This is a genomic window from Streptomyces venezuelae, from assembly GCF_008642355.1.
GTDB lineage: Bacteria > Actinomycetota > Actinomycetes > Streptomycetales > Streptomycetaceae > Streptomyces > Streptomyces venezuelae_B.
Genome location: NZ_CP029193.1, coordinates 6925169 through 7386541, shown reverse-complemented (window position 1 = coordinate 7386541; position 461373 = coordinate 6925169). Strand labels below are relative to the sequence as shown.

At 71.9% G+C, this 461373-nt stretch carries 350 protein-coding genes, 2 tRNA genes and 9 pseudogenes (1 of these 361 running past the window's edge); 155 read left to right on the top strand and 206 right to left on the bottom strand.

The genetic code is table 11. The features are described from left to right. From DEJ47_RS33480 to DEJ47_RS33445, 7 genes are all read left to right on the top strand, one after another. On the top strand, positions 1–769 hold the final stretch of the coding sequence (locus DEJ47_RS33480; RefSeq protein ID WP_150174769.1) for a type I polyketide synthase. 4157 nt of this gene lie to the left of the window's left edge; 769 of the gene's 4926 nt are visible here — the last part of the coding sequence; its start codon lies beyond the left edge, outside the window; it ends in the stop codon at positions 767–769. A gap of 132 nt (positions 770–901) precedes the next feature. After that, positions 902–11992, top strand: a complete 11091-nt coding sequence (locus DEJ47_RS33475) for a type I polyketide synthase (protein ID WP_223828592.1) — start codon at positions 902–904, stop codon at positions 11990–11992. Continuing rightward, entirely contained in the window at positions 11989–12423 is a 435-nt protein-coding gene (locus DEJ47_RS33465; RefSeq protein ID WP_150174766.1) for a nuclear transport factor 2 family protein, read from the top strand. The genes DEJ47_RS33475 and DEJ47_RS33465 overlap by 4 nt, the downstream gene beginning before the upstream one ends. 54 nt (positions 12424–12477) lie before the next feature. Next, a complete protein-coding gene (locus DEJ47_RS33460) occupies positions 12478–12891 on the top strand; it encodes a nuclear transport factor 2 family protein (protein ID WP_150174762.1) in 414 nt (137 codons plus the stop codon). Beyond that, positions 12888–14333, top strand: coding sequence for an NAD(P)/FAD-dependent oxidoreductase (locus tag DEJ47_RS33455; protein ID WP_150174759.1), 1446 nt, complete (start codon positions 12888–12890; stop codon positions 14331–14333). The genes DEJ47_RS33460 and DEJ47_RS33455 overlap by 4 nt, the downstream gene beginning before the upstream one ends. A 282-nt stretch (positions 14334–14615) precedes the next feature. Next, positions 14616–15833: a S1 family peptidase gene (locus tag DEJ47_RS33450; RefSeq protein ID WP_150174756.1), complete on the top strand. Its 1218-nt coding sequence runs from the start codon at positions 14616–14618 to the stop codon at positions 15831–15833. Positions 15834–15964: 131 nt separating this feature from the next. Further along, entirely contained in the window at positions 15965–16873 is a 909-nt protein-coding gene (locus DEJ47_RS33445; RefSeq protein ID WP_150174754.1) for a hypothetical protein, read from the top strand. A 24-nt stretch (positions 16874–16897) separates the two neighbouring features. Here the strand turns inward: DEJ47_RS33445 and DEJ47_RS33440 are convergent, their stop codons facing one another. Then, positions 16898–17107 carry a hypothetical protein gene (locus DEJ47_RS33440; RefSeq protein WP_150174751.1) on the bottom strand — a complete coding sequence of 70 codons (210 nt, stop codon included), beginning with the start codon at positions 17105–17107 and terminating at the stop codon, positions 16898–16900. Between the two features lie 318 nt (positions 17108–17425). On the opposite strand from DEJ47_RS33440, the gene abc-f reads away from it, so the two are divergent. From abc-f to DEJ47_RS33425, 3 genes are all read left to right on the top strand, one after another. Then, positions 17426–19060, top strand: a complete 1635-nt coding sequence (abc-f, locus tag DEJ47_RS33435) for a ribosomal protection-like ABC-F family protein (protein ID WP_150174748.1) — start codon at positions 17426–17428, stop codon at positions 19058–19060. 152 nt (positions 19061–19212) lie between these two features. Further along, a complete protein-coding gene (locus tag DEJ47_RS33430; RefSeq protein WP_150174746.1) occupies positions 19213–20922 on the top strand; it encodes an ABC-F family ATP-binding cassette domain-containing protein in 1710 nt (569 codons plus the stop codon). 84 nt (positions 20923–21006) lie between these two features. Beyond that, positions 21007–21555 carry a CGNR zinc finger domain-containing protein gene (locus DEJ47_RS33425; RefSeq protein WP_150174743.1) on the top strand — a complete coding sequence of 183 codons (549 nt, stop codon included), beginning with the start codon at positions 21007–21009 and terminating at the stop codon, positions 21553–21555. Here DEJ47_RS33425 and DEJ47_RS33420 read toward each other — a convergent pair. The 8 genes from DEJ47_RS33420 to DEJ47_RS33385 all read right to left on the bottom strand — a co-directional run bounded on the left by DEJ47_RS33420 (position 21512) and on the right by DEJ47_RS33385 (position 82216). Beyond that, positions 21512–21907, bottom strand: a complete 396-nt coding sequence (locus DEJ47_RS33420) for a hypothetical protein (RefSeq protein ID WP_150174741.1) — start codon at positions 21905–21907, stop codon at positions 21512–21514. The genes DEJ47_RS33425 and DEJ47_RS33420 overlap by 44 nt on opposite strands. Before the next feature lie 69 nt (positions 21908–21976). Further along, positions 21977–24808, bottom strand: a complete 2832-nt coding sequence (locus tag DEJ47_RS33415; RefSeq protein ID WP_190415689.1) for a helix-turn-helix transcriptional regulator — start codon at positions 24806–24808, stop codon at positions 21977–21979. Further along, complete coding sequence (locus DEJ47_RS33410; protein ID WP_150176046.1) at positions 24805–29865, bottom strand: type I polyketide synthase; 5061 nt, start codon at positions 29863–29865, stop codon at positions 24805–24807. The genes DEJ47_RS33415 and DEJ47_RS33410 overlap by 4 nt, the downstream gene beginning before the upstream one ends. A 78-nt stretch (positions 29866–29943) precedes the next feature. Beyond that, the gene (locus DEJ47_RS33405) at positions 29944–42177 is read right to left on the bottom strand and encodes a type I polyketide synthase (RefSeq protein ID WP_150174736.1); all 12234 of its coding nucleotides are present in this window, start codon (positions 42175–42177) and stop codon (positions 29944–29946) included. A 49-nt stretch (positions 42178–42226) separates the two neighbouring features. Further along, positions 42227–54250 (bottom strand): SDR family NAD(P)-dependent oxidoreductase, encoded by a 12024-nt coding sequence (locus DEJ47_RS33400; RefSeq protein ID WP_411757269.1) that lies wholly within the window; start codon positions 54248–54250, stop codon positions 42227–42229. A 90-nt stretch (positions 54251–54340) separates the two neighbouring features. Beyond that, positions 54341–66466: an SDR family NAD(P)-dependent oxidoreductase gene (locus DEJ47_RS33395; protein ID WP_398338877.1), complete on the bottom strand. Its 12126-nt coding sequence runs from the start codon at positions 66464–66466 to the stop codon at positions 54341–54343. A 60-nt stretch (positions 66467–66526) separates the two neighbouring features. After that, a complete protein-coding gene (locus tag DEJ47_RS33390) occupies positions 66527–73138 on the bottom strand; it encodes a type I polyketide synthase (protein WP_150174725.1) in 6612 nt (2203 codons plus the stop codon). 6 nt (positions 73139–73144) lie between these two features. Then, entirely contained in the window at positions 73145–82216 is a 9072-nt protein-coding gene (locus tag DEJ47_RS33385) for a type I polyketide synthase (RefSeq protein WP_223828590.1), read from the bottom strand. Positions 82217–82492: 276 nt separating this feature from the next. Between DEJ47_RS33385 and DEJ47_RS33380 the strand changes: the two genes are divergently transcribed. Further along, positions 82493–83278: a thioesterase II family protein gene (locus DEJ47_RS33380; RefSeq protein WP_150174722.1), complete on the top strand. Its 786-nt coding sequence runs from the start codon at positions 82493–82495 to the stop codon at positions 83276–83278. Positions 83279–83443: 165 nt separating this feature from the next. On the opposite strand, the gene DEJ47_RS33375 is transcribed toward DEJ47_RS33380, so the two are convergent. Further along, a complete protein-coding gene (locus DEJ47_RS33375) occupies positions 83444–83959 on the bottom strand; it encodes a TetR family transcriptional regulator (protein ID WP_263398928.1) in 516 nt (171 codons plus the stop codon). Positions 83960–84032: 73 nt separating this feature from the next. Continuing rightward, positions 84033–85568 (bottom strand): DHA2 family efflux MFS transporter permease subunit, encoded by a 1536-nt coding sequence (locus tag DEJ47_RS33370; RefSeq protein WP_223828589.1) that lies wholly within the window; start codon positions 85566–85568, stop codon positions 84033–84035. Positions 85569–85771: 203 nt separating this feature from the next. On the opposite strand from DEJ47_RS33370, the gene DEJ47_RS33365 reads away from it, so the two are divergent. The 4 genes from DEJ47_RS33365 to DEJ47_RS33350 all read left to right on the top strand — a co-directional run bounded on the left by DEJ47_RS33365 (position 85772) and on the right by DEJ47_RS33350 (position 90510). Then, positions 85772–86638, top strand: a complete 867-nt coding sequence (locus DEJ47_RS33365; RefSeq protein WP_161236382.1) for an SAM-dependent methyltransferase — start codon at positions 85772–85774, stop codon at positions 86636–86638. A gap of 43 nt (positions 86639–86681) precedes the next feature. After that, the gene (locus DEJ47_RS33360) at positions 86682–87650 is read left to right on the top strand and encodes an alpha/beta fold hydrolase (RefSeq protein WP_150174714.1); all 969 of its coding nucleotides are present in this window, start codon (positions 86682–86684) and stop codon (positions 87648–87650) included. 101 nt (positions 87651–87751) lie between these two features. Beyond that, complete coding sequence (locus DEJ47_RS33355) at positions 87752–90148, top strand: type I polyketide synthase (RefSeq protein ID WP_150174711.1); 2397 nt, start codon at positions 87752–87754, stop codon at positions 90146–90148. 44 nt (positions 90149–90192) lie between these two features. Next, positions 90193–90510, top strand: coding sequence for an acyl carrier protein (locus DEJ47_RS33350; RefSeq protein WP_150174708.1), 318 nt, complete (start codon positions 90193–90195; stop codon positions 90508–90510). Between the two features lie 92 nt (positions 90511–90602). Here the strand turns inward: DEJ47_RS33350 and DEJ47_RS33345 are convergent, their stop codons facing one another. Next, complete coding sequence (locus DEJ47_RS33345) at positions 90603–91265, bottom strand: response regulator (protein ID WP_150174706.1); 663 nt, start codon at positions 91263–91265, stop codon at positions 90603–90605. Between the two features lie 131 nt (positions 91266–91396). Here DEJ47_RS33345 and DEJ47_RS33340 point away from each other — a divergent pair, with 131 nt between their 5' ends. Further along, positions 91397–92614, top strand: coding sequence for a sensor histidine kinase (locus tag DEJ47_RS33340; RefSeq protein WP_223828588.1), 1218 nt, complete (start codon positions 91397–91399; stop codon positions 92612–92614). Between the two features lie 75 nt (positions 92615–92689). Here DEJ47_RS33340 and DEJ47_RS33335 read toward each other — a convergent pair whose 3' ends face one another. The 9 genes from DEJ47_RS33335 to DEJ47_RS33295 form a co-directional block, all read right to left on the bottom strand. Beyond that, positions 92690–93481 (bottom strand): hypothetical protein, encoded by a 792-nt coding sequence (locus DEJ47_RS33335; protein ID WP_150174702.1) that lies wholly within the window; start codon positions 93479–93481, stop codon positions 92690–92692. A gap of 181 nt (positions 93482–93662) precedes the next feature. Beyond that, the gene (locus DEJ47_RS33330; protein ID WP_150174699.1) at positions 93663–94028 is read right to left on the bottom strand and encodes an SH3 domain-containing protein; all 366 of its coding nucleotides are present in this window, start codon (positions 94026–94028) and stop codon (positions 93663–93665) included. Positions 94029–94271: 243 nt separating this feature from the next. Further along, positions 94272–95114: a DUF4232 domain-containing protein gene (locus DEJ47_RS33325; RefSeq protein WP_161236912.1), complete on the bottom strand. Its 843-nt coding sequence runs from the start codon at positions 95112–95114 to the stop codon at positions 94272–94274. A 257-nt stretch (positions 95115–95371) separates the two neighbouring features. Continuing rightward, positions 95372–96550: a cytochrome P450 family protein gene (locus DEJ47_RS33320; RefSeq protein ID WP_150174693.1), complete on the bottom strand. Its 1179-nt coding sequence runs from the start codon at positions 96548–96550 to the stop codon at positions 95372–95374. Then, positions 96547–97371 (bottom strand): SDR family oxidoreductase, encoded by an 825-nt coding sequence (locus DEJ47_RS33315; protein ID WP_150174690.1) that lies wholly within the window; start codon positions 97369–97371, stop codon positions 96547–96549. The genes DEJ47_RS33320 and DEJ47_RS33315 overlap by 4 nt, the downstream gene beginning before the upstream one ends. 129 nt (positions 97372–97500) lie before the next feature. After that, positions 97501–97574, bottom strand: a tRNA-Pro gene (locus tag DEJ47_RS33310). Positions 97575–97751: 177 nt separating this feature from the next. Then, entirely contained in the window at positions 97752–99122 is a 1371-nt protein-coding gene (locus DEJ47_RS33305; RefSeq protein WP_150174688.1) for an MFS transporter, read from the bottom strand. Between the two features lie 33 nt (positions 99123–99155). Then, positions 99156–99530 carry an MmcQ/YjbR family DNA-binding protein gene (locus tag DEJ47_RS33300; protein ID WP_150174685.1) on the bottom strand — a complete coding sequence of 125 codons (375 nt, stop codon included), beginning with the start codon at positions 99528–99530 and terminating at the stop codon, positions 99156–99158. A 62-nt stretch (positions 99531–99592) separates the two neighbouring features. Continuing rightward, entirely contained in the window at positions 99593–100579 is a 987-nt protein-coding gene (locus DEJ47_RS33295; protein WP_150174682.1) for an alpha/beta fold hydrolase, read from the bottom strand. Between the two features lie 308 nt (positions 100580–100887). On the opposite strand from DEJ47_RS33295, the gene DEJ47_RS33290 reads away from it, so the two are divergent. Both DEJ47_RS33290 and DEJ47_RS33285 read left to right on the top strand, forming a co-directional pair. Next, a complete protein-coding gene (locus DEJ47_RS33290) occupies positions 100888–104127 on the top strand; it encodes a ThuA domain-containing protein (protein ID WP_398338875.1) in 3240 nt (1079 codons plus the stop codon). Positions 104128–104300: 173 nt separating this feature from the next. Continuing rightward, positions 104301–105027, top strand: a pseudogene (locus DEJ47_RS33285) (sugar phosphate isomerase/epimerase family protein). Here DEJ47_RS33285 and DEJ47_RS33280 read toward each other — a convergent pair. The 5 genes and pseudogenes from DEJ47_RS33280 to DEJ47_RS33260 form a co-directional block, all read right to left on the bottom strand. Then, on the bottom strand, positions 105021–105440 hold the full coding sequence (locus tag DEJ47_RS33280) for a GNAT family N-acetyltransferase (protein ID WP_411757268.1): 420 nt from the start codon (positions 105438–105440) through the stop codon (positions 105021–105023). The pseudogene DEJ47_RS33285 and the gene DEJ47_RS33280 sit on opposite strands and share 7 nt — an antisense overlap. 224 nt (positions 105441–105664) lie before the next feature. Then, positions 105665–106234 (bottom strand): helix-turn-helix domain-containing protein, encoded by a 570-nt coding sequence (locus tag DEJ47_RS33275; protein WP_150174676.1) that lies wholly within the window; start codon positions 106232–106234, stop codon positions 105665–105667. Positions 106235–106310: 76 nt separating this feature from the next. Continuing rightward, positions 106311–107162, bottom strand: a complete 852-nt coding sequence (locus DEJ47_RS33270; protein ID WP_150174674.1) for an ABC transporter ATP-binding protein — start codon at positions 107160–107162, stop codon at positions 106311–106313. A 2-nt stretch (positions 107163–107164) separates the two neighbouring features. Next, positions 107165–107542 (bottom strand): annotated as a pseudogene (locus DEJ47_RS33265) (sulfonate ABC transporter substrate-binding protein); the annotation flags it as partial. A 238-nt stretch (positions 107543–107780) separates the two neighbouring features. Beyond that, positions 107781–108137 carry a beta/gamma crystallin domain-containing protein gene (locus DEJ47_RS33260; RefSeq protein ID WP_150174671.1) on the bottom strand — a complete coding sequence of 119 codons (357 nt, stop codon included), beginning with the start codon at positions 108135–108137 and terminating at the stop codon, positions 107781–107783. A 173-nt stretch (positions 108138–108310) separates the two neighbouring features. Here DEJ47_RS33260 and DEJ47_RS33255 point away from each other — a divergent pair. Continuing rightward, a pseudogene (locus DEJ47_RS33255) lies at positions 108311–109063 on the top strand (SDR family NAD(P)-dependent oxidoreductase); the annotation flags it as partial. Between the two features lie 81 nt (positions 109064–109144). On the opposite strand, the gene DEJ47_RS33250 reads toward DEJ47_RS33255, so the two are convergent. The 4 genes from DEJ47_RS33250 to DEJ47_RS33235 all read right to left on the bottom strand — a co-directional run bounded on the left by DEJ47_RS33250 (position 109145) and on the right by DEJ47_RS33235 (position 113743). Beyond that, on the bottom strand, positions 109145–110062 hold the full coding sequence (locus tag DEJ47_RS33250) for a LysR family transcriptional regulator (protein WP_150174668.1): 918 nt from the start codon (positions 110060–110062) through the stop codon (positions 109145–109147). A gap of 87 nt (positions 110063–110149) precedes the next feature. Then, positions 110150–111364 (bottom strand): glycine C-acetyltransferase, encoded by a 1215-nt coding sequence (locus tag DEJ47_RS33245; RefSeq protein WP_150174665.1) that lies wholly within the window; start codon positions 111362–111364, stop codon positions 110150–110152. Between the two features lie 43 nt (positions 111365–111407). Continuing rightward, positions 111408–112436 (bottom strand): L-threonine 3-dehydrogenase, encoded by a 1029-nt coding sequence (gene tdh, locus DEJ47_RS33240; RefSeq protein WP_150176042.1) that lies wholly within the window; start codon positions 112434–112436, stop codon positions 111408–111410. 122 nt (positions 112437–112558) lie between these two features. After that, positions 112559–113743, bottom strand: a complete 1185-nt coding sequence (locus DEJ47_RS33235) for a Gfo/Idh/MocA family protein (RefSeq protein WP_150174662.1) — start codon at positions 113741–113743, stop codon at positions 112559–112561. Positions 113744–114035: 292 nt separating this feature from the next. On the opposite strand from DEJ47_RS33235, the gene DEJ47_RS33230 reads away from it, so the two are divergent. The 4 genes from DEJ47_RS33230 (at position 114036) to DEJ47_RS33215 (ending at position 120505) form a co-directional block, all read left to right on the top strand. Then, positions 114036–116510 (top strand): polysaccharide lyase 8 family protein, encoded by a 2475-nt coding sequence (locus DEJ47_RS33230; protein ID WP_223828586.1) that lies wholly within the window; start codon positions 114036–114038, stop codon positions 116508–116510. 153 nt (positions 116511–116663) lie between these two features. Then, positions 116664–118544: a DUF2264 domain-containing protein gene (locus DEJ47_RS33225; protein WP_150174661.1), complete on the top strand. Its 1881-nt coding sequence runs from the start codon at positions 116664–116666 to the stop codon at positions 118542–118544. A gap of 995 nt (positions 118545–119539) precedes the next feature. Beyond that, positions 119540–119902 (top strand): hypothetical protein, encoded by a 363-nt coding sequence (locus DEJ47_RS36670; protein ID WP_190415683.1) that lies wholly within the window; start codon positions 119540–119542, stop codon positions 119900–119902. A 51-nt stretch (positions 119903–119953) separates the two neighbouring features. Continuing rightward, complete coding sequence (locus DEJ47_RS33215) at positions 119954–120505, top strand: hypothetical protein (protein ID WP_150174658.1); 552 nt, start codon at positions 119954–119956, stop codon at positions 120503–120505. 40 nt (positions 120506–120545) lie between these two features. On the opposite strand, the gene DEJ47_RS33210 is transcribed toward DEJ47_RS33215, so the two are convergent. The 5 genes from DEJ47_RS33210 to DEJ47_RS33190 all read right to left on the bottom strand — a co-directional run bounded on the left by DEJ47_RS33210 (position 120546) and on the right by DEJ47_RS33190 (position 124374). Further along, positions 120546–121082 carry a GAF domain-containing protein gene (locus tag DEJ47_RS33210; RefSeq protein ID WP_150174655.1) on the bottom strand — a complete coding sequence of 179 codons (537 nt, stop codon included), beginning with the start codon at positions 121080–121082 and terminating at the stop codon, positions 120546–120548. Beyond that, the gene (locus DEJ47_RS33205) at positions 121079–121672 is read right to left on the bottom strand and encodes a GTP-binding protein (protein ID WP_150174653.1); all 594 of its coding nucleotides are present in this window, start codon (positions 121670–121672) and stop codon (positions 121079–121081) included. The genes DEJ47_RS33210 and DEJ47_RS33205 overlap by 4 nt, the downstream gene beginning before the upstream one ends. Beyond that, on the bottom strand, positions 121650–122021 hold the full coding sequence (locus DEJ47_RS33200) for a DUF742 domain-containing protein (RefSeq protein ID WP_150174650.1): 372 nt from the start codon (positions 122019–122021) through the stop codon (positions 121650–121652). Before DEJ47_RS33200 ends, DEJ47_RS33205 begins: the two co-directional genes overlap by 23 nt. 2 nt (positions 122022–122023) lie before the next feature. Beyond that, positions 122024–122458: a roadblock/LC7 domain-containing protein gene (locus DEJ47_RS33195; RefSeq protein ID WP_150174647.1), complete on the bottom strand. Its 435-nt coding sequence runs from the start codon at positions 122456–122458 to the stop codon at positions 122024–122026. Positions 122459–122547: 89 nt separating this feature from the next. Further along, positions 122548–124374 carry a sensor histidine kinase gene (locus DEJ47_RS33190; RefSeq protein WP_150174644.1) on the bottom strand — a complete coding sequence of 609 codons (1827 nt, stop codon included), beginning with the start codon at positions 124372–124374 and terminating at the stop codon, positions 122548–122550. A 261-nt stretch (positions 124375–124635) separates the two neighbouring features. Here DEJ47_RS33190 and DEJ47_RS33185 point away from each other — a divergent pair, with 261 nt between their 5' ends. Beyond that, on the top strand, positions 124636–125154 hold the full coding sequence (locus DEJ47_RS33185) for a CGNR zinc finger domain-containing protein (protein ID WP_150174642.1): 519 nt from the start codon (positions 124636–124638) through the stop codon (positions 125152–125154). A gap of 46 nt (positions 125155–125200) precedes the next feature. Here the strand turns inward: DEJ47_RS33185 and DEJ47_RS33180 are convergent, their stop codons facing one another. From DEJ47_RS33180 to DEJ47_RS33165, 4 genes are all read right to left on the bottom strand, one after another. Continuing rightward, on the bottom strand, positions 125201–126409 hold the full coding sequence (locus DEJ47_RS33180; protein ID WP_150174639.1) for an MBL fold metallo-hydrolase: 1209 nt from the start codon (positions 126407–126409) through the stop codon (positions 125201–125203). Between the two features lie 108 nt (positions 126410–126517). Beyond that, the gene (locus DEJ47_RS33175) at positions 126518–127309 is read right to left on the bottom strand and encodes an SIMPL domain-containing protein (protein WP_150174636.1); all 792 of its coding nucleotides are present in this window, start codon (positions 127307–127309) and stop codon (positions 126518–126520) included. Positions 127310–127510: 201 nt separating this feature from the next. Continuing rightward, positions 127511–127852, bottom strand: coding sequence for a hypothetical protein (locus tag DEJ47_RS33170; protein ID WP_150174633.1), 342 nt, complete (start codon positions 127850–127852; stop codon positions 127511–127513). A 16-nt stretch (positions 127853–127868) separates the two neighbouring features. Continuing rightward, complete coding sequence (locus DEJ47_RS33165) at positions 127869–128654, bottom strand: SGNH/GDSL hydrolase family protein (protein WP_150176040.1); 786 nt, start codon at positions 128652–128654, stop codon at positions 127869–127871. Positions 128655–128937: 283 nt separating this feature from the next. On the opposite strand from DEJ47_RS33165, the gene DEJ47_RS33160 reads away from it, so the two are divergent. Both DEJ47_RS33160 and DEJ47_RS33155 read left to right on the top strand, forming a co-directional pair. Next, complete coding sequence (locus tag DEJ47_RS33160) at positions 128938–129723, top strand: ArsR/SmtB family transcription factor (protein ID WP_150174631.1); 786 nt, start codon at positions 128938–128940, stop codon at positions 129721–129723. Positions 129724–129834: 111 nt separating this feature from the next. Then, positions 129835–130659 (top strand): tyrosine-protein phosphatase, encoded by an 825-nt coding sequence (locus DEJ47_RS33155; RefSeq protein ID WP_398338851.1) that lies wholly within the window; start codon positions 129835–129837, stop codon positions 130657–130659. Between the two features lie 16 nt (positions 130660–130675). Here the strand turns inward: DEJ47_RS33155 and DEJ47_RS33150 are convergent, their stop codons facing one another. From DEJ47_RS33150 to DEJ47_RS33065, 18 genes and pseudogenes are all read right to left on the bottom strand, one after another. Further along, positions 130676–130792: a DUF6126 family protein gene (locus tag DEJ47_RS33150; protein WP_150176039.1), complete on the bottom strand. Its 117-nt coding sequence runs from the start codon at positions 130790–130792 to the stop codon at positions 130676–130678. A 53-nt stretch (positions 130793–130845) separates the two neighbouring features. Further along, positions 130846–131481, bottom strand: coding sequence for a helix-turn-helix domain-containing protein (locus DEJ47_RS33145; protein ID WP_150174625.1), 636 nt, complete (start codon positions 131479–131481; stop codon positions 130846–130848). 79 nt (positions 131482–131560) lie between these two features. Further along, positions 131561–132970 (bottom strand): aspartate aminotransferase family protein, encoded by a 1410-nt coding sequence (locus tag DEJ47_RS33140; RefSeq protein WP_150174622.1) that lies wholly within the window; start codon positions 132968–132970, stop codon positions 131561–131563. Next, positions 132967–134895, bottom strand: coding sequence for a 1-deoxy-D-xylulose-5-phosphate synthase (gene dxs, locus DEJ47_RS33135; protein ID WP_150174619.1), 1929 nt, complete (start codon positions 134893–134895; stop codon positions 132967–132969). Before dxs ends, DEJ47_RS33140 begins: the two co-directional genes overlap by 4 nt. Positions 134896–134963: 68 nt before the next feature. Continuing rightward, entirely contained in the window at positions 134964–135986 is a 1023-nt protein-coding gene (gene hpnH / locus DEJ47_RS33130) for an adenosyl-hopene transferase HpnH (RefSeq protein ID WP_150174617.1), read from the bottom strand. Positions 135987–135991: 5 nt separating this feature from the next. Beyond that, positions 135992–136645, bottom strand: a complete 654-nt coding sequence (locus DEJ47_RS33125; protein WP_150174614.1) for a 1-hydroxy-2-methyl-2-butenyl 4-diphosphate reductase — start codon at positions 136643–136645, stop codon at positions 135992–135994. Beyond that, complete coding sequence (gene shc, locus DEJ47_RS33120; RefSeq protein WP_150174611.1) at positions 136645–138663, bottom strand: squalene--hopene cyclase; 2019 nt, start codon at positions 138661–138663, stop codon at positions 136645–136647. Before shc ends, DEJ47_RS33125 begins: the two co-directional genes overlap by 1 nt. Before the next feature lie 134 nt (positions 138664–138797). Beyond that, entirely contained in the window at positions 138798–139931 is a 1134-nt protein-coding gene (locus DEJ47_RS33115) for a polyprenyl synthetase family protein (protein ID WP_150174609.1), read from the bottom strand. Continuing rightward, positions 139928–141397 (bottom strand): annotated as a pseudogene (hpnE, locus tag DEJ47_RS33110) (hydroxysqualene dehydroxylase HpnE); the annotation flags it as partial. The gene DEJ47_RS33115 and the pseudogene hpnE, both read right to left, overlap by 4 nt. A gap of 64 nt (positions 141398–141461) precedes the next feature. Then, positions 141462–142412, bottom strand: a complete 951-nt coding sequence (hpnD, locus tag DEJ47_RS33105) for a presqualene diphosphate synthase HpnD (protein WP_150174604.1) — start codon at positions 142410–142412, stop codon at positions 141462–141464. Continuing rightward, entirely contained in the window at positions 142409–143305 is an 897-nt protein-coding gene (gene hpnC / locus DEJ47_RS33100) for a squalene synthase HpnC (protein ID WP_150174601.1), read from the bottom strand. The genes hpnD and hpnC overlap by 4 nt, the downstream gene beginning before the upstream one ends. 346 nt (positions 143306–143651) lie before the next feature. Continuing rightward, positions 143652–144458 (bottom strand): ABC transporter ATP-binding protein, encoded by an 807-nt coding sequence (locus DEJ47_RS33095; RefSeq protein ID WP_190415681.1) that lies wholly within the window; start codon positions 144456–144458, stop codon positions 143652–143654. After that, positions 144451–145398, bottom strand: a complete 948-nt coding sequence (locus DEJ47_RS33090; protein WP_150174598.1) for an ABC transporter permease — start codon at positions 145396–145398, stop codon at positions 144451–144453. The genes DEJ47_RS33095 and DEJ47_RS33090 overlap by 8 nt, the downstream gene beginning before the upstream one ends. A 96-nt stretch (positions 145399–145494) precedes the next feature. After that, entirely contained in the window at positions 145495–146367 is an 873-nt protein-coding gene (locus tag DEJ47_RS33085; RefSeq protein ID WP_150176037.1) for a glycosyltransferase family 2 protein, read from the bottom strand. A gap of 35 nt (positions 146368–146402) precedes the next feature. Beyond that, complete coding sequence (locus DEJ47_RS33080) at positions 146403–147182, bottom strand: CDP-alcohol phosphatidyltransferase family protein (protein ID WP_150174596.1); 780 nt, start codon at positions 147180–147182, stop codon at positions 146403–146405. Beyond that, positions 147160–148227 (bottom strand): iron-containing alcohol dehydrogenase family protein, encoded by a 1068-nt coding sequence (locus tag DEJ47_RS33075; protein WP_055563789.1) that lies wholly within the window; start codon positions 148225–148227, stop codon positions 147160–147162. The genes DEJ47_RS33080 and DEJ47_RS33075 overlap by 23 nt, the downstream gene beginning before the upstream one ends. Next, complete coding sequence (locus DEJ47_RS33070) at positions 148215–148952, bottom strand: sugar phosphate nucleotidyltransferase (protein WP_127909537.1); 738 nt, start codon at positions 148950–148952, stop codon at positions 148215–148217. The genes DEJ47_RS33075 and DEJ47_RS33070 overlap by 13 nt, the downstream gene beginning before the upstream one ends. Then, positions 148949–150754, bottom strand: a complete 1806-nt coding sequence (locus tag DEJ47_RS33065) for a DUF5941 domain-containing protein (protein ID WP_150174593.1) — start codon at positions 150752–150754, stop codon at positions 148949–148951. Before DEJ47_RS33065 ends, DEJ47_RS33070 begins: the two co-directional genes overlap by 4 nt. Positions 150755–151060: 306 nt before the next feature. Between DEJ47_RS33065 and galE the strand changes: the two genes are divergently transcribed. The 4 genes from galE to idi all read left to right on the top strand — a co-directional run bounded on the left by galE (position 151061) and on the right by idi (position 155352). Next, positions 151061–152044 carry a UDP-glucose 4-epimerase GalE gene (gene galE, locus DEJ47_RS33060; RefSeq protein ID WP_150174590.1) on the top strand — a complete coding sequence of 328 codons (984 nt, stop codon included), beginning with the start codon at positions 151061–151063 and terminating at the stop codon, positions 152042–152044. A gap of 179 nt (positions 152045–152223) precedes the next feature. After that, the gene (locus DEJ47_RS33055; RefSeq protein WP_150174587.1) at positions 152224–153162 is read left to right on the top strand and encodes a cation diffusion facilitator family transporter; all 939 of its coding nucleotides are present in this window, start codon (positions 152224–152226) and stop codon (positions 153160–153162) included. Positions 153163–153383: 221 nt separating this feature from the next. Continuing rightward, positions 153384–154640, top strand: coding sequence for a bifunctional class I SAM-dependent methyltransferase/N-acetyltransferase (locus DEJ47_RS33050; RefSeq protein ID WP_150174585.1), 1257 nt, complete (start codon positions 153384–153386; stop codon positions 154638–154640). A gap of 118 nt (positions 154641–154758) precedes the next feature. Beyond that, a complete protein-coding gene (idi, locus tag DEJ47_RS33045; RefSeq protein ID WP_150174582.1) occupies positions 154759–155352 on the top strand; it encodes an isopentenyl-diphosphate Delta-isomerase in 594 nt (197 codons plus the stop codon). An 8-nt stretch (positions 155353–155360) separates the two neighbouring features. Here the strand turns inward: idi and DEJ47_RS33040 are convergent, their stop codons facing one another. Beyond that, positions 155361–155837: an ATP-binding protein gene (locus tag DEJ47_RS33040; protein WP_202457226.1), complete on the bottom strand. Its 477-nt coding sequence runs from the start codon at positions 155835–155837 to the stop codon at positions 155361–155363. A gap of 129 nt (positions 155838–155966) precedes the next feature. Further along, positions 155967–156599, bottom strand: a complete 633-nt coding sequence (locus tag DEJ47_RS33035) for an HdeD family acid-resistance protein (RefSeq protein WP_150174576.1) — start codon at positions 156597–156599, stop codon at positions 155967–155969. A 68-nt stretch (positions 156600–156667) separates the two neighbouring features. Between DEJ47_RS33035 and DEJ47_RS33030 the strand changes: the two genes are divergently transcribed. Then, entirely contained in the window at positions 156668–157405 is a 738-nt protein-coding gene (locus DEJ47_RS33030) for an enoyl-CoA hydratase/isomerase family protein (RefSeq protein ID WP_150174572.1), read from the top strand. Between the two features lie 7 nt (positions 157406–157412). On the opposite strand, the gene DEJ47_RS33025 is transcribed toward DEJ47_RS33030, so the two are convergent. Then, on the bottom strand, positions 157413–158045 hold the full coding sequence (locus DEJ47_RS33025) for a DJ-1/PfpI family protein (protein WP_150174569.1): 633 nt from the start codon (positions 158043–158045) through the stop codon (positions 157413–157415). A 7-nt stretch (positions 158046–158052) separates the two neighbouring features. Continuing rightward, positions 158053–159060: a GlxA family transcriptional regulator gene (locus tag DEJ47_RS33020; protein WP_150174566.1), complete on the bottom strand. Its 1008-nt coding sequence runs from the start codon at positions 159058–159060 to the stop codon at positions 158053–158055. 114 nt (positions 159061–159174) lie between these two features. Between DEJ47_RS33020 and DEJ47_RS33015 the strand changes: the two genes are divergently transcribed. From DEJ47_RS33015 to DEJ47_RS33010, 3 genes and pseudogenes are all read left to right on the top strand, one after another. Continuing rightward, a complete protein-coding gene (locus tag DEJ47_RS33015; RefSeq protein WP_223828585.1) occupies positions 159175–160104 on the top strand; it encodes an SCO6745 family protein in 930 nt (309 codons plus the stop codon). A 114-nt stretch (positions 160105–160218) separates the two neighbouring features. Further along, positions 160219–160347, top strand: a pseudogene (locus DEJ47_RS36665) (LPFR motif small protein); the annotation flags it as partial. Positions 160348–160461: 114 nt separating this feature from the next. After that, positions 160462–162909: a Tex family protein gene (locus DEJ47_RS33010; protein ID WP_223828584.1), complete on the top strand. Its 2448-nt coding sequence runs from the start codon at positions 160462–160464 to the stop codon at positions 162907–162909. 39 nt (positions 162910–162948) lie between these two features. Here the strand turns inward: DEJ47_RS33010 and DEJ47_RS33005 are convergent, their stop codons facing one another. The 5 genes from DEJ47_RS33005 to DEJ47_RS32985 form a co-directional block, all read right to left on the bottom strand. Further along, positions 162949–164604, bottom strand: a complete 1656-nt coding sequence (locus DEJ47_RS33005; RefSeq protein ID WP_150174560.1) for an ABC-F family ATP-binding cassette domain-containing protein — start codon at positions 164602–164604, stop codon at positions 162949–162951. A 49-nt stretch (positions 164605–164653) separates the two neighbouring features. Next, positions 164654–165697 carry an oxidoreductase gene (locus DEJ47_RS33000; protein WP_150174557.1) on the bottom strand — a complete coding sequence of 348 codons (1044 nt, stop codon included), beginning with the start codon at positions 165695–165697 and terminating at the stop codon, positions 164654–164656. A 240-nt stretch (positions 165698–165937) separates the two neighbouring features. Further along, positions 165938–167617, bottom strand: a complete 1680-nt coding sequence (locus tag DEJ47_RS32995; protein WP_150176035.1) for a BCCT family transporter — start codon at positions 167615–167617, stop codon at positions 165938–165940. Positions 167618–167753: 136 nt separating this feature from the next. Then, positions 167754–169034 carry a M14 family metallocarboxypeptidase gene (locus tag DEJ47_RS32990; protein ID WP_150174555.1) on the bottom strand — a complete coding sequence of 427 codons (1281 nt, stop codon included), beginning with the start codon at positions 169032–169034 and terminating at the stop codon, positions 167754–167756. Beyond that, the gene (locus DEJ47_RS32985) at positions 169031–171001 is read right to left on the bottom strand and encodes a Xaa-Pro dipeptidyl-peptidase (RefSeq protein ID WP_150174552.1); all 1971 of its coding nucleotides are present in this window, start codon (positions 170999–171001) and stop codon (positions 169031–169033) included. The genes DEJ47_RS32990 and DEJ47_RS32985 overlap by 4 nt, the downstream gene beginning before the upstream one ends. A 202-nt stretch (positions 171002–171203) precedes the next feature. Between DEJ47_RS32985 and DEJ47_RS32980 the strand changes: the two genes are divergently transcribed. Then, positions 171204–172712 (top strand): M1 family metallopeptidase, encoded by a 1509-nt coding sequence (locus DEJ47_RS32980; RefSeq protein ID WP_150174548.1) that lies wholly within the window; start codon positions 171204–171206, stop codon positions 172710–172712. On the opposite strand, the gene DEJ47_RS32975 is transcribed toward DEJ47_RS32980, so the two are convergent. The 6 genes from DEJ47_RS32975 to DEJ47_RS32950 form a co-directional block, all read right to left on the bottom strand. Further along, positions 172706–173650, bottom strand: coding sequence for an oxygenase MpaB family protein (locus DEJ47_RS32975; protein ID WP_150174545.1), 945 nt, complete (start codon positions 173648–173650; stop codon positions 172706–172708). The two genes, DEJ47_RS32980 and DEJ47_RS32975, sit on opposite strands and share 7 nt — an antisense overlap. 67 nt (positions 173651–173717) lie before the next feature. Beyond that, positions 173718–174512, bottom strand: coding sequence for an alpha/beta fold hydrolase (locus DEJ47_RS32970; RefSeq protein ID WP_150174542.1), 795 nt, complete (start codon positions 174510–174512; stop codon positions 173718–173720). Positions 174513–174583: 71 nt separating this feature from the next. After that, the gene (locus DEJ47_RS32965) at positions 174584–174982 is read right to left on the bottom strand and encodes a hypothetical protein (protein WP_150174539.1); all 399 of its coding nucleotides are present in this window, start codon (positions 174980–174982) and stop codon (positions 174584–174586) included. Positions 174983–175097: 115 nt separating this feature from the next. After that, entirely contained in the window at positions 175098–175577 is a 480-nt protein-coding gene (locus DEJ47_RS32960; protein WP_150174537.1) for a macro domain-containing protein, read from the bottom strand. A 52-nt stretch (positions 175578–175629) separates the two neighbouring features. Then, positions 175630–177099, bottom strand: a complete 1470-nt coding sequence (locus DEJ47_RS32955) for an amino acid permease (protein ID WP_150174533.1) — start codon at positions 177097–177099, stop codon at positions 175630–175632. A gap of 160 nt (positions 177100–177259) precedes the next feature. Beyond that, a complete protein-coding gene (locus DEJ47_RS32950) occupies positions 177260–179071 on the bottom strand; it encodes an AMP-dependent synthetase/ligase (protein ID WP_150174530.1) in 1812 nt (603 codons plus the stop codon). Between the two features lie 72 nt (positions 179072–179143). Between DEJ47_RS32950 and DEJ47_RS32945 the strand changes: the two genes are divergently transcribed. After that, a complete protein-coding gene (locus DEJ47_RS32945) occupies positions 179144–179902 on the top strand; it encodes a MerR family transcriptional regulator (protein ID WP_150174528.1) in 759 nt (252 codons plus the stop codon). Between the two features lie 87 nt (positions 179903–179989). Here the strand turns inward: DEJ47_RS32945 and DEJ47_RS32940 are convergent, their stop codons facing one another. The 5 genes from DEJ47_RS32940 to DEJ47_RS32920 all read right to left on the bottom strand — a co-directional run bounded on the left by DEJ47_RS32940 (position 179990) and on the right by DEJ47_RS32920 (position 187029). Beyond that, positions 179990–182173, bottom strand: a complete 2184-nt coding sequence (locus DEJ47_RS32940) for a 3-hydroxyacyl-CoA dehydrogenase NAD-binding domain-containing protein (protein ID WP_150174525.1) — start codon at positions 182171–182173, stop codon at positions 179990–179992. 233 nt (positions 182174–182406) lie between these two features. Next, positions 182407–183621 carry an acetyl-CoA C-acetyltransferase gene (locus tag DEJ47_RS32935; protein ID WP_150174523.1) on the bottom strand — a complete coding sequence of 405 codons (1215 nt, stop codon included), beginning with the start codon at positions 183619–183621 and terminating at the stop codon, positions 182407–182409. Positions 183622–183663: 42 nt separating this feature from the next. Further along, the gene (locus tag DEJ47_RS32930) at positions 183664–184806 is read right to left on the bottom strand and encodes an acyl-CoA dehydrogenase family protein (RefSeq protein ID WP_150174520.1); all 1143 of its coding nucleotides are present in this window, start codon (positions 184804–184806) and stop codon (positions 183664–183666) included. Positions 184807–184849: 43 nt separating this feature from the next. After that, positions 184850–185875, bottom strand: a complete 1026-nt coding sequence (locus tag DEJ47_RS32925; RefSeq protein WP_150174517.1) for an LLM class F420-dependent oxidoreductase — start codon at positions 185873–185875, stop codon at positions 184850–184852. After that, positions 185875–187029 (bottom strand): CaiB/BaiF CoA transferase family protein, encoded by a 1155-nt coding sequence (locus DEJ47_RS32920; RefSeq protein ID WP_150176034.1) that lies wholly within the window; start codon positions 187027–187029, stop codon positions 185875–185877. Before DEJ47_RS32920 ends, DEJ47_RS32925 begins: the two co-directional genes overlap by 1 nt. A gap of 179 nt (positions 187030–187208) precedes the next feature. On the opposite strand from DEJ47_RS32920, the gene DEJ47_RS32915 reads away from it, so the two are divergent. Further along, a complete protein-coding gene (locus DEJ47_RS32915; RefSeq protein ID WP_150174514.1) occupies positions 187209–188453 on the top strand; it encodes a saccharopine dehydrogenase family protein in 1245 nt (414 codons plus the stop codon). A 65-nt stretch (positions 188454–188518) separates the two neighbouring features. On the opposite strand, the gene DEJ47_RS32910 is transcribed toward DEJ47_RS32915, so the two are convergent. Together DEJ47_RS32910 and DEJ47_RS32905 are read right to left on the bottom strand one after the other, a co-directional pair. Further along, positions 188519–189973 carry a glyceraldehyde-3-phosphate dehydrogenase gene (locus tag DEJ47_RS32910; protein WP_150174511.1) on the bottom strand — a complete coding sequence of 485 codons (1455 nt, stop codon included), beginning with the start codon at positions 189971–189973 and terminating at the stop codon, positions 188519–188521. A gap of 80 nt (positions 189974–190053) precedes the next feature. Continuing rightward, positions 190054–190743 (bottom strand): endonuclease V, encoded by a 690-nt coding sequence (locus tag DEJ47_RS32905; protein ID WP_150174508.1) that lies wholly within the window; start codon positions 190741–190743, stop codon positions 190054–190056. Positions 190744–190921: 178 nt separating this feature from the next. On the opposite strand from DEJ47_RS32905, the gene DEJ47_RS32900 reads away from it, so the two are divergent. The 3 genes from DEJ47_RS32900 to DEJ47_RS32890 all read left to right on the top strand — a co-directional run bounded on the left by DEJ47_RS32900 (position 190922) and on the right by DEJ47_RS32890 (position 193342). Then, a complete protein-coding gene (locus DEJ47_RS32900; RefSeq protein ID WP_150174506.1) occupies positions 190922–191437 on the top strand; it encodes a hypothetical protein in 516 nt (171 codons plus the stop codon). Positions 191438–191528: 91 nt separating this feature from the next. Continuing rightward, positions 191529–192965, top strand: a complete 1437-nt coding sequence (locus DEJ47_RS32895; protein WP_150174503.1) for a flotillin family protein — start codon at positions 191529–191531, stop codon at positions 192963–192965. Between the two features lie 77 nt (positions 192966–193042). After that, positions 193043–193342: a YciI family protein gene (locus DEJ47_RS32890; protein ID WP_150174500.1), complete on the top strand. Its 300-nt coding sequence runs from the start codon at positions 193043–193045 to the stop codon at positions 193340–193342. A 19-nt stretch (positions 193343–193361) separates the two neighbouring features. Here the strand turns inward: DEJ47_RS32890 and DEJ47_RS32885 are convergent, their stop codons facing one another. Then, positions 193362–194465, bottom strand: a complete 1104-nt coding sequence (locus DEJ47_RS32885; protein WP_398338831.1) for a WD40/YVTN/BNR-like repeat-containing protein — start codon at positions 194463–194465, stop codon at positions 193362–193364. Between the two features lie 221 nt (positions 194466–194686). Here DEJ47_RS32885 and DEJ47_RS32880 point away from each other — a divergent pair, with 221 nt between their 5' ends. After that, a complete protein-coding gene (locus DEJ47_RS32880) occupies positions 194687–195103 on the top strand; it encodes an SsgA family sporulation/cell division regulator (RefSeq protein ID WP_150174498.1) in 417 nt (138 codons plus the stop codon). Positions 195104–195131: 28 nt separating this feature from the next. Here DEJ47_RS32880 and DEJ47_RS32875 read toward each other — a convergent pair whose 3' ends face one another. After that, positions 195132–195833: a GOLPH3/VPS74 family protein gene (locus tag DEJ47_RS32875; RefSeq protein ID WP_161236689.1), complete on the bottom strand. Its 702-nt coding sequence runs from the start codon at positions 195831–195833 to the stop codon at positions 195132–195134. 311 nt (positions 195834–196144) lie between these two features. Here DEJ47_RS32875 and DEJ47_RS32870 point away from each other — a divergent pair, with 311 nt between their 5' ends. The 5 genes from DEJ47_RS32870 (at position 196145) to DEJ47_RS32850 (ending at position 204626) form a co-directional block, all read left to right on the top strand. Then, positions 196145–197788 carry an ABC-F family ATP-binding cassette domain-containing protein gene (locus DEJ47_RS32870; protein WP_150174493.1) on the top strand — a complete coding sequence of 548 codons (1644 nt, stop codon included), beginning with the start codon at positions 196145–196147 and terminating at the stop codon, positions 197786–197788. 10 nt (positions 197789–197798) lie between these two features. Then, positions 197799–200129 carry an ATP-binding cassette domain-containing protein gene (locus tag DEJ47_RS32865; protein WP_150174491.1) on the top strand — a complete coding sequence of 777 codons (2331 nt, stop codon included), beginning with the start codon at positions 197799–197801 and terminating at the stop codon, positions 200127–200129. 41 nt (positions 200130–200170) lie between these two features. Beyond that, complete coding sequence (gene ddaH / locus DEJ47_RS32860; RefSeq protein WP_150174488.1) at positions 200171–200947, top strand: dimethylargininase; 777 nt, start codon at positions 200171–200173, stop codon at positions 200945–200947. A 162-nt stretch (positions 200948–201109) separates the two neighbouring features. After that, entirely contained in the window at positions 201110–202081 is a 972-nt protein-coding gene (locus DEJ47_RS32855; protein WP_150174486.1) for an acyl-ACP desaturase, read from the top strand. A 64-nt stretch (positions 202082–202145) separates the two neighbouring features. Further along, complete coding sequence (locus DEJ47_RS32850; protein WP_150174482.1) at positions 202146–204626, top strand: hypothetical protein; 2481 nt, start codon at positions 202146–202148, stop codon at positions 204624–204626. 81 nt (positions 204627–204707) lie between these two features. On the opposite strand, the gene DEJ47_RS32845 is transcribed toward DEJ47_RS32850, so the two are convergent. Both DEJ47_RS32845 and DEJ47_RS32840 read right to left on the bottom strand, forming a co-directional pair. Further along, a complete protein-coding gene (locus DEJ47_RS32845; protein WP_150174479.1) occupies positions 204708–204956 on the bottom strand; it encodes a WhiB family transcriptional regulator in 249 nt (82 codons plus the stop codon). A 209-nt stretch (positions 204957–205165) separates the two neighbouring features. After that, positions 205166–205960 carry a VOC family protein gene (locus DEJ47_RS32840; protein WP_150174477.1) on the bottom strand — a complete coding sequence of 265 codons (795 nt, stop codon included), beginning with the start codon at positions 205958–205960 and terminating at the stop codon, positions 205166–205168. Positions 205961–206183: 223 nt separating this feature from the next. Here DEJ47_RS32840 and DEJ47_RS32835 point away from each other — a divergent pair, with 223 nt between their 5' ends. Further along, positions 206184–207431, top strand: a complete 1248-nt coding sequence (locus DEJ47_RS32835; RefSeq protein ID WP_150174474.1) for a glycoside hydrolase family 64 protein — start codon at positions 206184–206186, stop codon at positions 207429–207431. A 38-nt stretch (positions 207432–207469) separates the two neighbouring features. On the opposite strand, the gene DEJ47_RS32830 is transcribed toward DEJ47_RS32835, so the two are convergent. Continuing rightward, entirely contained in the window at positions 207470–208531 is a 1062-nt protein-coding gene (locus tag DEJ47_RS32830) for a LacI family DNA-binding transcriptional regulator (RefSeq protein ID WP_150174472.1), read from the bottom strand. A 181-nt stretch (positions 208532–208712) separates the two neighbouring features. Between DEJ47_RS32830 and DEJ47_RS32825 the strand changes: the two genes are divergently transcribed. Beyond that, on the top strand, positions 208713–209567 hold the full coding sequence (locus DEJ47_RS32825; RefSeq protein ID WP_223828582.1) for a polysaccharide deacetylase family protein: 855 nt from the start codon (positions 208713–208715) through the stop codon (positions 209565–209567). 902 nt (positions 209568–210469) lie between these two features. Then, complete coding sequence (locus DEJ47_RS32820) at positions 210470–211066, top strand: HEAT repeat domain-containing protein (RefSeq protein WP_150174470.1); 597 nt, start codon at positions 210470–210472, stop codon at positions 211064–211066. Here DEJ47_RS32820 and DEJ47_RS32815 read toward each other — a convergent pair. After that, a complete protein-coding gene (locus DEJ47_RS32815; RefSeq protein ID WP_150176031.1) occupies positions 211063–212100 on the bottom strand; it encodes a multicopper oxidase domain-containing protein in 1038 nt (345 codons plus the stop codon). The two genes, DEJ47_RS32820 and DEJ47_RS32815, sit on opposite strands and share 4 nt — an antisense overlap. Positions 212101–212323: 223 nt before the next feature. On the opposite strand from DEJ47_RS32815, the gene DEJ47_RS32810 reads away from it, so the two are divergent. Together DEJ47_RS32810 and DEJ47_RS32805 are read left to right on the top strand one after the other, a co-directional pair. Then, positions 212324–214849 carry a ThuA domain-containing protein gene (locus DEJ47_RS32810; RefSeq protein WP_150174466.1) on the top strand — a complete coding sequence of 842 codons (2526 nt, stop codon included), beginning with the start codon at positions 212324–212326 and terminating at the stop codon, positions 214847–214849. Continuing rightward, the gene (locus tag DEJ47_RS32805; protein ID WP_150176030.1) at positions 214849–217080 is read left to right on the top strand and encodes an OmpL47-type beta-barrel domain-containing protein; all 2232 of its coding nucleotides are present in this window, start codon (positions 214849–214851) and stop codon (positions 217078–217080) included. The genes DEJ47_RS32810 and DEJ47_RS32805 overlap by 1 nt, the downstream gene beginning before the upstream one ends. A 93-nt stretch (positions 217081–217173) precedes the next feature. Here DEJ47_RS32805 and ligD (DEJ47_RS32800) read toward each other — a convergent pair whose 3' ends face one another. Next, positions 217174–218205 carry a non-homologous end-joining DNA ligase gene (gene ligD / locus DEJ47_RS32800; protein WP_150174464.1) on the bottom strand — a complete coding sequence of 344 codons (1032 nt, stop codon included), beginning with the start codon at positions 218203–218205 and terminating at the stop codon, positions 217174–217176. Between the two features lie 110 nt (positions 218206–218315). Between ligD (DEJ47_RS32800) and DEJ47_RS32795 the strand changes: the two genes are divergently transcribed. The 4 genes from DEJ47_RS32795 to DEJ47_RS32775 all read left to right on the top strand — a co-directional run bounded on the left by DEJ47_RS32795 (position 218316) and on the right by DEJ47_RS32775 (position 223584). Further along, on the top strand, positions 218316–218849 hold the full coding sequence (locus DEJ47_RS32795; protein WP_150174462.1) for a GNAT family N-acetyltransferase: 534 nt from the start codon (positions 218316–218318) through the stop codon (positions 218847–218849). Positions 218850–219516: 667 nt separating this feature from the next. Next, the gene (locus DEJ47_RS32785; protein WP_150174458.1) at positions 219517–220587 is read left to right on the top strand and encodes an ATP-dependent DNA ligase; all 1071 of its coding nucleotides are present in this window, start codon (positions 219517–219519) and stop codon (positions 220585–220587) included. A gap of 165 nt (positions 220588–220752) precedes the next feature. Next, positions 220753–222582 (top strand): FAD-dependent oxidoreductase, encoded by a 1830-nt coding sequence (locus DEJ47_RS32780; RefSeq protein ID WP_150174455.1) that lies wholly within the window; start codon positions 220753–220755, stop codon positions 222580–222582. Between the two features lie 54 nt (positions 222583–222636). Continuing rightward, positions 222637–223584, top strand: a complete 948-nt coding sequence (locus tag DEJ47_RS32775) for a DUF3048 domain-containing protein (RefSeq protein WP_150174452.1) — start codon at positions 222637–222639, stop codon at positions 223582–223584. On the opposite strand, the gene DEJ47_RS32770 is transcribed toward DEJ47_RS32775, so the two are convergent. Further along, entirely contained in the window at positions 223514–224032 is a 519-nt protein-coding gene (locus tag DEJ47_RS32770; protein WP_150174450.1) for a MarR family winged helix-turn-helix transcriptional regulator, read from the bottom strand. The two genes, DEJ47_RS32775 and DEJ47_RS32770, sit on opposite strands and share 71 nt — an antisense overlap. Before the next feature lie 106 nt (positions 224033–224138). On the opposite strand from DEJ47_RS32770, the gene DEJ47_RS32765 reads away from it, so the two are divergent. The 6 genes and pseudogenes from DEJ47_RS32765 to pcaD all read left to right on the top strand — a co-directional run. After that, on the top strand, positions 224139–224894 hold the full coding sequence (locus tag DEJ47_RS32765) for a CoA transferase subunit A (protein WP_150174447.1): 756 nt from the start codon (positions 224139–224141) through the stop codon (positions 224892–224894). Further along, positions 224894–225523 (top strand): CoA transferase subunit B, encoded by a 630-nt coding sequence (locus DEJ47_RS32760; protein WP_150174444.1) that lies wholly within the window; start codon positions 224894–224896, stop codon positions 225521–225523. The genes DEJ47_RS32765 and DEJ47_RS32760 overlap by 1 nt, the downstream gene beginning before the upstream one ends. A 52-nt stretch (positions 225524–225575) precedes the next feature. Continuing rightward, a complete protein-coding gene (gene pcaH, locus DEJ47_RS32755; RefSeq protein WP_150174441.1) occupies positions 225576–226292 on the top strand; it encodes a protocatechuate 3,4-dioxygenase subunit beta in 717 nt (238 codons plus the stop codon). After that, complete coding sequence (gene pcaG / locus DEJ47_RS32750; protein ID WP_150174437.1) at positions 226289–226885, top strand: protocatechuate 3,4-dioxygenase subunit alpha; 597 nt, start codon at positions 226289–226291, stop codon at positions 226883–226885. Before pcaH ends, pcaG begins: the two co-directional genes overlap by 4 nt. After that, positions 226882–228204, top strand: coding sequence for a 3-carboxy-cis,cis-muconate cycloisomerase (gene pcaB / locus DEJ47_RS32745; protein ID WP_150174432.1), 1323 nt, complete (start codon positions 226882–226884; stop codon positions 228202–228204). Before pcaG ends, pcaB begins: the two co-directional genes overlap by 4 nt. A 35-nt stretch (positions 228205–228239) precedes the next feature. Further along, positions 228240–229004, top strand: a pseudogene (pcaD, locus tag DEJ47_RS32740) (3-oxoadipate enol-lactonase); the annotation flags it as partial. 279 nt (positions 229005–229283) lie between these two features. Here the strand turns inward: pcaD and DEJ47_RS32735 are convergent. Then, positions 229284–230294, bottom strand: a complete 1011-nt coding sequence (locus DEJ47_RS32735; RefSeq protein ID WP_150174424.1) for an SDR family oxidoreductase — start codon at positions 230292–230294, stop codon at positions 229284–229286. 44 nt (positions 230295–230338) lie between these two features. After that, positions 230339–231103, bottom strand: coding sequence for an SDR family oxidoreductase (locus DEJ47_RS32730; protein ID WP_150174421.1), 765 nt, complete (start codon positions 231101–231103; stop codon positions 230339–230341). Between the two features lie 80 nt (positions 231104–231183). Here DEJ47_RS32730 and DEJ47_RS32725 point away from each other — a divergent pair, with 80 nt between their 5' ends. From DEJ47_RS32725 to DEJ47_RS32710, 4 genes are read left to right on the top strand one after another with little or no spacing between them, the layout of a single operon-like run. Beyond that, positions 231184–231939, top strand: a complete 756-nt coding sequence (locus DEJ47_RS32725; protein ID WP_150174419.1) for an enoyl-CoA hydratase family protein — start codon at positions 231184–231186, stop codon at positions 231937–231939. An 11-nt stretch (positions 231940–231950) separates the two neighbouring features. Further along, positions 231951–232805: a CoA transferase subunit A gene (locus tag DEJ47_RS32720; protein ID WP_150176029.1), complete on the top strand. Its 855-nt coding sequence runs from the start codon at positions 231951–231953 to the stop codon at positions 232803–232805. Continuing rightward, on the top strand, positions 232802–233578 hold the full coding sequence (locus DEJ47_RS32715) for a CoA-transferase subunit beta (RefSeq protein ID WP_150174416.1): 777 nt from the start codon (positions 232802–232804) through the stop codon (positions 233576–233578). Before DEJ47_RS32720 ends, DEJ47_RS32715 begins: the two co-directional genes overlap by 4 nt. A gap of 8 nt (positions 233579–233586) precedes the next feature. Next, on the top strand, positions 233587–234675 hold the full coding sequence (locus tag DEJ47_RS32710; RefSeq protein ID WP_150176028.1) for an NAD(P)H-dependent flavin oxidoreductase: 1089 nt from the start codon (positions 233587–233589) through the stop codon (positions 234673–234675). Between the two features lie 13 nt (positions 234676–234688). Here the strand turns inward: DEJ47_RS32710 and DEJ47_RS32705 are convergent, their stop codons facing one another. The 4 genes from DEJ47_RS32705 to DEJ47_RS32690 all read right to left on the bottom strand — a co-directional run bounded on the left by DEJ47_RS32705 (position 234689) and on the right by DEJ47_RS32690 (position 240185). Beyond that, complete coding sequence (locus tag DEJ47_RS32705) at positions 234689–237337, bottom strand: ATP-binding protein (protein ID WP_150174414.1); 2649 nt, start codon at positions 237335–237337, stop codon at positions 234689–234691. A gap of 162 nt (positions 237338–237499) precedes the next feature. Continuing rightward, positions 237500–238657: an acetyl-CoA C-acetyltransferase gene (locus tag DEJ47_RS32700; RefSeq protein ID WP_150174411.1), complete on the bottom strand. Its 1158-nt coding sequence runs from the start codon at positions 238655–238657 to the stop codon at positions 237500–237502. A 49-nt stretch (positions 238658–238706) separates the two neighbouring features. Further along, a complete protein-coding gene (locus DEJ47_RS32695; RefSeq protein WP_150176027.1) occupies positions 238707–239339 on the bottom strand; it encodes a TetR/AcrR family transcriptional regulator in 633 nt (210 codons plus the stop codon). A gap of 51 nt (positions 239340–239390) precedes the next feature. Continuing rightward, positions 239391–240185 carry an SDR family oxidoreductase gene (locus DEJ47_RS32690; RefSeq protein WP_150174408.1) on the bottom strand — a complete coding sequence of 265 codons (795 nt, stop codon included), beginning with the start codon at positions 240183–240185 and terminating at the stop codon, positions 239391–239393. Between the two features lie 97 nt (positions 240186–240282). Here DEJ47_RS32690 and DEJ47_RS32685 point away from each other — a divergent pair, with 97 nt between their 5' ends. The 4 genes from DEJ47_RS32685 (at position 240283) to DEJ47_RS32670 (ending at position 244892) form a co-directional block, all read left to right on the top strand. Continuing rightward, positions 240283–241464, top strand: coding sequence for an acyl-CoA dehydrogenase family protein (locus tag DEJ47_RS32685; protein ID WP_150174405.1), 1182 nt, complete (start codon positions 240283–240285; stop codon positions 241462–241464). Continuing rightward, positions 241464–242450: an acyl-CoA dehydrogenase family protein gene (locus DEJ47_RS32680; RefSeq protein ID WP_150174403.1), complete on the top strand. Its 987-nt coding sequence runs from the start codon at positions 241464–241466 to the stop codon at positions 242448–242450. The genes DEJ47_RS32685 and DEJ47_RS32680 overlap by 1 nt, the downstream gene beginning before the upstream one ends. A gap of 191 nt (positions 242451–242641) precedes the next feature. Next, entirely contained in the window at positions 242642–243826 is a 1185-nt protein-coding gene (locus DEJ47_RS32675; RefSeq protein ID WP_150174401.1) for an anhydro-N-acetylmuramic acid kinase, read from the top strand. 76 nt (positions 243827–243902) lie between these two features. Further along, on the top strand, positions 243903–244892 hold the full coding sequence (locus DEJ47_RS32670) for a DUF2510 domain-containing protein (RefSeq protein ID WP_150174398.1): 990 nt from the start codon (positions 243903–243905) through the stop codon (positions 244890–244892). A 156-nt stretch (positions 244893–245048) separates the two neighbouring features. On the opposite strand, the gene DEJ47_RS32665 is transcribed toward DEJ47_RS32670, so the two are convergent. Beyond that, positions 245049–245633 carry a TetR/AcrR family transcriptional regulator gene (locus tag DEJ47_RS32665; RefSeq protein ID WP_150174395.1) on the bottom strand — a complete coding sequence of 195 codons (585 nt, stop codon included), beginning with the start codon at positions 245631–245633 and terminating at the stop codon, positions 245049–245051. Between the two features lie 161 nt (positions 245634–245794). Here DEJ47_RS32665 and DEJ47_RS32660 point away from each other — a divergent pair, with 161 nt between their 5' ends. Further along, positions 245795–246592: a phosphatase PAP2 family protein gene (locus DEJ47_RS32660; protein WP_150174393.1), complete on the top strand. Its 798-nt coding sequence runs from the start codon at positions 245795–245797 to the stop codon at positions 246590–246592. After that, on the top strand, positions 246589–247542 hold the full coding sequence (locus DEJ47_RS32655; protein ID WP_190415679.1) for a DMT family transporter: 954 nt from the start codon (positions 246589–246591) through the stop codon (positions 247540–247542). Before DEJ47_RS32660 ends, DEJ47_RS32655 begins: the two co-directional genes overlap by 4 nt. A gap of 79 nt (positions 247543–247621) precedes the next feature. On the opposite strand, the gene DEJ47_RS32650 is transcribed toward DEJ47_RS32655, so the two are convergent. The 3 genes from DEJ47_RS32650 to DEJ47_RS32640 all read right to left on the bottom strand — a co-directional run bounded on the left by DEJ47_RS32650 (position 247622) and on the right by DEJ47_RS32640 (position 253401). After that, a complete protein-coding gene (locus DEJ47_RS32650) occupies positions 247622–248596 on the bottom strand; it encodes a phospholipid scramblase-related protein (protein WP_150174391.1) in 975 nt (324 codons plus the stop codon). Positions 248597–248708: 112 nt separating this feature from the next. Continuing rightward, a complete protein-coding gene (gene valS / locus DEJ47_RS32645; RefSeq protein WP_150174386.1) occupies positions 248709–251264 on the bottom strand; it encodes a valine--tRNA ligase in 2556 nt (851 codons plus the stop codon). A 79-nt stretch (positions 251265–251343) separates the two neighbouring features. Continuing rightward, positions 251344–253401, bottom strand: coding sequence for a phosphocholine-specific phospholipase C (locus DEJ47_RS32640; RefSeq protein ID WP_150174384.1), 2058 nt, complete (start codon positions 253399–253401; stop codon positions 251344–251346). A gap of 570 nt (positions 253402–253971) precedes the next feature. On the opposite strand from DEJ47_RS32640, the gene mgtA reads away from it, so the two are divergent. From mgtA to DEJ47_RS32625, 3 genes are all read left to right on the top strand, one after another. After that, positions 253972–256701, top strand: a complete 2730-nt coding sequence (gene mgtA, locus DEJ47_RS32635; RefSeq protein WP_150174381.1) for a magnesium-translocating P-type ATPase — start codon at positions 253972–253974, stop codon at positions 256699–256701. 79 nt (positions 256702–256780) lie between these two features. Further along, positions 256781–258070 (top strand): serine hydrolase domain-containing protein, encoded by a 1290-nt coding sequence (locus tag DEJ47_RS32630; protein WP_223828581.1) that lies wholly within the window; start codon positions 256781–256783, stop codon positions 258068–258070. Between the two features lie 7 nt (positions 258071–258077). Continuing rightward, on the top strand, positions 258078–258626 hold the full coding sequence (locus DEJ47_RS32625) for a DinB family protein (RefSeq protein WP_150174374.1): 549 nt from the start codon (positions 258078–258080) through the stop codon (positions 258624–258626). Positions 258627–258652: 26 nt separating this feature from the next. Here DEJ47_RS32625 and ppk2 read toward each other — a convergent pair whose 3' ends face one another. Further along, positions 258653–259612 carry a polyphosphate kinase 2 gene (ppk2, locus tag DEJ47_RS32620; RefSeq protein ID WP_150176026.1) on the bottom strand — a complete coding sequence of 320 codons (960 nt, stop codon included), beginning with the start codon at positions 259610–259612 and terminating at the stop codon, positions 258653–258655. Between the two features lie 171 nt (positions 259613–259783). Here ppk2 and DEJ47_RS32615 point away from each other — a divergent pair, with 171 nt between their 5' ends. The 3 genes from DEJ47_RS32615 to DEJ47_RS32605 are packed head-to-tail and all read left to right on the top strand — an operon-like array spanning position 259784 to position 262135. After that, on the top strand, positions 259784–260707 hold the full coding sequence (locus tag DEJ47_RS32615; RefSeq protein WP_150174371.1) for an NADP-dependent oxidoreductase: 924 nt from the start codon (positions 259784–259786) through the stop codon (positions 260705–260707). Next, positions 260704–261597, top strand: a complete 894-nt coding sequence (locus DEJ47_RS32610) for a GNAT family N-acetyltransferase (RefSeq protein ID WP_223828580.1) — start codon at positions 260704–260706, stop codon at positions 261595–261597. Before DEJ47_RS32615 ends, DEJ47_RS32610 begins: the two co-directional genes overlap by 4 nt. A 37-nt stretch (positions 261598–261634) precedes the next feature. Beyond that, positions 261635–262135: an FBP domain-containing protein gene (locus DEJ47_RS32605; protein WP_150174368.1), complete on the top strand. Its 501-nt coding sequence runs from the start codon at positions 261635–261637 to the stop codon at positions 262133–262135. A gap of 15 nt (positions 262136–262150) precedes the next feature. Here the strand turns inward: DEJ47_RS32605 and DEJ47_RS32600 are convergent, their stop codons facing one another. Together DEJ47_RS32600 and DEJ47_RS32595 are read right to left on the bottom strand one after the other, a co-directional pair. Continuing rightward, a complete protein-coding gene (locus DEJ47_RS32600) occupies positions 262151–262540 on the bottom strand; it encodes a (2Fe-2S) ferredoxin domain-containing protein (protein ID WP_150174365.1) in 390 nt (129 codons plus the stop codon). Between the two features lie 7 nt (positions 262541–262547). Then, a complete protein-coding gene (locus DEJ47_RS32595) occupies positions 262548–263888 on the bottom strand; it encodes a 6-phospho-beta-glucosidase (RefSeq protein ID WP_161238017.1) in 1341 nt (446 codons plus the stop codon). 119 nt (positions 263889–264007) lie between these two features. Between DEJ47_RS32595 and DEJ47_RS32590 the strand changes: the two genes are divergently transcribed. Then, positions 264008–264868 carry a hypothetical protein gene (locus DEJ47_RS32590; RefSeq protein WP_150174361.1) on the top strand — a complete coding sequence of 287 codons (861 nt, stop codon included), beginning with the start codon at positions 264008–264010 and terminating at the stop codon, positions 264866–264868. A 35-nt stretch (positions 264869–264903) separates the two neighbouring features. On the opposite strand, the gene DEJ47_RS32585 is transcribed toward DEJ47_RS32590, so the two are convergent. Genes DEJ47_RS32585 through DEJ47_RS32570 form a run of 4 tightly spaced genes read right to left on the bottom strand, consistent with a single transcriptional unit; the run spans position 264904 to position 268237 of the window. Beyond that, positions 264904–265413 carry a thioesterase family protein gene (locus DEJ47_RS32585; RefSeq protein ID WP_223828579.1) on the bottom strand — a complete coding sequence of 170 codons (510 nt, stop codon included), beginning with the start codon at positions 265411–265413 and terminating at the stop codon, positions 264904–264906. Next, positions 265410–266369: a 3-hydroxyacyl-CoA dehydrogenase NAD-binding domain-containing protein gene (locus DEJ47_RS32580; protein WP_150174342.1), complete on the bottom strand. Its 960-nt coding sequence runs from the start codon at positions 266367–266369 to the stop codon at positions 265410–265412. Before DEJ47_RS32580 ends, DEJ47_RS32585 begins: the two co-directional genes overlap by 4 nt. Positions 266370–266421: 52 nt before the next feature. Beyond that, positions 266422–267318, bottom strand: a complete 897-nt coding sequence (locus DEJ47_RS32575) for a 3-keto-5-aminohexanoate cleavage protein (RefSeq protein ID WP_150174340.1) — start codon at positions 267316–267318, stop codon at positions 266422–266424. A 58-nt stretch (positions 267319–267376) separates the two neighbouring features. After that, positions 267377–268237 carry a TetR/AcrR family transcriptional regulator gene (locus tag DEJ47_RS32570; RefSeq protein WP_150174338.1) on the bottom strand — a complete coding sequence of 287 codons (861 nt, stop codon included), beginning with the start codon at positions 268235–268237 and terminating at the stop codon, positions 267377–267379. Between the two features lie 238 nt (positions 268238–268475). Here DEJ47_RS32570 and DEJ47_RS32565 point away from each other — a divergent pair, with 238 nt between their 5' ends. Then, entirely contained in the window at positions 268476–270380 is a 1905-nt protein-coding gene (locus DEJ47_RS32565; RefSeq protein WP_150176023.1) for a potassium channel family protein, read from the top strand. Between the two features lie 6 nt (positions 270381–270386). On the opposite strand, the gene DEJ47_RS32560 is transcribed toward DEJ47_RS32565, so the two are convergent. The 4 genes from DEJ47_RS32560 to DEJ47_RS32545 all read right to left on the bottom strand — a co-directional run bounded on the left by DEJ47_RS32560 (position 270387) and on the right by DEJ47_RS32545 (position 276370). Further along, positions 270387–271241, bottom strand: coding sequence for a metallophosphoesterase family protein (locus DEJ47_RS32560; RefSeq protein ID WP_150176022.1), 855 nt, complete (start codon positions 271239–271241; stop codon positions 270387–270389). Between the two features lie 38 nt (positions 271242–271279). Next, the gene (locus tag DEJ47_RS32555; protein ID WP_150174335.1) at positions 271280–272926 is read right to left on the bottom strand and encodes a cytochrome b; all 1647 of its coding nucleotides are present in this window, start codon (positions 272924–272926) and stop codon (positions 271280–271282) included. Positions 272927–272997: 71 nt separating this feature from the next. Next, positions 272998–274902 carry a helix-turn-helix domain-containing protein gene (locus DEJ47_RS32550; protein WP_150174333.1) on the bottom strand — a complete coding sequence of 635 codons (1905 nt, stop codon included), beginning with the start codon at positions 274900–274902 and terminating at the stop codon, positions 272998–273000. Between the two features lie 70 nt (positions 274903–274972). Next, on the bottom strand, positions 274973–276370 hold the full coding sequence (locus tag DEJ47_RS32545; RefSeq protein ID WP_150174331.1) for an MFS transporter: 1398 nt from the start codon (positions 276368–276370) through the stop codon (positions 274973–274975). A gap of 228 nt (positions 276371–276598) precedes the next feature. Between DEJ47_RS32545 and DEJ47_RS32540 the strand changes: the two genes are divergently transcribed. Continuing rightward, positions 276599–278251 carry a GMC oxidoreductase gene (locus tag DEJ47_RS32540; RefSeq protein ID WP_150174329.1) on the top strand — a complete coding sequence of 551 codons (1653 nt, stop codon included), beginning with the start codon at positions 276599–276601 and terminating at the stop codon, positions 278249–278251. A 37-nt stretch (positions 278252–278288) separates the two neighbouring features. On the opposite strand, the gene DEJ47_RS32535 is transcribed toward DEJ47_RS32540, so the two are convergent. Both DEJ47_RS32535 and DEJ47_RS32530 read right to left on the bottom strand, forming a co-directional pair. Next, positions 278289–278714 carry a carboxymuconolactone decarboxylase family protein gene (locus tag DEJ47_RS32535; protein WP_398338399.1) on the bottom strand — a complete coding sequence of 142 codons (426 nt, stop codon included), beginning with the start codon at positions 278712–278714 and terminating at the stop codon, positions 278289–278291. Between the two features lie 69 nt (positions 278715–278783). Next, entirely contained in the window at positions 278784–279860 is a 1077-nt protein-coding gene (locus tag DEJ47_RS32530; RefSeq protein WP_150174326.1) for a dihydrodipicolinate reductase, read from the bottom strand. Between the two features lie 112 nt (positions 279861–279972). On the opposite strand from DEJ47_RS32530, the gene DEJ47_RS32525 reads away from it, so the two are divergent. Next, a complete protein-coding gene (locus DEJ47_RS32525) occupies positions 279973–282795 on the top strand; it encodes a helix-turn-helix transcriptional regulator (RefSeq protein ID WP_150174324.1) in 2823 nt (940 codons plus the stop codon). Here DEJ47_RS32525 and DEJ47_RS37170 read toward each other — a convergent pair. Then, positions 282732–283547 carry a hypothetical protein gene (locus DEJ47_RS37170; RefSeq protein ID WP_223828578.1) on the bottom strand — a complete coding sequence of 272 codons (816 nt, stop codon included), beginning with the start codon at positions 283545–283547 and terminating at the stop codon, positions 282732–282734. The two genes, DEJ47_RS32525 and DEJ47_RS37170, sit on opposite strands and share 64 nt — an antisense overlap. A gap of 284 nt (positions 283548–283831) precedes the next feature. After that, positions 283832–284584, bottom strand: coding sequence for a 3-hydroxybutyrate dehydrogenase (locus DEJ47_RS32515; protein ID WP_150174320.1), 753 nt, complete (start codon positions 284582–284584; stop codon positions 283832–283834). Positions 284585–284859: 275 nt separating this feature from the next. Here DEJ47_RS32515 and DEJ47_RS32510 point away from each other — a divergent pair, with 275 nt between their 5' ends. From DEJ47_RS32510 to DEJ47_RS32475, 8 genes are all read left to right on the top strand, one after another. Beyond that, the gene (locus DEJ47_RS32510; RefSeq protein ID WP_150174318.1) at positions 284860–285390 is read left to right on the top strand and encodes a peptidoglycan-binding domain-containing protein; all 531 of its coding nucleotides are present in this window, start codon (positions 284860–284862) and stop codon (positions 285388–285390) included. Positions 285391–285446: 56 nt separating this feature from the next. Beyond that, positions 285447–286154 (top strand): Clp protease N-terminal domain-containing protein, encoded by a 708-nt coding sequence (locus DEJ47_RS32505; protein WP_150174316.1) that lies wholly within the window; start codon positions 285447–285449, stop codon positions 286152–286154. A 130-nt stretch (positions 286155–286284) separates the two neighbouring features. After that, positions 286285–286857 (top strand): TetR/AcrR family transcriptional regulator, encoded by a 573-nt coding sequence (locus tag DEJ47_RS32500; RefSeq protein WP_223828773.1) that lies wholly within the window; start codon positions 286285–286287, stop codon positions 286855–286857. 87 nt (positions 286858–286944) lie between these two features. After that, positions 286945–288150, top strand: coding sequence for a radical SAM protein (locus tag DEJ47_RS32495; protein ID WP_223828577.1), 1206 nt, complete (start codon positions 286945–286947; stop codon positions 288148–288150). Between the two features lie 7 nt (positions 288151–288157). Further along, positions 288158–290275, top strand: a complete 2118-nt coding sequence (locus tag DEJ47_RS32490; protein WP_150174312.1) for a DegT/DnrJ/EryC1/StrS family aminotransferase — start codon at positions 288158–288160, stop codon at positions 290273–290275. Beyond that, positions 290272–291480 carry a hypothetical protein gene (locus DEJ47_RS32485; RefSeq protein ID WP_150174310.1) on the top strand — a complete coding sequence of 403 codons (1209 nt, stop codon included), beginning with the start codon at positions 290272–290274 and terminating at the stop codon, positions 291478–291480. Before DEJ47_RS32490 ends, DEJ47_RS32485 begins: the two co-directional genes overlap by 4 nt. A 10-nt stretch (positions 291481–291490) precedes the next feature. After that, complete coding sequence (locus DEJ47_RS32480) at positions 291491–292606, top strand: hypothetical protein (RefSeq protein WP_150174308.1); 1116 nt, start codon at positions 291491–291493, stop codon at positions 292604–292606. Positions 292607–292655: 49 nt separating this feature from the next. Next, entirely contained in the window at positions 292656–293516 is an 861-nt protein-coding gene (locus DEJ47_RS32475) for a phytanoyl-CoA dioxygenase family protein (RefSeq protein ID WP_150174306.1), read from the top strand. Between the two features lie 24 nt (positions 293517–293540). Here the strand turns inward: DEJ47_RS32475 and DEJ47_RS32470 are convergent, their stop codons facing one another. Both DEJ47_RS32470 and DEJ47_RS32465 read right to left on the bottom strand, forming a co-directional pair. Further along, positions 293541–294506: a Gfo/Idh/MocA family protein gene (locus tag DEJ47_RS32470; RefSeq protein ID WP_150174304.1), complete on the bottom strand. Its 966-nt coding sequence runs from the start codon at positions 294504–294506 to the stop codon at positions 293541–293543. Between the two features lie 41 nt (positions 294507–294547). After that, on the bottom strand, positions 294548–295549 hold the full coding sequence (locus DEJ47_RS32465; protein WP_150174302.1) for a zinc-dependent alcohol dehydrogenase: 1002 nt from the start codon (positions 295547–295549) through the stop codon (positions 294548–294550). Between the two features lie 260 nt (positions 295550–295809). Here DEJ47_RS32465 and DEJ47_RS32460 point away from each other — a divergent pair, with 260 nt between their 5' ends. Beyond that, entirely contained in the window at positions 295810–297354 is a 1545-nt protein-coding gene (locus DEJ47_RS32460) for a glycoside hydrolase family 3 protein (protein WP_150174300.1), read from the top strand. On the opposite strand, the gene DEJ47_RS32455 is transcribed toward DEJ47_RS32460, so the two are convergent. Then, positions 297326–299659: a collagenase gene (locus DEJ47_RS32455; protein WP_223828576.1), complete on the bottom strand. Its 2334-nt coding sequence runs from the start codon at positions 299657–299659 to the stop codon at positions 297326–297328. The two genes, DEJ47_RS32460 and DEJ47_RS32455, sit on opposite strands and share 29 nt — an antisense overlap. Positions 299660–299777: 118 nt before the next feature. Then, positions 299778–300980, bottom strand: coding sequence for an MFS transporter (locus tag DEJ47_RS32450; RefSeq protein ID WP_150176019.1), 1203 nt, complete (start codon positions 300978–300980; stop codon positions 299778–299780). A gap of 75 nt (positions 300981–301055) precedes the next feature. Between DEJ47_RS32450 and DEJ47_RS32445 the strand changes: the two genes are divergently transcribed. The 7 genes from DEJ47_RS32445 to DEJ47_RS32415 all read left to right on the top strand — a co-directional run bounded on the left by DEJ47_RS32445 (position 301056) and on the right by DEJ47_RS32415 (position 307738). Then, positions 301056–301838: a helix-turn-helix domain-containing protein gene (locus DEJ47_RS32445; RefSeq protein WP_190415675.1), complete on the top strand. Its 783-nt coding sequence runs from the start codon at positions 301056–301058 to the stop codon at positions 301836–301838. 76 nt (positions 301839–301914) lie between these two features. Further along, entirely contained in the window at positions 301915–303087 is a 1173-nt protein-coding gene (locus tag DEJ47_RS32440; RefSeq protein ID WP_150174294.1) for an NAD(P)/FAD-dependent oxidoreductase, read from the top strand. Next, on the top strand, positions 303084–303392 hold the full coding sequence (locus DEJ47_RS32435; protein WP_150174291.1) for a (2Fe-2S)-binding protein: 309 nt from the start codon (positions 303084–303086) through the stop codon (positions 303390–303392). Before DEJ47_RS32440 ends, DEJ47_RS32435 begins: the two co-directional genes overlap by 4 nt. Further along, positions 303373–304950, top strand: coding sequence for an NAD(P)/FAD-dependent oxidoreductase (locus DEJ47_RS32430; RefSeq protein WP_223828575.1), 1578 nt, complete (start codon positions 303373–303375; stop codon positions 304948–304950). The genes DEJ47_RS32435 and DEJ47_RS32430 overlap by 20 nt, the downstream gene beginning before the upstream one ends. Beyond that, positions 304947–305855: a dihydrodipicolinate synthase family protein gene (locus DEJ47_RS32425; RefSeq protein ID WP_150174289.1), complete on the top strand. Its 909-nt coding sequence runs from the start codon at positions 304947–304949 to the stop codon at positions 305853–305855. The genes DEJ47_RS32430 and DEJ47_RS32425 overlap by 4 nt, the downstream gene beginning before the upstream one ends. 108 nt (positions 305856–305963) lie before the next feature. Further along, complete coding sequence (locus DEJ47_RS32420; protein ID WP_150174287.1) at positions 305964–306968, top strand: proline racemase family protein; 1005 nt, start codon at positions 305964–305966, stop codon at positions 306966–306968. 107 nt (positions 306969–307075) lie between these two features. Next, entirely contained in the window at positions 307076–307738 is a 663-nt protein-coding gene (locus DEJ47_RS32415) for a GntR family transcriptional regulator (protein WP_150174285.1), read from the top strand. 87 nt (positions 307739–307825) lie between these two features. On the opposite strand, the gene DEJ47_RS32410 is transcribed toward DEJ47_RS32415, so the two are convergent. From DEJ47_RS32410 to DEJ47_RS32320, 19 genes are all read right to left on the bottom strand, one after another. Then, a tRNA-Leu gene (locus tag DEJ47_RS32410) sits at positions 307826–307910 on the bottom strand. Positions 307911–308097: 187 nt separating this feature from the next. Then, positions 308098–309171 carry a sugar phosphate isomerase/epimerase family protein gene (locus DEJ47_RS32405; RefSeq protein ID WP_150174283.1) on the bottom strand — a complete coding sequence of 358 codons (1074 nt, stop codon included), beginning with the start codon at positions 309169–309171 and terminating at the stop codon, positions 308098–308100. A gap of 152 nt (positions 309172–309323) precedes the next feature. After that, positions 309324–310700: a nucleotide pyrophosphatase/phosphodiesterase family protein gene (locus tag DEJ47_RS32400; RefSeq protein ID WP_150174281.1), complete on the bottom strand. Its 1377-nt coding sequence runs from the start codon at positions 310698–310700 to the stop codon at positions 309324–309326. Next, on the bottom strand, positions 310697–311866 hold the full coding sequence (eboE, locus tag DEJ47_RS32395; RefSeq protein ID WP_150174278.1) for a metabolite traffic protein EboE: 1170 nt from the start codon (positions 311864–311866) through the stop codon (positions 310697–310699). Before eboE ends, DEJ47_RS32400 begins: the two co-directional genes overlap by 4 nt. A gap of 3 nt (positions 311867–311869) precedes the next feature. Then, positions 311870–312721: a TatD family hydrolase gene (locus tag DEJ47_RS32390; protein ID WP_150174276.1), complete on the bottom strand. Its 852-nt coding sequence runs from the start codon at positions 312719–312721 to the stop codon at positions 311870–311872. Then, positions 312721–313404: an EboA domain-containing protein gene (locus DEJ47_RS32385; RefSeq protein ID WP_150174274.1), complete on the bottom strand. Its 684-nt coding sequence runs from the start codon at positions 313402–313404 to the stop codon at positions 312721–312723. Before DEJ47_RS32385 ends, DEJ47_RS32390 begins: the two co-directional genes overlap by 1 nt. Further along, positions 313401–314327 carry a sugar phosphate isomerase/epimerase family protein gene (locus DEJ47_RS32380; RefSeq protein ID WP_150176017.1) on the bottom strand — a complete coding sequence of 309 codons (927 nt, stop codon included), beginning with the start codon at positions 314325–314327 and terminating at the stop codon, positions 313401–313403. The genes DEJ47_RS32385 and DEJ47_RS32380 overlap by 4 nt, the downstream gene beginning before the upstream one ends. 23 nt (positions 314328–314350) lie before the next feature. After that, positions 314351–315337 (bottom strand): SCO3242 family prenyltransferase, encoded by a 987-nt coding sequence (locus DEJ47_RS32375; RefSeq protein WP_150174273.1) that lies wholly within the window; start codon positions 315335–315337, stop codon positions 314351–314353. Continuing rightward, complete coding sequence (locus DEJ47_RS32370; RefSeq protein ID WP_150174271.1) at positions 315334–316548, bottom strand: inositol-3-phosphate synthase; 1215 nt, start codon at positions 316546–316548, stop codon at positions 315334–315336. The genes DEJ47_RS32375 and DEJ47_RS32370 overlap by 4 nt, the downstream gene beginning before the upstream one ends. 96 nt (positions 316549–316644) lie before the next feature. After that, complete coding sequence (locus tag DEJ47_RS32365) at positions 316645–318189, bottom strand: ThuA domain-containing protein (RefSeq protein WP_223828574.1); 1545 nt, start codon at positions 318187–318189, stop codon at positions 316645–316647. Between the two features lie 13 nt (positions 318190–318202). Next, a complete protein-coding gene (locus DEJ47_RS32360; RefSeq protein ID WP_150174269.1) occupies positions 318203–320704 on the bottom strand; it encodes a PQQ-dependent sugar dehydrogenase in 2502 nt (833 codons plus the stop codon). A 219-nt stretch (positions 320705–320923) separates the two neighbouring features. Continuing rightward, on the bottom strand, positions 320924–321937 hold the full coding sequence (locus DEJ47_RS32355) for a sugar phosphate isomerase/epimerase family protein (protein ID WP_150174267.1): 1014 nt from the start codon (positions 321935–321937) through the stop codon (positions 320924–320926). Positions 321938–321949: 12 nt separating this feature from the next. Then, positions 321950–323167 (bottom strand): Gfo/Idh/MocA family protein, encoded by a 1218-nt coding sequence (locus DEJ47_RS32350; protein ID WP_150174265.1) that lies wholly within the window; start codon positions 323165–323167, stop codon positions 321950–321952. A 48-nt stretch (positions 323168–323215) separates the two neighbouring features. Next, positions 323216–324256 (bottom strand): substrate-binding domain-containing protein, encoded by a 1041-nt coding sequence (locus DEJ47_RS32345; RefSeq protein ID WP_150174263.1) that lies wholly within the window; start codon positions 324254–324256, stop codon positions 323216–323218. A 27-nt stretch (positions 324257–324283) separates the two neighbouring features. Further along, positions 324284–325303: an ABC transporter permease gene (locus DEJ47_RS32340; protein WP_150174261.1), complete on the bottom strand. Its 1020-nt coding sequence runs from the start codon at positions 325301–325303 to the stop codon at positions 324284–324286. Then, positions 325300–326817: a sugar ABC transporter ATP-binding protein gene (locus DEJ47_RS32335; protein WP_150174259.1), complete on the bottom strand. Its 1518-nt coding sequence runs from the start codon at positions 326815–326817 to the stop codon at positions 325300–325302. The genes DEJ47_RS32340 and DEJ47_RS32335 overlap by 4 nt, the downstream gene beginning before the upstream one ends. A 202-nt stretch (positions 326818–327019) precedes the next feature. Then, the gene (locus tag DEJ47_RS32330) at positions 327020–328201 is read right to left on the bottom strand and encodes an ROK family transcriptional regulator (protein WP_150174257.1); all 1182 of its coding nucleotides are present in this window, start codon (positions 328199–328201) and stop codon (positions 327020–327022) included. Between the two features lie 164 nt (positions 328202–328365). Further along, positions 328366–328971 carry a GNAT family N-acetyltransferase gene (locus DEJ47_RS32325; RefSeq protein ID WP_150174255.1) on the bottom strand — a complete coding sequence of 202 codons (606 nt, stop codon included), beginning with the start codon at positions 328969–328971 and terminating at the stop codon, positions 328366–328368. Positions 328972–329119: 148 nt separating this feature from the next. Continuing rightward, positions 329120–330067: a beta-ketoacyl-ACP synthase III gene (locus DEJ47_RS32320; protein WP_150174253.1), complete on the bottom strand. Its 948-nt coding sequence runs from the start codon at positions 330065–330067 to the stop codon at positions 329120–329122. A gap of 265 nt (positions 330068–330332) precedes the next feature. Here DEJ47_RS32320 and fdhD point away from each other — a divergent pair, with 265 nt between their 5' ends. Continuing rightward, positions 330333–331181, top strand: a complete 849-nt coding sequence (gene fdhD, locus DEJ47_RS32315; protein WP_150174251.1) for a formate dehydrogenase accessory sulfurtransferase FdhD — start codon at positions 330333–330335, stop codon at positions 331179–331181. Between the two features lie 43 nt (positions 331182–331224). Here the strand turns inward: fdhD and DEJ47_RS32310 are convergent, their stop codons facing one another. Beyond that, entirely contained in the window at positions 331225–331674 is a 450-nt protein-coding gene (locus DEJ47_RS32310) for a MarR family winged helix-turn-helix transcriptional regulator (RefSeq protein ID WP_150174249.1), read from the bottom strand. Positions 331675–331786: 112 nt separating this feature from the next. Between DEJ47_RS32310 and DEJ47_RS32305 the strand changes: the two genes are divergently transcribed. The 3 genes from DEJ47_RS32305 to DEJ47_RS32295 all read left to right on the top strand — a co-directional run bounded on the left by DEJ47_RS32305 (position 331787) and on the right by DEJ47_RS32295 (position 336007). Next, positions 331787–332710: a zinc-binding alcohol dehydrogenase family protein gene (locus tag DEJ47_RS32305; RefSeq protein ID WP_150174247.1), complete on the top strand. Its 924-nt coding sequence runs from the start codon at positions 331787–331789 to the stop codon at positions 332708–332710. A gap of 122 nt (positions 332711–332832) precedes the next feature. Beyond that, positions 332833–334728, top strand: a complete 1896-nt coding sequence (locus tag DEJ47_RS32300) for a sialidase family protein (protein ID WP_150174245.1) — start codon at positions 332833–332835, stop codon at positions 334726–334728. Positions 334729–334738: 10 nt separating this feature from the next. Beyond that, entirely contained in the window at positions 334739–336007 is a 1269-nt protein-coding gene (locus DEJ47_RS32295; protein ID WP_223828573.1) for a DUF4185 domain-containing protein, read from the top strand. Here the strand turns inward: DEJ47_RS32295 and DEJ47_RS32290 are convergent. Continuing rightward, a complete protein-coding gene (locus DEJ47_RS32290) occupies positions 335943–336956 on the bottom strand; it encodes a bile acid:sodium symporter family protein (RefSeq protein WP_161236547.1) in 1014 nt (337 codons plus the stop codon). The genes DEJ47_RS32295 and DEJ47_RS32290 overlap by 65 nt on opposite strands. A gap of 148 nt (positions 336957–337104) precedes the next feature. Here DEJ47_RS32290 and DEJ47_RS32285 point away from each other — a divergent pair, with 148 nt between their 5' ends. Then, positions 337105–337974 carry a LysR substrate-binding domain-containing protein gene (locus tag DEJ47_RS32285; RefSeq protein ID WP_150174241.1) on the top strand — a complete coding sequence of 290 codons (870 nt, stop codon included), beginning with the start codon at positions 337105–337107 and terminating at the stop codon, positions 337972–337974. 46 nt (positions 337975–338020) lie between these two features. On the opposite strand, the gene DEJ47_RS32280 is transcribed toward DEJ47_RS32285, so the two are convergent. Then, on the bottom strand, positions 338021–339001 hold the full coding sequence (locus DEJ47_RS32280; protein WP_150174239.1) for an Lrp/AsnC family transcriptional regulator: 981 nt from the start codon (positions 338999–339001) through the stop codon (positions 338021–338023). 119 nt (positions 339002–339120) lie between these two features. On the opposite strand from DEJ47_RS32280, the gene DEJ47_RS32275 reads away from it, so the two are divergent. Next, a complete protein-coding gene (locus tag DEJ47_RS32275; RefSeq protein ID WP_150174237.1) occupies positions 339121–340662 on the top strand; it encodes an MFS transporter in 1542 nt (513 codons plus the stop codon). Between the two features lie 109 nt (positions 340663–340771). On the opposite strand, the gene DEJ47_RS32270 is transcribed toward DEJ47_RS32275, so the two are convergent. Continuing rightward, the gene (locus DEJ47_RS32270) at positions 340772–341461 is read right to left on the bottom strand and encodes an alpha/beta fold hydrolase (protein ID WP_190415673.1); all 690 of its coding nucleotides are present in this window, start codon (positions 341459–341461) and stop codon (positions 340772–340774) included. Between the two features lie 306 nt (positions 341462–341767). Here DEJ47_RS32270 and DEJ47_RS32265 point away from each other — a divergent pair, with 306 nt between their 5' ends. The 5 genes from DEJ47_RS32265 (at position 341768) to DEJ47_RS32245 (ending at position 349472) form a co-directional block, all read left to right on the top strand. Continuing rightward, positions 341768–343567 (top strand): AMP-dependent synthetase/ligase, encoded by a 1800-nt coding sequence (locus DEJ47_RS32265; protein ID WP_161270721.1) that lies wholly within the window; start codon positions 341768–341770, stop codon positions 343565–343567. A gap of 113 nt (positions 343568–343680) precedes the next feature. Beyond that, a complete protein-coding gene (locus tag DEJ47_RS32260) occupies positions 343681–344943 on the top strand; it encodes an ABC transporter substrate-binding protein (protein WP_150174233.1) in 1263 nt (420 codons plus the stop codon). A gap of 12 nt (positions 344944–344955) precedes the next feature. Continuing rightward, entirely contained in the window at positions 344956–347691 is a 2736-nt protein-coding gene (locus DEJ47_RS32255; protein WP_150174231.1) for an ABC transporter permease subunit, read from the top strand. Continuing rightward, positions 347688–348482 (top strand): ABC transporter ATP-binding protein, encoded by a 795-nt coding sequence (locus DEJ47_RS32250; protein WP_150174228.1) that lies wholly within the window; start codon positions 347688–347690, stop codon positions 348480–348482. Before DEJ47_RS32255 ends, DEJ47_RS32250 begins: the two co-directional genes overlap by 4 nt. A 198-nt stretch (positions 348483–348680) precedes the next feature. Beyond that, the gene (locus DEJ47_RS32245) at positions 348681–349472 is read left to right on the top strand and encodes an aldo/keto reductase (protein WP_399540505.1); all 792 of its coding nucleotides are present in this window, start codon (positions 348681–348683) and stop codon (positions 349470–349472) included. A gap of 80 nt (positions 349473–349552) precedes the next feature. On the opposite strand, the gene DEJ47_RS32240 is transcribed toward DEJ47_RS32245, so the two are convergent. The 4 genes from DEJ47_RS32240 to DEJ47_RS32225 all read right to left on the bottom strand — a co-directional run bounded on the left by DEJ47_RS32240 (position 349553) and on the right by DEJ47_RS32225 (position 352051). Further along, positions 349553–349897 (bottom strand): CU044_2847 family protein, encoded by a 345-nt coding sequence (locus DEJ47_RS32240; RefSeq protein ID WP_150174224.1) that lies wholly within the window; start codon positions 349895–349897, stop codon positions 349553–349555. A gap of 105 nt (positions 349898–350002) precedes the next feature. Beyond that, positions 350003–350887: a class I SAM-dependent methyltransferase gene (locus tag DEJ47_RS32235; RefSeq protein WP_150174222.1), complete on the bottom strand. Its 885-nt coding sequence runs from the start codon at positions 350885–350887 to the stop codon at positions 350003–350005. Positions 350888–350975: 88 nt separating this feature from the next. Further along, entirely contained in the window at positions 350976–351728 is a 753-nt protein-coding gene (locus DEJ47_RS32230; protein WP_150176014.1) for a class I SAM-dependent methyltransferase, read from the bottom strand. Between the two features lie 5 nt (positions 351729–351733). Further along, on the bottom strand, positions 351734–352051 hold the full coding sequence (locus DEJ47_RS32225) for a 4a-hydroxytetrahydrobiopterin dehydratase (RefSeq protein ID WP_150174220.1): 318 nt from the start codon (positions 352049–352051) through the stop codon (positions 351734–351736). Positions 352052–352146: 95 nt separating this feature from the next. Here DEJ47_RS32225 and DEJ47_RS32220 point away from each other — a divergent pair, with 95 nt between their 5' ends. Continuing rightward, entirely contained in the window at positions 352147–353010 is an 864-nt protein-coding gene (locus tag DEJ47_RS32220) for a helix-turn-helix domain-containing protein (RefSeq protein WP_150174218.1), read from the top strand. Positions 353011–353022: 12 nt separating this feature from the next. On the opposite strand, the gene DEJ47_RS32215 is transcribed toward DEJ47_RS32220, so the two are convergent. After that, entirely contained in the window at positions 353023–353469 is a 447-nt protein-coding gene (locus tag DEJ47_RS32215) for a hypothetical protein (RefSeq protein WP_150174216.1), read from the bottom strand. A 247-nt stretch (positions 353470–353716) separates the two neighbouring features. Between DEJ47_RS32215 and DEJ47_RS32210 the strand changes: the two genes are divergently transcribed. From DEJ47_RS32210 to narI, 4 genes are read left to right on the top strand one after another with little or no spacing between them, the layout of a single operon-like run. Further along, positions 353717–357409 (top strand): nitrate reductase subunit alpha, encoded by a 3693-nt coding sequence (locus DEJ47_RS32210; RefSeq protein ID WP_150174214.1) that lies wholly within the window; start codon positions 353717–353719, stop codon positions 357407–357409. Further along, complete coding sequence (gene narH, locus DEJ47_RS32205; RefSeq protein ID WP_223828572.1) at positions 357409–359064, top strand: nitrate reductase subunit beta; 1656 nt, start codon at positions 357409–357411, stop codon at positions 359062–359064. The genes DEJ47_RS32210 and narH overlap by 1 nt, the downstream gene beginning before the upstream one ends. Then, positions 359061–359639, top strand: coding sequence for a nitrate reductase molybdenum cofactor assembly chaperone (gene narJ, locus DEJ47_RS32200; protein ID WP_150174212.1), 579 nt, complete (start codon positions 359061–359063; stop codon positions 359637–359639). The genes narH and narJ overlap by 4 nt, the downstream gene beginning before the upstream one ends. Next, positions 359636–360358 carry a respiratory nitrate reductase subunit gamma gene (gene narI, locus DEJ47_RS32195; RefSeq protein ID WP_150174210.1) on the top strand — a complete coding sequence of 241 codons (723 nt, stop codon included), beginning with the start codon at positions 359636–359638 and terminating at the stop codon, positions 360356–360358. The genes narJ and narI overlap by 4 nt, the downstream gene beginning before the upstream one ends. Positions 360359–360380: 22 nt before the next feature. Here the strand turns inward: narI and dnaK are convergent, their stop codons facing one another. Together dnaK and DEJ47_RS32185 are read right to left on the bottom strand one after the other, a co-directional pair. After that, entirely contained in the window at positions 360381–362279 is a 1899-nt protein-coding gene (dnaK, locus tag DEJ47_RS32190; protein ID WP_150174208.1) for a molecular chaperone DnaK, read from the bottom strand. A gap of 149 nt (positions 362280–362428) precedes the next feature. Further along, complete coding sequence (locus DEJ47_RS32185; RefSeq protein WP_150174206.1) at positions 362429–362854, bottom strand: OsmC family protein; 426 nt, start codon at positions 362852–362854, stop codon at positions 362429–362431. Positions 362855–363159: 305 nt separating this feature from the next. Here DEJ47_RS32185 and DEJ47_RS32180 point away from each other — a divergent pair, with 305 nt between their 5' ends. After that, the gene (locus tag DEJ47_RS32180) at positions 363160–364797 is read left to right on the top strand and encodes a DUF6345 domain-containing protein (RefSeq protein WP_223828571.1); all 1638 of its coding nucleotides are present in this window, start codon (positions 363160–363162) and stop codon (positions 364795–364797) included. Positions 364798–364811: 14 nt separating this feature from the next. On the opposite strand, the gene DEJ47_RS32175 is transcribed toward DEJ47_RS32180, so the two are convergent. The 3 genes from DEJ47_RS32175 to DEJ47_RS32165 form a co-directional block, all read right to left on the bottom strand. Further along, positions 364812–366194, bottom strand: a complete 1383-nt coding sequence (locus DEJ47_RS32175) for an amino acid permease (protein WP_150174203.1) — start codon at positions 366192–366194, stop codon at positions 364812–364814. Positions 366195–366277: 83 nt separating this feature from the next. Next, a complete protein-coding gene (locus DEJ47_RS32170) occupies positions 366278–368389 on the bottom strand; it encodes an alkaline phosphatase family protein (protein WP_263398927.1) in 2112 nt (703 codons plus the stop codon). Between the two features lie 329 nt (positions 368390–368718). Beyond that, entirely contained in the window at positions 368719–369123 is a 405-nt protein-coding gene (locus DEJ47_RS32165; protein WP_150176011.1) for a hypothetical protein, read from the bottom strand. A 110-nt stretch (positions 369124–369233) separates the two neighbouring features. Between DEJ47_RS32165 and DEJ47_RS32160 the strand changes: the two genes are divergently transcribed. From DEJ47_RS32160 to DEJ47_RS32150, 3 genes are read left to right on the top strand one after another with little or no spacing between them, the layout of a single operon-like run. Continuing rightward, positions 369234–370010, top strand: coding sequence for an MBL fold metallo-hydrolase (locus DEJ47_RS32160; protein ID WP_150174199.1), 777 nt, complete (start codon positions 369234–369236; stop codon positions 370008–370010). Continuing rightward, the gene (locus DEJ47_RS32155) at positions 370010–370624 is read left to right on the top strand and encodes a DedA family protein (RefSeq protein WP_150174197.1); all 615 of its coding nucleotides are present in this window, start codon (positions 370010–370012) and stop codon (positions 370622–370624) included. The genes DEJ47_RS32160 and DEJ47_RS32155 overlap by 1 nt, the downstream gene beginning before the upstream one ends. Positions 370625–370660: 36 nt before the next feature. Then, complete coding sequence (locus tag DEJ47_RS32150) at positions 370661–371566, top strand: phytoene/squalene synthase family protein (RefSeq protein ID WP_150174195.1); 906 nt, start codon at positions 370661–370663, stop codon at positions 371564–371566. 5 nt (positions 371567–371571) lie between these two features. On the opposite strand, the gene DEJ47_RS32145 is transcribed toward DEJ47_RS32150, so the two are convergent. Both DEJ47_RS32145 and DEJ47_RS32140 read right to left on the bottom strand, forming a co-directional pair. Continuing rightward, positions 371572–372822, bottom strand: coding sequence for an aminotransferase class I/II-fold pyridoxal phosphate-dependent enzyme (locus DEJ47_RS32145; protein ID WP_150174193.1), 1251 nt, complete (start codon positions 372820–372822; stop codon positions 371572–371574). Positions 372823–372929: 107 nt separating this feature from the next. After that, positions 372930–373628: an ANTAR domain-containing response regulator gene (locus DEJ47_RS32140; protein WP_150176010.1), complete on the bottom strand. Its 699-nt coding sequence runs from the start codon at positions 373626–373628 to the stop codon at positions 372930–372932. An 81-nt stretch (positions 373629–373709) separates the two neighbouring features. Between DEJ47_RS32140 and DEJ47_RS32135 the strand changes: the two genes are divergently transcribed. Beyond that, complete coding sequence (locus DEJ47_RS32135; RefSeq protein ID WP_150174191.1) at positions 373710–374846, top strand: PAS domain-containing protein; 1137 nt, start codon at positions 373710–373712, stop codon at positions 374844–374846. Here the strand turns inward: DEJ47_RS32135 and DEJ47_RS32130 are convergent. Beyond that, on the bottom strand, positions 374827–375639 hold the full coding sequence (locus tag DEJ47_RS32130) for an RNA polymerase sigma factor SigF (RefSeq protein WP_150174189.1): 813 nt from the start codon (positions 375637–375639) through the stop codon (positions 374827–374829). The genes DEJ47_RS32135 and DEJ47_RS32130 overlap by 20 nt on opposite strands. Positions 375640–375888: 249 nt before the next feature. Between DEJ47_RS32130 and DEJ47_RS32125 the strand changes: the two genes are divergently transcribed. The 3 genes from DEJ47_RS32125 to DEJ47_RS32115 all read left to right on the top strand — a co-directional run bounded on the left by DEJ47_RS32125 (position 375889) and on the right by DEJ47_RS32115 (position 378877). Continuing rightward, positions 375889–377709 (top strand): thiamine pyrophosphate-requiring protein, encoded by a 1821-nt coding sequence (locus DEJ47_RS32125; RefSeq protein ID WP_150174187.1) that lies wholly within the window; start codon positions 375889–375891, stop codon positions 377707–377709. A 106-nt stretch (positions 377710–377815) separates the two neighbouring features. Next, positions 377816–378253: a CBS domain-containing protein gene (locus DEJ47_RS32120; protein ID WP_150174185.1), complete on the top strand. Its 438-nt coding sequence runs from the start codon at positions 377816–377818 to the stop codon at positions 378251–378253. A 63-nt stretch (positions 378254–378316) separates the two neighbouring features. Further along, the gene (locus DEJ47_RS32115; RefSeq protein ID WP_150174183.1) at positions 378317–378877 is read left to right on the top strand and encodes a type 1 glutamine amidotransferase domain-containing protein; all 561 of its coding nucleotides are present in this window, start codon (positions 378317–378319) and stop codon (positions 378875–378877) included. A gap of 6 nt (positions 378878–378883) precedes the next feature. Here DEJ47_RS32115 and DEJ47_RS32110 read toward each other — a convergent pair whose 3' ends face one another. The 3 genes from DEJ47_RS32110 to DEJ47_RS32100 all read right to left on the bottom strand — a co-directional run bounded on the left by DEJ47_RS32110 (position 378884) and on the right by DEJ47_RS32100 (position 380765). Continuing rightward, positions 378884–379891: a Ppx/GppA phosphatase family protein gene (locus tag DEJ47_RS32110; RefSeq protein ID WP_150174181.1), complete on the bottom strand. Its 1008-nt coding sequence runs from the start codon at positions 379889–379891 to the stop codon at positions 378884–378886. A 62-nt stretch (positions 379892–379953) separates the two neighbouring features. After that, complete coding sequence (locus DEJ47_RS32105) at positions 379954–380535, bottom strand: TIGR03086 family metal-binding protein (RefSeq protein ID WP_150174179.1); 582 nt, start codon at positions 380533–380535, stop codon at positions 379954–379956. Beyond that, positions 380532–380765 (bottom strand): DUF6158 family protein, encoded by a 234-nt coding sequence (locus tag DEJ47_RS32100; RefSeq protein WP_150174177.1) that lies wholly within the window; start codon positions 380763–380765, stop codon positions 380532–380534. The genes DEJ47_RS32105 and DEJ47_RS32100 overlap by 4 nt, the downstream gene beginning before the upstream one ends. A 257-nt stretch (positions 380766–381022) precedes the next feature. Between DEJ47_RS32100 and DEJ47_RS32095 the strand changes: the two genes are divergently transcribed. Then, entirely contained in the window at positions 381023–382582 is a 1560-nt protein-coding gene (locus tag DEJ47_RS32095; RefSeq protein ID WP_150174175.1) for an alpha/beta hydrolase, read from the top strand. A 15-nt stretch (positions 382583–382597) separates the two neighbouring features. On the opposite strand, the gene DEJ47_RS32090 is transcribed toward DEJ47_RS32095, so the two are convergent. Continuing rightward, entirely contained in the window at positions 382598–384226 is a 1629-nt protein-coding gene (locus tag DEJ47_RS32090) for an ABC-F family ATP-binding cassette domain-containing protein (protein WP_150174173.1), read from the bottom strand. 91 nt (positions 384227–384317) lie between these two features. Here DEJ47_RS32090 and DEJ47_RS32085 point away from each other — a divergent pair, with 91 nt between their 5' ends. Continuing rightward, entirely contained in the window at positions 384318–385850 is a 1533-nt protein-coding gene (locus DEJ47_RS32085) for a bifunctional phosphatase PAP2/diacylglycerol kinase family protein (protein WP_223828570.1), read from the top strand. Between the two features lie 117 nt (positions 385851–385967). Then, positions 385968–386777, top strand: a complete 810-nt coding sequence (locus tag DEJ47_RS32080; RefSeq protein ID WP_150174169.1) for a class I SAM-dependent methyltransferase — start codon at positions 385968–385970, stop codon at positions 386775–386777. Between the two features lie 28 nt (positions 386778–386805). Here the strand turns inward: DEJ47_RS32080 and DEJ47_RS32075 are convergent, their stop codons facing one another. The 11 genes from DEJ47_RS32075 to ligD (DEJ47_RS32025) all read right to left on the bottom strand — a co-directional run bounded on the left by DEJ47_RS32075 (position 386806) and on the right by ligD (DEJ47_RS32025) (position 393341). After that, a complete protein-coding gene (locus tag DEJ47_RS32075; protein WP_150174167.1) occupies positions 386806–387123 on the bottom strand; it encodes a gas vesicle protein K in 318 nt (105 codons plus the stop codon). 4 nt (positions 387124–387127) lie between these two features. Next, on the bottom strand, positions 387128–387316 hold the full coding sequence (locus DEJ47_RS32070) for a gas vesicle protein (RefSeq protein WP_098245919.1): 189 nt from the start codon (positions 387314–387316) through the stop codon (positions 387128–387130). Continuing rightward, complete coding sequence (locus DEJ47_RS32065; protein ID WP_223828569.1) at positions 387313–388149, bottom strand: GvpL/GvpF family gas vesicle protein; 837 nt, start codon at positions 388147–388149, stop codon at positions 387313–387315. The genes DEJ47_RS32070 and DEJ47_RS32065 overlap by 4 nt, the downstream gene beginning before the upstream one ends. Further along, positions 388146–388544 carry a gas vesicle protein gene (locus tag DEJ47_RS32060; RefSeq protein WP_150174165.1) on the bottom strand — a complete coding sequence of 133 codons (399 nt, stop codon included), beginning with the start codon at positions 388542–388544 and terminating at the stop codon, positions 388146–388148. Before DEJ47_RS32060 ends, DEJ47_RS32065 begins: the two co-directional genes overlap by 4 nt. Continuing rightward, positions 388541–389740, bottom strand: coding sequence for an SRPBCC family protein (locus DEJ47_RS32055; RefSeq protein WP_150174163.1), 1200 nt, complete (start codon positions 389738–389740; stop codon positions 388541–388543). Before DEJ47_RS32055 ends, DEJ47_RS32060 begins: the two co-directional genes overlap by 4 nt. Beyond that, positions 389733–390443 (bottom strand): DNA primase, encoded by a 711-nt coding sequence (locus DEJ47_RS32050; RefSeq protein WP_190415671.1) that lies wholly within the window; start codon positions 390441–390443, stop codon positions 389733–389735. Before DEJ47_RS32050 ends, DEJ47_RS32055 begins: the two co-directional genes overlap by 8 nt. A gap of 2 nt (positions 390444–390445) precedes the next feature. Then, entirely contained in the window at positions 390446–390685 is a 240-nt protein-coding gene (locus DEJ47_RS32045) for a gas vesicle protein GvpG (protein WP_150174161.1), read from the bottom strand. Positions 390686–390692: 7 nt separating this feature from the next. Further along, positions 390693–391433 (bottom strand): GvpL/GvpF family gas vesicle protein, encoded by a 741-nt coding sequence (locus DEJ47_RS32040; RefSeq protein ID WP_150174159.1) that lies wholly within the window; start codon positions 391431–391433, stop codon positions 390693–390695. Next, the gene (locus DEJ47_RS32035; protein WP_150174157.1) at positions 391430–391858 is read right to left on the bottom strand and encodes a gas vesicle structural protein GvpA; all 429 of its coding nucleotides are present in this window, start codon (positions 391856–391858) and stop codon (positions 391430–391432) included. Before DEJ47_RS32035 ends, DEJ47_RS32040 begins: the two co-directional genes overlap by 4 nt. Before the next feature lie 101 nt (positions 391859–391959). After that, entirely contained in the window at positions 391960–392334 is a 375-nt protein-coding gene (locus tag DEJ47_RS32030) for a gas vesicle protein (protein ID WP_150174155.1), read from the bottom strand. A gap of 47 nt (positions 392335–392381) precedes the next feature. After that, positions 392382–393341: a non-homologous end-joining DNA ligase gene (ligD, locus tag DEJ47_RS32025; RefSeq protein ID WP_150174152.1), complete on the bottom strand. Its 960-nt coding sequence runs from the start codon at positions 393339–393341 to the stop codon at positions 392382–392384. Positions 393342–393577: 236 nt separating this feature from the next. On the opposite strand from ligD (DEJ47_RS32025), the gene DEJ47_RS32020 reads away from it, so the two are divergent. Next, positions 393578–394120, top strand: a complete 543-nt coding sequence (locus DEJ47_RS32020; RefSeq protein WP_190415669.1) for a hypothetical protein — start codon at positions 393578–393580, stop codon at positions 394118–394120. Positions 394121–394135: 15 nt separating this feature from the next. On the opposite strand, the gene DEJ47_RS32015 is transcribed toward DEJ47_RS32020, so the two are convergent. Both DEJ47_RS32015 and DEJ47_RS37715 read right to left on the bottom strand, forming a co-directional pair. Beyond that, positions 394136–395989 (bottom strand): transketolase, encoded by a 1854-nt coding sequence (locus DEJ47_RS32015; protein ID WP_150174148.1) that lies wholly within the window; start codon positions 395987–395989, stop codon positions 394136–394138. Between the two features lie 154 nt (positions 395990–396143). Then, positions 396144–396416 (bottom strand): annotated as a pseudogene (locus DEJ47_RS37715) (FAD-dependent oxidoreductase); the annotation flags it as partial. Positions 396417–396637: 221 nt separating this feature from the next. On the opposite strand from DEJ47_RS37715, the gene DEJ47_RS32005 reads away from it, so the two are divergent. From DEJ47_RS32005 to DEJ47_RS31995, 3 genes are read left to right on the top strand one after another with little or no spacing between them, the layout of a single operon-like run. Next, on the top strand, positions 396638–397630 hold the full coding sequence (locus DEJ47_RS32005; RefSeq protein ID WP_150174146.1) for a TIGR03557 family F420-dependent LLM class oxidoreductase: 993 nt from the start codon (positions 396638–396640) through the stop codon (positions 397628–397630). 31 nt (positions 397631–397661) lie between these two features. Next, positions 397662–398759, top strand: coding sequence for an enolase C-terminal domain-like protein (locus DEJ47_RS32000; RefSeq protein WP_150174144.1), 1098 nt, complete (start codon positions 397662–397664; stop codon positions 398757–398759). Between the two features lie 34 nt (positions 398760–398793). Continuing rightward, on the top strand, positions 398794–399183 hold the full coding sequence (locus DEJ47_RS31995; RefSeq protein WP_150174142.1) for a VOC family protein: 390 nt from the start codon (positions 398794–398796) through the stop codon (positions 399181–399183). A gap of 17 nt (positions 399184–399200) precedes the next feature. Here the strand turns inward: DEJ47_RS31995 and DEJ47_RS31990 are convergent, their stop codons facing one another. Both DEJ47_RS31990 and DEJ47_RS31985 read right to left on the bottom strand, forming a co-directional pair. Beyond that, positions 399201–399506, bottom strand: coding sequence for a hypothetical protein (locus tag DEJ47_RS31990; protein ID WP_150174140.1), 306 nt, complete (start codon positions 399504–399506; stop codon positions 399201–399203). 7 nt (positions 399507–399513) lie between these two features. After that, positions 399514–400050 (bottom strand): phage holin family protein, encoded by a 537-nt coding sequence (locus tag DEJ47_RS31985; protein ID WP_150174138.1) that lies wholly within the window; start codon positions 400048–400050, stop codon positions 399514–399516. 170 nt (positions 400051–400220) lie between these two features. On the opposite strand from DEJ47_RS31985, the gene DEJ47_RS37710 reads away from it, so the two are divergent. From DEJ47_RS37710 to DEJ47_RS31975, 3 genes are all read left to right on the top strand, one after another. Beyond that, complete coding sequence (locus DEJ47_RS37710; protein ID WP_370443954.1) at positions 400221–400298, top strand: 50S ribosomal protein bL37; 78 nt, start codon at positions 400221–400223, stop codon at positions 400296–400298. Between the two features lie 124 nt (positions 400299–400422). Continuing rightward, the gene (locus DEJ47_RS31980; RefSeq protein ID WP_150174136.1) at positions 400423–400779 is read left to right on the top strand and encodes a VOC family protein; all 357 of its coding nucleotides are present in this window, start codon (positions 400423–400425) and stop codon (positions 400777–400779) included. A gap of 38 nt (positions 400780–400817) precedes the next feature. Then, positions 400818–401528: a GntR family transcriptional regulator gene (locus DEJ47_RS31975; RefSeq protein WP_223828568.1), complete on the top strand. Its 711-nt coding sequence runs from the start codon at positions 400818–400820 to the stop codon at positions 401526–401528. Here the strand turns inward: DEJ47_RS31975 and DEJ47_RS31970 are convergent. Beyond that, a complete protein-coding gene (locus DEJ47_RS31970; protein WP_150174132.1) occupies positions 401515–401904 on the bottom strand; it encodes a VOC family protein in 390 nt (129 codons plus the stop codon). The genes DEJ47_RS31975 and DEJ47_RS31970 overlap by 14 nt on opposite strands. 251 nt (positions 401905–402155) lie before the next feature. Between DEJ47_RS31970 and DEJ47_RS31965 the strand changes: the two genes are divergently transcribed. Beyond that, the gene (locus DEJ47_RS31965; protein WP_150174130.1) at positions 402156–403445 is read left to right on the top strand and encodes an amidohydrolase; all 1290 of its coding nucleotides are present in this window, start codon (positions 402156–402158) and stop codon (positions 403443–403445) included. A gap of 15 nt (positions 403446–403460) precedes the next feature. Here the strand turns inward: DEJ47_RS31965 and DEJ47_RS31960 are convergent, their stop codons facing one another. The 11 genes from DEJ47_RS31960 to DEJ47_RS31910 all read right to left on the bottom strand — a co-directional run bounded on the left by DEJ47_RS31960 (position 403461) and on the right by DEJ47_RS31910 (position 415946). Next, positions 403461–405434, bottom strand: coding sequence for a DUF5107 domain-containing protein (locus DEJ47_RS31960; protein ID WP_190415667.1), 1974 nt, complete (start codon positions 405432–405434; stop codon positions 403461–403463). 40 nt (positions 405435–405474) lie between these two features. Then, entirely contained in the window at positions 405475–406371 is an 897-nt protein-coding gene (locus tag DEJ47_RS31955; RefSeq protein WP_150174126.1) for an arginase family protein, read from the bottom strand. Between the two features lie 51 nt (positions 406372–406422). Further along, positions 406423–406986, bottom strand: a complete 564-nt coding sequence (locus tag DEJ47_RS31950; protein ID WP_150174125.1) for a GNAT family N-acetyltransferase — start codon at positions 406984–406986, stop codon at positions 406423–406425. A 27-nt stretch (positions 406987–407013) separates the two neighbouring features. Further along, positions 407014–407259: a DUF1049 domain-containing protein gene (locus tag DEJ47_RS31945; protein ID WP_150174123.1), complete on the bottom strand. Its 246-nt coding sequence runs from the start codon at positions 407257–407259 to the stop codon at positions 407014–407016. A gap of 246 nt (positions 407260–407505) precedes the next feature. Beyond that, on the bottom strand, positions 407506–408450 hold the full coding sequence (locus tag DEJ47_RS31940) for an LD-carboxypeptidase (RefSeq protein ID WP_150174121.1): 945 nt from the start codon (positions 408448–408450) through the stop codon (positions 407506–407508). After that, on the bottom strand, positions 408447–410435 hold the full coding sequence (locus DEJ47_RS31935; RefSeq protein ID WP_150176007.1) for a prolyl oligopeptidase family serine peptidase: 1989 nt from the start codon (positions 410433–410435) through the stop codon (positions 408447–408449). The genes DEJ47_RS31940 and DEJ47_RS31935 overlap by 4 nt, the downstream gene beginning before the upstream one ends. Before the next feature lie 26 nt (positions 410436–410461). After that, a complete protein-coding gene (locus tag DEJ47_RS31930) occupies positions 410462–411817 on the bottom strand; it encodes a M20/M25/M40 family metallo-hydrolase (RefSeq protein WP_150176006.1) in 1356 nt (451 codons plus the stop codon). 16 nt (positions 411818–411833) lie between these two features. Beyond that, on the bottom strand, positions 411834–412667 hold the full coding sequence (locus tag DEJ47_RS31925) for a M55 family metallopeptidase (protein ID WP_150174119.1): 834 nt from the start codon (positions 412665–412667) through the stop codon (positions 411834–411836). Between the two features lie 206 nt (positions 412668–412873). Further along, entirely contained in the window at positions 412874–413404 is a 531-nt protein-coding gene (locus tag DEJ47_RS31920) for a copper chaperone PCu(A)C (RefSeq protein WP_150174117.1), read from the bottom strand. Next, entirely contained in the window at positions 413401–415716 is a 2316-nt protein-coding gene (locus tag DEJ47_RS31915) for a heavy metal translocating P-type ATPase (protein ID WP_150174115.1), read from the bottom strand. The genes DEJ47_RS31920 and DEJ47_RS31915 overlap by 4 nt, the downstream gene beginning before the upstream one ends. Beyond that, positions 415716–415946 carry a hypothetical protein gene (locus DEJ47_RS31910; protein ID WP_150174113.1) on the bottom strand — a complete coding sequence of 77 codons (231 nt, stop codon included), beginning with the start codon at positions 415944–415946 and terminating at the stop codon, positions 415716–415718. Before DEJ47_RS31910 ends, DEJ47_RS31915 begins: the two co-directional genes overlap by 1 nt. A 179-nt stretch (positions 415947–416125) precedes the next feature. On the opposite strand from DEJ47_RS31910, the gene DEJ47_RS31905 reads away from it, so the two are divergent. Further along, positions 416126–416890, top strand: a complete 765-nt coding sequence (locus DEJ47_RS31905; protein WP_150174111.1) for an NAD(P)H-dependent oxidoreductase — start codon at positions 416126–416128, stop codon at positions 416888–416890. Here the strand turns inward: DEJ47_RS31905 and DEJ47_RS31900 are convergent. After that, a complete protein-coding gene (locus DEJ47_RS31900; RefSeq protein WP_317850849.1) occupies positions 416821–417294 on the bottom strand; it encodes a transcriptional repressor in 474 nt (157 codons plus the stop codon). The genes DEJ47_RS31905 and DEJ47_RS31900 overlap by 70 nt on opposite strands. After that, on the bottom strand, positions 417291–418283 hold the full coding sequence (locus DEJ47_RS31895; protein ID WP_150176004.1) for a kinase: 993 nt from the start codon (positions 418281–418283) through the stop codon (positions 417291–417293). The genes DEJ47_RS31900 and DEJ47_RS31895 overlap by 4 nt, the downstream gene beginning before the upstream one ends. 187 nt (positions 418284–418470) lie before the next feature. On the opposite strand from DEJ47_RS31895, the gene DEJ47_RS31890 reads away from it, so the two are divergent. The 6 genes from DEJ47_RS31890 to DEJ47_RS31865 all read left to right on the top strand — a co-directional run bounded on the left by DEJ47_RS31890 (position 418471) and on the right by DEJ47_RS31865 (position 424540). Next, positions 418471–419466, top strand: coding sequence for a pyridoxal-phosphate dependent enzyme (locus DEJ47_RS31890; RefSeq protein WP_150174109.1), 996 nt, complete (start codon positions 418471–418473; stop codon positions 419464–419466). 29 nt (positions 419467–419495) lie between these two features. Next, the gene (locus tag DEJ47_RS31885) at positions 419496–420335 is read left to right on the top strand and encodes a Rossmann-like domain-containing protein (RefSeq protein WP_150174107.1); all 840 of its coding nucleotides are present in this window, start codon (positions 419496–419498) and stop codon (positions 420333–420335) included. Continuing rightward, complete coding sequence (locus DEJ47_RS31880; protein WP_223828567.1) at positions 420332–421603, top strand: MFS transporter; 1272 nt, start codon at positions 420332–420334, stop codon at positions 421601–421603. The genes DEJ47_RS31885 and DEJ47_RS31880 overlap by 4 nt, the downstream gene beginning before the upstream one ends. 80 nt (positions 421604–421683) lie before the next feature. Next, complete coding sequence (locus tag DEJ47_RS31875) at positions 421684–422709, top strand: FecCD family ABC transporter permease (protein ID WP_150176002.1); 1026 nt, start codon at positions 421684–421686, stop codon at positions 422707–422709. 1 nt (position 422710) lies between these two features. Beyond that, positions 422711–423484, top strand: a complete 774-nt coding sequence (locus DEJ47_RS31870; protein WP_150174105.1) for an ABC transporter ATP-binding protein — start codon at positions 422711–422713, stop codon at positions 423482–423484. A 45-nt stretch (positions 423485–423529) separates the two neighbouring features. Continuing rightward, entirely contained in the window at positions 423530–424540 is a 1011-nt protein-coding gene (locus DEJ47_RS31865) for an ABC transporter substrate-binding protein (RefSeq protein WP_150174104.1), read from the top strand. A 16-nt stretch (positions 424541–424556) separates the two neighbouring features. On the opposite strand, the gene DEJ47_RS31860 is transcribed toward DEJ47_RS31865, so the two are convergent. Further along, positions 424557–425408, bottom strand: coding sequence for an SMP-30/gluconolactonase/LRE family protein (locus DEJ47_RS31860; protein ID WP_150174102.1), 852 nt, complete (start codon positions 425406–425408; stop codon positions 424557–424559). After that, on the bottom strand, positions 425405–426175 hold the full coding sequence (locus DEJ47_RS31855) for an IclR family transcriptional regulator (protein WP_150174100.1): 771 nt from the start codon (positions 426173–426175) through the stop codon (positions 425405–425407). The genes DEJ47_RS31860 and DEJ47_RS31855 overlap by 4 nt, the downstream gene beginning before the upstream one ends. A 216-nt stretch (positions 426176–426391) precedes the next feature. Here DEJ47_RS31855 and DEJ47_RS31850 point away from each other — a divergent pair, with 216 nt between their 5' ends. The 7 genes from DEJ47_RS31850 (at position 426392) to DEJ47_RS31820 (ending at position 434813) form a co-directional block, all read left to right on the top strand. Beyond that, a complete protein-coding gene (locus DEJ47_RS31850; RefSeq protein ID WP_150174098.1) occupies positions 426392–427558 on the top strand; it encodes a mandelate racemase/muconate lactonizing enzyme family protein in 1167 nt (388 codons plus the stop codon). Beyond that, entirely contained in the window at positions 427555–428568 is a 1014-nt protein-coding gene (locus DEJ47_RS31845; RefSeq protein WP_150174095.1) for a zinc-dependent alcohol dehydrogenase, read from the top strand. The genes DEJ47_RS31850 and DEJ47_RS31845 overlap by 4 nt, the downstream gene beginning before the upstream one ends. A 154-nt stretch (positions 428569–428722) precedes the next feature. Beyond that, entirely contained in the window at positions 428723–429706 is a 984-nt protein-coding gene (locus DEJ47_RS31840; RefSeq protein WP_202459275.1) for a hypothetical protein, read from the top strand. Between the two features lie 4 nt (positions 429707–429710). Further along, entirely contained in the window at positions 429711–430829 is a 1119-nt protein-coding gene (gene chvE / locus DEJ47_RS31835; protein WP_398338362.1) for a multiple monosaccharide ABC transporter substrate-binding protein, read from the top strand. A gap of 17 nt (positions 430830–430846) precedes the next feature. Beyond that, positions 430847–432385, top strand: a complete 1539-nt coding sequence (gene mmsA, locus DEJ47_RS31830; RefSeq protein ID WP_150176000.1) for a multiple monosaccharide ABC transporter ATP-binding protein — start codon at positions 430847–430849, stop codon at positions 432383–432385. A gap of 10 nt (positions 432386–432395) precedes the next feature. Next, positions 432396–433625 (top strand): multiple monosaccharide ABC transporter permease, encoded by a 1230-nt coding sequence (mmsB, locus tag DEJ47_RS31825; protein WP_165284608.1) that lies wholly within the window; start codon positions 432396–432398, stop codon positions 433623–433625. Positions 433626–433664: 39 nt separating this feature from the next. Further along, positions 433665–434813, top strand: coding sequence for an aldose epimerase family protein (locus DEJ47_RS31820; RefSeq protein WP_150174092.1), 1149 nt, complete (start codon positions 433665–433667; stop codon positions 434811–434813). Between the two features lie 6 nt (positions 434814–434819). On the opposite strand, the gene DEJ47_RS31815 is transcribed toward DEJ47_RS31820, so the two are convergent. The 3 genes from DEJ47_RS31815 to DEJ47_RS31805 all read right to left on the bottom strand — a co-directional run bounded on the left by DEJ47_RS31815 (position 434820) and on the right by DEJ47_RS31805 (position 439608). Next, on the bottom strand, positions 434820–435878 hold the full coding sequence (locus DEJ47_RS31815) for a family 43 glycosylhydrolase (RefSeq protein WP_150174090.1): 1059 nt from the start codon (positions 435876–435878) through the stop codon (positions 434820–434822). A gap of 31 nt (positions 435879–435909) precedes the next feature. Further along, positions 435910–438420: an alpha-L-arabinofuranosidase C-terminal domain-containing protein gene (locus tag DEJ47_RS31810; protein WP_150174088.1), complete on the bottom strand. Its 2511-nt coding sequence runs from the start codon at positions 438418–438420 to the stop codon at positions 435910–435912. Positions 438421–438582: 162 nt separating this feature from the next. Further along, positions 438583–439608 (bottom strand): LacI family DNA-binding transcriptional regulator, encoded by a 1026-nt coding sequence (locus DEJ47_RS31805; RefSeq protein WP_150174086.1) that lies wholly within the window; start codon positions 439606–439608, stop codon positions 438583–438585. A gap of 188 nt (positions 439609–439796) precedes the next feature. On the opposite strand from DEJ47_RS31805, the gene DEJ47_RS31800 reads away from it, so the two are divergent. From DEJ47_RS31800 to DEJ47_RS31780, 5 genes are read left to right on the top strand one after another with little or no spacing between them, the layout of a single operon-like run. Next, positions 439797–440780, top strand: coding sequence for an ABC transporter substrate-binding protein (locus DEJ47_RS31800; RefSeq protein WP_223828566.1), 984 nt, complete (start codon positions 439797–439799; stop codon positions 440778–440780). Beyond that, complete coding sequence (locus DEJ47_RS31795) at positions 440777–441562, top strand: ABC transporter permease (RefSeq protein WP_150174084.1); 786 nt, start codon at positions 440777–440779, stop codon at positions 441560–441562. Before DEJ47_RS31800 ends, DEJ47_RS31795 begins: the two co-directional genes overlap by 4 nt. Next, entirely contained in the window at positions 441559–442368 is an 810-nt protein-coding gene (locus DEJ47_RS31790) for an ABC transporter ATP-binding protein (RefSeq protein WP_150174082.1), read from the top strand. Before DEJ47_RS31795 ends, DEJ47_RS31790 begins: the two co-directional genes overlap by 4 nt. Continuing rightward, entirely contained in the window at positions 442365–443120 is a 756-nt protein-coding gene (locus tag DEJ47_RS31785) for an ABC transporter permease (RefSeq protein WP_150174080.1), read from the top strand. Before DEJ47_RS31790 ends, DEJ47_RS31785 begins: the two co-directional genes overlap by 4 nt. Then, positions 443117–444130 carry an amidohydrolase family protein gene (locus DEJ47_RS31780; protein ID WP_223828565.1) on the top strand — a complete coding sequence of 338 codons (1014 nt, stop codon included), beginning with the start codon at positions 443117–443119 and terminating at the stop codon, positions 444128–444130. Before DEJ47_RS31785 ends, DEJ47_RS31780 begins: the two co-directional genes overlap by 4 nt. Positions 444131–444182: 52 nt before the next feature. Here DEJ47_RS31780 and DEJ47_RS31775 read toward each other — a convergent pair whose 3' ends face one another. The 3 genes from DEJ47_RS31775 to DEJ47_RS31765 form a co-directional block, all read right to left on the bottom strand. Next, a complete protein-coding gene (locus DEJ47_RS31775) occupies positions 444183–445013 on the bottom strand; it encodes a pectate lyase (protein WP_150174078.1) in 831 nt (276 codons plus the stop codon). Between the two features lie 135 nt (positions 445014–445148). Continuing rightward, positions 445149–446048, bottom strand: coding sequence for a hypothetical protein (locus DEJ47_RS31770; protein ID WP_150174075.1), 900 nt, complete (start codon positions 446046–446048; stop codon positions 445149–445151). Then, complete coding sequence (locus DEJ47_RS31765) at positions 446045–446632, bottom strand: SigE family RNA polymerase sigma factor (RefSeq protein WP_150174073.1); 588 nt, start codon at positions 446630–446632, stop codon at positions 446045–446047. The genes DEJ47_RS31770 and DEJ47_RS31765 overlap by 4 nt, the downstream gene beginning before the upstream one ends. A gap of 567 nt (positions 446633–447199) precedes the next feature. Here DEJ47_RS31765 and DEJ47_RS31760 point away from each other — a divergent pair. After that, positions 447200–448945, top strand: coding sequence for a chitinase (locus DEJ47_RS31760; RefSeq protein WP_223828564.1), 1746 nt, complete (start codon positions 447200–447202; stop codon positions 448943–448945). Between the two features lie 46 nt (positions 448946–448991). Here the strand turns inward: DEJ47_RS31760 and DEJ47_RS31755 are convergent, their stop codons facing one another. From DEJ47_RS31755 to DEJ47_RS31745, 3 genes are all read right to left on the bottom strand, one after another. Continuing rightward, on the bottom strand, positions 448992–450014 hold the full coding sequence (locus DEJ47_RS31755; protein ID WP_150174071.1) for a LacI family DNA-binding transcriptional regulator: 1023 nt from the start codon (positions 450012–450014) through the stop codon (positions 448992–448994). A 145-nt stretch (positions 450015–450159) separates the two neighbouring features. Then, positions 450160–451527: a glycoside hydrolase family 6 protein gene (locus DEJ47_RS31750; RefSeq protein ID WP_150174069.1), complete on the bottom strand. Its 1368-nt coding sequence runs from the start codon at positions 451525–451527 to the stop codon at positions 450160–450162. Beyond that, positions 451524–452675 (bottom strand): glycoside hydrolase family 5 protein, encoded by a 1152-nt coding sequence (locus DEJ47_RS31745; protein ID WP_150174067.1) that lies wholly within the window; start codon positions 452673–452675, stop codon positions 451524–451526. The genes DEJ47_RS31750 and DEJ47_RS31745 overlap by 4 nt, the downstream gene beginning before the upstream one ends. 381 nt (positions 452676–453056) lie before the next feature. On the opposite strand from DEJ47_RS31745, the gene DEJ47_RS31740 reads away from it, so the two are divergent. Beyond that, positions 453057–453842 (top strand): hypothetical protein, encoded by a 786-nt coding sequence (locus DEJ47_RS31740; protein WP_150174065.1) that lies wholly within the window; start codon positions 453057–453059, stop codon positions 453840–453842. Between the two features lie 73 nt (positions 453843–453915). Here the strand turns inward: DEJ47_RS31740 and DEJ47_RS31735 are convergent, their stop codons facing one another. Continuing rightward, entirely contained in the window at positions 453916–454665 is a 750-nt protein-coding gene (locus DEJ47_RS31735) for a GAF and ANTAR domain-containing protein (protein WP_150174063.1), read from the bottom strand. 55 nt (positions 454666–454720) lie between these two features. Further along, positions 454721–455392: an ANTAR domain-containing protein gene (locus DEJ47_RS31730; protein WP_150174061.1), complete on the bottom strand. Its 672-nt coding sequence runs from the start codon at positions 455390–455392 to the stop codon at positions 454721–454723. Positions 455393–455553: 161 nt separating this feature from the next. Between DEJ47_RS31730 and DEJ47_RS31725 the strand changes: the two genes are divergently transcribed. Further along, complete coding sequence (locus DEJ47_RS31725; protein WP_150174059.1) at positions 455554–456099, top strand: hypothetical protein; 546 nt, start codon at positions 455554–455556, stop codon at positions 456097–456099. Positions 456100–456144: 45 nt separating this feature from the next. Here DEJ47_RS31725 and DEJ47_RS31720 read toward each other — a convergent pair whose 3' ends face one another. The 4 genes from DEJ47_RS31720 to DEJ47_RS31705 form a co-directional block, all read right to left on the bottom strand. Further along, positions 456145–456903, bottom strand: a complete 759-nt coding sequence (locus DEJ47_RS31720; protein ID WP_150174057.1) for a metallophosphoesterase — start codon at positions 456901–456903, stop codon at positions 456145–456147. Further along, positions 456900–457154, bottom strand: a complete 255-nt coding sequence (locus DEJ47_RS31715; protein WP_150174055.1) for a hypothetical protein — start codon at positions 457152–457154, stop codon at positions 456900–456902. The genes DEJ47_RS31720 and DEJ47_RS31715 overlap by 4 nt, the downstream gene beginning before the upstream one ends. After that, complete coding sequence (locus DEJ47_RS31710; RefSeq protein WP_150174053.1) at positions 457151–457855, bottom strand: hypothetical protein; 705 nt, start codon at positions 457853–457855, stop codon at positions 457151–457153. The genes DEJ47_RS31715 and DEJ47_RS31710 overlap by 4 nt, the downstream gene beginning before the upstream one ends. Positions 457856–457988: 133 nt before the next feature. Next, complete coding sequence (locus DEJ47_RS31705; protein WP_150174051.1) at positions 457989–458798, bottom strand: SDR family oxidoreductase; 810 nt, start codon at positions 458796–458798, stop codon at positions 457989–457991. Between the two features lie 131 nt (positions 458799–458929). On the opposite strand from DEJ47_RS31705, the pseudogene DEJ47_RS37165 reads away from it, so the two are divergent. Further along, positions 458930–459231 (top strand): annotated as a pseudogene (locus DEJ47_RS37165) (hypothetical protein). Positions 459232–459240: 9 nt separating this feature from the next. On the opposite strand, the gene DEJ47_RS31695 reads toward DEJ47_RS37165, so the two are convergent. The 4 genes and pseudogenes from DEJ47_RS31695 to DEJ47_RS31680 form a co-directional block, all read right to left on the bottom strand. Continuing rightward, positions 459241–459744, bottom strand: a complete 504-nt coding sequence (locus DEJ47_RS31695; RefSeq protein WP_150174049.1) for a DUF5709 domain-containing protein — start codon at positions 459742–459744, stop codon at positions 459241–459243. Positions 459745–459843: 99 nt separating this feature from the next. Beyond that, on the bottom strand, positions 459844–460230 hold the full coding sequence (locus DEJ47_RS31690; RefSeq protein ID WP_150174048.1) for a VOC family protein: 387 nt from the start codon (positions 460228–460230) through the stop codon (positions 459844–459846). A gap of 95 nt (positions 460231–460325) precedes the next feature. Continuing rightward, positions 460326–460595 (bottom strand): annotated as a pseudogene (locus DEJ47_RS31685) (ArsR/SmtB family transcription factor); the annotation flags it as partial. Between the two features lie 38 nt (positions 460596–460633). After that, positions 460634–461359: a class I SAM-dependent methyltransferase gene (locus tag DEJ47_RS31680; RefSeq protein WP_150174044.1), complete on the bottom strand. Its 726-nt coding sequence runs from the start codon at positions 461357–461359 to the stop codon at positions 460634–460636. Between the last annotated feature and the right edge of the window lie 14 nt (positions 461360–461373).

Below are 461373 nucleotides of genomic sequence, written 5' to 3'. Positions count from 1 at the left end.
CATGTCCGCGGACCCTGAGTCACTCTCGTACTTCAAGCGCTTCGGTCTGCTGCCGATCGGGCCCGACCTGTGTGTCAAGGCGCTGCATCAGGCGGTCGGCGCGGGCGACGCCACGCTGACCGTGGCGAACTTCGACTGGGCCACGTTCACTCCGACGTTCACCGCGCAGCGGCCGAGCCCGTTCCTCGACGACCTGCCGGAGAACCGGCGCGAGACCGAGCAGGGCGGTTCCGCGGCCGAGACCGGCGCATTCCGCGAGGAGCTCGCGAAGACGCCCGGGGCGCAGCGGCACGGCTTCCTCGTCCAGCACGTCAGGACACACGCGGCAGCCACGCTGGGCCGCACGGTGGAGGACATTCCGGCGGCGAAGCCGTTCCAGGAGCTCGGCTTCGACTCGCTGACCGCCGTCCAGCTGCGCAACCAGCTCAACGCCACGACCGGGCTCGCCCTGCCTCCCACGGTGATCTTCGACCACCCCACCTCCGAGTCCCTCGCATCGCACCTGCGCGCACAGTTGGGTGGTGACGGCGAGCCCACCGGTGAGGCCGGTGTGCTCGCGGCACTCGACAAGTGGGACGCGGCGTACGGCACGGCGGGCGTGAACGAGGCGGCCCGCAGACGCATCGTCGCGCGGCTCCACGTACTGGTCTCGAAGTGGAGCCCGGCGCAGAACGGTCCGGAGGGCGGCGAGTCCGGTCACGCAGACCTGGAGGCGGCGAGCGCGGACGACATCTTCGACCTCATATCCAACGAGTTCGGGAAGTCCTGAGCCTTCCGGGACCCCTGAGCCTTGGCCCCGCACACCTGTCCCCGCACCCGCTCGCCCACCCGCCCTCACAGCCCCCTCACAGCCGCCCGCAATCCTCCCGATCACCACGTAGCGCCAAGGAGCCTGGGTCAGATGTCGAACGAGGAGAAGCTTCTCGATCACCTCAAGTGGGTCACCGCGGAGCTGCGCGAGGCCCGCCAGAAGCTCCGCGACAAGGAGTCGGCCGAGCCGGTCGCCATCGTCGGCATGGCCTGCCGTTTTCCCGGCGGCGCCCGGTCCGCGGAGGACCTGTGGCAGCTCGTGCGCGACGGGGGCGACGCCGTCTCGGGCTTTCCCGACGACCGGGGCTGGGACCTGGAGTCCCTCTACCACCCGGACCCGGAGCACCCGGCGACCAGTTACGTGCGGGACGGCGCCTTCCTCTACGACGCGGGCCGTTTCGACGCCGAGTTCTTCGGCATCAGCCCGCGCGAAGCGGTCGCGATGGACCCGCAGCAGCGGCTGCTCCTGGAGACCGCGTGGGAGGCGATCGAGCACGCGGGCCTCAACCCGCAGGCGTTGCGGGGCAGCGACACGGGTGTCTTCACCGGAGTCAGTGCCCACGACTACCTGACGCTCATCAGCCAGACGGCCAGTGAGGTCGAGGGGTACATCGGCACCGGCAACCTCGGCAGTGTGGTGTCGGGCCGCATCAGCTACACGCTGGGGCTCGAAGGGCCCGCCGTGACGGTCGACACGGCGTGCTCGTCGTCCCTGGTCGCGATCCACCTGGCGAGTCAGGCGCTGCGGCAGGGCGAGTGCTCGCTCGCGCTGGCCGGCGGGTCGACGGTGATGGCCACACCCGGTTCGTTCACCGAGTTCTCGCGGCAGCGCGGGCTCGCCCCCGACGGCCGCTGCAAGCCGTTCGCGGCCGCCGCCGACGGGACCGGCTGGGGAGAGGGCGCCGGAGTCGTGGCGCTGGAACTGCTCTCCGACGCCCGCCGCTGCGGCCACAAGGTCCTTGCTGTGGTGCGGGGTTCGGCCGTCAATCAGGACGGCACGAGCAACGGGTTGGCCGCGCCCAACGGTCCCTCGCAGGAGCGTGTCATCCGCGCGGCTCTCGCCAACGCCCGCCTCTCCGCCGAGGACGTCGACGCCGTGGAGGCCCACGGCACGGGCACCACGCTCGGCGACCCCATCGAGGCCAACGCGCTCCTCGCCACGTACGGGCGGAGCCGGCCGGACGGCAGGCCGCTGTGGCTCGGGTCGGTCAAGTCCAACATCGGTCACACACAGGCCGCCGCCGGTGTCGCCGGTGTGATCAAGATGGTCATGGCCCTGCGCAACGGCATCCTCCCCACGTCACTGCACATCGACGCGCCCTCGCCGCACGTCCAGTGGGATCAGGGCGGTGTACGGCTGCTCTCCGAGCCGGTCGAATGGCGGTCGGAGCGGACGCGGCGTGCGGGGGTCTCGGCGTTCGGCATCTCGGGGACGAACGCGCATCTGATCCTGGAGGAGGCGCCGTCGCAGGAAGAGGCGGCTGCGGCTGAAGTTGCCGAGGCGCCGCCGGGTTCGGTGGTGCCGTGGGTCGTCTCCGCGCGGACCGCCGACGCGCTGCGCGAACAGGCCCGTCGGCTGGCCGAGTTCGCGGCACACGGCACGGAGGCGCGGTCGACCGAGATCGGCTGGTCGCTGGCCACGAGCCGCGCGGTCCTCGAACACCGGGCCGTCGTGATCGGGCAGGACTCCGCCCAGGCGATCTCCTCGCTGGGGGCACTGGCCGCGGGTGAGGCGACCGCGGATGTCGTGTCCGGGATCGCGGGTGACATGGGTCCTGGGCCGGTTCTTGTGTTCCCGGGGCAGGGGTCGCAGTGGGTCGGGATGGGGGCGCAACTGCTGGAGGAGTCGCCCGTCTTCGCGGCCCGCATCGGTGAGTGTGAGCGGGCGCTGTCCGCGTATGTGGACTGGTCGCTGACGGAGGTGTTGCGCGGGGACGGCAGCGAGCTGGCCCGCGTCGAGGTCGTGCAGCCGGTGTTGTGGGCGGTCATGGTCTCACTCGCCGCCGTGTGGGCCGACCAGGGGATTACGCCTGCGGCTGTGATCGGGCATTCGCAGGGCGAGATGGCCGCTGCGTGTGTCGCGGGCGCGCTGTCGCTGGACGATGCGGCACGGATCGTTGCGGTACGCAGCGACGCACTGCGGCAGCTTCAGGGGCACGGCGACATGGCGTCCGTCGGCACCAGCGCCGAGCAGACCGCCGAGCTGATCGGCGACCGGCCGGGCGTCAGCGTCGCAGCCGTCAACGGCCCCTCATCCACGGTCATTTCGGGTTCGCCCGAGGATGTGGCGGCCGTCGTCGCGGACGCGGAAGCGGCCGGACTGCGCGCTCGGGTGATCGACGTCGGCTACGCCTCCCACAACCCCCAGATCGACGCACTGCACGACCTGCTCACCGACCGCCTGGCCGACATCCGACCCACCCCCACCGACATCGCCTTCTACTCCACCGTCACCGCCGAACGACTCGACGACACCACCGCCCTCGACACCGCATATTGGGTCACCAACCTGCGCCAACCCGTCCGCTTCGCCGAAACAGTCGAAGCACTCCTCGCCGACGGCTACCGCCTCTTCATCGAAGCCAGCCCCCACCCCGTCCTCAACCTCGGCATCCAGGAGACCATCGAGCGAGCCGGGGTCGCGGCCACCACCGTTCCCACCCTGCGCCGCGACCACGGCGGGCGCACCCAGCTCACCCACGCCGCCGCGCAGGCCTTCGCCGCGGGTGCCGACATCGACTGGCGGCGCTGGTTCCCGGCCGACCCGACTCCTCGTACCGTCGACCTGCCCACGTACGCCTTCCAGCGCAAGCAGTACTGGGTGGAGCCGCCCGCCGCGGTGGCGCCGGGGGCAGGCGGGCACGACCCGGTCGAGGCCAGGGTGTGGCAGGCCATCGAGGAGCTCGACATCGACGGCCTCGCGAGCAGCCTGGAGATCGAGGGGCAGGCGGAGACCGTCGGGGCGCTGGAGCCCGCCTTGCCCGTCCTGTCGGCCTGGCGGCGGCGGCACCGGGAGCAGTCCACGGTCGACTCCTGGCGTTACCACGTCACCTGGAAGCAGCTCCCCGACACGGCGGCACCCGAGCTCGGCGGCAGCTGGCTGCTGCTCGTGCCCGCCGCGCACACCGACCACCCCGCCGTCCTGGCGACCGCGCAGACACTGGCGGCACACGGCGGCGAGGTGCGGAGTCATGTGCTGGACGCGCGCGCCGTGGAACGTGGCGTGCTGGCGCAGGAGTTGCGGTCGCGGATGGGCGACGAGCAGCACGCGGGCATCGTCAACCTGCTCGCGCTCGACGAGGAGCCGCACCCCGAGCACCCTGCCGTGCCCGCCGGTCTCGCCGCGACGACCGCTCTCGTCCAGGCCCTCGGCGACAACGGCACCGACGTCGTCCTGCGCACCCTCACGCAGGGTGCCGTCTCCACCGGTGCCGCCGATGCGCTCACGCGTCCCGTGCAGGCGCAGGTCTGGGGTCTCGGGCGTGTCGCCGCTCTGGAGTATCCGCGGTTGTGGGGCGGGCTCGTCGATCTGCCCGCGCGTATCGACCACCAGTCGCTGAACCGTCTGGCCGCGGCCCTCGCCCCCGCTCCCGCCGCGCGGGACGAGGATCAGATCGCGATACGTCCCTCCGGCGTCCACGCCCGCCGTCTCGCCCACGCCCCCGCCACTCCCCGGAACAGCGGGGTGAGCTGGCAGCCCCGGGGCACCACCCTCATCACCGGCGGCACCGGGGGCATCGGCGCCGTCCTCGCCCGCTGGCTCGCCCGCGAGGGCGCCCCGCACCTGCTCCTCACCAGCCGCCGCGGCCCCGACGCGCCGGGTGCGCGGGAACTCGCCGCGGAGCTGGAGGAACTGGGCGCGCGTGTCACCCTCACCGCCTGCGACGTCGGCGACCGCGAGCAGGTGCGCCGACTCGTCGACGGCGTTCCCGCCGAGCACCCGCTGACCGCCGTCGTGCACGCCGCCGGTGTCCCGAACTACATCGGCCTCGGCGAGGTGACGGGCGCGGAGCTGGACGAGGTGCTGCGGCCCAAGGCGCTCGCCGCGCTCCACCTGCACGAGCTGACGCGGGAGTCGGAGCTCTCCGCGTTCGTGATGTTCTCGTCCGGTGCCGGAGTGTGGGGCAGCGGCCAGCAGGGCGCGTACGGCGCCGCCAACCACTTCCTCGACGCGCTCGCCGACCACCGCCACTCCCAAGGTCTGCCCGCCACCTCCATCGCCTGGGGCCCCTGGGCCGAGGCGGGAATGGCCGCCGACCAGGCGGCACTGACGTTCTTCAGCCGCTTCGGTCTGCACCCGCTCAGCCCCGACCTCTGTGTGAAGGCGCTGCACCAGGCGCTGGACGCGGGCGAGACGACGCTGACGGTGGCGAACTTCGACTGGGCGCAGTTCACGTCGACGTTCACCGCGCAGCGGCCCAGTCCGCTCCTCGCCGACCTGCCCGAGAACCGTCGCGCGAGCGCGCCCGTGGCGCAGGAGGACACGTCGAAGGCGTCGTCGCTGCACCAGGAGCTGACGGAGGCGAAGCCGGCGCAGCAGCGGCAGTTGCTGTTGCAGCACGTGCGCTCGCAGGCGGCGGCCACGCTCGGGCACTCGGACGTCGACGCCGTACCCGCGACGAAGCCGTTCCAGGAGCTGGGCTTCGACTCGCTGACCGCGGTGGAGCTGCGCAACCGGCTGAACAAGAGCACCGGTCTGACCCTGCCCACCACGGTCGTCTTCGACCATCCCACGCCCGACGCGCTCACCGACGTCCTCCAGTCGGAGCTGTCGGGCGACACGGCGTCCGCGGAGGCGGCACACGCGACGGCGGCGGCCGCTGACGACGAGCCGATCGCGATCGTCGGCATGGCCTGCCGTTACCCGGGCGACGTCCGCTCCCCCGAGGAACTCTGGGACCTCGTCACGGCCGGCAGGGACGCCATGAGCGACTTCCCCGACGACCGCGGCTGGGACCTGGAGACGCTGTACGACCCGGACCCGGAAAGCCGCGGCACCAGTTACGTCCGCGAGGGCGGCTTCCTCTATGACGCGGGAGACTTCGACGCCGCATTCTTCGGCATCAGTCCGCGTGAAGCCGTCGCGATGGACCCGCAGCAGCGGCTGCTCCTGGAGACCGCCTGGGAGGCGATCGAACGCGCCGGGCTCGACCGCGAGGCCCTGAAGGGCAGCAACGCCGGCGTCTACACGGGTCTGACCATCTTCGACTACCTGGCGCTCGTCGGTGAACGCCCCACCGAGGTGGAGGGGTACATCGGCACCGGCAACCTCGGCTGCGTCGCCTCGGGCCGCGTGTCGTACGTACTGGGTCTCGAAGGCCCCGCGATGACCATCGACACCGGCTGTTCGTCGTCGCTGGTGGCGATCCACCAGGCCGCGCACGCGCTGCGGCAGGGCGAGTGCTCGCTCGCCCTCGCGGGCGGCGCGACGGTGATGGCGACGCCCGGCGCCTTCGTGGAGTTCTCGCTGCAGCGCGGGCTCGCCAAGGACGGGCGCTGCAAACCGTTCGCGGCCGCCGCCGACGGCACCGGCTGGGCCGAGGGTGTCGGACTGGTCGTCCTCGAACGCCTCTCGGAGGCCCGGCGCAACGGCCACAAGGTCCTCGCGGTGATCCGCGGCTCGGCCATCAACCAGGACGGTACGAGCAACGGCCTCACGGCACCCAACGGGCAGGCGCAGCAGCGGGTGATCCGCCAGGCGCTCGCCAACGCACGGCTGTCCGCCGAGGACATCGACGCGGTGGAGGCGCACGGCACGGGCACGATGCTGGGCGACCCCATCGAGGCGAGCGCACTTGTGGCCACGTACGGCAAGGAGCGGCCCGAGGACCGGCCGCTGTGGCTCGGCTCGATCAAGTCGAACATCGGGCACGCGCAGGCGTCGGCCGGGGTCGCCGGCGTGATCAAGATGGTGATGGCGCTGCGGAACGAGCAGCTGCCCACCTCGCTGCACATCGACGCGCCCACGCCGCACGTGGACTGGGAGAACAGCGGCGTCCGGCTCCTGTCCGAGCCGGTGGCCTGGCCGCGCGGCGACCGCCCGCGCCGAGCCGGAGTCTCCGCGTTCGGCATCTCGGGCACGAACGCCCACCTCATCCTGGAACAGGCCCCGGACGCGCCGGACGACACCCCCGCCGCCTCCTCCGACATGTCCGACGCACCTGCCGGAGTGGTGCCGTGGGTGGTGTCGGCGCGCGGTGAGGAAGCGCTGCGGGCGCAGGCCGCGCTGCTGGCCGAGCGCGCGACGGCCGACCCTCGGCCGGCGTCGCCCCTGGACGTGGGCTGGTCTCTCGTCAAGAGCCGCTCGGTCTTCGAGAACCGTGCCGTGGTGGTGGGCCGGGACCGCGACGCGCTCCTCACCGGACTGCGCTCCCTGGCAGCGGGCGAGCCCTCCCCGGACGTCGTGCAGGGCGCCGTACAGGGGGCTTCCGGCGCGGGGCCGGTGCTCGTGTTCCCGGGGCAGGGCTCGCAGTGGGTCGGGATGGGGGCGCAGCTGCTGGAGGAGTCGCCCGTGTTCGCGGCCCGCATCGGTGAGTGTGAGCGGGCGCTGTCCGCGTATGTGGACTGGTCGCTGACGGAGGTGTTGCGCGGGGACGGCAATGAGCTGTCGCGGGTGGAGGTCGTGCAGCCCGTGCTGTGGGCGGTCATGGTCTCACTCGCCGCCGTGTGGGCGGATCAGGGGATCGTCCCGGCTGCGGTGATCGGGCATTCGCAGGGCGAGATGGCTGCCGCGTGTGTCGCGGGTGCGCTGTCGCTGGACGATGCGGCACGGATCGTTGCGGTACGCAGCGACGCACTGCGGCAGCTTCAGGGACACGGCGACATGGCGTCCGTCGGCACCAGCGCCGAGCAGACCGCCGAGCTGATCGGAGACCGGCCGGGCGTCAGCGTCGCAGCCGTCAACGGCCCCTCATCCACGGTCATTTCTGGGTCACCTGAGCATGTGGCCGCTGTCGTCGCCGAGGCGGAAGCGCGTGGACTCCGCGCTCGCGTCATCGACGTCGGCTACGCCTCCCACAACCCCCAGATCGACGCACTGCACGACCTGCTCACCGACCGCTTGGCCGACATCCGACCCACCCCCACCGACATCGCCTTCTACTCCACCGTCACCGCCGAGCGGCTTGCAGACACCACCGCCCTCGACACCGCCTACTGGATCACCAACCTCCGCCAACCCGTCCGCTTCGCCGAGACGGTCGAAGCGCTCCTCGCCGACGGCTACCGCCTGTTCATCGAAGCCAGCCCCCACCCCGTCCTTGCCCTCGGCATGGAAGAGACCATCGAGCAGGCCGACATGCCCGCCACCGTCGTCCCCACCCTGCGCCGCGACCACGGCGACACCGCCCAGCTCACCCGCGCCGCCGCCCAGGCCTTCACCGCCGGCGCCGAAGTCGATTGGACGGGGTGGTTCCCCGCTGTTCCGCTGCCCCGGGTGGTGGATCTGCCGACGTACGCCTTCCAGCGGGAGCGGTTCTGGCTGGAGGGGCGTCGGGGGCTGGCGGGGGATCCGGCGGGCCTCGGGCTCGCCTCGGCGGGGCACCCGCTGCTCGGGGCCGCCGTGGAGCTCGCGGACGGCGGCAGTCATCTGCTGACCGGGCGGATCTCGCCGCGGGACCAGGCGTGGCTCGCCGAGCACCGGGTCATGGACACGGTGCTGCTGCCGGGCTCCGCCTTCGTGGAGCTCGCGTTGCAGGCCGCGGTGCGCGCCGGCTGCGAAGAGCTGGCGGAGCTGACGTTGCACACGCCGCTCGCGTTCGGGGACGAGGGTGCGGGTGCGGTGGATCTGCAGGTGGCGGTCGGTGCCGTGACCGAGGACGGGCGGCGTCCCGTGTCCGTCCACTCGCGGCCCACGGGTGAGGGCGACGACGCCGTGTGGACCCGGCACGCAGCGGGCACGGTGGCCCCCGCCGGGCCCGTCGCCGTGGACGGTTCACTGGGGGGTGCCTGGCCGCCGCCCGGGGCCACCCCCGTGGGCGGACCTGACCCGTACGCCGAACTGGCCTCGTACGGTTACGACTTCGGGCCCGGCTCGCAGGGTCTCGTGACCGCGTGGCGGCTCGGGGACGACCTCTTCGCCGAGGTGCGGCTGCCCGAGGCGGAGAGCGGCGGCGCCGACCGCTACCGGGTCCATCCGGTGCTGCTCGACGCCACCCTGCACGCACTGATCCTGGACGCCGTCACCTCGTCCGCCGACACCGACCAGGTGTTGCTGCCGTTCTCCTGGAGCGGGTTGCGGGTGCACGCGCCGGGCACGGACAGTCTGCGCGTACGTATCGCACGCACCGCGCCGGACCAGCTGGCCCTGACGGCCGTGGACGACGGTGGGGCGCCGGTCCTGACGCTGGAGTCGCTCACGGTGCGGCCGGTCGCCGCCCATCAGATCGCCGGTGCGCGCACGGCCGACCGGGACGCCCTGTTCCGGCTGGTGTGGGCGGAGGCTGCCGCGCGGGCCGACGAGCACGTCGAGGGCGGCGGGGTTGTGCGTCCCGCTGTCGTCGCGCCTGCCGGGGTGCCGCTGGGTGCCACGCTCGCCGACGCGCTGTCCGGTGCTCCCGTGCGGGAGACGTTCGCCGCGCTGCGGGAGGGTGTGGCGGCCGGGGGCGAGGCGCCCGACGTGGTGCTCGCCGTGTGCGCCACGCCTGGTCATCGCGGGGCCGATGATGTCGAGGGCGCGGCCGCATACGCGCGGCTCGCCACCGTGACGCTTCTGTCGCTGCTCAAGGAGTGGGTCGACGATCCCGCGTTCGCGGCGAGCCGCCTCGTCGTCGTCACACGGGGTGCGGTCGCGGCACGGCCGGGTGAGGCCGTCGGTGATCTGCCGGGTGCGTCGCTGTGGGGTCTGGTGCGCAGCGCGCAGGCCGAGAACCCGGGGCGTCTCACGCTGCTGGACGTGGACGAGTCGGAGGAGTCTCTGGCCGCGCTGCCGGGCGTACTGGCGCTCGGGGAACCGGAGTTGGCGCTGCGGGGCGGGCGGGCCTTCGTGCCGCGGCTCGTACGTGATGACGCCTCGGCCCGGCTCGCGCCGCCGGTCGGGGCGACCACGTGGCGCCTCTCCGGGGACGCTCTGGTGGATGCTCCGGAGGCCCGGCGGGCGCTGGAACCGCACGAGGTGCGGGTCGCGCTGCGGGCCGCCGCGCCGGACCCGGAACCGCTCGGGCCGGGCCGGGTCGTGGGTGCCGGTGTCGTGACGGAGGTCGGCGACGCGGCCGGGCCGGTGGGCGTGGGTGACCGGGTGATGGGGCTGTTCGATGCGGTGGGGCCGGTGGCGGTCACCGACGCGGCGCTGCTGACAGCCGTTCCGGGCGGCTGGAGTTGGACTCGGGCGGCCGGGTCGTTGGGCGCCTATGTGGCGGCGTACCACGTCTTGGCGGATGTCGTCGCACCGAGCGGCGCGGCCACACTTCTCGTCGCGGAGGGGACCGGCTCCGTGGGGCGTGCGGTGCCGCGGCTCGCGCCGCACCTGGGCGTGGACATCGTGGACGGTGCGGCAGACTTCACCCTCGACCGTGACGGGGCCTTGGTCATCCGTCGGGCGGACGCCGCGGACGAGGGCCGGGGCGTCGCTCCGCCCGAGCCCGGCCGCGTACGGGACATCCTGGCCGCGCTGGCGGAGCTGATGCCGCCCACGGGATCGGCGGAGGACGGCGACGTACGTGACGGCGGCCCCCTCATACCGCTCGACGTCACGGCATGGGACGTCCGGCAGGCGCCCGCCGCCGTGGCCGCGCCGCCCACCGCGGGCACGACCGTGTACACCCTGCCCGTCGCCTTCGACCCGGAAGGCACCGTACTCATCACCGGCGGAACCGGAGCCCTCGGCGCCCTGACCGCCCGTCACCTGGTGGAACGTCACGGAGCCAGGCATCTGCTCCTGTCGAGCAGGCGCGGCGCCGACGCGCCGGGCGCGCTCGAACTGGCCGCGGACCTCGCCGCGCTCGGCGCGCACATCACGTTCGCGGCCTGCGACCCCGGCGACCGGGACGCGGCCGTCGCCCTCCTGGAGTCGGTGCCCGCGGGGCACCCGCTGACGGCCGTCTTCCACTGCGCGGGCACCGTGAACGACGCGGTGGTGCAGAACCTCACGGCCGGACAGGTCGAGGAGGTGATGCGGGTCAAGGCCGACGCGGCATGGAACCTGCACGAGCTGACGCGCGACGCCGACCTGTCCGCGTTCGTCCTGTACTCGTCGGTCGCCGGGCTCCTCGGCGGCCCGGGGCAGGGCAGCTACACCGCCGCCAACGCGTTCCTGGACGCGCTGGCCCGGCACCGGCAGGACCGCGGGGCCGCGGCGACGTCCTTGGCGTGGGGTTACTGGGACCTGGAGAGCGGCATGTCGGGGCGGCTCACCGACGCCGACCGGGCACGTCACGCCCGCGCCGGTGTGGTCGGGCTCGGCGCCGACGAAGGTCTCGCCCTGCTCGACACGGCCTGGGCCGGCGGGCTCCCGCTGTACGCGCCGGTCCGCCTCGACCTGACCCGGATGCGCCGGCAGGCCGAGAGCCGCCCCGCGCCGGCGCTCCTCCAGGACCTGGTGCGCGGCGCCGGGAGCAGAAGCGGCGGCGGGTCCGCCGGGTCGGCGGGTGCGTCCGCGCTGCGCAGGTCGCTCGGCGCGATGTCCGACGCGGAGCGCGAGGAGGCGCTGCTCGACCTGGTGTGCACGCACATCGCGGCCGTCCTGGGATACGACGCGACGACGCCCGTCAACGCGACGCAGGGACTGCGGGAGCTCGGCTTCGATTCGCTGACGGCGGTGGAGCTGCGCAACAGGCTGTCGACCGCGACGGGGCTGAAGCTGCCCGCCACGTTCGTGTTCGACCACCCGAACCCGGCGGAACTGGCCGCGCAACTACGGCAGGAGCTGGCGCCGCGCGCGGTCGATCCGCTCGCCGATGTCCTCGCCGAGTTCGAGCGACTGGAGAACTCGCTCCTGTCGGTCTCGGCGAAGGACGGCACGGCGAGGGCCGAGCTCGCCGGGCGGCTGCGGGCCACGCTGGCGCGGCTCGACGTGCCGCGGGAGACGGCCGGACAGGTGGCCGAGGAGGCGACCGTGGTGGCCCGGATCCAGGACGCGTCGGCCGACGAGATCTTCGCGTTCATCGACCGGGACCTGGGCAGGGGCGACGGCACCGGGCAGAGCGACGGACAGGGCAACGGACAGGCAGTGGAGGGACAGCGATGAACGAGTTCGCCCGCAAGAAGCGTGCCCTGGAGCACAGTCGGCGGATCAACGCCGGGGATCTGGACGCGCTCGTCGAGTTGTACGCGCCCGACGCCGTGGTCGAGGACCCGGTCGGCCTGCCGCCCCTCACCGGGCACGACGCGCTGCGCGCCCACTACGGACCGCTCTTCTCCGCGCACCTGCGCGAGGAGGCGGCCGAGCCCGTGGCCGGTCAGGACGCCGCGCACGCGCTGATCCAGATCACCTCCGTCATGGACTACCTGCCGCTGGGCCCGCGGTACGCGGAGCGCGGCTGGCTCAAGGCACCCGACGCCCCGCAGGCGGCGCGCATCCGGCGCACCGCGATGCTCGTGATCCGCATGGACGCGGCCGGTCTCGTCCGGCACCTGAAGTCGTACTGGGGCACGTCCGACCTCACGGTCCTCGGCTGAGTCCCGGGACCGCGACGACTTGCTCAAGGTCTGCCCACCCTTCCTGGAGGTGCCATGCCCGACGAGGCCGCGCGCAAGCAGATGGCCATCGACTACGCCCGGCGGATCAACGCCGGTGACATCGAGGGCGTCCTCGACCTGTTCACGGACGACATCGTCTTCGAGGACCCGGTGGGGCGGCCCCCGATGGTGGGCAAGGACGACCTCCGCAGGCATCTCGAACTGGCCGTGTCCTGCGGTACGCACGAGGTGCCCGAGCCGCCGATGACCTCGATGGACGACCGTTTCGTGGTGACGCCGACCACCGTCACGGTGCAGCGGCCGCGGCCGATGACGTTCCGCATCGTCGGCATCGTCGAACTCGACGAGAACGGGCTGGGCCGCCGGGTCCAGGCGTTCTGGGGAGTCACCGACGTGACCATGGACGGGCCCGCCGACGCCACCCACCCCGAAGGGACCCGCGCGTGACCACCACCCGACCCGCACACGCCGTCGTGCTGGGCGCCAGCATGGCAGGCACCCTCGCGGCCCATGTCCTGGCCCGCCACGTCGACGCCGTCACCGTCGTGGAACGTGACGCCCTGCCCGAGGAGCCCCGGCATCGCAAGGGGGTTCCGCAGGGCCGCCACGCCCACCTGCTGTGGTCCAACGGCGCCCGCCTCATCGAGGAGATGCTGCCGGGCACCACCGACCGCCTCCTCGCGGCCGGCGCGCGCCGTCTCGGCTTCCCCGAGGACCTGGTGACCCTGACCGGGCAGGGGTGGCAGCACCGCTTTCCGGCCACCCAGTTCGCGCTGGTCGCCAGCCGACCGCTGCTCGACCTGACAGTACGTCAAGAGGCGCTGGCGTCCGCCGGCATCCGCGTCCGGCAGCGCACCGAGGCGGTCGAGCTCTCGGGCGACGGGAGCCGGGTCACCGGTGTCGTCGTGCGTGACGTGGACGGCGGTACGCGGGAGACCCTCGAAGCCGACCTGGTGATCGACGCCACCGGTCGCGGCTCCCGCCTGAAGCAGTGGCTGTCGGCGCTGGGCGTGCCCGCACTCGAAGAAGACGTGGTGGACGCGGGCGTCGCCTACGCCACCCGTCTCTTCGAGGCCCCGCCCGGCGCGACGACCCACTTCCCCGCCGTCAACATCGCCGCCGACGACCGCGTCCGCGAACCGGGACGCTTCGGCGTGGTCTACCCCATCGAGGGCGGGCGCTGGCTCGCGACGCTCTCCTGCACGCGGGGCGCGCAACTGCCGTCCAACGAAGACGAGTTCCTGCCCTTCGCGGAGAACCTGAGCCATCCGATCCTCGCCGAGCTCCTGCGCGACGCGGAGCCGCTCACGCCGGTCTTCGGCTCCCGTTCCGGCGCGAACCGCCGCCTGTATCCGGAGCGGCTCGCCGAGTGGCCCGACGGGCTGCTCGTCATCGGCGACTCACTGACCGCGTTCAACCCGATCTACGGGCACGGGATGAGCTCGGCCGCGCGCTGCGCCGACACGATCGACCGCGAGTTCCGGAAGGAGCCGCAGGTCGGCGCGGGGGCCGCCCTCCGTCTCCAGAAGGCGATCGGCGCGGCGGTCGACGACCCGTGGATCCTGGCCGCGACCAAGGACATCGACTACGTCAACTGCCGCGTCTCGGCGACGGATCCGCGCCTCATCGGAGTGGACACCGAGCAGCGTCTGCGGTTCGCGGAGGCCATCACGGCCGCGTCGATCCGCTCCCCCAAGGCATCCGAGATCGTCACGGACGTGATGAGCCTCAACGCGCCGCAGACCGAACTGGGCTCCAACCGCTTCCTCATCGCGATGCGCGCCGACGAGCGTCTGCCGGAGCTGACGGCTCCCCCGCTGCACCCGGAGGAGCTGGCCGTCGTGCAGCTGGATCCGGCCAAGATCACACCTGCGGCCGTACGCACCTGACGCCTCCGGCTCGCCGCCACCGACGGCCCCTGTCCGACCGCGGACGGGGGCCGTCGGCCCTTTCCGTCCCCGCCCCCTGACAGCGCACGCCGAAGCGTGCCGTTTTAACAGATCCCTTGATGTTCTGTTAAAAGCTGCCCTCGTCACAGACCTTGTTGAAGAGCTGAGCACTGGGCCAGAGTTCATGCCGCGGCGAGCCCCACGCTCGCCGACAGGCAGGAACCCACCCCCCTTTTTCCCGTATGACGGAGAGTTCCTGCCTGCCATCCGGAAGGAATCAGTGTGTCGCAATCTCGTAGATACAGATTCGCCGCCGTGGCCGCTCTGCTCTCGGCGTCAGTGGTTGTGGGAACCCAGGCCACCGCGCAGGCTCAGGCCCCGGTGAAGGACACCACCCCCGCCGCGCGCTACCAGCCCGAGATGGTGCGGGCGCTCGCCGCGTCGCTCGGTGTGAGCGAGAAAGCCGCCGTCGATCGGCTCGACCGGCAGGACGCCCAGCAGGCCCGGCTCACCGGGCTGAGGGAGAGCGGGATATCCGAGGACGGGGCGTTCTTCGACGCGTCCGGCAGGCTGACCGTCAACGCCGACGACAAGGCCGATGTCGCCGCCATCGAGAAGGCCGGCCTCGACGCCCGTGTCCCGGCCCGCGGCGAGGACGAGCTCGACGAGATCAAGGCGGGGCTCGACGCCGCCGCCACCCGGCGCGCCCCCGCCGGTGTCGTCGACTGGTCCGTGGACCTGGCAGCGGACAAGGTCACCGTCAAGGTGAACAACGACCGCGGGGCGGCCGCGAAGGCGTTCCTCGCCAAGGCCAAGACGTACGGCTCCGCCGTCAAGATCGTCCGGGGTCAGGAGAAGAGCGCCCCGCAGGCCGCGATCGCCCCCGGCAGCAAGATGACGATCAACGACACCACCGGCTGGTGTTCCGTCGGCTACGGCGCCCGCGACCGGTCCGGCAAGCAGTACCTCGTCACCGCGGGCCACTGCGTCGAGGGGCTGCCCACCCTGCGCTACGGCGGCACCGCGTTCGCCAAGGGCACCCACACCCGCTTCGGGGTCGGCACCGACAGCGTCGACATGGGCGTCGCCGCCATCAACTCCGGGCACTCGATCACGACCCAGGTCGGCACCTGGGGCCAGGCCGGCAACATCGCCGTGAACGGCAGCCGCCGCGCCGCGTCCGGTGCCGCGCTCTGCAAGTCCGGCGCGACCACCGGGTGGACGTGCGGCACGGTCGGTTCGTACAACGTCTCCGTCACCTACGTCGACCAGAACGGCGGCCCCGACACGGTCGTCAGGGGTCTCGCCACCTCCAGCGTCTGCACCCAGGGCGGCGACAGCGGCGGCGCGTACATCTCCGGCAACCAGGCCCAGGGCATGACCTCCGGCGGCCCGGTGAGCCAGCGGTGCACCGGGGGTGTGAACTCGCGCGGTTCGTCCTACTTCCAGCCACTCGACGACGCCCTCTCGTACTACGGGCTGACTCTGAACACCAACTGACCGGCCTTCGAAGGAAGACCAGGGGCCGCCCACCGGCTATGGTGGGCGGCCCCTGGTCGCCTGTGTGGCTTGAAATCGCCGTCGAGCCACCCTCATCGGGGCGAGGGACTCCCGCGCCCCCGAAAGACGCCATGCCGAACATCCCCCACACCGAAGGGCCCGATACGACCTTCGCGACCGTGTTCCGCCGGGCCCTGCAACAACGCGGGCTGCCGCTGGAGCGCATACGCGACCACCTCAGGGCCCAGCAGATCACCGTCAGCCTCGCCACGCTGAGCCACTGGCAGCGCGGACGCAGCCAGCCGGAGCGCGCCCAGTCCCTGCGTGCCGTCGACGCGTTGGAGCCGCTCCTCAACCTGCCCGCCGGAACGCTCCGCTCGCTGGTGGGCCCGCACCGGCCGCGCGGCGGTCCCCCACCGGTCGACCCGACCGTCGCCCGCACGGTCTACGGCGAGAACTCGGACGTGGAACAGGCTCTCGGTGACGCGTTCCCGCAGTTCAACGAGGGACTGCGGCCGCTGACCGTCCAGGAGACGGTGTGCCTGGACGAGCACCGGTCCATCCACGAGACGTCGATCACGACCGTGGTGCAGGCCGTCCGGGACGCGGTCGAGCACCTCACCGTCGTGCACTTCCTCGACTCCCCGAAGGCGGGGACGGTCGAGCTCTCCGTCCCCTACGGGCCGCCGCCGCGCAGCCGTTTCCTGCCGGAGCTCGGGTGCGTGGCGGCCGACATTCCGCTGGGGCGGCAACTGGCCAGGACGGAGACCGCGGTGGTCGCGTACACGCTCCGGGCCGCTTCGGACGTCTCCTACCAGCACGAGCGCCGCGTCACCACGCCCCTGCGGGCCTACCTGCTGCACGTGCGCTTCCATCCCCTGGCGCTGCCCGCCGGCTGCTGGAGCTACCAGCGCGAGCAGATCGGCGCCGAGCCCCGCCATCGCCGCCGCACCGCTCTCGACGCCTTCCACACGACCCACCTGCTGCCCACGCACTGCAGGCCCGGGGTGTACGGGATGGAGTGGGAGTGGCCCGCCTGAGGGGCGTTCCTTCCGCTGCGACGGTCAAAACCCCAGGTCGAGCGCCAGGCACGAGTAGTACTTCCACGAGCCCTCGGGGTGGTAGGCGCCGGGCTCCGTACCGCTCCGGCCGGTCGACGCCCCCTCGGTCATGTCCTCGAAGCGGATGCGCTCGGGGAGGCGGCCGAAGCGCTCGTGGCGTGCCGCGGCGGCAGTACCGACGGCAGTGGTCGTGCTGGTGAGTTCCTTGGCCATGGGGGTCTCCACTTCGACTTCGCCGTATGAATACGTCACCACTTTAACCGGTGACGGACCGCGAAGGCCAGGAGTGCGGCCGGGTCACACGTGGCAGGGCGGGCACCTGCTACGCTCCGAAAGACCTGGACCTGATTGACCGAGGAGTCACAGACGTGGTGGGTGAAGACGACATCTCCGGATGAGATCCGGAAGTGACAGGCCACCGGCCGGCGCCGTAGGTGCGCTGCTGCCGTGGCCCTGTTCGTCGTCCCGTCCTTCCCCACCCTGCCCAGGGCAGAGGTCTGTCTGCCCTGTCGACACCTCGAGGTTTCCTCCATGTCCGACGCCGCCATCACCTGCTCGAACCTCTCCTTCGCCTGGCCCGACGACACCCCGGTCCTCAGCGCCCTGTCGTTCACGCTGACCTCCGGGCGCACCGGCCTGGTCGCCCCCAACGGCTCCGGCAAGAGCACCCTGCTCAAGCTGATCGCGGGTGAGCTCAGGCCCACCGCCGGCTCGGTGTCGGTCAGCGGCACGCTCGGCCACCTCCCGCAGAGCCTCCCCCTGACCGGCACCCTCACGGTCGCCGAAGTCCTGGGCGTCGCTCCCGTGATCCAGGCGCTGAACGCCGTCGAGTCGGGCGACGTGAGCGAAGCGCACTTCACCACCATCGGCGACGACTGGGACATCGAGGAGCGCACCCGCGCCCAACTCGACCGTCTCGGGCTCGCCGGTCTCGACCTCGACCGTCGGCTGAGCACGCTCAGCGGCGGCCAGATCGTCTCCCTCGGCCTCGCCGCCCAACTCCTCAGGCGCCCCGACGTACTGCTCCTCGACGAGCCGACCAACAACCTCGACCTGGACGCCCGGCACAAGCTCTACGCCGTACTGGAGAACTTCACCGGCTGCCTGCTCCTGGTCAGCCACGACCGCCCGCTGCTCGACCGCATGGAGCGCATCGCCGAACTCGGCGGCGACGAACTGCGCTTCTACGGCGGCAACTTCAGCGCGTACGAGGAGGCCGTGCGGGCCGAGCAGGAGGTCGCCGAGAAGAACGTCCGCAACGCGGAGCAGGAACTGAAGCGCGAGAAGCGCGAGGCGCAGCAGGCCCGCGAGCGGGCCGATCGCCGGCAGAGCAACGCCGCCCGCAACCTCAAGAACGCCGGGCTGCCCCGCATCTTCGCCGGCAACATGAAGCGGGGCGCGCAGGAGTCCGCGGGCCGTGCGGGTCAGATGCACGCGACGCGGGTCAGCGAGGCCAAGGCCCGTCTCGACGAGGCCGGACGCGCGCTCCGTGACGAGCAGCGCATCACCCTCGAACTGCCCGACACCCGGGTCCCTGCCGGACGCAATCTCTTCCTCGGCGAGGGCATGCAGGTGCGGCACGCAGGCCGGGCGGTGTTCGCCGAAGGGGGCGTCGACCTGACCATCCGCGGACCCGAGCGCATCGCGCTGACCGGGCCCAACGGCTCCGGCAAGACCACCCTGCTGCGGCTCGTCACCGGTGACCTCGCGCCGGACGAGGGCGAGATCAAGCGCAACGACGGCCGGATCGCGTACCTCTCGCAGCGTCTCGACCTGCTGGACCCGGAGCGCACCGTGGCGCAGAACTTCGCCGCGTCCGCTCCCGAGCGGCCCGAGGCGGAGCGGATGAACCTGCTCGCCCGTTTCCTCTTCCGGGGCCAACGGGCCCATCTGCCCGTCGGCGTCCTCTCCGGTGGTGAGCGGCTGCGCGCCACCCTCGCGTGCGTGCTCTGCGCCGAACCGGCACCGCAGTTGCTGCTGCTCGACGAGCCGACGAACAACCTCGACCTGGTCAGCGCGGGTCAGTTGGAGAGCGCACTCGACTCGTATCAGGGCGCCTTCGTCGTGATCAGCCATGACGAGCGCTTCCTCGCCGAGATCGGGGTGAACCGTCGGCTGCGGCTGGCGGACGGTGCGCTGAGGGAGACCGGAGCACCCGCGGTGTGAGCCGTCGGTCAGTGTGCGGCCTGGCCCGTGCGGGGCGACTCGCCGGGCCGGGCCGACCGCTCGGCAACCACTCGGCACCACACCGCCACCGCCACGACTCCGACACCGCAACCGCAACTGACACCGACACCGACACCGGAGAACGGTCTCCCATGTCTCAGCCCCAGTCGCAGCACCAGCACCAGCCCTCGGCCCGGCCCCAACACGCCCTGCTCGCCCACGACGTCGTGCGCGACTTCGGGGGCCGTCGCGTACTCGACGGCGTCTCCCTGACCGCCTCCCCGGGCCATCGCATCGGCCTGATCGGCGAGAACGGCGTCGGCAAGTCCACGCTGCTGCGGATCCTCGCCGGTGTGGACGAGCCCGACACCGGCAGCGTCGTCCGGCCCGCCGAGCTCGGCTTCCTGCACCAGGAGATGCCCTTCGACACCGACTCGACCATCGCGGCCGTCCTCGACGACGCGTTGCGCGAGGCCCGTGAGGACTTGGCGGAGCTCGGACGGCTGAGTGAGGAGATCGCCCGCGTACCCGAGGACACGCCCGCCCACCGGGAGCTCCTCGACGTCTACGGCCGACGGCTCGAACAGGCGCAGGACCGCGAGTCCTGGGACGCCGACCGCCGGGCCGCGCTGGTCCTCGAAGGGCTCGGCCTGGGCTCCCTCACGCACGACCGTACGCTCGGCTCGCTGTCCGGCGGGCAGCGCGGCCGGCTCGCGCTGGCCGCGCTGCTCGTACGGCGGCCGACGGCGCTGCTCCTCGACGAGCCGACCAACCACCTCGACGACGGCGCCGCCGCCTTCCTGGAGGAGCAGCTGCGCGACCTGCCCGGCACGGTGGTGGCCGCCAGTCACGACCGCGCGTTCCTCGACGCCGTCTGCACCGACCTGATCGACCTCGACCCGGCGGTCGGAGGGCCGGTCCGCCACGGCGGCAACTACTCGGCGTACGTGGGCGCGAAGCGCGCCGAGCGGGCGCGCTGGGAACAGCGTCACGCCGATGAGCAGGAAGAACTGCGGGCGTTGCGGCACTCGGCGGGTGTCACCGCCCGCCGGGTGGCCCCTGACCGCGGGCCGCGCGACAGCGAGAAGATGGGCTACGGCCATCGGGCGGGCCGGGTGCAGAGCCAGATCTCCCGCCGGTTGCGCAACGCCACGCGGCGCCTGGACGAGTTGGAGCGCGTCCAGGTGCCCGCGCCGCCGCGGCCACTGCGGTTCGCTGCGGAAGTGCTGAGTGCGCGGACGACTGCCCAAGTTGAGTCCATCGGGCGTGCGGAGGACGACCCGGAGCCGTTGGTCTCGTTGCGTGACGTGCGGGTGCCCGGTCGGCTCGCGCTGGACGCGCTTGACGTGGCGGCGGGCGAGCGGCTGCTGGTGACGGGTGCGAACGGGGCGGGCAAGTCGACGTTGCTCGCCGTGCTCGCCGGGCGCCTCGCCGCCGAGGGGGAGGTACGTCGACGGGAGCACCTGACGGTGGGGCTGCTCGCCCAGGACACGGTGTTCGCGCGGCCCGAACGTACGGCCCGGGACACGTATGCACGGGGGCTGGGGCCGGAGCGGGCCGAGGCGGTTCCGCTGGTGTCGCTCGGCCTGGTCCACGCGGCCGACCTGGACAAACCCGTCGGCACCCTGTCTGTAGGTCAGCGTCGACGGCTCGCGCTCGCCCTCCTGGTGGCCCGTCCGCCCCAGCTGCTCCTGCTCGACGAGCCGACCAACCACCTCTCGCCGCGCCTGTGCGACGAACTGGAGGAGGCGATGAACCCCGGCTCCGGTCCGGAGGACGGCACCGGGGCCATCGTCATCGCGAGCCACGACCGCTGGCTGCGGCGGCGGTGGGAGGGGCACACGCTCCGGCTGCCGAGATAGGGGCGCGCGGGAAGCACAGGACGGGTGAGGGCGCGTCGGTGGCCTTCGTTGCGGCGCGCGAAGGTCACCTGTCAGGATGGTGACGTGCATCTCGACCACGTCTTCGTCTGCGGACACCCTGCCCTCGACTTCGCGGCCACGCTCCGCGCGCGACGCTCCACGCGGTTCGAGATGTTCGTGACGCCGGAGCGGCTCAACGCCTGGTATCTGGAGTCCGGGCTCGTGGACGCGATCACGCCCGCGGAGGAGAGCGACGTCCGGGCGGCGACGACCGTACGCGAGGCGGTCTACCGGCTCCTCACCGACCGCCGTCTCGGCGACGGCTTCGACCGCGAGGCGCTCGCCGTGCTCAACGCCGCCGCCCGCCGGACCCCCGTGACACCCCAGCTCGCACTGGCCGGGCGGCACAACGAGGCGACCCCCGACCAGGCTCTCGCGACCGTGGCCCGCCAGGCCGTCGAACTGCTCGGCGGCCCGGACATACCGCTGCTCAAGGAGTGCGGCAACCCCGAGTGCACCCGGGTCTACATCGACCGCTCCCGCGGCATGCGGCGCCAGTGGTGCGGCATGGAGTCCTGCGGCAACAAGATCAAGGCCGCCGCGTACCGCGCGCGGAAGAAGACCGGGGCATGACACGCACCGTCCCGAGGTGCCGGTGGAGGACCGCGGTGAGCCCCGCCATCGTCACGGCGGCCAGGGCGAAGCAGCAGCAGACGAGACTGACGTCCCCCACCCATGCGGCGGGCCTGTCGAACACGGCGGCGGAGAGACGGACCGCCGCGCCGAGCGCGCCCGCCCCGGCGGCGAGCAGCCACGTGCCGGGGGTGAGCGCGCTCCAGAGGTCGCCGGAGGCGGCGGAGCGCGCGATGCGCAGGACGACGCGTCCGGCGAGCACCGCGCCGGCGAGGGGCGCGACGACGGCCGCCCCCAGCAGGAGCAGTACGGGCAGGACCCACAGGCCTGGGTCATCGGACGCGAGGATCATGACTGGAAGACGGCCGCATCGACGGAAAGGTTGCACGGCACACCGGCCGGTGCCCGGTGAGCGGGCCCGCTACCGCAGCACTGCCTGCAGGTCCAGCCGTTTGACGTCGAGCTTCCGGTAGATCCTGGTCAGGTGCTGTTCGACGGTGCTGACCGTGACGTACAGCTTGCGGGAGATCTCCCGGTTGGTGAACCCGTCGGCGGCCAGTTCGGCCACGCGGCGTTCGGCCTCGGTCAGCTCGGCGTCCGGTTCGGGGTGGCCGGTCGGGTGCGGCGACACGGGACCGGCCGGGGGCGGCCCGGCAGCGGGCGAGGGGCCGACCGCGGGCGGGGGCGTGGTGTCCCAGCGACGGGCCAGGAGCTCGGCCTTGCGGGCGAGCAGCCGCGCGCGTTCCGTCTCTCCCGCCTCCCGTACGGCCTCACTCTGCTCTCCCACGGCCCGCGCCAGCTCGAACACGTCACCGGCACTCCTGAGCACGGCGACGGCCTCGTCGAGCAGCTCGATGCGGTCCGGTACGGGGGATGTGGCGGCCCGCAGCCGCAGCGTCATGCCCCAGGTGCGGCCGTCGGCCGGAGCGGGCAACGTCATCTGGTCGTCGACGAGCCGGCGGGCCAGGAGGGACTCACCGAGGGCCAGGTACGCCTCGGCGGCACCGAGCCGCCACGATTCCAGCGCGGGCAGGTCGACGCCCCAGCCGCTCATGCGCGTACCGCAGGCGTAGAAGTCGCCCAGGGCGGCGTAATGACATCCGGTGGCCAGGTGGTAGCGGCCACGAGCCGCCAGATAGTGCAACCCCGTGCGGGACTGGAACACCGCCTGGGGCACGGGCCGTTCGAGGAGGGACGCCGCGCCGTCGACGTCTCCGGTGGCCGCGTGGGCCTGTACGGCGGCGGCGAGCGGGAGGCCGATCGCGGCTCCCCAGCCCTTGGCGCCGAGCATGTCCAGTGCGGTGGCGGCGCGCTGTCGTGCCGCAGCCGGGTCGCCCTGGCGCAGATGGATGAGGGCACGCCACGCGGTGAACCAGGCCTGCCAGGTGGGGCTGTTGCGTTCTCCGGCCTGCGCGACGAGCCCGTCGCACCAGGCGGCGGCCCGGTGCGGCCGGTCGCGGTAGGTGAGCGTGGCCAGGGCGGCGGTCTGGGCGGCGACGGTGCGGGGGCCGAGGCGGTAGCGGTCGAGGGCGCGTTCCGCCGCGTCGACGGCGTCGACCGGGTCGCTCTCACTGCCGTGCAGCAGGTCCTGCATCAGGGTGCCCGCGCCCTGCAGTTCGGGGGTGGCGGCGGGCGGTGCCGAACGCTGCGCGGCCAGCACGCCGGAGCCGAGCCGGTCCTTGACGTGCCCGGGGTAGAGGTAGGCGCCCCAGAGCCACGGGGTGTCGAGGTCCGCGGCGTTCATGGGCGGTGCGCCGGCCGGATTCGGACCGGCTAGCGCACAGATGGCATCCAGTCCTTCGTCGACGCGTCCATGCCAGAGGAGGTGGGTGGGGAGGGTGACGGGAATGTGGGGTGGGAGGGGCGCGTCCGGGGCCGGGGACCGGTCGGGGAGGTGGTGGAGGACCTTCGCGGGGTCCAGGCGCCATTCCGCGTCGGCGAGCGCGCCCATGACCGCGGCCCGCTGCGCGACGCCCCGGCACCTCCGGTACGCGGCCCGCAGGTAGTCCACCGCCGTCTCCACCCGGTCATCGTCCAGGGCGAGTTGGGCCGCTTCCTCGAACACGGGAACCGCCCACGGCGTGTCCGTCCGGTCCGCGGCGACGAGGTGGGCGGCCACATCGTCGGCCGGGGCGCCTGCCTCGTGCAGGAGCGCGGCCACCCGCCCGTGCAGCCTGCGACGCTCCTCCGTGGGCATCCCGTCCAGGATCGCCGCCCCGAACGCCGGATGGCACAGGCGTCCCTCGTGCAGCACGTCCGCGACGGTGAGCCGGTGCACGGCGCGGGCCACGGAAGCGGCGTCCACATCGAGAAGCCGACCGACCAGCGCGGGGGCCGCCTGGGCTCCCAACACGGCGACGGCACGGGCGACTTCGGTCGCCGGTGCCTCGTGTCGGTGGAGGAAGCCGAGCACCGCCCGCCCGTACGCCTCCCCGGCGCGGCCCGCCGACCGGTGGTCCTCGGCCAGCGCGTGGACGAGGAGCGGGTGGCCCGCGCTCATGCCGTGGACGAGAGGAGTGAGGTTCCGCGCCGTCTCCTCGTCGAGTCGCCTCGCGAGCACGGCTTCCACCCCGGCCTTCGACAACGGCTCGAGACGGATCCGCCGCAGCGCGGGCTCGTGCGGAAACTCGCTGTGGAGCAGCGCGTTGCCCGCCGTCTGATGGATGTACTCGGTGAACAGCAAGTGGAGGCGCGCCGGGCGCAGCCTGCGCACCATGTACAGCAGGCATTGCAGTGAGGCCGCGTCGGCGTGGTGCGCGTCGTCGACGGCGATCAGAACGGGCCGCTCGGCGACCAGGGCGCGCAGCGCCTCGCAGAGTCCGCGCAGCGCGGGTGTGTTCGTGCTCCGAAGGGGAGCGGGCAGCGTCGGCGCGGGTGCGGGTGCGGGTGCGGGTGCGGGTGCGGTTAAGGTCGCGGTCGCGGTCGCGCAGGCTGCTTCGTCGCACCACGCCAGCGTGCGTTCGGCTGTCGCGGTCGGCAGTTCCGGGCAGCCGCGCACCAGTTGCTCCAGGATGCCCAGGGGCAGTTCACGTTCGGCCCGGCAGGCCGTGGCGGTCAGCACCAGCGCGTCGGGCGCGACCCGCTCCGTCCAGGCCCGCAGCAGCGCCGTTTTGCCGGTGCCGACCGCCCCGCCGAGCACCACCAGGCTGCCGCGGGTGTCCGCCTCCTCCTCGTACGCGCTCCGCAGGGCGGCCAGTTCCGCGTCCCGTTCCACCAGGCCGTCCGCGCCGTGCCGACCGACGGTGCGCGTCACTGGGTGCCCCACTCGCGGTCGATCAGCGCGAACATGTCGTCGGCGCTCGCGGCCGACAGGTCGTCCGTCCCGCCCTGCCCGTCCTCGCCGTCGGCGGGGAGCGGGGCCGCCGCAAAGTCCGGCTGCTTCCACAGCAGGGTCTGCAGGCGCCGGACCAGGCCTCTGCGGCGGGGGTCGTCCACCGCGAGTCCGGCGAGGGCCTCCTCCAGGTCGGCCAGGTGCCCGGCGACGGGGAGTTCGCCCGCCCCGCCGTCGGGCAGGACCTTGTCCAGCAGGTGTTCGGCGAGGGCGCGGGGCGTCGGGTAGTCGTAGACCAGCGTGGCGGGCAGCCGCAGCCCCGTCGCGGCGCGCAGCCGGTTGCGCAGCTCCACCACGACGAGGGAGTCGAAGCCCAGGTCCTTGAAGGCCTTCTCCGGCTCCACCTCCTGCCCCGGCTCGTACCGCAGCACGCCGGAGACCTGCTCGCGCACCACGTCGAGCAGCCTTCCGCTCCGCTCCCGCACGGGCAGGGCGGCCAGCTCGCGTCGCAGCGCGGCGGCTTTCACGGCGACCTCGGCGCTGCCGGCACTGTCCGAGGAGGCGTCGAGGACGCGGCGGGCCGCGGGGACCTCGTCGAGCAGACGAGTCGGACGGGCGAGGGTGAACAGCGGCGCGAACCGGTCCCATTCGATGTCGGCGACCAGGCCGTGTCCCCGTCCCGCGTCGAGCACGGTGTGCAACGCGCTGAGTGCCAGCCGGGGCTCCAGAGGCGGCAGTCCTTGGCGCCGGGACAGCCCGGCCGCGCCGCGGGCCAGGTCGCCGTCCTCCGGCAGATCCCAGATGCCCCACCCCACGGAGACGGTCCGGGGGCCTGCTCCCCCGTCGCCGTGCCGCTGGGCGAGCGCGTCGAGGTAGGCGTTGGCGGCGGCGTACGCGCCGTGCTCCCTGCTGCCGAGCGTGGCGGCGACGGAGGAGAAGTAGAGAACCGTGTCGGCTGCCACCAGATCGCCCAGCTCCCCGGCCGCGGCCGTGGCCGCGTCGAGCGCGTCGGGCGTGACCTCGGCGAGGGGGGCGAGCTCGCCGGGGAGGGAGGTGTGGATGACGGTGCGTATGTCCACGTCCGTGAGCTGGGCGAGTGTGCGGTCGTGGCCCCCGGCCCGGCCTCGACTTCCGTACGGGGGCGCAAGAACCGTGAACCGGGCTCCGTGGGACGCGACTTCGGCGGCGAGCCCGCTGTCCCGTTCGGCCCGGTCACTGCCGCGACCGTCCTCCGGGGCCGTGTCCAGGAGGACGACGTGTTCGGCACCGGATGCGGCGAGCCAGCGCACGACCTGCTCCGTCAGCCTCCCGACGCCACCCGTCACCAGGACGGCGCCTTCAGGCCGCCACCTTCCGGCCGTCGGGGCCGTCTCGTCGCCGGTCGGCGCGTCGGGCACCAGACGTCGGCCGAGGACCCCACCGCGCCGCAGCGCCACCTGGTCCTCGCCACTGTCCCCGCACAGCACCGCGTACAGCGCGGCGGGGTCGAGTGTGTCCGGATCGCCGGGCAGGTCCAGCAGTCCGCCCCACAGCTCCGGGTGTTCCAGGGCGGCCACGCGGCCGATCCCCCAGACGGGGGCCTGTTCCGGGGAGACGACCGGGTCGGTGTCGCCGCACGACACGGCGCCCCGGGTGGCGCACCAGAGGGCAACATCGGCTCCGGCTCCGGCTTCGGCTTCGGCTTCGGCTTCGGCTTCGGCTTCGAGCAGGCCTTGCAGCAGGGCGAGGGTGGCCGAGGCGCCGGTGAACCCGGGACGAGCTCCGGTGTCGGTGTCGGTGTCGGCGCCGGTTCCGTCGTCGAGCGCCAGCAGTGACAGCACTCCCGTGAGCGGTATGTCGTCGTCCGCGCACGTCGACCGCCACGAACGGATCAGGTCGGTCAGTTCGGCGCGTTCGGCGCCCGTCCCGACCTCGACGAGACGTACCGGCGCACCTGCCTCCTCCAGCGCCCGGACACACGTACGCGACCATGCCTCCGCGCCACCCTTGGGGGCCAGAACCAGCCAGGACCCGGTGCCCGGTGCGGGCGTCGGCAGCTCCACGCGTCGCCAGTCGACGCGGTACCGCCAGGCGTCGACGGTCGACCGGTCCAGCCGCTCGCGGCGCCACGCGGACAGCGCAGGGAACACCGTCTCCAGGGCGGTCCGGTGTGCATCGTCCTTCAGGTGCAGGGTGTCGCAGAGGGCCTGGACATCCGCGCCTTCCACGGCCGCCCAGAACCCGGCCTCTTTCCCGTCCGCCACGGGTGCGACGCCGGGCACCGCGACGTCCGCCAGCCAGAAGCGCCGTCCCTGGAAAGGGTAAGTGGGCAGGTCGACGGTGCGGGGCGAAGCGTCGGCCGGGAACCACCCGGACCAGTCGACGGCGATTCCGGCTGTGTGGAGCCGGGCCATGGCCTGCGCGAAGGCGACGTCGTCCGGCAGGTCGGAGTGACGTAGGGAGGCGGTGACGACGGGCTCGAATTCTCCGTGCGGGTCGGCCACGGCGTCGAGGGTGTGCTGGGTGGCGGTGGCGAGGACGGGAGCGGGGCCCAGCTCGACGAACGCGCCTGCTCGGTCGGCGACTTCGGTGATGGCGGGCTGGAAGAGGACGGCCTGGCGTACGTGTTCGGCCCAGTACTCCGGAGCGGTGATCTCCGCCCCGGCTTCCCGACCGGTGACGTTGCTCATCAGCGGGACCCTGGGCGCCGCGAACGTCACGTCACGTATCGCTTCGGTGAAGTCCGCGAGCATCGGCTCCATCACGACGGAATGGAACGCGTGACTGACGGCGAGCGCCTTGGTCTTACGACCCCTCCCCCGCCACAGCGCGACAACCCTCTCGACCTCATCAGCCGGACCCGAAATCACCGTCGAGTCAGTCGTGTTGACCGCCGCTATGCTCACACCCGAACCTTCGAGGTCCGCTGCCAGCTCCTCGGGCGTGGCCTGCACCGCGCACATCGCACCACCCTCGGGCAACCCACCCATCAACCGCGCCCGCGCACCCACCACCTTGCACGCATCCGCAAGCCCGAACACCCCCGCGACATACGCCGCCGCGATCTCCCCGACGGAATGCCCGACCACCACATCCGGCCGCACCCCCACCGACTCCCACAACCGGGCCAACCCCACCTGCAACGCGAACAACCCGGCCTGCGCCCACATCGTGTGATCAAGCCGCTCCCGCGGCCCCCCGAACACAACCTCCCGAACCGAACCACCCAACTCCGCGTCAAGCAGCCCACACACCTCGTCAAAGGCGGCAGCAAACACAGGGAACCGCTCATACAACCCGGCCCCCATCCCCACCACCTGACTGCCCTGACCACTGAACAACCAGACCATGTGCTTTCCGGCACCGAGTGGCGCCGGAGGCGGGGTCACCAGGGCCGGGTGCGGCTCTTCCGCCGCGAGTGCCTCCAGTCCGGCCACCAGCTCGGCGCGGTCCGTGCCCACCACGACGGCGCGGCGCTCGTGCAGCGCACGCGTACGAAGCAGCGACCAGCCGATGTCGACGGGGGTGTCCATGCGGTCTGTTTCGGTGGCCCGCCCGGCGAAGGCGAGAGCGAGGGCGCGAGCCTGGGCTCGCAGTGCTTCTGGGCTGCGTGCCGAGACCACCCACGGCACCACGAGATCACGCCGCGTCTCGGAGCCTTCGGGGGCGGACGGCGCGGGGGCCTGTTCCAGGATCAGGTGGGCGTTGGTGCCGCTGATGCCGAAGGAGGAGACGCCCGCCCGCCGAGGACGGTCCGTCTCGGGCCACGGCACGGGGTCGGTGAGGAGCTGCACTCCCCCGCCCTCCCAGTCCACGTGGGGCGTGGGGCGGTCGATGTGCAGGGAGGCGGGCAGTTGCCCATGGCGCATCGCCATCACCATTTTGATGACACCTGCGACGCCCGCGGCGGCCTGCGTGTGGCCGATGTTCGACTTCACCGAGCCGAGCCACAGTGGGCGGTCCGCCGGGCGGCCCTTTCCGTACGTGGCGAGGAGGGCGTTGCCCTCGATGGGGTCGCCGAGCGTCGTGCCGGTGCCGTGTGCCTCCACGGCGTCGACGGCGTCGTGCGTGACGCGGGCGTGGGTGAGGGCCTGGCGGATCACCCGTTCCTGGGCGACGTCGTTGGGCGCGGTGAGACCGTTGCTCGCGCCGTCCTGGTTGACGGCTGATCCGCGTACGACACCGAGTACGCGGTGGCCGTTGCGGCGGGCGTCGGAGAGGCGTTCCAGGAGGATCAGGCCGACGCCCTCGGAGAATCCGGTGCCGTCGGCGGCCGCCGCGAACGGCTTGCAGCGTCCGTCCGGTGCCAGGCCCCGCTGCCGCGAGAACTCCACGAACGCCGTGGGCGTGGAGAGTACGGTCACTCCGCCCGCGAGAGCCAGGTTGCAGTCACCTTGGCGGAGAGCCTGGCATGCCAGGTGGATGGCCACCAGCGACGCCGAGCACGCCGTGTCGAGCGTCACCGCCGGGCCCGCCAGGCCGAAGGTGTACGCGATGCGGCCGGAGATGACGCTGGCCAAGGTGCCCGTGGTCGCGTACCCCTCGACCTCCGGCGGGACCTGCTCCCCCGACATGTGGTCCTGGCTGGACACTCCCGCGTACACGCCGGTGAGCGTGTCCCTGAGTGTGCCGGGGTCGATGCCCGCCCGCTCGAACAGCTCCCAGGCGACTTCGAGGAGTACGCGCTGCTGCGGGTCGGCGGCGAGCGCCTCGCGCGGGTTGACGCCGAAGAAGTCGGCGTCGAAGCGGGCGGCGTCCCGGAGGAACCCGGCTTCGCGTACGTAGGTGGTGCCCGGGTGGTCCGGGTCCGGGTGGTAGAGGCCGGCCACGTCCCAGCCGCGGTCGGTGGGGAACTCCTCGATGGCGTCGCCCTGCGAGGCCACGAGGTCCCAGAGCTGTTCCGGCGAGGCGACGCCGCCCGGGTACCGGCAGGCCATCGCGACGACGGCGATCGGTTCCCGCTGCCGCTCCTCCATGTCACGCAGGCGCTGGCGGGTCTGTCCGAGATCCGCCGTCACGCGCTTCAGGTAGTGGCGGAGCTTGTCCTCCGTACCCGGCATGTCTTTCCCACCCGGCATGTCTTCTCCGCTCCTGGTCAGGTCCACTCCCGGCCCTCCTGGTCAACTCCTGGTCCAGGTTCAAGAGGGCAGTTCTCGGTCGATCAGCTCGAAGAGCTCGTCGTCCGACGCGGATTCGAGGTCACGGTCCTCGCTGTCGGCCGCGTCCCCGTCGGTGTCACCCGCCCCGCTCGCGGTGTCGTCCAGGCGCCACAGCAGGCTCTGCAGGCGCGCCACGAGGCGCCCGCGCGTGTCCTCGTCGTGCGTGTGCCCCGCGATCACCGTCTCCAGCTTGTCCAGCTCGCCGAAGAGCGGGGCGGACGGGTCGGCCCCCACGGGGCACAGCTGCGTGCGCAGTTCTTCGGCGATGGCCGACGGCGTGGGGTGCCGGAAGATGAACGTGGCGGGCAGGCGCAGGCCGGTGGCGGCGGACAGCCTGTTGCGCAGTTCGACCGCGGTGAGGGAGTCGAAGCCGAGGTCCTGGAAGGGGGCGTCGGCGCGGACCGCGTCGGTACCGGCGTGCCCGAGGACGGCCGCCGCGTGCGTCCGCACCAGGTCGAGCAGGGTGCGGTGCTGTTCCTCGGCGGTGAGCGCGGACAGCTTGCCCGCCCAGTCGGTGCTCTGCCGGGCCGCCGTGGCGGCGGTCGGCCGCGCGGATCCCCGGCCACCGGCGAAGGCGCGGAGGAGCGGGGGGAGGGCGGCGGCCGGTTTACCGGAGAGGACCCGGGGGTTGAGGTCGGCGGCCACGAGGTGGGGGTGGCCGTGGCGGTGTGCGGCGTCCAGGAGGGCGAGGCCGTGGGCTTTGGTCATGGCCTTGACGCCGATGCGGCTCATGCGGGCGATGTCGGTGCCGGTGAGCCCGCCCGTCATTCCGCCCGGCCTGCCGTCTGACGTTCCGCCCGCCATACCGCCTGGCCTGCCGTCTGATGTTCCGCCTGTCGTTCCGTCCGGCCTGCCGTGTGTCGTTCCGCTTGTCGCGTCGCCCGATGTGCCGTCGGATTCCTCGTTGCTCTGCCTGTCGTCCGAGGAATCCCAAAGGCCCCATCCGACCGAGAGTCCCGCCAGACCCCGGACCCTGCGGTGCCGCATCAGCGCGTCGCAGTACGCGTTCGCCGCCGCGTAGTTGGCCTGCCCCGGACTGCCCAGCGTCGCAGCGGCGGACGAGAACACCACGAACAGACCCAGACGCATGTCCCGCGTCGCCGCGTCCAGGTTCACCGCGGCAGCCGCCTTCGCCGCCCACACCTTCGCCAACCCTTCCCGGGTCTGCGCGGTCACCACCGCGTCCTCCAGCACACCCGCCGCATGCACGACACCGGTCAGCGGATGCGAGGGATCCGTCTTGCCCACCAACTCCGCCACCGACGCCGGATCACTCACATCCGCCGCGACAAGGGTCACTTCGGCGCCCAACTCAGCGATGTGCGCCACCAGTTCGTGCGCCCCCGGCGCGTCGGGGCCCCGTCGGCTCGCCAACAACACATGTCGTACGCCCCACTCCCGCACCAGGTGCTCCGCCACGACCTGCCCGAGCGCGCCGGTGCCACCGGTGATCAGCACCGTACCGTCGGGGTCGAGCGGGGCGGGTACGTCGAGCACGAGCTTGCCCGTGTGCTTGGCCTGGCTCATGAACCGGAACGCCTCGCGTGCCCGGTCCAGCGGCCAGGAACGTACGGGAAGGGGAGCCAGGGACCCTGACGCGAACCGCTCGCCGAGGTCCCGCATCATCGCCTCGATCAGGTCCGGCCCGGCGTCGGTGACGAGGTCGTAGACGGTGTACGTGACGCCCGGGTGCTCCGCGCCCACCTCCCCGGCAGCGCGTACGTCGGTCTTGCCCATCTCCAGGAACCGGCCACCACCCTCACCCAGCAACCGCAGAGAGGCATCGATGAACTCTCCGGTGAGGCTGTTCAGCACGACATCCACACCTCGCCCATCCGTGGCCCGCCGGAACACATCCTCGAAGACGAGATCCCGCGAGGACGCACGGTGCGCGGCGTCGACGCCCATCTCCTCCAGCACGCCATGCTTCGCCGGGCTCGCCGTGGCGAACACCTCCGCCCCGAGATGCCGCGCGATCTGCACCGCCGCCATCCCCACACCACCCGTCGCGGCATGGATCAACACCCGCTCGCCCGCCCTCAACCCGGCCAACTCGACCAGCCCATACCAAGCCGTCAGGTACGCGACCGGCATACCGGCCGCCTCCCGCATGTCCCAGCCCCGCGGCACCGGCGCGACCATCCGCGTGTCCGCGACGGCCGTCGGGCCGAAGGACCCGTGGAGCACTCCCATGACGCGGTCGCCCACCGACCGGTGCGTCACGCCGGGGCCGACCTCCGTCACGACACCCGCACCTTCGCCGCCCAGGCCGATCTGCCCCGGCACCATGCCGAGGCTGACCAGGACGTCGCGGAAGTTGATGCCCGCGGCGTGGATGCCGAGCCGTACCTGCCCCGGCCCCAAAGGCTCCAGCACCTCGGGGTACGCGACCGGCGCCACACTCTCCAGCGTCTCGGCGCTCCCCTTGTCCAGGCGCCAGGCGCGGTCATGGGGCATGGCGATCCTGGCGCCACCGCTTGCGCGGACGAGCCGCGGGAGCAGCAATGTGTGGTCGCGTAGGGCGAGTTGGGGTTCGTCGAGGTCTTCCACGGCGTGGCGTATGCGGGCCTGCGGCAGCGCACCCTCACCGTCATCCGTCCGCAGGTCTCCATCAATGTCGAGCAGGACGAAGCGGCCCGGGTTCTCCGACTGCGCACTGCGCACCAGCCCCCACACCGCAGCCGCGGACACATCCACATCACCGTCGCCATCCGTGGCGACAGCGGAGCGCGTCACCACAAGAAGACGGGACTCGCCCAGCTCCGGCGCGGCCAGGAACTCCTGCACCAGCGACAGCACACCCTCCGCAACCCGCAACGGGTCAGCCCCGGAGGCATCAACGGGCGCCAACACCGCCCACGGCACCACATCACCCACCGCCGACACCACATCAGCCAGCCCGCCACCACCGCCGCCGCCCGCAAGGGCAACCCAGCCCCCGGCACCGGACACCTCTGCCCCCTGCGGAGCGGGAAGCGGGGTCCACTCCACCGCGAACAGACCGTCGTCCTGCGTCGGCGCGGACTGCAGTTGCTCGAGGTCGGCGGGCCGCATCGTCACGGATGCCACACTCAGGACGTTCGCCCCGGTGGTGTCAGTGACCAGAACTCGCACTTCCCGCTCGGTCTCGTCATGCGCTCCGGGCGACAGCCGCACACGTACGGTGCCGGCCCCCGCAGCCCACAAGGAAACCTGGTTCCAGGTGAACGGCAGCCAGACCTTGCCGTCGTCCTCGGGTCCCCCGTCGGACCAGTCGAGCAGCAGGGCGGGGTGAAGGGTGGCGTCGAGGAGGGCGGGGTGGATGCCGTAGCCGTCGTGCGTGCCTGCGGCCTCGGGCAGGGCGACCTCGGCCAGCACGTCCTGACCGTCCCGCCAGGCGGCCCGCAGCCCCTGGAATGCCGGGCCGTACGCGTAGCCCGCGTCGGCCACGCGCTCGTAGAAGCCCTCCAGATCCACGGGCACAGCACCCGCTCCGGGCCATGCTCCGGTCGGCGCTTCGACCGTTCGGGCCTCGGCTTCGGGGGCGAGTACGCCGGTGGCGTGGCAGACCCACGAGTCGTCACCACCCACGCCTGCGGAGGTCTCGGCACCGGCATCGGGACGGCTGTAGACATGAATGCCGCGACGCCCGTCCTCCCCCGCCTCACCCACCACCACCTGCACCCGCAACCCGGACCCCTCGGGCACCACCACAGGCACCTGCAACATCAACTCATCCACAACCGCACAACCGACCTCATCACCGGCCCGCAACGCCCACTCCACCAACGCCGCACCCGGCACCAACACCGCCCCGCCAACCTCATGATCAACAAGCCACGAGACCCCCGAACGCGACAAACGCCCGGTCAGGAGGCAGCCACCCCGATCGGCGAACTCCACCGCCGCACCCAACAACGGATGCCCCGCAGCCACCAGACCCAGCCCCGCCGCATCCCCACCCCCCACACGCCCCGCCAACCAGAAACGCTCCCGCTGAAACGCATACGTAGGCAGCTCAACCATGCACGGCACCGGATCGGCCGGGAACAACACCGACCAGTCCACATCCACACCGGCTGTATGGAGACGGGCCATGGCGGCCAGGAACGCCCGTTCATCGGAACGCTCACCGGCGAGCGAGGAGACAAGTACGGCCTCGGGGGATTGCGGATCGGCGAGGTCGTCCAGGGTGTGCTGGGCGGCAGTGCTCAGGACCGGGGCGGGCCCCAGCTCGACGAACGCGTCTGCTCGGTGGGCGACTTCGGTGATGGCGGGCTGGAAGAGAACGGCCTGGCGTACGTGTTCGGCCCAGTACTCCGGAGCGGTGATCTCCGCCCCGGCTTCCCGACCGGTGACGTTGCTCATCAGCGGGACCCTGGGCGCCGCGAACTTCACGTCACGTATCGCTTCGGTGAAGTCCGCGAGCATCGGCTCCATCAAGACGGAATGGAACGCGTGACTGACGGCGAGCGCCTTGGTCTTACGGCCCCTCCCCCGCCAGAGTCCGGTGACCTTCTCGACCTCATCAGCCGGGCCTGAAATGACCGTGGAATCGGGAGTGTTGACCGCTGCGATACTCACCGCGGAACCCTCCAGATCCGCTGCCAGCTCCTCGGGTGCGGCCTGCACCGCGCACATCGCACCACCCTCGGGCAACCCACCCATCAACCGCGCCCGCGCACCCACCACCTTGCACGCATCCGCAAGCCCGAACACCCCCGCGACATACGCCGCCGCGATCTCCCCGACGGAATGCCCGACCACCACATCCGGCCGCACCCCCACCGACTCCCACAACCGGGCCAACCCCACCTGCAACGCGAACAACCCGGCCTGCGCCCACATCGTGTGATCAAGCCGCTCCCGCGGCCCCCCGAACACAACCCCCCGAACCGAACCACCCAACTCCGCGTCAAGCAGCCCGCACACCTCATCAAAGGCTTCGGCAAACACAGGGAACCGCTCATACAACCCGGCCCCCATCCCCACCACCTGACTGCCCTGACCACTGAACAACCAGACCATGTCTCCGCGCTGGGCGGCTGCGCTCTCACCGGACTGGGTCAACGCCGGATGTGCCTCGTCAGTGGCCAACGCCTCGATTCCCGCAACCAGTTCGGAGCGGTCGGAACCGATCACCACCGCACGGTGATCGAAGAGCGAGCGCGAACGCAGCAGGGACCAGCCCACGTCACGTATCGCCACGGCCGAGTCGCGCGTCACCGCCTCGCTCAGTCGGCGTGCTTGGTCGCGCAGCGCCCGCGCACTCCGCGCCGACACCACCCACGGCACCAGCACACCATCACCAACCGCCCCACCCTCCGGCTCAACAGCAACCTCAGCGACCGGCTCGGGAACATACTCCACAATCACATGCGCATTCGTCCCCGACGCACCAAACGACGACACCCCCGCACGACGCACACCCCCATCCCTCACCCCCGGCCACGGCACCGCCTCCACCGCCAACCGCACCCCACCCGACTCCCAATCCACATGCGGCGTCGGCACATCCACATGCAAACTCGCCGGCACCACACCACGCCGCATCGCCATCACCATCTTGATGACACCCGCAACACCCGCAGCCGCCTGCGTATGACCAATATTCGACTTCACCGACCCCAACCACACCGGCCGATCCACCGAACGCCCCTGCCCATACGTCGCCAACAAAGCCTGCGCCTCAATCGGATCACCCAACGTCGTCCCCGTCCCATGCCCCTCCACCACATCGACGTCCCCAACCGAAAGACCACCACTCGCCAACGCCTGCCGAATCACCCGCTCCTGCGACGGACCATTCGGCGCCGTCAAACCATTGCTCGCACCGTCCTGATTCACCGCCGAACCCCGCACCACCCCAAGCACCCGACGACCACGGCGACGCGCATCCGACAACCGCTCCAACAACAGCACACCTACACCCTCGCCCCAGCCTGTGCCGTCCGCAGCCGCCGCGAACGGCTTGCAGCGGCCGTCGGGGGCCAGGCCGCGCTGGCGCGAGAAGCCGGTGAAGACCTCGGGGGTCGCCATGACGGTGACACCGCCCGCGAGAGCCAAGTCGCACTCGCCCTGACGCAGCGCCTGAGCCGCCAAGTGGATCGAGACCAGCGACGACGAACACGCCGTGTCGACCGTCACCGCCGGACCTTCCAGGCCCAGGGTGTAGGAGACCCGGCCGGAGACCACGCTGCCGGAACCGGCGAGCATGGAGTAGCCCTCCAACTGGGCGTCCTGGGCGAGGCCGGCAGCGTAGTCGTGGTACATGACACCGACGTACGTGCCGGTGAGGCTGCCCTTGAGCGTCGTCGGGTCGATCCCCGCACGCTCGAACACCTCCCACGACGCCTCCAACAGCAGACGCTGCTGCGGATCCATCGCCAACGCCTCCCGCGGATTGATCCCGAAGAACGCCGCGTCGAAGTCACCCGCGTCGGGCAGGAAGGCGCCTTCGTCCGCGTAGCTGGTGCCGGGGTGGTCCGGGTCGGGGTGGAAGAGGCGTTCCAGGTCCCAGCCGCGTGTGGTCGGGAATGCGCCGACCGTGTCGACACCCGCCTCGACCAGGTCCCAGAGCCCTTCGGGCGTTGTCACTCCGCCCGGGTACTTGCAGGCCATGGCGACAATGGCCACCGGGTCGTCCGTCGTGGGGACAGGCGGGGCGGCGGACGAAGGCGTGGCGGGGGCCGCGGTCGCTCCGCCGAGGCGGGTGCAGAGGTGGGCCGCGAGGGCCTGGGGGGTGGGGTGGTCGAAGGCCAGAGTGGCGGGCAGGCGGAGGCCGCTGGCCGCGGAGAGGCGGTTGCGGAGCTGGACGGCCGTGAGCGAGTCGAAGCCGAGGTCCTTGAAGTTGGCCTCGGTGCGTACGTCGGAGGCGGACCGGTGACCCAGCACTGCCGCCACGCACTCGCGTACGACGTCCGTGACGGCAGCCCTGCGCTCGGTCTGGTCCAAGCCCGCGAGCCGTCGTTCCAGCGCGCCCTGCTCCACGGCGGTGTCGGCCGCCGCCCTTCGGCGGGTCCGGCCCGCGAGGTTGCGCAGGATCGCCGGTACGTCGTCCGCGGACAGTTCGCGTACGTCGATACCCGCCGCGACGAGGAGCGAGGTGTGCGTCGCGGCCGCGCGTGCCGCGTCGAGGAGGGCGAGGCCCTGCTCGTCGAGGAGTGGTTTGACGCCGCCGGCGCGCAGCCGCGCGAGGTCGGCGTCGTCCAGGTGCCGGGTCATGGCGCTGCCGCGTGCCCACAGGCCCCAGGCGATCGACAGGCCCGGCAGTCCTGTGGCGCGGCGGCGGGCGACCAGGGCGTCGACGAAGGCGTTGGCAGCGGCGTAGCCGGCCTGGCCCGCGTTGCCGAGGACACCGGCCGCGGAGGAGAACATGAGGAACAGGCCGAGCGGGAGATCCGTCGTCGCCGCGTCGAGGTTGGCGGCGACGGAGGCCTTGGCCGCCCATACCCTCGCCAGCTGCTCGTCGGTCTGCGCGGTGACCACGGCGTCGTCCAGGACACCGGCCGCGTGGATCACACCGGTCAGCGGGTGCGCGGGGTCGACCGACGCGACCAGGTCGGCGGTGGCCCGTGCGTCCGTCAGGTCGGCCGCGACGATGCGGACGGCGGCGCCCAGACCCGTGAGGCGGTCGGTGAGTTCGCGGGCGCCCGGGGCGTCGGGGCCTTGGCGGCTGACGAGCAGGAGGTGTCGTACGGCCCAGGTGCTGACCAGGTGCTCGGCGACGAGGGCGCCCATCATGCCGGTGCCGCCGGCTATGAGGACGGTGCCGTTGGGGGTGAGGGTGCTTTCGGCTTCGGTGTCGGTTTTGGCGTCGGTTTCGGTGTCGGTGTTGGTGTTGGTTTCAGTGTTGGAGTTTGCGTTGGCGGTGGTTCCGGTTTGGGCGGTGGCGCGGGCCAGGCGGGGGGCCAGGGCCACTCCGCGGCGGACGGCCAACTGAGGCTCGTCGGTCGCGAGGGCCGCGGCGACGGCGGCCGCTGATGCGTCCGCGTCCACCGCGTCCACGATGTCCAACAGGACGAAGCGGTCGGGGTGTTCGGCCTGCGCGGCACGTATGAGGCCCCATAGCGCGGAGGCGGGGACGTCGATGCAGCCGGGATTGCGGTCGTCATCGGGGGCGGCCGTCGCCACCGGCACCGCGCCATGAGTGACCAGCACGAGGCGGGTCTCGGTGAGACGCGGTTCGGCGAGCCAGTCCCGGAGCAGGCCCAGGATGTGTTCGGCGGCTGCCCGCCCTCGGGCGTCGACCGTCCCGGAGGAGGGGGTGGCGGTCTCGACCAAGACCGTCGCGGGAGCCTGTGCCCCCTCGTCGAGGAAGGCCAGCAGTGCGGGCAGGTCGAGGTAGTGGGGGGTGTCCGGATCCGCCCAAGCAGGCGTCTGCCGACCGAGCACCGCCCAGGCGTTGCTGTTGGCCCCCACGGCTGCTGCCGACGGCAGCGCGGTCCACTCCACGGTGAACAGGTTGGGGGTGACGCCGCCCGTCCGGCCCGCCGAGCGCAGCAGTTCCGGGTCGGCGGGGCGCAGAGCCAGGGAGTCCACGCTGAGCACGGGCGCGCCCATGGCGTCGGCGACGGTCACGCGCAGCGCGCCACCGCCACCGCCACCGCCACCGCCTTCGCCCTCATCCTCGCCCCCGTCCTCGTACGGCGTCAGTCGGACCCGTACCGTGGCGGCGCCCGTGGCCCAGAGGGACACCCCGTTCCACGCGAACGGGAGGTTGGGGTTCCCGTTCTCGTGTTCGCCGGAGGTGTCGTCGGCAAGGAGCAGCGCCGGGTGCAGTGCGGCGTCGAGCAGTACGGGGTGGATGCCGAAGCCGTCCCCGGACCCCGCCTCTTCCGGCAACCGCACCTCGGCGAGCAGGTCCCGCCCTTGCCGCCATACGGCACGCAGGCCTCGGAACGAAGGCCCGTACTCGTACCCTGCCGACGCGGCCCGCTCGTATAGATCGCCGATCTGCACCGGCTCGGCATCCGTCGGCGGCCACTGTCCGCTCAGTCCCTCCGGTACGTCACCGGCGTCGGGGCTCAGCACGCCGGTCGCGTGACACAGCCAGTCCTCGTCCCGCCCCTGCCCGCCGCCGGGCTCCGTCCCGGGTTCGGTCCCGGGCTCGGTCCCGGGCTCGGTCGCCGACTCGGCTTCGGCGCGCGAGAAGACGCGCACCTCACGTCGGCCGCCCTGCTCGTCGGCCGCGCCCACGACCACCTGAACCTGAAGGCCTCCGTTGCCCGGCAGCACCAGGGGCGCCTGGAGCGTCAGCTCCTCCAGCGTGGTGCAGCCCGCCTCGTCGGCGGCCTGCAACGCCCACTCGACCAGCGCGGCGCCCGGGACGAGCGTCGTGCCCGCCACCGCGTGGTCGGCCAGCCAGTCGCCGCCGCCGGACGCCGAGAGCCGTCCCGTCAGCACCAGCGCACCGTCGGCCAGCCCCAGCGCGGCGGGCAGCAGCGTGTGTTCCAGCCGCCGCAGCCCCGCGGAGCGCACGTCGCCGACGCCGTCCACCGGCAGCCAGTAGCGTCGACGCTGGAAGGCATAGGTGGGGAGGTCGACGGTACGAGGGGCCGGGTCGGCCGGGAACCAGCGCCGCCAGTCGATGTAGGCGCCCGCGGCGAAGGCCTGGGCGGCGGCGCGGGTGAGCTGGGCGGTGTCGCCGTGATCACGGCGCAGGGTCGGGACGACGGTGGCGGGCACATCGGCCCGCTCGATGGTCTCCTCCATGCCGAGGGCAAGGACGGGGTGGGCGCTGGCCTCGATGAACAGGCGGTAGCCGTCGGCAAGGAGCGCTTCGACTGTTTCGGCGAAGCGGACGGGCTGGCGGAGGTTGGTGATCCAGTAGGCGGTATCCAGGGCGGTGGTGTCTGCCAGCCGCTCGGCGGTGACGGTCGAGTAGAACGCCACGTCAGTCGAGACGGGCCGGATGTCGGCCAGGCGCTCGGAGAGCAGATCGTGCAGTGCGTCGATCTGGGGGTTGTGGGAGGCGTAGCCGACATCGATCACCCGGGCGCGAAGACCACACTCTTCCGCCTCGGCGACGACAGCCGCCACATGCTCAGGTGAACCAGAAATGACCGTGGATGAGGGGCCGTTGACGGCTGCGACGCTGACGCCGGGCCGGTCCCCGATCAGCTCGACGACCCGCTCTGCACTGGTGCCGACGGACGCCATGTCACCATGCCCCTGCAACTGCCGCAGTGCGTCGCTGCGTACCGCAACGATCCGCGCCGCATCCTCCAGCGACAGCGCACCCGCGACACACGCGGCAGCCATCTCACCCTGCGAATGCCCGATCACCGCAGCCGGGACGATCCCCTGATCCGCCCACACCGCCGCGAGCGACACCATCACCGCCCACAACACCGGCTGCACGACCTCCACCCGCGACAGCTCACCGCCGTCCCCGCGCAACACCTCCGTCAACGACCAGTCCACATACTCCGACAGCGCCCGCTCACACTCACCGATCCGGGCCGCGAACACGGGTGACTCCTCCAGGAGCTGCGCCCCCATCCCGACCCACTGCGACCCCTGCCCCGGAAACACCAACACCGGTCCAGGACCCACATCACCGGACGCCACCCCCGACACGACATCCGGAGACGCCTCCCCCGCGGCCAGCGTCGCCACCCCGGTCACCAGCTCGTCCCGGTCCCGGCCCACCACCACGGCCCGGTGCTCGAACACCGACCGCGTAGTGGCCAGGGACCAGCCGACCTCGCCCGGCAGCGCCTCCGCGCCGTCCCCGGCCGCGAACTCGTGCAACCTGTGCGCCTGTTCCCGCAGCGCTTCCTCGGACCGCCCGGAGAGGACCCACGGCACCACCGCACCCGGCGACGCCTCCTCGACCGGAAGTGCTGACGCTTCAGGTGCTTCCTCAAGAATCACGTGCGCGTTCGTGCCCGAGATGCCGAAGGAGGAGACGCCCGCGCGGCGCGGGCGGTCGCCGCGGGCCCACGGGACCGGCTCGGTGAGGAGACGTACTCCTCCGCCCTCCCACTGGACGTGCGGGGTCGGCTCGTCGACGTTCAGCGTCGCGGGCAGCAGCTCGCGCCGCAGGGCCATCACCATCTTGATGACACCCGCCACGCCGGCCGCGGCCTGCGTGTGCCCGATGTTGGACTTGACCGAGCCGAGCCACAACGGGCGGTCGTCCTCGCGCTCCTTGCCGTACGTGGCGATGAGCGCCTCGGCCTCGATGGGGTCGCCCAGTTTCGTACCGGTGCCGTGCGCCTCGACGACGTCGATCTCCGACGTGGACAGGTTGGCTCCGGCCAGTGCCTGGCGGATGACGCGCCGCTGCGAGGGGCCGTTGGGGGCGGTGAAGCCGTTGCTGGCGCCGTCCTGGTTGATGGCGGAGCCGCGGATGACGGCGAGGATGTCGTGGCCGTTGCGGCGGGCGTCGGAGAGGCGTTCCAGGAGGATCAGGCCCGCGCCCTCGCCCCAGCCCGTACCGTCGGCCGAGGCAGCGAACGGCTTGCAGCGGCCGTTGGGTGCCAGGCCGCGCTGGCGGGAGAAACCGGTGAACACCTCCGGCGTGGACATGATGGTGACGCCGCCCGCCAGGGCCAGGTCGCATTCGCCCTGGCGCAGCGCGTTGGCGGCCAAGTGCATCGCGACCAGCGAGGAGGAGCATGCGGTCTCGACGGTCACCGCCGGGCCCTCCAGGCCGAGCGTGAAGGAGACGCGGCCCGAGAGGACGCTGGGCGCGGTGCCCGCGTACCCCTCCGTCGCCTTGCCGCCCGCGTCGCCCTGGGTCTGGTTGCCGGTGGTGGCGGCACCGACGTAGACGCCCGTGGGGCTGCCCTTGAGGGTGGCCGGGTCGATGCCCGCCCGTTCGAGCGCCTCCCAGGACGTTTCGAGGAGCAGCCGCAGCTGCGGGCTGCTGGCCAGTGCCTCGCGGGGGCTGAAGCCGAAGAAGTCGGAGTCGAAGCGGTCGGCGGCGGTGAGGAAACCGCCTTCGCGGACATAGCAGGTGCCCGGGTGGTCGGGGTCGGGGTGGTAGATGCCCTCCAGGTCCCAGCCGCGGTCGGTGGGGAAGGGCTCGATGGCGTCGTCACCGGCGGCGACGAGGTCCCACAGGCCTTCGGGGGTCTCGATGCCGCCGGGGAAACGGCAGGCCATGCCGACGACGGCCACCGGTTCCTGCCTGCGGTCCTCCACCTCGCGCAGGCGCTGCCGGGTGTCGTGCAGTTCGGCGGCGACCCGCTTGAGGTAGTCGACCAGTTCCTCTTCACTCGCCATGAGAGTTCACCCAGCCTTCAGCGTGGTTGTCGCGCCGTGCACGGTCGTTTCACACACCCAGTTCTTTGTCGATGAAGTCGAGGACCTGGTCGGTCGTGGCAACCTTGAGCTGCTCCTTCGTGCTGCCCGTGCCGGGCGCCGCACTGGCCGACTTCCACTTCGACAGCAGCGACTCGAGGCGGGACGTGACCGCGTCGGCGTCGAGGTGTTCGACGTGGGCGGAGGACAGGGCGTGTTCGAGTTTCGCGAGGTCGCGCAGGAGTGGTTCGGTGGCCTCCTGCCCGGCGGCGGGCGTGTCGCCGTCGGGGGCGAGTTGCGCGCCGAGGTGTTCGGCGAGGTTGTCGGCGTCCGGATGGTCGAAGACGAGCCCGGAGGGCAGCCGGAGGCCGGTCGCGGCGGACAGCCTGTTGCGCAGTTCGACCGCGGTGAGGGAGTCGAAACCGAGTTCCTTGAAGGTGCTGCCCGGGGTGAGGCTGTCGGGGTGGTGCCCGAGGACGGTGGCGGCCTGCTCCCTGATGAGCCGCACCAGTGTGTGGTGGCGGTCGGACGGGGGCAGGGCGGCGAGCCGACCCGCCAGGTCCGCGGGCTGCCCGCCCGCTGCTGCGGCCGACCTGGTCGCCGCGCCGCGGGTCGTGGGTGCGGCGAGACCACGCAGCAGGGCCGGCCGGGTGTCCACGGGGTGTGTGGCGAGGGTGCGCAGGTCGAGGTTGAAGGCCACCAGGTGGGGGTGGCCGTGGCGGTGTGCGGCGTCCAGGAGGGCGAGGCCGTGGGCTTTGGTCATGGCCTTGACGCCGATGCGGCTCATGCGGGCGATGTCGGTGCCGGTGAGCCCGCCCGTCATTCCGCCCGGCCTGTCACCTGACGTTCCGCCTGTCGTTCCGTCAGGCCTGCCGTCTGATGTTCCGCCTGTCGTTCCGTCCGGCCTGCCGTGTGTCGTTCCGCTTGTCGCGTCGCCCGATGTGCCGTCGGGTTCCTCGTTGCTCTGCCTGTCGTCCGAGGAATCCCAAAGGCCCCATCCGACCGAGAGTCCCGCCAGACCCCGGGCCCTGCGGTGCCGCATCAGCGCGTCGCAGTACGCGTTCGCCGCCGCGTAGTTGGCCTGCCCCGGACTGCCCAGCGTCGCAGCGGCGGACGAGAACACCACGAACAGACCCAGACGCATGTCCCGCGTCGCCGCGTCCAGGTTCACCGCGGCAGTCGCCTTCGCCGCCCACACCTTCGCCAACCCTTCCCGGGTCTGCGCGGTCACCACCGCGTCCTCCAGCACACCCGCCGCATGCACGACACCGGTCAGCGGATGCGAGGGATCCGTCTTGCCCACCAACTCCGCCACCGACGCCGGATCACTCACATCCGCCGCGACGACATCGACCGAGGCACCCAGTTCCGCCAGCCACCTGACCAGTTCACCGCTGCCTGCGGCATCGGGACCGCGCCGACTGGCGAGCAGCAGGTGCCGTACCCCCCACTCCCGCACCAGGTGCTCCGCCACGACCCGCCCGAGCGCGCCGGTGCCACCGGTGATCAGCACCGTGCCCTCGGGGTCGAGGGCAGGCGGGACCTCCAGCACCAGCTTGCCCGTGTGCTTCGCCTGACTCATGAACCGGAACGCCTCCTGCGCCTTGCCCAGCGGCCAGGAACGTACCGGGAGGGCCTTAAGCCGGTCTGAGGCGAACAACGCGCCGAGCTGGTCCAGCATCCGGCCGATGCGTTCGGGCCCGGCATCGCCCACCAGGTCGTAGACGGTGTACGTGACGCCCGGGTGCTCCGTGCCCACCTCCACCGGCTCCCGCAGGTCCGTCTTGCCCATCTCCAGGAACCGGCCACCGCCCTCACCCAGCAACCGCAGAGAGGCATCGATGAACTCTCCGGTGAGGCTGTTCAGCACGACATCCACACCTCGCCCGTCGGTGGCCCGCCGGAACGCGTCCTCGAAGGCGAGGTCCCGCGAGGACGCACGGTGCGCGGCGTCGACGCCCATCTCCTCCAGCACGCCATGCTTCGCCGGGCTCGCCGTGGCGAACACCTCCGCCCCGAGATGGCGGGCGATCTGCACCGCCGCCATCCCCACACCACCCGTGGCGGCATGGATCAACACCCGCTCGCCCGCCCTCAACCCGGCCAACTCGACCAGCCCGTACCAGGCGGTGAGGAAGGCCGCGGGCATCGCGGCCGCCTCCCGCATGTCCCAGCCACGCGGCACCGGCGCGACCATCCGCGCGTCGGCGATCGCCACGGGTCCGTACGCGCCCTCGAACACACCCATCACCCGGTCACCGACCGACAGGTGCGTCACGCCGGGGCCGACCTGCGTCACGACACCGGCACCTTCACCGCCCATGGCTCCGTACGCGGGGACCATGCCCAACGCCACGAGCACGTCACGGAAGTTGATGCCGGCCGCGTGCACGGAAAGTCGGACCTGCCCGGTCGCCAGGGGTTCGAGCACCTCCGGGCAAGCAACCGCGGCAAGGTCGTCCAGCGAACCACCGTCGACCATCCGCAGACGCCAGGCCGCCTCGTGGGGCGGAGCGACGATGTCGGCGGAGTGGCGTGCCTGAGTGAGACGGGGGATGTGGAGCTTCCCGTCCCGGAGGGCGAGTTGGGATTCGTCGAGGCCCTCCACGGCTCGGCGTATGCGAGCCTGCGGCAGCGCACCCTCACCGTCATCCGTCCGCAGGTCTCCATCAATGTCGAGCAGGACGAAGCGGCCCGGGTTCTCCGACTGCGCACTGCGCACCAGCCCCCACACCGCAGCCGCGGACACATCCACATCGACGCCGTCATCCGTGGCGACAGCGGAGCGCGTCACCACAAGAAGACGGGACTCACCCAGCTCCGGCGCGGCCAGGAACTCCTGCACCAGCGACAGCACACCCTCCGCAACCCGCAACGGGTCACCCCCGGAGGCATCAACAGGCGCCAACACCGCCCACGGCACCACATCACCCACCGCCGACACCACATCAGCCAGCCCACCACCAGCGTCGCCGCCCGCAAGGGCAACCCAGCCCCCGGCACCGGACACCTCTGCCGCTGCCTGCGGTGCGGGAAGCGGGGTCCACTCCACCGCGAACAGGCCGCGCACATCGCGCTGTTGAGCGGCGACCAGCTGCCCCCGCTGTACCGGACGCGTCTGCAGGGCGTCAGCACTAAGGACGAGACCACCGGTCGCATCGGTGACCGTCACGCTCACTCCGCGCCCGGCGCTCTCTCCGACCGGGCGCAGGCGCACCCGCACAGTCGTGGCACCGACGGCCCGCAGAGACACCCCGGTCCAGGCGAACGGCACGTGGAGCTGATCGTCACCGGAACTCTCCTGGAGGCGCGTAACGAGGAGAGGGTGAAGGGTGGCGTCGAGGAGGGCGGGGTGGATGCCGTAGCCGTCGTGCGTGCCTGCGGCCTCGGGCAGGGCGACCTCGGCCAGCAGATCCTCGCCGTGCCGCCAGGCGGCTCGCAGCCCCTGGAACGCCGGGCCGTACCCGTACCCGTCCTCCGCCGCCGTCGCGTAGAAGCCCTCGACGGACAACGGCTCGGCGTCGACCGGAGGCCAGGCTCCCGACATCGTCTCGTCCACGGCCAGGGCGTTCTCGGGGGCGAGTACGCCGGTGGCGTGGCAGACCCACGAGTCATCACCACCCACGCCGGTGGAGGTGTCGGCACCGGCATCGGGACGGCTGTAGACGTCAATGCCGCGACGCCCGTCCTTCCCCGCCTCGCCCACCACCACCTGCACCCGCAACCCGGACCCCTCGGGCACCACCACAGGCACCTGCAACATCAACTCATCCACAACCGCACAACCGACCTCATCACCGGCCCGCAACGCCCACTCCACCAACGCCGCACCCGGCACCAACACCGCCCCGCCAACCTCATGATCAACAAGCCACGAGACCCCCGAACGCGACAAACGCCCGGTCAGGAGGCAGCCACCCCGATCGGCGAACTCCACCGCCGCACCCAACAACGGATGCCCCGCAGCCACCAGACCCAGCCCCGCCGCATCCCCACCCCCCACACGCCCCGCCAACCAGAACCGCTCCCGCTGAAACGCATACGTAGGCAGCTCAACCATGCACGGCACCGGATCGGCCGGGAACAACACCGACCAGTCCACATCGACGCCTACCGCATGCAGGCGCGCCATGGCCTGCGCGAACGCGACGTCGTCCGGCCTGCCCGAGTGCAGGGACGCCGTGACCACGGGCTCGCCCTCTCGCGGGTCGGCGACGTCATCGAGCGTGCGCTGCGCGGCGGTGGACAGCACGGGAGCAGGGCCCAGCTCTACGAACGCACGTGCACGAGCAGCGACTTCGGCGACGGCGGGCTGGAAGAGGACGGCCTGGCGTACGTGTTCGGCCCAGTACTCCGGAGCGGTGATCTCCGCCCCGGCTTCCCGACCGGTGACGTTGCTCATCAGCGGGACCCTGGGCGCCGCGAACGTCACGTCACGTATCGCTTCGGTGAAGTCGGCGAGCATCGGCTCCATCAAGACGGAATGGAACGCGTGACTGACGGCGAGCGCCTTGGTCTTACGACCCCTCCCCCGCCAGAGTCCGGTGACCTTCTCGACCTCATCAGCCGGGCCTGAAATGACGGTGGAATCGGTCGTGTTGACCGCCGCTATGCTCACACCCGAACCTTCGAGGTCCGCTGCCAGCTCCTCGGGTGCGGCCTGCACCGCGCACATCGCACCACCCTCGGGCAACCCACCCATCAACCGCGCCCGCGCACCCACCACCTTGCACGCATCCGCCAGCCCGAACACCCCCGCGACATACGCCGCCGCGATCTCCCCGACGGAATGCCCGACCACCACATCCGGCCGCACCCCCACCGACTCCCACAACCGGGCCAACCCCACCTGCAACGCGAACAACCCGGCCTGCGCCCACATCGTGTGATCAAGCCGCTCCCGCGGCCCCCCGAACACAACCTCCCGAACCGAACCACCCAACTCCACATCAAGGAGTCCACACACCTCATCAAAGGCGGCAGCAAACACAGGGAACCGCTCATACAACCCGGCCCCCATCCCCACCACCTGACTGCCCTGACCACTGAACAACCAGACCACGTCATCACCCGCCGGCAGCTGCGGTGAGGACGGGCCGATCAGTGCCGGATGCGGTTCTCCGGCCGCCACCGCATCGAGCCCGGCCACGATTTCGGTTCGGTCCGCGCCCAGCACCACGGCTCGGCGCTCATGCAGCGCACGCGTACGAAGCAGCGACCAGCCCACCTCAACAAGCGGCGCGCGTGACGGGTCCTGGGCGAACGTGCTCAGTCGGCGTGCCTGGTCGCGCAGCGCCTGCGCACTCCGCGCCGACACCACCCACGGCACCAGCACACCACCACCAACCGCCCCATCCCCCGGCTCAACAGCAGCCACAGCGACCGGCTCGGGAACATACTCCACAATCACATGCGCATTCGTCCCCGACGCACCAAACGACGACACCCCCGCACGACGCACACCCCCATCCCTCACCCCCGGCCACGGCACCGCCTCCACCGCCAACCGCACCCCACCCGACTCCCAATCCACATGCGGCGTCGGCACATCCACATGCAAACTCGCCGGCACCACACCACGCCGCATCGCCATCACCATCTTGATGACACCCGCAACACCCGCAGCCGCCTGCGTATGACCAATATTCGACTTCACCGACCCCAACCACACCGGCCGATCCACCGAACGCCCCTGCCCATACGTCGCCAACAAAGCCTGCGCCTCAATCGGATCACCCAACGTCGTCCCCGTCCCATGCCCCTCCACCACATCGACGTCCCCAACCGAAAGACCACCACTCGCCAACGCCTGCCGAATCACCCGCTCCTGCGACGGACCATTCGGCGCCGTCAAACCATTGCTCGCACCGTCCTGATTCACCGCCGAACCCCGCACCACCCCAAGCACCCGACGACCACGGCGACGCGCATCCGACAACCGCTCCAACAACAGCACACCTACACCCTCGGAGAACCCGACGCCGTCGGCCGCGGCGGCGTACGGCTTGCAGCGGCCGTCGGGTGACAGGCCCCGTTGGCGGGCGAAGCCCGCGAACATGTCCGGGTCGGCCATGACGGTGACGCCGCCCGCCAGAGCCAAGTCGCACTCGCCCTGACGCAGCGCCTGAGCCGCCAAGTGGATCGAGACCAGCGACGACGAACACGCCGTGTCGACCGTCACCGCCGGACCTTCCAGGCCGAAGGTGTAGGCGACGCGGCCGGACACCATGCTTCCGGTGCTCGCGAGGTAGGCGTAGCCCTCCAGTTGGGCGTCGGCCTCGGGGAACGACTTGCCGTAGTCGTGGTTCATCAGGCCGACGTACGTGCCGGTGAGGCTGCCCTTGAGCGTCGTCGGGTCGATCCCCGCACGCTCGAACACCTCCCACGACGCCTCCAACAGCAGACGCTGCTGCGGATCCATCGCCAACGCCTCCCGCGGATTGATCCCGAAGAACGCCGCGTCGAAGTCACCCGCGTCGGGCAGGAATCCGCCCTGGTCGGCATAGGTGGTGCCGGGGTGTTCGGGGTCCGGGTGGAAGAGACGGCCGAGGTCCCAACCGCGGTCCGTGGGGAATCCGCCCATCGCGTCCGTGCGGGCGTCGAGCAGGTCCCACAGGTCGTCGGCGGAACTGACGCCGCCGGGGAACCGGCAGGTCATGGCGACGATCGCCACCGGGTCGTCCGTGGCCGCGTCCGGGGAGCCGGTCGTCGTGGGGCGGCGGCGCGGGACGACGGGCGTCGGTGCGGGCGCCGATGTGCCTGCGAGGCGGTGGACCAGGTGGGTGGCGAGGGCCTGGGGCGTGGGGTGGTCGAAGATGAGGGTGGCGGGCAGCCGTACGTCGCAGGCGGCCGAGAGCCGGTTGCGGAGCTCCACCGCGGTCAGCGAGTCGAACCCCAGGTCCTTGAACGCGACGTCGACGCTCACACGGGACGCGGACCCGTGGCCGAGGACGGCGGCGACGTACTCGCGTACGACGTCGGTGAGAAGCGCCAGGCGTCCTTCCTCGTCGAGGCCCGCGAGGCGCGCGGCCAGCGCTCCGTCGGCGAGGCCCTCGGAGGCCACCCGCCGCCGGGTGGTGGGGGCGGTGAGCGTGCGCAGGAGCGGGGAGAGGCCGTCGGTCACGGCACGCGGGTCGAGGTCGGCGGCGACCACGTACGCGTGGTCGTGGGCGCGGGCCGCGTCGAGCAGGGCCAGTCCGCCTTCGTCGGTGAGCGCGGCGAAGCCGGTGCGCTTCATGCGCGCCAGGTCGGTGTCGCTCAGCTGCCCGGTCATGCCGCTGGTCGCCTGCCACAGGCCCCAGGCGATGGACAGGCCCGCGAGTCCCTGGGCGCGGCGGTGTTGCACGAGGGCGTCGCAGTAGGCGTTGGCAGCCGCGTAGTTGGCCTGGCCGGGGCTGCCGAGCGAGGCGGCCGCCGAGGAGAAGACCATGAAGAGGCCGAGGGGGATCTCCCGTGTCGCCTCGTGGAGCAGGCGTGCCGCCGTCGCCTTCGCCGCCCACACCCGGGCGAGGCTCTCGGGGGTCTGCGCGGTGACCACGGCGTCGTCCAGGACACCGGCCGCGTGGATCACACCGGTCAGCGGGTGCGCCGGGTCGACCGAGGCGATGAGCGCCGCCACCGCTTCCGCGTCACCGACGTCGGCCGTGGCGATATCGACAGCGGTAGCACCCAACTCGACCAGGTGGGAACGTAGTTCGTCGCTGCCCGGTGTCCGGTCGCCGCGTCGGCTCGCGAGCAGCACGTGGCGTACGCCCCACTCGCGGACGAGGTGTTCGGCGACCAGGCGGCCGAGCACGCCGGAGCCGCCCGTGATGAGGACCGTGCCCTCGGGGTCGATCCGCGCGCCGCCGTCCGCCTGCTCGCCCGCCCGTTCCTGTGTGGCTCGGGTCAGCCTCGGGACCCGTATCTCTCCGTCGCGCAGGGCGAGTTGGGGTTCGTCCAGCCGCGCCGCGTCCATGGCGTCCGCGAGTGTGTCCTCGGGCCCCAGGTCGATCAGCGTGAACCGGTCGGGGTGCTCCGACTGGGCGCTGCGGACAAGGCCCCACACGGCCGCGGCGGCGACGTCCACATCCCCCTTCCCGCTGCCGTCGCCCTCGCCGTCGAATGCCACCGCTCCCCGTGTCACCAGCACCAGGCGGCTGTCGTGCAGGGGCCCGGCGAGCCAGGTCTGTACGAGGTCGAGTACGCGGGTGGCGGTGGCGAGGCCGTCGTCGGCCGAGGCGGGCTCGACGGGGGCGGCGACCAGCTGCGGCGTGGGGGCGCCGGACTCGATGGTCTCCAGGAGAGTGGCGAGGTCGGGGACGTCCTCCCCCAGGGTCACCCAGCCGCCCTCAGGAGAGCCGCCTGCCCGGAGGTCACCCGCGTGTTCCGGCGCGAGCCACTTCAAGTCGAACAGCCCGTGCCGTTCCCGGGTCCCCGCCGCGGCCAGGCGGTCCGTGTCGGTCGGGCGCGAGCGCAGGTCGCGGACGGTGAGCACCGGTGCGCCCACGGCGTCGGCGACATCGATCCGGAGGCCTTGGTCGACGCGTTCGCCGAGCAGGGTGAGACGTACCCGGACCGTGGTGGCCCGCACGGCGTGCAGGGCCACGTCGTTCCAGGCGAACGGCAGCCACACCTGTGCGGCGTCGGTGGGCGGCAGCAGGAGGGCCGCGGGCTGCAGGACCGCGTCGAGGAGCGCCGGGTGGATGCCGAAGCCGTCCGGGTCGCCGGCTTCCTCGGGCAGCGCCACCTCGGCGAGGACGTCGCTGCCGTGTCGCCACAGCGCGCGTACGCCGCGGAAAGCGGGTCCGTAGCCGTAGCCGGTGCGGTCGGCCTGCGCGTAGAGGTCGGCGGGGTCCACGGACTCGGCGCCGGGCGGGGGCCAGGCTCCGTCCAGGGGTTCGGGTTCCGTTGGGCCGTAGACCGACTCGGGGCCCAGGACGCCCGTCGCGTGGCAGGTCCACGGACGTTCCGATGCGAAGGCGTCGTCGGTGTCGGCGTCGTCGGGGCGGGAGAACAACCGTACGTCGCGTCGGCCGTGCGTGTCGGCCGCGTCCACGACGACCTGGATCTGCAGGCCTCCGGTGTCGGGCAGGACCACCGGGGTCTGGAGCGTCAGTTCCTCCAGGGCGGGGCACCCCACCTCGTCGGCGGCGCGCAGCACCCACTCCACCTGCGCGGCGCCCGGCACCAGGGCGTGGCCCGCCACGACGTGGTCGTCCAGCCACGCGGCCGACTGCCGCGACACCCGGCCGCTCAGCAGGTGTACGTCACCGCTCGCGAGGCCCACGGAGGCGCCGAGGAGCGGGTGCCCGGACGCGGCGAGACCCAGACCGGCCGGGTCGCCGGAGCGGGCGGTGGTGGGGGCGAGCCAGAAGTCCTGGCGCTGGAAGGCGTAGGTGGGAAGGTCGACGGTACGGGGGGCGGGGTCGGCCGGGAACCAGCGGCGCCAGTCGACGTCCGCGCCCGCCGCGAACGCCTGGGCGGCGGCGCGCGCGAGCTGGGCGGTGTCGCCGTGGTCGCGGCGCAGGGTGGGGATCACGGAGGCGGACACGTCCGCCCGTTCGACGATGCTCTCCAGGGCGAGGTTGAGGACGGGGTGCGGGCTGGCCTCGATGAACAGGCGGTAGCCGTCGGCGAGCAGCGCGTCGATGGTGTCGGCGAAGCGCACGGTACGGCGGACGTTGCGCACCCAGTACGCGGTGTCGAGGACAGTGGTGTCGGTGAGGTGTTCCGCGGTGACGGTCGAGTAGAACGCGACGTCGGTCGCGGCGGGGCGGATGCCGTCGAGCCTGACGGTGAGCTCGTCCAGGATCGCGTCCAGTTGCGGGCCGTGACCCGCCACGTCGGAGGCGACGGCGCGGGCGCGCAGCCCGCGCTCCTGGGCGTCTGCGACGACGGCCTCGATGCCCTCCGGCGGGCCCGAGATGACCGTCGACGACGGGCCGTTGACGGCCGCGACCACCACACCCGGGTGCCCGTCGATCAGCTCGGCGGCCTGCTCCCGGCTCATGCCGAGGGACGCCATGCCGCCGCGCCCGGACAGCGTGCGCAGCAGGACACTGCGGACGGACACGATGCGCGCCGCCTCGTCCAGGGAGATGGCGCCGACGACGCACGCGGCGGCGATCTCGCCCTGCGAGTGGCCGACGACCGCGGCGGGTTCGATGCCCTGGTCGGCCCAGACGGCGGCGAGGGCGACCATGACGGCCCACAGCACGGGCTGGACGACGTCGATGCGGGACAGTTCGGCTCCGTCCCCGCGCAGCACGTCGGTCAGGGACCAGTCGACGTACGCGGACAGGGCCTGCTCGCACTCGGTGATGCGGGCCGCGAACACCGGGGACTCCTCCAGGAGCCGGGCGCCCATGCCCACCCACTGGCCGCCCTGCCCGGGGAACACCATGACCGGCCCGGGGCCCGTGGCACCGGCCGCTCCCGACACGACGTCCGGCGAGGCCTCGCCGTCGGCCAGCGTGCGCAGTCCGTCGAGGAGTGCGGCCCGGTCCGTGCCGATGACGACGGCCCGGTTCTCGAACACCGAGCGGGTCGTGGCGAGCGACCATCCCGTCTCAATGGGCGACGACGATGCCCCGTGGTCGCCGACGTGCTCGGCGAGCAGCGCGGCCTGCGCGCGCAGCGCGTCCTCGCCGCGGCCGGAGACGACCCACGGGACGACGGCCGTTGTCCCGGACGGCTCCCGGGTCGCGGCCTCGGGCGCCGGCTCCTCGGGCGCCTCCTCCAGGATCACGTGCGCGTTCGTCCCCGACATGCCGAAGGCGGACACGCCCGCGCGGCGCGGGTGTTCGCCGCGCTTCCACTCGACCGGTTCGGTGAGGAGCCTGACCGTGCCGGAGGACCAGTCGACGTGCGGGGTCGGCTCGTCGACGTACAGCGTGGCGGGCAGCAGTTCGCGCTGCAGGGCCATGACCATCTTGATGACACCCGCGACGCCCGCGGCGCCCTGCGGGTGCCCGATGTTCGACTTGACCGAGCCGAGCCACAGCGGGTGGTCGTCGTCGCGTTCGCGGCCGTAGGTGGCGTGCAGGGCGCCCGCCTCGATGGGGTCGCCGAGCCTCGTACCGGTGCCGTGGGCCTCGACCGCGTCGACTTCGGCGGCGCCCAGGCCCGCGTTGGCGAGGGCGGCGCGGATGACGCGCTCCTGGGAGGGGCCGTTGGGGGCGGTCAGGCCGTTGCTCGCGCCGTCCTGGTTGACGGCCGAACCGCGGATGACCGCGAGGACCTTGTGACCGTTGCGGCGGGCGTCGGAGAGGCGCTCCAGGAGGAGCAGGCCCGCGCCCTCGGAGAAGCCGGTGCCGTCGGCGGACGCCGCGAAGGCCTTGGAGCGCCCGTCGGGGGACAGCGCGCCCTGGCGGGAGAACTCCGTGAACGCGCCCGGCGTCGACATGATGGTCACGCCGCCCGCCATGGCCAGGTCGCACTCGCCCTGCCGCAGTGCCTGGGCGGCCAGGTGCATCGACACCAGCGAGGACGAGCACGCCGTGTCGACGCTGACCGACGGGCCTTCGAGACCCAGCGTGAAGGAGATGCGGCCCGAGAGGACGCTCAGCGCGTTGCCGGTCAGGAGGTGGCCCTCCACCGCCTTGTCGGGCTGCGCGCCGCCGAAGCCGAGGACGCCCGCGCCGATGTAGACGCCGGTGGGCGTCAGCTTCAGGGACGCCGGGTCGATGCCGGCCCGCTCAAGGAGCTGCCAGGCCGTCTCCATGAGCACCCGTTGCTGCGGGTCCATCGCCAGGGCCTCGCGCGGGGAGATCCCGAAGAACGACGCGTCGAAGCCGGGGGCGTCGTGGAGGAAGCCGCCGCGGCGCACGTAGCTGGTCCCGGGGTGCTCGGGGTCCGGGTGGTAGAGGTTCTCCAGGTCCCAGCCGCGGTTGGCCGGGAAGTCGCCGACGGCGTCGCCGCCCGCCGCGACGAGGTCCCACAGGGCTTCGGGTGTACGCGTGTCGCCGGGGAAGCGGCACGCCATGGAGACGATGGCGATGGGCTCCTGGGCGCGCCCCTCGACCTCGCGCAGGCGCTGGCGGGCCTGGCCGAGGTCCACGGTGACCCTCTTCAGGTACTGACGGAGCTTCGCCTCGGTGCTCGGCGTTCCGGCACTCGACTCTTCGGCACTCGACATCGAACGTCACTTCTCCATCAGCTCAGGTCACAACTCACGGTCGATGAACTCGAACATCTCGTCGTCGGACACGTCGTCGAGCGTGTCCAGGTCGGTCACGCCGGCCACGGCGCCCCCATCGGGGCCGGAGCCGTTCAGCTTGGTCAGGAGCGTGTTGAGGCGCCTGGTGACGCGGCCCCGCGCCGCGTCGTCGAGGGCGAGAGCGTCCAGGGAGGACTCGATCCTGCCGAGTTCGTTGAGCACCGGGTCGGCGGCGTCCTTGAGCGGCTGCGGGGCGCCGTCGGGAGACAGCCGCTCCAAGAGGTGCTCGACGAGGGTGGCGGACTCCGGGTAGTCGAAGACGAGCGCCGCGGGCAGTTTGAGGCCGGTTGCCGCCGCCAGGCGGTTGCGGAGTTCCACGGCGGTCAGGGAGTCGAAGCCGAGCTCCTTGAACGACGTGTCCGGGCGGACCGCGTCGTGATCGGTGTGCCCGAGGACGCCCGCGACGTTGCTCCGGACCACGTCGAGCAGCACGCGGCGCCGTTCGGCGGGCGGGAGCCCGGCGAGCCGCGCGGCCGGCCCGTCCGCCGACACCGCGGCGTCCGCAGCCGCGGTACGCCGCGCGCTCCGCGTCCCCGGTGCCGCGCCGGCCAGGGCGCGCAGGAGCGCGGGCCGGGACGCGGCGGGCTGCGCGGCGACGACGCGCGCGTCGAGGTCCACCGCGACCACATGGGGCCGGCCGTGGGCGCGCGCCACGTCCAGCAGGGTCAAGCCCTTCTCCGTGGTCAGCGGGGTGAACCCGGTGCGCTTCATGCGCGCCAGGTCCGCCTCGCCGAGATGCCCGGTCATACTGCTGGCCGTCTGCCACAGCCCCCAGCCGACCGCGAGTCCGGTGAGCCCCTCGGCACAGCGACGTCGGACGAGTGCGTCACAATAGGCGTTCGCCGCGGCGTAGTTGGCCTGCCCGGGGCTGCCGAGTGTCGCCGCTGCCGACGAGAACACGGCGAACAGTCCGAGCCGCGTCTCCCGCGTCGCTTCGTGCAGGTGCCGCGCGGCGGTGGCCTTCGCCGCCCACACGCGTGCGAGGCTCTCGGGCGTCTGCGCGGTGACGACGGCGTCGTCCAGGACACCGGCCGCGTGGATCACGCCGGTCAACGGATGGGCGGGATCCGTCTTGCCGACGAGTTCAGCGACCGCGTCCGCGTCACCGACGTCGGCCGCGACGACACTCACCTCGGCCCCCAACCCCTGGAGCCGTGCCACGAGTTCGCCGCACCCGGGCGCGTCCGAGCCGCGCCTCCCGGCCAGCAGCAGGTGTCGTACACCCCACTCCCCGACCATGTGCTCGGCCACCGCGGCGGCCAGCACCCCGGTTCCGCCGGTGATGAGGACCGTGCCGTCCGGGTCGAGGGAGGGCGGGATCTCAAGCACCAGTTTGCCCGTGTGCTTCGCCTGGCTCATGAACCGGAACGCCTGCCGCGCCCGGCCCAGCGGCCACGCCTTCACCGGCGGCGGCGCCAGCACCCCGGAGGTGAACAACTCGCCCATCTCCGCCAGCATGTCCCCGATCCGGTCGGGGCCCGCGTGCGGTACGAGATCGAACGCCCGGTACCACGCGCCCCCGTGATCGGCGGCGACACGCTCGGGATCGCGCTTGTCGGTCTTGCCCATGTCGACCATCCGCCCGCCGGGCGCGAGCAGACGCAGCGACGCGTCGGTGAACTCCCCGGCCAGGCTGTTGAGTACGACATCCACGCCGCGCCCACCCGTCGCCTCCCGCAGGGTCCTCTCGAAGTCGAGGTCGCGGGACGAGGCACGATGGTCCGCGTCGATGCCCATGCCGTCGAGGACGCCGTGCTTGGCGGGGCTCGCGGTGGCGTACACCTCGGCACCGAGGTGGCGGGCGATCTGCGTGGCGGCCATGCCCACGCCGCCGGTGCCCGCATGGATGAGCAGGGTCTCGCCCGCCTTGAGGCGTCCGAGGTCCACGAGCCCGTACCAGGCGGTCAGGAACACGACGGGCACCGCCGCGGCCTCCTGGAGGCTCCACCCCTCCGGCACCGGCACGACCATCCGTGCGTCCGCGACCGCCAACGGCGCGAACGCCCCCTCGAACAGCCCCATCACGCGGTCGCCGACCCCGAGACGCGTGACGCCGGGCCCGACCTCCGTCACATACCCGGCGCCCTCGCTCCCCGCGAAGGTGCCCTTGTCGGGATACATGCCGACCGCGATCAGCACGTCGCGGAAGTTCATCCCCGCGGCCCGCACGGAGACCCGCACCTGCCCGGCCGCCAGCGGCGCGAGCGCCTCCGGGGCGTCGATGACCGACAGGTTCTCCAGGGTGGCGGTACCGGAGGTGCCGAGCCGCCAGGCGGCCGACCCGACGGGCGGGACGAGCTCCTCGGGGGCGCCGGAGGGAGTGAGACGCGGTACGTACAAACGCCCGGCGCGGAGGGCAAGTTGCGGCTCGTCGAGGACGGTGACGGCGTGGCGTATGACGGCTTGAGGCAGTACTTCCAGAGCTGTGTCGGTGACGGTGTCGAGGTCCGTTCCGATGTCGGTGCCGGTATCCGTGCCGATATCGGTGCCGATATCCGTGTCGAGCAGGGCGAAGCGGCCGGGGTTCTCCGACTGGGCGCTCCGCACGAGGCCCCACGCGACCGCGGCCGACGGGTCCACGCTGTCGTCGCCCTCATCGCCCTCGACGCCTTCGGCGCCCCCGACGGCCATTGCACCGCGTGTCACCACGAGGAGACGGGACTCCGCCAGCTCTGGGGCGGCCAGGAAGTCCTGCACCACGGACAGCACACGCTCGGCGACCCGCAGACCGTCGCCCGCGTCACTCTCGACGCGAGCCATGACCGCCCACGGCACCGTCCCCCCGGCAACAGCCGCCGTCACCAGGTCGGTCATCCCGGCGCGTCCCGGAAGAGTGACCCACTCCCCACCCTCCGCGGCGCCGGAGGCCGGGGCTCCGGAGGCAGATACTCCGGAGGCAGGGACGGGGAGGGGAGTCCACTCCACGGTGTAGAGCCCGTCGACGCCACCGCGGGCGGCCGCCGACACGAGCCGGGCGGGGTCGGCCGCGCGGAGCGTCAGCGCGTCGACGTTCAGGACGGGCGCGCCCGTCCCGTCGGCGATGACCACCTTCAGGTCGCGCTCGGCGGACTCTCCCTGCGGGGAGAGCCGGACGCGGAGCCGCGTCGCGCCGTCCGCGTGCAACGACACGCCGTTCCAGGCGTACGGCAGCCACATCTGCCCGTCTTCGGGCCGGTCGAGAAACATCAGCGCATGCAGGGCGGCGTCCAGCAGCGCCGGGTGCATGCCGAACCCGGCGGGCGGCCCGGCCGGTTCGCGCAGCTCCACCTCGGCGAGCAGCTCCGTCCCGTGCCGCCACAGCGCGCTGAGCCCCTGGAACGCGGGCCCGTACTCGTAACCCGCCTCCGCGGCCCGCGAGTAGAAACCCTTCATGTCCACGGATTCAGCTCCGGCGGGCGGCCACTGCCCGCCCAAGGTGGGCGGCTCCACCACGACTTCCGGGCTCACCACACCGACCGCGTGACACAGCCACTCGGCTCCGCCGCCCCGACCCGACTGATCAGGACGTGAATACACGCGTACGTCACGCCGGCCGCCCTGCTCGTCGGCCGCGCCCACGGACACCTGAACCTGAAGGCCTCCGTTGTCCGGCAGCACGAGCGGCGCCTGCAGCATGAGCTCGTCGACCGTCGTGCACCCGGCCTCGTCGGCGGCCCGCAGCACCCACTCCACGATCGCGGCACCCGGCACGAGGGCGGTTCCCGCCACCCCATGCTCGGCGAGCCAGGGCGGAGCCGTACGGGAGAGCCGGCCGGTGAGCAAGTACGAGTCGGCCTCGGCGAGTTCCACACAGGCACCGAGCAACGGATGTCCGGCCGAGACCATGCCCAGATCGGCGGCATCACCGGTCGTCCCGGCGGGCTCCTCCAGCCAGTAGTGCTGGTGCTGGAAGGCGTACGTGGGCAGATCGACGGTACGAGGAGTCGGGTCGGCCGGGAACCAGCGCCGCCAGTCGATGTCCGCGCCTGCCGCGAAGGCTTGGGCGGCGGCGCGGGTGAGCTGGGCGGTGTCGCCGTGGTCGCGGCGCAGGGTGGGGACGACGGTGGCGCTCGCGTCGGCCTGCTCGATGGTCTCCTGGATGCCGAGGTTGAGGACGGGGTGGGGGCTGGCTTCGATGAAGAGGCGGTAGCCGTCGGCGAGGAGCGCTTCGACGGTGTCGGCGAAGCGGACGGGTTGGCGGAGGTTGGTGATCCAGTAGGCGGTGTCGAGGGCGGCGGTGTCGTCGAGTCGTTCGGCGGTGACGGTGGAGTAGAAGGCGATGTCGGTGGGGGTGGGTCGGATGTCGGCCAGGCGCTCGGTGAGCAGGTCGTGCAGTGCGTCGATCTGGGGGTTGTGGGAGGCGTAGCCGACGTCGATCACCCGAGCCCGCAGTCCGGCCGCTTCCGCGTCCGCGACGACGGCCGCCACATCCTCGGGCGAACCAGAAATGACCGTGGATGAGGGGCCGTTGACGGCTGCGACGCTGACGCCCGGCCGGTCGCCGATCAGCTCGACGACTTGCTCGGCGCTGGTGCCGACGGACGCCATGTCACCGTGCCCCTGCAACTGCCGCAGTGCGTCACTGCGTACCGCAACGATCCGTGCCGCATCCTCCAGCGACAGCGCACCCGCGACACACGCGGCAGCCATCTCGCCCTGCGAATGCCCGATCACAGCCGCAGGCGTAATCCCCTGATCCGCCCACACGGCGGCGAGCGAGACCATCACCGCCCACAGCACGGGCTGCACGACCTCGACGCGGGCCAGCTCGCTGCCGTCCCCGCGCAACACCTCCGTCAGCGACCAGTCCACATACGCGGACAGCGCCCGCTCACACTCACCGATGCGGGCCGCGAACACGGGCGACTCCTCCAGCAACTGCGCGCCCATCCCGACCCACTGCGAGCCCTGCCCCGGGAACACGAGCACCGGCCCCGCGCCGGAAGCCCCCCGCACGGCGCCCTGCACGACGTCCGGGGAGGGCTCGCCCGCTGCCAGGGAGCGCAGTCCGGTGAGGAGCGCGTCGCGGTCCCGGCCCACGACCACGGCCCGATGCTCGAACACAGACCGCGTCGTGACCAGCGACCACCCCACCTCACCCGCAGCCGCCCCCACGCCATCCGCCACGAACTCACCCAGCCGCCGCGCCTGCGCCCGCAACGCATCCCGCGTCCGCCCCGAAACCACCCACGGCACCACCGCACCATCGGGCACCGGAGCGACAACATCAGCCGCTACCTCTGGAGCCTCCTCCAGAATCAGATGCGCATTCGTCCCGGAGATACCGAAGGAGGACACCCCGGCGCGCCGCGCGCGTTCGCCACGCGTCCAGGGGACGGGGTCGGTGAGCAGGCGTACACCGCCGCCGTCCCACTCCACGTGCGGAGTCGGCTCGTCGGCGTGGAGGGTCGCCGGCAGCAGGTCGTTCTGGAGCGCCATGACCATCTTGATGACGCCCGCCACACCGGCGGCGGCCTGCGTGTGCCCGATGTTCGACTTCACCGAGCCCAGCCACAGCGGTCGCTCCTCGGAGCGGCCTTGGCCGTACGTGGCGAGCAGGGCCTGTGCCTCGATGGGGTCGCCCAGGGTCGTGCCCGTGCCGTGGGCCTCCACGACGTCCACCTCGTCGGGGCTGCGGCCCGCCCCGGCCAGGGCGGCGCGGATGACACGCTCCTGCGAGGGGCCGTTCGGCGCGGTCAGACCGTTGCTCGCGCCGTCCTGGTTCACCGCGGAGCCACGTATGACCGCGAGAACCTTGTGACCGTTCCGGCGCGCGTCGGAGAGGCGCTCCAGGACGACGAGTCCGGCGCCCTCGCCCCAGCCGGTCCCGTCGGCGGTGGCGGCGAACGGCTTGCAGCGGCCGTCGGGGGCCAGGCCGCGCTGGCGGGAGAACTCGACGAAGGTGTTCGGGGTGGCCATGACGGTCACGCCGCCCGCGAGGGCGAGCCCGCAATCGCCCTGACGCAGCGCCTGGGAGGCCAGGTGCATGGCGACGAGCGAGGAGGAGCAGGCCGTGTCCACCGTGATGGCGGGGCCTTCCAGGCCGAAGGTGTACGCGACGCGGCCGGAGGCGACGCTCGGGGTGCTGCCGGTCATGATGCGGCCCTCGAAGCCGTCCGGCTTGCGGGCGAGGAAGCGGGAGCCGTAGTCGTCGTACATGATCCCGGTGATGACTCCGCACGAGGTGCCGCGGAGCGTGGCCGGGTCGATGCCCGCGTGTTCGAAGGCCTGCCAGGCGGTTTCGAGGAGCAGGCGTTGTTGCGGGTCGGTGGCGGCGGCCTCGCGCGGGCTGATGCCGAAGAAGCCCGCGTCGAACCGGGCGGCGTCGTAGAGGAAGCCGCCTTCGCGGGTGTAGCTGTGGCCGACCTGGTCGGGGTCGGGGTCGAAGAGGGCGGCCGTGTCCCAGCCGCGGTCCTCGGGGAACGGTCCGATGGCATCGGTGCCGGTGGCGACGAGGCGCCACAACTGCTCGGGGGAGGTCACGCCGCCCGGGTAGTGGCAGGCCATGCCGACGATGGCGATGGGGTCGTCGGCGGTGGCGGTCGCGCGGGGTGCCGGGGCGAGGGCGGCCGGGGAGGTGGACGTGTCGGTGTCGGGGAGGTGGCTGCGGAGGTGGCGTACGAGGGCGGTGGGGCTGGGGTGGTCGAAGATGAGGGTGGCGGGGAGGCGGATGCCGGTTGCGGTGGAGAGGCGGTTGCGGAGTTCCAGGGCGGTGAGTGAGTCGAAGCCCAACTCCTGGAATGCGCGTCCCAGTTCGAGGGTCTCGGGTGCGGGGTGGGCGAGGACGGTCGCGATCTGTTCGCGGACGAGGTCGCTCAGGGCGCGGTCGCGGTCGGCGGCGGAGAGCCGCGCCAGGCGTGCGGTCCAGGAGGTGGGTGCCGCGCTGTTCTGTTCGGTGGTGGTGGCGGCCGCGGTGGGGCGGGGGGTGCGGACGAGGCCGCGCAGGGCGGGCTGGAGGGTGTGGTCGGCTGCCTGGGCGCGCAGGACGGCTCGGTCGAAGCGGGTGGCGAGGACCGTGGGGTGCGGGGTGGTCAGAGCGGCGTCGAAGAGGGCGAGCGCCTGCTCGTCGGTGAGGGCGGCGACGCCGGTGCGGTGGATGCGGGCGCGGTCGGCGTCGCCGAGCCGGGCGGCCATGCCACCGGACGCGGACTCCCACAGGCCCCAGGCCAGGGAGGTGGCGGCGAGGCCTTCGGCGCGGCGGTGTTCGGCGAGGGTGTTGAGGAAGGTGTTGGCCGCGGCGTAGTTGGACTGGCCGCCGTTGCCGAGGACGGAGGCGCCGGAGGAGAACAGGACGAACGCGGACAGATTCATGTCGCGTGTGAGTGCGTGCAGGGTCCAGGCGGCGTCGGCCTTGGGCGCGAGGACGGCGTCGAGCCGTTCGGGGGTCATGGTCGCGATGAGGCTGTCGTCGATGACGCCCGCGGTGTGGACGACGGCGGTGAGGGGGTGGGCGGTGGGGATGTCCGCGATGAGCCGGGCCAGCGCGTCGGGGTCGGTGATGTCGCAGGCGGCGACGCGTATGTCGACGTCGACGTCCGCGAGGTCGTCCCGCAACTCGGCGACGCCGTCGGCGGCCTCGCCGCGCCGGCTCACGAGGAGCAGGTGGCGTACGCCGTGAGAGGTGGCGAGGTGCCGGGCAACGGCGCGGCCGAGGCCGCCGGTACCGCCGGTGATGAGGGTGGTGCCGGTCGGGGGGATGGGTGCTGGGGCCGAGGTCGGGGTCGTGGGGGCGGGTGTTCGGGGCAGGCGTGCGGTCGCGGTGAGGCGCGGTACCAGTGCCGTGCCTGTGCGCAGCACCAGTTCCGTTTCCGACACGTGCGTGGTCGCCGCGGCCAGGGCCGTGGGCAGGGCGTGGCGTGATGCCGGAGTGCGGTCCGTGTCGACGAGCAGGACGCGGTCGGGCTGTTCGGCCTGGGCGGCGCGGACCAGGCCCCAGAGGGGTGCGGTGGCCAGGTCGGCGGGGCTGTCGTCCGCACGGGCGGTGACGGCGCCCGTGGTGAGGACGACGAGGCGGGCGGAGGACAGCGTGTCCGAGGCGTACCAGGCGCGCAGCAGGTCGAGGGCGTGCCGGGCGTGTGCTCGTACGCGGGTGGGGAGATCGTCCACCGTGCCCTCGACGGGCATCGGGGCGAACACGATGTCCGGTACGGGTTCGCCGTTCGCCACGGCGTCCGTCAGGGCGGTCAGGTCCGGATAGCGGCTCACGGTCGGGCCGAGGCCCGCGTCGTCGGGGCCGAGCACGGCCCAGGAGGCGGACGTCGTCGGCGCCGTGTCGGGCAGGAGAAGTTGCCGCCAGTCCACGTGGTGGAGCGGGAGCGCGGTCGCCGGGAGGGCGGTCCGCCAGCGGTCGGCGGCGACGACGCGCAGTTGGAGGGAGTCGACCGTGGCCACGGGGGCGCCCTCGGCGTCGGTCAGCGTCAGTCGCAACTGGTCGTCGCCCCGCGGGCCGAGCCGGACGCGCAGGCGCGTGGCGCCGGTGGCGTGGTGGCGTATGTCGCTGAAGGAGAAGGGCAGCCGCACCGGCGCGTCGGCGAGATCCGAACCGCTCCCGGCGTCGCGGTACAGCTCGTCCACCACGTGCAGCGCCGCGTCGAAGAGGGCCGGGTGCAGTGCGAACGCGGCGGCGTCGGCGCGCTGTTCGTCGGCGAGGCGGACCTCCGCGTACAGGTCGTCGCCGTGCCGCCAGGCGGCGTGTACGGCGCGGAAGGCGGGCCCGTAGCTGTAGCCCTGGGCGTCGAGGCGGGCGTACAGCGCGTCCACGTCGAGGGCGGTGGCCTCGGCCGGCGGCCACGGGGTGGCTTCGCGCGCCGCCGGGAGCGTGGGCGGCCGGGTGGCCCGACCGGTCGTGAGGACGCCGGTTGCGTGGCGGCGCCACCCGTACGGGTCACCGTCCTCGCCGTACCCGCCCGTCACGTCGTCGCCTTCGGCGCCCGCGGGCCGGGAGTGGATGGTGAGGGTGCGGCGGCCGGACTCGTCGGGGGCACCGAGGGCGACCTGAACCTTCACGCCATCAGCGATGGCCGTATCCGCACTTGCCCCCGCATCGGGGTCGTCGAGCAGCAGCGGCGTCTCCAGCGTCAGGTCGTCGACGGTGTCGCAGTCGCCGTGCCGCCCCGCGAGCAGGGCGAGTTCGACGAACGCGGTGGCGGGCAGCGGTACGCCGCCCGCGATGGCGTGGTCGCCGAGCCACGGGTGCGTACGCAGGGAGAGGCGTCCCGCGAGGAGGAGGCCGCCGTCGGCCTGGTGGATGACGGCGGGCAGGAGGGGGTGGCCGGTTTCCTGGAGGTCGGCGGCGCGGGCCGGGGCGGCGGCGTCGGGGGTGGGGCGCCAGTAGCGTCGGCGTTGGAACCGGTAGGTGGGCAGCGGGAGTTGTGCGGCGTCGGCGACGAGGGCACCGAGGTCGGCCGGCTGTCCGTCGACGTGGAGCGCGGCGACGGCGCCGAGCAGCGTGCGGGCCTCTTCGTGTCCGGAGCGGAGTGCCGCGGCGACGACCGGCTCATCGTCCTCCTCGTCGCCCGTCCGGGCCGGCAGGCAATCCTGGACCATCGTGGCGAGGACCGGGTCGGGCCCCAGTTCCAGGTACCGCACGACGCCCTGGTCGCCCAGGGCGCGCAGTCCGTCGTGGAACCGCACGGGCTGCCGTACGTGCCGTGCCCAGTACTCGGGGTCGGCGAGCAGTTCCGCGTCGGCGAGGCGGCCGGTGAGGTTGGAGACGACGGGCAGGGCCGGCGCGTGGAAGGTGAGACTGCGGGTCACGGCACGGAAGTCGTCGAGCATGGGCTCGATGAGCGGTGAGTGGAAGGCGTGGCTGACGTTGAGCCGTTTGGTCTTGAGCCCGCGCCCGCGCAGGTTCTGCTGGATGTCCGCGACGGCGTCGGCGTCACCGGACACGACGACGGCGGCGGGGCCGTTGACTGCGGCGAGGGAGAGGCTCTCCTCGCGCCCGGCGAGCAGCGGCAGCATGTCGTCCTCGGCCGCCTGCACGGCGAGCATCGCGCCGCCCGCCGGCAGGGCCTGCATGAGGCGTCCGCGGGCGGCGACCAGCGTGCAGGCGTCGGGCAGGGTGAGGACCCCGGCTACGTGCGCGGCGGTGATCTCGCCGACGGAGTGACCCGTCAGATGGCTGGGCGTGATCCCGAAGGAGGTCACCAGCCGGTACAGGGCGACTTCGAGCGCGAACAGGGCGGCCTGGGTGACGCCGGTCCCGTGCAGCGCGGCGGCCCGCGCGGTGTGAGCGGGGGCGAACAGGGTGTCCCGCAGGGGTTGTTCGAGGAGCGGGTCCAGGTGGGCGCAGGTCTCGTCCAGGGACTGCGCGAACGTGTCGAAGGCGGCGTACAACTGGGCACCCATGCCTGGCCGTTGGCTCCCCTGCCCGGTGAAGAGGAAGGCGGTGCCCCCGCTGCGGGCGGGGCCCGAGCCACGGACGAGGGCGGGGTGCGCGCGTCCTCCCGCGAGCGCGGCCAGAGCGGCGACACGTTCGCCGTGGCCGTCACCGAGTACGACGGCACGGTGCTCGAAGAGGGAGCGGCGGAGCAGGGTCCCGGCGACGTCGACTTGATCGACGGCTTCGTCGTCCTGCGCGGAGACGTAACCTCCCAACGCGTCCGCCTGCGCCCGCAACGCCTCAGGCGTGCGCGCCGACAGCAGCCACGGCGACGGAGCCCGCACGCCCGAGGGACGAGCCCCGTCAGCGGCCCCCTCCGCCTCCGCGTCGGCCGGAGGCGCCTCCTCCAGGATGAGGTGGGCGTTCGTGCCGGAGATGCCGAACGACGAGATGCCCGCCCGGCGCACCCGCTCGCCCGCGGGCCACGCGACGGGCTCCGTGAGCAGCCGCACCGCGCCCGACTCCCAGTCGGCGTGCGGCGTGGGCTCGTCGGCGTACAGCGTGGCGGGCAGCGTCTGGTGCCGCAGCGCCTGCACCATCTTGATGAGGCCCGCCGCCCCGGCGGCACCCTGCGTGTGGCCGATGTTGGACTTGACCGAGCCGAGCCACAGCGGCCGGCCCTCGTGCCGCTCCTGTCCGTACGTGGCGAGGAGCGCGTCGGCCTCGATGGGGTCGCCGAGCCGCGTGCCCGTGCCGTGCGCCTCGACCGCGTCGACCTCCGAGGGCGAGAGCCGTGCCCCGGCGAGGGCGGCACGGATCACGCGCTGCTGGGAGGGCCCGTTGGGGGCGGTGAGCCCGTTGCTCGCTCCGTCCTGGTTGACGGCCGAGCCGCGGATGACGGCGAGTACCCGGTGCCCGGCGCGGCGGGCGTCGGCGAGGCGTTCCAGTACGAGGAGTCCGGCGCCCTCGGAGAAGGCGGTGCCGTCGGCGGCGGCCGCGAACGGCTTGCAGCGGCCGTCCGCGGCGAGGCCGCGCTGGCGGGAGAACTCGGTGAAGACGTACGGCGTGGGCATGACGGTGACGCCGCCCGCGAGCGCCAGGTCGCACTCGCGCCGCCGCAGCGCGTGCGCGGCGAGGTGCACGGCGACGAGCGACGACGAGCAGGCGGTGTCGATCGTCACCGCGGGCCCTTCGAGGCCGAAGGTGTAGGCGAGGCGGCCCGAGAGGACGCTCGGGGCGCTGCCCGTGACCAGGTGGCCCTCCGCCGCCGCGTCGATGTGCGGCGTGCCGAAGCCGGGCAGTGCGGCGCCCGCGTACACGCCGGTGCTGCTGCCCCGCAGCGACTGCGGGTCGATGCCCGCGCGCTCGAGGGCCTCCCAGGCGCACTCCAGGAGCAGTCGCTGCTGCGGGTCGAGGACGGCGGCCTCGCGCGGGCTGATGCCGAAGAACTCGGGGTCGAACCGGTCGACGTCGTGGACGAATCCGCCCTCGCGTGCGTAGCTCGTCCCGGGGTGGTCGGGGTCGGGGTGGAAGAGCCGCTCCAGGTCCCACCCGCGGTTGTCGGGGAAGGGGCCCAGCGCGTTGCCGCCCGCGGAGACCAGGTCCCACAGGTCTTCGGGGGTGCGGACGCCGCCGGGGTAGCGGCAGGCCATCTCGACCACGGCCACCGGTTCCTGGTCGCGCTCCTCCGCCTCGCGCAGCCGTTGCCGGGTGGCGTGCAGGTCCGCGGAGACACGCTTGAGGTAGTCGACCAGTTTCTCTTCGCTCACCATGTGCGCTTCAACTCCCCGCCCGTGATCGCGACGCGAGGTGTGCGGCCGGCACGCGGCTCACACCCCGAGTTCGTTGTCGATGAAGTCCAGTACCTGTTCGGCGGTGGCCGTCTCCAGCTGGTCCACCGCGTCGTCGCCGTCCGCCGCGGCGGCCGTACTCGCCGTGAAGCGGGCGAGGAGGGCCTCCAGGCGGGCCGCGACGGCCGCCTGGTCCAGTCCCTGGGCGACGGCGGCGGACAAGGCGTGCTCGACCCGGGCCACCTCCTGGAGGGCGTGGGCGGTCGTGTCGCCGCTCGCCGCCCGCCCCGCCTGCGCCGCCGCGTCGGGGGCGAGCCGTTCGGCCAGGTGGGCGGCGAGCACGTGGGCCTGCGGGTAGTCGAAGACGAGCGCGGCGGGCAGTTTCAGGCCGGTCGCGGCGGCGAGCCTGTTGCGGAGTTCCACGGCGGTGAGCGAGTCGAGGCCGAGTTCCTTGAACGGCGTGTCGACCTGCACCGCGTCCGGGTCCGCGTGACCGAGCACTCCGGCCGCCTGGGTGCGCACCAGGGTGGTGAGGAGGTCGAGTCGCTCCTCGGCGGTGAGGCCGGTGAGCCTGTCGGACCAGTGTGTCGCCCCGCCCGCCGCGGCCGCGGTGGGCCGCGCGGTCGCGGATGTCGCCGCGGCCGCAAGCGTGCGCAGGACGGCGGGGACCGGGGCGTCGGATGCGGCAGGGACTCGCGGGTCGAGGTCCATCGCGAGCAGGTCGGGGCGCCCGTGGGTGCGTGCGGCGGCCAGCAGGGCGCAGCCGCGTCCGGCGCCCGTGGGTTTGATGCCGTACCGGTCGATGCGGGCCCGGTCGGCCGCCGACAGCGTGCCGGTGAGGCCGCTGGCGGTCTCCCACAGCCCCCATGCCACGGAGAGCCCGGGGAGGCCCTCGGCGCGGCGGCGGGCGGCCAGCGCGTCGCAGTAGGCGTTGGCGGAGGCGTAGTTGGCCTGGCCAGGGGTGCCCATGGTGGAGGCGAAGGAGGAGAACGTCACGAACATGCCGAGCCGCATCTCCCGTGTGGCTTCGTGCAGTTCGTACGCGGCCGCCGCCTTGGCCGCCCACACCCGGGCGAGGCTCTCGGGGCTCTGGCTGCCGATCATGGCGTTGTCGAGCACGCCGGCGGCGTGTATGACGCCGGTCAGCGGGTGCGCCGGATCAATTCCTGCGATCAGCCCGGCGACGGCGCCGGGCTCGGTCACGTCGACGGCCGCGAAGGTGACGTCGGCACCCAACTCGGTCATCCGCGCGGCGAGTTCGTCCGCGCCCTCGGCCGCGTCTCCGTTGCGGCCGACGAGGAGCAGGTGCCTGCTCTCGCCCGTGCGTGCCAGGTGTTCGGCCACGGCGGCGCCGATGGTGCCGGTGCCGCCGGTGATGAGGACGGTGCCGTCGGGGTCGAGCGGAGCGGGTACGTCGAGCACGAGCTTGCCGGTGTGCTTCGCCTGGCTCATGTGCCGGAACACCTCGGGTGCCCGCCCCAGGGGCCGTGCCGCGACCGGCAGGGGCACCAGCGTCCCGTCGGCGAAGAGGCCTCCGAGCAGGTCGAGCATCCGCCCGAGCCGCTCGGGCCCGGCGTCGGCGACCAGGTCGAAGGCCTCGTACGACACGCCGGGATGTTCCAGCGCGACCAGTTCGGGGTCTCGGGGATCGCTCTTGCCCATCTCGACGAGACGCCCACCCGCACCGGTGCCGCCGCCGAGCAACCGCAGGGACGCGTCGAGGAGTTCGCCGGTGAGACTGTTGAGTACGACGTCCATGCCCCGGCCGTCGGTGGCCTGCCGGAACGCGCCCTCGAAGGCGAGGTCCCGGGAGGAGGCACGATGCGCGGCATCAATGCCCATCTCCTCCAGCACGGCGTGCTTGGCCGGACTGGCCGTGGCGAACACCTCGGCCCCGAGATGCCGCGCGATCTGCACCGCCGCCCTCCCCACACCACCCGTGGCGGCATGGATCAACACCCGCTCACCGGCCTTCAGCTCGGCCAGTTCGACCAGGCCGTACCAGGCGGTGAGGAACGCGGCCGGAGCGGCTGCCGCCTGCCGCATGTCCCAGCCGGCCGGGACCGGCGCCAGCATGCGCGCGTCGGCGACGGCCCACGGCCCGAAGGCGCCCTCCAGCATGCCCATCACCCGGTCGCCCGCCGACAACCCGGTGACACCCGGCCCGACCTCCGTCACCACACCGGCCGCCTCGGTGCCGGGCAGCGCGTCGGCGTCCGGATACATGCCGAGCGCGATCAGTACGTCACGGAAGTTGACGCCTGCCGTATGCACGGCGATGCGGACCTGCCCTGCCCCCAGCGAGCCCAGCACCTCTTCGCAGCCCACGGCCTGGACGGCGTCGAGCGTTCCGGACGCGCCGCCGACGAGCCGCCAGGCCCGCACCCCGGGCGGCCCGGACAGTTCGGCGGGCTTGTCGGCCCGCGCCCACCTGGGAACCAGCAACCGCTCACCCCGAACAGCGATTTGAGCCTCGTCGGCCTCGGTCGCGCGCCGGACGGAGCGCAGAACCTCACGGCCGCCGTGGTCGAGCGCGACATCCAGGTCGAGCAGGACGAACCGGCCCGGATTCTCCGACTGCGCGCTGCGCACCAGACCCCACACGGCCGCGCCCGCCGGGTCAGGGGCGTACGACTCCCCGTCTCCCTCATGGGGACCGGTCGCACCGCGAGTGACGAAGACGAGTTGCGTCTGCTCAAGGCGGGGCTCGGCAAGAAACTCCTGGACGACACCCAACACACGTACCGTCAGGTCGAGTCCGTCCCCTCCGGTCACCGCGTCCGAAGTGTCCACGGGGGCCAGCACCACCGAGGGCGGTTCGCCATCGGCGTCGGCGAGTCCCCGTACGCCCTCGGCGTCCAGCCCACCGAGCGTCACACAGCCGATGCCATCGACCGCACCCGGCCCGTCCGCGGTCGCCGGAACGGGAAGCGGTGTCCACCGCAGTTCGTACAGCCCGTCGGCACCGGACCCGACCGATCCCACCGCCGCCCGCACCTGCTGGGCGCCGGTGGACCGCAGCCGCAGCTCGGAGACGTCGAGGACGGGCGCCCCGGCGGGGTCGGTCACGACCAGCGACACCGTCTCCTCGCCGCCCCCGAGCAGCCGACCCGGTCCACGGAGTCCGCCGATGCGCACACGCACGGTCGTGGCATCGGTGGCCCACAGCGAGACACCGCTCCAGGTGAACGGCAACAGCACCTGCTCGGCCGCGGCCCCGGAACCGTCCGCGTCGAGACCCCGCTGTGCGAGCAGCGGGTGCAGAGCGGCGTCCAGCAGCGCGGGATGCATGCCGAACCCGGCGGGTGAACCGGCCTGCTCGGGCAGCTCCACCTCCGCCAGCAGCTCCTCCCCTTGCCGCCACATCGCACGCAGTCCACGGAACGCGGGCCCGTACTCGTATCCGGCGGCGACGACCCGGTCGTAGAAGTCGCTCACGTCCACCGGTTCCGCCCCCGCCGGAGGCCACGCACCGGCCTGCCGCGCAGGCCTCGCCCCCGGCTCCCGCCCGAGCTCGCCGACGGCATGACACACCCACACGGCACCGGCATCCCGCTCAGGGCGCGAGTACACGCGTACGTCGCTCCTGCCCTGGTCGTCGGCCGCGCCCACGACGACCTGGACCTCGCAGCCGCCCCGCTCGGGCAGCACCAAGGGCGCCTGGAGGGTCAGCTCCTGGAGAGTCCCGCACCCCGCGTCGTCGGCGGCCCGCAGCACCCACTCCACGATCGCGGCACCCGGCACCAGAACGGTCCCGGCGACCACGTGCCCGCCCAGCCAGCCCCCACGCTCGGCGGAGACCCGCCCGTCGAGCACCACTCCCCCGTCGGCGAGCGCGACGACGGTGGGCAACTGCGCGTGCCCGGACCCGGCCGTCCCCTGTTGTCCGACGTCGTCCCGCCTCACCCTGTCGGCCAGCCAGTAGCGTCGGCGCTGGAAGGCGTACGTGGGCAGGTCGACGGTACGAGGGGTCGGGTCGGCCGGGAACCAGCGCCGCCAGTCGATGTCCGCGCCTGCCGCGAAGGCTTGGGCGGCGGCGCGGGTGAGCTGGGCGGTGTCGCCGTGGTCGCGGCGCAGGGTGGGGACGACGGTGGCGGGCACGTCGGCCCGCTCGATGGTCTCCTCCATGCCGAGGGCAAGGACGGGGTGGGCGCTGGCCTCGATGAACAGCCGGTAGCCGTCGGCAAGGAGCGCTTCGACCGTCTCGGCAAAGCGGACGGGCTGGCGGAGGTTGGTGACCCAGTAGGCGGTGTCCAGGGCGGTGGTGTCTGCCAGCCGCTCGGCGGTGACGGTGGAGTAGAACGCCACGTCAGTCGAGACGGGCCGGATGTCGGCCAGGCGCTCGGAGAGCAGATCGTGCAGTGCGTCGATCTGGGGGTTATGGGAGGCGTAGCCGACATCGATCACCCGGGCGCGAAGACCACACTCTTCCGCCTCGGCAACGACAGCCGCCACATGCTCGGGCGAACCAGAAATCACCGTGGAAGACGGCCCGTTGACGGCCGCGACGCTGACGCCCGGCCGGTCCCCGATCAGCTCGACGACCCGCCCTGCACTGGTGCCGACGGACGCCATGTCACCATGCCCCTGCAACTGCCGCAGTGCGTCGCTGCGTACCGCAACGATCCGCGCCGCATCCTCCAGCGACAGCGCACCCGCGACACACGCAGCGGCCATCTCACCCTGCGAATGCCCGATCACCGCCGCAGGCGTAATCCCCTGATCCACCCACACCGCGGCGAGCGAGACCATCACCGCCCACAACACCGGCTGCACGACCTCCACCCGCGACAGCTCACTGCCGTCCCCGCGCAACACCTCCGTCAACGACCAGTCCACATACTCCGACAGCGCCCGCTCACACTCACCGATGCGGGCCGCGAACACGGGCGACTCCTCCAGCAACTGCGCGCCCATCCCGACCCACTGCGACCCCTGCCCCGGAAACACCAACACCGGTCCAGGACCCACATCACCGGACGTCACCCCTGACACCACATCCGCAGACACCACACCGGAAGCCAGCGCCCCAAGACCGTCCGTCAGAGCGTCCCGGTCGCGGCCGACCACCACGGCCCGGTGCTCGAACACCGACCGCGTAGTGGCCAGGGACCAGCCGACCTCGCCCGGCAGCGCCTCCGTGTCTCCCGCGACGAACTCATTCAGACGACGGGCCTGTTCGCGCAGCGCGTCGGGTGTCCGTCCGGAGACCACCCACGGCACCACCGATCCCGGCGGGGCCGCGACAGCCTCCCGCGTCGCGGCCTCGTCACGCGGCGCCTCTTCCAGGATCAGATGCGCGTTCGTCCCCGAGATGCCGAACGCGGACACGCCCGCCCGGCGCGGGTGGCCGGTGTCGGGCCATGGGGTGGGCTCGGTGACGACCTCGATCGCGCCCTCGTCCCAGTCGACATGTGGGCTGAGTTCCTCGACGTGGAGTGTTGCGGGTACCAGGCCGTTGCGGATGGCCATCACGGTCTTGATGACTCCGGCGACACCGGCCGTGGCGTGCGTGTGGCCGATGTTGGACTTGAGGGAGCCGAGCAGGAGGGGGCTCTCGCGGTGCCGCCCATAGGTGGCGAGCAGGGCGCCGGCTTCGATGGGGTCGCCCAGTTTGGTGCCGGTACCGTGTGCCTCGACCGCGTCCACCTCGGCCGGGGCGAGGCGGGCGCTCGCGAGGGCGGCTCGGATGACCTGTTCCTGCGCGGCGTCGTTGGGGGCGGTGAGGCCGTTGCTCGCGCCGTCCTGGTTCACCGCCGAGCCGCGGACGACGGCCAGGACGTCGTGGCCGTTGCGGCGGGCGTCCGAGAGGCGTTCGAGCAGGATCAGGCCGATGCCCTCGGAGAAGCCGGTGCCGTCGGCCGCGGCGGCGAACGGCTTGCAGCGCCCGTCGGGCGCGAGTCCGCGCTGGCGGCAGAACTCGGTGAACATCAGCGGGCTCGACAGCACGAGCACCCCGCCCGCGAGCGCCAGGTCGCAGTCGCCCTGGCGCAGCGCCTGGCTCGCCAGGTGGATGGCGACGAGCGAGGCCGAGCAGGCCGTGTCGACGGTGACGGCGGGGCCTTCGAGACCGTAGTGGTAGGCCACCCGGCCGGAGATGACGCTGGTGAGGCTGCCCGTGGTGGCGTGTCCCTCGAACCCTTCGGGGATGCGGGGCAGTTGGGACATGTAGTCCTCGCTCGACACACCCGCGTAGACACCCGTGAGACTGCCCTTGAGGGAGACGGGGTCGATGCCGGCACGCTCGAAGAGCTCCCAGGACGTCTCCAGCATCAGGCGCTGCTGCGGGTCCATCGCCAGCGCCTCGCGCGGGCTGATGCCGAAGAAGTCGGCGTCGAAGGAGCAGGCGTCGTCCACGAATCCGCCGTGGCGCACGTAGCTGGTGGCGTAGTGGGCCGGGTCCGGGTGGTAGAGCGACTCCAGATCCCACCCCCGGTCGGTCGGGAAGTCCTCGATGGCGTCCTTCCCTGCGGCCACGAGGTCCCAGAGGTCCTCCGGGGAGGACACGCCGCCCGGGAAGCGGCAGGCCATCCCGACGACGGCGATCGGCTCGTGCCTGCGGTCCTCCTCGTGCGCCAGGCGCCGACGCGTGTCGTGGAGCTCGGTGGTCACCCTGCGCAGATACTCGACCAGTAGCTCTTCACTCGCCATGTGGGGTCACCCGGCCTTCGGAGTGGGGGTCGCGCGCGAGGTGTCGGGCCCGACACCCAGCTCGTTGTCGATGAAGTCGAAGATCTGGTCGGCGGACGCGGCCTTGAGCCGGTCGGCGGCACTGTCGTCGTCCGTCGTGAGGTTCGTGGTGACACTCGTCGTGCCGTTCCTCGTGACGTTCCCCGCGGCGCCCGTCGTGTCGTCCGTCGTGACGTTCGCGGTCTTCCAGCGGGCCAGGAGTGCCTCCAGACGAGCGGTGATCTCGTCCGTCTCGCCGTGGGGCAGCCGGGTCGCCAGGGCGGTGAGGCTGTTCTCCATGCGGGTGAGGTCGCCCAGCACGGCGCCCGGGGCGGGCGGCCGGGCAGGTGCCGCGGCGCCCGCCTTGCCTCCTGCGGTCCGCTCACCGCCGCCGGTCACGCGCTCACCGCTGCCGGTCACGCGCTCACCGCTGCCGGTCAGGCCCTGGGCGCTGTCGGTCAGGCGCTCGCGCAGATGGGCGGCGACAGCGGCGGGGGTGGGGTGGCGGAAGACGAGGGCCGTGGGCAGGCGCAGCCCGGTGTCCGCCACGAGCCGGTTGCGCAGTTCGACGGCCGTCAGCGAGTCAAGGCCCAGCTGCTTGAACGTGGCATCACCGCGCAGCGCCTCCGGGTCGGTGCGCCCGAGGACGGCGGCGGCGTGGGTGCGTACGGCCTCGGTGAGCAGCCGGAGCTGCTCGGCGGCGGACAGCGGGGCCAGGCGCGCCGACCAGTCCGTGGGCGGCGTGCGGTCGGCGGCGGTACGCCGGGCGGGGGCCCGCGATGCGGCGAGTCGGCGGAGCGACGCGGGCAGGGCGTCCGGGTCCGCGGAGGCCAGTGAGCGGGGGGCCACGCGGACCGCGACGAGGGGGGTGCCTGCGCGCTCCCGGGCTGCGTCCAGGAGGGCGGGGAGCTGTTCGGGCTCGGGGCCGTTGATGCCGGGAAGGTGGGGCGGGTCGGGGCTCTTGTCGGTGGTGGCCGGCAGGGCGTAGGTGAGGGCGACACCCGTCGTTCCCGCGGTGTTCCGACGCAGGGCGAGTGCCTCGCGGAACGCGTCGGCTGCGGCGTCCGCCGCGGACTGCGGGACGCCCAGGTCCACGCCGGCCGGTGACAGCACGGCGAAGAGGGCGAGGGGAAGGTGGGCCGTCGCGGCGTCCAGGGCCGCGGTGACGGCCGCCTTCGCCGCCCACCGGTCCGCGAACGAGCCGCCTGTCGAGGCACCGGTGACGTGGATGACTCCGGTAAGGGGGTGGTCCTCGTCTACGGCGGCGACGGCGTCGGTCAGTGCGGCGGGGTCCGCGGGGTCGAGGGAGCCGAGGTGCACGGTGTCACTCGGACCGTCCAACTCCGGGACCACTGAGCTCAGTTGCCCCTCCGCGAGGATCAGCAGCTGCCCACACTGTTCGCTGCGCACCAAGTGTTCCGCGAGGGCGGCGACCGGTGCCCCGGCCGGTCCTACGAGGAGCACCGTGCCGTCCGGATCGAGTACGCGGGTCGTCGTGTCGGAGGCGGCCGACGCGGTGGCGCCGTGAAGCCGGGGGGCCAGAACCTCGCCGCCCCGGAGGGCGAGTTGCGGTTCGTCCCCGTCCACTGCCGCGGCCACGGCACGTACCAGGGCAGGTTCTTCCACCCCACCCCCAGCACCCACGTCGATGTGGAGGAGACGCCCCGGGTGGCCGACCTGCGCCTGGTGGACGAGGCCGCGCACCGCGGCGGCCGACGGGTCGGGCAGCACGTCCTCCGTGGCGACCGCGCCGTGCGTGAGCAGCACCAGACGGGCGTCGGCGAAGCGTGTGTCGGCAAGCCAGCGGTCCAGGAGTGCGGCGATACGCTCCACCGCGACCGGCGCCGCACTCTCCTCCAGGCTCCCCGCGTCGGCAAGGACAACAGACGGAACCTGGTCCCCCGAATCGACGGCAGCACACAGAGCGTCCAGAGCCTCCAGAGCGTCCAGAGCGCGGTGCCCACCGTCGCCCAGACGGACCCAGCCCGACGGAAGCTCGCCCGCCGAGACCGCGGGAGCAGCCGACCACAATTCCCGCTCCCGCTCCGGCACCGGCACCGGCACCGGCACCCACCGCAACGCGTACAGATCGGATGCCGCATCCCGACCGGCGACATCCCGCAGCACCTCGCGTCCCGCCGCGACCACGGCCAGGCCCTCGCAGGCCAGTACCTTCGCCCCGGTCGGGTCGCTCACCGCGACCCGCCAGGTCCGGCCCGTCCCTTCGGAGAGAGATCCGTCGTCGTCGCCCGACGGCGTGAGGCGGACTCGTACGGATGTCGCGCCGGTGGCCCACAGCGACACCCCGGTCAGGCTGAACGGCAGCCATACCTGGCCGACCCCGGCCGGTGGTTCGCCCAGGACAGCGGGGTGCAGTGCGGCATCGAGGAGGGCCGGGTGCAGGCCGAACCCGGCCGCGTCCGGGGCCTCTTGGGGCAGTACCGCCTCGGCATACAGCTCACCGCTCCGCCGCCACAGGCCACGCAGCCCCGTGAAGACCGGACCGTATCCGACGCCGGTCGCGGCGGCCCGCGCGTAGAAGTCGCTCAGGTCGACCGCCTCGGCACCGACAGGCGGCCACGCGCCCCCCGGGTCACCCCCGTCATCCCCCACACCCACAACCGCGCCCGCATCCGCACCCGCACCCGCACCCACGGACTCGGCGACAAGTTGCCCCGAGGCATGACACGTCCACGTCCCACCGCCGCCGGCTGGGGCGTCCTCGTCGTCGGGCCGGGCGTAGACGTGGACGTCCCGGTGCCCGGCGTCCCCGTCGGCAGCCCCCACCACGATCTGCACCTGCACACCCCCCGCGTCGGGAAGCACCAGAGGCGCCTGGAGCGTGAGGTCCTCGATGCCCGCGCAACCGACCTCGTCTGCGGCGCACAGCACCCATTCCGCGAGCACGGACGCGGGCACGACAGCGGCACCGAAGAGCGTGTGCTGGGCCAGCCAGGGGTGGCCGTGCCTGCTGATGCGGCCGGTGAGCAGCCGTACACCGCCCTCGGCGAGTTCCGCCGCCGCTCCGAGCAGCGGATGTCCGACCGCGGCGAGCCCCAGGTCGGCCGCGTCCTGCTTGCCGCCGGAGGCCTCCAGCCAGTAGCGGCGCCGCTGGAAGGCGTACGTGGGCAGTGCCAGGCCGGTCGCTGCACCTGCGGTGGAACCATTCGCCGCCCCGCTCGCGAGAGGGACGTCCGCCGTCCCACCCGCCGGAGAGACACCGGCCGCTCCGCGCCCGGGAAACCAGTTCTCCCACCTCACCGCGCACCCCGCCACGAAGGCCTGGGCCAGCGACAGGGCGAGCCGGTTGAGGCCGCCGTCCTCGCGCCGCAGCGTGGGAACGGTGACGGCGTCGACCCCGGCCTCCTCGAACGTCTCCTGGAGGCCGAGCGTCAGCACGGGATGACTGCTGGATTCGACGAATACCCGGTGCCCGTCGGCGAGGAGCGCGGAGACCGCGTCGGCGAACCGGACGGGGCGGCGCAGGTTCGTGACCCAGTAGTCCGTGTCGAGCCCGGTCGTGTCGATACGGGTACCGGTCACCGCCGAGTAGAACGCCACGGGGGCCGCGACGGGACGTACACCCGCCAGGATGCGGGTCAGTTCGTCGGTGATGGTGTCGACCTGCGGGCTGTGCGAGGCGTAGTCGACGTCGATGACGCGGCCCCGGAGCCCGCGCGCCTCGGCGTCCGCGACGACGGCGGCGACCTGTTCGGGCGGACCCGAGATGACCGTGGAGGACGGCCCGTTGACTGCCGCGACACCCACCCCGGAGTACCCCTCGACGAGTTCGGCGGCCTGCTCCCGCCCCCCGCCGAGGGAGGCCATCGCGCCCTCACCGGACAGCTGCCGCAGCGCCCGGCTGCGCAGCGCCACGATCTTGGCGCCGTCCTCCAGTGTGAGCGCGCCCGCCACGACCGCCGCGGCGATCTCACCCTGGGAGTGGCCCACGACAGCGGCCGGGACGATCCCCTGGTCCGCCCACACCGCCGCGAGCGACACCATCACCGCCCACAAGACGGGCTGCACGACCTCGACGCGCGACAGCTCACCGCCGTCCCCGCGCAACACCTCACGCAACGACCAGCCCACGTACGCGGACAGGGCCTGCTCACACTCACCGATCCGTGCCGCGAACACAGGCGACTCGTCCAACAACCGAGCCCCCATCCCCACCCACTGCGACCCCTGTCCCGGAAACACCAACACCGGTCCAGGACCCACCTCACCGGAAGCCACCCCGGACACCACATCCGCCGACGCCTCACCCGCGGCCAACGCCGTGACCCCGGCCACCAGTTCGTCCCGACCCCGGCCCACCACCACGGCCCGGTGCTCGAACACCGACCGCCTCGTGACCAGCGCCCGGCCGACCTCCGCGGCGGACGCGGCCCCGCCAGGACCGTCCGCCATCACGAACTCGCCCAATCTGCGCGCCTGTTCGCGCAACGCCGCACTGCTGCGTCCGGATATCACCCACGGCACCAGCACGCCGCCCGCCGCACCGGAATCCGCCACCTCGCGTTCAGCTTCGACCTGGAACGTCTCGGATGGCGGCTCTTCGAGCACCAGGTGCGCGTTCGTCCCGGAGATACCGAAGGACGACACCGCCGCCCGGCGCGGACGGTCGCCGCGTGGCCAGACGACCGGCTCGGTGAGCAGCCGTACCGCGCCCGACGACCAGTCGACGTGTCCGCTCGGCTCGTCGACGTGGAGGGTGGCGGGCAGCAGGTCATGCCGGAGCGCGAGCACCATCTTGATCACACCGGCGACTCCGGCGGCGGCCTGCGTGTGGCCGATGTTCGACTTCACCGAGCCCAGCCACAACGGCCTTTCGGGCGAACGCCCTTGACCGTACGTGGAGATGAGTGCCTGAGCCTCGATCGGGTCGCCCAGCGTGGTGCCGGTGCCATGTGCCTCCACGGCGTCGACCTCGTCGGCCGTGAGGCGCGCGTCCGCGAGAGCGGCCCGGATGACACGCTGCTGCGAGGGGCCGTTGGGCGCGGTCAGGCCGTTGCTCGCGCCGTCCTGGTTCACCGCTGAACCGCGGATCACCGCGAGGACCTCATGCCCGTTGCGCCGGGCCACGGAGAGGCGTTCCAGGAGTACGAGGCCGACGCCCTCGGCCCAGCCCGTGCCGTCGGCCCTCTCCGCGAACGGCTTGCAGCGCCCATCGGGGGCGAGGCCGCGCTGGCGCGAGAACTCGGTGAACATGCCCGGTGTGGCGAGGACGGTGGCGCCCCCGGCCAGCGCCAGGTCGCACTCGCCGCGCCGCAGCGCCTGCGCCGCCAGGTGGAGGGTGACCAGCGACGAGGAGCAGGCCGTGTCGACCGTCAGCGCGGGCCCTTCCAGCCCGAAGCTGAACGAGAGGCGGCCCGAGGCGACGCTGGGGGTGCTGCCGGTGAGCAGGTAGCCGTCGGTGGACTGGGACGGTTCGTGCAGCCGGGGGCCGTAGTCCTGGTTCGTCATGCCGACGAACACGCCGGTGAGGCTGCCCTTGAGCGTCCGGTGGTCGAGGCCTGCCCGCTCGAAGGCCTCCCAGGCGCATTCGAGGAGCAGCCGCTGCTGCGGATCGACGGCCAGCGCTTCCCGCGGGCTGATGTCGAAGAACTCGGCGTCGAAGTCGGCGGCGTCGTACAGGAAGCCGCCCTCGCGCGTATAGCTGGTGCCCGACCGGTCGGCGTCGGGGTGGAAGAGCCGCTCCAGGTCCCAGCCCCGGTCGGTCGGGAACGCGCCGATGGCGTCGGCGCCGTCGGCGACCAGCCGCCACAGGTCCTCCGGCGTACCGGCGCCGCCCGGGTAGCGGCAGCTCATGGCGACGACGGCGATGGGGTCGTCGTCGTGCTCCGCAAGTCCGGACGGGCCGCCGGAGCTGTCCGGACCGGCGGACCGTACGGGGCTCTCGTCCCCCGCCCCCACGAGCCGCGCGCGCAGGTGCGCCGCGACGGCCAGTGGTGTCGGGTGGTCGAAGGTGAGGGTCGCGGGCAGCGGCAGCCCGGTGACCGCGCCGAGCCGTTCGCTCAGCTCGGCCGCCGCCACCGAGTCGAAGCCCGACTGCTTGAACGTACGGGCCGTTTCGACGGTCGTCGAGGTGCCGCCGAGCACGACGGCCACCTGCTGGGCGACCAGGCCGAGGAGGGTGCGCTCCTGGTCGGCGACGGAGAGCGCGGCGAGCCGCTCGGCGAGTACGGTCCGCGCACCGCCGGCCGGACGCGGCCCGTTCGCCTCGGACGCGGAGTGGTCCCGCACCTCGCGGTACGCGGCCACCGGTTCCCCATCGGGCCGTTCCGCCTCGGGCCGTTCTCCCTCGGGCCATTCCGTCTCGGGCCAGTACCGCTCCCGCTGGAAGGCGTACGTGGGCAGGCTCACGCGCTCCGCGTCGCCGGGCGAACCGTACGCGGCGGTGAAGTCGACATCGGCGCCCCGCACGTACGCCTGTGCCAAGGCCGTCATGAATGTGTGCGCCTCGTCGCGTCCGCGCCGGCACGCGGCCACCGCGGCGGGACGGGGACGACTCGAACCGCTGCCGGGGCCACCGGCCTCGGCGGGGAAGCACTCCCGTGCCATCGCCGACAGCGGCGCGTCCGGGCCGAGTTCGACGAACGTCGTCACCCCGCGCTCGCACAGCCCGCGCACCCCGTCGAGGAACCGCACGGGCTCGCGCGCATGCCGTGCCCAGTACTCGGGGTCGGCCTGCTCGGCGCCGTCCGCCGACACGGGCTCGCCGGTGACGTTGGAGACGACGGGGATGACCGGCGCGTGGAACGTCAGTCCCGCGGCGACGGCGCGCAGCTCGTCGAGGACGGAGTCCATGTGCGGGGAGTGGAAGGCGTGGCTGACCTTGAGCCGGTGGGCCTTGCGGCCGTACGCCTGCCAGGCGAGCGTCAGCTCCTCGACCGTGTCGCGGTCGCCGGAGACCACAACGGATTCAGGGCCGTTGACGGCGGCCACCGCGGCCCGCTCCTCGTGCCCGGCGAGCAGTTCCGCCGCCTCGTCCGCGGTCGCCCGCCACGCGGCCATCGCGCCGGGTGCCCGTACCGCCTGCATGAGCCGTCCGCGTGCGGCGACCAGGGCGCTCGCGTCCGCCAGGGAGAGGACACCGGCCACATGTGCGGCGGTGATCTCGCCGACGGAGTGGCCGAGGACGTAGTCGGGGGTGAGGCCGTGCGCGACGGCGAGCCGGTACAGGCCCGTCTCGATCGCGAAGAGCGCGGGCTGGGTGTACTCGGTCCGGTCGAGCAGCCCCCGCCGCTCGGCGTCCTCGCCGAGGACGATCTCCCGCAGCGGACGGTCCAGGTGGACGTCCAGCGCCGCGAACGCCTCGTCGAGCGCGTCGGCGAAGACCGGATGGGCCGCGTACAACTCGCGCCCCATGCCGGGGCGTTGCGCTCCCTGCCCGCTGAAGAGGAAGGCCGCCTTGCCGTCGGGGTCCGCCTCGCCGCGCACCACCGCGGCGGTCTGCTCGTCGGTGGCCAGCGCGTCCAGGGCGTCCAGCAGTTCGGCGGTGTCGCCGCCGAGCAGGACCGCGCGGTGGGCGAGGGGGGCGCGGGTGGTGGCGAGTGCGTGACCGATCCGGACGGCGTCGGGGGTGGCATCGGGGGCTGCCGGGCGGCCGGCGAGGTGGGTGCGCAGCCGTGCGGCCTGGGCGGGCAGCGCGGAAGCGCTGTGGGCGCTCACGGGCCAGGGGACGACGGCGGTCCGCACCATCGGCACAGGCTTCGTCGAACCGCGCTCCGCAGCCGCAGGGCCCCGTGACACGGACCCGGCGCACCCAGGTTCCTCGGCCACGACGACGTGCCCGTTCGTGCCCCCCATGCCGAACGACGACACCCCGGCGATCAGTCGTTGTCCGGGGCGCGGCCAGTCCCCCGTTTCCCGCTGGACGGCCAGGCCGAGCTCCGCGAGTGGGATGGCCGGATGGGGTGTGTCGAAGTTGAGGCTCGGTGCGAGCTTGCGGTGGTGGATGCTCAGCGCCGTCTTGAGCAGCCCGACGATTCCGGACGCCGCCTCCAGGTGGCCGACGTTCGTCTTCGCGGAGCCGACGGCGAGCGGCACGGTGCGCGCCCCGTCCCGGCCGAGCGCGGCGCCGAGCGCGCCCGCCTCGATCGGGTCGCCGACGGGCGTGCCCGTGCCGTGGAGCTCTACGTACTGGATCTGCTCGGGGGTCACTCCGGCCTGGTCGCAGGCCGTGCGGACCACGTCGCGCTGCGCCTGCCCGCTGGGCAGCGTGAGTCCGTCCGTCGCTCCGTCGCTGTTGACGGCGCTGCCGCTGATGACGCAGTACACCGTGTCGCCGTCACGCCGGGCCGCCCCCAGGGGCTTGAGCACCACGAGTCCGCCGCCCTCACCGCGTACGAACCCGTCGGCGCGTGCGTCGAAGGTGTGGCAGCGGCCCGTGGCGGAGAGGCCGCCGAAGCGGGCCTCGGCCAGCGCGGTGGAGCGGGGCGAGCAGATGAGGTTGACGCCGCCCGCGAACGCGGTCTCGCACTCGCCGCGCCTGATGCTCTCGCAGGCCAGGTGCACGGCGACGAGCGAGGAGGACTGTGCGGTGTCGACCGTGAGGCTCGGGCCCGCCAGGTGGTACGCGTACGAGATGCGGTTGGCCAGAATGCTGCGGTGGACGCCGGTCATGGTGTGCCGGGTGACGGCGTTGCGTGCGGCGCGGTCCAGGAGGTCGGCGTAGTCGTCCCAGAGGGCGCCGACGAAGACTCCGGTGCGGCTGCGGGCCAGGGTGGGCGGGAGGATGCGGGCGTCCTCCAGCGCTTCCCAGCTCAGTTCGAGGAGGAGCCGCTGTTGCGGGTCCATGGCCTCGGCCTCGCGCGGGCCGACGTGGAAGAAGGAGGCGTCGAAGCCGTCGATCCGGTCCAGATAGCCGCCCGGTCCGCGCAGGCCGGAATCGGTGCGGCGCTGCTCGGGCGGGGTGTCGCGGACGGCGTCGCGGCCCTCGCCGAGCAGGTGCCAGAACGCCGTCGGGTCGGGTGCTCCGGGCAGCCGGCAGGCCATCCCGACGACCGCGATCGGTTCGGGAGCCGCGCTCGCGCCGGACGGCGACGTGGCCATCACGTCGACTGCGTTCGGACGCGGAACAACTGACTGCCAGAAAACATCAACGGCGCTCCCGGTCCGAAATCGGAGATCCCTTCGAGTACCGGGCTCATCGTGAGCGGGCTCTCTAAAGGCGAACCAAACCCCGGCTAGCCGTCCGCCGCTTTAGCCGGGCGCTATGGGTCGCGGCCAGCATCGGGGGCGGAGACAGGGGGCGAACCCGACGGCGGAACGTCACCGGAACACCATCGGAACGGCAGCGGCAACAGCGGCGGCACGAGAGGGAGAGCGATGGACAGGGGCACTGCGCAGGCTTCGCGGAACACGGGGGCCGGGGTGTGGCTGCGGCGGTACCACGACTCCGCTTCGGCGCCGGTGAGGCTGGTCTGTTTCCCGTTCGCGGGCGGCTCGGCGAGTTACTGGTTCGGGCTCTCCGGGCTGCTCTCGCCGGGCATCGATGTGCTGGCCGTGCAGTATCCGGGGCGGCAGGACCGGCACAAGGAGCGGTGCCTGGAGTCGGTGGCCGCGCTCGCCGACGGTGTCGTGGGACAACTGCCGTCGGACGGGAAGCCGTTCGCGTTGTTCGGGCACAGCCTGGGCGCGATCGTGGCGTTCGAGGTGGCGAGGCGCCTGCGGGATTCCGGCACCGGGGAAACCAGCCCCGTACACCTGTTCGTATCCGGTGGGCTCGCGCGCCCCTACCGTCCCGCCGGGCGGTCCGGGGCCCTGGACGACGCGGACATCCTGGCGCATCTGCGGGCGATGGGCGGGACCGACGAGCGGTTCTTCCGGAGCCCTGAGCTGCAGGAGCTGATCCTGCCCGCGCTGCGGGCCGACTACCGGGCCGTCGCCACGTACGAGGCGCCGGGTCCCGAGCGTCTGGTCTGCCCGGTCACGGCGCTGATCGGTGACGCCGACGAGCGGACGTCGCCCGAGGAGGCCGGCACGTGGCGGGAGCGCACCAGTGCGGAGTTCGATCTCCGGGTGCTGCCCGGCGGGCACTTCTACCTCGACACCTGTCAGGAGCAGGTGGCGGCCATCGTGACCGCGGCGCTGGCAGCGGCTGCCGGGGCGTGACGGCGGGGCGAGAGCGTGCCCGGCCGGGAAAGACCCCTGGCGTGCTCCGTCGAGGGAAGCCGGAGCACGCCAGGTTGGACCGGACGCGGCAGCCGGGGGGCGGTGGCCGCGCGCGGTCGTCCTATTCCGTACGCGGCGGCCCGCAGGGGGCTGCCGCGTACGACATCAGGGACGCAGGTCTTCGAGGCAGTACAGCGCCTCGTCCAGAGTGGCCGCGAAGTCCATCTCAGGGTCGTTCGCCCAGTCCAGGGAGACCTGCAGCATCACGCCGAACAGGGCCCCGGTGTAGGCGCGGACCGCGGGGTCCCCCGGGTCGCGCCCCGCCCGCTTGGCGACCTGTTCGCCGAGGAGCTGCATGGTCTGGCTGATGTTGCCCAGGCTGGCCCCCCAGAGCTCCGGCTCGGAGAGGATGAGCACGAAGCGTTCGCGCTGCAGGGCCAGTTCCTGCTCGGAGATGTCGTTCAGCATCGAACGGATGGCTTGTCGTTCGGCCTGGATCGGCGTCAGGTCGGGCGACTGGGCCTGGAACATCATGGCGAACGGCAGGTCGTAGTCGTGTGAGAAGACCAGGTCCTGCTTGGTCGCGAAGTAGCGGAAGACGGTGCTGGGGGCGACCTCGGCGGCTTCGGCGATCTGCTCGATGGTCGTGGCGGAGTAGCCCTGTTCCCTGAACAAGCGCACCGCCTCCCGCTGAATCGCGGCCTTGGTCCTGGCTTTCTTGCGTTCTCTCAGTCCAGGCACGGTTCTGCCCTGGTCAGACTGCGTCTGCTGCTTCATGCTCAGATTCTGCGGGCTTGGCGGTGCTCTGACCAACACTGCGGGGCAGCCACACCACCGCGAGGAGCACGCCGAGCAGTCCCAGGCCGCCGGAGACGACGAGGACCACGTCCAGGGCGTGGACGTACGCGGACCGCACCGACTCGGCCAGACCGTTGCTCTTGATCGCCCGCGCCACGGCGAGACCGCCGAACACGGAGTCCTTCACGGCGCCGTGCGCCTGCTCGGGGACCCCGTCGAGGTCGAGCTTGCCGCGGTAGCCGGAGTTGAGGACGGAGCCGAGGATCGCCGCGCCGAAGCTGCCGCCGAGGGTACGGATGGACTGGTTGACGCCGGAGCCGACGCCGGCGGCGTCCTCGTTGAGCGCGCCGAGTGCCGCGTCCATGGCGGTGGGCAGGGCGATGCCGAGACCCAGGCCGTACGCCGCCGTCCATGCCGCCGCCAGGCCGGTGCCGCTGTCGATGTCGGTCGTCGCGCCGTAGAAGAGGGCGGCGGCGAGGAGCGCGAAGCCGATGCCGACCGCGGTCTTCGGGCCGAGCGCCTTGGCGACCTTGTTGGCGACGGTCACACCGACGAGGAGGCCGCCGACCATCGGCAGGAGCCGGAAGCCGCTGCCCATCGCGTCGGTGCCGAGGACCGCCTGGTAGTACTGCGGCATCGTGAACAGCACGCCGAACATCGTGAAGTTGATGACGGTGCCGAGCATGGTGCCCGAGGTGAACCGGGCCGAGCGGAACAGCGAGAGGTCGACGAGCGGATCGGCGACCCGCTTCTCCCAGAACACGAAGATCACGATGGCGAGCATGCCGCCGAGGGTCGGCGCGAGCGTGGTGACGTCGGTCCAGCCCTTCTCGCCACCCTGGATCACGCCGTACGTCATCGCGGCGAGACCCACGCTGGAGAACACCAGGCCGCCCACGTCGAACGGCTTGGCCTCCTTGGCCTTGGACTCGGGCAGCCAGGCCGACACCGCCATGAAGGCGAGGATCACCACGGGCACGTTGATGAGGAAGACGGAACCCCACCAGAAGTGGTTGAGGAGGTAGCCGCCCAGGATCGGGCCGAGCGGATAGGCGAGCATCGCCGCGCCCGCCACCGCGCCGATGGCCTTGGGCCGCTCCTCGTCGGAGAACATCACCGGCAGGAGCGACAGCGTCGTCGGCATGATCAGCGCGGCACCCAGACCGAGCACCGCACGCGCGCCGATGAACGTGCCGGAGTCCTGGGCGTAGGCGCAGCCCAGCGAGCTGATCCCGAAGATCACCAGCGCGGCGAGCAGCACCTTCTTGCGCCCGAACCGGTCGCCGAGCATGCCCGCGGGGATCATTCCGGCCGCGAACACGAGGGTGTACGAGGTCACGAACCACTGCAGCTCGACGTTGTTCGCACCCAGATCGTCGGCCATGGCGGGCAGCGCCAGGCTCAGGATCGTCACGTCGAAGCCCACGACCATCGACGCGAGCACGAGAGCCCCGACGGCCCACCATCGCCGCGCACCCAGATCTGCTGACACGAGAGTCGACCTCCTAAAGAGAGCTCAATATCTAGTCGGAGCGTACTCTCATTTTTTATCTCTCGGTACCAGGAGTTCCGTATGGAACGCGTCAAGACGCGTCGGGAGACCTCTCCTAGGGGTGGGCCGGGGTGCGCCCTAGGGGCTGTTGAGGGGCAGGGGTGGGGTTGTGACACCGCATGCCACGCCGTGACGCTGAGGTCGTGACGAACAACGCGACGACCAAGAAGCCCCCGACGGTGAACAAGACCGTCGCACCCGAGCCGAGCGACATCGGGCACTACTACGACCACAAGGTCTTCGATCTGATGACTCAGCTCGGAGACGGCAATCTGCACTACGGCTACTGGTTCGACGGCGGCAGGCAGGAAGCCACCTTCGACCAGGCCATGGTCCAGATGACCGACGAGATGATCCGTCGCCTCGACCCCGCGCCCGGCGACCGGGTCCTCGACATCGGCTGCGGCAACGGCACCCCCGCCATGCAGCTGGCCCGCGCTCGCGACGTCGAGGTCGTCGGCATCTCCGTGAGCGCCCGCCAGGTCGAGCGCGGCAACCGCAGGGCACGGGAGGCGGGTCTCGCCGACCGGGTCAGGTTCGAGCAGGTCGACGCGATGAACCTGCCGTTCGACGACGCGTCGTTCGACCACTGCTGGGCCCTGGAGTCCATGCTCCACATGCCCGACAAGCAGCAGGTCCTCTCCGAGGCGCTCCGTGTCGTGAAGCCCGGCGCCCGCATGCCGATCGCCGACATGGTCTACCTCAACCCCGACCCGAGCAAGCCGCGCACCGCCACGGTCAGCGACACCACGATCTACGCCGCGCTCACCGACATCGGGGACTACCCCGACATCTTCCGCGCCGCCGGCTGGACGGTCCTCGAACTGACCGACATCACCAGCGAGACCGCCAAGACGTACGACGGGTACGTGGAGTGGATCCGCGCCCACCGTGACGAATACGTCGACATCATCGGCGTCGAGGGCTACGAACTCTTCCTGCACAACCAGGCGGCCCTCGGCAAGATGCCCGAACTCGGCTACATCTTCGCCACCGCGCAGCGCCCCTGACCCGCCGAACAGACGACTCGACGACTCCCCCTGGGGCCCGCCTGTGAAGAACCTCCGCATCCCCGTGTCGCAGACCGTCTCCCTCAACGTCCGGCACCGGCCCGCGGGCGGACCGGGAGCCACGGGGCGTCCGTTCCTGCTGCTGCACGGCATGCTGTCGAACGCCCGCATGTGGGACGAGGTCGCCACCCGGCTCGCCGCCGCCGGGCACCCGGTCTACGCCGTCGACCACCGCGGCCACGGCGAGTCGGACGCGCCGCCGGACGGCTACGAGAACGCGGCCGTCGTCACGGACCTGGTCGAGGCCGTCACCGCCCTCGGTCTCTCCGGCGCGCTGGTGGCCGGGCACTCCTGGGGCGCGCACCTCGCGCTGCGCCTGACGGCCGAACACCCCGACCTGGTGGCCGGTCTGGCACTCATCGACGGCGGCTGGTACGAGTTCGACGGGCCGGTGATGCGGGCCTTCTGGGAGCGCACCGCCGACGTGGTGCGGCGCGCGCAGCAGGGCACCACGAGCGCCGCCGACATGCGCGCCTACCTGAAGGCCACGCACCCCGAATGGTCGTCCACCTCCGTCGAGGCGCGCCTCGCGGACTACCGCGTCGGCCCGGACGGCCTGCTCATCCCGCGCATGACATCGGAACAGGTCATGTCGATCGTCGAGAGCCTGCAGCGCGAGGCCCCCGCCGACTGGTACCCGAGGATCACCGTGCCGGTCCGGCTGCTCCCCCTCATCCCCGCGATACCCCAGCTGTCCGACCAGGTACGCGCGTGGGTCGCCGCGGCGGAAGCAGCCCTGGACCGGGTGAGCGTGCGCTGGTACCCGGGCTCCGACCACGATCTGCACGCGGGAGCGCCCGACGAGATCGCCGCGGACCTGCTCCTGCTCGCCCGCGAGGTGACGGCGTCCGCGGAAGCGACGGCACCCACGGACATGATGACGCCCTCGGAGGTCACGGCGTACGCGAGAGAGCCGCGTCCCGGCGGCAAGGCGGGAGTTAGACCCGCTTAAGCAGCCGCGGCAACCCTGACAACGACAGCGTGCGGCTCCCGCCTGCCCACACCGTCCCACCTGAGGCTTCACGCGCGAGAAGAGGAAGGCCGGCGATTCCCGTGGCGAACGAAGAGAAGCTCATCGAGTACCTCAAGTGGACGACCGCCGAGCTGCACCGGACCCAGCAGCAGCTGCGGGACCTCCAGGCCGCACAGCACGAGCCGATCGCCGTCGTCTCGACGGCCTGCCGGCTCCCCGGCAAGACCCGCACCCCGGACGACCTGTGGGACCTGGTGTCGGAGGGGCGGGACGCCGTCACCGGTTTCCCCGACGACCGCACCTGGGAACTCCCCGAGGACCTTCCGTACGCGCGACTCGGCGGTTTCCTCGACGACGCGGCCGGCTTCGACGCGGGCTTCTTCGACATCGGCGCGACCGAGGCCGTGGCGACCGAGCCCCTGCAGCGGCTCATGCTCCACCTCGCCTGGGAGACCGTCGAGCGCGGCCACATCGCACCCCACACCCTGCGCTCCACGCTCACCGGCGTCTACGTCGGCGCCACCGGCCACGACTACGCGACACGCCTGGAGACCGCCCCGGACGAGCTGCTGCCCTACCTGGGCGGCGGCACCTCCGGCAGTCTCGTCTCCGGCCGCATCGCGTACGCCCTCGGCCTCGAAGGCCCCGCCATCAGCGTGGACACCGCCTGCTCGTCCTCCCTGGTCGCCCTGCACCTGGCCTGCCAGGCGCTGCGCCGCGGGGAGTGCCGCCTTGCCCTGGCGGGCGGCGGCACCGTCATGTCGACGCCGCATACCTTCCACGCCTTCGCGCACCAGAAGTCCCTCGCACAGGACGGCCGTTGCAAACCCTTCGCGGCGGCGGCGGACGGCATGGGACTGGGTGAGGGGGTCGGCCTGGTCCTCCTCGAACGGCTCGGCGACGCACGGCGCAACGGCCATCCCGTACTCGCCGTCATCCGCGGCTCCGCGGTGAACCAGGACGGTGCGGGCTACGGGCTCGCGGCGCCCAACGGCCCCTCCCAGCAGGCCGTGATCCGTGCCGCGCTCGCCGACGCCGGGCTCACCCCCGGCCAGGTCGACGCCGTCGAGGCGCACGGGACGGGCACGCCCATCGGCGACGCCATCGAGGTGCAGGCTCTCCTCGCGACCTACGGCGCCGACCGCTCGCCCGAGCGGCCCCTGTGGCTCGGCTCCATCAAGTCCAACACCGGGCACACGCAGGGCGCCGCCGGTACCGCGGCGCTCATCAAGATGATCCAGGCGTTCCGGCACGACACGCTGCCGCCGACGCTCCACATCGACCGGCCCACCCCGCTCGCCACCTGGAAGAAGGGCACGGTCCGGCTCCTCACCGAGGCCGTCGACTGGCCGCGCCGCGACGAGCCGCGCCGGGTCGGCATCTCCGCCTTCGCCACCTCCGGCACGAACGCCCACCTCATCCTCGAAGAGCCCCCCGTACCGGACGAAGCACCCCCGACGCCGGACACCCTCGCCGCTGCCGCGGCCCCCGAACTCCCGGTGGCCTGGCCCCTGTCCGCGCGTACCCCCGAAGCCCTCCAGGAACTGGCGAAGGCCCTCGTCACGCACCTGGCGTCCGCCGACCCCACGCCCTCGACCACCGAGGTCGCCCACTCCCTCGCCGCCACCCGCAGCCCCCTGGAGCACCGCGCCGTCCTCATCGGCACGGACATCACGGGTCTCGTCGCCGCGGCCCGCGCGCTGGCCGCCGGCGACGACCACCCCGACCTGACCCGTACGCCCGCGGACGCCACCCCCAAGAAGATCGTCTGGCACTTCGACGGCACACCCGCTGCCGGCATCGAAGCAGCGGCCACCGACCTCGGCGGGGCTTTCCCCCTCTTCGCGGCGACCTTCGAGGAGACCCGGGCGCTCCTCGACACCCACATCCCGACCACCACGCCCGCGACTCTGCACTTCGCGGTGCACACCTCACTCGCCCGCGTGCTGCTGGAAGCCGGGGTGCACGCCCACACGGTCGGCGGAACCGGCGTCGGACACATCACCGCCGCGTACACGGCGGGCGTCCTGACCCTCGACGACGCGTGCCGCCTGGCCGCGGCCCACCTCACGACCACCGCGGACGGCGGATCACCCACCCCCGAGACGTACGGACCGGTGCTGAAGGAGCTGACGTTCCGGTCGGCGACCCTCGCGCTGACCGGCACCGCCCCGGCCGACACCCCCCTGTCCTCCCCCGGCTACTGGCACCACCACCTCGCCCCTGCCGACCCCGCCTCCCCCGACCTCGACCCCGAGACCCACACCGTCCTCGACCTGAGCGCCTTCTCCCCCTCGACATCCGCCGCCCGCACGGTCCTGACGGCGCTCGCCCGGCTGCACACCTCGGGCGGCACGGTCGACTGGACGCCGCTCACCCGGCGCACACCGCGACAGCGGACCATCGACCTCCCGACGTACCCCTTCCAGGCCACGCGTCACTGGCTGCACGACCACACCACGCACACCGCGGCGTGACTCACGGTGTGACACGTCAACACCCCACTCACACAGGAGCATTCATGACCAGCACCGACAACACGCCCGGCCAGGACGCCACCGAGCTGGAGAAGCAGCTCGCCGCCGCCACGCCCGAGGAGCGCGAGAAGCTCCTCACCGACACCATCCGCACGCAGGCCGGCACCCTTCTGAACACCACGCTGTCGGACGACAGCAACTTCCTGGAGAACGGCCTCAACTCCCTCACCGCCCTGGAACTCACCAAGACCCTGATGACGCTGACCGGCATGGAGATCGCGATGGTCGCCATCGTCGAGAACCCGACCCCGGCCCAGCTCGCCCACCACCTCGGCCAGGAACTCGCCCACACGACCGCGTAACCCCCGAGCCCCCGGCCTCCGGCCCCCTCGGCACCACCCGCCCCCGGAAGCACACGGCCACCCCGGGGGCACAAACATCCACCGACACGCCCTCAGCCGCGGGCCAGACCGCTCTCCCAGGCCCACACGGCGATCTCGACGCGGTTGCGCGCGGCGAGTTTCGTCTGCACGTGCGCCAGGTGCGCCTTGACGGTCGACTGGGAGACGAACAGCTCGCCGGCGATCTCGGCGTTCGTCATGCCGTTGGCCAGCAGCCGCACGACGTCCCGCTCGCGGTCGGTGAGTTCCTCCGTCGGCTGCCGGCCCGCGGTAGGCCCGGCGGACGTCCAGTCCTTGAGCATCCGTACGGTGATGGCCGGCGAGATCAGCGAGTCGCCCGCCGCGGCCGCGCGCACGGCCTCCACGAGCAGTTCGGGGCTCGCGTCCTTGAGCAGGAACCCGCTGGCGCCGTGGTGCAGGGCCTGTCGGACGTACTCGTCGTCGTCGAAGGTCGTGACGATCAGCACGCGGGGCCTGCGGTCCTCGGGGGTCGCCGCATCCGCGCACAGCCTGCGCGTGACCTCCAGGCCGTCGATCCCCGGCATACGGATGTCGGCGAGCAGCACGTCCGGGCGCAGGCGGCGTGCCGTCTCCAGCGCCGCTTCGCCGTCCGCCACATCGGCGAGGACGTCGATGCCCCCACTCCTCTCCAGGATCATCCGGAAGCCCATGCGGACCATGTCCTGGTCGTCGGCGATGACCACACTGATCGCCATGCGGAACCACCCTTTCGACTCCGGCAACGCTAGGACGGCCGACGTCACGGTGACGCGCGGTGTCGGCCGTTCGGGTGAGGACCGGCGCAGCAAAAGAAGCGGCCCGGCGGCACCTTTCCTACGCTCGTCACGTGCTCCTGAAGCGTCTCTCGGACTGGGGGGCGGATCACCCGCCCTGGTCCACGGCGCAGAAGTGCGCGGTGGCGGCTTTCCTGCTGTCTCTGACCGTGCTCGACGACGTTCTGCTGGAACGCCTGCCGCCGCTGCAGAACGCGTTCGCCGTTGGTTCGGCGGTCGTGGCGAGCCTGTGCGCGGTTCCGCTGGAGAGCGTCTCGCGCACCCTCAGGGCGAGTGTCGCGGTGGTCGCCTCGTGGACGACCACGCTCTTCCTCCTCGCGAGCGATGACGCCGCCGGCGCCTGGGGCGTGGGTGAGCTCGTCGCGCTCCTGTTGCTGCTGGTGGGGACGGTGTGGCGGGGCTCCGACCATGCCGCGGCGATCCTGGGGCCGCCCCTGGCGGTGGCCTGCATGGCGATTCCCGCCCGCGACTCGGACCCCCACGAATGGACGCTGGCGATCACGCTCATCACGGTGATCGTCGCGGCGTTCTCACTGCTGTTGCGCACGCAGTCGGAGCAGCGCGTTCGGGACCTCGACGCCCTGCGCGCCGCCGAACGCAGGGAACTGGCGCGCGAGTTGCACGACGTGGTCGCGCATCACGTCACCGGCATCGTCGTACAGACCAAGGCCGCGCGCTTCGCCGCCCAGGCCCCGGGCGGGGATGCGCCGAACACGCAGGACCCCCAGGAGACCGCGGCCATGCTGGAACGCATCGAGCGGGAGGCGACGGAGGCTCTCGGGGCGATGCGGCGCCTCGTGGCCGTCATGCGGCGCGCCGATCCGGGCAGGCCCGCGACCACGGCGCCGGTGGCGAGCCTGGCCGACACGCGGAAGCTGGTCGCCGACGTGACCGGTGACGGCTGCCCGGACATCTCCCTGTACATCGAGCCCGGCATCGAGGACCGTCTGCCGCCCGACGTGACGGCGGGCGTGCACCGCATCGTCCGCGAGGCACTCACCAACGTACGCAAGCACGCGGCCGATGCCCGGCACGTACGCATCACCCTGACGACGGTCGACTCCGGCCTGGAGCTGAAGATCGTCGACGACGGGCGCAACGCGGCGGCACTGCCCGAGCGGGCCAAGGGCGGCGGCTTCGGCATCGAGGGGATGCGGGAGCGTGCGGCGGCGATGGGCGGAAGTCTGCGGACGGGTCCGCTGCCGGGGGGCGGCTGGCAGAACGTCGCTGTTCTGCCGCTGCGAGCCCAGACGCCGCGCCGCCGGCCGTGAGCAGGCAACAACATTGGTGCGCTCCCCTCGGGGGGCAGCGCACCAATGCTCTTACACAGTCGCCCTGTCAACCGTTCACACTCCGGCGAGGGCCGCGTCCTCGGGCTCCGGCTGGGGCTGCGGGTCGACGTCGTCCCGACGCTGGTCGTCCGGCGCGGCACCCGGCTTCGGCTTGGGGCTCGTCAGCCACGAGGTGACCTTGCCGTTCGGGGTCATCTTGGCGTGTACGACACCGAGGCCGCCCGTCTCGCCGTACGTGATCTCGCCGCGGCCGTTGATCGTGCCGACACGGCTGCCCTTGGACGTGATCTCCGCCTTGTAGCCCTTGCCCACCTTGTAGACCTTGGCGACCGACCCGTCCACGAGACCGCTCACACGGACCAGCTTCTTGCCGCCCTTGCCCTTCTCGAGCCCGGTGACGACGGCCTGCGAGACCGTGCTCTCGTCGTCCGGCGCGGGGTTGGGGACGGGGTCAGTGATGCCTTCGTCCTTGCGCTCTTCCGCCTTCGGGGCGGACTTGCCGGCCTTCTCGGCGTACAGGGTCCCCTTGTAGGGGTGGAAGCTGTAATTGACACCGTGGTGCTTGAGAACGGTCGTGCGGGCGTTGAGCGAACCTATCTTCTTGCCTTTGTAGAAGATGTCGGCCTCGAAGCGGTCGCCGGCCTTGTAGATCTTGCCTACCGAGCCGTCGACGAGACGCTGGGTCTTGACGAGCTTCCGCTGGGCGACGACGGACGCGCTGACGCTCTGGTCCGCCCCGGTGGGCTGCTCGGCGGCGAAGGCCGCGGCGGGGGCGCCGAGGGCGACGACCGCTCCCAGGGTGACGGCGGTGGCACGGATCGTGCGGCGGGACGTGAAGTGACGCATTGAATTGCTCATTTCTCTGCGGCGAGGAAAAGCCTTTTTCCTTTCCTCCGACACACATAACGCTACGAGTCGGACGCCGCCGAGCGCGTCACCTGAAAGGCCAGTCTCCGTTGACCAAAAGGCCAATACCGCTTCGGCCGGGCGCATGGAGCGCCCGGCCGAAGGAAGTGCGACTGCCCGCCTACTTGCAGAGGGGCACCGCGGCGTGGTTCTTGACGTAGGCGGCGGTGACCCACCCGTTGGGCTTGTTGACCTTGTACCAGACACGGTTTCCGTTGACCGGCTGACCGTTTGTCTTCTTGCAGGTCAGGTCGATTACCTGACGGTAGCGGTAGGTCCCGACGACCTTGGACTTGGAGGTCGGGTACTGGCGTACGTTGACCCCGAGCCGCGAGGTGACGGTGCCCTTGACCGGCTTGGCGGCCGGTGCCGACACCGAGGGGCCGGAGTCCCGGACGTGCTGGGCGTCCGCCTGGGCGATACCGGTGAAGGCGACGGAAGCGAGAGCAACCGCCAGACATCCGCTCACTGCATTTCGAAACATCATGCCGTCTTTTCTCCTTGGCGAAGGGCCGAGTTTCCTCCGAGAAAACCCGGTCTGCACTGCGGAGAAAAACGTAGGTGCTGCGCGGGAGACACGATGTGATCCGGCGCTCGACACGCGCCCGGTCACTGGATTGCAGGAGCTTGTCGGGGCAGCGGCACAAGAGCGTGGCGCCACCGCGAGGGAGAACGGTGACACCACACGTCGCGTACCGCTTCAGGAGAGCCCGCTTCAGGAGAGCCGGCTTCAGGAGAGCAGCTGCACCTTCTCGCCCCGCTCCTTCGTGCTGACGCACTCCTGGTAGGGATTGACCTTGCCCTGCTTCTCGTCGCACTTCCAGGCCGCGCCGTTCACGGTGACGGTGACCGGTGGCTTCTTCTTCGCGTCCAGGGCCTTGCCGTACGCGTCGGCGACCTTGTGCGCCGTGGGGCAGGCGCCCTTGCCGTGCGTGGTGACGGCACGGACGCTCAGCCCGTGCCGGCCACTGCCGCAGTCGACTTTGCCAGGACCGCTCTTGCCCGCCTCCTTGCCGGAGGAGACATCGACGCTCGCCCCGACGGGCCCGACCCAGTTGCCCGGGTGGGTAGCACTTTCCTGCTTGGTGACCGGTCCCCACTTCCAGGGCAGGTCGACGGTGTCCTTGTTGCCGGGAGGAGTCACGACGGCCGTCTTCGGCGTGAAGCCCTGCCTCGGCTCGTCCTTCTCACTGAGGAAGACGAGAGTGAACGTCGTGCTCTTGCCCGGGTCGAGCGAGACCGGCTTCGGCTCCGGCTTGTCACTGCTGTTGCGCAGGGTCTCGCTGTTCCTGCCCTCGGTCAACGAGACACCGGGCTGCCCCTTCAGGGTGCAGGTCTCGGAGCCGGAGTTCTTCAGCTCCACCACGGCCGTCTCCTGCTCGCCCGTGGGCGCTCCGGACTTGGCCGTGCCCTTGTCGGTCCACGACGCCTTCAGCTGATCCGTGCGGCAGGTGGGCGCGGCCGCCGACGCGTTCCCGGCTGCCGCCAGAAGCCCCGCCGGAGCGGCGATGGCCGCGGCGGCGACCAGGGCGGCGGTACGGGTGATACGACGCGTACGTCCGTGACTGCTCATGGGAGTACCTCCGTGCCGCCCAGGGAGAGCCCTGCCGGGCGGAGAGATGGTTCGTTCCGCTGCGATCGGTCGATCAGAAGCAGCGGCTGCCTGAACACCATCCCTCATTGTCCCAACACCTCACCCGCTCGCCACATCGGCGGACCTGGTTACGGGGTAAGGGTATGGCGCGGAGCCAGGCGTCACGGTGAGTTCAGGGCCGGGGGGGGTGGGCTCGCGCCTCTTGAGGGGATGCGCGCGTCGGTGACGCGGCGTGGTCATGTCAGGACCGGCAGCGCCGCGAGGCCGCGTACGAGGCGGGTGTGTCGCCAGGTCAGGTGGTTGTGCGGGACGGCGAGCCGGAGCGCGGGGAAGCGCGTGAGCAGCGCACGCAGGGCGATCTCCGCCTCGGCCTTGGCGAGGGGAGCGCCGACGCAGCGGTGGATGCCGTGACCGAAGCCGAGGTGCGCGGAAGCGTCTCGGTTCAGATCGAGCGAGTCCGGTGCGGGGAAGCGGGCCGGGTCGCGGTTCGCCGCTCCGAGCGCGACCAGGACCGGGACGCCCGCCGGGATGTCGGTGCCGCCGAGCGTGACCGCTTCCTTGGTGAACCTGAACGTGGCCGTGCTCACCGGAGAGTCGAAGCGCAGCAGCTCGTCCAGCGCGCCGGGGATCGCCTCCGGGTTCTTTCGGAGGCGGGTCAGCTCGGCCGGGTGCTGGAGGAGTGCCAGGACGGCGTTGCCCAGGAAGTTCGTGGTCGTCTCGTGTCCGGCGACGAGCAACAGCACCGCGAGGGAGAGCAGTTCTCCCTCGCTCAGGCGGTCGTTTCCGTCGCGGGCCGCGATGAGCCGGTCGAGGAGCGAGTCGCCTGGGGCCCGGCGTTTGGCGGCGATCAGGTCCGTCATGTAGTCGGCCATCGCGTGGGACGCCGCGTCGATGACGTCCGGTGCCCCAGCCGCGAACAGCTCCGCCGACCACCGCCGGACATCGGGCCGGTCGGCCTGCGGGACGCCGAGCAGTTCGCAGATCACCATGACCGGCAGCGGCACCGCGAGGCCCGCCACGAGGTCGCACTCCTCGCCCGACGGCCACTGGTCCAGCAGGTCGTCCGTGGTGCGTGCGATGAACGGGCGCAGCTTCCCGACGGCGCCGGTCGTGAACGTCGCGGTCACCAGCCCGCGCAGCCGCGTGTGCCGGGGCGGGTCGTCGGCCAGCATGGTGTGCGCCACCGCCGGGTGCAGGCGGCGGCTCGACCCCTTGTCCGCGAAGAACGCGGCCGTGTCCTTCGACAGCCGCGCGTCGGCCAGCGCTGCGCGGGCCTCCGCATAGCCGGTGATCAGGTAGCTGGTGCGGCCACCGGATCCGGCGGGCACGGCTCGCACCGGGCAGGCGGACCGCATCGCCGCGTAGGCCGGGTACGGGTCGTGCGGGAAGTGCGGGTCCTGCGTCGGGTCGGTCACGCCATGCCGCCGTTGCTCTGGAGGAGCTGGCCGTTGATCCATCCGCCCTCGGCGGAGCAGAGGAACGAGACGAGGTGGGCGCAGTCCCGCGGCACGCCGAGGCGTCCCAGAGGCGTGAAGCGGATCATGTCCGTCTTCTGTTCCTCGGTCATCCACCCGGTGTCGGTCGGTCCGGGGTTGATCGCGTTGCAGGTCACGCCCAGGTGCGCGAGTTCCCGCGTGGCGGACAGGGTGATCCGGTCCATCGCTCCCTTGCTGGCGCCGTACGGCAGATTGCCGGCGGTGTCATCGCTGGTCAGGCTGACGATGCGGCCACTGCCGTGCGTCCCGCGGAACCGCAGCCCGTACTCCCGGATCAGCAGCCATGTCGCCCGCGCGTTGACCGCGTAGTGCAGGTCGAAACTCTCCACCGTGGTGTCGAGCAGGCCGGAGTCGACGGACTCGCAGTGGCAGAGCACCAGCGCGCTGACGTTCCCCAGCTCACGCTCGACGCCGTCGAAGAGCTGCCCCGGCACGGCCGGATCGCTCAGGTCCGCCTCGACCGCGAACGTTCTCGCCCCGAGGGACCCCGCCTGCTCCCGCAATCCCTCGGGCGCACCGGGCTCCGCGCCCCACTGCATCCGCGCGTCGTACGGAGTCCAGTACGTGAAGGCGACGTCCCATCCGTTCCGCGCCAGATCCAGTACGACGGACGCCGCGATCCCCGCCGACCGTCCCGCCCCCGTGACCAGGGCGAGCGGCCGCCCCCGCTCTCCCCCGGCTCCCACGGCTCCCCCGACTTCCACGTCCTGCCGGTTCCCCACGGGCGTCTCACCAGTCATGGTCCTCATCCTGGCGGGCGTCCCCTTCACACGGCACGCGATTTTCCCGGGCACCGACCACACCCCGGACATGATCGAGGGCCGCTTCAGATTGCTCTGAAACGGCCCCTGACCTGCGACTCCTACGAGTCGGGACGACAGGATTTGAACCTGCGACCCCTTGACCCCCAGTCAAGTGCGCTACCAAGCTGCGCCACGTCCCGTTGCCCGTGTGACCTCGGGTTTCCCCCGGCCGAACGCGCACCGAAACAATACCGCACTCCGACCGGTGATCGCTCACGCCTTCCCGGGTCGGCTGCGGGCAGGGGCGGAAACGAGCCGCCTCTCCCCCGGCATGTCGGGGTCACTGGGGCGAGGGCCGGGGCGCCCTGTGACCCGGATCACCGGCCGCTGTCCGACCCGGCCCGCCCCGCCGCCCGCGACCGGGACGACGGGAACGACCGGGACGAGGGCGGACGCCCCGACAGCATCGCGGCGTCCGCCCGGACCAGGCCGCTGATCGCCGGGATCGCGAGCAGGGCGACGCAGACCCCCACCGTCATCACCCCACCCGTGAGCAGCACCGTCTCCGCGCCGAAGGCCGCCGCCGCGGGACCGGCGAGGGCCTGGCCCACGGGCAGCAGGGCGAGGGAGCCCGCGACGTCGTAGGCGTGGATGCGGTTGAGGACGTCCGGGGGGACCTGCGTCTGCACACTCGTCGCCCACATCACGCCCCAGAAGGAGACCCCCGCGCCCGCGACCGCCGCGCCCGCCGACATCCACGGCACACTCAGCTGGGCGCCGACGGCGGCAGGGAAGGCGGCGTAGGCGACCAGAGCGATCGCCCCGGCGCGGAGCATGCGGCGCGGGCGCAGCCGCAGGGCGAGGAGGCCGCCGAGGACGGTGCCCGCGCCCAGGGCGGAGTTCACCAGGCCGTAGGCGCCGGAACCGTGCTCCTTGACCACGAGCGTCGCCACCAGCGGCACGGTCGGCCCCGTGGTGGTGATCATCAGTACGCCGAACACGGCTATGACGCCCCACAGCCAGGTACGGGACCGGAATTCGCGCCAGCCCTGCACGAGATCGGCCCGGAAGCCGTCGCTGTGGGGCTGGGATCCCGGGCGGGCCGGCGGCAGTCGCAGGACGAGGAGACAGAGGGCGCTGACTCCGTACGTCCCCGCGTGCGCGGCGAAGACGGCGCCCGGCGACGCCAGGCCGACCAGGACTCCGGCGGCGGCCGGACCCGCGAGGGACGCGGTCGACTCGGCCACGCGTATCGCGCCGTTCGCCTTCTGCACGTCGGCGGCGAGGCGCGGGACCGTACTGGCGACGCCCGGCTGGAACAGGGCGGCAGCCGCGCCGTTGACGGCGCCGATCGCGCAGATCTGCCAGAGGACGACATGACCGGTGAAGAAGAACACCGCCGCGAGCGACTGGGTGCCGAGCCGGACGAGGTCCGCGCCGATCATCAGCAGGCGCGTGCTGAAGCGGTCCGCGAAGACCCCGCCGAAGATCACGAGGCCCGCGAAGCACACGGTGGTGGCGGCCATCGCGAGGCCGACCGCACCGGCTCCATGGCCGTGCTTCAGCAGCCCGGCGGCCAGGGCGACCGGCAGCATCGTGTCGCCGAGCTTCGCCACGGCACGGGCCGCGAAGAACAGGCCGAAGTCACGGGACCAGTTGCCGCCGTCCCCCGCCCCTCGTGCCCCTCGTGTCCCTCGTGTCCCTCGTGTCCCTCGTGTCCCCGAGTGATCCTCCGAGCCCTTCGACACGCTCCCCCGCCCTTCCCTACGGCAACGGTGGGATCATGCCACCACGCCCAACTCGGGGTGCTGCTCGATGAGTCGGGGCGGTGCGGCCTGGCGCCAGGAGTCGGCCAGGATGTCCGTGAGCTCGTCGGCGTCCAGGGCCGCGAGGCGCACCCGCACCCACGCCGACCCCGCCTCGTGCGCGGCGACCCAGAACTTGTCCGGCTCGGCGAGGACCAGTTCGTCGCGCTCGACCTTCGGGCAGCGGACGGCGAACGACGTCTCGTCGTCGGGAACCGTCACGAACATCTTTCCGGCCACGCGGAACGTGGGCATGCTCCACGCGATTTTCTCCACGGTCTCCGGCAGGGCGAGCGCGACGCGGCGCACGTCATCGGAGGTGAGGCCGGCACGGGATCTGGACTTCGACATGCGACGAACCGTAGCCAACGCCACTGACATCCGGCCTTCGAGGCCTCTCGGCGGCGGCCGCGTCAGAGCACCCGCTTGTCCAGCCACGCCGTCAAGTCCTCCTGGACCTCGTCCCGGTTGGTCTCGTTGAGGATCTCGTGGCGGGCGTCCGGATAGCCCTTCCAGGTGAGGTCCTCCGCGCCCGCGTAGCGGAAGTCCTCCAGGAGTTCGTGGACCAGGGTCATGCGCTGGTTGCAGGGGTCCTGCTCGCCGACGGCGATGTGGACGGGCAGGTCGGCGGGGACGCGCGCGATGTTGCGCGGGTCGTTGATCTTCCGTACGGCGCGCACCCAGTCCAGGGAGAGGCCCGCCGAGAAGGCGAATCCGCAGCGCTCGTCGGCGGCGTACGCGTCGACCTCGGCCTCGTCCCGCGAGAGCCACTCGAACCCGGTGCGGTGCTCGTAGGGGTCGTTGAAGGAGGCGAAGAGTTCGGAGACGTACGACGACCGCGCGGCCCGGCCGTTCTCCGCGACCTCGCGTTCCAGGCGGGCGATGGACCCCTCGATCTCGGCGCCGGGCAGCGAACGGAACGTACCGGAGAGGATCACTCCGGCGAGTCCGTCGGCGTACTCCTGGGCGTAGTCCCGCGCGAGCATCGAGCCGAGGCTGTGTCCCAGGAGGAAGAACGGGGCGCCGGGGTGCAGCGTGCGCACCTGGTCGCCGATGGCCTTCAGGTCGTCGACGATCGCCCGCCAGCTGTCGGCGTCGTCGGGGCCCGCCGTCTCGGAGGTCACGCCGTAGCCGCCGGTCGCCTGGGCGGTGGCGCCGTGGCCGCGGTGGTCGGAGGCGACCACTCCGTAGCCGTGCTCGGTCAGGTGGCGGGCGAAGCGGTCGTAGCGCAGGGCGTGTTCCGCGGCACCGTGCGCGATCTGCACGTACGCGCGGGGCCTGCCGTCGGCCGGCAGCCAGGTGTACGTGGCCACGGGCACGCCGTCCGCGGCGTTGAGCAGTCCCGCGGTGTAGGCGGGCGTCGGGGCGGTGGCGGTGGTGTCGTCGGCTCGGTCGGTCATCGCGCGGGCTCCCTGGTGCGTGTGCGTACGGTCCATGGCCGTGCGGTCCATGGTCGACGGAGTGCGTCTCCCGGCCAGCCTCCCCCGCGCGCGGGACGTCATGCAGGACTCGTTCGGCCGGAACCCACGCGGCCCGTCCGACCCATTGACCCTCCGCGGAACCGGAACCTACCCTGAGTCCCGCATTGTGAAAGCGCTTTCTATCCACCCTGCTTTCCGTACCGCGCATACGCGACTCACCGCACACCCGGCAACCGGCAGCCGGCCATCAGCCCAGCCAGCCCAGCCCAGGGAGCGCCATGAGTTCCATGAGTTCCGTGGCTCCGAGGAGAGCGCCGCGAGGCGCGCCCAGAGCCCTGCTCGTCTTCGTCGCCCTGCTCGCGCTCGTCGTGGGTCTCGGCATCGCGGTCCCGCCCCGCGCCGAGGCCGCGCCCGCCTTCCGTGTCCTGGTCTTCTCCAAGGTCACGAACTACCCCCACGACTCCATCCCGGCAGGCGTCGAGGCGATCGAGAAGCTCGGGGCAGAGCACGGGTTCGAGGTCGAGGCCACCGACGACGCCGGGGTGTTCACCGACGCGGGCCTGGCCCGGTTCCAGGCCGTCGTCTTCAACAACACCAACTCCACGCCCGAGAAGGGCGATCTGCTCGACGCGACGCAGCGCGCCGCGTTCCAGAAGTACGTCCGGGCGGGCGGCGGCTGGGTGGGGTTGCACGCGGCGTCGGCGAGCGAGCGCGACTGGGACTGGTACGAGGGCCTGGTCGGGGCCATCTTCGACAAGCACCCCGCCGTCCAGAAGGGACGGGTCAAGGTGCTCGACCACGCGCACCCGTCCACCAAGGGCCTTCCGGAGCTCTGGGAGCGCGAGGAGGAGTGGTACAACTGGCGCGTCAATCCCACGGGGAAGGTGCACACCCTCGCGCAGATCAAAATCCGTGACGGCATCACGGGGCTCGACGAGGGCGTCGACCACCCGTGGTCCTGGTGCCAGAACTACGACGGCGGCCGTTCCTGGTACACGGCGGGCGGGCACGCCGCTTCGGCCTTCCAGGAGGAGGGGTTCCTCCGGCACATCCTGGGCGGCATCCAGTGGGCGGCCGGTGACAAGCCGGGTGACTGCACGGCCAGCAGGACGGGTGCCTTCCAGCGCACTCCGCTGGCCACCGCCGACCTCGCCGACCCGTTCGAGCTGGCCGTCGCGCCGGACCGCCGGGTGTTCTTCGTGCAGCGCACCGGGAAGCTGAAGATCATCGATCAGGAGTCGCTGAAGGTCTCCACGGCGCTGGATCTCGCGTACACGCCGGAGATGACGAGCCAGTCGGACGGGTTGCTCGGTCTCGCGCTGGACCCGGGGTTCGAGGACAACCACTGGCTGTATCTGCTGCATTCCGACAAGACGGAGAAGCGGATCAATCTGTCCCGGTTCACCGAGGCGGGCGGGAAGGTCGCCGCGTCGTCGGAGAAGCGGCTGCTCACGATCCCGACGTGGCGCGGGGAGGGGCAGGCCAACTCGCACATGGCGGGGTCGATCGCCTTCGACAAGAAGGGTGACCTGTACGTCGCGACGGGCGACAACACCGATCCGTTCGCGTCGGACGGTTTCGCGCCCATCGACGAGCGTGAGGGGCGCCGCGCCTGGGACGCGCAGGGCACCTCGGGGAACACGAACGATCTGCGCGGCAAGATCCTGCGGATCACGCCGAAGGACGACGGGACGTACGCCGTGCCGTCGGGGAACCTGTTCCCGCCCGGGACGGACAGGACGCGGCCCGAGGTGTACGCGATGGGGCTGCGCAACCCGTTCCGCATCACGACGGACCCGGTCAGCGGAGCGCTGCTGATCGCGGACTACGGCCCCGACGCGAAGAAGGCGGTGGCGGACCGCGGGCCCGAGGGGACGGTCGAGTTCGACCGGATCACCAGGGCCGGGAACTACGGGTGGCCGTACTGCGTCGGGAACAACACGCCGTTCAACGACTACGACTTCGGGACGAAGACGCCGAAGGGCAAGTTCGACTGCGCGAGGCTCGTGAACGACTCGCCGAACAACACCGGGCTGCGCGAGCTGCCGCCCGCCCGACCGGCCGACGTGTGGTACGCATACTTCGAGTCGAAGGAGTTCCCCGAGCTCGGCACGGGCGGCGGCGGGCCGATGAGCGGTCCCGTGTACGACTACGACCCGGCGAACACGTACAAGACGAAGTTCCCCGAGTACTTCGAGGGCAAGTGGCTCACCTACGAGCTGACCCGGCAGTGGTTCAAGGCCTTCTCGATCCAGGAGAAGGACCAGTCGTTCGCCGATCCGCGATTCCCGCCGGTGAAGGCGGGCGATCTGCAGTCGATCAACTCCGTCTTCTCCGACATGAAATGGAACCAGCCCTTCGATGCCGACTTCGGTCCCGACGGGGCTCTGTATGTGATCGACTTCGGGCTCGGCAGCGGCACGGGCCGCGGCGGCAGCAACGAGGGGTCGGGCATCCACCGCATCGACTACGTGGCGGACGGCCGCCTCCCGGACGCCCGGGCCGGCGCCACGCCGGACAGCGGCAGCACCCCCCTGACCGTGAAGTTCTCCAGTGCGGGGTCGGGGCTTCCGGACGGTACGCCGGTCACGTACGCCTGGGACTTCGACGGCGACGGCACGACCGACTCGGCCGAGGCGAACCCGACGCACACGTACACGCGCAAGGGGCAGTTCACGGCCCGCCTGAAGGTGACCGGGCCGAAGGGGCTGAGCAGTCTCGCGGTGCGGGACATCACGGTCGGCAACACGCGGCCCCAGGTGACGATCCAGCAGCCGCCGGACGGCGGGACGTTCAGCTTCGGGGACACCATCCCGTTCAAGGTCAAGGTGACGGACCGCGAGGACAGGCGGATCGACTGCTCGCGGGTCGTCGTGCAGTCCCAGCTGGGCCACGACACACATCTGCATCCGCTGGACAACTACACCGGCTGCGCGGGCGAGATCGTGACGGACGCGGGCGACAGTCACGGCCCGGGGCAGAACCTGTACTACGGCATCACGGCGCAGTACGAGGACAAGGGCGCGAGCGGGGTTCCCGCGCTGACGGGGTCGGCTTCGCTGACGCTGCGGACGTCGTTCCGTGAGGCCGAGCACCGGACCGCCACCGGCGGCGCGCACGGCGGGGCCGACATCGGCGACCGCGCGGACGCGTCCGGCGGGAAGCGGCTCATCGAGATCGAGGACGGGGACTGGGTCTCCTTCGACCCGGTGCACCTCCAGGGCGTCGACTCCGTGACGGTGGGCGCCGCCTCGGGCGGTCTCGGCGGTGACGTCGAGTTCCGCGCCGGATCCCCCACGGGCGAACTGCTCGGCAAGGTGACCGTGCCGAGCACGGGCGGCTGGGGCCATCTCATCTCGCCGACCACCGAACTGGCCCCCCACGACGGGACGACGACGGTGTACGCCGTTTTCACCAACCCGGAGTGGTCGCCCGACAAGGCCGACCTGCTCACGGTCGACTGGCTGCACTTCAACGGCCCCGGGATCGAGAAGAGGGCCGGCGCCGTCCGGATCACGGCGAAGTGAGGGCGACCATGACCAGGTGTTCGGGCGCACGTTCCGTCGACGGCGCCAGACGGGCCTTTCTCCGTACGTGCGTCGGCACGTCGCTGGGGCTGGCGGCAGGGGCTGGTGGGACGCTGCCCGCGCGGGCGGCGGAGCGGGGGCACAAGCGGCGTATCCCGCGCGGCGGCATCGGCATGCACCTGTACACGATGCGCGACGCGCTGGCGCGGGACTTCGCGGGAACCCTGGAGCGGCTCTCCGGCATCGGTTACGCGACCGTGGGGGTGAGCGGCCGCCACGGGTACGACGCCGCTGCCATCCGGCGGATGCTCGACACCGTCGGGCTGCGGGCGGTCCTGGAGCACGTCGCGTATCCCACGCTCACCGGCGCCGGGCTGCCGCAGGCGCTCGACGACCTGCACACCTTGGGCGCCAAGTGGCCGGTGGTGCCGAGTCTGCCCGGCGCGCTGCACACGCCGGAGGGGTTCCGGGAGGCGGCGCGGCAGTTCAACAGGATCGGGCGCGCCTCGCGCGCGGCGGGGCTCGGGCCCGTGCTGTTCCACAACCACGGTTCGGACCACGTGGTGGTCGACGGCACGAACCTGTACGACGTCCTGGTCGACGAGACCGACCCCGATCTCGTCGGGTTCGAGCTGGACGTGTACTGGGCCGTCAAGGGCGGCGCCGATCCGGCGACGTACTTCCGGCGCCATCCGCGGCGGTTTCCCGCGCTGCACGTGAAAGACATGGCGCCGGACGGCGGGTTCGCCGACGTCGGCTCGGGGTCGCTCGACTTCGCCGCGATGTTCGCCCACGCGCGTGGGGGGCGTCAGGCAGTGGCTGGTCGAGCACGACTCCCCCTCGGACCCGTTCGCGACGGCGCGGAACAGTTACGCGTACCTGGCGGCGCTGCGCTACTGACCCGCCGCCGTCTGCGGCTCGGCGTCGGTCGTCCGGCGCCGAGCCGCTGTTCCGGGATGTTCTTCGACGCGCTTTTCGAGACGCTTGTAGAAGAGGGTCGTCGCGTGGAGGGTTCCGGAGGGGTCCGCCGCGTAGTCGGGGATGGTCCCGGCCTCGGTCCAGCCGGCCCCGCGGTAGAAGGTCTCGGCGGGACTGCCGGTCTCGGTGTCGAGGACGAGGAGGGTGACACCCGCTTGTACCGCCGTGTGCTCCGCGGCGGTCAGGAGGGCGCGGGCGAGGCCCTGTCCGCGGGCGTCGGGGTGCACCATGAGCTTGGCGATCTCGGCGCGGTGGCGCCCGTTGGGCTTGTCGGTGAAGGCGACGCTGACGGTACCCGTGACGCGTGAAGCGTCCCGGTCGCCGTCCCGTGCCACCCAGACGGCGATCCGGTCCGCCTCGACCGCCGGCCCGAGCCCCCGCCACCAGTCGCTCGCATCGGACCGGTCGAGGTCCGCGAGGAACCCCAGCGAACTGCCGCCGCGCACGGTGTCGACCAGCAGGTCGCCGAGCGGCCACGAGGCGGCGCGGAGCCCGGCTGCGGTGAGGCGTTCGAGGCGTGGGGTGCCCGCCGCGGGAGTCTCGGCGAGCCGCTCCGCGCTCACGGCTTCACCACCACGAGCGCGTACCGCACCGCTTCCTCGCCCGCGCAGCGGAACCGGGACGCGCCCCACAGCCGGAAGCGCAGGCAGTCGCCGGTGCGCAAGGTGTGCGGCTCGCCCTGGACCGTGACCTCCAGGGCCCCTTCGAGCACCCAGATGTGCTGTTCGAGGCCGGGCACGGGCGGGCGGTCGTAGGCGATGTCGGCGCCCGGCTGCAGCCTGCCCTCGACGAGTTCGCCGCGCATCCCGGTGCGGGGCGGCGAGACCGCCCAGCGCATGAAGCCCGCCTCGTCGTCCGCCCAGACCGCCTGGTCGACGGCGCGCACCACCTGCGCGGGCTCCGCCTCCACTTCGCTGAGGAGCTGCGACATGGTGCGTTCGTAGACCGCGCAGAGGCGGTTCAGGAGGGCCGCGGTGGGGCTGATCTCGGCGCGCTCCGCGCGCGACAGGGTGGAGCGGGAGATCCCGCTGAGCTCGGCCAGCTCGCCGAGGGACCAGCCGCGTTCGGCGCGCAGCTCGGAGAGCCGGGCGGCGAGGCGCGCATCGACCCCCTCTTCATCGTGTTCCATATCCGGGACGCTATCCCGAATACGGGACGACGACAAGGTCGGTCAGGTCCCGCACGCCGAACACCGGCGACGCGGCTCAGTCGTGCGCCGAGACCGCCCCCAGCAGCTCCCTGACCCGCCCGGTCGCCTCGCGGAACGCCGACGAGGCGAGAGTCTCCGCGTACCCGCGCTCCGGCGGCAGGCCGACCTCGATGACCTCCGTCACCGTGCCCGGACGCGGACTCATCACCACGACGCGGTCCGCCAGGTACACCGCCTCGGCGATGGAGTGCGTCACCAGGAGCACCGTGGTGCGGGTCTCGCGCCAGATGCGGTTCAGTTCGACGTTCAGCTGCTCCCGCGTCAACGCGTCGAGCGCGCCGAACGGTTCGTCCATGAGCAGCACGGGCGGCTCGTGCAGCAGCGCACGGCACAGCGCCACCCGCTGCTGCATGCCGCCGGACAGCTCGTGCGGGTACGCGTCCTCGAAGCCGTCGAGACCGGTCATGCGGATCAGATCGTCGGCACGCGCGCGTGCCCGTCCGGCGGGGACACTGCGCATCTCAGCCTGGAGGAGGATGTTGCGGCGCGCCGAGCGCCAGTCGAGCAGGGCGGCGCGCTGGAACACGTACCCGATGTCGGGGCGCGGGCCCCGCACCCGCTCGCCGCCCAGGAGCACCCCGCCCGGGGAGGGTGCGAGAAGTCCGGCGACGAGTTTGAGCAGGGTCGACTTTCCGCAGCCCGAGGGGCCGACGATCGCCACGAACTCGCCGGCGCCGATGTCGAGGGAAACGTCGCGCAACGCGGTGACGTCCTTCTTCTTCGTGCGAAATCGCACGGCGACGTCGCCGATCCGCACGGCGGGCGCGGCCGTGCCCATGCCCGCCGCCCCTTCCGCGTCCGTCCCCGTACGTGCATCGCGCTTGCTGAACGTCGCGTCGTCGGGCATGGTCACCCCTTGATCCCCTTGGCCGCATCCCAGTAATCCGTCACGGACTTGGGGTTCTTGACCAGTCCCGCCTCGGAGAACACCTCGATGGTCCGCCTCCAGTCCGCTTCGGTGTTGGCCCCGGGCGCCTTGCCCTCGGTGGCGTCGGTGTGCAGCAGCGTGAGCGTGGTCTTGAACTGTTCCGACAGGACGTCCTGGGGCGGGAGTTGTTCGGAGGCGCCCTCCATCGCCGCGACCGCCGGGCCCGGTTGTTTCTCGGCCGCCGCCCACGCCTCGCTGACCGCCGCGGTCATCCGCTTCGCCAGATCACCCCTGCCCTGGAGCGTCTCGCTGCCCGCGATGAGGCCGTTGGAGTAGAAGTTCAGGCCATGTCCGGAGAACGTCACACCGGCGAGCTCATGACGGCCGAACCGACGCCGTACGTGCGGGGCGGGGCCCGCGCCGTCGGCGGCCGGGAAAAGGCGGCGTATTGCAATAACACGTGAAACCGGCCACGCCAGAAAAGGCGTGGCCGGCTTATACCGAATGGTCATGGTGCGGATATGACCATCGGCTCACCATTGACTTGCCAGTCATTGACTCCCGTTTTGGAACCTGTTTACCGGAGCATGTGACTCGTCAGAGGATTTCGATGTCCTTCACCTTCGGCGGACGGTGCGGGAAGGTGATGTCGGTCCATCGGTTGATGCGCACGGAGTCGCCATTGGCGTCGTAGTAGATCAGGTCGTTGTTGCCCGTGGAGATGCGGTCGACCCACCAGTTGCCGAAGCCGGTGCGGCCCTTGTTGGCGTAGCAGTCCACGCTCGAGCGGCCGTCGCCGCTGTGCGACCAGATCTTCAGGAAATTCTCGCCGCCACGGCATTCGACGTGGTCGATGGCGAAGGCGTTGCCACTGGGCATCACCACGGTGAATGCGGCGGCCGCGGCGATCGCCACGGTCGCGGAGCGGGCGACCCGCTTGGTTTTCGACAGCACAAGTACTCCCTGATTTCGGGCCCGTACGTGGCCATTTGGCGACCATTTCCGGGAGACGTTTTGCGCTTGCACGATGACGATCGTGCAGGAAGCCTGTACATGGCAATCTTTGAAAAGGCGCACGGCCGAAACGTATCGTCCAATGTCCTGATCAACGCCATACGGGCGATTTGATGCCCGTAAGGGCCAAGATTTCGGGCAGAGCGGACGGAGAAAGTGGGACTCGCATGGATCTGCGGCTGAGCGGAAAGACCGCACTCGTGACCGGAGCGAGCCGAGGCATCGGTCTCGCCACCGTGAACGCGCTGCTCGACGAAGGCGTACGGGTCGTGGGGGCAGCCCGCACGATCACGCCGGAGCTCGGCGCCACGGACGCCGCGGCGGTCGCCGTGGACCTCACCGCGGCCGACGGGCCCGCCCGTCTCGTGGACCGGGTCCGGTCCGAGCTGGGCGGGCTCGACCTGCTCGTCAACAACGTGGGCGGCGGGGACGCGGACGCCAACTGGACGGGTGGCTTCCTCCATGTCACCGACCAGCAGTGGTCGGACGCCTTCGACGTGAACTTCTTCGCCTCGGTCCGCACCACACGGGCCGCGCTGCCCCTCCTCACCGAGGCGGAGGCCGGGGGTGCGATCGTCAACGTCTCGTCCACGAGCGCCCTCACCCCGCACGCCGGACCGATCGCGTACAGCGCCGCGAAAGCGGCCCTGACCGCCTTCGGCAAGGCCCTGGCCGAGGAAGTGGGGCCCCGGGGTGTGCGGGTCAACACGGTCTCCCCGGGTCCCGTCCGCACGGCGATGTGGGAGAGCCCGGACGGGTACGGGGCCCAGCTCGCCGCGTCCCTGGGAGTCCCCCGTGCCCAGCTCCTGGACGGCCTGCCCGACACGGCGGGCATGGTCACGGGGAGACTCGTCGAGCCCGCCGAAGTCGCCGCGCTCGTGACCTACTTGGGGTCACCGCTCGCCGCGAGCGTCACGGGGCGGACCACGTCATCGACGGCAACTCCGTCAAGACGGTGTGACGGAGCGGGCCGCCGCCCCACCCAGTTCCTCCAGCACGGGGCGGATCAGCGGATGGTCCTCCGCGCCGCACCGCACCGCCGCGAACACCCGGCGTGTGGGAGCCACGCCCTCGACCGGGCGCACCACCGCACCCGACACGTCCATGCCGCGCAGCGCCGAGCGCGGTACGAGGGCGACTCCCGCGCCTGCCGAGGCGAGTGCGACAACTGCCCGGAAGTCGTCCGACCAATGTTCCAACAGGGGCTGGAATCCGGCCTGTTCGCAGGCGAGGACGACCACGTCGTGGCAGGGGTTGCCGGCGAAGGGGCCGATCCACGCGTCCTTGGCGAGCTCGGCCAGGGCCACCCGTTCCGTGTCCGCGAACCGGTGGCCCAGCGGGAGCACCGCGTCGAAGGGCTCGGCGTAGAGGGGTACGCGGGTGAGTCTCGGGTCGTCCGCGCCCGGCGCGCCGCGGTACTCGACGGCGACGGCCACGTCGACCTGCCGGTCCAGGACCATCGGCAGGCTCGCGTCGCCCTCCGCGTCCTGCACGCGGACCCGGATGCCGGGGGCGGAGTCCGCGAGCCGGGCCAAGGCGGGGGCGACGACCAGGCCGATGCCGGTGGCGAAGGCGGCGACGGTCACGGTCCCCGCCTCGCCGGAGCTGTACGCGGCGAGCTCGGCCTCGGCACGCTCCAGCTGGGCCAGCACCGCGTTGGTGTGCGTGAGCAGGATCTCCCCGGCCGCGGTGAGCCGCACACCCCGCGCCGACCGCTCGACGAGCCGGTGCCCGGTCTCCTGCTCCAGGGCGGTGAGCTGCTGCGACACCGCGGACGGCGTGAGATACAGCGCGGCGGCAGCTGCGGTGACCGTGCGGTGGTCGGCCACCGCACGGAGGATGTGCAGCCGCCGCGCTTCGATCATGCGGCGATTCTCCCAAACCGACTGCCACCCGTGCACCGCGGGCCCTGGGAGGGGACCTGGGGCACGGGTCTCAGCTGCGTCGGCGTATCAGCCCTGCGCGGACTCCCGCTCCAGCTCCGCCCGCGCGGCGACGAACGCGTCGACCGCGCGGTTCACGTCCTCCGTGGAGTGCGCGGCGGAGAGCTGGACACGGATGCGGGCCTTGCCCTGGGGGACGACCGGGTAGGAGAAGCCGATCACGTAGACGCCGCGCTCCAGGAGCAGCTCGGCCATGCGGGCCGCCTTCGCCGCGTCACCGATCATGACCGGCGCGATGGCGTGGTCTCCGGGCAGGATGTCGAAGCCCTCGTCCGTCATCCGCGAGCGGAACAGGGCCGTGTTGGCGGCGAGGTGTTCACGCAGGTCACCGGCGGACTCCAGGAGGTCGAGGACCTTCAGGGAGGCCGCGGCGATCACCGGGGCGAGGGTGTTCGAGAAGAGGTAGGGGCGCGAGCGCTGGCGCAGCAGGGCGACGATCTCGGCGCGTGCGGCGACGTAGCCGCCGGAGGCACCGCCGAGGGCCTTGCCCAGCGTGCCGGTGATGATGTCGACGCGGTCCATGACGCCGTGCAGCTCGGGCGTGCCGCGGCCGCCGGGGCCGACGAAGCCGACGGCGTGCGAGTCGTCGACCATGACCATCGCGTCGTAGCGGTCGGCGAGGTCGCAGATCTCCTGGAGCGGCGCGACGTAGCCGTCCATGGAGAAGACGCCGTCGGTGACGATCAGCTTGCGGCGGGCGCCGCCCTCGGAGGCCTCCTTCAGCTGCTGCTCCAGGTCCGCCATGTCGCGGTTGGCGTAGCGGAAGCGGCGGGCCTTGGAGAGGCGGATGCCGTCGATGATCGAGGCGTGGTTCAGGGCGTCGGAGATCACCGCGTCCTCGGCGCCGAGCAGCGTCTCGAAGACGCCTCCGTTCGCGTCGAAGCAGGAGGAGTAGAGGATCGTGTCCTCCTGGCCGAGGAACGCGGACAGACGTGCCTCGAGCTCCTTGTGGACCTCCTGCGTGCCGCAGATGAAGCGGACGGAGGCCATGCCGTAGCCCCAGCGGTCGAGCGCCTCGTGGGCGGCGGCGACGACGTCGGGGTGGTCGGCGAGGCCGAGGTAGTTGTTCGCGCAGAAGTTCAGGACCTCGCCGGGACGGCCGCCCGAGGTCACGGCCACGGTCGCGGACTGCGGGGTGCCGATCACGCGCTCGGGCTTGTGCAGACCGGCGGCACGGATCTCGTCGAGGGTGGCCTGGAGGTCTTCGCGTACGGAGTCGAACATGCGGATTCCTTCGGGAGTGCGAGGGAGGGGCGGGGGACGGTGGTCAGGCGGTCCAGTCGAGGATGACCTTGCCGCCGCGACCGCTCGCCGCGTCGTCGAACGCGGCCTCGAAGTCGCGGTGGCCGTACCGTCCGGTGATGACGGGGGCCAGGTCGAGGCCGCCTTCGAGCAGCACCGACATCGCGTACCAGGTCTCGAACATCTCGCGGCCGTAGATGCCCTTGATGGTGATCATCGAGGTGACGATCCGCGACCAGTCGACGGAGAACTCCTCGGCGGGCAGGCCGAGCATGGCGATCTTGCCGCCGTGGGTCATGTTGGCGACCATGTCGCGCATCGCGCGCGGGTTGCCGGACATCTCCAGGCCGATGTCGAAGCCCTCGCGCAGGCCGAGCTCGCGCTGTCCGTCGGCGATCGTCGAGTCCGCGACGTTGAGGGCGAGGCTGACGCCGACCTTGCGGGCCAGCGCCAGGCGCTCCTCGCTGACGTCGGTGACCACGACGTTGCGGGCCCCCGCGTGCCGGGCGACGGCCGCCGCCATGAGCCCGATCGGACCGGCGCCCGTGATCAGCACGTCCTCGCCGACGAGCGGGAACGACAGGGCCGTGTGCACGGCGTTGCCGAACGGGTCGAAGATCGCGGCCACGTCGAGGTCCACGGGGACGCGGTGCACCCACACGTTCGTCGCGGGCAGCGCCACGTACTCGGCGAAGGCGCCGTCCCTGCCGACCCCGAGGCCGACCGTGGCGCGGCACAGGTGCCGCCGTCCGGCCAGACAGTTGCGGCACTTTCCGCACACCAGGTGGCCCTCGCCGCTGACGCGGTCGCCGATCTTGATGTCGGTGACGTCACGGCCGGTCTCGACGACCTCGCCGACGAACTCGTGCCCGACCACCAGCGGCGCGGAGATCGCCTGCTGCGCCCAGCCGTCCCACGCCCTGATGTGCAGGTCCGTCCCGCAGATCCCGGTGCGGAGCACCTTGATGAGCACGTCGCCGTGGCCGATGACCGGCTCCGGTACGTCCTTGAGGCTGAGACCCGGCTCTGCCTTCTCCTTGACCAGCGCCTTCAACGCCACGGCTCCCGTCGTACGTCGCTTCTTCCCCCGACGACACAGGAATCTTCCCTACGGCGGCGCCCCGGTCCATCGAGGATTTCTTAAGCGCCGCCGCAGCTTTCCTTCAGACCTGGGGTTCAGCGGGTCTGACCACGCTCGAAATAGGCGGTCAGCTCCGGGTCGGGGGAGGGCACCTCGCGGGGCGTCCCGCCGTCCCGCAGCGATTGGGTGGCCCGCTCCCCCGCCGCCACGGCCATCCGCGCCGCGACGGGCGACGTGTCGGTTCGCCCTCCCTCCCGTACGAAACGGACGAACTCGTCGACGAGCAGCGGATCCGCGCCGCCGTGCCCGCCCTCGTCCTGGACGTCCGGCACCGCGTACTCGGCGTCGGCCGCACCGCGGTGTCCCGACCGGCGCGCGTTCCACACCTTCACCACTCCCCCGGGCCCGTCCCCGAAGTTCTCCAGACGGCCCGCGTCGCCGATGACGGTGTAGTTGCGCCAGTAGTCGGGCGTGAAGTGGCACTGCTGGTAGGCGGCGAGGACGCCGTTGTCCAGGCGCATGTTGACCAGGGAGACGTCCTCGACGTCGATGACGGGATTGAGGTCGCGCTGCGTGTGCGGCGGCCAGTGGCCGTCCTTGGTGCACCAGTCGTCGGTCTTCGGCTCGCCCGGCTCGCGGCGGTGCGGATTGTCGCCGTAGACCATGAGGTCGCCGAGGGCCTGCACCTGCCGCGTGCAGCCGCCCGCGAGCCAGTGCAGGACGTCGATGTCGTGGGCGGCCTTCTGCAGCAACAGGCCGGTGGTGTGACGCCGTTCGGCGTGCCAGTCCTTGAAGTACCAGTCGCCGCCGTATCCGACGAAGTGCCGCACCCAGACCGTCTTCACCGCGCCGATCTCGCCGCGCTCGATGATGTCGCGCATCAGGCGGACCACGGGCATGTGCCGCATGTTGTGCCCGACATACAGCCGCGTGCCCGTCTCGTGCGCTGTGCGCAGGATCTCGTCGCAGGCCTCGACGCTCGTCCCCAGCGGCTTCTCCACGAAGACGGGCTTGCCCGCGCGCAGCGCCTCGCAGGCGAGCCGCGCGTGGGTGTGGTCGGGGGTGAGGACCACGACCGCGTCGACGTCCGGGTCTTCGACGACCTCGCGGTGGTCGCTCGATATCAGCGCGCCGGGAAAGGCCACGGCCGCCTCGGCGCGGGCGGTGGCGTCGTGGTCGGCGAGCGCGGTGACGCGTGCGCCCGCGTCCGGTCGGTGGGCGGTACGGGCGAGCGAACCGCGCAGCCCGTAGCCGAGAACGCCGAGACGGAGGTCGGTCACGGAACTCCTGTCGAGTGGGCGGAGGGGGTGAGGGCGGGGCTTTTTCTCAGCCGTCAGGTGGCAACGTAGTAATCGCTTACTGCGATGGTCAATACCCCGTCGGCACGGGGGTTCCCGTGGACCACCCGCGTGTTGTTTCGGGTCGGAGCAGAAAGAACGGAGAAACTCTCCAGACCCTCTTGCGCGTCGCAGCAACCGCTTACATGCTGTCGCGGGATCGGCTCACCCCATGCGCCTCACGGCCTCATGTGCCTCAAGGCCTCATGTGCCCCCGACACCTCTGGGAGTTCGCATGCCCGCACCTGACTCCGACTCCTCCGGACCCATGGGTTCCGCCGGGCCCAGCCGCCGCACGCTCCTGACGGCGGGGGCGGCATCCGCCGTCGTCCCGTGGGCGGCGGGCGGCGCGGCATGGGGCGCCACGGTCTCGGCCGCCGCCGAAGCTCCCGATCCCTACGAGACCCTCCTCGCCCGTGCCGCCGAGCAGCTCACCGGAGGCGACTTCGACGCGGCGGACCCGGACTTCGCCGCCGCCCAGAAGACCCTGGACACCCAGGCGTCCGGCTGGTGGCGACAGTTGGACCGGTCGGCGGGCAGGACCGCGCTGTGGGCCGACCTCTCCCCCGCGAAGGATCCCGGCAACTTCGGCCAGAGCTACACCCGCCTGCGCACCCTCGCCACGGCCTGGGCCACCCCCGGCACCTCCCTGAGCGGCAGCGCGGAGACCCTCGGCACCCTGCTCGACGCGCTGCGCTTCCTGCACGCCACCGGCTACCACCCCGGCCGGCCGCAGTCCGGAAACTGGTGGTTCTGGGAGATCGGCGCACCGCGCGCGCTGATGGACACCTGCGTACTGCTGCGCGCGCACGTCCCCGCCGCCGACCTCGCCGCGTACACCGCGACGGTCGCGAGGTTCTGCCCCGACCCCGACCGGCGCACCAACACGCCCTCCCTGTCCGAGACCGGCGCGAACCGCGCCGACAAGGCCGTCATCGTGGCACTGCGCGGCCTGCTCGCCCGGGACGGAGCCACGGTCGCGCTGGCCCGCGACGGGCTGTCCGACATCCGCGACAAGGGGAAGAACAGCCTGTTCCAGTACGTCACTTCGGGCGACGGTTTCTACGAGGACGGGTCGTTCGTGCAGCACGGCTCCGTGGCGTACACGGGAACGTACGGCAGCGTCCTGCTCGGCAGCACCGGTCAGCTCATCGCGCTGCTCGCGGACTCCCCGTGGACGGTCACCGACCCGGCGACGTCCGTGCTGTACGACGCGGTGGACCGGACGTTCGCGCCCGTGGTGTTCGACGGGCTGATGATGGACTCGGTGCGCGGCCGGGCGATCTCCCGGGAGAAGGCCCGGGACCACAACGACGGCGCGGCGACGCTCTCGCACATCCTCCAACTGGCCTCCGGCGCCCCCGCGGACCGCGCGCGCCGCTGGCGGGCCATGGCCAAGGGCTGGATACGGCGCAATGAGAACACGCCCTACCTGGGTCTCGTGGGCATCCCGGCGCTGGCCCGCGCCAAGGCCGTTCTCGACGACCCGTCGGTCCCGGCGGGCGACCGGCTCACCGGGCACTTCGTCTTCGCGGACATGGACCGGGTCGTGCACCGCCGCCCCGGCTGGGCCCTCGCCCTGTCGCTCTCCTCCCGGCGCATCGCCGCGTACGAGGCGGGCAACGGCGAGAACCTGCACGGCTGGTACACGGGCGACGGCATGACCTATCTGTACGACGGCGACGACCTCGGCCGGTTCGGGGACGGCTTCTGGGCGACCGTCGATCCGTACCGGCTGCCGGGCACGACGGTCGACACGCGGGCCCGCGCCGACATCGGGTCGGGCGCCGGCACGGGGACGTACCGCCCGAAGAACGCGGTCGCGGGCGGCGCCGTCCTGGACGCGCGTCACGGCGCGGCGGCCATGGAACTCCTCGCCGACGGCAGCACGCTGCGGGCCCGCAAGGCGTGGTTCTGCCTGGACAACGTCGTCGTCGCGCTCGGCGCGGGCATCACCGCGAGCGACGGCCGCACGATCGAGACCGTCGTCGACAACCGCAACCTTTACGGTGCCGGGCCGACGCGGCGGCTGACCGTGGACGGGCGGGAGCAACCGGGACACGACGGGTGGTCGGCGCGGCTCGGTGACGCCCGGTGGGCGCACTTGTCCGGGACCGGGGGCTACGTCTTCCCCCGGTACCCCGGCCGTGCGGACGACGCGGGCCTGCGCGGTCTGCGCGAGATGCGCGTCGGCGCGTGGCGGGACATCAACACGGGTGCCGATACGGGGGGCGGCGCGTCGCCCGTGACGCGCCGCTATCTCACCCTCTGGCTGGACCACGGGGTGTCGCCGACGGACGCGTCCTACGCGTATGTCCTGCTGCCCGGTGCGAGCGGCGCCGCGACGGCGGTCTGGGCGCGGTCCTCGCCCGTGCGGGTCGTCGCCAACGACGCGGGCGTCCAGGCGGTGGAGGCACGGCGGGCCGGGCTCCTCGCCGCGCACTTCTGGCGACCGGGGCGGGTCGGTGGCCTTGCGGTGTCCGGGCCGTGCACGGTGCTCGTCCGGCGCGGTCAGCGGGGTGGCGGCGTGTCGGTCGCTGTCGCCGATCCCGGCCGGACGGAGTCGACGGTCGACGTCGAGCTTCCGTTTCCTGTACGGGGGGTGGTCCGGGCGGATGACTCGGTGAGCGTCCGGGCGGGGAGGCGGGGTGGTCTCACCGTGCGGGTGGGGGGTTCTCGCGGGCACACGCATGGTGCTGAGCTGCGGTGAGGGGGTGGTCGGCGGAGGGAGGTGACGGCGGAAGGTCCAGATCTTCGTCCGCGGGCGCGTCGTGGCCGGTCGCGCAGTCCCCGTGCCCCTGAAAGCATCCCCCGTCCTCCCCCAGGAGTCACACCCCCGTTCTCCCCAGGAGTCACGAACCCCATGCCCGCCCCGTACCTCGCCCTTCCGCCCAGCGATCGCGTCCTCTCCCCGCTCACCGGATGGACCCGTGCCCACTGGGAAGCCCTCGCCGATCGGCAGTTGGAGGCCCTTGTCCCTTACGCCACGCCGGGCTTGGCGCAGTATCGGCTGCCGGGGCGGCACAGTTGGTCGGGGGTCGTGTCGGACGGGCTCGAAGGGTTTGCGCGGTCATTTCTCCTCGCCGCCTTTCGGATCGCGGGAGCGGGCGGCGAGGCGGACCCCCGTCTCGTGGAACGCTACGCGCGGGGTCTGACAACGGGCACGGACCGGAACAGCGGCGAGGCCTGGCCGGAACTCACCGACTGCTCCCAGCAGATGGTGGAGGCCGCCTCCATCGCGATCGGGCTGCACGAGACCCGCCCCTGGATCTGGGACAAGCTCGACGCGGGGGTCCAGGAGCGGATCGTCGACTGGTTCTCCGGGTTCGTCGGCGGGAAGACCTGGGACAACAACTGGCGGCTGTTCCAAGTGGTGTCGGAACAGTTCCTCGCGTCGGTGGGCGCCCCCTACAGCCAGGCGGACGTCGACGGCGGCCTGGACCGCATCGAGGACTGGTACCGCGGCGACGGCTGGTACAGCGACGGCGACGGGCGCAACTTCGACTACTACATCGGGTGGGCCATGCACCTCTACCCGCTGCTGTGGGCCCGGATGACCGGCGGGAACGACGGCGGCCGGGCCACTGTCTACCGGGAGCGCCTCGGACAGTTCCTGCGGACCTACCCGCACTTCTTCGGGGGTGACGGCGCGCCCGTCCACCAGGGGCGCTCCCTGACGTACCGCTTCGCCGCTGCCGCGCCCGTGTGGATGGGCGCTCTGGCCGAGTGCACTCCGCTGGCGCCCGGTCTCACGCGGCGCCTCGCCTCCGGCACGGCACGGCACTTCGTGGAGCGCGGCGTGCCCGACGAGCGGGGGCTTCTGCCGCTCGGCTGGTACGGGACGTTCCTGCCCGCCACGCAGGCCTACTCGGGGCCCGCCTCCCCTTACTGGGCGAGCAAGGGATTTCTGGGCCTGCTGCTCCCCGCCGACCATCCGGTGTGGACGGAGCGCGAAGTACCGCTTCCCGTGGAGGAGTCCGACCAGTACACGGCGCTCCCTCAGCCCGGCTGGCTGCTGCACGGCACCCGGCACGACGGCATCGTCCGCCTGATCAACCACGGCAGCGACCACAACCCTCTTGAGGGCCCCGCCCAGGACGACCCGCACTACGCCAAGTTCGCGTACTCCACCGCGACCGCCCCGGAGACTGCCCCACGCGCGTGGGGCCGCGCCGTCGACGGCCACCTGGCACTCCTCACGCCCGACGGCACGCCCTCGCGGCGCCTGCGCATCCACCCGCTGGGCTGCGCGGGCCGCGTCGCCGCCTCCCGCCACGACGCCCGGTATCCGGGCGCTGACGAGACGTATCCCATCGAGACGACCAGCGCGCTGCACGGCCCGTGGGAGATCCGGGTGCATCGCGTGACGGCGCCGACAGGAGCGACCGTCCGCGAGGGCGGCCACGCCGTGGCGGACGACGCCCAGCCGCACACCGAGTGCGGCCCCGGCTGGGCACTCGCTCGTACGACGACGGGCCTGACCAGCGCGGTCGTCGCTCTGCACGGCTGGGACGATGAGGCGGGCACCGCCCGCGAGGTGGCGTCCAACGCGTACGGCCCGCACTCCGCGACACCGTTCCTGACCGCCACGTCCCACCCGGGCGGCGACAGCGTCCACGTCACCCTGATCACACTCTCCCAGGACACGGTCGACCCGAGCGCGCTACGGGAATCCATCACCTGTGCCGTGGACGGCGACACCGTTCGCGTCCGCTTTCCCGACGGTACGGAGCTCACCCTGTGACCTGCCTCCCTTGAAGAGCACGGTCGGTGTGTCCTCGGTCGCGGACTCACGTGAAGCTGCCCCCGTGGCCCGGTATCGGCACTTCTTCGTGCGGCACTTCCCTCGACACACTCATAGATGCCGCTTATGAATGCATTAGTCGGACACGTCTACTCAGTACTGCGCCGGACTTCGAGGCTGGTGGCGCGGCACCACACGACACCGCATGAGGGATGACGTAGTGAAACTGAAGCATCTGACCGCGATGGCCACCGTCGCCGCGATGGCTCCGGCGCTGTTCGGGGCCACGCCTGCGGCAGCGGGCGAAGCCCTCGGCCCGGCCGTGCCGGCGCCCGACCGCAGCCCGGAGGAGGAGCCGACGCCTCACGCCTCCGAGCCGGGCACGACAAAAGCCCCTGCCGAGGGCCCCGACGCCGCCATGCCTGCGCCCGACCACAGCCCACAGGAGGAGTCGGCAGCTCACGCCTCCGAGACGCGCGCGCCCGCGCCCCCTGACGTCAAGCTGGAAGGCGTCCCGGACGCCCTCATCGGGGGCGACGACTGGTCGAACTTCACCATCGTCGTCGACAACCCCCACGACGAAGGGAACCTCTGGGACCTCGACATGGCCGTCAACACCGAAGCCTCCGGCCTCCGCTTGTACGGGGACGATCTCCGCGTCCAGATACAGGTCGACGGCGCCTGGCGCGACGCAAGGGTCTACAGCCCCCCGGACCTCGGCGACTACGACCTCGAACTGCTGCTGGAATTCCCGTTGCCGACGGGCCGGACCACCTTCCCCCTCCGCATGCGCGCCGCGTCGGACGCACCGCTCATCGCCTTCTTCATGGGCCCGCGGGTCTGCGACGAGCAGGTCCAATCGGACGACGAATACTGGGTGTGGTCGAAGATCATCGCTCCTTCCGAGGGCGGAGGGGAGCCGGGAGACCCCGAAAAGCCCGGGGATCCCGAGGAGCCCGAAGACCCCGAGAAGCCGGGTGATCCCGAGAAGCCGGTTGATCCCGAAAGGCCTGCGGGACGGCGAGAAGCCCGGAGACGGCGAGCCCGGAAGCGGGCACAAGCCCGGTGCGGGCGAACGCCCGGGCAAGGGCGACACGAGCGGCGGCGGCAGAGCCACCGACCACACCCAGCCCGCCACTCCCCCAACTCCCGGCACCGGCGACAGCGCCGTCCACCCGGCCGCCGAGCACTCCGGCACGACCGGCAATGACACCGGCAGGACCACCGCGGGCGGCTCCCTCGCCGAGACCGGGAGCAGCGACGGCACCGGCTGGCTGATCGGTGCCGGCGGCGCCTCCGTCGCGGTCGGCACGGCGCTGGCCGTCGCGGCCCACAGGCGGCGCCGCACCACTGACTGACCGGCACCCGCCGTGCACGGCGGCCGGGACCGACGATGAAGGGCTGAGCGAATGTTCGATCGGTGGGGCGTGTGGGATGTACTGCCGGAGAGCGAGCGGCGGCGCTGGTCGCTGGAACCGTTCCAGAGCGTGGGCCCGCTGCGGTTCGGGATGCGCCCCGCCGACGTCACCGCGGCGCTCGGCGGCATCACGCGGAACCCCCAGCACCACACGCGCGCGGCTCTGCCGCAGGATCGGTACGGCACGGTCAAAGGGGAGTGCTGGGGGCTGGGTCTGACGTTCTACTACGGCCTGGACGAACGGCTGCGGGGCATCTCGGTCGACGCCTCGAAGGGGCCGCAAGTCTTCGCCGACGGCATGGCCCTGGTGGGCCGCGTGCCGTCGGAGGTCGAGCAGTGGATCATCGACCGTTCCGAGACCCGCGAGCCTTTCTCGGAGCTCTTCTACGTGAAGCTCGGCGAACCGGGGTCGGCCAGCCTCGGCGTGGTCGTGTGCGCCCAGCGGGCGGCGGACCGTCTGCTCACGCGGCCGGTCTTCCTCCCCTACGAGGCGATGCACGCACCGACGAGGTTCCTCCCCGCCGACGCGTGGACGTCGCCCTGAGGCGGCCGCGGGGAACGGGGCCCCGAGCCGCGGGAACGGGTCAGATCCCGCCCTCCTCGCGCCGGTGGATCTGCTCCACCAGCTCCCCGGCCATGCGTTTGATCGTGTCGAGTCCCGCCGTGCCCCAGCGGCGTGGCTCGACGTCGACGACGCAGACCGTGCCGAGGACCGTGTCCGTGCGGTCGATCAGGGGTGCGCCGAGGTAGGAGCGGATGCCGGTCTCGTCGACGACGGGATTGCCGGCGAACCGCGGGTAGTCGCGGACGTCCTCCAGGACGAGGGCTCTGCGGCGTACGACCACGTGCGGGCAGTACCCGTGATCGCGGGTCATGTAGCGGCCGGCCGCGCGGACCGGGTGGCCGGGGGCGTGCAGGCCCGCGAAGAACTGCCCGGTCTCGTCGAGGAAGTTGACCATGGCGTACGGCGCGCCCGTCAGGTCGGCGAGCCGGTCCGCGAAGGCGTCGAAGGCCGGTTCGGGATACTGACCGATCCCGAGCCCGCGCAGCCTCCGCACCCGGGCGGGCGCCTCGTTGTCCACCGGGGTGAGCAGGAGGCGCCCGGTCGGGTCGTGCATCACGTGTGGGCTCCGTAGCTTGCCGCGGGGGCGTGGTTGAGGAGGTGCTTGACGAGGATGAGAAGGGTCTGGATGCCGGAGCTGGAGATGCGTGCGTCGCAGCGCACGACGGGCACTTGCGGGTCGAGGTCGATCGCGGAGCGCACTTCGTCGGGTTCGTAGCGGTAGGCGCCGTCGAATTCGTTGATCGCCACGATGAAGCCCATGCCGCGCTGCTCGAAGAAGTCCACGGCGGCGAAGCAGTCCTCGAGGCGGCGCGTGTCGGCGAGCACCACCGCGCCGAGTGCCCCTTCGGAGAGCTCGTCCCACATGAACCAGAAGCGTTCCTGGCCCGGCGTGCCGAAGAGATACAGCACGTGTTCGGGGTCGAGTGTGATCCTCCCGAAGTCCATGGCGACCGTCGTCGTGGTCTTGTTCTCCACGCCCGACAGGTCGTCGGTGCCCTCGCTGACCGTGGTGAGCAGCTCCTCGGTGCTGAGCGGCGCGATTTCGCTGACCGCGCCGACAAAGGTCGTCTTGCCGACCCCGAAGCCACCCGCGACCAGGATCTTCAGTGCGGTGGGGAAGGGGTCAGAGCTGTCGTCGTAATCCATCGAGCACTGCCTCCAACAGGGACCGGTCAGTGGGGTTGTGGTAGAAGTCCGGGGCCTTCTGGGTGAGGGCCCCGCAGTCGAGGAGATCCGAGAGGATCACTTTGGTCACGGCCGCGGGCAGCTTCAGCTGGGCCGCGATCTCGGCGACGGAGGTCGGCTCCTCGCACAGTCCGAGGGCCGTGGAATGCTCCGGTCCGAGGTAGCCGAGCGGGGTGGATCCGGTCGCCATCACCAGGGAGAGCAGGTCGAGTTGACTGCTCGGTCTCGTCCGTCCGTTGCTGACGGTGTAGGGGCGGACCAGCCGCCCCGCGGCGTCGTCGAGCCAGGGCCCGTCGTGCGGGGCCGCCATCCTCAGTGCCTCATCGGCGCGGGTTCACCGGCGGGTTGCCGGGGGGCGGTGATCAGGTACGGCCGCACGCTTTTGACCAGCATCGCCATCTCGTAGCCGAGGACGGCCGCGTCCGCGTCGCGCCCGGCGAGCACCGCCAGGCAGGTGCCCGAGCCCGCGGTGGAGACGAACAGGAGGGTCGAGTCCAGCTCCACGACGACCTGACGGACGTCACCGCCGTCGCCGAAGCGGATGCCCGCGCTGCGCCCCAGCGAGTAGAGCCCGGAGGCGAGGGCGGCCATGTGGTCGGCGCTGTCCGGGTCGAGGCCGTGCACCGACTTCACGAGTCCGTCGGAGGAGAGCAGGACGGCGCTGTGCGTGTGCGGCACGCGCTGCACGAGGCCGCTCATCAGCCAGTCGAGATCGGATACATGGCCGGTCGGCGCATCGCTCGCCATGGTGGATCGACTCCTTGAGGTACGGACGTACGTAGGTCTGCGCAAGCAGTGGTGGGGGGTCGGGGTCGGGGTCGGGCCCGGGGTACTGGTCAGCCGCCGTGTCCTTGCCCGTCGTGCGGGGCGCCGGCCCGGTGTTCCCGCGGGGTGGGTTCGCGCGCGTCCTGCGCCTGGGCGAGGCCGATGCCGCGCTGGAACGCGGCCATCAGGTTCGGGTCGTGGCCGACGACCTGGTCGTTGTCGGACCGCGGCGACGGCGAGTCGCGCAGTTGCGGTGCGATGTGTTCCTGGGCGCGCCGCTTCGGGAGCTGTGGTCTGCCGACCCGGCCGCGCACGGCACCGTTGCGGGGCGTCGGCGGCGCCGCGGTGTGTTCGGCGGCGGCCTGCCGGTCCTCGGGACGGATGCCGGGGGTGGCGTCGGCGGGCGTCGGACGGTCCTGGCGTGCGCCCCGCACGGGGAGGGGTGCGGGTGCCGCGCCGTTCGCGGTGCGCGGCTGGGGCGGTGCGGTGGCGGGGGCCGGGTGGGGCAGGGGGTCCGGCTGGGGCTGAGGAGCCGGCTGGGGTTGGAGCGGGGTGGGTTCCGGCCAGGTCGGGGGGTCGGCGTGCGCCACGGCGCGTGTCGCGTCCCGCCCTCCTTCCTCCACGCTCCCCGCGGCGCCCCGCGATGCCGCCTCCGCCGCCGGGCGGCGGCGGGTGACCGGGTCGGCCTCCTGCTCCTCGCCGAGGAGTTCCTGCGGCAGGATCAGTACGGCCTGGACGCCGCCGTAGATGTTGGTCTGCAGCCGCACCGCGACGCCGTGCCTGCGGGCGAGCGCGGAGACCACGAAGAGTCCGATGCGGCCGTCCTGCAGCAGGCTCGCGACGTCGACCTGGTCGGGGTCGGTCAGCAGCCGGTTCATCTTGTTCTGCTCGGTGACGGGCATGCCGAGGCCGCGGTCCTCGACCTCCACGGCGATTCCCGCGGTGACGAGGTTGGCGCGCAGCAGGACCTGGGTGTGCGGAGCGCTGAACACCGTGGCGTTCTCGACGAGTTCGGCGAGCAGGTGGATGACGTCGGCGACGGCGTGTCCGCGCAGGGTGCCGTCGATGGGCGGCACCAGTTTGACGCGCGAGTACTGCTCGACCTCCGCGATGGCGGAGCGCATCACCTCGTGCATGGAGACCGGGTTGCTCCACTGGCGGCGCGAGACGGCGCCGCCGAGCACGGCGAGGTTCTCGGCGTGCCTGCGGATGCGGGTCGCGAGGTGGTCGACGTGGAAGAGGCCCTTGAGCAGTTCGGGGTCCTCGACCTCGTTCTCCAACTCGTCGAGCAGGGAGATCTCGCGGTGCACGAGCGACTGGAGCCGCCGGGCGAGGTTCACGAAGACCTCGACCTTCTGTTCGCTTCCCGCGTGGCTTGAGAGCTGCGAGGCCTGCACGACCGCGCCGACTGCGGCTTCCTGGGCGCGGTTCAGCTCGTCGGCGAGCTGGTCGAACTCGTCGCCGCCCGACCTGACCCGGGCCGTGGGGTCGGGGATGGGCGGCTGGTCGCCGCGGCGCAACTGGTCGACGACGCCGCGCAGTTCCGTCTGGCCGCGGGCGGTGGCGCGGCGCAGCACGATGACCCGGTCGCGCACGGTCTTGGCGGCGCGCTCGGCGGCGACGGCGGCCGTCACGATGCCGGCGAGGCCCACGAGGGCGGCGGCGGTGAGGACGGCGAGCAGGACGGGGTCGGGCCGGGCGCCGGTCGACCGCAGGGTGAACAGCACGGCCGCGCAGGCGCTGAGGCCCACGGCGACGGCGGGCAGCACGGCGATGCGCAGGAGCTGCGGCCGTATGTGGGTCTCGGGCAGGGCGGCGGCGGTCCGGCTGCCGGGTCTGCCGTGCCGACCGCCCTCTCGGCGGTCTGCGCGGGCGGCCGGTGCGCGTAGGTGAGACATCTGCGTCCTCGGTACGTTGCGACGAGGGCCCGGCGGTCGGCCGGACTCCTCTTTGCGGCGTGGTTGCGGCATCGCCGTGCCGGTCGGCAGGTCGCGACGTCAGCCCTGCGTCGTGATCCCTGCGTCGCCCGACGGCCACTCACGGTAGTCGGCAACGCATCATGTGCGGTGGGCAGTTGACAAAGTCAGCGGGGCAGCGTCCCGCTCTGGTATGAGCCCTCGTACGCGGGTCCGATTCGCGCTCCCTGCTGTAATGGGCCCATGCATCTCAACCCTTACGGCGAGGACGCCGTGAACCTGGCCGCCGAGCTGGCCAACCGCCGGCCTGCCGACGCGGAGGAACTCGCGGACCGCTGCCGTGCCGCGGGGCTGGTACTGGAGCGCCCGGTGGCGCACGCCGACCTGGTGCGTGCGCTGGAGGCCCTGGACGCCTGGGAGAAGGTCGTCGACGCGGTCGACGAGCACGAGCGGGCCGAGCTGGTCAACGCCATGCTGGCCGCGGCGGCGGCGTATCCGCGGCTGACCGACCACGCGGGCAGCGGCTGGCACCTGCACTACCGCGAGGCGGACCGGCGCCTGGGCGACCTGCTGTTCTCACTGATCTCGGTGGGCACGGCACTGCATCTGGCGGGGCGGGGCATGCACCGGCTGCGGCGGTGCGCGGTGACCGGGTGCACGGCGGTCTTCGCCGACACCTCGCGCACGGGGCGGCAGCGCTACTGCTCGCAGCGCTGCGCCAATCGCGACGCGGTACGCAGACACCGCGCACGCGCCGCGTGAGGTGGAGGGGGACGCAGGCGCAGGTCGCCGCGTCCCCCGCGCCGCGTCACCCCACCGGCGCCGCCTCCGGCTCCCCGCTGTCCGACGGGCGCCTCCGTTCGGTTGCGGCGGCGTCCGCCACGGCCGGCTCCGGCCAGCCGCCCTTCGGGGTGAGGGCGACGCCCCGCCACCACGGCGCCGTCGGGACGGACCCTGACCCGGGCTCGAAGGGCTCACCGGGGCAGGGCAGGGCGATGGCGGCGCCCGCGCGGCGCGCCGCCGCCATCGTGTCCTCACCCGGCTCCGACCAGGCGTGCGGGGCGAGGTTGAACGTCCCCCAGTGGATCGGCAGGAGCACACCGCGCGGCTCGCCGCCCTGGAGGTCGAGGTGGGCCTGCATGCCCTCGGCCGGGGTCATGTGGATGTCGGGCCAGTACTCGGAGTACGCGCCGATCTGGATCATCGTCACGTCGAACGGCCCGTGTGCGGCACCGATCTCCTGGAAACCGGCGAAGTACCCCGTGTCGCCGCTGTGGTAGACGCGGTGCTCGGACCCGGCCACCACCCACGACGCCCACAGCGTGTGCTGCTGGTTGCGCAGGCCGCGGCCGCAGAAGTGGCGGGCCGGGGTGGCCGTGAGGGTCAGCCCCGAGACCTTCGCCGACTCGTGCCAGTCCAGTTCGCGCAGGCGGTCGGCCGGTACGCCCCACCGCTCCAGGTGGGCGCCGACGCCGAGCGGCACCGCGAACACCGTGTCCGTGCCGGTGAGGGCCTTGATGGTGGGCATGTCCAGGTGGTCGTAGTGGTCGTGCGAGATGACCACCGCGTCGACAGGACCGAGCGCCTCCAGCGGCACCGGCACCGGGTGCAGCCTTTTGGGACCCGCGAAGGAGAAGGGCGAGCACCGCTCACCCCACACCGGGTCGAAGAGGACGCGGCGCCCGTCGATCTCGACCAGGACGCTGGAGTGACCCATCCAGGTGACGCGCAATCCGCCGACCGGCGGCTTGGCGAGGTCGGCGAGGGTCGTGGCGTGCACGGGAACCGTACCGGCCGGTCCGCGGCGTACACGCTCCTCCTTGCGGAAGTAGATCTTGGCGAACTCCAGGGTCGACCCGGTCGGCCGGGTCCGCGCCCCCACGGGGTTCTGGAAGGACCCCTCCGCCACCGAGAAATTCGGCGACCTGCGGATGCGTGCCAGCCGGGCACCCGAGGGATCCGCTCCGAAGGCAGCGGACCGCAGCGAGCGCAGCCCGGGGATCAGGAACCGGGACACGGGACCTCCTGAGGGGGGTGAATAGGCCTCCCCATTATGTCCACGGGCTCCGGCTGAGTCCTGCGGGGCACCTGAGCCGGTGCCCCGCCCGTGGTGCGGCGTCCCGTGTCACCGCAGCTCGTACACCGCCGTCACCGAGACCTCGTCCCGGATGCGTCCCGGCGCCACCGGGACCGACTCCTTCGAGAAGGAGCTCACCGGGACCGGCACGGGACGCGGGCGCCCGCCGTCGCTCTCCTCCAGCGAGAGCAGCCGGCCCAGGCCCCGGCCGCTCAGCCGGGCGTACTGCGCGGCTCTGCTCCTCGCGTCCTCGTACGCCGACGAGCGGGCCCTGGCGCGCAGCTCCTCCGGGTGCTGGACGTCGAAGGCGACGGCGTGGATGCGGCTCGCGTCGCCGGGTGCGTCGGCGACGGCGCGGACCACGGCGCCGGTCTTCTCGATGTCCCGGACGACCAGGGAGAACATCTGCGTGGCCCGGTGGCCGACGAAGAGTTCGCCCTCGCCCCTCGGCCCCGTGGCCTCGTACTGGCCCGGGTCGCCGTCCCGGTCGCGGTACACCGCGGACAGCGAGAGGTTCTCGGTCCTGATGTCGCGCTCGTCGACGCCCGCCGCGCGTGCGGCGGCGAGGAGCACCTCGGCCGCGGCGCTCTGCTCCATGAGCGCCTTGTGCGCCGTCGGCCGGGTGACCTCGATGCCGGCGGTGAGCACGGCCATGTCGGGTGCGGATGACGCGCTGCCCGCCCCGGTCACGCTCACCGTCGCCGGCGCGGGGGCCACGGCGGCGGCCGGGCGGGCGGCGGGTGCGGTCGGGGCGGCGACGGCGGGGGCGCCCGGCAGCCCGAGAGCGGCGAACGCGAGGGCCAGGGCACTGACGGAACGTACGGAACGTACTGAGCGCATGACGTGGGTTCCTTCCGGCTGCCCGTCCCTGCGGGGACGGTTCGCCGTCATCCCAGCACCGGGCCGCCCGCGCGGGTCCGCGCCACTCCAGCCCTGTCACCTCACCGGCCGACTCCCCCTGCGATGGCGGGCGTTCGCCCCACGATGCCGTGCAGAGACCTCGCACGACAGCCCCGTCACCGGCACGGTCCGCGGCCTGACCTACCAGGAGCTGCTCGACGAGGTCGCGCGCACCGCGTCGCTGCGGGCGGGCGGCGAGTGACGACCGCGGGTGGGCCGGGCGTGGGGCTCTCGGCGCGCGGGGGCGAACTCGTGCTGCCGGGCGGGGGTGCGGCGTTGTCCGGCATCGACGTGCCGTCGGTGGGGCCCGGACGCGTGCTGGGCGTCGCGGGCGGCCACCTCGATCAACTCGGTCGACGCGGGACTCTCGGTGTGCGGGTTGCCGAGCGCCCCCGTCCCGCACGCGCGGCGCCCCGGGCCGCGCGCGCCGCCGTCCGTCCCCGCCCGTGAAGACCGCCCCGGGCGGGCGATGGTGGCGGGCACGGACGGCCCCCTCGGTTCAGGAGCCGGCGTGGATCTGCATCTTGAGGGCGTCGATGTTGCGGAAGCCCTTCGCCTCCACGTGGTCCCCCGAGCTCTCGCCGCGGATGCGCCGTCCGATCCACGGCACCAGGTACTCGCGTGCCCAGTGGATGTCGTCGCGACGCACCTCCAGCGTGCCGCGCGGCGGCAGCGGCGGCCACGCCTGGTCGGGGTCGGCGGGCACGTCGAGCCCCAGGACCTGGGCGGCCCGCAGTGCCACGCGCGTGTGGCCCTCGGCGGAGAGGTGCAGCCGGTCGCCGTCCCACGCCCGGCGGTCCTGGACGGTCTTGAGGGACCACAGGTCGAGGACGGGGCAGCCGTAGCGGTCCGCGATGGCACGGACGTGCATGTTGTACGTGGCGATCTTGCCGCGCAGGTGCTTGAGGACCGCGACGCCGCGGGTGTCGAAGCCGGTGGTCACCATGACCGTGCCCACGGCCGACGAGAGGTCGGCGACGGCCCGCTCGAACCGCTCGGCGACCTCGTCGGGGTCGGTGCCGGGCCGGATGATGTCGTTGCCCCCGGCGCAGAAGCTCACCAGGTCGGGGGCGAGCTCCTTGGCGCGCGGCACCTGGTCCTCGACGATCTGGTCGAGGAGTTTGCCGCGGACGGCGAGGTTGGCATAGCGGAAGGTGTGCTCGGGCACCCGGTCGTCCAGCAGGACCGCGAGGCGGTCGGCCCAGCCGACGAAGGTGCCGTCGGGGGCCGGGTCGCCCACGCCTTCGGTGAAGCTGTCGCCGACCGCTGCGTAGGAGTTGATCACTCCGTTGTTGATGGGGTGGTGGATGAAGGTTGTCGACTCTGCGCTCACGACGTCACATCCTTCACCTCTCTAAGTGACCTACGCCACCGTAGGGAGGGGTTGACGGAGGGTGAGATAAGCCACCGGTCAAGATTCACCCAACTACGGAATAAGTGTCAGCTCCGTCCCGCGACCCTTTCCGGGCGCTCCTTCTCGGTCATCCGCCCCCCGATTGACATGCAGCCAGTCGGCTGCCAATCATGGAGATGCAGCCGTCCGGCTGCATGACTGGGGGTGGCGGAGAGTGGACGCGGCGTTCAAGGCGCTGGCCGATCCGGTCCGGCGACAGCTGCTGGACCGGCTGCGGGACCGCAACGGACAGACCCTGCGGGAGCTGTGCGCGGGCCTCGACATGGCCCGGCAGTCGGTCAGCAAGCACCTCGCGGTCCTGGAGGCCGCCGAACTCGTGACCACGACGCGGCAGGGACGGGCGAAGCTGCACTACCTGAACGCCGCTCCGATCAACGCCATCACCGAACGGTGGATCAGCCGGTTCGACCGCGAACGGGCCCACGCCCTCGCGGACCTGAAGAGAGCATTGGAGCACCCGACGATGGACAGCGACAGCACGACGTTCGTGTACACGACGTACATCCGCACCACCCCCGAGCGGCTCTGGCAGGCCCTGACCGACCCGGCCTTCACCCGCCGGTACTGGGGCGTGAGCTTCGGCACCGACTGGACCCCTGGCTCCCCGATGACCTGGACCGAGACGGGCGCCACGACCGAGGACCCCGAGCAGGTCGTCCTCGTCCACGAGCCGCACCGCAGGCTGGCGTACACCTGGCACACCTTCAGCCCGCAGTGGGCCGAGGCGAACGGCATCGACGAGGAACTCCGCGCCCGGCTCGCGAGCGAGCGCCGTTCACAGGTCACCTTCGACCTGGAGCCCGAGGGCGACCGCGTGAAGCTGACCGTCACGCACGAGTTCGACGGAGCGGGCACGCTGAAGTCCATGTGCAGCCAGGGCTGGCCCGCCATCCTCTCCAGCCTCAAGACCCTTCTGGAGACCGGCGAACCCCTGGCCTGACGCGTCACGAGAAGGCCTCCGCCGGGACTTGATCGCTCCGGGAAGCCATGTCGTATCGTCAAAGACGCATCTACCGGCGAGCCGCGCCGGCGCAGAGTCCGAGGAGTGCCCGTGACGCAGGAGTCCCCGCCGACAGAGCTGGCAGCACTGGTGGAGCTGTCGGAGCCCGACCTCGCCGGAGTGCGCAACTTCCGTGACGTGGGCGAGCTGCCGACCGTGGACGGCCGGCACGTGCGCCGGGGCGTGCTCTTCCGCAGCGGCCACCTGGCGCACGCCACCGCGGAGGACGCCGCGTTCCTCGCGTCGCTGGGCCTGCACACGATCTTCGACTTCCGCAACGCCGCCGACCAGCGCCTCGAGGGCCCCGACATCGAGCTGCCCGGCGTGCGCAACGTGAATCTGCCGCTGACCGACCCGGCCGACGGCGCCGAGTTCTGGAAGATGGTGCGCGACGGCGACCTCGACCAGCTGCGCTCGATCCTCTCCGACGGCAGGGGCGCCGACCGGATGGGCGCCGCGTACCGGGCGATCATCAAGGAGCGCACCGCCGAGCATAGCAAGGTGCTGCACGCGCTCGCCGAGGACAGCGTGCCCGCCCTGATGCACTGCGCGGCGGGCAAGGACCGCGCGGGCCTGTCCATAGCCGTCACGCTCCTCGCCGTGGGCGTGGAGCGTGACGCGATCGAGGCGGACTACCTCAAGTCGAACGTGAAGCACCGCCGCTACAAGGTGCACCGCTCCGACAGCTCACCGAACGCGATGTCGCCCGAGGTCATGGAGCTCCTCGACCCGCTCTTCGACGCCCGCGCCGAGTACCTGGCGGTGGCGTACGAGACGATCGAGGAGACCTGGGGCGACGTGGACACGTACCTCTCGACGGGTCTGAAGCTCAGCCCCGAGACGCGCGAGCGGCTGCGCGAGCGTCTCCTCGACTGAGCCATGGGCCCGGCCGCTACTTGCTGTTCGCGCCCACCTCGAACAGCAGGTAGAGGAAGGCCGCGAAGACGTGGCCGACCGCCACATAGATGATCAGACGGACCCAGAGCCCGCGGGGAAACTTCTCCTCCATGGTGTTGCGGGCGGGCCGCTCCGGCTGAACAGGGCCCTGCTGTTCCGGTTCCGTCATGTCGGGTCTCCCTGAGTGGGGCCGCCGAGGCACAGCGCGGTGGCGGGGCTCTGCAGCAGCGTGTGGACGAAGAGGAGATCGGCGCCACCCGGGTCGGCGGCGGCGATCCGGTGCGGGGTCAGCGAGTCGAAGTGCGCGCTGTCCCCCGGCCCGAGGAGGTGCGCGGTGTCCCCCAGGTGCAGCCGCAGCCGCCCCTTCAGGACGTACAGCCACTCCTCACCGGGGTGGACGCGCACGATGTCGCCCTGCGCCCCGTGCGGCACGTGCACGCGCAGTGCCTGCATGCCGCGGCCCGGGGCGCCCGCCTGCCAGTAGGTCCAGCCGCCGGCCGCGGTCGGTTCCATGTCCGACGCGCGGACGACCGCGTCCCGGTCCGCGACCGTCTCGCCGAGGAGCTCCGAGACCGTCGTACCGTAGACGCGTGCGAGCGTGAGCAGCATCGGCAGCGAGGGCTGGCGCTGCCCGGTCTCCAGGCGGGAGAGGTGGGCGGGCGAGAGCCCGGCCGTGCGGGCGGCGGCCTCCAGGGTCAGGGAGGCGCGGCGGCGCAGTTCACGCAGCTGGGGCGCCACGGCGGGGAGCGCTTCGGCCGCCTCGGGCGGCGGCGCGGGCTCCTTGGGCTCGGCAGGGCTCATGTCTTGATTGAGTCAGAGCCTTGCCTCTCGGGCAACTTTCTTGCCCGAGAGGCAAAAAGGACTGGTCGCCTCCCCCGGTCTACCGGTTCGCGACCGCCTGCTTCACCAGCGTCCTGCCGAAGTCCCACATCAGTCCGCCGCCGCTGTGCGCGTCCTCCATCACCGCGGTGAAGGCGTCCACGAAGCGGTCCACCTCCCGCTCCCCCACGGTCAGCGGCGGGATCAGCTTGATGACCTCCAGGTGGTCCCCGGAGACCTGGGTGAGGATGCGGTGCTTCTGCAGCAGCGGTACGACGACCATCTGCGCGAAGAGTCCCTTGCGGGCCGCCTGCAGCATCGTCCACCGGCCGCGCAGCTTGAGCGACTTGGGGCGCCCGAACTCGATGCCGATCATCAGCCCCCGGCCGCGCACCTCGCTCAGCAGCTCGTAGCGGCCGACGAGGGCGGCGAGCCGGGACTTGAGGAGCTCACCCGTCACCCGGGCGTTCTCGACGACCTTCTCGTTCTCCAGCACCGAGAGCACGGCGAGCCCCGCCGCCATGGCCTGCGCGTTGGAGCCGAAGCTCGCCGAGTGCACGAGCACCCGGTCCATCGAGGAGTAGACCTTCTTGAAGATCCAGTCCTTGCCCAGGGTCGCGCCGACCGGCACGTAGCCGCCGGACAACGCCTTGGCGACGCAGACCAGGTCGGGCTCGACGCCCTCCTCGTGCTGGTAGGCGTAGAAGTCGCCGGTCCTGCCGAGACCGGTCTGCACCTCGTCGGCGATCAGGAGCGCCTTGTGGCGGTGGAGCAGCTCCTGCGCGGCGCGCAGATAGCCGGGCGGGGTCTCGTGCACGCCCTTGCCCTGGATGGGTTCGACGATCAGCCCGGCGACGTCGCCCTTCCTCAGCTCCGCGGCGAGCGCGTCCAGGTCGCCGAGCGGGACCGCGGTGTCGGGCAGCAGCGGCGCGAAGCCGTCCCGGAAACCGGCCTCGCCGTTGACGGAGAGGGAGCCGGTGGTGAGCCCGTGGAAGGCGTGCGAGCAGTAGAGCACCCGCGGCCTGCCGGTCGCGTAGCGGGCGAACTTCAGAGCCGTCTCGACCGCCTCGGTGCCACTGTTGCCGAAGAAGACCCGGTCCAGGTGCGGGCTGTGCCCGAGCAGTTGCTCGGCGAGCAGGCCGGGCAGCGGCTGGCAGTCGAAGCGGGTGAGGTCGGCGAGCGAGGCGTCGAGGACGTCGTGCAGCGCCTTTCGGACGACCGGGTGGTGCCTGCCGAGACCCATGACGCCGAAGCCCGCGAGCATGTCGAGGTAGTCGTTGCCCTCCGCGTCCCAGAAGTACGCGCCCTCGGCCCGTTCGTAGACCTTGTCGAAGCCGATGGTGTGCAGCATGCGCGGCAGCTGGTGGTTGAGGTGCCGGGTGTGCAGTTCGTACCGTTCGGCGCCCCGCTCGGCCAGCAGTCTGCCGAGGTTGAACTCCTTGGCGCCCTCGGTGTCGAGCCCCTTGGTCATACGGTGTACTCCTTGCCTGGACCCTGCTGGTGCGCGCCCCGGTCGGCGGTCAGCGTGGCGCTGACGCGGCCGGCGATCTCGACGGGGGTGAGCCCCAGGTCGGCGAGGACCTCGCCCCGCTTGGCGTGCGCCAGGAACTGTTCGGGGATGCCGAACCGCCGTACCGGTACGTCGACTTCGGCGTCGCCGAGCGCGAGCGCGACCGCCGCGCCGACCCCGGAGGCGCGGCTGTTGTCCTCGACGACGGCGACGAGGCGGTGCCGTGCGGCGAGGCCGGGCAGCTCCGGGTCGACGGGCTTGACCCAGCGCGGGTCGACGACGGTGCAGCGCAGACCGCGCTCCCGGAGCAGCTCGGCGGCCTGCAGACAGACCGGCGCCATCACCCCGACGGCGACGAGCAGCACATCCGCGCCCGCCTCGCCTTCCGCGTCCGACTCCTGGAGCAGGACGTCCATGCCGCCGACCCGGCCCACGGCCGGGATCGCGGGCCCCACCGACTCCTTGGGGAACCGCAGGAGCGTCGGCGCGTCGTCCACGGCGACCGCTTCCCGCAGCTGCGCCCTCAGCTGGTCGGCGTCGCGTGGCGCGGCGATCCGCAGCCCCGGCACGACCTGGAGGATCGACATGTCCCACATGCCGTTGTGCGAGGCGCCGTCGACACCGGTGACCCCGGCCCGGTCGAGCACGAACGTGACCCCGCACCGGTGCAGCGCCACGTCCATCAGGAGCTGGTCGAAGGCGCGGTTGAGGAACGTGGCGTACACGGCGACGACCGGGTGCAGGCCGCCCGTGGCGAGCCCGGCGGCCGACACGGCGGCGTGCTGCTCGGCGATGCCGACGTCCCACACCCGGTCGGGGTGGGCCGCCGCGAACTTCGTCAGGCCGACCGGGCCCAGCATGGCCGCGGTGATGGCGACGACGTCCTCGCGCTCGGCGCCGATGCGGACGATCTCGTCCCCGAACACCGAGGTCCAGGACGGGCCGTTGGACGGCGCGAGCGGTTCGCAGGTGAGCGGGTCCATGACGCCGACGGTGTGGAAGCGGTCCGCCTCGTCGGCGAGCGCGGGTTCGTAGCCGCGGCCCTTCTCGGTGAGACAGTGGACGATGACGGGGCCGTGGAAGCGCTTCGCCCGGCGCAGGGCCGACTCGACGGCTCCGATGTCGTGCCCGTCGATCGGCCCGACGTACTTGAGCCCCAGGTCCTCGAACATGCCCTGCGGCGCGAACGCGTCCTTGAACCCCTTCTTGGCGCCGTGCAGCGACTCGTACAGCGTCTGCCCCACGAGGGGTGTGCGCTGCAGGATGTCCTTGCCCCAGGCGAGGACGCGCTCGTAGCCGTCGGTCGTGCGGAGCGTCGCGAGGTGGTTGGCGAGGCCGCCGATGGTGGGCGCGTACGAGCGTTCGTTGTCGTTGACGACGATGATCAACGGCCGGTTCTTCGCGGCCGCGATGTTGTTCAGCGCCTCCCAGGCCATGCCGCCGGTGAGCGCGCCGTCCCCGATGACGGCGACGACGTGGCCGCGCTCGCCGAGGACCTGCCGCGCCTTGGCGAGGCCGTCCGCCCAGCCGAGCGCGGTCGACGCGTGGCTGTTCTCGACGATGTCGTGCTCGGACTCCTCGCGCGAGGGGTAGCCGGAGAGGCCGCCCTTGCCGCGGAGTTTGGAGAAGTCCTGACGCCCGGTGAGCAGTTTGTGCACGTAGCTCTGGTGGCCGGTGTCCCACACGAGCCGGTCGACCGGCGACTCGAAGACGCGGTGCAGGGCGATGGAGAGCTCCACCACCCCCAGATTGGGGCCGAGATGGCCTCCCGTCCTGGCGACCGCGTGCACCAGGAACTCCCTGATCTCCCCTGCCAGTTCGTCGAGCTCCGCCCCGGAGAGCCCCTTCAGGTCCCGTGGCCCCCTGATGGTGTCGAGAATGGTCATGCTCGAGCCCCCTCTCTGGTTGATCCCTCCCGGAGGCCCGGGAAACGGGCCTCCGGGAGGTCATCACGTCACCCGCGGTTTCCGGAGACCGTCTCGCGGGCCGCGCGGATGGACTCCTTGAGGGAGCCCATGGTGGCGAGGACCGCCGTCGGTTCGTAACCGCAGTGCGCCATGCAGTTGGCGCAGCGCGGGTCCTTGCCGCGACCGTACTTGTCCCAGTCGGTCTCCTCGATGAGCTGGCGGTACGTGGGGACGTACCCGTCGCTCATCAGGTAGCACGGGCGCTGCCAGCCGAACAGCGAGTAGTTCGGGATGGCCCACGCGGTGCACGGGAAGTCCGCCTTGCCCTCCAGGAAGTCCAGGAAGAGCGGCGAGTGGTTGAGCCGCCAGCGCAGCCTGTTGCCGCCCGCGAAGGCCTTCTTGAAGAGCTCGCGGGTCTGCTCGACACCGAGGAAGTGCTCCTGGTCGGGCGCCTTCTCGTAGGCGTAGGCGGGCGACAGCATCATCTCGTCGACCTGCAGGTCGTCGTTGAGGAAGTTGAGGACCTCGATGATGGTCTGCGGGGTGTCGGTGTTGAAGAACGTCGAATTGGTGGTGACCCGGAAACCGCGCCGCTTGGCCTCCTTGATGGCGGCCACGGCCTCGTCGAAGACGCCTTCCTTCGCGACGGACTCGTCGTGCCGCTCCCGCATTCCGTCGATGTGCACGGCGAACGCGAAATACGGCGAGGGCTCGAACTTCTCGATCTTCTTGCGCAGCAGCATCGCGTTGGTGCAGAGGAAGACGTACTTCTTCCGCGCCACCAACTGGCGCACGATCTCGTCGATCTGAGGGTGCATCAGCGGCTCGCCGCCCGCGATGGACACCATGGGGGCACCGGATTCGAGAACGGCGCCCACGGCCTGGGCCACCGGCATGCGCTGCTTGAGCACCCCGGCCGGATGCTGGATCTTCCCGCAGCCCTCACACTTCAGGTTGCAGGCGAAGAGCGGTTCCAATTCGACGATCAGCGGGAACTTGTCGCGCTTGCGCAGCTTCTGTTCAAAGAGATACGTAGCGACCTTGATGGACTGACGAAGCGGCATGGCCATCTGGCTCACCTCCGGGGGAGCAGCGAAGAACGGTGCCATTCAAAGAAAGCGGGGAGCACGGCACGAAGAACACGGAAAGCTGATATTCCACCGCGCACCGTGCCGATGCGGACGAGTTCGTGCTGTGGGGCATCCACGACCACCCGGACGGCCGCAACGGGCCGTCGGCCGGTGCGTACGGCACCGTGCAGCGTCGCGGCGGACTCCATGTCCACGGCGATCGCGCCCGTGGCCAGGAGAGCGCCGCGCTCGGGACCGCGGACGACGTGGTCGGAGCCGGTGAGCGGTCCGGTGTGCACGGTGCGGCCGGGCAGGGCCCGCACCAGCTCCTCGACCAGCAGCCCGGTTCCCGTACAGGGGGTGCTGCCGCGCGCGTCCCTGGTCTCCTCGGCGACGACGAGATCGCCGGGGTGCATGCCGGGGGCGAGTCCGGCGCAGAAGCCGGTGGCCAGTACGGCCGCGTCGCGCAGGGTGTGCTGTCCGAGCGCCCCGGTGACGGCGCGCTCGGCGTTCTTGGGGCCCATGCCGGTGCGCAGCACGGTCATGTCTCCCGGCGCGCCCTTGCGGTCGCCGGTGCGCAGGGCGAGGCGCTCGATGCCGAGCGCGCAGGCGATCAGCAGCGGGGCGGGGCCCGGCCGTGGGGCCGGGTTCCGGTCCATCAGCTGCCCTTGGCGGTGCGGGCGTCGGAGCCGCCCGCGAAGGGCTCCCCGTTGATGTACCTGCCGAGGGCGGTGAGCGGGAACACCTGCCGGTACAGGTGGTAGTTGATGGAGAAGTCCCAGGGGAAGCCGGTGCCGGTGAAGTACGGCTCGTCCCACGAGCCGTCCGCGCGCTGCGCGTCGACGAGCCAGGCGATGCCCCGCTCCGTCGACTTCGCCTCGCGCTCGCCGGCCGACAGGAGGGCGAGGAGCGCCCACGCGGTCTGCGACGCGGACGACGTGCCGTGGCCGACCCAGCCCCGGTCGCGGTAGGAGCGCAGGTCCTCGCCCCAGCCGCCGTCGTCGTTCTGCACCGACTCGACCCACCGCACCGCGCGCCGGATCGCCGGGTGCGAGGCGGGCAGTCCGGCCGTGATCAGGGCGGGCACCACCGACCCCGTGCCGTAGATGTAGTTGACGCCCCAGCGTCCGAACCAGGCGCCGTTCTCCTCCTGTTCGGCGAGGAGCCACTCGATGCCGCGCCGGGTGCGCGGGTCGTGGGACTTCCCCTCGACGGCGAGCATCTCCACGACGTGCCCGGTGACGTCGGCGGACGGCGGGTCGATGACCTCGCCGAAGTCGCAGAACGGCAGCCGGTTGGGGAAGGGGCTGGTGTTGTCGACGTCGAAGGCTCCCCAGGCGCCGTTCTTCGACTGCATGCCGAGGTTCCAGCGGACCCCGCGGTCGATGGCGTTCTCCAGGCGCGCCTTGTCCGGGTGCGCGACCCGGCGCAGCGCGAGGGCGACCTCCGCGGTGTCGTCGATGTCGGGGTAGTTGTCGTTGTGGAACTCGAACGCCCAGCCGCCGGGCGTGAGACCGGGCCTGCGCACCGACCAGTCACCGGGCCGCACGATCTGCTCGCCGAGCATCCAGTCGGCGGCCTTGACCAGCTGCGGGTGGTCCGCGGGCACTCCGGCGTCCGCGAGCGCGATCGTCGCCAGGCAGGTGTCCCACACGGGCGACTGGCAGGCCTCGATCATCCGCGAGCCGTCCTCGCGCCACACGGCGAACCGGTCGAGGGAGGCGAGTCCGGCCTTCAGGACGGGGTGTTCCAGGTCGTAGCCGAGCAGGTGCAGCGCGATGACGGAGTAGACGGCGGGCGGCTGGATGCCGCCCCAGCAGCCGTCGTTCTCCTGCCGCTCGATGATCCAGCGGGCGGCGCTGTTCATCGCGGCCCTGCGCAGCGGGCGCGGCGCGACCTTGTGGTAGACGTGCAGCGCCTTGTCGAGCCGCTGGAAGAGACCGTCCCAACTCGCCACAGGCGCAAGGGGTTTGGAGGGGTTGGGCACGCGCGCGTCGGTGTGCAGCTCGTCCAGGGCGAACGGCGCGGGACGCACGGGCCGCTTGGCGGACACGATGGTGAGCGGCACTATCGTCTGCCGCGCCCAGCAGCCGAAGTCGTAGATGTTGAGCGGGACCCACTTGGGGAAGTAGATGAGCTCCGGCGGGAGTTCGGGCAGGTCGTCCCACTTCCACCAGCCGAAGAGGGCGAGCCAGATCCGGGTGAAGACGCGGGCCTCGGCGATGCCGCCCCGGTCGCGGATCCACGCGGAGGCCTTCGCCATGTGGGGCTCGTCGGGCCGGTCGCCGGCCAGGCGCAGCGCGACGTACGCCTCGATGGTGGTGGAGAGTTCGCCGGGGCCGCCGTAGAACGTGGCCCAGGTGCCGTCGTCGCGCTGCTCACCGCGGATGAAGAGCGCGGCGGCGCGTGTGGTGTCCTCGTCCCTGATGCCGAGGAACTGCCGCAGGAGGAGGTCCTCGGCGTCCATGGTCACATTGGTCTCGAGGTCGCCCTTCCACCAGCCTTCGGCGTCCTGCCGGGCGAGCAGGAAGTCCGTGGAGCGCCGCATGGCGCGCGCGGCGGCCTCGCGAGGGCCTGCCGCGGTCGTATCGATCGGAAGGACGGTTTCGGTGGACTGGCTGGCCGAGGCTGCGCGGGGCGTGGCCGCTCCGGTGCTTCCGTCGGTCGTCGCTGTCATGGCTTCCCCTTCGTGCAGTGCGGTGGCTACGTCTGCTGTGGGTCCGCCGTCGGCCGACGCGTCACGCCGGCCGGCGACTGCCTGTGGGTCCGGGGGTCACCCCCCGGATGTCCCGGATATCCGCGCGATGGTGATCATCTCTCTCGTACGACGACGAAGTCGGCGAGCGCGACGAGCTGCGCCCGGATACGGTCCGGCATCTGGACGTGGTCCAGTGCCTCGATGGCGATGGCGTGCTGGCGCCGGGCCTCCTTGGCGGTCCACTCGCGGCCGCCCGCCTCCTCGATGAGGGCGGCGCGCGCGGCGAACTCGTCCTCGGAGAAGTTCTCGAAGTCGCTGCTCTTGGAGTCGGCGGTGAGCAGTTCGCCGAGCCGCTCGGACGCGGGGCCGCCCGCGGCCAGGGCGGCCACCACGGGCAGCGACTTCTTGCGCTGGCGCAGGTCGCTCCACGTCTGCTTGCCGGTGGCCTCCGGGTCGCCCCAGATGCCGAGCAGATCGTCCACGGCCTGGAAGGCGAGGCCGAGGTGGTACCCGTACTTCTCCAGGGTGTCGGCGGTGTGGTCGTCCGCGCCGCCGAGGACGGCGCCGATGGAGACCGCGCAGGCGAGGAGGGCGCCGGTCTTCTTGCCCTCCATCTCCAGGCACTCCTCGACGGTGACCCGGTCGCGGTGCTCGTAGCTGATGTCCTGGGCCTGGCCGTCGATCAGCGCGCGGGTGGCGGTGATGAGGCGGCGGGTGGCGCGGCCCGCCTCGACGGTGCCGAGTTCGAGGAGGATCTCGTTGCCGAGTGCGAAGAGGGCATCGCCGACGAGGATGGCCTGCGCGGGGCCGTGCACCTTCCACACGGTGTCGCGGTGGCGGCGCTGCTCGTCGCCGTCCATCAGGTCGTCGTGGAGCAGCGAGAAGTTGTGCACGAGCTCGACGGCGACCGCGCCGGGGACGCCGACCTCGGGCGGCGCGCCCGCGGCCTCGGCGGAGAGCAGGGCGAGCGCGGGGCGCACGGCCTTGCCGCCGTCGCCGTCGGAGGGGTTGCCCTCCGCGTCGATCCAGCCGAAGTGGTAGGCGGCCACGGTGTCCATGGGCGGCGCGAGACGGTCCACCGCGGCCCGCAGCACCGGGGTGGCCAGCGTCCTTCCTTGCTCGAGCAGTGAGGTCACGTCCACCGTGTCGGCAGCCGTTTTCTCGGCCGAGGGCACAGTCGGCACAGTTTCTCCTCTTGTTCCGGTGCTGTTTCGCTGGGGACCTGACCCCAGAAGGTCGAGCTTCACGCCGCCGCCTCCTCGAATGCGAAGAGGTGATCACGGGGGCGGTCGAGGGCGGAGAGGGCGGCTTCGGCCGCGCTGATGCCGCTGCGTACGGCACCCTCCATGGTCGCGGGCCACCCGGTGGCGGTCCACGCGCCCGCGAGGTACAGGCCGCGGGCCTTGGTGCGGGCACCGGGGCGGAGCCTGCCGACGCCGGGGGTGGGCGCGAAGGTCGCGGTGCGCTCGCGGGTGACGAAGAAGTCCCGCACCTCGGCGCCGTGCGCCGCGGGCAGCAGCCGCTCAAGCTCCGGCAGATAGCGCTCTCGCAGGGCCGCGACGGGCGCGTCGATCTCGTCCCGCGCGTTCGACTGCGAGAGCGCCAGGTACTGCCCCTCGGTCAGTCCGGAGGCCTCGGTCCGGTCGAAGACCCACTGCACGGGTGTGCCGATGGCGGCGAAGAAGGGCCGTTTCAGGACCTTCCTGTCGTACACGACGTGGATGTTGAGGATCGGCGCGGTGTCGATGTCGAGCAGCCGGTCGGGCCGGTCGAGGGCGCCGTCGGGCAGGAGATCGTGCGTCTCGTGCTGCGGCACGGCGAGCACGACGGTTTCCGCCTCGATGGTCTCGCCGGGAACCTCCACGCGCCAACCACCGTTGTCCGTACGGGAGATGGAGGTGACACGTGCCTTTAGTTCCGTACGGACTCCCGCTGCGTCGAGCGCCTTGCGGGCCAGCGTGTCGTGCAGATCGCCGAGGGGCACCCGGGCCCAGCCGATGTCGGCGGCGCCCGGTTCGGAGAGCAGCCCGGTCTTGAACACCATCGCGGCGAGCCCGAGTGAGGCGTCTCCCGCGCAGGCGTTGAGCGTCGCGACGCCCACGAGGTCCCAGAGGGCCTCGATGGCGCGCGCGGACTGACCGTTCCTGGCGAGCCAGCTGCCGAAGTTCTGGCCGTCGAGCACGGGGTCGGCCGGGTCGAGTCCCTTGAGGGCGAGCGCCGCGCGGCCCACCTTGGCGCGCTCGGCGACCGACAGGTGAGGATAGGTGGCGAGGCTCGCCGCGAGGTGCAGCGGCACGGGAAGCGCGGTGCGCCTGAGGCGTCCGAGCCGGTTGCGGTCCGCGTCGAGGACGGGCACGTCGAGACGTTCCTGCACGGGTGCGAGGTGTGCGCCGTCGATGCGGTCGAGGAACCAGCGGTAGGCGGTGCAGCAGCGCAGATAGACGTGCTGGCCGTTGTCGACGGTCAGCGCGCCGCGCTGGAAGGAGAACGCGAGCCCGCCGAGCCGCGGCCGCCCTTCGAGCAGCGTCACGCGCAGGCCCGCGTCGGCGAGCGCGAGCGCGGCGGTGACGCCCGCGAGGCCGCCGCCGACCACCACGGCGGCCGCCCCTGCGGAGCGGCCTTCGGCTTCCTCGGTCAGCCCCTCGGGCTGCATGTCTTTCCTCGTCATGCACCCACCCCTTCGGCCGTTGCAGTCTGGGACGCGACCTTGGAGCGGAGGGTTGCCCGCCGCTTTGCGAACGTTGTCCCAACTGCCCCACGATCACTCCGGATGCGCATCACACACGCCTCCGGACGGTCTGTCGTGACACGTTCCGCGCGTCGAGACCGGACAGTCCGCGCACGGCGACGTACGCCTTCTCGCGCCCGGGGAGCGAGACACGGCCGCGCAGGACCGCTTCCGGCTCGCGCTCGATGCGGTCGAGGAGGCGGCGGTAGATGCCGGCCATGGCGGCCACGCAGGCGCCGCTGCGCCGGTCCAGCATGGGCAGCAGGCGGTAGCCCTCGGCGAACAGGGCACGCGCGCGGCGCACCTCGAAGTGGACGAGGCCCGCGAAGTCGGCTCCGGCGGGCGGCTCGGAGCCGGCGAAGCCGGCGGAGCAGCCGAACTTGGCGAGGTCGTCGGCGGGCAGATAGGTCCGCCCGTCGAGGGCGTCCTCGCGAACGTCCCGGAGAATGTTGGTCAGTTGGAGCGCGAGGCCGAGCGTGTCGGCATACTCCGGCGCGCGTTCCGCGTGGAGCGCCCCCCGCTCGGTGCCGAACACGCCGAGTGAGAGCCGCCCGATGGCTCCGGCGACGCAGCGGCAGTAGACCTTGAGGTCCTCCCACGTCTCGTACGTCTCACCGCGTACGTCCTTCAGGACGCCGTCGATGAGTTCGTCGAGGCCTTCCAGCGGGATGGGGAAGTGCGCGGCGGCGTGGGCGAGGGCGACCGCCACGGGGTCGGTGTCGTCCTCGTGCACCTCGCCCGTGCGGATCCGTGCGACCAGCGCGCGGGTGTCGTCGAGCCGCTGCGCCTTGACGTCCAGGGCGAGCTCGCCGTCGCCGATGTCGTCGACCCGCCGGGACAGGGCGTAGAGCGCGGACATGGCCCGGCGCTTGGGCGTCGGCAGCAGCCTGATGCCGTACGCGAAGTTGCGCGCCTGCCGGCCGGTCACGGCCTCGCAGTAGCTGTACGCGGCGAGCACCGACGCGGATACGTGCGGATCCGACTCCACGGCCCGGCTCACCCCTCTCCTCGCAGAACTGCACCCGTCTCGCGCAGCAGGCGCGGCTTGGTCGGCTTCGGCGGTCCGGGCAGGACGTCGTACCCGGCGTCGGCGATCGCCCGGGTGGCCGCCCTCCCCCCTGCCACGAACCCGGCCAGCAGCAGCTTCAGCCTGCCGTGGACGCTACCCACCAGGGGGGTGCCTTCATTCAGCAGGCCGCGGGCGCGTTCCACTTCGAATGCGACCAGGGCGCGCACCGATGCGCCCGCTGTCGGCAGGGCCAGATCTGACTCACTCACGTGGAACCGCTTCATGTCCTCGACAGGCAGGTAGATGCGGCCGCGCCGCAGGTCTTCGGCGACGTCCTGGATGTGCTCGACGATCTGCAGGCCGGTGCAGACGGCGTCCGAGCGGCGGACGCGCTCCGGGGTCTCCGTGCCCGTGATGGCCAGGACGAGGCGGCCGATGGGGTTGGCGGAGAGCGCGCAGTACGCGACGAGGTCGTCGTACGTCTCGTAGCGCGTGATGGCCTGGTCCTGGCGGTTGGCCTCGATCAGGGCCAGGAAGGGGGCGGCTGTGAGGGTGCCGCGTTCGGCGGCCGGCCGCAGCGCCCGTACGAGCGGGTGGCCGGGCTGGGCGCCGGTGAAGACCTTGTCCAGGTCGGCGGCGACAGCGTCGAGGAGAGGCAGCGGGTCGTCCGTGTCGGCGTCGAGCCCGAGGTGGCGGGCGTGGCCGGCGCCGGGGGCCAAGTCGCCGTCGCCGATGTCGTCGATGAGGCGGACGACGCCGTAGACGGCCATGAGGTCGTCGCGCCAGGCGCGGGGAAGGAAGAAGGGCGCGACGGGAAAGTTCTCGTCCGCGGCCTTGGCGAGGACGGCGGAAGCATCGCGGAGCTGGAGATCGTCCGTAGCCATTGCCGTCACATCTCCCGTTCTACACTGCCGACCCAATACATCCTATTTCGGACACGCCGCCCGGTTCGCTCCGAGGTGGGCCGTGCTCCGAGGCGGGGCACCGCGCGATATCGCCCCACTTGCCGCGAATCAGCACCTGTACAGCTTACGTTGTACAACCCAACACGCATCGTCGGGGTGTTCGGCGCATCACAACAACACACCGATTGGCGTCAACCTTCCTTCGCCGACGGTGAGTTGAGGGGGCCGAGTGGCCCCGGGGACACCATGTCACGACAGTGCCCCGCCGGGCTCGTCCCGGCGGGGCACTATTACCGAACGGGTGTTCCCCCGTGGCTCGATCGAGCTACTTGCCGGTGAACTTCTCGTACTCCTTTATGACCTCGTCGGTCGGCCCGTCCATGCGCAGCTCGCCGCGCTCCAGCCACAGCACGCGGTCGCACGTGTCGCGGATCGACTTGTTGTTGTGGCTGACCAGGAAGACCGTGCCGGCCTCCTTGCGGAGCTCGCGGATGCGGGCCTCGGAGCGCTTCTGGAACTTGCGGTCGCCGGTGGCCAGGGCCTCGTCGATCATCAGGACGTCGTGGTCCTTGGCGGCCGCGATGGAGAAACGGAGGCGGGCCGCCATGCCGGAGGAGTACGTGCGCATCGGAAGGGTGATGAAGTCACCCTTCTCATTGATGCCGGAGAAGTCGACGATCTCCTGGTAGCGCTCCCGGATCTGCTCGCGGGACATGCCCATCGCGAGCCCGCCGAGGATGACGTTGCGCTCGCCCGTCAGGTCGTTCATCAGGGCCGCGTTGACGCCGAGCAGCGAGGGCTGGCCGTCGGTGTAGACCTTGCCCTTCTCGGCGGGGAGCAGGCCTGCGATGGCGCGGAGCAGGGTCGACTTGCCGGAACCGTTGGAGCCGATGAGGCCGATGGCCTCGCCGCGGTAGGCGGTGAAGCTGACGCCGCGCACGGCGTGCACCTTGCGCACCCCGCGCTCCTCGCCCCGCCTGAGCATGCGGCTCAGGGCGGAGGTGGCGCTGCCCTTGCCCGTCTTCGCGCCGTTGACTCGGTAGACGATGTGCAGCTCGTCGGCGATGACGGTGGGGATGTGCCCCTTGCCGGCGTTCGCGTCGCCCTTCTCGGGGGTCTTGTCGTCAGCCACGGCCGTACCGCTCCTCCGCCTTCCAGAAGTACACGAACCCGACCGCGCCGATCACCACGGCCCAGCCGACCGCGAAGGCCCACACGTGCGGGGGCAGGTACGAGGAGTCGTACTTGTCGATCATGGCGAAGCGGATCAGGTCCATGTAGATGGAGGCCGGATTCCACTGGAGCACGTCCCCGACCCAGGCGGGCACGTCCTTCTTGGTCGCGAGCATCGCGGGGATGCTGAACATGACGCCCGAGGCGTACATCCAGGTCCGCATCACGAACGGCATGAGCTGCGCCAGGTCGGGCGTCTTGCTGCCCATCCGGGCGAAGATCAGCGCCAGGCCCATGTTGAAGACGAACTGCAGGACCAGCGCGGGCAGGACGAGCAGCCAGGACACGGCGGGGAAGATGCCGAACGCGCACATGATCACGACGAGCACGATCATCGAGAAGAGCAGCTGCTGGAGCTGCTGCAGCGCGAAGGAGATCGGCAGTGAGGCCCGCGGGAAGTGCAGGGCCCTGACGAGGCCGAGGTTGCCGGAGATCGCCCGCACGCCCGCCATGACCGAGCTCTGCGTGAACGTGAAGACGAAGACACCCGTCACGAGGAACGGCACGTAGATCTCGTGCGGGATGCCCTCGCGGGCGCCGAGCAGCAGCCCGAAGATGAAGAAGTAGACCGCCGCGTTCAGCAGCGGCGTCGCCACCTGCCACAGCTGGCCGAGCTTGGCCTGGCTGTACTGGGCGGTCAGCTTCGCCTGGGAGAAGGCGAGGATGAAGTGGCGCCGTCCCCAGAGCTGGCGGACGTACTCGAAAAGTCCGGGGCGGGCGCCGCTGACGGTCAGACCGTACTTGGCGGCGAGTTCGGCCCGGGAGAGCCCGTCATCGGGCGACGGAGTCGACGGTGATGCTGTCACCGCGACTCCGCCGTCATGCGTTGTCTCACTCACGAGTGGAAACTTTCGTCTTCGAAAAGCGCAGCCGGTCGGGCGTAGGCGTGGGCCAGGGACCGGGGTATGGCCCGAATGCTCTCAGACCCGAGCTTGTCAGATGACGGGAGGTCGGCCCAGTCGGGTCAGCCGCCACACCGTACGCCACTTCATGGGCCTGCGAGGCCCGCAGGGCGTGGTCCAGCCCTCCTTGAAGCCGCCGAACCAGGCCTTGAGGGCCGGGCCCGAGGGGCGGCGGGCGAGGGTGAGGAGCATCCAGACCCCGAGGTAGACGGGGACCAGCGGCGCGGGGAGGTTGCGACGGGCCAGCCAGACGCGGTTGCGGGCCACCATCCGGTGGTAGACCGCGTGCCGCGAGGGGGCCGTCGTGGGGTGGAAAAGGACCATGTCGGAGCGGTAGTCGATCATCCAGCCCGCGTCGAGCGCGCGCCAGGCGAGGTCCGTCTCCTCATGGGCGTAGAAGAACTCGCCGGGCAGCCCGCCGACCTCGGCGAGGACCTTCGTGCGAACGGCGTTGGCGCCGCCGAGGAAGGTCGTCACGCGCGAGGAGCGCATCGGGTCGGAGGCCCGCAGTCGCGGCACGTGGCGGCGCTGGGTCTCCCCCGTGTCCGGGTCGGCGATGCGGAAGCTGATGATGCCGAGCTCCGGGTCGGCGGCGAACGCCTCGCGGCACAGCCGCGCCGTGTCCAGGGTGGCGAGCAGGCCGTCGTCGTCCAGGAAGAGCAGGATGTCGACGTCGGTGCCGCCGGGCCCGAAGGCCTCGATGCCGACGTTGCGGCCGCCGGGGATGCCGAGGTTCTCCGGCAGCTCGACGGTGCGCACACCTTCGGGGACCTCGGGCACCGGGGCTCCGTTGCCGACCACGACCACCTCGACCGGGTCGCCCTCCTGCTTGGCGACCGAGTCGAGGAGGGCACGCAGCTCCTGGGGCCGGTTGCCCATCGTGATGATGACGGCGCCGACCTTCAGCTTCTCCGCCGCAGGGCTCGGAGTGCTCGGGGTGTTCACTTCAACCTGCTCGATACGAGGATGGACACGAGGTGGAGCAGGGTCTGCAGCATCGCGATGCCCGCGAGGACCGCCACGCCGAGGCGCGAGAAGAACAGGTCGCCGCGCGCCTGGTCGACGAACGCGATGACGAGGATCAGCAGGGACGCCTCGACCCCGAGGATGAGCCGGTGGAACTTCAGCGCGGCGGCGGCCCTGCGGGCCAGTGCCATGCCCGAGGAGCGCGGCTCGGCCGCCGACTCCTTGACCGGCTCCTTGCCCGTCTGGTGCCGGGCGACGCCGACGAGGTCGGTCTCGGCCTTGATCAGGATCGCGCCGAGCGCGGCCAGGGTGCCGAGGAAGGCCCACAGCCAGTCGATGCGTCCCGAGCCCCATATGTCCGCGGCGCGCAGGCCGAAGCCGACCAGGACTGCGGCGTCGCACAGGTAGGCGGCGACCCGGTCCAGGTAGACCCCGGCCATCGAGTACTGCTTCTTCCAGCGGGCGATCTCGCCGTCCACGCAGTCGAGCAGCAGGTAGAGCTGGACCGCGACCACGCCGAGCACGGCGCCCGTGACGCCGGGCACCAGCAGCGCCGGGGCGGCGAGGGCGCCGGCGACGGTCATCACGTAGGTCAGCTGGTTGGGCGTGACCCGCGTGTTCACCAGGTGCCGGTCGATGCGCAGGGAGACCTCGCGCATGTAGAGCCGGCCGGCCCAGTGTTCGCCGCTGCGCCGGTCCTTCACCCCCGGGGGGTGAACAACCGGGCGGAGCTCAGCTACCGATGGCTTTTGCATAGTCGGCGTATGCGTCCCTGATCTGGTCGGTGGACAGGTCGAGGTGTTCGAGGATCGTGTAGCGGCCCGGGCGGGTCTGCGGAGCGAACTCCACGACCTTCACGAACTCGTCCACGGTGAAGCCGATCTCCTCCGGCAGCACGGGCAGGCCGTGGCGGCGCAGCACCTGCGCCATGAACGCCGACTCCTCGCGGGCACCGCGCAGGTGCATCGCGAAGGCCGCGCCCAGGCCGCACTGCTCGCCGTGGCTGGCGGCGCGCTTGGGGAAGAGGAGGTCGAAGGCGTGGTTGATCTCGTGGCAGGCGCCGGACGCCGGGCGGGAGTCGCCCGAGATCGACATGGCGATGCCGGTGAGGACCAGGCCCTCGGCCAGGACCTGGAGGAAGCCGTCGTCGCCGACGCCGCCGGGGTGGCGGAGCACGGCCTCGCCGGCCTGGCGGGCCATGGCGGCCGCGAGGCCGTCGATGTCCTCGCCGCGCTCGCGGGCGGCGAGCTCCCAGTCCCGGATGGCGGAGATGTTGGACAGCGCGTCGCCGATGCCGGAGCGGACGAAACGGACGGGCGCCTCACGGATCACATCGAGGTCGATGACGACCGCGATGGGGTTCGGCACGCCGTACGAGCCGCGGCCCGCGTCGTTGTCGAGCGTCGCGACCGGCGAGCAGAGGCCGTCGTGCGACAGGTTCGTCGCGACGGCGACCAGCGGCAGGCCCACGCGCGCCGCGGCGAACTTGGCACAGTCGATGATCTTGCCGCCGCCGAGGCCGACGACCGCGTCGTACCGGCCCGACTTGCGGATGTCCTCGCCGAGCTTGATGGCGTCGTCGAGCGTGCCGCCGCCGACCTCGAACCACTCCGCGCCGCCCAGCGACGGCATCAGCCGCTCGCGGAGCACCGCACCCGAGCCGCCGCTGATGGCGATGGCGAGCTTGCCGGTCGACGAGCAGATCCGCTGGTCGGCGAGGACACCGGCCAGGTCGTCGAGCGCCCCCGGCCGGATGTCGACGACGACCGGCGAGGGGATGAGCCTCGTCAGTACTGGCACGCGATCTCCCGGCCCTTGGCGAGGTCGTCGTGGTTGTCGATCTCGACCCACTTGACGTCGCCGATCGGGGCCACGTCGACCTTGAAGCCGCGGTTGACGAGCTCCTGGTAGCCGTCCTCGTAGTAGAGGTCGGGGTCGCGCTCGAAGGTCGTCTTCAGGGCGTCGGCGAGCTCGTCGGCTGCGGAGCCCTCGATGAGGGTGACGCCGATGTACTCACCGGTGGCCTCGGAGGGGTCCATCAGCTTGGTGATGCGCTGCACGCCCTTGGCGTCGTCGACGATGACCTTCATCTCCTCGTCGGCGAGCTGCTTCACCGTGTCGAGGGCGAGGATGATCTTCTGGCCGTTGCCGCGGGCGGCGAGCAGCGTCTTCTCGACGGAGACAGGGTGCACGGTGTCGCCGTTGGCGAGGATCACGTCGTGCTTGATGGCGTCACGCCCGCACCACAGGGAGTAGGCGTTGTTCCACTCCTCGGCCTTGTCATTGTCGATCAGGGTCAGCTTGAGGCCGTACTTCGCCTCCAGGGCCGCCTTGCGCTCGTAGACGGCCTCCTTCTTGTAGCCGACGATGATCGCGACCTCGGTGAGACCGATCTCGGCGAAGTTGCCGAGCGTCAGGTCGAGGATGGTGGTGTCACCATCGACGGGCACCAGGGCCTTGGGCAGGGTGTCCGTGTAGGGACGCAGACGCCGTCCGGCGCCTGCCGCAAGGACGAGGCCGATCATGCGGGTTCTCCTTCATCGTGTACGGCGGGTGCGCCCTTTTTCTCGGCGGCGACCCAGAAGCGGATGCTCTCGACGAGCACCACGAGTGCCACGGCCACGGCAAGTGCCGTGAGCGCGACGGTGAAATCAGTGGTGGACAGCAGGGTGGCGGCCAGCGCGACCACGAGGGTCCTGCCTTCTTGGCCGCCGATCGCCCGCACCAGCCGGCGCGGGGGCGCACCGGCGCCGCCCTTGATGCGGTACACCGTGTCGTAGTGATGGTAGGCGACCGCCGACACCAGCCCGAAAGCCGCGGGCAGCGCCCCGTTCACGTCGGCCTTGGCCGCGAGGACCAGGACCGTGCCGTACTCGGCGGCGCGGAAGAACGGCGGGACCAGCCAGTCCAGGGGGGCCTTGAGCGGCCGCGCGAGGGCGAGGCCGGACAGGACCACGTACACGACCGCGGCGACGACGACCCACGGGCTGCCGTACGAGGTGAACGCGGCGACCGCCACGATCGCGGCGCCGCCGACGAAGGCGAGCACGGGTGCGGGCAGGAAGCGCCCGCGGCGGCCGAGGGCGGTGAAGGAGGAGGCGAGCGTGCCGTTGTCGGCGAGGTCGCTCAGTGCCTGGGCGGCGCGGTCGGTGCGGGTGGCCTTGCGGGTCAGCGAGCGCAGGACGCGTCCGGCGGTCGTGTAACAGGCGGCGAGGGCGCAGCCGATGATGAGGACGACGAGGGTGATGCGCGGGGTGGTGACCGCGGTGAGCACGGCGATCATCGCCCAGCGCTCGCCGATGGGCAGCACTATCATCCGGCGCACCCAGACCGTCCACCCGACGCTGTCGAGCTTGTCCGAAAGGGCCGCCGTGGGGCTGGTGTTGGCGGTGGCGTCGTGGTTCGCCTCGTTGAAGGAGAAGTCGACGACGTGGCGGCAGGTCTGGAGGACCATGGCGCCGAGGGCCAGCGCCCACACGTCGTCGCTGTTCGCGTTGGCCGCGCCGAGCGCGAGGCCCGCGTAGTACGCGTACTCCTTGGCGCGGTCGAACGTCGCGTCGAGCCAGGCGCCGAGCGTCGAGTACTGCAGGGAGTAGCGGGCGAGCTGCCCGTCCGTGCAGTCCAGGACAAAGGAGAGGAGCAGCAGTACACCGGCGGCGACGAAGCCGCCGCGCGTCCCGGTCGCCGCGCAGCCCGCCGCGATCAGGGCGGTGAGCAGCGAGGCGGTGGTGACCTGGTTCGGGGTGAGGCCGCGGCGGGCGCACCAGCGGGCGATGTAGCGCGAGTACGGGGAGATGCAGTACGTCGTGAAGAAGCCGTCCCGCGACTTCACCGCGGTGCGCAGGCGTACGGCCTCGTCGTCGACGGCGGCGACGGCCTGGCGTGCCTCGTTCCGCGCCTGCGGGTCGTCGGGGACGGTGGCGACGAGCGTGCCGAGGTCGGGGCGGTGGACGTCCGTCGCACCGGACTCCATGGCCGCGGCGATGTCGTCGGGGAGCGCGTCGTGGGTGACGACGCCGCCCGTGGTGGCGGCGGTCGTCCGCAGCGCGCGCGTCAGCTCCGTGCGGGCCTCGGGCTTGGCCGCGACGGCGCCGGGCACCGCGGAGGCGGCGAAGCGGGGGTCGGTGAGGCCGAGGCGCAGCGCGTGGACATGTCCGACGAAGCGTGCGTCGACGACCGCGACCCGCTGGTCGGCGGGCACGGCCGCGAGCAGCGACTCGGCGTCCGCCGCGTCGGAGGCGACCCGCACGTCGAAGCCGAGGGACCGCAGATCGCCTTCGAGCGGCGACCCGGGGACCGGCTGTCCGGTGAGGATGGCGGTCGACAGACGAACTCACTCCTTGAGTACCGGCGCGGCTTGCGCCGGGCACATGCGTAAGGGGAGCGCCCCCGGGCCCATGGCGGCCGGGCGGCACGTCGGCTGAGGCTATCGGATGATGGGAAGCGGGCGTTCATCACCCGTTCACGCCCCGATAAGAGGGGCCTGCGAGGGCCTCGGCCTTCGCGATCATCATGGTGGATGGGGGGCCGCGCCCACAAACCGCGCGGCTGCCGGTGCCCGGCTTGCCCGATTGACGGTCACATGCCCGTGCGTGCGGGGCTGCGCCCGGAGGGTCGCTTAGGGTGGGCGCCCATGACATGGCTGATCACAGGCGGAGCGGGTTACATCGGGGCACATGTGGCGCGGGTCATGGCCGGTGCCGGGGAGGACGTCGTCGTCCTGGACGACGTCTCGTCGGGTGTCCCGCAGCGGCTGCCCGCGGACATGCCCCTCGTGAAGGGCTCCTCGCTGGACGGGGAGCTGCTGCGCCGGGTCTTCGCCGAGTACGGCGTCACCGGTGTGGTGCATCTCGCGGCCCGCAAGCAGGTCGGGGAGTCGGTGGAGCAGCCGCTGCGCTACTACCGGGAGAACGTGGGCGGCCTCACGACGCTGCTCGAAGCGGTGGCCGAGGCCGGCATCAAGCGCTTCGTGTTCTCCTCGTCGGCCGCGGTGTACGGCAATCCGCCGGACGCGGAGCTCGTGGGCGAGGACACGCCGTGCGTCCCGGTCAGCCCCTACGGCGAGACGAAGCTCGCCGGGGAGTGGCTGGTGCGGGCGGCCGGGCGGGCGCACGGCATAGGGACGGTGTGCCTGCGCTACTTCAACGTGGCGGGCGCCGCGGCGCCCGAGCTCGCGGACACCGGGGTCTTCAACGTGATCCCGATGGTCTTCGACCGGCTGCGCCGCGACGAGTCGCCGCGCATCTTCGGCGACACGCACCCGACGCCGGACGGCACCTGCATCCGTGACTACGTCCACGTCTCCGACCTCGCCGAGGCCCACCTGGCGGCGGCACGCAGGCTCGCGGAGGGCGCCGCGGGCGATCTGACGGTGAACATCGGCCGGGGGGAGGGTGTTTCCGTGCGCGAACTGATCACCGTCATCGGTGAGGTGAGCGGTGACCCGCGTCCCGCGCTCGTCGAGCCGGCCCGCGCGGGCGACTCGCCGCGTGCCGTGGCCGACGCGCGTCTCGCGGCGGCGGAGCTCGGCTGGAGGGCCCGGCTCGGGGTGCGCGAGATGGTCGAGTCGGCGTGGGCGGGATGGTGTCTGCATCACCCGGAGGCGCGCCGCGGATGATCGTTCCCGCGCTCTGACCTGCACCCACTCCCCCAGTCGGCAACCGTTGCCATTTTCGCAGGTCAGCGCAGTGATAACGGTGTTCAGTACCGCGTTGCCAGGTACCCCCCACCCGTAGTTCACTGTGGTCCCGCGACCAGCGGACAGCACACCGACGACGCATGCGGGAGGGCGGCTCCATGGGGGCTGGGCACGATCACGGACACCTGCACGGGGCCCCTGCGACGGGGACGGCGGCCAACGCCCACAAGGGGCGGCTCCGCATCGCTCTCACCATCACGATCACGGTCATGCTGGCCCAGATCGTGGGCGGGCTCATGGCGGACTCGCTCGCGCTCATCGCGGACGCGACGCACATGGCGACGGACGCGCTCGGCCTCGGCATGGCCCTGTTCGCGATCCACTTCGCGAACAGGCCGCCGACCGAGAACCGCACCTTCGGCTACGCCCGCGCCGAGATACTCGCGGCGCTCGCCAACTGTCTGCTGCTCCTGGGCGTCGGCGGGTACGTGTTGTACGAGGCGGTCCAGCGGTTCGTCACCCCCGCCGAGACCCAGGGGGGTCTCGCCCTCTGGTTCGGCGTCTTCGGGCTCGTCGCGAACATGATCTCGCTCTCGCTGCTCGTGCGCGGGCAGAAGGAGAGCCTCAACGTCCGCGGCGCCTTCCTGGAGGTCGTCGCGGACACCCTCGGGTCGCTGACGGTCATCGTCGCCTCGGTCCTGATCATGCTGACCGGCTGGCAGGCCGCCGACCCGATCGCCTCGCTCGTCATCGGCGTCATGATCGTCCCGCGCACGGTCAAGCTCCTCAAGGAGACCCTGAACGTGCTCCTGGAGTCGGCACCCAAGGGCGTCGACATGGCGGAGGTGCGGGCGCACATACTCGACCTGCCGGGCGTCGAGGAGGTCCACGACCTGCACGCCTGGACGATCACGTCGGGCATGCCGGTTCTCTCCGCGCATGTCGTCGTGAGCTCCTGGGCCCTCGACGCGATCGGCCACGAGAAGATGCTGCACGAGCTCCAGGGCTGCCTGGGCGACCACTTCGACGTCGAGCACTGCACATTCCAGCTGGAGCCGAGCGGCCACGCGGAGCACGAGGCGAAGCTCTGCCACTGACGCGCCGCACCCCCGCGGTCCGTCACGCAGGGTGCTATGGTGGCCAGAGTTCTTGAGTCCTGGGAGGTGGGTCGATGACTGTCGTGGTCTGCGCTGCTCCGCGCGGCGACACGTGCATCCCCACTCTCCGGGCGCGCGTCTGACCTGCCGTACGGCACTCGTACTTTTCGTACGTATCCCGTGCGCGCGGTCCGCGGGTCCTTCACTCAAGGATTTCCACGTTGACCGACAACACTTCCCTTTCCCGTGCCTTCTTCGCCCTGCACCACGGGCTTCCGCGGCAGGGTCCCGGCTCCGATGACACCACACGGCGGCTGCTCTCCTTCGTGGGTGCGCTGCCCGAGCGGCCGCGCGTCCTCGACCTGGGCTGCGGTCCCGGCCGCTCCGCGCTCCTGCTCGCCGCCGAGGCCGGCGCCGAGGTGACCGCCGTCGACCTCCACGAGCCGTTCCTCGACGAGCTCCGGGCCGCGGCCGACGCCCGCGGTCTCGGCGGGTCGATCACCCCCGTCAATGCCGACATGGGGGAACTCCCCTACGCGGACGGTTCGTTCGACGTCGTCTGGGCGGAGAGCTCGGCGTACAGCATCGGCTTCGACACCGCGCTGCGCTCCTGGCGGCGCCTGCTCGCCCCCGGTGGGGCGCTCGTCCTCACCGAGTGCGAGTGGACGGCAGCCGAGCCGTCCGCCGCCGCCCGCGCCTTCTGGGAGCGGCACTACAGGCTGCGCACCGGCGAGGAGAACGTGCGGGCTGCGACCCGCGCCGGGTACGCGGTGCTCGGCGCGCACCCGCAGCCCGAGTCCGACTGGGACGAGTACTACGGTCCGCTGGCCGCCCGCGCGGACGCGGCGGACCCGGGTGCGCCCGGGATGGCGGAGGCGCTCGCCGCCACCCGCGAGGAGCTCGCGATGCGACGCGAGCACGGCGCCGAGTACGGCTACACCGGGTACGTGCTGCGGCCCGTGGACTCCTGGCCCACCCGCCCGGAGACCGCGGCCGACGTCGCCGCCGTGCACGCCGTCAACGCCGCCGCCTTCGAGACGGAGGCGGAGGCCGACCTGGTCGACGCGCTGCGCGCGGACCCGGATGCGTGGCTCCCCGGTCTGTCGTACGTCGCCGAGGCGCCCGACGGTTCGGTGGCCGCGTACGCGCTGATCACCCGCTGCCGGGTGGACGGGGCGCCCGCGCTCGCCCTCGCGCCCGTCGCCACCCTGCCCGAGCACCAGGGGACGGGGGCGGGAACGGCGGTCGTGCGAGCCGTGCTCGACGCGGCACGCGCGCGCGGGGAGCGGATCGTCCTCGTACTGGGACATCCGTCGTACTACCCGAGGTTCGGTTTCAAGCCCGCTTCCGGGTACGGAATCCGGCCGGGCTTCGAGGTCCCCGACGAGGCGATGATGGCTCTGGTCCTGCACGGATCCGACGATTCCGCACAACTGCCGCGGGGCACGATCACCTATCCGGCCGCCTTCGGGGTCTGACCGTCTCCGGGTGTCCCGCCGCGCCCCGGCGCGGCGGGACATGCGGGTCCTCGAAGTGCCCGAGGTGTCCGGAACGTACGGCAGACTTGGGGTTCGAAGACCGATGAGAAGGATGCGTATGCCGATCACACCTGCCACCGCGGCGACCAGCCCGTCGAACGGCACCGGAGAAGCGATCTTGCTCGAACTCGTCGACGAGGACGGCAGGACCATCGGCACAGCGGAGAAACTCTCCGCGCATCAGGCGCCCGGGCAACTGCACCGGGCGTTCTCCGTCTTTCTCTTCGACGAGCAGGGCCGTCTGCTGCTCCAGCAGCGCGCCCTCGGCAAGTACCACTCCCCCGGTGTCTGGTCGAACACGTGCTGCGGGCACCCCTACCCGGGTGAGGCCCCCTTCGCGGCGGCCGCCCGGCGCACGTACGAGGAGCTCGGGGTCTCGCCGTCGCTGCTCGCCGAGGCGGGCACGGTGCGCTACAACCACCCGGACCCGGAGTCGGGGCTCGTGGAGCAGGAGTTCAACCACCTGTTCGTGGGCATGGTGCAGTCCCCGCTGCGGCCCGACCCGGAAGAGATCGGCGACACCGCGTTCGTGACGGCGGCGGAGCTGGCCGAGCGGCACGAAAGGGACCCGTTCTCCGCCTGGTTCATGACCGTGCTCGACGCGGCGCGGCCCGCGGTCAAGGAGCTGACGGGCCCCTCCGCGGGCTGGTAGCCGGGCGGTCAGCCGCCGTTGGGCTTCAGGGGCAGGGCCGCCCAGATGACCTTGCCCCCGCTCGCGGTGTGCTCGACGTCGCAGGCACCGCCCGCCTCCGCGGTGATCTCGCGTACGAGGAGGAGGCCGCGCCCGCCCGTCTGCGCGTGGTCCGCCACCAGGGCGGTCGGGCGGTAGGGGTGGTTGTCCTCGACGGAGACCCGCACCCACTCGGCGCCGACCGCGACCTCCACCGCAAGCATCGGCGACAGCAGGGCCGCGTGGCGCACCGCGTTGGTCACCAGCTCGGAGACGATCAGCAGCAGTCCCTGTACGAGGTCGTCCGGCGCCGGTACGCCCTGCCGGGCCAGCAGGTCGCGCACCGCGTGCCGGGCCTGGGGCACGGAGGCGTCGACGGCGGGGGCGGTGAAGCGCCACACCCCTTCGTACGGCACCGATCCGCCGCTCCTAGGGAAAGGGCACGGCCCTCTCCCGTCGTTCCCCATCGTCCGGTCGCCGCCCTCGCGCTCGATTGTCGCCACACCACGAGTGTTGGTAACGCTCCGGTCCGAGCCACTCCACTGACCAGAAGTCAGCGACTATCGACGCGATTTGACCGCCTGGGTCGGACGGCGTCAGTTGTCCGACTGGTCCTGCCCGCCCTGCCCCCGATGTGCTGCCTTCAAGTGTTCTTCAGGTTGTACGAGACTGACGATGCGGCGCCCTCCGATGCCCGTCGCGATCAGCCCGAGGCCGTCGACGAGCAGCGCCAGGGAGAAGAAGCAGCCGATCACGTACTGGCTGCTGCTGGGCCATCCCGCGAGGACCAGGATGCCGATCAGCAGGCCGAAGGCTCCCTGCAGGAGTGTCAGGGCGAACTGCGGGCCCCTTACCACCAGACTGCCGACGAGACGGAACACTCCGCCCGTCAGGAAGAGCAGCGCCGCGAACATGGTCAGCGCCTCCGCCGCGACGTCGGGTCGTCGGATGACGACGACGCCCGCCGCGAGGTTCAGCGCGGCGACCACGACGCCCAGCCAGAAGAAGCTGGTGCCCCGCGACTGGACGGCGTGCAGCAGACCGACGACGCCGCCGATGAGCAGCAGCCAGCCGAACAGGAGCATCGAGGTCAGCGTGGCGACACCGGTGTAGACGAGGCCGACGAGCCCTGCCGCGGCGAGGATCACGCCGAGCAGGGCGAGCCAGCCGAAGCCCCGGCTGACGGTCCTGGCCTCCGATGTGGCCCTGTCGTTCCTGGGTCCGGCCATCAGCGTCTCCCTCTCGCTCGGCCCCCTTCCTGATCGTACGTTCGAGGGGTGCGGATAGCATCCGGCGCATGGAGCCGCAGCTGAGCCACACCGTCACGGACGGCGTCGCGACCGTCCTCATCGACCATCCGGCCAAGCGCAACGCCATGACCGCCGACATGTGGCGTCAGGTGCCACCGCTCTTCGCGGCCCTGGGCGCCGACCCGGCCGTGCGCGCCGTGGTCCTGACCGGCGCGGGCGACACGTTCTGTGCCGGTGCCGACATCTCCACGCTGCGGGAGTTGCCCGGCACCGCGCAGGACCTCGCGGTGCGGGCCGAGGAGGCCCTCGCGGCGTTCCCGAAGCCGACGCTCGCGGCGGTACGGGGGTACTGCGTGGGCGGCGGTGCGCAGCTGGCGGGCGCCTGCGACCTGCGGTTCGCGGACGAGGGCGCCTCGTTCGGTGTGACGCCGGCCAAGCTCGGCATCGTCTACCCGGCGTCGTCCACCCGGCGCCTGGTGTCGCTGGTGGGGCCCGCAACCGCCAAGTACCTGCTTTTCTCAGGGGAGTTGATCGGCTCCGAGCGGGCGCTGCGCACCGGTCTGGTGGACGAGGTGCTGCCGTCGGGGGAGCTGGACAAGCGGGTCGCCGAGTTCACCCGGATCCTCGTGTCGCGCTCCCTGCTGACGCAGGCGGCGGCCAAGGAGTTCGCCGCGGGCCGCACGGACCGCGACGCGCACTGGACGGAGCAGGCGCGCGGCAGCGGCGACACCGCGGAGGGGGTCGCCGCCTTCCTGGAGCGCAGGCAGGCGCGCTTCACGTACTGACAGGCACCTATTGGGCGAACCGGCTCCCCTCACGGAACTTGGCGACGAGGTGCGCGGGCGCCTTCTCCGGGGACCCGGCGTCGTAGGGCGGCTGGGGGTCGTACTCGGCCAGGAGCTGGACCGTCTGCGCGTGCTCGTCGCCCGCGATCCGGCCGGCCAGGGTGAGGCCCATGTCGATGCCCGCGGAGACACCGGCCGCCGTGACGTACTTGCCGTCGAAGACGACCCGCTCCCCCGTCGACTCGACGCCGAGCCGGTCGAGCTCGGCCAGCGCGAGCCAGTGCGAGGTGGCGCGGCGGCCCTTGAGGAGACCCGCGGCGGCCAGCGCGAGCGAACCGGTGCACACGGACGTCGTCCAGGTGGTCGTGGCGTCGACCGTGCGGAGCCAGCCGAGGAGCGCCTCGTTCTCCATCTGGTCGCTCTGGCCGGGCCCGCCGGGCACGACCACGATGTCGGGACGCTGGACCTCCGCGAAGGACTGGTCGGCGACGAGGGCGAGGGAGCCGTTGTCGTCGCGTACCGGGCCTGCCTGCTCGGCCACGAGGACGGTCTCCGCACCCGGGAGGTTGACCAGGGTCTGGTAGGGGCCGATGGCGTCGAGGACGGTGAAGCGCTCGTACAGGGCGATGGCGATCTGCATGGCGTCCCTATCGGTGTGGGTGGATGTGCCGGGAAGAGGTGCCGGCCGGTGCGGCCGGTGCGGGGTGGAAGCGGCGGCGGTACTCCGCCGGGGCCGCGCCGAGCACCTTCACGAAGGCACGGCGCATGGCCTCCGGGGTGCCGTAGCCGCAGGCGCGGGAGATCTCCTCGACACCGTCGGAGGTGTCCTCCAGGAGGCGCCGGGCGTGTTCGATGCGGACGCGCTCGACGTACTTGCCCGGGGTCAGACCGGTGTCCGCCTGGAAGGCGCGGGCGAAGTGGCGGGGCGAGAGGCGGGCGCGCGCGGCGAGCGCCTCGACGGAGAGGTTGCCGGCCGGGTGCTCGGTGATCCACTGCTGGACCTCGCGCAGCGGCTCACGCCGTGCGGCCTGTGCGGCGAGCTGGACGCTGAACTGTGCCTGGTTCCCCGGGCGCCGCAGGAAGACCACCAGGTGGCGTGCGACCGTGAGCGCCACCTCGCGGCCCAGGTCCTCCTCGACCAGCGCCAGCACGAGGTCGATGCCCGCGGTCACCCCCGCGGACGTGGCGACGTGGCCGTCCCGTACGTAGATGGGATCGGGGTCGACGTCGATGCCCGGGTGGTCCCTGGCGAGCTTCTCGCAGTACGCCCAGTGCGTCGTCGCCCTGCGCCCCTCCAGGAGGCCCGCCTCGGCGAGGCGGATCGCGCCGGTGCAGACCGAGACGAGGCGCTGCGCGTGCGGGCCGTGCTCACGCAGCCAGGCGGTCAGCTCGGGGTCCTGCCCGCGCGTGCCGTGGCCGCCGGGGACCAGCAGCGTGTGCGGTGCGGGGGCGTCGGCGAGCGCCGAGTCCGGGACGAGGGTGAGGCCGCTGGACGTGCGCACGGGCCCGCCGTCCAGGGAGGCCGTGCGGACGAGGTAGCCGTCCCGGGTGTCGCCCGCGCAGAGCCCGGCGCCCGTGAACACCTCCACGGGCCCCGTGACATCGAGGCTCTGGACGCCGTCGAAGAGGACGACCAGGACGGTTCGCTGCGTCATGCCGTCGATTCTTCGCCGGGGCCCGGGCGTCCGCAATGACGGCGACCCCACCTTTCCTGCCATGTGGGTGACCACGCCACGTTCCACATACCGACCAGTAGGTAACGTGCACCCATGACCTCTTCGACGACCTCGCCCTCCTCGTCCTCCTCGTCCTCCTCGTCCTCCTCGTCCTCCTCGTCCGCCGCGCTGGACGCGCGGGCCGGGCGCCGCTGTCACACCGTCCTCAACGCCCTGCACTCCACGCACTACTTCTCACCGGACGTGACCCGGGAGCTGAAGGCCCTCGGGATCACCCACCCCAGTGCCGTGAACTTCGCCGTGCGCGCCGCGGCGCTGGGCGCTGTCGGCCCCGGGACCGTGGCGGCAGCCTTCTACAACTACAAGTACGAGCTCGTCGCGGCGCACGTCCCCCAGGTGTGGCGGACCGCCTCTCCGGAGGACGTCCTCGCGGCGCGGCTCCGGGGTGTCGACACGACGCTGCGGCGGCTGCTCGGCGAGGAGCTCGTCGCATCCCCCGAGATGGCCGAGGCCGCGGAGCTCGCGCTGCGCGCCACCGAGGCCTGCACACGCGGCGCGCGCCCGCTGTACGCCGCCCACGCCGACCTGCCCGTCCCCGCGGAGCCGCACCTCGCCTACTGGCACGCGGCGACGCTGCTGCGCGAGCACCGCGGCGACGGCCACCTGACCGTGCTGCTCGGCGCCGGACTCGACGGCCTCGAAGCCCTGGTGAGCCACACCGCGACCGGCAAGGGCACCCGGCCGAAGTGGGTGTTCTCCACGCGCGGCTGGAACCAGGAGGAGTGGGACGCGGCCGTGGACCGGCTCCGGGAGCGCGGAGTCCTCGACGGTGAGGGCGAGTTGACGGAGACCGGCGTGGCGCTGCGCAAGGACATCGAGGCGGAGACGGATCGCCTGGACCGGGCCCCGTACGAGCACCTGGGCGCGGCGGGCGTCGAACGGCTCACCGAACTCGGCACCCTCATCACCGGGACGGCGCTGCAGGCCGGGGCGTTCCCCGCGGACCTGCTCGGCAAGCGCTGATCGCCGCCCGGGCGGCCGGACCGCCCGCCACGCATGGCTTCGCGTGTCCGAGGTACCCGTTCGTCCATCGGCTGCGCCGACCTCCGGCGGGCCGGGGACGAAAGGGGAGTTCTCATGCTCCGTGCCATAGCGGACGTTCTGCGCCAGATCGGCGCCGCCCTCGCCACCGTCGTGACGCTGCCGTTCCGGGCCGTGGCCCGGCTGTTCGGCGGAGCGTCACGTTCCGCGGGGCGGGGCGGGCGGAGTGCCGGCCGGCGGCCGGGCCGCATGGGGCACGCCCGCCGGGTCTGATCACCCGCGGTCGGCGTCACCTGCCACAATTGCCCGGCAACCTCAGCGAGAAGGCGGTACCGGAACGTGGCAGCTTTGAAGACGTCCACCCCAGCGTCCATCGAAGGCAGGATCGCCGAGGAGCTCGGCGTACGGGAGCGGCAGGTGAAGGCCGCCGTCGACCTGCTCGACGGCGGCTCCACGGTGCCCTTCATCGCGCGCTACCGCAAGGAAGCGACCGAGATGCTCGACGACGCGCAGCTGCGCACGCTCGAGGAGCGTCTGCGCTACCTGCGCGAGCTGGAGGACCGGCGCGCCGCGATCCTCGACTCGGTCCGTGAGCAGGGCAAGCTCACCGACGAGCTCGAAGCGCGGATCCGCGAGGCGGACACGAAGGCCCGGCTCGAGGACATCTACCTGCCGTTCAAGCCGAAGCGGCGCACCAAGGCGCAGATCGCCCGCGAGGCCGGGCTCGAACCGCTCGCGGACGGGCTGCTCGCCGACCCGGGCGTCGAACCGCAGGCCGCGGCCGCCGCGTTCGTGGACGCCGACAAGGGCGTCGCGGACCCGCAGGCCGCCCTGGACGGCGCGCGGGCGATCCTCGCCGAGCGGTTCTCCGAGGACGCCGACCTGATCGGCGAGCTGCGCGAGCGCATGTGGGTGCGCGGCAGGCTCGCCGCGAAGGTCCGGGAGGGCAAGGAGGAGGCGGGCGCCAAGTTCGCCGACTACTTCGACTTCACCGAGCCCTTCACCGAGCTGCCCTCGCACCGCGTCCTCGCCATGCTGCGCGGCGAGAAGGAAGAGGTCCTCGACCTCGTGCTCGAGCCCGAGGAGCCCTCCGACACGCCGGGCGCCCCGTCCTCGTACGAAGGCATCGTCGCCCAGCGCTTCGGCATCGCCGACCGCGGCCGGCCCGGCGACAAGTGGCTGCAGGACACGGTCCGCTGGTCCTGGCGGACGCGGATCCTCGTGCACCTCGGCATCGACCTGCGGCTGCGGCTGCGGACCGCCGCCGAGGACGAGGCGGTGCGCGTCTTCGCGTCGAACCTGCGCGACCTGCTGCTGGCCGCGCCCGCGGGCACGCGCGCGACGCTGGGCCTGGACCCCGGGTTCCGTACGGGTGTGAAGGTCGCCGTCGTCGACGCGACCGGCAAGGTCGTCGCGACCGACACGATCCACCCGCACGTCCCCGCCAACAAGTGGGACCAGTCCCTGGCGACACTCGCCCGGCTCGCCAAGGAGCACGACGTCGACCTGATCGCCATCGGGAACGGCACGGCGTCGCGCGAGACCGACAAGCTCGCCGGTGAACTCATCACCAAGCACCCCGAGTTGAACCTGACGAAGGTGATGGTCTCCGAGGCGGGCGCCTCGGTGTACTCGGCGTCGGCGTTCGCCTCGCAGGAGCTGCCCGACCTCGATGTCTCGATCCGCGGCGCGGTGTCCATCGCCCGCCGCCTCCAGGACCCGCTCGCCGAGCTCGTGAAGATCGACCCCAAGTCGATCGGTGTCGGGCAGTACCAGCACGACCTGTCCGAGGTGAAGCTGTCGCGCTCCCTCGACGCGGTCGTCGAGGACTGTGTGAACGGCGTCGGCGTGGACGTCAACACGGCCTCCGCCCCGCTCCTCGCCCGGGTCTCCGGCATCGGCGCGGGTCTGGCGGAGAACATCGTGGCGCACCGCGACGCGAACGGCCCGTTCAAGAGCCGCAAGGGCCTCAAGGACGTCGCCAGGCTCGGCCCGAAGGCGTACGAGCAGTGCGCGGGCTTCCTCCGCATCCGCGGCGGCGACGACCCGCTGGACGCCTCCAGCGTGCACCCGGAGGCATACCCCGTGGTGCGCAGGATGGTGAAGTCGGTGGGCGGCGAGGTCGGTTCGCTGATCGGCAACACGCCGGCGCTGCGCTCGCTGAAGCCGGACGCGTTCGTGGACGAGGTCTTCGGTCTGCCCACCGTCACGGACATCCTCAAGGAGCTGGAGAAGCCCGGGCGCGACCCGCGGCCCGCCTTCAAGACGGCGACCTTCAAGGACGGCGTCGAGAAGATCTCCGACCTCGCCGCCGGAATGGTCCTCGAAGGCGTCGTGACGAACGTCGCCGCGTTCGGCGCGTTCGTGGACGTGGGCGTGCACCAGGACGGTCTGGTCCATGTGTCCGCCATGTCCAAGACGTTCGTCAAGGACCCGCGTGACGTCGTGAAGCCCGGCGACATCGTCAAGGTGAAGGTTATGGACGTCGACATCCCGCGCAAGCGGATCTCGCTGACGCTGCGGCTCGACGACGAGGCGAACGCCTCCGGCGGCGACGGGGAGCAGCCGAGGCGGGGCGGCGGCCGGCCGCCTCAGCAGCGGCAGCGGGGCCAGGGCGGTGGCGGCGGCCAGGGCCGACGCCAGCAGGGCCAGGGGCAGAGTCAGGGCCAGGGGCAGCGGGGCGGTGGCCGCGGGCAGAAGCCGCAGCGGCAGGGCCCGCCGCCCGCGAACGACGCGATGGCCGAGGCGTTGCGGCGGGCGGGCCTCGTCGACCCGAAGCGGCGCTGACGGGCCGCGGAGCCTTCGTGGGACCGGGAAAGGCGGGGGTCAGAGTGGCAGTTCCGTCACTTTGCCCTCCGCCACCTCCAGGCGGCGGGTCACGTGGACCGCGTCCAGCATCCTTCGGTCGTGCGTGACGAGCAGCAGGGTGCCCTGGTAGGCGTCCAAGGCCGTCTCCAGCTGCTCGATCGCGGGGAGGTCCAGGTGGTTCGTCGGCTCGTCGAGGACGAGGAGGTTGACGCCCCGGCCCTGGAGCAGCGCGAGGCCCGCGCGGGTCCGCTCGCCGGGCGACAGCGTCGCCGCCGGGCGCAGGACGTGGTCCGCCTTCAGGCCGAACTTGGCGAGCAGCGTGCGGACTTCGGCGGGTTCGGTGTCCGGGACGGCCGCGCAGAACGCGTCCAGCAGGGACTCCTCGCCGTGGAACAGGGCGCGCGCCTGGTCGACCTCGCCGACCAGGACGCCCGAGCCGAGCGCGGCGTGCCCCTCGTCCAGCGGGACGCGGCCCAGGAGCGCCGCCAGCAGCGTGGACTTGCCCGAGCCGTTGGCGCCGGTGATCGCCACGCGGTCCGCCCAGTCGATCTGCAGGGTGACGGGGCCGAGCGTGAACGAGCCCCGGTGGACCTCCGCGTCGCGCAGGCTCGCGACGACCGCGCCCGAGCGGGGCGCGGCGGCGATCTCCATGCGGAGCTCCCATTCCTTGCGGGGCTCCTCGACGACGTCGAGGCGCTCGATCATGCGCTGCGTCTGGCGGGCCTTCGCCGCCTGCTTCTCGCTGGCGTCGGCGCGGAAGTTCCGGCCGATCTTGTCGTTGTCGCCGCCACCCGACCTGGCCTTGCGGCGGGCGTTCTTGACGCCCTTGTCGGCCCAGGAACGCTGCATCTGGGCGCGGCTCTGGAGCGCGGCCTTCTTGTCGGCGTACTCCTCGTACTCCTCGCGGGCGTGCCGGCGGGAGGTGTCGCGCTCCTCCAGGTACGCGTCGTAGCCGCCGCCGTAGAGGTTGATCTGCTGCTGGGCCAGGTCGAGTTCGAGGACCTTGGTGACGGTGCGGGTGAGGAACTCGCGGTCGTGGCTGACGACGACCGTGCCGGCGCGCAGGCCGCGCACGAAGCTCTCGAGCCGTTCCAGGCCCGCGAGGTCGAGGTCGTTGGTCGGCTCGTCCAGGAGGAACACGTCGTAGCGGGAGAGGAGCAGGGAGGCGAGTCCGGCGCGGGCCGCCTGGCCTCCCGAGAGGGAGGTCATCGGCTGGTCCAGGCTCACGCCGAGCCCGAGCGAGTCGGCGGTCTCCTCGGCGCGCTCGTCGAGGTCCGCGCCGCCGAGCGCCAGCCAGCGCTCCAGGCTGGCCGCGTACGCGTCGTCCGCGCCCGGGGCGCCGTCGACCAGGGCCTGCGTGTCCCGGTCCATGGCCAGCTGCGCCTCGGCCACGCCGGTGCGGCGGGCCAGGAAGGCACGGATGGTCTCGCCGGGGCGACGGTCGGGCTCCTGCGGCAGGTGTCCCACGGAGGCGGTGGCGGGCGAGAGCCTCAGCTCGCCCCCTTCGGGGGTGTCGAGCCCCGCGAGCAGCCGCAGCAGGGTGGACTTCCCCGCTCCGTTGGCCCCGACGAGCCCGATGACGTCCCCGGGGGCGACGACGAGGTCGAGCCCGGCGAACAGGGTGCGGTCGCCGTGGCCGGCGGCGAGATCTTTGGCGACGAGGGTTGCGGTCATCAGGGGGCAATTGTAGGTCGGCGGGTTCTGGCGGGTGGCCCAGGCATCCTCACCCCGGCAGGGCCGACGTAGGGGTGACCAGCACATGGGTCGACGTGCGGGCCACCACGTACGACGTGCCCTTGGTCGTCCTGGGAGCCAGGGGAACCCGGTGGCGCCCCGGCTCCAGGACCTCGTCGAAGACCTCGTGGACGTGGGTGCGGGAGAGGCGGTCCATCCGGTACGCCGTGAGTTGGACCCGGCACGTCGAGGTGACGTCGAGCTCCGCGGCGCGGGGCCCCGCGGCGAGGTGGGTGAGGCGGCGCTGCTCCTGGGGGCTGCGGTCCAGCGCGTCCTCGATCTGGGCGACCAGGAGCGGGACGATCGGGGCGAGGCCGTCGACGTAGGCGACCGGGACGTCCGCGGCGGCGAAGGCGGCGCGCACGGACTGCCGGGTGGCCGCGGGCACCGTCGGGCCGAAGGCCACGGCACCGTACGTGCGGAGTTCGTCGGCCGGCACCCCCGCCGCGTCCGCCGCGATCTCCGCGCCGACACCGATCGTCCGCAGTGCGGCGGCGAGCTTCGCGAGGGTCGCCACGCGCGCGCCGATGAGGAGGACCCGGCGACGGTGCTGCGCCTCGTCGCCCTCGGCGAGCAACTGCCCGAGTGCCGCCCGGTATTCGTCGCCCCGGAACCGGAACGGCCCTATGCCGTGGTACCCGTTGAGTTCCAGGTCGGCCCGTTCCGACGTCTGCCAGGCGAAGTCGCGCCAGACGAAGTCGTCGCTGCCGTCGGCGGCCTTCTCGATCACCGCCGTGACCGCGCCGCACTCCAGGCCCTCGCACTCGGGGCAGCCATATATGACGTAACGCCCCTCCTCCAGCGGCGCCTGGGCCTCCAGGAGCAGTCGGCGTACGTGCGTGGTGAAGATGGCCGGCGGGATGTCGGACGCCAGCGGCGACACCGCGTCGAGGTCGGAGAGCTGGAAGAGGAGCGGGCGGCCGTCGACGATGAAGTCGACGAAATCGCGGTGCACTTGGTAGTCACCGTTGGCGAGAACCCCACCGGCGCGGATGGCCGGTGCCAGACCGAAGGTCGCGTACTCGGCAGACATGCTGTGAGTATCCCCACCTGAAGTGTGATGTGAGCACGGCATCGCACATTCCGATGGGTGGCGGCCAGGCGGCGCCGGGCGCGGCACCGACGAGTACGAGGGAGTTGCGGCGCGGGCGTGCCCGTCGGCGCACGCATGGTCGAGGGCGTACCTGCCGCGACGGGTCTGGACGACGCCGTCGTCGCGGTGTGGCCAGGGAGGCGGCGCGCTCGGGTGTGCGCCGCCTCCCTGTGCCTCCGGTCAGCGGGGCGAGACCGGGTCGTTGTCCCGTTCAGGGCCGTCGCCGTTGTCGTCGGTCGCGGGGCCGATCTGGAGCTCGAAGTCACCGTCGTGGTGCTCGTGGCCTGCGATGACGGCCTTCTCCAGGACCTCCGTGCCGTGCTCGCCGCGCACGATCAGCGGGTCGTGCCGCAGGTCCCGCATGAGGGCCACGCACATGCCGATCATCACGATGGTGAAGGGCGCGGCGACCAGGATCGTGAGGTTGCGCAGACCCGTGAGCGCGTCGTCGTTGCCGTCGCCGATCAGGAGCATGATCGCGCCGACGGCGCCGGTGACGATGCCCCAGAAGATCACGACGAACCGGCCGGGTTCGAGGGCGCCCTTCTGGGAGAGCGTGCCCATGACGATGGAGGCGGCGTCGGCTCCCGAGACGAAGAAGATGCCGACGAGGATCATGACCAACAGGCTGGTCACGGTGGCGATGGGGTACTCGTTCAGGAGGCCGAACAGCTGGGCCTCCTGGGTCGTGTCGCCCTTGAGTCCCCCGCGGTCGGCGACCGTCATGGCGCTGCCGCCGAAGACGGCGAACCAGATGAGGCTGACGGTGCTGGGCACCAGGATGACGCCGCCGACGAACTGGCGGATCGTACGGCCGCGGCTGATGCGCGCGATGAACATGCCGACGAAGGGCGTCCAGGAGATCCACCAGGCCCAGTAGAAGACCGTCCAGCTGCTCAGCCACTCGGCGACGCCTTCGCCGCTCGACGCCTCGGTGCGGCCGATGAGCTGCGGCAGGTCGTTGAGGTAGGCGCCGATGGAGGTGGGCACCATGTCGAGGATGATGACGGTCGGGCCCGCGATGAAGACGAAGACGACCAGGAGCCCGGCGAGCACCATGTTGATGTTGGAGAGCCACTGCACGCCCTTCTCCACACCGGAGATGGCGGACGCCACGAAGGCCAGGGTCAGCACGGCGATGATCACGACGAGCAGGCCGGTGCCCGCCTTGTCCATCCAGTCGACCTCCTCCATGCCGCTGCCGATCTGCAGGGCGCCGAGGCCCAGCGAGGCGGCCGAGCCGAAGAGGGTGGCGAAGATGGCGAGGATGTCGATGACACGGCCCCAGGCGCCGCGGGCGTGCTTCTCGCCGATGAGCGGCTCGAAGACGGCGCTGATGGTCTGCCGGCGGTTGCGGCGGAAGGTGCTGTACGCGATGGCGAGGCCCACGACCGCGTAGATCGCCCACGGGTGGAGCGTCCAGTGGAAGAGGGTGGTGGCCATCGCGGTCTCCATGGCCGCGGGCGCGTCCGCCGGGTCGGTGCCCGGCGGATGGTCCTTGAAGTGCGCGAGGGGCTCGCTCACTCCGTAGAACATCAGGCCGATGCCCATGCCGGCGCTGAACATCATGGCGACCCAGGAGACCGTGCGGAACTCCGGGTCCTCGCCCTCGTTGCCGAGGGTGATCTTTCCGTAGCGGCTCACGGCGAGCCAGAGCGCGAAGACGACGAACCCCGTGGCGGTCAGCATGAAGAACCAACCGCCGTTGTGCATCAGACCGTTGAGCATGTCCGTGGAGACATTCTCGAGCGAGTCCGTCGACACCGCGCCCCAGACCACGAACGCGAGGGTGAGCACGGCGGTGACGCCGAACACCACCCGGTCCGTCTGCGGGGACCGGCCGCCGGGGGCGGGCGCCATGATCTCCGACGCCCCTCCCCCGTCGTCCGCTTTATGCTGATCCTGCGTCACAAGTGACACCTTTCAGGGGGTCGGTATTGAGTCGAGAGTTTGTTCTTCGTTACCCCCTACCACATGTGACGTACCTCTCACCTTCTCAACAGGCCATGTCGGGCCGACCTGTGACCATGTGATACGGCGCGCGCTCGTCGAGCAGCAGCGGCACGAGGGCCCGTGCGGACTGCCGCAGGGGAACATATGCGCCAGTTTTCGTGCGCTTCACGGTGACGCCGTGCAGGGCCAGTTCGTCCTTGATGTCGCCGTACTGTGCGGCGTCCAGGCGGTATCCGCAGGGCGGGTCCTGGATGATCTCGGACGGCTCGGCGGGGTCGTTGTCGGCGCCCCCGATGTAGACCGGACCGCGGTCGAGGAAGCCCTTCGCGCGGGCCGCACCGGTGGCAGCCTCCAGCTCTCCGCGGCGTGCGTCGGTGTAGTCGAGCAGGCCGCCGAGCGCGGAGCGTTGGGAGGTGACGCGGCGCCGGTTGTTGAGCGCCTCGTCCTTCTTCTCGGCCTCCGTGAGGGGATCGACGCGGCTCTCGATCAGCAGCCCGGCGGCGTGCTTGATGCCGGACATGTTGCGCAGGATGCGCTCCTGCCCGTCGCCCGCGGTCTGCTTGATGGGGTCGCCGGTGACGGGGTCGGTCCAGATGCCGTACGTGCCCGTCGTGTATCCGTCGCGCCCGGCGGCCGGCCGCACGTACGCCTTGGACAGCGTCTGCGCCTCCGCGTGCACGGCGTCGTCGGTGTTGAGGTTGCGCGGCCAGAGGTCGAACAGGTCCTTGTCGTAGTACTTGGGCGTGGCGCCGTACTCGTGCAGGTCGTAGATGGCGTCGGGCTTGCGGTCCCGGATCACCGCGGCCATGGCGCGGGCCTCGGCGGTCCTGAGGGAGAGGTGGTCGCGGTTGATGTCGACGCCGTCGGAGTTGCCGCGGGTGTCGGCGGCGCGCCCGTCGGGGTTGGCGGTCGGCACGACGAGGAGCGTGGTGCGGCTGAGGAAGCGTTTCGTCTTCTTGTCCCTGGCGTACGCCAGGTCGCGGATCGTGGACAGACAGGCCTCACGGCCCGAGGGTTCGTCGCCGTGCTGGCTGCAGATCAGCAGCACGGTGTTCTTCGCCGGGCGTTCGCCGATGCGGACCAACCGGAGGGGGCGGTCCTTCTTGGTGGTGCCGATGCGGTCGACCGAGACCCGCCCGGTGGCCCGGTCCACGGCGGCGAGGAGGTCCTGTTCCTCGGGCTGAGTGGTCCAGCGCGCTCCGTTCGTCTCCTCGAATCCGGTACGGGGCGGGGTCGGCGTCGCCTGCGCGGGCGCCGTCAGGAGCGGCGCGGCGAGCGCGGCGGTGGCGCAGACGAGCGCGAGGGAGCGGATGCGCGGGGTCATGAAGTGCTGCCTCCCGGGACGGGGTTGATGCGGCGCGGCGGGGCCACGCCGTCGAGTCGGGCTTCGCGGGGAGTGACGGATGCGGTGGTGGTGAACGAACCGGCGCCGCCCACCAGGGGCAGTTTCGCCGAGGTGCGGGCCAGGTCGAGGGTGAGCGTCGGGGTGTCGGCGGGCGGTTCGATCAGATCGCGGTCGGTGCCCGCCACGATCAGGGCGAGCCGGTGCCCCTTGGGCACGACGTGGTCGGTGGCGGCGAGGTCGAGGGTGATGGTGTGCGGCTTGCCCGGGGTGAGGGGGCGGCCGTGGCGGGGGTCGGCCCAGTTGCCGAGGTCGGCCCAGCCGCGGCTGAAGATCGTGTAGTCGACGTCGGCGGTGTTCGCGCGCGTCTCCTTGAAGCAGGAGCTGTCACCCGCGGTGCTCGGTCCCCAGCACGTGCGTTCGGGGAGCGTGGTGATGCCCTCGCCCGCCGCCGCGTAGTCGCGGATGGTGTCGGGGCCGAGGTCGACGAGGACCGCGGAGAGGTGAGCGGTGCGGGTTGTCGGGGTCGCGGTGACGGTGACCTGGGAGGAGCCGGAGATACGCAGGTCACGGGCGAGCGGCCGGGTAATGAAGCCCGCCTTCTCCGGTGTCGGCACGTCGATCTTCTCGGCCCAGGCCGTCTCGCTCAGGCGCCGGTCGTCGGTGAACGTCTCGGTGCCCTTGCCGCGCCGGGTGCCGAGGGTGCCGACGCCGGGCTCCGTGCCCTTGGCGGGGCGCAGTTCCACGGCGCGGGTGCCGCGCGGGGGCCAGACGCGGTCGGTGCTCCAGCGGTCCGGTGCGCGTTCGACGTCGGCCATCGGCTCGCGGTCGATCCCGTTGTCGTGGCCGAGGAGTTCGTGGTCGAACCAGCGGTGCAGGGTGCGGACCCAGTCGGCGCGGCGGAAGTCGAACGGGTCGACGTGGCCTGTCTGGCTGAGCCAGATCTTGCGGTCCACGCCGTTCTCGGCGAGCGCGTCCCACCACTGGCCGAAGTGCTTGGTGCGGACGTTGAGGTCCTGCATGCCGTGGACGACGAAGACGCTGGCGCGCACCTTGTCGGCGTCGGGTACGTGGTTGCGCTCGCTCCACAGGGAGGTCCAGTCGCCGGTGCGGGGCGCCCCCTCGATCAACCGCTGCTGTACGGCGCCGCAGCGGGCGCGGGCCTCGGGGCTCTCCACGTAGTTCGACAGCCACTCGGGGCCGCTGCCGTACAGCGGGGCGCCCTTGGCGAAGTAGTAGTCGTACCAGGACGAGATCGCACCGATCGGCACGATGGTCTTGAGACCCGGGACTCCGGTGGCGGCGACGCCTTGGGCGACGGTGCCGTCGTAGCTCTTGCCGATCATTCCGGTGGCGCCGTTGCTCCAGGTCGCCTGCGTCCGTTCGGTGCCCGTGCGGCTGGTGTAGCCCCGGGCGCGGCCGTTCAGCCAGTCGACGACGGCTTTCGCGGACTGGACGTCGGAGCGGCCGCCGACGTCGACGCAGCCGTCGGAGCGGTTGGTGCCCGCGAGGTCCACGGCGACGTAGCCGTAGCCGCGGGGCACGAAGTAGTTGTCGTAGTACAGCGGGAGCTGGACGGGGTCGCCGTTCGCGTCGTACGTCTTCTTCTGGCTCTCGTTGCCGCGTCCGCAGCACGCGTAGTACGGGCTCGCGTCCATGATCACGGGGATGCGGCGGCCCCGGCGGTCGAGTTCACGGGGTCTGACTATGTCGACGGCGACGCGGTCGGTCCTCCCGTCCGCGTCGCCGTCGATCCTGGTGTCGACCCATACGGATTCGCGTATCGCGTCCTCGTACGAGTACACGGGTCTGCTCCCGCGCGGCGTGCGCGAGGCCTCGGCGGCGCCTTGCGCCGCGCCCGGGGACATGAGTCCGGCGATCAGGGCGGCAAGCGCCGCCGTCAGGAGCGTTCTCCACAGGATGCGGGTGCGTCGCGCGCATTTCGGCATGGCGCGGAAGGTACACCGGTGAACTCGCGTGCGACAGAGGGCCGCACGCAGCGACGACAGGTGCATGGGACATTGAGGCACATGTCGGCCGAATGGCAATCATGTGACGGCTGGGGCCATGGACATGACGTGTGTGGGAGGGGCTGAATAGGCTCGACGACCAAGACGAACACGTGTTGTGAACCTACGACTTGGAGATCTTGTGCACCGCAGACTCATCGCCCCGGGCGCTCTGGCGGCCTCTCTTCTGCTGGCGATCCCGGCATCGGCCGCCGACTTCTCCCCCGGGGCCCCGGGCATCGGCGACCCCTATTACCCGGCGAGCGGCAACGGCGGATACGACGTCTCGCACTACGACCTGCGGCTGAAGTACCAGCCCAAGACCGACCTGCTCGAAGGCACGGCGACGCTGAACGCCCGCACCACGCAGGACCTCTCGCGCTTCAACCTCGACTTCGGCCTGAAGGTCTCCGAGGTGCGGGTCAACGGCAAGAAGGCGAAGTTCAAGAAGACCGGCGACCAGGAGCTGGAGATCACGCCTCCGGCCGGGCTGCCCAAGGGCACGGCGGTCACGGTCGTCGTGCGGTACGCGGGCAAGCCGTCCGAGCTGAAGATCAACGGTTACACGGCGTGGCACCGGACGCCGGACGGCGGTGTCGCGGCGCAGGAGCCGGAGGCCGCCGTGTGGTGGTTCCCCTCCAACGACCACCCCCTGGACAAGGCGACGTACGACGTGTCCGTATCGGTGCCCGACGGCACCCAGGCGATCTCCAACGGCGTACTCCAGTCGCAGAGTTCCAAGCTCGGCTGGACCCGCTACAGCTGGCGGTCGAACAAGCCGCAGGCCAGCTACCTCGCGACGCTCGCGGTCGGCAGGTTCGACATCACGACCGACAAGACGGAGGACGGTCTGCCCGTCCTCAACGCGTACAGCAAGGACCTGGGCGACAACGCGGGCGCGGCGCGGGCCAGCATCGAGCGGACCACCGAGGTCGCCGAGTGGCTGGAGACGCTCTACGGCAAGTACCCCTTCAACGCGCTCGGCGGCTACGTCCCGAACGTGAAGAGCAGCTACGCCCTGGAGACCCAGACGCGGCCCTTCTACAGCCCCGCCGCGTTCGCGAACGGCTCCAACGCCTCCATCGTCGTCCACGAGCTGGCCCACCAGTGGTACGGCGACAGCGTCTCCGTGGACGGCTGGAAGGACATCTGGGTCAACGAGGGCTTCGCCCGCTACAGCCAGTGGCTGTGGTCGGAGAAGGAGGGCGAGGGCACGGCGCAGGAGCTGGCGGACTACGTGTACGCCCAGCGCCCCGCCGACGACCCGTTCTGGAAGGTCAAGCCGGGCGACCCGGGCCCGGACAACCAGTTCCACGGCGCGGTGTACGACCGAGGCGCGCTCGCCCTCCAGGCCCTGCGCAACGAGGTCGGCGACGACACGTTCTTCGCCATCCTCAAGGGCTGGCCGCAGAAGCACGCGTACGGCAACGCCAAGGTGAGCGACTTCGTGAAGTACGCGGAGAAGATCTCCGGCAAGCCGCTGGCAGAGCTCTTCGACACGTGGCTCTACCAGCCGTCACGGCCCGAGGCGCCCGCGGTGCGCGAGGCCGGCATCGCCCTCTCGGCGGCCGCCCCCGCCAAGCCGAAATCGTGGAAGCAGATCGCGGCGACCAACGGCGTGCACGACCACGGGCACGGCCACGGTCACTGAGAATCCGCTGCGCGCCGCGCCGTCGGGATCCGGTTCCCGGCGGCGCGGTGGCGTGCGCGGGCCCTGCGGGCCGCCGGGAGGTAGCGCAGGCGCTCGGGCAGGAGCGGTACGACCGTGCGGACCACGCGGCCGAGGCGGCGCAGTCCGCGCTCCTGCGCCGCGGTCCAGGGCAGACCGATGGCCTCGCGGGCGTCCGGGGGCATCAGGCCGATCGTGACGAAGCGGCGGAAACGGGCCAGCGGGGGCAGCAGTACGGGCCACAGGATGCGCAGCAGCAGACGCAGGGGAGCCGGGCCGCGGTCCGGCGGCGGGACGGACTGGTCGACGGCGGTCAGTTCGGCGGCGACCGCGGTGAGTTCGATCTCCTCGGCGAGGACCTCGCGGTAGTGCGGCCAGAACTCTTCCAGGGTCTGCGGCATGTCCCGATCATGGATGCCGAGGATCCGGCCGACCTGGAGCCACTCGGCGTACAGCTGCCGCTCCTGCGCCTCGGTGAAGGGGCGGCCCAGGTACTTCTGCGCGTGCCGGTAGACGGGGAAGCCGGTGGCGTGCACCCAGGCGTAGTTCGCGGGCGTCAGCGCGTGGTAGCGGCGGCCCCGGGTGTCCGTGCCCTGGATGGTGCGGTGCAGCACGCGCAGCCTGCGGCCCTCGGCCGCCGCCTCTTCGCCGCCGTACACCCACAGCAGGACCGAGCGGATCGAGCGCTCGCCCCTCCCCCACGGGTCGGTGCGGAACACGGAGTGCTCGTCGACGCCCGCGCCCACCGCCGGGTGCGCCACCTGCATGGTGAGAGCGGGTGGCAGCATCAGGAGCATGCGGATGTCACCGGCGATGTCCCAGAGGATGCCGCCGGGCGGGGGCGGAAGCGGGGACGTGCCGGCGGAGTCGTTCGTGCCGTGAGCCGCGCGCTGCTCGCGTGCGTCGGCCGGGTGGTTCATGCGCCGTGCTCCTCGGACGTGCCCGGTTGGTGCACGTCCCAGTATGCGACCGGTTCGGCACCGTCTTTCAGCGGGCCTCTGCGTACGCCTCCAGGATGACGTCGAGGACCGCGTCCGGTTCCCGCACCGTCGGGAAGTGGTCGCTGTGCGCGAGCCGCACCACGCGGCAGCCCGGAATGCGCTGCGCCATGGTCTCGTTCAGGCGGACCACCTCGGGCTGGTCGCGCTCCCCGATGGCCAGGGTGCAGGGGACGTCGAGCTCGCCGAGCCGGTCGTAGGCGGGCGGGTCCGGCACGTGGTGCGGGTGCACGGCGAACCACGCCGGGACCACGGCCTTGAGCAGCGCCGTCACTTCGGGGTCGGCGCCGGTGCCCGCCGCGCCGGAGACGCGCCGCATCATCGTCACGATGCCGTCGATGTCGCCCGCCTGGGCGCGCCGGCCGACCTCGGCCATGAACTCGGGCGGCAGGAGGTCGTCGGCGCCGGTGACGCCGGGGACGAGCAGGGCCAGGCTCGCCACCCGGGCGGGGTCGCGGAGCGCGAGACTGATGGCCGTGGCGCCGCCCATGCTGGAGGCCGCGAGGACGGCCCGGCCCACGCCGTAGTGGTCCAGGACCGCGATCAGATCCTCGACCAGCGAGAACGGGGCGGTCGGTGCGGGCGACCTGCCGTACCCGCGCGCGTCGTAACGGATCACCCGGTGCCGCTCCGTGAGGCGCGGCAGGGTGCCGTCCCAGATGCGGGAGTCGCCCACGCCCGGGTGCAGAAGGACCAGGGGGAGGCTTCCGCCGCCCGTGCCGCTCGGTTCACCCGAGTCGTGCGACCACAGTTCGCCGTCCTTGACCGAGACCATGACGTCCATGCCTGCGAGTCTCGGGGGGCGGCGTCCGGGCCGCCAGTGGGGGCGGGGGACGAGGGCGTGAATCCGTACGCCTAGCGGCCAAATCCCGATGGATCGGTGCCGGGGTCGGCGGACGGATCGGTTCCTGGGGTCGTGCCCGGTCCCGCCGCGGGGCCCGCGAGCGGGTCGGCCGCGGCGCGTCCCGCCACCTCGGAGGCCCACTCGGAGATCTGGCGGCGCAGTTCGGCCTCGGCCTCGGCGCGCTCCGCCTCTCCCCTGGCCTGCCCGGTGGCCGGCGGCGCTCCCTCGCCCTCCCACGCCGCGCCCGGGTGCGCCTCCGAGAACAGCGTCGACGCCGTTCGCCGCCGGCCGCGGGGCGGGGCCGGATCCGCGAGGACGGGGACCGCGAGGGGCACGAAGGCGGGGACCGGCATGAGGGCGCGCTCCATACGGAGCAGGAGGCGTGCGGCGAGGACGCGGATGGACTGCATGACGGGGCTCTACCCGCTCATCCGTGCACAACAACGCACACATGCAGGGCAGTTGTCGGCATGTGCGAAGAGGTGTGCACTCCGGCGAGAGAGGCCCGGCCGCGCCTCGCCCGGCTCAGTCCCCGAAGTCGTACACCGTCACGGAGATCCCGCGTGCCCCCAGGCGCCGGGCTATGAGCGGCTCGACGCGGGACCACTTGCCGCCCGCGAGGCCGCAGCCGATGCGCGGCATGTGCACGGAGGCGCCGAGCTCCTCTGCCTTGTCGGCGAGGGTGGCGAGGGCGGTGTCCATCGCGTCGTACCGCACCGGGACGCCCTTGCTTCCCGTGCGCGTCCCGCGCTGTCCCACCATGTTCGCGACCCACAGGCCACGGCCGACCTCGACGACCTGGACGGCGCCGAGACCGAAGTCGTTCTTGGCGCGCTGTCGGTGCCAGGCGCGATACGCCTTCTCCGGCTCGGGCCGGCGGCGCGAGAGCGCGAGCACGAAGCCCTTCCCCCAGCCCCCGAGGTCGTTGCAGACATGGGCGATGAGCTTGGGGCCCTTGCCGAACGGCGCGGTGGCGTCACCTCGGACATACGTGATCTCCGACATGACGCCACCGTACGGGCTGCCACTGACAGGGGGCGGGCTACTGAACGGCGGGCTACGTGCCCTTCGGCCCGGTGAGGCCCTCGGGCTGACGGCCCACCCGGCGCCTGACGCCGTACCAGCCCGCGACCAGGGCGAGGCCCACCACCGGGATGAGGAAGAGCGTCTTGCGGCCGACCTCGGCGTCCTTCCACATCAGGCCGAGGACGGCGAGCAGGAACGCGATGGTCACGTACTCGGTGACGCCGCTGAAGGGGAGCTGGAACTTCGGCCGGGTGATCTCGCCGCGCTTCGCGCTGCGCACGAAGGCGAGGTGGCAGACCATGATCGTGATCCAGGTGCCGATGATGCCGAGCGAGGCCACGTTCAGGACGATCTCGAAGGCCTTGCCCGGGACGACCTTGTTGAGGCCGACGCCGACGACGCCCAGGGACGCGGTCAGCAGGATGCCGCCGTAGGGGACCTGGTTGCGGTTCATCTTGGCGGTGAACTTCGGGGCGGAGCCCGACATCGCCATGGAGCGCAGGATGCGGCCGGTGGAGTACAGGCCGGAGTTGAGCGAGGACATGGCGGCGGTCAGGACCACGAAGTTCATGACGTCGCCCGCGGCCGGCACGCCGATCTTGGAGAGGACCGTCACGAAGGGGCTCTGGTCGGCGGAGTACACGACGCCGGGCAGCAGCAGCGCGAGGAGCACCACGGAGCCGACGTAGAAGAGGCCGACGCGCCACATGATCGAGTTCACCGCGCGCGGGACGATCTTCTGCGGGTCCTTGGTCTCGCCCGCGGCGACGCCGACGAGCTCCAGCGAGGCGTACGCGAAGACGACACCCTGCATGACGATCACGACCGGCATCAGGCCGTTCGGCATGAGGCCGCCATGGTCGGTGATCATGTTGAGGCCGGGCGTCTCACCGCCCACCTTGTGCTGGCTGGCGAGGAGCCAGATACCGATGATCATGAAGGCGCTCAGTGCGGCCACCTTGATGATCGAGAACCAGAACTCCATCTCGCCGAAGTACTTCACCGAGACGAGGTTCACCGAGAGCACGATCGCGAGGGCGATCAGCGCGAGGACCCACTGGGGTATGTCGGTGAAGAAGCTCCAGTAGTGCGTGTAGAGCGCGATCGCCGTGATGTCGGCGATACAGGTGGTCGACCAGTTGAGGAAGTACATCCAACCGGCGAAGAACGCGCCCTTCTCACCGAGGAACTCACGCGCGTACGAGACGAACGAACCCGACGACGGCCGGTAGAGGACCATCTCGCCGAGCGCCCTGACGACGAAGAACGCGAAGATGCCGCACACGAGGTAGGCAAGGGCGAGCGCGGGGCCCGCCGAGTGGAGACGGCCGCCCGCCCCCAGGAAGAGGCCGGTGCCGATCGCGCCACCGATCGCGATCATGTTGACGTGACGGGCCTTGAGGTCCTTGCTGTATCCGGCGTCGCCCGCGTCCGCGGGGGCCTGGGTCGCATCCGTGCGGGGTGCGTCCAGGATGGCCGAATCTACGGCTTCCTTGCTCACGTGGTGGATCTACTCTCTGGTGCCCGGAAGAACTCCGGGGTCCGGAATGTGCCCCGGTCCGCGCAACCCCTGACGCGCGCGAACCGACGGGACACCTTCCCCCAGAGATCGCCCTCCACGCGGTGGCGCACGTCACATAGCGGGACTTCTCACATGCTGGTCAGGGGGTGTACAGACCGTCGATGACCTGCATGTACTTGTCACGGATCACCCGGCGGCGCAGCTTCAGGGACGGTGTCAGCTCGCCGGTCTCGGGCCCCCATTCCTCGGTGAGGAGCCGGTAGCGCTTGATCTGCTCGGTGCGGTTCAGGCGCGCGTTGGCGGCCTCGACCGCGCGCGCCACCTCGGCCCGCACCTCCTCGTGCGTGGCCGGATCGCCCTCTACATCGATCCCGCGCGCCGCGGCCCAGGCGGGCGTCATCTCCCGGTCGAGGACGAGCAGCGCCACGAGATAGGACCGGCCGTCCCCGTGGACCAGGGCCTGCCCTATAAGAGGGTGCTCCTTGAGCGTGTTCTCGACGAGGGCGGGCGAGACGTTCTTGCCCGTCGACGTCACGATCATTTCCTTCTTGCGGTCGGTGAGCCAGAGGTAGCCGTCCTCGTCGAGGCGCCCGATGTCACCGGTGGCGAACCAGCCGTCCGCGTCCCGTGCGTCGTCGAGGCCCCCGTCGGGCCGCAGGTAGCCGTCGAAGACGGTGGCGCCGCGCACGAGGATCTCGCCGTCCTCCGCGATGCGTACGTCGAGCCCCTCCAGGGGGCGGCCCACCGAGCCGAGCCGGAACGCGTCGGGGCTGTTGGTGGTGACCACGCCGGAGGTCTCGGTGAGCCCCCACGCGTCCATGATCACGAGTCCGAACCCGGCCCAGAAGCGGGAGACGTCCAGCGGCATCGGCGCGGAGGCGCTCGCCGTCCACTCGAGCCGGTCGAACCCGGCAAGCGCGAGGAGCGGGTCCAGAACATCCCGCTTGGCCTCCTCGTACGCGGACCGCAGCGCTTCGGAGGGCTCCTCGCCCCGCTCCCGGCAGGCCACGTGCGCGCGTGCCGTCTCGTTGGCGGCCTCGATGGCGCGGCGCCGCTCCTCGGGCAGTCCGGCGAGCGCCGCCCGTACGGAGGCGGCGAGCTTCTCCCACACGCGCGGGACGCCGAAGAACTGGAAGGGGTGCAGTTCGCGCGCGGTGGCGGCCACGTGGGCGGGGTCGGCGCACAGGTAGACGTGGGCGGCGCGCAGGACCGGCAGGTAGATGCCGAGCAGGCGCTCCGCGATGTGCGCGAAGGGCAGGTAGCAGATGTGGCCCACGTGGTCGGGGAAGTCGACGACGCCGTCCAGGGCGACGCCGCCCACGAGGACGTTGCGGTGGGTGAGGCGGACGCCCTTCGGGTCGCCGGTGGTGCCGGAGGTGTAGACGACGGTGAGGGCGTCGGTGGGACGGTTCTCGCGCCACCCCTTCTCGAACGCGTCGGGGTCGAAGAGCCGGCTGCCCGTGGCGTGCAGGGAGCCGTACGTGCGGTGCTCGCCCGCTTCGGCGGCCTCCACGACGACGAGGCGCTCCAGCGGGGCGGTGCCGTCCGCCAGGAGGGGCTCCCAGCGCGGCAGTTCGCGGGCGCCCTCGACGATCGCGAACCGGGCCCGGCTGTGCCGGACGATGTGGGCGACCTGTTCGGGGGCCGAGGTGCCGTACACGGTGACGGGGACGGCACCGAGGTGCACCAGGGCGAGGTCGGTGAGCCAGTGCTCGGGGCGGTTGCCCATCATCATCAGGACGTGTTCGCCGCGCTCGACGCCGAGCGCGGCGTAACCGGCGGCAAGGACGCCGACCTTGCGCCGTGCCTCGCGCCAGGTCAGCGTCGACCACTCCTCCCCCGCACGCCAGGAGAGCGCGGGAAGACCTCCGTGGTCCTCGGCATTGCGGAGCAGCAGGGCGGGGAGCGTGATGTCGGCAGGGTCTCCGGGGAGTCGCAGGATCGTGGTCATGACCGCCTCCTGGTGCCATCGATTGGGCCGGAGGGTTTCACAACACCGGTGTGCCAGCAATACTGTTGCACCATGACGACCGATACCGAGGGCGTCGCGACCGGGACCGACGAGCCGACGCTCACGGTCGACGAGCTCGCCGCGCGCGCGGGCGTCACGGTCCGCACGATCCGCTTCTACAGCACCAAGGGTCTCCTGCCGCCGCCGGTCATCGGCCCGCGCCGCGTCGGCCACTACGGCCAGGAGCACCTCTCGCGGCTCGCCCTCATCGAGGAGCTGCAGCACCAGGGCATGACGCTCGCCGCGATCGAACGGTATCTGGAGCAGCTGCCGGCGGACCTCAGCGCGCACGACCTGGCCATTCACCGTGCCCTTGTGGCCTCCTGGGCGCCCGACTCGGCGGAGGACGTGCCGCGCGGCGAGCTGGAGCGCAGGGCGGGCCGTGCGCTGGGGGACGAGGATCTGGAACGGCTCGCGGCGATGGGCGTGGTCGCCGGTACCGAGACCGTGGGGACGTACCGCGTGGACCTGGGTCTGCTGCGCCTGGGTGTGCAGCTCCTGGACGTGCCCATCGCGCACGAGACGATCCTGGCCGCGCGCACGGTCCTGCTGGAGCACACGCGCTCGGCGGCCGGTGAGCTGTCGCGGCTCTTCCGCGACGAGGTGTGGAGTCCCTACCGCGAGCGCGAGTCGGACACGGAGGACGCCGAGCAGGTGGCGGCGATGCGGTCGCTGTCGGCGCACATGCAGCCGATGGTGGTGCAGGCACTGGTGACGGCGTTCCAGCGCTCCCTCAAGGAGGAGCTGCGGGAGTGGCTCAAGGAGGACTGAGCCGGGTCAGGCCCCACGGCAGGACGCGGCGCGGCAGTGGCCCCGGCTCCACCCCCGACCGGGCGGAACCGGAGCCACCGCGAGGCCTCAGGCGTCGCTGAACTTGCCGCCGCTCTCCGCCTTCTCGACCAGCAGCGCGGGCGGCGCGAACCGCTCCCCGTAGGTCGCGGCGAGTTCACGCGCGCGTGCCACGAAGCCGGGCAGGCCGCCTTCGTAGCCGTTGATGTACTGCAGTACGCCGCCCGTCCAGCCCGGGAAGCCGATCCCGAGGATGGAGCCGATGTTGGCGTCGGCTACGGAGGTCAGGACGCCCTCCTCCAGCAGGCGTACGGTGTCGAGCGCTTCGGAGAAGAGCATCCGCTCCTGCATGTCCTTGAACGGGATCTCGTGCCCCGGCTTGGTGAAGTGCTCGCGCAGGCCCGGCCAGAGCCGGTCGCGCTTGCCGTCCACGTACTCGTAGAAGCCCGCTCCCCCGCTCCTGCCGGGGCGCCCGAACTCGTCCACCATGCGGTCGATGACACTGTCGGAGGGGTGGCCCGCCCAGGTGCCGCCCGCCTCCTCGACCGCCCGCCTGGTCTCGTCGCGGATCTTGCGGGGCAGCGTCAGGGTCAGCTCGTCCATGAGGGAGAGGACCTTCGCCGGGTAGCCGGCCTGGGCGGCTGCCTGCTCGACGGACGCGGGCTCGATTCCCTCGCCGACCATCGCGACACCCTCGTTGATGAAGTGCCCGATGACGCGCGAGGTGAAGAACCCGCGCGAGTCGTTCACGACGATCGGCGTCTTGTTGATCTGGCGCACCAGGTCGAAGGCGCGGGCCAGCGCCTCGTCACCGGTGCGCTCGCCCTTGATGATCTCGACGAGCGGCATCTTGTCGACGGGCGAGAAGAAGTGCAGGCCGATGAAGTCGACGGGACGCGAGACACCCTCCGCCAGCGTGGTGATCGGCAGGGTGGAGGTGTTGGAGCAGAGCAGCGCGTCCGGCTCGACGATGTCCTGGATCTCCTGGAACACCTTGTGCTTGAGCGAGGTGTCCTCGAAGACCGCCTCGATCACCGCGTCGCATCCCGCGAGGGCCTGCGGGTCGGCGGTCGGCGTGATGCGGGCGAGCAGCGCGTCCGCCTTGTCCTGGCTCGTACGTCCCTTGGCCACGGCCTTGGCGCAGAGCTTCTCGGAGTACCCCTTGCCCTTCTGTGCCGCCTCCGCGGAGACGTCCTTGAGGACGACCTCGATGCCCGCGCGGGCGCACGAGTACGCGATGCCCGCGCCCATCATGCCCGCGCCGAGCACGGCGACCTTGCGGACCTGGCGCGGTTCGATGCCCTTGGGGCGGTTGGCGCCGGAGTTGACGGCCTGGAGGTCGAAGAAGAACGCCTGGATCATGTTCTTCGCGACCTGTCCTGTGACCAGCTCGGTGAAGTACCGGGCCTCGATGGTCAGCGCGGTCTCGAAGTCGACCTGCGAGCCCTCGACGGCCGCGGCGAGGATGTTGCGCGGGGCGGGGTAGTTGGCGCCCGCCGTCTGCTTCTTCAGGTTGGCCGGGAAGGCGGGCAGGTTCGCCGCGAACTTCGGGTTGGCCGGGGTGCCGCCGGGGATGCGGTAGCCGGGCTTGTCCCAGGGCTGCTGCGACTCGGGGTTGGCGTCGATGAAGGCGTGTGCCTTCTCCAGCATCTCCTCGCGGGTGGCGGCCACTTCGTGGACGAGGCCGTTCTCCAGGGCGCGCTTCGGGTTGTACTGGGTGCCCTGGAGCAGCACCTTCAGGAGGGCGTCGGCGATGCCCATGAGGCGCACGGTGCGGGTGACGCCGCCGCCCGCGGGGAGCAGGCCGAGGGTGACCTCGGGCAGGCCGATCTTCGAGCCGGGCGCGTCGAGGGCGATGCGGTGGTGCGAGGCGAGGGCGATCTCGTAACCGCCGCCCAGGGCGGCGCCGTTGATCGCGGCGACGACGGGCTTGCCGAGGGTCTCGATGCGGCGCAGCGAGTTCTTGATGGCGGTGCCGGCGTCGAACGCCTCCTGGGCGTTCTCCGGGCCGACCTTGATCATGTCCTTGAGGTCGCCGCCCGCGAAGAACGTCTTCTTGGCGGAGGTGTAGATGAACCCGCGGATGGCGTCCTTGTCGGCCTGGACGGCGGCCTCGGCGCGGTCGGCGATCGCCGCGATGGACTCCTTGAACGCCTGGTTCATGGTGTTCGCGGACTGGTTGGGGTCATCGAGGACGAGGGTGACGACACCCGTGTCGTCCTGTTCCCAGCGGATGGTCGTGCTTTCGGTCATGTTCTTTCTCCGTGAAGTGTGAGGGGCGGGCGGAATCCGGGGAGGGCGGCCGGGGTTCGTGGCCGGCCGGCCGCCGGTGGGGGCTTGTCGCGCAGTTCCCCGCGTCGCGGGAAGGGCGCGCGTCGGGGGGAAGGCGCGGCGGAGCCGCGGGCCTTCAGGGGCGCGGGGAACTGCGCGAGCAACCACGATGGACCCGCGGTCGGCGACGAACCCCCACCCCCACGGCGCGCCCCCTACAGCCGCTCGACGATCGTGGCGATGCCCATGCCTCCGCCCACGCACAACGTGGCCAGCCCGTACCGCAGGTCCCGCCGCTCCAGCTCGTCCACGAGCGTCCCGAGGATCATCGCGCCGGTCGCGCCCAGCGGGTGACCGAGCGCGATCGCACCCCCGTTGACGTTCACCTTGTCCAGGGACAGCCCCATGTCCTTCACGAAGCGCAGCACCACCGCGGCGAACGCCTCGTTGATCTCGACGAGGTCGATGTCGTCGATCGTGAGCCCCGCCTTGGCGAGCGCCTTGCGCGTGGCGGGCGCGGGCCCGGTGAGCATGATCAGCGGGTCGGAGCCCGAGACGGCCGCGGAGACGATCCGCGCGCGCGGAGTGATCCCGTACCGCTCGCCGACCTCCTTCGTGCCGACGGCGACCAGCGACGCGCCGTCGACGATGCCGGAGGAGTTGCCCGCGTGGTGGACGTGGTCGATCTGCTCGATCCAGTGGTACTTCTGCAGCGCGACCGCGTCGAATCCGCCCAGGTCGCCGATGTCCTTGAAGGACGGCTTCAGCTTGGCGAGCGAGTCGGCGGTGGTGCCGGGGCGCATGTGCTCGTCGTGGTCGAGGACGACGAGCCCGTTGCGGTCCTTGACGGGCACGACGGACCGGGCGAAGCGCCCGTCCTTCCACGCCGCGGCGGCCCGCTCCTGGGACAGCGCGGCGTACTCGTCGACGTCGCGCCGCGTGAAGCCCTCGACCGTGGCGATGAGGTCCGCGCCGATGCCCTGCGGCGCGAAGTCGGTCTCGAAGTTGGTCATCGGGTCGGCGAACCAGGCGCCGCCGTCCGAGGCCATGGGGACGCGTGACATCGACTCGACGCCACCCGCGAGCACCAGGTCCTCCCAGCCCGAGCGGACCTTCATCGCGGCGAGGTTGACCGCTTCGAGTCCGGAGGCACAGAAGCGGTTCTCCTGGACGCCGGCGACCGTGTCGGGCAGCCCGGCGGCGATGGCCGCGATGCGCGCGATGTCGGAGCCCTGGTCGCCGACGGGGCCGACCACGCCGAGGACGATGTCGTCGATGGCGGCCGGGTCGAGATCGGGGAAGCGGGCCTGGATCTCGTGGATCAGGCCGACGACGAGGTCGATGGGCTTGGTGCCGTGCAGGGCGCCGTTGGCCTTGCCGCGTCCGCGCGGGGTGCGGATCGCGTCGTATACGTACGCTTCGGTGGTCACGCGTGTGCCTTTCGGGGGTGTCCGGGAGGGTGAGGGTGCGGGTCAGCCGAGGAGGGAGCGGCCGATGATCTCCTTCATGATCTCGGTCGTGCCGCCGTAGATGGTCTGGATGCGTCCGTCGGTGAAGGCCTTGGCGACGCGGTACTCCGCCATGTAGCCGTAGCCGCCGTGCAGTTGCAGGCAGCGGTCGGCGACGCGTTTCTGGAGTTCGGTGGCCCACCACTTCGCCATCGACGCGTGCACGGCGTCGAGTTCCCCGTTCGAGTGATCGACGATGCACCGGTCGAGGAACGTGCGGGTGACGGCGCACTCGGTGGCCATCTCCGCGATCTCGAAGCGGATGTGCTGCAGTTTGGCGAGGGGACGCCCGAAGGCCTCCCGCTCCTTCACGTACGTGGTGGTGATGTCCAGGAGGTGCTCGGCGGCGGCGATGCCGGCGACGGCGATGCCCATGCGTTCCTGTGCGAGGTTCGTCATCAGGTGGATGAAGGCGCCGTTCAGCTCGCCGAGCAGGTTCTCCTTGGGGACGCGTACGTCGTTGAAGAACAGTTCGGCGGTGTCCTGGGACTTCTGGCCGATCTTGTCGAGGTTGCGGCCCCGCTCGAAGCCTTCCATGCCGCGCTCGACGACGAGGAGGGACAGGCCGTGGGCACCCCCTTCGGGGGACGTCTTGGCGACGACGACGACGAGGTCGGCGAGGATGCCGTTCGAGATGAACGTCTTGGAGCCGTTGAGCACCCAGTGGTCACCGCGGTCCTCGGCGCTGGTGCGTATGCCCTGGAGGTCGGAGCCCGCGCCGGGCTCGGTCATCGCGATGGCCGTGATGGTCTCGCCGGTGCAGAAGCCGGGGAGCCAGCGGCGCTTCTGCTCGTCGGTGGCGAGGGAGGTCAGGTAGGGGCCGATGATGTCGTTGTGCAGGCCGATGGCGAGGCCCGCGGCGCCCGCGCGGGTGAACTCCTCGGCGAGGACCGCGGAGTAGCGGAAGTCGGCGTTGCCGCCGCCTCCGTACTCCTCGGGGACGGCGAGGCCGAGCAGCCCCTGCCTGCCTGCGGCGAGCCAGGCCTCGCGGGAGACGATGCCGTCCTTCTCCCACTGTTCGTAGTGGGGCAGCACCTCCTTGGCGAGGAAGGTGCGGACGGTCTCGCGGAACGCGTCGTGCTCGGCGGAGAAGATCTGCCGCTTCATGTGTACGTGGCCTCCTGGAGCCCTGGGTGAGCCGACGGACTCTTCAGAGCCAGCCCTTGACGGTTTCGATCAGCTTGGCCGGCTCGGGGCCGACGGGAATGACGTTGAGCATGGTGACGCCGGCCGCGCGGAAGGCCTCGACGCGCTCGCGTACGTAGCCTTCTGGCCCGCACAGCGACATGAGCTCGCAGAACTCGTCCGGTACGGCGGCCTCGGCTTCCTTCTTCCTGCCCGCCAGGTAGAGCTCCTGGATGCGCGCGGCCTCTGTGCCGTATCCGTACGCGACGGCGAGGTCGTTGTAGAAGTTCTTCCCCTTGGCGCCCATGCCTCCTACGTAGAGGGCGATCTGCGGGCGGGCGAGGTCCCGTGCGGCCGCCGCGTCGTCGCCGATGGCGAGCAGTCCCCCGGCGACGACCTCCAGCGGTCCGAGGGCCGGATCGCGCCTCTCCTTGCCCTCGGCGAGCGGGGCACCCCACACCTGGTGGGCCTTTTCGGGGAGGAAGAGGGTGGGCAGCCAGCCGTCGGCGATCTCGGCGGTCATGCGGACGTTGGCGGGCCCCAGGGAGGCGACGTACAGCGGGACTTCCGGCCGTACCGGCTGGGTGAGGATCTTCAGGGGCTTGCCGAGTCTGCCGCCCTTCTCCGGAGGCAGCGGCATGTCCGTGATGCCGTGGTGGTCGATGACCTCGCGGCGCAGGATGCGCCGGGTCAGTTCGATGGTCTCGCGGGTGCGGCCGAGCGGCTTGTCGTACGGCTTGCCGTGCCAGCCCTCGACGACCTGCGGGCCCGACGCGCCGAGCCCGATGATCGCGCGGCCCCCGGAGACCGCGTCGAGTCCCGCCGCCGTCTGCGCGATGAGGGCGGGGGTGCGCGAGTAGACGTTGAGGATGGCGGCGCCGATCTTCATGTGTTCCGTGCGCGCCGCCAGATACCCCATGATCGTGGGCGAGTCGAAGCCGTACGCCTCCGCGACCCACACGGCGTCAAGGCCCGCGGACTCCAGGGCGGCGGCGCTGTCGGCGGCCTCGCGCGGGTCGCCCGCGTAGGAGAGCGGTACGGAGATCTGCATCAGTGGTCTTCCTCTGTCGTCACTCGGGGCGAGGCGGGGGTGAGGGCCGGGACGTCCCAGTCGCGGGCCACGTCGGCGGTGTCGGCGCCGGGCTGTGCGGGGCCGCTGTGGATCCGCGCCGGGGTGGCGGAGAAGCGGGGCGCGGGAGCGGGCTGGGTGATGCCGCCGTGGTCGGTGAAGGTGCCGCGGGCCGCGAGGTGCGGGTGGGCGGGCGCCTCGCGCAGGGACAGGACGGGCGCCACGCACGCGTCGGAGTCCTGGAAGACGGCCGTCCACTCGTCGCGCGTACGGTCCTTGAAGCGGGCGGCGACGGCCTCGCGCAGTTCGCCCCAGCGGGCCAGGTCCTTGCGGGCGGGCGCGGTGTCGGCGAGGCCGAGCAGGGCGGTGAACTCGTCGTAGAACTGCTGCTCCAGCGGGCCTACGGCCATGTAGCCGCCGTCCGCGGTCTCGTACGTGCCGTAGAAGGGGCAGCCGCCGTCGAGGAGGTTGGCGCCGCGCCGGTCCTGCCAGCCGCCGGCCGCGAGCATGCCGTGGATCATCGTGGAGAGGTGGGCCGCGCCGTCGACGATGGCGGCGTCCACCACCTGCCCGGTGCCGTGTTCGCGCGCGTGGTGCAGCGCGGCGAGGATGCCGACGATGAGGTAGAGCGAGCCGCCCGCGTAGTCGCCCACGAGGTTCGCGGGGACGGCGGGCGGCTCGTCGGGGTTGCCGATCATGCCGAGGGTGCCGGTGATGGCGATGTACGCGATGTCGTGGCCCGCGCGCTGGGCGAGCGGCCCTTCCTGCCCCCAGCCGGTCATGCGGCCGTAGACCAGCTTCGGATTGCGGGCGTGGCAGGCGTCGGGGCCCACGCCGAGGCGCTCGGCGACTCCGGGCCGGTAGCCCTCGATGAGGACGTCGGCGCGTTCGACCAGGTCGAGGACGCGAGCCGGTCCCTCGTCCGCCTTGAGGTCGACGACGACGGACCGCTTGTTGCGGTTGGTCACGTCGTACTCGGGGTTGATCGCGAGGCCACCGCCGCCGGGCCGGTCGACGCGCACGACGTCGGCGCCGAGGTCGGCGAGCAGCATGGCCGCGAACGGTCCTGGCCCGATGCCCGCCAGCTCGACCACGCGCACTCCGGCGAGCGGTCCGTGAACACCCTTGCCCGGCATCGTCATTGAGCCCCCAGCACTATGACACAACTGATGTAACACCAGTGATGCTAAGAACGTGTTCCACCGCGCACAAGCCCCTGACGAGCAAGCGCTCAGTCAATTCTGGCCGCGCCGTCGCGAAGCGCGCTAGCCTCGGCCACCGACAACTGCGCGGGGGCCCACGGCGGAGAGGTGCCATGACCAGTCGTAAGAGCGGCAACAGCAAGGCCGGCGAGCGCGCGAAGGACGAGGACAGTGAGCGCGTGTACGACATCGTGCTCTTCGGAGCGACAGGTTTCGTGGGGATGCTCACCGCGGAGCATCTCGCCGCCCATGCCCCCGAAGGGGTGCGGTGGGCCATCGCCGGGCGCGACACCGGCAAGCTCGAAGCGCTGCGCGAGCGGCTTTCCGCGATCAATCCGGCGTGCGCCGAACTCCCGCTGGTCCGCGCCGACGTGGCGGATGCCGCGTCCCTGCGGGACATGGCCTCCCACGCGCGCGTGGTCGCCTCCACCGTCGGTCCGTACCTGACGTACGGACAGGACCTGGTCGGGGCGTGCGCGGAGGCGGGCACGGACTACGTGGACCTGACCGGCGAGCCGGAGTTCGTCGACCTCATGTACGTGAAGCACGACGCCCGCGCGCGGGAGACCGGCGCGCGACTCGTGCACTCCTGCGGCTTCGACTCCGTTCCGCACGACCTGGGCGCGTACTTCACCGTCCAGCAACTGCCGGAGGACGTCCCGTTGCGCGTGGACGGATTCGTCCGGGTGGGCGCGCGGTTCTCCGGCGGCACCTTCGCCTCCGCGCTCAACCAGTTCGGGCGGGGCCCGCAGATGGTCGCCGCAGCGAAGGACCGCCGACGGCACGAACCCCGCCCGGTGGGGCGCAAGGCGTACGCTCCGCCCGGCGCGCCCCGGTATGCGAGCGAGGTCGGCGCGTGGGCGCTGCCGCTGCCGACGATCGACCCGCAGGTGGTGCAGCGCTCGGCGCGCACCCTGGAGCGGTACGGACCGGACTTCCGCTACCGGCACTACGCGGCCGTGAAGTCGCTGCCGGTCGCGCTGGGCGCCCCCGTGGCCCTCGGCGGGCTCCTCGCGGTGGCGCAGCTGCCGCCCGCGCGGCGGTGGCTGTCCGCGCGCCTGAAGCCCGGGGACGGCCCCGACGAGGCGCGCCGTGCGGCGTCGTGGTTCTCGGTCCGGTTCGTCGGCGAGGGCGGCGGGAAGCGGGTGTTCACCGAGGTCTCGGGGGGCGACCCGGGGTACGGCGAGACGGCGCGGATGCTGGGAGAGTCGGCACTGTGCCTGGCCCTGGACTCCTTGCCGCCGACGGCCGGGCAGGTCACGACGGCCGTGGCGATGGGTGACGCGCTGATCGAGCGGCTGCGGGCGGCGGGGCTCACGTTCCGGGTGGTGGCGGAGCGCGACGCACCGCATAGGTAGGCGACCGGAAGATGCCCCGCACGCGCGCGTGCGGGGCATCTTCACATGGTGCGGCGGTCCGGTGGTCAGGCCACCGGCGCGGGGTAGGTCGGGTACTCGACCCCGGAGACGTACTGGACGACCCGGATGACCTGGCACGAGTAGCCGAACTCGTTGTCGTACCAGAGGTAGAGGATCGCGTTGTCGCCGTCGACCTTGGTGGCACCGGCGTCGACGATCGACGCGTGGCGCGACCCGACGAAGTCCATCGACACGGCGTCGGGCGCCGTCGTGAAGTCGATCTGGCGCTTCAGCGGCGAGTGCAGCGACACGTCGCGCAGGTGGTCGAGGACCTCGTCGCGGGTGGTCTCGCGGCCCAGGCGCAGGCTGAGGATGGCGATCGAGACGTCCGGCACGGGCACGCGGATCGAGCTGCCGGTGATCGGGGCCTTGAGGTCGGGCAGCGCCTTCGCGACGGCGGAGGCGGCGCCGGTCTCGGTGATGACCATGTTGAGCGGCGCGGAGCGGCCCCGGCGGTCGGCCTTGTGGTAGTTGTCCAGGAGGTTCTGGTCGTTGGTGAACGAGTGGACGGTCTCCACGTGGCCGCGCAGCACGCCGAACTCGTCCGCCATCGCCTTGAGCGGCGGGACGATCGCGTTGGTGGTGCAGGAGGCGCAGGACAGGATCTGCTCGTCCGGCTTGATCGTGTCGTGGTTGACGCCGTGCACGATGTTCGGGACGTCGCCCTTGCCCGGAGCGGTCAGGACGACCTTGTCGATGCCCGGACGCAGGTGCTTGGAGAGGCCCTCGCGGTCGCGCCACTTGCCGGTGTTGTCGACGAGGATGGCGTCCTTGATGCCGTACGCCGTGTAGTCGACCTCGGACGGGTCGTTGGCGTAGATCACCTTGATCTCGTTGCCGTTGGCGACGATCGTGCCGTTCGCCTCGTCGACGGTGATCGTGCCCTGGAACTGACCGTGGATGGAGTCGCGGCGCAGCAGCGAGGCGCGCTTCACGATGTCCTCGGCGGCCCGCTCGCCGCCGCCGCGCACGACGATGGCGCGCAGCCGCAGGCCGTTGCCCGAGCCGGCCTTCTCGATGAGGAGGCGGGCGACGAGACGCCCGATGCGGCCGAAGCCGTACAGGACGACGTCGCGGCCCTCGCCGCCCTCGGCCTTGTCGGCGCCGATGGCACCGGCGACCGCCTCGGCGGTGAACTGCTCGACGGTCAGGCCGCGGTCGTCGGCCTTGTAGGCCTCCGCGAGCAGGGCCAGGTCGATCTGCGACGGGCCGAGGTCGAGCGTGGTGAGGGCCTGCAGGAACGGCAGCGTCTCGGTGACCGAGAGCTCCTCACCGGCTATCTGCCGGGCGAATCGGTGGGTCTTGAGGATGCTGACCACCGACTTGTTCACCAAGGAGCGGCTGTGCAGCAGGACCGTCACGTCCCGCTCGCGGTGCAGCTTCCCGATGATCGGGATCATCGACTCCGCGATCTCCTCGCGGTGCTTCCAATTGGTGAACGAGTCGTCATTGACAGTCACAGGAGTATCTTTCGAGCTAGGCGGCGCTCATATGCTAACCCGCTCGTCTTTCCGGCTTTCAACCGGCCGCCCTCCGGGCTTCACCCCGCCGCCGCACGCAGCGCGGAGCGGCACAGCGCGTCCGCGCGGCGGGTGGATTCCGGCAGCCGGTAGCGGGGCGTGAGGCGCAGGGTGTGCGCGCAGGCCCGGTCCAGGGAGACCCGGTGGCCCGCCGAGACGAAGACCGGCTTCACGCCCTCGCGGGTGCGCAGCGCACGGCCGACCTCTTCCGCGCCGTCCAGCAGCGGCGACGCGCTCCCCCGCACGGCCGCCGGATCCTCGTACACGAAGGTGAAGGGGTTCTTGGCGACACCGATGGTGGGCAGTCCCGTCAGGACGCCGAGGTGGCTGGCCAGGCCGAAACGGCGCGGGTGGGCCACTCCGTAGCCGTCGCAGACGACGAGCCCGGGGTCCGACCGCAGCTCGCCCAGCGCCGCCAGGACCGTCGGGATCTCGCGGAACGCGAGCAGGCCGGGCACATAGGGGAACGCCACCTTGCCGACCGCGGTCGCCTCCTCGACCACGTCGAGCGTCGCGGCGTCCAGGACCACGACGGCGGCGGCCACGACGTCCCGCTCGTCGTCGTACGCGACGTCCACGCCCGTCACGTGGCCCGTGCCGGGCGGCGGGCCCGCCTCGTCGAGGACCACGCGGGTGCGCAGTCCGTCCTGGACGGCGCGCGCCGTCCGCTCGTCGGTGGGCCAGTCGGAGGGCATCGCGTAGCTGCTCATAGTGCGGGGAAGCCTAGTTGGCGCGAAAACGCCCGTCCCGCGACCGCGGCTCACGGACAAAGGCGCCCGGCATTAAAGACGCGTAAAGATTGCCGGGTTCAGGCAATGAACGGTGTCGGTCCGCCATGTCAGCATTCCCCCGTACCGAGGTGAACGGCGCGACGGGGGAAGTGATCCGATGACGGTGTTTCTGGGTCTCGGCATCGCGGGGATCGTGCTGCTGGTGCTCTCGCTCCTCCTCGACGGGGTCCTGGAAGGGCTCTTCGGAGGAGCGGGGGCACTGGACGGGCTCTTCGACGGGCTCCTGTCCCTTCCGGTCGTCGCCGGATTCGTCTCCATGCTCGGCTTCGGCGGAGCGCTGGTGCTCGGCACGACCGGGCTCGGCGCCGGTCCCGCCACCGTCGCGGGAGCCTGCGCCGGTACCGGGGCGGGCTGGCTGACATGGAAGCTCACCCGCGCCCTGATGCGCGACCAGACCGCGCCCACGCCGCGCGGCGACGACCTCGTGGGCACCGCGGGGTCCGTGGTCACGGCGATTCCGGCCGACGGCTACGGCGAGGTGCTGCTGCACCTCGCGGGCCAGCGCGTGAAGTACGCGGCCCGCAGCTCCGCCGCGGTGGCCAGGGGCACGGAGATCTGGGTCGACGCGGCACTGTCGCCGACATCGGTGGCGGTCCGGCCCGTCGAACGCTGACACGGCCCCTGCTCCCGGCGGCCCGCCGTTCACCGCTCACCAACCTTCGCAACCGATCTGCCGTCCCCGGGTGGCAAGGGGGGAATGCACCATGAGTCCAGTCCTGATCCCGGTCGTGGGAGTCGTCGTACTCCTCGTCCTGCTGGCGCTCGTCGTCATCACGCGTTACAAGGTCGCCGGGCCCAGCGAGGCCTTCATCGTGACCGGCCGGCGCGGCAAGAAGTCCACGGATCCGGACACCGGCCGGGTCATGACCGACAACAGCGGCCAGAAGGTCGTGGTCGGCGGCGGCGTCTTCGTCGTGCCGTTCGTGCAGCAGAAGTTCACCCTCGACCTGTCCTCGCGGCACATCCCGATCGCCGTGCGGGGCGCGGTCACGCTGCGCGGCGTCAAGGCGAACCTCGAAGGCGTCGCCATCGTGAAGGTCGGCGGCACCGAGGACTCGATACGCGCCGCCGCCCAGCGCTTCCTCGTGCAGCAGGACGGCATCGTCGGCTTCACCCAGGAAGTGCTCTCCGGCGCGCTGCGCTCCATCGTGGGACGCATGTCGGTCGAGGACATCATCCGGGACCGTGCCGCGTTCGCCGGGCAGGTCGCCGAGGAGGCCGAGGCCAGCCTCTCCGGGCAGGGCCTGGTCCTCGACGCCTTCCAGATCCAGGACATCACCACCGAGGGCTCCTACCTGGAGGACCTCGGCCGCCCGGAGGCCGCCCGCGCCAAGCAGGAGGCGGACATCGCCGAGGCCGTGGCGCGCCGCGCCGCCGAGCAGGCACGGCTGAAGGCGGAGGAGGAGATCGCCGTCGCGCAGCGGACCTTCTACCTCAAGCAGGCCGAGATCAAGGCCGAGACGGACGAGGCGGCGGCGCGGGCGAGCGCCGCGGGGCCGCTCGCCGAGGCCGCACGGCAGCAGGACGTGCTCACCGAGCAGGAGAAGGTCGCCAAGCGCCAGGCGGCGCTCACCGACAGCGAGTTGGACACACAGGTCCGCAAGCCCGCCGACGCCGCGCGCTACCAGGCCGAGCAGGAGGCGGAGGCCCGCAGGATCGGCCTGGTCAAGCAGGCCGAGGCCGACGCGGAGCGGGCCCGTCTGACCGGTGAGGGCGAGAAGGCGCACCGTGCCGCGCTCGCCGATGCCGTACGCCTGGAAGGTGAGGCCGAGGCCGCGTCGATCGGCGCGCGGGGCGCCGCGGAGGCGGAGGCGATGCGCAAGAAGGCCGACGCGTTCGCGCAGTACGGTGACGCGGCCGTCCTGCAGATGCTCGTCGAGGTCCTGCCGAGCGTGGTCGGCAAGGCGTCCGAGCCGCTCGCCGCGGTGGACAAGATGACGGTGATCTCGACGGACGGTGCCGGACAGCTGTCCCGTACGGTCGCCGACAACGTCGCCCAGGGCATGGAGCTGCTCAGCTCCACCACGGGGGTCGACCTCGCCGAGCTCCTCAAGGGCATCACGGGCGGCAAGGCGGCGAGCCCCGCCGCCACGGCCTCCCCGGTCTCCTCGGCCAACGGGAAGATCGAAGTCACCGACTAGACGCACGAGCCACGCGACAGCGTCGGCGCGGCCCGCGGGATGCATCGCCCCGCGGGCCGCCCGGTAGCCTCGCGATCATGTTCATTCTCGAATTGACCTACACCGCGCCGGTCTCCGCCGTCGACGACCTGCTGGAAGCCCATGTCGCCTGGCTCGACGAGCAGTACGAGGCCGGCGTCTTCATCGCGTCGGGGCGCAAGAACCCGCGCGACGGCGGCGTGATCATCGCCGTCGCGCGGGACCGCGCGGAGATCGAGAGGATCGTCGCGGAGGACCCGTTCACGGCGGCCGAGGTGTGCGCGTACCGGATCACCGAGTTCTACGCGACGAAGACGGCCCCGGCCCTCGCGACGTACCGCGAGCAGCTCCCCGCCTGACGCCCGCTGGGGAAGCTCGTCAGGGCCGCCCTTCGAGGCGGGCGATCCGCCCCTTCTCGCCCGCGGCCCAGCAGCCCCGGTCGGGTGTGCAGTCCACGGTGTCGTACGACCCGGTGTCGACCGTCCGCCAGCTCCGGCCGCCGTCCGTCGTGACGTCCGTGCCCGTCGGGCCGACCGCGAGCGCCGTGGAGCGGCTGTGCGGGAACCACGCGACGCCCGAGCGGTAGGCGGACGGCGGCTTCCCCGCCGGGTCCCAGCGGCGGCCGCCGTCCCGGGTGACCGCCGCCGCCTTCGGCGAGGGCTGGTCGGCGCGGTAGTCGCCGCCGACGGCGATGCCGTGCGCGCGGTCGCGGAAAGCGAGCCCGAAGACGCCGCGGGCCGGGTCACCGGCCGGGATCGGCGCGTCGGTGGCCCGCCACGTCCGTCCGCGGTCCGCGGAGTGCAGGACGCGCGCGCGTGCGGCGCCTCCCGTGGCCATCCACACGTCCCGGGACCCGTTGCTCACCAGGCACTGGCCGCTCGCCGCGAAGCCCGCCTCGCCCTCCTGCGCCGCGGGCATTCCGGCGCTCGGCAGGACCTTCCAGGACCGGCCCCCGTCGGCGGTGGACAGGATGCGGAACTTCCCGTCGACGGGATCGCTCATCGCCAGACCGTGGCGCCGGTCGAAGAAGGTCATGCAGTCGTAGAACGCCTTGGCGTCGGTGTTGCGGAACGACTCCGTCCAGGTGGCCCCGCCGTCCTCGGTGCGCAGCACCCGCGACGCGTCCCCCTCGCCGATGGCGAGGACCACGGCGCGGCGGCCGTCGAACGCCTCGATGTCGCGGAACTCAAGACCGGCGGCGCCGGGCGGGGAGACTTCCCGCCACGTCCTGCCGCCGTCGGCGGTGCGCAGCACCGTCCCCTTCGTACCGGCCACCCACGCCGTGTCGCGGCTGACGGCGGCCAGTCCCCGGAAGCGGGCGTCGGTGCCGCTGTCCTTGAGCTGCCAGCGCGGACCCCGGTCCGGGTGGTGCGTGCCGCCGTCCGCCCCCGCGGCGCCCGGCGCGCCGAGGACGGATCCGGCGAGCACCGCGCCGCACAGTCCCGTCAGTACCATCCGCCTCGTCGACTTCGTCTTCCCCATGCCCCTCATGGCGGGCGAAGCTAGCCGACGCGCGGGGCCTCGTCCAGATGGCCTGAAGGCGTCCCCCATGAGGTGGTCACCGGGAACCGCGGGCCCCGCCAGGGTGTCGCGGTGACAGAGGTCACTCGCTCCGAACCGCCCTCGTGTGCACGCATCCGGTCTTTCCGTCGTCTATTCAAGTGCCGACCCCAGTCGTCCAGCAGTCAGTGAGGGAGCAGGCGTTGTCCACCGTCATCGAGCAAGCCGTAGAGGCCCGCCTGGTCGCCGCCGAGCCGCGGATGCCGACCATTCCCGCGACGCTCCACTACGACCGGCGGGATCCGTTCGCCGTGCGCATGAGCTTCCCCGCTCCCGCGACCCTGGAGGGCATCGAGGTCTACTGGACCTTCGCCCGCGAGCTCCTCGTCCACGGTGTGGAGCGGGCGGTGGGCGACGGCGACGTGCGCGTGCGTCCGTACGGGTTCGACCGCACGGTCGTCGAGTTCCACGCCCCCGAGGGCACCGCGATCGTCCACATCCGCACCGGCGACCTCCGCCGTTTCCTGCACCGCACGATGACGCTGGTGCCGGCCGGTCAGGAGAGCCGGCACGTGGACCTGGACCAGGACCTGGCCGAGCTGATGCGCGACGCCTGCTGAGGGCGAATGGCCGGCCGGGCTTGCGCGCTCAGCCCCCGTCGCCCGAGCCCCCGTCTCCCCCGCTCGACGAGCGCGCCATCTCCGCCGCCGCGATCGCCGAGGCCAGCGCCTTGCGGAGGGCGCGCATCTGCTGGGTGACCTCGAGCGACGCCCCGCCGCCGCGGTCGGTGAGCTCGGCGATCCTGTCCTTGTACCGCCTGCGGTCCTTGCCGGTGACGAACGGACGCACCTTGCCGGTGGCCGCGCACATCACGAGGGCCGCCTCGCTCTCGGACACCTCCGTGACCGACCGGGGGCCTCGCAGCACCGTGCCCGCGTCGGCCTGCAGCGCCTCCGCGTAGCCGGAGCGCTCCAGCTCCCAGTGCCGTACGGGAAAGAGCCCGAGGACGCGCCGTCGTTCCAGGCGCAGATAGCCGTGGGCGGTGAGCTGGTCGCGGACCGCGTCCAGGGTGCCCCCGGAGCGGTACGTCATCCATCGGCGCCACTTGCGCGGCCGGGACTCCTCGATGAGCTCGGCGAGTCCGTCGAGGACCGTGTCGCCCGTGCGTGCGCCGGTCACGGGGGTGACGGTGCCGCCCGTATCGACGATCACACCGCGCTGGGCGAGCTCCGCCAGCGCCCCGGCGCGGACGACGAGGTGCACGTCGGGCCCGCCGGTGAACTTCCGCTTCTCCCCGTCCCACGTCAGGAGCAGGAGCCTGGCTGGCAGGGACAGCGTGCCGTAGTGCACGGCGCCTCCTCGGTCGGCGTCCACGGGCCGGGTGCGGGCCCCCGATAAAACGTTGACACACCCCGGAGCCCGACCTACGGTGTACAACGGTTCTGTTGCCGTCGATAGGAGTAGGACGTTGCTCGTCTGAGGTCATGAGACACCGCGTCACGCAGCCCTCGCTGCCGTGCACGCCGTGTGCGACCTCGGCATAACGAGCCGTCCCGTCCCCCGGCACAGGCCTTTTCTCGTTCTCCGGCCTTCCCTTCGCCGCGGTGTCTCGAACGCGTTGCCCCTGACCGCGCTTCACACCACGCAACCGCGAGGCCCGTATGTCTACTCACCCCACCTCCATCAGCTGTACGTCGCTCTCCTTCGGCTGGCCCGACGGCACCGGCGTCTTCGACGGCCTCCAGGTCTCCTTCGGGCCCGGCAGGACCGGGCTCATCGGCGTCAACGGGTCAGGAAAGTCGACCCTGTTGAAGCTCGTCGCGGGCGAGCTGACGCCCACCGAGGGCGCGGTGCGTGTCGCCGGGGACGTCGGGTACCTGCCGCAGAACGTCACCCTGGACACCGGCCTGCGCGTCGACGAGGTGCTCGGCATCGCCGCGACCCGCGCCGCGCTGCACGCCATCGAGGCGGGTGACGTGCGCGAGGAGCACTTCACCGCGGTCGGCGACGACTGGGACGTCGAGGAGCGCGCCGTCGCCACCCTCGACCAGCTGGGGCTCGGCCACGTCGGTCTCGACCGCACCACGGGCGAGGTGTCGGGCGGCGAGTCGGTGCTGCTGCGTCTGGCGGCGCTGCTGCTGCGCCGTCCCGACGTACTGCTCCTCGACGAGCCGACCAACAACCTCGACCTGTACGCCCGTCGGCGCCTGTACGCGGCCGTCGAGGCATGGCCGGGCGTCCTGGTCGTCGTCAGCCACGACCGTGAACTCCTGGACCTGGTCGACCAGATCGCCGATCTCCGTGACGGGGAGGTGAGTTGGTACGGGGGCAACTTCAGCGCGTACGAGGAAGCCCTCGCCGTGGAGCAGGAGGCGGCCGAGCGCATGGTGCGCGTCGCCGAGACCGACCTGCGCAAGCAGAAGAGGGAACTGGCGGACGCGCAGGTCAAGTTGGCCCGCCGCAAGCGGTACGGCCAGAAGATGTGGGACCAGAAGCGGGAGCCCAAGATCATCATGGGTGCCCGCAAGCGCGCGGCGCAGGAGTCGGCGGGCAAGCACCGCATCCTGCACGAGGAGCGGCTCGCCGAGGCGAAGGAGCGTCTCGACGACGCCGTCGAAGCGGTGCGGGACGACGACGAGATCCGCGTCGACCTTCCCCACACCCTGGTCCACCCGGGGCGCACCGTGCTCACCCTGAGCAACCTCGAACTGCGCTACGGCGCCCGCGTGAAGGGCGAGTTCGAACTGCGCGGGCCAGAACGGATCGCGCTGATCGGCCGGAACGGCGCGGGCAAGACAACGCTCCTGCGCACCATCGCGAAGCAGCTCGAACCGGTGTCCGGAGAGGCGCTGACCCATGTACCGACGCGTTTCCTGCCGCAGCGGCTCGACGTGCTCGACGGCGAGCTGACCGTCGCCGAGAACGTGGCGGCGTACGCTCCCGACGCGACCAACAACCGGGTCAGGGCGCGACTGGCCCGCTTCCTGTTCAAGGGCGCCAAGGCCGATCAGCGGGCGGCGACCCTGTCGGGCGGCGAGCGGTTCCGCGCGGCGCTGGCGGCGCTGCTGCTCGCGGAGCCCGCGCCGCAGCTCCTGATGCTCGACGAGCCGACGAACAACCTGGACATGGCGAGCGTGAAGCAGCTGTCGACGGCCCTGGAGTCGTACGAGGGCGCGCTGATCGTGGCCGGCCACGACCTGCCGTTCCTGGAGTCCATCGGCATCACGCGCTGGCTGCTCCTCGACGGAGAACTCAAGGAGATCACTCAGGAAAAGAAGACAGAAGCTGTCGGGTATTCCGCCTAGCTTCGGGTGCATGGACCAGAACCACAAGGACACCCCCCTGGACACGCACCGTCACATCGCCATCGACGGCGCCCGCGAGAACAACCTCAAGGAGGTCAGCCTCCGCATCCCCAAGGGCAGGCTGACCGTTTTCACGGGCGTGTCGGGGTCGGGGAAGTCGTCGGTCGTCTTCGACACGATCGCGGTGGAGTCGCAGCGGCAGCTGAACGAGACGTTCACCTGGTTCGTCCGCAACCGGCTGCCGAAGTACGAGCGGCCGCACGCGGACGCCATCGAGGAGCTCTCCCCCGCGATCGTCGTCGACCAGAAGCCGATCGGCGGCCACTCCCGCTCCACCGTCGGCACGATGACGGACATCTACTCCGTGATCCGCGTGCTGTTCTCCCGGCACGGCACGCCGAGCGCGGGTCCGGCCACGGCGTACTCGTTCAACGACCCGACGGGCATGTGCACGGAGTGCGACGGGCTCGGGCGTACGGTAAGGCCGGACTACGACCGCATCCTCGACCCGGCCAGGTCCCTGGCGGACGGCGCGATCCGCTTCCCGCCGTTCGCCGTGGGCACCTGGCAGGGCCAGACGTACACGAACACGCCCGACCTGGACACGCACAAGCCGGTCGGCGAATTCACCGCCGCTGAACGGCGGTTCCTGCTGCGGGGCGGGGGCGGACGCGCGACGAGGAAGGTGAACGTCGACAACACGGGCGGCGCGCGCGACATCGACTACGAAGGGCTCGCCGACCGCTTCGAGCGGCTCTACCTCAACCGCGACCTGTCCGCGCTCTCCCAGCGGACCCGCGACATGGTGCAGGGGTTCCTGAACGAGGGGCCCTGTCCGGCCTGCCACGGGGCCCGCCTCAACCCGGCGGCACTCGCCACCCGCGTCAACGGCCTGGGCATCGCCGACTGCACCCGGATGGAGGTCACCGACCTGATCGGCGAGCTGGGACGTGTCGACGATCCGGTGGCGGGGCCGATCGCGGCTGCCGCCGTGGCGGCACTGGAGCGGATCGAGGCGATCGGCCTCGGCTATCTCAGCCTGGACCGTGAGACGTCGACACTCTCCGGGGGCGAGGGACAGCGCCTCAAGATGGTGCGCCATCTCGGGTCCAGCCTCACCGGCATGACATACATCTTCGACGAGCCGAGCGTCGGCCTGCACCCGCGTGACGTGGGGCGCCTCAATGACCTCCTGCTGCGGCTGCGCGACAAGGGCAACACCGTCCTGGTCGCCGAGCACGATCCCGACGTGATCTCGATCGCCGACCACGTCGTCGACATGGGCCCGGCGGCCGGGACCGGAGGCGGCCTGGTCGTCTTCGAGGGCACACCGGAGGAGCTGCGCCGGGCCGACACCCTCACCGGCCGCCACCTGCGGCGCGCCACCGGCATCAAGAAGCACCCGCGCGAGGCCGTCGGCGGCCACTGGGTCAAGAACGCGGATCTGCACAACCTCAAGAACGTGAGCGTGCGGGTGCCCACCGGGATCCTCACGGCCGTCACCGGCGTCGCGGGTTCCGGCAAGAGCACCCTGGTGTCGAAGGCCTACACCGACGCGTATCCGGACGCCGTCGTCGTGGACCAGTCGTCCATCGGCATCTCCGGCCGCTCCACCCCGGCGACGTACCTCGGGATCATGGACACGGTGCGCAAGCTGTTCGCGCGCGAGACCGGCGCGAAGGCGAGCCTGTTCAGCTTCAACTCGCAGGGCGCGTGCGAGCGTTGCCAGGGGCGCGGGGTCATCTACAGCGATTTGGCGTTCATGGACCCGGTGACCACGACGTGCGAGGTGTGCGAAGGGCGCCGCTTCAAGGAGGAGGTGCTGCGGCTCACCGTCGGCGGCCGGTCCGTCGTGGACGTACTGGAGATGACCGCCGAGCAGGCCCTGGACTTCTTCGCGCGCCTCGACGACACGTCGGTACGCCGTCGGCTGGAAGCACTGCGGGACGTGGGCCTGACCTACCTCACGCTCGGGCAGCCCCTGAGCACCCTCTCCGGCGGTGAGCGCCAACGCATCAAGCTGGCCACCCAGTTGCACCGCACAGGCACGACCTACGTCCTGGACGAGCCCACCACCGGACTCCACATGGCGGACATCGACGGGCTGCTCGCCCTCCTCGACCGGCTCGTCGACGCCGGAAACACCGTGATCGTCGTCGAGCACAACCTCGACGTCGTCAAGCACGCGGACTGGGTGATCGACCTCGGTCCCGACGGCGGCAAGCACGGCGGGCAGGTCGTCTTCGAGGGGACACCGGAGCAACTGCTGCGGACCGAGGGCTCGTTCACGGCGGAGCACTTGCGAGGCGCTCTGGGCGGGGGCGGGCGGCGCGCTGCATGATGTTGCGGCCACCCAGCGTGCCCGCGTGAGGAGAGCCGCCCGTGCCCAGCAAGAAGGCCCTGATCCGCCGCCCGAGCCCGCGCCTCGCGGAGGGCCTGGTCACCCACCTGCAACGCACCCCGGTCGACGCGCGCCTCGCGCTGCGGCAGTGGGAGGCGTACGTCGAGGCGCTGGACGCGCACGGCTGGGAGACCTTCGAGGTGGAGCCGGCGGACGCGTGCCCCGACTCGGTGTTCGTGGAGGACGCGGTCGTCGTCTTCCGGAACGTGGCCCTGATCGCCCGGTCCGGCGCCCGCTCCCGGCGGGGCGAGACGACGGGCGTCGAGGAGGCGGTGGGCAGGCTCGGGTGCTCGGTCAACTGGGTGTGGGAGCCGGGCACGCTGGAGGGCGGTGACGTGCTCAAGATCGGCGACACCCTGTACGTCGGGCGGGGCGGCAGGACGAACGCCGAGGGGGTACGGCAGCTGCGGGCCGTCTTCGAGCCGCTGGGGGCGCGGGTCGTCTCGGTGCCCGTGGCCAAGGTCCTGCATCTGAAGTCCGCCGTGACGGCGCTGCCCGACGGGACGGTCATCGGGTACGAGCCGCTCGTCGACAGCCCCTCGCTCTTCCCGCGCCTCCTGCCCGTACCGGAGGAGGCCGGCGCGCACGTGGTGCTGCTCGGCGGCTCACATCTGCTCATGGCGGCGAGCGCGCCCCGCAGCGCCGAGCTGTTCGCCGATCTCGGATTCGACCCGGTTCCGGTGGACATCAGCGAATTCGAGAAGCTCGAAGGGTGTGTGACGTGCCTCTCAGTCCGACTCCGTGACCTGTACGCCTGACCAGTGGTGAGGCCTGCGAGGCGGCGGGTGCGGCTGGGGGGCGGGCTCACCGCCTCTTTACGGAGGGTTTAACCTACGGAAACGTAACCTACGAAACCGTAGGTAGTGCACCGCTCGCACCGCCCATGGAACCCTCTGTACTCCCGTCCCCCTGGAGCCCTCGTGACGATCACCTCTCCCCATCTCGGCAGCGCGGACAGCTGGACCGACGCCCGGCTGCTCTACGCGCTGGAGGAAGTGGTCGAGCAGGAACTCAATCGCCACCTCAAGGTGGCCAAGGACTGGATGCCCCACGAGTACGTCCCGTTCTCGGACGCCCGGAACTTCCCCGGCTTCTTCGAGGACGGCGAGGCGTGGGGGAAAGGCCAGTCCCCCGTCACCGACATCGGCCGCATCGCCCTGGTGGTCAACCTGCTCACCGAGGACAACCTCCCCAGCTACCACCACGAGATCGCCTCCCTCTTCGGCCGTGACGGCGCCTGGGGCACCTGGGTGCACCGCTGGACCGCCGAGGAGGGCCGGCACGGCATCGTGATGCGCGACTACCTCCTCGCCTCGCGCGCCGTCGACCCGGACCAGCTGGAGCAGTTCCGGATGGCGCACATGAGCGAGGGCTTCGAGTCGGACAACCGCCACTCGATGCTGCACTCCGTCGCGTACGTCGCCTTCCAGGAGCTCGCGACCCGCATCTCGCACCGCAACACCGGCCACCAGTCGGGCGACCCGGTCTGCGACCGCATGCTGGCACGCATCGCCACGGACGAGAACCTGCACATGGTCTTCTACCGCAACCTCCTGAAGGCCGCCTTCGAGCTCGCGCCCGACCTCACCATGCAGGCGGTGCGCGACGTGGTCGTCAACTTCCGCATGCCGGGCCACGGCATGCCGGGCTTCGAGCGCGCCGCCGCGCAGATGGCCATCGGCGAGGTCTACAACATGCGCATCCACCATGACGACGTGCTGCAGCCCGTGCTGCGCTTCCTGAAGGTCCTGGAGATCGACGGACTCGGCCCCGAGGGCCTCAAGGCGCAGGAGGAGCTGGGCTTCTTCATGAGCGGGCTCGACGCGGAGGCGTCGAAGTTCGACGAGAAGCTGGCCGCGCGCAAGGCACGGATGGCGGCGCGGGGCGCCTGACCACCCGCCCCGGTGGATTTACGACCGCCCCACTCGGTGCGACGGTGGGCCAGGGGGTGAACCCATGGCGCAGATGGCGCAGACCCATGAGTGGATGTTCTACGAGGTCATGTGGCGCAGCTGGGCGGGACGGGCGAACGTGCCCTGTCCCGTGCCGTGGTGGGCGCAACAGGCCTTCCGGCGCTGGAGCGACGACTTCGACTCGGGAACGTACGAGACGAAACAAGCCGCCCTGGCCTCCAATGCCCTGTACCGCTACTGGCACATGGTGGGCGTGAAGGACCACCGTCAGGAGTCACTGATCGGTCAGGCCGGTGAGATCGAGCCGGTCTACGACAAGTACTGCTTGTTCTTCTTCCTCCACGACCCTGCGACGGGCGCCCTGCACCTGCCGCAGCTGCCCGGCGACGGCACGGTGTCGCAGCGCATGGAGGCACCGCACCTGCCGGTCGTCCTCACGGACTTCCGCGCTCCGGACGGCGTCGAGTTCGTGCAGCGCACCTTCGCGACGCCCGTCGGCGCGCGGCAGCGCGATCTCGTGGTGACCCGCGTGACGGTGGGCACCGCGACCGGGCAGCCGCGCGAGGGCCGGCTGTGCGCGGCGGTGATGCCCGCGGGCCCGAGCGGCTTCCAGCGGCACGACCGCAACGGGCGGCAGATCACCGACCGGAGGCTGACGTTCCTGCGGTATCTGCCGGTGGAGAACCGGGTGGAGACGAACAGCGGCTGGGGTCCGGTGTTCGACACCGTGCCCGAGCAGTACGGCGTGTACGGCAACCCGGACTTCAGTGCAGACCCGGCCTCCTATCTGACGCACAGCCCGTTCCACGACCTGGTCAACGGCGGCAAGCTGAACGGCGCCGGGCAGGCTCAGGACCAGGTCGCGGGGTTGTGCAGCGCGGCGTTCGCGTGGCCGTTCCGGGTCGTCGACGACGAGGTGTTCGAGCTGGACGTGCGGCTGCCCGTCGACCTGTACAGCGGGGCGAACGACCTCGCGGAGATCAGGTCCGTGCCGGCCGGTGAGCTGGAGGAGGCCAACCGGGCGTTCTGGACGACGAAGCTCCTGGGACAGGGCCTGCAGCCCGAACTCCCCCAGCCCGTCGCGCACTTGACGGACCTGTTCCGCCAGTCGCGGTCGCAGCTGCTCATCCTCTCCGACCACGGGGAGATCCACCCCGGCCCCACCGTGTACGACTCGTTCTGGATCCGCGACTCGTCCGTGGAGGCCACGGCCTGCTCGCTGGTGGGCGACGGCGCGCTCGCCGAACACCAGCTGGGCACGCACTACCCGTTGAAGTTCAACCGCGGCACGGGCCGGATCGGGCCGTGCGCCGAGTACGGCTTCTACGGCGGTCCGCACGAACGGGACGACCGCGAGTGGGACAGCAACGGGCAGGCGCTCTGGGCCATCGGCCGCTTCGACCGCACGAAGGGCCGCGCCGCCGCGTTCGGCGCGAAGCTCTACACGCCGTACGTGATCGACGGCGCCCGCTGGCTGCGGGACAACCGCGACCAGTACGGACTGCTGCACAGCGGCTGGAGCGCCGAACACCTCGGCGAGCGCGACAAGCCGCACTACTGGGACGACCTGTGGGCGCTCGCCGGTCTGTACGAGGCGGCGCGCCTCGCGGAGCGCATCGGCTCGCCGGACGTGCCCGAACTGTGGGCGGCCTTCGACGACGTGAAGCGGGCCACGGCGGCATCGGTGCGCTGGGTCCTCGCGGAGCAGCGCAGGCGCGGTGCCTGGGAGACGTTCATCCCGACCGGTCCCGGCGACGTCGGCAGGCTCGACTCGACGATGATCGGCACGGCGGCGTTCTTCCACCCGCTGCGGCTGCACATGGGCAGCAAGCTCGGCACCGACATCGACGCGGCGGCACGCTTCACGCTCGACACCATGTACGCCCACTTCGTGCGGGGCGGCTACCGGCACGAGGCGGCGTGGAACGCCTACGGCCCCTACCTCACCACGCAGTTGGCGCACGCCTGCCTGCTCGCGGGTGACCCGGCGCGGGCGGACGCGCTGCTCGGCTGGATCGTGGGGGCCGCGTTCCCGCGGGCCGAGGAGCGGGCGGTCGCACTCGGTGCCTGGAACGAGCAGCACGCCTTCACGATCGCGTCGGACTTCCACGAAGTGCCCTCCCGGCACTGGTACATGGGTGACATCCCACACGGCTGGGCCGCCGCGGAATACCTGCTCCTGATCCGCGACATCCTGCTGTTCGAGGCGGACGAGGACCACGATCCGCACATGTACATCGCGCCCGGCGTACGTCCGCACTGGGTGCCGGACGGGCAGACGGTGGCCGTCGAGTCCGCGCCGACGCTGTTCGGTGAGCCCTTCGGCTACCGGCTCACGCACGACGGGGGCCGCCGGACGGTGACGGTGGAGGTGACCGAGGCTCCGGAGCGGGTGCGGTACGTCTATCCGTGCCGGTTCGGACAGGTGCGGTCGGTGGCGGCCGACGGGCGGCAGCTGCCCGTCTCCGGCGACGACGTGCGGGTCCCCGCGGGGACGCGTCGGTTCGTGGTGACCTACGCCTGACAGGCCGCGAACCCGCGGGCTCCCTGATCATCAGGGGCCCGCGGGTTCGGGGTCATCGCCGTACCGGCGCGTAGCGGTCTTTCAGGCGCGGGTCTCGCGTCTGAGGGCGTACCGCTCCTTCTCGGAGAGGCCACCCCAGACGCCGAACCGCTCGTCGTTGTTCAGTGCGTACTCCAGGCAGGCCGTGCGCATGTCGCACATCCGGCAGATGTCCTTCGCCTCGCGCACCGAGCTACCGGGCTCGGGGAAGAAGAACTCGGCTCCGGTCTGGGCGCACAGAGCCTGCTCCTGCCAGGCGAGTTCGGGCTCGGCTGTCATCTCGATCTGCATGGCACCGATGCTGCCCCACCGCGCGAAACAACCGATCAACGAACGATCAACGACCGCCTGACCGGCCTCTCGGCGGCTGTGCCCGGCGAACACCCCGGTGAGGGCTGCCCAGCCACGGGCATCACGAAACGGCGCTTCGGCACCCGGTTCCGGCCCGCTGGGCCATGGAACCGAGCACCGAAGGCCGTGCCCCCGACCTCGCGCCGGGCCTACCGCCCCTGCTCCCCGGGCGGCGACGGCTGCAGCACCGCGAACTTCGCCCCCGCCGGGTCCGCGAGCTTCGCGAAGCGCCCCACGCCCTCCATCGAGACGGGCTCCATGCGCACCGCGCCGCCGCCTTCCCGGGCCCTGGCAACCGCGGCGTCGCAGTCGTCCACCTGGAAGTACGGCAGCCAGTACGCCCCGGTCTCGGAGGGATCGCTCGCCAGCGGCACGATGCCGCCGAACATGTCGTCCGCCGAGCCGTCCGCCGGGTGCACCATCGTGTACGACCCGCCGGGGAAGGCCGCCTCGGTGGTCTGCCAGCCGAACACGGCGCCGTAGAACGCGGTGGCCGCGGCGACGTCCGGGGTGTACAGCTCGGTCCAGAGGAGACCGCCCGGTTCGTTCAGGACATCGAGGCCCTTGAGCTCGCCCTGCTGCCACACGGAGAACGGAACGCCCGCGGCGTCGACGAGGCCCGCCATGCGGCCGAGGTCGAGGATGTCCACGGCCTCGAAGAGCGTGCTGCCACCCGCCTGTTCGACCGCTTTCACCGTCGCGTCGACGTCCGGCGTGCGGAAGTAGAGCGTCCAGGCCGGTGCGGCCTCGTCGCCCGATATGGCCATCGCGCCCGCGGCGGTGCGGCCCGAGAGCTGGTACTGGCTGTAGCCGCCGACGTCCGCGGCTCCCTGCTGGAGCTCCCAGCCGAACAGCTCGCGGTAGAACCCGCTGACGCTGCCGAGGTCAGGAGCACACATGTCCACCCAGACGGGTGCACCTGTCATGAAACGGTTATTGAGCATGATCGACTCCTTTGTCGGATCTCTCTCCCGCACTCAGAAGTCTGGCACCCGCCACTGACAATCGTCCCGCCGGAGCCGGCCGGCGCCCTCACCACGTCATTTGATGAACGAAAAACATTTGTGAGAGCGCTCTCAGTCACAACTCTTGACGCCGCAATCGCCCGTCGGGACAGTGGTGCCCCCCACACCGCATCCCCCCACGCAACCGCGCAGGAGACCTTCCGTGATATCGCGTCGAACGTTCCTGACCACCGCAGCCGGCGCCGCGGGCGCCCTCACCTACCCCGCCTGGGGCAGCGCCCTGAGCCCCGGCGCCCAGGCGGGCACGGCGGGCGGCAGGGCCGCGCCCGCCACCTGCGAGCTGGCCCTCGCGAACAAGTCGCTCCCCGGCCAGGTGCGCGCCTACGTCACAGGGCACGAGCAGGGCACCGGCCGCTGGGTGCTGCTCAAGCCGGACGGCGGCGTCTACCGTCCCGAGTCGCCCTCGGCCCCGCAGACCCCGCTGCCGGTCGACTGCGCCATCCCGCTCAGTGCAGCCGGGTCCGCGCCCAAGGTCCTGACCCTGCCTCAGATGTTCGGCGCCCGCGTCTACTTCGTGCGCGACGACAAGCTGGACTTCTTCCTCAACCCGGGCCCCGCCCTGGTCGAGCCCGCCTTCGCGACCCGCGCGGACCCCAACTACGGCCGCACGTGGTCGTTCTGCGAGTTCACCTTCAACCCGCAGCAGTTGTACGCCAACATCAGCTACGTCGACCTGGTGACCGCGCTGCCCATCGGCCTGACCCTGGAGGGCGACGGCAGGCACACCGTCGCCCCGCTGCCCGACGGCGCCGTCGACAGGATCGCGGCGGACCTGACGGCGCAGGCGGGCAAGGACGGACAGCCCTGGGACAAGCTGGTCATCCGTGGTGACGACGGTGGTGTCCTGCGCGTCATCTCACCGCAGAACCTCATGGCGCCGTACTTCGACCGCCCGGGCCAGATGCCGTTCCGCGACGTGTGGAACAGCTACATCGACAAGGTGTGGGACAAGTACCGCGGCACGGATCTCCGGATCGATCTGCAGGGCGGACGCGGCGTGTTCACCGGCCGGGTGAACGGCGACGTCCTGACGTTCAACGGCGGCCACTCCTTCCCCAAGCCGACCTCCAAGGACATCTTCACCTGCAACCACGGCCCGTTCGCCAACAACCCGAATGACCCCGACGACAAGAAGGGCCTGCTGGCCCGGCTCGCGGCAGGATTCAACCGCAGCATCATGCTCACCCACCCCCAGCAGCCGAACGGCACGAGCACGGCGGACTACTATCGGGACCCGGTGACCAACCACTGGTCACGCGTGGTGCACGCCAACTCCCCCATCGGGTACGCCTTCCCGTACGACGACGTACGCCCCGACGGGCAGCCGGACGTGTCGGGCGCGGCACACGACGGCAATCCGCGACGATTCACGGTGAGCGTGGGTTCGTAGATCCCGACACGCCCTTCGCGACTTTTCCGCAAGACCCCTTACGCGGAGGCGCGGCGCACCAGGGACGTCGGCAGGACCACACCGGCGGGCCCGGCGCCGCTCTCCGCCTCCCCCTCCGCACCGGTCCCGCGCTCCTGACCTGCCCTCCCCTGGAGCAGCATTCCTGCCATCAACCGCCCCATCTCCTCGATGTCCTGACGGACCGTGGTGAGGGGCGGTTCGGTCTGCTCGGCGACCGGGAGCATGTCGTCGAAGCCGACCACCGCCACGTCGTCGGGCACCCTGCGGCCCCGCTCACGGAGCACCCGGAGGGCGCCGGACGCGGTCAGGTCGTTGGCCGCGAAAACGGCGTCCAACTGGGGCGTACGGTCGAGGAGTTCCCGCATCGCGCGCTCCCCGCCCGCCGGGGTGAAGTCGCCCTCGGCGATCAGTGCGGGGTCGACGTCGGGCAGCGCGTCGCGGTACCCGTCGAGCCGGTCGACCGCGGAGGTCTGGTCGAGGGCACCGGTGATGTGCGCGATACGGCGCCGCCCGAGACCGACCAGGTGTCGCACCGCGTCCCGCGCCCCGCCCCGGTTGTCGCAGTCGACGTAGGGCGCGTCCGGCCCGCCGCCCTCCGCCTGGGGCCAGCCGGGGCGCCCGCCGAAGACCGTCGGGACCCCGGCGCGGCGGATGATGCCGGGCAGCGGGTCGTCCAGGTGCAGCGAGAAGACGAGCGCGCCGTCGACGTGCCCGCCCGCGAGGTACCGCCCGACCCGCTCGTGATCGTCCCGCCCCTCGGTGAGCAGCAGCACGAGCTGAATGTCGTGCGCCGTCAACTCCTTGCTGATGCCGCGCAGTTGCAGCGCGAAGAACGGGTCGGCGAAGACCCGCGTCTCGGGCTCGGCGATCACCACGGCGACCGCGTCGTGGCGCCGCGTGACGAGGCTCCGGGCGGCCCGGTTGGGCACGTACCCGAGCTCGTCGACGACCCGCCGCACCTTCTCCGCGAGCACCTCCCGCACCCCCGGGTCCCCGTTGACGACGCGCGAGACGGTGGCCCTGGACACCCCGGCACGAGCGGCCACGGCCTCCAGAGTGGGACGCGGTTCCTCGGTCACCTTCGGTCACTCCTCCCTGACGATGTCAGGAGGCATCTTTCCGTATGGGTGGCCGGAGATGCGCGTGGAGGGTTCGGGGAGGATTCGAGGTCGAGGGGGGCGTCCGACCGTCGTGGGGCCCCTCACGGCGGGACACGTGGGGCCACTCAAGGCCGGGCATCGGCCGGCCGATCACGAGGGCATGAGAACTCCTTCCGCCGTCGCCCTGAACCGCCCCGTGTCCCGCCGGATGCTCGGCGTGGCCGCCGCCGGGCTGCTCGCCGCCGAATGGCGGGCCCCGGGGCCCGAGACCGCCGCACCGGCCCATGCCGCCCTGCGGCACACACCGGCACCCGTGGACGAGAGGAGGCTGCGGGCCCTGTTCGGGTCGGAGAACCGGGTCATCGCCACACGCGAGCGAGTGGTCGCGGTGACCTTCAACGCGGCCTGGAACGACGCGGGCCTCGGCCGGATGCTCGCCGAGCTCGGCCGTCGGCACGCGCCCGCCACGTTCTTCCTCACCGGCGACTTCGCCGACCGGCACCCGCGGGTGGTGCGGCGGGTGGTGGCCGCGGGACACGGCCTGGGCAACCACTCCTTCAGCCACCCCCGCTTCAAGGACCTGACCGCCGCCGGGCGGCGGCGCGAGGTGCGGGCCGCGGACCGCGCCCTGCGCGCGGCCGGTGCGGGTGCCGCGCTGACCCCGTTCTTCCGTTTCCCCTACGGCGAGACCGCCCCCGGCCACATCAGGGAGGTCAACGAGCTGGGGTTCGCGGACATCGAGTACACGGCCGACACCAACGGGTGGAAGGGAACCGAGGGCGGCATGACGGTGGACCGCGCGGTGCGCAGGGCCGTGGACGCCCTGCGCCCCGGAGCGATCCTTCAGCTGCACGTGGGTGCCTCCGAGGGGCGGACGGACGTGCTCGACGCCCGGGCCCTGCCGCGGATTCTCGACGCGGTCGTCGGGCGCGGGTACCGCGTCACCGATCTCCGCGCCCTCCTCGCACCCACCGCCCGGCGGCGACCGCGAACCGTGCTGCCTCAGGGCACCTGACCTGCGTACCCTGCCCCCGTGTTCAAGAAGCGGAGAGAGCGCAGGCCGGCCGAGTTGCACCAGGAGCTGGGGGTCGCTCTGCGGGACCCGGACGTGGCCGTCCGTGGCAAGGCGGCCCTCGCCGCCGCCGAGGGCGCCGAGCTGGAGTGGGCGCTCCGGGAACTGGCAGCCGCCGTGGCGCGCGAGCCGTGGACGGACGACTTCCACGAGACCGTCGTCGACGGTTTCTGTGCCGCGCTGCGGCGCGACGCCGGGGTGCGGCAGCGCGTGGAGGGGATCGTCGCCGGGCACCTGGACGACCCCGAGGGCTTCCTGCGGGCGTGGACCGGGTTCGTCGAGGAGCTCGGCGGGCCGCCGGTCCTGCGGGAGGTCGGCGAGGACATCCAGGACGACATGCGGGAACGCCTCACGTATCTGCGCGGGCAGGGCTGGACCCCGCAGGGGCTCGACGGGGTCGGACGGCCCGGGGACTTCCATCGCGATCTGGCGTTCGACTTCGCCGTGATGCTGGCGTCGCTCGTCGTGCGCAGGAACGAACCGCTGGGTGCGGAGGACGCGGACCGGCTGCGGGGGCGGGCGCAGTCCCTGCTCGCCGAGGCGCTGCCCCTCGCCCCGGGCTCCAAGGAGCGCACCGACATTGTGGGCGGCCTCGCGCGGGCCGCCGGCGGGGAGTCGTGGAGCGAGCGCGCCCAGGTCGGCCTGCTCATCGACGAGGCCCTCGGACTCTGCGCCGACCGGGACCCGGACCGCAGCACCCTCGGCGTCGACCTGCTCTCGGACCTGCTGCTGTTCAACGACACACTCCGGTACGGACCGGTCCGACGCGCCCTCGACCGGCTGGCCGGGGGCGGCCCGGCCCCCGCGTCCTGGCGGAGGTGTTGCGCTGCTACGACGAGCTCCAGATGCACAAGCCCCTGGACGAGCCACCGTACGCGCTGTTCCTCGAAGCCCTGCGGCACCCCGACGCCGACGTGCGCGGCGCCGCCGCCGACGGCCTCAACCCGATGGCCGCGGGTTCCCCCGTGGAGGGCGAGGCCGTGGAGGGGCTCGTCGGGCTCCTCGACCACGACGAAGAGACCGTCGTCCGGGTCGCCGCCGCGCGGGCGCTCGCCGGTCTCGACTGCGCCGAGGAACGCAACGCCGGAGCCGTCACCGACGCGCTGCAGCGACACGCCGACTCGTCGGTCCCGGCCCTCCGCGCGGTCAGCTTCCGCGACGCCCTCGCACGGAACATCCCGGACGCGTACGACCGGCTGCTCCACGAGCTCGCGTCCCCCGACGCCCACTGGGGGTTCGTGGCGGCCTGCCTGTTCGCCGCGGTGGACGACGGGTTCCGACTGCCCGACGACATCCGCCCCCGCGTCCTCGAACGCCTGGAGCGGCTGGAAGCCTCCGGCTGGACCGACCGCTGCGCGGAGCCGGACGGCTGCCCGGACCCGGACGACCTCGCCGAGATGCTCTCCCGGCTCAGGGAGGGGCTGCGCGCCGACGCGAACTAATGGTGGTGCCCTCCGGACGGATCCGATGCGTCGGGTGACTCCGCCGGCTTCGAGGACTTCGGCGACTTCGACGCCCCCGCATGGTGCGGCTCATAGTCCGGAATCGTCCCGTCCGCCTTCTTCACCAGGAACAGCCCCGCCATCCCCATGTCCGAGTGGCTCTGGACGTGGCAGTGGTACATCCACGCCCCGGCCCCCACCCCCTCCCCCGCGATGACCTGGAAGCCGAAGGAGTCGCCCGGGCCCGTGATCTTGTCGTCGAGGATCTGGCTCGGGTCGTCGGGGCCGGTCAGCAGGCCCGTGCGGTTGTCCGCCCAGCGGTGACCGTGCACGTGGAACGTGTGGTAGTACTCGCCGTGGGTGATCGAGACGAACTCGACGCGGTCGCCCACGGTCGCCTCGAACGCGGGGGCGTCGTGACCCGCCTTGTTGTTGATCGTCATGTCGTTGAACACGACGGTGAACGTCTTGTCGGGCAGCAGGTCGCCCTTGCGCCGCACGACGAGTGCGCCGTAGAGCCCCTTGCGCACGCCCGTGGTGCCGTGGTCCGTGCCGACCACGTGGTCGTGGTAGTGCCAGTAGCCCGCCGTGCCGGGGCGCCAGGTGCCGTCCTTGCGGCGGCCGGGCTTGTGCGTGCGCCAGGTGTAGGTGCGCTTGCCGCCGGGCTCCACATGGCTCCTGGTGTGCCTCGTGCCGTCGCTGGAGATCTCGTAGTCCATGCCGTGCACGTGCAGGCTCGCGTCGACGTCCATCGTGTTCTCGAACTCGATGTGCAGCGTGTCGCCCTCGTTCAGCTCGATGAGCGGGCCGGGGATGGACGCCTTGCCCTTCTCCAGGCCGTACCCCATCTGCCCGTCGGGGAGCTTCTCCGCGTACATCTTGATGCGCTTGACCTCGCCTCCCGCGGGGGCGGTTCTCGGCGGCGCCTCGGCCGTCCTCGCGTCGGGCGCGCCCGCCACCGACAACGATGTCACCCCCGCCGCCGCTGCCGCGCCGCCGACGAGCATCCGACGGTTGAAGCTGCGCCTGTCCAGATCCCGTCGGTTCGATCGGTCCATGACGAACTCCCCACTGCGGTACGGAGACTGACGGGGCGCGGGAGGCCCCGGGGACGGCCACACGGTATCGGCCGGATCTTTGTTTATCCACACGCAGGACAAAGTTGGTGCTATCGCGGTGATACCTATTGGCGAGTTGCGAAAAGAGGTCTAGCTTCGTCGGCGCTGTTGCTGTGACCGACGAGGGGTGGGTGTACTCATGCGGCGCACACCGCATCAAGAGCCCTTGACCGTACGAGGGTTGAGCAGATCTCGACGCAGACCGGACGGCAGGCGGCGGGCCCTGGTGGCCGCGCTGCTGTCCGGTGCCCTGGTCACCGGGGCGCTCTCCGCGCAGGCCGCGTCCGCGCGGCCGTACCCGGAACCGGAGTTGACAACGATGTCCCTGCCCTCGCCGCCCGGCGGGGCCGACGTCAAGGTCCTGGTCTTCCACGGCTCTGCGGCGGACGGCGACGAGTCGCCCGTCGTCAACGCGGGCATCGAGGCCATCGAGAAGATCGGCCGGTCGGGCCCGGCGGCCGAACGGTTCAAGATCGTGGCGACGGACGACGCGTCCGTCTTCACCAAGGAGCGCAAGCTCGGCAAGTTCAACGCCGTCGCCTTCCTCACCGGCGGCGGTGACGTCCTCGACGCCGAGCAGGAGGCGGGCCTGGAGGCCTACATGGAGGCCGGCGGCGGCTTCCTCGGCATCCACGACGCCGCCCGCGCCGAGCCGTACTCATCCTGGTTCACCGGCCTGATCGGCGCCCGTCCCGCCGACGCGAGCCCGACGGACGTCCAGCGCGCCACCGTCGAGGTCGGCGACCGCGAGCACCCGGCGACCAAGAGCCTGCCGCTCCAGTGGAAGCGCCCTGACCGGTGGCTGAACTGGACGAAGAACCCCTCGGGCGACGTCCACACGGTCGCCCGCGTCCGCGAGTCGACGTACCAGCCGGGCGCGGGCAAGAACGGCTGGGACCACCCCGTGTCCTGGTGCCGCGACTACGACGGCGGACGCTCCTTCTACACGGGCATGGGCGGCACGGCGGCCTCGTACGACGAGGCGGACTTCCGCAGCCACCTGCGGGGCGCCCTGCTGTGGACCACGCGCATCGCGCGCGCCGACTGCCGGGCGACGATCAACGCCAACTACAAGGCGGAGCGCCTCACGCAGGCCAACCAGCCGGGCAGGAACGACCAGATCGGCGAGCCGCACGGCCTGGTCACCGCGCCCGACGGCAAGGTCTTCCACATCGGCCGCGGCGGCGCGGACTCCTCGCAGCCCGTCATCACCGACTGGAACAACCCGGACATCGGCAAGGGCACGGGCGAGATCCACGTCTACGACCCGAAGACCAGGAAGTCGACGCTGGCGGGCGCGCTGACCGTCTTCGGCAACAAGGGCGGCGGCGACGAGCTGATCAAGGTCGAGGAGGGCCTCCTCGGCATCGAGCTCGACCCGAAGTTCGAGCAGAACGGGTGGGTGTACCTGCACTACACGCCCCACTCGAAGATCAACCGCGAGACGCACATGGCGCAGCGCTACGTCTCCCGGTTCACCTACGACCACGGCACGGGCAAGCTCGACATGGGCAGTGAGAAGGTGCTCCTGAAGTGGCCGGTGCAGATCCACAGCTGCTGCCACGCGGGCGGCGGGATGGCCTGGGACTCCAAGGACAACCTCTACATCGCGACGGGTGACAACAACTCCTCGCAGTTCTCGGACGGTTACTCGGGCAACAACCCGCAGCCGAACTTCAAGGGCGTCTCGTTCGCCGACGCGCGCCGCACGGCCGGCAACACCAACAACCTCAACGGCAAGATCCTGCGCATCCACCCGGAGCCCGACGGGACGTACACGCTCCCCGAGGGCAACCTGTTCACCGGCAAGGAGCCGGACGAGGGCGGCGGCAAGACGCGCGGCGAGATCTATGTGATGGGCGTCAGGAACCCGGCGCGCATCAGTGTCGACAAGAAGACGGACACGCTGTACGCGGGCTGGGTGGGACCGGACGCGGGTGCGCCGTCGACGACCTGGGGCCCGGCGAAGTACGACACGTTCGCGGCGATCACCCACGCCTCCAACCGCGGCTGGCCGTACTGCATGGGCAACAACCAGCCCTACCGCGACCGCAACCTGCCGGACCCGTCGAAGCCGCTGGGCTGGTACGACTGCAAGAACCTCAAGAACGAGTCGCCGAACAACGACGGCCTCGTCAACATCCCGCCGGCCGAGCCGAACAACATCTGGTACTCGCCGCAGGGCGGCGGCGTCGACTATCCGCGCGACGCCAAGGGCGTGCCGAGCTACAAGACGGCGGAGCAGAAGATCCTCCTGCCGTGGCTCAAGGGCGGCGGCCAGGCCACGATGAACGGTCCGGTCTACCGGTACGACGCGACGAGCACGAGCGCCGACAAGTGGCCCGCGTACTGGGACGGCAAGTGGTTCGTCGGTGACTTCTACGACTCCGACCAGCCGCGGCACGCGGTGGTGACCGACCCGAAGACGGTCGGCAAGGGCGGCCTGCCCGTCCACGCCGAGTCGCTGAAGAAGATCATTCCGATCGGCAACGACGGCATCAAGAACCTCATGGACTGGAAGTTCGCGCCGGACGGTTCGCTGTACGTCCTCGACTACGGGCGCGGCTTCTTCACCTCGGACTCCAAGTCGGCGCTGTGGCGCGTGACGTACAAGGGCGGGGCGCCGACTCCGGCCGCCGACGACCTGGCCAGGAAGGCGGGATGATGCGATCTCGGACGCCGCGGGCCCCACGGGCCGCGCAGAGGCGAAGACTGTGCACGGCGCTGTTCGCCGCGCTCTTGATGGTGCTCGGCGGCCTGACGTCGACGGCGGCGGTGGCCCGCCCCGACGACACGGGTCCGTCCGTGCGGGCGCAGACGCTCACGTGGACCGCCGACAACGACATCAGCAAGTACAAGTCGGCGCCGACCACGGCGGTGGCGGGCCCGACGACGATCGTCTTCGAGAACAGCGAGGCGACCGGCAACACGACCGGCATGCCGCACACGCTGACGTTCGACACCTCCGACCCGGAGTACAACAACGACGTCACGCTCAACATCATGGCCAACCCCAACGACGACAAGGGAGGCAAGCACACCGCCGAGGTGACGCTCACCCCGGGCCGCTACCGCTACCACTGCACCATCCCCGGCCACGGTTCGATGCAGGGCATCCTCGTCGTGACCGAGGGCGGCGGCGAGGACACCACGGCTCCGCAGACCGCGGCGAAGGTCGAGGGAACCACCAACGCCGACGGCGCCTACGTGGGTTCGGCGACGGTGGCCGTGACGGCGACGGACGAGGGTTCGGGCGTCGACAAGATCGAGTACGCGGTGGGGGCGGACGGCGCCTGGCAGCCGTACACCGCACCCGTGGTCGTCGACCAGGTCGGCACCCACAAGATCCGCCACCGGGCCACCGACAAGGCGGGCAACGTGTCCGCGGAGAAGGCGGCCGACTTCAAGGTCGTCGCGCCGCCGACGGACGACAGGACGCCGCCGGAGACGTCGGCCACGGTGAGCGGCGAGAAGAACGACCAGGGGCAGTACGTCGGGATGGCGACGGTCACGGTGACCGCGTCCGACACCGGCTCCGGCGTCAACAAGATCGAGTACGCGATCGGTGACGGCGCGTGGACCGCGTACACCGCGCCGGTCATGGTGCACGAGGCGGGCGCCCACAAGGTCCGCTACCGCGCCTCCGACAAGGCGGGCAACCAGGCGGGGGAGAAGACCGCGGAGTTCACCGTCGTCGCGCCGCCCGTGGAGGACAGGACGCCGCCGGAGACCTCGGCGAAGGTCGAGGGCAGCAAGGACTCGGACGGTGCCTACCTCGGGAAGGCGAAGGTGACGGTCACCGCCACGGACGCCGGTTCGGGGGTCGACAAGGTCGAGTACTCCCTGGACGGCGGCCCCTACCTGGCGTACGAGGCGCCGGTCGTCGTCGACCGCGTGGGGCGCCACACCGTGGCGTACCGGGCGAGCGACAAGGCGGGCAACGCCTCGGAGGCGAAGACCGCCTCCTTCACGGTGGCCGAGGGCGGTGGCGTCCCGGCCCCCGACTGCCCGGAGTACGACGAGCGGTTGACGGTGTTCGTGGGCACGGTCGACACGGGAATCCCGAACCGGGTCACCAACAACCGCTGCCGGTTGGGCGAGTTGATCGAGGACGAGAAGGAGTGGACCTCGCACGCGCTCTTCCTGAAGCACGTCAAGAGCGTGACGGACAAGCTCCTCAGGGCGGGTGAGATCGACAAGCGCGAGTACAACAAGATCAACCGCGCCGCCAAGCAGTCCGGCATCGGCAAGCCCGGCCAGACAGAGGGCTACCGCAAGCTCTTCGACGGCACGCAGGCGTCCCTGGACAAGTGGGAGCAGGTCGGGGGCGGCAAGTTCGGCCTGAACGCGGACGGTTCGATCACGAGCAGCACCAGCGTCGAGGGCATGGGCATGCTGTGGTTCCCGCAGCGCAAGTACGGGGACTTCTCGCTGAAGCTCCAGTGGCGGGACGACGCGCCGGGCAACGGCAACGCCAACGGCGGCGTCTTCGTCCGCTTCCCGCAGGTCCACGACCACCCGGAGGAGTCCCGTCCGGAGTGGGTCGCCATCAAGTACGGCCACGAGATCCAGGCACTGGACCGGCCCGACGGCGACATGTACAAGACCGGCTCGGTCTACGGCTTCGACCGGGTCGGCCTGGCCGGCGCGGGCGTCACGCCGAAGGGCACGTGGAACGACTACGAGATCAAGGTGGTGGACCAGCACTACTCGGTCTACCGCAACGGCGTCCTGATCAACGAGTTCGACAACACGGGCGGGCAGGAGTTCACGCCCCCGCGCGGCGACGACCCGGGCACGGACGGGCGGCGTTACTCGTCCGGTTATCTCGGGGTGCAGGTGCACGGTGTCACGGATGTGATCTCGTACCGCGACATCCGGATCAAGGAGCTGTAGTCCCGGGTCCCGCCCTGTCGCGTCGGCGCCCCCGTCCCGGGCTGGGACGGGGGCGCCGCTGCTCTTCGTGCTTCGCCCGGGACAGGGGCGGCGTCACTCCTCGTGCTTCGCCCGGCTCGGCTGCACCCGCTTCGGCTCGCCCGGCATCTTCGGGTACTCCGGCGGATACGGCAGGTCGCCGAGGCCGTGGTCCCGCTCGTCCTGGTCGGCGAGGGCGAGCAGCGCCTCCAGTGAGTGCCGGTGCTCGTCCATGCCGGCGTGGACGTCGCCGACGTCGGCGAAGCGGCCCGGCATGGTGGCGAGGTCGAAGTCCTCGGGACGGGCGTCCTCGACCTCGTCCCAGCGCAGCGGCGCGGACACGGGGGCGTGCGGGCGGGCGCGGAGCGAGTAGGCGGAGGCGATGGTGCGGTCCCTGGCGGTCTGGTTGTAGTCGACGAAGATCTTCTCCCCGCGCTCCTCCTTCCACCACGCCGTCGTGACGGCGTCCGGCATCCGGCGCTCCAGCTCACGCCCGACGGCGATGGCCGCCCTGCGCACCTGCGTGAAGGTCCAGCGCGGCTCGATGGGCACGAAGACGTGCAGGCCGCGCCCGCCGGATGTCTTCGGCCAGCCTTCGAGCCCCCCGAACTCGTCGAGCACCGCCCGTAGTTCATGGGCGGCGCGGACCGCGTCCGCGTAGTCGGTGCCGGGCTGCGGGTCGAGGTCGATGCGGAGTTCGTCGGGGTGGTCGAGGTCGTCGCCGCGCACGGGCCAGGGGTGGAAGGTGAGGGTGTTGTACTGGGCGGCCCAGATGACGGCGGCGACCTCCGTGGGGCACATCTCGTCGGCGGTGCGGCCGCTGGGGAAGGCGATGGTGGCGGTGGGGATCCAGTCGGGGTGGTTCTTCGGGGCGCGCTTCTGGTAGAAGAACTCGCCGGCCGCACCTTCCGGGTAGCGCTGGAGGGTGGTGGGGCGGTCGCGGAGGGCGCGGAGGATGCCGGGACCGACGGCCAGGAAGTACTGGGCGACGTCGAGCTTGGTGAAGCCGCGCTCGGGGAAGACCACCCGGTCCGGGCTGGAGAGACGTACCGTCCGCTCCCCCGTGTCGATGTCCACGGCCGCGCTCTTGCCCTTGGCTGCACCCATGCGAGCCACGCTAAGCGCCTCGGACATTCGCCGCATATCGACGATATGCGCTGCTCCGGCGGGCGGGGGCCGATTTCGCCGGTGGTCCCGGCTTCGGCAGGATGGGGGCCATGACCGAGATCCGCACCCCCCGCCTCCTCCTGCGCCGCTGGCACGACGACGACCTCGCTCCCATGGCGGACATCAATGCGGACCCCCGGGTCATGCGCTGGGTCGACGGTGGTCCCGTGCACGACCTGGACAGGACCGCGGAGGACATCGAGCGCTGGGAGGAGGAGTGGGACGACGAGGGCTTCGGGCTGTTCGCCGTCGAACTCCTCGCCTCCGGCGAGCTCGCCGGCTTCACCGGCCTCTCCGTCCCCGAGTTCCTGCCCGAGGTCCTGCCCGCCGTCGCGATCAGCTGGCGCCTCGGCTCACCGTTCTGGGGCCAGGGCTACGCCTCCGAGGCGGCGCAGGCCACCCTCGAATTCGCCCTCCAGGACCGTGGCCTCGACCGCGTGATCAGCATCGACCGGGTCGGCAACCAGGCCTCGGCCAACGTCGTGCGCAAGCTCGGCATGACCCTGGACCGCGAGACCACCCACCCGGTCTCGGGCCACCCCCTGCACATCCACTCCATCGACCTGACGGAGTACGAGGCCTGACGGACACGAGGTCACGTGGCACGGCGAGACACCGGTCGAACCGGCCACGCAGCCGGGCGGAGGCCCCGCGCAGGTCCCCCAGCGCTCGCGCTTCCACCGCCGTGAGCTCAGTCCGCCCCGCCGACGCGAGCACCGCGGCGTAGGGCCGCTCCCCCGTCGCGAGCCGCCCGCCACGGCGTCGAGGACGGCACGCAGCACGGTGCGGTCGGCACGGGGATGCGCCGCCGGCAGGTGCAGGAGCCTGTTGTCGTTGCAGGAGCTGTCCCGCGCGGCGCTCAGTTCCAGCAGCATGCCGGGCGCCGTGGCGGGGTGGGCGGCCCGCGCCTGCCGGACGAAGCAGACGAGATCGGCCGCGCAGTCCTGCGGGGCCGCGACAGGGGCGGGAGCGGATGCCCGGGCGATCGGCGCGACGGTGCCGAAGCCGGCGAGGAGGACGGTGATCGTCGTCCAGGCGAGAGCACGCTTCCGGGTCATGGTGATACCTCTGGTGGTGGTGTTGCCCAGTCACCCGGCCTATGCCCGCCCGCGGCCGGTTCCCGTCCCGGGACGCGCCCCGTCACCTGGACGAATGCCCCTTTGGGGCGGGAGGCGACGCGAGTGGGACACCGGACCCCGCGGGACTCGTGCCGAACAGGCGGCCCGGCGGGGTGCCGCCTAGATTCGAATCATGGATCTGCCGGTCATGCCGCCCGTGAAGCCCATGCTCGCGAAGCCCGTGAAGAAGATCCCGCCGGGCATGCAGTACGAGGCCAAGTGGGACGGGTTCCGCGCGATCGCCTTCCGTGACGGTGACGAGCTGGAGCTCGGCAGTCGCACCGGCAAGCCCCTGACGCGCTACTTTCCCGAGTTGGTGGCCGCGCTGCGCGAGCGGTTGCCGGAGCGGTGCGTGCTGGACGGCGAGATCGTGATCGCCAAGGACGGGCGCCTCGACTTCGACGCGCTCACGGAGCGCATTCACCCCGCCGCGTCCCGCGTGGCCACCCTCGCCGAGCGCACCCCCGCCTCCTTCGTGGCGTTCGACCTGCTCGCACTGGCCGACGAGGCCCTGCTCGACACTCCCATGGCCGACCGGCGCGCTCTGCTCGTGCAGGCGCTGTCCGGTGTCACAGCGCCCGTGCACGTGGCGCCCGCGACCACGGACCCCGACGTGGCGCACGTCTGGTTCGAGCAGTTCGAGGGCGCGGGCCTCGACGGCGTCATCGCCAAACCCCTCGACCTGCGCTACCGCCAGAACGAACGCCTCATGTTCAAGATCAAGCACGAGCGCACGGCGGACTGCGTGGTCGCGGGCTACCGCTTCCACAAGAGCGGGCCCATCGTCGGCTCGCTGCTCCTCGGGCTGTACGACGACGGGGGCGCCCTGCAGCACGTGGGCGTGTGCGCCGCGTTCTCGATGAAACGCCGTGCCGAACTCATCGAGGAGCTGGAGCCGCTGCGCATGCGGTCCGCGGCCGGCCACCCGTGGTCGTCCTGGACGGACGAGACGGCCCACGAGACGGCCCGTATGCCCGGCGCCCCGAGCCGCTGGACGGGCAAGAAGGACCTGTCGTGGGTGCCGCTGAGGCCGGAGCGGGTCTGCGAGGTGGCGTACGACCACATGGAGAACGGGCAGCGCTTCCGCCACACGGCCGCCTTCCGCAGATGGCGCCCGGACCGCATCCCGGAGAGCTGCACGTACGCCCAGTTGGAGCAGCCGGTGAGGCACGCCCTGGACGACGTGCTGGGCGACACGGGCTGAGAGCCCGTGTTCGCGCGACGCGAGCGGACCGACCACGCCGATCACGCCAACGACTCCGATCACGCCAATGTTCTTCTCCGCTCTCCCGTATCTTCCGCCCCTCGGGCCATGACCGTAGGCTCCTGCGCCTGACACGTCAGTTACCGACGGTAATGGGGGCGGAGCATGGGGCACAGTCGTGCCGGGGCGAGCACGGTGGGAAACACGGCGGACGGCAGCACGCGGCGCGGGTTCGTCGCGGGGGCCGCGGCGGTCGGCGGGGCGGCCGCGCTGGGGGTGGGCGCGGGCGCGCTGCCCGCCGCGGCGTCCGCGCCGGGCGCCGCTGACGCGCGGCGGGCGGAGCAGACCGTCGCGGTCCTCGGCGGGGGCGTCGCCGGACTCACCGCGGCCCACGAACTGGCGGAGCGCGGCTTCGCGGTGACCGTCTACGAACGCAGGGCACTCGGCGGCAAGGCCCGCAGCATGGACGTGCCGGACAGCGCGAAGGGGAACCGCAAACCGCTGCCCGGCGAGCACGGCTTCCGCTTCATCCCGGGCATCTACCACAACCTGCCGGACACGATGCGCCGCATCCCGTTCCCCGGGAACGCGAACGGCGTGTGGGACAACCTGATCGCGCCCCGCGAGATGTCGTTCGCGCGCACCGGTCGCGAGGACATCAGGATGCCGATCCCCTGGCCGGGCCACGAGCCGGAGCAACTCACGCTGGACGACATCCGGCGGGCGCTGACCGCGCTGCTCGACACGGCGTTCAACCTTCCGGCCCACGAGGCCGCGTACTTCGTGAACCGCGCCCTGGTCTTCTTCACCAGCTGCGACGAACGCCGCGACGACGACTGGGAGTCGACCCCCTGGTGGGAGTTCACCCGAGCCGAGCGGATGTCCAAGGACTACCAGCGCATCCTCGCGATCGGCGTGACCCGCAACATCGTGGCCACCAAGGCCGAGGAGGCCAGCACCCGGACCGTCGGCACGCTCGGCGAGGCGTTCGTCCTCAACGCGCTCGGGCAGGGCGCGGACGGCCCGCCCGACCGCATCCTGAACGCGCCGACCAACGAGGCGTGGATCGACCCGTGGGTCGACCATCTGAAGTCGCTCGGCGTGGAGTTCCGCGTCGGATGGACCGTGCGCGAGCTGGGTTTCGGCGAAGGACGCGTCACGAAGACCGTCGTCGAGGGCCCCGACGGCGTACGGCGCGACATCACCGCCGACCACTACGTCCAGGCCATGCCGGTCGAGCACGCGCGCCGCACGTGGAGCGCCGCGCTCAAGGCGGCCGACCCGCAGCTCGCGCGCTGCGACAAGCTGGAGACGGACTGGATGACGGGCATCCAGTTCTATCTGACCGAGCGCCCGGCCGTCGTGAAGGGCCATTTCAACCTCATCGACTCGCCGTGGTCCCTGACGGGCATCGCGCAGGCCGGGCACTGGCCCGAGCGGGACTTCCCGGCCGACTACGGCGACGGCGTCGCGGTCGATTGCCTGTCGGTCGACATCTCGGAGTGGGACAAGCCGGGAATCCTGTACGGCAAGACGGCGAAGCAGTGCACCCGCGAGGAGGTCGCCAAAGAGGTGTGGGCGCAGCTCAAGGCCGCGCTCAACGACACCGGCAGGACAGTGCTCAGCGACACCAAGCTGCACTCGTGGTTCCTCGACCCGGGCGTGGACGGCCTCGGCACGCCGAACCCCACCAACGAGGACCAGCTCCTCATCCACCCCGTGGGCACCTTCCACAACCGTCCGTCGGCCGCCACGAAGATCCCGAACCTGTTCCTCTCGGGTGACTACGTCTCCGTGGACATCGACCTCGCGACGATGGAGGGCGCCAACGCGTCGGCCCGGCAGGCCGTCAACGCCCTGCTCAAGCAGGCGGGTTCGGAGCACGAACCGTGCACGGTGACGCCGCTGCACCGCGTCCCGGCGATCGAGGCCCTCAAGCGCGTCGACCGCACCCGATACCGGCTCGGTCTGCGCAACGCGCTCGATCTCGGCTGAGAGCCCGTCCGTGAAGGGCTGCGATTCCGGGCGCGTTCGGGGTAGGACTTCCGCATGAGGCGGCGGACACGGACGCGTACACGGATCAGGACCGGAGCCGGGGCGGCGGTGGCGCTCGTCCTCGCCGCCCTGGTGTCCGGCTGCACGATCGAGCCCGCCGACGGAAAGCATCCGTCGGCGGGCAAGGGCGGCGACGTGCTAGCCGTGAAGATCGACAACGTCGCCCCGGCCCGCCCGCAGACCGGCCTGGACTCCGCGGACGTCGTCTACGTGGAACCGGTGGAGGCGGGCCTCAGCCGCCTCATGGCGGTCTACGCGTCCCATCTGCCGCCCGTCGTCGGCCCCGTGCGCAGCGCGCGCGAGACCGACCTCGAACTCCTGCGGCAGTACGACCGGCCCGCGCTCGCGTTCTCCGGGGCCCAGTCCAAGCTCCTGCCCCTGATCGCCGACGCACCTGTACGGGCCCTGCCGCCCGGCAAGGCGCCCGGCGGCGCGTACTACCGGGGCGGCGGGAGACCCGCGCCGCACAACCTCTTCGTACGCCCGGCCGCCCTCAAGGTGGACCCGCGCGAGGGCGCCCTCGCCGACGCGGGGTTCCGGTTCGGACCGCGCCCGAAGGGCGGCACACCGCAGACGCGGCGGACGGTCCGCTTCCCTGCGGCGCGCTTCACGTTCGACTGGGTGGAGTACGAGGGGCGCTGGCGCGTCGCGATGGACGGCACCCGGGCCCGGACGTCCGGCGGCAAGGAGCTCTCTCCGTCGACGGTCGTCGTGCAGCACGTGAAGGTGCGGCCCTCGCGCTTCCACGACCGCGCGGGCAGCGTCTCCCCGTTCACCGAGACGGTCGGCGAGGGGACGGCGAGCGTGCTGCGGGACGGGCGCGCCTACAAGGCGCGGTGGAAGCGCCCGACGGCCGGGGACGGCACGGAGTTCACGACGGACGACGGGAAGCAACTGCCGTTCGCGAAGGGGCAGGTGTGGGTGGTGTACGCGAAGGCGTGACCGCCCCCGTGGGGTCGCGCAGGCTCTCCGCCGCGTCCGCGACCCGCTGGATCAGGTCGAGGAAGACGGACCGCTCCTCGGTGGACAGCGGGGCGAGCAGCACCTGGTTCATGCGGGCGGTCCGCCCGGTCAGCGCGCGGTGTGTGCGCCGGCCCTCGTCCGTGACGCGCAGCAGGCAGCGCCGGCCGTCGCGCGGGTCGCGCACCTTGGCGAGCAGCTCCCGGCGGATCAGCCGGGCGACGACCTCGGCGACGGTCGACCGGTCGAGGCCGACGCGCTCCCCCACGGTCCGCTGATCGAGGCCGGGTTCGGCGACGAGGGTGTTGAGGACGGCGTACTGCGGCGACGTGGTCTCCTCGGACACCATCGTGGTCCACAGGAGGTGGTGCGCCTGCTGCAGCCGCCGGGCCAGGTGTCCGGGGTGGGTGGCGAGGTCCACGGCCTTCACTCCGACTCCCTCTGCTCGACTTGCGGCCTCTTGCACGGTAGTTGAGGCCTCCCTATCCTCACCGGAATAGTCAGTGCCCTGAGCATTGTGGACACGGAGGCTGCGGATGGACAAGGTGGTGGCCACGGCTGCCGAGGCGGTCGCCGACGTGCGGGACGGGGTGTCGGTCGCGGTCGGCGGCTTCGGGCTCAGCGGCGTGCCGAACGAGCTGATCCGCGCGCTGCACGCCTCCGGCGCCGCCGGTCTGCACGTCGTGTCCAACAACTGCGGCGCGCTGGACTCCGGTCTCGCGGTGCTCCTCGGGGCGGGCCGGATCGCCCGCGTGACCGGTTCCTACATCGGCGCCAACAAGGAGTTCGCGCGCCAGTACCTCGCCGGTGAGCTGGAGGTCGAGCTGGTTCCGCAGGGCACGCTCGCCGAGCGGCTGCGTGCGGGCGGCGCGGGCGTCCCCGCGTTCTACACCCCGGCGGGGGTGGGCACCCAGGTCGCCGAGGGCGGCCTTCCGCAGCGGTACGACGGGCGCGGCGGGGTCGCGCTCGCGTCCCGGGCCAAGGAGGTGCGGGAGTTCGACGGCACGCCGTACGTCCTGGAGCACGCGATCCGCACCGACTTCGCGCTGGTCCGCGCGGCGAAGGGCGACCGGCACGGCAACCTCGTCTTCCGCAGGTCCGCCCGCAACTTCAACCCGCTCGCCGCGATGGCGGGACGCGTGACGGTCGCGGAGGTCGAGGAGCTGGTGGAGCCGGGCGGCATCGACCCGGACGCGGTGCACCTGCCCGGCGTCTTCGTGCACCGGGTGGTGCCGCTCACCCGCGAACAGGCGGCGGACAAGCGGATCGAGAAGCGGACGGTACGCGGCTGATGGCGTGGACCCGGGAGGAGATGGCCGCCCGCGCGGCGCGCGAGCTCCGCGACGGCCAGTACGTGAACCTCGGCATCGGCCTGCCGACGCTGATCCCCGGCCATCTGCCGCCGGACGTGGACGTCGTCCTGGAGTCGGAGAACGGCATCCTCGGCGTGGGTCCCCGCCCCACCGAGGCCGAGGTCGACCCGGACCTGATCAACGCGGGCAAGGAGACCGTGACCGTGCTGCCCGGCGCCTCCTTCTTCGATTCGGCGCTCTCCTTCGGGATGATCCGCGGCGGGCACATCGACGTCGCCGTGCTCGGCGCGATGCAGGTCTCCGCGCGCGGGGACCTCGCCAACTGGGCGGTCCCCGGCAGGGTGATCACCGGGATCGGCGGGGCGATGGACCTCGTGCACGGTGCCCGCACGGTCATCGTCCTCATGACGCACACGGCCAAGGACGGCTCCCCGAAGCTCCTCGCGGAGTGCACGCTGCCGCTCACCGGCAAGGCCTGCGTCGACCGGATCGTCACCGACCTCGGTGTCCTGGAGGTGACGGGGCGCGGCCTGGAGCTGACCGAGACCGCGCCCGGAGTCACCGTCGCGGAGATCGTGTCGAAGACGGCGGCGGAGGTACGCGTGTAGCGCCGCGCCGACCGGTCACGGAACGTCACTTCGTCGTACGGAGCCACAAGAGATGACCCCCCTCACCGACACCGGGTCCGCATCCGGACACCACCCGCCCCGCGACCACCCGCCATACCGCAGTACCCGGCTCCGCCACCCTAAGCAGCCGCTGGTCCCGTTGCGCGACCCGGAGGCCGTGGAGCTGAGCGGTCCCGCCTTCGGCGTCACCGACGTCGCCGCACTCGACAACGACCTGACGCGGCAGCACCCCGGCGAACCGCTGGGCGAGCGCATCACCGTGAGCGGCCGGGTCCTCGACCGCCGGGGGCGGCCCGTGCGCGGCCAGCTCGTCGAAGTGTGGCAGGCCAACGCGTCGGGCCGGTACGCGCACCAGCTGGATGGCCACCCGGCGCCCCTGGACCCGAACTTCACGGGCTTCGGCCGCTGTCTGACCGACGACGACGGCGCGTACTCCTTCACGACCGTCAAGCCGGGCGCCTATCCCTGGCGGAACCACACCAACGCGTGGCGTCCGGCCCACCTCCACTTCTCACTCTTCGGCACGGCGTTCGCGCAGCGTCTGGTGACGCAGATGTACTTCCCCGGCGACCCGCTCCTCCCGTACGACCCGATCCTGCGCTCGGTGAGCGACGAGTCGGCGCGGCAACGGCTCGTCTGCGCGTACGACCACGAGCTTTCCGTCCCCGAGTGGTCGCTCGGTCACCGTTGGGACATCGTCTTGGACGGTCCGTCGGCGACGCTGTTCGAGGAAGGAGGCGACCGGTGACGTCACCCCTTGAGCCGTCGTACGACCCCACGCCCTCCCAGACCATCGGCCCCTACTACGGCTACGCGCTGCCCTTCCCGCGTGGCGGCCAGGTGGCGCCCGACGGGGACCCGGAGACGATCACGCTGCACGGATACGTGCTCGACGGCGAGGGACAGCCCGTGCCCGACGCCCTGGTCGAGACCTGGCAGCCCGCCCCCGACGGCTCACGCGCGGGCGCCCCCGGGTCGCTGCGGCACGACCCCGTGACGGGGCGGGCCACCGGGCGCGACGGGGTCGCGTTCACCGGGTTCGGTCGGGTCCCGACCGACGCGGACGGGCACTGGGCCGTGCGGACGCTGCCGCCCGGCGGCGTCTCGTACATCTCGCTGGCCGTCTTCGCGCGCGGTCTGCTGCACCACCTGTACACGCGGGCGTACGTGGTGGACGAGCCCGGCGACGCGCTCCTCGGCTCACTCGACGCGGAGCGGCGGGCCACACTGGTCGCCCGGAGCGAGGCGCCCCGGACGTACCGGTTCGACATACGCCTTCAGGGGGACCGCGAGACGGTGTTCCTGGAGTTCCCGTCGGGGTCCGGACCCGGCTCCGCATGAGCGGCCTGTTCTCCCCGGGCTCCACCGATGCGCCGGTGACCGGGGCCACCTCCGACCATGCGTTCCTCGAAGCGCTGCTGGCCGTCGAGTCCGCGCTGGCGCGTGCGCGGGCCGCGGTGGGGATGACGCCGCCCGACGCGGCGGCCGCCGTGACGGAAGTGGCGTCGGACGTCGGCCGGTTCGACGTGCAGGGCATCGCCTCACGCGCGCGGGAGGGCGGAAATCCGGTGATTCCGCTGGTGGCCGCGTTGAGGTCGGCGGTGCCCGGCGAGGCCGCGGACCACGTGCACCGGGGGGCGACGAGCCAGGACATCCTGGACTCCGCGCTGATGCTGCTGTCCGCGCGGGCGCTGGACCTGACCCTGACGGATCTGGCCCGCACGGAGCGCGCCCTTGCCCGTCTCGCCTCCGCCCACCGGGACACGGTCATGCCCGGCCGCACGCTCACGCAGCACGCGGTCCCGACGACGTTCGGCTTGAAGGCGGCGGGCTGGCGGTCGCTGGTCCTGGACGCGCGGGACCGCCTGATCGACGTGCGCGCGAGCCTGCCCGCGCAACTGGGGGGCGCGGCGGGCACGTTGGCGTCCTTCCGGGCGGAGGGGGCGTACGGGCGGGGGGGCGAGGCGCTCACCTCGGCGTTCGCGAGTGAACTGGGGCTCTGCGCGCCGGCACTCCCTTGGCACACCCTGCGCACCCCCGTCGCCGATCTCGCCTCCGCCCTCGCGCTCACCGCGGGAGTGCACGGCAAGATCGCGGCCGACGTGCTCACCCTCTCCCGCACGGAGATCGCCGAGCTCTCCGAGGGCGAGGGCGGGGGCTCGTCGGCGATGCCGCACAAGGCCAACCCCGTACGCTCCACGCTCGTCGCGGCCGCCGCGCGCCGCGCGCCCGGCCTCGCGGCCACGCTCCACGCCTCGCTCGTCGCCGAGGACGAACGCCCCGCGGGCGCCTGGCACGCCGAGTGGGAACCGCTGCGGGACCTGCTGCGGCTGACGGGTGGCGCGGCGAGGGACGGCGCGGAGCTCGCCGAGGGGCTGCGCGTGCACCCGGACGCGATGCGCGAGAACCTGGCCCTCACGGGCGGGGCGATCACCTCGGAGCGGGTGGCGACCGAACTCGCGCGCGTGCTCGGAAGCGCCGGCGCGAAGGAGCTGCTGGCCGACGCGGCGAGCCGCGCCCGCGCGGAGGGCCGCACCCTGGCGTCCGTCCTCGCCGAGGAGCCCGCCCTGCGGGACGTCGACATCACCGCGCTCACGGACCCGACGCACTGCACCGGTTACGCGGGGGAGCTCACGGACCGGGCATTGGAGCGACGTTGACCGGCGAACCCGGCCGTAAGGTGCCGCACCACACCGTGGAAGGCGTCCAAGGACACCCGGACAAGCGCGTCGGCGACGCCACCCCGCTCCTCCTCGGGTCCTCCCTCGGCACCTCCACCGCTCTGTGGGACGCCGTCGCCCCCGGGCTCCGCGCGGCCCACACGGTCGTGCGCTGGGACCTGCCCGGTCACGGCCGGTCCCCCGCTGACCTGATCGGGCCCGGCGCGACCGTCGGCGACCTCGCCGGGCTCGTCCTCGCGCTCGCCGACTCGCTCGGCATCGACCGCTTCGCGTACGCCGGTGTCTCGCTCGGCGGCGCCGTCGGACTGCACCTCGCGGTACACCGTCCCGAACGGGTGGAGCGGCTCGCGGTGGTCTGTTCGTCGGCGCACTTCGGCGGGGAGACACCGTGGCGGGAACGGGCCGCGCTGGCGCGCCGCGAGGGGCTCGCCGGGCTCGCGGACGCGGCGCCGCGGCGCTGGTTCACACCCGGGTTCACCGTGCCCCGCCTCGTCGCGGACCTCCGTGCGGCCGACCCCGGCGCGTACGCCGCGTGCTGTGACGCCCTGGCGGCGTACGACCTGCGGGGGTCGCTGGCGGCCGTCCGCGCGCCCACTCTGGTCGTCGCCGGGAGCGAGGACCCGGCGACGCCGCCCGCGCACGCGCGGGAGATCGCCGAGGGGGTGCCGGACGCCACGCTGGTGGAGGTCGCGGGCGCCTCGCACCTGGCACCGGCGGAACGCCCCGGGGCGGTCACGGAAGCGCTCCTCGCGCACTTCACGGACGGTCCGGGTGCGGGGAGCGCCTGAAGCTGCCCAGAGCCCGGCGCGGGCGAGGAGTTGGGCCCCAGGCGGAGGCCCAGCGCCGGAAGGCGTCGGAATTCCGGTGCGCACCGCGTCGATCAGCGGGCCCCGTTCCAGCTTCGGCGCGTGGTGGCCCGCCACGCCGTCGGCGTTCGTCGGCCCACCCATGACGTCGACGCCCGGCAGATCGTCCGCCGACGCCCCGGGAGCGTCCGGCGGCATCCGTACGTCGGTGTCCGAGCCGCTCCCGTCCACGGCGTTCAGGATGAGGCCGGGCTAACGCGTCTGGTCAGCCGTCCGGCAAGCGCTTCCGGACGGTTCGTCTCGGCGGTCCCCGTACACCGCCCCCGGCGCCTCCGCCCCGGCCAGCAGTTCCAGCGCCGCCTCCCCCGCCTGCGCCGGGGTCCACCGTGCCCCCTTGTCCGCGGTCGGGCCCGGCCGCCAGCCCTCCATGACGGTGATGCGGCCCGCCTCCGCCTCGAAGACGCGGCCGGTGACTCCCGCGGAGGCGGTGGAACCGAGCCAGACGACGAGGGGGGACACGTTTTCCGGGGCCATCGCGTCGAAGGTGTCGTCCTCGGGGGCGGCCATCGTGTCGGCGAAGGTCCGCTCCGTCATCCGGGTGCGGGCGGCCGGCGCGATGGCGTTGACGCGCACGCCGTAGGGAGCGAGTTCGGCGGCGGCCACCAGGGTCAGGCCCAGGATTCCCGCCTTCGCCGCGCTGTAGTTGCCCTGCCCGACACTGCCCAGGAGGCCCGCTCCGGAACTGGTGTTGACCACACACGCGTGTGGGATGCGTCCCGCCTTCGCCTCGGTGCGCCAGTGCAGCCCCGCGTACTTGAGGGGAAGGAAGTGCCCCTTCAGGTGGACGCGCAGCACGGCGTCCCAGGCGTCCTCGTCGAGGTTGACCAGCATCCGGTCGCGCAGGAACCCCGCGTTGTTGACGAGGGTGTCGAGGCGGCCGTACGTGTCGAGCGCCGTCCTGACCAGTGAGGCGGCGCCCTCGGAGGTCGCGATGTCGCCGCCGTGCGCGACGGCCTCGCCGCCCGCCGCCCGTATCTCCTCGACGACCGCGTGCGCGGGGCCGCCCGCATCCCCCGCCGGTGCCGCCGAGCCGTCCGCGGCCACACCGAGGTCGTTGACGACGACCCGGGCGCCTTCGGCCGCGTACGCGCGCGCGTGCGCCCGCCCGAGCCCGCGCCCGGCACCCGTGACGACGACGACGCGGCCTTCGCAGAGCCCGGAGCCGGATGCGGATGCTGATGCTGATGCGGCGGTTGATGTCATGACGTGACTCCCTGGGGTGCGTGGATTACGTGGGACACGTGCGCTCAGTGGTTCACCGACGCCGCCGCCAGGAACGCGGGGCGTTCCCCGCCGCCGTGCAGGCGCAGCGCCGCGCCGCTGATGTAGCGGGCCCGGTCGGAGGCGAGGAAGACGCAGGCGTCGCCGACGTCTGAGGGGTCGGCGAGGCGGCCCAGCGGGACGGTGCGGGCGACCTCGGCGACGCCTTCCTCGTCGCCGTAGTGGAGCGCCGCGCTCTCCGTGCGGGCGAGGCCGAGGACCACCGTGTTCACACGCACCGCGGGCGCCCACTCGACGGCCATCGTCCCCGCGAGGTTCTCCAGGCCCGCCTTGGCCGCGCCATAGGCCGCGCTGCCGGGCGAGGGACGGGTCCCGCTGACGCTGCCGATCATGGTGATGCTGCCACCGCCCGGCTGATGCCGCATCAGTTCGTAAGCGCTCAAGGAGGCGTGGAGCGGGGCGAACAGGTTCAGCTCGACGATCTTCGCCAGATGGGCGGAGGAGGACTCGGCGAGCAGCCCGAACGGCGTGCCGCCCGCATTGTTCACCAGGCAGTCGACCCTCCCGTGTTCCGCCGCCACTTCGGCGAAGAAGACCCCGGTCGCCGCCGCGTCGCGGAGGTCCAGCCGTCTGAACTCGGCCGTCGCGCCCGCCTCTTCGACGGGTTCGTCCGGCGGCCTGCGGGCGCAGATCACGACGTGCGCCCCGGCGGCGAGGAAGCTCCGGGCGATTCCGGCACCGACGCCCCGGGTGCCGCCGGTCACGACGACCACCTGTCGTGTGTCAGTCATCGCTGCTACCTTTCCCATGACCGGTCCAACTAACAAATGTTTGGTTGAAGGCGTGCGATTGAAAGGTAGCGGATCGTCTGATGTCTGTCTCCACCTCCGCCCCCGACAAGGGCATCGCCGTCGTCACCGTCGACTATCCGCCGGTGAACGCCCTGCCGGTGCAGGGCTGGTACGCCCTGGCGGACGCGGTCCGCGCCGCCGGCCGCGACCCCGGGACGCGCTGCGTCGTGCTCGCCGCCGAGGGCCGGGGGTTCAACGCGGGCGTGGACATCAAGGAGATGCAGCGCGACACGGGCCACACCGCGCTGATCGGCGCCAACCGGGGGTGCTACGCCGCGTTTTCGGCGGTGTACGAGTGCGAGGTGCCCGTCGTCGCCGCCGTGCACGGCTTCTGCCTGGGCGGCGGCATAGGTCTCGTGGGCAACGCGGACGCGATCGTGGCGAGCCAGGACGCCACCTTCGGCCTGCCCGAGCTCGACCGGGGCGCGCTCGGCGCCGCCACGCACCTGGCCCGCCTCGTCCCGCAGCACCTGATGCGCGCCCTCTACTACACCTCGCGGACCGTGACCGCCGCCGACCTGCACGCGCACGGCTCCGTCTGGCAGGTCGTCCCCCGCGCCGAACTGCGCGACGCGGCACTGGAGCTGGCGCGCGAGATCGCCCGCAAGGACGGCACGCTGCTGCGGTTCGCGAAGGCCGCCATCAACGGCATCGACCCCGTCGACGTGCACCGCAGCTACCGCTTCGAGCAGGGCTTCACCTTCGAGGCGAACCTCAGCGGCCTGGCCGACCGCATCCGTGAGGACTTCGGGCAGGAAAGGGAGGGCGGGGCGTGACCGACAAGAGGATGACTCCCGACGAGATCGTGGGGCGCCTGGGCAGCGGCATGACGCTCGGCATCGGGGGCTGGGGCTCGCGCCGCAAGCCGATGGCGCTGGTGCGCGCGCTGCTGCGGTCCGACGTCACGGACCTGACCGTCGTCTCGTACGGCGGCCCGGACGTCGGCCTGCTCGCCGCGGCCGGCCGGATCCGCAGACTGGTCACCGCCTTCGCGACCCTCGACTCGATCCCCCTGGAGCCGCATTTCCGGGCGGCACGCGAGCGCGGCGCCTTCGAACTCGTCGAGCTGGACGAGGCGATGTTCATGCAGGGCCTCACCGCGGGCGCCCAGCGGCTGCCGTTCCTGCCGATCCGCGCGGGCCTCGGCTCCGACGTCCTGCGCGTCAACCCGCACCTGCGCACGGTCACCTCACCGTACGAGGACCGGGAGGAGCTCGTCGCCGTGCCCGCCCTGCGCATGGACGCGGCCCTGGTCCACCTGAACCGCGCGGACCGCTTCGGCAACGGGCAGTACCTGGGCCCCGACCCCTACTTCGACGACCTGTTCTGCGAGGCCGCCGACACCGCGTTCGTCTCCTGCGAACGCGTCGTCGACTCCGCCGAGCTCACCGCCCACGCGGCGCCCCAGACGATGCTGGTGTCCCGCCACGCGGTGACGGGCGTGACCGAGACGCCGGGCGGCGCGCACTTCACGTCCTGCGTGCCGGACTACGGCCGCGACGAGCCGTTCCAGAAGGCCTATGCGACGGCGGCGGCCGACCCGGACGCCTGGGACGCCTTCCGCACCCGCTTCCTCTCCCGGACCGGGACCGAACGGGATTATCGACTGGCCGTCCAGAACTGGCACAAGGAGCAGCGATGACACGGTACGCCACCGCCACTGCCACCCGCGCCGAGTACTGCGTGATCGCCTGCGCCGAGGCCTGGCGGGGCGACGGCGAGATCCTCGCCTCCCCCATGGGCACGGTCCCTTCGATCGCGGCCCGGCTCGCCAGGCTCACCTTCTCGCCCGACCTGCTGCTGACGGACGGCGAGGCCCTGCTCATCGGCGACGTGCCCGCGGTCGGCGCCGCGTCGGCGGTAACCGAGGGATGGCTGCCGTACCGCAAGCACCTGACGATGGTCATGGGCGGCAAGCGGCACGTGATGATGGGCGCGAGCCAGATCGACCGCTTCGGCAACCAGAACATCTCGTGCATCGGCGACTGGTCCCGGCCCAGGCGCCAGCTGCTCGGCGTGCGCGGCGCTCCGGTCAACACGCTGAACAATCCCGTCAGTTACTGGGTTCCGCGGCACTCCACGCGCGTGTTCGTCGAAAAGGTCGACATGATCAGCGGTGTCGGATACGACAGCGCGGCCGCCGCCGGGCCGTCCGCGACCCGCTTCCACGACCTCCGCCGCGTCGTCTCCGACCTCGGCGTCCTCGACTTCGGGGCACCCGGCCACGCGATGCGCCCGGTGTCCCTGCACCCGGGCGTGACCCTCGACCAGATGCGCGAGGCCACCGGCTTCTCTCTGCCCGTGCCGGACGCCGGCGTCCCGTACACCCGTGAGCCGACCGCGGAGGAGCTGCGGCTGATCCGTGACGTCGTGGACCCGCGGGGCCTGCGCGACCGTGAGGTGCGCAGGCCGTGACCCCCACGCTGAGGACCCCCCTGACGGAACTGGTCGGCGTACGGCACCCGATCGTGCAGACCGGCATGGGCTGGGTGGCGGGCCCCCGCCTGGTCTCGGCGGCCGCGAACGCCGGGGCGCTCGGCATCCTGGCCTCCGCGACCATGACGGTCGACCAGCTGCGCGCGGCGGTCCGCGAGGTCAAGTCCCGTACGGCAGCGCCTTTCGGGGTCAACCTGCGGGCCGACGCGGGCGACGCGCGGGACCGGGTCCGGGTCGTCGTCGACGAAGGGGTGCGGGTCGCGTCGTTCGCCCTCGCGCCCTCCGAGGAGCTGATCGCCGAGCTCAAGGACGCGGGTGTGGTGGTCGTCCCGTCGATCGGGGCGCGACGGCACGCCGAGAAGGTCGCCGCGTGGGGCGCGGACGCGGTGATCGTGCAGGGCGGCGAGGGCGGTGGCCACACGGGCGAGGTCGCCACCACGGTGCTGCTCCCGCAGGTCGTCGACGCGGTGGACATCCCCGTGATCGCGGCGGGCGGCTTCTACGACGGCCGCGGTCTGGTCGCCGCCCTCGCCTACGGCGCGGCGGGCGTGGCCATGGGCACGCGCTTCCTGCTCACCTCGGACTCGACGGTCCCGGACACCGTCAAGGCCCGCTACCTCGCGGCCTCCGTCAAGGATGTCACGGTCACGACGCGTGTGGACGGCCTCCCGCACCGGATGCTGCGCACGGAGCTGGTGGCGGGCCTGGAGAGGTCGGGCAGGGTCGCGTCGCTGACGCGGGCGGTGCGGCACGCGGCGGCGTTCCGGAAGGTCTCCGGCATGAGCTGGCGCCGCATGGCGCGCGACGGCCTCGCGATGCGGCACGGCAAGGACCTGACGTGGAGCCAGGTGCTGCTCGCCGCCAACACGCCGATGATGCTCAAGTCGGCGATGGTGGACGGCCGCCCCGAGGCGGGCGTGATGGCATCGGGCCAGGTGACGGGTCTGATAGACGACCTGCCGTCATGCGCGGAGCTGGTGGAACGCGTCATGGAGGAGGCGGCGAAGACGCTCGATCGCCTGCCGGGACCGTCTCCGGACCGTCGGGCGACAGGTCTCGGCACGTCCGGCGGCTGAGGACCCCGAGTCCTTACCTCTTCACCAGCCCCAGATGGTCCAGCGCGCGCTCGGCGAGACCGTCCGCCCCGCAGGTACGGGCGAGGGTCAGGCCGCGCTCCAGCTCCGGCACGGAGTCCGCCGCGATGCCGTACTCGACGCGGGCGACCGCGTGTTCGTACGCGCAGGGCGAGGCTTCCAGGTAGGAGGCGGCCTGGCGGTACAGGGCGACCGAGCGCGGCCCCGTCTCCAGAGCCGCCGCGCACCGCAGCGCCTCCCCGATGGCGGTGTCCGTGCCGAACCGTTCGGCCTGCCTGCGGGCGTCCGCGACGAGGTGCGCCGCGCGCTTGGGGTCCTCGTGGGCCAGCGCGCGTGCGAGGTCGTACGCCCGCGGGGCGAGGACGGTGTTGTACTGGCCGCGTGCGGTCAGCGCCTTCGCCGTGGCCTCCAGTTCGTTGAGGCCGTCCTTCGTCCGCCCGAGGGCCAGCAGGAGACGGCCGCGTACGGACGGCGCGTCGGGTACGTAGATCGTGGAGGCGGAAGGCGGCGCGAAGCCGTACTGGTCGGCGACGGCGCCCGCCTCCGTGATGTGGCCGCGTGCCAGCAGGGTGTCGATGAGCATGCTGGCCGCCTCCCAGTGCATGGGCAGGCCCTGGCCGACGCGGTCGGCGAGGCGCAGGCTTTCGCGCAGGGACCGCTCGGCGTCCGTCAGGCGGCCACGCCTGCGGTACACGTAGCCCAGGAAGGCGTGCGAGAGGGCGAGGTGTCCGCCGCTCCACCCGGCGGTCTCGTAGGCCCTGACGGCCTCGGTGAAGAGGCTCTCCGCGCGGTCCAGGCGGTCCGAGAAGGCGTACGACCCGCCGAGCATCAGGCGGAGTTCGAAGGTCCACTCCGGGTCGGTCCAGCCGAGTCCTGGCGCGAGGCGGCCGTTGACGAGGGCGCGGTCGCAGAGCTCGACGACCAGCTCCGCGCTCTCGCCGCGGGTCATGGCGTCGAAGGCCCGCAGGATCAGCAGGGCCCGCTCGGAGTTGTCACGACCGGCGAGAGGTCCCGCGAGCTTGGCGAGCTGTTTCGAGCGGGCGGGCGAGTCCTCCTCGCCCGCGTGAATGCCCTCCCACATGTAGCGCACGGCCTGCAGGCGCAGCAGCGCGGGCCCCTGTTCGAGCCTGCTCGCCTCGTCGGCGATGGCCCGCAGGCCCTCCTCCAGCTGGTCGTTGTGGACGAACGCCTGGGACAGACGGCAGACCGCGTCGACGCGCAGGCCCTGGTCGAGGCCGGGCATGGAGAGGGCCTCGCGCAGGTGCCTGATGGTGGTGGCGGGCGAGGTCAGCATGGTGGCGCAGCCGAGTTCGTAGAGCACGCGCGCGTGGATGTCGGGCAGCGGCGGCTCGCGCAGGGCGCGTTCCAGACAGCGGCGTGCCGCGTCGGGGGCGCCGACGGCGAGGTGTTCGGCGGCGGCCTCGCGGAGCTGCTCGACGAGCTCGGGGTCGTCATCCGGGTGAACTTCGAGGAGGTGCGGCGAGGCGGCCGCGGCGCCCCTGCCGTCGTGGGTGATGACCGCCGCGGCCACGCCGTGCATCGCGGTGCGGGTGGCTGCCGGGATGGAGCGGTAGACGGTGCCCGCGATCAGCGGGTGGACGAACTCCAGGCCTTCGTCGCCACTGACCAGGATGCGTGCCGCGCAGAGGCGCTCGGCGCAGCGTTCCGCGCTGTCGTGTGTCATGCCTGCGAGGGAGGCGGCGAGGTCGAGGGAGATGGCGCTGCCGAGGATGGCGGCGGCCCAGGCGAAGCGGGTGGCGTCGGTGCCGAGCCCTTCGAGGCGGGCGACGAGGCCGCGGCCGCGGGCCGTGCGGTTGAGGGCGCGCAGTTCGTCGGCGGAGCCCTCGACGGGTTCGAGTTCGCTGTCCTGGACCTTGGCGAGGAGCTCGACGGATTCGTACGGGTTGCCGCCGGTGACGGCCCAGACCTCGCGGCAGAAGGGTGCGTCGGCGTGCTCGCCGAGCGTCGCGCGGGTGAGGCCCGCGGCGGCTTCCGGGGTGAGGGCGCGCAGGGTGGTGAACGAGCGGGCCTCGGCGGCGACCGTCGCGAGGTGGCGTGCGCTGTCGCCCTCGGCCTCGCCGGGCCTGCGGGCGACCACGACGAGCACGGGCAGTTCGTGCAGCCGCTGGGCGAACGCGGCCAGCCAGTGCAGTGTTTCCTGGTCGGCCCAGTGCGCGTCGTCGATGAGGAGGACGAGGGGCCAGTGCAGCCGGGCGAGCCGGGAGACCGCTTCGACGAGGCCGTCGCAGACGCCCTGCGGGTCGGCCTGGCGCCCGCCGGGCTCGGCTATGCCCAGCGCGGGGCCCGCGATGTCGTAGCAGTCGCCGAAGTACTCGCGGGCCTCGTCGGGGCCGAGCTGGACGAGTGCGGGCTGCAGCAGTTGACGTACGACGTTGAACGGGACGGAGGTGACCGTCGCGCCGCCGCGCGCCGACCAGACCGTGGCACGGCCCTCGACCATGCGGCGCACTTCGGCGAGGAGCGCCGTCTTGCCGATGCCGGCTTCGCCGCTGAAGGCGAGCAGGCCTCCGGCGGCGGTGGATTCGGCGCAGAGCTCGTCGACGGCCCGGGTCACCGCGGCGAGTTCGACCTCGCGCTCCCACAGCGGGGCCCAGGTGGCTCCTCCGGGCCGTCCCTGCGTCATCGCGCTACCTCCCGGGGTCGCTCAATCGACGTACAGAAGTCGAGACTAGCCGGGTCGGAGCCGTGATGGAGAGCGGTCCGGGCAGGTACTCCCGCAAGGAGTGAGGAAGATGTCGTTCCGGGGACGGCCCGCGGGTGCCGACGGGGGTTCGAGGAGAGGCTCCTACAGGCGTTCGATGATGGTCACGTTGGCCTGGCCGCCGCCTTCGCACATGGTCTGGAGGCCGAACCGGCCGCCGGTGCGCTCCAGTTCGTGCAGGAGGGTCGTCATCAGCTTGACGCCGGTGGCGCCGAGGGGGTGGCCGAGGGCGATCGCGCCGCCGTTGACGTTGACCTTCTCCGGGTCGGCGCCGGTCTCCTGGAGCCAGGCGAGAGCGACGGGCGCGAACGCTTCGTTGATCTCGACGAGGTCGATGTCGGCGATGGTCATGCCGGTCTTCTTCAGGGCGTGCGCGGTGGCGGGGATGGGCGCGGAGAGCATGCGGATGGGGTCCTCGCCGCGTACGGAGAGGTGGTGGACGCGGGCGCGGGGCGTCAACCCGTGTTCGTGTACGGCCCGTTCGCTCGCGATGAGCATCGCGGCGGCGCCGTCGGAGACCTGCGAGGAGCAGGCCGCTGTGATCGTGCCGCCGTCGAGGACGGGCTCCAGAACTGCCATTTTCTCCAGCGTCGTGTCGCGCCGCGGGCCTTCGTCGGTGGTGACGTCCCCGTAGGGGACGATCTCGCGGTCGAAGCGGCCCTCGTCGATGGCCTGGATGGCGCGGCGGTGCGAGCGGAGCGCGAACTCCTCCATGGCGCGGCGGGATATGCCCCACTTCTCGGCGATCGACTGGGCGCCGTGGAACTGGTTCACGGGCCGGTCGCCGTAGCGGGCGCGCCAGCCCTCGCTGCCCGCGTAGGGACCCTGGGTGAGGCCGAGGGGCTCGGCGGCCTGCCGGGAGGCGAAGGCGATGGGGATCATCGACATGTTCTGGGTGCCGCCCGCGACGACGAGGTCCTGGGTGCCGGACAGGACGCCTTGTGCGGCGAAGTGCACGGCCTGCTGGGACGAGCCGCACTGCCGGTCGACCGTCACGCCGGGCACCTCCTCGGGGAGTCCGGCCGCCAGCCAGCTGGTGCGGGCGATGTCGCCGGCCTGCGGCCCGACCGTGTCGAGGCAGCCGAAGACGACGTCCTCGACGGCGGCGGGGTCGACGCCGGTGCGCTCGACGACCGCCTTGAGCACATGGGCGCCCAGGTCGGCGGGGTGGACCGCGGAGAGCCCGCCCTTGCGCCTGCCGACGGGGGTGCGGACCGCTTCGACGATGTAGGCCTCGGCCATGACTGCGTACTCCTCGGTCGTGGGCGCCGTGCGAGCGACGACGCGCCTGCTACGTGCGTACGGAGATGCCGTCGAGGACCATCGACAGGTACTGGCGGGCGATCTCCTCGGGGCTGTGGCCGCCGCCGGGCCGGTACCAGGACGCGGCGACCCAGACGGTGTCGCGCACGAAGCGGTAGGCGAGGCGGACGTCCAGGTCGTCGCGGAAGACGCCTTCCGCGACACCGCGCTCCAGCGTCGTCAGCCAGGCCTTCTCGAAGCGCTGCTGTGAGTCCGACAGGTACTGGAAGCGCTGCTGGGCGACGAGGTGCCGGGACTCCTTCTGGTAGATCGCGACGGCGGCACGGTGCCGGTCGATCTCGCGGAAGGACTCGGTGACGAGGGCTTCGAGTGTGGCGCGGGGGTCCAGCTGGGCCTGGAGCACGCTGTCGTACCCGTCCCACAGCTCGGTGAGGAAGGTGCGGAGGATCTCCTCGAGCATCGACTCCTTGGAGTCGAAGTGGTAGTAGAGGCTGCCGGCGAGCATGCCCGCGGCGTCGGCGATCTTGCGGACCGTGGTCGCGTTGTAGCCCTGCTCGGCGAAGACGTCGGCGGCGATGGCGAGCAGTTCGCGGCGTCGCTCGGGCGAGGGGCTCACCTGGGGCTTCTTCTGGGACTGCTTCTGGGACTGCTTCTGGGGCACGGGCTTTTCACCGGCGCTCTGTTTCGGATTCGGCACACGGACATTCTCCGCCTAGGCGTGCTGGCTGCTGACCGAGACCGTCTCCCCTGTCATGTACGAGGAGTAGCCGCTGGCCAGGAAGACGATGACGTTGGCTATCTCCCAGGGCTCGGCGTGCCGCCCGAACGCCTCCCGCGCGGTGAGCTCTTCGAGGAGTCCGGGCGAGGTGACCTTCGCGAGGTGGGGGTGCAGGGCGAGGCTCGGCGAGACCGCGTTGACGCGGATGCCGTGGGGGGCCGCTTCGAGCGCGGCGCACCGGGTGAGGGCCATGACGCCGGCCTTCGCCGCGGCGTAGTGCGCCTGGCCCGCCTGGGCGCGCCAGCCGAGCACGGAGGCGTTGTTCACGATGACGCCTTCGCGGCCCGCGGCCCGCAGGCGGCGCAGGGCTTCGCGGGTGGAGCGGAAGGTGCCGTTGAGCGTGACGTCGACGACCTTGTCCCACTGGGCGTCGGTCATCTCGGTGAGTTCGGCGGTGCCGCCGAGTCCCGCGTTGTTCACCACGATGTCCAGGTGCCCGTGGCGCTGCTCGGCGAGGTCGAACAGGGCGTTGATCCGGGCCGTGTCGGTGACGTCGCACGGGATGCCGTCGATCCGGTCGGGACCGAACTCCTCGGCGAGCGCCGCCACCGACTGCTTCGTCCGCACGGCGTGGGCGTCGCCGATGACGACGCGGGCGCCCTCCTCCAGGAAGCGGCGCGCGGTGGCGCCGCCGATGCCCGCTCCGGCCGCCGCCGTGATCACGGCGGTGCGGTCCGCGAGCAGGTCGTGCGCGGGCACATAGGCGGGTGCGTGGGCGGGCGCGTCCATGGGCTCCCCGATTCCGGCTCTCGACTCCTCGGCACCCTTCAAGGTAATCTACCAAACACTTGTTAGGGAAGACCGAGGAGTCGAAGGGCGGCCACCGATGGACCTGGACTTCACCGCCGAGGAGAGGGAGTTCAGGCAGCGGGCGCGCGCGTGGCTCGCCGCGCACGTGCCGGCCGCGCCGCTGCCCTCGCTGGAGACCGGGGAGGGTTTCGCGGCCCACCGGGAGTGGGAGCGCACGCTCGCGGCCGACCGCTGGTCGGTGGTGTCGTGGCCGGAGGAGTACGGCGGGCAGGGCGTCGACATCGTCAAGTGGCTGCTGTTCGAGGAGGAGTACTACGCGGCGGGTGCGCCCGGCCGGGTCTCCCAGAACGGCATCAGCCTCCTCGCGCCCACCCTCTTCGACTTCGGCACCGAGGAGCAGCGCGCGCGGGTGCTGCCCGCCATGGCGACGGGTGAGGTGATCTGGGCGCAGGCCTGGTCGGAGCCGGAATCGGGCTCCGACCTGGCGTCCCTGCGCTCCACCGCGCGGCGCACGGACGGGGGCTGGCTGATCAGCGGTCAGAAGACGTGGTCGTCACGGGCGGCGTTCGCCGACCGCGCGTTCGGCCTGTTCCGCAGCGAGCCGCCCGAGACGCACCCCGGCAAGCCGCACCGGGGCCTGACCTACCTGATGTTCCCGCTCGACGCGGACGGGGTGACGGTGCGGCCCGTCGGCCGCCTGGACGGCAAGCCCGCGTTCGCCGAACTCTTCCTGGACGACGTCTTCGTGCCGGACGAGGACGTGATCGGCGAGCCGGGCCAGGGGTGGCGGATCGCCATGTCGACGACGGGCGACGAACGGGGTCTGACGCTGCGCTCCCCCGGCCGCTTCCTCGCCGCCGCCGACCGGCTCGCCCGGCAGTGGCGCACGTGCCCCGATCCGGCCGGCCCCGGCGACACGGCGCTGCGCGACCGGGTCGCCGACGCGGTCATAGGCGCGCGCGCCTACGCGTTGTTCACCTGGGCGAACGCCTCGCGGTTCGCGGCGGGCGAGACGATCGGCGCCGAGTCCAGCCTCAACAAGGTCTTCTGGTCGGAGTACGACATCGCGCTGCACGAGACGGCGCTCGATCTGCTCGGCCCGGACGGCGAGTTGCTCGACGGCTCGCCCGCGCAGGGCCCCGACTGGGCGGAGGGGTACGTGTTCTCGCTCGCCGGACCCATCTACGCCGGCACGAACGAGATCCAGCGGGACATCATCGCCGAGCGGCTGCTCGGCCTGCCGAAGGGACGTCGCTGATGAGGTTCCTCCTCGACGACGAGCAGCGGGAGTTCGCACGTTCCCTGGACGCGATGCTGACGGCGGCAGACACGGTGGCCGCCACGCGCGCGTGGAGCGTCGGCGAGCACGCTCCGGGGTGGGCCGTGTGGCGGCGGCTCGCGGACGCGGGCGTCTTCGCGCTGCCCGTTCCCGGGGAGTACGAGGGGGTGGGGCCGCTCTCCGTGGAGACGGCCGTCGCGTTCGTGGAGGTGGGGCGGCACGCCGTGCCGGGTCCCGTCGTCGAGACGGTGGCGGCGGCCGCGCTCCTCGCCCACCTCGCCGAGGAGGGCGAACGGGAACCCGCCGAGCGCTTCCTGCCCTCCCTGGCCTCGGGCGCGGCGACCGCGACACTGACACTGCCGCAGGGCGGCCCGCTCGCCCTGGACGCGGACGCGGCCGACCTGATCCTGACCGCGGCCGACGGCGAGTTGCGGCTCGCCCCCGGGCACGCGCGCGTGCGCCGCTCCCTGGACCCCGCGCGCCGCCTCGCCGCGCCGTCGCCGGGCGGCGAACTGCTCGCCTCGGGACCCGCCGTCACGTCGGCGGCGCGGCACGCGACGGCCTGGGCGGCGCTCGCCACGGCCGCGCAGTCACTGGGCGTCGGTCTGGCCCTGCTCGACAGGACGGTCGCGTACGCGAAGCAGCGCACCCAGTTCGGTTCCGCGATCGGCGCGTTCCAAGCGGTCAAGCACCGGCTCGCGGACGTCCTGGTGCGCCTGGAGTTCGCGCGTCCCCTGGTGTTCGGCGCCGCGACGACGATGGCACCGGGCGACATCGCCGCGGCCAAGGTGACGGCGGCGGAGTCCGCGTACGGGGCGGCCCGCGCCGCCCTCCAACTGCACGGCGCGATCGGCTACACGGCGGAGTTCGACCTGTCCCTGTGGCTCACGAAGGCACGGGCGCTGCGGGGCGCGTGGGGGGACCCGGGGGTGTGGAGGGGACGGGTGCTCGCGGCGCGCGAGTGACGCGGCCGTGCGGGGGGGGGCGCCCGGAGGGGATCCGGAGGTGCGGAAGGGGCGGGTGCTCCGCGTGCGCCGGGAACGTGGCGCCGCGCACCCCTCCCGCCGGGCCTCGTTTCCGGGAACTCGGGCCGGGCGCGGGCCGCGGGATGCGATGATCAAGCGCATTGGGGAGCCGACCGAGAAGGAGGCCCCACGTGCGCGTGATCGGGCTCATGTCAGGGACCTCGTACGACGCGATCGACGCGGCAGCCGCCGATCTGACGCTCGACGGCGACCGCCTGGTCCTCACCCCCCTCGGGCTGATCACCCGGGGCTACGACGAAGGGCTGCGGGCCGCGCTCGGCGCCGCGCTGCCGCCCGCCGCGACCACCCTCGCCGAGGTCTGCCGCCTGGACACGGACATCGGGCGCGCGTTCGCCGCCGCCGCGGTGGAGGCGGACCGCGAACTGTGCGACGGGCGGGCCGAGCTGGTCGCCTCGCACGGGCAGACCGTCTTCCACTGGGTGGAGGGCGGCCGGGTGCACGGCACGCTGCAGATCGGCCAGCCCGCGTGGATCGCCGAGGCGACCGGCCTGCCGGTGGTCTCCGACTTCCGTCCGCGCGACATCGCGGCGGGCGGTCAGGGCGCGCCCCTGGTGAGCCTCGTGGACCGCATGTGGCTGCGCGGCAGGCCGGGCAGCCCCGCCGCGCTGAACCTCGGCGGCATCGCCAACATCACCGCCGCCGACGGCACCGCCTTCGACACGGGCCCCGCCAACGCCCTGGTGGACGCGGCCGTGCACGAGGCGACGGGCGGCCGCCTCTCGTACGACCTGGACGGCGAACTCGCCGCGCAGGGCACGGTCGACGAGGGCCTCCTCACCCGGCTCCTGGACGAGCCCTACTACGCCCTGCCCGCGCCGAAGACGACGGGCAAGGAGCTCTTCCACCTGCCCTATCTGCGTACGGCGTTGAAGGGGTACGAGGCGCTGTCCACCGAGGACGTCGTCGCCACCCTCACCCGCCTCACCGCCCGCACGGTCGCCGACGCCATCCGTTCGGTGGGGGCATCGGAGGTCATCGCCTCCGGGGGCGGGACCGCGAACCCGGTGCTGATGAGGTTCCTGCGGGCGGAGTTGGGCGAGGGGCTGCCGCTGCGCACGTCCGGCGAGCTCGGTCTGCCTTCCGCGGCGAAGGAGGCGTACGCCTTCGCCGTACTCGGTTTCCTGACGCTGCACGGCCTGCCGGGCACCGTCCCGGCGAGCACCGGCGCCCGGCACGCGAGCGTGCTGGGTTCGATCACCCCGGGACGGCGCGGGACGCAGTGGCCGAGGGCGACGGAGGGGGCCCGGGGACCGGTGCGGCTCGTCGTCAACGGGCATGAGGCCGCGGGCCGGTAGGGAGGACGGGCAGAGCGGCCGAATTGTGGCCGCCCCTCTCATCCGCCTTTCACGCGGGGCTCATACGCTGACCGGCATGACCCAGATGACTCCCCCGGGCTGGTACCCCGACCCCGGCCGGACCGCCGACGGTCCTCCCACCGAGCGCTGGTGGGACGGGACCGTGTGGACGGACCAGGTGCGCGCCGCCGGCACCGCGGCCGATCCGACGCAACCGGCCTTCCCGGCGTACCCCGGACAAGCCCCGGCGTACCCGGGCCAGGCCCCGGCGTATCCCGGCCAGGCCCCCGCCCCCGCCCCGCGTCGCACACTGCGCGTGGCGATAGCCGCGGGCGTCGTGCTCGTCGTCCTCGCCGGGATAGGCGGGGGCGTGTACGCCCTCACCTCCGACGACAAGAGCGACGGCGGCGGCTCCGCGGTGAAGGAGCCGTCGGCCGGCGCCCCGCAGGACCCCGACTCCTCGGAGGCCCCGCGTTCCCCGGCACCCGACCCGCAGGGCCCTGAGCAGGGTCCGCAGCAGGACCCCGGCTTCGCCAGTGACATGGTGAACGGCATCAAGATCCCGGTGCCGGACGGCTGGAAGGGCGGCAGCACCCAGTACGGCGCCGGGGTGCAGACGGACCCCATCCCCTGCCCCGGCAACACCAGCGAGCAGTGCACCCGCGGCAGCGCCTTCTCGCAGTCGGCCGAGCAGCTGAAGATCGACGCGAAGACGCCGGAGGCGGCGGCCAAGGCGGACATCGAGAAGAACGCCGCGCAGGGCTACGGCGGCAAGACCTACGGCAAGATCACCTCGCACAAGGTGCTGGCCTCCGAGCCCATCACCGTGGCGGGGCAGAAGGGCTACCACGTCCGCTGGAAGGCCGTCACGGAAAAGAGCGACGACGGCTACGTCGAGTCGCTCGCCTTCCCCTCCCCCGCCGACAAGTCGAAGATCGTCGTCGTCCGCATGGGCATCGACGTCAACGACAAGGCACCGTCGCAGTCCGCCATGGACGAGATCGCGAAGGGCATCAAGGCGGGGCCGGTGGGCGCGAGCGGCGGCGGCAACGGCCAGGACGTGTAGCGCGGGCCGCAGCGGCCTCAGACACAGCAGGGCCGGGCGGGGTTCCTCGCCGCTCAGGAGGAACACCGCCCGGCCCGGGGGTGCGCGCCGCCCCCGTCCCCACGGTGCGGCGCGGGCGGGCCCGGGTCCCGTCATCCAACGGACCCGGGCCCACGATCAGGTGAGGCCCAGTGCGGGGAGCACGCAGGCCTCGACGAAGCGGGTCACGTACTCCTCGTCGGCGTACGCCCCCTCCAGAATGGGGCGGGCGCGCAGCACGCCGAACAGTTGCACCGAGAGGAACTCCACCGCCGGGTGCCCCTCGGCGATCTCGCCGCGCTCGACCCCGCGCCGGATGATCGCGGCCATGGCCTGCAGCTCCGGCTCCACCAGCGTCTCGCGCAGGACCCGCTGCAGGTCCTCGTCCTGGAGGACCGCGTGGCTGAGGGCCTGGACCAGCATCGTGTCACGGCCCGACTGCTCTCCGGCCGCGCGTGCCGCCTCCCGCAGGTCCCCGGCGAGGCTGCCGGTGTCGATGCCCGCGAACCGCACACAGCGGTTGGCGCGCAGCGCTGCGGCCACGAACTGGGGCTTGGTCTTCCACTGCCGGTAGAGCGTGGACTTGCTGCACTTCGTGCGGGCGGCGACGCCTTCCATGGTCAGCGCCTCGTACCCGCACCGGCGGAGCTGGTCGAGGACGGCGTCGTAGAACTCCTGCTCACGCTCGGGCGTGATCTTCGAGCGGTTCGACGTCGACGTCATGGCTCTTCTCCTGGGTACGGCGGCCGGTCCGCGCGTCCGGCACCTTTCGATACGCCAGTGTACCGGTACGCCTCCGTATCGGTACACTGGCGTATCGATGAGTGGGGCGATCCCTCGCTCAAGCACCGCACCACCCAGTCGTCACGCAAAGGGGCCGGGGGATGGAATCCCGAACCGAGCCTGCCGAACGGGAGCCGGACATACAGGTCCGACCGCCCCTCGTCCGCGAGCTCCTCCTCGTCGTAGGACTCTTCCTCGTCTACAAGTTCGGCAGGCAGCTCGCCAACGGGCACACCACCGAGGCGTTCCACAACGCGCACCGCGTGTGGGACGCCGAGCGCACGCTGCGCCTGCCCGGCGAGGGCGCCGTACAGGACGCCCTGCTCAGCAGCGACACGCTGATCCACGTCGCGAACACGTACTACGCGACCGTGCACTTCCCCGCGACGCTGCTGTTCCTGGTCTGGCTGTACCTGCGCAGGCCGCGGCATTACGTGTGGACGCGCCGCGTGCTCGCCGCGCTCACCGCGGCCGCGCTCGTCCTGCACCTCGGCTTCCCGCTCGCTCCCCCGCGCATGCTGGACGCCGCGCACCTCGTGGACACGGCGCAGGTGTACGGGCCCTCGGTGTACGCCGCGAAGCCCGCGACCGACACGATGGCGAACCAGTTCGCCGCCATGCCGTCCCTGCACTTCGGGTGGGCGCTGATGCTCGCCGTCGGCATGATCGTCGCCACGTCGTCGCGGTGGCGGTGGCTGTGGCTGCTGCACCCGCTCCTCACCCTGCTCGTCGTGGTGGGCACCGCCAACCACTACTGGCTCGACGCGCTCGCGGCGACCGCGCTCCTCGGCATCGCTCTCGCGGTGATCCGGCTGCCGCGCCCCGGCCGCTCGCTGGTCGTGCGGCGCTCGGTGCCCGCGCCGTCGCACGGGCTGGTCTCCTCGGGGGCCGGCCGATGAGCGCCACACTGCTCGCCGTCGCCCTCTCGCTGGTCTCCGCGGCCGCGTACGCCGCGGCGGCGGTGGCCCAGGAGCGGTTGGCCTCGCGCGTCCACGACGGCGAGAGCGGGGTCCTGCGGATGCTCGGCAGCGGCGTCTGGTGGTCCTCCGTCGGACTCAACGCGTCCGCGGCGCTGCTGCACGTGGCGGCGCTCAAGTACGGTCCGCTCACCCTGGTCCAGCCGCTGGGTGCCCTCACCCTGGTCGCCGCGGTGCCGCTCGGCGCGCGCCTCGCGGGACGCCGGGTCACGCGCCTGGAGTGGCGCGGCACGGGGCTCACGCTCATCGGCCTCGGCGCGCTCCTCCTGACGGCCTCCGGACCGGCGCCGGACGACACGCTGACGGTGCCGGAGGCCCTGGTCGTGGCCGCGGCGACGATGGCGGTCATCGGGGTCCTCTCCCGGCCCGGCACGCGGCCCGGCCTGCGGCACGCGACCGCGTCCGGCTTCGCCTCGGGCGTCGCGTCGGCGCTCACGCAGACCGTGACGGTCGCCGTCACGGACCGGTCGGGACCACTCCTGAGCCCGCAGGTGGTGATCGTGGCGGTGCTGGTCGCGGCGTTCGCCGCGGGCGGCCTGCTGCTCTCGCAGACCGCCTACCGCGGCGGCCTGGGCGCCCCACTCGCCGTGGTGACGCTCGCCAACCCCGTGGCGGCCTCCGTCATCGGCGTGGCGCTGCTCGGCGAGCGCCTCCAGGGCGGCATCGGCGGCATCCTGCTCGCCGTGGCGGGCGCGGCGGTGGCGGCGTACGGAGTGGTCGTGCTCACGCGGTCGCCGCGCGATCCGGCGGTCGCGCTGGGCGAGCTCGGGCCGGGCCCCAGTCTTGCGGTGGCCATCCCCGGTCAGCCCGTGGCACCTGAAGGGGCGCGGGGAACCGCGCGATCTGCCGCATCCGGCCTGCAGAACGCCTGAGGCAGCAAGACGAAGCGGCGCCGGTCGCCCCCTTGCGGAAGGGGGCGACCGGCGCCGCTGTCACGCCCGGCGGGTCCGGTCACCCGAATCCGCGGGCGTCCTGCTTGAGCGCCGTGTCGACGGTGAGCGCCGTCGCCACGACGAGGCTCAGGAGCGGCTCGGGCAGCTGGTAGTGGATCTGCAGGACGTAGTTGTCCGCGGTGGTGAACATCGTCTTGGCGAGGCCCTCCCACGTCTTCGTGATCCGGGCGACCTCGTTGTCCGCGTGGTCGACGATCGAGAAGTTCCAGGCACGCCAGTTCTCCGCCTTGATCGCGCCGACCTGCTGGCCGTTCACCATCATGGCGAAGTTGATCTTGCCGATCATGTTCTGCTGGACGATCTCGCCGACCGGCTGACCGTCCGCGCGCTCGACGATGACCCGCGACTTCATGAACTTGCGGGGGCGGGTCAGCATCATCTGCGGCTGGCCGTACGCGTCGCGGATCTCCAGCTTGTGCGTCATGAACTGGTCGATGCTGGCGACGAATCGCGCGACCTTCTTCAGCGCGCTCTGGCCGACCTGGACGACCGAACCGAGCGTGTTGCCCGACTGGTCCATCACGCTGTACTCGTTCGTCAGCTCGATGAGCTTCGCCTTCTGGTTCACGACCAGGACCGGCTCGGTGAACAGCGTGCCGCCGCCCTGCGCGGACGGCGCGACACCGGCCTGCTTCTGCACCTGGCGCTGCACCTTGGCCGGGTCGGCCATGGGCGGGGCCTGGGGCGCCGCCTGGGACTGGCCGCCGAACTGGCCCTGCAGCGCGGCGGTCTGCGGCTGCCCGAACTGGCCCTGCGGCGCCTGCGCGGGCTGGGCGGGCTGGTCCTGCGGCGCCGACGCGGGCTGGGCCTGCTGGGCCTGCTGGGCCTGCTGGGCCGGAGCCTGCTGCTGGCCGCCCTGTGGGGCCGGATTGGTGTGGTCCGTCCACTGGGAGCCGTCCCACCAGCGCAGCAGCTGGGGCGCGCCGTGCGGGTCCGGGTACCAGCCTGCAGGTGTGTTCGAATGCGTTGTCACCCGGGTGACCCTACCCTCCGTGCACGGGCGCCCCGCCAGCCCCTTGCCGAGTTGTTATGTCCGACTCAACCCGGACCGGCGTCGGCCGGTATCCGCCGATTCGCGTCCGACGTCACCACGTGACCTCCACCCGCAACGAGCCCTCCCCCTCCCGCAGCTCCACCGCGCCGATCCGCCCCGCCGCCCGCACGTCGCCCTCCGCCGCCGCGAAGTGGTCCAGCGTCGCGCGCGGTGCCGTCACCGTCGCCCCCGCGACCTCCGTGCGCATCGACAGGCGCGCCTGCGACTTCGCCCTGCGCATCGCGGCGATGGCTTCCGACGCCGTCGTGAGGACCGCCGCGTCGCCCGCGTGCCGTCGCAGCTCCGCGCCGTCCGGCCACGGCGCGCGGTGGACCGAGCCCTCCTTCCACCACGACCGGACCTCCTCCGTGACGAACGGCAGGACCGGCGCGAAGAGGCGGAGGAGGACGTCGAGCGCCGTACGGAGCGCGGCCCGTGCGGAGTCCGCCGCGGCGGCGTCGCCGTGGTCGCCGTACGCGCGGGCCTTGACCAGTTCGACGTAGTCGTCGCAGAAGTGCCAGAAGAGCTGCTCCGTGCGCTCCAGGGCGCGGGCGTAGTCGAAGCTCTCGAAGGCCGCGGTGGCCTCGTCGACGGTCGACGCGAGGACGGCGAGCAGCGCCCGGTCGAGCGGCTCCGTGACGGCGGCCCCGTCCCCCGCCCCGGCTTCGCCGAGGCTCAGGACGAACCTGCCGACGTTCAGGAGCTTCGTCGCGAGCCTGCGGCCGATCTTCATCTGGCCGGTGTCGAACGCCGTGTCCGTGCCGGGCCGCCCGCTCGCCGCCCAGTAGCGGACCGCGTCCGAGCCGTACTGCTTCAGGAGATGGCCGGGAGTGACCACGTTGCCCTTGGTCTTGGACATCTTCTTGCGGTCGGGGTCCAGGATCCAGCCGGAGATCGCCGCGTGCCTCCAGGGCAGCGTGTCGTGCCCGGTGTGGGCGCGCAGGACCGCGGCGAACAGCCAGGTGCGGATGATCTCGTGGGACTGGGGCCGCAGGTCCATCGGGAAGACCCGCGCGAACAGGTCGGGGTCGGAGCGCCACTTCCCGGCGATCTGCGGGGTGAGGGACGACGTGGCCCAGGTGTCCATGACGTCCGGGTCGCCGGCGAAGCCGTGCGGGACGCCGCGCTGTGCCGCTTCGTATCCGGGCGGGGTGTCGGTGCTCGGGTCGACGGGCAGGGCGGACCGGTCGGGGACGAGGGGGCGGTTGTGGTCGGGCTGCCCGGACGCGTCCAGCGGGTACCAGACGGGGATCGGGACGCCGAAGAACCGCTGGCGGCTGATCAGCCAGTCGCCGTTGAGGCCGCCGACCCAGTTCTCGTACCGGACCCGCATGTGCGGCGGATGCCAGGCGAGTTCGGCGCCGCGGGCCAGGAGCCGGTCGCGCAGGGCGGCGTCGCGGCCGCCGTTGCGGACGTACCACTGGCGGGTCGTGACGATCTCCAGGGGCTTGTCGCCCTTCTCGAAGAACTTGACCGCGTGGGTGACGGGGCGCGGCTCGCCGAGCAGGTCACCGCTCTCGCGCAGCATCCCGACGATCCGTTCCCGGGCGGTGTGCGCGGTGGCGCCCGCGAGCCGCGCGTACGCGGCGACGGCGGCCGGGGACTCGACGCCGGCCGGCGGATCGGCGAGGAAGCGGCCGTCCCAGCCGATGACCGGCCGCGTGTCGAGCCGCAGTTCGCGCCACCAGGTCACGTCGGTCGTGTCGCCGAACGTGCAGACCATCGCGAGCCCCGTGCCCTTGCCGGGCATCGCGAGGGGGTGGGAGAGGACGGGGACCTCGACGTCGAGGAGCGGGGAGCGGACGGTCGTGCCGAACAGGTCCTGGTGGCGCTCGTCGTCGGGGTGGGCGACCAAAGCGACGCAGGCGGGCAGGAGTTCGGGTCGTGTCGTCTCGATGAGGACGGCGTGGCCGTCCGCGGCCCGGAAGCGGAGCTTGTGGTACGCGGCGGTCCGTTCCCTGTCCTCCAGTTCGGCCTGCGCGACCGCCGTGCGGAAGGTGACGTCCCAGAGGGTGGGCGCCTGCGCGAGGTAGGCGTCACCGCGCTCCAGGCCCTCCAGGAACGCGTGCTGCGAGGCGGCGCGCGCGTCCGCGTCGATGGTCCGGTAGCCGTGCGACCAGTCGACGGAGAGCCCGAGGCGCCGCCACAGTTCCTCGAAGACCTTCTCGTCCTCGCCGGTGAGCCGCTCGCACAGCTCGATGAAGTTCCGGCGGGAGACGGGCGTTTGATGTCGGCCCGGCTTCTCGGGCGGGGTGAAGTCCGGGTCGTGCGGCAGGGCGAGGTCGCAGCGGACGCCGAAGTGGTTCTGGACCCGGCGTTCCGTCGGCAGACCGTTGTCGTCCCATCCCATGGGATAGAAGACTTCCTTGCCGCGCATGCGCTGGTAGCGGGCGATCGTGTCGGTGTGCGTGTACGAGAAGACGTGGCCGACGTGGAGCGAGCCGCTGATGGTGGGCGGCGGCGTGTCGATGGAGAAGATCTCGTCCCGGGTCTTCGAGCGGTCGAAGGCGAATACGCCCGACTCGTCCCATCGCCGAGACCACTTCTCTTCGAGCCCGTCGAGGACGGGCTTCTCGGGGACGCCTGCACGGCGATGGGTGTCTGCCATGCCTCTGGATGCTATCCAGGCGCGCCGAGTGCAGGCGCCCCCTTTTTCTCGATGTCAGATGTCAGACGGTGGTCCGGCCTCAGACAGTGCGGATCGCCGGGTCGCTGACGCCCGCCGCGCCGGTCTCCACGTGACCGGCGAGGCGCCGCAGGAATCCCGCGTCCGCGTCGGACTTCACCGTCAGGTCGTACCAGCGCTTGGTGGCCCGCAGGTCGACGGTGTGCTGGACGGAGGATCCTGCCTTGACCTTGAAGGTCTGCCCCGCGCCGCCGTAGGCGTTGGTCACCGTGAGGTTCACATCCGTGCTGCCCGCGTTCTTCAGGGTCAGTTTGATGTTGCCCGTGGTGCCGTCGTGGCGGGCGACGACCTCGGGGCCCGCCTTCTTGCCGGGGCCCTTGAAGGTGCGCAGGAAGCCGTTGGGGCCGAAGACGGAGAGGTCGTAGGTGTCCTTGGAGTACTTCGAGTTCCAGGTGTCGGAGAGCGACTTGCCCGCCTCCGTGGTGTACGTCCAGGGGCCGTCGGTGCGGTTGGCGGACCGCACGTGGAAGCAGACACCGGCCTTGGCGCCGCCGCTGAACGTGAGCGTGAACTTTCCGGCGACGGGGTCCGCGGCGCCGTCCACGAGTGGCGCGTACGGCAGCGGGCGGGCGGGCCGGGAGCCGCGCTCCTGCTTGGGCAGGGCCGGATTGGCGGGTGCCTTGGGCACGTAGTCGGGGTGGCGCTTGTTGTCCGGCGGCTCGTAGCCGGCGGTGTCGGGGAGCTCGGCCGGGTCGGTGTCCTTGCCGCTGAAGTCGAACGCGGACGTCAGGTCGCCGCAGATCGCGCGGCGCCACGGCGAGATGTTGGGCTCCTTGACGCCGAAGCGCCTCTCCATGAAGCGGATGATCGACGTGTGGTCGAAGACCTCGGAGTTCACGAAGCCGCCGGTGCTCCACGGTGAGACGACGATCATCGGGACGCGCTGGCCGAGTCCGTAGTGCCCGGCCGCGTAGGAGGCGTTGCCCGGGAAGTAGTCGAGGGTGGTGTCGACGGTGGACTTGCCCTGGTTGGCGTCCTTCGGCACGTACGGCGGGACGATGTGGTCGAAGTAGCCGTCGTTCTCGTCGTAGGTGATGAACAGTGCCGTCTTCGCCCACACCGCCGGGTTGGAGGTGAGCGCGTCCAGGACCTGGGCGATGTACCAGGCGCCGTAGTTCACGGGCCAGTTGGGGTGCTCGGTGAAGGCCTCCGGGCAGGCGATGTAGGAGACCTGCGGGAGCCTGTCCGCCTTCACGTCGGCCGTGAGGATGTCGAAGTACCCGTCGCCCGCCTTGGCGTTGGTGCCCGTGCGGGCCTTGTCGTGGAGCGGGTCGCCGGGCTTGGCGTTGCGGTACTTGTTGAAGTAGAGGAGCGAGTTGTCGCCGTAGTTGCCGCGGTAGGCGTCGTTGATCCAGCCCCAGTGTCCGGCCGCGTCCAGACCGTCACCGATGTCCTGGTAGACCTTCCAGCTCACGCCCGCCTGCTCCAGGCGCTCGGCGTACGTCGTCCAGTCGTACCCCGCCTCCTGGTTGCCGAGGACCGGGCCGCCGCCCTTGCCGTCGTTTCCGACGTGCCCGGTGAGCATGTAGTAGCGGTTGGGGTCGGTCGCGCCCATGAACGAACAGTGGTAGTCGTCGCAGACCGTGAAGGCGTCGGCGAGCGCGTAGTGGAACGGGATGTCGTTCCGCTCCAGGTAGGCCATCGTGCGCTCGGACTTGGCGGGGATCCACTGGTCGTACGCGCCGTTGTTGAACGCCTTGTGGCCGCCGGCCCAGTCGTGGTCGAGGCCCGCGATGAACTGCATGCCGAGGTTGTCGGCGTCCGGGTGGAACGGCAGCACTTCCCTGCCGCCGTTCGCCTGGTGCCAGACCGGCTTGCCGCTGGGCAGGGTCACCGGGCGCGGGTCGCCGAAGCCGCGGACGCCCTTCAGCTTGCCGAAGTAGTGGTCGAAGGAGCGGTTCTCCTGCATGAGCACCACGACGTGCTCGACGTCCTTGATGGTGCCGGTGGCGCGCCTGGCGGGGAGGGACGCGGCGCGGGCGATGCTCTGGTTGAGCATGGCGAACGTCGCGGTGCCGCCGGCCAGCTGCATGAAGCGGCGCCGATTGAGTTCAGGCATGACTATTCCGACCTCGTGTTTTGTGGGGGACGCGAGCGGGGTGAAGTGTGCCAAGGGGAGCAAGCGCTGCGGAAGGGGCTGTGACGGGCGTGTGAAGAGAAGTCCAACCCTTGGTGGGCAGGACACAAGTCCCGGGCATTCAGGGCGAAGGTCCCATATTTGACATAGGGGAATGCGCGTGACTCACTTGGCCGTGCACCGTCCGGCGGTGCGTTCCACTTCGTCCCGCGATCGCAAGGAGGTGTTCGGGATGAGTCCCGAAGGAAGTCCTTGCGTCGACGGTGATCTTCTCTGAGGCTGCGCTCCGCAGCTGACAGCCGCCCTCCCGTGGCCGCTGTTCGTTTCCCGTAGGTTTCGGCCACTCTGCGCCGCCGCCTCCGAGGCGTTCCCGCCGCCGTTTCCCGTGCATCATTCCTGCTCCGCCGCGCCGCGGCCATGACGGCGACGCCTCATGTCCACGTCGCGCCGCGCCCGCGACGGCCGGGAAATTTCTTCACCCCGTATTCACACACACCCACGTCCTCGTGCCCGGGTCTGCCTCGTCATGCCCCGCACGGAGGGAGGTCTGCCATGAACAAGCTGATTCCCCAGGTACGCCTGGCCCCGCCAGGCGAGAACCCCCGTCCCGCTCCCCGTACCCGCAAGGCCGCCGAACTGGACGCCCGCACCCGCGAGGCCGGCGCCCGGCTCGCCGAACTCAGCGCGCTCCCCGCCCGCGACGTCCTGCGCGAGCTCAACACCACGTCCCGCGGCCTGCGTCAGGACCAGGTCCTCGAGCGCATCCAGCGGTACGGCGAGAACACCGTCGCGCACGAGCGCGCACCGCACTGGACCGTGCAGCTCGCCAAATCCTTCCGGAACCCCTTCATCGGGGTGCTCGTCGTGCTCGCGGCCGTCATGTACTGGCAGGACCCCGCCGACCCCGGCGTCTACATCCTCACTTCCATGGTGCTGATCAGCGCGCTGCTCCGGTTCTGGCAGGAGTTCCGCTCCTCCCGGTCGGCCGAGGCGCTGAAGAAGCTGGTCACGACGTCCTGCGCCGTCCAGCGGCGCCGGAGCGAGACCGCGGACACCGAAGAGATCCCGATGGCGCAGGTCGTCCCCGGCGATCTCGTGCGGCTCGCCGCCGGCGACCTGGTCCCCGCCGACCTTCGGCTGCTCACCGCCAAGGACCTGATGGTGAGCCAGGCCGCGCTGTCCGGCGAGTCGCTGCCCGTCGCGAAGGCCGACACGCGCGCCCACGACCTGGGCCAGCGGACCACCACCGACCCCGTGGAGGCCGACAACCTCTGCCTGATGGGCACGTCGGTGACGTCCGGCACGGCGACCGGCGTGGCCGTCGCGACCGGCGCGCACACCTACTTCGGTTCCATGGCGGGCGCGCTGACCGGCGACCGCCCGCAGACCGCGTTCGACGTCGGCGTACGCCGGGTCAGCTTCCTGCTCATCCGCTTCATGCTGGTGATGGTCCCGGTCGTCTTCGCGATCAACGGCTTCACCAAGGGCGACTGGGACCAGGCGCTGTTGTTCTCGATCTCCGTGGCGGTCGGTCTCACGCCCGAGATGCTGCCGATGGTCGTCTCGGCGAACCTGGCGCGCGGCGCCGTCGCGATGTCCCGGCACCAAGTCGTCGTCAAGCAGCTCAACGCGATCCAGAACCTCGGCGCGATGGACGTCCTGTGCACCGACAAGACGGGCACGCTCACCGAGGACCGCATCGTCCTGGACCGCTGCCTCGGACCGCGCGGCGAGGAGGACCGCGAGGTGCTGGAGTACGCGTATCTGAACTCCCACTTCCAGACGGGGCTGCGCAACCTCATGGACCAGGCGGTCGTCGACCGGGTCGACGAGGCCGAGGAGGTTGTCGTCGACCGTCTCTTCACGATGATCGACGAGATCCCCTTCGACTTCGCACGCCGCCGCATGTCCGTCGTCCTGCGCCGCAACGAACTCGCGGGACCCGTCTTCGAGCACACCCTCATCACCAAGGGCGCGGTCGAGGAGGTCCTCGACCGGTGCTGCCACGTCATGGACCGCGGTGAGCGCGTCGAGCTCACTCCTGAGCTGCGGGCCCACGTCACGGACCTCACCGACCGCCACAACCGGGAGGGCCTGCGGGTCCTCGCGGTCGCCACCCGCACCTTCCCCGTCGACCCCGACGCCGCCGAGCGCGAGACCTACTCGGTGGCCGACGAGACGGAGCTGACGCTCGTCGGGTTCCTGGCCTTCCTCGACCCGCCGAAGAAGGACGCGGCGGCCGCCCTGCGCGCGCTCGCCGAGAACGGCGTCGCCGTCAAGGTCGTCACCGGCGACAACGAACTGGTCGCCGGGCGCGTCTGCGCCGACGTCGGCCTGGACACCGGGGAGCTGGTCACGGGCGCCACGGTCGACCTGGTCGACGACGTCGAGCTGATCCGACTGGCCCGTACGACCACGGTGTTCGCGAAGGTCAACCCGGTCCAGAAGGCGCGGATCGTGCGCGCCCTGAAGGCCGACGGGCACACGGTCGGCTTCCTCGGGGACGGCATCAACGACGCGGCGGCGCTGCGCGAGGCGGACGTGGGCGTCTCCGTCGACACAGCGGTGGACATCGCGAAGGAGTCCGCCGACATCATCCTCCTGAAGAAGGACCTGATGGTCCTGGAGCAGGGCGTGTTGATGGGCCGTCAGACGTTCGGCAACACCATCAAGTACATCAAGATGACGGCGTCGTCGAACTTCGGGAACGTCTTCTCGGTCCTGGTCGCCTCGGCCTTCATCCCCTTCCAGCCGATGCTCGCCATCCACCTCCTGGTGCAGAACCTCTGCTATGACATCAGCCAGCTCGCGATCCCGTGGGACCGCATGGACAAGGAGTACCTGAAGAAGCCGCGGGCCTGGGACGCGGGGGGCATCGGCCGGTTCATGGTCCGGGTCGGCCCGGTCAGCTCGGTCTTCGACATCACCACGTTCCTCGTTCTGTGGCACGTCTTCGGGGCCGACTCCCCCGCGGAACAGACGCTGTTCCAGACGGGCTGGTTCGTGGAGGGCCTGCTGTCCCAGACCCTCATCGTGCACATGATCCGCACCCGGAAGATCCCGTTCGTCCGGTCCCGCGCGTCGCTGCCGGTCCTGGTGATGACCGGCGCGGTGATGCTCTTCGGTCTCTGGCTGCCGTTCTCACCGCTGGCCGGCGCGCTGTCGATGGAGCCGCTGCCGATGAGCTACTTCCCGTGGCTGGCCGGAACGCTGCTCGCGTACTGCGCGCTCACGCAGGCGGTGAAGGGCTGGTACATCCGGCGATACCACGAGTGGCTGTAGGGGCGCCCCGGGGGGATTTCCGCCGGGCGCAGCCGCGGGCACCTTGCGGAGTTAGGTGCCGTGGGCAACCATGCACGGCATGACTGTGCGCGTCCACGGCACCTGCGCCCCCGGCTTCGAAGGCGTGCGGGCGGAGCTCGAACGGAGCTTCGCCGAGCGCGGCGAGCTCGGGGCGGCCGTCGCGGCCACCGTCGGCGGTGAGCTCGTCGTCGACCTGTGGGGCGGTGACGCGGACCGGGACGGCACCCGCCCCTGGGAGCGGGACACCCTGGTCAACGTCTACTCCACGACCAAGGGGATGACGGCGCTCTGCGCCCACCTCCTGGTGGACCGCGGCGAGTTGGACCTGGACGCGCCGGTCGCACGCTACTGGCCCGAGTTCGCCGCGGCCGGGAAGGCCGACATCCCGGTGCGCTGGCTGCTCAGCCACCGGGCCGGGCTCATCGCGCCGGGCGAGCCGATGGCGCCGGGGGCGGTGTACGACTGGGAGGAGGTGACGGAGGCGCTGGCGGCGACGCGGCCGTGGTGGCGGCCCGGCACCGCGCAGGGCTACCACGCGGTGACGTTCGGGTTCCTGGTCGGCGAGGTCGTCCGGCGGATCACGGGGGTCTCGCTCGGGACGTTCCTGCGCACCGAGGTGACCGGACCGCTGGGCGCCGATGTCCATGTGGGCACGCCGGAGAGCGAACACGGGCGGTGCGCGGACATGGCGCCGCCGGTCTCCCGTGAGGCGCCGGGGACCCGTGAGGCGGCGCGGGCTCGTGAGGCGCCGGGGGCCCGTGAGGCCCCGCCCGCCTCCCCGTCGCACTCGTCCTCGTCCTCGCGCACGGTGTTCGGCGACGTGCCGAAGCCGCCCGTCGCCGGCCTGTCGGACCACCCGATGGCACCGGCCACCCTCGCGCTCCAGTACCTGCCGCTCGGCGACGTGAACGCCGCGGCCTACCGGTGTGCGGAGATCCCCGCCGCCAACGGCCACGCCACCGCGCGCGGAATCGCCGCGGTGTACGCGGAGTTGGCGTGCGGCCGACTTCTCTCGCCGGGCGCCGTGGAGCGGTTGCGCACCTGCCAGGGCGACGGCGACGAACCGGACCTCGTCCTGCGGGTGGGCACCCCGCTCGCCGAGACGTGGCCGTGGGGCCTCGGCTACATGCTCAACCAGTACGGGCAGGCGGGCCCCAACCCGCGGGCGTTCGGGCACGGCGGCGCCGGCGGGTCGTACGCCTTCGCCGACCCGGAGAACGGTGTGTCGTACGCGTACACGATGAACCGCATGGGCGCGGGCACATCGGGCGAGGACCTGCGCAGCGTCCACCTGGTCGGCGCGCTGTACCAGGGGCTGCGTGAACGCGGCCCCGTGCAAGGCCGATGATGGGGGCATGACTACACGCAGACGAGCCGTCTTCTTCACGGGCGAAAAGCCGGACCCTCGCTTCGGATCGGTCACCACCGGCGACGAACGGGCCATGCTCATCTACTTCGTGCGGTCCCAGCGCGAGACCCTGGAGGTCAAGTGCCGCGGTCTTGAAGCCGAGTTGGCCGACCGGGCCGTCGCACCCTCCGCACTGTCGCTGCTCGGCCTGGTCCGGCATCTCACCGACGTGGAGCGCCGCTGGTTCCGGATGGCCCTCGCCGGTCAGGACGTGACGCCCCTCTACCCCACCCCCGAGAACGCCGACGAGGACTTCGACGGAGCGGTGGCGGAGCCGGGCGCGATCGCCGCGGCCTGGGAGGCGTGGCGGGCCGAGGTGGAGTTCGCCGAGAAGTTCGTGGCCCAGGCGCCCGACCTCGACGTCGAGGGGCGAAGCCCGCTGTTCGGCACGGTGTCGCTGCGCTGGGTGCTGCTGCACCTGGTCCAGGAGTACGCCCGCCACAACGGCCACGCCGATCTGCTGCGGGAGCGGATCGACGGGGCCGTGGGGCTTTAACGACCTGGGGCGGCCACGCCGCGAGGTCACGTGCCAGGGTGCTGGCCGGGCCCCCGGTCCTTGTCCGCGAGCTTGCTCGGCGACAGGTCCGTGGGGTCCTCGCCCGGTTCGAGGAGCGTGTTGGCGGGGCCGATGATCAGGGGGTCGGCCTTGCCGACGGCCTCCGTGTCCTTCGCTTCGTAGTCGAGCTGGAGCAGGAGGTGGCGCATGGCTTCGAGGCGGCCGCGCCGCTTGTCGTTCGTCTTCACGACGGTCCACGGGGCGTGCGGGGCGTCCGTGGCCCGGAACATCTGGACCTTCGCGTAGGTGTAGGCGTCCCACAGGTCCAGCGAGGCGATGTCGGTGGGGGACAGTTTCCACTGGCGCACCGGGTCGACCTGGCGGATCGCGAACCGGGTCCGCTGCTCCGCGCGGGAGACGGAGAACCAGAACTTGATGAGGATGATCCCGTCCTCGGTGATCATCTTCTCGAACTGCGGAGCCTGTTCCAGGAAGTGCTGGTGTTCTTTCGGGGTGCAGAAGCCCATCACCGGCTCGACGCCCGCGCGGTTGTACCAGGACCGGTCGAAGAAGACGATCTCGCCGGCCGACGGCAGCTGGGCGACGTACCGCTGGAAGTACCACTGGCCCGCCTCGTGCTCGGTGGGCTTGTCCAGCGCCACCGTGCGGGCGCCGCGCGGGTTCAGCCGTTCGGTGAACCGTTTGATCGTGCCGCCCTTGCCCGCCGCGTCGCGCCCCTCGCACAGCACCGCGATGCGCAGCCCCTTCTCGCGCACCGTCTTCTGCAGCTTGAGCAGCTCGATCTGCAGGATCCGCTTGCGCCGTTCGTACACACCGCGGCTCAGCTTCTTCGCGTACGGGTAGTTCTCCCGCCACGTCTGCAGGGGCTGCCCTTCCTCGTCGAGGAGCACGGGGCGCTCCGGGCGCGCCTCGTCCACGGAGAGACCCTCGAGCAGATCGTCTTCCTTTTTACCGGTCGGCTCCACCGCGCGGCCCTCTCCCTCTCCCTGTCCGTCCGTGCCCTCACCGGACAGCCTGCCCCCGAGATCGCTTCTCAGCACTCGCAATCCCGTCGTCCCCCGTCCCTCGGGAATAGCCGGGGGATCTTGTCGGTCATCCCTGGTGGCATATCGATGAGCGGGATGTGAGGGAAGCAGATGCCCAAGGTGTACGCGTTCACCCGGCACGGAGGGCCGGAGGTGGAGACCTTCCTCGACCTTCCGGTACCGGAACCGGGGCCCGGGCAGCTGCTCGTCGCGGTGCGCGCGGCCGGCGTCAACCCGGTCGACTGGAAGCTGCGGGCGGGCAAGCGGCGTCCGGGGCAGGCGCCGCTCGCCGGTCACGAGGTGCTGGGCAGCGAGGTCGCGGGGGTCGTACGGGCGGTCGGGGCCGGTGTCGAGGGCTTCGCCGTCGGTGACGCGGTCTTCGGCAATCCGGTCACCGGCGGATACGCGGAGTTCACACTGGTCCCCGCCGACATCGCCGCCCACAAGCCGGACGCGCTGTCGTTCGCCGAGGCGGCCGTGCTGCCGGTGGCCGCGGCGACCGCGTACGACGGACTGCGCCAGCTTGACCTGCCCGCGGGCTCGACCCTGCTGATCACGGGTGCCGGAGGCGGCGTGGGGGTCGCCGCGACCCAGATCGCCGTCCACTTCGGACTGCGCGTGGTCGGCACGGCGAGCGAGGGCAAGAAGGAGTACGTCGAGTCCTTCGGCGCCGTGCACGTGGCGCCGGGCCCCCGCCTCGCGGAGCGCATACGCGAGGCGGCCCCCGACGGCCGCGTCGACGCCGTCTTCGACCTGGTGGGCGGCGCGGACCTGGCGGAGGTCGCGGAGCTGCTCTCCGACCGGCGGAAGCTGATCACAGCGGCGGCGAAGGAGACGGTGGCCGAACTGGGCGGTGCCCCGGTGGCGCGGGCCCGCACGTCGGCGGTCCTGGACGAGATCGCCCTCCTCGCCGTGGCGGGCGTACTGCGTCCGCAGGTGACGGCGGCGTACCCCCTCGCCCGCGCGGGCGACGCGCTGCGCGCGGTGGAGGAGGGCCACGCACGCGGCAAGACGGTGATCGAGGTGACGGCGTGACGACGCTGCTGGAAGAGGGGGGCACGGCGGAGACAGCGCGCCCGGCGCAGGCGGCGGGCTCCGCCGGTGCCGCGGGCACAGCCACAGCCGCGGGCACGGCGCAAACCGCCCGCACGGCCACGCCCTCCTTCCCGGAGCAGGCCGGACGCCCCGCCGCGGTCGCGGGAGCTCCCGCCCTCCACCCCCTCGACAACCCCGCCCTCGCCTCCCTCACCGGGCCGCACGCGCACTTCGCGGAGGGGCGGGGGCGCATCGTGCGGTATCCGGTCGACGTGTCGCCGTTTCTCGCGCTGCCCGATGACGTGACGGCCGCGGACTGGGCCGATCTGGCCGCGCTCGCCGGGCCCGGCGCCGAGGTGCCGTTGCTCGCGACGACCGTGCGGATACCGGACGGGTGGGAGCGGACGTTCGACGTGCCCGGCGTGCAGCTCGTGGACGACGGCGTCACCACCGCGCCGGAACCGGAGGCCGTGCGGCTCGGCCCCGACGACGTGCCCGAGATGCTGGACCTGGTCGGCCGCACGGAGCCGGGCCCCTTCGCGCCCCGCACCGTCGAGCTCGGCACGTACCTCGGGATACGGCGCGGGGGCGCCCTCGTCGCGATGGCCGGGGAGCGGCTGCGCCCGCCGGGCTGGACGGAGATCAGCGCGGTCTGCACGGACCCCGCGCACCGCGGGCAGGGCCTCGGGACCCGCCTGGTCCTCGCTGTCGCGCACGGCATCAAGGCGCGCGGCGACCAGCCGTTCCTGCACACGTCGGCGCAGAACACGAACGCCATCCGCCTCTACGAGTCCCTCGGCTTCCGGTTCCGGCGGACGACGTCGTTCCGCGGGGCGCTCGTGCCGGGGCGGGCTCCCGTGCCAGGACAGGCCGCGCCCGGCGGAAAATGAGAGGACTGTTCCGCTTGTCGTTGATAGCTTCCGGGCCATGCAGCCCGTGAGTGAGAACGAGATCCGCGCGTCCTTTGTGAACTGTTCGAAGGGCGAGGCCCGTCGGCTCACTCTCCCCGCGGGCCTCGCCGACACTCCCTGGTCCGACCTGGACTTCCTCGGGTGGCGCGACCCCAAGGCGCCCGACCGCGGCTACGTGGTCACGTGGCGGGACGGCGAGCCCGTGGGCTTCGCCCTGCGCGCCTCCACGGGGGCGCGCAAGAGCCTGCTCAAGTCCAGCATCTGCTCGGTCTGCGTGACCCCGCAGTCCGGCTCCGGCATCGCGCTGCTCGTCGCCCCGAAGGCGGGTGCGGCGGGCCGCCAGGGCAACTCGGTCGGCATGTACATCTGCGCGGACCTGGCCTGCTCCCTCTACGTGCGCGGAAAGAAGACCACGGTGCTCACCCGCCGCATGGAGGAGAGCCTCACGCTGGAGGAGCAGAACGCCCGCACGCTGCGGAACCTCGACGGGTTCCTCGACCAGATCGTCGGCGAGTAGCCGGCAGGCCCCGCATCAGACCGCGCGCGGGTCCACCATCTGCAGCGCCAGCGTCGCCGACGGCTGCGCCATACCCGGGCCGCCCGCCTCCGCCCAGGCGAGTATCCCGTCGAGCGACTCGTCGTCCGTGACGAAACCGACCCAGGCCGCGCGGCCGCCCCGCCTGCGTCCCTCGGACGACGGCTGGACGACGACCAGATTGGCCTGGCCGCACGGGCCCAGACAGTCGCTCGTGCGCACCGTGAACCGGCCCCGCGACGCCGCGGCCGCGGAGCGCAGCCGCTCCAGCTGCCAGTCGTGGTCGATGCCGGGGTTCTTGCGCGCGTCGCCGCAGCAGCAGCCCCGGCACACGACGAGCGTGCAGGGGCGGCGGGCTGCGGCACCGATGGAGACGACGGGACTCATAGGGTGATCATCTCAGGTAGGCCAATCCGGGGTGCACCGCCCGGTAGCCGTCCACCAGGCGTCGTGCCACCGCCACGGAGTCGACCAGCGGGTGCAGCGCGAACGCCTTGACGGCGGTGGCCGACGCACCGCTGTCCGCCGCCGCGAGCACCTCCCGCTCGACCGCCTTGACCGCGCACACCAGCCCCGTCGCGTGCCCGGGGAGCGGGGACACCGCCATGGGGTGCGCGCCGTTGGCGTCGACGGAGCACGGCACCTCGATGACGGCGTCCGCGTCGAGCGCGGCGAGGGTCGTGCCGTTGCGGACGTTGAGGATCAGGGTCGCCCGTTCGTCGCGTGCGACGGCTCGCATGAGGGCGAGGGCGACCTGTTCGTACCCGCCGGACTCCAGGTCCTGTTCAGCCCGCTCCCCCGCCCCGGCCGCCTCCCTGTTCTCCGCCATGTACGTCGCCTCGCGCTCGGCACGGGTGGCGTCCCACGTCTTGAGCGCGGGGGCGTCCGCGCGCTCCATCTCCGCGTAGAACCGGGCCTGTTGGTCGCGGAGGAAGGCGCCGCGGGTCTGTTCGGCCTCCTGGTAGGCGCGTACGGCCTCGCGGTTGAAGTAGTAGTAGTGCAGGTATTCGTTGGGAATCGCGCCGAGCGACTGGAGCCAGTCCGTGCCGAAGAGCCTGCCCTCCTCGAAGGAGCCGAGGAGCGCCGGGTCGGCGAGCAGGCGCGGCAGTTCGTCGCGGCCGCCGAGGTGCAGGCCGCGCAGCCAGCCGAGGTGGTTGAGGCCGACGTAGTCGATGAACGCCTCGTCCGGGTTGCCGCCGAGCACGCGCGCCACCCTGCGGCCGAGGCCGACGGGCGAGTCGCAGATGCCGATGACGCGGTTGCCGAGGTGACGGGACATCGCCTCGGTCACCAGGCCCGCCGGGTTGGTGAAGTTGATGACCCACGCGTCGGGGGCGAGCCGGGCGACGCGGCGGGCGATGTCGAGGGCGACGGGCACGGTGCGCAGACCGTACGCGATGCCGCCCGCACCGACCGTCTCCTGGCCGAGTACGCCCTCGGCGAGCGCGACGTGCTCGTCGGCGGCACGTCCTTCGAGGCCGCCCACACGGATCGCGGAGAACACGAAGTCGGCGCCGCGCAGCGCCTCGTCGAGGTCGGTGGTGGCGGTGACGGTGGGCGCGTCCGGGATGCCGGCGGCCTGCTCGGCGAGTACGCGGGTGACGGCGCCGAGCCGTGCCGCGTCCAGGTCGTGCAGGACGACGTGGGTGACGCGGCCCTCGGCGCGGTCGCCGAGAAGGGCCCCGTACACGAGCGGTACGCGGAACCCGCCCCCGCCCAGGATTGTCAGCTGCATGTCGTCGAACCGCCTTCCGTCGGACCGTTATCACCGGGGCTCACGTTACGTACGATGACGCCGCAGCGACTCGATCCCACGTACGTATCCGCGTACGACCCCCACGGAGGTAGCGCCAGATGACCGTCTGGAAGGCATCAACCGCCCTGTTCGGCGCCGTCGCACTGGCGGTGATGACGGGCGGCGGCGCGTCGGCCGCGCCCGCGGCACCCGGTGGCTGGCAGGAGTCGGGCACCTCGCGCGTCAACTCCCTGACCGGCAGTCAGGGGCTCGCAAGCCGCGCGGACGGCAGCCTGCTCCACAGAGGTCTGGGCTCGATCCCCCTCGACCTGCGCATCAAGGGCTGGGGGCACATAGGCGACCCCGACATCGCCGAGGGCCACACCTTCGACGCCTACCAGGGCGGCGACGACGCGCGGTCGAAGATGTTCGCCGTCACCGCGCCCGACGGTAAGCGGCACCTGTACGAGCACAAGCTCGACGCGGGCGAGAAGCTCAACAACTCCTTCGCGGCCGTCTCGCCCGACAACCAGTGGCTGGTGTCCGGCGAGTGGGGCGACCAGAACCGCCTCCAGGTGTTCCCCGCGCCCCTGCTCAACTCCTCGACCCCGCCCGCGGGCGGTGCGCTCCCCCAGGCCGGTCAGATCGCGCTCGACAAGCCGGTCCGCGACATCCAGGGCTGTGACTTCGTCTCCGACACGCGCCTGGTGTGCGCCTCCAACGACGCGTCGAAGCAGCTGTGGCCCGAGGACAGGCCGGTGCTCCAGGTCGACCTGGAACGGCCGCTCGACGGGAAGCCGGTGACCGGCCGCGTGGCGAGCCTCTTCGCCGTCCCGCAGCGCAGCGTCTGCTCCGGCTCGTTCGAGACCGAGGGAGTCGACTACGACCCCGCGCGCCGCACCCTGCGCGTCGAGGTCGTGCCGCCCGCGCCGTGCCTGGTGACGACGACGGTCTACGCGTACAAGCCGACGACCGGCTGACCGTCTGTCCTTGCTGATCGCGCGGTTCCGCGCCCCTAACCGCTCCGGGGCACCTCGGCGATGGAACGTCCTGCCCACTCCGGGGCCGGTTCCGTGAGGGCCTCCAGGCGCTCACGGATCTCCGCCGGGAACGGCACCGCGCGGCCCGCGTTCTGGTCGACGTGGAGCGCGAGCAGCTCCGTCGTGGCCACGGGGGCGGCGTCCGGGGCCGGTTCGTCCCCCTCGTCCTCCACGACGTACATCTCGTGCGTGAAGCGCGCCCTCTTCGCGTCCGCGCCCAGCAGGCGGGTGCGGACGGCGAGACGGGCGCCTTCGGAGACGTCGTTCAGGTACCGCACGTGCGCCTCGACCGTGTAGAGGGAGCAGCCGGTGGACTCGCGGTAGCCGGCGTGCAGGCCCGTCTCGATCATCATGGCGTCCGTGGCGTAGCCGAAGACGAGGACGTAGAACGCCTCGCTCATGTGGCCGTTGTAGTCGATCCACTCGGGGCGGACGCGGTGCCGGGCCAGGGGCAGGGGCTGTGCTCGATGCGTGGACGCGGTCACTTCTTGCCCCCGTTCAGGCGGCCCGTGGCGCGCAGGACGTCGATGACGCCCTGGTCGCGCTCGGCGACGAGGTCCGCGATGGTGCGGCCGTCCGCCGCGTCGTCGCATCCGGCGACCACGGCGTCGTACAGCTTCTTGTCGAGCTCGGGCGCTTCGAGCCGCGTCCACGGGGACTTCAGGGACGGGCCGAAGTGGTCGAGCATGTGGGCCATGCCGCCCTCGCCGCCCGCGAGCGCGAAGGTGAGCATCGGGCCCATGAACGCCCAGCGCAGGCCGGGGCCCTCGGTGATGGAGTCGTCGATCTCCCGTACGGTGGCCTCGCCGTTGGCGACCATGTGCAGGGCCTCGCGCCACAGGGCTTCCTGGAGGCGGTTGGCGATGAAGCCGGGGACTTCGCTCCTCATGGTGATCACGGACTTGCCCGCGACCTCGTAGAAGCGGGACGCCCACGCCACGGCTTCGGCGTCGGTCCGCTCGCCGCCGACGACCTCGACGAGGGGTATGAGGTACGGCGGGTTGAAGGGGTGTCCGACGACGAGGCGGCCCGGGGTCACGGCCTCGGTCTGCATGTCGGTCATCGGGTAGCCGGACGTGGAGGAGGCGATGACGACGCCCGCGGGGGCGGCGGCGTCGAGGCGTGCGAGCAGGTCGCGCTTGAGGTCGAGGTTCTCGGGTGCGCTCTCCTGCACGAACTGGGCGTCCGCGACGGCCTCTTCGAGGGTGGCGGTGACGGTGAGGCGGTCCTGCGAGGCGCCTTCGGCGAGTCCGAGCTGGGTGAGGGCGGGCCAGGCGGCCTCGACGAGGCGGCGCAGCTTCTGCTCGGCGTCGGGGGCGGGGTCCCAGGCGGTGACGTCGTAGCCGCGGGCCAGGAAGTGGGCGACCCAGCCGCCGCCGATGACTCCGGCGCCCACGCACGCGACGCGGCGTACGTCTTCAGGGGTGGTGGTGCTGCTCATGGTGGTGTCCTCTGTGGGGGGGGGGAAGGAGACGTGGGGAAGTGTCGGCGCGTCAGGAGCGGGGCTTCAGGCCGAGCTTCTGGCGGGCCTCGTCCGGTGTCGCGACGCGCGAGCCGAAGTTCTCCGTGATCTGCACGGCGCGCTCGACGAGCTGCGCGTTGGTCGCCTTGTTGCCCTTGCCGAGGTAGAGGTTGTCCTCCAGGCCGACGCGTACCTGACCGCCGAGCAGGATGGACTGCGCGACCCACGGCATCTGCATGCGGCCGAGCGCGAAGCTGGCCCACTGGGCGCCTTCGGGCAGCATGTTGACCATGGACTGGAGGACGCCCGGGTCGGCGGGCGCGCCCCACGGGATGCCCATGCAGAGCTGGAAGACGGTGGGGTTGTCGAGCAGTCCCTCGGCGAGGAGCTGCTTGGCGAACCACAGCTGGCCGGTGTCGAAGATCTCCAGCTCGGGGCGGACGCCGAGCCCCTGGATGCGCTTGGCGCCCTGGCGGAGCATGTCGGGCGTGGAGACGTAGAGGTTGTCGCCGAAGTTGAGGGAGCCGCAGTCGAGGGTGCAGATGTCGGGCAGCAGGTCCTCGACGTGCGGGAGCCGGTCGAGGCCGCCGACGAGGTCGGTGCCGGGCAGCTCGCCGAGGTCCTGCAGCGGCACGATGGGGTCGACGACGAGGTCGCCGCCCATGCCCGCGGTGAGGTTGATGACGACGTCGGTGCCGGTCTCCTTGATGCGCTCGACGACCTCGCGGTACAGGCGCGGGTCGCGGGAGGGCTCGCCGGTCTCGGGGTTGCGTACGTGGATGTGGACGACGGCGGCGCCCGCGTCGGCGGCCTCGACCGCGGAGGTGGCTATCTGCTCGGGCGTGACGGGCACGTGCGGGCTCTTGCGGACGGTGTCACCGGCGCCGGTCAGGGCGGCGGTGATGATGACGTTGTCGTTCACGGGCATGCGGAACTCTCCCTCGGGGGTGGGGTGTCGCGTACAGGGGATGTCTGCGTACGAGGTGTCAGTGCGCGGTCAGCGTCGCGTCCACGTAGGCGATGAGGGACTCGTGCATGTCGTCGGGGCCCGCGCCGGGAGCGTCGGGCGCGGAGGCGAGGACCTGCGTGGCGAGGCCGTCGATCAGCGCGGTCAGGCGCAGCGCCGCCGCCTCGGGGTCGGCGAGCCGGAAGACGCCTTCGGCGATGCCGCGGCGGATGACGTCGGCGACGGTGGTGCGCCACTGCCGGTAGTAGTCGGCGTGCAGTCGGCCCATGGCGGTGGAGCGGGCGGCCTCCGCCCACAGGTCGAGCCAGACGAGCCACTGCCAGCGCTGCTGCGGGGTGCGGGGGATCTGCAGCTCGATGAGCTGACGCAGTTCGTCGGCGGTGTCGGCGGCGTCCGCGACCCTGGCCGCGCGGCGTGCCGTGTCCTCGTCCATGCACCAGCGCACCGCGGCCTCGAGGAGGTCGTCGCGGCCCGGGAAGTGGTAGTGGATCGCGGCGGTGCTGGTGTCGCAGGCCGCGGCGATGTCCTGGACGCGGACGGCGTGGAAGCCGCGCTCCGCGATGAGGCGGACGGTCTCGCGGACGATCTGCAGGGGACGGCCGCCCTCGGGTGCCACGGCGCGCTCCCGCCGCGCGGCGGGCTCCGCGGTCCCGGCGGCATCGTCGCGGACACCGGCGGCGCCGAGCAGCCAGCCCGCGTCGACCCCGCCGGTGTCCGCGATGCGGGCGAGCTCCGCCGCGGTGAAGCGCCGGGTGCCGCCGAGCGACCGGGACAGCTTGGAGGGGTCCATGACGATGCGGCGGGCGAACTCGCGCTGGGTCACTCCGGCATCGGCGATCACCTTGCGGACGCGGTCCGCCACCTCGGGGTCGTACACCATGGTCGGCGACCCTACCCGCGCGTTGCGACAACCGCAACGCGCGGGACTCGGTTTCTCCGATTCTTTCCGCGTCCCCAAAGACCTTCAGGGGAGAATTGCGGTTCTGACTGATGGATCAGTCAGAACAGAACCATTGTGCGACACGCGGAACCGTACGGCCCCATGCGGCACTCTTCCTCCTGTGTCGCACGCATCGTCGCTTCCCTCACCGCGCCCGCAACTGCCCGCCCCCGGCCACATGGTCGTGTGCGGCGGTGACAACGTCCTGGCCCACCGGCTCGCCGCCGAACTCCGCGGCGTCTACGGCGAACAGGTCGTCCTCGTCGTGCCGTCCGGGGGCGGCGAGCCGAGCCGCCCGACGGGGCGAGCCCTGACGACCGCACTGATCGGACGTATCACCGCGGCGGTGTCCCGGACCACCGGGAACATGAACGGCAACGGCTCCGCGCACGGGAACGGAAACGGGCACGGCACCGGTGAGGGCAGCGGCGCGGCCGACCTGCCGCGGACCGTGGAAGCCCCCGAGCTCACCGACGACGTCCTCGCCGACGCGGGCGTCCCGCAGGCCGCCGCGCTCGCGCTGATGCATGACGACGACGAGACCAACATCCGTGCGGCGCTCGCCGCGCGGCGGCTCAACCCCCGTCTCCGTCTGGTGATCCGGCTGTACAACCGCAAGCTCGGCCAGCACGTGGAGGAACTGCTCGACCAGGCCGCGGCCGTGGCCGGCCTGGCGACGACGGACGCCAGCGTCACCGTCCTGTCCGACGCCGACACGGCGGCGCCCGCCCTCGCGGCCACCGCGGTCGCCGGAACCAGCAAGGTCGTGCACGCCGACGGGCTGCTGCTGCGCGCCGTGGAGCGCACTCCCCCGGCGCCGGGCCAGGTGGCGCCGCGCGGGCTCGCCACTCTCGCGCTGCTCTCGTCCACCGCCAACGACCCGGCGGGCGCGGAGGGTTCGGACGACGCGGGTGCCGGGGCGGGGCCGCGGCTGCTGCCGGACGACGACGCCGTCGCCGCCGCTCCCGGCCGGGGCGCGCTGGTCCTCGAGACCGTCTCGTACTCGGGGTCCGCGCCGCCGCCCGGGTTCCTCGCGGGGCGCGGCGTGCCGTTGCGCGAACTGTTCTCGCGTCGCCTGCGCTGGTCGGTGGCGGGGTTCGCGGCGGCCGTCGTCGGCATGGCCATCGCGTCGATCGTCACCACCGAGGACACGACGCCGCTGCACGCCACGTACCTGACGCTCCTCGACCTGTTCTCGATCAACGATCCGGCGACCGACGGACCGATGAGCCGCCAGATCCTCCAGCTCCTGGCCGGCCTGGTCGGACTGCTCCTCCTCCCCATCCTCTTCGCCGCCGTCCTGGAGGCCCTCGGCACCTTCCGCACCGCGTCCTCGCTGCGCCGCCCGCCGCGCGGCCTGTCGGGCCACGTCGTCCTGCTCGGCCTCGGCAAGATCGGCACGCGGGTCCTCGCCCGGCTCCGTGAGCTGGACATCCCCGTGGTGTGCGTGGAGGCCGACCCGGAGGCCCGCGGCATCTCCCTGGCGCGACGGCTGCGCGTGCCCACCGTGATCGGGGACGTGACGGAGGAAGGCGTCCTGGAGGCGGCGAAGGTGCACCGCGCACACGCGCTGCTCGCGCTGACCAGCGCGGACACGATAAACCTCGAAGCGGCCCTGTACGCACGGTCGGTGAAGCCCGACCTGCGGGTGGCGCTGCGGCTGTACGACGACGAGTTCGCGACCGCCGTCTACCGCACCCTGCGCGCCGCGCACCCCGGAGCCCTCACCCGCAGCCGCAGCGTGTCGGCGCTGGCCGCGCCCGCCTTCGCCGGGGCGATGATGGGCCGCCAGATTCTGGGCGCGCTGCCCGTCGAGCGTTCGGTGCTGCTCTTCGCGGCGCTCGACGTGTCGCTCCAGCCGCAGCTGACGGGCCGCAAGATCTCCGAGGTGTTCCGGCCGGGCGCGTGGCGCGTCGTCGCCCTGGAACGCGCGTCGGACCAGGAGTCGGGCCTGTCCTCGGGCCTGGAGTGGGAGCTCGACCCGGAGTACGTCCTGCGCCCCGAGGACCGTGTCGTCCTGGCCGCCACCCGCCAGGGTCTGGCCGAACTCCTCGCCCGCAGACCGCTGCCCGCGCAGCCCTGAGCCGGTTCAGTCCGTCGCCGGCGGCACCGGAAGTACCTGGCGCAGGTGCGGGTCGGGGTGGAAGTCCCTGCGCCACTCGCGGGGGTAGCCGACGGACGCCTCGATGTGCGGCACGCCGTCGTGCACGGTGGTGCGCGGGATGTGCAGGTGGCCGTAGACGACCGCGGCCGCCTCGTACTTCACGTGCCAGTCTGCGGAGCTCTCGGTGCCGCACCACAGGGCGAACTCGGGGTAGCGCAGGATGCGGGTGGGTTCGCGCAGCAGCGGCCAGTGGTTGACCAGGACGGTCGGCAGGCCCGCGGGGCGCGCGGCGAGGAGGTCCTCGGTGTGCTTGACGCGGGCGCGGGACCAGTCGTCGCGGGTCGCGTACGGGTCGGGGTGCAGGAAGTACTCGTCCGTGCAGACGACGCCCGCCTCGTGGGCGACCTCCAGCGCCTGCTCCTTCGTGTGCGTGCCCTCGGGGCGGAAGGTGTAGTCGTAGAGGAGGAAGAGCGGGGCGACCACGACGGGACCACCGGCTCCGCGCCATACGGGGTAGGGGTCCTCGGGCGTCGCGATGCCCGACTCCCGGCAGAGCGCGACGATGTGCTGGTACCGTTCCTCGCCGCGCAGCTGGACCGGGTCGTCCTTCGGCGTCCACAGTTCATGGTTGCCCGGCGACCACACCACCTTGGCGAAGCGCCCGGCGAGCGTGCGCAGCGCCCACTCGATGTCGGCCATGCGCTCGGCGACGTCGCCCGCGACGATCAGCCAGTCCCCGTCCGACTGCGGCCGTATCGTCTCGACGTACGTCCTGTTCTCCGCGTACGCCACATGCAGGTCGCTGGTGGCGAGCAGCTTCGGAGTGTTCTCGGATGCCATCACGCTGCGAGGCTAACCGAGGTGGCGCGGCGGTGCCGTCAGTGGTGATCGCCCTCCCCCCGCTGGATCGCCAGGTACTCCTCCGGTGTCGCCTTCGGGACCTGTGCCCCGGGGCCGTACATGGCGCGGGCCAGGCGGGCGCGGAGGCGTTCGGAGGGGCGGACCTTGCGGGTGACGCCGTTGGCGTCGACGACGGGTCCGATCTCGTAGGGGCGGGGCTGTTCGTGGGCGGTGAGGCGGTACAGCTCGGCCTGCGGGAGGCGCTCGTGGATCTCGACGTACTCGCCGTGCGGGAGGCGTTTGATGGTGCCGGTCTCCCTGCCGTGCAGGACCTTGTCGTGGTCCCTGCGCTGCAGTCCGAGGCAGATGCGGTGCGTGACGACGAAGGCGAGGACGGGTACGACGAAGAAGCCGACCCGCACGAACCACGTGATGGCGTTGATGGAGAGATGGAAGTGGGTGGCCCACAGGTCATTGCCGCCGCCGACCATCAGCACGCCGAACAGTGCGAGCCAGGCGACGCCGAGGCCGGTGCGCACCGGCGCGTTGCGCGGCCGGTCGGCGATGTGGTGTTCCCGCCGGTCGCCCTTGACCCAGGACTCGATGAACGGATAGACGCCGATGGCGAGGAGGATGATCGGGAAGAGCGCGAAGGGAATGAAGACGCCCAGGTTGAGCGTGTGGCCCCAGGCGTTGATCTCCCAGCTGGGCATCACCCGGATCAGTCCCTCGGAGAATCCGAGGTACCAGTCGGGTTGGGCGCCGGTGGAGACCAGATCGGGCCGGTAGGGGCCGATCTGCCACACCGGGTTGATCGAGGCCACCGCACCCATGATCGCCAGGACGCCGAAGACGAGGAAGAAGAAGCCACCGGCCTTGGCGACGTAGACGGGCAGGAGCGGCGCTCCGACCACGTTCTTCTCGGTCTTGCCGGGCCCGGCGAACTGGGTGTGCTTGTGGTAGAAGACCAGGATCAGGTGGACGACGACGAGCCCCAGCATGATGCCCGGGAGCAGCAGGATGTGGATCGCGTAGAGCCGCGGGATGATGTCTTCCCCCGGGAACTCTCCGCCGAAGAGGAAGAAGGAGAGGTACGTCCCGATGACGGGGGTGGCGAGGATGGCGCCCTGCGCGAAGCGGATGCCGGTGCCGGAGAGCATGTCGTCGGGCAGCGAGTAGCCGGTCAGGCCGGTGATGATGCCGAGGAATAGCAGTGTCCAGCCGAACAGCCAGTTGAGTTCGCGCGGTTTGCGGAACGCGCCGGTGAAGAACACCCGCATCATGTGCACGAGCATTCCGGCGACGAAGACGAGCGCGGCCCAGTGGTGGATCTGCCGGATGAGGAGGCCGCCGCGCACCTCCATGCTGAGGTCCACCGTGGATTCGTACGCCCGGCTCATCTGGATGCCCTTGAGCGGTACGTACGCCCCGTCGTACGTCACTTCGGACATGCTCGGGTCGAAGAAGAGGGTCAGATAGGTGCCGGTGAGGATGAGGATGATGAAGCTGTAGAGGCAGATCTCCCCGAACATGAACGACCAGTGGTCGGGGAAGATCTTGCGCATCTGGCTCTTGGCCAGGGTGTTGATGCCCAGTCGCCCGTCCGCCCAGTCGGCGATCCGTTCCCCTTTGCCGGGCCGTGGAGGTCGTGCAGTCGTCCCGGTGCGCTCGCTGCGTCCGCTCATGCGACTCCCTTTCAGGCGGTTCCAGGGTAGGTCGCACACGTGACGGATCCAACAGCCGGGAATGTGACAACTCACCCCGGTGGCGTCAACCTGTGCAGCCTGAGGGCGAGTTGGATCTCCAGGGTGCGGGCGGGGGTGTTCCAGTCGTCGCCGAGGAGCCGTGCCACGCGTTCCAGGCGCTGCACCACCGTGTTCACGTGGACGTGCAGCGCCGCCTTGGCCCTGGTGAGGCTGCGGTCCTGCCCGAAGTACGCCTGCAGGGTGCGCACGAGCTCCGTGCCGCGTTCGGCGTCGTAGTCGAGGAGGGGGCCGAGTGTCGCTCTGACGTAGCCGCCGAGGTCGGCCTGTTCGCCGATGAGCAGTCCGACGAAGCCGAGGTCGGCGAGGGCCGCGCCGTGTCCGGTGTGGCCGAGGGCGCGCAGCGCGGAGAGGCAGCGCAGGGCCTCGGCGTGTGCCGCGGGCAGTCCGGCGGGCCCGGTGGCGGGGCCCGCCGCGCCGACGGTGACCGGGGCGCCGATGGTCCGGCCGAGGGCCGCGGCGAGTTGCCGGGCGTCGGCGCCGGGGGTGAGGGCGGGGGTCACGATGACCACGTTGTCGTGGTGGAGTCCGGCGAGGCCGCTGTGGGTGCGCGCGGCGCGGTGTGCGGCGGCGAGCAGCCGGGGCCGGGGCGCGCTCTCGCCGTGGGCGACGAACACGCCGTGCGGGCGGTCGAGCCGGACGCCGAGTCGGCGGGCGCGGCCGGCCAGCCCCGCGGGATCGCCGGAGGGGGCGAGCAGGTCGCCGAGGAGTTCGCCGCGTACGCGGTCCTCGGTCTCGGCGACGGACCGGCGAAGGAGCAGCAGGAGCGCAGTGACGACGCTCGCCCGCTCGAAGAGCCGCCGGTCGGTGTCGGCGAGTTCGGGTCGCCCGGTGAGGGCGATGCTGCCGAGCAGTTCGGGTCCCGCGAGGACCGCGCACACCCAGGTGCCGTCCTGCGGTACGGCGCGCCCGCTGGCGCGCGACGCCGCGACGGCGGCGGCGGGCGGCGGCAGGGGGTCGCTGCCGGTGCGGGCCAGTTCGACACCGTCCGCGTCGTGGATGAGGGCGCCGCCGTCGAGGAGTGCGGCGATGCCGTCGGCGACCTCGTCGGCGCCGCCGCCGCGCAGCACCAGATCGGTGAGCTGGTCGTGGGCCTGCTCGGCGCGGCGCATGGCCCTGCTGTGCGCCCGGATGGTCTCGGTGGCGGCGTTGAGGTCGACGAGCGCGGCCCGGGTCTCCTCCAGGAGGCGGGCGCCGTCGATGGCGATGGCGGCGTGGTCGGCGAGGGAGGAGAGCAGCACGATCTCCTCGGTCGCGAATTCGCGGGCGGCGCGGTCGGCGGCGTACAGCACGCCGATGACGCGCGACCCGAGCCGCAGCGGCACGCCGAGGATGGCCCGCAGCCCTTCCTGGAGTACGGCGCTGTCGATGGCGTCGGTGTGATGGAAGCGGGGGTCATGCTGGTAGTCGTGGGTGACATAGGGACGGGCGGTCTGCGCGACGAGCCCACCGAGCCCTTCGCCCATGCCGAGCCGCAGCTGCTGGAAGGCGGCCGCGATGCTCCCGTCGGTCACCCGCATGTAGGTGTCGCCCGCGGTCTCGTCGTTGAGCGAGAGGTACGTGACGTCGGTGCCGAGAAGCAGTTTGGCGCGCCGCACGATGGCGCGGAGCACGGCGTCCGGGTCGCGGAGCGCGGCGAGGTCGCTCGCGGTGTCGAACAGCGCGGTGAGCTCGGCCTCGCGACGGCGGTGCGCACCGAGGGTGCGGTGGATGCGCAGCGCGATGTCGGTGGCCTCGTCGAGGGCGGCGAGGTCCTCGAGGGAGGCCCCGGCTTCGCGGGCGCGGGCGGCGGGCCGCGCGAACTCCTCGGCGGGCGCGCCCCGGTCGAGCAGTTCGAGCAGCCGGCGCAGGCCCGCCTGGGGTTCGGCGTGGCCCGCGCCCTGGGTGGTGGGGAGCATGGGGCGATGGTCTCCCGGCGGAGTGGGTGCGGTCGATGGACCGGTCCGGATCCGGCGCAGGCGGGTGGGGTCAGCTGTTGAGGGGGACGGTGCCCTCGTGCTTCGGTGCCGGGGCGGGTGCGGGGTCGGTGGTTTCGTCCGTCGCCAGGTCGCGGCCCCTCGTCTCCCTCGCGAAGTGCACGGTGACAGCGGTGACGAGCGCTGCCGCGCTCAGGTAGAGGGCGACGGGGAGTGCCGAGTCGTAGTCCTTGAGCAGTTCCACGGCGATGATCGGGGCGAGTGCGCCGCCGATGATCGAGGCGAGCTGGGAGCCCATCGAGGCGCCCGAGTAGCGGACCTTGGTGTCGAAGAGCTCGGAGATGAACGCGGCCTGGGGTCCGTACATCGCGCCGTGGAAGAGCAGCCCGACGGTGACGGCGAGCGCGATGACGGGGAACGAGCGCGAGTCGATCAGGGCGAAGAACGCGAAGGCCCAGCCGGCCATGCCGAGCGCGCCGATGAGGGTCACCGGGCGGCGCCCGACGCGGTCGGAGAGCGCGCCCCACAGCGGGATGGTGACGAAGTGGAACGCGGAGCCGATGAGCACCGCGTTCAGTGCGTCGCTCTTCGGCAGGTCGAGGTGGACGGTGACGTAGACGAGGACGAAGGCCGTGAGGATGTAGTACGAGATGTTCTCGCCGAACCGCGTGCCGATCGCGGTGAGCACTTCGCGCCGGCTTGTGCGGAACACCTCGACAACGGGCGGCTTCTCCTGTGCCCCCGCGGCGGCGGCCGCCTCCGCCTTGCGCTGTGCTTCCAGGAAGACCGGTGACTCGGTGACGGAGATCCGTATCCACAGGCCGATCATGACGAGCACCCCGGAGAGCAGGAACGGCACGCGCCAGCCCCACGCGAGGAAGGCCTCCTCGGACTGGACGGCGGCCAGCAGCGCGAGGACGCCGGTGGCGAGGAGGTTGCCGCCGGGGGCGCCTGCCTGCGGCCAGGACGCCCAGAAGCCGCGGCGCTTGTCGCCGCCGTGCTCGGAGACGAGCAGGACGGCGCCGCCCCATTCGCCGCCGAGGGCGAAGCCCTGGACGAGGCGCAGCACGGTGAGCAGGACGGGCGCGCCGACGCCGATGGTCGCGTGGGTGGGCAGGAGGCCCATCGCGAACGTGGCGCCGCCCATCATCAGCAGGCTGATGACGAGGAGTTTCTTGCGGCCCATGCGGTCGCCGTAGTGACCGAAGACGACGCCGCCCAGGGGACGTGCCGCGAAGCCGACCGCGTACGTGAGGAAGGAGAGCAGCGTGCCGACCAGGGGGTCGCTGGACGGGAAGAAGAGGCTGTTGAAGACCAGCGCGGCCGCCGAGCCGTAGAGGAAGAAGTCGTACCACTCGATGGTGGTGCCGACGAGGCTCGCGGCCACGATGCGGACGATGCCGGCGCGGGCGGGCGGGGCGGTTCCTTGCGCGGTTCCGTGCGAGGCCATGTGCACCACTTCCAGGAGTTCTGCGGGGATGCTTCCGTACCGGCACAAGGTAGGAAACCGCAGATCAGTGGCGTATATGGCGGAGCACCATGGTTGTGCGCCCGGCGGTGTGACCGGCCACCACGGGGGGTGCAAGATCGGACAGAAGTTACTTTTTGGTATGGCGTGACTTCCTGCGCGGCCAGCAGTAGAACTCGTTTCGATTCAGCCAAAAGTGAGGAAGGTCACATGAGCCATACACCCAAGCGTGGCGCCCCTTCTGACGGTCTGTCACGGCGAAGATTCGTCGCGGGAACAGGTTCTATTCTTGGCGCCGCGGCCCTCGCGGGGCACGCCGCCACTGAGGCTCGGGCCAGGACGACCGCGCCCACCGCGTCCGCCCTGATCGCCGACGGCGCCACCGTCCCCGCCCTCGTGATCGGCTCCGGTTACGGCGGCTCCGTCGCCGCCCTGCGCCTCGCCGAGGCGGGCGTCGACGTCCACATGATCGAGATGGGCAAGGCCTGGGACACCCCGGGCCCCGACGGCAAGATCTTCGCCAACACCACGAGCCCCGACGTCCGTTCCTACTGGCTCCGCACCAGGACCAAGCAGCCCATCAGCAACTTCCTGGGCTTCCCGCTCGACAAGAACGTCCCGCGCCACACCGGCATCCTGGACGCCGAGGAGTTCGGCGGCATCATCGTCTACCAGGGCCGCGGTGTCGGCGGCGGCTCCCTCGTCAACGGCGGCATGGCGGTCACGCCGAGACGCGAGAACTTCGGCGCGGTGCTGCCCACGGTCGACGCGGGCGAGATGTACGGCACCTACTACCCGCGCGCCAACGCCGGCCTGGGCGTGGCGACCATCGACCCCGACTGGTTCGAGACCGCCGAGTGCTACCAGTACGCCCGCGTCGGCCGCAAGCACGCCCAGCGCTCCGGCTTCGGGTTCGTCTTCGTGCCCGACGTTTACGACTGGGATTACATGGAGAAGGAGCAGGCCGGCACCGTCCCCAAGTCCGCGCTCGCGGGCGAGATCCTCTACGGCAACAACCACGGCAAGAATTCCCTGCAGCAGACCTACCTCGCCCGCGCCAGGGCGACCGGGCGGGTCACCGTCTCACCGCTGCACAGGGCCACTTCGGTCATCCCGGCGGCAGGCGGCGGCTACACGGTCACCATCGACCGGATCGACACCGAGGGCACCACCACCACCACCAAGTCCGTCACCGCCGACAAGGTCTTCTTCGCCGCGGGCAGCGTCGGCACCAGCAAGCTCCTGGTCGCGCTGAAGGCCACCGGCGCGCTCCCCCGCCTCAACGGCGAGATCGGCAAGGGGTGGGGCGACAACGGCAACGTCATGTGCGGCCGCGCGAACCACATGTGGGACGCGACCGGCAAGCTCCAGTCGTCCATCCCCACGGCCGGCATCGACAACTGGGCGGCGGGCGGCGCCTTCGCGGAGGTCGCTCCCCTGCCCACCGGCATCGAGACGTACGCCTCGTTCTACCTGTCGATCACCAAGAACCCGCACCGCGCCGAGTTCACCTGGAACGCGGCGGCACAGCGGGCCGAACTGAACTGGCAGACCGCCTGGAAGCAGCCGTCGATCGACGCCGCGAAGACGATCTTCGACAGGATCAACGCGAAGGAGGGCACGATCTACCGGACCGACCTCTTCGGCACCTACAAGATCTGGGGCGACCACCTCACGTACCACCCGCTCGGCGGCGCGGTGCTCGGCAAGGCCACCGACAACTACGGCCGCCTGCAAGGCTATTCGGGTCTCTACGTCATCGACGGCGCGCTGATCCCCGGCAACACCAGCGTCAACCCGTTCGTCACGATCGCGGCGCTCGCCGAACGCAACATCGACAAGATCATCGCGACCGACCTGTGAACACTCCCGCCCTTCGTGAGCGCCGTTCCGCACGCGGTCAGGGTTTGGGCAGCACGCACACCGTGTCGAGGCCGAGCACGTGATTGAGCCGGCCGAACGCGAGCCACGACCCGATGCTCATGCTCAGTTCGACGATCTCGGCCTGGCTGTAGTGCGCGGTCATCCGCGCCCAGAACGCGTCGTCCAGGTTGTGATGGTCCAGGGCGTACCGCTCGGCGTACTCCGCGGCCAGCCTCGTGCGGTCGTCGAAGGAGTCGGTGGTGCGCCACTGGGTCACGGCGTCCTCGAACCCCTCCTCGACCTTCTCGCCGTCGCGCTCGGTGCGCCAGTCCAGGCAGAACACGCAGCCGTTGATCTGCGCGACCCGCAGCCGCGCGGCCTCGAACTCACGCAGGCCCAGGGTCGTGTGGGCGTACACCGCGAGGGAGAAGTTGGACGCCGCCGCGCCGATCCCGGGGACCATGTCGCCCCACACGTACGGGATGGCGTCCTCGCCCTCGGGGATGTCGATGCGCAGGGAACCACTCACGGGTCACTTCCTTCCCAATCGGCCGGCTGCCGGTCGCAGCGGGACGTCGAGCGCGTCGTAGAGGCCGGGGTCGGCGTCCACGAGCCAGTCGACGGCGTTCACCAGGCGGCCCACGGCCGTCGCGTTGCCGCCCGCGGAACGGTTCTCGTCCTCGTCGGTGGCCTCGACCGTGACCTCGATGCGCGGGCGGCCCTCGACGATCACGCGGTGGGCGCCGTCGCCGCCGTCGGGCGGGACCGGCCAGTCCGGGGCGCAGGACGGGTGGATGCGGGTGATGTGCTCGACGACGATGCGCGGCTCGCCCCCGACGATGCCCTGCACCTCGAAGCGCACCGCGCCCTGCGTGCCCGCGGCGAACTCCCCCATCGTCCGCGTCCGCACCGTGGCGTCGAGCGCCCGACGGTGCAACGTCTCGCGTATGGCGTCGAGTTGTACGCCGAGGGCGCGCGCCATCAGCCGGATCTGCCCGCCCCACACCATGGTCGGCACGGACGGCGCGAGCATCGGCGGCTCGTACTCCATGGGGTGCCCCATACCGATCAGATGGCGGACCGAGTCCTCCTGGTCATACGTCGAGTAGTCGAAGATCTCCTGGCAGCGGATCGCGTCGACGGTGGAGCCGAGGCCGCTGACCAGCAGCGGCAGGACGTCGTTGCCCCAGCCGGGGTCCACACCGGAGACGAACAGCGAGCCCCCGCCCTCCGCGACGGCCGCGAGGACCGGGTCCCTGAACTCCGGGGGCGCGCCGCGCTGGTCGTAGAGCGGGTACAGCGCGGGCGTCACCACGACGGCCCCGGTCCGCACCGCCCTGACGACGTCGGCGAGTGCCTCGTCGGGGCGCAGGTCGCCTGAGGCCGCGTACACGACGGCCTGCGGCCGGGCGGCGAGCACCGCGTCGACATCGTCGGTGGCGGCCACACCCAACGCCCTGGGCATGTCCGCGAGTTGACCGGCGTCACGGCCCACTTTCTCCGGGCTGTGCACCAGCACGGCCGCGAGTGACAGCTCCGGATGGGCCTCGACGGCGCGCACGGCCGCACGGCCGACGTTGCCGGTGCCCCAGACCACCGTGGGAATCATGCGCGGAGGGTAGCGAGGGGCGTCGACGGTTGACAGAGTCGCGGCCCGACAAGAAGAGATACGTTCCCTTCCGCACCGCTCCGAAGTCGCGTACCGCCGGTACGCTTTATGCATGCTCCTGGGGCGTTCCGCGGAATGCGCTCGTCTTCTCGCCCTCATCGACAAGGCACGCGGGGGCGAGAGCGGCGCCCTGCTCATCCGCGGGGAAGCCGGGATCGGCAAGACCAGCCTCGTGGGTTACGTCGCCGAGCAGGCCGACGACCTGCTGCGGCTCGGCACGCGCGGCGTCGAGGTCGAGTCCGACCTGCCGTACGTGGGCCTCGCCGATCTGCTCCGCCCCGTCCTGCACTTCCTCGACCGCATACCGGAGCGGCAGGGCGCCGCGCTGACCGGCGCGCTCGCGCTCGGGCCCGCCGTCGCCCAGGACCGCTTCGCGGTGGCCGCGGGCACGCTCAGCCTGCTCGGCGCGCTCGCCGAGGAGGGCCCGGTCCTGGTCACCGTCGACGACGCGCAGTGGCTCGACCCGTACTCCCTGGACGCGCTCGCCTTCGCCACCCGCAGGCTCAGCCGCGAGGGCGTCGTCATCCTGTTCACCGCCCGCGACGAACAGGAGGAGGCCTTGTCGCGCCTCGCCTCCGTCGAGACGTTCACCCTCACCGGGCTCGACGCGGAGTCCGCGCACCGGCTGATCGCCGAGAAGGGCACCGCCGAACTCACCGCGCAGGAGGCGGACCGGCTGCTCGCCGAGGCCCGCGGCAACCCCCTCGCCCTGATCGAACTCCCCGCGCTCCTCGCGGGCAGCGGCGCCGGCGACGACGCGGGCGACGGGTCCGGGGCGCCCCTGCCCATCGGCGAGATGCTCGCCCACACCTTCGGCAGCGCGGTGGCCCGGCTGCCCGCCGAGGCGCAGGACGCGATGCTGCTCCTCGCCGTCCTCGGCACGCGCCCCCTGGCGGGCACGGAGGCGGCACTGCGCGCGCACGGCCTCAGTTACGAGTCGCTGGAGGCCGCGGAGGACGCGGGACTCGTCGTCGAGGAACGTGACGGGTACGCGTTCCGGCACCCGCTCGTGCGCTCGGCGGTCTACCACGGGGCGACGCCCGTGCGCAGGCGTCGGGCGCACCACGCCATCGCCCGCTCCCTGCAAGGCGCGACGGCCCCTGCCCTGGAGCAGTACGCGTGGCATCTCGCGGCCTCGGGCGCCGAACCCGACGAGCATGTGGCGTCCCTCCTGGAGAACGCCGCTTCCGGTGCCCCCGACACCCTCGCCTATCCACTGGCCTCGCGGCTGTACGAGCGGGCCGCGCGGTTCACCCCGGAGGGGCAGCGCAAGGCGGAGCGGCTGCTGTGCGCGGCCCGCGCCTCACAGGCCGCGGGCTCGCTGAACGAGGCGGCCGCGATCCTCGACCGCGCCCTGGAACACGCCGAACAGCTCGGCACCCGACTCGACATCCGTCAGCTCCGTTGCTACCTGGACGTACAGCGGGGCCGTCCGACGCGCTCGCGCGAGCTGCTCAGGTCGGCCGTCGACGAGGCGGAGAAGGTCGACCCGTCGCTCGCCGCCGTCATGCTCGGCGGGATCGCGCTCACCGAGCTGGCGGTCGGCGACCTCACCGCGGCCCGCGGCACCTCCGCCGCGGCGATGGAGCTCGCCGACTCCGCGCACGAGACGCTGCTTCCCGTACGTCTGCTGCGCACCCTGGTGCTGCTGCTGGGCGGCGACGCCGAGGCGGGCCGCGCACTCCTGCGCGAGCTGGCCGAGCCCCTCGCCTCCCCCGACCCGGCCTTTCCCTACCCGCTCGCCGGGGTGGGCGGCCTGTGCCACCTCGCCGCCGAGGAACTCGACGAGGCACACGGCATGCTGGACCGCGCCGCGTACACGGCGCGCGGTTCGAGCGCGGTGGGTCTCCTCTCGCACCTCTTGTGCACCCTCTCCGTCGTCGAGTTCTGGCGGGGTCGCTGGACGCCGTCGCTCGCCCACGCCGACGAGGCGGTGCGGCTCGCGGAGGCCAGCGGACAGCTGATCGAGGTGTCGCGCGGGCTCGCGGCCCTGGTCAAGACCGAAGCCGCGCTGAACCGTGAGGAGGACTGCCGGCGGCACGCGGCGAAGGCGATGGAGTGGGCGGGCTCAACGGAGCTGGCGATGGACGCGGCGCGGGCGCTCGGCGGCCTCGGCCTCCTGGAGCTCGGCCTCGGCCGTTTCGAGGAGGCGGTGCACCACCTGGAGGAGGTACGGGCGTTCTCGCAGCGGCACGGGCGGGGCGACGGCCTGTATCTGACGTGGGCGGCGGACCTCGCGGACGCGTACGTCCATCTGCGCAGGACCGACGAGGCGCGGGACGTCCTCGAGGTCCTGGAGTACGAGGCGGGGCGCGGTCACCGACCGGTCACCGCGGGCGCGGCGGCGCGCTGCCGCGGACTCCTGGAACCCGGGGACCCGGAGGCGGCGTCGCGGCACATGCGGCGCTCGCTCGCGCTGCTCTCGGAGCGTCCGGTGCCGTTCGAGCGGGGGCGGACCGAGTTCGCGTGGGGCGAGCAACTGCGCAGGCAGGGCAGGCGCAGTGAGGCGCGGCGCCTCCTGGAACGGGCCCTCGCCACGTTCGAGCGACTCGGGGCGACGGGTTGGGCGGCGCGGGTGGCGGCCGAACTGCACGCGGCGGGCGGCACCGAGGTGCGGCCCGAGCGGGCCCCCCTGGAACGGCTCACCCCGCAGGAACTGCAGGTCGCCCTGGTGGTCGGCAGGGGCCTGACCAACCACGAGGTCGCGGAACGCCTCTTCCTGAGCGTCAAGACCGTCGAGTTCCACCTGAGCAACATCTACCGCAAGCTCGACGGGGTGCACCGCAGGACGCAGCTCGTCCGCCTGCTCGCTCAGGCGTCGGAGGGGCCCGAGACCGCGGGGGTCTCGGGGGGTGCGGGCGTCTCCGGGGCCTGAGAGCCGACGAACCGTACGAGGACGGCCGTGGCGCCGCTGAACTTCATGGCGGACCGTGTCCAGGCCACCGACCTCGGGCCGTCGAGGACCGTGCCGGAGACCTCGTCGCCGCGGCGGGCCGGCGGGTCGTGCAGGAGCAGGACGCAGGGGCGGCGCGTCATGAACTCCTCGTCGACGTGGAAGGCCCGGAACCGTTCACGCCACGCGGCGTCGTTCACTGCGGTTCCTGGGGCTCCGCACCGGGACGTGTAGACGACATCGACACCGGCCGGCAGAGAACGGGCCGAGTCGGGGCGGGAGTGGGGGGGCACGGGGTGTCCTGCGGGGTGTTGGCGGGAGAAGTTCTGGTACGTCCGCAGGCGGACCGGCAGTGCCGAAGGTGGCGGCGGGGCCTGGATGGTGCGGCGGGGGCGCGGGGCGGGCCCCGGCCGCCGCCAAGGGGCGGGGGGCTCGGTTCGCGACGCGGACGCGAGCCGTGGGCGACAAGGGCGTGGGCGGTTCGGCACGCGACCGAACCGCCGGGGCCGTCCCGCCCGCGTCGCGGGCTCGCCACACGCCGTCGTCCGGCGACCCACAGCCTCGACGGCGGCAGTGGAGCTCGCCCGGTCACGGAGACGTTCCGCACCCGAGCGGGGGTGCCGTCGGGCACCCCCGTCCCCCGCCCTCGCGACGGTCGCTCCCCCGATCCTGAGCGGACCACCCGTTCGTACACCCCCGTAGTACGTCCGGTCACCGGATCTCTTGTCCCCCATCGGTGTTTTCAGGTCCGCCGCGGTTCCGCGGCCGTGGGTACACCTTGGCCCCGCGCGCGGGCGAGGGCGACCGTGAAAACCCTGGAGTCCGGGTACGGGGGCCGGGGTGGGCGACCGGGCCCGGCGGGACGGGCGGGGCGGATGGGGCGTACGCCCACACGGTCGGCCACGTCACCGCCACATCGAGCCGGTGGTTCCGCCGTTCAACCACTTGGCCCCGTCGGCGAACCCAGGGTTTTCCTCGGGGGGACGCGGAGACGTCCGGCGAGCTCCGACGAGACGTGTCAGCTCGCTCCCCATCCCCCGTCCACCGGGAGCGAGGCTCCCGTGACGTAACCCGTGTGCGGACCGCACAGCCAGAGCGCGACCTCCGCCACCTCCGCCGGTTCGATGAGGCGTTTGATCGCGGAGCGGTCGAGCAGGACGTCCGAGACGACGTCCCGCGGCGCGATCCCGTGCACGGCGGCCTGGTCCGCGATCTGCCCCTCGACCAGGGGCGTGCGGACGTAACCGGGGTTGACGCAGTTGCTGGTTACCCCGTGCGGGGCGCCTTCCAGGGCGGCCACCTTGCTGAGCCCCTCCAGACCGTGCTTGGCGGCGACGTACGCCGATTTGAACGGGCTCGCCCGCAGTCCGTGCACGCTGGAGATGTTCACGACGCGGCCCCAGCCCTGCCCGTACATGTGCGGCAGACAGTTCCGGAGCAGCAGGAAGGGCGCCGTGACCATGAGCCGCTGAAGCTTCTCGAACCGGCCGGGGTCGAACTCCTCGATGGAGGCCACGTGTTGGGTGCCCGCGCTGTTGACCAGGATGTCGACGGCCGTCGGGAGAGCGGGGATCGCGGCCGCGTCGGTGAGGTCCACCACGTGCGGCACCCCGCCGACCGCGTCGGCCACCGCCTTGGCCGATTCCGCGTCCACGTCGACGACATGGACCAGGGCGCCGCCCGCGGCGAACGCCTCGGCGCAGGCCCGCCCGATGCCGCTCCCGCCGCCGGTCACCAGGACGGACCGGCCGGTGAAGTCTTCGCTCGTCATGCCCGGAACGCTAAGGAGGCGGGGGCGGGTCCTCCCATGGTCGCGGGCACCACAGTGCGGGGACGCGGGGTGTGGGCGGGCGCCGTACGGGCCGTACGCCACCCATCGGGCAGGCCCCTTCATCGCGTACCGCGGGAGTTTGCCCGTCCGCCGTGACTACCGCGGTCGATGGAGCGAAAGGTCAACTCACGGGTTGACGAGGGCGAGCCCGCCCGAGAAGTACGTTCTGCCCGAGCGTTCCGACCGGAGGGGGCGCCGAGAACAGGGGGACATACATGCGACCGCACGACGGAACTCGGATACCGCGCCGTACCGCGACCAGAGCCCTCCTCGGTCTCGGCGTCGCGGCCGGCCTCGCCGCCGGGAGCCTGGCGGGCGCGACGGCGTGTGCCGCAGCGGATGTCTCGCCGGGTGCTGCGGCGGACGGGCAGGGGCCGAAGCCCGCCGCGCCCGGAACCGGCGCCTCAGCCGTCCCGCTCCCGCTCCCGCAGAACAACCTCGGCCTCACCACCGCGGAGGCCAAGAAGGTGCAGGTCTGGCTCGCGGCACACTGGCAGTACACGGGCCCGGTCGACGGCGTGCTCGGAACCAGCAGTTGGGCGGCGTTCCAGCGCTGCCTCAGGGCGAACTGGAACTACTCGGGCCCGATCAACGGGGTCCTGGACACGGCCACGTTGAGGTCGCTGCACAGGATGCTGCAAGCGAACTGGGGACTCACCGGCCCGTTCGACGGGGTCGTCGGCCCCACGTTCCAGGCCGCGTTCAAGCGGTTCGCCAACGGCATCCGACCGACTGTGGTCCTGTGACACCGAAGTGACAACCGCGGGTTGACGCCCCCCAACTGTCAACCTACGGTTGGCACATGACGCCTCCCCCCGTCCGCCTCGACGACCTCATCGAGGCCATCAAGAAGGTCCACACAGACGCTCTCGACCAGCTCTCCGACGCGGTGATCGCCGCCGACCACCTCGGGGACATCGCCGACCACCTCATCGGCCACTTCGTGGACCAGGCGCGCCGCTCCGGCGCCTCCTGGACCGACATCGGCCGGAGCATGGGCGTGACCCGGCAGGCCGCCCAGAAGCGGTTCGTGCCGAAGAAGCAGGCCGGCGAGCCGTCGGACCTGGATCCGAGCCAGGGCTTCAGCCGCTTCACGGAGCGGGCGAAGAGCACACTGATGGCCGCGCACAACGAGGCGAAGGGTGCCGGGCACGACGAGGTCCACACCGGGCATCTGGTCCTGGGCCTGCTCAGCGAGCCGGACGCCCTGGCCGCACGGGCGATCGTCGCGCAGGGCATCTCCCTGGAGGACGTCCGCCACACGGCCGTCGCGTCACTGCCCGCGACGGCCTCTGAGGTCCCGGCGCTCGTTCCCTACTCCGTCGATTCCCGCAAGGTCCTGGAGCTGACGTTCCGGGAGGCCCTGCGCCTCGGGCACAACTACATCGGTACGGAGCACCTGTTGCTGGCCCTCATGGAGCACGAGGACGACACGGGCCCGCTCACGGCCCTCGGTCTCGACAAGACCGCGGCGACCACGTGGATCACCGAGGCGCTCGCCGCGCTCTGACCGCCCGCGCCCCCGGCGCCGAGCCGCCACCCGCCACCCGCCTTCCGCTGCCCCCCCGCCCGAGGCGCGGCCGGAGGCGACGGACACGCGAGCCCGCAGGCGCCGCCGCCTCGCCGGGGCGGTCCGGCGGATCGCCGCCGAGCGAGGTCTGGAGGCGGCGAGCATGCGGGAGATCGCGGCCGAGGCGGGGGTTTCCCTGCGCGTCGTGCAGTACCACTTCGACAGCAAACACCAGCTGCTGATCTCCGCACTGCGTCTGCTCCGCGAGGAGAACGAACGCAGCGCACGCTCCCGCATCCCCGAAGGCCTCACGGACCCCCGCGCGCTGCTCCGCGCCGTACTTGACGAATTTCTGCCTCTTGACGCCCAACGGGCCGTCGCGCTGCGGGTGTTCGCCGCCTATGACGCCCGCAGTCTCACTGAGCCCGCGTTCGCGGCGGCCTTCCGCCACGCCGGGCAGCCCCTGGAGCGACTCGTCGCGGGGCTCATCGCCACGGGCGCGGCGGCGGGTGCCGCGGCCACCGGCCTCGATCCGCGTCACGAGGCGGGTCTCCTGGTGTCGGGCGCCACGGGCCTCGGCATGGACGTCGTCCGCAGCGGACGCACGCCGGACGACGTACGAGCGGCCCTCGATTACCACGTCGAGCGGCTCTTCCAACAGACCGGCGTCCCTGATTCCGCCAACAATTCCCGGGTTGTCTAGACCCATTGACAGCCTTTGTGGCGCTCCCTAATGTCCCGAGAACCGCCAGAAGAACGACACCGCACCTCGATCTCGCGTGGGGGGTTCGTGAACAGCACACCCGGTTCCGGCGACATCAAAATGGCAGCCCCCCAGAATCGTGAAGGCCTGCCCATCGTCAGTCTCGATCAGGCCCACTCACCGCAGAAGGTCCTGGCGCACGGCGAATTGCTGCGGCGTTTCGTGGCGGGCGAGGAGATCAAGCCCGTCCACATGCGGATCGGCATCATGGGCGCCTGCAATATGCGTTGCAATTTCTGCAACTTCCACTCTCCGAACGAGGAGCAGTTCTACGACCTGTTCTCGTTCAAGGATTCGATCGCGACCGACAAGGCGGTGACACTGCTCCGCGAGTTCGCCGCCAACGACGGCCGCGCCGTCACGTTCTGCGGCAGCGGCGAATGCACCATCCACCCCGGCTACGCGGACATCTGCCGGGCCGGCCACGCGGCGGGGCTGCGGATCGGGCTGATCACCAACGGATCGCGCCTCGGCCGCCCCAAGGTCGCCGACTGCGTCGCGGAGACGCACACCTGGGTCCGCATCGGCCTGAACGCCGGCACCGAAGCCACCTTCGACGACATCACACGCGACCGCGAGCAGACGTTCTCGAAGTTCATCGGCTCGGTCGGCAGGCTCCGCGAGAACGCCGTCGACCCGGACTTCCGCATCGGCTTCAACTACGTGATCACCCTGCAGAACTACCGGGAGATCATGGAGGCGGCCCACATCGCCCGCGAGTCCGGCGCGCATTACGTGCGTTTCGAACCCGAGTTCTACAGCGCCCTCGGCCACGAAACCATCGAATCCGTGATGCCGGAGATCTCCGATTCCCTCACCCGCGCCGCCGCCCTCTCCACGGAAGACTTCGAGGTGTCGGTCCCGAAACTCGACCGTGGGCCGATGGACCAGGTGGAAGAGGTAGAGGGCGACTTCGAGCACTGCCACTACAGCCGGTTCGTGACGGCCGTCGGCGCCGACGGGAATCTCTACCCGTGCCCGCAGGTCCACCTCAACAGCCGCTACCTGATCGGCAATGTCGTCGAACAGGGGTACGCGGACGTCCTGGAGGGCGGGCCGCGCGCCGAATGGGAGGCGTCCAACCCGCGCAGGACCGACCTGTGCAAGTCGTGCTTCTACCGCCCCCAGAACGAGCTCCTCGAACTCCTCAAACGCGGTCAGGTCAAACTCGACGACGCGCTGGACGCCTACGCGCTGGAAGTGCCGAGCACCCTGCACGGCGACTTCGTCTGAGCCGCACATGCAACTACGCCACCTACGTCGGCTCCTCGCCACCGAGCCGACCCTGCGGCACACCAGGATCGGCGTGCGTGCCGTCGTCGAGCGGCTGGCCCGTGTCGAACGGGCCCCGCTCGCCGTCGCCGACAGCACGGCGTCGGTACGCGAAGGACTGCACCACGAGCGTCTCGTGCTCCGCTCCCCCGTACGCGGCTCCTTCGACGGCACACTCCTCGCCCCGTCCGACGCGGCACCCGGACCGAATGCGACGCCCCGACCCGCCGTCCTCGTCCTCGGCGGCAGGAACGCCCGCCTGGACCAGCTCACCGGAGACGTCCCGCCGGACCACCCCGACCGCAACGTCGCCGAACAGCTGGCGCGGGCCGGTTTCGTCACGCTCGCCTTCGACCACGGCATCGGCGGCGGCCTGGACGCCGGACGCAGGGCGGGGCGGGACGAGGGGACACTGCTGGCCCACGCGTTCGCGCTCACCGGCCGCTCCCTGCTCGGCGCCCTCACCGGCGACGCCCTGGGCGCCCTCGACGTTCTCGCCGCCCACCCGCGCGTCGACCCGCTCCGCATCGGCCTCTTCGGCCACAGTCTCGGCGCGGCCGTCGCCCTGCACACGGCGCTGCTCTCCGGACGCCGGGACCTCCCGCTCTGCGCGGCCGGCCACATCGGCACGTACCCGGCCCTGTTCGAGCGGCTGCTGACCGGCCACGAGGGCGCGGTGCTCCCCGGCATCCTGGAGTACGCCGACCTGCCCGACCTGTACGGCGGCCTCGCCCCGGCCCCGCTCCAGCTGCAATACGGCACCGCTGACTCCTACTTGGACCCCGACGACGCGCGCGCCGCCGCCGACGCGGTCCGCGAGACGTACGCGAGCACCGGCGCCGAGGCCGAGGTCCACGCGCTGGACATGGGACACGGCACCCACGTCGGCCACGCGGCGGACTTCTTCACCCGCACGCTCACCGTGACCCGCCACCGGCAACACACCGACCCCCAAGTGCCCGCCCAGCGCATCCACTTCGAGGTCGACGAGCGCCGCACCGTGCTGGACCGCGTCGACGCCGCGCTCTCCTCCGGCGTCCTCACGCAGGGCCCGCAAGTGGCCCGCTTCGAGGAGCTGGCCCGTCCGTGGACCGGCACGGGAACCGCCGCGGTCGCGTCGGGCTCGGCGGCGCTGGAGATCGCGCTGCGCATCATCGGCGTGGCGGGCCGCACGGTGCTCGTACCGGTCAACACGTTCTTCGCGACGGCTGCCTCGGCCGTGCGCGCCGGGGCGTCCGTGCGCTTCGTCGACATCGAGCTCGACGGTCTCGGCATGGACCCGGACGCCCTGCGCGCCGCCCTCGAACGGCACCCCGACACCGCCGCCGTGCTGCCCGTCCACATCGGCGGCATCGTCTCGCCCTCCCTCGACCCGGCGCTCGACCTCTGCCGTCGGCGGGGCATCCCCGTCGTGGAGGACGCGGCGCACGCCTTCGGTGCCACGCTCGACGGGCGCCCCGCGGGGAGCTTCGGGCGGTTCGGCGCGTTCTCGTTCTACCCCACGAAGGTCGCGGTGAGCGGCGAGGGAGGTCTGCTGTCGGCCGGGTCGGCGGACGACCTGGAACAGGTGCGGCGGTGGCGCGACCACGGCAAGAGCGCCCAGGGCTCCACACTGCACGACCGGCCAGGCGGCAACTGGCGGCTGAGCGAACTGCACGCGGCCGTCGGCACGGTGGACCTGGAGCGTTTCTCCGGCACGCTGGCCGCGCGCCGGGCGCTCGCCGCCCGCTACGACGTGCTGCTCGCGGACGTCCCGGGCATCCGCCCGCACGCCGTGCCCGCGGCAGCCGACAGCAACTACTACAAGTACCTGGCCTACCTGGACCCCGAAGGGCCGCTGGACCGGCCGCTCCTGAAGAAGCTCCTGCGGGAGCGGCACGGTGTGGCGCTGGCCGGAGAGGTCTACGACCACTTGCTGTGCGACCACCCGCAGTTCGCGTCCCGGCGACACCTCGACTCTGCGGACGGGCCGTTCGAGCGTGCCCGATGGTTCGCGCGGCACCACGTCGCCCTGCCGCTGTATCCGTCCCTCACGGAGACCGAACAGGTCCGGGTGGTCACCGCACTCCGCAGCGAGCTGCCGTGACGGCAGGAGACTCCGCGACAGAGACGATCTCCGCCTTCCGCAGAGGGGAATGGCACACCTCCCTCGACCGGACGCACCTGCCCGGCCCGGCAGGACGGGAGCTCGCGCTGGTGCCGGAGATCGTCGCCCACGCCGACCGGCGCTGGTGGGACCGTGCTCTGCCCGCCCTGCCCCTCCTCACCGGGCGCCGTGAACTCCTGCTCACCGCTCTGGAGTTGTTCGACAGCGGCACCCTCACCGTCGGGGGCCTCGGTGAACAGAGCGGCGAGGCGTTCCGCTCGGCGCTGTGGGAGAGCGCGGGGCTGCCGGGTCCTCTGGTGGACCGGTGGTGCGCGATGCTGCGGGACGGCGTCCTGAAGAAGGACGACGCCCCCGAGCCCGACGACGCGCTCGCCCTGGTCGCGCTGCCCGGCAACACCTTCACCTGTCTGGACGCGGTCTGCGACCAGGCCGAGCGCTCGGCGGGGGTGTGGCTGCGCCCGAGCCGCCGCGAACCGCTCTCCGCGGCCCGCCTCGTCGCCGCCCTCCTCGCGGCCGGCTGGCCCCGGGCCCGCCTCGGCTTCTACCCCGGCGAACAGCGTTTCCTGCACGGCCTGTTACGGCTCACCGACCGGCACGTCGTCTTCGGCGGCACCGGACTCGCCACCTCCGTCCGCTCCTCCCCCGCGCTCACCCTGCACGGCCCGGGGCGCGGCTGCGCGCTCGTGCCGCCCGACATGCCGACGGACGACGCCGTGGCCTGGCTGCTGCCGCTGATCGCGGCGGACTCCGGGCGCTTCTGCAGCAACGTACGGACCGTCGTCTGCGAGAAGCCCGACGCCGCCGCGGCCCTGGCGCAGCGCCTCGCCGCCGCCCTCGACGCGCTGCCCCCGGACGGGCCGATGCCGCTGACCGCCTTCCGCGAGCCGGGCGCGGCACAGCGCGCGACGCACGGCGTCCGTGACCGCCTCCGCCCCGGCGACCGCATCCTGACCCGCAGGCCGCCCGTGCTCCGCACCGCGGCCGACGACGTGTACGCGCTGCCCCACCTCGTCCTCCTGGACGGCCCGGTGACGTCGTACGCGCGCGACACCGACACCCCGGCGTCCCATCCGCTGATCGGCCATGAAACCCCCTTCCCCTTCGCCGCCGTCCTGAGCGCCTCCCCCGGTGCCGCGGACGCCATCGCCGCCGACTCCCTGTTCGTGTACCGCCCAGCGAAGTGAGGCCCCCCGCATGAACACCGCCTTCGCCGCCCTGCCCGACAGGCTGCGCGAGCGCGTCCCGGAGCTCGGCATCGGCCTCGACACATGGACGCGCCGCATGATGCGCTGGCACTTCGACGCGGAGACCGGCAGCCCCTTCTGGGTCGCGCGACGCGGAAAGCTCGGCTTCGATCCGGTCGAGGACATCGGCGGCTTCGCCGACCTGGACCGCTTCGGCCTCTTCGACAAGGCCGAGCTGCGCGCCGCGAACGCCCGCGACCTGCTCCCGCGCGGCTACCGCGACCGGCCCTTCCGGGTCTTCGAGACGGGCGGCACCACGGGCCCGCCCTGCCGGATCGTCAACGTCACCCGCCTCGCGTACGACGTGGAGATCTACCGCACCGTGCTAGAGGCGCGCGGGGTGGCGGGCGGCGACATCCTCGCGATGACGCCGAGCGGTCCGCACGCGTACGGGCACTTCGTGGAGGGCCTCGCGGACAGCTGGCGCGGCGCCGTCCACGCCATCGACTTCGATCCGCGCTGGGTGAAGGCGGCGCTGCGCGCGGGGGGCGAGGCCGACGGCTACACCGCGCACCTGGTCGACCAGACCCTCGCGCTGCTCGCCGCAGAGCGCCCGTCGCTGCTCTTCACGACCTCCCGGCTCCTCGTCGAGCTCGCGATGCGGCTGCCCCGGCCCCTGCACACGTACGGCATCCGCGCGGTCTGCACCGGCGGCACCTCGTGCACCGCCGCCGAGGCCGCGTTCCTGCGCGAGGAACATCTGGTGGACGTCGAGTGGATCGACACGTACGGGAACACACTGGTCGGCCATGCCCTGCAAGCCGATCCCGTGGCGGGCGCCCCCACCGGGGCGGGCGGCACCGGGCACTCCTATCACCTGCCGCCGCCCTTCGCGGTCCTGAAGGTCGTCGACGACTCCGACCCGTGGCGCGAGGTCGAGGTCGGGCAGCGGGGCCGGGTGCGCGCCACGACACTCCTGGAGGACCTGTTCCTGCCGAACCTCCTGGAGCGGGACAGCGCGGTCAGGACCGGGCCGCATCCGTGGTTCCCCTGGGACGGGGTGGCCGCCGTGCGGCCCTTCGTGGAGCCCGGGACCGCCGACGAGGCGGTGGAAGGCGTCTACTGACCGGGCCGCAGGCCGGTCCACCGACCCGAAGGATCGAGGGACACGCATCGTGAACCTGTCGTCGAACGGCGTACCGATACCTTTCACGCCGGAGCTCTTCGGCCCGCTGCGCGGCAGTGCGGACCTGCTCGGGACGAGGGACGCCGGCGCGCTGCGGGAGCGGCTGCACGCGGACGGCTACCTGTACCTGCCGGGGCTGCTCGACCGCGCGGAGGTGCTGCGGCTCCGCGGCCGGTACTTCTCGCTCTTCCCGCCGGGCCTTCTGGCGCCGGGCAGTCCGCCCGAGGACGGCGTGTTCTCGGGCCGCGTGCCCGAGGGCGTGCCGGAGTACGGCGTGGTGGGGCATCCGGCGTACGCGTTCGTCCGCTCGGAGCCCTTCGCCCAGTTCGTGGCGAACCCGGTCCTGTCCGAGCTGGCCGGTCAACTCCTCGACGCCAAGGCGGAGATGCTGCCGCGTCGCATCCTGCGCCACTTCCACCGCGGCACCCGCCGCGCCTCCCGCGCCCACGTCGACCTCGACTACATGGACGAGGGGTCGCCACGCGTCGTCACCTTCTGGATCCCGGTCGGCGACTGCCCTCCGCCCACCGGCGCCCTGGTCTATCTGGAGGGCTCCCACCGGCTGCCGTCCGCGGAGTACGCCCCGCTGCGCGACATCACCGACCGGCCGGGCGACCGGCGGCAGATCTGCCACGACCTGGAGCTGACCGCCCGCACGCTCGGTCGCCGCTGGCTGTACGCGGACTTCGCGGCGGGCGACGTGATGGTGCACCTGCCGCGCATCATCCACGCGTCCCTGGACACGACGACGGACACGATGCGGCTCTCCGTGGACACGCGTTTCGTGCGCTCCGACGACAGCCCGGACCCGCGCTGGCTCCGCCCCTGGTCGGCCGATGACGGGGCGTGATCCGCCGCACCCCGCACGCTTTCCTCACCCCCCTGTCCGCACCGGGCGTCCGCCCGCCGCGTCCGACCGCTCCGCCGCCACGATCACGTCGTCGACGAGGCGCCCCTCCGCCACCGGGCACACCGGCTCCCGCCCCGCCGCCACGGCGGCCGCGAAGTCGGCGAGCAGGGGCTGGTGAGGGTTGGCGGGCGGTGGCAGCAGGAGCGGAGGGTGCGGGGGTGCGTCGATACGGCCCGCGTCGAGCGGTGCCAACGTCAGGGTCCGTTCACCGCCCGTGAGCCGGAAGCGGTCCACGGGTGGGCCGCTGCCCCACTCCACGAGGCAGTGCGCCCGCAGTCCGGAGCGCCAATTCAAGGTGAGTTCGGCGCGTCGTTCCGCGCCGCGCGGAAAGCGGTCGCCGAGCCGGGCCGTCAGCTCGTACGGCCGCCCGAACAGATGGAGCAGCAGGTCGATCCGGTGGCTTCCCGCGTCCGCGAGGACCCCGCCGCCGGACAGGGCGGGGTCGGTGCGCCAGCGCATCGGGTCGTCGGGGCCCGGCGCGAAGGCGCACCGGAAGTGCACATCGACCAGGTCGGGCGTCCAGCCGTCGAGCTCCTCGCGCAGCCGTCGTACGGCGGGCGCGAGCCTGCGGTAGTAGGCGACTCCCGCGCACCGCCCCGCCGTGTCGAGCGCGCCCCCGGTGTCGAGGCCGCCCGCGAGCGGCTTCTCGATCAGGACGGGCAGGCCCGCGTCCAGGACGGCACGGGCGAGCGGCACATGGCGTACGACGGGCGTGGCGATGTAGACGGCGTCGACGCCGGTCAGCAGTACGTCGACGTCGGCGCCGGATCTGGCGACGCCGTGGCGCTCGGCGGTGCGTGCGGCGCGGTGCGGGTCGCGGCCCCAGAGGGCCGCGGGTTGCTCGCCGAGGGCGTGCAGGGCGGGCAGGACGCGGCGGGTCACGATGTCGCCGTATCCGGCGATGCCCCATTTCACGATGGTGGTCCCCACTTCACGACGGTGTCCCCCACGTCACGACGGCTCTCCCGCTCTCAGGGCACGATCGCGACCTTGAGGGTCTCGGGCGGCGGGCCGTCGTAGGGGGCCTGTTCGGCGTCGGGGTAGAGGGCGCGGCTGGCGGAGAGCTGCTCCATGGCCTTGGGCAGCTCGTCGAGGGGGTACGTGTGCGTGTGGAGGTCGGGCAGGCGCAGGGCGTCGGTGCGGCGGTGGGCGAGGCGTTCGGCGACGGCGAGGGCTTCGGCGCGCGCCGTGTCGAGGGGTTCCGCGGAGCTGTGCACCCGCAGACCTTTGCGTTCCCAGGTGACGAGGTCGACGGTGACGTGCGTGTCGACATGGTGCGTGCCGAGGAGGACGACGAGGCCGTTCTGGCGTACGAGTCCCACGCAGGCGTTGAGGGTCGTGGGTGTGCCGACGGCGTCGACGGCGACGTCGAAGTCGGCGCCGACGGCGGCGAGTTGTCCGGCGCTGCCGTCCACGCGTCGCACCGCGTCCGCGCCCGCCGCCGAGGACCGTTCGAGCCGCCAGTCGTCGAGGTCGACGGCGACGACCTCGGCCGCGCCGCGCGCCACCGCGACCCGGAGCGCCATCTGCCCGACGGGACCCTGTCCGACGATCACGACGCGGTCGCCGAGCCGCACGCCGCGCGTGGCGTGGACCGCGAGCGGAAGGAGTTGCAGGAGCGCGCCCTGCTCGAACGGCACGGCGTCGGGCAGGGCGCCCACGGAGATCTCGCGGGCCAGCGCGAACTCGGCGTATCCGGTGGTGAGCGGGGTGCGCACGAACACGCGCTGTCCGGGCACCACACGCTGCACTCCTGCCCCTGTCGCCTCGACCACCCCGGCGATCTCGTGGCCGAAACAGCTTTGGGAGCAGTGCTCGCGCAGCCCGTAGTAGTGGAAATAGGCGAGGTCGCTGCGGTTGCAGACCGTGCAGGCCCGCACGCGGACCAGGACCTCCGAAGGTCCGGGTTCCGGCACCGCCACGTCGGTGACCAGCCGGATGTCGCGCCTGCCGACGAGTTCGTACCTGCGCATGACGTGCTCCTCTCAGCGGATGCGACCTGCGGAAGTCCCAAGGATTCCCCAACTCGCGCGTCCTCATGGTGGATTCGCCCGGCTCGACCGGTTCCGCCTCCTTGACAGCCCGGTTTGGTACGAGCCAATATCCACTATCCGATTGGCCTGGACCAATCAGCAGGAGCCCCGCCGCACACCCTGTGCACACGCGCACCTCGTGCACCGCACGTCCCTCATATGTACCCACCGTATGTACCCGCAACTTCGGAGGTCGCGCCATGGCACCGAGCAGTGACCCGACTCTGGAGCACCTCGCACACTCCGTGCTGCAGCCCGGCTTCGAAGGCACCACGGCCCCCGCATGGCTGCGCCGCAGGATCGCCGAGGGTCTGGGCTCCGTCGTCCTGTTCGCGCGGAACATCGAGACGCCCGAGCAGGTCGCCCGGCTCACCGCGGACCTGCGCGCGGAGAACCCGGACCTCATCGTCGCCATCGACGAGGAGGCGGGCGACGTGACCCGCCTGGAGGCGTGGACCGGCTCGTCCCGCCCCGGCAATCTCGCCCTCGGCGCCGTCGACGACATCGACCTGACCGAGCGGGTGGCGCACGACATCGGCCGCGATCTGCACGCCGCCGGCGTCACGCTCAACTTCGCGCCGAGCGCCGACGTGAACTCCAACCCGCTCAACCCGGTGATCGGCGTACGCTCCTTCGGCTCGCGCACCGATGTCGTCTCCCGCCACACGGCCGCCTGGATCCGCGGCCTCCAGGAGGCGGGCGTCGCCGCCTGCGCCAAGCACTTTCCCGGCCACGGCGACACGGTCGTCGACTCGCACTACGGCCTCCCCCAGGTGAAGGGCTCCGCCGAGGAGATCGCGCTGACCGCGCTGCCGCCGTTCATCGCGGCGATGGAGGCGGGCGTACGCGCCGTCATGACCGCCCACCTCCTGGCCCCCGCCTACGACCCGGACCTGCCCGCGACCCTCAGCCACCGCATCCTGGTGGAACTGCTGCGCGGGGAGCTGCATTTCGACGGCCTCCTGGTCACCGACGGCATCGAGATGGGTGCGGTCACCGACCGGTACGGCATCGACGGCGCGACCGTCAAGGCCGTGGCGGGCGGTGTGGACGCGGTGTGCGTGGGCGGCGAGAGTGCCGACGAGGCCACGTTCGACCTGCTGTCGACGGCGCTGGTGAAGGCGGTCCTCGACGGCACGCTGCCCGAGGCGCGCCTCGTCGAAGCGAGCACGCGCGTACGGGAGTTCGCGGCCTGGTCAGGCGCACGGTCCCGTGCCGTGGACCGTGCGTCGGGTCCCACGGACATCGGCCTGGTCGCCGCCCGCCGTGCCGTGCGCGTGCACCACCGCACCGGCACGGCGAACGCGTCGCTTCCCGTCGTCGGCGTACCGCACGTCGTGGAGCTGTCCCCCACGATGAACCTGGCCATCGACGGCCACACTCCGTGGGGCGTCGCCGAACCGCTGCGGGACCTTCGCCCCGGCACGACGTCCGTACGCCTCACGGAGCCCGACCTCACCCACGCGGGCGACCTCCTGGACCGCGAGGTGCTGTCCCCGGCGACGGGCCGTGCCCTGGTGGTCGTGGTCCGTGACGCGGCCCGGCACCGCTGGATGACCGACACCCTCAACCGCATCCTGCGGTGCCGCCCCGACGCCCTGGTCGTGGAGATGGGTGTTCCGGGGGGTGACGCGCTCGGCGCCACCCGCCTGATCACCCACGGCGCGACCCGTGTGTCGGGCATCGCGGCGGCGGAACTGCTCGCGGGCGGGGGTCTCACCCCTTCAGCGGCCCCTCGCAGCTGAAGTCCGCGCTGCCGGCGCGCCCGTCGGACCAGATGTCGACCTCGCCGAACGAGCAGTTCATGTCGGCCAGGTTGTTGTCGCCCGCCGTGGACCGTTCGAGCAGGAAGTAGTCCACGGTCTCCGACATGTCCTTGAACACGGCGTCGGGGTTCCCGGACGCACCGAGGTTCGCGGTGATGCGGCCCGTGCAGGTGTACCTGGGCCGCTCCGGCGCGCCGTTGGAGCGGCAGTCGGGCGTGATGCCGGTGGTCGCCTTGATCGAGGCACGGACCTGCTCGGCGGTGGTGTCGCGGAGCTCGGCGACCGGTACGTACGTCGTGTCGGGCACGAAGAGGTCGTCGACGTGCGCGATCTGCTTGTCGAGGAAGGCGTCGTACTGGCTCTGCAGACCGCTGTCCTTGCCGAGCCGGTCGCGCCAGGCGTCGAAGCGCGCCGGGTCGTCGGACCGCAGGTGGCCGTACATCTCCTTGATCAGCGCGGGGCGTTCGGTCCACAGGAACTCGAAGAACGTGCCCGCGTAGTCGTAGAACCGGAAGCCGTCGCCGTCGTACGTGGCGTGCAGGAGCTGGTCGACGGTCATCCGCGGGCCGCCGTCGGCGGTGTCGTCGATGATGCCCTGGACCAGTGACTTGCGGACCTTGATGCCGTCGTCGCGGGTGGCGCCGTCGAAGAACTCGGCGGTGCCCTCGTCCATGGCGGTGGTCCGGTCGCCCTGGTACCACGGCCCCTCGCCGAAGAAGCCGGGGACGGCCCAGCGGCCGTTGAGGTAGTGCGTGTACTCGTGCCGGAAGAGCTCCTCCAGCGTCAGCGTGGAGTCCTGGGGGACGCGCCGCTGGTAGGTGTAGAAGGTCGCGCCGCGCTCGATGTAGACGCCGCCGTTGTTCGTGTCCATTCCGGTGAGCAGCGGGTGGTAGTTCTCGTAGTCGGCGCGCGAGGCGTAGAGGACCGTCGTCAGGGTGGTGTTGGGGTCGCCCTTGAGCGGCTCCTCGGTGCCGACGACCCGGTGGAACTGTGCCTTCACCTGCTTGCTCGCGTAGTAGAGCTGGTCGACGGTGCCCCGGTCGAGCGCCGTGCGGACCTTCATGGCGCCCTTGTCGTACGTATAGGTCTGCGGAAAGACGCGGCGCTCGATGTCGGCCTTGCACACCTTGTACGGCGCGCAGGCGTCGAACTCGTTCAGCCAGGTCGCGACCTTCGCCCAAGGGGCGCTTCCCTCGCCGAAGTTGCGGACGACGACGTCCACGAGGCCACCGAGCCCGGAGACGATCTCATTCCTGAGCCCGTCGATCTGCCCGAACCGGCCGTACTCGCTCAGCGCGTCGCGCACCACCCACGCGTTGGCGGTGCCCTTGAGGTGGGTGTACCCGGCGAAGGCCTTGAAGGCGGCGCGGTAGGACGGGTCGGCCTTCACCGCGGCGTGGAAGGCGGCGTCCCGGTTGCCGGGGTACACGCCGAGGTAGCTCAGGGAGAGCGCGGCGAGCGCGGAGCCCGCCCACGCGGTGTCCTTCGCGGTGCCGGGGTGCTTGGCGTCCATGGTGGCCAGCACGCGCTTGATCAACGGGAGTTGGTGCTGCCGCAGGCCGGGCGCGCTCGCGGCGTAGAGCGCCTCGCGCAGCGACTCGGCGTTGCTGCGGGTCACGTCGAAGGTGCGGGGCGCGGAGCCGAAGGCGTCGACGGCGCGCCGCATGGCGTCCACGGTCGGCGCGTCGGTGACGTCGATCTCGTCGTGCGAGAAGTCCTGGTAGGCGACGGCGTGGAGGTACGTGAGCATCTCCAGGATGTTGCTGCTGTTCTTGCCGTCGTGTGCGGCCGCGAGTCCGGCGATGCGGCGGGAGACGGTCTGGACGTGCGCGTCCGACATGAGAGGGGCGAGCCGCGCGTCCCACGTCCAGACGAGGGTGCGGAGACAGCCGTCCGCGGTGACGGCGGGGTCGGCGAGGAAGTCGGCGAACCGGTCGGGCGAGAGTCCGGTGACGCCGTCGAGGGTGCAGGGCACGGCCTTCGCGGAGCCCGTGTCGGGCTCCGCTTTCGGCTCGGGCGTGCGGGGGCCGGGGATGCGGCCGTCCTTGAGGCCGCCGGGCGCCGGGAGCTGGTGGGCGCCCGGCTTCGGGGCCTTCGCGCGGCGGTCGACCACGTCGTGCGGGTTCGGGGCGGCCGGCGCCGCGATGGTGCGGGCTTTCCCCGTGGCGGGGGTGGACTCGGCGGCGTGTCCGAGCTGGACGGCCGAGGCGCAGAGGGTCGCCGCTATCGCGCCGGCGAGCACGGATCTGCGCAGGGTGCGTAGACGTACCTGGGACTGGGACACCGATGGCTCCTGTGTGGGAGGTGGGGGCGTGAGGTGCTGCCACTGCGTCATGTGATGCGTAACGTAGTAATGTGATATTGCACTGACAACCCCTCAGGAGCCACCAACTCGCGCGAGTTCAGGCGCTGTTGCCGACGGCTGGGTCCGGCTCGCGCAGTGTCCGCAGGAGGAGCCACCCGAGCGCGGGCAGCACGATCAGCGGCGCGAGAGCCGTCCGCAGGGAGGCGGCGTCCGCGACGGCCCCGAGCACCGGGCTCGCGAGGCCTCCGATGCTCACGGTCAGCCCCAGGGTGACGCCGCTCGCGGTGCCCATGCGCCGCGGCAGGTAGTCCTGCCCGAGGGTGATGTGCAGGGAGAACGGCACGTAGAGGCCGGCCGAGGTGAGCGCGACGAAGACGTAGAGCGCAGGCCCGGGGACGAGGACGACCCCGGCCACCGCGAGGACCGTCAGGGCGTACGACCACCGCACGACCGGGAGACGACCGTGGCGTGCGGCGAGCCGTCCACCGGCGACGGTCCCGACCGCGCCCCCGACGTAGAGGACGAACAGGGCCGCGGTGCCCGCGACTTCGCCCGCACCGGTGCGCTCGCGGACGTACAACGCGATGAACGTGCTCAGCCCCGTGAAGACGATCGAGCGGCAGATGACGGCGCCCGACAGCTTGAGGAACGACGGCCAGTCGTCCTCGGCGGCGACCGGGCCCCCACGCCGGGTCGCCGTCTCCGGGGCCGCCACGTCCCGCACCTTGAGGTCCCGCAGCGCCGCGACACACAGCACCGCCCCCGCGAGGGCGGGCAGCACCAGGAGCGGCGACGCGCGCAGGCCGCCGGTGGCGACGACGGCGGAGACCAGCAGGGGTGCGGTCGCGAAGCCGACGTTGCCGCCGAGCGAGAACCAGCTCATCGCGGTGTGGCTCCCCCGGCTCGCCTGCCGGGCCACGCGAGCGGCCTCCGGATGGTAGGCGGCCACGCCGACGCCGGACACGGCGACGACCAGCAGCGTCACCGCGTAGCTCCCGCCGACCCCCGCGAGCGCCACTCCGCCACCGCCCACGAGGGTGCTCACCGGCAGCAGCCACGGCATGGCCCACTTGTCGGTGAGCGCCCCGAACAGGGGCTGGACGACGGAGGAGAGCAAAGAGGCGGCGAGCACGATGCCGGACGCGGCGGCGTAGGTATAGGCGCGCTCGGCCACGAAGAACGGCACGAGGGCGGCGACGGCACCCTGATGGACGTCCACGCAGGCGTGGCTCAGGGCGAGGAGGGTGAGGGGACGGCGCGGGGCCGGGTGCGGGGTCGAGGGCGCGTCGGCAGCTGACAGGGCTTTCGTTCGGATGGACACCGACTCATCGTCGTCACGCACCGCCCTGGCCCGCTTCCGATAAAGTGCCGATCTGTGCCGAAAACCCGCCACGCAGTCCGCCACGCAGTCCGCCACGCGATCCGTCACACCCCTGAGGCGCCGACCGCCGTCCGAGAACTGTCCCCCGGCGAGCGCATCGACGCGCACCGGCACGACGACCACCAGATCGTCTACGCGGGTTCCGGTGTCGTCGCCGTCACCACCGACGCGGGCACTTGGTTCGCGCCCGGCACCCGGGCCATCTGGGTCCCCGCGGGCTGCGTCCACGCCCACCGCGCCCACGGCCACCTGGCCCTGCACCTGGTCGGTCTGCCCGCCGGCACGAACCCGCTCGGCCTCGACGCCCCGACCGTGCTCTCGGTCGGCCCGCTCCTGCGCGAACTGATCGTCGCCCACACCCGGGACCCGGAGGACGACTCCCCGGAACGCCGACGGCTGCGCGCCGTGCTCCTCGACCAGCTGCGCGTGTCGCCCCAGCAGCCCATGCAGCTGCCCACGCCGACGGACCCCCGCCTCGCCGCCGTCTGCGACCGGCTGCACGACGACCCCGCGGACCCGCGCGGCCTGGCCGAGCTGGCAGCCGCGGCGGGAGCGGGCGAACGCACCCTGAGCCGCCTCTTCCGCCGCGAACTCGGCATGACGTTCCCCCAGTGGCGCACCCAACTGCGCCTCTACCACGCACTGCGCATGCTGGCCGACGGCATGCCCGTCACGGCGGTCGCACACCGCTGCGGATGGTCGTCGGCCAGCGCGTTCATCGACGTGTTCCGCAGGGCGTACGGGTATACGCCCGGGACGCACCACCGCCGCGACTGAGACCACGGCGAGCCTGGCAACTCCCTTACGTGTACGACCCCTTGGCACCGACAGTGCCATGTGAAATATTACTGCCGTGCTCACGAGACATGCGCCAGACCTCGTCATCGTGGGGGCGGGAGTGGTCGGCGCCGCGTGCGCCTACTACGCCGTCCACGCAGGCCTCCACGTCACCGTCATCGACCGCGGCCCCGTCGCGGGCGGCACCACGGGTGCCGGCGAGGGCAACCTCCTCGTCTCCGACAAGGAGCCGGGCCCGGAGCTCGAACTCGCCCTGCACTCGGCCAGGTTGTGGCGCGAGCTCGCCGCCGAGCTCCCCTCCCGCATCGAGTACGAGACGAAGGGCGGCGTGGTCGTCGCCTCGACGGAACCCGAGCTCGCGGCCCTGCGCCGGTTCGCGGCGGAGCAGCGGCAGGCGGGCGTCGAGGCCAGGGAGATCCCGGCCGACCGCCTCGCCGACCTCGAACCCCATCTCGCGCCGGGCCTCGCGGGCGGCGTCCACTATCCGCAGGACGCCCAGGTGCAGCCCGCCCTCGCCGCCGCGCACCTGCTGCGGGCGGCCGCCGGCACCGGGCGCCTCACGCTCCGGCTCGGCGAGGAGGTCACCGCCGTCCTCACCGGCGGGCAGGGCGTGGTGCGGGGAGTCCGGACGGCGCGGCACGGCGAGGTGCACGCGCCGCACGTACTCAACGCCGCCGGCACGTGGGGCGGCCGGCTCGCCCGGCTGGCGGGCCTGGAGCTGCCGGTGCTCCCCCGCCGCGGTTTCGTCCTCGTCACCGAGCCGCTGCCGCGCGTGGTGCGACACAAGGTGTACTCCGCCGAGTACGTCGCCGACGTCGCGAGCGGTTCGGCGGCGCTCCAGACCTCCGCCGTGGTGGAGGGCACGCCCGCGGGTCCCGTACTGATCGGGGCGAGCCGGGAGCGGGTGGGCTTCGACCGGACGCTGTCGGTGGAGGCCCTGCGCCGGCTCGCGGGCCAGGCGGTACGCCTGTTCCCTGCCCTGGCGCGGGTGCGGGCGATCCGCACGTACGCGGGGTTCCGGCCGTACCTGCCGGACCACCTCCCGGCGATCGGCCCCGACCCGCGCCTCCCCGGCCTGCTGCACGCGTGCGGCCACGAGGGCGCGGGCATCGGCCTCGCCCCGGCGACGGGGGCGCTGATCGCCGCAGTGCTGACGAGCAACCAACTCCCTCTGGACGCGACCCCGTTCGCCCCGGAGCGCTTCGCCCTCGAGGAGGCAGTCCGATGAAACCGACCGACCTCGTGGGTGCCACCCCCGGGCCGCCCTTCACCATCACCTTCGACGGGCGCCGACTCGACGCGCTGCCCGGTCAGTCCATCGCGGCCGTGCTCTGGGCGGCGGGCATCCTCTCCTGGCGGATCACGAGGGGCGGCGGACGACCGCGCGGCGCGTTCTGCGGCATCGGTCAGTGCCACGACTGCCTCGCCACCGTCAACGGCCGTCCCAACCGGCGCGCCTGTCTGGTCACGGCCCGCCCCGGCGACACGGTCACGACGCAGGAGGGGAACGGTCATGCCGGATTCGACGAGTGACGCCCACCGCACGGCCGGCGCGTCCGAGGGGCACGAGTTGCCGCCGGACGCACGCGAGCCGTACGACCTCGCGGTGATCGGCGCCGGGCCCGCAGGCCTCGCGGGCGCCGTGACGGCCGCCGAACACGGCCTGTCCGTCGCCCTGTTGGACTCGGCACGGCAACCGGGCGGCCAGTTCTACCGCCACCCCGCACCGGCCACGCGCGCCGCCCGCCCCGAAGCCCTGCACCACGACTGGCCCGCGTTCGCCGACCTGCGCGACCGACTCAAAGCGGGCGGCGTCACCTGCCTCTTCGACCACCACGTCTGGACGGTGGCGCGCGAGGCCGAGGACGACTGGACCATCCACGCGCTCACGGAGCCGCCCGGCGACCAGCAGCACTCGGTGCGGGTGCGGGCGCGCGCGATCCTCCTCGCGACCGGATCGTACGAGAGGCAGCTCCCCTTCCCCGGCTGGACGCTCCCCGGCGTCGTCGGCGCGGGCGGCGCCCAGGCCATGCTGAAGTCGGGCCTCGTCCTGCCCGGCAGACGCGTGGTCGTCGCCGGGAGCGGCCCGCTCCTGCTGGCCGTGGCCGGTTCACTGGTCACCGCCGGGGCCGAGGTGCCCGCACTGGTCGAGGCCTCCTCGTACTTCAGGTACACGCGCCACCCACGCGCCCTGGCAGCCCAGCCCCGCAAACTGACGGAGGGCGCCCACCACGCAGAGGCCTTGCTGCGCCACCGGGTCCGCCCACGCACACGCCACGCGGTCACCGAGGCGCACGGCACGGACCGCGTGGAAGCGGTGACGGTCTCCCGCCTGGACCACGAGTGGCATCCGATACCGGGGACGGAACGGCGCATCGACTGCGACGCCCTCGCCGTCGGCCACGGCCTGATCCCGCAGATCGACCTGGCGACCGCCCTGGGCTGCGCGACACGCCGCACCGCCGACGGCACGCACGCCCTGGCGCTGAGCCCACTGCAGGAGACGTCGCTGCGCGGCCTCTGGTCGGCGGGCGAGACGTCGGGCGTGGGCGGCGCGCAACAGGCGATGGCGGAAGGCGAGTTGGCGGCACTCGCTGCGGCGTCCCGCCTGACAGGACGACGCCCCGCCCCTCTCCCTCACCTGCGCTCCCTGCGTCGCAGCCGCGACCGCATGAACGCCTTCGCCGACGCCATGGCCGTCACGCACGCGCCGGGGCCGGGCTGGACGCGGTGGCTCACCGACGAGACCGACGTCTGCCGCTGCGAGGAGGTCCCGGCGGGCCGCGTCCGCGAGGCCGTCACGGAGTACGGTGCCCGGGACGCACGCTCCGCGAAGCTGCTGACCCGGGCGGGGATGGGCTGGTGCCAGGGCCGCGTGTGCGGCTGGGCCGTGTCGTGCCTGGCGTCATCGCCGGACACCGCCCCCACGCACGCGGGCGCGCAAACCTCCGCCCCCGACCGCCGCCCGCTGGCCACACCGGTCCCGCTGGGCGTCCTGGCCGACCTGACGAGCCCGGACCGACAACCGGCCTCCCCTCCTCCTGCTTCCGATCTCCCGCCCCACCCACCGACCGAAGGGCAGCCGTCATGACCGCCGGAAACTGGACCACCGACCGCCCCTGGCGCGGCATCATGGTCGCCACCGCGCTCCCCCTGCGCGACGACCTCTCCGTCGACTACGACGCCTACGCCGAGCACGTCGGCCACCTCATCGGCAACGGCTGCGACGGTGTCGTCCCGAACGGCTCCCTCGGCGAGTACCAGACCCTCACCGACGACGAGCGCGCCCGCGTCGTCCGTACCGCCGTCGAGGCCGCGGGCGACGGCGCCCGCGTGATGCCCGGCGTCGCCGCGTACGGCAGCGCGGAGTCCCGCCGCTGGGCCGAGCACGCCGCCGATGCGGGCTGCGGCTCCGTACTGCTCCTGCCTCCGAACACCTACCGCGCCGACGAGGAAGCCGTACGTTCCCACTACGCCGAGGTCGCGAAGGCCGGCCTGCCCGTGGTCGCGTACAACAACCCCCTCGACACCCGCGTCGACCTGACCCCGGACCTGCTGGCCCGGCTGCACGGCGACGGCACGATCGTGGCCGTGAAGGAGTTCTCGGGCGACGTCCGCAGGGCGTACGAGATCGCGGAACTCGCCCCGGACCTGGACCTGCTGATCGGCGCGGACGACGTCCTGCTCGAACTCGCCCTCGCGGGCGCCGTCGGCTGGATCGCCGGATACCCGAACGCGTTCCCCGCCACCTGCGCGGAGCTCTACGACGCCGCCCGCGCCCACGACCTGGCGACGGCACTCCCCCTCTACCGGTCGCTGCACCCGCTCCTGCGCCAGGACTCCAAGACGGAGTTCGTGCAGGCCATCAAGTTGTCGATGGACATCGTGGGCCGACGCGGCGGTCCGACCCGTCCGCCACGCTCCCCGCTGTCCGGCGCCACGGAGGCGCTGGTGCGGTCCGCCACGGAGAAGGCGATGGCGGCGGGCCACCGCTGACCGCCGCGGCTACACGCACGCCGGACCACACGCACACGTACGCCGGACCCCACACCTACGCCGGACCACACGCGCACCTACGCCGGACAACCGGAGGCAGAGACGCCCATGCGCACCCGTCACGTGTTCCACGCCGTCGACTCGCACACCGAAGGCATGCCCACCCGCGTGATCACCGGCGGCGTCGGGGTGATCCCGGGCGCCACCATGGCCGACCGCAGACTGCACTTCATCGAGCACATGGACCACCTGCGCACGCTCCTGATGTACGAGCCGCGCGGCCACTCCGCGATGAGCGGCGCCATCCTCCAGCCCCCGACCCGCCCCGACGCCGACTACGGAGTGCTCTACATCGAGGTGTCCGGCCTCCTCCCGATGTGCGGCCACGGCACGATCGGCGTGGCGACCGTCCTGGTCGAGACGGGCATGGTGCAGGTCAGCGAGCCGGTCACGACGGTCCGCCTGGACACTCCGGCGGGCCTGGTCGCCGTCGACGTACAGGTGCGCGACGGCGCGGCCACCTCGGCGACGCTCACCAACGTTCCCGCGTTCTGTGTCGCCCTGGACCGCAAGGTCGACGTGCCGGGGCACGGCACGGTGACGTACGACATGGCCTACGGCGGAAACTTCTACGCCTTCGTCCCGCTGGACGCGCTGGGGCTGCCGTTCGACCGCGCCCGCAAGGACGACCTGCTCACGGCGGGGCTCGCCGTCATGGAAGCGATCAACGCGTCCCCGGACCGCCCGACACACCCGGAACAGCCGGACATCAGCGGAGTCAAACACGTCTACCTGGCCGCGCCCGGCTCCGACGCCCGCCGCTCCCGGCACGCCATGGCCATCCACCCGGGCTGGTTCGACCGCTCGCCGTGCGGGACGGGCACGTCCGCGCGCATGGCGCAGTTGCACGCCCGCGGCGAACTCCCGCTGGACCGCGATTTCGTCAACGAGTCGTTCATCGGAACGGAGTTCACGGGCCGCCTCGTGGCGGAGGCGGAGGTGGCGGGCCTACCGGCGGTCGTCCCGCGCATCACCGGCCGCGCCTGGATCACAGGGACGGCCCAGTACTTCCTGGACCCCGACGACCCGTTCCCCGCGGGCTTCGCTCTCTGACCCCCGCATGCCTGCGGAGCCCCTGGAACTCCCCCGTCCCCCAACTGGCAACGTGACATTGTACTTTGGTGATCCGCGCGGGCGCGGGTACCACCGGAGGGGACACCATGGGGCACCTGAAGCAGAAGAACCTCATCACCACCAGGGAGCGGCTGCGCGACCAGGTCGGCCACGCGCTGCGGGCCGCCCTGATCTCGGGCGAGCTGCGCCCCGGTGAGATCTACTCCGCGCCCGGCCTGGCCGAGGACTTCGGCATCTCGGCGACGCCGGTGCGCGAGGCGATGCTCGACCTGGCCCGCGAGGGCCTGGTCGAGCCGGTCCGCAACAAGGGCTTCCGGGTCACGGAGGTGAACGAGCGGGACCTCGACCAGTACACGGAGATCCGTGCCCTGATCGAGATCCCCATGATCGGACGGATCACGCGTACGGCCGCCCGGGAGGACCTGGAGGTACTGCGTCCGATCGCCGAGGAGATCGTGCGCGCCGCCCGCGACCACGACCTCATCGGCTACCTGGAGGCGGACCGCCGCTTCCACCTCTCGCTCCTCGCCCTCTCGGGCAACGACCGCCTGGTCGAAACGGTCGGCGACCTCCGCAAGCGTTCCCGCCTCTACGGCCTGACGGCCCTGGACGAGCGCGACCAGCTGACCCCGTCCGCAGAGGAACACATCGAACTCCTGGACCTGATGCTCGCGGGTGACGCCAAGGGGGCGGAGAAGTGCATGGCGCGACACCTGGGCCACGTACGGTCACTGTGGGCGACGACCTGAGCACCTACAGGCAAGCGCCACACAACAGAAAAGGTGCCGACCGGTTTCCGGTCGGCACCTTTCGATGTCTCCTACTGTACTGCTCTGTGTCCGAGGGGGGACTTGAACCCCCACGCCCGATAAAGGGCACTAGCACCTCAAGCTAGCGCGTCTGCCATTCCGCCACCCGGACTAGGTGTCTGCCGCCTCGCGGGGTGTTCCCCGCGGCGACATGGACAACAATACCAAGGTTTCGGAGTGCCTTTCACCTGCGTATCCGCCCACCGACCGCCTCACCGAGAGTGACGACAGGACTACCGGTGCCGGACTTCGGCGGAGCCCTCCGGCCGTCGGCGGGAGGGCCCTTCCAGGGTGTGCGGTCAGTCGCCGCAGCGGCCGCGCAGCGAGTGCAGGTGCTCGCTGGACTTGCGGGCGAAGGCGTAGGACTCGACCGGGTTGTCGTGCTCGGTCTGCCAGTGGTGGTAACGCTTGCCGTGGTGGGTACGTGCCGTCACCTTCGACAGGAACTTCTTGTAGTCGATGTCGCCGTCGCCGACATCGGTCATGCGGTAGCCGTCCCGCGTGGTCTCGTCACGGATGCCGTCCTTGACGTGGAACAGGGGATAGCGGTGGGGCTGCTTCAGTACGTAGTCGAGCGGGTGGAAGGGCGCGGGAGTGCCGTCGGCGCGCTTGCCGAAGCGGAACTGGGCGCTGAACGCCCAGTAGATGTCCATCTCCAGATACACGAAGTCGGGGTCGGTCTCCGCGAGGAGCACGTCGTAGAGCCGGACCTTCGGCTTGTCGGTGGCGAAGGAGAACTCCTCGGCGTGGTTGTGCTGGTAGAACTTCATGCCGCGCTTGCGAGCCGCTTCGCCGTACGTGTTGAAGTCCTCCGCCGCACGCTTCCAGGCGTCGACGGTGGTGCCGTACCGGAAGGGACCGGAAGCGGTGCCTATGTGCTTCAGACCGAGGGCCTCCGCGTCGTCGAGGACCTTGGTGAGGTTCTGCGCGAAGGTGTACGCGTTGGGGTTGTTGTTGTCGTAGTAGCCGACGTGAGAGCCGATGGGGTTCAGGCCGTGGTCGCGGGCGAGCCGCTTGAGCTGGGCGAGGGTGATGGCACCCGCGGAGCCCTGGGTGTATCCGGCGAATTCGATCTCGTCGTATCCGTACTTCTCCAGCTCGGCGAAGACGGGTGCGAAGCCGACGGAGCCGACCTTGTCGCGCAGGCTGTAGAGCTGGATGCCGAGGCGGCCGGGCGGCAGGACGGGACGCCCGCGGCCCTTGCCCGCGGCGGCGGAGTCGGGGGTCGCCGAGGCGGCCGGAGTCGCCGAGGCGGTGGATGCGGCCGCCCCGACGAGCGCCGCAGCACTGGCTCCTGCGGCCACCCCGAGCATGCCGCGTCGGCTGAGTCTGTGGGTGAGCTCGGGGTCGGTGGTGGTGGGCTTGCGGCTCATGCGGTTCTCCTCGGTGGCCTCAGGGCGCGTGGTGTCCGGGATGGGTTCGAAGGACGGATCAGGGATCGCTGAGGGTCGGGCCCTGATGGCAGGGCCCGAACTGTCTGGTTCAGTGGAGATCAAGCAGATTCAGCGGTGCGGGCCGGTGGGTGTCACCGCAGACCCGCGAGATCGAGCAGGAGCGATTTCACGTCGGTGGCCGCTACGCGACCGCTGACGGCACGGGGGGTGGAGCACAGGATGAGCGGACTTTCGTCCTCGCTCGTGGGGAGGCGGCCATGGCTGCCGCGAATAGGTGACGGGTCCAGGGGCACGACCGCCATGCGGTAGCGCATGCCGAGTTTCTTGCGGGCCAGCGCGCCCGCGGCCTTGACGCGGACGTACGGGTCCTGGGGGTCCATGAAGAGCTCGACGGGGTCGTAGCCGGGTTTGCGGTGGATCTCGACGAGCTGCGCGAAGTCGGGCGCGCGGGCGTCGTCGAGCCAGTAGTAGTACGTGAACCAGGCGTCCGGCTCCGCGACGGCGACGAGTTCGCCGGAGCGCGGATGGTCCAGGTGGTGGTCCTTCTTGCCCTCGTCGTCGAGGAGCTGCTCGATGCCGGGGACGCCTTCCAGGGCGGCTCGGGTCGCTTCGAGGTCCTCCGGGCGTCGGACGTAGACGTGGGCGATCTGGTGGTCGGCGACGGCGAAGGCACGGGAGGCCATCGGGTCGAGGTACTCCATGCCGTCCTGGGTGTGCACCTCAAGGAGGCCGGCACGGCGCAGGACGCGGTTGATGTCGACGGGCCGGTTCACCCGGGTGATGCCGTACTCGGACAGTGCGACGACGGTTCTGCCCTCAGCCTTGGCGTCGTCCAGGAGCGGTGCCACGGTCGCGTCGAGCTCGGCGGCGGCGCGGAAGGAGCGCGGGTCGTCGGGACCGAAGCGCTGCAGGTCGTAGTCGAGGTGAGGGAGGTAGCACAGGGCGAGGTCGGGGTGGCGGGTGTCGATGATGTGCCGGGTGGCGTCCACGATCCAGCGGCTGGACACGATGTCGGCGCCGGGTCCCCAGAAGTGGAAGAGGGGGAACGTGCCGAGCCGGTCGGTGAGTTCGTCGTGAAGGGCCGGGGGCCGGGTGTAGCAGTCGGGTTCCTTGCGGCCGTCGGCGTAGTAGACGGGACGGGGGGTGACGGTGAAGTCGGTGTCGGCGCCCATGGCGTACCACCAGCAGATGTTGGCGACGGTGTAGCCGGGGTGCGCGCGGCGGGCCGCGTCCCACAGTTTGTCGCCGGCCACGAGGCCGTTGTGCTGACGCCACAGGAGTACGTCGCCGAGTTCGCGGAAGTACCAGCCGTTGCCGACGATGCCGTGCTCGGCGGGTGTGGTGCCGGTGAGGAAGGTGGACTGGGCGGCGCAGGTGACGGCGGGCAGGACGGTGCCGAGCGGTGCCCTGGACCCGGACTGGCCGAGCGCTTTGAGGCGCGGCATGTGGTCGAGGAGGCGCGGGGTGAGGCCGACGACATCGAGCACCAGCAAGGGGGTCGGAGTCATGGGAGTTCCTTGAGGCCGAGGTCGGTCAGGAGGTCGCGGGCGAGGGAGAGCTCCGCGGCGATGCCCTCGGCGAGCTGGGGACGGCCGCGGGGGCGCAGCGCGGGCGGGAGGGCCTGCCAGGTGTAGGTCTCGACCTCGAGATGGCGGGTGAGGGGGGCGGGCCCGCCGACGAGTCGGGTCAGGACGTCCTGGAGGACGGGGAGCGTGGAGGTGAGGGGTGCGGCGGGGGCCGCGTGGAGGGGGACGTGGAAGTGGGCGCGCCAGGGTGCCGTGTCGGGCAGCACGTCGGTGGCGAGTGCTTCGCCGAGGTCGTCGGTGCCGCGCAGGCCGGCGCCGGTCAGGGTGCGGGTCTGGTGGAGGAAGCGGGGTTCGTCGAAGGCCGCGAGGGCTTCGCGTACGGCGGGGAGGTGGGGGTGTTCGGCGTGGAGTGCGGCGGACAGCTGCGATTTGACGACAGGGACGCCTGCGGCGGTGAGGGCGTCGAGGGCGGTCTGCGGGTCTTCGAAGGAGGTGGCGAGGTGGCAGGTGTCGACACAGACGCCGATGCGGTCGTGGCCGACGGCGGTGAGCGGGGCGATGGCGTCGGCGGTCGTCTCGACGGTGCAGCCGGGCTCCGGTTCGAGGCCGATGCGGATGGAGCGGCCCGTCAGTTCGGTGAGGGCGTCGAGGCGCTGGGCAAGGACGGTGAGGGCCGTGCGGGCGGCCTCTGCGCGCGGGGGGTCGAAGGGGGTGCGCCAGGCGAGCGGAAGGGTGGAGATGGTGCCTTCGGTGACGTCGTCGGGGAGGAGGGCGGCGAGGAGTCTGGCCAGTTCGGTGGTGTGGCCGAGGCGTTCCGGGTCGGTCCAGTCCGGCTTGTACACGCGGTATTTGACCTGTTCCGCGCCGAAGCCCTCATAGGGAAAGCCGTTGAGGGTCACGACTTCGAGTCCGCGACGGTCGAGTTCGGTGCGCAGGCCCCGCAGGGCCGCGGGGTCGGTGACGAGGGCGCGGGCGGCGTCCTTGGCGAGCCACAGGCCGATGCCGATGCGGTCCCTGCCGAGCTTCTTGCGCACGGGCTCGCAGTGGTCGCGGAGCTGGGCGAGCACTCCGTCGAGGGTTTCGGCCGGGTGGACGTTGGTGCAGTACGCGAGGTGGACGGTCGAGCCGTCGGGGTGCCGGAAGCGCATGGGTCACGCCCCGCCGCGCAGGATGGAGTTGCCTTCGTGGGTGGCGGTGCCCGGTTCGCGCACGTCGAGCTGGAGCCGGCCGCTGAGCCCGTAGAACTCCACGGGGTTGCGCCACAGCACGAGGTCGATGTCGTCCTCGTCGTATCCGGAGGCCAGCATGGCGTCGGCGACCTTGCGGGTCTTGAGGGGGTCGCTCCTGCCCCAGTCGGCGGCGGAGTTGATGAGCACCCGGTCGGGTCCGAAGTCGCGCAGGATCGCGACCATCCGGTCCTCGTCCATCTTGGTGTCGGGATAGACGGAGAAGCCCAGCCAGCAGCCGCTGTCCTTGGCCTCCTTGACGGTGGTCTCGTTGAGGTGGTCGATCAGGACACGGCCGAGGGGCAGGGCGGACTCGCGGATCACGTCGATGGTGCGGCGCAGGCCCGCGAGCTTGTCGCGGTGCGGGGTGTGCACGAGCGCGGGCAGTTCGTGGTCGGCGGCGAGCTGCAGCTGGGTGGCGAGCGCGGTGTCCTCGGCGGGCGTCATGGAGTCGTAGCCGATCTCTCCGACGGCGACGACGTTGTCCTTGACGAGATAGCGGGGCAGTTCGTCGAGGACGGGGGTGCAGCGGGGGTCGTTGGCCTCCTTCGGGTTGAGGGCGATCGTGCAGTGGTGGGCGATGCCGTACTGCGCCGCGCGGAAGGGTTCCCAGCCGAGGAGGGAGTCGAAGTAGTCGTAGAAGGAGGCGGGGGACGTGCGGGGTTGGCCGAGCCAGAAGGCGGGTTCCACGACGGCGCGGACGCCCGCGGCATACATCGCCTGGTAGTCGTCGGTGGTGCGGGACGTCATGTGGATGTGGGGGTCGAAGATACGCATCAGGACTCCTGCTCCTCGCCGTTGAGGGGCCCCACGGGGGCCGAGGGGGACTCGGGGGCAGTCGGCTCCGTCAGTTCCATGGCCCGGTGCAGGTCGCCGGGGACGGGGCGGCCGGCCGCGGACCGCTCCGTCGCGTAGTCGCCGAGCATCCGGGCGAGTTCCGCGTCGCCGCTGGCGCGCCTCGGCAGGTCGGCGACGGCGTCCAGCGGGACGCCGGTGAACAGGCACTTGAGGACGGCGTGCCGCCAGTCGTGCGCAGGGAGGTGCGCGGCGGCGTAGGGGCCGACGGCGGCGGCGACGAGGCTCGTGTCGTTGGTGCGCAGGGCGTCCTCGACCAGCGGCAGCGCGTCGGGCCCCGGCACCAGGTGGGGCAGTGCCCGCAGGACGGCCCGGCGTTCGGCGGCGGTGCCCTGGGCGTAGATGCGGGCGAGGGTGACCGGGGTCGGGTGCGCGGCGTGCAGGAGCAGGATGCGGGCGGCGTCGGCGTGGTCGGGACCGCAGCGGCGTCCGGCCTCGGCGAACCGCAGTTCCCACGTGGCGGTGGGCCCAGGCTCCGCCCGTTCGAGTCGCTCCCGGTGGGCGGCGGCTTCGGCGGTGGCCTGATCGAGCCAGGCGCGGGCGGCTCCGCCGAGGCCGGTCTCGAGGCGGGTACGGAGGGAGATGATCTCGGAGGTGCCGGTCACGGGGTACCTCCTTCGGCAGGGGCGGCGGCCAGGGCGGGGGCGGGGATCTCGGCCTCCGCCCGGCGCAGGAAGTCGATGGAGCGGGCGGCGAGGTCGGGGCCCGCGTGGGAGTGGCGGGGCAGCTCGACGACGGTCAGCCCCCGGTAGCCGACGGTGGCCAGCGCTTCGAGGACGGACGGGAAGTCGATCTCTCCGCCGCCGAAGGGCAGGTGCTCGTGGACTCCGCGGCGCATGTCCTCGATCTGGACGTGCCGTAGCCAGGGGGCGGCGGCGCGTACGCAGTCCGCGGGAGAGAGGGGTTCGAGGCACTGGCAGTGGCCGATGTCGAGGGTGAGGCCGAGGAGTTCGGGGTGGGGGTCGCCGAGTTTCCTTCGCAGGTGGTGGAAGTCGGCGAGCGAGGAGAGGAGGTGGCCGGGTTCGGGCTCGACCGCGAGCGGGACACCGGCGGCGGAGGCGGCGTCGAGTACGGGTGCGAGTGCGTCGGTGAGGCGTCGCCACGCGGTGCCTGCCGGGGTGTCCGCCGGGGTGATGCCGCTGAAGCAGTGCACGGCGTGGGCGCCCAGGTCGGTGGCGACCTGGACGGCGCGGATCAGCAGACGTCCGCGTTCGGCGCGCCGTTCCGGGTCGGGGTCGAGGAGGGAGGGCCCGTGCTTGCGTCGCGGGTCGAGGACGTAGCGGGCGCCGGTCTCGACGGTGACGCCGAGGCCGAGCCGTTCGAGCCGCTCGGCCACGTGGCGGGTGCGGGCGGCGAGATCGGGGGCGAGGGGGTCGAGGTGCATGTGGTCGAGGGTCAGGCCGACACCGGCGTAGCCGAGGTCGGCGAGAAGCCCGAGGGCGTCGTCGAGCCGGAGATCGGTGAGCCCGTTGGTCCCGTAGCCGTAACGGAGCCGGGCGCGGTGGCCGTGCGGGGTCGGTCCTGTCATGGGGCGCGCGTCTTCCGTTCCGCTCATGTGACGCTGACCTTTCGTGCGAACCGGCGGGCGGCGGGGGCGAGGGCGGCGGTCAGGAGGGCGGTGACGGGGGCGCCGGTGCGGGCGGCCAGGGCGGCCTGGAGCGGGATCATGGCGCGGATGCCGCCGCCGACGGCGCGCTGGGTGAGGGGAGGCGACGGGTTGAGGGCGGCGTGGAAGAGGGGCTTGGCGGTGGTTCCTGCGTAGGCGAGGGCGAGGGCGCCGGGGAGGGCTCGGCGGGCGGTGTCGGCAGCGTTCCGGAGGTCCGGTCTGCCGACGAGGCCCGCCCCCGCCCGTAGGCCTGGCCTGCCTCGTCGGCGCACGCGTCCGCCCACGGGGGCGCGGCGTGTGGTGCCGATCAGGGTGGTCAGGGTCGCCGTCGTCGCCAGCGCGGCCAAGGGCGCGGTCGAGGAGCCGCCCTGCGCCTCGCGGCGGGAGACGGCGGTGACGGCCAGGGTGTGGGCGGCGAGGGCCGCAGCCGAGGGGGCGGCGGCGGTGGCCGGGGCGCGCGGGCCGCGGTCGGGGCCTGCCGTGGCGGTCGCGCCGAGGAGCAGGTCGAGGCCGCGCGCGGTGGCCATGGCTGCCGGTCCGGCGGGGGTGTGCTTCAGGCCGAGGTCGTACGCCCACACGGTGCCGGCCAGCGCACCCGCCACGACGAGAGCCGGGCGGCCCGCGCGGGAGGCGAGGGCGAGGCCCGCGGCGGTGAGGGCGGCGGCGGCGGTGAGGGCCGCGGGCGGGGCGATGCGGCCGGAGGGAAGGGGACGTTCGGGGCGTTCGACGGCGTCTTCGGCGCGGTCGGCCCAGTCATTGAGGGCCATGCCGGCCTCGTACAGGCAGAGGGAGGAACCGATGGCGAGGAGAGTGCGGTGGCCGGGACGCAGACCGGTCGCCGCCGCTCCGGCGAGGGCGTCGCCGGGGACGGTGAAGAGGGCGGGCAGGCGGAGGAGTTCGGCCCAGGCACGCCGCGTGGCCACGGCGCTCACGAGGCCTCACCGGCCGCCGGGCCGTCGGCGGGATCGCCCCCCAGCCGCTCCGCGAAGTCCAGCAGGGCGGCGTACTGCTCGCCCAGGGCCGCCGGGGCGCCGTCGTCCGGGTCCTTGAAGTAGAAGGCGAGGGCGAGGAGGGGACCGGAGAGGCCGCGTTCGTGGGCGCGGGACGTCAGGCGGGCCAGGTCCAGGATGAGGGGGGCGGCGAGTGCCGAGTCGCAGCCCTGCCAGGTGGTCTGGAGGACCATGCGCGTGCCGAGGAAGCCGTCGAAGGCGATGTGGTCCCAGGCCGTCTTCCAGTCGCCGAGGGACGGGACGTCGTCGATGTGGACCTCGCCCTCGGGGGCGGAGCCCAGCGTGTCGGCGAGGACGCGTTCCTTGCCCGCGTTCTTCGCGGCTGCGGCCGCGGGGTCGGCGAGGGCGGCGCCGTCACCGCCGCCGAGGAGGTTCGTGCCGGACCAGGCGCGTACGGCGAGGGCGCGTTGCGCGAACATCGGGCCGAGTACGGAGCGCAGCAGGGTCTGGCCGGTCTTGCCGTCGCGGCCGGCGCAGGGGAGGCCGGAGGTGCGGGCCGCGTCGGCGAGGCGCGGGTGGTGCAGACCCGTGGAGGGGGTGAAGTTCACGTAGGGGCAGCCCGCGCGCAGGGCGGCGGCCGCGTAGAGGGAGCTGGCGGGGAGCCGTTCGACGCCGTCCGCGGGGAGCGGTTCGGTCGAGGCGACGTTGATCACCACGGTGCGGGCCAGTCCCCGGCGACGCACGAAATCGCGGATGTCGGCGGCGAAGGCGTCGATGAGTTCCTCGTCTGTGCGGGTGTCGCCAGGTTGCGGGCCACCGGGACGTATCTCGGCGTCCGCGGTGGCGAGTTCGGCGCGCACCGCCGAGGGCAGGCCGTGGGGCAGGACGCCTCCCGCGGCGAGTTCCTCGGCGCGTTTGGGCAGAGGGCAGCTGGTCGTGTCGTGGCCGCCGAAGACGAGCGACGACAACGTTGGCAGGCCGCGGTCCATGAAGGGGCCGGTCTCGGTCACCATGCCGGTGGGTGCGTGGAGGCCGGCGGTGATCGCCGCGCAGCCCGCGACGGCCGTGGTCGCGACCGAGCCGCGTGCCCCGATCAGCCACACGCCGACGGGACCGGCGGGCGGGGTCCCGGGGGGCGGAGTGGAGGGCGTAGATGGTGAGGTCGCGGATGTGGACACGGCTGCCTCCTGCATGACTCAAGAGCTCGGGACGCGGTTCTTTGAGCTCGCGGAACGTGAGTGCGGTGCAAGACGGCGGGCGGAGGTCCGGCGTCCTCCGCCCGCCGCCGTCTAGCGACCCGCGCCCGAACCGGTCGTCGGGGCGGGTGGGTCGGAGTGGTGTGCCGACACGTGTGCCGGTGCATGTGCCGTCACGTGTGCCGTCACCTCACTCATCGGCACAGCCTTCCCCGGCCGGGCCTTTCCCAGGCCGTCATGTCCTGAACGGGCTTCCCGCGGGCCGCCCTTGCCCGGACGGCTCTTCGTCGGCAGGTCCTTCAGGCGGATGTCGCGGAAGGTGACCTCGTCGGCGTCGCCGTGGTTCTGGATGCCGATGTGGCCCTGGCGCAGGCTGCGGGCGGGGTCGGTGTTGGTGAAGTCGTTGATCTTGACTCCGTTGAGGTAGACGCGGAGGCGTTCCCCTTCGACGCGGATCTCGTACGTGTTCCACTCCCCCGGCGGGTTCAGGGCCCGGTCGCGCTTCTTCAGGTCGGCGGAGCGGAAGCCGTAGACGGAGCCCGTGGTCTTCTCGGGGACGTCCGTGGCGTCGATCTGGATCTCGTAGCCGTTGTTCACGGCCGACCAGGGGTCGTCGGAGGGCGGGAAGCCCACAAAGATGCCCGAGTTGTCGTCGCCCCGCATCCGCCAGTCGAGCTTGAGGGAGTAGGAGCCGAGTTCCCGCCGGTCGTACCAGAGCATGCCCATGCCGCCGACGGTCTTGAGCGTGCCGTCGTCCTCGTTGAGCTGAAGGGAACCGGGTCCCGCCTGTTTCCAGCCCTCCAGCGAGGAGGCGGTGCCGTCGAAGATGGGGGTGTAGCCCTTCTCCGGCCGGCAGTCGGCTTGGGCCGCGCCGACGGCCCAGCGGATGCCGCCGACCAGGTGCTGCCGGAAGGCGGGTTCGGCCCAGGATTCCTTGGTGTGACCGCCGCCCGTGTAGAAGGAGCGGCCGCCCTCGTAGCTCTGGCACCAGGCGATGGGGTGGTCTCCGGACATCGTGCCGCCCGTGTACGACGACTCGTCGAGGGAGGCGAGCACGCGGGCCCGGTCGCGGGGGTTGGCGCGGTAGTTGTACCACTCGTCGGTACGGTTCCAGCCGGCCGTGCCGAGGTGAGCGGTGGCCGGGTGCGCGTGGTCCTCGACGTGGACCTTCGCGGGCTGGATCGCGGGGTGGGACTGGAAGTAGGCGCCCGCGAGCCCGCCGTAGAAGGGCCAGTCGTACTCGGTGTCGGCCGCGGCGTGCACGCCGACGTAGGCGCCGCCGCCGCGGATGTACCGCTCGAACGCCGTCTGCTGGGCGGCGTTCAGGACGTCACCGGTCGTCGAGAGCCACACCACGGCGTCGTACCGCGCCAGGTTCTTGGCCGTGAAGGCTCCCGCGTCCTCGGTGGCGTCGACGGTGAAGCCGTTCGCGGCGCCGAGTTCCTTGACGGTGGCGACGCCGGTGGGGATCGAGTCGTGGCGGAAGCCGGCGGTCCTGGAGAAGACGAGGACCCTGTCCCCTGCCTTCACCCCCACCGTCTCCGGCGGCTCGGGCTTGGAGGCCGCCGGGCCCGACACACAGCCGATGAGCACGGCGGCTGCGGCCGTCGCGGTGGCCAGCCGTAGGGATGCGCGCATGTGCTGACCCCTCTCAGCTCGTCGAGGAGCGCGTCGAGGAACTCGTCGTGGAGCGCGTCGTGAAGGTGAAGTCGTCCACGTCGTACAGCGCTCCGGAGCCCTTGCCCTTGAAGACCAGGAAGAGCGTCGTGGTCTTCGTCGGGGGCTTGCTGATCGCCGTGCTGACGTCGACGTACGTCTCCCAGCCGCCGGTCGGCGCGACCTTCGCGGTGCCGAGGAGCCGGCCGCCGACGGATCCGCTGCGCACCTCCAGCGTGCCCCCGGATCCGGCCGACGCGACGCGTGCGGTCAGCTTGGTGGCGTTGCCGAGGATGTACGGCTTGAAGGAGACCCAGTCGCCGTTGTGGATGTTGCCGACGGTCTTGCCGCCGTGCGCCGGGGTGTGGTTGACGACGGAGACGCCCTTGGAGTCGTTGAAGTGCTCGCCCTGGCGGTGCTTGGGCTGGACGACGTTCTGGTCATGGGTGGTCAGCGCGGGCTGGCCGTTCGCGCCCTTGTCGGTGTACTCGGCGTCGAACACCCCGAAGATGTTGGCGTTCGGGTCGTGCTCGCCGTCGGCGGAGGTCTGGATGGTGCCCTCGCAGCCGTTGGCCGAGGTGACGGGGTGGCCGTGGCTGTCGTGGCCGAGAATGTGCGTGACCTTGACCTTGGCGCAGTCGATCGGGCCGTCCTCGGGGTCGGTCACCTTCACCTTGAAGGGCACCTTGTCGCCGAAGGTGAACAGCTGGCCGTCACCGGGGAGTTCCAGGGTCACCTTGGGAGCGGTGTTGCCGACGGTGATGTGCGCGCTGGCCGAGCCGGTGCGTCCGGTGGAGTCCTTCACGGTCACGGTGGCGGTGTAGACGCCGTTCTTCTTGTACGTGTACGTGGGGTTCTGCTGCGTCGACTTGCCGCCGTCGCCGAAGTCCCATGCGTAGGTCAGCGTCCCGCCGTCGGCGTCCGTGGCCTTGGCGGTGAACTTGGTGCGCAGCGGCGCCTGGCCGCTCGTCTTCGACGCGGTGGCCTCGGCGACCGGTGAGTGGCCGTCGGTGGCGTTCTCGATGCGGTAGAGGCCGGAGTTCTCGTCGCCGCCGAACCAGGCGGTGCCGTAGTCGAGGACGTAGAGGGCGCCGTCGGGGCCGAACTCCATGTCCATGACCTGGGTGCCGGTCCACGGGAACGGGTTGATCTTCGAGACCGTGCCGTCCGCGCCCTGCTCGATGCGCTTGATCCAGCGGCGGCCGAACTCGCCCGCGAAGAAGTCGCCGTCGTACGCCTCGGGGAACTTCACCGGGGAGGTGTTCGCCGCGTCGTAGCGGTAGACGGGGCCGCCCATCGGTGACTCGGAGCCGCTGCCGAGCTCGGGCACGGAGCCGCCGTCGTACGGAATCCAGGCCTCCTGCGCGGGCGGCAGATCGGTCAGGCCGGTGTTGTGCGGCGAGTCGTTCTTCGGGGCCTTGCAGTCGAAGGCGGCGCCGGAGGTGCCGGTGGCGAAGTCGTAGTCGACGTAGGGGTCGTTCTTGCCGGTGCAGAACGGCCAGCCGAAGTTGCCGGGCTTGGTGACGCGGGCGAACTCGACCTGTCCCGCGGGGCCGCGCTTGGGGTCGGCCGCGCCGGCGTCGGGACCGTAGTCACCGACGTAGACGATGCCGGTCGGCTTGTCGACGCTCATGCGGAAGGGGTTGCGGAAGCCCATCGCGTAGATCTCGGGGCGGGTCTTCTCGGTGCCCTTGGCGAAGAGGTTGCCGTCCGGGATCGTGTAGGAGCCGTCGTCGGCGACCTTGACGCGGAGGATCTTGCCGCGCAGGTCGTTGGTGTTGCCCGCGCTGCGCCGCGCGTCGAAGGCGGGGTTGCGGTTCGCGCGCTCGTCGATGGGCGTGAAGCCGTCCGAGGCGAAGGGGTTGGAGTCGTCGCCGGTCGACAGGTAGAGGTTGCCGTCCTTGTCGAAGTCGATGTCGCCGCCCACGTGGCAGCAGATGCCGCGGCTCGCGGGGACGTCGAGGATCTTCTTCTCGCTGGCGTTGTCGAGGGTGCCGTCGGCCCTGAGGACGAAGCGGGAGAGGCGGTTCACGCCGTCGAACTTCTTGAAGTCCTCGGCGGTGCCGTTCTCCGGGGCGTCGCCCGCGGGGGTGTCGAGCGGCGGCGCGTAGTAGAGGTAGATCGCGCGGTTGTCCTTGAACTTCGGGTCGATGCCGATGCCCTGGAGGCCCTCTTCGTCGTGCGTGTAGACCGGTATCTTTCCGGCGATCCTCGTGTTGCCCGCGGCGTCCGTGAGGCGGAGGGTGCCGTCGCGCGAGGTGTGCAGGACCGAGCGGTCGGGGAGCACGGCCAGCGTCATCGGCTCGCCCGTCTCCGCCGCGCCCTTGGCGAGGGTGACCTGCTGGAAGTCCTCGGCTGCGGGGGCGGCGGCCCTCGCGGGCGGGTCGGCCGGGACGGCACCGGCGTTCGGCACGGCGAGGGTCAGGGAGGCACCGGTGAGTACGGTGCCGGTGAGCAGGGCGAGGGTGGTGCGGAGTCTCGGGCGTTTCCTGTGCACGGGGTTCCTCCGGGTGGGAAGACGGTCGTACGGGGTGTGTGCGCCGTGCGCCGGGGTGCGCCGTCACCCCGGACGAGTCATGTCCTGAACACCTCAAGGACGGTAGCCACGTTTGTCCCGGGCGGAAAGCCCTTGTGCACGACGGAAGTTGAACTTTTTCCTGTCAATGGACAAACGTGGCAAGGGGCCAGATCGGTCCGGAACGTGGAACCGCTCTGGTCAGTCGGTACGGTCCGAGCCGCCGAACGCCGCGTCGAAGGACGCGCTCGGGGCCTCGAAGTCGAACGCCTTCAGGCGCGTCAGCGCCTCCGGCGCGCCCTGCAGCCGGTCCATGCCCGCGTCCTCCCACTCGACGGAGACGGGCCCGTCGTACGCGATGGAGCGCAGCATCCGGAAGACGTCCTCCCAGGGGACGTCCCCGTGGCCCGCCGACACGAAGTCCCAGCCGCGCCGCGGGTCGCCCCACGGGAGGTGCGAGCCGAGGCGGCCGTTGCGGCCGTCCAGACGCCGCCGGGCCTCCTTGCAGTCGACGTGGTAGATGCGGTCGCGGAAGTCGTAGAGGAACCCGACCGGGTCGAGGTCCTGCCACACGAAGTGCGACGGGTCGAAGTTCAGCCCGAAGGCGGGGCGGTGACCGACGGCTGCCAGGGCCTTGTGCGTGGTCCAGTAGTCGTAAGCGATTTCCGAGGGGTGCACCTCGTGGGCGAACCGCACGCCCTCCGCGTCGAAGACGTCGAGAATCGGGTTCCAGCGCTCGGCGAAGTCCTCGTACCCGCGCTCGATCATCGACTCGGGAGCCGGCGGGAACATCGCGACCAGGTGCCAGATCGAGGAACCCGTGAAACCGACGACCGTGTCGACGCCGAAGGCGGCGGCAGCCCGCGCCGTGTCCTTGATCTCGGCGGCGGCCCGCTGCCGCACCCCTTCCGCCTCGCCGTCGCCCCAGATGCGGGCGGGCAGGATCGCCCGGTGCCGCTCGTCGATGATCGCGTCGCAGACGGCCTGGCCGACCAGGTGGTTGGAGATCGCCCAGCATTTGAGCCCGTACTTGTCGAGCAGCGCGTGCCGCCCGTCCAGGTATGTGGGGTCGGCGAGCGCCTTGTCGACCTCGAAGTGGTCTCCCCAGCAGGCGAGTTCGAGGCCGTCGTAGCCGAAGTCGCGGGCGAGGGAGCAGACCTCTTCGAGCGGCAGGTCGGCCCACTGGCCGGTGAAGAGCGTGAACCTACGGGGCATGGCGGGGCCTCCTCAGGCGGGGATCAGCGTGTACACGGAGTTCTTCGCCGCGCTCTCCTCCACCGCGGCGAGCACCCGCTGCACGGACAGGCCGTCGGCGAAGGACGGTTCGGGCCGCGCCCCAGTGGCGATGGCCTGCAGCAGGTCGCGGGCCTGGTGCACGAAGGTGTGCTCGTAGCCGAGGCCGTGACCCGGCGGCCACCAGGCGTCCACGTACGGATGGTCGGGCTCGGTCACCAGGATGCGGCGGAACCCGGACGACGCGGCGGGCTCGGTGTGGTCGTGGAAGGAGAGCTCGTTCAGGCGCTCCAGGTCGAAGGCCAACGAGCCCTCGGAGCCGTTGATTTCGAGCCGCAGCGCGTTCTTGCGGCCCGCGGCGAAGCGCGTCGCCTCGAAGGAGGCGAGCGCGCCGGACGGGAACCGTGCCGTGAAGACGGCGGCGTCGTCGACGGTGACCGTCCCGAGCCGACTGCCGCCCTCCGCGGTGAGTCCGCTGGACGCGCCCTCAAGCAGCGGCCGTTCCCGTACGAACGTCTCGGTGAGCGCCGACACCCCGGCCACCGGCTCCCCCACCAGGTACTGCGCGAGGTCGACGATGTGCGCGCCCAGGTCGCCGAGCGCCCCGGACCCCGCACGGTCCTTGCGCAGTCGCCACGTGAGCGGGAACGACGCGTCGACGAGCCAGTCCTGAAGGTAGGTCAGGCGCACGTGCCGCAGCGCCCCGAGGCGCCCCCCGGCGACCATCCGCCGGGCGAGCGCGAGGGCGGGGACCCGGCGATAGTTGAAGCCGACCATGGCCACCTGGCCCCGGGCGCGGGCCCGTTCGGCGGCCTCGGCCATCGCCTCGGCCTCCTCGACGGTGTTGGCCAGGGGCTTCTCGCACAGCACGTGCTTGCCCGCCTCCAGGGCGGCGAGGGCGATCTCCGCATGGCTGTCGCCGGGCGTGCAGATGTCGACGAGGTCGACGTCGTCCCGGGCGATCAGGGCGCGCCAGTCCGTCTCGGCGGCGGCCCAGCCGAGCCGGTCGGCGGCGGCGCGCACGGCGCCGCCGTCACGGCCGCAGACGGCCGAGAGCACCGGCCGTACCGGCAGGTCGAAGACGCGCCCCACGGTGCGCCAGCCCTGTGAGTGGGCGGCGCCCATGAAGGCGTAGCCGACCATGCCCACGCCCAGGGGGCGCTTCCCGGTGGACCCGGAATCGGCACCGGCCTCGGTTTCCGTCTCACGCATGCGGTAATCCTCCTCGTCGACGCTCGGTGGGGGGTGCGGGCGTGCGCATCACTTGAAGCCGGTGGACATGTACTGGCCGACGTTCTCCTTGTCGACCACGGCGGAGTAGCAGGTGACGAAGGACGGGATCTCGAACTCCGCCATGCCGTTGATGCCCTTGCCCTGGCCGAGGGCGCGTGCCAGGTCGATCGCGGAGGCGGCCATGGTCGGCGGGTAGAGGACGGTGGCCTTCAGGACGCTGTTGTCCGCCTCGATGGCCTGCATGGCGGAGAGCGCGCCCGCGCCGCCGACCATCAGGAAGTCGTCGCGGCCCGCCTGCTTGATGGCGCGCAGGGCGCCCACGCCCTGGTCGTCGTCGTGGTTCCACAGGGCGTCGAAGTTCTTCTGCGCCTGGAGGAGCTGGGACATCTTCGACTGGCCCGACTCGACGGTGAAGTCGGCGGCCTGCCGGGCGACCTTCTTGATGTTCGGGTAGTTCTTCAGGGCGTCGTCGAAGCCCTTGGAGCGCTGCTTGGTGAGCTCCAGGTTGTCGAGTCCCGCCAGCTCCACGACGCGGGCGTTCTTCTTGTCCTTGAGCTTCTCGCCGATGTAGTGCCCGGCGCTCAGGCCCATGCCGTAGTTGTCGCCGCCGATCCAGCAGCGGTAGGCCTGCGGGGAGGCGAAGACGCGGTCGAGGTTGACGACGGGGATGCCCGCCTTCATGGCCTTCAGGCCGACCTGGGTGAGCGCCTTGCCGTCGGCGGGCAGGACGACGAGGACATCGACCTTCTTGTTGATCAGCGTCTCGACCTGGCCGATCTGCGCGGCGGTGTCGTTGGAGCCCTCGGTGGCCTCCAGGGTGACGTCCGAGTACTTCTCGGCGCGCTTCTTGGCGTTGTCGTTGATCGCGTTGAGCCAGCCGTGGTCGGCCTGGGGGCCCGCGAAGCCGATGGTGACCTTCTTGCCCGGCTTGTCGTCGGCGACCTGCTGCGACTTGTCGTCGGAGTCGTCGTCCTTGGACTCGTTGCTGGTGCAGCCCGTGATGAGGGCTCCGGTGGACAGCGCGGCGGCTCCGAAGAGGAGGCCTCTGCGGCTCGTGTGGGATGGCATGGGTGAGCCTCTCGGGTCGGGTGGGGGTCAGGTGGTGGTGGCCGAGCGTCGCTGGACGAGCACCGCGGCGACGATGATCGCGCCCTTGGCGATCTGCTGGGTCGCGGTCTCCAGGTTGTTGAGGGCGAAGATGTTCTGGATCGTGGTGAAGATCAGCACGCCGAGCACGGAGCCGGTGATGGTGCCGCGGCCGCCGCTGAGCAGGGTGCCGCCGATGATCACCGCTGCGATCGCGTCGAGTTCGTACAGGTTGCCGTTGGTGTTCTGGCCGGAGCCGGAGAGGATGATCAGCAGGAACGCCGCGATGCCGCAGCACAGGCCGGAGAGCAGGTACAGGTAGAGCCGCTGCCTGCGGACGTCGATGCCGGCCAGGCGGGCCGCTTCCGCGTTGCCGCCGACGGCGACCGAGCGGCGTCCGAAGGTGGTGCGGTTCAGGATCAGCCAGCCCGCGACGGTGACGGCGGCGAAGACCAGGACCAGCGGCGGGATGCCGAGGATGTAGGAGTCGCGCTCGCCGAGCTTCAGGACCCCGTCGACGGTGACCATTTGCGTCTTGCCGTCGGTGATCTGCAGGGCGAGGCCGCGCCCTGCCGCGAGCATGGCGAGGGTGGCGATGAACGGCACGATCGCGCCGTACGCGATGAGCAGGCCGTTCACGAGGCCGCAGCCCATGCCGACGATGACGGCGGTGAAGAGGATGCCGGCGAAGCCGTACTCCTGGGTGGCGACCGTCGTCGCCCACACGGAGGCGAGCGCGACGATCGCGCCGACGGACAGGTCGATGCCACCGGAGATGATCACGAAGGTCATGCCGACGGTGACCACGCCGATGACGGAGGCCTGGGTGAGGATCAGCTGGACGTTGTCGGAGTCGAGGAACGAGTCGGGCTGGGTGATGCCGCCGATCACGATCAGCGCGGCGAGCACGCCGAGCAGGGAGAGCGTCCGTACGTCGGCGCGCGCGACGGCGGTGCGCCACGGGCTTCCGCCGTCTGCGGGCGTGCTCTTGCGGGTGGCGGCCTCGGCCGCCGGGGCTGGCTGGGTCATGCCGCCGGGCTCCCTTCAAGGACGAGGTCGAGTACGCGGTGTTCATCGAGTTCACGTGCGGGCGCGGCGTGGACGACGCGGCCCTCGCGGAGCACCAGGACGCGGTCGGCGAGGCCGAGCACCTCGGGTACCTCGCTGGAGACGAGCAGGACGGCGAGGCCTTCGTCGGCAAGGCGGCGGATGACCGCGTACAGCTCGGCGCGGGCGCCGACGTCGACGCCTCGGGTCGGCTCGTCGAGCAGCAGGACGCGGCAGCCGCGCAGCAGCCAGCGGGCCAGGACGGCCTTCTGCTGGTTGCCGCCGGAGAGGGTGCGCACCGGGACCGAGGGTTCGTCGGGCCGCAGGGAGAGCTCGCGCGTCGCCGCGCGCGTCGCCGCGCGTTCGGCGCCCCGGTCGACCCAGCCGCCGCGTGAGAAGCGGGACATGGAGGAGACGGACACGTTGCGGGTGACGGACTCCAGCATGAGGAGGGCCTGCGCCTTGCGTTCCTCGGGGGCGAGTCCGAGCCCCGCGCGGACGGCGGCGCGGACGCTGCCGGGGCGCAACGTGTGCCCGTTCACCGTCACGTGGCCGGAGCTGGGCTTGCGGGCGCCGTAGATCGTCTCCAGGATCTCGGAGCGCCCCGAGCCGACGAGTCCGGCGAGACCCACGATCTCGCCGGGCCGCAGATCGAGGTCGAAGGGTTCGAACTCGTCGTGCCGGGAGAGGCCGCGCACCGTCAACACCGGCTCTGCGGTGGGTGGTTCGAGGGGACGGTCGGGGAAGACGTATTCGACGTTGCGGCCGGTCATCAGCGCCACGACGTCCTTGGTGGGCGTGGAGTCGGCGGGCAATCCGCCCGCGACGGCACGTCCGTCCTTGAGGACGGTGACACGGTCGCCGATGCGGCGGATCTCCTCCAGCCGGTGGGAGATGTAGACGACGGCGACACCGTCCGCCGTGAGGTCGCCGACGATACGGAACAGGTTGTCGACCTCGTCGGGGTCGAGGGCGGCGGACGGCTCGTCCATGACGATGAGGCGCACCTCGTGGGAGAGCGCGCGGGCCATCGACACGATCTGCTGCTGGGCGGCGGAAAGGTCGCCGACGAGCCTTCCCGGATCGATCTCGCTGTGACCGAGTCGCTTGAGCAGGGCGGCCGTCGATGCCCTCGCCTCCCTGCCACGCACAACGAAGCCCGCGGCCGTCGGCTCGTGTCCGAGGTGGACGTTCTCGGCCACGGACAGACCTTCCACCAGGTCGAGTTCCTGGTAGATGGTGGCGATGCCGAGCCGCATGGCGGCGATCGGGGAGCGGAGCGTGGTGCGCTCGCCGCGCCAGGTGATCTCGCCGCCGTCGGGCTGGTGGGCGCCGGCGAGGACCTTGATGAGGGTGGACTTCCCGGCACCGTTCTGGCCGAGGAGGCAGTGCACTTCCCCGGCCTGCACCTGGAGGTCGACGCCGTCGAGGGCACGGACTCCGGGGAACGACTTGGTGATGCCGGACATGGTGAGCAGCGGTGGTTCTTGTGCCATGACGGTTCCCCTCGGCGGCGATCGCAGCAGGGCAGGGCGGATTCAGGGCAGGGCAGGTGCAGAGCAGGGCGGAGTTGCCCGGGTGGTCGCACCGGCGCAGGGCGGAGCTGGGTGCTGTGCCGGGTGAGGTGACGCGGTGGTGCGTACGGGCCGGTCGGACGGACCGGCCGGCGCGGTGGCGTTGCTGGACTGGGGCCGGCCGTCAGGCCGGGGAGAACAGGTGGTCGCTGATGAGGCGGGCACCGCCGATGACTCCGGCGGTGGGGCCCAGCTCGCCGAGGACGATGGGGAGGTTGCCGGTCGCCAGGGGCAGCGACTGGCGGTAGACCTGGGTGCGGATCGCGGCGAGCAGCGTGTGGCCGAGCCCGGTCACGCCGCCGCCGATCACCACGAGTCCGGGGTTGAAGAAGCTGACGAGGCCCGCGATGACCTGGCCGGTGCGGTTGCCGCCCTCGCGGATGAGGTCGAGTGCGGTGGCGTCCCCCGCGGCGGCGGCCGCCGCGACGTCGACGGCGCTGAGCCGTCCCGCCTCGTCGAGCCGCGTGGCGAGATCCTCCGAACGTCCCTCCCTGGCCGCCTCCTCGGCGTCGCGGGCGAGCGCCGCGCCGCTGAAATAGGCTTCCAGGCAGCCCTTGTTGCCGCAGGCGCAGGGGCGTCCGTCCGGTTCGGACTGGATGTGGCCGATGTCGCCGGCGCTGCCCGTCGTACCGCGGTAGACCTCACCGCCGACGACGATGCCGCAGCCGATGCCCGTGCCGATCTTGACGCAGAGGAAGTCGGCCACGGAGCGTGCGACGCCCGCGTGCTGCTCCCCCATCGCCATGAGGTTCACGTCGTTGTCGACCATGACGGGGCAGCCCAGGTCCTGACTGAGGGCCTCCCTGACGGGGAAGCCGTCCCACCCCGGCATGATCGGCGGGGCGACCGGCACGCCCTCGGGGAAGCGGACGGGGCCGGGGACGCCGATGCCGGCGCCGTCGAACCCTTCCGCGAGCCCGGAGGCCTTGAGCTTGGCCGCCATGGCGAGGACCTGCTCGAAGACCGCGACCGGGCCCTCGCGCACGTCCATGGGCTGGTTGATGTGGCCGAGGACCTCCAGCTCGGCGTTGGTCACCGCGACGTCGACCGAGGTCGCGCCGATGTCCACGCCGAGGAAGCGGAGGGCGGGGGCCAGGCGGATGTTGTGGGAGCGGCGGCCGCCGCGCGAGGCGGCGAGTCCGTCGGCGACCACGAGTCCGGTCTCCAGGAGCCGGTCGACCTCGACGGCGAGTTTGGACCGCGAGAGGTCGACCTGATCGCCCAGCTGGGCGCGGGAGTTGGGTCCTCCGTCACGCAACAGGCGCAGCAGCCGCGCCTGGTGCGTGTTGGCGGGTCGAGCCGTCATACGTCTCACGCGCCCCTCCCCGCCTCATCGGGCTTCCCGGTTCGAGCTTTCGAGGGGAACGTAGCAGTGCCTGCCGAGGCTGGGAAGAAGTTGAGCGCGAATTACCCATGACTTTCTCCAGTCACAGGACAAAGGGGGGTGAGGGGTCGCGGTGGACCGTGTGTCTAGGCGGGCTTCCTGAGCATGCACCAGGTGCGCGGCCCGTCGCCCGGAAGCGGGACGTCCGCGGTGACGGTGAAGCCGAGCCGTTCGTAGAACGCCACGTTCTGCTCCGTCGAGGTCTCGAGGAAGCAGGGGAACCCGGCGCGGTCGGCGGCTTCGAGGCCGGGTTCGAGCACCGCCCGGCCGAGCCCCTTGCCCTGCTCGTCCGGGTCGACGCCGACCGTGGCGAGGAACCAGGCGGGGAACTGCGGTCGGTGGGGCCGCAGCGCGTGGTCCGCCGACTCGAACCAGGGCGCGCGGTCGCCCGCGAGCTCCCCGATGAGCGGGCCGATCGCGGCGAAGCCGGGCCCCGGGTCGCGGTCCGGTGTGGTCCATACGGCGACGGCGCGACCCGCTCCGGCGACCCAGACCCGTCCGTAGACCATCCCGATGCGCGTCAGGAAGAGCTCCTGGAACCGGCGCACCCGCCGGTCGTGGTCGTCGGCGGCGACGACGTGCCGGGTGAAGGGGTAGTCGGCGAAGGCTCTGGCGAGGGTGTTCACGGCCACCGGAACGTCTTCGTCGATCAGGGGGCGTATGCGGTGGGGCGTGGGGTGGGACGTACTCAATGCGCTTCTCCCGTCTTCTGGGCCCGCTTCAGCTCCGTCTTCTGGGCCCGCTTCAGCTCCGTCTTCTGGGCCCGCTTCAGCTCCGTCTTCTGGGCCCGCTTCAGCTCCACAGGGCCGCTGCACAGCTTCGCAGGGCCGCTGCACGGGTTCACGGGCAGCGCACGACCTGTCCCGCGTACGAGAGGTTGCCGCCGAAGCCGAAGAGGAGAACCGGATCTCCGGATCGGAGGTCGCCGCGCTCGACGAGCTTGGACAACGCCATCGGGATGCTGCCCGCCGACGTGTTGCCGGAGTCGACGACGTCGCGTGCGACGACGGCGTTGACCGCGCCGATGCGCTCGGCGAGCGGTTCGACGATGCGGAGGTTGGCCTGGTGCAGGACGACTCCGGCGAGGTCGGCGGGGGTGAGCCCGGCGCGTTCGCAGGCCGCGCGGGCGAGCGGGGGCAGCTGGGTCGTCGCCCAGCGGTAGACGCTCTGGCCCTCCTGGGCGAAGCGGGGCGGTGTGCCCTCGATGCGTACGGCGTTGCCCATCTCGGGCACCGAGCCCCAGAGCACGGGGCCGACGCCGGGTTCCTCGCCGGGACCGCACGCCTCCAGGACGACCGCGCCCGCGCCGTCGCCGGTCAGGACGCAGGTGGTGCGGTCCGTCCAGTCGGTGACCTCGGACATCTTGTCGGCGCCGATGACCAGGGCGCGGGTCGCGGCGCCGGCCCGCAGGGTGTGGTCGGCCGTGGCCAGGGCGTGGGTGAAGCCCGCGCAGACGACGTTGAGGTCCAGGGCGGCGGGGCCGGGGACGCCGAGGCGCGCGGCGACCCGCGCGGCCATGTTCGGCGAGCGGTCGATGGCCGTGGACGTGGCGACCAGGACGAGGTCGATCGCCTCGGGGGCGAGGCCCGCGGCGGCGAGGGCCTTGCCGCCCGCGTGCGCGGCCAGCTCGTCGACCGGCTCCTCCGGGCCCGCGATGTGCCGGGTGCGGATGCCCACCCGGGACCGGATCCACTCGTCGCTGGTGTCGACCTTGGCCGCCAGGTCCTCGTTGGTGAGGATTTTGGCGGGCTGGTAGTGGCCGACGGCGGCGATGCGCGAGCCGTGCATGTACGGGTCCCCCTTGGGCCGAAGATACGGGACCCTCAAGTCTGGTCAGCGACTGGTGAGTAACGGTGCACGTGATGTGACAGGAAAGAACGGCCGGGTTTGGACGTTTCTCATGATGTGGTCACCCTCTGAAGAGCTGTGTGACCTTGTGTGCGAGTCCGCGGCTGCGTCGGGGCCCCGCGTGTGCAGGACAATGAGGTCTGCGCGGGGGGCCGCTTCGGCGTCCGCACGTACCGACACGTACAGAACCGGGACTGATCAAGACATGGGACGAGTCACGGAGCGACGCAAGGTGATCCGGATCAGGGACGGGCACGTCTCGGAGCGGCCGGACACCCTCGTCGCCGAGGAACCGCTGGAGATCCGGCTGAACGGCAAGCCGCTCGCCATCACCATGCGCACGCCCGGCGACGACTTCGCGCTGGCGGCCGGTTTCCTGGTGAGCGAGGGCGTGCTGGGCGCGGCGGACGAGTTGCAGTCGATCGTGTACTGCGCGGGCGCGACGGCCGACGGCACGAACACCTACAACGTCGTCGACGTCAAGACCGCTCCCGGGGTCGTGCTCCCCGACATCACCCTCGAACGCAACGTCTACACCACGTCGTCCTGCGGCCTGTGCGGCAAGGCGAGCCTGGACGCCGTCCGCACGACCGCCCGCTTCCCCATCGCCGACACCCCGCCGGTCAGGGTCGGGACCGAGGTCCTCGCGAGCCTCCCCGACCGGCTCCGCACCGCGCAGCGGGTGTTCGACAGGACGGGCGGTCTGCACGGGGCGGCGCTCTTCTCCGAGGAGGGCGATCTGCTCGACATACGGGAGGACGTCGGGCGGCACAACGCCGTCGACAAGTTGATCGGACGCGCCCTGCAGAACGGGCATCTGCCGCTGTCCCGCGTGATCCTGCTCGTCTCGGGCCGTGCTTCCTTCGAGCTCGCCCAGAAGGCGGTCATGGCGGGCGTCCCGGTCCTCGCGGCGGTCTCCGCGCCGTCCTCGCTGGCCGTCGACCTGGCCGCCGAGACGGGTCTCACGCTGATCGGTTTCCTGCGGGGTTCCACGATGAACGTGTACGCGGGTGACCACCGCGTCGTTCTGCGGGCCGAGGCCGTCCAGGGCTGAACCGGTCCCCCGCCGGAGGACGACGGCGGGTTCAGGCCGGCGTTCAGGCCGGCTCTCCCACCCCCGAGATCCGGCCGAGCATCTCCAGGAACCGCTCCCTCTCGTCGGGCGAGAGGGGCGCGAGGAGTTCGGCGTTGGCCTGCCGGGCCGCTTCCGCGCAGCGTGCGACTGTTCGCCTGCCGTGTGCCGTGATGGTGACGGCGTTCTTGCGCCGGTCCCGGGGGTCGGGGGCGCGTTCGACCAGGCCTTCGGCCTGGAGGTCGTTGATGACGCCGACCACGTCCTTGGGGTCGAGCGAGACACTGCGGGCCAGCTCCGCCTGGGCGACGGGCCCCAGATCCGCGACGGCGGACAGCACCACGTGATGCCACATCTTGAGCCCCTCGCGGGCCAGCACGTCGGCGACCAGAGCGCGCCCGCGGGCCGCCGCACGGCCGAGCAGCCAGCTGGGGAGGGTGCGGATGGTGCTGGGGGCGGGGGGTGTCGTGGCCATGAGGGAAGCGTACCCAAGAATCATTGGACTCTCCCATGGTTTCTGTTCTACGGTGACGCCCTGGGCATTCGTTGGAGGTCCCAACGTTTCGCTGTTCATGGAGGTGGTGCGGATGCGTCGTGTCCGGTACGAGTGCGGCGGCGGCCCCGACGTCCTGTTCCTGGAAGAGGCGCCCGTCCCCGAGCCGGGTCCCGGCGAGCTCCTGGTGCGGGTCGGCGCGGTCGGCGTGACGCTGCCCGTCGTGCGCAAGGTCCGTGAGCCGCGCGATCCGGTCGCGCTCGGCGGTGAGGTCGCCGGTGAGGTGGTCGCACTCGGCGAGGGCGTCACCGGGTACGCGCCGGGCGACCGCGTGACCGGCCTGGTCTTCGGGCATGGGTACGCCGACTACGCCCTGCTCCACACCGCGATGGCCTCCCCCGTCCCGGACGGGGCGAACCCTGTCGACGCGGTGGCGCTGGTCCGCTCCGGGCTCGTCGCGTACGGGGCGCTCGAAGCGGCCCGGCCCGCGCCCGGTGAGTCCGCGCTCGTCACGGCGGCGGCGAGCGGCGTGGGGCATCTCGCCGTGCAGCTGGCCAGGCTGAAGGGGGCGTCCCGCGTGGTCGCCGCCGTCTCCGACCCCGGCAAGGCGGACTTCGTGCGCGGGCTCGGCGCCGACGAGGTCGTCACGTACGACCAGGAGGGCTGGGGCGACCCGGTCGACTACGTCCTGGACGCGGTCGGCGGCGACCTCCTGACGCCCGCCGTCAGGGCGCTCGCCCCGCACGGCCGACTGGTGGCCTACAGCTCGGGCGGCGGCACGGTGGCCGCGTACGACCTGCTCGTCGGCGCCAAGTCCGTCACCGGCTTCCAGCTCGGGCTGATCGCGCGCGAACGGCCGGAGCTGTACGAGGCGTGGCGGCGGGAGCTGTGGGAGCTGCACGCGACGGGCCGCCTGCGCGTGGCGGTGCACGGCACGTTCCCGCTCGCCGACGCGACGAAGGCGCACGCGGTGATCGAAGAGCGGGGCAACCGGGGCAAGGTCGTCCTCATCCCGTGAGGACGTACTCCTTGTGGGGTGTGGGTGACGCCCAGTAGCGTCTGCGACGAAACGTGGACATGGGATGTCAGGATGTCAGGACCTCACTGTCAGAACCGCCTGTCAGGAAGGTGGACCGCACCATGCCATCGAGCCTCCGCGTACGTCTCAGATCTCTCCGTACCGCCACCGCCGCCCTGACCGTCGCCACCGTCGGCGCCCTGCTGCCCGCGCCCGCGGCGCAGGCCGTGCGGGCGGCGCCGGAGTCGGTCGCACCCTTCGAGCAGCAGGTGCTGTTCAAGGCCGACCGGGACCCCGGCTACGCCTGCTTCCGCATCCCCGCCGTCGTACGGACGGTCAAGGGCACACTGCTCGCCTTCGCGGAGGGCAGGGTCAACGACTGCGGCGACGCGGGCGACATAGACCTGGTGCTCAAGCGGTCGCACGACGGCGGCCGCACCTGGGGCCCGCTCCAGGTGGTCAACGAGGGCGACGGCGACACCCACGGCAACCCGGCGCCCGTCGTGGACCGCGAGACCGGTCGCGTCCTCCTCGCGGAGACGTACAACACGGGACGCACGGACAGCAAGAACTGCGACATACCGTGTGACCGGACCCCGCACCTGCAGTACAGCGACGACGACGGCGCCAACTGGTCCGCGCCGCGCGACCTGAGCAAGGAGATCCTGCCGCCGGAGTGGAACTCCTGGTACGCGACCGGCCCCGTGCACGGCCTCCAGCTGACCCGCGGCCGTCACAAGGGACGCCTCGTCTTCACCGCCAACACCGAGACGTGGAACGGCAGCCGGGTCACCGCCAACCACGCCGCGCTGATCGTCAGCGACGACGGCGGCGACCACTGGAAGATCGGCGCGACGGATTCGTACCCGATACCGGCGGACGGCACGTTCCGCCAGAAGCCGTCCGAGATGACCATCACGGAGCGGCCCGACGGGGCGGTCTACGTCAGCGGCCGCGAACAGGACGGCACGGACCTCGGCCACCGCACGCACACCGTCAGCCGGGACGGCGGCAACACCTACACCGCGCCCTTCCGGGCCATCCCCGACCTCTACACGCCCCAAGTGCAGGGCTCCACGCTCCAGTTCGGCAAGCGGATGCTGCTCGCCTGCCCGGCCGACCCGGACCGTCGCCGCACGATGCAGATCCGCTCGTCCTACGACGGCGGGCGCACCTGGGACAGCGTCGACCGCGGCACCACGGTGACCACGGACTGGTCCGGCTACTCGGACCTGGTGCGGGCCGACCGCACGCACGTGGGGCTGATGTACGAGGGCGGCGCCGTCGACGCGCGCGACGAGATCCGCTTCGCCCGCTTCACCGAGGACTGGCTGAAGCCGCGCCGGGGGCCCGACCCCACCACGAGCGACCGCGCGCCGGGCGCCCGTCCCGCCGCCGTGCTCGGTGGGGCCAGGGTGACCCCGGGCCGCTTCGGCGGCGCGCTCGCGTTCGACGGCACGGACGACGCGGTGCGGCTCCCGTTCAGCCGCCGACTCCCGCTCGGGGCACGGGACTTCACGGCCTCCCTCTGGTTCCGCTACGACGAGACGACCGGCGAGCAGCCGCTGCTGTGGATGGGCGGCATCGGCACCAACCAGCCGCAGGTGTGGCTGCGGGGCGAGCCCGCGAGCAACCGAGTCACCGGCCTCATCACGACGCGCGAGGGCGCGGCGCCCCCGAGGTCCGCGTCGGTGCGCACGACGGGCGCGTACAACGACGGCGCGTGGCACCACCTCGCGCTGCGCCGCGGCGACGGCCGCCTGACGCTGTTCGTCGACGGTACGCAGGTCTCCGCCGCCGACGTCCCCGGCACGGTCAGCCGCAACTCGCCGTTCGGCGTGCACGTCGGGCAACGGCTCGACAGCCGCGCCCACTTCACGGGCGCGATCGACGAAGTGAGCGTGTACGAGCGGGCCTTGAGCGACGCCGAGGTGGGGGGCCTGCGTACGGGTGATGTTCCTGTGACACGGGACACCGTCGTCCGGCTCCCCATGGACCGCGTGCGCGGCAGCAACTAACGTCCCCGGCGTGTCCGCCCGCGAACGTGCCGCGTCGGGGCCGCGCAGGATCTGGCTGATCCTGCTGCTGGCCCTGGCCTGCGCGGCCGTCCTGCTCGTCGCCCTCCCGGAAGAAGACGACCGGGAGGGCGACGCGGCGTGCCGACCCCGCACCGTCGCCTCGACGGCCGCCGCGGACGGACCCACCGGAGAGTTCGCGCGCTACGGCGACGACATGACGCGCACGGACGACTGGACCGGCGGCGACGGCACCCACTCCGTGCGCCTGCCGGACGGGCGCGTCCTGTGGCTGTTCTCCGACACCTTCCTCGGCCAGGTCCACGCGCCCCCGAACCCGGCGGGCCAGCCGCACGCCTGGCGCGACACGAACACGCCGATGGTCCGCAACTCGGCGGTGGTGATGTCCCGTTCGGGCGCCTTGCGGCGCACCCTCGCGGCGCCGCTCTTCCCCGACCCGGCGCCCCAGCAGTGGCGCTGGCCGGTCGCGGCCCGCGTGGAACCCCGCACCCCCGGCGGCGACGAACAAGTGGTGCGCGTCCTGCTGTGGAACCGCATGGCCAGCCAGGGCCCGTGGATCTACGGAGTGCCCGTCGCCACCGAGGTCGCCACGCTCTCGCTGCCCGACCTGCGGGTCGAGGGCATCACGAAGGTCTCCGACCAGCAGTCGGTCGGCGACCCCGGGAAACGCGTCCTGTACGGCACGACGACGGCCGACGACGAGGACTGGACGTACGTCTTCGGCGGCACGGACGCCCAGGCGACCTCGCGCCCCTCCTCGGACGCGTATGTCGCACGGGTGCCGCACGGAAGCCTCGGTGACGGTTCGGCGTGGGAGTACTGGGACGGCGAGGAGTGGGGGCAGGACGTGACACCCCGGGCCGTGCTCGGGGACGGCAGGCGCAAGGGGGTGGGCAGCGCGTTCACCGTGGTGCGGGACGACGGGACGTATGTGCTGTTCACGATGGCGGCGGGCACCGAGGGCCTGACCACCGTCACCTCGTACTGGTCCTGCTCCCCCACCGGCCCCTGGCACGGCCCCGCCAAGGCCTTCGAGGCCGCTCTGCCCGAGGACAGCGCGCCCCGCCAGGACACCGCCGCCTACAACCCGCAGGCCCACCCCGCGCTCGAAGGGGACAAGGCGGGGGACGGCCGTGTCGTGCTCAGCTACGACGTGAACTGGCTGGACGCGACGCCCGCCACCGCGCAGGCGAACGTCACCCGGAACGTGTCCCTGTACCGGCCGCGGTTCGTGTCGCTGCGCCTCGCGGCGGCCCGCTGACGCATTCCTCCGGGTCCCGCGAGCGGCGCTTGGCGATGACCGCGCAGACCATCAGCTGCATCTGGTGGAAGAGCATCAGCGGCAGCACCGCGAGCGAGGCGTCCGCGCCGAACAGGACGCTCGCCATGGGCAGTCCGGCGGCCAGGGACTTCTTCGACCCGGCGAACTGGATCGCGATCCGGTCGGCCCGGCCGAAGCCGAGCCGCTTCGCGCCGTACCAGGTCAGCGCCAGCATGACCGCGAGCAGCAGCGCCTCGACACCGAGCAGCGCGAGCAGCCGCAGCGGGTGCACCCGACCCCAGATGCCCTGCACCATGCCCTCGCTGAACGCGGTGTAGACGACGAGCAGGATCGATCCGCGGTCCACGTGGCCGAGGACCTTCTTGTGGCGGGCCACGAAGCCGCCCACCCACCGGCGCAGGAGCTGCCCGGCGAGGAACGGCACGAGCAGCTGCAGCACGATCTTCAGGAGCGAGTCGGCGGAGAACCCGCCCCCGCTGTCGCCGAGCAGCGCCGCCGCGAGCAGCGGTGTCAGGACGATGCCGGCCAGCGAGGAGAAGGAGCCCGCGCAGATCGCCGCGGGCACGTTGCCGCGGGCCATCGACGTGAACGCGATGGACGACTGGATCGTCGAGGGCACGAGGGTGAGGAAGAGGAAGCCGCTGAAGAGCGCGGGCGTCAGGACGTACGGGACGAGGCCTTTCGCGGCGAGCCCGAGCAGCGGGAACACGACGAAAGTGCAGGCCAGGACCGTGACGTGGAGCCGCCAGTGCTTGAGTCCGTCGAGCGCCTCGCGGGTGGAGAGCCGGGAGCCGTAGAGGAAGAAGAGCAGCGAGACGGCGGCGGTGGAGGCACCGGACGCGACGTCGGCGGACGTGCCGCGGGCGGGCAGGAGGGCGGCGAGGCCCACGGTCGCGAGCAACGCCACGATGTACGGGTCGACCGGCATCCAGGACGGCCACTTCAGGCGTTTCACGGTGCTCCATGCTGTCGGCGGTGCTCCTCACCATGATCCTCCGGATGGGGGTGATCGGGAATCCCGTACACCGTTCTGACTGTCATCACGTTCCGCGATCAGCGGTACTAGGCTGATGCGCGTGTACGACCCTTCGCAGCTCCGTACGTTCCTCGCGGTCGCCCAGACGCTGAGCTTCACGCGGGCCGCCCGCCGTCTCGGCCTGCGCCAGTCGACCGTCAGCCAGCACGTGCGCCGCCTCGAGGACGCCACCGGGCGGCAGCTGTTCACGCGCGACACGCACAGCGTGGAGCTGACCGAGGACGGCGAGGCCATGCTGGGCTTCGCCCGCAGGATCCTGGTGGCGCACGAGCAGGCCGCCGCGTTCTTCGCCGGGAAGCGGCTCGGCGGGCGGTTGCGCTTCGGGGCGTCGGAGGACTTCGTGCTGACCCGGCTCACCGACATCCTGGAGACGTTCCGGCACGACCACCCCGACGTGGACCTGGAACTGACCGTCGAGCTCTCCGGCACGCTGCACCGGCAGCTGGACGCGGGCAAGCTCGACCTCGTGCTCGCCAAGCGCCGCCCGGAGGACCCGCGCGGCATGCTGGTGTGGCAGGACGACCTGGTCTGGATCGGCGCGGAACGGCTCCGCCTCGATCCCGAGCGTCCGGTGCCGCTGATCGTCTACCCCCCGCCCGGCATCACCCGCGCCCTCGCCTTCGAGGCCCTGGAGCGCCGGGGCCGTGCCTGGCGCGTGGCCTGCACGAGCGGCAGCCTCAACGGGCTCGTGGCGGCGGCCCGCGCGGGCCTCGGCGTGATGGCGCACTCGCGGGGCCTGATCCCGCCCGGCCTGGTCCGCGTACCGGACCGGGCCGGGCTGCCCGAGCTGGGTCCGGTCGACTTCGTCCTGCTGCACGGCGAGCGGCGCGCGGCGGCCCAGGACGCGGCGGACGCACTGGCGACGGCGATCCTGGCGGGCGGGGACCGACTGCACCGCGGCGGACGCTGAGGCGTGTGCGCGAGAGGACCGTGTCGGCCGGCACCGGTCCCGAGGGCTAGCGCAGTGGCCGCGGGTAGGTGAGCTCCTTGAACCGGCGCACGTAGGGGGCCGATTCGACGTGCCGCACCCCGTCCAGGGCGCCGAGTCCGCCGCTCAGGTAGGCGTAGAGCTCCGCCGTGTCGCGGGTCAGGACGCTCGCCATCAGGTTGGCGGAACCGGTGATCGCGGAGACGTGTGCGACCTGCGGATGCCCGGCCATCGCCCGCCCCACCGCGTCCAGCGCGCCCGGCGCGACGGTGACCCAGAGCATCGCGGCGGTGGTGAACCCGAACCGCGCGGTGTCGTACTCGGTGTCGATGTAGAGCGCGCCGGAGCCGAGCAGCGCGGCGACGCGCCGCTTGACGGAGGACTCGGAACGCCCGGTCAGCCGCTGCAGCTCGGGGTAGGTGACGCGCCCGTCGGCCTTGAGGGCGGCGACCAGGGGTTCGTCCTCGGGGGTGATGCGGGCGGGGGCGGTGGTCGGCTCCTCCGGTGGGGTCAGCGCGGCGGCCTGCGCGTCGGTGAGCGGGCGGTGCTTGCCGATCCAGCCCGTGCGGCCGCCGTAGAAGCGGTGCATCAGTTGGTGGGCGGTGATGTCGACGAGCTTGCGGGTGCGCAGGAGCTTGCCGAAGAGCAGGTCGTCGTAGTCGTCCTGCGTGCGGGGCACCGTCATGCAGACCACCTCCGTGCCCGCCGAGGTGAGGTGGACCCACGCGGTGTCGGGGCGGCGGGCCAGGGCGGTCGCGATGGCCTCGGCGCCGTCGGGCACGCAGCGCAGCCGCAGCATCCACTCGTCCTGCCCGAGCCTGCGGGTGTCGCGCACGCCGACGACGCGCAGGCCCGCCCGTGCCCGCAGTCGGCGGAAGCGGCGGGCGACGGTCTGGTCGGAGACCCCGAGGACGCCCGCGACGCGACTGAAGGACACCCTGCCGTCGATCTCCAGGGCGTGCAGCAGCTTGCGGTCCAGCTCGTCGAAGGTGTCGGTTTCCATCGCCATGAAGCCCCCGTATGTCGGATCAGTGCGGCCCATGGCCGCCTGGCACCGGCTTCGGCCGCTGTCGGCTCATCGTACGAGAACGCCCATGAGGCGTCGGACGAGAGTCGGAGGAACAGGAAATGCGTACATGGGGGCCGCTCGCGGCGGTGTCTCTGGGCACGTTCATGCTGCTGCTGGACGTGACGATCGTGATCGTGGCGCTGCCCGACATGGCGGCGGCGCTGCACGCCTCGCTGAGCGACCTGCAGTGGGTCATCGACGGCTACGCGCTCGCGCTGGCCGCGCTGCTGCTCGGCGTCGGCGCCGCGGCCGACGTGTTCGGCAGGCGGCGGCTCAACGTCATCGGCACCGCGCTGTTCGCGGTCGCCTCGCTGGGCTGCGGGCTCGCGTCGGACGCGGACGTGCTCGTGGCGGCGCGCGCCGTACAGGGTCTCGGCGCGGCGGCGATGCTCGCCACGACGCTGCCGTTGCTCGGCGCCGCCTACCAGGGGCGCGACCGGTCGGCCGCGCTCGGCGTGTGGGGTGCGGTGAGCGGGGCGTCGGCAGCGCTCGGACCCATCGTGGGCGGGCTGCTCACGGAGGGTCCCGGCTGGCGCTGGATCTTCTTCGTGAACCTGCCGGTGAGCGTCGCGTCGATCTGGCTGACGCTGCGTCTGGTGCCGGAGTCGCGCGGGCCCGCCGGGCGCCGGGTCGACTGGGCGGGCACGGCGGCGTTCGCGTGCTTCGCGGGGGCGGGGACGTACGGGGTGCTGCGGGGCGGGGCGGACGGCTGGACGTCGGCGGCGGCCGGCACGTGGTTCGCGGTGTCGGCGCTCGCGCTGCTCGGCTTCGTGCTGGTCGAGCGGCGCGTGGCGCAGCCACTCCTCGACCTGCGGCTGCTGCGCAAGCCCGCGTTCACCGGCGTGCTGATCGGCGCGGTCGGCTACAACGGGGCCGCGTTCGGCGTCGTCCCGTACCTGTCCATCTGGCTGCAGACCATGCTGGGGATGAGCCCGGTGCGCGGGAGCCTGGTGCTGCTGCCGCTCGCCGGTACGTCGTTCGTGGTGGCGCTGGTCGCCGGGCGGCTGCTGCACGGGGTGGCGCCGCGTCTGGTCATCGGTGTCGGACTGCTCCTGATCGGCGCGGGCGGGCTGTGCATGGCGGTGCTGGACGCCGGGTCGTCCTGGGGGGTGCTCGCGCCGGGTCTTGCGCTCACAGGTGTCGGCTCCGGCCTGGTCGCGCCCGGTCTCGCGGGGGCGGCGCTGGCCTCGGTACCGCCCGCGAACGCCGGGATGGCGGGCGGCGCGGTCAACGCCTTCCGCCAGCTCGGGTACGCGATCGGGGTCGCCCTGTTCGGGACGGTGCTGACCGCGCGCATGCAGGACTCGCTCGGCCACGACGCGGCGCACACGGCCGCGGGCGGCGGCGCGGCGGCCCTGCACGGAACGGTGCCCGAGCACGCGGTCCGCGCGGCCTTCGCGCACGGCCTCAACGGGGCGTCGCTGGCGGCGGGTGCGGCCGCTCTGGTGGCGGGCGTCCTGGTGCTGGTGATGGTGCGGGCGCCGGGGAAGCGGGCGTCCGCCGAACCGACCGGCCGCGTAAGCGGTGCCGTGGGGTCGGCGCCGGGCCGTGTGGCCGGAACTCCGGGCGCGCGGCCGCACGTCGAGGAGGCGACGCGCTGACGGTACGTCTGCTCGCGTCCGCCACCGGAGCCGTCCACCGAGTGGGCACTCCGGTGGCGGATCTCGCCTGCCCTCCCGGGCCGCGGCCTCGCTCGGCGGCCCCGTCGAGTCACACTCCCGGCTGCACCCCCGCCGCCCGCGTCACCTCGTCCGGCACCGGCCCGAGCCCCAGCAGCCCGCCCACCGTCGCCGTCGTCAGGGCGTGCCAGGCCGGGGCGTGGCGCAGCATCGCGTGGTCGCTGCCGTCCATCGTCACCAGGGTCGCGTCCGCGCCCGCGGCCGTCGCCCGTGCCGCGTAGGCCGCCGACTCCGCCGGGTCGGTCGTCCCGTCACGGTCGCCGTGCAGGAGCACCACCCCGCGGTCCCGCAGGTGGGCGACCGGCTCCTCCGGCGGGCACCAGGGGGCAAGGCCCACCACGGCCCGGACCGACGGGTGGCCGGCGGCGCGCAGGGCCGCGCGGGCGCCCATGGAGTGGCCGACCAGGATCACGGGCGCGTCCCCGATGCGGGGCGCGAGGTCGGCGAGCGCGCGGCTCGCGTCGCGGGCCGCGTCCGCCCGGTCGCCGTTCCAGCCCCGGCAGCGGTAGCGGACCCGGCCGACCGCGACGCCCCGCGCGCCGAAGCTCTTCCTGAGGGCGCGGGCGAAGGGCCACATGCGCAGCCCCGGCAGGTTCACGGCCGGGGGCGCCGACGTGCCGTGCTCCCGGCCTCCGTGCAGCAGGAGGACGGCCGCCCGCAGGGGCCTGGAGGTGCTGGGGAAGATCAGCGGCGAACCGGACCGGGCGGCGGGTGTGGACACGGGGGCTCCTTCGGCGTCTCGGCGGCCCGTACAACGTCGAAGGACCTGTACGAGTTCCCCACGCGCCACGACACTCCGCAGGCCGCGTACAGATTCCGTGGAGATTACGCCACCGAAACTTACTCCAGCGTAAGTAAGTTGTCCGGCCCTTCCCCTTGTGGCCGTATTTTGACCGGCTGACCAGTGCGGATGTTCCGTGCCCGGCGCCCAGAGACCCCCTCCCGCACGCGCGCGGCGTGGGGTACGGTCACGGCGCTGTGCGGAGCGCCACAAGGAGCATCATTGCGCGAGTTCACGAATCCTCCGATGGCGTCGGTGCCGCTGGTGGGCGGCCTTGCCGACGCCGTGTTCGACCATGCCGTCGAGGACCCGCTCCGCGTCGCCTTCGGCCGCAAGGCCGACGGGCGGTGGCACGACGTCACGTCGGGCGAGTTCCGTGACGAGGTGCTGGCCCTCGCCAAGGGCCTGATCGCCCAGGGCGTCCGTTTCGGCGACCGCGTCGCCATCATGTCCCGCACCCGCTACGAGTGGACGCTCTTCGACTTCGCCCTGTGGGCCATCGGCGCCCAGGTCGTACCGATCTATCCGACCTCCTCCGCCGACCAGGTCCTGTGGATGCTGCACGACGCGCAGGTGTCGGCGGCGATGGTCGAGCACGAGGACCACGCGATGACGATCGGCTCCGTCGTCGACCGGCTGCCGCAGCTGCGCAGGCTCTGGCAGCTGGACGCGGACGCCGTGGGCGAGCTGGCCGAGGCGGGGCACGACATCGACGACGAGGTGGTGCACCGCCACCGTCGCGCCGTCACGCCCGACTCCATCGCCACGATCATCTACACCTCGGGCACCACGGGCCGCCCCAAGGGCTGTCTGATCTCCCACGCGAACTTCATGTTCGAGGCGGATGTGATGGTCGGGCGCTGGGAGCCGGTGTTCCACTCCAGGCGGGGCGACGAGGCGACCACCCTGCTCTTCCTGCCGCTCGCGCACGTCTTCGGCCGCATGGTGCAGATCGCGGCCGTGCGCGGCCGGGTCAAGATGGGCCACCAGCCGAACCTGAACGCGGCGGCGCTCCTGCCGGACCTGGCGGCGTTCCGGCCCACGTTCATCCTGGCCGTGCCGTACATCTTCGAGAAGGTCTTCAACGCGGCGCGGCGCAAGGCGGAGCGGGACGGGAAGGCGGGTGCGTTCGACAAGGCCGTGGAGTGCGCGGTGCGGTACGCCGACGCGATGGAGGCCAGGGCCTTCGGTACGGGCCCCGGCCCTTCGGCGGGGCTGCGCATGCAGCACCAGCTCTTCGACAAGCTCGTCTTCTCCAAGGTGCGGGAGGCGATGGGCGGCCGGGTGCGGCACGCGATGTCGGGCGGCTCGGGCATGGACCGGCGGCTCGGCCTGTTCTTCGCGGGCGCCGGCGTGACGATCTACGAGGGGTACGGGCTCACCGAGTCGACGGCGGCGGCGACCGCCAACCCGCCCGAGCGCACCCGCTACGGCACGGTCGGCCAGGCCATCCCCGGCACCACCGTGCACATCGCGGAGGACGGCGAGATCTGGCTGAACGGCGGCAACGTCTTCCAGGGCTATCTGAACAACCCGAAGGCCACCGACGCGACCCTGCACGACGGCTGGCTCGCCACCGGCGACATCGGTTCCCTCGACGAGGACGGCTATCTGACGATCACCGGGCGCAAGAAGGAGATCCTGGTGACGTCGGGGGGCAAGAGCGTGTCACCCGCCCAGCTGGAGGAGCGGGTCCGCGATCATCCGCTGGTGGCCCAGTGCATCCTCGTCGGCAACGACCGCCCCTACATCGCCGCGCTCGTCACCCTGGACGCGGAGGCCGTGGAGCACTGGCTGACCATGCGCCGCAAGCCGATGCTGCCGCCGGGCGAGCTGGTGCGTGATCCGGACCTGGAGACCGAGGTGCGGCGGGCCGTGGTCGCCGCCAACACGCTCGTCTCGCAGGCCGAATCGATCCGTACGTTCCGCATACTGGCGCACCAGTTCACCGAGGAGCACGGCCTCCTGACACCGTCCCTGAAGCTGAAGCGGAAGGCGATCGAGACGGTGTACTCGGCCGAGGTCGAGGCGCTGTACAGCAGCTAGCCGGGCCGGCCGGCACTTTCTGACGCTCCATCAAATACACCCGCGCCACTTATTGACGGTTCATCAGGTCCGCCACAGAATCAGCCCCACTTCGACTTCAGGGGGGCTCGGCCGTGTCCCGATCGATCCGCACCATCACCGCCGCCACCGCGGCGCTGCTGCTCGCCACCGCCTGCAACTCCGCCTCCACGGGAGGCGCGTCGGACGGCGACGGAGAGCGCGGCGGTTCCGTGCGCGGGGTGACCGAGGACTCCGTTAAGGTCGGCGGCATCGTCTCCATGACGACCGCGAGCGGATACAGCAAGAAGGACACCGACCTGGGCGCGAAGGCCCGCTTCGACCGCGCGAACGCCGAGGGCGGTGTGCACGGCCGCACGATCGACTACCTGGGTGCGGAGGACGACGGGCAGGACCCGGGGAAGAACCTCGCGGCGGCACGCAAGCTCGTCCAGCGGGAGAAGGTGTTCGCGATCTCCCCGATGAGCTCGGTCACGTTCTCCGGAGCGGACTTCCTGCAACAGCAGAAGGTGCCGACGTTCGGCTGGGGCACCATCCCGCCCTTCTGCGGCCCGATCTACATGTACGGCTTCGGCGGCTGCATGGTCCCGATGCCCGGCGGCACCATCACCCAGAGCTGGCCCGAGGGGCTCAAGAAGGTGATGGGCGGCGCGAAGGGCAAGTCGGTCGCGATCCTCGCCAACGACAACGACGCGGGCACGTTCGCCATCCGCACCTACAAGCAGTCCTTCGCCGCGGCCGGTTACGAGGTGACGTACGCCAAGTCGACCGTCCCCGCCACCTCCGTGCCGAGCGACTGGTCGGCGTACACCAAGGAGATCCTGCGCTCCGACGGCGGCAGGGCGCCGGACGCCGTCGTCTCCGTCATGCAGACCCCGTACAACATCGGTCTGTTCACGGCGGTCAAGCGCGCGGGCTTCCAGGGCGTCATCACCGACCCCACCGACTACGACCCCGGCCTGCTCGCCAAGAGCGCCACGAAGAAGGCCCTGGACGGCGTCCACGTGCTCCTGTCCTTCCAGCCGTTCGAACAGGACACCGCGGACATGCGGCAGTTCAAGAAGGACATCAGGAAGGCGGCGGGCAAGGACGTCCCGCTCAACATGCACATGATGACCGGCTACATGTCGGCCGACCTCTTCCTCGCCATCGCCGAGAAGGCGGGCAAGGACCTCACCCTCGACTCCTTCCAGAAGGCGGCGGACGGCTACTCCGACACCGGCACCATGGTCGGCGACCGCAGGCTGCGCGAAGGGCAGAAGGAATCGTTCGGCTGCGGCGCGCTCGTGCAGCTGCGGGACGGGAAGTACGCGGTGTCGTCGCCCTTCAAGTGCTACGAACCGATCCCGTTCAAGTAGGGGCGGGCCGCCATGTCGGACCTCCTCGGATTCGTGCTGAGCGGTCTCGTCTCGGGCGCCCTGTACGCGCTGCTCGCCACGGGCCTCGTCCTGTCGTACTCCGCCTCGGGCCTGTTCAACTTCGCGCACGGCGCGACCGCCTACCTCTGCGCGCTCGCCTTCCACGAGCTGCACTCCGGCTTCGGGTGGCCCGCCGTGCCGACGGCGCTGCTCCTCGTCCTGGTGGCGGCGCCGGCCCTCGGCTGGTGCCTGGACCGGCTGATGTTCCGCAAGCTGGCACGCGTCGGCGAGACCGCGCAGATCGTCGCGACGATCGGCCTGCTCGTCGCCCTGCCCGCGCTGGGTCTGTGGATCGTGGAGCTCCTGGAGGACGCGGGGGCACCGGTGAAACCCGCGGAGAACCAGTTCGGGCTGCCGGGCGTCGGGCCGAGCCCGGCCCGCGGCTGGCAGCTCACGGACGGTGTCGGCATCGACTCCGACCAGCTCATCACCTGGGTGACGACGGCCGTGGTGGCCGTCGGCCTGTGGATCCTGATGCGCCACACGCCGCTCGGCCTCAGGCTGCGCGCCACGGTCGACAACCGGTCGCTCGTGGAGCTGCGCGGCATGAGCGCGGACCGGCTCTCCTCGGTGGCGTGGATGCTGTCGTCCGGGTTGGCGGGCCTCGCGGGCGTCCTCGCTACCCCCCTCCTCGGGCTCTCGTCCCACGACTTCACCCTGTTCCTCTTCGTCTCCGCGACGGCCGCCGTGCTCGGCCGCTTCCTGTCGATCCCCCTCGCCTTCGCGGGCGGACTCGGACTCGGCGTGCTCCAGAACCTCGTCGCGGGGTACGCCGACTTCGCCGAGAACATCACCGGCTTCCGTACGGCCGTGCCCTTCCTGATCCTGCTCGCCGGGCTGCTGCTGCTCACGCGGCGCCGGCGGACGGCGGGCACGGCGGCGGTGGACGCGCCACCGGTGGACTACCTCGCGGGACAGTCGTGGCTGCGCCGCTGGGGACCGTGGGCGGCGGCGGCGCTCGCCCTCGCCGTCTCCTTCTACACGGTCACCACACCCTTCTGGAGCGGTCTCCTCGCGCAGGGGCTGGCGATCTCGCTGGTCTTCGTCTCCTTCACCGTGGTGACGGGGCTCGGTGCGATGGTGTCGCTCGCGCAGGCCACGTTCGTGACGGGCGCGGCGCTGGTGGCCGGGCTCCTAATGAGCCACGGATGGCCGTTCGCCGGGGCGGCGGCGGCCGGTACGTGCGCGGCGGCGGCGCTCGGTGCGCTCGTGGCGCTGCCCGCGCTGCGGCTCGGCGGCCGCTCCCTGGCCCTCGCGACGCTGGCACTCGCCTTCCTCGCCGACCAAGTCCTCTTCCAGATGGGCTGGTTGCGCAACGGTGACACGGGCTGGGAGATCCCGCGCCCGGTGTTCGGACCCGTCGACCTCTCGGACGACCGCGCCATGGGCGTCGCGATGGTCGTCCTGGTCACGGCGACCGTGGCCTCGCTCGCGTGCTTGCGGAACTCGCCATCGGGGCGGGCCATGCTGGCGGTACGGTCCGCTCCCGCGGCGGCCATGGCGTCCGGCATCTCCGTCGTCCGCACGAAACTCCTGCTGTTCACGCTCTCGGCGGGGCTCGCGGGGTTCGGCGGCGTGATGTACGCGTCCTTCAACACCCGCATCACCGCCACCGACTTCACCGCGATGACGGGCCTGATCTGGTTGGCGGTGGTGGTCGCGGCCGGGGTCCGGAGACCACAGTTCGCGGTGGTGGCGGGCCTGGTCTTCGCGATCGTGCCGCACCTGGTGGCGGACTACGTCACCGAGTCCGTGCACCTCCCGGTGATCCTCTTCGGCCTCGCGGGCCTGGCGCTGGCGAACGACCCGGACGGGTACTGCGCGGCGGTGTCGGTGCGGAGGCATCGGAGGCGGGGGCGGGTGGGGGTGGTGCCGGAGTCTCCGTCTTCGTCAGGCGTAAGCATCGCTCCGCAGTCGCCGCCCCTGCCCGGCGACCGCCCCCCGACGGAAACCCCGCCACCCGCCCTCGCCCTGCACGGAATCCACGCGGGCCACGACGGCGCCCCCGTGCTCCACGGCGTGGACCTCGCCGTGCACGCCGGGGAGATCGTCGCCCTGCTCGGACCCAACGGCGCGGGGAAGTCGACCGTCTGCCGCACCGCGGCGGGGCTCATTGCACCCTCACAGGGCCACGTGTACGTCGCCGGGCGCGACGCCACCCGCGAAGGTGCCGCCCTGCGCTCCCGCGGCGGTGTCGTCCTCGCCCCCGAGGGGCGCGGGATCTTCCCCTCGCTCACCATCGACGAGAACCTCGCCCTGTACCTGCGGGAGCGGGACGAACGCGACGCCGTGTACGAGAGGTTCGCGGGGCTCGCGGCACGGCGCAGGGTCCCTGCGGGTTCCCTCTCCGGCGGTGAGCAGCAACTGCTCGCGCTCGCACCGCTGTTGCAGCGCCCGCCGAAGGTCCTGATCGCGGACGAGCCGTCGCTCGGTCTCGCGCCGCGCATCGTCGACGACGTGTTCCGGCTCCTCGTCGAGCTCCGGGACGCGGGGGCCGGGCTGCTGCTCGTCGAGGAGAAGGCCGCCGAGATCCTCGGGGTCGCGGACACGGTGGCGTACCTGGCGCAGGGCCGCGTCTCCTGGTGCGGCCCGCGCGCCGAGGTACGGGCGGACCGGCTCACGGAGGCGTACCTGGGCATGGCCGCGAACGGCGGACGGCAGGCGACGAAGGGCGTGACGCGGCCATGAGGGAGCGGGAGCACGTCCTGCGGGCCGAGGGCATCGGCGTACGCTTCGGCGGCATCCGGGCCCTCGACGGGGTGGGGCTCGGCGTGCGGCGGGGCGAGGTCTGCGGGCTCATCGGCCCCAACGGCGCGGGCAAGACGACGCTGTTCGACGTGCTGTCCGGCATCCGCGGCCCCGACCGGGGCCGGGTGCTGCTCGGCGGGCGGGACGTCACGCGCCGCTCCCCGGTGTGGCGCGCCCGGCACGGGATGCGGCGCACGTTCCAGCGGCAGCAGCTCTTCGGCCAGCTCACCGTCGCCGACAACCTGGTCGTCGCCCAGGAGTGGCGGGGCGGTGGCGGCGGCTTCGCGGCGGACCTGCTGGCCGCGCCGACCCGGCGCGCGCACGAGGCGGGACGGCGGGCACGGGCCGCGGCGGTGCTGCGCTCGTGCGGCCTCGACGCGCTGGCCGGGCAGTACGCGGGCGCGCTGCCGGTCGGACAGGCCCGCATGGTGGAGCTGGCACGGGCCGTCGCGGACCCGCCCGCCGTCCTGCTCCTGGACGAGCCCGCGTCCGGGATGACGGCCGAGGAACGGCGGCAGCTGTCGGCCGTCGTCCGGCACCTCGCGGACGACGAGGGCTGTGCGGTGCTCCTCGTCGAGCACAATGTCGCCTTCGTGATGGAGCTCTGCGCCCGCGTCGTCGTCCTCGACCTCGGCCGGGTCCTGGCCCACGGGACCCCGGCCGAGGTGCGCGCGGACCCGCGGGTGCGGGACGCCTACCTGGGGACTCCGCCCGGGGACGACGCACGGTGAACCGCTCCGGCGGAGGCCGCGGGCTCTCCCGCAGGAGTGGGGTTTCAGGAGCACATCGCAGGGACACCGGACAACCGATGTGCTCCAGGAATGCAGCACGACCGCTGATCGTTGACCATGGACACAGACACCCGACGACTTAAGGATCGAGAGCTCGTGAGCAAGGTTCCCCCGATCACCCTCAACAACGGCGTCGAGATGCCCCAGCTGGGCTTCGGCGTCTGGCAGGTTCCGGACGACGAGGCCGAGAAGGCCGTCGCCACGGCGCTGGAGGCCGGGTACCGCAGCATCGACACCGCGGCCATCTACGGCAACGAAGAAGGCACGGGCAAGGCGATCGCCGCCTCCGGCGTCGCCCGTGAGGACCTGTTCGTCACGACGAAGCTCTGGAACAGCGACCAGGGCTACGACGCGACCCTGCGCGCCTTCGACACCTCGCTGGAGAAGCTCGGCCTCGACTACGTGGACCTGTACCTGATCCACTGGCCCGTGCCCTCCAAGGACGCGTACATCGACACGTACAAGGCCTTCGAGAAGATCCACGCCGACGGTCGCGCCAAGTCCATCGGCGTCTCGAACTTCCTCCCCGACCACCTGGAGCGACTGCTCGGCGAGACGTCGGTCGTCCCGGCGGTCAACCAGATCGAGCTGCACCCGCACCTGCAGCAGCAGGCCACGCGCGCGTTCCACGCGGAGCAGGGCATCGCCACGGAGGCGTGGTCGCCCCTCGGCTCGGGCAAGGGCCTCCTGGAGGTTCCGGCGATCATCGCCATCGCCCAGAAGCACGGGCGCTCCCCCGCGCAGGTCGTGCTGCGCTGGCACATCCAGCTGGGCAACGTCGTGATCCCCAAGTCCGTGACGCCGTCGCGGATCAAGGAGAACATCGACGTCTTCGACTTCGAGCTCGACCCCGAGGACATGGCCGCGATCTCGGCCCTGAACGAGGACCGCCGCATCGGCCCGGACCCGGCGACCTTCGACGTCGCCTGACGCACACGGCGGCCCGACATACGCCGAGCCTCCTCCGCCGACCGCATCAGCGAACAGTCGGCGGAGGGGGCTCGTCGGTCCTACACGCCGCTCTGCCCCTGATCCTGCGGCCGGGACCACGTCAGCTTCACCGTCAGGTGCCCCTCCGTCGCCGTCTTGGCGATCACCGCCCCCGCCTCCGCGCTGAGCTTGACGCCGAATTCCAGTTCGATAGTGTCGGGGTCGAGTGCCCTGTCCCGGAAGGTCCGCAGGGCGGACATCGCGGCGCCGCGCACGTTGTTCAGGGCCGACTCGAAGCGGCCCTCGACGTCGTGGATCGCGCCGGACTCGCCGCGCCGCGACACGGATCTGAACCCGGGGTCCCGTGAGTCGACCTCGACCACGACGGGCCCCTCGTCGGACTCCCACCGCATCAGTTCGTTCACAGGCGTCCCCTCGCTCGGCCGGACGGCCGGGCCCCGCGGCCCGGCACCGTCACGAACGTACGCCAACCCGCCGCACGGCAAGGCGGATCACCGGGACGTCACCCGTCACTCCTTGACCGCCACGTAGACCGTCTGTGCCGTCAGCACGAACAGGTCGGGGCGCCGGTGCAGGCCCTCCGGGTCCTCCGGGTCCAGGAGGCGGTCGAAGGTGGCGATGTCGTCCGGGGCGAGGCGCTCGGCCTGCATCTCGCGGCGGCGGGTGAATTCCGTGATCACGTGGGCGCGGGCGTCCTCCGACAGCGGCGACGGCAGGTCGAGGAGGAAGCTGCGGGTGGCCACGTGGCGCAGGCCCGCGGCGGTGAGCAGGGCCGGCCAGTCCTCCGTCGTGCCCTTGGAGCCGTCCAGCCCGTCGCGCATCCCGGCGAACCACTCCTCGTCCGCCGCCTCCAGGCGGGACAGCAGGCCGGGACGGCCGAAACCGATGTCGCGCGGCAGGTAGCGGGCGTTCAGGCCGCCCTCCAGGAGGGCGACGGCGCCGCCGGGTGCCAGCCGGCCGGCGAGGGCGGAGAGGGCTGCGCCCTGGTCACCGACGTGGTGCAGGGACTTGCACAGCCACAGGAGGTCCGCCTCGGGCACGTCGTCGATCTCGTCGGGCAGCGCCGCCCGCACCGTGTCGAAGCGGTCGGTCAGGCCTTCGCGTGCCGCGCGGTCGCGGGCCCGCTCCAGGAGGGCCTCCTCCGGGTCCGCCGCGACGATCCGCGCCTTGGGGAACGACTCGGCCAGCGAGAACGAGACGGCGCCGGGGCCGCTGCCGACGTCCACGACGACGCCGGGCTCGGGTACCCAGCGGCGGAGCCAGTCGGCCACCTCGCCGTACATCGGCGCGGCGACGCGGGCGTACCGCTCCAGCATGGCGCCCATGGCGGACCAGCCCATGTCCCCGTCGTGGCTGTGCCCGTGTCCCTGTCCGTGCCCGTGATGCTGCCCCATGGCCGTGTGCCGCCTTCCGGTCCGCCGTCGTGTCCGAACGGGACCCAGCCTGCTCCCGTTTCCCCGTTTCCGGCGAATGAAGTTGCCGCTATCGCAAAAAACGTTCCCGCTTGCGGTACGCACGCAGACCGAAGTGCGGATCGGGGCGCGCCACGTCCTGGTCGGGCAGGGCGGCGAGCCGTTCGGCGAACCGCGCGGCCAGCGGGCCGTCGGGCGGGATCTGCGTGAACCAGCCGCGCCGCAGGTCGTCGACCGTGGAGCGGGGCGAGCGCCCCTGGCCGTGGCCGCGGAACCGGGCCCGGCCGGCCGGCGCGAGCCCGTGCTCGGCGGCATACGCGTCGACGGCCTCGACCCGGTCGACCGCGGGCCGCACCGGGCGCGGCGCGAGCACGGCGTCGATGTCGCTGCGTACGTCATGCGAGGCGGCCTTGTCGACGGTGGTGACGTAGACACCGCCGGGCCTGAGCACCCGCGCGCACTCGGCGACGACCGCGGACGTCTCGTCGGGGCCGGACAGCAGGTGCAGCAGCCAGACCGTGGCGACCGCGTCGAACGAGCCGTCAGGGAAAGGGAGTTGTCGGCAGTCACCGAGGACGATGGCGCCCGGCACCCGCTCCGACGCGAGACGCACCATGCGGTACGCGGCGTCGACGCCGGTCACCCGCAGCCCTTCGTGTGCCGCGAGGCGCCGCGTGACCAGGCCGGTGCCGCAGGCGACGTCGAGGAGCGTGGCCGTGCCGGCGGGCAGCAGACCGAGGACCGCTTCGGCGGCGGCAGCGGCGCGGGGCTCACCGCCGCGCGAGGCGTCGTACCGGTCGGCTTCCTGGCTGTAGTCGAGCATCGACGTCATTCCGCCCCGTGCGCGGGAGCCAACTTCTCGACTCTGCCCGCGAGTTCGAAGTCGAGGGCGGTGAGGGCGCCGCCCGCGCCGTGCGTGTTCACGGCGAGGGAGACGGTGTTGTAGCCGAGGGTCAGCTCGCTGTGGTGGTCGAGCTCCTCCTGTGTCTGCGCGATGTGGACGACCAGTCCGGTCGCGGCGAAGTGCGAGCCGAGCCGGTAGGAGCGGGTGATCCGTTCGCCGTCCGGGGACAGGGTCCAGCCGGGGAGTTCGGCGAGACGGTCCTCGATCTCTTTCTGCGACAGCGGTTCGGGAGTCACGGGCAAGCCCTTCTGAAGAGTCGGTCTTCTGGAAAGTCGGTCTTCTGGAGAGCCGGTCTTCGGCTCGCCCTGCCACGAATTCTTTCGATTACGGTCTACGTATGACAACCGCCGTGCCCGCCAAGGGGAGCAGCAGAGGCAAGGCCGACAGGGCCAAGGGGAAGACCACCGACGGGAACATCAACGGAGTGGGGCCGCTCCTCAGGGGCTGGCGCGAGCGGCGCCGGGTGAGCCAGCTGGAGCTGGCCCTGCGCGCCGACTCCTCCGCGCGGCACATCAGCTTCGTCGAGACGGGCAGGTCGCGGCCGAGCGAGGCGTTCCTGCTGCGTATCGCCGACCACCTCGACGTACCGGTGAGGGAGCGCAACTCCCTGCTCCTGGCGGCGGGTTACGCGCCGCGCTTCCGTGAGACACCGTTGGACGACCCCACGATGGGCACGCTGCGCGAGGGGCTCGACCAGCTCCTCGCGGGGTACGAGCCGTACCCGGCGCTGGTCGTCGACGCGAAGTACGACGTGGTGGCGGCGAACCGCGGCATCGCGATGATCCTCGACGGCCTCCCCGCGCACCTCCTCGAGGGGCCCCTGAACGCGATGCGCGTCACCCTCCACCCAGAGGGCCTGGCCTCCCGGATCCGCAACCTCCGGGAGTGGCGGGGGCATCTGCTGCACCAGATGGAGCGGCAGATCGCGCTGCAGCGTTCGGACGCGCTGCGGGAGGTGTACGAGGAGGTGGCGGCGTATCCGGTGGCGGACCCCGGGGAGGACACCTTCGAACCGGGTACGGAGGTCCCCTACTTCGCGCTGCCGCTGCGCATCGAACACGACGGTCACGTGCTGTCCTTCATCTCGTCCATCTCGACGTTCAACACCCCGATGGATGTGACGGTCGCCGAGCTGGCCATCGAGACGCTGCTCCCGGCCGACCCGGCGACGTCGAAGTACCTGCAGCAGCAGATGTCCTGAGCGGCAGATGTCCTAGGGCCTGGGCAGGCCCTGGCGGCCCGCCCGCACGGCGCGCAGCGCCGCGTACTGCAGTGCCGCGAAGCCGCCCACCGTCGCGGCCTGGAGCGGGATCCACACCGCTCCGGCCGTGCTCGGCGAGAGCCAGGCGACGAGCGCGACGACGCTGAGCACCGCCCAGACGGCGTTCACCTCGACGACCGCCTGCACGGCGAACGGCGGCGGACTCTTGCGGGCGGCGAGGAACGCGACGCCGATGCCGTAGAGCACGAGACCGGCCCCGAGCCCGAGCAGCAGCCCCGAGTCGACCCCGAGGAAGTCCCCCAGGGGCCCCGAGACGGCGGCATAGGCGGCACCGTTCCCGGCGGTCACGACCGCGTCCAGGCCGAGGAAGCGGCGCAGCATCGCCGTGGGGTCGGTGGTGCGGGCGAGAGCGGTGAGCGGGTACGTGGACGTGGCCATGACGATCTGCCTCCAGGGGCGTGGGTGAGCCGAGCGGTAGCCGTACGGGTCCCGGATCCGGTCCGGAGTGCGCCGGACCGGATCCGTTGACATCACTCTGTCGGCCGCGCGGCGGCTGGTCGATTACGTGCGGGGTAATGCCGGGCCGGACCCGGAACACCCCCGCACCCGTACGGCCGAATCCGGCAGGGTGCCGTGCCGTCCCCGCGCCTAGGTTCGACAGGAGGCAGACCTAGGGAGCTTCACGGTGACAGAGACGACCGAGCCCGCCGCCGCCCTGCTGCGGGCGGGGAAGTTCTTCCGGCGGGGTGACGCCGCGCCCGACCTGCACAGCGTCCGGCTGACCGGGGGACGGGACGCCGACGCGTTCTACCGGGACCGCTGGAGCCACGACAAGGTCGTGAACTCCACGCACGGCGTGAACTGCACGGGGTCGTGCCGCTGGAAGGTCTACGTCAAGGACGGCATCATCACGTGGGAGACGCAGGCCACGGACTATCCGAGCGTCGGCCCCGACCGCCCCGAGTACGAGCCGCGCGGCTGCCCCCGGGGCGCCGCGTTCTCCTGGTACACGTACTCCCCCACCCGCGTCCGGTACCCCTACCTGCGCGGTGTGCTGCTGGAGATGTACCGGGAGGCGAAGGCGCGGCTCAAGGACCCGGTCCTCGCCTGGGCCGACATCCAGTCGGACCCGGAGCGCCGGCGGACGTATCAGCGGGCGCGCGGCAAGGGCGGGCTCGTGCGGGCCACCTGGGACGAGGCCGTCGAGATCATCGCGGCCGCGCACGTGCACACGATCAAGACCGTCGGACCGGACCGCGTCGCGGGGTTCTCCCCCATCCCCGCCATGTCCATGGTCTCGCACGCCGCCGGCGCCCGCTTCATGAGCCTCATCGGCGCACCGATGCTGTCCTTCTACGACTGGTACGCGGATCTTCCCGTCGCCTCGCCACAGGTCTTCGGCGACCAGACCGACGTACCGGAGTCGGGTGACTGGTGGGACGCCGCGTATCTGATGATGTGGGGCTCCAATGTGCCGGTGACCAGGACGCCCGACGCGCACTGGATGGCCGAGGCCCGCTACCGGGGCCAGAAGGTCGTGGTCGTGGCGCCCGACTACGCCGACAACGCCAAGTTCGCCGACGAATGGCTGCACCCGCATCCGGGCACGGACGGCGCGCTGGCCCTCGCGATGGGGCACGTGATCCTCAGGGAGTTCTTCGTCGACCGGCAGACGGAGTTCTTCGACGACTACGTCCGCAGGTTCACCGACCTGCCCTTCCTCGTGACGCTCGCCGAGCGGGACGGCGCGTACGTGCCCGCCAAGTTCCTGCGCGCCTCCGACCTGGGTCAAGGGGCGGAGGAGGGCGAAGGGGACGAGTGGAAAACCGTCGTGCTCGACGAACGCACCGGGCGCGCCGCCGTACCCAACGGCTCCCTCGGGTTCCGGTGGAACGAGTCCGGCAAGGGCAAGTGGAACCTGGAGCTGGGTGACATCGAGCCGGTTCTGACGCTACAGGGTTCGGGGGTCGCGGCGGGCGTCGAGGTGCTGCTGCCCCGGTTCGACACCGAGGGCGGCACGCACGGCCAGGGCCGCGGCGAGGTCGTGCGGCGCGGGGTGCCCGCGACCAGGCTCGGCGGACCGGAAGGGCCGCTGGTGACGACGGTCTTCGATCTGCTGCTCGCGCAGTACGGCGTGGGCCGCGAGGGGCTGCCGGGCGCGTGGCCCGCGTCGTACGACGACGCCGACGCGCCCGGCACGCCCGCCTGGCAGGAGGTCCACACCTCCGTGCCCGCCGCCAAGTGCGTGCGGATCGCCCGGGAGTTCGCCGCGACGGCCGAGAAGTCGCGGGGCCGCTGCATGATCCTCATGGGGGCGGGGACCAACCACTGGTTCCACTCGGAGACGATCTACCGGTCTTTCCTGGCACTGCTCCAGCTCACCGGCTGCCAGGGGCGGAACGGGGGCGGCTGGGCGCACTACGTGGGCCAGGAGAAGTGCAGGCCGGTCACGGGCTGGGCCACGCTCGCGAGCGCCAACGACTGGAGCAGGCCGCCACGGCAGATGATCGGGGCCGCCTACTGGTTCCTCAACACCGACCAGTGGCGCTACGACAAGTTCGCGGCGGACGTGCTCGCCTCGCCGTTGGGCGAAGGCCGTTTCGCGGGAATGACCGGGGCCGACTGCCTCGCCCTGTCCGCCCGTACGGGGTGGATGCCGTCGTATCCGACCTTCGACCGCAGCTCCCTCGATCTGGGGGCGGTGCCCGGCGATCCCGTCGCCAACGTCGTCGACGAACTCAGGGCGGGCACCCTCAAGTTCGCCTGCGAGGACCCCGACGCGCCGGAGAACTGGCCGCGCGTCCTCACCCTGTGGCGCGCCAACCTGCTCGGCTCGTCCGCGAAGGGCGCCGAGTACTTCACGAAGCACCTGCTCGGCACGGACTCGTCGCTGCGGGCGGAGGAGGCGGCCCCGGACGAGCGGCCCTCCACCGTCACCTGGCGCGACGAAGCACCCGAGGGCAAGCTCGACCTGCTCGTCTCCCTCGACTTCCGCCAGACGTCGTCGACACTCCTGTCCGACGTGGTGCTGCCCGCCGCCACCTGGTACGAGAAGCACGACCTGTCGACCACCGACATGCACCCCTACGTCCACTCCTTCACCCCTGCCGTCGACCCGCCCTGGCAGGCCCGCACCGACTTCGACACCTTCCGCGCCATCGCCGACCGGCTCAGCGAGCTGGCCGTGGACCACCTGGGTGTGCGCAAGGACGTCGTCGCCACCGCGCTCCAGCACGACACGCCGGGCGAGATCGCGCAGCCCGGCGGCGTCGCCCTGGACTGGCGCAAGGGCGAGTGCGAGCCGGTGCCCGGCAGGACGATGCCGAACCTCGCCGTCGTGGAGCGCGACTACACCGCGATCGGCGCCAAGTTCGCCGCGCTCGGCCCACTCGTGGAGCAGCTGGGCCTGCCCGCGAAGGGCATCGCGCTCCACCCCGACCAGGAGGTCGACGAGCTGCGCGAGCGCAACGGCGTGGTGCGCGGCGGCCCCGCGGACGGGCGGCCCGCCCTGGACACGGCGGTGAAGGCGGCCAACACCATCCTCGCGCTGTCCGGCACGACCAACGGCCGCCTCGCCACCCAGGGCTTCCACACCCTGGAGGAGCGCACCGGGCAGGAGATGGCGCACCTGGCCGCCGAGCACGAGGGCAAGCGCATCACGTACGCCGACACGCAGGCCGCGCCCGTCCCGGTGATCACCTCGCCGGAGTGGAGCGGCAGCGAGGCGGGCGGGCGCAGGTACACGGCGTTCACGCTCAACACCGAGCACCTCAAGCCGTGGCACACGCTCACCGGGCGCCAGCACTTCTTCATCGACCACGACTGGATGCACGAGCTGGGCGAGGCGATGCCGGTCTACCGGCCGCCGCTGGACATGAACCGGCTCTTCGGTGAACCGCGGTTCGGCCCGGACGGCGAGCGCGAGGTCACGGTCCGCTACCTGACGCCGCACAACAAGTGGTCGATCCACTCCGAGTACCAGGACAACCTGTTCATGTTGTCGCTGTCGCGCGGCGGCCAGTGCATCTGGATGGCACCGCAGGACGCGGACGCGATCGGCGTGAAGGACAACGACTGGATCGAGGCGGTCAACCGGAACGGCGTGGTGGTGGCGCGGGCCATCGTGTCGCACCGCATGCCGGCCGGGACGGTCTTCATGCACCACGCGCAGGAACGCACCGTGAACGTGCCGAAGACGGAGACGACCGGCAGGCGCGGCGGCATCCACAACTCCCTCACCCGCCTCATCCTCAAACCGTCCCATCTCATCGGCGGCTACGCGCAGTTGTCGTGGGCGTTCAACTACCTGGGCCCGACGGGCAACCAGCGCGACGAGGTGACGGTCATCCGCCGTCGCAGCCAGGAGGTCACGTACTGATGACCCGTGACACAGGAACGATCGGCCGCTGCATGGCTCAGATCGCGATGGTGATGAACCTCGACAAGTGCATCGGGTGTCACACCTGTTCGGTCACCTGCAAGCAGGCGTGGACCAACCGCGACGGCATGGAGTACGTCTGGTTCAACAACGTCGAGACCCGCCCCGGCCAGGGCTATCCGCGCCGCTACGAGGACCAGGAGAAGTGGCGCGGCGGCTGGGAGCTGAACAAGCGGGGCGCCCTGAAGCTGAAGAACGGCGGCCGGGTCAAGTCTCTCCTGGAGATCTTCTCCAACCCCAAGCTGCCGGAGATCAAGGACTACTACGAGCCCTGGACATACGAGTACCGGAACCTCACCGACGCCCCGCTCGGCGACGACTTCCCGGTGGCCGAGCCGCGCTCGCTGATCAGCGGCAAGCCCATGAAGATCGAGTGGTCCTCGAACTGGGACGACAACCTGGGCGGCGCCACCGAGCACGGCGATCTCGACCCGATGGTGGCGAAGACCCGCCAACAGGTCACCGACAAGATCAAGTTCGCCTTCGAGCAGACGTTCATGTTCTATCTGCCGCGGATCTGCGAGCACTGCCTCAATCCGGCGTGCGTGGCGTCCTGCCCGTCCGGCGCGATGTACAAGCGGTCGGAGGACGGCATCGTCCTCGTCGACCAGGACCACTGCCGGGGCTGGCGCAAGTGCGTGACGGGCTGCCCGTACAAGAAGGTGTACTTCAACCACCGCACCGGCAAGGCCGAGAAGTGCACGATGTGCTACCCGCGCATCGAGGTGGGGCTGCCGACGGTGTGCTCCGAGACCTGCGTGGGGCGCCTCCGCTACCTCGGCGTCATCCTGTACGACGCCGACAAGGTGACGGCCGCCGCCTCCGAGCCGGACGAACACAAGCTCTACGAAGCCCAGTTGGGGGTCTTCCTCGACCCCGAGGATCCCGAGGTGCGGCGCGCCGCCGAGCGGGACGGCATCTCGTACGACTGGATCGAGGCGGCCCGCCGCTCGCCCGTGCACGCGCTGATCAGCAAGTACAAGGTGGCGCTTCCGCTGCACCCGGAGTACCGCACCATGCCCATGGTCTGGTACATCCCGCCGCTCTCCCCCGTCGTCGACGCGCTGACGGAGACCGGCCACGACGGCGAGGACCTCGGCAACCTGTTCGGCGCCATCGACACGCTGCGCATCCCCCTCGAATACCTCGCGGAGATCTTCACCGCCGGGGACGTCGGCCCCGTACGCGCCTCGCTGGAGAAGCTCGCGGCGATGCGGTCCCACATGCGGGCCATCAACCTCGGTGACACGCCCGACCCTTCGACCGCCGACGCCGTCGGCATGACGGGCCAGGAGATCGAGGAGATGTACCGGCTGCTCGCCGTCGCGAAGTACGAGGACCGGTACGTCATCCCGACCGCCGCCGTCGCCGACGCGCAGCGCCTGGAGGAGTCCGCCCTCCCCGACTCGTGCAGCCTCGACTACGAGGGCGGCCCCGGCATGGGCGACGACGGGCCCTTCGGGCAGGACTCCGGGCGCCGCCACCTGCCGCTGGTCACCATCGAGAACTTCCACACGCTGCGCGCCCGGCAGACCGCCGACGAACAGCCCAGCGCGGAAGAGAAGGCCACCGCGGCCAAGGAGGACGACAAGTGACGCGGCACGCGGTCCTGTACCAGGCGGCGGCGCTCTGCCTGGCCTACCCGGACGACGAGTTCCACGAGCGGCTCCCGCTGCTGCGGGCCGCCGCCCCGGCAGGCCTCGACGGCTTCCTCACGCACGCCGAGACGACCGACCCGCGCGAGCTCGCCGCGCACTACGTCCGCGTCTTCGACTTCAAGAACCGTCACAGCCTGTACCTGAGCTGGTGGCGCGACGGCGACACGCGGCGGCGCGGCATGGCCCTGGTCCGGTTCAAGGACGTCTACCGGCAGCACGGCATGGAGTTCACCGGCGAGGAACTGCCGGACTTCCTGCCCGCCGTCCTGGAGTTCTCCGCGCACGCGGGCCCCGTCCTCCTCCAGGAACACCGCAGCGGCCTCGAACTGCTGCGGATCGCGCTCACCGACTTCGGTACGCCCTACGCGGCGGTCCTCGACGCGGTGTGCGCGACCCTGCCCGGCCCCTCGCCCAGGGACCGCGCCGAGGCGCGGGCCCTCGCCCGGTCCGGGCCGCCGCGCGAGGAGGTCGGACTCCAGCCGTTCGCACTCATCGGGGAGCACTCCTCATGAAGACACTGCTGTGGGGCGTGCTCCCCTACGTCGCGTTCGTCCTGCTCGTCGCGGGCATCGTCTGGCGCTACCGCTACGACAAGTTCGGCTGGACGACCCGCTCCTCGCAGGTCTACGAGTCGAAGCTCCTCAACATCGCGTCGCCGATGTTCCACTACGGCATCCTGTTCGTGCTCGTCGGGCACCTGGTGGGACTGTTCCTGCCGGAGTCGTGGACGGACAAGGTGGGCCTCACGGAGCACACGTACCACCTGTTCTCGCTCTACGGCGGCACGGCGGCCGGCGTCCTCCTGGTCCTCGGCATCCTGCTGCTGCTCTACCGGCGGCGCACCAACACGCCCGTGTTCCGCGCGACGACCGCCAACGACAAGCTGATGTACCTGGTGCTGTTCGCGGCGATCGTGCTCGGCATGGTGGCCAAGCTGACGCACGCGTCCGGCGACGGCTACAACTACCGCACGTCCATCGCGCCGTGGGCGCGCAGCCTGTTCACGCTCCAGCCGGACATCGACAGGATGACGGGGGTGCCGGTGCTGTACGAGATCCACGCCGTGGTCGGGATGGTCCTCTTCGCGCTGGTGCCGTTCACCCGCCTGATCCATATGTTCAGCGCGCCGTTGCAGTACCTGTTCCGGCCGTACGTGGTGTACCGCAGCCGGGACCCGAAGCGGGTCGGGGCGCGGCCCGACCGGCGGGGCTGGGAGCGGACGGGTTCGTGAGCCCCACCCGCCCCCGCAGCGCCTACCGGTCGCCGCCCTTGTCCCCGTCGCCCGTGTCCCCGTCGCCCTTCTCTCCGGCGCGCTTGTCCTCCTCGTCCACGATCTCGGCGTCCACCACTCCCTCTTCGGCGGGGGTCTCCGTGGCCGCCTGCCGCTGTGCGCCCCCGCCGGAGTCCGCGTACATCGCCTGACCCATCTTCTGGCTCACCGCCGCCAGCTTCTCGGCGCCGGTGCGCAGGGCCGTCGTGTCGTCGGACCGGTTCTTGAGGATGTCCTTCAACTCGGCGGTCGCCGCTTCGACTTCGGTCTTCGTGTCGGCGGGCACCCGCTCCCCGTTCTCCCGCAGGAAACGCTCCGTCTGGTAGACGAGCTGCTCCGCCTGGTTGCGGGTCTCCGCCGCCTCACGGCGCCTGCGGTCCTCCTCCGCGTGCTCCTCGGCCTCCCGCACCATGCGGTTGATGTCGTCCTTGGGCAGCGCGGAGCCGCCGGTCACCGTCATGCGCTGCTCGCGGCCCGTGGCCTCGTCCTTCGCGGAGACGTGCATGATCCCGTTGGCGTCGATGTCGAAGGTGACCTCGATCTTCGGGACGCCGCGCGGCGCGGGCGGCAGCCCGGTCAGGTCGAAGACGCCGAGCTTCTTGTTGTACGCCGCGATCTCCCGTTCGCCCTGGAAGACCTGGATGCCGACCGAGGGCTGGTTGTCCTCGGCGGTGGAGAAGGTCTCCGAACGCCGGGTGGGGATCGTGGTGTTGCGTTCGATGAGCTTGGTCATGATGCCGCCCTTGGTCTCGATGCCGAGGGAGAGCGGGGTCACGTCGAGCAGCAGCACGTCCTTCACGTCACCGCGGATGACGCCGGCCTGGAGCGCCGCGCCGAGCGCGACGACCTCGTCGGGGTTGACGCCCTTGTGCGGGTCCTTGCCGGTGAGCTCCCTGACCAGGTCCGTCACCGCGGGCATGCGGGTGGAGCCGCCGACCAGGATGACGTGGTCGACGGCGGAGAGCTTGACGCCCGCGTCCTTCACCGCCTGGTGGAAAGGCGCCTTGCAGCGGTCCAGCAGGTCCGCGGTGAGCTCCTGGAACTGGGCGCGCGTCAGCTTCTCGGCGAGGTGCAGGGGACCTTCGGCGGACGCCGTGATGTAGGGCAGATTGATGTCCGTCTCGCTCGACGAGGACAGCTCGATCTTCGCCTTCTCGGCGCCCTCGCGCAGGCGTTGCAGCGCCATCTTGTCCTTGCCGAGGTCCACGCCGTGCCCGTTCTTGAACTGGCGCACCAGGTGCTCGACGATCCGTTGGTCCCAGTCGTCGCCGCCCAGCTGCGTGTCGCCGTTGGTGGCCTTCACCTCGATGACGCCCTCGCCCATCTCCAGGAGCGAGACGTCGAAGGTGCCGCCGCCGAGGTCGAAGACGAGGACGGTCTGGTCGTCGCCCTTGTCCAGGCCGTACGCCAGGGCGGCGGCCGTCGGCTCGTTGACGATGCGCAGGACGTTGAGGCCCGCGATCTCGCCCGCCTCCTTGGTGGCCTGGCGCTGGGTGTCGTCGAAGTACGCGGGCACGGTGACCACCGCGTCGGTGACGTCCTCGCCCAGGTAGGCCTCGGCGTCGCGCTTGAGCTTCTGCAGGACACGCGCGGAGAGCTCCTGCGCGGTGTAGCGGGTGCCGTCCACGTCGCCGCTCTCCGGGAAGCGCCAACTCCCGTCGCCCATGTGGCGTTTGACGGAGCGCGCGGTGCGCTCCACGTTGGTGACGGCCTGCCGCTTGGCGACCTCGCCGACCAGCACGTCGCCGTTCTTCGCGAAGGCGACGACGGAGGGGGTGGTGCGCGCGCCCTCCGCGTTGGCGACGACGGTGGGTTCACCTCCCTCCAGCACGGCCACCACTGAGTTCGTCGTCCCGAGATCGATCCCGACCGCACGTGCCATGGTTCAGTCCCTTCCGCCGCGAGCTCACGTCCCCCGTTTCCCGGTCTACTCCGTTCTCCATCACAAAACTTGAGCGGGCTGATGTCAATGCCGCACGCGACAATGCCGCCACCCCGACAGGGGTGACGGCACTGTCAACAGGCGCCGGGTCAGGCCAGCTTGGCCGAAAGCGTGATGGTGGTGCCGGCCAGCGCCTGGCTCACCGGGCAGCCGCCCTTCGCGGTCTCGGCGGCCTCGACGAAGGCCGCCTCGTCGATGCCGGGCACGGTGCCCTCGACGGTGAGGTGGATGCCGGTGATGCCGGTGCCGGGCTGCAGGGTCACGTCGGCGGACGTGACGAGACGGGAGGGCGGGTTGCCCGCGCCCGTCAGGGTGTGCGACAGCGCCATGGCGAAGCAGCTGGCGTGCGCGGCCGCGATCAGCTCCTCCGGGCTGGTCTTGCCGTTCGCCTCCTCGGCGCGCGACGGCCAGGACACCGGCTGCTCCCCGATGCCGGAGGAGTCGAAGGTGACGGTGCCCGAACCCTCCGTCAGAGAGCCTTCCCAGACCGTGTGCGCGGAGCGCGTGGTAGCCACGATGCGTTTCCCTTCAATGCGGATCCGTGAACGGAAGTTCCGTTGGCCTCCATCCGATCACACTCCGGATGAAAACGGGCCGCGCGGGGCACAGCGGGCCGACGGAGGTGTTCGAGCGGGGTGCGCAGGTACGCGTCGAGCGATACGAACACGTTGTGTGGGCCGCCGCGCCACAGAGGCTTCTGAGGTGCGGGAACAGGCCCGTGGCAGGGGGCCGATGGCCGGAATGGCAACTGGGCAAGGCGCGTCCGCGGTGACACTTTGAGGCCCCCTCGCGCACAGCACGAGGAGATCTCTCAGGGGGTATGGCCATGCGCATCAACTACTCGGACCACGGTCCGTCCCCGCTCGAACCCGAGAAGCCCGGCGCCGCCGGCGACCGGGACTCGACCTTCGGCTGGTGGGGTGCCTTCAGCATCCAGAAGTTCGTCAACCAGTCGCCGCTCTTCCACACCCACGGCGACGCCACCGGCTGGCTGGCGTACCTCCAGCAGTTCTACGACCGGAACTTCTGGTTCGCCGACGGCGGCGCACAGGTGTGGGCGTACGAGGAGACGTACGACAACTGGCAGGACCGCTACGGCATGGACGCCGTCGTCGCCGTCTACCACTCCGGCCACGGCGGCATGGACAACAACGGCGTCTTCTTCGCGCCGCTCGGCGCCGTCTGGGACGGCCGCAGCGACGCCGTCTCCAACCGGATGGCACTCGGCAACGAGAAGGCGAACTACGTCTTCTGGTCGACGTGCACCTCGCTGCGCGTCCTCGGCGGGCACTCCCCGATCCGCACCTGGGCCGGACCCAACATCGGCTTCCGGATGATCTTCGGGTTCGAGACGGTCAGCATCGACAGCCCGGACTACGGCAAGAAGTTCTGGGAGAAGTGGCGGGCGGGCCAGACGTACTGCGACGCCTGGCTCAACGCCAGCTGGGACATCCACCACGGTCAGGCGCCCTCCGTCTGCGCCGTCGGCGCCACCCAGGCCGAGGCCACCAACCGCCTCAACACCGAGCGGAACTTCTTCCGCGAGCACGTGCCGGACAACTGGTACGCGTGGCGCTGGTACTACGCCCGCGAAGGCATCAGGGAGCCGCTCGCCCAGCTTCCCGGGCAGCACCGGATCGTTCAGCTGGCGCCCCGCGAGCCGAGCGCCGAGCTCGGCGCGCTCGGGCAGCTCGCCGACTTCCCGTCGGCGGCACTGCAGGAGGTCCAGGTCGACCGGCTCGGCGTGCTCAACGCGTCCTCCGGCGACCGCGTCATCTCCACGGGCCCCGAGGGCGTCCGCTGGGTGCGGCTCGCCGAGCCCAACCACCGCAACACCCAGCAGCTGCCCACCGAGCGGGCGATCGAGGCGGCGCGCGCGTTCGCCGAGCGGTACGCCGACGGCGCCGACCTCGTCGTCGACAGCGTGCACGACCTGATGCAGAACTCCGGCACCAAGGACGGCTCCGAGGTCGGGCGCCCCGTGTCGCTCCAGACGCACGTGACGTTCCGGCAGGTCTTCGACGGCGTGCCCGTCATCACGCCGGGACGCGGTCTGATCCGGGTCGGTCTCGACAACGACGGCACGGCCGTCCAGGCGCAGATCGCGACGCGCCGGGCCACCGGCGTCACGCGCGAGCCGAGCACCGAGGTGTCGCCCCCGCCGCCCAAGGGCGGCAAGGCGACGGCGGCGCCGCTGGAGCGGGACCCGCGCAGGGCGCTCGACGCGGCGCAGCGGAAGCTGCTCGCCGAGCTCGCCGCGGTCACCGCCGACGAGCCCGGACAGCGGGCGGCGGCGGAAGGGCAGCCGCAGGTCACGGACGTGCCCGGCACGTTCGAGGTCGGCTATGAGCTGGAGGGCAACGAGGCCTATCCGGCGGCCCGCAAGCTGATCGAGATCGGCTCGCCGGACAGCATGTTCAAGACCCGCCGCTGGGTCGTCGCGCCCCTGGCGAGGTAGGTGCGACCGGCTTCTCAGTGGTTTTCGGTGGCGGCCCGCTGCTTGCGGGCCGCCATCCACGCGTAGACGAGCACGCCCACGAACAGGAACAGCACGCCCTGGTAGACGGCCGCGTACCCGGACCCGGCGACCAGCCACATGGAGAACGCGAACGCGGCGCCCGCGAGGACCGCGTCCCGCACCAGCCGCCCGCGGTGCACGCGGTCGCGCTGACCGGACACCAGGAAGTAGATCTGCGCGGCCGTGGCGAGGAGGTAGGGCACCGTCGCCGTGAACGTGGTGATCAGGACGAGGGACTCGAAGACGCCGCCCGAGCCCGCCGTGTAGTTGTAGACGGTGAGCAGCGAGGCGAGGACGACGGTGACCAGCACGCCGACCGTCGGCACACCGCGCTTCTTCTTCCCGAACGCGCCCGGGAACAGCCCGTCCTGTGCGGCGGCGTACGGCGTCTGCGCGCTCAGCAGCGTCCAGCCGTTGAGCGCCCCGACCATCGAGACCAGCGCGGCGCAGGCGACCGCGGTGCCGCCCCAGGACCCGCCGAACATCACGTCGACGGCGTCGGAGAAGGGCGCGGTGGACGCCACCAGCTTGTCGTGCGCGACCGTCCCGAAGACGGCGAGCGTGCCGAGCAGATAGACGACGGCAGCGCCGAGCGTGCCGAGGATGGTGGCGCGCCCGACGTTGCGGCGCGGGTCGCGGACCTCGCCGGCGCTGACGGCCGCGGACTCCACGCCCAGGTAGGAGAAGAGCAGGATCGCGGCGGCGGCCGAGACGGCACCCATCGGGCTGTCGTCGCTCGCCTGGAAGGGCCCGAGGTTCGCGCTGTCGAAGAAGAAGAGACCGCCGACCGCGACGAGCAGCAGCGGCACGAACTTCAGGACGGTGGCGACCAGCTGGACGGCGCCGACGTACCGCGTGCCCGCGAAGTTCGCGAGAGCGGGAAGCAGTTGCAGGACCAGCGCGGCCACACACGCCGACCACTTGTGGTCGTTGACCGGGATCAGGACATCGAGGTAGCCGACGGCGGCGACGGCCAGCGCCGCGTTGGACACCCACGTGGTGATCCAGTACGACCAGGCGGCCAGGAACCCCGCGAAGTCACCGAAGGCGGCGCGGGCGTAGACGTACGGCCCACCGGTCCGCGGATCGCGCTCCGCGAGCCGCCCGAAGACCAGCGCGAGGGCGATGGCGCCCGCGGTCAGGACGGCGAACGCGACGAGGCTGATGGTGCCGAAGGGGGCGACCGAGGCCGGGAGCAGGAAGATGCCGCCGCCGATGATGTTTCCCATGACGAGGCAGGTGGCGATCGGAAGCCCGAAACGCCGGGCGTGCCTGCTCTGCGCGTCCACGGGGCCGGGGGCCGGATCCGACGGTGCCACGGTTCCGGTGTCGTGCATGGGGTGGTGCGCCTCTCGTCGTGCCCGGCGCCCGGGATCGCCGGGCGGAAGACATGGTCGGGCACGGCGGACGCTGCCACAAATCAGCGTGTTTTGTCCTGCACGGCGCGGTCGGGGACAGTAAAAGCTGTGCCGTCCGGCGTACCGGACAGGGAATCGTCCAGGTCGACGGAGTCGATGACGTCGATGGCGTCGACGACGTCGGCGGTCAGCGGCACCTCGGGCCCCGCGTCCTCCCCCAGCCAGCCCCGCAGCACGCGGTGGACCCGCTCGGCGCCGACCAGTTCCCCGCCGTCCGCCACCGGATCGCCGAGCACGAGCGGCGACAGCAGGAACGGCCGGGACTGCGCCCCGCCGAGCCCGCCGTGCGAACCGATCTGCTCCTCGAAGGCGAGGACTTCCCCTTCCTCCGGGTCGTACCAGGAGTTGACCATGATGTCCGCGACGTGCGGAAAACCGTCGGTTCGCAGCACTGCCTCCGCCGCCCCCGGCCCGAAATCGGCGAGCGGCCCGAGATCGACGGGGTCCTCGTCCAGATACACCTCGGCACCCCGCGCCCCGAGCACCAGCGCGCCCCGTTCCGCACTGCGCACGAGCAGAAAACCGACGCCCGGATGGTTGGCGAGCGTCGGCAGCAGCGCCGGATGCCTGAGGTCGATCTCCTCACGCGTCATGCGGTGCCGCACGTCCGGGAACGACACGAGCCCGAGATTGCCGGACGCCAGCACGATCGGCTCGGCGCGCCGCACCGGCCTGCGCTGCTCCGCGCCCTCCTCCACGGGCCTGCGCAGCGCGGCCCGCACCGCCGCCCTGGCCTCCGCGCCGCTGTGCGTGCGCTGCGCCTTGCGCGGCACGGGCAGCCCGCAGCCGGCCCGGACGAGATCGCCGAGCGTCAGGCCGTAACGGGCACGGAACGTCTCGCCGGGGCTCTGACCGTGGTCGGAGAGCACCACGATCCGGTAGGCGCGGGGCGCGTGGTCCGCGACCTGGTCGAGGAGCGCGAGCGACCGGTCGAGCCGCCGCAGCACCTTGTCGACGTCCTTGCCCGTGGGACCGGAATGGTGCGCCACCTCGTCGTACGCGACGAGGTCGGCGTAGACCGCGCTGCGCCCGGCGAGCATGTCCCCGATGACGGCGGCGACCACGACGTCCCGCTCGACCACGGTCGCGAAGGCGCGGATGAACGGATACAGGCCACCGCGGCCCACCCGCGGGCGGCGCCGCCTGAACCGGGCGCCCGTGGACTCGCCGATCTCGCGGAAGACCTCCGCGACGAAGGACAGCGCGGTACGGACGGCGTTGGCGGGGTCGGAGAAGTACGCGAAGTACCCGGCCCGCGACCGGTTCTCCTTCCCTCGCCTCGCCGCCACGGACAGCACCAGGGCGAGTTGCTCGGCGCCCCCGCTGAACAGGTTGCCGCGGCTCGCGCCGTCCACGGTGAGGAGCCCGCCGTCACCGGTCCGCTCGACGGCCCGCCGCTGCAGCTCCACGGCGGAGGCGGGCCGGTTGCTGACCATGACCTCGCCGGTGTCCTTCTCGTACCACCGGAACGCGGGCACGTCGTGGTTGGAGCCGTGCAGGATGCCGAGCTGACTGGCACCGGTCTGACTGGACCAGTCGGTGCGCCAGGGGGTGAGCCGGTGGGTGGCGGCCCCCGTGTGTCCCGTGTCCCCCGCCTCCCCCAGCCAGCGCCCGACCGTAGGCATGAGCCCTCGCTCGACGGCACTGGTCAGGACGTCGTGGCCGACGCCGTCGAGCTGGATGAAGACGGTGCCGGGGGCGATGGGGCCGGGCGCCCCGTCGGCGCCCCGGCGCCGCCGCCGGTCGGCGAGCCGGTACAGCCGCCGCCGGTACGCGTCGTCGTCCCGCACGGCGAGCGCGCCGCCCGTCGCCGAGGCGACGGCGGACATCACCGCGGCGACCACGACAGCGGTCTCGGCACCGGCCTCGCCGCGCCCCTCGGGAATGAGGCTCAGCGCGAGCAGCAGCAAGGACCCGTTGAGGAAGAACGCGAGCACGCCGAGCACGAGCGCGGGCACGAGCAGCAGAGCGCGCACGAGCAGAGGCCACACGAGGACCGACAGCAGACCGAACGCGCCGGCGCCGGACGCGGCGGTGATCGCGATGCGGGTGGCGCTGTCGCCGTCGTCCGACTGGAGCTTGAAGTCCGGGAGGATGCCGGCGAGCACGAGCATCGTCAGCGTGCTGACGGCCCATACCGCCACGACGCGCCACAGGGCGCTCCCGACCTTCCGCCATCGCCCCACGTCAGACCCTTTCCGCCCCCCGCTGTGCCACCCCAGCGTGTCATACCGCCGCGGAGCGGCGGAGATTTACGGGTCGCTGAGGCGCGGAGCCCACCGCCGCGGAGCGGCGGAGCGTGACCGGGCGCTGGGGCGCGCTGTACGGGCGGGCGGGTGGGAGAACCGCCGCGGAGCGGCGGAGTCGTGCGGCGCGGAGCGCAGGAGCGGTCACGCCGCGGAGCGGCGCGAAGCCCCGCCGCGGAGCGGCGGAGAGGGAGCCGTCAACAGCCGTCGTACCCGGCCGTCGGCATGGACAGCCGCCGATGAACGCTCGCCTTCATGCGGGAGTCGTACGCCGGCTCCGCAAGCCCCGCCGTCTCCACCCGCACCCCCCGCCGCGCACACTCCGCCGTGAACTCGTCCGCGGACCTCAGCGCCCGCTCCAGGACCCTGCGGCTCGGCACGACGAAGAGGTCGACGAGGCCGGCCTCGACGTCGCCCCACAGCACGGCGTGATCGGCGCGCAGCCCTCGTACGACGAGTTCGCGTGTGATGACGTACCCCTGCGCGGCGGCCCACCGCGCGCACATCGCGTGCTGGCTGCGCGAGTCGACCAGGAAGGGGTCGGCCTCCAGCTCCTCCAGGGGCGTCAGACTGGCGATCGCCGCGACGCGTACGGCGCCCACGACGGCGGTGCCCACGGCATCCTCCACGGCGTCCCCCTGACCTTCGGTCTCAGCCGCAGACCCTACTCCTGGCCGTAGGCTCGGAGACAGTCGCACGAAGGAGGAACCGGGTGCCCGTCGAGGTCACATGGTGGGGTCACGCCACATGCACGGTCGAGGACTCGGGCGTCCGCGTACTGACCGACCCGCTGTTCGCCCGCCGTCTCGCGCACCTGCGGCGGCGCAGAGGCGCCCTCCCGCCGCGGGCCGCGGCGCTCGCCGACGTCGTGCTCCTGTCGCATCTGCACGCCGACCACCTGCACGTGCCGTCGCTGGCCCGCCTCGCGCCGGGCACCCGCGCCCTGGTCCCGCACGGCACCGCACGGTCCCTGCCGGGCCTGCGGCGCCGGCTCCCGCGCCTGCGTTTCACCGAGGTCGTGCCCGGCGACGAGGTCCCGGTCGGCGACGTCGTCGTACGCGTCGTGTCCGCGCTGCACGACGGGCGGCGGCTGCCCGTCGGCCCGCACCGTTCGCCCGCGCTCGGCTATGTCGTGGAGGGCGAGGCGCGCACGTACTTCGCCGGGGACACCGGGCTGTTCGACGGGATGGCCGACGAGGTCGGGGCCGTCGACGTGGCTCTGCTGCCGGTGGGCGGCTGGGGCCCGTATCTGGGCCACGGCCACCTGGACGCGGAACGAGCGGCGCAGGCGTTGGCACGGATCGGGCCGCGGAGCGCGGTTCCGGTGCACTACGGAACGTACTGGCCTCTTGGTATGGATGCCGTACGTCCGCATGAGTTCCACGCGCCGGGGCACGAGTTCGTGCGTCATGCGGCCCGGCTCGCCCCCGAGGTGTCGGTGCACCGGCTCGCGCACGGGGAGAGCGTGCTGCCGGAGGTGTCCAGGTGATGCTTGCCTCAGTGGCCGGCGTGACGCCGGAGAGTACGCAGCAGGCCGTCGGCTATCCGACGCTGTTCCTGCTCGTCGCGGTCGGCGCGCTGGTGCCCGTGGTGCCGACGGGCGCGCTGGTCAGTTCGGCGGCGGTGGTGGCTATTCATCAGACGGCGCCGTTCTCGCTGCTCATCGTCTTCGGTGTCGCGGCCTTCGCCGCGTTCCTCGGGGACGTCTCCCTGTACTGGCTGGGGCGGCGCGGCATGAGGTCGAAGAACGGCTCGCGCTGGCTGGAGGCGATCCGTGACCGGGCGCCGGAGGAGCGTCTCACGCAGGCGCAGGAGAAGCTGGCGGACCACGGGGTGATGGTCCTGGTCCTCTCGCGGCTCGTGCCCGCGGGCCGGATCCCGGTGATGCTGGCGTGCCTGATGGCGAAGATGCCGCTGCGTCAGTTCGCCCGCGGGGATGTACCCGCGTGTCTGGCGTGGGCGGTGACGTATCAGCTGATCGGTATCCTCGGCGGGTCGCTCTTCAAGGAGCCGTGGGAGGGCGTGGCGGTGGCGGTCGCGCTGACCGTGGTGATCAGTGTGGCGCCGGCGCTGTGGCGCAAGGTCAGGCACGCGCTGGCATAGGGGCGGCCGGACCGGACAGGGAGCGGGGGCGCGGGGATGGGTTCGTGGGATGCCGCGCTGGACGCGGCCGGCGTGCGGGGCGAGCGGCTGCGCGCCGATTTCACGCGGCAGCGCCGGGTGGTGGCGCGGTACCGGTTCCCCCAGTACGCGGCCGTCCGGCTGCTGCTGCCCCGGTCGGTCGTCCCCCACCTGCTGGCCGCGACCGCGTTCATGCACCACACCGACGGCCTCCTGGACGGGGAGGGGCCCCTGCGGGAGCGCACGGCCGCCTACGAGGGGTGGACCGGGCAGGTCCGCGAGGCGCTCGCCTCGGGGCGCAGCGACCACGGGGTGCTGCGTCCGGTGCTGCACGCGTGCGCGGCCCGTCCGCGTCTGGCCCGGCACGTCGAGGTGTTCCTCGACGGCGCGGCCGTCGAGCTGGACTTCGCCGGGTTCGCCACGGAGGCGGACTACCAGCGGTACGTCGACGCCTACTCCCTGCCCGCGTTCATGCTCCTCGCCGACGTGCTCGCGCCGGAGGCCGAACCGGCCGGTTTCCGCGCCGCCTGCCGCGCGTTCATCGACGGCAGCCAGCGGCTGGACTTCGTCAACGACCTGGCCGACGACCTCGGGGTGGGCCGCGTGGCTCTCCCCCGGGACGTGCTGGAGCGTCACGGGGTGACGCGGGAGGACCTGGTGGAGAGGCGGGCGACCGCCGGTGTGTGTGAGCTGATCGCCCGGCAGCTCGACGCCGCCCGTACGTCCCTGCGCGCCGCCCACGCGATGGTCGGGCACCTTCCCGCCGCCCACCGTGCCTTCGGCCGGGCACTCATCGGGATGGAGGAGGCGACCGCCGACGCCGCCCGCGCCAAGGGGGCCGGGCTCCTCGTCTCGTCGGCGCGGCCCGCTGTCCCCGCGGCCGTACGGCTGCTGGTGCGCGAGTACCGCAAGCGGGGTCGGTGAGACGGTCAGTGGGGCGGTTCCGTCCGCTGCGCGGCGTCCGTGCGCAGGTCGTCGAAGGCCGCGGCGAACGTGATCAACGCACGGTGCACGTGCGGTAGTTCCAGGGGGTCCGGTGCGGTGAGCGACTCCTGGCGTTCCGCCTGGGTGGAGCCGAGGAGGGGAGCCGTGGAGAGGCGTACGCGCAGGGCGTCGAAGTCGTCGCCGAAGCGGTGGCCGCCCGGTGCGGGCATGGCGAGGCGGGCGCCGAGGTGGTCCTCCAGGTCCTGTGCGTCGCGGATGTCCCGTGCGGCGAGCGCGGAGCGCAGGGGGCCGAGGTCGGCGTAGAGGTGTCGGCCGGCCTGCGGGGGTCCGACGAGGGCGCCCGCGGCGAGCAGGGCGTGCCGTGCGGCGTCGGCCACGCGCGCGTGCAGCCGGACGGCGGCGGCGAGCCGTTCGACGACCGGGTCCGGTTCGCCGAGTGCGTACGACGCCGCCGCGGCGGCGGGTGCGGCGAGGGTCGCGCCGAGGGCGGTGAGGACGTCGAGGGTGCGGGCGCGCAGGGCGGCGCCCGCCGCGGTGGCGGGGAAGCGGGCGACGGCGGCGGGCAGCGCCGGGGGCAGGAAGGACCCCGCGAGGTCGCAGAGGACGGTCACGCGTTCGTGGTCCATCTCGGCGGGGCCGATCAGGACGGTGTCGCGGGGGTGGTGCAGGGTGTCGCGCCACGTCTCGTCGCTGACGACGTGCAGGCCTTCGCCCGCGGCGGCCTCCACCGCCTCGTGGAGCACTTCGGGCGGCGGCACGGTGGCGGTCGGGTCGTCGGCGACGGAGAGCACGAGAAGCCGGGGTCTTCCGCCCTCCTCGCGGACCCGGCGGACGGTCTCCAGGAGGGCGTACGGGTCGGGGACGCCGCCGCACTCGGCGGGTGTCGGCACGTGGTAGGCGTCGCGGCCGAGCAGCCGGGCCTGGGGCGCCCACCAGGCGGCGCAGGGGCGGGGCAGCAGGACGTCGCCGCCGAGGGCCGCGGTGAGGGCGAGCAGGAGGGGCGGGGCCCCGGGGGCGGCGACGACCTGGTCGCGCTCCACGGGCAGGCCGCGCCGTGCCCAGTAGCCGCTCGCGGCGTCGAGGAGCGCGGGGCCGCCGCCCGCCGGCTCGGCCGGGGTGCGGCCCGCGGCCGCCGCCGCGGCGGCCGCGAGCTCGGGCAGGGCCGGGAGGCTGACCTCCGGCTGGGGCGGCCCGTACCGGACGGGTCCGCGGCCCTCCGTCTCCGTGCGCCGCATCCGTGCCTCCGTGCCGTACTGGTCCGCCGCGCCGGTCAGCCGGTCCGCGGTACGCGTGTCTACGTATCCATACGTAGCCCCGGCGGCCCCGCGCCGCCACTCCCGGCTCAGCGGGCCAGCGAGACCAGTTCGCGTTCCAGGCCGCGGCCCTTCGTCTCGACCAGCGCGGCGGCGACGTCGGCGAGCTTGCGGTTGGTGGCCTGGGAGATGCGGCGCAGCACCCCGAAGGCGGTGTCCGCGTCGCAGCCGAGGACGTGCATGACGATTCCGGACGCCTGGTCCACGGTCGGCCTGGTCCGCATGGCCGTGCCGAGCTGGTCGAGTTCGGTCAGCGCGGCGCGGTACCGCCGGTCGCGCACGAAGCTCGTCGTGGCGAGGTCGCCGAGCGCCTGGGCGGGCCCGCGCCCGGGGTCGTCGAGCGCTCCGGGGCGGAAGCTGAACAGGGTCAGGGTCACGGTGAGGCCGCCGCGCTGGAAGGGCAGCGTGACGCAGGACCGTAAGCCCGCGTCGAGGGCCATCGCCCGGTACTCGGGCCACCTCTCGTCCCGCAGCAGGTCCTCCGCGTCGACGGGCGCGCCCCGCTCCTCGGCGGCGGGGATGGGTCCTTCGCCGGAGCGCAGCTGCACGGAGACGAGCCCGGCGAGGTCGGGGTGGGTGACGGTTATGGGCTGTTCGTCGCCGCCGTCGGACACCGTCGTGCTCGCGCCGCAGCAGGCGGGGGTGCAGCGCACGGCCTGCTCGGCGAGCTCGGACAGCCTGCGGCCGGGCAGGGACGACGCGGGTCGGAGCAGGTCGGGGTCGGGCATGGACGGCATGACTGTCCCTCCTCTTCCCTCGGCTTCCCTGCGCGGCCCACGGAAAACGGTCGCAGCGGATAGGTTCGACGCATGCCCCAGATGGAGGAGTTCGGTGAGGAGCTCGCGGACTTCCTGCGCCGTGTCGCCGAGTTGAAGTCGGCTCGCTCCGTTCCGGCGGGTGACCTCGGCACGGTCCTCGACGCCGCGCTCTTCGAACTGGATCATGTGGCGGCCCAGTTGTGGCCCACGTACGAGCGGCTCGCCGTCAACGGCCAGTGGGACGACGCCACGGCGGACCGTGACGAGCAGCGGCTGCTGCGGTCCTTGTTCCAGCGGATGCCGCTGCCGGTCTTGCTGGTCGACAGGGAGACCGTCGTGCGGCGCATGAACTTCGCCGCGACGGGTCTGACCGGTGTCCGCGCGGGCTATGCGACGGGCCGTCCGCTGACCGGGTTCCTCATGCACGCGGACCGCGTCGCGTTCCGTACGCAGACCGCTGCGGTGGCACGCGGCGAGGGCGACCGGAGCCTGAACGTGCACCTCCAGCAGAGCCCCGGAACCCCGGTCCGTGCGACCCTCACGGCGCTGCGTCCCGGCGCCGAGCCGCGCACCGCGGTCCTCGTGGTGCTGCAGCTCGCGAAGGACCAGGCGCAGCAGCGGCCGAGCGTCCAGGGCCCCGCCCCCGATCTCGGCGAGGCGACGCGGCACGCGGCCCAGCTGGATCTGATGGACGCCATGACGACGGCGCTGCTCTCCGCGCCCGCCGGGGACGGCGCGGCCGTCCTGGAGGCGGCGGCCGGGGTCCTGCACGGGCGGTTCGCGGATTGGGTGATCGCCGACGCGGGCGCCGCCAGGCCGCGGCGCACGACGGTCCTCGGACCGCCGGACGCCCCGGTCGCCGACGTCCTCGCGCAGGACCCCGCCGCGTGCCCCCTCGTGGTGGAGGCGGCACGCGGCGGGGCCGCCTCGCTCCAGGTGCGCCCGGAGGACCCGGACGCGTTCGGCAGGGACGCGTCCGGCGCGCACGTGCTCGTGCGCGCCGAGGTCACGTCCCTGCTGTGTGTGCCGCTGACCGTCCGCACGCACGCCCCGGTGGAGGGCGTCCTCACGCTCTTCCGGAGCGGCGCGCGGCTCGCGTTCTCGCTGGCCGAGGCGCGGGCGGTCGACGTGATGTCACGGCACATCGCGCTCGCCGTGCGGCGCAGTGTCAGGCCGCGTCCTTCATGACCTGGTCGCGCAGCCGGTCGCAGCAGCGGCTGATCAGCCGGGAGACGTGCATCTGGGAGATGCCCATCTCGTCGGCGATGCTGCTCTGCGTCATGTCGCCGAAGAACCGCATGTAGAGGATGGTCCGTTCGCGCTCGGGGAGCTGTGCGATGCGCGGCTTGACGGCCTCGCGGTCGACGACGACGTCGAGTGCCGGGTCGGGGCCGCCCAGGGCGTCGCTCAGCGAGTAACCGTCCTCGCTGCCGGGGAGTTCGGCGTCGAGGGAGAGCGCGGTGAAGCTGTCGAGCGCCTCCAGGCCGGCCTTGGCGTCCTCCTCGCTCATCTGCGCGTGGGTGGCGATCTCGGCGGTGGTGGGGGCGCGCCCGGAGACCGTCTGGGAGAGGTCCTGGCGGGCGAACCGTACGCGGTTGCGGAGGTCCTGGACGCGGCGCGGCACGTGCAGGGTCCACATGTGGTCGCGGAAGTGCCGCTTGATCTCACCGGTGACGGTGGGGACCGCGTAGCTCTCGAACGCGGTGCCGCGCCGCGGGTCGTAGCGGTCGACGGCCTTGACCAGGCCGAGGGCCGCGACCTGGCGCAGGTCGTCGAGGGACTCGCCGCGGTTGCGGAACCGGCCGGCGAGCCGTTCCGCCATGGGGAGCCAGGCCTGGACGATCTCCTGGCGCAGCGTGTCCCGCTCGGGTCCCGGTGCCAGTTCGACGAGGCGGGCGAAGGCCTCCGCGGTGTCGGGGGCGTCGTCGTGCGGGTGCCGCCTGGGCCTCGCGGCTACTGCAGTGGTGGTGTGGGATCGCATGGTGCGTCGCAACTCCCTCGTGGGTGCCTTGGGATGGACGGTCACCGTGGGAGTGTGTGCACGTCGGACCGCCACGGGCACACCCGGGGGGCGGGCGTCAGGGACGCTCCCACGGACGTGCCTCCGGTCCGAAGCACTCTCTTCCGCCTGCCCCGCGCTTCCGGCAGCAAACACCGCGAGGTTTCCCCTCGGTGCACCAGGACACCCGGACCAGACTGCCGTTTTCCGATTTCGACCGGAGGGTTCCGCATGAGCGTCAAGGTCGCCGACCACATCCTCGAGAGGCTGCGCGCCTGGGGCGTGGAGCAGGTCTTCGGCTATCCGGGTGACGGCATCAACGGTCTGCTGGCGGCGTGGGGCAGGGCCGAGGACCGGCCGCGTTTCGTGCAGTCGCGGCACGAGGAGATGTCGGCGTTCCAGGCCGTCGGGTATGCCAAGTTCGGCCGGCGCCTCGGGGTGTGCGTGGCGACGTCGGGCCCGGGGGCGATTCATCTGCTGAACGGACTGTACGACGCGAAACTCGACCACGTGCCGGTCCTCGCCATCGTCGGGCAGACCCACCGCAGCGCGATGGGCGGCTCGTACCAGCAGGAGGTCGACCTGCACACGCTGTTCAAGGACGTCGCGGGTGACTTCGTGGAGACGGTGACGGTCCCCGAGCAGCTGCCCAACGTCCTGGACCGGGCGATCCGTACCGCGTACGCGCGCCGCTGCCCGACCGCTGTGATCGTCCCCGGCGACGTGCAGGAGCTGGAGTACGACCCGCCCCCGCACGCCTTCAAGATGGTCCCCTCCAGCCTCGACCGCAGCAGCTGGACCGCGATGCCCTCGCCGACGTCCCTGGAACGCGCCGCCGAGGTCCTGAACTCCGGCGAGAAGGCGGCCATCCTGGTGGGGCAGGGCGCGGCGGGGGCGCGCGCGGAGGTCGAGGAGATCGCCGAGCTGCTCGGCGCGGGCGTGGCGAAGGCGCTGCTCGGCAAGGACGCGCTGAGCGACGAACTCCCCTACGTCACCGGCTCGATCGGCCTGCTCGGCACCCGTCCCAGCTACGAGCTGATGCGCGACTGCGACACGCTCCTGACGATCGGGTCCAGCTTTCCGTACTCGCAGTTCCTGCCGGAGTTCGGTTCGGCGCGCGGCGTGCAGATCGACATCGACCCGCACATGATCGGGATGCGCTATCCGTACGAGGTGAACCTCGTCGGCGACGCGCGGGCGACGCTGCGCGAGCTGATCCCGCTGATCGACAAGGACCGCCGTGAGGTGTGCCGCGAGTGGTACGACGAGATCTGCGCGAACGTCACGCGCTGGCACGGGGTGATGGAGCGCAGGGCCGAGATCTCCGCGGACCCCATCAATCCGGAGTACGTGGCGCGGGCCCTGGACCCGCTGCTCCCGGACAACGCGATCGTGACGTCCGACTCGGGTTCGGTGGCGAACTGGTTCGCCCGGCACCTCACCTTCCGCGGCGACATGCGCGCCTCCCTGTCGGGCACGCTGGCGACGATGGGCTGCGGTGTGCCGTACGCGATCGGTGCGAAGTTCGCGCACCCGGACCGTCCCGCGATCGCTCTGGTGGGCGACGGTGCGATGCAGATGAACGGCATGGCGGAGCTGATCACCGCCGCGAAGTACCGGCACCGCTGGGACGACCCGCGGCTGGTCGTCGGTGTGTGGAACAACCAGGACCTGAACCAGGTGACGTGGGAGATGCGGGCGATGGAGGGCGCCCCGTCCTTCCTGCCGTCCCAGTCACTGCCCGATGTGCGGTACGCGGAGTTCGCCCGCTCGATCGGCCTGACCGGCATCCGTGTGGAGCGCCCCGAGGAGGTGGAGCCCGCGTGGCGCGCCGCGCTCGACGCGAGCGGCCCGGTGGTCATCGACTTCCGCACCGACCCGGCGGTCCCGCCGATCCCGCCGCACGCGACGTGGGACCAGATGGAGGCCACCGCGTCGTCGATCCTCAAGGGCGACGCGGACCGGGCGTCGATGGTGAAGCAGGGCCTGAAGGCGAAGATGCAGGAGTTCCTGCCGGGAGCGGGACGCAAGGACCGCGGGGATCGCTCCTAGGAGGTCCTGGGGCGTCCCCGGGAAGCATGGGTTCGGGGCTCAGGGGTACTGCGGCGGAGTCAGCACGGGAAACGTATGACGGACGCATGCAGGAGGGGCTCCAGCCATGGCCGATTACGTGAGGGACGTCATGACGCCGGGGGTCGTGGCCGTACGCCCCGACGCCTCGCTCGTCGAAGCGGCACAGTTGATGCGCGCCCAGGACATCGGTGACGTCCTGGTCGCGGCGGAGGGGCGGGTCCTCGGCGTGCTCACGGACCGGGACATCGCGTTGCGCGCCGTGGCGGACGGCGCGGATCCGCTGACGGTCAGCGCACAGGCCGTCTGCACGCCCAACCCGGTGGTGGTGGCCCCCGACGACGCGGTGTCGGAGGCCATCGGACTGATGCGCGACCACGCGGTGCGGCGGCTGCCCGTCGTCGAGGACGGTCACCCGGTGGGGATGGTGAGCCTCGGCGACCTCGCGGTGTCGCAGGACCCGACGTCGGCGCTCGCCGACATCAGCCGCGCGGCGCCCGACGGCGGCCCGGACGAATGGGTTTAAACACCACCCATACGGACAATCAGATCTTGTACGACATCATCCAGCAGGAAGGATCATTCCGCCATGCCGCAGCGCATCGCGTTCCTCGTGGCGCCCGAGGGCGTCGAGCAGATCGAACTCACGGACCCCATGCAGGCCGTCCGGGACGCGGGCGGCGAGGCCGTCCTGGTGTCCACGGACCCCGGTGAGGTCCAGGGCTTCAACCACCTCGACAAGGCGGACACCTTCCCGGTCCAGGAAGTCGTGGCCGACGTGCGCGCCGACGCGTTCGACGGGCTCGTGCTGCCCGGCGGCGTCGCCAACCCGGACTACCTGCGCACGGACGAGAAGGCCGTGGCCTTCGTGAAGGACTTCTTCGACCACGGCCTCCCCGTCGCGGCCATCTGCCACGCCCCGTGGACGCTCGTCGAGGCGGACGTGCTGGGCGGCCGCACCCTGACCTCCTGGCCGAGCCTCAAGACGGACATCCGCAACGCGGGCGGCACCTGGGTCGACGAGCAGGTCAAGGTCTGCACCGGCGGCCCCAACACACTCATCACCAGCCGCAAGCCGGACGACCTGAAGGCGTTCTGCGAGGCGTTCCTCGCGGAGTTCGCCAAGGGGGCGAAGCCCCGGTCCGGCTGACGTCGTTCAGGTCCCGGCGGGCACCGGCAGCAACATCTGGGCGGTGCGGCTCGTGTCACCCGTGTGCACGTGCTCACCGGCCCACCAGTCCGCGTCACCGTCCTCGATGTAGCGGAGCAGGATGCCCTCGCGCAGGGCCCAGGGGCAGACGGTGACCTCCTCGATGCCGGTCAGCTTCATCGCCGTGTGGGCGACGACCGCGCCGGCCACGCACTGACCGGCGCGCGCCGCCGAGATGCCGGGCAGCTGGGCGCGCTGCTCGGCGGGCATCGACGCCAGTTCCTTGAGCGCCCTGCCGAGTTCGACCCGGCCCAACTGCCGCTCCACGAAGGGTCCGTAGCGGCCGGGTGCCGCGCCGCACAATCTGGCCAGCTGCTGGAACGTGCGGGACGTGGCGACGGCCGTGTGCGGCATCTCCCAGCGGATCCGGGCGGCCACATCCCGCAACTGGTGCCGCACCTGGCGGCGCACCGCCTTCAGATCCTCGGGCCGCGGCGGGTCCTGGCCGTCGAAGAGGTCCCGGGTCAACCGTCTCGCCCCGAGCGGCAGCGACGCCGCGTAGTCGGGCAGGCGGCTGCGCCCGAAGGCCACTTCGAGGGAACCGCCGCCGATGTCGAAGAGCACCAGCGGCCCCGCCCGCCACCCCATCCACCGGCGGGCGGCGAGGAACGTCAGCTCCGCCTCGGCCTCCCCCGACAGGGTGCGCAGCCGGATGCCGGTGCCGGCCTCCACCGCTTCGAGCACCTCGGCCCGGTTCGGGGCGTCCCGCACGACCGAGGTGACGAAGGCAAAGGGTTCGTACACCCCCCACCGCTGCGCCTCCTCCTGTACGTCGCGCACCGCGGCGACCAGTTCGCGGACCGGCTCCTCACCGAGGCGCCCCTCGTCGTCCAGATGCTCTCCCAGCCTCAGCCGTCTCTTCACCGTGTGGACCGGCAACGGCACCTGCCCGTCGGCATCCGCGACGACGAGCCGCACCGTGTTCGAACCCACATCCACCACTCCGACTCTCATGAACATCAGGTTCCCTCTGTTCGCGAGCCGAAAGACAACGGTTGAGCGTTGGTCGAACCTTCTCAGACCTTGCGGCCGAGCAGATTGAGGAGTTTCGTCCGCGCGTCGGCGTCCGCCGGCGGCTCCACCGCCGGGGCGAAGAGGCCGCTCTTCTCCAACTCGGCCGCGTACGGCTCCACTTCGGCCAGCGCGAAGTCGACGAGGGCCTCGGGCAGTGTCTCGTCGGCGCCGATCGCGCGGGAGAGGTCCCAGGCGTGCACCACGAGGTCGGTGATCATCTGCCCGGCGTAGAACGGCGCCGAGGCGTCGCCGAAGGACAGGTGGACGGTGCGGTCGAGGGCGCCCTCCTCGCGGAACGCGTCGCGCGCGGCGACCGCCGCGGTGTCCCAGGAGGCGACCGGGTCCGGGCCGAGCATGTCACCGTCGAAGGCGTCGCCGACGGACTCCGTGGTCGCGCCGTCGCGCAGCAGCGGCGGCACCCACAGCTGCTCGGACGCGAGGTGGTTGACCAAGTCGTGGACCGTCCAGTCCGTGCAGGGGGTCGGGGCGTCCCACTGGTCGGCGCGGACGGCGTGCACGCGGTCCGTGAAGAGGTCGAGCGCCTCGCCGTGCCGCTCCAGCAGGGTCCGGTGGTCCGTCGTCATGTGCTCGTGGTTCCCCTCTCCCGCGCGCCCGCGCGGGTCCGGCCCCCGGCCACCGACCTGCGCGGATGACGGCGCAGGTACTCGCCCTCGAGTTCCGCCATGCGGTCGTTGTGCGCCCGCAGGGCATCGTTCGAGCCGTGCAGCAGGGTGCTGTGGCGGGTGCGGTGGATCGTCTCCAGCTCCTTGATGAGCTGCTGGTCGTCCAGCCTGCCCGGATCGACTCCGTTCATGGATCGCTCCGATCGCTCTGCGTCCGATCGCTGTCCGATCGCTCTGTCGCGGCGCTCCCTGCCTGTCCGGGTACCCGCTGGACCCGTACTACCCAGGATGCACCGCACACGGGCCGCGCGCGCACCGCACCGGCGAACCGGCACGTACAGGAACCCCGTGAATGTCCTGAAACAGAGGCGCCTGCCGGGGAGGCAGATGCCTCTGTTTCCGCGTCCACCCGAACGGCAGAACCATTTCCGACGGAAGGACCGCCCACGTGCCCCACTCCGTACCGAGACGCCGCCGCTTACCGCTCCTCGCCCTCGGCCTCACCGCCGTACTGGCCCCCGGGCTCACCGCGCTCCCGGCGTCCGCCGCTCCCCCGCAGGACACCGGGGCTCGCCCGCTGAGCCGGTTCACCGACCAGAAGCCGGACTGGAAACGGTGCGGGACCGACACCCCCGCCGCCTACCAGTGCGCCACCCTCGAGGTGCCGCTGGACTACCGCGACCCCGACGGCACCGTCATCGACGTCGCGATATCCCGGATCAGGGCGACCGATCCCGCGAAGCGCCGCGGGGTCCTGCTCTCCAACCCGGGCGGGCCCGGCGGCCCCGGGCTCGACCTGCCGCTGTACTTCACCGAGACGATGCCCGAGTCAGTGACCGAGCGGTACGACCTCATCGGGTTCGACCCCCGCGGCATCGGCCGGAGCACCCCCGTCGAGTGCGGGCTCACCGACGACGAGAAGCGGTTCCCGCGCTCCTACCGGCCGTTCGGCGAGAACGTCGCCCGGGCGAAGACCGTCGCGGACAAGTGCCGCGAGGCGACGGGCCCGGCCCTCTCGCACATGACGACCCGCAACACCGCGCGGGACATGGACGTCCTGCGGGCCGTCCTCGGCGAGAAGAAGATCTCGTACTACGGCGTCTCGTACGGCACCGCGCTCGGCTCCGTCTACACACAGCTGTTCCCCCGGCGCGCCGACCGGTTCGTCCTGGACAGCGCCGTCGACCCGAAGAAGATGTGGCGCGGGATGTTCCAGGTGTGGGCGCCGGAGGCCGAGCCCGCGTTCGCGCGCTGGACGCGGTGGACGGCCGCGCACTCGGCGACCTACGACCTGGGGAAGACGCCCGCCGAAGTCTCCCGCACCTTCTGGGACCTGGTGGAGCGGGCCGACCGCGACCCGGTCGACGTGGGCACCGCCAAGCTCACCGGCACCGACATCCGCGGCTTCCTGCGCCGCGAGTTCTTCACCCCCCGCAGCGCCGCCGAGCTCGTCGTCATGCTGAAGGACGCGGCCGCGGGCAAGCCGGTCCCCGACTTCCCCGCGGAGCCGGAGGCCACGGACAACCTGGTGTCGGCGCTCTGGACCGTGGTGTGCGGTGACGCGCCCATGCCGCGCGATCCGGAGACGTACCGCCGCGACTCGGCCCGTGACGCCGCCCGCCATCCGCTGTTCGGGGACTTCGCGTCGAACATCAATCCGTGCGCCTTCTGGGACCGTCCGGTGGAGCCCGTGACGAAGGTCGACAACCACGTCCGTTCGCTGATCGTGCAGAACGAATGGGACTCGCAGACGCCCCTGTCGACGGCGCGCGGCATGCACCGCGCGCTCAAGGGCTCCCGGCTGCTGACCGTCGACGAGGGCGAGGGGCACGGCGTCGTGTACGGGATGTCCGCGGGCCCTGCCAACCGGTGCGCCGAGGACACCGCCACGGAGTACCTGGTCACCGGCAGACTGCCGGCCAAGGACGTGACGTGTCGGGCGGCACCGGGCGTCAAGCCCGCGCAGCCGGCCTCCCCGGCCTCGCCTGCCTTCGGCCGACTCGGCTGACGCCGGGCGGCGGGTCTACCGCACGCGGTCGACCCGCCGCTCGTCCCACACCGGCTCCGGCGTCTCGCGCACCCGGCCGTCGCTGCCGAAGACCAGATAGCGGTCGAAGGAGCGGGCGAACCAGCGGTCGTGGGTGACGGCGAGGACCGTGCCCTGGAAGGCCTCCAGGCCTTCCTGCAGCGCCTCGGCGGACTCCAGGTCCAGGTTGTCCGTGGGCTCGTCGAGGAGCAGCGCCGTGCAGCCCTGCAGTTCGAGCAGCAGGATCTGGAAACGGGCCTGCTGGCCGCCGGAGAGCCGCTCGAAGTTCTGCTCGGCCTGCCGCGTCAGCTCGTACCGCCGGAGCCGGGACATGGCGGCGCCGCGGTCCTGCGCGTGCTCGCGCCACAGGATGTCCAGGAGCGGGCGGCCCATCAGCTCGGGGTGGGAGTGGGTCTGCGCGAAGTGGCCCGGCACGACGCGGGCGCCGAGCTTCCACAGGCCGGTGTGCGGCACGGGATTCTCGGTGTCGCCCGCGAGCAGCCGCAGGAAGTGCGACTTGCCCGAGCCGTTCGAGCCGAGGACGGCGACGCGCTCGCCGTAGAAGACCTCCAGGTCGAAGGGTTTCATCAGGCCGGTCAGTTCGAGGTTCTCGCAGGTCACGGCCCGGACGCCGGTGCGCCCGCCGGACAGCCGCATGGTGATGTCCTGCTCGCGCGGCGGCTCGGGCGGCGGTCCGGCCTCCTCGAACTTGCGGAGCCTGGTCTGCGCGGCGTGGTAGCGCGACGCCATCTCATGGCTGACGTCGGCGGCCTGGCGCAGGGTGCGGACCAGCTTCTTCAGCTGCTCGTGCTTCTCGTCCCAGCGGCGGCGCAGTTCCTCGAAGCGCGCGAAGCGCTCCTTGCGGGCCTCGTGGAACGTCTCGAAGCCGCCGCCGTGCACCCACGCGTCGGCGCCCCCGGGGCTCTGCTCGACGCTGATGATCTTCTCGGCGGCGCGGGCGAGCAGCTCCCGGTCGTGCGAGACGAACAGGACGGTCTTGCGGGTCTCCTTGAGCTGCTCCTCCAGCCAGCGCTTGCCGGGCACGTCGAGGTAGTTGTCCGGCTCGTCGAGGAGCAGCACCTCGTCGGTGCCGCGCAGCAGGGCCTCCAGGACGAGGCGCTTCTGCTCGCCGCCGGAGAGGGTGCGGACCTCGCGGAACTGGGCCTTGTCGTAGGGGACGCCGAGCGCGGCCGTGGTGCAGATGTCCCACAGCGTCTCGGCCTCGTACCCCTGGACCTCCGCCCAGTCGGAGAGCGCCTGGGCGTAGCTCATCTGGGCGGCCTCGTCGTCGACCGTCATGATCGCGTGCTCGGCGGCGTCGACGGCCTTAGCGGCCGCCCGGAGGCGCGGCTGGGCGACGGAGACGAGCAGGTCGCGCACGGTGGTCTCGTCCCGCACGGAGCCGACGAACTGCGGCATGACGCCGAGGCCGCCGCTCACGGTGACGCTGCCGCCGTGCGGCTGGAGCTCGCCGGAGATCAGCCGGAGCAGGGTGGTCTTGCCCGCGCCGTTCGCCCCGACCAGGGCGACGACCGCGCCCTCGCCGACCCGGAAGGAGACATCACCGAGCAGCGCCCGCCCGTCCGGCAAGTAGTACTCGAGGTGTGCGGCTTCCAGATGTCCCATGGGCGGGATTCTCCGTGCCCGACGGGCGCCCGGGCAAACCGTTTCCCCGCCGGGGCGGCCTGAACGGCGGCGGCGGGGGTACGCGAGCGCCATGTGCGCTGACTCCCCGGACGTCTCCGGTCTCGACCTGTCCCTTCCCGCCGGCCGGCACCGCCCGGTGAAGGCCCGGCTCGTCTCCTTCGACAACCGGCTCTTCGAAGCGGTCGCCAAGCGGCACTGGCCCGGCGCGGACCGGGTGCTTCCGGGACTCAGCCAGAGCGCCAATCACGGCGTGCTGTGGTTCGCGACGGCCGCGGCGATCACCGCGACGCGGACCCCGCGGGCCCGCCGCGCCGCCGTGCGCGGCGTGGCCTCCCTGGCGCTGGCCTCCGCGACGATCAACACGCTGGGCAAGCGCTCGGTGCGCCGCGCCCGGCCGGTGCTCGACGCGGTGCCGTTGATACGCCAGTTGAAGCGGCAGCCCATCACCACGTCCTTCCCGTCGGGCCACTCGGCGTCGGCCGCCGCGTTCGCCACGGGCGTGGCGCTGGAGTCGCGGGCGTGGGGCGCGGCCGTCGCGCCGCTCGCGGCGGCCGTCGCGGTGTCCCGCATCTACACCGGGGCGCACTACCCGAGCGACGTCCTGGTCGGCGGCGCGCTGGGCGTGGGCGCGGCGTTCGCCGTGCGCGGTCTGGTGCCGACGCGGTCGCAGCTGGCGCCCCCGGGGCGGCCCCGGGTGGCGGCCCCCGCGCTGCCGGGCGGCGCCGGTCTGGTCCTGGTCACCAACACGGGGGCAGGGACCCCGCAGCGCGTGAAGGCGCTGCGCGACGCCCTGCCCGAGGCGGAGGTCGTCGTCGCCGAACCCGCCGACGTGGGCGCCGAGCTGGAGAAGGCCGCGGCCCGTGCGACGGTCCTCGGCGTGTGCGGCGGCGACGGCACGGTCAACGCCGCGGCCCGCGTCGCGCTCCACCACGGTCTGCCGCTCGCGGTGCTGCCCGGCGGCACCCTCAACCACTTCGCGTACGACCTCGGGGTCGAGGACGCCCATGATCTGGCGGGTGCGGTGGAGGCGGGCGAGGCGGTCGCCGTCGACGTCGGCCGTTTCACCGCGGAGAACGCGAAGTCCGGGGAGCCCAAGGAGGGGTACTTCCTCAACACGTTCAGCATGGGCGTGTATCCGGAGCTGGTGCGACAGCGCGAGCACTGGTCGTCCCGCATCGGCGGGAAACCGGCGTCGGTGCTCGCGGCGCTGAAGATCCTGCGCTCCGACGAGCACCCGCTGACCGCCCAGTTCCGCGGCAAGGACCGGGCGCTGTGGATGCTGTTCGCCGGCAACTGCACGTACCACCGTCCCGGGTTCACCCCGGGCCGCAGACTCGACCTGGCGGACGGTCTGCTCGACGTGCGCATCGTGCACGGCGGCCGCAGGCCGGGCGCCCGGCTCCTGGCCGCCGCGCTGACCGGGCCCGAGGTGCGCTCCCCCGCGCAGGCGGCCGCGCGGCTGCCCAGGCTGCGGGTGGACGGGCTCGGGGAGGGCACGGCCGTGGCGTTCGACGGCGAGGTGACGCACGTGCAGGGTTCGTTGCTGATCGACAAGCTGCCGGAGGCGCTGACCGTCTACCGCCCGCTGAGCAACCTCCGCTGAAGGCGCACGACACACCCCAGCCGACCACATATTGATACGCAGATCTCACTATGCGGCATGGCGGCGTACGGTCTCCGTACCCGCAGTCTTCGTACTCGCACACGAAGGAGCTCCGCCATGCCGCAGGAGACCGCTGTCTACACGCACGGGCACCACGAGTCCGTGCTGCGTTCCCACATCTGGCGCACGGCCGCCAACTCGGCCGCCTACCTGGTCGGTTCGCTCAAGCCCCACATGTCGGTGCTCGACATCGGCTGCGGTCCCGGCACCATCACCGCCGATCTGGCCGCGCTGGTCCCGGACGGCCGGGTGACCGGTGTCGACCGGGCCCCCGGAATCCTGGACCGGGCGCGCGCCACCGCGGCCGAACGGGGTCTGCGCAACGTCGGGTTCGCCGTCGCCGACGTGCACGACCTCGACTACCCCGACGACTCCTTCTGCGTCGTCCACGCCCATCAGGTGCTCCAGCACGTCGGCGATCCGGTGCGCGCGCTGCGCGAGATGCGGCGGGTCTGCAAGCCGGGCGGCATCGTCGCGGTGCGCGACGCGGACTACGAGGCGATGACCTGGCATCCGCGGATGCCCGTCATGGACGAGTGGCTGGACCTCTACCGTCGGGTGGCCCGTGCCAACGGCGGCGAACCCGACGCGGGCCGCCGCCTCAAGTCATGGGCCCTGGAGGCCGGCTTCACGGATGTCACGGCGACCGCGGACACCTGGTGCTACAGCTCCGAGGACGAGCGCGCCTGGTGGAGCGGCCTGTGGGCGGACCGTACGGTCGACTCCTCCTACGCCGGACGCGCGGTGGAGGGCGGCCACACGGACGCGGAGCGGCTGCGCGCGATCGCCGCGGGGTGGCGGGAGTGGGGCGCGCGGGAGGACGCGTGGTTCGCGGTACTGCACGGAGAGGTGCTGTGCCGGAAGTGACGCGTCCATCCGCCGGTCTCCCCGCGGTTCACTCCCTGGGGAGCAGCGGGCCCAGCGGCCCGAGGTCCAGGTTCAGGTCCTCGGGCCGCAGCCCGTACCGGCCCCGGAGCTCGGCCATCCGGTCCTCCAGGAGCATCAGCGTGAGGCCGATCCGCTCCTCCTGGTCCTCGGTGAGCTCACCGGTGTCGAACCGGCGCACGGCCTGCCGCTCCATGAGCTGACGCAGCAGTTCGACGATGGTCAGGACGAGCTTCACCAGGTCCCGCTCGACCGTGTCGGGGTCGAGGTCCATCCGCTTGCGCCGGTCGGCGCCGGTGTTCGTGTTCGGCTCTGCTTCCGTGCTCATGGGCTCACTCCAACTCCGGCCACGGCGAGGGCACTTGCTCGTTGACCGAGCTGATCAGGGCGTTCAGGTCGATGCGCACGAGGTCGACGTCCGCGATCCGCAGGGTGATGTCACCCGCGATGACCACGCCCCCCGCGAGGAGCCGGTCGAGCAGGTCGACCAGGGCGACTTCCCTGCGTTCGACGACGGTCATGCGGACGTGCCCTCCTCGTCGTTCGCGTCTCCCGTGAAGGAGTACGCGGCCCACGGCCCCGTCAGCTCCACCCGGAGCCCGCTCGTCCCCGCGCCCTCGTCCTTGGTGCGGTCCACGAGCTCGACGAACTCCTCGGAGTGCGTGCGGGAGACCAGGTAGGCCGCGTTCAGCACGTTGCGGCCCGGCGTGCGGGACAACTCGGAGTTCTGCGGGGCGTGCAGCCGGGAGTCGTCGGCGCGCGCCGAGAGCCGCTCGTGCAGTTCCCTCGCGAAGCCTTCGGCCCGCTGCCAGTTCTCCTCCTGCGCCGTGCGCTGGCTGCGCCGGCGCCGCAGGTAGTCGCGCCCGGAGCGGGGCGCGTCGGAGGCTCCGCCGGACGGGTCCTTGGCCTCCTCGGCGTTCTCCATGTACACCTTCACGCCCCATTCCACGCGCCCGTCGATGCGTTCGAGGACGCGGTGGAAACGCTCCGCCCCGTCCTCAAGCATCGCGCGGACGCCGCTGTCGTCCCGGAAGACGGTCGCGAGGCGCAGTGGCAGCGGGCAGGTCACGGTGGTGAGCGCGTCGATCACGCGCTGGTGGGCGCGGGCCGTCTCGGAGAGCCAGTCCAGGTCCTCAAGGTGGGCGCGCAGGGGCTGCTCCGCGAAGTCCCGCTCCGGCACCGGGCCGACCAGGGCGACCAGGTCGCCGTGGACGAGCTGCCGGGGCGGCACGCCGCCGACCCCGGTGAGGTCGGCGGCGAGCGGCGCGGCGAGGGGGCGGCAGACCGCGTAGACGTACCGCAGGTCGTCGTGGTGCGGTCCGCCGCCGTGCGGGTCGGCGTTCGCGGCGTTCACGTGTCTCCTTCACTGGCCTTGGCCCTGGCTTTCGTCTCGGCCTGGGTGTCGGCCCTGGTCTCGGCCGGTTCAAGGGCGGCCCGCTCCTCCAGTTCCGCCAGGCGCTGCCTCAGCTCGCTGTTCTCCCGTGCGAGTTCGGCGCGGCGTGCCCCTGAGGAGAGCGCCGGGTCGTCCTCCCACCAGTCGATGCCCATCTCCTTCGCCTTGTCGATCGAGGCGACGATCAGACGGAGCTTGATGGTGAGCAGTTCGATGTCGAGCAGGTTGATCTTGATGTCACCGGCGATGACGATGCCCTTGTCCAGGACGCGTTCGAGGATGTCGGCGAGGTTGGCCCCGCCACCGCCGCTGCCGTACGGGCCGGGGAGGCCACCGCCGCCGGGGGTGGCCGTCATCGACGGTCCCGTCCGCCGCCCGAACCGGCGTACTCACGCTGCTTCTCGTCCTCGTCCTCGGGCTCGGACTCGTCCTCGTCGTACTCGGCCTCCGGCTCCTCCTCGGACTCCGGCTCCTCCTCGGACTCCGGCTCCTCCTCGTCCTCGTACTCGGCCTCGGGCTCGTCCTCGCGCTCCTCCTCGGGGACCTCCTCCTCGTCCTCGTACTCCTCGGCCGGCTCGTCCTCGTGCTCGTCCTCGGGCTCGCCCTCTTCGTACGCGTCGTCCTCGTCCTCGTCGTACTCGGACTCGGGCTCGTCCCGCGGCTCGTCCTGGACGTCGTCCTGGGCCTCGTCCCGTGCGTCGCCCTGCGCCTCGCGCTCTTCCTCTTCCTCGGCCACCGCGTCCTCGTGGCTGCGGACGACCTCGCCGTCACGGATCTCTCCGCGCCAGCCGTCGCTCGCCTCGCCGCGCATCGTGATGTGCCGGGCGAAGTGCTTGAGGTCGAGGCGGGCCCGGCGGCCCTGGGCGCGCCAGATGTTGCCGGTCTTCTCGAAGAGGCCCTTCGGGTAGTACTCGATGATCAGCAGCACCCGGGTGAGGTTCTCGGCGAGCGAGTGGAAGGTGACGACGCCCTTCGTCGTCCCCTTGCCGCCCTCCGAGGTCCAGGTGATGCGCTGGTCCGGCACCTGCTCCGTGGTGTGCGCCTTCCAGCTGCGGCTGGACCAGAAGACCTTGAGCTGCCAGTCGGAGTCCGTGTCGTTCGCCACGGTGGCGCCCTTGACGCCCTTGGCGAAGGTGGAGAACTCCTGGTACTGGGTCCACTGGTCGTATGCCTCGCGCAGCGGCACGCCGACGTCGATGTACTCCAGGATGACCGTCGGCTTCTGGCCCGCGCCGCCCTTCTTGCGTTTGCCGCCGAGACCCTTGACGGCGTCGGTGACCTTGTCCTTCAGGTGGCTGCCGCCGAGTTCCAGCGCGCTGCGCACCGGGCCCTTGCCGTCGGCGATCTTCTTGCCGGCCTGCGCGGCGAGCTTGCCGAAGCCGGGGCTCTTGCCCTCCGCGATGTCGTTCAGCTTGACGGTGGCGTCACCGAGCTTGTGCCCGACGCCGACGAGCATCCGCTCGGCCTGCGCCATGAGGTAGGCCTGTGCCTCCTCCTTCAGGCGGTCGGCAGCCGGGCTCTTCGTGATGTTGCTCAGGGGCGATTCAGCCATGGTCACTGCCTCCCTTCGTCCTGCCGCCGCCCGAGCGGGCCGACGAGGTCGCCCTGCGGGCGGTCCCGCGGGACGCCGCGGCCGTCTTCTTCTGGGCGGTCTTGCGGGCCGTCTGCTGTGCGGTCTTCTTGGCCGGGGCCTTCTTCGCGGTCGTCTTCGACGCGGTCTTCGCGCCCGCCTTCGGCGCGCTCCTCTTGGCCGGCGCCTTCTTGCGCTGCCGGCCGGAGGGGGCCTCGTCCTCTGATGCGGATTCCGCGTCGGTCTTCTCGTCGGCGTCCGCGTCGGCGCCCGAGTCCCGTTCGTCCTCGGATTCTTCGTCGTCGTACCCGTCGTCGTCCGCCTCGCGGTCGCGCTTGCCGTCGCCGCCCTTGGCCTCGTCCGGCACCACGCCCGATATCCGGTCCTGGACACCGAGGGTGCGGTCGTGCAGCCGGTCGGCGAGGCCTTCGAGCTGCCGGTTGAGGAGGGATCCGGTGGCGGCCTTGCCCACGCCCCGCAGGTCCTGGCGGAGCTGGTCGCCAATCTCCTTGAACTGCGGATTGTTCTCCAGCTGCTGGGTCACCATCTGGCCCAGTGCCTTGGGGCTCAGGTTGAGCCGCTTGCCCGCCACCATACTGCCGACGGCGAACGCGAACTTCGCCTTCTTCGTGCGCCCGAGGACGTATCCCGCGCCCACGGCCAGGCCTACTGCAAGTCGGTTCATTATCAGAAGTCCTGTCCTGTGCTCTGCTGCAGTCGGTCGAGAAGCTGGTCCTCGCACCGCTCGAACTCGGCTTCGTCGATCTCCCCCGCCTCAAGGAGTTCCTCGAGGCGAGAGAGTTCACGACGGATCGCCGAGGGGTCGTAGTACTGCCGCTCCGCCTCGTCGACCACCTGCCTGAGCACCCAGAGGGAGCCGCGGGCAGGGGCCAGAGGCAGCATGAGCAGTTCCCCTATGAGCCCCATGCCGTCATCACTCCGCGGGCTCGGAAGGCCCCGGGTCGACGAAGCTGTAGGGGGGCAGCGGACCATGCACCCGCAGGTCCAAGTGCGGCTGCGTGGCCCGGAGTTCCTCGACGGCCGAGAGGAATCCCTCGGCGGTCTTGCGGTCCACGAGGAACGAGATGTTCGCCAGCCAGCCGGTGCCCTCGGGGCCGTCGCCGACCGCCTCGGCCGCCGGTTCCAGCGCGCGCCGCACCTCGACGGCGTCGCTCTGCTCGCGGGCCCGCACGCCGTTGGTGATCGCCTCGCCCAGCTGCAGCTTCTGCTCGTGGGTGCCGCCGCCCGCGCGCTGGTTGGCCTCGACCATCGCGCGCAGCTCCGGGTTCTCGGCGAGCACCTGGTGCAGCACGGCCTCCTCGTGGTGAGTGGCCTTCACGTTGTACTCGACCTTGCCGTCGAGGGTGCGCAGCCGCTCCTCGTAGTGACCGGCCCGCTCCCCCAGCACGGAGACGACCGTCTCGTCGTCCGGGGCGAGGCTGCCGAAGCGCATCGGGAGCACGGACCCCGCCGCGCCCGCCTCCGACAGGACGTTCTGGTGCGCGAGCAGGTCGCGCCGCTTGGGCTTCAGGTCCTCGGGGGCGTCGCTCACGATGGCCGCGAGGTCGCCGTTCTTCAGGATGCGCACGGGGCAGGCCGGCCGGCCGATGCCCTCCATGCCGTCGGGCAGCGCCGGGTGGGAGCTGCTCGCGATGCCGTAGACGTACGTGGTCACTCCTGCTCCTCCTTCCGGCGGGAGGTCGAGCGCCGGGCCCTCGGCCGCTCCTCGCTCTTGCGCTCGCCTTCTTCACGGGACTGCTTGAAAGCGTCGGATATGGTCTCGGCGGCTCCGGAGAGCGCGCCCTTCGACTTGCCCTTGGCGCCGGACTCCGTGATCTCGCCCACGAGGCCGGGCAGCCCCGGGTCCTTCTTCTGTCCGGTCTCCAGGTCGAGGCGGTTGCACGCCTCGGCGAACCGGAGGTAGGTGTCGACGCTCGCGACGACGACACGGACATCGATCTTCAGGATCTCGATGCCGACGAGCGAAACGCGTACGAAGGCGTCGATGACGAGTCCTCGGTCGAGGATGAGCTCCACGACGTCGTACAGGCCACTCGTGCCGCCTCCGCCGCCGGACTGTTGTGCCGGGACTACGGTCATGCCGACGGTGCCTCCTTGGGTCTTGTCCTGCTCTTTCGGTCGTGCCTTGTCCGGTCGTGCTGTCTGCTCTGGTTCTGGTGTGGTTCTGCTCCGGCTGTGGTTCAGCCGCCCGCACCGCGGGGCTCGGAGCGTCCGCGCTCGTAACGACGCAGTCGCCGGTAGCCCGTGAGCTCGCCCTGCGGGTCGAGCTGCACCTCGTAGCTCGCGAGGAGGCTCATCGTGTCGGGGACACGGGAGAGTTCCAGAACCTCTATCTCCAACAGCCAGCCGTCCTCGGTGCGTTCGAAGGACGACACCGATTCGGGGGTCATGCCGGTCAGCTCGGCGAGCTGCTCGCGGGCGTTGCGGAGGACCGCCATGGGGCCCGGCAGCGAATCCTTCTCGTCCTTCACGCTGCTCGAAGCCTTTTCCTGGCTGCCCGAAGGCTTTTCATCCGTTGTCTTGCTGTCTGTGGTTTTACGGGGTGTATTGGCCATGTTCACCTCCTCCACCGGGTTACCCGTTGAGCCTTGGCCAAACGTGCTCAGCCGCGGAGCGCCCGCAGCTTCCTGCGGGCCGGTCCGAGAGCCCGTCCCGAGCGCAGGACACCGGCCCAGGGCTCGGTGCGGGCCTGCTCCACCGCGGTGTCGATCGTCCAGCTGCGGGCGTTCACCGCCGGGTCGTCCAGCTGCTCCCAGGCGATGGGCACGGCGACGGGCGCCCCGGGCGTGGCCCGCATGGAGAACGGTGCGACGGCCGTCTGCGCGTACCCGTTGCGCTGCACGTCGAGATAGAGCCGGTCGCCGCGGTCCTTCTTGCGCGGGGCCGTGGTGAGCTGCTCGGGGTGGGCCTCGGCGAGGGTGTCGGCGACGTCCTTGGCGAAGGCGCGGGCGTCGTCGAAGTCGTGGTTTCCGTTGAGGGGCACGATGACGTGCAGTCCGCGGGAGCCCGTCGTCATGAGGGCGGACGGCAGGTTCATCTGGTCGAGGAGCTCGCCGAGGAGCCGGGCCGCTTCGCGGACAGTGCCGAAGTCGTCCCCCGCGGGGTCAAGGTCGAAGACGAGCCGGTCCGGGCGGTCGATGCGGCCGGTGCGGGAGAGCCAGCGATGCAGGGTGACACAGGCCTGGTCGGCCAGGAACAGGAGCGTCGCCGTGTCGTCGCACACGGTGTGGGTGACGGTGCCGTCCTGCTTGGCCACCTCGGCGCGGGTGATCCAGTCCGGGTAGTGGTCCGGTGTGTCCTTCTGCATGAAACGCGGGCCGTCGACGCCGTCCGGGTGCCGTTCCAGCATGAGGGGCCGGTCGCGCAGGTGGGGCAGCATGAACGGCGCGACGGACCGGTAGTAGTCGAAGAGGTCCGCTTTGGTGAGGCCCGAGCCGCTGCCCGTGCTTCTGCCCTTGCCCGTGCTCCCGCCCTTGGCCTCGGGGACCGGGAAGAGGACCTTCTGCGGCCGGTGCAGCTCTACGGTGCGGCGGCCGGCCCGTACCGTCCGTACGTCGTTCATGGGGATTCCCTTCGGCTCGGTTCGCCGGGTGCGACGTGCCCTGGCGGGTACCCAGCGTCAGGTCCCGCAGTCGTGCGGGGCGGTTCCGACACGGTGGTGTTCACCCTGGTCGGAAGGGTGGCTGGCACCACCGGGAAGTCGGGGGCGCACGGGCGTGCCCCGGTGCGGCGGGGCCGGAAGGATCGGAGGACCGGACCCGGCTCACCTGAGAGGCGCCCATGCCGCACCACCCCGACGTGACGAACCCCTCCCTGACGGCGCCCCACACCGACCCGCTTCCGCCCGGCGCCGGGCCGTCCCTCTCGCCGCGGCCCCGCCCACGCCCCCACTCGCAGGAGCAGCGGCTGCTCGCCCCCGCGCTGGCCCGGATGCTGCCGGGGGCCGACGTGCCGTCGGCCCCCGGCACGGTCAGGGCGGCCTTCGCGCTCTGGCTCACCGCGGCCGCCGCCGGCGTCTTCCTGACGGCCGCCGAAGGGCTGCCGCTCCTGCCGTTCCTGCCGCTGCACATGGCGTGGTTCGCGGCCGCCGTCCTGGTGGCGGTGCGGATGCGCCGGGGCGCCCGGTGGGCCCGCTGGGTGCTGGTCTGCGGGCTCGGTGCGACCGGCGCGCCGTCACTCACCGCGTGGGCGGGAGGCGGCGTCGCCGGATGGCCGCCGGACGTCGCCGACGTCGTGGCGGGCGCCGGCGGTGCGCTGCATCTCGCCTCGGCGCTCACGGCGACGGTCCTGATGTTCCGTCCGGCGGCGAACGCCTGGTTCAGGGCGGTGCGCCACCGCTGACCGGCGCCGTCGCGGTCACCTGACGACGCCCTGCTCCACCAGGAGGCGGGCCGCCGCCGCGATCGACTCCGCGTCGATGCCCGCGGCGCGCAGCTGTTCCTCGGGCGACGCCGAGCCCGGCATCGTCCGCACCGCGAGGCGCACCAGGCGCGGTACCGGCCGACCGTCGGTGAACGCGTCGAGGACCGCGTCGCCGAGGCCGCCCTGTTCCCGGTGGTCCTCGACGGTCATGAGGCAGCCGGTGTGTTCGGCGGCCTCGCGCAGCGTGTCCCGGTCGACGGGCTTGACGGAGTACAGGTCGACGACGCGCACCGCGATGCCCTCGCGCTCCAGCGCCTCCGCGGCGGCCAGCGCCTCGTGGACCGTGACGCCCGCGGCGACGACGGTGAGCCGGTCGGCGTCACTGGAGCGCAGCACCTTGGAGCCGCCGACGGGGAACTTCTCCTCGGGCCCGTAGATGACGGGCGAGTCCCCGCGTGACGTACGCAGATAGCTGATGCCGTCGAGCCCGGCCATGGCGGCGACGAGCTGTCCCGTCTGGTGGGCGTCGCACGGGTACAGGACGGTGGAGCCGTGCACCGCGCGGAACAGCGCCAGGTCCTCCAGGCCCATCTGCGACGGGCCGTCCTCGCCGATCGCGACGCCGGCGTGCGAGCCGACGAGGTTGATGTCGGCACCGCTGACCGCCGCCATCCGCACGAAATCGTGGGCGCGGGTGAGGAACGCGGCGAACGTCGACGCGTACGGCACCCAGCCGCGCGCCGCCAACCCCACTGCGGCGGCGACGAGTTGCTGCTCTGCGATGTAGCACTCGAAGAACCGGTCGGGGTGCTCCTTGGCGAAGTACTCCGTCCTGGTCGAGTCGCCGACCTCGCCGTCCAGGGCCACGACGTCACCGCGTGCGGTGCCGAGCGCGGCGAGCGCCTGCCCGTACGCGGTGCGGGTGGCGACGGCGTCGCCGAGGGCGTGGCGGGGCAGTTCGAGGTGGCCGCTGCGCACGGCGTGCAGGGCGCGGGCGGCGGCGGGCCTGCGCATCTCCACGCGTACGTCGTGTACGCCGCCCAGTTCCTCGACGGCCGCGTCGGCGTCCGGCAGCGGCTTGCCGTGCAGGCCCTCGCGGTTCTCGACGGAGGCGACGCCCCTGCCCTTGACGGTGCGGGCGAGGATGACGGTGGGCTGCCCGACGGTGGAGGCCGCTTCGTGGCAGGCGCGGTCGACGGCGTCGACGTCGTGGCCGTCGACCTCGACGACGTGCCAGCCGAAGGCCCTGAACCGGTCGGCGTAGGCGCTGAGCTGCCATTCGTGGCGGGTGGGGCCGCGCTGGCCGAGGCGGTTGACGTCGACGATCGCGGTGAGGTTGTCGAGGTGTTCGTATCCGGCGTGCTCGGCGGCCTCCCACACGGAGCCCTCCGCGAGCTCGCTGTCGCCGCACAGCACCCAGACGCGGAACGGGATGCGGTCGAGCCGCTTGCCGGACAGGGCCATGCCGACGCCGACGGGCAGCCCCTGCCCGAGGGAGCCGGTGGCGACCTCGACCCAGGGCAGGGCGCGCGGTGTGGGGTGTCCTTGGAGGCGGCTGCCCTGCTCGCGGAAGGTGAGCAGCTCCTCGTCGGTGACCGCTCCGGCCGCTTTGTAGGCGGCGTACAGGAGCGGCGAGGCGTGGCCCTTGGAGAGGATGAACCGGTCGTTGCCGGGGTGGTCGGGCCGGTCGAAGTCGTAGTGGAGATGGCGTCCGACGAGAACCGCCATGAGGTCGGCGGCGGACATCGACGAGGTGGGGTGGCCGGATCCGGCGGCGGCTGCCGCGCGGACGGAGTCGACGCGCAACTGCCTTGCTATGTCTTGTAGTTGGTTACGGCTGTCGGGCATCTGGGGCCTCCTCGGGTGGCGGGTGCGTGGTGGCGCGTGCGGGGCGGTCGTCCGGGCGCGGCAGGCGGGCCGGCTCGGGCGAGGCGGATTCCAGGGGGACCGACCAGGAGCGGACCAGACCCAACTGGGCGGCTTGGCGGGGCAGTACGGCATCCGTGCAGGTCACCGTGCGCCGCTCCAGGTCGACGCCGTCTGCCTCGCCGAGCGCGAGGCGTACGTGGGGCAGGGTGCCGGAGAGGGAGACGGTGACGCGGCGCGGCTCGAGGACGCCGGTGGCGACGTGCGGGAGCAGCGGCAGGTGGAGGAAGTAGTCGGTCGGGTTGAGCAGGGTGATGTCGGCGGTGTGCCGGGTCAGCCGGGACAGGGTGCGGGCGGTGCGGTAGCCGGCGAAGCCGGCTCCGACGACGACGATGCGGGTTCGGCTCACGGTGCGCCTCCGGCGGGTCGAAAGGGGTCGAATCCGGCGGGGTCGGGACCCCCCGCGTGCCCCTGCGCGGCGCCCGCCAAACACGGGCGGCACAGGGGGAGTTCGGGGTGCGCCACCCCCTGAGGGACACGGTGTGAGCGCCGTTTGCGCCCGCGCCCCGGGGTTACTCGCAGCCGTATCCGCCGACCCTGCTCCGCCTGCCGCACCGGAGGTGCATCCTCATGCCCGAGTACGGATACTTCCTGGCGACCGAGGAGTTCGGCCCCACCGACCTGGTCGAGCAGGCGCGCATGGCCGAGCAGGCCGGGTTCGAGTCGCTGTGGATCTCCGACCACTACCACCCGTGGAACGCCGCGCAGGGGCAGAGCCCGTTCGTCTGGTCGGTGATCGGGGCGCTCGCGGAGGCGGTGTCGCTGCCCGTGCAGACCGCGGTGACGTGTCCGACGGTCCGTACGCATCCGGCGGTGGTGGCGCAGGCCGCGGCGACGAGCGCGGTCATGACGGGGGGCCGCTTCCGGCTCGGCGTCGGCACGGGCGAGGCGCTCAACGAGCACATCACGGGCGGCCCGTGGCCCCCGGTCCACGTACGCCTGGAGATGCTGGAGGAGGCGGTCCAGGTGATGCGGAACCTCTTCACCGGCGAGGAGGTCAACGACCGGGGCACGCACTACACCGTCGAGAACGCCCGCCTGTACACCGTGCCGGACGAGCCCGTGCCCATCGACGTGTCGGGCTTCGGCCCCAAGGCGACGGCGCTCGCGGCCCGTATCGGCGACGGGTTCGTCACGATGTCGCCCGACGAGACGCTGGTCTCGCACTACCGCAAGGGCGGTGGCGGCGGAAAGCCGGTCAGCGGCGGCCTCAAGGTCTGTCACGGCCTCGACCGCGAGGAGGCGGTGCGCCGGGCCCGGGATGTGTGGGGCAGTCAGCTGCTGCCCGGCGAGATGGGCCAGATCCTGCCGACGCCCCGCCACTTCGAACAGCTGGAGCCGTTGGTCACCGAGGAGGCGGCCGCCTCGTCCTTCACGTGCGGCGACGACGTCGACGAGCACGTGGCGGCGCTCACCGCGTACGCCGACGCCGGCTTCGACCGGGTGTACGTGGGCCAGATCGGCCCGGACCAGCGCGGCTTCTTCGACTTCTACCGCACGAAGGTGCTGCCGCAGGTCCAAGGCGCACCGCCTGCCACACCGGGCGACGGCACCCGCCGTTGACGCCCCACGCGCACGACTGAGGAACGGTCCGATGAAGCACGAAGTCCCCATTGAACGACCCGCCGTCTCCGCGTACACGGTGCCCGCGGACGCGCCGGAGGCCGACGGCACCCTCGCCTGGGAGGCCACGACCATCGTCGTCGCCGAGGTCACGGCCGGCGACGCGACGGGAACCGGGTGGACCTACGCCCCCGCGTCCGTGGCCGCCCTCATGGACGAGGTGCTCGTCCCCGTCGTCCAGGGCCTCGACGCCCTCGACATCCCCGCCGCGCACGACGCGATGACGAAGGCCGTCCGCAACACCGGCCGCGCGGGTGCCGCCGGATGCGCGATCTCGGCGCTCGACATCGCCCTGTGGGACCTGAAGGCACGCCTTCTGGAACTGCCTCTCGTACGCCTCCTGGGGGCGGCCCGCGACGAGGTTCCCGTGTACGGGAGCGGCGGCTTCACGACGTACCACGACACGCATCTGGCGGCGCAGCTGAACGGCTGGGTGCACGGCCAGCGGATCCCGCGCGTCAAGATCAAGGTCGGTGAGGGCTGGGGCAGGGCGGCTGCCCGCGACGTGTCCAGGGTCCGTACCGCGCGGGACGTCATCGGCCCGCAGGCCGAGCTGTACGTCGACGCGAACGGCGGCTACACGCGCAAGCAGGCCGTACGGGTCGGCCGGGTGCTCGCCGAGTACGGCGTGGGCTGGTTCGAGGAGCCGGTGTCGTCGGACGACCTGCGGGGGCTCGCGCTGGTCAGGGACGCGCTGGTGTGCGACGTGACGGCGGGAGAGTACGGCTTCGACCTGCCGTACTTCGCCCGCCTGATCCCCTCCGTGGACTGCGTCCAGGTGGACGCGACGCGCTGCGGCGGCCTCACGGAGTGGCTGCGCGCGGCGGCCCTCGCACAGGCGCACGGCCTGGAGGTCTCCGCGCACGGCGCTCCGCACGCGCACGCCGCGGCCGCCGCGTGCGTGGCGAACCTGCGGCATGTGGAGTGGTTCCACGACCACGTGCGCATCGAGTCGATGTTCTTCGACGGCGCCCTCGACCCGACCGGCGGCGTCATCCGCCCGGACGGTGGTGTCGGTCACGGTCTCGAACTGCGCACGGGGGACGTGGAGGAGTTCCGGGTGGTGTGACCGACTCCCTTGCGGGGCCTGCTAAGTTGCGCCGATGTCAACGATCAGGCAGATCCAGGTGACCTTCGACTGCGCCGAACCCGAGCGCGTGGCCCGCTTCTGGTGCGAGGTGATGGGCTACGTCGTTCCGCGACCGCCCGAGCCGAGCGGCGCGTGGGCCGTGTGCGAGGACCCGTCGGGGGCCGGTCCGCGCATGTTCTTCCAGCGCGTCCCCGAGGGAAAGGCCGCCAAGAACCGGGTGCACCTGGACGTGCGGGTCGGTACCGGGCTGGTGGGCGCGGAGCGCCTGGCCGTGCTCGAAGCGGAATGCGCCCGCCTCGTCGCGCTCGGCGCGGTCCACTTGTACACCCTGTACGCGGACGGGGAGAACGAGTCGTGCATCGCCATGCAGGACATCGAGGGCAACGAGTTCTGCCTGGACTGAACGGTTCCTGAAGGGACTCAGTCCTCTTCGAGGCGGCGCAGGCTGTCGTTCGCGCGTTCCTCGCGTTCGGCGGGCGGCAGCTCCCACCAGGCCGTGCCGCGTTCCCCGAGGCCCGTCTTCGCCAGGTGCACGCGGGCCCTTGCCGACTTGCGTGCCGTGTCGTCGTGGCGGGCGGCGGCGACCGCGCGGCGGGCCGCCATCAGGTGGTGGACGAGCCGCTCCCGCACGTCCTCGGCCAGGCCGGGATCAGTGGCCCGCCACCGTCGCCCTTTGACGACGATGAAGTGGCCGTCCTCCGTGCGTTCGACATCGTCTGCCGTCATACGGCCATCATGACCCGGGGCCGTCGGCGGCGCGGCCCCACGGCCGGACGCCCGCACGGCCCGTAGGGGGCGCGGTGGGCGGCATCGGCGGGACGTCGGGAGTGTCGGGGCCGGCCGGCGGGACGGTGGGGGGTGCGGGGGCCGCCGGGGTGGCGGGAGTGGCGGGGGCTGTCGGGCCGGTGCCGCCGGGGTCCGGGAGCGCCTCGGCCGCGCGGGTGCCGATGGCCGACGTCCTGGCGTCGTGGCCGGGGCCCGAGCGGGCCGCGTTGCGCAGCAGGAAGGCCGCCGCGCCGAGCACCGCGGCCACGATGAGGGCCGAGGCCCAGTCGGGCAGGCCGAGGTCGATGACGAGGCCGAGGGCCAGGGCGACGGCCGCGCCCGTGTAGAGGGCGGCGGCGCCGGAGGCCGCGTACAGCGTGGCCTTGCGCCGCTGCTTCCTGGTCTGCTCGCGGAACTCCTCGCGCAGTTCGGCGCGGATCGTGCGCACCAGTTCGTCGGTCAGGCCCTTGTCGAGGCCGGACAGTGGATTCTCTGGACCAGTCATGGCGCCCGGGTACCCGCCCGACCGGCGGTTTAACGGGAACACCGCGCGTGCGACGCCGACCTCAGAGGGTGACGCAGGACACACCATGCCCTGTTGTCCCCTAGGGTAGGCGGCGCGTGATCGTCCGGATTCGCACCCGGGAAGCACCATTCGGAACCACGGAGGTATCCATGTCCTCGAAGCGACGCCGCAAGAAGAAGGCCCGCCGCAAGAACGGCGCGAACCACGGCAGCCGTCCCCAGTCCTGAATCAGGACCGGTACGGCGAACGGAGGGCGGCACCGAACGGTGCCGCCCTCCGTCGTGCTCGGGGCGGAACGGAGTCGCCGGAGGCGGTGGCGAGCGGGCGGTCAATCATGAAATCGTTCCGACCATGGAGATCCTGGGAACCACGCTGCGGATCTGCGTCGAGGACCTGGAGTCCTCGGTCGCGTTCTACGAACGGCTCGCGGGCGGCACGGCGATGCGCTTCGAGCGCGGCGGCGTCTCCGTCGCGGCGATCGGCTGCTTCCTGCTGATGAGCGGTCCGGAGCACGAGCTGGAAGTGCTCCGCAAGGTCTCCGCGACCATCGCGGTCAAGGACGTCGACGAGGCGTACATGGTCCTGAACGCGTCCGGCGCGCGCGTCATCGCGGGCCCCGTCCCGACCCCCGCGGGCCGCAACCTCATCGCGATGCACCCGGACGGCTCCGTCTTCGAGTACGTCGACCGCCGCGTCAGCGGAACCTGACCCGTATCCTCGGTCCGACCGAGTGGAGGACGGTGCACGTGGCGGGCAGTACGGCGAGTGGCGCGGCGACGGGCGGCGACGGACGGACGTCGCTGAGCGCGCAGGCCCGCGAGGCCGTGCGGCAGCGCATCGTCGACCGCCGTTACGCCCTCGGCGCGCGCCTGGTCGAGCGGGAGGTCGCCGAGGAGCTCCGGATGTCCCGCGTCCCCGTCCGCGAGGCCCTGCGCTCCCTGGTCGCCGAGGGCCTGCTGGAGCTGTTGCCGCACAGCGGTGTGCGGGTGCGGCGCCTGGAGCCCGACGACGTACGGCATCTGTACGAGGTGTGGGAGCCCCTCGCCGTCCAGGCGTCCCGGCTCGCGGCGCGCCGGGTGGCGCACCGCGCGCCGGACGAACCGCCCGGTCTCGCCGCCCTCCGTGCCACGCTCGGCCACGCCGAGCAGGCGTCGGACGCGGACGACGGGGTGCGCGAGGTCGCCGCCCACACGGCGTTCCACGAGGGCATCGTCGCCCTCTCCGGCAACCCGCTCCTGGCCCGCACGATGGAACAGCTGAGCTGGCAGCTCCAGCTCCTGTTCGGGATGCGCGCCGAGCCGGACCACATGCGGGCCCAGCACCGGCTGATCTACGGACGGATCGCGGCGGGCGACGAGGACACGGCGGCGGCGAGCACGCTGATCCACGTACGGGACAGCCGGGCGGTGGCGCTGCGGTCGCTCTTCGAAGAGGGTGACGCGGTCACACGGCGGTAGCGACCTTCCACAGGTGGCCGTCCGGGTCGCTGAAGTAGCCGAAGTAGCCGCCCCACTCCGTGGCCGCCGCCTCCTTCACCACGGTGCCGCCCGCGGACTCCGCCGCCTGAAGCGTCTCGTCCACGTCGTTGCGCGAGTCCGTGAGGTAGTGGAGCGACACCCCGCGGAACCCGGCCCCCTCCGGCGGGACGCCCGCGTCCCGCGCGGCGGCCTCCCACTCGTACAGCGCCAGCATCGACGACCCTGGTCCCAGGCTGCACCGGACGAAGCCGGGATAGTCCTGGTCGACCTCGCAGCCAAGGCCGTCGACGTAGAACTTCTTGGCGCGGTCCAGGTCCTCGACGCCGAGCATGACGGCGCTCACCTGCAATGACATGGCGGTCTCCTCGCTGTCCCCATTGCGGCGGATGCGAGTCACGGTATAGCGGCTCTGATCGTCTCGCCTCCCGAGCAGGGTTGTATACGTACCGCGTTGCAACGCTCGGGCCTCTTGAGGATTTAGCGTGCAAATACCGCTTTCAACCCCGGCACCCTTGCCGACCCAGATGCACTTGGTATACAAACTGGCGGACGCTCCCCCCTCCACTCCACTCCCCTCCACTCCCCTCCCCCGACCGAGGAGCCCCCATGACACCCCTGTCCCGCCGCGGCGTGATCGCCGGCGCCGCCGCCCTGGCCGGCACCGCCGCCGCCCTGTCGTCCGGCCCCGCCACCGCCGCCGAGCGCCACCACGGCCGCGGCAGGGCCGTCGTCTTCCGCGACGTGCGCCCGCTCGGCGCGCGGACCCCCGTGGACCTCACCGTGGTCGACGGACGGATCTCCGACCGGCCCGCGCCCAAGGGTGCCGAGGTCGTCGAGGGCGGCGGCCGGCTCGCGCTGCCCGGCCTCGTGGACGCGCACATCCACCCCGACAAGACGACGTGGGGCGGCTCCTGGGTGACACGGAAGCCGGCGAGCGGCATCGCCGACTACTGCGCCCAGGACGTGGAGCTGTTCAAGAGCCAGAAGCGTCCGGTCGGCGAGCGCGCGTACGGCCTCATGGCGCACGCCGTGACGCGCGGCACCCGCGCCATGCGGGCCCACGCCGACGTGGCGCCGGCCTACGACCTGGCGGGCCTCGAAGGCGTCGCGCACGCGCGTGACCGACTGCGGCACGCCCTCGACGTGCAGATCGTGGCGTTCCCGCAGCACGGCGTGGTCCGCACGCCCGGCACCGCCGAGCTCCTGGAGGAGGCCGCGCGCTCGGGTCTCGTCGACTTCGTCGGCGGCATCGACCCGATCAGCTTCGACCACGCGATGGACGAACAGCTCGACCTGGTCTTCGGCCTCGCGGACCGGCACGGGGTGGGCGTGGACATCCACCTGCACGACCGGGACGAGAAGGGCACGAAGGTGCTGCGCTCCATCATCGACCGCACCCGCGCGCTGTCCCTGCGCGGCAAGGTGACGGTCAGTCACGTCTTCTGCCTGCCGCACCTGTCCGACGGCGAGCTGGGAAAGGTGGCCGCCGACCTGGGCGAGCTCGACATCTCCCTGACGACAGTGGCGCCGAACGAGTCGCTCGTCCTGCCGGTCGCGAAGCTGCGGGAGCACGGCGTGCGCGTCGGCCTCGGCTCCGACGGCGTGCGGGACTCATGGAGCCCGTTCGGCAACGCGGACATGCTGCACCGCACGCACATACTCGGCTGGGTCACCGACGTCCGCCTCGACGAGGCGCTCACGGACTGCTACCGCGTGGGCGCCCACGGCGGCGCGGACGTGATGGGCCTGCGCCACGCGGACTTCACGCCGGGCGCCCCGGCCGACTTCATCCTCGTACGCGGCGAGAACGTCCCGCAGGCGATCGTGGACATGCCGCAGCGCGACATGGTGGTGCACGGCGGCAGGGTGGTGGCACGCGACGGCGAACTGGTCTGAGCCGCCGGGCCCGCGTCAGCCCTCCGCCGGGCGCATCCGGAAGTCGTACCGCTCCGGTACCGGCTCCCCCGTCGCCGCCGTCCACAGCTCGCCCAGCGTCTCCGCGCCCTCGCGGAGGTCCGCCGCCTCGAAGCCGGAGTCGAAGACGGCACGGACGCCTTCCATGTCGCCCTCCGCGTACAGGAGTTGGGCCTCCAGGAGGCGGAAGCGGCCTTCGGCTCGGGTCGCCTCGTGCAGGCGGTCCCAGACCGCGCGGGCCGCTTCCGTGCGGTGCGCGGCGAGCAGTGCGGTGATGGCTTCGCGGCCGAGCGCGGCGGTGGCGACGGTCCACACGGGTCCGTCGTCGCGGCGCTCCTGGCACAGGTCGTCGAAGGCCTCCGCGTACCGGTCGGCGGCCCGCTCCGTGTTGCCCTCGGCCCGGTCGGCGACGGCGAGGCAGCGCAGCAACGGCCAGCGGGAGGGGGCGAGTTCGAGGCCCCGCTCCCAGCTGCGGACGGCCTGCGCCCGGTCGCCCGCGTGCCATTGGGCGACACCCAGGTGGTACTCGGCGAGCGGGCGTGCGGGCGCCGTCTCCAGCATGTCCCGCCAGTGCGGTGCGACGAGCGTCGGTCCGGGCGGTACGACCTTGCGCGGCTCGGGCACGGCACCCGTGTGCAGCAGCTCCAGCCACGGCGCCTGGTCGGGGCCGAGCGTCGACTCGGCGAAGGGCGTTCCCGGCACCTTGTGTCCGGCGCGCAGGACTTCGAGGGCGCCCCAGCCGGAACCGGTGGCGAGCGTCTCGCCGGGTTCGGTGTCGGCGGAGGGCAGCCACGCCTCGTACGCCGCGTCGACGGCCTCGCGGGGCAGCGCGTCGGCGAGCCGCGCCGCGACCTCGTCCCGCGCGCCCGCCCACTCCCCGTGCACACGGTCGGCGGACGCGGACAGCGGACCGTACGACTCCAGCCAGCTGAACTCGGCCTCCGCGTCCAGGCGTACGTGCTCCAGCTGCGTTCGCGCGAGGCCCGACTGGATCTCCGCGTAGCCGCCCGTGCCGGGTTCGGTGAGCCACTCCTGCCAGCGCCGGCCGCCGGCGCCGGTCCCCCAGACGAAGAGCTTGCGGCCGCGCGGCAGGTCGGTGGAGGTCTGGACGAGTCCGTGTCCCGCGTCGTCGAGCGCGGCCATCCAGCGGCGTGCGCCGTCCGGCACGTCGTAGAACTGGTCGGCGGGGTACTCGCTGTTCCGCGGGTACGTCCGGTCGGCGCCGTCGTACACGGGGACCGGCACCTTGCGCAGCGTGCCCGTGTACCCGAAGTGCCAGGCCTCGTCGGCGGGGACGAGCACCCTGCGGTCGTCGGGCACCGCGACGTTCGACCACCAGTAGACGGGGACGGGCTTCTCGTGCGGGTTGCGGACGCGGACACCCACGTGCAGGAAGTCGGAGTCCTCGGGCAGCCACAGGTCCACCTGGAAGGGCACGTCGCGCAGCCGCTCCCACTCCCACAGGCGCAGCATCTCGCCGCCGTCGGGCGCCGGTACGCGGGCCGCGTGCACGGGGGCGCAGGACAGGGTGGTGTGGCCGGTGGCGCCGATGTTCCACTCGATGCCGCCGGAGGTCCAGGCGCCGTTGAGCGCGAAGGCGGCGGGCTGCAGCACCGGGTTCCGGTACAGCAGTTCACGTCCCGTCGGCTTGTGCAGGAGGGAGTGGACGCGACCGCCGTACCCGGGCAGGACGGTGGCGCGCAGCTTGTCGTTCTCGACGACGATGACGTCGACGGCCGTGTCGGTGCGTTCGCGCCCGTACGCGTCGCGGACCCGGGTGGGCAGCGGGGAGCTCAGCGGTGCGTAGCCGAGCTGCCGTGCCATGTCGCGCGGCAGTCCTTCCTTGGCGCGCTCGTCGAGGGTGTGCACGTTCCGCAGGGGCAGCAGCGGCGGCAGCGGGTTCTCGGGCCCCGGTGCCGCCGCGGGCAGGGTCAGTACGTCGCGTCGCACGGTCGTCTTCACGATCACCATGGAACACGGTCGGCGGGGTGTCGGCCAGGGGCCGCCCAGGTCAGGATTGTGCAAAGGCCTCCACGATCACGTCGGTGAGCAGGTCGCCCGCCTTGCCGTCGGGGTCGAGGTCGGGGTCGTAGATGGTGACGTTGAGCCCGACGCAGCGCGGCGAGCGGACGAACGGCCGCAGCAGGGCGAGGAGTTCCTCGGCGAACAGGCCGCCGGGGTCGGGGCTGTCGACGGCGGGCATCACCGACGGGTCGAGGACGTCGGCGTCCAGATGCACCCAGAACCCGTCGAGTTCGGGCTCCTCCAGCGTCTGCGCGACGGCGCGGGCGATGTTCTCCTCGCCCCACTTGCGCAGCTCGCCGACGGTCGCGTTGGCGATCTTCAGCGCGGTGAACTCCTCACGGTCCTCGTCGCCGTCCCTGAGGCCGAAAATGCAGACGTCCTCGTCGCGGACGTAGGGCCGCAGCCCTTCGAGGTTCGTGAGGTCCTCCTGGCCGCGGCCGGTGGCCAGGGCGAGTTCCTCGCCGCCCGCGGCACCGATGCGGTCGGAGTTGCCCGGGTGCCGGAAGTCGGCGGAGCCGTCGATGGAGGCGATGCCGTACCGCCCGATGCGGCGCAGGGCGAGCGCTGCGCCCAGCTGGATCGAGCAGTCGCCGCCGAGGACGACAACGAAGTCCTCGGCGCGCACGTGGTGTTCGATGCGGTCGGCGAGCTTGCGGGTGTAGGAGGCGATGGCGGCGGCGTTGAAGACGCCGTCGCCTTCCTGCCAGTCACCGCGGTCGTAGCGGGGCGGCACGACCACGCCGCCCTCGGTGGCGCCGAGGCGCCGCAGGATGCCCCGCTCCCGCAGGGCACCGGCCAGCTTGTGGCAGCCGGGCACGGTGCCGGGGGCGGGCGGGCGCAGGCCCAGGTTGGAGGGGGCGTCGACGAGCACGATATTCCGCATGGCGCCCATCCTGTGCGACGCACGTCGGCCCTTTCAACACTCCCGGTCCCGTCAGGCGGCGGGGCGGGGCCGAGTTGGCCACATGTCGGCGGTGATCGCCCATCGTTCGTGGTCGCGCCAGGCCCCGTCGATGAAGAGGAAGTCCGGCGAGAAGCCCTCCAGCCGGAAACCTGCGCGGCGGACCAGCGCGATCGACGCCGCGTTGCCGGGCTGGATGTTGGCTTCCAGACGGTGCAGGCCGAGTTCCTCGAAGGCGTACGTGAGGACAAGTCCGAGGCCCTCGCTCATGAGGCCGCGCCCGGCGGCGTGCGCGAAGGCGCCGTAGCCGAGGGCGCCGCTGCGGAAGCCCCCGCGGACGATGTTGTTGATGTTGATGAATCCGGCGACGGAACCGCCGTCCCGGTCGCAGACGACGAACCCCGCTTTGGCGGGGTCCTCGATGACCGTCCCCGCGTAGGCGCGGAAGGCGTCGTCGGTGCGTGGCGGGAAGAGCCAGGGCCGGTGCAGCTCGCGGCTCTGGTCCGCCCGTGCGGTGAACTCGGCACCGTCCGCGAGGGCGAGGGGGCGTATGCCCACGCTGGGGCCTTCGGCGAGAAAGGGGCGTGATGCGGACATCCGGCCACGCTATCCGGGAAGCGCGCCCTACCGCCTCCGTCGCATGAAGTAGGCCCCGCACAGGGCGCCGATCAGGCCCGTGCCGAGCAGGGCCATCCAGAGCGGGACGGTCACCTCGGGGATGAGCAGCCGGATCTTGGTGCTGCGGGTGTTCTCGAAGATGAAGACGAGGGTGAGGACGACGACCGCGGCGACGGCCACCCTGCCGGGTGTCATCAGCCCGCCGCCCGGGCCGCCGCCCTGGGAGCCGCCCGTGGAGGTGTTGGGGCTCATGCTGTGGACCCTTCCGTCGGAGGTGCGCCGGTCTCCCCCGCGCCCCAGCATGGGCAGCCGGGAGGCTGAGCGCGCGGTGGAGGTGCCTCCGGGGTGGGTCGGTGGGCCGTACGGGTGACGCCCGGTGGGTTACCGAGACGAGGGGACCTCCACGCCGAGGACGGCCGACGACCGGCTACTACCGACCGGTAGGTACCGGCCGGGGGCATGCTGTGACGGAAGGCGAGGAAAGCCTTCGGGGGCGGGTCAGACGAGCGCCGGCACGTCCAGCGTCAACGTCCCGGCGTCCGCGTCGAGTTCGCCCGCCACCCCGAACGGCACCGTCAGCGCCCCGTCGCAGTGCCCGAACCCGAACTCCTCCGCCACCGGCACGCCGAGCCCGCCGAGCCGGTCCGCGAAGAGCACCCGCAGCTCCGCACGGTCCCCGCACTCCTCCCACGATCCGAGCACGATCCCCGCCACCCCGTCGAGCCAGCCGGAGCGCAGGAGTTGGGTGAGGATACGGTCCATGCGGTACGGCTCCTCGCCGATGTCCTCGACGCACAGCAGGCCGCCGCGGGCGGATGTCCGTGCCGTGGGCGTGCCGAGGTCGGCGGCGAGCAGCGACACGCAGCCGCCGAGCGTGACGCCCCTGGCGCGGCCGCCGACGAGGGCCGCCGCGTGCGGGGAGCCGGCCCGGATGACGCGGGTCTCCTCGGGCGCGAAGAGCGTGGTGCGCAGATGTTCCTGTGCCCGCGCGTTCTTGAGGAAGTCGACGGTGGCGGTCATCGGCCCGTGCAGGGTGGCGACGCCGAGGCGGGTGGCGAACGCCTCGTGCAGGGCGGTGATGTCGCTGTAGCCGAGGAACACCTTGGGCCCGACCGCTTCGGTCGCGCGCCGCATCGCCCGCCAGTCGACGAGGTCCACCATGCGCTGGACACCGTATCCGCCGCGCGCGCAGAACACGGCGGCCACGGACGGGTCGCACCACGCCTGTGCCAGGTCGCGGGCGCGGTCTGCGTCCGCCGCCGCGAGGTAGCCGAACTCCGGGTGGCGGCACCGGACATGGGGTGCGACGACGGGGTCCAGGTCCCAGCCGCGCAGGATGTCCAGGCCCGCTTCGAGACGGTCGTCGGGGACGGGGCCGCTCGGCGCGACGACGGCGACCCGCGCACCCGGCGTGAGGCGCGCGGGACGTATGAGCGGTCTCACTTGGTGAGCTCCAGGGTGGGGACGCGTCCCGCGAGGTCGATCCTGAACACCTGCGCGTACAGGGAGAGTTCGGCCTCCAGGGCGCGGACCATCGTGTCGGCGCGGCGGAACCCGTGCCCTTCACCCTCGAAGGCGATGTAGGCGTGCGGTACGCCGCGCCCCTCCATCCTCGCGAGGAACCGCTCGGACTGGGCGGGCGGGCAGATGACGTCGTCGAGGCCCTGGAGGAGCAGGAACGGCGCGGTGATCAGTTCGGCGTGGCGGGCCGGTGAGCGTTCCGCGTACCGGCCCGGCTCGGTGTCGAGCGGCCCCACGAGGGATTCCAGGTACTGGGATTCCAGGTCGTGGGTCTCCCCCGACGCGAACGCGGCGAGATCGAGGACCGGATAGCTGATCGTCCCGCAGGCGTAGACGTCCGTGCAGGTCAGGGAGGCGGCCGTGGTCCAGCCGCCGGCGCTGCCGCCGCGGACGGCGAGCCGGGCGCGGTCGGCGGTGCCCTCGTCGGCCAGGGCGAGGGCGACGGCGGCGCAGTCGTCGACGTCGGCGATGCCCCACTGCTCGCGGAGCCGGTTGCGGTAAGCGCGGCCGTACCCGGTGGAGCCGCTGTAGTTGACCTCGGCGACGCCGATGCCGCGCGAGGTGAAGTAGGCGATGGCCAGATCGAGCACGAGAGGGGCGCGGCCGGTGGGGCCGCCGTGCGCCCACACCACGTAGGGCGGCAGTTCGTCGTCGGGTGCGATGTGGCCGGGGTGGTGCGGCGGGTAGACGTGCGCGTGGATCTCGCGTCCTGCGGGGCCGTAGAAGGTGCGGATGTGCGGTTCCGGGTAGTACGCGGGGTCCACCGGGTCGTCGTGGGCGGCGCCGACGACGCGGGCGCGGCCGGTGCAGGTGTCGAGCTCCACGACTTCGTACGCGCTGCGGGGGCTCGCGGCGACGCCGGTGACGCGCGATCCGTGCGCGGCGACCGTCGAGGCCCACTCCGTCCAGGGGCCCGCGGCGTCGACGACCTCGCCCGTCTCGGGGTCGAGTATCCCGAGGGCGGTGGCGCCCTTGCCGTGCACGACGGCGATCAGTCCGCTCTCCAGCGGCGCGAACCAGTTCCAGCCGACCTGCCAGAGCGGTCCGGCGAACTCCTCCTGGCGCGGACAGAGCGGCTCGGCGCCGGTGGTGTCGCGGCGCGGGTCCACCCGGTACAGGTTCCACCAGCCCGTGCGGTCGCTGGAGAACAGGAGCCGCCCGTCGTGGGCCCACTCGACCTGCGCCACCGACTCCTCGGGACCGCCCGCGACCGTGCGGGCCGCGCCGAACGTGCCGTCGTCGCGCACCTCGGCGAGCGTCAGCTCCGTGCCGTCCCACGGCATGCGCGGGTGGTCCCAGCCGATCCAGGCGGCGTGCGCGCCGTCGGGCGAGAGGCGCGGGCCCGTGACGAAACGGTGCCTGCCGTCGGACAGTTCACGCACCGCGTTCCGGTCCTCCGCCGCCGTTCCGTCGAGCGGCACCGCGGCGATGACGCGCCGCACGTCGGTCGGCGCCTCACCGGTGAACTCCTCGAGGACGCACCAGACCTCGCCCCGGTCCAGGCGGAGGACGGGGTCGACCCAGCGCAGACCGCCGCCGATGCCGGAGACCGGGGTCAGGGGTCTCGGTTCGGCGCCGGGGGTGTCCGGCTCGTACGCGTACAGGCGCTGGTCGGCGAAGTCGACGAAGACCACGAGCGGACCCTCGGGGCACTCGGCCCCGGCCCAGGGACGGCCGCCGTACTCGACGACGCGGCTGCGCACGTTCCACGGTGCGGGCAGCACCGTGCGCTCCTCGCCGTCGGGCAGGCGCCGCACCAGCGCGCGCCGGCCCGCCTCGGTGGGGCGCGGCGCGGTCCACCAGGTCTCGGCGCCGACGAAGCCCACGAACCCGGGTGCGCCGTCGTGGGTCGCGGCGAGCTCGGCGTCGATCGGCGACGGCCATGATCCGTACGCCAGGGTCTGCATCATGTCCTTCTCTTCCCCCATTGTTGCTAGGCCGTACGCAGAAAGCGGTCGAGGACTCGGACGCCGAAGTGCAGCGCGTCGACCGGGACGCACTCGTCGACTCCGTGGAAGAGCGCCTGGTAGTCGAAGCCCTCCGGTGTCCTCAGCGGCGAGAAGCCGTAGCCGGTGATGCCCAGCCGCGAGAACTGCTTGGCGTCCGTGCCGCCCGACATGCAGTACGGCACGACGTGGCCCTCCGGCGCGAACTCCTCGACGGCCGCCCGCATGCGCGCGTACGTCGGCGAGTCGACCGGCGCCTGCAGCGCCACCTCGCGGTGGTGGAACTCCCAGTCGACGTCAGGCCCCGTGAGCCGGTCAAGCGTTCGTTGGAACTCTTCCTCTCCGCCCGGCAGAAAGCGGCCGTCCACGTACGCCACTGCCTCCCCAGGGATCACATTGACCTTGTAACCCGACTGCAGCATCGTCGGATTGGCGCTGTTGCGGACGGTCGGCGCGACGAGGTCGGCGGTCGGGCCGAGCTTCTCCATGAAGGCGTCCACGTCGTAGCCCGGCGCGTCGGGGTCGGTCTCCAGGCCGTAGAGCGCGGCCAGCTCGACGAGGGAGGCGCGCACGGTAGGGGTGAGCCGGACCGGCCAGCGGTGCTCGCCGATGCGGGCGATGGCGCCGGCCAGCCTGCTGACCGCGTTGGCGTGATTGACCTTCGAGCCGTGGCCCGCCTTGCCGCGCGCGGTGAGCTTGAGCCAGCCGGTGCCGCGCTCCCCCGCCGCGATGGGGTAGATCTGGTTGCCGCGGCCGTCGTGGAAGGTGAAGGCGCCCGACTCGCTGATGCCTTCCGTGCAGCCCTCGAAGAGCGCGGCGTGCTGGTCGGTGAGGAAGCCCGAACCGTCCTCGGCGCTGGCCTCCTCGTCGGCGGTGAAGGCGATCACGAGGTCGCGCCGGGGCCGCACCCCCGCGCGGGCCCACCGCCGGACCACGGACAGGATCATCGCGTCCATGTTCTTCATGTCGATGGCGCCGCGGCCCCAGACGACGCCGTCGCGGATCTCGCCGGAGAACGGGTCGACGCTCCAGTCGGCGGCCTCGGCGGGCACGACGTCGAGGTGCCCGTGGACGAGGAGGGCGTCGGCGGCCGGATCCGTGCCCTCGATGCGGGCGACGACGTTGGTGCGGCCCGGGGTGCGCTCCAGGAGCAGGGGTTCGAGGCCCGCGTCGGCGAGGCGCTCTGCCGCGTACTCGGCGGCGGGCCGCTCGCGGCAGTCGCCGCCGCCACGGTTGGTGGTGTCGATGCGGATGAGCCCGGAGGTGAACGTGACGACCTCGTCGAGCGCCAGCGCGTCCACGGTGTCGTCGGACTCCTGCTCCTGCTCCTGCTCCTGCTCCATCACCCGGGTCTGCTGGCTAGCCATACTGCTCCTCCACGGCGGCAGAGGCGATCGTCGTAACCGCCTTGAAGGTACGGATCCCCTCGTACATCGTCTCGCTGTCGTACGCGACCTTGCGCTCCCCCGTACGGCGCACACCCGGCACGACGGTCGACGCCATGGCGAGGTGCTCGGCGTCGAACTCGACCTCCACGGTGAAAGGACCGCCGTGCACCGGCTCATGCCGCACGGCCAGCGAGGCGGCCTCCTTGGCGGCGGCGCGGATGTCCGCGGCGGTACGGGCCGGGGTGCGGCAGACCGCGGCGTAGCGCGAGACGTGGTCCTTGACGGCGACCTTCAGGGCCCCGGGCGCGTAGCCGAGGGCGTCCTCGCAGGCCAGGTCGTCGCCGGTGACGAGCACGACGGGGACGCCGTACTCGGCGACGACGTGCGAGTTGAGCAGCCCCTCGCTGGCCCGGACGCCGTTGACCCACACGCCGGTGATCTGGTTGGCGAGATAGGTGTGCGCGAGGACGCCCTCCATCCCGGCGCCCGCGTGGTAGCCGATGAACGCGATGCCGTCGATGTCGCCGTGCTGCACGCCCTCCACCATGGAGAGCGACTTGTGGCGTCCGGTGAGCATCTCCACCCGGTCGTCCAACTGCTCGAGGAGCAGGTTGCGCATGGTCCAGTGCGCCTCGTTGACGAGCACCTGGTCGGCGCCCCCGTCGAAGAACCCGAGCACGGCGGCGTCGACGTCCGAGGTGAACATCGCCCGGCACCGCTCCCACTGCGGGGTGCCGGGCAGCACGTCGGCCGGCCAGGTCACGCCGGTGGCGCCCTCCATGTCGGCGCTGATCAGGATCTTCATACCCTCTCCCACTCCCCCGAGGCCGGATGACCGAACAGCCCACACTCACATCACTTGCCGACCCCAGTTTCGCAACCACGCCGGGCATCGCGGTGAAGGGGTGCCGTGACCTGACCGGCCTGATCGTTTCGCGCGGGCATCCGCACAGGGTAGACAGTGGCGCGGGAGAGGCAAGGGGGATCTGGGGAAGTGGGGGCGTCCGCCGCTCAGCGGGGCCGTTCCTCGCTTCCGTGGGACGGGCGGATCACGACCGCTTCGGCTCGGACGGTTCCGCCCTCGCGGAAGGTGAGGACGAAAGGGATCCGTTCGCCGAGGCTCAGCGGCTCGCGGAGGCGCACCATGACGTCCAGGCCGTACGGCGACATGGTGAGGCCGTCGCCGGCCGGGACGGCGGCGGAGTCCACCATGCGCATGCCGGCGGCGCCGCGCCCCGTGGGCGTGTACCGGCTGAGCATCACGTCGTCGAGTGCGGGCGACGTCACGGCGGTCAACCGGTCGTCGGAGCCGCCGGAGTTGGTGATCCGGAAGAACGCGGCGCTCTCGCGCGTGTCGCCGTACGGCAGGAAGACCGTCCCGTCGGCGACCTCGACGCGCGCCGGGCTGCCCGCGGCTCCGGAGCCGGTCCACACGGTGAGCAGCCCCAGCGCGACGGCGCACGCGGCGACGGGTTCGAGGGCGCCGCCGAGCCCCTCGCGGACGCGGCGTCGGGTGGGCCGCCAGGAGTGTGTGTCGCTCATCGGTCGCCTCCACGGTTCTGACGGCGGTCGCGGTCGCGGTGCGGGCGCGGGGCCGGGCCACGGGCCGGGCGCCAGGTGCGCAGGCGCAGGCTGTTGCCGACCACGAGGAGGGAGCTCGCCGACATCGCGGCGGCGGCGACCATCGGGTTCAGCAGGCCCACCGCTGCGAGCGGCACCGTGACGGCGTTGTAGCCGAAGGCCCACAGGAGGTTGACGCGGATGGTCCGCAGGGTGCGGCGGGCCAGGCGCACCGCGTCCGCGACGGCTTCGATGTCGCCGCGGACGAGCGTCACGTCGGCGGCCCCGATCGCGACGTCGGTGCCGCCGCCCATGGCGATGCCGAGGTCGGCGCCCGCGAGCGCCGCGGCGTCGTTCACGCCGTCGCCGATGACCGCGACGCGGTGTCCGCCTGCCCGCAACTCCTGCACGAGGGACGCCTTTCCCTCGGGTGTGCAGCGGGCGTGCACCTCGTCGATGCCGAGGTTCCCGGCGACGGCGCGGGCGGTGGCCTCGCGGTCGCCGGTGGCGAGGACGGGGCGCACACCGAGGCGCCGCAGCCGGTCCACGGCGCGGTAACTGCCGGGCCGCACCAGGTCCCCGACGGCGACGAGCGCCTCGGGCCTGCCGTCCACCAGGACCAGGACCGGGGTGTGCGCGGCACGCTCGGCTTCGGCCAGCGCACGCGCGAGCGGGCCCTCCAGCCCGTCTCCGGGGGAACGGACTTCGACGACGTGCCCGTCGACCTCGCCCCGGACGCCGCGCCCCGCCTCGGCGGCGAACTCGCGGACCGCGGGCAGTGGTTCGTGGGGCGCGGACTTCGTCGCGTACGCGGTGATCGCGCGGCCCAGCGGGTGTTCCGAGCCCTGCTCGACGGCTCCGGCGAGCCGCAGCGCCGCCTCCCCGCCGATGCCGTCGGGTGCCGCCGTGAACGCGGTGACGCTCATGTGTCCGGAGGTCAGGGTGCCGGTCTTGTCGAGGACGACGGTGTCGACGTGCTTCAGCGCTTCGAGGGCCTGCGGCCCGGTGACCAGGACCCCCAGCTGGGCGCCCCGGCCGGTCGCGGCCATCAGGGCGGTGGGGGTGGCGAGGCCCAGGGCGCACGGGCAGGCGACGACGAGTACGGCCACGCAGGCGGTGACGGCGGCCTGCGGGTCGGCTCCGGCGCCGAGCCAGAAGCCGAGCACCGTGGCGGCGAGCGAGAGCACGACCGGCACGAACACGCCCGCCACCTCGTCAGCGAGCCGCTGCGCGTTCGCCTTGCCCGCCTGGGCGTCCGTCACCGTGCGGGTGATGCGGGCGAGTCGGGTGTCCGCGCCGACGGCCGTGGCGCGGACGAGGAGCAGCCCGCCCGCGTTGACGGCACCACCGGTCAGACCGGTCCCCGGCCCGACCTCGACGGGTTCGCTCTCCCCGGTGACCAGCGACAGGTCGACGGCGGAGTTGCCCTCGACGACGACGCCGTCGGTCGCGACCCGCTCACCGGGCCGCACGACGAAGATCTGGCCCACGCGCAGTCGCGCGACGGGGATGACTTTCTCGGCCCCTGAGTCCTCTCGTACGGCGACGTCCTTGACCGCAAGTCCCGCGAGCGACCGCAGCGCCTGCCCGGTGCCGTGCCGGGCCCGCGCCTCCAGGAACCGCCCGGTGAGGACGAACAGGGGAACACCGACGGCCGCCTCCAGATAGACGTGCGCGACACCGTCACCGGCGGACGGCAGCAGCGTGAACGGCATCGTCATGCCGGGCTCGCCCGCGCCGCCGAGGAAGAGCGCGTACGCCGACCAGCCGAAGGACGCCGCGACGCCCAGCGAGACCAACGTGTCCATCGTCGCCGCCGCGTGCCGGAGACCGCGCAGCGCGCGCAGGTGGAAGGGCCACGCGCCCCAGGTGGCGACCGGCGCGGCGAGGGCGAAGCACAGCCACTGCCAGTTGCGGAACTGGAGGGCGGGGACCATGGACAGGACGAGCACGGGGAGCGCGAGCAGCGCGGTGACCAGGAGCTGTTGGCGTTGCCCGGCTCCCCACGCGAGCTGTTCTCCTTGCCGCCCCTGTCCCCCCTTTCCCCGCTCCTGCCGTGGGGGCTCCGGCAGCTGTGCCGTGTACCCGGCCTGCTCGACGGTGGTGACGAGGTCGGCCGGGGTGACGGACGGCGGGTGGCTCACGCGGGCGCGGCCGGTCGCGAGGTTGACCGTCGCGGTCACCCCGTCGAGCCTGCCGAGCCGCTTCTCGACCCGCTTCACGCAGGCCGCGCAGGTCATGCCGCCGACGGTCAGGTCGGTGGTCACCACGGTGTCCGCCGCTTCGACGCCCATCAGTGGCCTCCGCCGTGCATGCCACCCATGCCACCGCCGCCGCCGCTGTCGTTGTCGCCGTCGGGCCGGGTGTCGGACCCGGAGCCGGGCCGCGCGTCGTGCATGCCGGGTGCGACCGGGCCCGCCGCCCTGCCCACGGCGTACGACGCGGTGAAGATCAGCACCAACAGCAACAGAAAGCCGCAGAGTGCGGGCGGCGGCACCCATCTCCGCCGTCTGTCCTCAACCATCACCGCTCCCGGATCGTGCGACGGCGCGGACCGGGCGGCCCGCACCGCTCCAGGAGTCGGATACGGCGGGGCCCGAGTTCCCGGGCAGCCGCCCTTCGTCCACATCTTGGCCAGATCCTTGCGGGCCATGACCATCTGGCCACTCGTTGCGGTCCTGAGCGGCGGCACAGGATCGGGGCATGAAGATTCTCTGGGTATTCGCACATCCCGACCGGCGCTCGCTGGGCGGCTCGCTGATGACGGAGGGGCTGCGCACGCTGGAGTCGCTCGGGCACGAGCACCGCACGTCGGATCTGTACGGCATGGACTGGAAGGCCGTGGTGGACGCCGACGACTTCGGGGACGCGCCGCGCGACCGTCGGCTCTTCGTGGGTCCCGAGCAGGAACGCGCCTACAGGGGCCGGACGTTGAGCGAGGACGTGCGCCGTGAGCAGGAGAAGATCGCCTGGGCGGACACGCTCGTCTTCCAGTTCCCGCTCTGGTGGTTCGGTCCGCCCGCGATCCTCAAGGGCTGGTTCGACCGGGTGCTCGTGCAGGGCTTCGGCTTCGGCATCAAGGGGCCCGACGGGCGGACCCTGCGGTACGGCGACGGGGGCCTCGCGGGCAAGCGCGCCCTCGTCGTCACGTCGGTCGGCGCCCGCGCGTCCGGCTTCGGGCCGCGCGGGATCCACGGCCAGCTGGACCAGGTGCTCTTCCCTCTGCTGCACGGCACGTTCTGGTACACGGGGATGGCCGCGCTGCCGCCGTTCGTCGTGTACGGGGCCGACCGGCTCACCGACGCCGGATACGCCGACAGCGCGGCGCGGCTGCGCGAGCGGCTGCGCGCCCTCCCCCGCACGGAGCCGCTGCCCTTCCACGAGGAGAACGGCGGGGCCTACGACGGTGACCTCGTGCTGCGCCCCGAGCTCGCGCCGGGCATGTCCGGTCTCGGCGTGCACAGTTGAGCGGAGCGGCAGGGCCCGCAGACCCCGCTGAGTTCGAGGGTGTGCTCCAGCTCGGCGAAGCCCGTCGTCTCCGCGAGCCGGTCCGCCCACACCTCGACGGCCCCGGCGTCCACCGCGCGGCTCCGGCCGCAGTCGCGGCAGATGAGGTAGTGGCGGTGCTCGTCGGTGGGCCGCCGCAGGTAGAGCCGTTCGCCGGTCTCGTCGCGCACGACGTCGACGAGACCGCCCCGGTGCAGTTCGCGCAGCGCGCGGTAGACGGTGGTGAGACCGACCGCCCGGCCGGACCCGGCGAGCAGGGCGTGCAGTTCCTGCGCGGAGACGAACTCGCTGCAGCCGCCGAGGATTTCGAGCACGGCGGCCCGCTGCCGGGTTCTGCGCATTCCCTCCGCCCCGCTCGCGGTCACGGGACCCGCTCCAGAGCGGACGGCACGGGAAGGGCGGGGCGCGTCGGCACCGTGCCGAAGCTCAGCGTCCGGTAGACCGAGACCCCGCCCGCTCCGCCCGCCAGCTCCTCGCACGCCTGCGCCGCCGCCGTCACGCGACGCGTGTACGCGGGGTCCGTGGCGTCGAGCAGGATCCCCGACGTCGTACCGCTGTGCCCGACCGCCACGCCGAGGCCGCCGACCTCGCGGCAGATGTCCAGCATCGGCTCCAGCGACGCCTTGTGGCGCAGTGTCTGGTTCATCAGGGCGCTGCGCGTGGCGACGCGCCCCACCTCCGGCAGGTCGTGGGCGCGCACGGCGACGGTGAGCCGTTCGAGCAGTCCGGCGTAGGCGTGCCGGTCGGCGGTCGTGAACGGTTTGGGGATGCGGTTGAAGTCCACCGTGTCCACCGACCCGCCCTCGTCGATGCCGACGACCGCCATGGCGGGCAGCGAACCGAGGACGGCGCGGAGCCTGACGCTGCGGTGGTGGTAGGCGACGATCGCGGGGTACAGGACGCCGTCGGTGGGTTCGATGCGGGCCAGGAGGCGCTCGATCCCGGCAGGCGGCATGGGCACTCGGAGGGCCCGGCCGACCGCGCGCGCCGTGGCGACGAGGTCGGCGGAGGAGCTGGCGAGACCCTTGCCCTCCGGGATGACGCTGCTGAGGGTGAGCACGCCGCCGGGACGGCACCCGGCCGCTGTCGCCGGTGCCAAGTCGGCGATCATGCGCGCGAGTTGCAGCGCCTTCGTCTTGTGCGCGGGCCGGACCTCGATCTCCCCCGACGCGGACCCCCGCCGGAACGTGGCCATCGTCCAGCGGGCGACGGGCAGCGTCACGAGGAAGTCCCCGCCCTCCTCGGGCAGCGCTCCCTGGAGCAGCTCGCCGAAGGTGCCGAAGGCGGTGCCGACCCCGGTCGCGGGTGCGCCCCGGCGGGGCGGGCGGGACCGGGTCGCGGCCTCCTGGAACAGCTTCACGCGTCTCCTCTCGACATGGCGGCGCGCACGGCACGGCGCTCCGCGCGGACCAGTGTGCCGAACTTACCCGCTCTTGACAATCATTTTCATCTAGTGTGATGCTCTCGGCGTTCCCGGGGCCTCCCCGCCCCGGAGCCTGCCTGCCCTCTCCGCCCTACGTCCCTACGGGGGGATCTCCGTCATGCACGCACACATCGCCGAAGCGGTGAAGAAACCCGACCTCATATCCCTCGCACCGGATCTGGCCTGCCTCCGCTTCGAGACCATGAAGATCTACTCGGCCCTCGGCGCCGTACGGCACCTGCTCGACTCGGGCACCGTCCGCCCCGGCGACACCCTCGTCGACAGCTCCAGCGGCATCTACGCGCAGGCCCTCGCGCTCGCCTGCCACCGGTACGGCATGAAGTGCCACATCGTCGGCTCCACCACCGTCGACCGGTCGACGCGCGTGCAGCTGGAGATACTCGGCGCCACGCTGGAGCAGGTCGCGCCCTCCCGGAACCTGCGCCTGGACCAGGAGTTGAGGGTGCGGCGCATCGCCGAGATCCTGGCGGACAACCCCTCGTACCACTGGATGCGGCAGTACCACGACGACATCCACTACCTCGGCTACCAGGACGTCGCCGCCGAGCTGGACAAGGACCTCCCCGCCGGACCGCTCGCGCTGGTCGGCGGGGTGGGCTCGGGCGCCTCCACCGGAGCCCTCGCCACGTACCTGCGCGAGGCCGGTCGTGACGTGTCGCTCGTCGGCGTGCAGCCCTTCGGCAGCGTCACCTTCGGCTCCGAGCACGTCGCGGACCCCGACATGATCATCGCGGGGATCGGCAGCGCCATCGAGTTCCGCAACGTCCGGCACGAGCTGTACGACCGCGTGCACTGGGTGAACTTCGACAGCGCCGTGTCGGGCGCCGTCTCCCTGCTGCGCACCAGCGGCATCTTCGCCGGGCTCTCGGCCGGTGCCGCCTACCTCACCGCCCTGTGGGAACGGCGCAGGGACGACACGCGCACGTACGTCTTCATCGCGGCCGACACCGGCCACCGCTACGTGGAAAGCGCCTACGCCCACCACGAACAGGCCCTGGACATCGACACGTTGAAGCCGCACGAGATCACCTCGCTCGACGAGCTCAAGCACCCCTGGTCCACGACTGCCTGGCCCGCCGCCACCCCCTCCTGAACCACCACCGAACCCTCCAGGGACCACACATGCCGCACACCCCACCCCAGACCGTCGCCGAGCTCACCGACGCCGTCCTCGCGGGCGCCCACGGCCCCGACCCGGCCGACCTGACCGTCACCAGCGCGTTCTGGCTCTACAACACGACGCGGCTCGCCGGCGGCGACGTCACGTACCACAACCACTACCTGCTGCTCCGCGTCGGCGACTCCTTCGGCGCCTGCTCCTTCGAAGCGGGCGAACTCTCCCCGGGCTTCTGCGAGAACGCCTCGGGCCATTCCCTCGACAAGCTCCTGCGCGACGAGGCCGCGCCCGTGCGGACCGCCGCGCTCGACGCCTACCTCGCCCGGGTGCGCCCGCACCGCGACGCCGACGACGCCGAGCGCGTCATGCTCCCCACCGGCACGCCCGAGGAGCGCGCCGAGGCCCGCGACGCCGCCATCGCCGGACTCCTCGACATCGGGCCCGGCGCGCGCGTCGCCCTCATCGGCGTGGTCAACCCGCTCGTCGCGGCGATACGCGAGCGGGGCGGCGTCTGCCTGCCCTGCGACCTGAACCTGCGCACCACGGCCTGGGGCGACCCCGTCTCCGACGACATGACCGAGGTGCTCGCGCGGGCCGACGCCGTGGTCGCCACCGGCATGACCCTCAGCAACGGCACGTTCGACCTGATTCTGCGGCACTGCGTCGAACACGGCGTGCCGCTCATCGTGTACGCGCAGAGCGGCAGCGCCGTCGCCCGCGCCTTCCTGGGCGCCGGCGTCACCGCCCTGAACGCCGAACCGTTCACGTTCTCCCAGTTCAGCGCGGACGCCACCCCCATGTACCGCTACCGCGCCGCCCTCGCCCCGGACGGAGCGGCCGCGTGAGCGTCGACGCCACCAGGAATCACGTGGAAGACGGCGGCAGAGACGGTGACGAGGACGTGCTGCCGGGCGACCTGCGCATGGCGCGCACGCTCTGGCCCGTCCTGCTCGCCTCGGCCGTCGGCCTGCTGCCCTTCACCGTCTTCAGCACATACCTCGTGCCCATCGCCGACGAGGCGGGCAGCAGCGTCGCGGCGATGGGCGGCCTGCGCGGACTCGGCGGGCTCGCCGCCCTGCTGGTCGGCACCGCGCTCGCCCCGGTCATCGACCGCGTGCCCAAGGAGTGGGCGGCCGCGGGCGCGCTCGTCGCCCTCGGCGCGTCGGCCGCGCTCGGCGCGAGCGGGGACTTCCTCCTGCTCGCCGCGTTCTGCCTGCTCGTCGGCGCGAGTACGGCCGTCCTGAACCCGGCGCTCACCGCCGCGGCCGCCGACCGCTTCGGCACCGGCAAGGCGGCCGGGCGCGCCGCGACCCTCGTCACGGCCACCACGTCCATGACCGCCATGCTCGCCGCGCCGGTCATCGCGCTGCCCGCCCTGTTCTGGGGCTGGCAGGGCGACCTGCTCGGGGTGACCGTGGTGTCGCTGCTGCTCGCCGCTGTCTTCGTGGCGCGCAGGCGGCGCGCGGACCCGGACGGCGAGGCCGTCGCGCACGGCCCGCGCCTGGGTTACCTCGCCTCGTTCAAGGCGCTGGCCGCCGTGCGCGGCGCGGTGCCGGTGCTCCTGATCGGGTTCCTGCGCACCGCGGTGTTCATGGGCTACCTGTCGTACCTCGCGGCCTTCTACGAGGAGCGGTTCGACCTCGACGCCGGGCTCTTCGCGTTCGTGTGGACGCTGAGCGGTGCGTCGTTCTTCGTCAGCAACCTGCTCACCGGCCGCCTCACCAACTCCGCCGAGCCGCGCTTCGGCACGGAGCGCATGCTCGCCGCCGGACTCGTCGCCGCGCTCGTCTCGGTCGTGGGCTTCTACTTCACGCACTGGCTGCCGCTCGCCCTCGCGATGACCGCGCTGCACGCGGCGAGCCACGCCGTCGTCGCCGCATGCGTCGTCAGCCTGATCGTGCGGCGCTGCGGGACGACGCTGCGCGGCTCGGCGCTGAGCCTCAACGCGGCGGGCCAGAGCCTCGGCGTGTTCGCCGGCGCGGCGCTCGGCGGCGCGGGCCTCGGCCTCGCGGGCTACCCCGGCACCGCCGTGGTGTTCGGCGCGCTGGTCGTGGCGGCGCTGGGGGCGGCGGTACCAGTGCTGCGCGGCGCCCCGAAGGCGGGTGACGTGTGAGCACCCTCGCCGAGGCGCCTCCCGGCAACGGCTCCGCCGAGCCGCGGACCTCGCTCCGCGACCGGCTCGCCTCTCCGCGGATGCTGGTGCTGACCTGCGTCGCGCTCTTCCTCGTCCTGCTGGCCTCGGTCGTCGTGGCCATCGGCCTGGGTGCCGCCGCGGTGTCGCCCGCCGACACGGCCCGCCTCCTGTGGGCGGCCCTCACCGGTGGCAGCGTCGACGCCGACGAGACGACGACGTACCAGATCATCTGGCAGATCCGTACACCCCGCGTGCTGCTCGCCGCCCTGGTGGGCGCCGGGCTGAGCGCGGTCGGCGTGGCCATCCAGGCGATGGTGCGCAACGCGCTCGCCGACCCCTTCGTGCTCGGGGTCTCCTCGGGCGCGTCGGTCGGCGCGGTCGGCGTCACGGTCACCGGAGGGCTGGCCGCGCTCGGTGTGTACGCCGTGTCCGCGGGCGCGTTCGTCGGCGCGCTCGTCGCCTCGTTCCTCGTGTACGCCGCCTCCTCCGGCAAAGGCGCGCTGTCACCGCTGCGGCTCGTCCTGACGGGCGTGGCGATGTCCCTCGGGTTCCAGGCCGTGATGAGCGTGATCATCTACTTCGCGCCGGACAGCGAGGCGACGTCGATGGTCCTGTACTGGACGATGGGCGGCTTCGGCGCCGCGAACTGGGGCGCGCTGCCCGTCGTCGCCGGGGCCGTCCTCCTCGGCCTCGCCGTGCTGTACCGGTACAGCAGGGCGCTCGACGTCCTGGCGCTCGGCGACGAGACGGCGTCCAGCCTGGGCGTGAGCCCCGACCGGCACCGCACGTCGCTGCTCGTCGTGGTCTCCCTGATCACCGGCGTGATGGTGGCCGTCAGCGGCGCGATCAGCTTCGTCGGGCTCGTCATGCCGCACCTGGTGCGGATGGTGGTCGGCGCGACCCACGCCCGCGTGCTCGCCGTCGCCCCGCTGGCCGGGGCGGTGTTCATGGTGTGGGTGGATCTGCTGTCGCGGACCGTGGTCGCTCCGCGCGAGCTGCCGCTCGGTGTCATCACGGCGCTCGTCGGGGTGCCGGTGTTCATCGGCCTGATGCGCCGCAAGGGCTATACGTTCGGGGGTCGTTGAGATGGATCTGCGGATCGACGGGCTCTCCGTGGCCATCGACGGCAAGAGCCTCGTGCACGACCTCTCCCTCGATGTGGGGTCGGGTGAAGTCGTCGGCCTGGTCGGGCCGAACGGCAGCGGGAAGTCGACGGCGCTGCGCTGCGTGTACCGGGCGCTGCGCCCGACCTCGGGCGCCGTCCTGGTCGGCGGCGACGACCTGTCCCGCCTCACGATGCGGCGCGGCGCGCAGCTCGTCGCCGCCATGACGCAGGACGGCGCCGTCGACCTGGACTTCACGGTCGAGGAGGTCGTCGCGCTCGGCCGCGCCCCGCACCAGCGCGGCAACCAGGCGCTCACCGCCCGCGAACGGAAGCTGTGCGCCGGGGCGATGGAGCGGCTCGACGTCGCCCACCTCGCCAAGCGCGGCGTCCTCACCCTGTCGGGCGGTGAGCGCCAGCGCGTGCTGTTGGCCCGCGCCCTCGTCCAGGAGCCGCACGTCCTCGTCCTGGACGAGCCGACCAACCACCTCGACGTACGCCATCAGATCGAGGTCCTGTCGCATCTGCGCGGCGCCGGGCCCACGGTCCTCGTGGTGCTGCACGACCTCAACCTCGCGGCGGCCGCCTGCGACCGGATCGGGGTGCTCTCCCAGGGGCGCCTCGTGACGTCGGGGAGCCCGGCGGACGTGCTCACCGAATCGCTGATGGCCGACGTGTTCGGGGTGAAGGCCACGGTCGTCCCGCATCCGCTGACGGGCGATCCCCAACTCCTTTACGCGCTCCACCCCTCCCTCTGAACAGCGTCCCCTCGGAATGCTCACCCTGAAAGGCATCGCCCCCTCATGCGTCACACCAGATCCCTCGCCCTGGCCTCCGCGCTCACGGCCGCACTGGCCCTGAGCGGCTGCGGCGCCGACCTCGATCCGGCCGACGACGGCGCCAAGGGCGCCGACAAGAAGACCGTCGTCGAGCGCTGCGGCGAGCCCGTCCCCTACAAGGTCCCCCGGCGTGCGGTCGTGTACGAGGGCGGGAGCGCCGACAAATTGTTCAGCCTCGGTCTGACCGAGCACGTCCACGGCTACGTGATGCCGCCCGCCAACCCACCGGTCAGCGAGTCCCCCTGGGCGTCGGAGTACGCCAAGGTGAAGATGCTCAGCGACGATCTGCTCAACAAGGAGCTCGTCGTCGAGGCGGAGTCCGACTTCGTGGTCGCGGGCTGGAACTCCGGCTTCAGCGACCAGCGCGGCATCACCCCGAAGATCCTCGACAAGCTCGGCATCCAGAGCTTCATGCACACGGAGAGCTGCTTCAACTATCCCGGCCACCCGCAGAAGGTCACCCCGTTCAAGGCGCTCTACAGCGACCTGGAGCGGCTCGGGAAGATCTTCCGGGTCGAGGAGAAGGCGGACAGGGTCGTCGGCGACCTGAAGAAGCGCGTGGCGGCCGTGGAGGCGAGGGCCCCCGAGGCGAAGGACGGCAAGCGGGTCCCCGTGTTCCTCTACGACTCCGGCACCGACCAGCCCTTCACGGCCGGCAGCCAGGTCCCGCCGAACGACATCATCAGGAGCGCGGGCGGCAGGAACATCTTCGACGGCCTCGACGAGCGCTGGACGCAGGTCACCTGGGAGGCCGTGACCAAGGCCGAGCCCGAGGTCGTCATCATCTTCGACTACGGCGACCAGCCCGCCAAGAAGAAGATCGAGTTCCTGAAGAAGTCCCCGCACACGAAGGAGCTGCCCGCCGTCAAGAAGAACAATTTCTTCGTCCTCGACTACAACGAGGGCATCAGCGGGCCGCGCAACATCGACGGTCTGGAGAAGTTCGGCAAGTACCTCAGGGGACTTGAGGGCTGAGCCCCGGGAGCCGTGCTCAGCCCGCGAACGGGGTGCCCGGCAGACCCCGGCCCGCATCCGGCACGACGAGCACCGAACCCGAGAGGGGGTGCGGGCGGTCGAGGCCGGTGCGGGCCGTCGTGATGTACAGGTCGCGCAGGTCCGTGCCGCCGAAGGCGCAGGCCGTGGGGCGGCGCACGGGGAGGTCGACGGTGCGGTCCAGGCGGCCGTCGGGGGTGTAGCGGCGGACCGCGGCGCCGTCCCAGAGCGCCACCCAGACGCATCCCTCGGCGTCGACGGTGAGCCCGTCGGGGAAGCCCGCCCGCTCCTCCACGTGCGCGAACGGCCTGCGTTTCAGGCCCTGTCGCCCGTCGAAGTCCAGTACGTCGATGCGTCGCGTCGGGCTGTCCACGTAGTACATGAGCCGACCGTCGGGGCTCCAGCCCGTGCCGTTGCTGACGGCGACGTCGGCGGCCGACTCGGTGACGGTGCCGTCGGGAGCGACGCGCAGGAGGCTGCCGCCGCCGGGCGCCTCGTCGTAGCGCATCGTGCCCGCCCAGAGCGCGCCGTCGGGCGCGACGGCCGCGTCGTTCCCGCGCCGGCCCGGCACGGGGTCGCGGACCAGCCAGGTGAAGGGTGCGCCGCCGGGACCGTAGAGGCCGATGCCGTCACGGAGGTTGACGACGAGGCCGCCGCCCGCGCGGGGCTTGGCGGTGCCGACGTGCTGTTCGGTGGCCATGACCGTGCGCCGGCCGTCCCCGGGGGCGTACGTGTGGACGCGGGAGCCGAGGATGTCGACCCAGATGAGACGGTCGGCCGCCGCGTCCCAGGTGGGGCCCTCGCCGAGCGACGCCTCCGCGCGCACGGCGACGTCGAAGACGCGGTTCACCGCGTGCCCCGGTGGCCGAGCCTGGCCGACAGGTCGTCGGCGCCCTTGGCTGCCAGGCCGGCCAGTTCGCGCTCGCGCTCCTCGGACCAGCGGATCATCGGCACGGAGATGGAGAGGGCCGCGACGACCTGTCCCGCGCTGTCGCGCACCGGCGCCGCCACGCAGCTGACGTCCGGGTTGGACTCCCGGTGCTCGACCGCGACGCCCCGTTCGCGGACGTCGGCGAGGGCGGCGAGCAGGGCGTCCGGGTCGGTGATGCTGTCGGGGGTCATGGCGGTGAACTCCCGGCCGCGGACGCGGGTTTCGAGTTCGTCCTGCGGGAGGGAGGCGAGCAGCATCTTGCCGACCGAGGTGCAGTGCGCGGGGAGCCTGCGGCCCGTCGCGGAGACCATGCGCACGGCGTGCGTGGAGTCGACCTTGGCGATGTAGATGACGTCCGTGTCCTCCAGGATGGCGACGTGGACGGTCTCGTCGCAGGTCTCGGCGACCTGCTGCGCCACCTGCCTGCCCTCGGCGGCGAGGTCGAGCTGTTCGGCGTACCGGCTGCCGAGCTGGTAGGTGCGCACACCGAGGCGGTAGCGTCCCGGCTGGTCCGGGATCGGGACGAGGTACGAGCGGGCCGCCAGGGTGGTCAGGAGCTCGTGCACGGTGGTGCGCGGCAGTTGCAGCCTGCGGGTGACCTCGGGCGCCGAGAACGTGCCGTCGCCCTCCAGGAACAGTTCGAGTATGTCCAGCGACCTGGTCACCGCGGGCACCAGTCGTCCCATGAGTTCGGCCCTCCCACCCTGCGCGTCCGAAACTTCGGTCGCTGATCGGTATGACGAACACAGGTTAGGCACGGCGCAGTTCGCGGCGCAATGGGCGTCCGCGGGCCCGCTTCCGGTTGTGCGCGACCCATTGACACCTTCAGGCCACCGTGAATACCGTCACGCCAACATTTCGAACGTGTGACGAAATACCGAACAAGTCAAGGGGCAACTGCCTTGCGCATTACGGGAATCAGCACGCATGTGGTCGGAACGCCGTGGCGGAATCTCACCTACGTCCAGGTCCACACCGACGAGGGTCTGACCGGTGTCGGGGAGACCCGCATGCTCGGGCACACCGACGCGCTCATCGGCTACCTCCGCGAGGCGGCGGCCAACCACATCGAGGGGTCCGACCCGTTCGCGGTCGAGGACCTCGTGCGCCGGATGAAGTACGGCGACTACGGCCGGGCCGGCGAGATCGTGATGTCGGGCATCGCCGTCGTCGAGATGGCGTGCTGGGACATCAAGGGGAAGGCCCTCGGCGTCCCGGTGTGGCAGCTGCTCGGGGGGAAGGTCACCGACCGCGTCAAGGCGTACGCGAACGGCTGGTACACCACCGAGCGCACCCCGGAGGCGTACCACAAGGCCGCGCAGGGCGTCATGGAGCGCGGCTACCGCGCCCTGAAGATCGACCCGTTCGGGACCGGTCACTACGAACTCGACCACGAACAGAGCCTGTACGCCGTGTCGTTGATCGAGGCCGTGCGCGACGCCATCGGACCCGACGCGGAGCTGATGCTGGAGATGCACGGCCGGTTCTCGCCCGCCACGGCGATCCGGCTCGCCCGCGACCTCGCGCCGTTCCGGCCCGCGTGGCTGGAGGAGCCGGTGCCGCCGGAGAACCTGAAGGCCCTGGAGAAGGTCGCGGCGAAGGTGGACATGCCGGTCGCCACGGGTGAGCGCATCCACGACCGGATCGAGTTCCGGGAGCTGTTCGAGAGCCAGGCCGTCGACATCCTCCAGCCCGACGTCGGCCACATCGGCGGCATCTGGGAGACCCGCAAGCTCGCCGCCACGGCCGAGACGCACTACATGCTGGTCGCCCCGCACAACGTCGGCGGTCCCGTCCTGACCGCCGCGTCCCTCCAGGTCGGCTTCACCTCCCCGAACTTCAAGATCCTGGAACACTTCAACGACTTCGCGGACGCCGACATCAAGAAGGTCGTCAAGGGCGCCCCGCGGGTCGACCCGGAGACCGGTTGCTTCGAGCTGTCGCACGAGCCGGGTCTCGGCGTCGAACTCGACGTCGACGCGGCCGCCGAGTTCCCGCAGCAGCAGGCGCGGTTCGACCTGTGGGCCGAGGGCTGGGAGAAGCGGTCACCGGGCGGGGCCGACGCATGACGTCACGCGCGATCGTCGTCGACCGCCCCGGCACCCACCGCCTCGCCACCGGGCCGCGCCCCGCGCCCGGCCCCGGCGAGGTCCTCGTCGAGGTCGCCGCCGCCGGGATCTGCATGAGCGACCGCGAGGTGTACGACGGACACCGCGACGCCGCGTTCGTCCGCTACCCGGTGATCCCCGGCCACGAGTGGTCCGGCACGGTGGTGGCCGTCGGCCCCGGCGCCGACCCCGCGCTCGTCGGCCGCAGGACCGTCGCCGAGGGCTTCCGGGCGTGCGGCGTCTGCGCGCGCTGCCGGTACGGCGAGACGAGCCTGTGCACGGGCGGATACGCGGAGACCGGGTTCACCGAACCCGGTGCCTTCGCCGACCACGTCGTGGTGCCCGCGCGACTGCTGCACCCGCTGCGCGACGACGCGGATCTGCGGGCCGCGGCGCTGCTCGAACCGTCCGCGGTGATCGCGGCGGCGGTGCGGGCGGGGCGGGCGCGGCCCGGGGAGCGGATCGCTGTCGTCGGCGCGGGCACGCTCGGGCTGCTCGCCGTGCAGTGGCTCGCGGCGGGCAGCCCGGCCGTGCTGGCCGTCGTCGATCCTCGCGAGGCACGCGGGGCGCTGGCGCTGGGCTTCGGCGGTTCCCTCGCCCTGACACCCGAGGAGGCCGAGTCGGTGTACGGCTCCTTCGATCTCGTCGTCGAGACGGCGGGGGCGGCGACCACGGCCGCTTCGTCCTGTCTGCTCGCCCGCAGGGGCGGGCGGGTCGTGCTCACGGGGATGTTCACGGAGGGGGCCGTGGGGATCGATCCGGTGCATCTGTCGTTGAGTCAGCTGGAGGTGCGGTCCGTCTTCGGGGCGTCGTCCTCGGCGTGGGTGGATGCGGTGCGGGCGTTTGATCTCGGGCTGCTGGATCCGGCCCCCCTCATCACGCATGAGTTTCCGCTGGAGCGGTTCGGGGAGGCGGTTGCCCTGGTCGGGGGCGGTGATCCCAAGACCGGGAAGGTGCTGCTGGTGCCTTGACCTCTTCGTCTGCGGGTCCGACGTGGGTCGCGCCCACGCGGCGGAACCGCATGTGCAACAGCCCCGCGCCCCTGAAAACGGCCCGCACCTCCGCCACGTCGACGTGCGCTCACCGAACCGAACCTCGTTCGAAATATCGGACGAGCATGCCTGAATGCAAAGGACGACCGTGATCGAAGCAGCCCCCTCCCACCCCCGCCGGCCCGGCGAACCCGCCCTCACCGCCCTCGGCCTCGCCGCCCCCTCCCCCGATCCCGCCGACGCCTCACCGCACGCCTTCCCTGACGGGGGCACCTGGCGGGTCGAGATTCCCTCGGTCGAGGGGCCCGAGGCGCTCGGTGTCGTGCTCAAGGAGTCCGCGCGGCTCGACGTGCCGATCCACCGGATCAGTCAGGGCAGCGGCGTCTGGATGCTGTCCGACGCCGAGATCACCGAGATGGTGGAGACGGCCGCCGAGCGCGACATCGAGCTGTGCCTGTTCACCGGGCCGCGCGGCACCTGGGACACCGGCGCCTCCGTGCGCACCGACTCGCACGGTGCCGGGCTGCGTGCCCGCGGCCACGATGCCGTCGCCGGGTGCGTCGAAGACGCCGTGCGGGCCACGGAGTTGGGTGTGAAGTGTCTGCTCGTCGCCGATGAAGGCGTGCTGTGGACGTTGCACCGGGCCAGGGCCGCCGGGATCGTTCCGGCCGACACGACGTTGAAGGTGTCGGCACTGATCGGGCCCGTCAACCCCGCCGCGTACGCCGTCTACGAGCGGCTCGGCGCCGACTCGCTGAACGTGCCGAGCGACCTGACGCTCGCTCACCTCACCGAGATCCGGCGGGTTTCGGCCGCTCCGATGGACATGTACGTCGAGGCGCCGGACGACCTCGGCGGCTACATCCGCATGTACGAGATCGCCGAGCTGATCCGGCGCGGCGCTCCCCTGTACCTGAAGTTCGGGCTCGCGAAGGCGCCCGCCATCTATCCCTACGGCGCCCACCTCCGCGACGTCACCCTCGACACCGCCCGTGAGCGTGTGCGCCGCGGCCGGCTCGCCCTGGACCTGCTCGCCCGGCACGGCGCCGACTCCGGCATGTCGCCGGTCGGCTCCCGGCTGCCCGGTGACCTGACCCGCTTCCCCGAAGGGAGCTGACCCCGTGACCATCCGCAGACGCACCCGCCTCGCCGCAGCCGTGGCCGCAGCCGTCCTGCTCGGCTCGCTCACCGCGTGCGGCCAGGAGGCCAAGGGCGGCAGCCGCTACAAACCGGACGCCGGAGAGGGCGCCACCATCGGCCTCGCGATGCCCACCAAGTCCTCGGAGCGGTGGATAGCCGACGGCGAGAACATGGCGAAGCAGTTCCAGAAGGCCGGTTACCAGACCGATCTGCAGTACGGCGACGACAAGGTCGAGAACCAGGTCGCCCAGCTGGAGAACATGATCACCAAGGGGCGCAGCCTCCTGGTGGTCGCCGCGATCGACGGCTCGGCGCTGACCGACGTCCTGGGGCGTGCGCACGACGCGGGCATCCCGGTGATCTCGTACGACCGGCTCATCCTCGGCACCGAGAACGTCGACTACTACGCGTCGTTCGACAACGAGCGCGTCGGCCGCCTGGAGGCGCAGTACATCGTCGACAAGCTGAAGCTGGGCAAGCCGGAGGACAAGTCCGGCGACTCCTACAACATCGAGCTGTTCGCGGGATCGCCGGACGACAACAACACCAAGTACTTCTGGAACGGCGCCATGAAGGTGCTGCAGCCGTACTTCGACAGCGGCAGGCTCACCGTCCGCAGCAAGCAGACGAGGATGAACCAGGCCACCACCCTGCGCTGGGACGGCGGCACCGCACAGAAGCGCATGGACGACCTGATCAGCAAGAACTACGGCTCGGCGAAGGTCGACGCGGTCCTCTCGCCGTACGACGGGATCTCGCTCGGCATCATCTCGGCGCTGAAGAGCGCGGGGTACGGCTCGAAGAGCCGGCCGCTGCCGGTGATCACGGGGCAGGACGCGGAGCTCGCGTCGGTGAAGTCCATCATCCGGGGCGAGCAGACACAGACGGTGTTCAAGGACACCCGCAAGCTGGCCGCGCAGACCGTGGCCATGGGCGACGCCGTCCTGAACGACAGGAAGCCCGAGGTCAACAACACGACGGGGTACCACAACGGCAAGAAGACCGTACCGGCCTATCTCCTCGACCCCGTCAGCATCGACAAGTCGAACACGGACCTCCTCGTCGACGAGGGGTACTTCACGGCAGGGCAGCTCACGTGAGCCGCCCGGTCCTGGAGATGCGCGGGATCACCAAGACGTTCCCCGGCGTCAAGGCGCTCTCCGACGTGAACCTGACCGTGCGCGCCGGGGAGATCCACGCGATCTGCGGCGAGAACGGCGCGGGCAAGTCGACGCTGATGAAGGTCCTCAGCGGCGTCCACGCCCACGGCAGCTACGACGGCGAGATCCACTTCGAGGGCGAGCGGACGGCCTTCAGGGACATCCGGGCCAGCGAGCGCCGCGGCATCGTCATCATCCACCAGGAGCTCGCCCTGGTCCCCCACCTGTCCATCGCCGAGAACATCTTCCTCGGCAACGAACAGGGCCGCCGCGGGTTCATCGACTGGCACGGCACGCTGCGCAGGGCGAGCGCGCTCCTGAAGCGGGTGGGCCTGGACGAGAAGCCGCAGACGCCGGTCGCCGACATCGGCGTGGGCAAGCAGCAGCTGGTGGAGATCGCGAAGGCGCTGTCCAAGGAGGTGAAGCTGCTGATCCTGGACGAGCCGACCGCCGCGCTCAACGACGAGGACAGCGCCAAGCTCCTGGACCTCATCGTGGAGCTGCGCGAGCAGGGGATCGCCAGCATCATCATCTCCCACAAGCTGAACGAGATCCGGGCCATCACGGACTCGGTGACGATCCTCCGCGACGGGCGGACCATCGAGACCCTGACGGTCCGCGAACGCCCGGACAGCGACCCGCAGTTGTCGGAGGACCGCATCATCCGCGGCATGGTCGGCCGCGACCTCGACCACCGCTTCCCCGACCGCACGCCCTACGAGGGCGAGGACGCGGGTGCTCCCGCCCTCTCCGTGGAGAACTGGACGGTGCGGCACCCGGTCGACCACCAGCGCACGGTCGTCGACGACGTGTCGCTGACCGTGCGGCGCGGTGAGATCGTCGGCATCGCGGGGCTGATGGGCGCGGGCCGCACGGAGCTCGCGATGTCCGTCTTCGGCCGCTCCTACGGCCAGTACGTCACCGGCACCGTGTCGGTCGGGGGCCGCAGGGTCGTGACGAAGACGGTGCCCGCCGCGGTCGACGCCGGGATCGCGTACGTCACGGAGGACCGCAAGCAGTACGGCCTGAACCTCATCGACGACATCAACCGGAACATCTCCCTGGCCTCGCTGCCCGGCATGCGGCGCAAGGACGGCTTCGTGGACGGACACCACGAGCGTTCCGTCGCCGAGCGCTACCGGAAGTCGATGAACATCAAGGCGCCCACCGTGTTCGAGCAGGTGGGGCGGCTGTCCGGCGGCAACCAGCAGAAGGTCGTGCTCAGCAAGTGGATCCACGCCGACCCGGAGGTGCTGATCCTCGACGAGCCGACGCGCGGCATCGACGTCGGCGCGAAGTACGAGATCTACACCGTCATCGACCGGCTCGCCGCGGCCGGCAAGGCGGTGCTGTTCATCTCCTCCGAGCTGCCCGAGCTGCTCGGGATGTGCGACCGGATCTACACGATGGCCGAGGGCCGGCTGACCGGTGAGGTCGACCGCGCGGACGCCACCCAGGAACTCCTGATGCGCCACATGACCAAGAACAGAAGCTGAGGCCTCCGCCATGACCACCACGACCAAGCCCGCGCGCGACACGACGTCCGCGCCACCCGCCCGGCACTCCGTCGGCGAGCTGCTGCTGCGGAGCGTGCGCTCCAACATGCGCCAGTACGGGATGCTCATCGCCCTGGCGTTCATCGTCATCCTCTTCCAGATCTGGTCGGACGGCGTCCTGCTCCTGCCGAGCAACGTCTCCAACCTGATCCAGCAGAACGGCTACATCCTGATCCTGGCCATCGGCATGATGATCGTCATCATCGCGGGCCACATCGATCTGTCCGTCGGCTCGCTGGTCGCCTTCGTGGGCGCCATGTCGGCGGTGATGATGGTCAAGCACGACATGCCGTGGGTGCTCGCGCTCGTCCTGTCGCTGCTGATCGGCGCGGTCGCGGGCGCGTGGCAGGGGTTCTTCATCGCATACGTCGGCATCCCGTCCTTCATCGTGACGCTCGCCGGGATGCTGCTGTTCCGCGGACTGACGCAGATCGTCCTGGAGGGCCAGTCGCTGTCGCCGTTCCCCGACGGCTTCCAGAACATCGCCAAGGGCTTCATCCCGGAGATGGGCCCGTACACGCAGTACCACAACCCGACACTCGTCATCGGCTTCGTGACCATCGTGTTCCTGGTGTTCCGCGAATGGCGCAGCCGCAAGCAGCAGTTGGCGTACGACCTGGACGTCACGCCGACGAGCCTGTGGGTGGCCAAGCTGGTCGCGATCAGCGCCGCCGTCGTCGCCTTCACACTGACCCTCGCGAGCTTCCGCGGTGTGCCGGTGGTGCTGCTCATCATGTGCGGTCTGCTGATCGGGCTCGGCTACGTGATGCGCAACGCGGTCATCGGCCGGCACGTGTACGCGCTCGGCGGCAACAAGGCGGCGGCGAAGCTGTCCGGCGTCAAGGACAAGCGCGTCACCTTCCTGATCTTCGTCAACATGGGTGTGCTCGCGGCCCTCGCGGGCTGTGTGTACGCCGCGCGGCTGAACGCGGGCACCCCGCAGGCCGGCCTGAACTTCGAACTGGAGGCGATCGCCGCCTCGTTCATCGGCGGTGCGTCGATGAGCGGCGGTGTGGGCACGGTGATGGGCGCCGTGATCGGCGGCCTGGTCCTCGGCGTGCTCAACCAGGGCATGTCCCTGGTCAACATCGGCACGGACTACCAGCAGGTCATCAAGGGCCTGGTGCTGCTGGCGGCGGTCGGTTTCGACGTCTGGAACAAGCGCAAGGTCGGCCGCTAGCCCTGTCCCCCGAGTCCCCCCTTTTTTCTGGAGGCGCACATGGAAACGAGCAGACGCACCGTGCTGGCGGCGGCCGCGGCGGGCATCACGACGACCGTGGCGGGCGGCACGTCGTACGCGACGGACGGCGCCCGGCCCACGAAGGAGCTGTTCGGCAGGCTCGCCGACGGCACCAAGGTGTACCGCTGGTCGCTGGCGAACGGCGGCACGCGGCTGAAAGTCCTGTCGTACGGCGGCATCGTCCAGTCCCTGGAACTGCCGGACCGGCGCGGCCGGTACACGAACGTCTCCCTCGGCTACGACAGCGTCGAGGCGTACGTCGCAGGGGACACGTTCTTCGGCGCGCTCATCGGCCGCTACGGCAACCGCATCGCGCGCGGCCGCTTCACCCTGGACGGCACCACGCACCAGCTCTCCGTCAACGACGGCGAGAACAGCCTGCACGGTGGCGCGAAAGGCTTCAACACGCGCGTGTGGGACGTGGAGCCGTTCACAGGGCCGTCGGGGGTCGGTCTCGTCCTGCGGTACGTGAGTGTCGACGGTGAGATGGGGTACCCCGGCACGCTCCGCGTGAAGGTGACGTACACCCTCACGCCGCGCGGCGACTGGCGCATCGATTACGCGGCGACGACCGACAGGGCGACCGTCGTGAACCTCACCAACCACACGTACTACAACCTCGCGGGCGAGGGCAGCGGCGGCATCTACGACCACGAACTGACGCTCGCCGCGCGCCGGTTCACCCCGACGGACGCGGTCCTGATCCCGACGGGCGAGCTGGCGCCGGTGGCGGGCACTCCCTTCGATTTCCGGCGGGCCAAGACCGTCGGGAAGGACATCCGCGTCGCGCATCCGCAGCTGGTGGGCGCCAAGGGGTACGACCACAACTGGGTCCTGGACAAAGGCCTCACCCGCCGCCCCGAGCACTTCGCGACGCTGCGGGACCCGGACTCCGGCCGCACGATGAGGATCGCCACGACCGAGCCCGGCGTCCAGTTCTACTCCGGCAACTTCCTCGACGGCACCCTGGCAGGCCCCTCGGGCCGCACGTACCGCCAGGGCGACGGCCTCTGTCTGGAGACCCAGCACTTCCCGGACTCCCCGAACCACCCGTCGTTCCCTTCGACGGTGCTGCGGCCCGGGGAGACCTACAGGTCGAGCACGGTGCACGCCTTCTCGGCGCGCTGAGCGGGGTCAGCCTCCGACGACCCTTCCGTCCGCGACCGGGACACCGAAGTCCGGTGTCCCGTCCGGCTTCCAGCCGAGGCGCTGGACGCGGGTGTGCCGGTTCGGGTCGTTCAGGGGGTCGCCGGTGATGTCCTTGTACTGGCGGGCGTGGTAGACGAGGACGTCCGTGCGGCCGTCCTCGGCGACGGTGAACGAGTTGTGGCCGGGGCCGTACTGCCCGGTCCGCTCGTTGCTGGTGAAGACGGGCCGCGGGGACTTCGTCCACGAAGCGGCGTCGAGGAGGTCACTGCCGGCGTCCGCGGTGAGCAGACCCAGGCAGTAGTTGGCATCGGTGGCACTGGCGGAGTACGTCATGAAGACCCGTCCGTTGCGCTGGATGACCGACGCACCCTCGTTCACCTTGAACCCGACGCACTCCCAGTCGTACTCGGGTGTGGTGAGCCGTACCTGAGGCCCCGTCAGGGTCACCGGGTCAGCCATGCGCGACAGGAACACGGCCGTGTTGTTGTCCGTACCGGGCTCGTACTGCGCCCACGCCAGATAACGGGAGCCGCGGTGGGTGAACGTGGTCGCGTCCAGGGAGAACGTGTCCCAGGCGGTGACGATGCGCCCCTTCTCCGTCCAGGTCCCCTTGAACGGGTCTCGGTGGGGGTTCTCCAGGACCCACATGCGGATCTTCCACACGTCGTCGGCGGGCGCGGCGGCGAAGTAGAGGTACCACTTGCCGTCGATGTGGTGGATCTCCGGCGCCCAGATGTGCGCGCCCATGTCGCCGCTCGCGTGCCTGCGCCAGACGACGGCCTCCTCGGCGGTGGCGAGGCCCCGCAGCGTGCGGGAGCGGCGCAGGATGATGCGGTCGTACTCGGGTGCGGTGGCGGTGAAGTAGTAGCGGCCGTCGGTGTGGCGGTGGATGTGCGGGTCGGCGCGCTGCCGGACGAGGGGGTTGGCGTAGGGGGCCGGGCGCGCGGCGGCGGATGTCGTGGAGTGGGCGACGGCGGGGGCGGCGGTGAGGGCGCCCGCGGCGAGGGCCGCGCTCTTCAGGAGGAGTCTGCGGTCGGGATACATGGGGTCGGGCACCTTTCGAGGAGGGTGGGGGTTACTCCGTCTTGATCCGCAGGAACGTCACCGAGTGCGCGGGGAAGGTGTACGAGAAGGTGTCGTCCACGCCCTTGAAAAGGGACGTCTTCGGTGCGACGGGCCGCTCGTCCTCCGTGTTCTCGGCGGCCGGGTCGGCGGTCAGTGTGGTGACCCGTGCCTCCGGCGCGACCCGCGCGCCCGCGCCGAGGCCGATCTCCGTGCGGGCCTGTGCCGCGCGGGCGTTGACGACCTTGACGATCAGTTCGCCGGTGGCCTTGTCACGGGTGACGACCTGGCGGAAGGGTTCGGCGGGCTTGTCGTCGGTGAAGGAGCCCCACTTCTTGCCGTCGAGGTAGAGCGTCACCTGGCGGCCGCGCACCTCGACGCGCAGGTCGTAGCTGCGGCCCGTGTCGATGGTCGTGCCGTCCTCGGCCATCGTCTGCTTGCCGCCGTCGGTGCTCTTCTCGACCGCCGAGCGGGTGTTGTTCCAGCCGCCGAGGTTCCACCAGTAGTGGTTGCCGGTGTCCTGGACGCCGAAGGCGACCAGGAAGCCTTCCTTGCCGGCCTTCTTGGTGGCCTTCACTTCGAGGTCGTAGTTGCTCCAGTTCGGGTCGCCCGCGGTGACGAGGGTGTCCTCGGCGGTCTCGTCGGACTGGACGTACGCGCCGTCCCGTACCGTCCAGCTGCCGCGTCCCGTCGACTTCCGCCACTGCGCGTCGCCGGCCGAGAAGTCGTCGGCGAGGAGGGTCCCGCCGTCCTCCCCGGTGACCTTCACGTCGTCGTAGGCGGCGCTGGTCGCCCAGGTGGAGAGGCCGACGGCGCCGGTGATGGGGCCGGTGGTGGCGGGAGTGCCGGAGGCGGTGGAGGGCACCACCTCGTCACCGACGTTGCGCATGAAGAGCTTCTGCGTCTCGTAGTTCGCCGAGCCCCAGGACTGGTCGTTGTCGAACCAGATCATGTTCGGCTTCCACTGCACGTAGTCCTCGTTGGCGAGCAGCGGCGCGTACGAGGCGAGCTTCACGATGTCGGCGTTGCGCTCCAGGCCGGTCATGAACGCGGCTTCGGAGAGCGAGTCGGAAAAGCGGTTGCCCTGGGAGGCGTACTCGCCCAGGAACACCTTCGGGCCCCCGCGGTCGTAGGAGTCGTAGCGGCCGTTGTTCTCCAGGAACCACCGGGGGCTGTTGTAGTAGTGCTCGTCGACCATGTCGACGTTCGCTTCCCGGTTGAGTTTCCATGCCGTGTCGAACGTCGAACCGCTGTCGTCGGGGCCGGAGTTGGAGATCACCGTCACGTCCGGGTACGCGGCCTCGATGGCCTCCCGGAACTTCTTGAAGCGCGCGAAGAACGCCTCGGGCAGGTTCTCCTCGTTGCCGACCTCCAGGTGGGTGAGGCGGAAGGGCTTGGGATGGCCCATGTCGGCGCGCTTCCTGCCCCACTCGCTCGTCACGGGCCCGTTGGCGAACTCGATGAGGTCGAGGGTGTCCTGGATGTGCCGCTTCAGGAGCGCGTCGTCGTCGGTGGCCTTGTTCTGGCCGCAGCCGGTGACCAGGGCGGGCACCACGGGCAGCGGCATGGCGCCGGTGTCCTCGGCGAACTGGAAGTATTCGTAGTAGCCGAGACCGTAACTCTGGTTGTAGCCCCAGAAGTTGCTGTTCGTGGCGCGTTGTTCGACCGGGCCTATGGTGTCCTTCCACTGGTAGGAGCGCTTCCGCTGCCAGCCCGACTGTTCGTCGTACGCCTCATGGCTGCCGGTGTTGACGAGACAGCCGCCCGGGAAGCGCAGGAACCCCGGGCGCAGGTCGGCGATCTTCTGCGCGAGGTCCTTGCGCAGGCCGTTCTCGCGGCCCTTGTACGTGTCGCGCGGGAAGAGGGAGATCATGTCGAGTGCGACGGGGGCGCCGGCCCGCACGGAGAGGCGGCCGTTGGCGGAGGTGCGGGTGGCGGTGAAGGAGGCCTCGTACTTCGCCCAGCCGCCCCGCGCGGTGACGCGGCGGGCCGTGGCCAGGTCGCCGGTGGAGTCCGTGATGCCGATGGTCAGCGGTGCGCGCGCCGAGGCGTCGGTGCGGGCCCAGACCGAGAAGTCGTACCGCCGGCCCCGGATGACCGCGATACCGGTGTTGTAGCCCGAGTTGGTGACGGTCGAACCGGCGTCCATGGAAAGGTAGTTGCGGTTGCGGGCGTTGAGGCGCCCGTCGTCGTTCAGGACCCGCGCGGCGCCCGCCACGTCCCACGAGGTGAGCGAGGTGTAGGCCGTGTTGTCGTCGGTGCTGTACTCGAAGGACCTGTTCTGCACGAGCTCCGCGTAGAGCCCGCCGTCGGCCGCGCGGTTGATGTCCTCGTAGAAGACGCCGTACATCGTGTCGTCGATCTTCGCGCCCGTACGGGCCGTATCGACGTCGATCGTGTAGTCGGTGGGCCCGTCGGGGCCGGCCCCCGCCGCGCCGGGGCTCGCAGCGAGCGCGCCCGCGAGCAGGGACCCCAGCACCCCCGCGGTGAGCCCGATTCTCCAACGTCCGCGTGCCAAGCCCATCTCCGCCACCTCTACCGTGTTCGATATTTCAGACACCGGTCAGGATTACGAACGCAACTTAGGCAGTGGTCCTGGGCACGTCAACGCCTCGCGCAAGAACGGATGCCGGGTTCGCGATGCCGAACAGAAGGCGCCCGAAAGGAGCGGAAAGTCGTGGGTTGTTCAGCGCGTCCGCGCACGCCGGGCCGTCGTCTCCCGGGCGACGAGCCGGTGGCTGAGCGTCGTGGTCGAGCCAGGGGCGGCGTCGGGGCCGGGAGGGGAGTCGACGATGCGGCGAGCGGCCATGGCCCCCATTTCGTACAGCGGCAGGCTCACCGTCGTGAGACCGACGTGCCGCGCCACCCCGAGGTCGTTGATGCCGGCGACCGAGATCTCCCCCGGCACGTCGATGCCCGCCTGCCGCAGTGCGCTGAGCACGCCGACCGCGGCCTCGTCGTTCGCGGCCACGACGGCGTCGGGCAGCGGGGGCCGCGCGATCAGCCGCAGCGCGGCGGCGTGCCCCGCCTCGTGGTCGAAGCCGCCGGGGACGCAGCGGGCCCCGTCGGCGAGCCCGGCCGCGGCCGTGCAGGCGAGAAAGCCCTCCCTGCGCTGCCGGGTGACAATCATGCCGGGCGGGCCCTCGATCAACGCGATCCGGCGGTGGCCGAGCGAGACGAGATGGTCGGTGACGTCGTGGGCGGCCGCGCGGTTGTCCACGGTGATCGTCGGGCAGCCGAGGGAGCGGTCGGCGAGCGCGACGGCCCGGACGCCCTGCTCCCGCGCCTGCCGGACGGCCTTGACCAGGGCGGGCAGGTGCGGGTCGTCGATGAGGCCGCTGCCCGCGAAGATCACGCCCGCGGCACGGTAGTCCCGCATGACGCGCAGCCTGCCGAGCTCCGTCTCGGTGCGCCGGTCGACGTTGGAGAGCATCGTGACGTAACCGGCCCTGGTCGCCACGTCGTCCACACCGCGGGCGATGACCGAGAAGTACGGGTTCACGATGTCGCTCACCAGGACGCCGACGAGACGGCTGTGGGGCGAGACCATCGCGCGTGCCAGGGCGCTCGGCGAGTACTCGAGGCGCTCGGCCGCCGCCAGGACCTTGGCCCGCGTCGCGGCCGACACGGGATGGGCCGACCCGCTGAGCACACGCGACGCGGTGGCCACGGCCACGCCCGCCTCCCGCGCGACGTCCACCAGTGAACTCACGGCCCACCCCCATGGGAAAGGTTTTCCTCAAAGCCATCCTCAACGTCGCACAGGGGGCCGAGGAACCACAAGGGGCTGCTCCAAGTCGCTTGCGATTGCTCCGAATTGAGGCTTGACCGTTCCGCGAGGCAGAGGGCTAGCCTCCAAAAAGGAAGACGTTTTCCCACCCATCACTCAAGGGGGAAACCATGCACGCCCGGCACCGATTACTGACCGTGCTCGCAGCCCTGACCGCCCTCACCGCGACCGCCTGCGGCAGCACCGGCACGCACACCCGCGCCGACGGAACGCTCTCGTTCACCGTCGCGGTCGTCGAACCCGACCTGACCACCGTGCCGATCCTGGCCGCCCTCGACGCCGTCCGCGCACAGGGCCACGAGGTCGACGTCGTCGAACTGGCCGCGCCCGAGCTGGCCGTCGAGGGGCTCGCCAAAGGCCATTACGCGATCTCCGCCGAGGCAACGGGCCCGGCGCTCAGCGCCATCGAGCAGGGCGCCCCCATCAGGATCATCGCCGATGCCGTCGGCAACCAATGGGCCCTCTACGGCAAACCGTCCATCGCGTCCTGCGACGACCTCGGCGGGCGCCCGTTCGGCATCTTCAGCGAGGGCGCGGTGGCGACGGCCATCGCCAAGGACTGGGTGGGCAGCGCGTGCGAAGGCGGCGTGCGCCCCCGGTACCTGACGATCGGCGGCTCGGACGTGCGGGCGCAGGCCCTCGTTTCGGGGGAGATCGACGCGACGCCGCTGGAGGTCTCCGACGCGGTGTCCCTGGAGTCGTCCGGCGCCTCGGGGTTCACGAAGGTCGTCGACTTCGCCGAGACCCTGCCGGACCTGCACCCGCAGACCGTGTACGCGAACTCCGGCTTCCTCGACGAACACCGCGCGGTGGCACAGGAGTTCGTCTCCGCGCTGGTGCGGGAGCACGCGCGGATCACCGCGGACCCGCGGCGCCTCGTGGCCCTGGCCCGGACCCACCTGCCGGCGCAGGACGCGGCGGACGTCGGGCGGGCCGCCCGGCGGTACAGCGACGCGAAACTCTTCGACGCGGCGGCCCTGACCCCGCACAACGTCCAGCGCACCATCGACTTCTTCGCCCGAGCCGGGGTGATCGGACAGGGGATGACCGCGCGGGACGCGGCGGATCTCGGCTTCGTCGAGGAGGCGTCATGACGCTCCTCCGGCGGACCCTCCGCGCGGACCTGCCCTGCCGGCTCCTCACCTTCGCGCTCTTCGCCACGGCCTGGGAGCTGTACGCGCGCGAGCGCGGCGGCCTGCTCCTGCCGACCTGTACGGAGACGGCGCGCGCCACGGTCGCCCTCCTCGGCGAGGCGGAGCTGTGGCGGGCCCTGTACGTCAGCAATCAGGCGCTGCTGCTCGGCTTCGCCCTCGCCCTGACCGCCGGCGTCCCCGCGGGCATCGTCCTCGGCAGGTTCCGGCGCCTGGAACGGTACGCGGACGTCTACGTGAACATCCTCCTCGTCACGCCGATGGCCGCGGTCATCCCGCTTCTGGTGATGTCGGTGGGGGTGGGGACCGTCTCGCGCGTCGTCATCGTCACGGTCTTCTCGGTGGTGATGGTGCTGGTGAACAGCCGCGCGGGCGTACGGCAGGTGGACCCGACACTGATCGAGATGGCCCGCTCCTTCGGCGCCGGCGAGCGGCAGCTGTGGGCGCGGATCCTGCTGCCCGGTGCGCTGCCCGCCGTCATGACGGGCGTCCGGCTCGGTCTCGGGCGCGCGGTGACCGGCATGGTCGTCGTCGAACTCCTCATGGTGTCCGACGGGTTGGGCGGTCTGATCCTCACGTACCGGGGCCTGCTCAAGGCCCCCTTTCTCTACGGCACCATCGTGATCATCCTGATGGAGGCGCTGCTGCTGATCTCCGTCGCACGGTGGGCCGAACACAGGCTGACCCGATGGGCACGGACACGGACGGCGGGGGGCTACCGGTGATCAGGATCCAGGGACTGGCCAAGAGTTTCGTCGGACAGGACGGCCGTACTGTCGAGGCGCTGCGGGACGTCGACCTCGACGTGGGCGCACACGAATTCCTGACCGTGCTCGGGCCCAGCGGCTGCGGCAAGACGACGCTGCTGAAGGCTGTCGCCGGGCTCGTGCCGTGGGACGACGGCGACATCCTCGTCGACGGCGTCCCGGTGCGCGGCCCAGGGCCCGACCGCAGCGTGGTCTTCCAGAACTTCGCGCTGCTGCCGTGGGCGACCGTCCTCGGCAATGTGGCGTTCGGCCTGCGGATGCGGGGCGTCGGCCGGGCCGAGCGCGAGGAGCGGGCCCGCGCGCTGATCGCCGCCGTGGGCCTCGCGGGCTTCGAGAGCAAACTGCCCGGCGAGCTGTCCGGCGGCATGCAGCAGCGGGTCGGCATCGCCCGCGCGCTCGCCGTCCGGCCCCGCGTGCTGCTCATGGACGAGCCGTTCGGCGCGGTCGACGAGCAGACCCGGCGTCTCCTCCAGGAGGAACTGCTCGCCATCTGGGAGGAGCACCGACCGACCGTCGTGTTCGTCACCCACAGCCTGGAGGAGGCCGTGCTCCTGGGCGACCGCGTCGTCCTGATGAGCGCACGGCCCGGCCGGATCGCCGACATCGTGCCGGTGGACCTGCCCCGGCCGCGCCCCACCGACGTCGCCGCCCTCGGCCGCACGGGCCGCTACGCCGAGATCACGGGCTATCTGTGGGACCGGCTGCGCGCCATGCACGCGGAGCACCGCCCGGCGCTCTCCCGGCGGGCCGGGGCGGCGTCATGAGGCCGCCCGCCGCACCGCTCGCGCTGGCTGTCGGCGCCGGGGCCTGGGAGCTGACGGGACGCCTGGCCGACGCGTCGTTCTTCCCTCCGCTCAGCACGGTGGCGGCCAGGCTCGGCGAGCTGACGGCCGACGGGGAACTGCTCGGCAGCCTCGGCGCCAGCCTGGTCAACCTGGCGCTCGGCTTCGCCCTCTCCCTGCTGGGCGGCTTGGTCACCGGCGTGGCCATGGGCCGCTTCCGCCGGGTCGAGGCCGCCCTGGACGTGTACGTCAACGCGCTGCTCACGGCCCCGACGCTGGTCTTCGCGCCGGTGTTCTTCTCGCTGCTCGGCGCGGGCCGCGCCTCGGTCGTCGCGGTGGTCGTCACCTACGCGATGTTCGTGATCATCGTGAACACGGCGGCGGCCGTCAGGGCGGTGCCCGCCCACCTGGTCGAGATGGCGCGCTCCTACGGGGCGGGCGAGTGGCAGGTCCTGGTGCGCGTCGTGCTTCCGGCGGCCGCTCCCCTGATCATGGCGGGCGTACGGCTCGGGGTCGGGCGCGCGGTCACCGGCATGGTCAACGGCGAGATGTTCATCGCCGTCGTGGGGCTCGGTCATGTCGTCACCGAGGCGGGCGGGCACTTCGACAGCGCGGGCGTGCTGGCCGTGCTCGTGGTCGTGATCGCCGTCGCGCTCGGCGCGATCGCGCTGGTCGGGGCCGTCGACCGCAGGCTGAACCGCTGGGTGCCCGACACGGCGAGGGGAGCACGGTGAAACTCGACGCGTACAGCCACATCCTGCCCGCGCCCTACTTCGCCCGCATGCGCGAACTCGCCGTCGACCGGGCCGCGTTCAAGCGGTGGCTGGAGCTGCCGGCGCTGCACGACGTCGACGCGCGGCTGCGCATGATGGACGAGTTCGGCGAGGACTACCAACAGGTGCTCACGCTCTCCTCGCCGCCTCTCGAACTCCTCGCGGGCCCCGGGGAGTCGGCGGCCCTCGCGCGGCTCGCCAACACGTCGATGCGTGAGCTGTGCGCCCGCAGGCCCGACCGTTTCCCGGCGTTCGTGGCCGCGCTCCCGATGAACGACCCGGACGCGACCATGACGGAACTCGCCCACGCCGTGGACGACTTGGGCGCGCGGGGCGTGCAGGTCTTCACCAACGTCGGCGGACGGCCGCTCGACGAACCGGAGTTCGCGCCCGTCTTCGACGAGATGGCCCGCCGTGACCTGCCCGTCTGGCTGCATCCGGCACGCGGCGCCGGCTTCGCGGACTACGCCTCCGAGGACACCTCCGCGTACGAGATCTGGTGGGCGCTCGGCTGGCCGTACGAGACGAGCGTGGCCATGGCCCGACTGGTCTTCTCCGGGCTCATGGAACGCCACCCGGACATCAAGATCATCACGCACCATCTGGGGGCGATGATCCCCTACCTGGAAGGCAGGATCGGCCTCGGCTGGAGCGACCAGCTCGGCAGTCGCACCGCGGGTGACGCGTACGAACGCCTGCACCGCGCGCGGCTGCCGCGGCGCCCGCTGGAGTACTTCCGCCGCTTCTACGCCGACACCGCCCTGTCGGGATCCGCCATCGGCACCCGCTGCGGCCTGGACTTCTTCGGCACCGACCGCGTCCTGTTCGGCACCGACTGCCCCTTCGACCCCGAGGGCGGCCCCCTGTACATCCGCGAGACGATCCGCGTCGTCGACGGCCTCGACATCACCGAGGCCGAGCGGGAACAGATCTACCACGGCACCGTCCGGCGGCTGATGCGGCTGGACTGAACGGGCACGGGGCGCCCCCGCCGCTCGTCGTCGGCGGGGGCACCGCTCGCCTCTACCGGTAACTGATGTCCGAGGCCGTGAACTTGCAGTACGTGCCGTCGGGGCCCGAACCCGTCTTCGTCGGCTCGTCGCCGTTGCTGTTGCCGGTGAAGCGGTCGCACGTGGCGATCTTCTTGTTGCCGTCGCCGTGGATGCGGATGTTGCGCAGCGCGGCCGTGTCGCCGTAGTTCGTGTTGATGCCGACGATCGACTTGCCCGGCGCGGTGACGTCCACGTCGTTCACGGTGATCGTCCGCCTGTACTGCTGGGAGCAGTTGCCGCAGGAGCGCACCAGCTTCCCGAAGCCGGAGACCTGGAACTTGGTCACGACCAGCTTGCCCGCGCCGTTGAACTGGAAGACCTTGTCGTCGGCCTTCCGCGCGCCCCCGCCGTACACGGCGTACGTCGAGTTCGCCGACGTCCCCTTGAAGGTGGCCGCGTCCTCGCCGACGTCCTCCCACCACACGTTCTGCAGCGTGCAGCTGCCCTGGCAGTGGATGCCGTCGGCGGCGGGGGCGCCGATGATGACGTTCTTGAGGACCGCGCCGTCCTTCAGCTCGAAGATCGGGTCCTGGCCCTCGTTCTGGCCGTCGCCGCCCAGGTCGCCGGTGCCGTAGTAGCGCTTGAGGCCTCCGTCGCGGGTCCCGGAGACCTCGATGGTCTTCGCCGTGGGCGCCTGGCCCCTGGCCTCGGGCCAGGCGGTGGCCGCGCCCGCGGGCGACAGCATGCTGTTCGTCGCGATCCCCGCGCCGGTCAGTGCGAGCGCGGCGGTCACCGCGCCGATGGCCCGGCGCGTGGTCAGGCGCCGCTTGCGGCCCTTGCGCAGTTCGGCTCGTGATGTCATGAGTCCCATTCCTCGTGCTCGGGGGGGGTGGTGCTTGGGACGGGAGTGCGTCTCCGCTGTGTGGTCTCCGCGGGCGGGGAATGGGTTGCCGCCGGGCGGAATCTTTTTTCGAGCGGTCCGCGAGACCTCACGCCCTCACGCGAAGTCCCCCCGCCACACCGCCCGTTCCTCCGCGGTGCCCGCACGGACCTCGTACGAGTCGTCGCCGGCGTCCCGCTTCCCCGCCGGGTGGTTGAACTGCCCTGCGAAGACGTGCTCCCCGGCCGGCACCGTCCGCCCCCGCTTGAGCGTCCACCGGTAGACGAGATCGCCGTCCCGCTCCGTCACCGACACGTCGAAGTCCCCTTCGGGCAGGGACCGCCAGTTGCCGGTGTCCTCGACCTGCCCGCTCCCCGCGACGCGCAGCTGCACGGTGAGCGAGGTCAGCGGCTTCTTCGCCTTGACGGTGATGTCGCTCTGCGACCAGTACGCATGGGAGCCGGGGTCGATCGAGCCGTCCGCCCACAGGAGCCGGTCGGCCGGCACCCTCTTCCCGGACGCGGTGGTGTCCTCGTCGTCCGTGGGTTTCCCGCTGCTCTTCGGGGGCTCGGCACCCTCCGAGGGCCCCCGGGACGTGGACCCCGAAGGCTTCCCGCTCTCCCCCGCGCCCGGGGAACTCGAAGGCGGCCCGCTCGGGCGGCGCGTCGGCGGCGCGAGCGTGCCGGTCGGCTCGGGCGACGCGGCCGGAGGCCCGGACGACGTGCTGGTGGCCACGGACTGCGGGGCATCGCCGTCGCGCAGCGCGACGGACACCCCGTACCCGGCGACCGCGAAGATCCCGGCCACGGCCGCCGTCGCGCCCACCACCCGGGGCCAGGACGCGCCACCCACCCGGCGGGTGCCCTTCGAACGGCCCTCCGGACGCTCGCCCTCGGCCATGCCGCGCTCGACGCGCGCCAGCATCCGCTCCCGGTCGGGCCGGTGCGCCCGCGCCGCGCCACGCAGCTTCTCCCGCACGGCGTCGTCACGCCGGTCGTCGTGTCCGTCGTCCCTCATGTGCTTCCCCCCGTGTCCGCCACGACCGCGCGCACCCGGGCGAGCGCGGGGTCCGGGCCGAGGCGTCGTTGCAGCTCAGCCATGCCTTTCGACGTCTGGCTCTTCACCGTACCCACCGAGACCCCGAGGGCCTGCGCGGTGTCCTTCTCCGACAGGTCGAAGGCGTGCCGCAGGACCACGCAGGCCCGCTTGCGGAAGGGCAGCGCGCGCAGCGCTTCCCTCACGTCGACGACAGCCGGTACGTCGGGGTCCGCGACGCCCTCGTCGCGGCCCGACCAGAACAGCGTGATGCGGCGCCGTTCGCGCACGGCGCTTCGGATGCGGCTGCGCGCCATGTTCGCGACGACGCCCCTGGCGTACGCGGCGGGATGGTCGGCGGCCCGGACACGGTCCCAGCGGTGCCAGAGCGCGAGGAGCGCGTCGGCCGCCAGGTCGTCCGCCCCGTCGGCCTCGCCGGTCAGCAGATGGGCGAGGCGGGCGAGCTCGGCGTAGTGCCGCTCGAAGAACGCGTGGAACTCAGCCTCCGCGTCCGCGTCCCCTGCTGCCCCTGTCGTTCCGGCGGGTCTCTTTGCCCGTGTCGCCATGAGCGAGCGTCACCTGCCCCACGCCATGGACCGTCGCGCGGGTCCCGGAAGAGATTCCTTCGCCGCGGCAACCCTCACCGCACCGGCGGCGACAGAGACGTACCCACCCGTCCCCGCGTCCAGCGGGAGTCCGGGATCGCGGAACGGTGGCGGGTTCTCGGTCACGTGGGGGTCCCCTCGGCGGGCGGCGGGTACATCGGAAGGTGCGGAAGCGACCTCGAAGCGCTTCGATGCTCGGTGTTCAGTGGCGTCCATGTCAAGGCGAGATCCGCCACGCAGCCGGCACCGTCAGTCGACGGATGAACCCGCAACAAGCTCTGTGAACAGCGCGGTTCGGGCCGAGCGACCCGGCCGCGACTCCCCGCCCTCCCGTGCGACCGCTTGGCGTCGAAGCGCTTCGAACCGGCTCCGGAGGCTTCGACCGACGTCGCGTTCCGGCGGGCGATCCGTGAAAGGTGCACCGCTCCGGATGTCTTGACAACCCGATTGGTCTGGACCAACGATGCGCACAGCAGCGGTGGCCACCGTCGTTCACATCCGCTCCTCACCTCTTCCTGGAGGCACTCCGTGGACCGTGTACGTCAGGGCAGATCCGGCCTGCGCCGGAGAATCGGCACGGTGATCGCCGTCGGTGCGGCAGGCGCACTCGCCGTCACCGCGCTCGCCGCGCCCGCACAGTCGGCGGACGCCACACGGGCCGGCGCCGCGGCGGACGTCCAGGCGGACGTCAACGTCGCCAAGAACGCCGGGTTCGAGTCCGACCTGAGCAACTGGACCTGCGCCGCGAACAGCGGTGCCGTCGTCACGTCGCCCGTGCACGGCGGCACCAAGGCGCTGAAGGCCACCCCGTCGGGCCAGAACCACGCCGAGTGCTCCCAGATCGTCAAGGTGAAGCCCAACTCCACGTACAAGCTCAGCAGTTGGGTGCAGGGTGGATACGCCTATCTGGGCGCCCGCGGCACCGGCACCACCGACGTGTCGACGTGGACGCCGGGCACCTCGTCCTGGCAGCAGCTCTCCACCAGCTTCACCACCGGCGCGAACACCACATCGGTCACGGTGTACACGCACGGCTGGTACGGGCAGAGCGCGTACCACGTCGACGACGTGAACGTCTTCGGGCCCGACGGGGGCGGCGGCACCGACCCGGTGGAGATACCCGCCGTGCCGTCCGGCCTCACGGCGGGCACGGCGACGTCCACGTCCGTCGACCTGTCGTGGTCCCCGGTGTCCACGGCAACCGGCTACACCGTCTACCGCGACGGCACGAAGGTCGCCGCGGTCAGCGGCGCCTCCACGACCGTCACCGGTCTCACCCCGGAGACGACGTACAGCTTCCAGGTGAGCGCGTCGAACGCGGCCGGCGAGTCCGCGAAGTCGACGGCCGTCACCGCGCGGACCACCAAGGGCGGCGGCGGTGACGGCGGCACCGTGCCCAAGCACGCGCTGACCGGCTACTGGCAGAACTTCGACAACGGCGCGACCGTGCAGAAGCTGCGGGACGTGTCGTCGCAGTACGACATCATCGCCGTCTCCTTCGCCGACGCCACCGGCACCCCGGGCCAGATCACCTTCAACCTGGACCCGGCCGTCGGCTACTCCTCCGTCGCCGACTTCAAGGCGGACATCGCCGCGAAGAAGGCCGCGGGCAAGTCCGTGATCCTCTCGGTCGGCGGCGAGAAGGGCACCATCTCCGTCAACAGTGACGCCTCCGCCACCGCCTTCGCGAACAGCGCCTACGCCTTGATGCAGGAGTACGGGTTCAGCGGCGTCGACATCGACCTGGAGAACGGCCTCAACCCCACCTATATGACGAAGGCCCTGCGCCAGCTCTCGGCGAAGGCGGGCCCGAAGATGGTCCTGACGATGGCGCCGCAGACCATCGACATGCAGTCCACCTCCGGCGGCTACTTCCAGACGGCGCTGAACGTGAAGGACATCCTCACCGTCGTCAACATGCAGTACTACAACAGCGGTTCGATGCTCGGATGTGACGGAAAGGTCTACAGCCAGGGCAGCGTGGACTTCCTGACCGCGCTCGCCTGCATCCAGTTGGAGGGCGGCCTCGACGCATCGCAGGTCGGGATCGGCGTCCCGGCGTCACCGCGCGGCGCGGGCAGCGGTTACGTCTCCCCGACGATCGTGAACAACGCCCTCGACTGCCTCGCCCGCGGCACCGGCTGCGGCTCGTTCAAGCCGTCGAAGACGTACCCGGGGCTGCGCGGCGCCATGACGTGGTCGACGAACTGGGACGCGACCGCGGGCAGCGCGTGGTCGAACGCGGTCGGCCCGAAGGTGCACAGCCTGCCCTAGGGACCGGTCCTGACGAGTGTGCCGGAAGCTACCGGTGGTCCGGCGGTCACCGGTTGGGGGGCGAGTGCGGGGCAGGCCCCGTGCTCGCCCTCACCGTCAGCTCGGGGGCGAGGAGCTCGACGCCGTCCATGCCGCGCGCCGCCAGCTTCGCGACGATCCGCTCCACCGCACGGCGCCCCATCTCCTGCGCCGGTACGGAGACCGAGGTGAGCCGCACGGACGCCCCGACGGCGACCTGGTCGGGACAGATCGCCACCACCGAGACGTCCTCGGGCACCGCGCGACCCTGCTGTCGCAACAGTGCGAGCAGCGGCTCGACGGCCGACTCGTTCTGCACGACGAAGCCCGTCGTGCCGGGCCGCTCGTCGAAGATGCGGGCGAGGGTCATGGCCAGCGCGTCGTAACCGCCGTCACTGGGGCGGTGCAGCAGACGCAGGCCCAACTCGCCCGCCCTCGAACGGATTCCGTCCAGGGTGCGTTCGGCGAACCCGGTGTGCCGCTCGTACACCGCGGGCGCCTCGCCGATGACGGCGATGTCCCGGTGTCCGAGCCCGGCCAGGTGCTCCACGCACAGGGCGCCCGTCGCCGTGAAGTCGAGGTCCACGCACGCCAGACCCGCGGTGTCGGCGGGCAGACCGATCAGGACGGCGGGCCGGTCGCCGGCCCGCAGCAACGGCAGCCGCTCGTCGTCGAGTTCGACGTCCATGAGGATCATCGCGTCGGCGATGCCGCTGCCCGTGACGCGGCGGACGGCGGCGGGGCCCTCCGCGCCGGTGAGCAGCAGCACGTCGTACCCGTAGGTCCGGGCCGTCGTCGTGACGGCGAGGGCGATCTCCATCATCACCGGCACGTACATGTCGGTGCGCAGCGGCATCATCAGCGCGATGACGTTCGACTTGGCGCTGGCGAGCGCGCGGGCGCCCGCGTTCGGGTGGTAGCCGAGCTCCTCGATGCAGCGCTCCACGCGTTCGCGGGTGCCCCGGGAGATGGAGCGTTTGCCGCTGAGCACATAGCTGACCGTGCTGGCCGAGACCCCGGCGTGCCTGGCTACCTCGGCTAGGGTGACCATGCGGTGCTCCTCCGACTCCTCCGGCCGCGCGGCTCGGGCGGGGAACCGCTTCGATGCGGATTGCCCACCGACCCTATGGGGGCGGGCATGGCCTGTCCAGAGGCCTGTCGAAGCGCTTCGATCCCCGCCCGGCCGCCTCAGCGGGTCACAGTTTCGGGTGCGCGTTCTTCATGAGCTCCTGGAACTGTGCCGAGAACCAGTGCCCGGAGAGCGGCGCGTCGGGCAGTGCGCCGGACTTGCTGTAGTTGTTGCGTACGTTCCCGCCGTACGTGGGGTCGCACATGCGGTCGAAGCCCTTGCCCTCGTCGTTCGGGATCTCCCTGCTCGCGCCGTCGGACTCCCCCGGCGGCTTCATCCAGACGTACGCGTCGATGCCGGCCGCGGGTGCGGCCTGCGGGCGTTCGCCGAGGCCCGCGCCGGCCTGGTTGCACCAGTTGCCGACGTGGATGCGGCGGTCGTAGCGGCCGCCGTTGACGTAGGAGTCCACGTCGGTCGCCGGACCCGGCCCGGCGGGGCGTGCGCTGCCGCCCCAGCCGTTGCGGGAGGTGTCGATGAGCATGCCGATGTCGGGGCGGAAGCCGGTGGACACCAGCTGGTCGCGGAAGGCCTGGGCGAAGGAGAGCTCGTCGGTGTAACGGTTCCAGTCGACCCACTTGGACTCGCGGACCGATCGGCCGTTGACCGAGTCGCCGATCCTGAAGTTCTCCTCCTTCAGCGCGCTGTAGTTGGCGGTGTTCGTGATGAAGCCGTGCACGTTGTCGACCGTGCTGCCCTCGGCGGTCGCCGCCTGGCGGAAGATCTGCGCGGACGCGGCGAAGTTGTCGTCCCAGCCGATCCATCCGTGGTGGCCGGCGTCCACGTAGTTGTAGACGTTCGGGACGGCGCCGAGCTTGTTGAGGGCGTAGCCGACGCCTTTCACGTAGTTGCCGTTGGCCTTCATCACGTCGCACTCGGGGGTGGCGGTGGGGCGTCCCGAGGTGTTGGTGACGAGGTTGGGCAGCGAGTCGATCTCGACGGTGGTGACGACGCGGAGGCCGGCGTACTTGCTGTCGGCGAGGATCCGCGCGATCGGGTCGATGTAGTCCCGCTTGTACCGGTCGATCTCGGTGGGGCCGAGCTCGCCGTTGGAGGCCAGGGCCGAGCAGTCCCGGCCGGGCAGGTTGTAGATCACTAACTGGACGACGCCCGCGCCTTGGCGCAGTGCCGCGTCGAGGTGGGCGCGCAGGCCCATCTTGCCGCCTGCGCCCTCGATCGCGGCGATCCGGTCGAGCCAGACGCCGGTGGGCCGGCCGGAGACGCGGCTGCCGCCCGGTTCGGCGTCGGCCTTGGCCTTCCACTCGGGGTTCACGTAGACCTTGGCGCCCGCGTAGGGGTTGTCGACGCGGGCGGCGGTGGCTTTCCCGGCGGTGGCCGTGCTGCCGTCCGGGAGCGCGGCGGCGGTGCCGCCGCTCACTGCGAGCGTGGTGGCGAGGGCGAGGAGGAGCGTGCGTGATCTGTGGTGACCGCGGTTCATGATGTGGTGGTTTCCTCTCGGGTGTCGAGGGCGCGCAGGTGGTCGCGCAGCCCGCTGCCGAACGGGGTGGGAGTGCCGTCGTAGGAGCTGATGAGGGCCGGGCCCGATGAGCAGTCCCAGGTGTTCCAGGTCCAGCCGAGGTACGAGAACCCGCGGTCGTCGAACCACTTCATGACGCGGTCGATGAACCCGTGGGCGCAGGTGTTCTCGCCGATCTCGCCCGCGACGAGCGGGACGGCGGCGGCGACGGGTGCGAGGGTGCGGTTCCAGCAGTCCTCGGTGGAGCACGCGTTGAAGTTGTAGACGTGCCAGGCCGCGGCGAGATTGCCCGCGGGGTCGCGGGGCGCGTGCCGCACCCAGCCGCTGAGGTCGTTCGCGTACGCGATGCCGGCCGCGAGGACGAGGTTCTTCGCGCCGGTCGCGCGCACGGCGTCCAGCAGGTCCTGCATGCCGGCGACCTCGTAGCCGATGCCCTGGCAGGTGCCGCCGTCCCGCCAGCAGGCCCAGGCCTGGCCGGTGGTGGGCGTCGCCCGTTCCGGGTAGGGCTCGTTGAAGAGGTCGAAGACGACTTCGGGGTCGTTCTTGTACGCGGTGGCCACCGAGGTCCAGAACGCCGGGGTGTACCGGGCGTTCGGCATCGGTTTCTGACAACTGGCGTGGACGTCGGCGCAGCCGGCCGAGTTGCCGGTGTACTGACCGTGGGACCAGTGCAGTTCGAGGATCGGCGTCATGCCGTGGTTCTGGACGCGCCGCACCAGCTGGTCGATGGCGGTTCGGTAGTTGGAGCCGCCGTACTTCGGATCGATGTTGGCGGTCCCGAGCCAGCACTCCTCGTTGAGGGGGATGCGTACGGTGTTGGCCTTCCAGTCCGCGATGGCGCGGACCGCGGCGTCGTCGACGGGGCCGTCGAAGATGCCCCAGCCCTGGACACAGGCGAACTCGCCGCCGGACCGGTTGACGCCGAGGAGGCGGCGGGTGGTGCCCTGGGCGTCGACGAGTTTGTTTCCCTGGGCGCGCAGGACCGGCGGGGTGGCGGACGGGGCGGCCAGGGCGGGCGCCGCGGTGAGTCCGCTCGCCGCCAGCAGGACGACGGTCAGCGCGGCCAGCACGCGTGACAGGCACCGTGACGGACATGGGGGGTGTCGCATGAGCGACTCCTTCGAGATCAGCGCGGGACCGGCACACGGCCGAGCCCGAGATCAACTGACGGAATCGCTCCCACTGTTGAAGGCGGAAGCTATCAAGCAGTTGCCGTTGGGGCCAGATGGCTTCACGCCTTCTCCGGAGTTTCATCCGTCGAATTCATTCGACGGATCCCGCGTCGAATGAATTCGACACTCCGATACGCGCCGAACCCCTTGACATGTTCTTGCAATACCTTGACCTTGGGAGCGCTCCCACTGTTGCTCTGTCCTCAACCCCGGGAACCGCCACCCCGATCCCCCAACGGCTCACACAGACAGCACCCCTTTTCACCTCCGGGTAGTTTCGGAAATCCACTCCCCCAGACCCCGGAGAACAGACCGACCATGCACAGATCCCTTTTCCATGGCGCGGCCCACCTGCGGCTGCGCACTCTCGTCGTCGCGCTGGTCTCGGCCACGATCGCGGCGATCATCCCGTTCCAGGCCCACGCGTCCGACCGGCGCGACGACCCGGTCAAACAGGGTTACGAAAGGCTTGTCAAGAACGTCTCCGACTTCCGGAAGAAGTACGTCAAGGAAAGGGCGGAGAAGTCCCGCGAATTCGTCGAGCGCACGAAAGGAAAGATCCTCTCCGGGAAGATCGCCGTACATCTTCCCGAGGGAGCCGGATTCGACGAGGCCGGCGCCACCGTGCGCGTGTCGCGCTCGGACGGCACCCGCATCGTGTACCTCCCCTATGCGGGCACCGCCGCCGTCCCCAGCGTGCTCGCCGCCGTCTACGACCGTTCCGGTCGCGTCACGCAGACCATCGAGCACGTCTACCGGAACAAGCACGACGGCTCCGTCCGGGTGCGTGTCTGGATCGACGGAAAGGCCACGCTCGACAAGACGGCGTCGCCGACCGGCGAGATCAGCGGCACACCCAAGGACGCGTCGGCCTCCGCGGAGTCCGTGGCGCCCACATCACCGCAGAAACTGGCGGCCTCCACCTACTGGGAGCGCTTCAAGGCCTGCATGATCCGACAGGGCTACACGATGGCGACGATCGCGGCACTCGGCGCCACGTGCTCCGCCTGCTTCGTGAGCCCGGCCGGGTGCCTCGCCTGTGCGGTCGCCATGGGCATCACCGAGTTCGCCGCGTTCTACTGCGTCTATAACGCGGCGCCGTAGACGCCGGCGGTTCTGTTCCTGCCGTTCGGTGGTGGACGCGGGTGCCTGCGAGCCGTTCGCGCAGGGAGAGGAACTAGCCCTCGGCCGGGTGGCGGCGCGGTGCCGCGGCGGGCGGCAGGGGGAGGCCGCCGGTGTCGACGACGTGGCGGGCCACCGCGGTGAGCAGGAGGCGGTGGGTGCGGGCGTGGCGGCGCAGGGCGGTGAAGGCGTCGTCGAGGGACGTGTTGCGGTGGGCGGCGAGGAAGCCCTTCGCCTGTTCGATGGTGATGCGGCTGTGCAGCGCGGTGTGGAGCTGCGCGTTGACGGTTTCGGTGTCCTTGAGGGCCCGGGCGTGGAGGAGGCCGATGGTGGCCGCGTCGGCGAAGGCCTGCGCCATGACGAGGTCGTCGGCGGGCAGCGGGCTGTCGGTGGCGCGCAGGAGCAGCATGCTGCCGAGCGTGTCCTCGCGCAGCCGCATGGGGACGGCGCTGGCGTACGTGTAACCGGCCTCGCGGGCCTGGACCGTGAAGTCGCCCCAGGCCACGGGGGCGGTGGCGAGGTTTCCGGGGCTGATGACGCTCGCGGTGCGGTACGCCTCGACGGCCGGGCCCTCCCCGAGGGCGAGGTCGAGGACCGTGGCGAGGGTGGGGCTGGGGTCGCACGGAGCGGGGCTGTACAGCTGCGGCCCCGGGTACCCCAGCAGGACGGCGACGTCGGAGACCGCGAAGATGTCGCGGCAGCGGACGGTCAGTTGCTGCAGGAAGTCGATGACGTCGAAGTCCGCGACGAGTGTGTCGGCGAGTTCGACGAAGGTTTCGGCGATCTTCTGTTCTCGGCTCATCATGCCCTGACTCCTCGGTGCGCGGGCGCCGTTCGACGGCCCGCACCGGTCAACGGGTTCACGACGGCAGCTCCCGGAGGATCTCCCGTGCGGTCTCGGTCACCGGCCTGCCTTCGGCGAAGGCCTGGGCCCGCAGCCGCACCATCGCCTCGCCCAGGGGCACCCCGAGCCGGCAGCTCAGCACGCCGGTGGCCTGGTGCACCTCGGCCCAGTGCAGGTCGACCATGCCGGCCTCGCCCCGTCCGTCGGAGGAGGAGTTGTCGCCGGGGCGCCAGGCCAGCAGCCGGCCGGCCAGTGCGTCGGCCACCCGCAGTCCGTCCGCCGCCTGCCCCGGCGTGAGCGGTCCGGGCGTCCTGCGGTATCCGGTCAGCGACCCGAGCCGTACCGCACCCGTGCGGACCGGCCAGACGAAGAGCGCCCACACGCCCATGTCCCGGGCCTCCGCGGCGAGTTGCGGCCACTCCTCGGCGGCGCCCTGCCCCAGGTCCGGCACCTCATAGGGCGCGCCGATGAACTCCGCCGCCACGCTGGGGCCCTGCCCCAACGTGAACTGGGCGTCCTCCAGCCGGGCGCTGACACCGTCGCTGAACCAGACCAGCTCCGCGCCCCACCGCAGGGTGACCGCGATGCCACCGAGCCCGAGCGCGTGCGCGCACCGCACGGCCCACTCACGGTGCCGGCCGTCGGCGACAGCCTTTTCGAGTCCGCCGAGCAGTTCCTGCACAGTCACCCGGTGCTCCATCACTGAGCCTTCCGCGCCGCCGACCGGACCGGCCCTGGAAGACAGCCACGTTCCGTATCCGGCAGGCTACTCCTTATCCGCTCCCCTCGGGGACACCTGCACGGTGACCCGGATACCGTGCGGCTTCGGAACCCTGACGAGGAGGTCGCGTGGCGCTCGTGGATCAACTGCCCGCGCTGATGGGCGTCGTGATCGGCACGCTCGGCTCGTACGCCGTGCAGAGCCTGACCGAACGCCGGCGGTGGACGCGGCAGCGGGAGGAGCGGTGGGACGAGAAGCGCTTCGAGACGTACGGCCGCTACGGCAACGCCCTCAAGTCACAGCTGCGCGTCGCCCAGCGCATCGGCGCCGCTCTCGGAGCCCCCGACACCGCCGATCCGCTCGAGCCCGCGGAGGGCCTGCCGCTCCTCGCCGAGGCGGAGTCCCACCGGGCGACGGAGTGGGAGTCCGTCCTGCTCGTCGGGGACGCGGCGACCATCGCGGCGGCGCGCCGCTGGCACGAAATGGTGTGGACCATCGAACTTCTCGTACGGGAGGGCCCGGTCGAGGCGGAGATGTGGACGAGGGCCCACCGCCTCGCGAGCGCGGCACGGGACGCCTTCTACGAGAGCGCGCGGCGGGACCTCGGCATCGCGGGCGCTCCGCCGCCGCCCGGCGAGTGGCCCCGCTCCTGGCGGGCCGAACTGTCCGGCTAGCGCCCGTGCCGGTGCGGGCGCCGGACCGGCACGGGCGATCCGTCGTCACTCGGCGGTGGCCGGCACGGGCTGCGCCGGACTGCGGTCCTTCAGGTGGTACACGCTGAACGCCTTGCGGATGACGGGCTGGGCGACGTTGCGGACCGGGACGCCGCCCGTGGTCATGCCGTGCTCGGTGCCCGCGTGGGCGTGGCCGTGGACGGCCAGGTCCGCGCCCGCCGCGTCGACGGCCTCCGCGAGCAGGTAGCTGCCGAGGAACGGGTAGATCTCCAGGGGCTCCCCCGCGAGGGTGTCCGGCACGGGCGCGAAGTGCGTCAGCGCCACCCTCGTGCCGCAGCCCTGCTCGGCGAGCTCGTCCAGGGAGGCGCGCAGGCCGTCCGCGCAGCGGCGGGTGTAGCGGATGAACTCCTTCATCAGGGGCTCCCCGAACTCGCTGCCGCTGCGCCCGACGAAGCCGCCGCCGAACCCCTTGGTGCCCGCGATGCCCACGCGCGCCCCGTCGACCTCGACGACCGTGCCCTCCCCTTCGAGTACCCGTACGCCCGCCTCGCGCAGGACGGTGGTGACCGCTTCGGGCTGTTCGTCGTGGTGGTCGTGGTTGCCGAGCACGGCGACGACGGGCACGGGGAGACCGGTCACCTCGCGGGCGACAACTTCCGCCTCCTCCGGCGTGCCGTGGCGGGTGAGGTCCCCCGCCAGCAGCAGCATGTCCGCGCAGTCGGGCAGCGTTTCGAACGCGGGCCGGAGCACCCCCTGGCTGTCGAGGCCCATATGGATGTCCCCCACGGCTGCGATGCGGATCATGCCAGTTCCTCCGGGTGGTCGGGGGCCGCCGATTCGGCCACCACGACATCGAAGTGGACCGTCTCGCCGTCCAGTTCCTCGTTGACGGTGCGCAGCAGCTCGTCGCGGCAGTGGGTGGTGGGCACGGTTCCGACGACCGCCACGGACGAGCCGCGGGGTTCGACGCGGATGCCGAGCTCGCCCAGTTCCTCCGCGGCGAGCCGCTCCTTCAGATGGGCGATGCGGTACTCGACGTGGGCCGGGTCGTTCATCCGTCTCCTCCTCGCGGTGCGATCACTTCCAGACGTTCGAGCAGGTAGAGGAAGGCCGCCGGCATCGGCGCGTCACCGAACGCGTCGCGGAGCGACTCCCAGTCGACTCTCTCGCGCAGCTGCCGCGCGATCGGCAGCACGGCGCCGAAGTCGCAGTGGTGCTCGGAGAAGGCGGCGAGCAGCGCCCGTACGAGGTCGGTCGGGGCCAGGACCGGCATCTGCACGGAGTCCACGGGCAGCTGCACGGCGCGGCCGAGCAGTTCCGTGGTGACCGGCTCGCCGCCCAGTTCGAAGATGAGGTCGATGTCCTGGCCGAGGCACTTGGCCTTGAGCAGCCAGTCCTCGGGCGGTGCGTACACCGTCAAGCCGGCCTCCGCCAGCGTCGCGGCGACCGCTTCGGCGTCCTCGGGCCTGATGGCGAAGTCGGCGTCGTGCTGGAGGTTGCCGGTCCCGCCGTGCGCGTACACGGCGACGCTGCCGGCGAGCGCGAAGTCGTGCTCGCCTCTCTTGAGGAGCGCGCCGACCTGTTTGGCGGCCTCCAGGATGGCCTGGTTGAGGTCGGGCGGGAGGTCGTCCGCGGGCAGGTCGTGGTGTGTCACGGGCGAGTCGTGGTGCGGGGAGCCACCGGCGTACGGGGCATGCGCGCCCTGCGCGTCGGGGGCGGTGTCCTGTCGGGTGAGGTCTTCTGCGTTCGGCGTCACCTGCTGCTCCGTTTCCGGACACCGGCGGCCGCGCCCGCACGGTCCGTGCGGGTCGGGCCGGCCGGCGGTGTCCGACGATCCCTGCTCCAGGCAGCTCCGGTACCCGGGCCGCCGGGTTCGACACGGGCCGGGTTCAGGGGCGGCGCCACTCGTCGCTCCGCAGATGCGAGCCGGCCTGGGGTCCCATGCGCACCATGCCGCCGTCGGCGACGTACGACGCGCCGGTCACGTACGAGGCGTCGGGACCGGCGAGGAAGGCGATGACGGCGGCGATCTCCCGGGCGTCGCCCGGCCTGCCGAGCGGGATGCCGGGGCGGCTGACCTCGTGCACGTCCGTGTCCTCCTGCCCGGTCATGGGCGTGGCGATCTCACCGGGCGCGACGGCGTTGACGGTGATGCCGTGCTCCGCGAGTTCGAGGGCCATCACCTGGGTGAGCAGTCCGAGCCCGCCCTTGGCGGCGCAGTAGGGGGCCGCTCCCACGCGGGGCTGGTGCTCGTGCACCGACGTCACGTTGACGATGCGGCCACCGCCGCCCTGCCGGATCATGCGCCGCGCGGCGCGCTGTCCGCACAGGAACGGCCCGATGAGGTCGACGTCGACGACGCGTTGGACGTCGGCGTGTTCGAGGTCGAGGTAGGGGGTGGCCGTGCCGGTGCCCGCGTTGTTGACCAGGACGTCGATGCGGCCGAGGCGCTCGGCGAGGTCGTCGACGACGTCCGCGGCATCGGGCAGCCGGGTCAGGTCCATCTGGGCGACCTCGGCACGCCGACCGTGCCGGCGCACCTCCTCGGCCGTCTGCTTCGCGCCGTCCTCGTCGCCGTGCCAGGTGATCCCTACGTCCATTCCGGCGGCGGCGAGCCGGACGGCCGTGGCCCGGCCGATGCCGGAGTCCGCGCCGGTGATGACGGCCACGCCGGGGCCGGAAGAGGTGGGGACGGTCATGGAGGTCCTCCTGCTCGTGGAACGGATCACTCGTCGCCCTCCGTCCAGCTTCGGGCAGAGCGACGCATCCCGCCCGCCCGGGGGTGGGCGGCACCGGGCGGGTACCCGGAGATCCGCGTGGCGTGCACGGCATGCGATACGTGGTGGCGGCCCCGGGCCAGTGGGTGGACGAGGAGGAGGGGCGCGCAGCAGGTTGCCCGCGGCTGAGGCGCACGGGTGGGAGCCGGGCCGCAACGAGACGGTCTGCGGTCTCTCCCTCAGCCGCTCCCGGCTCACCCGATTCCCGCACGTGCCGTGGGCGGACACCTTCCCGGAGGCCGGGGGCGCCGCGGACCGCGTCAAGCGGCTCTGTCACCGGTGCGCGTCCGTGGGGGGGGCCGCAGGGGGCCTCGACGCGAAACCGCCCTGGCGCCGGGTGAACCCCCGCCCCTGAAGCAGGCGCTCAGTCCCGGTCGTCCCGGACCGGCGGCAGGTCCTCGTCGGGGACGATGTGGACCGCTGCCTCCTCGGCGCCCGCGGCGCCGCCGTCGATGCCCTCGTCGCGGGCGACGACCTGCTTGTCGACGTCGGTGTGGGCGCCCTCGTCGGGGGCGACCAGGCGGCCCGCGCGGTCCCGTCCGGCCTCCGGGTCCATGGGCTCGCCCTCGCCGTCCGGCAGGTCTCCGATGCCGTCACGGCCGGGGCGCTCAGCGTCGGGCACCTCCTCGTCGGGGACTTCCTGCCGCAGCCGCTCGTCGAGCGTCTCGCCCTCGTGCTGCTCCGCCGCCGTCGTGCCGGTCTTGTTCACGCCGAGCGGCTTCTCGGGCGGCGAGTAGCCCTCGTCGAGCATGTCGTCGTACGTGCGCTCGTCCAGCGCGTCCTGGAGGTCCAGCGGTGCCGCGTCCTCCTGCTCCTCGTTGCTGCCGGTGGGCTGGTAGGCGTCGTCCGCCATGTTCTGGTCGCTCATGACTACCTCGCGCTCGGGGGTCCGGTTTGTCGCGCTCGCCCTCTGATGGTCGCGCACAGCCCTTCGTAGTGCCCGCGACGCATTCCCCCAAACGATCAGTTAGGACGTGTGCATGATCTGGATCAGGTTGCCGACGGTGTCGTCGAGGACGGCGACGGTGACGTCGTCCATCTGGAGCGGCTCCTGGGTGAAGTGCACACCGAGCCCGCGCAGCCGCTCGAACTCCGCGGTGACGTCGTCCACGGAGAAGGCGGCGGCGGGGATGCCGTCCTCGACCAGCGCCGCCTTGTACGGCTTCACGGCCGGGTGGCCGTCGGGCTCCAGGAGCAGCTCCGTCCCTTCGGGGTCCTCGGGCGAGACCACGGTCAGCCACCAGTCGTCACCGACCGCGACCTTGTTCTTCTGCCGGAAGCCGAGTACGTCGGTGTAGAAGGCCAGGGCCTTGAGCTGGTCGTCGACGAACACGCTGGTCAGGTTGATCCTCATGGGGTTCTCTCCGTTGCGTCGGGGACGTCGGCGCCGGGGGCGTCTGCGTCAGGGGAGTCTGCCGCAGGGGCTGCTTCCAGGGTGTCCGCCTCGGCGGGCCTGAGCCACCTGGTCATGGCCCGCTCCAGGGGCGTGGTGTCCAGGTCGTGGTACTTGTAGCGGCCCTGGCGTCGCGTGTGGACAAGGCCCGCCGCTTCGAGTACGGCCAGGTGCTGGCTGATCGCCTGCCGTGACAGGCCGCGGCCGTCTCCGCTCAGCAGTCGCGAGCAGATCTCGAACAGGGTCTGGCCGTCCCGCTCCACGAGCCCGTCGAGGATGCGCCTGCGGGTGGGGTCGGCCGGCGCCTTGAAGACACCCTCTTCCATGACCGGAGCTTGGGCAAGTGGCCACTTGCCTATCAACCTCAGCCCCTGCGCCCGACCACCAGCCACCTCGACGGCAGCTCGATGCGCGTACCGTCCGAGGTGAACTCCGTTGTCGTGAGCGGGAGTTCACCGGACGCCAGCACCACGAGCCCGGCCGCTTCGACGTACGAACCCACCGACGCGTCCGCGACCTCGGCGGGCGCGAGGCCGTGCGCGAAGATCGGCGCCAACTTGGGCGGCGGCCCCGCGGGACCCTGCGCCAGGCCCATCAGGACGGGCCGCGCCGCCTCCGAGGGTTCCACGACGAAGGCCCGGCCGCGCTCGCCGAGCAGCGTGGCGATGCTGTCGAGCAGCGGCTGCCGGTCTGCGGGGTCGCACTGGTGGAGAACACCCCGCATATAGACGTTCGCGTCGCCGATCTCCGCGTGCAGCTGCTCCGCCTCGCTCTTCTCGACGGCGTCGAGCTCCCGGAAGTCGACCTGGTCTGCGGGGTCCGCGCGGCGGGCGTGTTCGAGCGCCGCCGCCGACAGGTCGACGCCGAGGACGCGCGGGAAGCGGTCGGCGAGGAACCGCGTCTGGGTGCCGTTGCCGCAGCCGAGGTCGACGAGGGGCAGGCCCGCGGCGGTCATGTGCGGTTCGAAGAGCGCGAGATGGAGACCGACGGTGAGGATGGGTTCGGCGTCCCAGAAGACCGCCCCCGGTTCGTCGGGGGCCTCCTGCCAGAACCCTTCCCAAGCCGCCCTGTACCGACTCGTGACGCTCATGTCCGTGCTCCCCG

Excerpts from the sequence above, each read along its gene's own strand:
- DEJ47_RS32070 (WP_098245919.1), bottom strand. The coding sequence starts at position 387,316 with ATGACCGTCGTCGAACGCAGGGAAGTCGCCCTGGTCGACCTGCTCGAC.
- DEJ47_RS31945 (WP_150174123.1), bottom strand. The coding sequence starts at position 407,259 with ATGAGCCCCAACACCTCCACGGGCGGCTCCCAGGGCGGCGGCCCGGGC.
- DEJ47_RS31920 (WP_150174117.1), bottom strand. The coding sequence starts at position 413,404 with ATGAGCGACACACACTCCTGGCGGCCCACCCGACGCCGCGTCCGCGAG.
- DEJ47_RS32105 (WP_150174179.1), bottom strand. The coding sequence starts at position 380,535 with ATGACGACGGACCACCGGACCCTGCTGGAGCGGCACGGCGAGGCGCTC.
- DEJ47_RS33215 (WP_150174658.1), top strand. The coding sequence starts at position 119,954 with ATGTTCGATCGGTGGGGCGTGTGGGATGTACTGCCGGAGAGCGAGCGG.
- DEJ47_RS31785 (WP_150174080.1), top strand. The coding sequence starts at position 442,365 with ATGAGGCCGCCCGCCGCACCGCTCGCGCTGGCTGTCGGCGCCGGGGCC.
- DEJ47_RS33140 (WP_150174622.1), bottom strand. The coding sequence starts at position 132,970 with ATGACCAAGGGGCTCGACACCGAGGGCGCCAAGGAGTTCAACCTCGGC.
- hpnH (WP_150174617.1), bottom strand. The coding sequence starts at position 135,986 with ATGGCCATGCCGCTTCGTCAGTCCATCAAGGTCGCTACGTATCTCTTT.
- DEJ47_RS31930 (WP_150176006.1), bottom strand. The coding sequence starts at position 411,817 with ATGGAGCAGGAGCAGGAGCAGGAGCAGGAGTCCGACGACACCGTGGAC.
- DEJ47_RS33225 (WP_150174661.1), top strand. The coding sequence starts at position 116,664 with ATGCCCGCCCCGTACCTCGCCCTTCCGCCCAGCGATCGCGTCCTCTCC.
- DEJ47_RS31875 (WP_150176002.1), top strand. The coding sequence starts at position 421,684 with ATGCTGGTGCTGACCTGCGTCGCGCTCTTCCTCGTCCTGCTGGCCTCG.
- DEJ47_RS33015 (WP_223828585.1), top strand. The coding sequence starts at position 159,175 with ATGACCTCTTCGACGACCTCGCCCTCCTCGTCCTCCTCGTCCTCCTCG.
- DEJ47_RS32035 (WP_150174157.1), bottom strand. The coding sequence starts at position 391,858 with ATGACCGTAGTCCCGGCACAACAGTCCGGCGGCGGAGGCGGCACGAGT.
- DEJ47_RS33035 (WP_150174576.1), bottom strand. The coding sequence starts at position 156,599 with ATGGCCGGACCCAGGAACGACAGGGCCACATCGGAGGCCAGGACCGTC.
- DEJ47_RS32615 (WP_150174371.1), top strand. The coding sequence starts at position 259,784 with ATGCCCAAGGTGTACGCGTTCACCCGGCACGGAGGGCCGGAGGTGGAG.
- DEJ47_RS32290 (WP_161236547.1), bottom strand. The coding sequence starts at position 336,956 with ATGCCGGTCGACCCGTACATCGTGGCGTTGCTCGCGACCGTGGGCCTC.
- narH (WP_223828572.1), top strand. The coding sequence starts at position 357,409 with ATGACCCGTGACACAGGAACGATCGGCCGCTGCATGGCTCAGATCGCG.
- DEJ47_RS31855 (WP_150174100.1), bottom strand. The coding sequence starts at position 426,175 with ATGGGACGACTGGTGCCCGCGGTGACCAGGTCGCTGGACATACTCGAA.
- DEJ47_RS31890 (WP_150174109.1), top strand. The coding sequence starts at position 418,471 with ATGCACGCACACATCGCCGAAGCGGTGAAGAAACCCGACCTCATATCC.
- DEJ47_RS31755 (WP_150174071.1), bottom strand. The coding sequence starts at position 450,014 with ATGGTCACCCTAGCCGAGGTAGCCAGGCACGCCGGGGTCTCGGCCAGC.
- DEJ47_RS32590 (WP_150174361.1), top strand. The coding sequence starts at position 264,008 with ATGACCGTCTGGAAGGCATCAACCGCCCTGTTCGGCGCCGTCGCACTG.
- DEJ47_RS31735 (WP_150174063.1), bottom strand. The coding sequence starts at position 454,665 with ATGATGAGCCGAGAACAGAAGATCGCCGAAACCTTCGTCGAACTCGCC.
- DEJ47_RS32905 (WP_150174508.1), bottom strand. The coding sequence starts at position 190,743 with ATGAGCAGCTACGCGATGCCCTCCGACTGGCCCACCGACGAGCGGACG.
- DEJ47_RS32580 (WP_150174342.1), bottom strand. The coding sequence starts at position 266,369 with ATGAGCAGCACCACCACCCCTGAAGACGTACGCCGCGTCGCGTGCGTG.
- DEJ47_RS32305 (WP_150174247.1), top strand. The coding sequence starts at position 331,787 with ATGCGTCGTGTCCGGTACGAGTGCGGCGGCGGCCCCGACGTCCTGTTC.
- DEJ47_RS33070 (WP_127909537.1), bottom strand. The coding sequence starts at position 148,952 with ATGATCGGCCTCGTCCTTGCGGCAGGCGCCGGACGGCGTCTGCGTCCC.
- DEJ47_RS32735 (WP_150174424.1), bottom strand. The coding sequence starts at position 230,294 with ATGACATCAACCGCCGCATCAGCATCAGCATCCGCATCCGGCTCCGGG.
- DEJ47_RS32125 (WP_150174187.1), top strand. The coding sequence starts at position 375,889 with ATGAGCGTCAAGGTCGCCGACCACATCCTCGAGAGGCTGCGCGCCTGG.
- DEJ47_RS32720 (WP_150176029.1), top strand. The coding sequence starts at position 231,951 with ATGACTCCCGACGAGATCGTGGGGCGCCTGGGCAGCGGCATGACGCTC.
- narI (WP_150174210.1), top strand. The coding sequence starts at position 359,636 with ATGAAGACACTGCTGTGGGGCGTGCTCCCCTACGTCGCGTTCGTCCTG.
- DEJ47_RS31810 (WP_150174088.1), bottom strand. The coding sequence starts at position 438,420 with ATGGGCTTGGCACGCGGACGTTGGAGAATCGGGCTCACCGCGGGGGTG.
- DEJ47_RS32655 (WP_190415679.1), top strand. The coding sequence starts at position 246,589 with ATGAGCGCCACACTGCTCGCCGTCGCCCTCTCGCTGGTCTCCGCGGCC.
- DEJ47_RS32900 (WP_150174506.1), top strand. The coding sequence starts at position 190,922 with ATGACGGTGTTTCTGGGTCTCGGCATCGCGGGGATCGTGCTGCTGGTG.
- DEJ47_RS33020 (WP_150174566.1), bottom strand. The coding sequence starts at position 159,060 with ATGACGCAGCGAACCGTCCTGGTCGTCCTCTTCGACGGCGTCCAGAGC.
- DEJ47_RS31865 (WP_150174104.1), top strand. The coding sequence starts at position 423,530 with ATGCGTCACACCAGATCCCTCGCCCTGGCCTCCGCGCTCACGGCCGCA.
- DEJ47_RS33205 (WP_150174653.1), bottom strand. The coding sequence starts at position 121,672 with ATGGATTACGACGACAGCTCTGACCCCTTCCCCACCGCACTGAAGATC.
- DEJ47_RS32390 (WP_150174276.1), bottom strand. The coding sequence starts at position 312,721 with ATGCGTATCTTCGACCCCCACATCCACATGACGTCCCGCACCACCGAC.
- DEJ47_RS32915 (WP_150174514.1), top strand. The coding sequence starts at position 187,209 with ATGACCAGTCGTAAGAGCGGCAACAGCAAGGCCGGCGAGCGCGCGAAG.
- DEJ47_RS31935 (WP_150176007.1), bottom strand. The coding sequence starts at position 410,435 with ATGCAGACCCTGGCGTACGGATCATGGCCGTCGCCGATCGACGCCGAG.
- DEJ47_RS33150 (WP_150176039.1), bottom strand. The coding sequence starts at position 130,792 with ATGGAGGAGAAGTTTCCCCGCGGGCTCTGGGTCCGTCTGATCATCTAT.
- DEJ47_RS32640 (WP_150174384.1), bottom strand. The coding sequence starts at position 253,401 with ATGCCTGAACTCAATCGGCGCCGCTTCATGCAGCTGGCCGGCGGCACC.
- DEJ47_RS32555 (WP_150174335.1), bottom strand. The coding sequence starts at position 272,926 with ATGAGCGGACGCAGCGAGCGCACCGGGACGACTGCACGACCTCCACGG.
- DEJ47_RS32175 (WP_150174203.1), bottom strand. The coding sequence starts at position 366,194 with ATGCACGACACCGGAACCGTGGCACCGTCGGATCCGGCCCCCGGCCCC.
- DEJ47_RS32350 (WP_150174265.1), bottom strand. The coding sequence starts at position 323,167 with ATGCGTGAGACGGAAACCGAGGCCGGTGCCGATTCCGGGTCCACCGGG.
- DEJ47_RS33000 (WP_150174557.1), bottom strand. The coding sequence starts at position 165,697 with ATGTCTGCCGAGTACGCGACCTTCGGTCTGGCACCGGCCATCCGCGCC.
- DEJ47_RS31720 (WP_150174057.1), bottom strand. The coding sequence starts at position 456,903 with ATGATCCGCATCGCAGCCGTGGGGGACATCCATATGGGCCTCGACAGC.
- DEJ47_RS32060 (WP_150174165.1), bottom strand. The coding sequence starts at position 388,544 with ATGACGGCCACCCCCGGCGGCGGTGGCCTCCCCGGCCCGTACGGCAGC.
- DEJ47_RS33195 (WP_150174647.1), bottom strand. The coding sequence starts at position 122,458 with ATGGCGAGCGATGCGCCGACCGGCCATGTATCCGATCTCGACTGGCTG.
- DEJ47_RS32810 (WP_150174466.1), top strand. The coding sequence starts at position 212,324 with ATGCGGCGCACACCGCATCAAGAGCCCTTGACCGTACGAGGGTTGAGC.
- DEJ47_RS32625 (WP_150174374.1), top strand. The coding sequence starts at position 258,078 with ATGACTACACGCAGACGAGCCGTCTTCTTCACGGGCGAAAAGCCGGAC.
- DEJ47_RS31695 (WP_150174049.1), bottom strand. The coding sequence starts at position 459,744 with ATGAGCGACCAGAACATGGCGGACGACGCCTACCAGCCCACCGGCAGC.
- DEJ47_RS32565 (WP_150176023.1), top strand. The coding sequence starts at position 268,476 with ATGGTCGTGTGCGGCGGTGACAACGTCCTGGCCCACCGGCTCGCCGCC.
- DEJ47_RS33055 (WP_150174587.1), top strand. The coding sequence starts at position 152,224 with ATGGGGGCTGGGCACGATCACGGACACCTGCACGGGGCCCCTGCGACG.
- DEJ47_RS32055 (WP_150174163.1), bottom strand. The coding sequence starts at position 389,740 with ATGGCTGAATCGCCCCTGAGCAACATCACGAAGAGCCCGGCTGCCGAC.
- DEJ47_RS32280 (WP_150174239.1), bottom strand. The coding sequence starts at position 339,001 with ATGGCGATGGAAACCGACACCTTCGACGAGCTGGACCGCAAGCTGCTG.
- DEJ47_RS31745 (WP_150174067.1), bottom strand. The coding sequence starts at position 452,675 with ATGCGACACCCCCCATGTCCGTCACGGTGCCTGTCACGCGTGCTGGCC.
- DEJ47_RS31885 (WP_150174107.1), top strand. The coding sequence starts at position 419,496 with ATGCCGCACACCCCACCCCAGACCGTCGCCGAGCTCACCGACGCCGTC.
- DEJ47_RS32690 (WP_150174408.1), bottom strand. The coding sequence starts at position 240,185 with ATGGACGCGCCCGCCCACGCACCCGCCTATGTGCCCGCGCACGACCTG.
- DEJ47_RS32110 (WP_150174181.1), bottom strand. The coding sequence starts at position 379,891 with ATGAGAGTCGGAGTGGTGGATGTGGGTTCGAACACGGTGCGGCTCGTC.
- DEJ47_RS33245 (WP_150174665.1), bottom strand. The coding sequence starts at position 111,364 with ATGTTCGACTCCGTACGCGAAGACCTCCAGGCCACCCTCGACGAGATC.
- DEJ47_RS33345 (WP_150174706.1), bottom strand. The coding sequence starts at position 91,265 with ATGGCGATCAGTGTGGTCATCGCCGACGACCAGGACATGGTCCGCATG.
- DEJ47_RS32545 (WP_150174331.1), bottom strand. The coding sequence starts at position 276,370 with ATGGCCTCGCACGGAACCGCGCAAGGAACCGCCCCGCCCGCCCGCGCC.
- DEJ47_RS32575 (WP_150174340.1), bottom strand. The coding sequence starts at position 267,318 with ATGCCCGTGAACGACAACGTCATCATCACCGCCGCCCTGACCGGCGCC.
- DEJ47_RS33335 (WP_150174702.1), bottom strand. The coding sequence starts at position 93,481 with ATGCGTCACTTCACGTCCCGCCGCACGATCCGTGCCACCGCCGTCACC.
- DEJ47_RS37710 (WP_370443954.1), top strand. The coding sequence starts at position 400,221 with ATGTCCTCGAAGCGACGCCGCAAGAAGAAGGCCCGCCGCAAGAACGGC.
- DEJ47_RS32535 (WP_398338399.1), bottom strand. The coding sequence starts at position 278,714 with ATGGTCCCCGGGATCGGCGCGGCGGCGTCCAACTTCTCCCTCGCGGTG.
- DEJ47_RS32605 (WP_150174368.1), top strand. The coding sequence starts at position 261,635 with ATGCAGCCCGTGAGTGAGAACGAGATCCGCGCGTCCTTTGTGAACTGT.
- DEJ47_RS32380 (WP_150176017.1), bottom strand. The coding sequence starts at position 314,327 with ATGACAGGACCGACCCCGCACGGCCACCGCGCCCGGCTCCGTTACGGC.
- DEJ47_RS31925 (WP_150174119.1), bottom strand. The coding sequence starts at position 412,667 with ATGAAGATCCTGATCAGCGCCGACATGGAGGGCGCCACCGGCGTGACC.
- DEJ47_RS32985 (WP_150174552.1), bottom strand. The coding sequence starts at position 171,001 with ATGCCGAAATGCGCGCGACGCACCCGCATCCTGTGGAGAACGCTCCTG.
- DEJ47_RS31950 (WP_150174125.1), bottom strand. The coding sequence starts at position 406,986 with ATGTCCGCATCACGCCCCTTTCTCGCCGAAGGCCCCAGCGTGGGCATA.
- DEJ47_RS33185 (WP_150174642.1), top strand. The coding sequence starts at position 124,636 with ATGCATCTCAACCCTTACGGCGAGGACGCCGTGAACCTGGCCGCCGAG.
- DEJ47_RS32220 (WP_150174218.1), top strand. The coding sequence starts at position 352,147 with ATGACAACCGCCGTGCCCGCCAAGGGGAGCAGCAGAGGCAAGGCCGAC.
- DEJ47_RS32425 (WP_150174289.1), top strand. The coding sequence starts at position 304,947 with ATGACCGCCGGAAACTGGACCACCGACCGCCCCTGGCGCGGCATCATG.
- shc (WP_150174611.1), bottom strand. The coding sequence starts at position 138,663 with ATGACAGCGACGACCGACGGAAGCACCGGAGCGGCCACGCCCCGCGCA.
- DEJ47_RS32370 (WP_150174271.1), bottom strand. The coding sequence starts at position 316,548 with ATGCAGGAGGCAGCCGTGTCCACATCCGCGACCTCACCATCTACGCCC.
- dxs (WP_150174619.1), bottom strand. The coding sequence starts at position 134,895 with ATGACCATTCTCGACACCATCAGGGGGCCACGGGACCTGAAGGGGCTC.
- DEJ47_RS32320 (WP_150174253.1), bottom strand. The coding sequence starts at position 330,067 with ATGCACGGCTCGCGCATCGCCGCCGTCGGCCACTACCAGCCCGCCAAA.
- DEJ47_RS32930 (WP_150174520.1), bottom strand. The coding sequence starts at position 184,806 with ATGAAGCGGCAGATCTTCTCCGCCGAGCACGACGCGTTCCGCGAGACC.
- DEJ47_RS32215 (WP_150174216.1), bottom strand. The coding sequence starts at position 353,469 with ATGGCCACGTCCACGTACCCGCTCACCGCTCTCGCCCGCACCACCGAC.
- DEJ47_RS31770 (WP_150174075.1), bottom strand. The coding sequence starts at position 446,048 with ATGAGGGACGACGGACACGACGACCGGCGTGACGACGCCGTGCGGGAG.
- DEJ47_RS32925 (WP_150174517.1), bottom strand. The coding sequence starts at position 185,875 with ATGCAGATCTCCGTACCGCTCTCCTACGCGGGCGACCCGCGCGAGGCC.
- DEJ47_RS33410 (WP_150176046.1), bottom strand. The coding sequence starts at position 29,865 with ATGCCGGGTACGGAGGACAAGCTCCGCCACTACCTGAAGCGCGTGACG.
- DEJ47_RS32420 (WP_150174287.1), top strand. The coding sequence starts at position 305,964 with ATGCGCACCCGTCACGTGTTCCACGCCGTCGACTCGCACACCGAAGGC.
- DEJ47_RS32970 (WP_150174542.1), bottom strand. The coding sequence starts at position 174,512 with ATGGACGTCATGGTCTCGGTCAAGGACGGCGAACTGTGGTCGCACGAC.
- DEJ47_RS32920 (WP_150176034.1), bottom strand. The coding sequence starts at position 187,029 with ATGCCGGGCAAGGGTGTTCACGGACCGCTCGCCGGAGTGCGCGTGGTC.
- DEJ47_RS32595 (WP_161238017.1), bottom strand. The coding sequence starts at position 263,888 with ATGCAGCTGACAATCCTGGGCGGGGGCGGGTTCCGCGTACCGCTCGTG.
- DEJ47_RS32965 (WP_150174539.1), bottom strand. The coding sequence starts at position 174,982 with ATGCAGTCCATCCGCGTCCTCGCCGCACGCCTCCTGCTCCGTATGGAG.
- DEJ47_RS32255 (WP_150174231.1), top strand. The coding sequence starts at position 344,956 with ATGTCGGACCTCCTCGGATTCGTGCTGAGCGGTCTCGTCTCGGGCGCC.
- DEJ47_RS33040 (WP_202457226.1), bottom strand. The coding sequence starts at position 155,837 with ATGGGGAACGACGGGAGAGGGCCGTGCCCTTTCCCTAGGAGCGGCGGA.
- DEJ47_RS31775 (WP_150174078.1), bottom strand. The coding sequence starts at position 445,013 with ATGACATCACGAGCCGAACTGCGCAAGGGCCGCAAGCGGCGCCTGACC.
- DEJ47_RS32685 (WP_150174405.1), top strand. The coding sequence starts at position 240,283 with ATGGACCTGGACTTCACCGCCGAGGAGAGGGAGTTCAGGCAGCGGGCG.
- DEJ47_RS31990 (WP_150174140.1), bottom strand. The coding sequence starts at position 399,506 with ATGACGGCAGACGATGTCGAACGCACGGAGGACGGCCACTTCATCGTC.
- DEJ47_RS32340 (WP_150174261.1), bottom strand. The coding sequence starts at position 325,303 with ATGACCCAGCCAGCCCCGGCGGCCGAGGCCGCCACCCGCAAGAGCACG.
- DEJ47_RS33465 (WP_150174766.1), top strand. The coding sequence starts at position 11,989 with ATGAACGAGTTCGCCCGCAAGAAGCGTGCCCTGGAGCACAGTCGGCGG.
- DEJ47_RS33300 (WP_150174685.1), bottom strand. The coding sequence starts at position 99,530 with ATGTCGAAGTCCAGATCCCGTGCCGGCCTCACCTCCGATGACGTGCGC.
- DEJ47_RS32560 (WP_150176022.1), bottom strand. The coding sequence starts at position 271,241 with ATGGCATCCGAGAACACTCCGAAGCTGCTCGCCACCAGCGACCTGCAT.
- DEJ47_RS32715 (WP_150174416.1), top strand. The coding sequence starts at position 232,802 with ATGACACGGTACGCCACCGCCACTGCCACCCGCGCCGAGTACTGCGTG.
- DEJ47_RS32170 (WP_263398927.1), bottom strand. The coding sequence starts at position 368,389 with ATGCTCGTGCTCGCCGGCATCCTCCCGGACTTCAAGCTCCAGTCGGAC.
- DEJ47_RS32330 (WP_150174257.1), bottom strand. The coding sequence starts at position 328,201 with ATGACGGCTCGACCCGCCAACACGCACCAGGCGCGGCTGCTGCGCCTG.
- DEJ47_RS32335 (WP_150174259.1), bottom strand. The coding sequence starts at position 326,817 with ATGGCACAAGAACCACCGCTGCTCACCATGTCCGGCATCACCAAGTCG.
- DEJ47_RS32085 (WP_223828570.1), top strand. The coding sequence starts at position 384,318 with ATGTGCGCTGACTCCCCGGACGTCTCCGGTCTCGACCTGTCCCTTCCC.
- DEJ47_RS33290 (WP_398338875.1), top strand. The coding sequence starts at position 100,888 with ATGAGTTCCGTGGCTCCGAGGAGAGCGCCGCGAGGCGCGCCCAGAGCC.
- mgtA (WP_150174381.1), top strand. The coding sequence starts at position 253,972 with ATGAACAAGCTGATTCCCCAGGTACGCCTGGCCCCGCCAGGCGAGAAC.
- DEJ47_RS31765 (WP_150174073.1), bottom strand. The coding sequence starts at position 446,632 with ATGGCGACACGGGCAAAGAGACCCGCCGGAACGACAGGGGCAGCAGGG.
- DEJ47_RS32530 (WP_150174326.1), bottom strand. The coding sequence starts at position 279,860 with ATGATTCCCACGGTGGTCTGGGGCACCGGCAACGTCGGCCGTGCGGCC.
- DEJ47_RS32150 (WP_150174195.1), top strand. The coding sequence starts at position 370,661 with ATGGGTTCGTGGGATGCCGCGCTGGACGCGGCCGGCGTGCGGGGCGAG.
- DEJ47_RS32235 (WP_150174222.1), bottom strand. The coding sequence starts at position 350,887 with ATGGGGCAGCATCACGGGCACGGACAGGGACACGGGCACAGCCACGAC.
- DEJ47_RS32950 (WP_150174530.1), bottom strand. The coding sequence starts at position 179,071 with ATGACCACGATCCTGCGACTCCCCGGAGACCCTGCCGACATCACGCTC.
- DEJ47_RS32870 (WP_150174493.1), top strand. The coding sequence starts at position 196,145 with ATGTCTACTCACCCCACCTCCATCAGCTGTACGTCGCTCTCCTTCGGC.
- idi (WP_150174582.1), top strand. The coding sequence starts at position 154,759 with ATGCCGATCACACCTGCCACCGCGGCGACCAGCCCGTCGAACGGCACC.
- DEJ47_RS32015 (WP_150174148.1), bottom strand. The coding sequence starts at position 395,989 with ATGCCCGACAGCCGTAACCAACTACAAGACATAGCAAGGCAGTTGCGC.
- DEJ47_RS31970 (WP_150174132.1), bottom strand. The coding sequence starts at position 401,904 with ATGTCATTGCAGGTGAGCGCCGTCATGCTCGGCGTCGAGGACCTGGAC.
- DEJ47_RS33250 (WP_150174668.1), bottom strand. The coding sequence starts at position 110,062 with ATGATCGAAGCGCGGCGGCTGCACATCCTCCGTGCGGTGGCCGACCAC.
- DEJ47_RS32000 (WP_150174144.1), top strand. The coding sequence starts at position 397,662 with ATGAAGCACGAAGTCCCCATTGAACGACCCGCCGTCTCCGCGTACACG.
- DEJ47_RS32665 (WP_150174395.1), bottom strand. The coding sequence starts at position 245,633 with ATGACGTCGACGTCGAACCGCTCGAAGATCACGCCCGAGCGTGAGCAG.
- DEJ47_RS31965 (WP_150174130.1), top strand. The coding sequence starts at position 402,156 with ATGACACCCCTGTCCCGCCGCGGCGTGATCGCCGGCGCCGCCGCCCTG.
- DEJ47_RS33275 (WP_150174676.1), bottom strand. The coding sequence starts at position 106,234 with ATGGAACACGATGAAGAGGGGGTCGATGCGCGCCTCGCCGCCCGGCTC.
- DEJ47_RS32250 (WP_150174228.1), top strand. The coding sequence starts at position 347,688 with ATGAGGGAGCGGGAGCACGTCCTGCGGGCCGAGGGCATCGGCGTACGC.
- DEJ47_RS31995 (WP_150174142.1), top strand. The coding sequence starts at position 398,794 with ATGTCAACGATCAGGCAGATCCAGGTGACCTTCGACTGCGCCGAACCC.
- DEJ47_RS31910 (WP_150174113.1), bottom strand. The coding sequence starts at position 415,946 with ATGGTTGAGGACAGACGGCGGAGATGGGTGCCGCCGCCCGCACTCTGC.
- DEJ47_RS32080 (WP_150174169.1), top strand. The coding sequence starts at position 385,968 with ATGCCGCAGGAGACCGCTGTCTACACGCACGGGCACCACGAGTCCGTG.
- DEJ47_RS31870 (WP_150174105.1), top strand. The coding sequence starts at position 422,711 with ATGGATCTGCGGATCGACGGGCTCTCCGTGGCCATCGACGGCAAGAGC.
- DEJ47_RS33405 (WP_150174736.1), bottom strand. The coding sequence starts at position 42,177 with ATGGCGAGTGAAGAGGAACTGGTCGACTACCTCAAGCGGGTCGCCGCC.
- DEJ47_RS32700 (WP_150174411.1), bottom strand. The coding sequence starts at position 238,657 with ATGGCCGAGGCCTACATCGTCGAAGCGGTCCGCACCCCCGTCGGCAGG.
- DEJ47_RS32480 (WP_150174308.1), top strand. The coding sequence starts at position 291,491 with ATGAACACCGCCTTCGCCGCCCTGCCCGACAGGCTGCGCGAGCGCGTC.
- DEJ47_RS33080 (WP_150174596.1), bottom strand. The coding sequence starts at position 147,182 with ATGCAAAAGCCATCGGTAGCTGAGCTCCGCCCGGTTGTTCACCCCCCG.
- DEJ47_RS31915 (WP_150174115.1), bottom strand. The coding sequence starts at position 415,716 with ATGGGCGTCGAAGCGGCGGACACCGTGGTGACCACCGACCTGACCGTC.
- DEJ47_RS31740 (WP_150174065.1), top strand. The coding sequence starts at position 453,057 with ATGCACAGATCCCTTTTCCATGGCGCGGCCCACCTGCGGCTGCGCACT.
- DEJ47_RS31690 (WP_150174048.1), bottom strand. The coding sequence starts at position 460,230 with ATGAGGATCAACCTGACCAGCGTGTTCGTCGACGACCAGCTCAAGGCC.
- DEJ47_RS33145 (WP_150174625.1), bottom strand. The coding sequence starts at position 131,481 with ATGAGCCCTGCCGAGCCCAAGGAGCCCGCGCCGCCGCCCGAGGCGGCC.
- DEJ47_RS32885 (WP_398338831.1), bottom strand. The coding sequence starts at position 194,465 with ATGGGGAAGACGAAGTCGACGAGGCGGATGGTACTGACGGGACTGTGC.
- dnaK (WP_150174208.1), bottom strand. The coding sequence starts at position 362,279 with ATGGCACGTGCGGTCGGGATCGATCTCGGGACGACGAACTCAGTGGTG.
- DEJ47_RS32895 (WP_150174503.1), top strand. The coding sequence starts at position 191,529 with ATGAGTCCAGTCCTGATCCCGGTCGTGGGAGTCGTCGTACTCCTCGTC.
- DEJ47_RS33380 (WP_150174722.1), top strand. The coding sequence starts at position 82,493 with ATGGACAGGGGCACTGCGCAGGCTTCGCGGAACACGGGGGCCGGGGTG.
- pcaB (WP_150174432.1), top strand. The coding sequence starts at position 226,882 with ATGAGCGGCCTGTTCTCCCCGGGCTCCACCGATGCGCCGGTGACCGGG.
- DEJ47_RS32230 (WP_150176014.1), bottom strand. The coding sequence starts at position 351,728 with ATGCTCGACTACAGCCAGGAAGCCGACCGGTACGACGCCTCGCGCGGC.
- DEJ47_RS31795 (WP_150174084.1), top strand. The coding sequence starts at position 440,777 with ATGACGCTCCTCCGGCGGACCCTCCGCGCGGACCTGCCCTGCCGGCTC.
- DEJ47_RS31815 (WP_150174090.1), bottom strand. The coding sequence starts at position 435,878 with ATGTATCCCGACCGCAGACTCCTCCTGAAGAGCGCGGCCCTCGCCGCG.
- hpnC (WP_150174601.1), bottom strand. The coding sequence starts at position 143,305 with ATGGCTACGGACGATCTCCAGCTCCGCGATGCTTCCGCCGTCCTCGCC.
- DEJ47_RS32005 (WP_150174146.1), top strand. The coding sequence starts at position 396,638 with ATGCCCGAGTACGGATACTTCCTGGCGACCGAGGAGTTCGGCCCCACC.
- DEJ47_RS32490 (WP_150174312.1), top strand. The coding sequence starts at position 288,158 with ATGCAACTACGCCACCTACGTCGGCTCCTCGCCACCGAGCCGACCCTG.
- DEJ47_RS33445 (WP_150174754.1), top strand. The coding sequence starts at position 15,965 with ATGCCGAACATCCCCCACACCGAAGGGCCCGATACGACCTTCGCGACC.
- DEJ47_RS32825 (WP_223828582.1), top strand. The coding sequence starts at position 208,713 with ATGAGAACTCCTTCCGCCGTCGCCCTGAACCGCCCCGTGTCCCGCCGG.
- DEJ47_RS32130 (WP_150174189.1), bottom strand. The coding sequence starts at position 375,639 with ATGCGATCCCACACCACCACTGCAGTAGCCGCGAGGCCCAGGCGGCAC.
- DEJ47_RS32140 (WP_150176010.1), bottom strand. The coding sequence starts at position 373,628 with ATGCCCGACCCCGACCTGCTCCGACCCGCGTCGTCCCTGCCCGGCCGC.
- DEJ47_RS33190 (WP_150174644.1), bottom strand. The coding sequence starts at position 124,374 with ATGTCTCACCTACGCGCACCGGCCGCCCGCGCAGACCGCCGAGAGGGC.
- DEJ47_RS33230 (WP_223828586.1), top strand. The coding sequence starts at position 114,036 with ATGCCCGCACCTGACTCCGACTCCTCCGGACCCATGGGTTCCGCCGGG.
- DEJ47_RS32460 (WP_150174300.1), top strand. The coding sequence starts at position 295,810 with ATGGCACCGAGCAGTGACCCGACTCTGGAGCACCTCGCACACTCCGTG.
- DEJ47_RS32525 (WP_150174324.1), top strand. The coding sequence starts at position 279,973 with ATGCTCCTGGGGCGTTCCGCGGAATGCGCTCGTCTTCTCGCCCTCATC.
- DEJ47_RS32145 (WP_150174193.1), bottom strand. The coding sequence starts at position 372,822 with ATGCGGCGCACGGAGACGGAGGGCCGCGGACCCGTCCGGTACGGGCCG.
- DEJ47_RS32680 (WP_150174403.1), top strand. The coding sequence starts at position 241,464 with ATGAGGTTCCTCCTCGACGACGAGCAGCGGGAGTTCGCACGTTCCCTG.
- DEJ47_RS31750 (WP_150174069.1), bottom strand. The coding sequence starts at position 451,527 with ATGAACCGCGGTCACCACAGATCACGCACGCTCCTCCTCGCCCTCGCC.
- DEJ47_RS31980 (WP_150174136.1), top strand. The coding sequence starts at position 400,423 with ATGGAGATCCTGGGAACCACGCTGCGGATCTGCGTCGAGGACCTGGAG.
- DEJ47_RS33330 (WP_150174699.1), bottom strand. The coding sequence starts at position 94,028 with ATGATGTTTCGAAATGCAGTGAGCGGATGTCTGGCGGTTGCTCTCGCT.
- DEJ47_RS31820 (WP_150174092.1), top strand. The coding sequence starts at position 433,665 with ATGGAAACGAGCAGACGCACCGTGCTGGCGGCGGCCGCGGCGGGCATC.
- DEJ47_RS32505 (WP_150174316.1), top strand. The coding sequence starts at position 285,447 with ATGACGCCTCCCCCCGTCCGCCTCGACGACCTCATCGAGGCCATCAAG.
- DEJ47_RS32960 (WP_150174537.1), bottom strand. The coding sequence starts at position 175,577 with ATGTCGGAGATCACGTATGTCCGAGGTGACGCCACCGCGCCGTTCGGC.
- DEJ47_RS33315 (WP_150174690.1), bottom strand. The coding sequence starts at position 97,371 with ATGACTGGTGAGACGCCCGTGGGGAACCGGCAGGACGTGGAAGTCGGG.
- fdhD (WP_150174251.1), top strand. The coding sequence starts at position 330,333 with ATGGGACGAGTCACGGAGCGACGCAAGGTGATCCGGATCAGGGACGGG.
- DEJ47_RS32245 (WP_399540505.1), top strand. The coding sequence starts at position 348,681 with ATGCCCCAGCTGGGCTTCGGCGTCTGGCAGGTTCCGGACGACGAGGCC.
- DEJ47_RS32135 (WP_150174191.1), top strand. The coding sequence starts at position 373,710 with ATGCCCCAGATGGAGGAGTTCGGTGAGGAGCTCGCGGACTTCCTGCGC.
- DEJ47_RS32670 (WP_150174398.1), top strand. The coding sequence starts at position 243,903 with ATGACCCAGATGACTCCCCCGGGCTGGTACCCCGACCCCGGCCGGACC.
- DEJ47_RS32725 (WP_150174419.1), top strand. The coding sequence starts at position 231,184 with ATGTCTGTCTCCACCTCCGCCCCCGACAAGGGCATCGCCGTCGTCACC.
- DEJ47_RS32465 (WP_150174302.1), bottom strand. The coding sequence starts at position 295,549 with ATGCGCAGGTACGAACTCGTCGGCAGGCGCGACATCCGGCTGGTCACC.
- DEJ47_RS32775 (WP_150174452.1), top strand. The coding sequence starts at position 222,637 with ATGAGGCGGCGGACACGGACGCGTACACGGATCAGGACCGGAGCCGGG.
- DEJ47_RS32075 (WP_150174167.1), bottom strand. The coding sequence starts at position 387,123 with ATGAGCACGGAAGCAGAGCCGAACACGAACACCGGCGCCGACCGGCGC.
- DEJ47_RS32400 (WP_150174281.1), bottom strand. The coding sequence starts at position 310,700 with ATGACTCCGACCCCCTTGCTGGTGCTCGATGTCGTCGGCCTCACCCCG.
- DEJ47_RS33430 (WP_150174746.1), top strand. The coding sequence starts at position 19,213 with ATGTCTCAGCCCCAGTCGCAGCACCAGCACCAGCCCTCGGCCCGGCCC.
- DEJ47_RS32345 (WP_150174263.1), bottom strand. The coding sequence starts at position 324,256 with ATGCCATCCCACACGAGCCGCAGAGGCCTCCTCTTCGGAGCCGCCGCG.
- DEJ47_RS33385 (WP_223828590.1), bottom strand. The coding sequence starts at position 82,216 with ATGGCCACGTCGCCGTCCGGCGCGAGCGCGGCTCCCGAACCGATCGCG.
- DEJ47_RS32090 (WP_150174173.1), bottom strand. The coding sequence starts at position 384,226 with ATGGGACATCTGGAAGCCGCACACCTCGAGTACTACTTGCCGGACGGG.
- DEJ47_RS32795 (WP_150174462.1), top strand. The coding sequence starts at position 218,316 with ATGACCGAGATCCGCACCCCCCGCCTCCTCCTGCGCCGCTGGCACGAC.
- ligD (WP_150174464.1), bottom strand. The coding sequence starts at position 218,205 with ATGGGTGCAGCCAAGGGCAAGAGCGCGGCCGTGGACATCGACACGGGG.
- DEJ47_RS32820 (WP_150174470.1), top strand. The coding sequence starts at position 210,470 with ATGCACAAGCCCCTGGACGAGCCACCGTACGCGCTGTTCCTCGAAGCC.
- DEJ47_RS33475 (WP_223828592.1), top strand. The coding sequence starts at position 902 with ATGTCGAACGAGGAGAAGCTTCTCGATCACCTCAAGTGGGTCACCGCG.
- DEJ47_RS32845 (WP_150174479.1), bottom strand. The coding sequence starts at position 204,956 with ATGCAGATCGAGATGACAGCCGAGCCCGAACTCGCCTGGCAGGAGCAG.
- DEJ47_RS33440 (WP_150174751.1), bottom strand. The coding sequence starts at position 17,107 with ATGGCCAAGGAACTCACCAGCACGACCACTGCCGTCGGTACTGCCGCC.
- DEJ47_RS31840 (WP_202459275.1), top strand. The coding sequence starts at position 428,723 with ATGCAAAGGACGACCGTGATCGAAGCAGCCCCCTCCCACCCCCGCCGG.
- DEJ47_RS33005 (WP_150174560.1), bottom strand. The coding sequence starts at position 164,604 with ATGACCGCAACCCTCGTCGCCAAAGATCTCGCCGCCGGCCACGGCGAC.
- DEJ47_RS33175 (WP_150174636.1), bottom strand. The coding sequence starts at position 127,309 with ATGCGCTCAGTACGTTCCGTACGTTCCGTCAGTGCCCTGGCCCTCGCG.
- DEJ47_RS32890 (WP_150174500.1), top strand. The coding sequence starts at position 193,043 with ATGTTCATTCTCGAATTGACCTACACCGCGCCGGTCTCCGCCGTCGAC.
- DEJ47_RS37170 (WP_223828578.1), bottom strand. The coding sequence starts at position 283,547 with ATGGGGGACAAGAGATCCGGTGACCGGACGTACTACGGGGGTGTACGA.
- DEJ47_RS31845 (WP_150174095.1), top strand. The coding sequence starts at position 427,555 with ATGACGTCACGCGCGATCGTCGTCGACCGCCCCGGCACCCACCGCCTC.
- DEJ47_RS31715 (WP_150174055.1), bottom strand. The coding sequence starts at position 457,154 with ATGAACGACCCGGCCCACGTCGAGTACCGCATCGCCCATCTGAAGGAG.
- DEJ47_RS33270 (WP_150174674.1), bottom strand. The coding sequence starts at position 107,162 with ATGCCCGACGACGCGACGTTCAGCAAGCGCGATGCACGTACGGGGACG.
- DEJ47_RS33025 (WP_150174569.1), bottom strand. The coding sequence starts at position 158,045 with ATGCAGATCGCCATCGCCCTGTACGAGCGCTTCACCGTCCTCGACGCC.
- DEJ47_RS32780 (WP_150174455.1), top strand. The coding sequence starts at position 220,753 with ATGGGGCACAGTCGTGCCGGGGCGAGCACGGTGGGAAACACGGCGGAC.
- DEJ47_RS32120 (WP_150174185.1), top strand. The coding sequence starts at position 377,816 with ATGGCCGATTACGTGAGGGACGTCATGACGCCGGGGGTCGTGGCCGTA.
- abc-f (WP_150174748.1), top strand. The coding sequence starts at position 17,426 with ATGTCCGACGCCGCCATCACCTGCTCGAACCTCTCCTTCGCCTGGCCC.
- valS (WP_150174386.1), bottom strand. The coding sequence starts at position 251,264 with ATGGCAGACACCCATCGCCGTGCAGGCGTCCCCGAGAAGCCCGTCCTC.
- DEJ47_RS32355 (WP_150174267.1), bottom strand. The coding sequence starts at position 321,937 with ATGCCCCGTAGGTTCACGCTCTTCACCGGCCAGTGGGCCGACCTGCCG.
- galE (WP_150174590.1), top strand. The coding sequence starts at position 151,061 with ATGACATGGCTGATCACAGGCGGAGCGGGTTACATCGGGGCACATGTG.
- DEJ47_RS31905 (WP_150174111.1), top strand. The coding sequence starts at position 416,126 with ATGAAGATTCTCTGGGTATTCGCACATCCCGACCGGCGCTCGCTGGGC.
- DEJ47_RS32030 (WP_150174155.1), bottom strand. The coding sequence starts at position 392,334 with ATGGCCAATACACCCCGTAAAACCACAGACAGCAAGACAACGGATGAA.
- DEJ47_RS32600 (WP_150174365.1), bottom strand. The coding sequence starts at position 262,540 with ATGAGTCCCGTCGTCTCCATCGGTGCCGCAGCCCGCCGCCCCTGCACG.
- DEJ47_RS33420 (WP_150174741.1), bottom strand. The coding sequence starts at position 21,907 with ATGATCCTCGCGTCCGATGACCCAGGCCTGTGGGTCCTGCCCGTACTG.
- DEJ47_RS33200 (WP_150174650.1), bottom strand. The coding sequence starts at position 122,021 with ATGGCGGCCCCGCACGACGGGCCCTGGCTCGACGACGCCGCGGGGCGG.
- DEJ47_RS32435 (WP_150174291.1), top strand. The coding sequence starts at position 303,084 with ATGAAACCGACCGACCTCGTGGGTGCCACCCCCGGGCCGCCCTTCACC.
- DEJ47_RS32975 (WP_150174545.1), bottom strand. The coding sequence starts at position 173,650 with ATGAACCACCCGGCCGACGCACGCGAGCAGCGCGCGGCTCACGGCACG.
- mmsA (WP_150176000.1), top strand. The coding sequence starts at position 430,847 with ATGCGCGGGATCACCAAGACGTTCCCCGGCGTCAAGGCGCTCTCCGAC.
- DEJ47_RS32045 (WP_150174161.1), bottom strand. The coding sequence starts at position 390,685 with ATGGGGCTCATAGGGGAACTGCTCATGCTGCCTCTGGCCCCTGCCCGC.
- DEJ47_RS32805 (WP_150176030.1), top strand. The coding sequence starts at position 214,849 with ATGCGATCTCGGACGCCGCGGGCCCCACGGGCCGCGCAGAGGCGAAGA.
- DEJ47_RS32155 (WP_150174197.1), top strand. The coding sequence starts at position 370,010 with ATGCTTGCCTCAGTGGCCGGCGTGACGCCGGAGAGTACGCAGCAGGCC.
- DEJ47_RS33390 (WP_150174725.1), bottom strand. The coding sequence starts at position 73,138 with ATGGCGAGTGAAGAGCTACTGGTCGAGTATCTGCGCAGGGTGACCACC.
- DEJ47_RS32990 (WP_150174555.1), bottom strand. The coding sequence starts at position 169,034 with ATGACCCCGCGCATCCGCTCCCTCGCGCTCGTCTGCGCCACCGCCGCG.
- DEJ47_RS31960 (WP_190415667.1), bottom strand. The coding sequence starts at position 405,434 with ATGGTGATCGTGAAGACGACCGTGCGACGCGACGTACTGACCCTGCCC.
- DEJ47_RS32660 (WP_150174393.1), top strand. The coding sequence starts at position 245,795 with ATGGAATCCCGAACCGAGCCTGCCGAACGGGAGCCGGACATACAGGTC.
- DEJ47_RS31985 (WP_150174138.1), bottom strand. The coding sequence starts at position 400,050 with ATGACTGGTCCAGAGAATCCACTGTCCGGCCTCGACAAGGGCCTGACC.
- DEJ47_RS32300 (WP_150174245.1), top strand. The coding sequence starts at position 332,833 with ATGCCATCGAGCCTCCGCGTACGTCTCAGATCTCTCCGTACCGCCACC.
- DEJ47_RS33030 (WP_150174572.1), top strand. The coding sequence starts at position 156,668 with ATGGAGCCGCAGCTGAGCCACACCGTCACGGACGGCGTCGCGACCGTC.
- DEJ47_RS31800 (WP_223828566.1), top strand. The coding sequence starts at position 439,797 with ATGCACGCCCGGCACCGATTACTGACCGTGCTCGCAGCCCTGACCGCC.
- DEJ47_RS31680 (WP_150174044.1), bottom strand. The coding sequence starts at position 461,359 with ATGAGCGTCACGAGTCGGTACAGGGCGGCTTGGGAAGGGTTCTGGCAG.
- DEJ47_RS32515 (WP_150174320.1), bottom strand. The coding sequence starts at position 284,584 with ATGACGAGCGAAGACTTCACCGGCCGGTCCGTCCTGGTGACCGGCGGC.
- DEJ47_RS32550 (WP_150174333.1), bottom strand. The coding sequence starts at position 274,902 with ATGCTCCCCACCACCCAGGGCGCGGGCCACGCCGAACCCCAGGCGGGC.
- DEJ47_RS32180 (WP_223828571.1), top strand. The coding sequence starts at position 363,160 with ATGGCCATGCGCATCAACTACTCGGACCACGGTCCGTCCCCGCTCGAA.
- DEJ47_RS32365 (WP_223828574.1), bottom strand. The coding sequence starts at position 318,189 with ATGCGCGCATCCCTACGGCTGGCCACCGCGACGGCCGCAGCCGCCGTG.
- DEJ47_RS32100 (WP_150174177.1), bottom strand. The coding sequence starts at position 380,765 with ATGAACGGAGTCGATCCGGGCAGGCTGGACGACCAGCAGCTCATCAAG.
- DEJ47_RS33295 (WP_150174682.1), bottom strand. The coding sequence starts at position 100,579 with ATGACCGACCGAGCCGACGACACCACCGCCACCGCCCCGACGCCCGCC.
- DEJ47_RS32705 (WP_150174414.1), bottom strand. The coding sequence starts at position 237,337 with ATGACGCAGGGACGGCCCGGAGGAGCCACCTGGGCCCCGCTGTGGGAG.
- DEJ47_RS32115 (WP_150174183.1), top strand. The coding sequence starts at position 378,317 with ATGCCGCAGCGCATCGCGTTCCTCGTGGCGCCCGAGGGCGTCGAGCAG.
- DEJ47_RS32995 (WP_150176035.1), bottom strand. The coding sequence starts at position 167,617 with ATGGCGCCCGCCCCCGGCGGCCGGTCCCCGCAGACGGACCGGGTGGTG.
- DEJ47_RS32760 (WP_150174444.1), top strand. The coding sequence starts at position 224,894 with ATGGCGTGGACCCGGGAGGAGATGGCCGCCCGCGCGGCGCGCGAGCTC.
- DEJ47_RS32310 (WP_150174249.1), bottom strand. The coding sequence starts at position 331,674 with ATGGCCACGACACCCCCCGCCCCCAGCACCATCCGCACCCTCCCCAGC.
- DEJ47_RS33350 (WP_150174708.1), top strand. The coding sequence starts at position 90,193 with ATGACCAGCACCGACAACACGCCCGGCCAGGACGCCACCGAGCTGGAG.
- DEJ47_RS32785 (WP_150174458.1), top strand. The coding sequence starts at position 219,517 with ATGGATCTGCCGGTCATGCCGCCCGTGAAGCCCATGCTCGCGAAGCCC.
- DEJ47_RS33460 (WP_150174762.1), top strand. The coding sequence starts at position 12,478 with ATGCCCGACGAGGCCGCGCGCAAGCAGATGGCCATCGACTACGCCCGG.
- DEJ47_RS32730 (WP_150174421.1), bottom strand. The coding sequence starts at position 231,103 with ATGACTGACACACGACAGGTGGTCGTCGTGACCGGCGGCACCCGGGGC.
- DEJ47_RS32510 (WP_150174318.1), top strand. The coding sequence starts at position 284,860 with ATGCGACCGCACGACGGAACTCGGATACCGCGCCGTACCGCGACCAGA.
- DEJ47_RS32940 (WP_150174525.1), bottom strand. The coding sequence starts at position 182,173 with ATGACCGAAAGCACGACCATCCGCTGGGAACAGGACGACACGGGTGTC.
- ligD (WP_150174152.1), bottom strand. The coding sequence starts at position 393,341 with ATGAACGACGTACGGACGGTACGGGCCGGCCGCCGCACCGTAGAGCTG.
- DEJ47_RS31955 (WP_150174126.1), bottom strand. The coding sequence starts at position 406,371 with ATGCGGAATATCGTGCTCGTCGACGCCCCCTCCAACCTGGGCCTGCGC.
- DEJ47_RS32265 (WP_161270721.1), top strand. The coding sequence starts at position 341,768 with ATGGCGTCGGTGCCGCTGGTGGGCGGCCTTGCCGACGCCGTGTTCGAC.
- DEJ47_RS32840 (WP_150174477.1), bottom strand. The coding sequence starts at position 205,960 with ATGCTCAATAACCGTTTCATGACAGGTGCACCCGTCTGGGTGGACATG.
- DEJ47_RS32865 (WP_150174491.1), top strand. The coding sequence starts at position 197,799 with ATGGACCAGAACCACAAGGACACCCCCCTGGACACGCACCGTCACATC.
- DEJ47_RS32850 (WP_150174482.1), top strand. The coding sequence starts at position 202,146 with ATGGCGCAGATGGCGCAGACCCATGAGTGGATGTTCTACGAGGTCATG.
- DEJ47_RS32945 (WP_150174528.1), top strand. The coding sequence starts at position 179,144 with ATGACGACCGATACCGAGGGCGTCGCGACCGGGACCGACGAGCCGACG.
- DEJ47_RS32275 (WP_150174237.1), top strand. The coding sequence starts at position 339,121 with ATGCGTACATGGGGGCCGCTCGCGGCGGTGTCTCTGGGCACGTTCATG.
- DEJ47_RS32630 (WP_223828581.1), top strand. The coding sequence starts at position 256,781 with ATGACTGTGCGCGTCCACGGCACCTGCGCCCCCGGCTTCGAAGGCGTG.
- DEJ47_RS32540 (WP_150174329.1), top strand. The coding sequence starts at position 276,599 with ATGAGCCATACACCCAAGCGTGGCGCCCCTTCTGACGGTCTGTCACGG.
- DEJ47_RS32405 (WP_150174283.1), bottom strand. The coding sequence starts at position 309,171 with ATGAGCCGCAAGCCCACCACCACCGACCCCGAGCTCACCCACAGACTC.
- DEJ47_RS33125 (WP_150174614.1), bottom strand. The coding sequence starts at position 136,645 with ATGGACCGGAACCCGGCCCCACGGCCGGGCCCCGCCCCGCTGCTGATC.
- DEJ47_RS32415 (WP_150174285.1), top strand. The coding sequence starts at position 307,076 with ATGGGGCACCTGAAGCAGAAGAACCTCATCACCACCAGGGAGCGGCTG.
- DEJ47_RS31705 (WP_150174051.1), bottom strand. The coding sequence starts at position 458,798 with ATGACCGTCCCCACCTCTTCCGGCCCCGGCGTGGCCGTCATCACCGGC.
- DEJ47_RS32765 (WP_150174447.1), top strand. The coding sequence starts at position 224,139 with ATGGACAAGGTGGTGGCCACGGCTGCCGAGGCGGTCGCCGACGTGCGG.
- DEJ47_RS32050 (WP_190415671.1), bottom strand. The coding sequence starts at position 390,443 with ATGAACCGACTTGCAGTAGGCCTGGCCGTGGGCGCGGGATACGTCCTC.
- DEJ47_RS32430 (WP_223828575.1), top strand. The coding sequence starts at position 303,373 with ATGCCGGATTCGACGAGTGACGCCCACCGCACGGCCGGCGCGTCCGAG.
- DEJ47_RS33325 (WP_161236912.1), bottom strand. The coding sequence starts at position 95,114 with ATGAGCAGTCACGGACGTACGCGTCGTATCACCCGTACCGCCGCCCTG.
- pcaH (WP_150174441.1), top strand. The coding sequence starts at position 225,576 with ATGACCCCCCTCACCGACACCGGGTCCGCATCCGGACACCACCCGCCC.
- eboE (WP_150174278.1), bottom strand. The coding sequence starts at position 311,866 with ATGCGCTTCCGGCACCCCGACGGCTCGACCGTCCACCTCGCGTACTGC.
- mmsB (WP_165284608.1), top strand. The coding sequence starts at position 432,396 with ATGACCACCACGACCAAGCCCGCGCGCGACACGACGTCCGCGCCACCC.
- DEJ47_RS32570 (WP_150174338.1), bottom strand. The coding sequence starts at position 268,237 with ATGGTGTACGACCCCGAGGTGGCGGACCGCGTCCGCAAGGTGATCGCC.